Source organism: Saccharomonospora glauca K62, assembly GCF_000243395.2.
Lineage (GTDB): Bacteria > Actinomycetota > Actinomycetes > Mycobacteriales > Pseudonocardiaceae > Saccharomonospora > Saccharomonospora glauca.
On record NZ_CM001484.1, the window covers coordinates 3,887,822 to 4,233,349 of the forward strand.

Annotated in this window: 332 protein-coding genes, 5 tRNA genes, 1 other RNA gene, 2 pseudogenes and 2 riboswitches (1 of these 342 running past the window's edge); of the genes and pseudogenes, 154 read left to right on the forward strand and 186 right to left on the reverse strand. The window is 69.1% G+C overall.

The genetic code is table 11. From position 1 onward, the window contains the following. Nucleotides 1-517, forward strand: the final stretch of a protein-coding gene (locus tag SACGLDRAFT_RS18075) for an acyl-CoA dehydrogenase family protein (protein ID WP_005466378.1). Its footprint begins 650 nt before the window's first position; the window shows 517 of its 1,167 coding nt (coding positions 651-1,167); the start codon falls outside the window, past its left edge; it ends in the stop codon at nt 515-517. Nucleotides 518-547: 30 nt separating this feature from the next. Here the strand turns inward: SACGLDRAFT_RS18075 and SACGLDRAFT_RS18080 are convergent, their stop codons facing one another. Next, nucleotides 548-1,759 (reverse strand): amidohydrolase, encoded by a 1,212-nt coding sequence (locus SACGLDRAFT_RS18080; protein ID WP_005466380.1) that lies wholly within the window; start codon nt 1,757-1,759, stop codon nt 548-550. 11 nt (nt 1,760-1,770) lie between these two features. Continuing rightward, nucleotides 1,771-2,682: an aldose 1-epimerase family protein gene (locus SACGLDRAFT_RS18085; protein WP_005466381.1), complete on the reverse strand. Its 912-nt coding sequence runs from the start codon at nt 2,680-2,682 to the stop codon at nt 1,771-1,773. Between the two features lie 67 nt (nt 2,683-2,749). On the opposite strand from SACGLDRAFT_RS18085, the gene SACGLDRAFT_RS18090 reads away from it, so the two are divergent. From SACGLDRAFT_RS18090 to SACGLDRAFT_RS18100, 3 genes are all read left to right on the forward strand, one after another. Further along, complete coding sequence (locus SACGLDRAFT_RS18090; RefSeq protein WP_040920150.1) at nt 2,750-3,325, forward strand: TetR/AcrR family transcriptional regulator; 576 nt, start codon at nt 2,750-2,752, stop codon at nt 3,323-3,325. Then, nucleotides 3,325-4,161: an MBL fold metallo-hydrolase gene (locus tag SACGLDRAFT_RS18095; protein WP_005466383.1), complete on the forward strand. Its 837-nt coding sequence runs from the start codon at nt 3,325-3,327 to the stop codon at nt 4,159-4,161. The genes SACGLDRAFT_RS18090 and SACGLDRAFT_RS18095 overlap by 1 nt, the downstream gene beginning before the upstream one ends. Nucleotides 4,162-4,377: 216 nt before the next feature. Next, complete coding sequence (locus tag SACGLDRAFT_RS18100) at nt 4,378-6,120, forward strand: MFS transporter (protein ID WP_005466384.1); 1,743 nt, start codon at nt 4,378-4,380, stop codon at nt 6,118-6,120. Between the two features lie 62 nt (nt 6,121-6,182). On the opposite strand, the gene SACGLDRAFT_RS18105 is transcribed toward SACGLDRAFT_RS18100, so the two are convergent. The 3 genes from SACGLDRAFT_RS18105 to pdxH all read right to left on the reverse strand — a co-directional run bounded on the left by SACGLDRAFT_RS18105 (nt 6,183) and on the right by pdxH (nt 8,808). Continuing rightward, nucleotides 6,183-6,656 (reverse strand): MarR family winged helix-turn-helix transcriptional regulator, encoded by a 474-nt coding sequence (locus SACGLDRAFT_RS18105; protein ID WP_005466385.1) that lies wholly within the window; start codon nt 6,654-6,656, stop codon nt 6,183-6,185. Between the two features lie 109 nt (nt 6,657-6,765). After that, nucleotides 6,766-8,058 carry an MFS transporter gene (locus tag SACGLDRAFT_RS18110; protein WP_005466387.1) on the reverse strand — a complete coding sequence of 431 codons (1,293 nt, stop codon included), beginning with the start codon at nt 8,056-8,058 and terminating at the stop codon, nt 6,766-6,768. A gap of 66 nt (nt 8,059-8,124) precedes the next feature. After that, nucleotides 8,125-8,808 carry a pyridoxamine 5'-phosphate oxidase gene (pdxH, locus tag SACGLDRAFT_RS18115; protein ID WP_005466388.1) on the reverse strand — a complete coding sequence of 228 codons (684 nt, stop codon included), beginning with the start codon at nt 8,806-8,808 and terminating at the stop codon, nt 8,125-8,127. A gap of 266 nt (nt 8,809-9,074) precedes the next feature. Between pdxH and SACGLDRAFT_RS18120 the strand changes: the two genes are divergently transcribed. After that, nucleotides 9,075-10,238 (forward strand): citrate synthase 2, encoded by a 1,164-nt coding sequence (locus tag SACGLDRAFT_RS18120; protein ID WP_005466390.1) that lies wholly within the window; start codon nt 9,075-9,077, stop codon nt 10,236-10,238. Nucleotides 10,239-10,248: 10 nt separating this feature from the next. On the opposite strand, the gene SACGLDRAFT_RS18125 is transcribed toward SACGLDRAFT_RS18120, so the two are convergent. Further along, complete coding sequence (locus SACGLDRAFT_RS18125; RefSeq protein WP_005466392.1) at nt 10,249-11,952, reverse strand: SDR family oxidoreductase; 1,704 nt, start codon at nt 11,950-11,952, stop codon at nt 10,249-10,251. A gap of 148 nt (nt 11,953-12,100) precedes the next feature. Between SACGLDRAFT_RS18125 and SACGLDRAFT_RS18130 the strand changes: the two genes are divergently transcribed. The 4 genes from SACGLDRAFT_RS18130 to sepH all read left to right on the forward strand — a co-directional run bounded on the left by SACGLDRAFT_RS18130 (nt 12,101) and on the right by sepH (nt 17,440). After that, the gene (locus SACGLDRAFT_RS18130) at nt 12,101-13,894 is read left to right on the forward strand and encodes an L-lactate permease (RefSeq protein ID WP_005466393.1); all 1,794 of its coding nucleotides are present in this window, start codon (nt 12,101-12,103) and stop codon (nt 13,892-13,894) included. 5 nt (nt 13,895-13,899) lie between these two features. After that, nucleotides 13,900-15,261 carry a serine hydrolase domain-containing protein gene (locus SACGLDRAFT_RS18135; RefSeq protein WP_005466394.1) on the forward strand — a complete coding sequence of 454 codons (1,362 nt, stop codon included), beginning with the start codon at nt 13,900-13,902 and terminating at the stop codon, nt 15,259-15,261. A gap of 44 nt (nt 15,262-15,305) precedes the next feature. Beyond that, nucleotides 15,306-16,436, forward strand: coding sequence for a phosphoserine transaminase (gene serC / locus SACGLDRAFT_RS18140; RefSeq protein ID WP_005466395.1), 1,131 nt, complete (start codon nt 15,306-15,308; stop codon nt 16,434-16,436). A 173-nt stretch (nt 16,437-16,609) separates the two neighbouring features. Beyond that, nucleotides 16,610-17,440: a septation protein SepH gene (gene sepH / locus SACGLDRAFT_RS18145; protein ID WP_005466396.1), complete on the forward strand. Its 831-nt coding sequence runs from the start codon at nt 16,610-16,612 to the stop codon at nt 17,438-17,440. Between the two features lie 143 nt (nt 17,441-17,583). On the opposite strand, the gene SACGLDRAFT_RS18150 is transcribed toward sepH, so the two are convergent. Continuing rightward, nucleotides 17,584-18,738, reverse strand: a complete 1,155-nt coding sequence (locus SACGLDRAFT_RS18150) for an NAD-dependent epimerase/dehydratase family protein (RefSeq protein ID WP_005466397.1) — start codon at nt 18,736-18,738, stop codon at nt 17,584-17,586. A gap of 148 nt (nt 18,739-18,886) precedes the next feature. Between SACGLDRAFT_RS18150 and SACGLDRAFT_RS18155 the strand changes: the two genes are divergently transcribed. After that, complete coding sequence (locus SACGLDRAFT_RS18155; protein ID WP_005466398.1) at nt 18,887-19,408, forward strand: GtrA family protein; 522 nt, start codon at nt 18,887-18,889, stop codon at nt 19,406-19,408. Here the strand turns inward: SACGLDRAFT_RS18155 and SACGLDRAFT_RS18160 are convergent. From SACGLDRAFT_RS18160 to SACGLDRAFT_RS18175, 4 genes are all read right to left on the reverse strand, one after another. Then, the gene (locus tag SACGLDRAFT_RS18160) at nt 19,332-21,581 is read right to left on the reverse strand and encodes a glycosyltransferase (RefSeq protein ID WP_005466400.1); all 2,250 of its coding nucleotides are present in this window, start codon (nt 21,579-21,581) and stop codon (nt 19,332-19,334) included. The two genes, SACGLDRAFT_RS18155 and SACGLDRAFT_RS18160, sit on opposite strands and share 77 nt — an antisense overlap. Next, nucleotides 21,582-22,526, reverse strand: coding sequence for an NAD-dependent epimerase/dehydratase family protein (locus tag SACGLDRAFT_RS18165; RefSeq protein WP_005466401.1), 945 nt, complete (start codon nt 22,524-22,526; stop codon nt 21,582-21,584). Between the two features lie 205 nt (nt 22,527-22,731). Further along, nucleotides 22,732-23,394, reverse strand: a complete 663-nt coding sequence (locus SACGLDRAFT_RS18170) for a DUF2537 domain-containing protein (RefSeq protein WP_005466402.1) — start codon at nt 23,392-23,394, stop codon at nt 22,732-22,734. A 24-nt stretch (nt 23,395-23,418) separates the two neighbouring features. Beyond that, nucleotides 23,419-24,222 (reverse strand): TrmH family RNA methyltransferase, encoded by an 804-nt coding sequence (locus SACGLDRAFT_RS18175; protein WP_005466403.1) that lies wholly within the window; start codon nt 24,220-24,222, stop codon nt 23,419-23,421. A 227-nt stretch (nt 24,223-24,449) separates the two neighbouring features. On the opposite strand from SACGLDRAFT_RS18175, the gene SACGLDRAFT_RS18180 reads away from it, so the two are divergent. Then, complete coding sequence (locus tag SACGLDRAFT_RS18180) at nt 24,450-25,946, forward strand: hypothetical protein (RefSeq protein ID WP_005466404.1); 1,497 nt, start codon at nt 24,450-24,452, stop codon at nt 25,944-25,946. Nucleotides 25,947-26,111: 165 nt separating this feature from the next. Further along, nucleotides 26,112-26,735, forward strand: a complete 624-nt coding sequence (locus tag SACGLDRAFT_RS18185; RefSeq protein WP_005466406.1) for a superoxide dismutase — start codon at nt 26,112-26,114, stop codon at nt 26,733-26,735. A 115-nt stretch (nt 26,736-26,850) separates the two neighbouring features. On the opposite strand, the gene SACGLDRAFT_RS18190 is transcribed toward SACGLDRAFT_RS18185, so the two are convergent. Together SACGLDRAFT_RS18190 and SACGLDRAFT_RS18195 are read right to left on the reverse strand one after the other, a co-directional pair. Continuing rightward, nucleotides 26,851-28,182, reverse strand: a complete 1,332-nt coding sequence (locus SACGLDRAFT_RS18190; protein WP_005466407.1) for an MFS transporter — start codon at nt 28,180-28,182, stop codon at nt 26,851-26,853. A 46-nt stretch (nt 28,183-28,228) separates the two neighbouring features. After that, entirely contained in the window at nt 28,229-28,663 is a 435-nt protein-coding gene (locus SACGLDRAFT_RS18195) for a MarR family winged helix-turn-helix transcriptional regulator (protein WP_040920157.1), read from the reverse strand. 189 nt (nt 28,664-28,852) lie between these two features. On the opposite strand from SACGLDRAFT_RS18195, the gene SACGLDRAFT_RS18200 reads away from it, so the two are divergent. Together SACGLDRAFT_RS18200 and SACGLDRAFT_RS22120 are read left to right on the forward strand one after the other, a co-directional pair. Next, nucleotides 28,853-29,338, forward strand: coding sequence for a hypothetical protein (locus SACGLDRAFT_RS18200; protein ID WP_232283999.1), 486 nt, complete (start codon nt 28,853-28,855; stop codon nt 29,336-29,338). Between the two features lie 21 nt (nt 29,339-29,359). Then, on the forward strand, nt 29,360-29,926 hold the full coding sequence (locus SACGLDRAFT_RS22120; RefSeq protein ID WP_083852968.1) for a DUF3558 domain-containing protein: 567 nt from the start codon (nt 29,360-29,362) through the stop codon (nt 29,924-29,926). A 58-nt stretch (nt 29,927-29,984) separates the two neighbouring features. Here the strand turns inward: SACGLDRAFT_RS22120 and SACGLDRAFT_RS18210 are convergent, their stop codons facing one another. Beyond that, complete coding sequence (locus tag SACGLDRAFT_RS18210) at nt 29,985-31,451, reverse strand: NCS2 family permease (protein WP_005466411.1); 1,467 nt, start codon at nt 31,449-31,451, stop codon at nt 29,985-29,987. A gap of 102 nt (nt 31,452-31,553) precedes the next feature. Here SACGLDRAFT_RS18210 and SACGLDRAFT_RS18215 point away from each other — a divergent pair, with 102 nt between their 5' ends. Next, a complete protein-coding gene (locus tag SACGLDRAFT_RS18215) occupies nt 31,554-31,769 on the forward strand; it encodes a DUF2530 domain-containing protein (RefSeq protein ID WP_083852995.1) in 216 nt (71 codons plus the stop codon). Nucleotides 31,770-31,806: 37 nt separating this feature from the next. Here SACGLDRAFT_RS18215 and SACGLDRAFT_RS23130 read toward each other — a convergent pair whose 3' ends face one another. Genes SACGLDRAFT_RS23130 through SACGLDRAFT_RS18225 form a run of 3 tightly spaced genes read right to left on the reverse strand, consistent with a single transcriptional unit; the run spans nt 31,807 to nt 35,603 of the window. Next, a complete protein-coding gene (locus SACGLDRAFT_RS23130) occupies nt 31,807-32,502 on the reverse strand; it encodes a hypothetical protein (RefSeq protein WP_408640252.1) in 696 nt (231 codons plus the stop codon). Continuing rightward, nucleotides 32,472-34,652: a sacsin N-terminal ATP-binding-like domain-containing protein gene (locus SACGLDRAFT_RS18220; RefSeq protein WP_408640253.1), complete on the reverse strand. Its 2,181-nt coding sequence runs from the start codon at nt 34,650-34,652 to the stop codon at nt 32,472-32,474. Before SACGLDRAFT_RS18220 ends, SACGLDRAFT_RS23130 begins: the two co-directional genes overlap by 31 nt. Nucleotides 34,653-34,664: 12 nt before the next feature. Then, a complete protein-coding gene (locus SACGLDRAFT_RS18225) occupies nt 34,665-35,603 on the reverse strand; it encodes a DUF3027 domain-containing protein (RefSeq protein ID WP_005466414.1) in 939 nt (312 codons plus the stop codon). A gap of 73 nt (nt 35,604-35,676) precedes the next feature. Here SACGLDRAFT_RS18225 and SACGLDRAFT_RS18230 point away from each other — a divergent pair, with 73 nt between their 5' ends. Genes SACGLDRAFT_RS18230 through SACGLDRAFT_RS18240 form a run of 3 tightly spaced genes read left to right on the forward strand, consistent with a single transcriptional unit; the run spans nt 35,677 to nt 38,789 of the window. Beyond that, nucleotides 35,677-36,501, forward strand: a complete 825-nt coding sequence (locus SACGLDRAFT_RS18230; RefSeq protein ID WP_005466415.1) for a glutaminyl-peptide cyclotransferase — start codon at nt 35,677-35,679, stop codon at nt 36,499-36,501. Nucleotides 36,502-36,539: 38 nt separating this feature from the next. Further along, nucleotides 36,540-38,285, forward strand: coding sequence for an MFS transporter (locus SACGLDRAFT_RS18235; protein WP_005466416.1), 1,746 nt, complete (start codon nt 36,540-36,542; stop codon nt 38,283-38,285). Between the two features lie 9 nt (nt 38,286-38,294). Beyond that, complete coding sequence (locus SACGLDRAFT_RS18240; protein WP_005466417.1) at nt 38,295-38,789, forward strand: DUF2771 family protein; 495 nt, start codon at nt 38,295-38,297, stop codon at nt 38,787-38,789. Nucleotides 38,790-38,799: 10 nt separating this feature from the next. Here SACGLDRAFT_RS18240 and SACGLDRAFT_RS18245 read toward each other — a convergent pair whose 3' ends face one another. The 3 genes from SACGLDRAFT_RS18245 to SACGLDRAFT_RS18255 all read right to left on the reverse strand — a co-directional run bounded on the left by SACGLDRAFT_RS18245 (nt 38,800) and on the right by SACGLDRAFT_RS18255 (nt 40,973). Beyond that, nucleotides 38,800-39,990: a globin domain-containing protein gene (locus tag SACGLDRAFT_RS18245; RefSeq protein ID WP_005441382.1), complete on the reverse strand. Its 1,191-nt coding sequence runs from the start codon at nt 39,988-39,990 to the stop codon at nt 38,800-38,802. Between the two features lie 12 nt (nt 39,991-40,002). Next, nucleotides 40,003-40,449: an RrF2 family transcriptional regulator gene (locus tag SACGLDRAFT_RS18250; RefSeq protein WP_005441398.1), complete on the reverse strand. Its 447-nt coding sequence runs from the start codon at nt 40,447-40,449 to the stop codon at nt 40,003-40,005. A 137-nt stretch (nt 40,450-40,586) separates the two neighbouring features. Then, on the reverse strand, nt 40,587-40,973 hold the full coding sequence (locus tag SACGLDRAFT_RS18255; RefSeq protein WP_005466419.1) for a cold-shock protein: 387 nt from the start codon (nt 40,971-40,973) through the stop codon (nt 40,587-40,589). A 370-nt stretch (nt 40,974-41,343) separates the two neighbouring features. Between SACGLDRAFT_RS18255 and SACGLDRAFT_RS18260 the strand changes: the two genes are divergently transcribed. Further along, nucleotides 41,344-41,577: a hypothetical protein gene (locus tag SACGLDRAFT_RS18260; protein WP_040919269.1), complete on the forward strand. Its 234-nt coding sequence runs from the start codon at nt 41,344-41,346 to the stop codon at nt 41,575-41,577. Here SACGLDRAFT_RS18260 and SACGLDRAFT_RS18265 read toward each other — a convergent pair. Further along, entirely contained in the window at nt 41,543-42,190 is a 648-nt protein-coding gene (locus tag SACGLDRAFT_RS18265; RefSeq protein ID WP_040919271.1) for an HAD family hydrolase, read from the reverse strand. The genes SACGLDRAFT_RS18260 and SACGLDRAFT_RS18265 overlap by 35 nt on opposite strands. An 83-nt stretch (nt 42,191-42,273) precedes the next feature. Between SACGLDRAFT_RS18265 and SACGLDRAFT_RS18270 the strand changes: the two genes are divergently transcribed. The 3 genes from SACGLDRAFT_RS18270 (at nt 42,274) to SACGLDRAFT_RS18280 (ending at nt 45,074) form a co-directional block, all read left to right on the forward strand. After that, the gene (locus SACGLDRAFT_RS18270) at nt 42,274-42,933 is read left to right on the forward strand and encodes a TetR family transcriptional regulator (RefSeq protein ID WP_005466423.1); all 660 of its coding nucleotides are present in this window, start codon (nt 42,274-42,276) and stop codon (nt 42,931-42,933) included. Next, entirely contained in the window at nt 42,905-43,873 is a 969-nt protein-coding gene (locus SACGLDRAFT_RS18275; RefSeq protein WP_005466424.1) for a R2-like ligand-binding oxidase, read from the forward strand. The genes SACGLDRAFT_RS18270 and SACGLDRAFT_RS18275 overlap by 29 nt, the downstream gene beginning before the upstream one ends. Nucleotides 43,874-44,033: 160 nt before the next feature. Then, complete coding sequence (locus SACGLDRAFT_RS18280) at nt 44,034-45,074, forward strand: ion channel (protein WP_005466425.1); 1,041 nt, start codon at nt 44,034-44,036, stop codon at nt 45,072-45,074. Here SACGLDRAFT_RS18280 and SACGLDRAFT_RS18285 read toward each other — a convergent pair. Beyond that, complete coding sequence (locus SACGLDRAFT_RS18285) at nt 45,071-46,717, reverse strand: AMP-binding protein (protein ID WP_005466426.1); 1,647 nt, start codon at nt 46,715-46,717, stop codon at nt 45,071-45,073. The two genes, SACGLDRAFT_RS18280 and SACGLDRAFT_RS18285, sit on opposite strands and share 4 nt — an antisense overlap. Before the next feature lie 234 nt (nt 46,718-46,951). On the opposite strand from SACGLDRAFT_RS18285, the gene SACGLDRAFT_RS18290 reads away from it, so the two are divergent. Beyond that, nucleotides 46,952-47,458, forward strand: coding sequence for an SRPBCC family protein (locus SACGLDRAFT_RS18290; protein WP_005466434.1), 507 nt, complete (start codon nt 46,952-46,954; stop codon nt 47,456-47,458). A 45-nt stretch (nt 47,459-47,503) separates the two neighbouring features. Next, on the forward strand, nt 47,504-49,126 hold the full coding sequence (locus tag SACGLDRAFT_RS18295; protein ID WP_005466435.1) for a RecQ family ATP-dependent DNA helicase: 1,623 nt from the start codon (nt 47,504-47,506) through the stop codon (nt 49,124-49,126). Here the strand turns inward: SACGLDRAFT_RS18295 and SACGLDRAFT_RS18300 are convergent. From SACGLDRAFT_RS18300 to SACGLDRAFT_RS18325, 6 genes are read right to left on the reverse strand one after another with little or no spacing between them, the layout of a single operon-like run. Further along, nucleotides 49,110-49,928, reverse strand: coding sequence for a metallophosphoesterase (locus SACGLDRAFT_RS18300; protein WP_005466436.1), 819 nt, complete (start codon nt 49,926-49,928; stop codon nt 49,110-49,112). The genes SACGLDRAFT_RS18295 and SACGLDRAFT_RS18300 overlap by 17 nt on opposite strands. A 37-nt stretch (nt 49,929-49,965) precedes the next feature. Beyond that, a complete protein-coding gene (locus tag SACGLDRAFT_RS18305) occupies nt 49,966-50,787 on the reverse strand; it encodes an HAD-IIA family hydrolase (protein WP_005466437.1) in 822 nt (273 codons plus the stop codon). Nucleotides 50,788-50,798: 11 nt separating this feature from the next. Then, entirely contained in the window at nt 50,799-51,908 is a 1,110-nt protein-coding gene (locus SACGLDRAFT_RS18310; RefSeq protein WP_005466438.1) for a sulfate/molybdate ABC transporter ATP-binding protein, read from the reverse strand. Then, nucleotides 51,905-52,726 (reverse strand): ABC transporter permease, encoded by an 822-nt coding sequence (locus SACGLDRAFT_RS18315; RefSeq protein WP_005466439.1) that lies wholly within the window; start codon nt 52,724-52,726, stop codon nt 51,905-51,907. Before SACGLDRAFT_RS18315 ends, SACGLDRAFT_RS18310 begins: the two co-directional genes overlap by 4 nt. Beyond that, on the reverse strand, nt 52,710-53,459 hold the full coding sequence (gene modA / locus SACGLDRAFT_RS18320) for a molybdate ABC transporter substrate-binding protein (RefSeq protein ID WP_005466440.1): 750 nt from the start codon (nt 53,457-53,459) through the stop codon (nt 52,710-52,712). Before modA ends, SACGLDRAFT_RS18315 begins: the two co-directional genes overlap by 17 nt. Continuing rightward, on the reverse strand, nt 53,456-53,878 hold the full coding sequence (locus SACGLDRAFT_RS18325; RefSeq protein WP_040920166.1) for a TOBE domain-containing protein: 423 nt from the start codon (nt 53,876-53,878) through the stop codon (nt 53,456-53,458). Before SACGLDRAFT_RS18325 ends, modA begins: the two co-directional genes overlap by 4 nt. A 102-nt stretch (nt 53,879-53,980) precedes the next feature. Between SACGLDRAFT_RS18325 and moaA the strand changes: the two genes are divergently transcribed. The 3 genes from moaA (at nt 53,981) to SACGLDRAFT_RS18340 (ending at nt 56,757) form a co-directional block, all read left to right on the forward strand. After that, nucleotides 53,981-55,048, forward strand: a complete 1,068-nt coding sequence (moaA, locus tag SACGLDRAFT_RS18330; RefSeq protein WP_198283516.1) for a GTP 3',8-cyclase MoaA — start codon at nt 53,981-53,983, stop codon at nt 55,046-55,048. 44 nt (nt 55,049-55,092) lie between these two features. Beyond that, a complete protein-coding gene (locus SACGLDRAFT_RS18335) occupies nt 55,093-55,404 on the forward strand; it encodes a MoaD/ThiS family protein (protein WP_005466443.1) in 312 nt (103 codons plus the stop codon). Nucleotides 55,405-56,082: 678 nt separating this feature from the next. Then, a complete protein-coding gene (locus SACGLDRAFT_RS18340; RefSeq protein WP_005466444.1) occupies nt 56,083-56,757 on the forward strand; it encodes a LysM peptidoglycan-binding domain-containing protein in 675 nt (224 codons plus the stop codon). Between the two features lie 348 nt (nt 56,758-57,105). On the opposite strand, the gene SACGLDRAFT_RS18345 is transcribed toward SACGLDRAFT_RS18340, so the two are convergent. The 6 genes and pseudogenes from SACGLDRAFT_RS18345 to SACGLDRAFT_RS18375 form a co-directional block, all read right to left on the reverse strand. Next, nucleotides 57,106-58,203 carry a polymorphic toxin type 44 domain-containing protein gene (locus SACGLDRAFT_RS18345; RefSeq protein WP_005466445.1) on the reverse strand — a complete coding sequence of 366 codons (1,098 nt, stop codon included), beginning with the start codon at nt 58,201-58,203 and terminating at the stop codon, nt 57,106-57,108. 7 nt (nt 58,204-58,210) lie between these two features. Beyond that, the gene (locus tag SACGLDRAFT_RS18350) at nt 58,211-58,594 is read right to left on the reverse strand and encodes a hypothetical protein (protein WP_005466446.1); all 384 of its coding nucleotides are present in this window, start codon (nt 58,592-58,594) and stop codon (nt 58,211-58,213) included. A gap of 220 nt (nt 58,595-58,814) precedes the next feature. Continuing rightward, nucleotides 58,815-59,792 (reverse strand): molybdenum cofactor biosynthesis protein MoaE, encoded by a 978-nt coding sequence (locus SACGLDRAFT_RS18355; RefSeq protein WP_005466447.1) that lies wholly within the window; start codon nt 59,790-59,792, stop codon nt 58,815-58,817. 263 nt (nt 59,793-60,055) lie between these two features. Continuing rightward, nucleotides 60,056-60,529 (reverse strand): annotated as a pseudogene (moaC, locus tag SACGLDRAFT_RS18365) (cyclic pyranopterin monophosphate synthase MoaC); the annotation flags it as partial. Further along, the gene (locus SACGLDRAFT_RS18370; protein ID WP_005466449.1) at nt 60,526-61,926 is read right to left on the reverse strand and encodes an NAD-dependent malic enzyme; all 1,401 of its coding nucleotides are present in this window, start codon (nt 61,924-61,926) and stop codon (nt 60,526-60,528) included. The gene SACGLDRAFT_RS18370 and the pseudogene moaC, both read right to left, overlap by 4 nt. A 109-nt stretch (nt 61,927-62,035) precedes the next feature. Continuing rightward, nucleotides 62,036-62,230: a hypothetical protein gene (locus SACGLDRAFT_RS18375; RefSeq protein ID WP_085978113.1), complete on the reverse strand. Its 195-nt coding sequence runs from the start codon at nt 62,228-62,230 to the stop codon at nt 62,036-62,038. A gap of 65 nt (nt 62,231-62,295) precedes the next feature. Here SACGLDRAFT_RS18375 and SACGLDRAFT_RS18380 point away from each other — a divergent pair, with 65 nt between their 5' ends. After that, a complete protein-coding gene (locus SACGLDRAFT_RS18380; protein ID WP_005466451.1) occupies nt 62,296-64,548 on the forward strand; it encodes a helicase-associated domain-containing protein in 2,253 nt (750 codons plus the stop codon). 88 nt (nt 64,549-64,636) lie between these two features. Here the strand turns inward: SACGLDRAFT_RS18380 and SACGLDRAFT_RS18385 are convergent, their stop codons facing one another. The 6 genes from SACGLDRAFT_RS18385 to SACGLDRAFT_RS18410 all read right to left on the reverse strand — a co-directional run bounded on the left by SACGLDRAFT_RS18385 (nt 64,637) and on the right by SACGLDRAFT_RS18410 (nt 70,802). Continuing rightward, nucleotides 64,637-65,206, reverse strand: a complete 570-nt coding sequence (locus SACGLDRAFT_RS18385; protein WP_005466453.1) for a DUF742 domain-containing protein — start codon at nt 65,204-65,206, stop codon at nt 64,637-64,639. Further along, nucleotides 65,199-65,618, reverse strand: coding sequence for a roadblock/LC7 domain-containing protein (locus SACGLDRAFT_RS18390; RefSeq protein ID WP_005466454.1), 420 nt, complete (start codon nt 65,616-65,618; stop codon nt 65,199-65,201). The genes SACGLDRAFT_RS18385 and SACGLDRAFT_RS18390 overlap by 8 nt, the downstream gene beginning before the upstream one ends. 111 nt (nt 65,619-65,729) lie before the next feature. Further along, nucleotides 65,730-66,338, reverse strand: coding sequence for a GTP-binding protein (locus SACGLDRAFT_RS18395; protein WP_040919276.1), 609 nt, complete (start codon nt 66,336-66,338; stop codon nt 65,730-65,732). Beyond that, nucleotides 66,319-67,089: a DUF742 domain-containing protein gene (locus SACGLDRAFT_RS18400; protein ID WP_005466456.1), complete on the reverse strand. Its 771-nt coding sequence runs from the start codon at nt 67,087-67,089 to the stop codon at nt 66,319-66,321. Before SACGLDRAFT_RS18400 ends, SACGLDRAFT_RS18395 begins: the two co-directional genes overlap by 20 nt. A 98-nt stretch (nt 67,090-67,187) precedes the next feature. Further along, complete coding sequence (locus SACGLDRAFT_RS18405; protein ID WP_005441445.1) at nt 67,188-67,643, reverse strand: roadblock/LC7 domain-containing protein; 456 nt, start codon at nt 67,641-67,643, stop codon at nt 67,188-67,190. Nucleotides 67,644-67,646: 3 nt separating this feature from the next. After that, entirely contained in the window at nt 67,647-70,802 is a 3,156-nt protein-coding gene (locus SACGLDRAFT_RS18410) for a nitrate- and nitrite sensing domain-containing protein (RefSeq protein ID WP_232284001.1), read from the reverse strand. A 582-nt stretch (nt 70,803-71,384) separates the two neighbouring features. Between SACGLDRAFT_RS18410 and SACGLDRAFT_RS18415 the strand changes: the two genes are divergently transcribed. The 4 genes from SACGLDRAFT_RS18415 (at nt 71,385) to SACGLDRAFT_RS18430 (ending at nt 74,871) form a co-directional block, all read left to right on the forward strand. Further along, on the forward strand, nt 71,385-72,410 hold the full coding sequence (locus SACGLDRAFT_RS18415; protein WP_005466458.1) for an ABC transporter substrate-binding protein: 1,026 nt from the start codon (nt 71,385-71,387) through the stop codon (nt 72,408-72,410). 1 nt (nt 72,411) lies between these two features. Continuing rightward, entirely contained in the window at nt 72,412-73,182 is a 771-nt protein-coding gene (locus SACGLDRAFT_RS18420) for an ABC transporter permease (RefSeq protein WP_005466459.1), read from the forward strand. Between the two features lie 68 nt (nt 73,183-73,250). Next, nucleotides 73,251-74,072, forward strand: coding sequence for an ABC transporter permease (locus SACGLDRAFT_RS18425; protein WP_040919281.1), 822 nt, complete (start codon nt 73,251-73,253; stop codon nt 74,070-74,072). Nucleotide 74,073: 1 nt separating this feature from the next. Beyond that, nucleotides 74,074-74,871, forward strand: a complete 798-nt coding sequence (locus tag SACGLDRAFT_RS18430) for an ABC transporter ATP-binding protein (RefSeq protein ID WP_005466462.1) — start codon at nt 74,074-74,076, stop codon at nt 74,869-74,871. A gap of 78 nt (nt 74,872-74,949) precedes the next feature. Here SACGLDRAFT_RS18430 and SACGLDRAFT_RS18435 read toward each other — a convergent pair whose 3' ends face one another. Continuing rightward, nucleotides 74,950-77,631, reverse strand: coding sequence for a sensor histidine kinase (locus SACGLDRAFT_RS18435; protein ID WP_005466463.1), 2,682 nt, complete (start codon nt 77,629-77,631; stop codon nt 74,950-74,952). A gap of 188 nt (nt 77,632-77,819) precedes the next feature. Here SACGLDRAFT_RS18435 and SACGLDRAFT_RS18440 point away from each other — a divergent pair, with 188 nt between their 5' ends. Genes SACGLDRAFT_RS18440 through SACGLDRAFT_RS18450 form a run of 3 tightly spaced genes read left to right on the forward strand, consistent with a single transcriptional unit; the run spans nt 77,820 to nt 81,341 of the window. Then, entirely contained in the window at nt 77,820-78,788 is a 969-nt protein-coding gene (locus SACGLDRAFT_RS18440; protein WP_005466464.1) for an ABC transporter substrate-binding protein, read from the forward strand. A gap of 24 nt (nt 78,789-78,812) precedes the next feature. Next, nucleotides 78,813-80,459 (forward strand): DNA repair helicase XPB, encoded by a 1,647-nt coding sequence (locus tag SACGLDRAFT_RS18445; RefSeq protein WP_005466465.1) that lies wholly within the window; start codon nt 78,813-78,815, stop codon nt 80,457-80,459. A 33-nt stretch (nt 80,460-80,492) separates the two neighbouring features. Next, on the forward strand, nt 80,493-81,341 hold the full coding sequence (locus tag SACGLDRAFT_RS18450; protein WP_005466466.1) for a DUF72 domain-containing protein: 849 nt from the start codon (nt 80,493-80,495) through the stop codon (nt 81,339-81,341). A gap of 3 nt (nt 81,342-81,344) precedes the next feature. Here the strand turns inward: SACGLDRAFT_RS18450 and SACGLDRAFT_RS18455 are convergent, their stop codons facing one another. The 3 genes from SACGLDRAFT_RS18455 to groL form a co-directional block, all read right to left on the reverse strand. Next, the gene (locus SACGLDRAFT_RS18455) at nt 81,345-81,923 is read right to left on the reverse strand and encodes a type 1 glutamine amidotransferase domain-containing protein (RefSeq protein ID WP_040919285.1); all 579 of its coding nucleotides are present in this window, start codon (nt 81,921-81,923) and stop codon (nt 81,345-81,347) included. 139 nt (nt 81,924-82,062) lie between these two features. After that, complete coding sequence (locus SACGLDRAFT_RS18460) at nt 82,063-83,766, reverse strand: M14 family zinc carboxypeptidase (RefSeq protein WP_005466468.1); 1,704 nt, start codon at nt 83,764-83,766, stop codon at nt 82,063-82,065. Nucleotides 83,767-84,026: 260 nt separating this feature from the next. Further along, nucleotides 84,027-85,655 carry a chaperonin GroEL gene (groL, locus tag SACGLDRAFT_RS18465; RefSeq protein ID WP_005466469.1) on the reverse strand — a complete coding sequence of 543 codons (1,629 nt, stop codon included), beginning with the start codon at nt 85,653-85,655 and terminating at the stop codon, nt 84,027-84,029. A 341-nt stretch (nt 85,656-85,996) separates the two neighbouring features. Here groL and SACGLDRAFT_RS18470 point away from each other — a divergent pair, with 341 nt between their 5' ends. Genes SACGLDRAFT_RS18470 through SACGLDRAFT_RS18485 form a run of 4 tightly spaced genes read left to right on the forward strand, consistent with a single transcriptional unit; the run spans nt 85,997 to nt 89,689 of the window. Beyond that, nucleotides 85,997-86,950: a siderophore ABC transporter substrate-binding protein gene (locus SACGLDRAFT_RS18470; RefSeq protein ID WP_005466470.1), complete on the forward strand. Its 954-nt coding sequence runs from the start codon at nt 85,997-85,999 to the stop codon at nt 86,948-86,950. Further along, on the forward strand, nt 86,947-87,960 hold the full coding sequence (locus SACGLDRAFT_RS18475) for an ABC transporter permease (RefSeq protein ID WP_005466471.1): 1,014 nt from the start codon (nt 86,947-86,949) through the stop codon (nt 87,958-87,960). Before SACGLDRAFT_RS18470 ends, SACGLDRAFT_RS18475 begins: the two co-directional genes overlap by 4 nt. After that, on the forward strand, nt 87,957-88,934 hold the full coding sequence (locus SACGLDRAFT_RS18480; protein ID WP_005466472.1) for an iron chelate uptake ABC transporter family permease subunit: 978 nt from the start codon (nt 87,957-87,959) through the stop codon (nt 88,932-88,934). Before SACGLDRAFT_RS18475 ends, SACGLDRAFT_RS18480 begins: the two co-directional genes overlap by 4 nt. Continuing rightward, nucleotides 88,931-89,689, forward strand: a complete 759-nt coding sequence (locus tag SACGLDRAFT_RS18485) for an iron ABC transporter ATP-binding protein (protein WP_005466473.1) — start codon at nt 88,931-88,933, stop codon at nt 89,687-89,689. Before SACGLDRAFT_RS18480 ends, SACGLDRAFT_RS18485 begins: the two co-directional genes overlap by 4 nt. A 6-nt stretch (nt 89,690-89,695) precedes the next feature. Here SACGLDRAFT_RS18485 and SACGLDRAFT_RS18490 read toward each other — a convergent pair whose 3' ends face one another. The 4 genes from SACGLDRAFT_RS18490 to SACGLDRAFT_RS18505 form a co-directional block, all read right to left on the reverse strand. After that, entirely contained in the window at nt 89,696-91,180 is a 1,485-nt protein-coding gene (locus SACGLDRAFT_RS18490; RefSeq protein WP_005466474.1) for a serine/threonine protein kinase, read from the reverse strand. A gap of 86 nt (nt 91,181-91,266) precedes the next feature. Then, nucleotides 91,267-91,473 (reverse strand): cold-shock protein, encoded by a 207-nt coding sequence (locus SACGLDRAFT_RS18495; protein ID WP_005466475.1) that lies wholly within the window; start codon nt 91,471-91,473, stop codon nt 91,267-91,269. A 153-nt stretch (nt 91,474-91,626) separates the two neighbouring features. Further along, nucleotides 91,627-92,220 (reverse strand): AIM24 family protein, encoded by a 594-nt coding sequence (locus SACGLDRAFT_RS18500; protein WP_005466476.1) that lies wholly within the window; start codon nt 92,218-92,220, stop codon nt 91,627-91,629. A gap of 4 nt (nt 92,221-92,224) precedes the next feature. Further along, nucleotides 92,225-92,902 carry a TIGR00266 family protein gene (locus SACGLDRAFT_RS18505; protein ID WP_005466477.1) on the reverse strand — a complete coding sequence of 226 codons (678 nt, stop codon included), beginning with the start codon at nt 92,900-92,902 and terminating at the stop codon, nt 92,225-92,227. 75 nt (nt 92,903-92,977) lie between these two features. Here SACGLDRAFT_RS18505 and moeA point away from each other — a divergent pair, with 75 nt between their 5' ends. From moeA to SACGLDRAFT_RS18530, 5 genes are all read left to right on the forward strand, one after another. Next, nucleotides 92,978-94,177, forward strand: a complete 1,200-nt coding sequence (gene moeA, locus SACGLDRAFT_RS18510) for a molybdopterin molybdotransferase MoeA (RefSeq protein ID WP_005466479.1) — start codon at nt 92,978-92,980, stop codon at nt 94,175-94,177. A 106-nt stretch (nt 94,178-94,283) separates the two neighbouring features. Beyond that, nucleotides 94,284-94,544: a GlsB/YeaQ/YmgE family stress response membrane protein gene (locus SACGLDRAFT_RS18515; RefSeq protein ID WP_005466486.1), complete on the forward strand. Its 261-nt coding sequence runs from the start codon at nt 94,284-94,286 to the stop codon at nt 94,542-94,544. Nucleotides 94,545-94,715: 171 nt separating this feature from the next. Then, nucleotides 94,716-95,399, forward strand: coding sequence for a phosphatidylserine decarboxylase (locus tag SACGLDRAFT_RS18520; protein ID WP_005466487.1), 684 nt, complete (start codon nt 94,716-94,718; stop codon nt 95,397-95,399). 19 nt (nt 95,400-95,418) lie between these two features. Next, complete coding sequence (locus tag SACGLDRAFT_RS18525) at nt 95,419-96,408, forward strand: CDP-alcohol phosphatidyltransferase family protein (protein WP_005466488.1); 990 nt, start codon at nt 95,419-95,421, stop codon at nt 96,406-96,408. A gap of 47 nt (nt 96,409-96,455) precedes the next feature. Then, nucleotides 96,456-98,702 carry an AAA family ATPase gene (locus SACGLDRAFT_RS18530; RefSeq protein WP_005466490.1) on the forward strand — a complete coding sequence of 749 codons (2,247 nt, stop codon included), beginning with the start codon at nt 96,456-96,458 and terminating at the stop codon, nt 98,700-98,702. 10 nt (nt 98,703-98,712) lie between these two features. Here SACGLDRAFT_RS18530 and SACGLDRAFT_RS18535 read toward each other — a convergent pair whose 3' ends face one another. Together SACGLDRAFT_RS18535 and SACGLDRAFT_RS18540 are read right to left on the reverse strand one after the other, a co-directional pair. Then, the gene (locus SACGLDRAFT_RS18535; protein ID WP_005466491.1) at nt 98,713-99,339 is read right to left on the reverse strand and encodes a LytR C-terminal domain-containing protein; all 627 of its coding nucleotides are present in this window, start codon (nt 99,337-99,339) and stop codon (nt 98,713-98,715) included. Beyond that, nucleotides 99,336-99,659, reverse strand: a complete 324-nt coding sequence (locus SACGLDRAFT_RS18540) for a DUF3263 domain-containing protein (RefSeq protein ID WP_005466492.1) — start codon at nt 99,657-99,659, stop codon at nt 99,336-99,338. Before SACGLDRAFT_RS18540 ends, SACGLDRAFT_RS18535 begins: the two co-directional genes overlap by 4 nt. A gap of 127 nt (nt 99,660-99,786) precedes the next feature. Here SACGLDRAFT_RS18540 and SACGLDRAFT_RS18545 point away from each other — a divergent pair, with 127 nt between their 5' ends. The 8 genes from SACGLDRAFT_RS18545 to thiD (SACGLDRAFT_RS18580) all read left to right on the forward strand — a co-directional run bounded on the left by SACGLDRAFT_RS18545 (nt 99,787) and on the right by thiD (SACGLDRAFT_RS18580) (nt 108,024). Continuing rightward, nucleotides 99,787-100,344 (forward strand): peptide deformylase, encoded by a 558-nt coding sequence (locus tag SACGLDRAFT_RS18545; RefSeq protein ID WP_005466493.1) that lies wholly within the window; start codon nt 99,787-99,789, stop codon nt 100,342-100,344. A gap of 105 nt (nt 100,345-100,449) precedes the next feature. After that, on the forward strand, nt 100,450-101,397 hold the full coding sequence (locus SACGLDRAFT_RS18550; protein ID WP_005466494.1) for a S1C family serine protease: 948 nt from the start codon (nt 100,450-100,452) through the stop codon (nt 101,395-101,397). Between the two features lie 163 nt (nt 101,398-101,560). Continuing rightward, complete coding sequence (gene thiC, locus SACGLDRAFT_RS18555; RefSeq protein ID WP_005466495.1) at nt 101,561-103,198, forward strand: phosphomethylpyrimidine synthase ThiC; 1,638 nt, start codon at nt 101,561-101,563, stop codon at nt 103,196-103,198. Continuing rightward, on the forward strand, nt 103,195-104,043 hold the full coding sequence (thiD, locus tag SACGLDRAFT_RS18560) for a bifunctional hydroxymethylpyrimidine kinase/phosphomethylpyrimidine kinase (protein ID WP_005466496.1): 849 nt from the start codon (nt 103,195-103,197) through the stop codon (nt 104,041-104,043). The genes thiC and thiD (SACGLDRAFT_RS18560) overlap by 4 nt, the downstream gene beginning before the upstream one ends. Before the next feature lie 395 nt (nt 104,044-104,438). Next, nucleotides 104,439-105,197 (forward strand): CPBP family intramembrane glutamic endopeptidase, encoded by a 759-nt coding sequence (locus SACGLDRAFT_RS18565; protein ID WP_232284002.1) that lies wholly within the window; start codon nt 104,439-104,441, stop codon nt 105,195-105,197. Between the two features lie 9 nt (nt 105,198-105,206). Next, the gene (locus SACGLDRAFT_RS18570; RefSeq protein ID WP_005466499.1) at nt 105,207-106,400 is read left to right on the forward strand and encodes a sensor histidine kinase; all 1,194 of its coding nucleotides are present in this window, start codon (nt 105,207-105,209) and stop codon (nt 106,398-106,400) included. Further along, nucleotides 106,397-107,080: a response regulator gene (locus SACGLDRAFT_RS18575; RefSeq protein WP_005466500.1), complete on the forward strand. Its 684-nt coding sequence runs from the start codon at nt 106,397-106,399 to the stop codon at nt 107,078-107,080. The genes SACGLDRAFT_RS18570 and SACGLDRAFT_RS18575 overlap by 4 nt, the downstream gene beginning before the upstream one ends. Nucleotides 107,081-107,190: 110 nt before the next feature. Beyond that, complete coding sequence (thiD, locus tag SACGLDRAFT_RS18580; RefSeq protein ID WP_005466501.1) at nt 107,191-108,024, forward strand: bifunctional hydroxymethylpyrimidine kinase/phosphomethylpyrimidine kinase; 834 nt, start codon at nt 107,191-107,193, stop codon at nt 108,022-108,024. Between the two features lie 7 nt (nt 108,025-108,031). Here the strand turns inward: thiD (SACGLDRAFT_RS18580) and SACGLDRAFT_RS18585 are convergent, their stop codons facing one another. From SACGLDRAFT_RS18585 to thiO, 4 genes are all read right to left on the reverse strand, one after another. Continuing rightward, on the reverse strand, nt 108,032-108,478 hold the full coding sequence (locus SACGLDRAFT_RS18585; protein WP_005466502.1) for a MarR family winged helix-turn-helix transcriptional regulator: 447 nt from the start codon (nt 108,476-108,478) through the stop codon (nt 108,032-108,034). A gap of 103 nt (nt 108,479-108,581) precedes the next feature. Next, entirely contained in the window at nt 108,582-109,382 is an 801-nt protein-coding gene (gene thiG, locus SACGLDRAFT_RS18590; RefSeq protein ID WP_005466503.1) for a thiazole synthase, read from the reverse strand. Between the two features lies 1 nt (nt 109,383). Then, nucleotides 109,384-109,584 carry a sulfur carrier protein ThiS gene (gene thiS / locus SACGLDRAFT_RS18595; protein WP_005466504.1) on the reverse strand — a complete coding sequence of 67 codons (201 nt, stop codon included), beginning with the start codon at nt 109,582-109,584 and terminating at the stop codon, nt 109,384-109,386. Next, nucleotides 109,562-110,692, reverse strand: coding sequence for a glycine oxidase ThiO (thiO, locus tag SACGLDRAFT_RS18600; protein WP_005466505.1), 1,131 nt, complete (start codon nt 110,690-110,692; stop codon nt 109,562-109,564). The genes thiS and thiO overlap by 23 nt, the downstream gene beginning before the upstream one ends. Beyond that, nucleotides 110,688-110,791, reverse strand: a riboswitch (TPP riboswitch). It overlaps the preceding gene by 5 nt. A gap of 47 nt (nt 110,792-110,838) precedes the next feature. Here thiO and thiE point away from each other — a divergent pair. Continuing rightward, nucleotides 110,839-111,516, forward strand: a complete 678-nt coding sequence (gene thiE / locus SACGLDRAFT_RS18605; RefSeq protein ID WP_005466506.1) for a thiamine phosphate synthase — start codon at nt 110,839-110,841, stop codon at nt 111,514-111,516. Nucleotides 111,517-111,523: 7 nt separating this feature from the next. On the opposite strand, the gene SACGLDRAFT_RS18610 is transcribed toward thiE, so the two are convergent. Beyond that, nucleotides 111,524-112,381: a hypothetical protein gene (locus tag SACGLDRAFT_RS18610; RefSeq protein WP_005466507.1), complete on the reverse strand. Its 858-nt coding sequence runs from the start codon at nt 112,379-112,381 to the stop codon at nt 111,524-111,526. A 149-nt stretch (nt 112,382-112,530) separates the two neighbouring features. After that, a complete protein-coding gene (locus SACGLDRAFT_RS18615; protein ID WP_005466508.1) occupies nt 112,531-113,265 on the reverse strand; it encodes a GntR family transcriptional regulator in 735 nt (244 codons plus the stop codon). Nucleotides 113,266-113,434: 169 nt separating this feature from the next. Between SACGLDRAFT_RS18615 and SACGLDRAFT_RS18620 the strand changes: the two genes are divergently transcribed. Further along, entirely contained in the window at nt 113,435-114,454 is a 1,020-nt protein-coding gene (locus SACGLDRAFT_RS18620; protein WP_005466509.1) for an SIS domain-containing protein, read from the forward strand. Next, nucleotides 114,451-115,410 carry an N-acetylglucosamine kinase gene (locus SACGLDRAFT_RS18625; RefSeq protein WP_005466510.1) on the forward strand — a complete coding sequence of 320 codons (960 nt, stop codon included), beginning with the start codon at nt 114,451-114,453 and terminating at the stop codon, nt 115,408-115,410. Before SACGLDRAFT_RS18620 ends, SACGLDRAFT_RS18625 begins: the two co-directional genes overlap by 4 nt. Nucleotides 115,411-115,449: 39 nt before the next feature. On the opposite strand, the gene SACGLDRAFT_RS18630 is transcribed toward SACGLDRAFT_RS18625, so the two are convergent. Next, the gene (locus SACGLDRAFT_RS18630) at nt 115,450-116,121 is read right to left on the reverse strand and encodes a DUF3159 domain-containing protein (protein ID WP_005466512.1); all 672 of its coding nucleotides are present in this window, start codon (nt 116,119-116,121) and stop codon (nt 115,450-115,452) included. A gap of 212 nt (nt 116,122-116,333) precedes the next feature. On the opposite strand from SACGLDRAFT_RS18630, the gene SACGLDRAFT_RS18635 reads away from it, so the two are divergent. The 5 genes from SACGLDRAFT_RS18635 (at nt 116,334) to SACGLDRAFT_RS18655 (ending at nt 119,758) form a co-directional block, all read left to right on the forward strand. After that, nucleotides 116,334-117,164, forward strand: coding sequence for an SGNH/GDSL hydrolase family protein (locus SACGLDRAFT_RS18635; protein WP_005466514.1), 831 nt, complete (start codon nt 116,334-116,336; stop codon nt 117,162-117,164). Nucleotides 117,165-117,234: 70 nt separating this feature from the next. Then, a complete protein-coding gene (locus SACGLDRAFT_RS18640) occupies nt 117,235-117,939 on the forward strand; it encodes an OmpA family protein (RefSeq protein WP_005466515.1) in 705 nt (234 codons plus the stop codon). Between the two features lie 38 nt (nt 117,940-117,977). Then, a complete protein-coding gene (locus tag SACGLDRAFT_RS18645; protein ID WP_005466516.1) occupies nt 117,978-118,331 on the forward strand; it encodes a hypothetical protein in 354 nt (117 codons plus the stop codon). 63 nt (nt 118,332-118,394) lie between these two features. Next, a complete protein-coding gene (locus SACGLDRAFT_RS18650) occupies nt 118,395-118,886 on the forward strand; it encodes a DUF6932 family protein (RefSeq protein WP_005466521.1) in 492 nt (163 codons plus the stop codon). Continuing rightward, the gene (locus SACGLDRAFT_RS18655; protein WP_005466522.1) at nt 118,880-119,758 is read left to right on the forward strand and encodes a hypothetical protein; all 879 of its coding nucleotides are present in this window, start codon (nt 118,880-118,882) and stop codon (nt 119,756-119,758) included. The genes SACGLDRAFT_RS18650 and SACGLDRAFT_RS18655 overlap by 7 nt, the downstream gene beginning before the upstream one ends. Nucleotides 119,759-120,019: 261 nt before the next feature. Here the strand turns inward: SACGLDRAFT_RS18655 and thpD are convergent, their stop codons facing one another. From thpD to SACGLDRAFT_RS18680, 5 genes are all read right to left on the reverse strand, one after another. Further along, nucleotides 120,020-120,922, reverse strand: coding sequence for an ectoine hydroxylase (gene thpD, locus SACGLDRAFT_RS18660; protein WP_005466524.1), 903 nt, complete (start codon nt 120,920-120,922; stop codon nt 120,020-120,022). A gap of 148 nt (nt 120,923-121,070) precedes the next feature. Continuing rightward, entirely contained in the window at nt 121,071-121,460 is a 390-nt protein-coding gene (locus SACGLDRAFT_RS18665; RefSeq protein ID WP_005466525.1) for an ectoine synthase, read from the reverse strand. A 47-nt stretch (nt 121,461-121,507) separates the two neighbouring features. Further along, nucleotides 121,508-122,761 carry a diaminobutyrate--2-oxoglutarate transaminase gene (gene ectB / locus SACGLDRAFT_RS18670; RefSeq protein WP_005466526.1) on the reverse strand — a complete coding sequence of 418 codons (1,254 nt, stop codon included), beginning with the start codon at nt 122,759-122,761 and terminating at the stop codon, nt 121,508-121,510. Nucleotides 122,762-122,829: 68 nt separating this feature from the next. Continuing rightward, entirely contained in the window at nt 122,830-123,375 is a 546-nt protein-coding gene (gene ectA / locus SACGLDRAFT_RS18675; protein ID WP_005466527.1) for a diaminobutyrate acetyltransferase, read from the reverse strand. A 246-nt stretch (nt 123,376-123,621) separates the two neighbouring features. After that, a complete protein-coding gene (locus SACGLDRAFT_RS18680; protein ID WP_005466528.1) occupies nt 123,622-124,641 on the reverse strand; it encodes a helix-turn-helix domain-containing protein in 1,020 nt (339 codons plus the stop codon). Nucleotides 124,642-124,693: 52 nt separating this feature from the next. Here SACGLDRAFT_RS18680 and SACGLDRAFT_RS18685 point away from each other — a divergent pair, with 52 nt between their 5' ends. Then, nucleotides 124,694-125,086, forward strand: coding sequence for a cupin domain-containing protein (locus tag SACGLDRAFT_RS18685; RefSeq protein WP_005466530.1), 393 nt, complete (start codon nt 124,694-124,696; stop codon nt 125,084-125,086). An 18-nt stretch (nt 125,087-125,104) separates the two neighbouring features. On the opposite strand, the gene SACGLDRAFT_RS18690 is transcribed toward SACGLDRAFT_RS18685, so the two are convergent. From SACGLDRAFT_RS18690 to SACGLDRAFT_RS18700, 3 genes are all read right to left on the reverse strand, one after another. Continuing rightward, nucleotides 125,105-126,235 (reverse strand): hypothetical protein, encoded by a 1,131-nt coding sequence (locus tag SACGLDRAFT_RS18690; RefSeq protein WP_040919295.1) that lies wholly within the window; start codon nt 126,233-126,235, stop codon nt 125,105-125,107. A 158-nt stretch (nt 126,236-126,393) separates the two neighbouring features. Continuing rightward, entirely contained in the window at nt 126,394-126,903 is a 510-nt protein-coding gene (locus tag SACGLDRAFT_RS18695; protein ID WP_005466532.1) for a mycothiol transferase, read from the reverse strand. A gap of 242 nt (nt 126,904-127,145) precedes the next feature. Next, nucleotides 127,146-128,303 (reverse strand): ROK family transcriptional regulator, encoded by a 1,158-nt coding sequence (locus SACGLDRAFT_RS18700; protein WP_040919297.1) that lies wholly within the window; start codon nt 128,301-128,303, stop codon nt 127,146-127,148. 73 nt (nt 128,304-128,376) lie between these two features. Here SACGLDRAFT_RS18700 and SACGLDRAFT_RS18705 point away from each other — a divergent pair, with 73 nt between their 5' ends. The 5 genes from SACGLDRAFT_RS18705 to ggh are packed head-to-tail and all read left to right on the forward strand — an operon-like array spanning nt 128,377 to nt 133,882. Then, nucleotides 128,377-129,687, forward strand: coding sequence for an ABC transporter substrate-binding protein (locus SACGLDRAFT_RS18705; RefSeq protein ID WP_040920177.1), 1,311 nt, complete (start codon nt 128,377-128,379; stop codon nt 129,685-129,687). Next, nucleotides 129,687-130,532 (forward strand): carbohydrate ABC transporter permease, encoded by an 846-nt coding sequence (locus SACGLDRAFT_RS18710; RefSeq protein ID WP_005466535.1) that lies wholly within the window; start codon nt 129,687-129,689, stop codon nt 130,530-130,532. The genes SACGLDRAFT_RS18705 and SACGLDRAFT_RS18710 overlap by 1 nt, the downstream gene beginning before the upstream one ends. After that, entirely contained in the window at nt 130,529-131,407 is an 879-nt protein-coding gene (locus tag SACGLDRAFT_RS18715; RefSeq protein ID WP_005466536.1) for a carbohydrate ABC transporter permease, read from the forward strand. Before SACGLDRAFT_RS18710 ends, SACGLDRAFT_RS18715 begins: the two co-directional genes overlap by 4 nt. A gap of 13 nt (nt 131,408-131,420) precedes the next feature. Continuing rightward, a complete protein-coding gene (locus SACGLDRAFT_RS18720) occupies nt 131,421-132,521 on the forward strand; it encodes an ABC transporter ATP-binding protein (RefSeq protein ID WP_005466537.1) in 1,101 nt (366 codons plus the stop codon). Then, complete coding sequence (gene ggh / locus SACGLDRAFT_RS18725; protein WP_005466538.1) at nt 132,518-133,882, forward strand: glucosylglycerate hydrolase; 1,365 nt, start codon at nt 132,518-132,520, stop codon at nt 133,880-133,882. The genes SACGLDRAFT_RS18720 and ggh overlap by 4 nt, the downstream gene beginning before the upstream one ends. Nucleotides 133,883-133,892: 10 nt before the next feature. Here the strand turns inward: ggh and SACGLDRAFT_RS18730 are convergent, their stop codons facing one another. The 4 genes from SACGLDRAFT_RS18730 to SACGLDRAFT_RS18745 form a co-directional block, all read right to left on the reverse strand. After that, on the reverse strand, nt 133,893-134,480 hold the full coding sequence (locus SACGLDRAFT_RS18730; RefSeq protein ID WP_005466539.1) for an Abi-alpha family protein: 588 nt from the start codon (nt 134,478-134,480) through the stop codon (nt 133,893-133,895). A 58-nt stretch (nt 134,481-134,538) separates the two neighbouring features. Further along, the gene (locus SACGLDRAFT_RS23135) at nt 134,539-134,853 is read right to left on the reverse strand and encodes a hypothetical protein (RefSeq protein WP_005466540.1); all 315 of its coding nucleotides are present in this window, start codon (nt 134,851-134,853) and stop codon (nt 134,539-134,541) included. Nucleotides 134,854-135,039: 186 nt separating this feature from the next. Further along, nucleotides 135,040-135,651 carry an alpha/beta hydrolase gene (locus SACGLDRAFT_RS18740; protein WP_005466541.1) on the reverse strand — a complete coding sequence of 204 codons (612 nt, stop codon included), beginning with the start codon at nt 135,649-135,651 and terminating at the stop codon, nt 135,040-135,042. Then, the gene (locus SACGLDRAFT_RS18745; RefSeq protein WP_005466542.1) at nt 135,648-136,613 is read right to left on the reverse strand and encodes a ring-cleaving dioxygenase; all 966 of its coding nucleotides are present in this window, start codon (nt 136,611-136,613) and stop codon (nt 135,648-135,650) included. Before SACGLDRAFT_RS18745 ends, SACGLDRAFT_RS18740 begins: the two co-directional genes overlap by 4 nt. A gap of 99 nt (nt 136,614-136,712) precedes the next feature. Between SACGLDRAFT_RS18745 and SACGLDRAFT_RS18750 the strand changes: the two genes are divergently transcribed. From SACGLDRAFT_RS18750 to SACGLDRAFT_RS18765, 4 genes and pseudogenes are all read left to right on the forward strand, one after another. After that, nucleotides 136,713-137,213, forward strand: a complete 501-nt coding sequence (locus SACGLDRAFT_RS18750) for a MarR family winged helix-turn-helix transcriptional regulator (RefSeq protein WP_005466543.1) — start codon at nt 136,713-136,715, stop codon at nt 137,211-137,213. A gap of 198 nt (nt 137,214-137,411) precedes the next feature. Beyond that, nucleotides 137,412-137,855 carry a hypothetical protein gene (locus SACGLDRAFT_RS18755; RefSeq protein ID WP_005466544.1) on the forward strand — a complete coding sequence of 148 codons (444 nt, stop codon included), beginning with the start codon at nt 137,412-137,414 and terminating at the stop codon, nt 137,853-137,855. A 236-nt stretch (nt 137,856-138,091) separates the two neighbouring features. Beyond that, nucleotides 138,092-138,493, forward strand: a complete 402-nt coding sequence (locus SACGLDRAFT_RS18760; RefSeq protein ID WP_005466545.1) for a hypothetical protein — start codon at nt 138,092-138,094, stop codon at nt 138,491-138,493. Nucleotides 138,494-138,742: 249 nt separating this feature from the next. Continuing rightward, a pseudogene (locus SACGLDRAFT_RS18765) lies at nt 138,743-138,934 on the forward strand (hypothetical protein); the annotation flags it as partial. Between the two features lie 70 nt (nt 138,935-139,004). Here the strand turns inward: SACGLDRAFT_RS18765 and SACGLDRAFT_RS18770 are convergent. Then, nucleotides 139,005-139,778 (reverse strand): metal-dependent hydrolase, encoded by a 774-nt coding sequence (locus tag SACGLDRAFT_RS18770; RefSeq protein ID WP_005466547.1) that lies wholly within the window; start codon nt 139,776-139,778, stop codon nt 139,005-139,007. 222 nt (nt 139,779-140,000) lie between these two features. On the opposite strand from SACGLDRAFT_RS18770, the gene SACGLDRAFT_RS18775 reads away from it, so the two are divergent. From SACGLDRAFT_RS18775 to ligD (SACGLDRAFT_RS18785), 3 genes are all read left to right on the forward strand, one after another. Beyond that, a complete protein-coding gene (locus SACGLDRAFT_RS18775) occupies nt 140,001-143,204 on the forward strand; it encodes a S8 family serine peptidase (protein ID WP_005466548.1) in 3,204 nt (1,067 codons plus the stop codon). 114 nt (nt 143,205-143,318) lie between these two features. After that, a complete protein-coding gene (gene ligD / locus SACGLDRAFT_RS18780; RefSeq protein ID WP_005466549.1) occupies nt 143,319-144,758 on the forward strand; it encodes a non-homologous end-joining DNA ligase in 1,440 nt (479 codons plus the stop codon). Continuing rightward, nucleotides 144,755-145,666 carry a non-homologous end-joining DNA ligase gene (gene ligD, locus SACGLDRAFT_RS18785; RefSeq protein ID WP_005466550.1) on the forward strand — a complete coding sequence of 304 codons (912 nt, stop codon included), beginning with the start codon at nt 144,755-144,757 and terminating at the stop codon, nt 145,664-145,666. The genes ligD (SACGLDRAFT_RS18780) and ligD (SACGLDRAFT_RS18785) overlap by 4 nt, the downstream gene beginning before the upstream one ends. A gap of 13 nt (nt 145,667-145,679) precedes the next feature. Here ligD (SACGLDRAFT_RS18785) and SACGLDRAFT_RS18790 read toward each other — a convergent pair whose 3' ends face one another. Further along, nucleotides 145,680-146,405 (reverse strand): dienelactone hydrolase family protein, encoded by a 726-nt coding sequence (locus SACGLDRAFT_RS18790; RefSeq protein WP_040920183.1) that lies wholly within the window; start codon nt 146,403-146,405, stop codon nt 145,680-145,682. Between the two features lie 104 nt (nt 146,406-146,509). Between SACGLDRAFT_RS18790 and SACGLDRAFT_RS18795 the strand changes: the two genes are divergently transcribed. Together SACGLDRAFT_RS18795 and SACGLDRAFT_RS18800 are read left to right on the forward strand one after the other, a co-directional pair. Further along, nucleotides 146,510-148,123 carry an ATP-binding SpoIIE family protein phosphatase gene (locus SACGLDRAFT_RS18795; protein ID WP_005466552.1) on the forward strand — a complete coding sequence of 538 codons (1,614 nt, stop codon included), beginning with the start codon at nt 146,510-146,512 and terminating at the stop codon, nt 148,121-148,123. Next, entirely contained in the window at nt 148,120-148,437 is a 318-nt protein-coding gene (locus SACGLDRAFT_RS18800; protein WP_005466553.1) for an STAS domain-containing protein, read from the forward strand. The genes SACGLDRAFT_RS18795 and SACGLDRAFT_RS18800 overlap by 4 nt, the downstream gene beginning before the upstream one ends. A gap of 130 nt (nt 148,438-148,567) precedes the next feature. On the opposite strand, the gene SACGLDRAFT_RS18805 is transcribed toward SACGLDRAFT_RS18800, so the two are convergent. Continuing rightward, nucleotides 148,568-149,278, reverse strand: a complete 711-nt coding sequence (locus SACGLDRAFT_RS18805) for an SIS domain-containing protein (RefSeq protein ID WP_005466555.1) — start codon at nt 149,276-149,278, stop codon at nt 148,568-148,570. Nucleotides 149,279-149,494: 216 nt separating this feature from the next. On the opposite strand from SACGLDRAFT_RS18805, the gene SACGLDRAFT_RS18810 reads away from it, so the two are divergent. Then, nucleotides 149,495-150,676 (forward strand): sialidase family protein, encoded by a 1,182-nt coding sequence (locus tag SACGLDRAFT_RS18810; protein ID WP_005466556.1) that lies wholly within the window; start codon nt 149,495-149,497, stop codon nt 150,674-150,676. A gap of 102 nt (nt 150,677-150,778) precedes the next feature. Here the strand turns inward: SACGLDRAFT_RS18810 and SACGLDRAFT_RS18815 are convergent, their stop codons facing one another. Then, complete coding sequence (locus tag SACGLDRAFT_RS18815) at nt 150,779-152,413, reverse strand: amidohydrolase (RefSeq protein WP_005466557.1); 1,635 nt, start codon at nt 152,411-152,413, stop codon at nt 150,779-150,781. A 56-nt stretch (nt 152,414-152,469) separates the two neighbouring features. Between SACGLDRAFT_RS18815 and SACGLDRAFT_RS18820 the strand changes: the two genes are divergently transcribed. Further along, nucleotides 152,470-153,180, forward strand: a complete 711-nt coding sequence (locus SACGLDRAFT_RS18820) for a hypothetical protein (RefSeq protein WP_005466558.1) — start codon at nt 152,470-152,472, stop codon at nt 153,178-153,180. 52 nt (nt 153,181-153,232) lie between these two features. Here SACGLDRAFT_RS18820 and SACGLDRAFT_RS18825 read toward each other — a convergent pair whose 3' ends face one another. From SACGLDRAFT_RS18825 to SACGLDRAFT_RS18840, 4 genes are all read right to left on the reverse strand, one after another. After that, nucleotides 153,233-153,505, reverse strand: coding sequence for an amphi-Trp domain-containing protein (locus tag SACGLDRAFT_RS18825; protein WP_005466559.1), 273 nt, complete (start codon nt 153,503-153,505; stop codon nt 153,233-153,235). 83 nt (nt 153,506-153,588) lie between these two features. Further along, complete coding sequence (locus SACGLDRAFT_RS18830; protein WP_005466560.1) at nt 153,589-154,629, reverse strand: cobalamin B12-binding domain-containing protein; 1,041 nt, start codon at nt 154,627-154,629, stop codon at nt 153,589-153,591. 6 nt (nt 154,630-154,635) lie between these two features. Continuing rightward, on the reverse strand, nt 154,636-155,943 hold the full coding sequence (locus SACGLDRAFT_RS18835) for a PP2C family protein-serine/threonine phosphatase (RefSeq protein ID WP_005466561.1): 1,308 nt from the start codon (nt 155,941-155,943) through the stop codon (nt 154,636-154,638). Nucleotides 155,944-156,121: 178 nt separating this feature from the next. After that, nucleotides 156,122-156,194 (reverse strand) — tRNA-Thr (locus tag SACGLDRAFT_RS18840). Between the two features lie 237 nt (nt 156,195-156,431). Between SACGLDRAFT_RS18840 and SACGLDRAFT_RS18845 the strand changes: the two genes are divergently transcribed. The 3 genes from SACGLDRAFT_RS18845 to otsB are packed head-to-tail and all read left to right on the forward strand — an operon-like array spanning nt 156,432 to nt 162,027. Continuing rightward, the gene (locus tag SACGLDRAFT_RS18845) at nt 156,432-157,952 is read left to right on the forward strand and encodes a threonine/serine exporter family protein (protein WP_005466562.1); all 1,521 of its coding nucleotides are present in this window, start codon (nt 156,432-156,434) and stop codon (nt 157,950-157,952) included. Between the two features lie 23 nt (nt 157,953-157,975). Then, complete coding sequence (locus SACGLDRAFT_RS18850) at nt 157,976-159,454, forward strand: alpha,alpha-trehalose-phosphate synthase (UDP-forming) (RefSeq protein ID WP_005466563.1); 1,479 nt, start codon at nt 157,976-157,978, stop codon at nt 159,452-159,454. Between the two features lie 41 nt (nt 159,455-159,495). Beyond that, a complete protein-coding gene (gene otsB / locus SACGLDRAFT_RS18855) occupies nt 159,496-162,027 on the forward strand; it encodes a trehalose-phosphatase (RefSeq protein WP_005466564.1) in 2,532 nt (843 codons plus the stop codon). Nucleotides 162,028-162,066: 39 nt separating this feature from the next. Here otsB and radA read toward each other — a convergent pair whose 3' ends face one another. Next, on the reverse strand, nt 162,067-163,446 hold the full coding sequence (radA, locus tag SACGLDRAFT_RS18860; RefSeq protein WP_005466565.1) for a DNA repair protein RadA: 1,380 nt from the start codon (nt 163,444-163,446) through the stop codon (nt 162,067-162,069). A 64-nt stretch (nt 163,447-163,510) separates the two neighbouring features. Then, nucleotides 163,511-164,104 carry a copper chaperone PCu(A)C gene (locus tag SACGLDRAFT_RS18865; RefSeq protein WP_005466566.1) on the reverse strand — a complete coding sequence of 198 codons (594 nt, stop codon included), beginning with the start codon at nt 164,102-164,104 and terminating at the stop codon, nt 163,511-163,513. Nucleotides 164,105-164,435: 331 nt separating this feature from the next. Here SACGLDRAFT_RS18865 and SACGLDRAFT_RS18870 point away from each other — a divergent pair, with 331 nt between their 5' ends. The 9 genes from SACGLDRAFT_RS18870 (at nt 164,436) to SACGLDRAFT_RS18905 (ending at nt 171,398) form a co-directional block, all read left to right on the forward strand. Then, nucleotides 164,436-164,927, forward strand: a complete 492-nt coding sequence (locus SACGLDRAFT_RS18870; RefSeq protein WP_005459728.1) for a CarD family transcriptional regulator — start codon at nt 164,436-164,438, stop codon at nt 164,925-164,927. Nucleotides 164,928-164,999: 72 nt separating this feature from the next. Continuing rightward, nucleotides 165,000-165,575, forward strand: a complete 576-nt coding sequence (locus tag SACGLDRAFT_RS18875; protein ID WP_269729141.1) for an IspD/TarI family cytidylyltransferase — start codon at nt 165,000-165,002, stop codon at nt 165,573-165,575. Beyond that, a complete protein-coding gene (ispF, locus tag SACGLDRAFT_RS18880; RefSeq protein WP_005466568.1) occupies nt 165,572-166,054 on the forward strand; it encodes a 2-C-methyl-D-erythritol 2,4-cyclodiphosphate synthase in 483 nt (160 codons plus the stop codon). Before SACGLDRAFT_RS18875 ends, ispF begins: the two co-directional genes overlap by 4 nt. Continuing rightward, a complete protein-coding gene (locus SACGLDRAFT_RS18885) occupies nt 166,051-166,737 on the forward strand; it encodes an HAD family hydrolase (RefSeq protein WP_005466569.1) in 687 nt (228 codons plus the stop codon). The genes ispF and SACGLDRAFT_RS18885 overlap by 4 nt, the downstream gene beginning before the upstream one ends. A 17-nt stretch (nt 166,738-166,754) precedes the next feature. After that, nucleotides 166,755-168,134 (forward strand): cysteine--tRNA ligase, encoded by a 1,380-nt coding sequence (cysS, locus tag SACGLDRAFT_RS18890; protein WP_005466570.1) that lies wholly within the window; start codon nt 166,755-166,757, stop codon nt 168,132-168,134. Between the two features lie 3 nt (nt 168,135-168,137). After that, the gene (rlmB, locus tag SACGLDRAFT_RS18895; protein WP_005466571.1) at nt 168,138-169,106 is read left to right on the forward strand and encodes a 23S rRNA (guanosine(2251)-2'-O)-methyltransferase RlmB; all 969 of its coding nucleotides are present in this window, start codon (nt 168,138-168,140) and stop codon (nt 169,104-169,106) included. 139 nt (nt 169,107-169,245) lie between these two features. Then, on the forward strand, nt 169,246-169,410 hold the full coding sequence (locus tag SACGLDRAFT_RS22975) for a hypothetical protein (RefSeq protein WP_269729143.1): 165 nt from the start codon (nt 169,246-169,248) through the stop codon (nt 169,408-169,410). Further along, the gene (locus SACGLDRAFT_RS18900) at nt 169,377-169,883 is read left to right on the forward strand and encodes a DJ-1/PfpI family protein (protein ID WP_269727866.1); all 507 of its coding nucleotides are present in this window, start codon (nt 169,377-169,379) and stop codon (nt 169,881-169,883) included. Before SACGLDRAFT_RS22975 ends, SACGLDRAFT_RS18900 begins: the two co-directional genes overlap by 34 nt. Before the next feature lie 78 nt (nt 169,884-169,961). Next, the gene (locus SACGLDRAFT_RS18905) at nt 169,962-171,398 is read left to right on the forward strand and encodes an MBOAT family O-acyltransferase (RefSeq protein ID WP_005466572.1); all 1,437 of its coding nucleotides are present in this window, start codon (nt 169,962-169,964) and stop codon (nt 171,396-171,398) included. A gap of 260 nt (nt 171,399-171,658) precedes the next feature. On the opposite strand, the gene SACGLDRAFT_RS18910 is transcribed toward SACGLDRAFT_RS18905, so the two are convergent. After that, the gene (locus SACGLDRAFT_RS18910) at nt 171,659-172,075 is read right to left on the reverse strand and encodes an RING finger protein (protein WP_005466573.1); all 417 of its coding nucleotides are present in this window, start codon (nt 172,073-172,075) and stop codon (nt 171,659-171,661) included. After that, on the reverse strand, nt 172,072-172,209 hold the full coding sequence (locus SACGLDRAFT_RS22395) for a hypothetical protein (RefSeq protein WP_157608849.1): 138 nt from the start codon (nt 172,207-172,209) through the stop codon (nt 172,072-172,074). Before SACGLDRAFT_RS22395 ends, SACGLDRAFT_RS18910 begins: the two co-directional genes overlap by 4 nt. Nucleotides 172,210-172,279: 70 nt before the next feature. Here SACGLDRAFT_RS22395 and SACGLDRAFT_RS18915 point away from each other — a divergent pair, with 70 nt between their 5' ends. From SACGLDRAFT_RS18915 to SACGLDRAFT_RS18930, 4 genes are all read left to right on the forward strand, one after another. Continuing rightward, complete coding sequence (locus tag SACGLDRAFT_RS18915; protein ID WP_005459739.1) at nt 172,280-173,428, forward strand: helix-turn-helix domain-containing protein; 1,149 nt, start codon at nt 172,280-172,282, stop codon at nt 173,426-173,428. Between the two features lie 162 nt (nt 173,429-173,590). Next, nucleotides 173,591-174,520: a LysR substrate-binding domain-containing protein gene (locus tag SACGLDRAFT_RS18920; protein ID WP_005466574.1), complete on the forward strand. Its 930-nt coding sequence runs from the start codon at nt 173,591-173,593 to the stop codon at nt 174,518-174,520. Nucleotides 174,521-174,677: 157 nt separating this feature from the next. Next, nucleotides 174,678-175,994, forward strand: coding sequence for an MFS transporter (locus SACGLDRAFT_RS18925; protein ID WP_005466575.1), 1,317 nt, complete (start codon nt 174,678-174,680; stop codon nt 175,992-175,994). Nucleotides 175,995-175,996: 2 nt separating this feature from the next. After that, entirely contained in the window at nt 175,997-177,913 is a 1,917-nt protein-coding gene (locus tag SACGLDRAFT_RS18930; RefSeq protein ID WP_005466576.1) for an FAD-dependent monooxygenase, read from the forward strand. A gap of 51 nt (nt 177,914-177,964) precedes the next feature. Here the strand turns inward: SACGLDRAFT_RS18930 and SACGLDRAFT_RS18935 are convergent, their stop codons facing one another. Further along, nucleotides 177,965-178,378: a hypothetical protein gene (locus SACGLDRAFT_RS18935; RefSeq protein ID WP_005466577.1), complete on the reverse strand. Its 414-nt coding sequence runs from the start codon at nt 178,376-178,378 to the stop codon at nt 177,965-177,967. A gap of 167 nt (nt 178,379-178,545) precedes the next feature. Here SACGLDRAFT_RS18935 and SACGLDRAFT_RS23140 point away from each other — a divergent pair, with 167 nt between their 5' ends. Both SACGLDRAFT_RS23140 and SACGLDRAFT_RS18940 read left to right on the forward strand, forming a co-directional pair. Then, nucleotides 178,546-178,827, forward strand: coding sequence for a type II toxin-antitoxin system Phd/YefM family antitoxin (locus SACGLDRAFT_RS23140; protein ID WP_408640254.1), 282 nt, complete (start codon nt 178,546-178,548; stop codon nt 178,825-178,827). 9 nt (nt 178,828-178,836) lie between these two features. After that, on the forward strand, nt 178,837-179,193 hold the full coding sequence (locus SACGLDRAFT_RS18940) for a type II toxin-antitoxin system VapC family toxin (protein ID WP_005466578.1): 357 nt from the start codon (nt 178,837-178,839) through the stop codon (nt 179,191-179,193). A gap of 116 nt (nt 179,194-179,309) precedes the next feature. Here the strand turns inward: SACGLDRAFT_RS18940 and SACGLDRAFT_RS18945 are convergent, their stop codons facing one another. Next, entirely contained in the window at nt 179,310-180,665 is a 1,356-nt protein-coding gene (locus tag SACGLDRAFT_RS18945) for a DUF2252 domain-containing protein (RefSeq protein ID WP_005466579.1), read from the reverse strand. A gap of 245 nt (nt 180,666-180,910) precedes the next feature. Here SACGLDRAFT_RS18945 and SACGLDRAFT_RS18950 point away from each other — a divergent pair, with 245 nt between their 5' ends. Then, complete coding sequence (locus SACGLDRAFT_RS18950) at nt 180,911-181,333, forward strand: excalibur calcium-binding domain-containing protein (protein WP_005459759.1); 423 nt, start codon at nt 180,911-180,913, stop codon at nt 181,331-181,333. A gap of 52 nt (nt 181,334-181,385) precedes the next feature. Here the strand turns inward: SACGLDRAFT_RS18950 and metE are convergent, their stop codons facing one another. Then, nucleotides 181,386-183,674, reverse strand: coding sequence for a 5-methyltetrahydropteroyltriglutamate--homocysteine S-methyltransferase (gene metE, locus SACGLDRAFT_RS18955; protein ID WP_005466580.1), 2,289 nt, complete (start codon nt 183,672-183,674; stop codon nt 181,386-181,388). Between the two features lie 136 nt (nt 183,675-183,810). Continuing rightward, nucleotides 183,811-184,048: riboswitch (cobalamin riboswitch) on the reverse strand. Between the two features lie 143 nt (nt 184,049-184,191). Between metE and SACGLDRAFT_RS18960 the strand changes: the two genes are divergently transcribed. Further along, on the forward strand, nt 184,192-184,902 hold the full coding sequence (locus SACGLDRAFT_RS18960) for a hypothetical protein (RefSeq protein WP_005466581.1): 711 nt from the start codon (nt 184,192-184,194) through the stop codon (nt 184,900-184,902). A 19-nt stretch (nt 184,903-184,921) separates the two neighbouring features. Here SACGLDRAFT_RS18960 and SACGLDRAFT_RS18965 read toward each other — a convergent pair whose 3' ends face one another. The 3 genes from SACGLDRAFT_RS18965 to SACGLDRAFT_RS18975 form a co-directional block, all read right to left on the reverse strand. After that, complete coding sequence (locus SACGLDRAFT_RS18965; RefSeq protein WP_005466582.1) at nt 184,922-185,611, reverse strand: hypothetical protein; 690 nt, start codon at nt 185,609-185,611, stop codon at nt 184,922-184,924. Between the two features lie 68 nt (nt 185,612-185,679). Beyond that, a complete protein-coding gene (locus SACGLDRAFT_RS18970) occupies nt 185,680-186,447 on the reverse strand; it encodes an SDR family oxidoreductase (RefSeq protein ID WP_005466583.1) in 768 nt (255 codons plus the stop codon). A 53-nt stretch (nt 186,448-186,500) separates the two neighbouring features. Beyond that, nucleotides 186,501-187,295 (reverse strand): DivIVA domain-containing protein, encoded by a 795-nt coding sequence (locus tag SACGLDRAFT_RS18975; protein WP_005466584.1) that lies wholly within the window; start codon nt 187,293-187,295, stop codon nt 186,501-186,503. Between the two features lie 123 nt (nt 187,296-187,418). Between SACGLDRAFT_RS18975 and SACGLDRAFT_RS18980 the strand changes: the two genes are divergently transcribed. Further along, nucleotides 187,419-188,648 carry a DUF445 family protein gene (locus SACGLDRAFT_RS18980; RefSeq protein WP_040920189.1) on the forward strand — a complete coding sequence of 410 codons (1,230 nt, stop codon included), beginning with the start codon at nt 187,419-187,421 and terminating at the stop codon, nt 188,646-188,648. Here SACGLDRAFT_RS18980 and SACGLDRAFT_RS18985 read toward each other — a convergent pair. Genes SACGLDRAFT_RS18985 through SACGLDRAFT_RS18995 form a run of 3 tightly spaced genes read right to left on the reverse strand, consistent with a single transcriptional unit; the run spans nt 188,599 to nt 191,326 of the window. Continuing rightward, nucleotides 188,599-189,513 carry a metal ABC transporter permease gene (locus SACGLDRAFT_RS18985; protein ID WP_005466586.1) on the reverse strand — a complete coding sequence of 305 codons (915 nt, stop codon included), beginning with the start codon at nt 189,511-189,513 and terminating at the stop codon, nt 188,599-188,601. The two genes, SACGLDRAFT_RS18980 and SACGLDRAFT_RS18985, sit on opposite strands and share 50 nt — an antisense overlap. Before the next feature lie 15 nt (nt 189,514-189,528). Continuing rightward, nucleotides 189,529-190,341, reverse strand: a complete 813-nt coding sequence (locus tag SACGLDRAFT_RS18990) for a metal ABC transporter ATP-binding protein (RefSeq protein WP_005466587.1) — start codon at nt 190,339-190,341, stop codon at nt 189,529-189,531. Nucleotides 190,342-190,354: 13 nt separating this feature from the next. Beyond that, complete coding sequence (locus SACGLDRAFT_RS18995) at nt 190,355-191,326, reverse strand: metal ABC transporter solute-binding protein, Zn/Mn family (protein ID WP_005466588.1); 972 nt, start codon at nt 191,324-191,326, stop codon at nt 190,355-190,357. A gap of 172 nt (nt 191,327-191,498) precedes the next feature. Here SACGLDRAFT_RS18995 and SACGLDRAFT_RS19000 point away from each other — a divergent pair, with 172 nt between their 5' ends. The 5 genes from SACGLDRAFT_RS19000 to SACGLDRAFT_RS19020 all read left to right on the forward strand — a co-directional run bounded on the left by SACGLDRAFT_RS19000 (nt 191,499) and on the right by SACGLDRAFT_RS19020 (nt 196,122). Next, nucleotides 191,499-192,599 carry a LacI family DNA-binding transcriptional regulator gene (locus SACGLDRAFT_RS19000; protein ID WP_005466589.1) on the forward strand — a complete coding sequence of 367 codons (1,101 nt, stop codon included), beginning with the start codon at nt 191,499-191,501 and terminating at the stop codon, nt 192,597-192,599. Nucleotides 192,600-192,648: 49 nt separating this feature from the next. Then, nucleotides 192,649-193,152 carry a beta-class carbonic anhydrase gene (locus SACGLDRAFT_RS19005; RefSeq protein ID WP_005466590.1) on the forward strand — a complete coding sequence of 168 codons (504 nt, stop codon included), beginning with the start codon at nt 192,649-192,651 and terminating at the stop codon, nt 193,150-193,152. 12 nt (nt 193,153-193,164) lie between these two features. Then, nucleotides 193,165-194,046, forward strand: a complete 882-nt coding sequence (locus tag SACGLDRAFT_RS19010) for an HhH-GPD family protein (protein WP_005466591.1) — start codon at nt 193,165-193,167, stop codon at nt 194,044-194,046. Nucleotides 194,047-194,101: 55 nt separating this feature from the next. Further along, entirely contained in the window at nt 194,102-195,034 is a 933-nt protein-coding gene (locus tag SACGLDRAFT_RS19015) for a peptidoglycan recognition protein family protein (RefSeq protein WP_005466592.1), read from the forward strand. 203 nt (nt 195,035-195,237) lie between these two features. After that, entirely contained in the window at nt 195,238-196,122 is an 885-nt protein-coding gene (locus SACGLDRAFT_RS19020) for a nuclear transport factor 2 family protein (protein WP_005466594.1), read from the forward strand. A gap of 18 nt (nt 196,123-196,140) precedes the next feature. Here SACGLDRAFT_RS19020 and SACGLDRAFT_RS19025 read toward each other — a convergent pair whose 3' ends face one another. Together SACGLDRAFT_RS19025 and SACGLDRAFT_RS19030 are read right to left on the reverse strand one after the other, a co-directional pair. Next, a complete protein-coding gene (locus tag SACGLDRAFT_RS19025) occupies nt 196,141-196,851 on the reverse strand; it encodes a TetR/AcrR family transcriptional regulator (RefSeq protein WP_051036224.1) in 711 nt (236 codons plus the stop codon). Nucleotides 196,852-197,129: 278 nt separating this feature from the next. Then, nucleotides 197,130-197,906, reverse strand: a complete 777-nt coding sequence (locus SACGLDRAFT_RS19030; protein ID WP_005466596.1) for an alpha/beta fold hydrolase — start codon at nt 197,904-197,906, stop codon at nt 197,130-197,132. Nucleotides 197,907-197,918: 12 nt separating this feature from the next. Between SACGLDRAFT_RS19030 and SACGLDRAFT_RS19035 the strand changes: the two genes are divergently transcribed. The 4 genes from SACGLDRAFT_RS19035 to SACGLDRAFT_RS19050 all read left to right on the forward strand — a co-directional run bounded on the left by SACGLDRAFT_RS19035 (nt 197,919) and on the right by SACGLDRAFT_RS19050 (nt 201,434). Beyond that, on the forward strand, nt 197,919-199,346 hold the full coding sequence (locus SACGLDRAFT_RS19035; protein ID WP_005466597.1) for a M1 family metallopeptidase: 1,428 nt from the start codon (nt 197,919-197,921) through the stop codon (nt 199,344-199,346). 37 nt (nt 199,347-199,383) lie between these two features. Then, entirely contained in the window at nt 199,384-199,692 is a 309-nt protein-coding gene (locus SACGLDRAFT_RS19040) for an antibiotic biosynthesis monooxygenase family protein (protein ID WP_005466598.1), read from the forward strand. Further along, entirely contained in the window at nt 199,693-200,508 is an 816-nt protein-coding gene (locus SACGLDRAFT_RS19045; protein WP_005466599.1) for an SIR2 family NAD-dependent protein deacylase, read from the forward strand. 119 nt (nt 200,509-200,627) lie between these two features. Next, on the forward strand, nt 200,628-201,434 hold the full coding sequence (locus SACGLDRAFT_RS19050; RefSeq protein WP_005466600.1) for an NmrA family NAD(P)-binding protein: 807 nt from the start codon (nt 200,628-200,630) through the stop codon (nt 201,432-201,434). A gap of 78 nt (nt 201,435-201,512) precedes the next feature. On the opposite strand, the gene SACGLDRAFT_RS19055 is transcribed toward SACGLDRAFT_RS19050, so the two are convergent. The 6 genes from SACGLDRAFT_RS19055 to SACGLDRAFT_RS19080 all read right to left on the reverse strand — a co-directional run bounded on the left by SACGLDRAFT_RS19055 (nt 201,513) and on the right by SACGLDRAFT_RS19080 (nt 208,710). Then, nucleotides 201,513-204,065, reverse strand: coding sequence for an ATP-dependent Clp protease ATP-binding subunit (locus SACGLDRAFT_RS19055; RefSeq protein ID WP_005466602.1), 2,553 nt, complete (start codon nt 204,063-204,065; stop codon nt 201,513-201,515). A gap of 526 nt (nt 204,066-204,591) precedes the next feature. After that, nucleotides 204,592-205,341 carry an ESX secretion-associated protein EspG gene (locus tag SACGLDRAFT_RS19060; RefSeq protein ID WP_005466603.1) on the reverse strand — a complete coding sequence of 250 codons (750 nt, stop codon included), beginning with the start codon at nt 205,339-205,341 and terminating at the stop codon, nt 204,592-204,594. 11 nt (nt 205,342-205,352) lie between these two features. Beyond that, a complete protein-coding gene (locus SACGLDRAFT_RS19065; RefSeq protein ID WP_005466604.1) occupies nt 205,353-206,870 on the reverse strand; it encodes a hypothetical protein in 1,518 nt (505 codons plus the stop codon). Continuing rightward, nucleotides 206,867-207,490 (reverse strand): DUF3558 domain-containing protein, encoded by a 624-nt coding sequence (locus SACGLDRAFT_RS19070; protein WP_005466605.1) that lies wholly within the window; start codon nt 207,488-207,490, stop codon nt 206,867-206,869. Before SACGLDRAFT_RS19070 ends, SACGLDRAFT_RS19065 begins: the two co-directional genes overlap by 4 nt. After that, nucleotides 207,487-208,014 (reverse strand): hypothetical protein, encoded by a 528-nt coding sequence (locus SACGLDRAFT_RS19075; protein WP_005466606.1) that lies wholly within the window; start codon nt 208,012-208,014, stop codon nt 207,487-207,489. The genes SACGLDRAFT_RS19070 and SACGLDRAFT_RS19075 overlap by 4 nt, the downstream gene beginning before the upstream one ends. A 105-nt stretch (nt 208,015-208,119) precedes the next feature. Beyond that, a complete protein-coding gene (locus SACGLDRAFT_RS19080; RefSeq protein WP_040920191.1) occupies nt 208,120-208,710 on the reverse strand; it encodes a TIGR03086 family metal-binding protein in 591 nt (196 codons plus the stop codon). A gap of 74 nt (nt 208,711-208,784) precedes the next feature. Here SACGLDRAFT_RS19080 and SACGLDRAFT_RS19085 point away from each other — a divergent pair, with 74 nt between their 5' ends. After that, nucleotides 208,785-209,597 carry an AraC family transcriptional regulator gene (locus tag SACGLDRAFT_RS19085; protein ID WP_005466608.1) on the forward strand — a complete coding sequence of 271 codons (813 nt, stop codon included), beginning with the start codon at nt 208,785-208,787 and terminating at the stop codon, nt 209,595-209,597. Between the two features lie 50 nt (nt 209,598-209,647). On the opposite strand, the gene SACGLDRAFT_RS19090 is transcribed toward SACGLDRAFT_RS19085, so the two are convergent. The 8 genes from SACGLDRAFT_RS19090 to SACGLDRAFT_RS19125 all read right to left on the reverse strand — a co-directional run bounded on the left by SACGLDRAFT_RS19090 (nt 209,648) and on the right by SACGLDRAFT_RS19125 (nt 216,793). Continuing rightward, a complete protein-coding gene (locus SACGLDRAFT_RS19090) occupies nt 209,648-209,995 on the reverse strand; it encodes a histone-like nucleoid-structuring protein Lsr2 (RefSeq protein ID WP_005466609.1) in 348 nt (115 codons plus the stop codon). A gap of 197 nt (nt 209,996-210,192) precedes the next feature. Continuing rightward, entirely contained in the window at nt 210,193-211,014 is an 822-nt protein-coding gene (locus tag SACGLDRAFT_RS19095; RefSeq protein WP_005466611.1) for a type III pantothenate kinase, read from the reverse strand. Continuing rightward, complete coding sequence (gene panD / locus SACGLDRAFT_RS19100; RefSeq protein WP_005466613.1) at nt 211,015-211,503, reverse strand: aspartate 1-decarboxylase; 489 nt, start codon at nt 211,501-211,503, stop codon at nt 211,015-211,017. 29 nt (nt 211,504-211,532) lie between these two features. After that, entirely contained in the window at nt 211,533-212,438 is a 906-nt protein-coding gene (gene panC, locus SACGLDRAFT_RS19105; protein WP_005466614.1) for a pantoate--beta-alanine ligase, read from the reverse strand. Further along, a complete protein-coding gene (locus tag SACGLDRAFT_RS19110; RefSeq protein WP_198283582.1) occupies nt 212,435-213,331 on the reverse strand; it encodes a DUF2520 domain-containing protein in 897 nt (298 codons plus the stop codon). Before SACGLDRAFT_RS19110 ends, panC begins: the two co-directional genes overlap by 4 nt. Nucleotides 213,332-213,457: 126 nt before the next feature. Further along, nucleotides 213,458-214,660, reverse strand: a complete 1,203-nt coding sequence (locus SACGLDRAFT_RS19115; protein ID WP_040919308.1) for a PrsW family intramembrane metalloprotease — start codon at nt 214,658-214,660, stop codon at nt 213,458-213,460. Between the two features lie 45 nt (nt 214,661-214,705). Then, complete coding sequence (locus SACGLDRAFT_RS19120; RefSeq protein WP_005466619.1) at nt 214,706-216,259, reverse strand: DUF6779 domain-containing protein; 1,554 nt, start codon at nt 216,257-216,259, stop codon at nt 214,706-214,708. A 69-nt stretch (nt 216,260-216,328) separates the two neighbouring features. Next, nucleotides 216,329-216,793 (reverse strand): DUF3180 domain-containing protein, encoded by a 465-nt coding sequence (locus SACGLDRAFT_RS19125; RefSeq protein ID WP_005466620.1) that lies wholly within the window; start codon nt 216,791-216,793, stop codon nt 216,329-216,331. An 86-nt stretch (nt 216,794-216,879) separates the two neighbouring features. Here SACGLDRAFT_RS19125 and SACGLDRAFT_RS19130 point away from each other — a divergent pair, with 86 nt between their 5' ends. Next, nucleotides 216,880-217,812: a MerR family transcriptional regulator gene (locus SACGLDRAFT_RS19130; protein WP_005466621.1), complete on the forward strand. Its 933-nt coding sequence runs from the start codon at nt 216,880-216,882 to the stop codon at nt 217,810-217,812. A 48-nt stretch (nt 217,813-217,860) separates the two neighbouring features. Here the strand turns inward: SACGLDRAFT_RS19130 and folK are convergent, their stop codons facing one another. The 13 genes from folK to dacB all read right to left on the reverse strand — a co-directional run bounded on the left by folK (nt 217,861) and on the right by dacB (nt 230,753). Beyond that, nucleotides 217,861-218,352, reverse strand: a complete 492-nt coding sequence (gene folK, locus SACGLDRAFT_RS19135; protein WP_005466622.1) for a 2-amino-4-hydroxy-6-hydroxymethyldihydropteridine diphosphokinase — start codon at nt 218,350-218,352, stop codon at nt 217,861-217,863. Beyond that, on the reverse strand, nt 218,352-218,717 hold the full coding sequence (gene folB / locus SACGLDRAFT_RS19140) for a dihydroneopterin aldolase (RefSeq protein WP_005466628.1): 366 nt from the start codon (nt 218,715-218,717) through the stop codon (nt 218,352-218,354). Before folB ends, folK begins: the two co-directional genes overlap by 1 nt. Next, nucleotides 218,710-219,552, reverse strand: a complete 843-nt coding sequence (gene folP / locus SACGLDRAFT_RS19145) for a dihydropteroate synthase (RefSeq protein WP_005466629.1) — start codon at nt 219,550-219,552, stop codon at nt 218,710-218,712. The genes folB and folP overlap by 8 nt, the downstream gene beginning before the upstream one ends. Next, nucleotides 219,549-220,202: a GTP cyclohydrolase I FolE gene (gene folE / locus SACGLDRAFT_RS19150; protein ID WP_005466630.1), complete on the reverse strand. Its 654-nt coding sequence runs from the start codon at nt 220,200-220,202 to the stop codon at nt 219,549-219,551. The genes folP and folE overlap by 4 nt, the downstream gene beginning before the upstream one ends. Then, nucleotides 220,199-222,589 (reverse strand): ATP-dependent zinc metalloprotease FtsH, encoded by a 2,391-nt coding sequence (ftsH, locus tag SACGLDRAFT_RS19155; protein WP_005466631.1) that lies wholly within the window; start codon nt 222,587-222,589, stop codon nt 220,199-220,201. The genes folE and ftsH overlap by 4 nt, the downstream gene beginning before the upstream one ends. Nucleotides 222,590-222,794: 205 nt before the next feature. Continuing rightward, on the reverse strand, nt 222,795-223,562 hold the full coding sequence (locus tag SACGLDRAFT_RS19160) for an ESX secretion-associated protein EspG (RefSeq protein ID WP_005466632.1): 768 nt from the start codon (nt 223,560-223,562) through the stop codon (nt 222,795-222,797). 74 nt (nt 223,563-223,636) lie between these two features. Then, complete coding sequence (locus SACGLDRAFT_RS19165; protein WP_005466633.1) at nt 223,637-224,425, reverse strand: ESX secretion-associated protein EspG; 789 nt, start codon at nt 224,423-224,425, stop codon at nt 223,637-223,639. A gap of 3 nt (nt 224,426-224,428) precedes the next feature. Next, nucleotides 224,429-225,814 (reverse strand): hypothetical protein, encoded by a 1,386-nt coding sequence (locus tag SACGLDRAFT_RS19170; protein WP_005466634.1) that lies wholly within the window; start codon nt 225,812-225,814, stop codon nt 224,429-224,431. 23 nt (nt 225,815-225,837) lie between these two features. Beyond that, complete coding sequence (locus SACGLDRAFT_RS19175; RefSeq protein WP_005466635.1) at nt 225,838-226,206, reverse strand: hypothetical protein; 369 nt, start codon at nt 226,204-226,206, stop codon at nt 225,838-225,840. A 150-nt stretch (nt 226,207-226,356) separates the two neighbouring features. Then, entirely contained in the window at nt 226,357-226,911 is a 555-nt protein-coding gene (gene hpt, locus SACGLDRAFT_RS19180; protein WP_005466636.1) for a hypoxanthine phosphoribosyltransferase, read from the reverse strand. A 2-nt stretch (nt 226,912-226,913) separates the two neighbouring features. Continuing rightward, entirely contained in the window at nt 226,914-227,933 is a 1,020-nt protein-coding gene (gene tilS, locus SACGLDRAFT_RS19185; protein ID WP_005466637.1) for a tRNA lysidine(34) synthetase TilS, read from the reverse strand. A 91-nt stretch (nt 227,934-228,024) separates the two neighbouring features. Then, on the reverse strand, nt 228,025-229,092 hold the full coding sequence (locus SACGLDRAFT_RS19190; RefSeq protein WP_198283584.1) for a zinc-dependent metalloprotease: 1,068 nt from the start codon (nt 229,090-229,092) through the stop codon (nt 228,025-228,027). Nucleotides 229,093-229,193: 101 nt separating this feature from the next. Further along, nucleotides 229,194-230,753, reverse strand: a complete 1,560-nt coding sequence (dacB, locus tag SACGLDRAFT_RS19195) for a D-alanyl-D-alanine carboxypeptidase/D-alanyl-D-alanine endopeptidase (protein WP_005466639.1) — start codon at nt 230,751-230,753, stop codon at nt 229,194-229,196. A gap of 661 nt (nt 230,754-231,414) precedes the next feature. Here dacB and SACGLDRAFT_RS19205 point away from each other — a divergent pair. After that, on the forward strand, nt 231,415-231,924 hold the full coding sequence (locus SACGLDRAFT_RS19205; protein ID WP_005466640.1) for an inorganic diphosphatase: 510 nt from the start codon (nt 231,415-231,417) through the stop codon (nt 231,922-231,924). An 86-nt stretch (nt 231,925-232,010) separates the two neighbouring features. On the opposite strand, the gene SACGLDRAFT_RS19210 is transcribed toward SACGLDRAFT_RS19205, so the two are convergent. The 3 genes from SACGLDRAFT_RS19210 to SACGLDRAFT_RS19220 all read right to left on the reverse strand — a co-directional run bounded on the left by SACGLDRAFT_RS19210 (nt 232,011) and on the right by SACGLDRAFT_RS19220 (nt 233,270). Next, entirely contained in the window at nt 232,011-232,436 is a 426-nt protein-coding gene (locus SACGLDRAFT_RS19210; RefSeq protein ID WP_005466641.1) for an uL11 family ribosomal protein, read from the reverse strand. A 50-nt stretch (nt 232,437-232,486) separates the two neighbouring features. Then, complete coding sequence (locus SACGLDRAFT_RS19215; RefSeq protein ID WP_005466642.1) at nt 232,487-233,008, reverse strand: gamma carbonic anhydrase family protein; 522 nt, start codon at nt 233,006-233,008, stop codon at nt 232,487-232,489. A gap of 185 nt (nt 233,009-233,193) precedes the next feature. Continuing rightward, nucleotides 233,194-233,270, reverse strand: a tRNA-Thr gene (locus SACGLDRAFT_RS19220). Between the two features lie 134 nt (nt 233,271-233,404). On the opposite strand from SACGLDRAFT_RS19220, the gene SACGLDRAFT_RS19225 reads away from it, so the two are divergent. Further along, on the forward strand, nt 233,405-235,072 hold the full coding sequence (locus SACGLDRAFT_RS19225; protein WP_005466643.1) for a hypothetical protein: 1,668 nt from the start codon (nt 233,405-233,407) through the stop codon (nt 235,070-235,072). 65 nt (nt 235,073-235,137) lie between these two features. Here SACGLDRAFT_RS19225 and SACGLDRAFT_RS19230 read toward each other — a convergent pair whose 3' ends face one another. From SACGLDRAFT_RS19230 to SACGLDRAFT_RS19255, 6 genes are all read right to left on the reverse strand, one after another. Continuing rightward, the gene (locus SACGLDRAFT_RS19230; RefSeq protein ID WP_085978136.1) at nt 235,138-236,307 is read right to left on the reverse strand and encodes a DNA polymerase III subunit delta'; all 1,170 of its coding nucleotides are present in this window, start codon (nt 236,305-236,307) and stop codon (nt 235,138-235,140) included. Nucleotides 236,308-236,354: 47 nt separating this feature from the next. Then, a complete protein-coding gene (locus tag SACGLDRAFT_RS19235) occupies nt 236,355-238,442 on the reverse strand; it encodes a bifunctional MFS transporter/dTMP kinase (RefSeq protein ID WP_005466646.1) in 2,088 nt (695 codons plus the stop codon). Between the two features lie 117 nt (nt 238,443-238,559). Then, nucleotides 238,560-239,057 (reverse strand): hypothetical protein, encoded by a 498-nt coding sequence (locus tag SACGLDRAFT_RS19240; RefSeq protein WP_005466648.1) that lies wholly within the window; start codon nt 239,055-239,057, stop codon nt 238,560-238,562. Between the two features lie 162 nt (nt 239,058-239,219). Then, nucleotides 239,220-241,982, reverse strand: a complete 2,763-nt coding sequence (gene topA, locus SACGLDRAFT_RS19245; RefSeq protein WP_005466649.1) for a type I DNA topoisomerase — start codon at nt 241,980-241,982, stop codon at nt 239,220-239,222. Nucleotides 241,983-242,272: 290 nt separating this feature from the next. Continuing rightward, the gene (locus SACGLDRAFT_RS19250; protein ID WP_005466651.1) at nt 242,273-242,893 is read right to left on the reverse strand and encodes a hypothetical protein; all 621 of its coding nucleotides are present in this window, start codon (nt 242,891-242,893) and stop codon (nt 242,273-242,275) included. A 130-nt stretch (nt 242,894-243,023) separates the two neighbouring features. Beyond that, a complete protein-coding gene (locus SACGLDRAFT_RS19255) occupies nt 243,024-245,309 on the reverse strand; it encodes a sodium-translocating pyrophosphatase (protein ID WP_005466652.1) in 2,286 nt (761 codons plus the stop codon). 335 nt (nt 245,310-245,644) lie between these two features. Here SACGLDRAFT_RS19255 and SACGLDRAFT_RS19260 point away from each other — a divergent pair, with 335 nt between their 5' ends. Then, the gene (locus SACGLDRAFT_RS19260; protein ID WP_005466654.1) at nt 245,645-248,044 is read left to right on the forward strand and encodes a DEAD/DEAH box helicase; all 2,400 of its coding nucleotides are present in this window, start codon (nt 245,645-245,647) and stop codon (nt 248,042-248,044) included. On the opposite strand, the gene SACGLDRAFT_RS19265 is transcribed toward SACGLDRAFT_RS19260, so the two are convergent. The 8 genes from SACGLDRAFT_RS19265 to ssd form a co-directional block, all read right to left on the reverse strand. Continuing rightward, complete coding sequence (locus SACGLDRAFT_RS19265) at nt 248,008-248,655, reverse strand: bifunctional DNA primase/polymerase (protein ID WP_005466655.1); 648 nt, start codon at nt 248,653-248,655, stop codon at nt 248,008-248,010. The genes SACGLDRAFT_RS19260 and SACGLDRAFT_RS19265 overlap by 37 nt on opposite strands. Before the next feature lie 361 nt (nt 248,656-249,016). Continuing rightward, entirely contained in the window at nt 249,017-249,448 is a 432-nt protein-coding gene (locus SACGLDRAFT_RS19270; RefSeq protein ID WP_005466656.1) for an Rv3654c family TadE-like protein, read from the reverse strand. After that, nucleotides 249,435-249,812, reverse strand: coding sequence for a TadE family type IV pilus minor pilin (locus SACGLDRAFT_RS19275; protein ID WP_005466657.1), 378 nt, complete (start codon nt 249,810-249,812; stop codon nt 249,435-249,437). Before SACGLDRAFT_RS19275 ends, SACGLDRAFT_RS19270 begins: the two co-directional genes overlap by 14 nt. Continuing rightward, entirely contained in the window at nt 249,813-249,992 is a 180-nt protein-coding gene (locus SACGLDRAFT_RS19280) for a DUF4244 domain-containing protein (RefSeq protein WP_005466658.1), read from the reverse strand. Nucleotides 249,993-250,024: 32 nt separating this feature from the next. Next, complete coding sequence (locus SACGLDRAFT_RS19285; protein ID WP_005466660.1) at nt 250,025-250,651, reverse strand: type II secretion system F family protein; 627 nt, start codon at nt 250,649-250,651, stop codon at nt 250,025-250,027. Next, the gene (locus tag SACGLDRAFT_RS19290) at nt 250,648-251,469 is read right to left on the reverse strand and encodes a type II secretion system F family protein (RefSeq protein ID WP_005466661.1); all 822 of its coding nucleotides are present in this window, start codon (nt 251,467-251,469) and stop codon (nt 250,648-250,650) included. Before SACGLDRAFT_RS19290 ends, SACGLDRAFT_RS19285 begins: the two co-directional genes overlap by 4 nt. Continuing rightward, complete coding sequence (locus SACGLDRAFT_RS19295; RefSeq protein WP_005466663.1) at nt 251,463-252,653, reverse strand: TadA family conjugal transfer-associated ATPase; 1,191 nt, start codon at nt 252,651-252,653, stop codon at nt 251,463-251,465. Before SACGLDRAFT_RS19295 ends, SACGLDRAFT_RS19290 begins: the two co-directional genes overlap by 7 nt. Before the next feature lie 301 nt (nt 252,654-252,954). After that, nucleotides 252,955-253,998 (reverse strand): septum site-determining protein Ssd, encoded by a 1,044-nt coding sequence (gene ssd / locus SACGLDRAFT_RS19300; RefSeq protein WP_005466664.1) that lies wholly within the window; start codon nt 253,996-253,998, stop codon nt 252,955-252,957. Between the two features lie 337 nt (nt 253,999-254,335). Between ssd and SACGLDRAFT_RS19305 the strand changes: the two genes are divergently transcribed. From SACGLDRAFT_RS19305 to murQ, 6 genes are all read left to right on the forward strand, one after another. Continuing rightward, nucleotides 254,336-255,196 (forward strand): HAD family hydrolase, encoded by an 861-nt coding sequence (locus SACGLDRAFT_RS19305; protein ID WP_005466665.1) that lies wholly within the window; start codon nt 254,336-254,338, stop codon nt 255,194-255,196. Between the two features lie 471 nt (nt 255,197-255,667). Next, a complete protein-coding gene (locus SACGLDRAFT_RS19310; RefSeq protein ID WP_005466666.1) occupies nt 255,668-257,527 on the forward strand; it encodes a glycoside hydrolase family 3 protein in 1,860 nt (619 codons plus the stop codon). A gap of 28 nt (nt 257,528-257,555) precedes the next feature. Then, on the forward strand, nt 257,556-258,827 hold the full coding sequence (locus SACGLDRAFT_RS19315) for an exo-beta-N-acetylmuramidase NamZ family protein (RefSeq protein WP_005466667.1): 1,272 nt from the start codon (nt 257,556-257,558) through the stop codon (nt 258,825-258,827). 51 nt (nt 258,828-258,878) lie between these two features. Next, on the forward strand, nt 258,879-260,627 hold the full coding sequence (locus tag SACGLDRAFT_RS19320) for a serine hydrolase domain-containing protein (protein ID WP_005466668.1): 1,749 nt from the start codon (nt 258,879-258,881) through the stop codon (nt 260,625-260,627). Nucleotides 260,628-260,764: 137 nt separating this feature from the next. Further along, complete coding sequence (locus SACGLDRAFT_RS19325; protein WP_005466669.1) at nt 260,765-261,733, forward strand: MurR/RpiR family transcriptional regulator; 969 nt, start codon at nt 260,765-260,767, stop codon at nt 261,731-261,733. 57 nt (nt 261,734-261,790) lie between these two features. After that, nucleotides 261,791-262,717: an N-acetylmuramic acid 6-phosphate etherase gene (gene murQ / locus SACGLDRAFT_RS19330; RefSeq protein ID WP_005466670.1), complete on the forward strand. Its 927-nt coding sequence runs from the start codon at nt 261,791-261,793 to the stop codon at nt 262,715-262,717. 102 nt (nt 262,718-262,819) lie between these two features. Here murQ and SACGLDRAFT_RS19335 read toward each other — a convergent pair whose 3' ends face one another. Further along, nucleotides 262,820-263,560 (reverse strand): Fic family protein, encoded by a 741-nt coding sequence (locus tag SACGLDRAFT_RS19335; protein WP_005466673.1) that lies wholly within the window; start codon nt 263,558-263,560, stop codon nt 262,820-262,822. 161 nt (nt 263,561-263,721) lie between these two features. Here SACGLDRAFT_RS19335 and acs point away from each other — a divergent pair, with 161 nt between their 5' ends. Continuing rightward, entirely contained in the window at nt 263,722-265,701 is a 1,980-nt protein-coding gene (gene acs / locus SACGLDRAFT_RS19340; RefSeq protein WP_005466674.1) for an acetate--CoA ligase, read from the forward strand. A gap of 107 nt (nt 265,702-265,808) precedes the next feature. Here acs and SACGLDRAFT_RS19345 read toward each other — a convergent pair whose 3' ends face one another. Both SACGLDRAFT_RS19345 and SACGLDRAFT_RS19350 read right to left on the reverse strand, forming a co-directional pair. Then, nucleotides 265,809-266,570 carry a choice-of-anchor P family protein gene (locus SACGLDRAFT_RS19345; RefSeq protein WP_005466675.1) on the reverse strand — a complete coding sequence of 254 codons (762 nt, stop codon included), beginning with the start codon at nt 266,568-266,570 and terminating at the stop codon, nt 265,809-265,811. Nucleotides 266,571-266,637: 67 nt separating this feature from the next. Beyond that, nucleotides 266,638-267,399: a L,D-transpeptidase family protein gene (locus SACGLDRAFT_RS19350; RefSeq protein ID WP_005466676.1), complete on the reverse strand. Its 762-nt coding sequence runs from the start codon at nt 267,397-267,399 to the stop codon at nt 266,638-266,640. A 650-nt stretch (nt 267,400-268,049) separates the two neighbouring features. Between SACGLDRAFT_RS19350 and SACGLDRAFT_RS19355 the strand changes: the two genes are divergently transcribed. From SACGLDRAFT_RS19355 to SACGLDRAFT_RS19370, 4 genes are all read left to right on the forward strand, one after another. After that, nucleotides 268,050-268,490: a DUF6319 family protein gene (locus SACGLDRAFT_RS19355; RefSeq protein ID WP_005466677.1), complete on the forward strand. Its 441-nt coding sequence runs from the start codon at nt 268,050-268,052 to the stop codon at nt 268,488-268,490. 91 nt (nt 268,491-268,581) lie between these two features. Continuing rightward, a complete protein-coding gene (locus tag SACGLDRAFT_RS19360; protein WP_005466679.1) occupies nt 268,582-269,304 on the forward strand; it encodes a VIT1/CCC1 transporter family protein in 723 nt (240 codons plus the stop codon). Nucleotides 269,305-269,352: 48 nt separating this feature from the next. Continuing rightward, nucleotides 269,353-269,862: a phage holin family protein gene (locus SACGLDRAFT_RS19365; protein WP_005466680.1), complete on the forward strand. Its 510-nt coding sequence runs from the start codon at nt 269,353-269,355 to the stop codon at nt 269,860-269,862. A gap of 21 nt (nt 269,863-269,883) precedes the next feature. Next, nucleotides 269,884-270,816: an alpha/beta fold hydrolase gene (locus SACGLDRAFT_RS19370; protein ID WP_005466683.1), complete on the forward strand. Its 933-nt coding sequence runs from the start codon at nt 269,884-269,886 to the stop codon at nt 270,814-270,816. Between the two features lies 1 nt (nt 270,817). Here SACGLDRAFT_RS19370 and SACGLDRAFT_RS19375 read toward each other — a convergent pair whose 3' ends face one another. The 4 genes from SACGLDRAFT_RS19375 to nth are packed head-to-tail and all read right to left on the reverse strand — an operon-like array spanning nt 270,818 to nt 273,976. Further along, nucleotides 270,818-272,002 carry a MarP family serine protease gene (locus SACGLDRAFT_RS19375; RefSeq protein WP_005466684.1) on the reverse strand — a complete coding sequence of 395 codons (1,185 nt, stop codon included), beginning with the start codon at nt 272,000-272,002 and terminating at the stop codon, nt 270,818-270,820. Beyond that, nucleotides 271,999-272,709, reverse strand: coding sequence for an NUDIX hydrolase (locus SACGLDRAFT_RS19380; RefSeq protein WP_005466685.1), 711 nt, complete (start codon nt 272,707-272,709; stop codon nt 271,999-272,001). Before SACGLDRAFT_RS19380 ends, SACGLDRAFT_RS19375 begins: the two co-directional genes overlap by 4 nt. Continuing rightward, on the reverse strand, nt 272,706-273,296 hold the full coding sequence (locus tag SACGLDRAFT_RS19385; RefSeq protein ID WP_005466686.1) for a TlpA family protein disulfide reductase: 591 nt from the start codon (nt 273,294-273,296) through the stop codon (nt 272,706-272,708). Before SACGLDRAFT_RS19385 ends, SACGLDRAFT_RS19380 begins: the two co-directional genes overlap by 4 nt. Beyond that, nucleotides 273,293-273,976 carry an endonuclease III gene (gene nth, locus SACGLDRAFT_RS19390; RefSeq protein ID WP_005466687.1) on the reverse strand — a complete coding sequence of 228 codons (684 nt, stop codon included), beginning with the start codon at nt 273,974-273,976 and terminating at the stop codon, nt 273,293-273,295. Before nth ends, SACGLDRAFT_RS19385 begins: the two co-directional genes overlap by 4 nt. A gap of 198 nt (nt 273,977-274,174) precedes the next feature. Here nth and SACGLDRAFT_RS19395 point away from each other — a divergent pair, with 198 nt between their 5' ends. From SACGLDRAFT_RS19395 to SACGLDRAFT_RS19405, 3 genes are all read left to right on the forward strand, one after another. Continuing rightward, nucleotides 274,175-274,426 (forward strand): hypothetical protein, encoded by a 252-nt coding sequence (locus SACGLDRAFT_RS19395; RefSeq protein WP_005466688.1) that lies wholly within the window; start codon nt 274,175-274,177, stop codon nt 274,424-274,426. Between the two features lie 216 nt (nt 274,427-274,642). Continuing rightward, nucleotides 274,643-275,317: a Crp/Fnr family transcriptional regulator gene (locus tag SACGLDRAFT_RS19400; protein WP_005441764.1), complete on the forward strand. Its 675-nt coding sequence runs from the start codon at nt 274,643-274,645 to the stop codon at nt 275,315-275,317. 498 nt (nt 275,318-275,815) lie between these two features. Next, nucleotides 275,816-277,060: an MFS transporter gene (locus tag SACGLDRAFT_RS19405; RefSeq protein ID WP_005466690.1), complete on the forward strand. Its 1,245-nt coding sequence runs from the start codon at nt 275,816-275,818 to the stop codon at nt 277,058-277,060. A gap of 4 nt (nt 277,061-277,064) precedes the next feature. Here SACGLDRAFT_RS19405 and SACGLDRAFT_RS19410 read toward each other — a convergent pair whose 3' ends face one another. The 6 genes from SACGLDRAFT_RS19410 to SACGLDRAFT_RS22195 are packed head-to-tail and all read right to left on the reverse strand — an operon-like array spanning nt 277,065 to nt 281,473. Then, the gene (locus tag SACGLDRAFT_RS19410) at nt 277,065-277,841 is read right to left on the reverse strand and encodes an MBL fold metallo-hydrolase (RefSeq protein WP_005466691.1); all 777 of its coding nucleotides are present in this window, start codon (nt 277,839-277,841) and stop codon (nt 277,065-277,067) included. Beyond that, nucleotides 277,841-278,671, reverse strand: coding sequence for an NUDIX hydrolase (locus tag SACGLDRAFT_RS19415; RefSeq protein ID WP_040919316.1), 831 nt, complete (start codon nt 278,669-278,671; stop codon nt 277,841-277,843). The genes SACGLDRAFT_RS19410 and SACGLDRAFT_RS19415 overlap by 1 nt, the downstream gene beginning before the upstream one ends. A gap of 19 nt (nt 278,672-278,690) precedes the next feature. After that, on the reverse strand, nt 278,691-280,178 hold the full coding sequence (locus SACGLDRAFT_RS22575) for a hypothetical protein (RefSeq protein WP_005466693.1): 1,488 nt from the start codon (nt 280,176-280,178) through the stop codon (nt 278,691-278,693). A 35-nt stretch (nt 280,179-280,213) separates the two neighbouring features. Further along, nucleotides 280,214-280,846, reverse strand: coding sequence for a hypothetical protein (locus SACGLDRAFT_RS19425; protein ID WP_040920197.1), 633 nt, complete (start codon nt 280,844-280,846; stop codon nt 280,214-280,216). Then, nucleotides 280,846-281,301, reverse strand: a complete 456-nt coding sequence (locus tag SACGLDRAFT_RS19430) for a RidA family protein (protein WP_005466697.1) — start codon at nt 281,299-281,301, stop codon at nt 280,846-280,848. Before SACGLDRAFT_RS19430 ends, SACGLDRAFT_RS19425 begins: the two co-directional genes overlap by 1 nt. 10 nt (nt 281,302-281,311) lie before the next feature. Further along, nucleotides 281,312-281,473, reverse strand: a complete 162-nt coding sequence (locus SACGLDRAFT_RS22195; protein ID WP_005466698.1) for a DUF4177 domain-containing protein — start codon at nt 281,471-281,473, stop codon at nt 281,312-281,314. Nucleotides 281,474-281,506: 33 nt separating this feature from the next. Between SACGLDRAFT_RS22195 and SACGLDRAFT_RS19435 the strand changes: the two genes are divergently transcribed. The 3 genes from SACGLDRAFT_RS19435 to SACGLDRAFT_RS19445 are packed head-to-tail and all read left to right on the forward strand — an operon-like array spanning nt 281,507 to nt 283,928. Then, entirely contained in the window at nt 281,507-281,755 is a 249-nt protein-coding gene (locus tag SACGLDRAFT_RS19435; protein ID WP_005466699.1) for a hypothetical protein, read from the forward strand. A 35-nt stretch (nt 281,756-281,790) separates the two neighbouring features. Further along, nucleotides 281,791-282,795, forward strand: coding sequence for an ArsA-related P-loop ATPase (locus tag SACGLDRAFT_RS19440; RefSeq protein ID WP_005466700.1), 1,005 nt, complete (start codon nt 281,791-281,793; stop codon nt 282,793-282,795). Beyond that, entirely contained in the window at nt 282,792-283,928 is a 1,137-nt protein-coding gene (locus tag SACGLDRAFT_RS19445) for an ArsA family ATPase (RefSeq protein ID WP_005466701.1), read from the forward strand. The genes SACGLDRAFT_RS19440 and SACGLDRAFT_RS19445 overlap by 4 nt, the downstream gene beginning before the upstream one ends. Before the next feature lie 28 nt (nt 283,929-283,956). Here the strand turns inward: SACGLDRAFT_RS19445 and SACGLDRAFT_RS19450 are convergent, their stop codons facing one another. Beyond that, complete coding sequence (locus SACGLDRAFT_RS19450; protein WP_005466702.1) at nt 283,957-284,253, reverse strand: WhiB family transcriptional regulator; 297 nt, start codon at nt 284,251-284,253, stop codon at nt 283,957-283,959. A gap of 252 nt (nt 284,254-284,505) precedes the next feature. Here SACGLDRAFT_RS19450 and SACGLDRAFT_RS19455 point away from each other — a divergent pair, with 252 nt between their 5' ends. From SACGLDRAFT_RS19455 to SACGLDRAFT_RS19465, 3 genes are all read left to right on the forward strand, one after another. Further along, the gene (locus SACGLDRAFT_RS19455; protein WP_005466703.1) at nt 284,506-286,665 is read left to right on the forward strand and encodes a transglycosylase domain-containing protein; all 2,160 of its coding nucleotides are present in this window, start codon (nt 284,506-284,508) and stop codon (nt 286,663-286,665) included. 190 nt (nt 286,666-286,855) lie between these two features. After that, nucleotides 286,856-287,797, forward strand: coding sequence for a metallophosphoesterase (locus SACGLDRAFT_RS19460; RefSeq protein WP_005466704.1), 942 nt, complete (start codon nt 286,856-286,858; stop codon nt 287,795-287,797). Between the two features lie 38 nt (nt 287,798-287,835). Further along, nucleotides 287,836-287,909: transfer RNA gene (locus tag SACGLDRAFT_RS19465), tRNA-Pro, on the forward strand. A 54-nt stretch (nt 287,910-287,963) separates the two neighbouring features. Here SACGLDRAFT_RS19465 and SACGLDRAFT_RS19470 read toward each other — a convergent pair. Then, on the reverse strand, nt 287,964-288,707 hold the full coding sequence (locus SACGLDRAFT_RS19470) for a class I SAM-dependent methyltransferase (RefSeq protein WP_005466705.1): 744 nt from the start codon (nt 288,705-288,707) through the stop codon (nt 287,964-287,966). A gap of 35 nt (nt 288,708-288,742) precedes the next feature. Between SACGLDRAFT_RS19470 and SACGLDRAFT_RS19475 the strand changes: the two genes are divergently transcribed. Then, nucleotides 288,743-290,572 (forward strand): S9 family peptidase, encoded by a 1,830-nt coding sequence (locus tag SACGLDRAFT_RS19475; protein ID WP_005466706.1) that lies wholly within the window; start codon nt 288,743-288,745, stop codon nt 290,570-290,572. Nucleotides 290,573-290,633: 61 nt separating this feature from the next. On the opposite strand, the gene SACGLDRAFT_RS19480 is transcribed toward SACGLDRAFT_RS19475, so the two are convergent. Together SACGLDRAFT_RS19480 and SACGLDRAFT_RS19485 are read right to left on the reverse strand one after the other, a co-directional pair. Then, nucleotides 290,634-291,110 carry a Dps family protein gene (locus tag SACGLDRAFT_RS19480; protein WP_005466707.1) on the reverse strand — a complete coding sequence of 159 codons (477 nt, stop codon included), beginning with the start codon at nt 291,108-291,110 and terminating at the stop codon, nt 290,634-290,636. A 36-nt stretch (nt 291,111-291,146) separates the two neighbouring features. Continuing rightward, nucleotides 291,147-291,746 carry an NADPH-dependent FMN reductase gene (locus SACGLDRAFT_RS19485; RefSeq protein ID WP_040919319.1) on the reverse strand — a complete coding sequence of 200 codons (600 nt, stop codon included), beginning with the start codon at nt 291,744-291,746 and terminating at the stop codon, nt 291,147-291,149. Between the two features lie 137 nt (nt 291,747-291,883). Here SACGLDRAFT_RS19485 and SACGLDRAFT_RS19490 point away from each other — a divergent pair, with 137 nt between their 5' ends. After that, the gene (locus SACGLDRAFT_RS19490; RefSeq protein WP_005466710.1) at nt 291,884-292,942 is read left to right on the forward strand and encodes an alpha/beta hydrolase; all 1,059 of its coding nucleotides are present in this window, start codon (nt 291,884-291,886) and stop codon (nt 292,940-292,942) included. 21 nt (nt 292,943-292,963) lie between these two features. Here the strand turns inward: SACGLDRAFT_RS19490 and SACGLDRAFT_RS19495 are convergent, their stop codons facing one another. Both SACGLDRAFT_RS19495 and SACGLDRAFT_RS19500 read right to left on the reverse strand, forming a co-directional pair. Further along, the gene (locus SACGLDRAFT_RS19495; protein ID WP_005466711.1) at nt 292,964-293,161 is read right to left on the reverse strand and encodes a ferredoxin; all 198 of its coding nucleotides are present in this window, start codon (nt 293,159-293,161) and stop codon (nt 292,964-292,966) included. 3 nt (nt 293,162-293,164) lie between these two features. After that, complete coding sequence (locus SACGLDRAFT_RS19500) at nt 293,165-294,358, reverse strand: cytochrome P450 (protein WP_005466712.1); 1,194 nt, start codon at nt 294,356-294,358, stop codon at nt 293,165-293,167. 141 nt (nt 294,359-294,499) lie between these two features. On the opposite strand from SACGLDRAFT_RS19500, the gene SACGLDRAFT_RS19505 reads away from it, so the two are divergent. Beyond that, on the forward strand, nt 294,500-295,150 hold the full coding sequence (locus SACGLDRAFT_RS19505) for a TetR/AcrR family transcriptional regulator (protein ID WP_005466713.1): 651 nt from the start codon (nt 294,500-294,502) through the stop codon (nt 295,148-295,150). A gap of 77 nt (nt 295,151-295,227) precedes the next feature. After that, complete coding sequence (locus SACGLDRAFT_RS19510; protein WP_005466714.1) at nt 295,228-296,442, forward strand: MFS transporter; 1,215 nt, start codon at nt 295,228-295,230, stop codon at nt 296,440-296,442. On the opposite strand, the gene SACGLDRAFT_RS19515 is transcribed toward SACGLDRAFT_RS19510, so the two are convergent. From SACGLDRAFT_RS19515 to SACGLDRAFT_RS19525, 3 genes are all read right to left on the reverse strand, one after another. Then, on the reverse strand, nt 296,439-296,825 hold the full coding sequence (locus tag SACGLDRAFT_RS19515; RefSeq protein ID WP_005466715.1) for a hypothetical protein: 387 nt from the start codon (nt 296,823-296,825) through the stop codon (nt 296,439-296,441). The genes SACGLDRAFT_RS19510 and SACGLDRAFT_RS19515 overlap by 4 nt on opposite strands. A gap of 138 nt (nt 296,826-296,963) precedes the next feature. Beyond that, on the reverse strand, nt 296,964-298,001 hold the full coding sequence (locus tag SACGLDRAFT_RS19520; RefSeq protein ID WP_005466717.1) for an aspartate-semialdehyde dehydrogenase: 1,038 nt from the start codon (nt 297,999-298,001) through the stop codon (nt 296,964-296,966). After that, complete coding sequence (locus SACGLDRAFT_RS19525; protein ID WP_005466718.1) at nt 298,001-299,263, reverse strand: aspartate kinase; 1,263 nt, start codon at nt 299,261-299,263, stop codon at nt 298,001-298,003. The genes SACGLDRAFT_RS19520 and SACGLDRAFT_RS19525 overlap by 1 nt, the downstream gene beginning before the upstream one ends. A gap of 171 nt (nt 299,264-299,434) precedes the next feature. Between SACGLDRAFT_RS19525 and SACGLDRAFT_RS19530 the strand changes: the two genes are divergently transcribed. Next, the gene (locus SACGLDRAFT_RS19530; RefSeq protein WP_040919325.1) at nt 299,435-300,025 is read left to right on the forward strand and encodes a nitroreductase family protein; all 591 of its coding nucleotides are present in this window, start codon (nt 299,435-299,437) and stop codon (nt 300,023-300,025) included. A 279-nt stretch (nt 300,026-300,304) separates the two neighbouring features. Here SACGLDRAFT_RS19530 and SACGLDRAFT_RS22855 read toward each other — a convergent pair whose 3' ends face one another. From SACGLDRAFT_RS22855 to SACGLDRAFT_RS19545, 4 genes are all read right to left on the reverse strand, one after another. Continuing rightward, nucleotides 300,305-300,604 carry a hypothetical protein gene (locus SACGLDRAFT_RS22855; RefSeq protein ID WP_005466720.1) on the reverse strand — a complete coding sequence of 100 codons (300 nt, stop codon included), beginning with the start codon at nt 300,602-300,604 and terminating at the stop codon, nt 300,305-300,307. After that, nucleotides 300,585-300,725 carry a hypothetical protein gene (locus SACGLDRAFT_RS22410; protein ID WP_157608853.1) on the reverse strand — a complete coding sequence of 47 codons (141 nt, stop codon included), beginning with the start codon at nt 300,723-300,725 and terminating at the stop codon, nt 300,585-300,587. The genes SACGLDRAFT_RS22855 and SACGLDRAFT_RS22410 overlap by 20 nt, the downstream gene beginning before the upstream one ends. A 29-nt stretch (nt 300,726-300,754) precedes the next feature. Further along, nucleotides 300,755-301,003 carry a hypothetical protein gene (locus SACGLDRAFT_RS19540; RefSeq protein ID WP_040919327.1) on the reverse strand — a complete coding sequence of 83 codons (249 nt, stop codon included), beginning with the start codon at nt 301,001-301,003 and terminating at the stop codon, nt 300,755-300,757. A 67-nt stretch (nt 301,004-301,070) separates the two neighbouring features. Then, nucleotides 301,071-301,466, reverse strand: coding sequence for a hypothetical protein (locus SACGLDRAFT_RS19545; RefSeq protein WP_005466722.1), 396 nt, complete (start codon nt 301,464-301,466; stop codon nt 301,071-301,073). Between the two features lie 259 nt (nt 301,467-301,725). Between SACGLDRAFT_RS19545 and leuA the strand changes: the two genes are divergently transcribed. From leuA to SACGLDRAFT_RS19560, 3 genes are all read left to right on the forward strand, one after another. Continuing rightward, nucleotides 301,726-303,510 carry a 2-isopropylmalate synthase gene (gene leuA / locus SACGLDRAFT_RS19550; protein ID WP_005466723.1) on the forward strand — a complete coding sequence of 595 codons (1,785 nt, stop codon included), beginning with the start codon at nt 301,726-301,728 and terminating at the stop codon, nt 303,508-303,510. Between the two features lie 65 nt (nt 303,511-303,575). Further along, nucleotides 303,576-304,130, forward strand: a complete 555-nt coding sequence (locus tag SACGLDRAFT_RS19555) for a DedA family protein (protein ID WP_005466724.1) — start codon at nt 303,576-303,578, stop codon at nt 304,128-304,130. 7 nt (nt 304,131-304,137) lie between these two features. After that, the gene (locus tag SACGLDRAFT_RS19560; protein WP_005466725.1) at nt 304,138-305,106 is read left to right on the forward strand and encodes a helix-turn-helix transcriptional regulator; all 969 of its coding nucleotides are present in this window, start codon (nt 304,138-304,140) and stop codon (nt 305,104-305,106) included. A 13-nt stretch (nt 305,107-305,119) separates the two neighbouring features. Here the strand turns inward: SACGLDRAFT_RS19560 and SACGLDRAFT_RS19565 are convergent, their stop codons facing one another. Together SACGLDRAFT_RS19565 and SACGLDRAFT_RS19570 are read right to left on the reverse strand one after the other, a co-directional pair. Continuing rightward, on the reverse strand, nt 305,120-306,046 hold the full coding sequence (locus SACGLDRAFT_RS19565; RefSeq protein ID WP_005466726.1) for an SDR family oxidoreductase: 927 nt from the start codon (nt 306,044-306,046) through the stop codon (nt 305,120-305,122). Nucleotides 306,047-306,088: 42 nt separating this feature from the next. Continuing rightward, complete coding sequence (locus tag SACGLDRAFT_RS19570; RefSeq protein WP_040919329.1) at nt 306,089-306,985, reverse strand: LysR family transcriptional regulator; 897 nt, start codon at nt 306,983-306,985, stop codon at nt 306,089-306,091. A 115-nt stretch (nt 306,986-307,100) separates the two neighbouring features. Between SACGLDRAFT_RS19570 and SACGLDRAFT_RS19575 the strand changes: the two genes are divergently transcribed. Then, nucleotides 307,101-308,057, forward strand: coding sequence for an EamA family transporter (locus SACGLDRAFT_RS19575; protein WP_005466728.1), 957 nt, complete (start codon nt 307,101-307,103; stop codon nt 308,055-308,057). Here the strand turns inward: SACGLDRAFT_RS19575 and SACGLDRAFT_RS19580 are convergent. The 11 genes from SACGLDRAFT_RS19580 to SACGLDRAFT_RS19625 all read right to left on the reverse strand — a co-directional run bounded on the left by SACGLDRAFT_RS19580 (nt 307,982) and on the right by SACGLDRAFT_RS19625 (nt 318,306). Then, the gene (locus SACGLDRAFT_RS19580) at nt 307,982-309,067 is read right to left on the reverse strand and encodes an ABC transporter ATP-binding protein (RefSeq protein WP_005466729.1); all 1,086 of its coding nucleotides are present in this window, start codon (nt 309,065-309,067) and stop codon (nt 307,982-307,984) included. The two genes, SACGLDRAFT_RS19575 and SACGLDRAFT_RS19580, sit on opposite strands and share 76 nt — an antisense overlap. Then, nucleotides 309,064-310,062 carry an ABC transporter ATP-binding protein gene (locus SACGLDRAFT_RS19585; protein ID WP_005466730.1) on the reverse strand — a complete coding sequence of 333 codons (999 nt, stop codon included), beginning with the start codon at nt 310,060-310,062 and terminating at the stop codon, nt 309,064-309,066. The genes SACGLDRAFT_RS19580 and SACGLDRAFT_RS19585 overlap by 4 nt, the downstream gene beginning before the upstream one ends. A 4-nt stretch (nt 310,063-310,066) precedes the next feature. Further along, nucleotides 310,067-311,035: an ABC transporter permease gene (locus SACGLDRAFT_RS19590; protein WP_005466732.1), complete on the reverse strand. Its 969-nt coding sequence runs from the start codon at nt 311,033-311,035 to the stop codon at nt 310,067-310,069. A 1-nt stretch (nt 311,036) separates the two neighbouring features. After that, on the reverse strand, nt 311,037-312,062 hold the full coding sequence (locus SACGLDRAFT_RS19595; protein WP_005466733.1) for an ABC transporter permease: 1,026 nt from the start codon (nt 312,060-312,062) through the stop codon (nt 311,037-311,039). Between the two features lie 10 nt (nt 312,063-312,072). Next, nucleotides 312,073-313,773, reverse strand: coding sequence for an ABC transporter substrate-binding protein (locus SACGLDRAFT_RS19600; protein ID WP_040919331.1), 1,701 nt, complete (start codon nt 313,771-313,773; stop codon nt 312,073-312,075). 399 nt (nt 313,774-314,172) lie between these two features. Beyond that, entirely contained in the window at nt 314,173-314,772 is a 600-nt protein-coding gene (locus SACGLDRAFT_RS19605; RefSeq protein WP_005466735.1) for a uridine kinase family protein, read from the reverse strand. Further along, entirely contained in the window at nt 314,762-315,358 is a 597-nt protein-coding gene (gene recR / locus SACGLDRAFT_RS19610; protein ID WP_005466736.1) for a recombination mediator RecR, read from the reverse strand. Before recR ends, SACGLDRAFT_RS19605 begins: the two co-directional genes overlap by 11 nt. Nucleotides 315,359-315,360: 2 nt before the next feature. Continuing rightward, the gene (locus SACGLDRAFT_RS19615) at nt 315,361-315,717 is read right to left on the reverse strand and encodes a YbaB/EbfC family nucleoid-associated protein (RefSeq protein WP_005466737.1); all 357 of its coding nucleotides are present in this window, start codon (nt 315,715-315,717) and stop codon (nt 315,361-315,363) included. A 128-nt stretch (nt 315,718-315,845) separates the two neighbouring features. Next, nucleotides 315,846-317,813 (reverse strand): DNA polymerase III subunit gamma and tau, encoded by a 1,968-nt coding sequence (locus SACGLDRAFT_RS19620; RefSeq protein WP_005466738.1) that lies wholly within the window; start codon nt 317,811-317,813, stop codon nt 315,846-315,848. 73 nt (nt 317,814-317,886) lie between these two features. Then, an RNA gene (gene ffs / locus SACGLDRAFT_RS21630) (signal recognition particle sRNA small type) lies at nt 317,887-317,985 on the reverse strand. A 69-nt stretch (nt 317,986-318,054) separates the two neighbouring features. Then, nucleotides 318,055-318,306: a DUF397 domain-containing protein gene (locus SACGLDRAFT_RS19625; RefSeq protein WP_005466740.1), complete on the reverse strand. Its 252-nt coding sequence runs from the start codon at nt 318,304-318,306 to the stop codon at nt 318,055-318,057. Between the two features lie 239 nt (nt 318,307-318,545). Between SACGLDRAFT_RS19625 and SACGLDRAFT_RS19630 the strand changes: the two genes are divergently transcribed. Beyond that, entirely contained in the window at nt 318,546-318,737 is a 192-nt protein-coding gene (locus SACGLDRAFT_RS19630; RefSeq protein WP_005466741.1) for a hypothetical protein, read from the forward strand. Nucleotides 318,738-318,809: 72 nt separating this feature from the next. Here SACGLDRAFT_RS19630 and SACGLDRAFT_RS19635 read toward each other — a convergent pair whose 3' ends face one another. Beyond that, complete coding sequence (locus SACGLDRAFT_RS19635; RefSeq protein WP_005466742.1) at nt 318,810-319,664, reverse strand: helix-turn-helix domain-containing protein; 855 nt, start codon at nt 319,662-319,664, stop codon at nt 318,810-318,812. 121 nt (nt 319,665-319,785) lie between these two features. Between SACGLDRAFT_RS19635 and gndA the strand changes: the two genes are divergently transcribed. Next, entirely contained in the window at nt 319,786-321,240 is a 1,455-nt protein-coding gene (gndA, locus tag SACGLDRAFT_RS19640) for an NADP-dependent phosphogluconate dehydrogenase (protein ID WP_005466743.1), read from the forward strand. Nucleotides 321,241-321,259: 19 nt separating this feature from the next. On the opposite strand, the gene SACGLDRAFT_RS19645 is transcribed toward gndA, so the two are convergent. Beyond that, on the reverse strand, nt 321,260-322,417 hold the full coding sequence (locus tag SACGLDRAFT_RS19645; RefSeq protein WP_005466744.1) for a hypothetical protein: 1,158 nt from the start codon (nt 322,415-322,417) through the stop codon (nt 321,260-321,262). Beyond that, complete coding sequence (locus tag SACGLDRAFT_RS19650) at nt 322,414-323,085, reverse strand: RNA polymerase sigma factor (RefSeq protein ID WP_005466746.1); 672 nt, start codon at nt 323,083-323,085, stop codon at nt 322,414-322,416. The genes SACGLDRAFT_RS19645 and SACGLDRAFT_RS19650 overlap by 4 nt, the downstream gene beginning before the upstream one ends. Before the next feature lie 65 nt (nt 323,086-323,150). Between SACGLDRAFT_RS19650 and SACGLDRAFT_RS19655 the strand changes: the two genes are divergently transcribed. Next, nucleotides 323,151-324,050, forward strand: a complete 900-nt coding sequence (locus tag SACGLDRAFT_RS19655; protein WP_005466747.1) for a serine hydrolase — start codon at nt 323,151-323,153, stop codon at nt 324,048-324,050. A 10-nt stretch (nt 324,051-324,060) separates the two neighbouring features. Then, nucleotides 324,061-324,615, forward strand: coding sequence for a hypothetical protein (locus SACGLDRAFT_RS19660; protein ID WP_005466748.1), 555 nt, complete (start codon nt 324,061-324,063; stop codon nt 324,613-324,615). Nucleotides 324,616-324,645: 30 nt separating this feature from the next. Here the strand turns inward: SACGLDRAFT_RS19660 and SACGLDRAFT_RS19665 are convergent, their stop codons facing one another. After that, on the reverse strand, nt 324,646-326,490 hold the full coding sequence (locus SACGLDRAFT_RS19665; RefSeq protein ID WP_005466749.1) for a transketolase: 1,845 nt from the start codon (nt 326,488-326,490) through the stop codon (nt 324,646-324,648). Nucleotides 326,491-326,578: 88 nt separating this feature from the next. On the opposite strand from SACGLDRAFT_RS19665, the gene SACGLDRAFT_RS19670 reads away from it, so the two are divergent. From SACGLDRAFT_RS19670 to SACGLDRAFT_RS19690, 5 genes are all read left to right on the forward strand, one after another. After that, nucleotides 326,579-326,665: transfer RNA gene (locus SACGLDRAFT_RS19670), tRNA-Ser, on the forward strand. Between the two features lie 168 nt (nt 326,666-326,833). Then, entirely contained in the window at nt 326,834-327,094 is a 261-nt protein-coding gene (locus tag SACGLDRAFT_RS19675; protein ID WP_005466750.1) for a hypothetical protein, read from the forward strand. 11 nt (nt 327,095-327,105) lie between these two features. After that, the gene (locus tag SACGLDRAFT_RS19680; protein WP_040919337.1) at nt 327,106-327,351 is read left to right on the forward strand and encodes a hypothetical protein; all 246 of its coding nucleotides are present in this window, start codon (nt 327,106-327,108) and stop codon (nt 327,349-327,351) included. 318 nt (nt 327,352-327,669) lie between these two features. Further along, nucleotides 327,670-330,432 carry an FtsK/SpoIIIE domain-containing protein gene (locus SACGLDRAFT_RS19685; RefSeq protein ID WP_005466752.1) on the forward strand — a complete coding sequence of 921 codons (2,763 nt, stop codon included), beginning with the start codon at nt 327,670-327,672 and terminating at the stop codon, nt 330,430-330,432. Next, nucleotides 330,425-330,793 (forward strand): hypothetical protein, encoded by a 369-nt coding sequence (locus SACGLDRAFT_RS19690; protein ID WP_005466753.1) that lies wholly within the window; start codon nt 330,425-330,427, stop codon nt 330,791-330,793. The genes SACGLDRAFT_RS19685 and SACGLDRAFT_RS19690 overlap by 8 nt, the downstream gene beginning before the upstream one ends. A gap of 12 nt (nt 330,794-330,805) precedes the next feature. On the opposite strand, the gene SACGLDRAFT_RS19695 is transcribed toward SACGLDRAFT_RS19690, so the two are convergent. The 3 genes from SACGLDRAFT_RS19695 to SACGLDRAFT_RS19705 form a co-directional block, all read right to left on the reverse strand. After that, nucleotides 330,806-332,077 (reverse strand): hypothetical protein, encoded by a 1,272-nt coding sequence (locus SACGLDRAFT_RS19695; RefSeq protein ID WP_005466754.1) that lies wholly within the window; start codon nt 332,075-332,077, stop codon nt 330,806-330,808. Further along, nucleotides 332,074-333,945 carry a dynamin family protein gene (locus tag SACGLDRAFT_RS19700; protein WP_005466755.1) on the reverse strand — a complete coding sequence of 624 codons (1,872 nt, stop codon included), beginning with the start codon at nt 333,943-333,945 and terminating at the stop codon, nt 332,074-332,076. The genes SACGLDRAFT_RS19695 and SACGLDRAFT_RS19700 overlap by 4 nt, the downstream gene beginning before the upstream one ends. 95 nt (nt 333,946-334,040) lie before the next feature. Then, nucleotides 334,041-335,546 (reverse strand): IniB N-terminal domain-containing protein, encoded by a 1,506-nt coding sequence (locus SACGLDRAFT_RS19705; protein WP_005466756.1) that lies wholly within the window; start codon nt 335,544-335,546, stop codon nt 334,041-334,043. A gap of 274 nt (nt 335,547-335,820) precedes the next feature. Between SACGLDRAFT_RS19705 and SACGLDRAFT_RS19710 the strand changes: the two genes are divergently transcribed. Further along, entirely contained in the window at nt 335,821-337,101 is a 1,281-nt protein-coding gene (locus SACGLDRAFT_RS19710; RefSeq protein WP_005466757.1) for an Hsp70 family protein, read from the forward strand. Next, nucleotides 337,101-339,647 carry a helix-turn-helix transcriptional regulator gene (locus SACGLDRAFT_RS19715; RefSeq protein ID WP_005466758.1) on the forward strand — a complete coding sequence of 849 codons (2,547 nt, stop codon included), beginning with the start codon at nt 337,101-337,103 and terminating at the stop codon, nt 339,645-339,647. Before SACGLDRAFT_RS19710 ends, SACGLDRAFT_RS19715 begins: the two co-directional genes overlap by 1 nt. Here the strand turns inward: SACGLDRAFT_RS19715 and SACGLDRAFT_RS19720 are convergent. The 4 genes from SACGLDRAFT_RS19720 to SACGLDRAFT_RS19735 all read right to left on the reverse strand — a co-directional run bounded on the left by SACGLDRAFT_RS19720 (nt 339,592) and on the right by SACGLDRAFT_RS19735 (nt 343,569). Next, the gene (locus tag SACGLDRAFT_RS19720) at nt 339,592-342,303 is read right to left on the reverse strand and encodes a PQQ-dependent sugar dehydrogenase (RefSeq protein ID WP_005466759.1); all 2,712 of its coding nucleotides are present in this window, start codon (nt 342,301-342,303) and stop codon (nt 339,592-339,594) included. The two genes, SACGLDRAFT_RS19715 and SACGLDRAFT_RS19720, sit on opposite strands and share 56 nt — an antisense overlap. Before the next feature lie 158 nt (nt 342,304-342,461). Further along, nucleotides 342,462-342,549: transfer RNA gene (locus SACGLDRAFT_RS19725), tRNA-Ser, on the reverse strand. Next, on the reverse strand, nt 342,545-343,090 hold the full coding sequence (locus SACGLDRAFT_RS19730; RefSeq protein WP_005466760.1) for a nucleoside deaminase: 546 nt from the start codon (nt 343,088-343,090) through the stop codon (nt 342,545-342,547). The genes SACGLDRAFT_RS19725 and SACGLDRAFT_RS19730 overlap by 5 nt, the downstream gene beginning before the upstream one ends. After that, nucleotides 343,087-343,569, reverse strand: coding sequence for a tRNA adenosine deaminase-associated protein (locus SACGLDRAFT_RS19735; protein WP_005466761.1), 483 nt, complete (start codon nt 343,567-343,569; stop codon nt 343,087-343,089). Before SACGLDRAFT_RS19735 ends, SACGLDRAFT_RS19730 begins: the two co-directional genes overlap by 4 nt. A gap of 84 nt (nt 343,570-343,653) precedes the next feature. Between SACGLDRAFT_RS19735 and SACGLDRAFT_RS19740 the strand changes: the two genes are divergently transcribed. After that, nucleotides 343,654-344,886 carry a M20 metallopeptidase family protein gene (locus SACGLDRAFT_RS19740; RefSeq protein WP_005466762.1) on the forward strand — a complete coding sequence of 411 codons (1,233 nt, stop codon included), beginning with the start codon at nt 343,654-343,656 and terminating at the stop codon, nt 344,884-344,886. A 43-nt stretch (nt 344,887-344,929) separates the two neighbouring features. Continuing rightward, a partial coding sequence (locus SACGLDRAFT_RS22860; RefSeq protein ID WP_005466763.1) for a prephenate dehydrogenase/arogenate dehydrogenase family protein occupies nt 344,930-345,528 on the forward strand: 599 nt, incomplete at its 3' end.

Sequence of the window (345,528 nt, forward strand, 5' to 3'; positions counted from 1 at the left end):
GACCCAGATGATCTTCGAGGACGCCCGCGTGGACGCCGATCGGCTCATCGGCGCCGAGGGGCAGGGGCTGAAGATCGCGCTGTCGTCACTGGCCTCGGGCAGGCTCGGCATCGCGGCCTGCTCGGTGGGGCTCGCCCAGGCCGCCCTCGACGAGGCCGTCGCCTACGCGAAGCAGCGCACGCAGTTCGGCAAGCCGATCATCGACTTCCAGGGGTTGGAGTTCCTGCTCGCCGACATGGCCGCCGCCGTGGACTCCGCGCGGGCGATGTACCTCGACGCCGCGCGGCGCCGCGACCGGGGGTGGGCGTTCACCCGGCAGTCGTCGGTGGCGAAACTCGTCGCCACCGACGCCGCCATGAAGGTGACCACCGACGCCGTCCAGGTCTTCGGCGGCGCCGGGTACACCCGCGACTTCCCCGTGGAGCGCTACCTGCGCGAGGCGAAGGTGCCCCAGATCTTCGAGGGCACCAACCAGATCCAGCGCATGGTCATCGCGCGGGAACTGCGCAAGCTGTGACCGGGCGGGAAACGCGCCCGAGGTGACCCCTCACTCGCGATAACGGCGGTCGGCGACGACACCCTCGCCGGCCGCCTCGTCGTAGTGGTACACCTCGCGGCCCCGCACGAACACCCGCAGAGCGCGGTTCATCACGTTGAGCGGGTCGCCGGACCAGATCACCACGTCGGCGTCCAAGCCCGGCTTGAGCGCTCCCACGCGGTCGTCGAGCCCCAGGATGCGGGCCGGGTTGATCGTCAGCGCCCGCAGCGCCGTCTCCGGGTCCAGGCCTTCCTTGACCGCGAGCGCGGCCTGGTAGACGAGGAAGTTGATCGGGACGACCGGGTGGTCGGTGGTGATCGCGATCTGTACGCCAGCACGCGCGAGGATGCCCGCCGATCGCAGGGTGCGCTGGCGCAGCTCGACCTTGCTCCGGCTGGTGAACAGCGGCCCGAGGATCACCGGAACGTTGCGCTCGGCGAGGAAGTCGGCGATGAGGTGGCCCTCGGTGCCGTGGTTGACCACCAGCTTGTAGCCGAACTCCTCCGCGATCCGCACGGCCGTGACGATGTCGTCGGCGCGGTGTGTGTGCTGGTCCCAGTACAGCTCGCCGTCGAGGACGCGGGTCAGCGTCTCCATGGTCAGGTCCGTCTCGAACGGCTTGCCCTCGGCGCGGGCGGCCTCGCGCTGGGCCGCGTAGTTACGCGCCTTGGTGAACGCCTCCCTCAGCACCGCCGCGACGCCGAGCCGCGTCGAGGGGGTCTTGTCCTTCTCGCCGTAGACCCGCTTGGGGTTCTCCCCGAGCGCGCTCTTCACGCTCACGTGCTCGGCGAAGAGCATGTCGAGCACCGTCCGGCCCCACGTCTTCACGCCGACCGTCTGGCCGCCGATCGGGTTGCCGGAACCGGGCTTGATCACGACACTCGTGACACCGCCGGACAGCGCGTCGTCGAAGCCCACCTCGTACGGGTCGATGCCGTCGATGGCACGGAACCGGGCGCCGTTCGGGTCGGTCATCTCGTTGGTGTCGTTACCCGACCAGCCCTCGCCCTCCTCGTGCACGCCGAGGTGCGCGTGGGCGTCGATGAAGCCGGGCAGCACCCAGGAGCCGGACGCGTCGACGATGTCCGCGCCGTCGGGCACCTCGACCTCCGAGGAGGCACCCACGGCGCGGATCTTGCCGTTCTCCATAAGCACGGTGCCCCCGTCGATCGGTTGCCCGTCGACGGGGACCACGTAGCCGCCAATGATCGCAGTCGTCATAGTTCGTTACGCTAACGAATATCGACGACGAGACCCCACGAACCTCGCCAGGACGCGCCGGGTTCCAACTCGATGAGGTCGGTTCCCGAGTTCAACGCGTCGGCGGGACACGTCATCGGCTCGACGGCGATCGCCCTTCCCCGCCCCGGATAGTCCGACGGCGTGAACACCTGGACCCACCCGAAGTCGGGGTCGGCCCACAGGTCGAGCGTCGTGTCGTGGTGGGACAGCAGATGGTGGTACCTGCCGTCGCCGTAGGGGACCAACCCCCCGAACGCCGTGTCGAGGTCCAGACCACCCACGATGCGCCCGTCCCGCAGGTCGTAGTCGGTGCCGTCGACGTCGATCTCCTCACCGAAGGGCAGCTGCTCGTCGGCGACGTAGGGCCGAACCCGTGACGCCGCGAGCGTGAGCGTCAGCTCGTCGGTGGGCACGTCACCGATCCGCAGGTACGGGTGCGTGCCCACACCGAAACCGATGGGCTTGTCGCCCTCGTTGCGCACCTCGTGGGTGACGGTGAGCCCGCGCGGGGCCAGGTCGTAGGTGATCTCCGTACGCAGCGGCACCGGCCACCCCGGCTCGGCCCCGACGTCCACCGCGAGCCGGATGAACCACTCGCCGTGCTCCAGCAGCTCCCATTCCTTGTGGCGCACGAGGCCGTGGATGGCGTTGCCGCGCGCCTCCTCGGTGACCTCCAGCTCCTGGGGCTGGCCGTCGTAGGTCCACCGCGCACCCTTCGTGCGGTTCGGCCACGGGAACAACACCTGCCCCGCGGCCTTCGGGGGTGTCGCGTCCTCGTCGAACGTCTCCAGGTAGGGCACCTTGTTGACCTCGAACGCCCGTAGTCCGGCCCCGATCTCGGTGACCACGGCGCGGGCGCCGCCCCTGGTCAATTCGAACTGTTCCCCCGTCGGTTTCGCCATACGGGAGACGATACCGACCAACGAACTATCTAGACCAGTCGTCATAGTAAGCGCTATGGTGTCGTCCATGCCGAGACAGACGGACACCCGGCAGCGAATGCTGCGCACCGCGGCCGAGTTGCTGCGCACGCAGGGCTATCACGCCACCGGACTGAACCAGGTGCTCACCGCAAGCGCCGCGCCCAAGGGATCGCTCTACTTCCACTTCCCCGGCGGCAAGGAACAACTCGCGGGCGAGGCCCTCACCCTGGCGGGACGGGAACTCGCCACCACGCTCGAAAGCGTGCTGGCCGAGGCGGGCGGACTCACGGAGGGCCTCGAAGCGATGGTGGACCACCTCGCCGAAGGGCTCGAAGCCTCGAACTTCCGACAGGGCTGCCCCCTCTCGACGACGGCTCTCGACGCGGGGGCGGACAGCGAACCGATCCGGCAGGCCTGCTCGGGCGGCTTCGACGCCTGGCACCACGTGCTGGTCGACCACCTCGCCTCCCACGGCGTCGAGCCCGAGGCGGCCGACGAGCTGGCCACCACGGTGCTCGCCGCCGTCGAAGGAGCACTGCTACTGGCCAGGACCCGCCGGGACGTCACCCCACTGCGCATCGTCGGACGACAACTGCGAACCCTGGCGGAAGGAGCGAAGTGATGCGGGTACACCACCTCGACTGCGGCACGATGCATCCTCCCGGCGGCCGCCTCGTCGACGGCCGGCCCGGACTGTTCCGGCGCGCCGAACTCGTCTGTCACTGCCTGCTCGTCGAGACCGACTCCGAACTCGTGCTCGTGGAGACGGGTCTGGGACTCCGCGCCGCCACGCACCCGGAGGAATGGCTCGGGCGCAACTTCGTCAAGCTCTTTCACCCCGTGCTCGACCCCGAGATCACCGCCGTACGGCAGATCGAGCGGCTGGGTTACTCGCCGTCGGACGTGCGGCACGTGGTGCTGACCCACCTCGACCGCGACCACGCAGGCGGTCTCGCCGACTTCCCCCACGCCACCGTGCACGTCCACGAGGCCGAACTCCGGGCGTTGCGGGCTCAGACCGACGGCCGGGAACAGCCACGGTACTGGGCGAAGCACTTCGCGCACGGCCCGCGGTTCGAGTCGTACTCGGCCGACGGGGAGTCGTGGTTCGGCTTCGAGGCCGTCCGGGAGCTCAAGGGCCTGCCGCCCGAGATCCTGCTTGTGCCTCTGGCGGGCCACACGCGCGGACACACGGGCGTCGCGATCGACACGGGTACGCGCTGGCTGTTCCACGCGGGCGACGCCTACTACCATCCCAACGCGCTCGACCCGGCGGGCCCGAAGGTGCCGTGGGGCCTCGGGCTCTTCGAACGCCGCATGGAGACCATCGCCGGAAGCCGACTGCGCAACCGACGACGGCTGGCCGAGCTGATTCGCACGCCCGGCGCGACGGTGTCGGTGTTCAACGCCCACGACGCCACCGACTTCGCCCGGATGGCGGGCTCCCACAAGGGCTGACACTCAAACCTTGGCGCTTTGCCCCAAGGAAACTCACCGAAAGAATAAGCCTTTTAGGACAGTTCACAGTGAACTAAAGTTCATAGCTGACACGGGCGAACCCCCGACACCCCGGTCGGCGGCCGCGACCATTCACCCCGCCACACGAAGTCGGATCTTGTCGAAAACTCCCTCGGTAGCTAAATTTCTTAGTAGCTAAGATAACTAGGGGGTGTGATGATGTCCGACGTCCTCGACACGCGGCCCCCGGCCGGGGCGGCTCGCACCACCGGGCGCGGGCTCGCGGTCCTGGTGACCGTGTTGACCGCGGCCTTCATGGATTTCCTGGACAACGGGATCGTCGTTCTCGCCGCACCCGCGATCCAGGCCGATCTCGGCGGTGGTTCGGCCGCCATGGAAATGACCATCGCGGGGTACACGCTCGCGTTCGCGCTCGGGCTGGTGACCGGCGGCAGGCTGGGCGACATCGTCGGCCGCAAGAAGATGTTCCTCCTCGGAACAGCCCTGTTCGTGGTCACTTCGCTGGGCTGCGGCCCGGCCCCGAGCATCGAGCTGCTCATCGTGGCCCGTGTCCTGCAGGGACTTTCGGCGGCGGCCATGGTTCCCCAGGTACTCGCCATCATCAAGTCGGCCTTCCCCCCCCCGGAGCGCCTGAAGGGGCCCCTCGCGGCGTTCGGCGCGATGTCCGGAGTGGCCAACGTGAGCGGCCCGCTCATCGCGGGCGTACTGATCGAGCACGACTTCGCCGGGCTCGGCTGGCGAGTGGTCTTCCTGATCAACGTGCCGGTCGGGGTGCTCGTCCTCGGTGCCGCGCTGCTCCTGGTATCCGAGACCCGGTCGGCCCGTCCCCCGACGCTGGATCTGCTGGGCGTCGGCGTGGTGACGCTGGCGCTACTGCTACTGCTCTTCCCACTCGTCGAAGGTCCCACGCTCGATTGGCCGGCGTGGATCTTCCTCGTCCTGGCGGCCTCGGCCCCCGTGTTCGCCTGGTTCTGGTCGGTGGAACGGTGTCGGGAGCAGCAGGGTCGCTCGCCCCTGTTGCCGCCGTCGGTCTTCGCCAACCGCACCTTGCTCGCCGGGCTCGTGGTTCACGTCCTGTTGTTCTCCGGCATCGCGTCGTTCTTCATGATCTCCACGATCACCTTGCAAGCGGGGCTCGACTTCACGGTGCTAGCCGCCGGGATGACCTCGTTGCCCTGGCCCATCGCCATCACCGTGTTCTCGGGTATCGGGTTGGCCTTCGTGGCCAAGCTCGGCCGCAACCTGCTCTCCCTCGGCGCGGTGATCATGGTCGCGGGCATGGCGACGCTGATGTGGTCCGCCCTGTCGAACGGCGCCGAGCTCGAAGCACTCGACCTCGCTCCGGGACTCGCCCTCTCCGGTATCGGAATGGCCTTCATCGCCCCGAGTCTGATGGACCTGGTGCTCGCCGGGGCCGGGAACCGGGACGCCGGGGCGATCAGCGGCGTCCTCAACACGGCGTTGCAGGTGGGCACGGCCCTGGGAATCGCGTTGCTCGGCGTGATCTTCTTCGGAAGGTTGGAGACCCACGGCGCCGCGCAGACGGAGCACGTGATCGACGACGTCCGTGCCGCGGCGGCCTCCGCGAACGTGCCCGACAACCGTGCCGACGACATCGCGGTCGCGTTCGGCCGGTGCTTCCGAGACCACTTCGGGGAAGGCGAGATCCGCGCCATGCCGGAAAGCTGCGGAGACGCCGGACGACTGCTCTCGGCCTATCCCGAGCTCGGCGCCGCGGTGACCGAGGTGACGGACCACCACCGGGGCGAGGTCTTCACCCGGGCCTTCGCCGAGTCCCTGCTCTACAACGTCGGCGTCTTCGGCGCCAGCTTCCTGCTGATCTTCTTCCTGCCCCGGCGTATGACCGCCCCGGAACCGTCGGCGGAGAACCCGGACACCACGAGGAACCGGGCTCGACCACGAAACCATCCACTATAGATTCAACCCGAGCACCGAAAAGGCGGGAGCGAAAAAGTACGTCGAAAACTCGAACGAGCCCATTATCGCTCGTCGGAATCGACCGTGTGGGAACGCAGAACCTCGGTCAGCTCCCGAAGACATTCGAGGATCTTCTTCCGGTCCTCCGGAGAGTACTTCCGCAGAACTTTCCCCGCGCTCTCACCGAGGCTTCTGGTGATCGCGTTGACTTCCTCCAGCCGATCCTCGGGAAGTTCGATGTACACCTTTCTGCGGTCGGTCTCACTTCGCACTCGGCGCGCGTAACCGGCGCGCTCCAGCCGGTCGATGACGGCCGTGACCGCGCCCGTGGTGAGGCCGGAGAGTTCGGCGAGCGCTCCCGCGGTCAGGGGCTTGTCCGCCTGCATGGCCAGGTCGAGGCACTTGTGGTCGGTGGCCGAGAGACCGAGACGCTCCGCAAGACGCGTGTGGAACAGCACCGTCGCCTGTCCGAGTTCCCGACCGACCCTGGCGATGGCGTCCACGTCACCGTCGTCGGCCTTCTTCCCACCGGCCACTGGCACATCACCTCACTCGCGGGCCTTGCATGCGGCAACCGCACGGTGGCAGCATTTTAGCAATTGAGAAACTCGGCGATTCAACTTTTCGACCACCGCCGAACGACGCTCACCTAGGCGGCACTTCCGCTCGGTACCTCCAGAACGCGGGCAGCAACGCCACCGCCATCGCGACCCCGATCACCACGAGAACACCGCCTCCCGCGGTGGCCCAAGTGGTTCCCGCCGCAGCAGCGGCCCACCCGTGTGTCAGGTCGGCCAGCCTCGGTCCGCCCGCGACGACCACGGTGAACGCTCCCTGCATCCGTCCCCGCATCTCGTCGGTGGCCGCCGTCTGGAGAATCGCCTGCCGGAAGATCGCACTCACCATGTCGGCCGCGCCGCCGAGGGCGAGAAACACCACCGCGAGCCAGAGCGACTCCGAAAGGCCGAAGCCGACCATCGCGACACCCCACGCGCCGATGGCCACGACGACGGCCACACCGTGCCTGCTAATGCGGTGCGCCCAACCGGACATCAGCCCCAGCACCATCGCGCCCAGCGGGATTCCCGCGTACAGCCAGCCGAGCGCCGTCCCGCCGCCCGGCGGATCACCGAACGTGCGCTCGGCGAGCTCGGGGAACAACGCCCTCGGCATGCCGGCGACCATCGCGACGATGTCGACGACGAACGACGCGAGCAACACCTTCTGCGTGGCCAGGTACCGGAACCCCATGAGCACGTCGCGCAGCCCCGCCGCACGGACCTTGCCCGACAGCGGCGGCAACGGGGGCAGTTTCCACACGGCCCACAGCACGGCCACCAGCGCCAGCGTGTCGACCAGGTACAACGTCGGCAGCCCGACGATCGGCAACATCGCCCCGGCCAGCATCGGCCCGAACACCGCACCGAACGTCGCCATCGTGCCGGTCAACGCGGCCGCGGACGACAGCAGGTGCTCGGGTACCACGCGCGCCACCACGGCTTGCCGGGTCGGCATGTTGACCGCGAAGAACGCCTGGTTGACGCTGAGCAACACGAGCACGACCCACACCGAGTCGAGCCCGGTGAAGGCCTGCGCCCACAGCAGCAGCGCGGTGACGGCGACGCCGACGTTGGTCACGAGCAGCAGCACGCGCCGGTCGACCGTGTCGGCGATGGCTCCGCCCCACAGCCCGAACACGAGCAGCGGCACGAGTCCGAACAGTCCCGTGAGACCGACGTACGCCGAGGAACCGGTGATGTCGTAGATCTGCTTGGGTACGGCCACGGCCGTGAGCTGGGAGCCGAGCGCGGTGACGATCGAGCTGAGCCACAGCCGACGGAACGCGGGGATACGCAGCGGCCTCCGGTCTGCGACGACCGCACCGAGAATCCTGCGAAGGCGGCTTCCGGGCGGCGCGGTAGAGGTCTGCTCGGTCACGAGGGAGGAGCTTAGCCGAGCTAACGACCTTCTCCACCCGCTTTGTGACCCCCCACGCCCGCGGGTTCAGGGAGCGACGCGGCGTACCTGCCAGCCGTCCTCGGTGCGGATGAAACGCAGCCGGTCGTGCATGCGGTCCTGCCTGCCCTGCCAGAACTCCACGACGTCGGGCCGGATGCGCCAGCCGCCCCAGTGCGGCGGCACCGGGATCTGCTCCACGTCGCGGAAGCGACGCTCGATGGCCTTCAACGCGGTGTCGAGGTCACGCCTGCCGTCGACGAACTGCGACTGCGGCGACGCCCACGCCCCGAGCTGCGAGCCCCGCGGACGGCTGGCCCAGTACTCGGCGGTCTCGGCGGGATCGACCTTCTCCACCGCTCCCCGGACGTGCACCTGACGCTGCAGCGGATACCAGGGGAACGTGGCCGACGCGTACCGCGTCACGGTGAGGTCGTGACTCTTGGCGGAGGTGTAGTTGGTGTAGAACACGACGCCACGCTCGTCCAGTCCTTTGCACAGCACCGTGCGTGACGACGGGAGGCCGTCGGCGTCCGCCGTGGCGAGCACCATCGCGTTGGGCTCGGCGACACCGTGCGCGAGCGCCTCGTCGAGCCACTTCCGAAGTTGTTCGGTCCAGGTGGGAGCGAGATCGGATTCGTTCAACGAACCACCGTCGTAGGCGACCCGCATGGCGGGCAACCGGACGGCTACGTCCGCGCTGCCGTCAGCGCCGTTCACGATTTCGGTCATGTCAACCTCCCCGCACCGAACTGCCCAGCCTGTGGCTGACGGTAAATGGTCTCACGAGCGCGCGAAAGGGCGCTGGCCGTGATGGGGACCACTTCGGGGGAGTACCCAATTCTGAATCGTTCTCGGAATCGTGACGGAAACCACCGGTTTTTTGATTGCTACCGGTCAGTAATGGGTGCAAAGTCACTTCCGACGCGCGACGAGGCGCGTGAAGGTGGCCTCCCGCGCCCACGACCAACGGCGATTCGCACGAAAGGTCCACTGCCATGACACCCACCACGAGCGGGCAGCCGACAGCAGACTCGACGAAGGCCACCGAACCGGACGACGGTTTCCGTCCCGGTCTGGAAGGCGTCGTCGCATTCCGCACGGAGATCGCCGAACCCGACCGTAACGGCGGTGCGCTGCGTTATCGCGGCGTGGACATCGAGGAACTGGTGGGCGCCGTCGGCTTCGGCGATGTGTGGGGTCTGCTGGTCGACGGCCATTTCGAAAACGGACTGGCCCCCGACGAACCGTTTCCGCTCCCGGTTCGCAGCGGCGACGTTCGCGCGGACGTCCAGTCGGCGTTGCCCGCGCTGGCACCCCGCTGGGGCCTGGGCCCGCTGCTCGACATCTCCGAGGCGGAGGCCCGCGAGCAGGTGGGGCGCGTGTCGGCCACGGCACTGTCGTTCATCGCGCAGTCCGCACGCGGCATCGACGTACCCGCCGTCCCCGAGTCCCGCGTCGACGAAGCCCGTGGGATCACCGAACGGTTCCTCGTCCGCTGGCGGGGCGAACCGGACCCGGCACACGTGAAGGCCCTCGACGCGTACTGGGTCTCGGCCGCCGAACACGGCCTCAACGCGTCCACCTTCACCGCCCGCGTGATCGCCTCCACCGGCGCCGACGTCGCCGCGGCGTTCTCCGGCGCCATCGGCGCCATGTCGGGCCCACTGCACGGTGGAGCTCCGGCCCGCGTACTGCCGATGATCGAGGAGGTGGAGCGCACGGGCGACGCCCGCGCCGTCGTGAAGGGCATCCTCGACCGAGGGGAGCGCCTGATGGGCTTCGGCCACCGGGTGTATCGCGCCGAGGACCCGAGGGCGCGGGTCCTGCGTCGCACCTGCCGGGAACTCGGCTCCAAGCGGTACGAGGTCGCGGCCGAGCTGGAACGGGCCGCGCTGGCGGAGCTGCGTGAGCGGCGCCCGGACCGAGCCATCGAGACGAACGTGGAGTTCTGGGCCGCGGTGATCCTCGACTTCGCCGAGGTGCCGCCCGCCATGATGCCCGCCATGTTCACGGCGGCCCGCACGGCCGGCTGGGCGGCACACGTCCTGGAGCAGAAGCGCACGGGCAGGCTCGTGCGCCCCTCGGCGACCTATGTCGGTCCCGGCCCTCGGGCGCCTCGGGACGTCCGGGGCTGGGACCGCGTCGCGACGACCGGCTGACGTCCCCTCCTCAGCGACGGCGGAAGACCGCGCGCACGAGCCCCGGTGCCCACCGGGCCAGCCAGCGCGCGGCCTTCGCCTCCACGGTGGGCGTCACCACGGCGAGGTTTCGCTCCACGGCACGCAACACGTCCTTCGCGACGAGCTCCGGCCGGGCGTTACGGGCGGTGTAGAAACGTTGGGCTCGCCGCCGCCTCCGCTCCTGTTCGGCCTCGTCGGTGCCCGCGAACCGCGTCGAGGTGACGATGCCGGTGGCCACGAATCCGGGACACACGGCACTGACGCCGATGTCGGCCGCCGCGAGTTCGGCCCGCAGCGACTCGGAGAACATCAAGACGGCGGCCTTGACCGTGGAGTACGCGGGCAGCATCGGGTTCGGCAGATACGCCGCCATGGAGGCGATGTTGACGAGGTGGCCGCCCTCTCCCCGGTCCACCATGTGGGGCGCGAACAGGCGGCAGCCGTGCAGCACTCCCCAGAAGTTGACGTCGACGAGCCGCCGCCACTCCTCCTCCGTGGTCTCCAGCACCGGCCCGGCCATGCCGATGCCGGCGTTGTTCACCACGACGTCGGGCACGCCGCACTCACGCACCACCCGGTCGGCGAAGTCCCGCATGGCCTCGCCGTCGGCGACGTCGACGCGGTGGGTCGTCACCGTCACCCCGGCACCGCGCACGGCACGAGCCGTCTCCGCGAGCGACTCGGCGTCGATGTCGGCGAGCACGAGGTCGGCGCCCTCTCGCGCGAAGGCCAGTGCGGTGGCGCGACCGATTCCCCCGCCCGCGCCCGTGACGACCACCAACCGCCCGTCGAACCGCCCGAAGCACAACGCCCCGCGCCGGGAGCGCTTGAGCGCTCGGGTCTCGGTACCGCCCTCGACGTGCGTGACGAACTCGGCCACCGCCGACGCCACCCGCGCCGGGTCGGCACGCACGACCCAGTGGCCACCGGGGATCCGCCGAACACGGAGGTTCGGCACCCACTCCTCCAGCTCCGTCTGCACCCCGACGCCGACGAACGGATCGGAACGCGGAGCGAGCACCTGCACGGGAACCTTCACCGGCCGGGGGCGAGACCGCCGCGCTCCTCGAACGTTCGCGCGATACAGGTTCAGTCCGGTCACGGCGTCGGCCGTCACGGGCGTGGGTTCCGCGGGCTCACGTCGCCGCACCAGGGCGGCCGCGATGCCGGTGCGCCAGGCCAGGTCGGGCAGCACGGGAATCCGGAAGAAGGCGATGTAGGACGACCGGAACAGTTGCCTCACCACCGCCCCGACGGTGCGGGGACGCCGCAGTCGCGACCACAACCAACGAGCGGCGTGGTCGAGGGAGGGACCGGAGATCGAGGTGAACGACGCGACCCGCCCGTCGAGCCACGAACCCGCGAGGGCGTGCCAGGCCTGGATGGAACCCCAGTCGTGCGCGAGCAGGTGTACCGGGCGGTCGGGCGAGACGGCGTCGACGACCTCCCGGAGGTCCTCGGCGAGCCGGTCGAGCCGATACGCCTCCCGTGCGCGCGGCCGGCCGGAGGAGCCCGCGCCGCGCACGTCGTACGTGACCACGCGTATCTCGTCCGGTAGCGAAGCGATCACGCCGTCCCACAGTGCCGCGTTGTCGGGATAGCCGTGCACACACACCAACGTCGGGGCCTGCTCGGGGCCACGCACCCGCACCGACAGCCGTACGCCGTCGCTGGTCGTCACCGTCGTTCGCATCGCCTCATGCTAAGGGGCGATCAGTGCGTCATTTGATCTATTGACGCGACGACAGCCCGCTGTAACACTGTGTGATCCCGGCAACACGTGGAAAACACTTTCCACGATGTGAAAGGCGCACCTGAACCACCAACGAAGGCGGGGCGGGATGGACAACCTGGCGGTGTTGAGTCTGATCGCACTGAGTCCCATCGCAATCGTCGGCTTTCTCCTGGTCGGTCTGCGGTGGCCCGCCAAGTACGCGATGCCGATCGGCTTCGCCGTCGTCGTGGCCGTCGCGGCGTTCGTGTGGGGCGTCGAACCGGTCGTCATCGCCGCGTCCAGCATCGAGGGCCTCATCCTCGCGGTGGGACTGCTCTACATCGTCTTCGGCGCGTTGCTGCTGCTCGGAACACTGGCGGGCAGCGGCGCGCTCGCCACCATCCGCGCGACGTTCACCGACATCAGCGCCGACCGCCGGGTCCAAGCGGTGATCATCGGCTGGCTGTTCGGAAGCTTCATCGAGGGGGCGTCGGGCTTCGGCACCCCGGCCGCCGTCGTCGCGCCGCTGCTGCTCGCGCTCGGTTTCCCGGCGATGGCGGCCGTGATGGTCGGGCTCGTCATCCAGAGCACGCCCGTGACGTTCGGGGCCGTGGGAACTCCCGTCCTCGTCGGCGTCACCGACGGGCTCTCCGGCAGCGCGGCCGTCGAGCAACGGGCGTCGACCCTCGGGCTGAGCATGCCCGACTACATCGCGAGCATCGCGCTCGACGCCGCCGTCATCCACGCGCTGATCGGTACCCTCGTCCCGCTCTTCCTGGCGTGCCTGTTGACGGGGTTCTTCGGAAGCGAGGACAAATCCCGAGTGGCGCGGTTCGCCGACGGGCTCGGCGTGTGGAAGTTCGCGCTCTTCGCGGCCCTGGCGATGACGGTGCCCTACGTGACGGTCGCGGCCGTGCTCGGCCCGGAGTTCCCCTCCCTGCTCGGGGGGCTCGTCGGCCTGGGCATCGTGGTCACCGCAGCGCGGCGAGGCCTCTTCCTGCCCCGACGGCAATGGGACTTCGGACCCCGCGAGAGCTGGCAACCGAGTTGGCTGGGGAGGGTGGCCCCGAAGTCCGACGACACGGGCCGCCGGATGCATCCCGTGCGCGCCTGGGCCCCCTACCTGCTCGTGGCCGCGTTGTTGGTGCTCACCCGCACCCTCACCCCGCTCACCGACTTCCTCACCGGACTGTCAATCGACTTCGACTCCATCCTCGGCACCGACATCGGCGAGAGCCTGGAACCGTTCTACCTGCCGGGATTCATCTTCATCGTGGCCAGCGTGTCCGCCTACGCCCTGCACCGCATGAACCGCGCCCAGATCGCCGCCTCGTGGAAGGTGGCGGGCGGCCAGCTCGCGGGCACGGCCGTGGCCCTGTTGTTCGCGCTGCCGCTGGTGCGGGTGTTCATCAACTCCGGCGAGAACTCCACCGGCTACGAGAGCATGCCGCTCACGCTCGCCGACGGTGCCGCCTCCGCCGTGGGGGACGCCTGGCCGATCCTGACGCCCTGGATCGGCGCGCTGGGAGCTTTCGTGGCGGGCAGCAACACCGTGAGCAACCTGATGTTCTCGCTGTTCCAGTTCTCCACGGCCGAGCAGATCGGGGCGAGTCCCGAGACGATCGTGGCCGGACAAGCCGTCGGCGGGGCGGCGGGCAACATGATCACCGTGCACAACGTCGTGGCGGCCTCGGCCACCGTCGGCCTGCTCGGCCGTGAAGGCGAGACGATCCGCAAGACGATCATCCCGATGATCTACTACTGCCTGTTCGCGGGGGCACTGGCGTTCGTGTTCACCAACGGCCTCGGCCTCAACCCCGGCACGGTACTGCTGGTCCTGCTCCTGGCCGCCGTCGGACTGGTGATCCACCGGCTGCAGCGTGGCCGCACGGCGGAGGTGGGAGGGCACGCGGCAGAATAGCCGCCATGCTGCCCACCACGGAATTCGCTCTGCTCCGCCGACTCGCCACCGAACAGGCGTCCGGCCGCGCGCCGTCCCTCGTGGCCGGTGTGGTCCGCGACGGCGACCTGATCTGGTCCGGCGCGCGCGGCGAAGTGGACTCCGGGGCCCCGGACAACCTCACGCTGTACCGGATCGGCTCGATCACCAAGTCGCTCGTCGCCACCGTCGTCATGCGGCTGCGCGACGAGGGCAAGCTGGACCTGAACGACCCGCTCGACAAGCACGTGCCCGGCACGAACTTCGGTTCGGTGACCGTCGCACAACTGCTCTCCCACTCCGGCGGGCTCACGTCCGAGTCCCCCGGCTCCTGGTGGGAGCGCACGCCGGGCGGGACCTGGGACGAGCTGAACGAGAGCCTTCGCCCCGACGAGGTCAAACACCGCCCCGGACGGCGATTCCACTACTCCAATGTGGGCTACGGGGTCCTCGGTGAGCTGGTGGCCCGCCTGCGAGGTGGGTCGTGGCTCGACGCGGTCCGCAGCGAGATCCTCCAGCCGTTGGGCATGTCCCACACCACCGACCGGCCGCGCGGTAGGCACGCGAAGGGCTACGCCGTGCACCCGTTCGCCGACGTCCTCCTGCCCGAGCCCGAACACGACGCGGGAGCCATGGCTCCGGCGGGACAGCTGTGGTCGTGCGTCGACGACCTCGCGCGCTGGACGGCCTTCGTGGGAGGCGACACCGGCGAGGTCCTGCACCCCGACACGGTCGCCGAGATGCGGGAAGCCGCCGTGATCGACGACAGCGGCCCCTGGAACTCGGGCTACGGGCTCGGCCTTCAGCTCGTGCAGGTGAACGGCAAGCGCCTCGCGGGCCACACCGGATCGATGCCGGGCTTCCTCGCCTGCACGATGATCGACCCGGCGACCGGTACCGGCGCCGTCGCGTTCGCCAACACGACCTCGGGCATCGGCATCCTCTCGCTGACCGCCGACCTCATCTCGATGGCCGACGACTACGAACCGGCGTTGCCCGCGGAGTGGCGGCCCTCGGCGATCGACCCCGCGTTGCTGGAACTCACGGGGCTGTGGCACTGGGGTCCCTCGCCGTACCACCTCAGGGTGCTGCCGAACGGCTGGCTCGACCTCTCCCCCGCCTCCGGCACCGGCCGCGCGTCCCGCTTCCGACCGCTCGGCGACGACCGCTGGCTCGGCCTCGACGGCTATTACTCGGGCGAGACCCTCACCGTCGCGAGGGACTCCGACGGTCGGCCCCACCACCTCGACCTGGCCACGTTCATCTTCACGCGCACGCCGTACGACGCGAGCGCGCCCATTCCGGGCGGGGTCGACGAGCGCGGGTGGCAGCCGACACCCGAGGAATGAGACAGGGCATTCAAGATCCGGACCGTGCGTGGAAGACTGGGCACATGACCGAAGCCGTTGACCTGACCCTGCCCGCGGACCTCAAGCCCTCCGACGGCCGGTTCGGGTGCGGGCCCTCCAAGGTGCGCCCCGAGCAGTTGGCCAACCTCGCCAAGGATGGGGCGAGCGTCCTCGGTACCTCCCATCGCCAGAAGCCGGTCAAGTCCCTCGTCGGCCGGGTCCGCGCCGGGCTCACCGAGCTGTTCGGGCTGCCCGAGGGCTACGAGGTGGTCCTGGGCAACGGCGGCACCACGGCGTTCTGGGACGCTGCGGCGTTCGGTCTCGTGCGCGAGCGTGCGCAGCACTTCACCTACGGTGAGTTCTCCACGAAGTTCGCCAAGGTCACCGACAAGGCCCCGTTCCTCAGCGACTCGATCATCGTCAAGAGCGAACCCGGCAGCGCCCCGGAGATCGCATACCAGGAGGGCGCCGACCTTCTGGCGTGGGCACACAACGAGACCTCCACCGGTGTCGCCGTCCCCGTGCGCAGGCCCGAGGGCAGCGACGGTGCGCTCGTCGCCATCGACGCCACCTCCGGCGCGGGTGGGCTGCCCGTGAACGCCGCCGACTTCGACGTGTACTACTTCGCGCCGCAGAAATCGTTCGCCTCCGACGGTGGGCTGTGGATCGCGCTGATGTCGCCCGCCGCGATCGAACGCGTCAACGAGATCGGCGCGAGCGATCGCTGGGTACCCGACTTCCTCTCGCTTCCCACCGCGCTGGACAACTCCCGCAAGGACCAGACGTACAACACCCCGGCGGTGGCCACGCTGTTCCTGCTGGCCGACCAGATCGAGTGGATGCTCGCCAACGGCGGCCTGGAGTGGACCACCGCTCGCACGCGCGAGTCGTCGAACCGCCTGTACGAGTGGGCGGAGAAGACCTCCTACACCACTCCGTTCGTGAGTGACCCGGCCCTGCGCTCGCAGGTGGTCGGCACCATCGACTTCGACGACTCCGTCGACGCCTCGGTGGTGGCCAAGACGCTGCGCGCCAACGGCATCGTGGACGTCGAGCCGTACCGCAAGCTCGAACGCAACCAGCTGCGCATCGGCATGTTCCCCGCGATCGAGCCCGACGACATCACCGCACTCACCCGGTGCGTGGAGTGGGTCGTGGACAACCTGCCGAAGTAACGATCGTCAAGTTCTCCTGAACGGGTGGAAAAGGCGCGTCCGAGCACGGTCCGCGGGTTGTGACGATCACGATCGACGGCGGATGTGCTCAAAACACGGCGCGCCTCACCCGTCAAGGCGACGCGCCGTTCTACCGTGGGCACCCACACAGGTGATGTCTTTCGGAGGCGGGAATGCGAACGCTACGAGTGGTCGGGTTGCACGAGGACGGCAAGTCCATCGTGTGCGAAGACCCGGAGCGCCGCGAGCGGTTCCTCCTGCCTGCGGACGAACGGCTGCGCGCGGCGGCGCGGGGGGACCTCGCCCGGCTCGGTCAGATCGAGCAGGAGAGCACGATGCGCCCGCGCGAGATCCAGGCCCGTATCCGGGCGGGGGAGTCCGTCGAGGAGGTCGCGGCGGCAGCGGGTATGTCGAAGGCCCGGGTCGAACGGTTCGCCTACCCCGTGCTGGCGGAACGCGCCCGCACGGCGGAGCTCGCGCGGAACGCGCATCCGGCCAGGGAGGACGGCCCCGACGTACGTACTCTCGACGAGATCGTCGCGCACTCGTTCGCCCTGCGCGGGCAGGACTACTCGCAGGCCACGTGGGACGCGTGGCGCTCGAACGAGGGCAAGTGGATCGTCGGTCTCAAGTGGCAGGCCGGGCGCTCGGACAACCGCGCGCGCTGGGCCTTCTCCCCCGGCGCCCACGGCGGCACCGTGACGGCCCTGGACGAGCTGGCCGAGGCGCTGCTCGACCCCGACTCGTACCGCCTGCCCAGGGCGGTCGGTCAGCGTGACGAGCTCCAGCGCGGCGCCGGACACACCGTCGCCGGCTTACCCACTCGCGACCGGGCCACGGTGATCGAGGCCCCGATCCCCGCGTCGGTCGACCTGGACGGGGAGGACGCCTCGACGTCGTTGCCCGAACAGGCCATCGCAGGGCGGGGGAAGCCCAAGAAGAGCCACCCCACCGTCCCCGCGTGGGAGGACGTCCTCCTGGGAGTGCGCAGCCAGCGAGGCTGACCTCGTCCGCACGCGCCCGGTAGCCGCGGACACGCGTTCGTCAGGTGCGGACACGCGTGCAGGAAGTGCGGACACGCGTGCGGGAAGTGCGGACACGGCGGAGCGGGCTCTCACCCTCGGTGGAGCCCGCTCGGCGCCCGTGATCAGGAGTTCTTGGCGTTGGACCACTTCACCTTCGGCAGAAGGTTGTCCAGGTTCACGCGGTGCTTGTTCTCCTCGACGATCGGGAACAGCGACTCGATCAGCGTGTCGGAGAGCAGGTGCGGCTTGAGACCGAGTTCGAGGAGTCCCGTGTGCTTCACGTTGTAGTAGTGCTCCTCCAGCTCCCACCGCGGGTTCTCCAGGTAGTTGATCTCCACTGAACCCGGGTAGGTCTCGGTGACGAGTTCCGCGAGCTGCTTGACCGAGAAGCTCTCGGTCATCTGGTTGAACACCCGGAACTCACCGCGGTCGGCGGGGTTCTCCACGGCGAGCCGCAGACACTCGACGGTGTCGCGAATGTCCAGCATGCCGCGGGTCTGGCCGCCCTTGCCGTACACGGTGAGCGGCTGCCCCAGCGCGGCCTGGATGATGAAGCGGTTCAGTACCGTGCCGAACACGGCGTCGTAGTCGAAACGCGTGGCCAGCCGCGGGTCGCGAACGGTCTGGTCCGTCTGCTGCCCGTACACGACGCCCTGGTTGAGATCGGTGGCCCTCAGCCCCCAGATCCGGCACCCGAACTCGATGTTGTGCGAGTCGTGCACCTTCGTGAGGTGGTAGAACGAGCCCGGCTTCTTCGGGTAGAGCATCCGGTCCTTACGACCGTTGTGCTCGATCTCGATCCAGCCTTCCTCGATGTCGATGTTGGGCGTGCCGTACTCGCCCATGGTGCCGAGCTTCACCAGGTGGATCTCCGGGTTGATCTCGGCGATGGCGTACATGACGTTGAGGGTGCCGATCACGTTGTTGTGCTGCGTGTAGACGGCGTGCTCGCGGTCGATCATCGAGTACGGTGCGGCTCGCTGCTCGGCGAAGTGGATGATCGCGTCGGGCTCGTACTCCCGTACGACCCGGTACACGAAGTCGGCGTCGAGCAGATCACCGACGAACGCGGGGATCTCCTTGCCGGAGACCTCCTTCCATACCGCCACGCGGGTGTCGAGGTCCTCGATAGGTACCAAACTCTGGGAACCGAGTTCCTCGTCGTACTTCCTGCGGGCATAATTGTCGACAACACCGACGTCATGACCGCAGTCCGAAAGGTGGAGGGCTGTCGGCCACCCCAGATATCCATCACCACCGAGAACGAGGACTCGCACGACTCGACTGCCTCCAGATCGTCACTTCTCGGCGCACCCGAAGTCGACCTCTATCGGGCGCACCTGTTCAGCTTATTGACCTACCGTGTACCACCCGAGCCTCTAGATCAACCCGCCCGGAGGATACGTACGTTCCGCGGCCACTCGAATGGCGGGTATGCACAATGAAAGAGTGAGCACCCTCCCGACGGCTGCCGAGGAGCCCCCGACGACGGAGGTCGGCCGCCCACGTCTGCTGGTCCGCCTGTTCCGGGCCGCGACGAGTTCCGCACTCGCCACCGGCATCAGTCAGGCCACCCTCATCGGCCTGCTGTGGTGGGGAGCCGGGCCCACATTGGCCAGCGCCCTGGCATTCACCGCGGGCGCGATTCCCAACTTCTTCCTCGCCCGGCGCTGGGCGTGGGGCCGCAGGGGCGCCCCTCGGGTGAAGGGTGAGCTCGTGCCGTACCTCATGGTGATCGGCCTGACGGGCCTCGCCTCGGTGGGCCTGACCACGCTCGCCGGGTGGCTCACCGAACCGCTCCAGTTGTCCGGTCTGTTGCGGATCGTGGTGCTCGACGCGGTGTTCCTCACCAGCTACGTGATCGTCTTCGTCATGAAGTTCGCACTGCTCGATCGGCTCGTTTTCCGCCACGCAGCACGTATTCGCGTAGCCAAGTCCCCAACATGACCCGCGCGTAGTTGGCGCCGTAGGCGATGCTGTGCCCCTTCTTACTGGTGCCGTTGTTGCGCAGCCGCATGGTCATCGGCACCTCCAGCACCCGCGCACCGCGCGCCATGACGCCGAGCAGGAGCTCCGACGACTGGTACTGCGGTTCGCGCAAGGTGACCGACGTGGCGAGTTCGGCCTTCATCGCGCGGAAACCGAACGAGGTGTCGGTGATCTTGCGCAGGGTCAGCAGGGACGCCAGCCACGAGAACACGCGCACCCCGAGCCAGCGGATGGCGCTGTCGTGCTGGTAACTGCCGAGCCTGCGGGAACCGGTGACGAAGTCGGCCGTGTCGTCGAGCAGCGGCTTCACGAGCAACGGCATCTCGTTGTTGTCGTACTGCCCGTCGGCGTCGGTGGTGACGATGTAGCGTGCTCCGCACTCGGACGCGAGGTGGTAGCCGAGACGTAGGGCCGCACCCTGACCGCGGTTCCGTTTGGCCTCGCACACGTACGCGCCGGCCTCACGCGCGACCTCGGCGGTGTTGTCGGTGGCGCCGTCGACCACGACGAGCGTGGAGACCGGGAGATCACCGCAGTGCGTGGGCATCTCCCTCAGCACCGTGCCGATGCCCTTGGCCTCGTTATACGCGGCGATCACCACGACCAACGGGGTCAACGGACTGTTGCCGTAACGTTGCCGGAAGTCGGCCACCGCCTCGGCGTCGACGTCGTCGGGGTAGTCGTCCATCTTGGGCCTCCGTCCTGTCGCCGCGCCGATCGACTCCGCTCGGGCCCCCAGGATCGCGGCGAGTCCGAGCGCACCTCCGAGCGGAAGGAAGACCAGCGCGGGGAGTTGGTAACGCCAGGAGAACTCGAACGACGCGGCTCCCAGCAGGATGATCAAACCACTGCCCGTGGCGAGGAACGCGGCCGCCCTCAACCCCGAGCGCCGTGCCCGGCCGACCCCGGCGGCACCGGCCAGTCCGAGCAACGCGAACACCGCGAGCAGCGGCCCCCACGTGTAGCCACCGCCGAGCTGGTAGCCGCGCAGGAACGAGGTGAGGTCGGTGTTCACGCTCGGGAGTACCCCGTCGTAGGTGTACGTCGTCGCGTTGAAGGTCTCGAGCGTGGACTCGCCGACGTAGTAGTACGGGTAGGTGAGCTGGAAGTGCCAGCGCTCCACGGGCACGTCGTTGTGGTGCGTGCGTTTGATCGGGTCGAAGTTCTTCGCGAAGTCCTTGAGGATCGACCCGACGAAGTCGAACGGCTGGTTCAGCACCACTTCCCTGGCGAACTGGTTGGCCAGCTCCTCCTTGGTTCGCTCGTCGGGCAGCCCCTCCGGCGGCCAGTCCGGGTTGCCGTACACGAAGTGCGTGTAGTAGTCGATGCCCTGCCGCTCGGACAGCGGTTCGTCGGGGCAGAACAGTTGGAGCCCGGCGTCGTCCGGGGGAAGTTTCGAGCAGTCCGCGATGCTGGCCGTGCGTCCGTAGAGCACGTTGCCGGTGGCTCCGGTCAAACCCCAGTAACCGGCCTGCGAGTAGAAGTAGGCCGAGTACGGGAACAACACCACCATGACACCGAGCACCCCGGCCGTGGCCCGGACGCCGATACGCCTCCAGCCCGCCTTGCTGCGCCAGGCCCCACCGGCCAGCACGAGGTAGACCACCATCGGCACCACGAGCGTGAACCCGATGGTCCGCGTGACGACGGCGAGCCCGATCAGGATGCCCGCGACCCCGGCCCGCCACCAGGCCGGCTCACCACGGCCGAGCAGCGCCCACAACGCGCCGACCGTGAGGGCCTGGAACCAGATCTCCGACATGATGAGCGCTTCGATCTGGAGCTGGTAGGCGTCCAGCAGCAGCGGCGCCGCCACGATCGCGGCGATCCACCGCCGCGACGTGTACCGCAGCGTCAGCGCGTACAGCGACACGGCGAGCAGGACGCCCACCACGTGCTGCACCGCCTGCACGAACGCCAACCCGCCGAAGGTGAACAGCACCTTCAGCACCACCGTGTACCCCAGCGGGTTCAGGTCGGTGGGCCGCAGCGCGTCGAGGTTGCCGAGGTAACGGAAGCTGTCGATGTAGAGCAGCGCGGGCTCGTACGCCAGCCACACCAGTACCCGGAGTGTGATACCTCCGGCGAGCAGGGCGAACAGCAACCAATGGCGGCGGAGGAAGCCGATCACTCAGAACACTTTCTGCCTGTCGTGGTCGAGGAAGTACTGCCAGGTGGCGGCCAGACCGTCGCGCAGGCTGAACGTCGGGCGGTACCCGATGCTCTCCGCACTGCGCGAGACGTCGACGACCACCGCGGGCATCTCGCCACCCGGCGCGGGCACGTGCTCCGCGGGGATCGGACGTCCGGTGACCTCCCTGACCGTGTCGATCAGCTCCAGCACCGAGACCGACCGGCCCGCGCCGATGATCGCCCTGCCGACGTGCTCGCTGTCCCAGGCGAGCTCGATGCCACGCACGACGTCGTCGAGGAAGACCAGGTCGCGCCGCTGTTTCCCGTCGCCGTAGACCTTCACGCCGCCGTCCGACAGCGCGGCCCGCATGAGCCGCGGCACGAAGCTGTCCTTGTGGCTCATGCCGGGGCCGTAGACGTTGGTGAACCGCAGCGCGCACGTGGCCATGCCGTACGCGCCCGCGTAGCCGGACAACAGCATCTCGCAGGCCGCCTTGGTGGCCCCGTAGGGGGTGAGCGGCTGCAACGGCATGTCCTCGGTGATGGTCCTCGTACCGACGTCGCCGACCACCGCGTTGGTGGAGGCCAGGATGAACCGGCGCACGCCGTGCATCCGCGCCAGCTCCAGCAGCTCGTGGGTGATGCCGACGTTCTCCGCGTACGTCTTCGCGGGCATCTCCTTCGAACGCAGCACCGAGGTGATGGCGGCGAGGTGGATGATGCCGTCGGTGCCGGGCACCACGGCGCGCTCCCGGATCTCCGGGTCGGCCAGGTCGCCCTGGATCGCGACGACGCCCTCGTCGTGCGGCGGCGCGGGCTCCCGGTCCACGATCGTCACCCGCGCGCCACGGCGCCGGAAGGCTGCGACGACCGCGCGCCCGATGAAACCGCAACCGCCCGTGACCACCACATGGGACGAGTCTGTATTCGTGGCGGAAGACATGGGGTCAAACTACCCCGTGCTCCGTTCGGTCCAACCCGTACCCGCAACCCCACCATCGTGTCCGCAGTCCACGTACACGTGTCCGCAGGCTGCGCACGCGTGTCCGCACAAACGGGACGTCCAAAGCGCCAACACGCGTACGCCAACTGCGAACACGCGTACGTGAGCTGCGGACACGAGTGCGAGAACTGAGGACACGCCGGGGTCAGGTGAAGGCGACCAGGAGGACTCCGATCCAGGACAGCGCCGTGCCGGCGACGGCGCCGAGGACGATCCAGCGCACGACGGGGACCCGTCGCCCCAACCACAACGACGGCGCCAGCCCCGCGGTCACCACGGCCGCGGCGAGGACGGCGACCCACCCGGCCGTCTCCGACGCGAGCGTGGATGCCAGCGCGAGCATCGCCACGATGACGAACACGGCGACGAAACCCGCGACGGTCAGCCCGGTGGCCCACAACGTCGGGTCCACCACCGTGGCGTTCCGCGCGCGGCGCGACGCGGCGGGCATCGGGTGCGCCCCGGCTCGTGGCGGGGAGACGAGCGTGGTCTCGTCGGTCATGGGATCGCGGTAACGCACTGGCTCGTCGAGCACCGCCGCCACGCGACTCACGAGCTGCCTGCCCCGCCTGGACACGACCTCCCGGCCCGCCTCACCGCGATTACGGCGGACCGCCGCGCACACGCGGGCCCACTCGTCGAGGGCCTCGGCGAGGTCGGCGCCGACCACGTCGTCGAGGCCCGCCGTCTCGCCGCCGCCCCGCCCCTCGGCGACCACGGTCGTCCGCCTCGTCCCGCCCCGCTCGCTTCCGACGACGCCCACGAGGACGGCACGGTCGTCCCGTACCAGCAGCTCGGCCTCATTCACACCTGCTCACCCGCGCCTCGCACCTCACCTCGTCAGCTCGTAGAACGCAACGGCAGCCGCCGTGGCGACGTTGAGCGAGTCCACGCCGGATTCCATCGGAATCCGCACGGCGCTGTCGGCGGCGTCGAGAGCCGCCCGCGACAGGCCGTGGCCCTCCGAGCCGAGCAGGAGCGCGACCCGCTCGTGTCCGGCCTTCCGCATGTCACGCAACGTTATCGCGTCGGAGCGCGGGGTCAGCGCGGCGACGTGGAAACCGTGTCGCCGCAGCACATCGAGCGCACCCGGCCATTCCGGCACGGAAGTGAACGGTACGCGCAGCACGTGCCCCATCGACACCCGAACGCTCCGCCGGTACAGCGGGTCGGCGCAGCCGGCCCCCAACAGCACGCCGTCGACACCGAGCGCGGCCGCGTTGCGGAACATCGAACCGAGGTTCTCGTGATCGTTCACGCCTTCCAACACGGCGAGCACCCTCGCGCCGTCGACGACGTCGGTGAACGACGGCGCGGGCGCCCGGTCGGCGACGGCCAGCACGCCCCGGTTGAGGTGGAAGCCGACGACGTCGGACATGGTCTGCGCGGAGGTGGCGTAGGCGGGAACGTCGACGTCCGCGAGATCGTCCCGGAGTTCGTCGAGCCTGCGTGGCACCCCGAGCACGGCACGCAGCGGGTAGGCCGAGTGCAGCAACCGTCGCACCACCACGACGCCCTCGGCGATCACCAGGCCTCTTCCTCCCGGCCGATCGGGTCGGCGGTCGGCGGTCGTGAGGTCGCGGAAGTCGTCCAGGCGCGGGTCCGCCGCGTCGTCGATCTCGATCAGCTTGGCCACGTGTGGAGTGTCGCACTCCTCCTTCTCCCAAGGAGTCGGTACTCCGAATGCTGGGTAGCCCGGTCGTACGAACGGGCTTCGCGTGCGCTGGGTTACCTCAAGGTGACAGAGTGCACCAGTTTGGCCGCTAGTGGCGGCCTCTCGGGTGTGCCAACGTTGCCGCCTGGCAAGGGGTCAACGCCAAGGCGTTCGGGCGAGCCGAGGCCGAGCGGGAGAAGGAACTTCTCATGGGTAGGGACGTGGCACCAAACGCCTACACCCCGCGAGACCGGGGACGTTACCGCCGCAAGGTCCAACGCTGTCTGGACACGTTGGCGCGGATGCTGTCCGACGGCAGTTTCACGTTCCCCCGCAAGCACATCGGGCTGGAGGTCGAGCTGAACCTCGTGGGCGAGGACATGCGGCCGTCGATGTCGAACACGGCCGTGTTGAACGCCCTGGACGACGACTCGTTCACCACGGAGCTCTCCCAGCACAACATCGAACTCAACGTGCCCCCGTGCCCGCTGGACGGTACCTCCGCGTTGCGGCTGGAGTCGGTGCTGGACGACTACCTGGACAAGGCCCACCGGAAGGCGGGGGACGTGGGCGTGTTCGTCGCGATGATCGGGGTGCTGCCGACCCTGAAACCGGAGCACTTCGACCAGAAGTGGCTGACCAACAGCGCGCGCTACTCGCTGCTCAACGACGAGATCCTCGCCTCACGGGGAGAGCAGCCCCTGCTGTCGCTGGAGGGAGTGGGGCTGCCCGACCGGGCTCCGGAACGACTTCGCTCGTTCGCCCAGTCGATCCTGCCCGAGGCGGCGTGCACGTCGGTTCAACTGCACCTGCAGGTGGCACCAGAGGAGTTCGCCGCGCACTGGAATGCCGCCCAGTGTCTCGCCGGGGTGCAGGTGGCGTTGGGTGCCAATTCGCCGTTCCTGCTCAGCAAGGCACTGTGGCATGAAACGCGCATTCCACTGTTCTTGCAAGCCACGGACACGCGGCCCGAGGAGTTGAAGAACCAAGGGGTGCGGCCGAGGGTCTGGTTCGGCGAACGCTGGATCACGTCGATCTTCGACCTGTTCGAGGAGAACGTCCGCTACTTCCCCGGTCTGCTACCGGAGACCGACGACGAGGACCCGATGGAGACGTTGGAGTCCGGCGAGGTCCCGCAGCTCACCGAACTTCGCCTCCACAACGGCACGGTGTGGCGGTGGAACCGCCCGGTGTACGACGTGGTGGACGGCAAACCACACCTGCGGGTGGAGAACCGCGTGCTGCCCGCCGGTCCGACCGTGGTGGACATGATGGCCAACGCCGCCTTCTTCTACGGAGCCCAGCGAGCCCTGGCCGAGCAGGAGCGGCCAGTGTGGACGCAGATGTCGTTCCAGGCCGCCGAGGAGAACCTCTACGCGGGCGCCCGCAACGGTTTCGACGCGCATCTCTACTGGCCCGGCATCGGCTGGGTGCCGCCGGACGAACTCGCGTTGCGGGTGCTGCTGCCGCTGGCCAGGGAGGGGCTGCGGAGCTCGGGCGTGGCCGCGGAGGTCGCCGACCGCTACCTCGGGGTGATCGAGCAGCGGTGCCTGCGCCAGCGCACGGGAAGCGTCTGGCAGCGCGACACCGTGGTGCGGGCCGAGGACCGTGGCCTGGACCGCGAGGCCGCGCTCACCTTCATGCTCTCCCGCTATCTGGAACTTTCCCGCTCCGGGGAGCCCGTGCACACGTGGCCGGTGGACTGACGGAGCCACGGCAGCGCGTGTGTCGGTCCTAACACTTCCTTGACCTCTACTTAACTCCACTTTGCAAGGTCAACTTCATCACGCCCCGGTTAGCCTGCCCACCCGATGGCTACTAGGTTGGGCAGCGACGCAAAGGCTTGGTCCGCAAGATACGAAGGAGGGCTCATGCCCACGTACGAGCTTCCCGACCTCGACTACGACTACGGCGCCCTTGAGCCGCACATCTCCGGCGAGATCAACGAGCTGCACCACAGCAAGCACCACCAGACCTATGTCAATGGTGCCAACCAGACGCTGGAGAAGCTGGCGGCCGCTCGGGAGGCCAACGACTTCTCCGCGATCGTCGGCCTGGAGACGACCCTGGCCTTCAACCTGGCGGGCCACGCGAACCACGTGGTGTGGTGGAAGATCCTGTCGCCGAACGGTGGCGACAAGCCCACCGGCGAGCTGGCCGCCGCGATCGACGAGGCCTTCGGCTCCTTCGACAAGTTCAAGGCGCAGTTCACCGCGGTCTGCACCACGATCCAGGGCAACGGCTGGGGTGCGCTGTCGTGGGACCCGATCGGCAAGACGCTGATCACCCAGCAGCTGCGCGACCACCACAACAACCTCATCCTGCCGACCATCCCGATCCTGCTGGTGGACGTGTGGGAGCACGCCTTCTACCTGCAGTACAAGAACGTGAAGCCGGACTACATCAACGCCCTGTGGAACGTGTTCGACTGGGCCGAGATCGGTAGGCGCTTCGAGGACGCTCGTGCCGGCCGTAACGGTCTGCTGCTGAGCTGACCCCGGCGCCGAGAGCACGAAACGAGGCCCCGCACGCCTGCGCGGGGCCTCGTTTCATTTCCCGAACTGACTGCCACTCCCACCACGAAGCGGCGCAACTGAGGTTAGCCTAACCTCATGCGGCGGGCAAGAGGTGGGGCGAGTCGTTCTCCCGCTTCACGCGGTAGGCGAGATAGCCGCACACCAACGCCGCCACGAGCGCGACACCCCCGCCGATGTAGAAGGGCGAACGCCCGCCGAACGCCTCGGCCATCCAGCCCGTCATGGGGCCACCGACGGGGTTGCCGCCCATCAGCACCAGGACGTACAGCCCCATCACACGCCCTCTCATCTGCGCACTCACGGTCGTCTGCACCAGCGCGTTCGCCGTGTTGAGGAACGTGATCGTGGCGAAGCCCAGCGGCACGAGCGCCAGGCCGAACGTCAGGTAGGTCGGCATGAACGCCCCGACGAACTCGATGGCGCCGAGCGCGGCGGCCGATACCAGGAGCAACTTCAGGGTCGGCCCTCCCCTGCTGCCCCGCCGGGCGGCGGCGAGAGCGCCGGTGAAGGTGCCCACGGCCAGCAACGTGGACAGCATTCCGTAGCCGTCGGCCTCGGTACCGAAGACGTTGGCCGCGACCACCGCCAACGAGGTGAAGAACGTGATGCCGAATGTGCTCACGAAGAACACCAGCACCATCACGATCACCAGGTCGGGCCTGCTCCGCACGTACCGCAGCCCTTCCCGGAGCTGTCCCTTCGCGCGGGCGACGGCGGGGGAACGGAACAGCTCCGCCGGGTTCATCAACGCGAGCCCCGCGATGACGGCGACGGTGCTCACGGCGTTGGCGACGAACAGCCACCCCGTGCCCACCAGCACGATGACGAAACCGGCGATGGCGGGCCCCACGATGCGGGCCAGGTTGAAGATCGACGAGTTGAGCGCGACCGCGTTGGCGGCCTGATCGCGGCCCACCATCTCGGACACGAACGACTGCCGCGTCGGTACCTCCAGCGCCGACAGCGTGCCGAGCACGAAGGCCAGGGCATAGACCTGCCACAGCTGCGCCGCGCCGCTCAACACGAGGAGGCCCAGACCGAGCGCCTGCAACGCGACGCCGGCCTGGATGGCCATGAGCAGCTTGCGCTTGTCGAGCCGGTCGGCGAGCACACCCGCCCACAGCGACAGCAGCAATGTCGGCACGAACTGCAATGCCACGGTGACCCCCAGGGCCACGGGGTCGTAGCCGCTGAGTTCGAACACCAGCCAGTCCTGGGCGATGCGCTGCATCCAGGTGCCGATGTTGGAGATGATCTGGCCACCAAAGAAGAGGCGGTAGTTACGGACCTTCAAAGATGCGAACGTGCCCCACTTCCGGTCGGCACCGGATCGGGGCGGAGCGGGTGAATCGGGGATAGCGGGCTTCTTACGGGATGTGGTCGCTTCGCTACCCGTGATACTCACGCGGTCAGGTCGCCTCCTGTCAGGAGCATGGCCTTCGCGGCGACGGTCAGCCGTGTTCTGCCATGCGCTCGATGATTTCCGCTGCCTTGGAGAGCACGTGGCGCTCCTCGTCGCTCAACTCGGCCAGTCGCATGTCCAACCAGGCTTCCCGCCGGGAAATCGTCGCGTGTATGTAGTCGCGGCCCGGTTGCGTCAGGGTGACGATCGCCTGCCTACCGTCGGTGGGGTGCGGGCTGCGTTCGACGTAGCCCATTTCCTCGAGCGCGGAGATGACACGGGTCATCGAGGGTGGCTGCACACCCTCCCGAGAGGCCAACTGCCCCGGCGTCATCGGCCCGCATTTGTGCAGAGTCGACAAAGCCGAGATCTGGGTGAGCGACAGGTCGGTACTGGCTCGCTGTGCCCGCAACCTGCGGTTCAGCCGAACGACCGCCAGCCTCAGACGGCTCGCCAGCGATCGTTCGTAAGCAGTTTCCGACACATCCTTAGCATACCTCACAATTGGCCTTCCCTACCTGTTCCACGATGAGACGGCCGTCATGATCCCAGGTAGGGACACCGGCACGCGGCGAACGTGCCACAAGACTCGGCTCGGAACCCTCTCCCGCTGTCTACACTTTGGAACCGCACGGTCTCGCACGGTGGACGACACGGAATGGGGGGAACGGCCGTGACCGAGCTGAAGGACATGGACCTGGATGGCGGAACCACCAGAGGGTCGGGCGGATTCCTCGGTTCCGTATGGGAAAAGCTGTACGGAGCCGAGGGGTCCCTGAGCTCCAACGCGATGGAGAAGGCCCAGAAGGCGGCGGGCGAGTTGGTCGCCTCCGCCAAAAACGGCGGGTTCAAGGTCACCAAGGAAAGCGCGAATCACTTGATCAAGGCGCTGCAGAACGCCTTGAGCGACCTGGACAGGGCAGAGGGCACACTGCGGAACTTCGACCAGAGGCCGAACCTCGGAAACCATCCCTACGGCCAGCTCGTGGCCCAGCATCAATACGAGGCAGCCAACGGTCCGGGCTCCGCACGAGTGGCGATCACGCAGCTGAGAACGGTGCTGCAGCTGAGCATCGAAGCTCTCTTACACGCCTCCGATCAGTACGAGGAGCGTGAAGCCGAAATACAGCACAGCCTGAGGCTCATGGCACAGAGTTGATCGACACGAAAGAGAGAACGAATGCTTCGACCGCGCCTTGCGCTCGTGTCAGTGGGCCTTCTGTTGAGCCTCACCGCATGTTCGGACGAGACCACGGGGCAACCGAGCACTCAGGCGAATGTTCCGAGCTCCAGCGCGGAGACGGCGCCATCCGGTAAATCCGGAGAAGCCTTGAGCCTCTCGCTCGACCCTTGCGAACTGCTCTCCCCCGATGATCTCGCTGAACTCGGGGCCTTCGAAGGCCCCGAGAAGCTGCAGATGCCGGACTCGCGTACCTGCCGGTGGCAGTTACCTCCGAGCATGGAGAACGACTTCAACGGAATCGTCGTCGATCTCGACATCCGGGATCAACAGACCGTGGAGTCGATGAACCCGGTCGGCGGCGGAGAAGTGACGACGTCGGAAGTCAACTCACGCCCCACCGCTGTGGCCCCGGACCCTTCGGGAACGAACTGCACGGTCGGCATGAAGATCGACGACGTCTCTCGGATCGACGTCGGAATTGTGGGCCCACGCGGCCAAAGCTGCGACATCGCCACCACGGTCGCCTACATCGTCGAGCCCCGGCTGCCCGCGTTGCCGTCGTGACCTTCCCTCGGCCCGCTCGGCGCCGGTCTCCCACCGACGCCGAGCGGGCCGGAGTCGCTCAGCCGATCACCTGCTGGATCGGCTCGATCGCGAAATAGACGACGAACGCCGCGGACGTGACCCACATGAGCGGGTGCACCTGACGCGCCTTGCCCGTGACGGTCTGGATGAGCACGTAGCTGATGAAGCCCGCGCCGATGCCGTTGGAGATCGAGTACGTGAACGGCATGACCACGATCGTCAGGAACGCGGGCAGCGCCACGGAGAAGTCCTTGAAGTCGATCTCCGCGATCTGCCGCACCATCATCGCCCCGACCACGACCAGGGCGGCCGCGGCGGCTTCGATCGGCACCGCCTGGTACAGCGGGGTGAAGAACATGGCGGCGAGGAACAGCAGACCGGTGACGACGTTCGCCAGCCCCGTACGCGCACCCTCACCGATACCCGAGGCCGACTCCACGAAGATGGTGTTGGAGCTGGCCGAGGCCGCGCCACCCGCGATGGCGCTCGCCGAGTCGATGAACAACCCCTTGCCGACGTTGGGCAGCCGCCCCTTCTCGTCCACCAAACGCGCCTCGTGGCCGAGCCCGGTCATCGTGCCGATCGTGTCGAAGAAGTCGGTGAGCACGAGGGTGAACACCAGCAAGGCCGCGGTGATCGCGGGCACCTGGACCCACGCGTCGAAGTTGAAGGCCCCCACCAGCGAGAGATCGGGAAGGTCGAAGACCGAGTCGGGCAACGCCGGGTAGCCGAGGTTCCACCCCTTCGGGTCGACGCCCTGGGAGGGACCGGCCTTGACGATGGCCTCGATGACGATGGACAGCACCGTGCCGCCGAGGACGCCGATCAGGATCGCACCCTTGACGCCCTTGGCGACGAGCACGCCCATGAGGATGAGCGTCACCACGAAGACGAAGGTGGGCCACGACGCGATCGAACCGTCGATACCGAGCTGCACCGGCACCGTGGTGCCCGCCGCGTCCGGCACACGACGCACGAATCCCGCGTCCACCAGACCGACCAGGGCGATGAACAGGCCGATGCCCACGGCGATGCTCGCCTTGAGGTGTTGGGGCACGGCGTTGAACACCATGGTGCGTACCCCGGTGACCACCAGGAGCATGACCACGATGCCGTTGACGACCACCAGCCCCATGGCGGCGGGCCACGTCATCTGCGGGGCGATGGACACCGCCACCAGGGTGTTGATACCGAGGCCCGCCGCGATCGCGAAGGGATAGTTCGCGACGATCCCCATGAGAATGGTCATCACGCCCGCGACGAGAGCCGTCACGGCGGTGACCTGATCGACCGGCAGGATCGCCCCGGTCGCGTCCTTGGCGGCGCCGGGGTCGTCGGCCGAGTAACTGCCGAGGATGAGCGGGTTCAGGACGATGATGTACCCCATCGTCACGAACGTGACCAGACCACCGCGGACCTCACGGCCGACTGTGGACCCTCGCTCGCTGATCCGGAAGAACCGGTCGAGCCTCGACCGCTGCTGCTGCGCGGTCACATCTGACATCGCTCACCTGCCTCGCGTCGTCACGGCAGCGGTAGCCTGTCCCGCGTGGACGAACCGAACAACCCACCGGAGACCGCAGGACGGCTTCGTCCTACGCCTGAACTGCCGACATCGGTGGTCAGCCTCTGGATTCCCGTGATCGCCGGCACCATCCTCTGGCTGGTCGCCTTCGTCGTGCTGCTGATCTGCGGTGTCCGCGGCGTGTGGCTGTGGACGACCCTGGCGGGAGGCGGGCTCGGCCTGGTGGGCATGGGAATCATGGTGTGGCAGCGAGCCGCGTCCCGCAGAGGGTCGCGCTTTGCCCAACGCAACCTTTAGCACAGTCACCGCCCGTGCACTCCGCCGGACCACATCGTCACCCCAGCACAGCGCGGGGGTCGGGATCGTCGAGGAGTCGCTCCACCGACACTCTGTCGGCCCACCGGTTCGCGGCCCACGCGAAAGCCCGCGCCAACCCCTCCGGTGAGTCGGCGGCATGCAGGGCACCCGAGTCGTCACACCACCACGGCACCGGGGTGCCCACGACGGTCAGCTCCTCGTGAATCAGCACGCCACCAGCGGGAAGGCTGATTCCCAGCAGGTCGGCCACCTCCCCGATCGCGGGCAGTTCCGCCCACTCGGCGAAGCTCGGTTCGCCTTCCTTCTCGTCGACGGTGGCGGTGGTCTCCTCGCTGGCGAGCGGGAGATCGAGAACGTCGGCGAGCGCCGGCGCGTCGGCGAAATCGGCGGCCGCGACGAGCCGCTCGGCGGGCCAGATCGCGAGGAACCAGGGGGCATCGAGCACCACGGTGTCAGCAGCGTCACACACCGAGCCCGCGAGTGTGCGCACGCGCTCCGGCGGTTCCACGTCCTCGGGCGGGAGCGCCGAGAGGGCGCTGTGGACGCGCAGGACGACCCCGGTGGGCACGCGCCGTTCCGGGTCGCCGAGCCGCTCGCACAGCAGCTCCGCGTCCTCGGCGGCGTGGTCGGGGTCCAAGGCGAGTTCGCCGCGAACCCCCGTCAGGGCGAGCAGGTCCTCGCTCAGCCCCACCTCGGGTACCGGATCGAACAAACCGGACAACTCGGTGGCCGATCGAACAAACCGGACAACTCGGTGGCCGACGGCAGCCGCCACCACCTCGGCGCCCGCCCGGCCAGCAACGCGTTCGCCGACAACCAGTCGCGTAGCCGTCGGTCCCGCGCGGTCAGCACGCGCCAGGTGTCCGGCTGCTTCGCGAGCAGCCGCACCGCGTGGGGCCACGCGTCGTCGGCCACGAGATCCAAGTCGGGCACGGGCGGGAGGTCGGGATCGACCTCGGTGTCGACGGCGCCATCGTCGGGTGCGGTGAAGGTGTCGCGCACCCCGCAGGCCAACAGCGTCTCGCGCCCCCAGCGGCGGGCCGTGTCGGCGGCCACCACATCCAGCGGGGCGTCGTCCCCGACGGCCTCGGGGTCCAGCACCTCACGAAGCGCGGCGTCCGGCAGCAGCAACTCGTCGGCGCGGCGCCAGCCGGTCTCCGTCGGCAGCGCGAGGGCCCCGAGTCCGGGCGCGCCACCCGTCCTCGACACCCACGTCAGCACCGCGTCCACCAGCGGCCTCACGTCGAGCCCGGCCAGCGCGTCCTCGACGCTGCGGGCGACGGCATCGGTCACGGCGGGAGTGCGCAGCAGTTCCGCGGGCCCGGCACTCGTCGCCCCGAGCCGCCGCAACAGGGGATGCACCGCCCGCGGATGGACGACGTGCAGACCCGGAATGTCGAGCGCGGCGAGATCGCCCACCGTGTCCTCGGCCAGGAGCACCCCACGGGCGCCGGGCAGGGTGCGGCCGTCGGCCAGTGGCACCGGCATCGCGCCGAGCTCGTCGAGTTCCACCTCGGCTCGATCGACGGCCGCGAGCAACTCGTCGTACAGCTCCCGCCACCACTCCGGGGGCCGACCCACCCCGCTCACCGCGTCCACGAGTTCGGCCACCCCGAGGCCGCGAGCCCCGGTAACCGTCGCGGTTCGCACTACCTCCCGCCCACACAGTGGTGCCGCGACCAGTCCCGGCACCACGTCGGCCACCAGTTCCACCAGACGCGGCGCGGCGACGTCGAGGATCCGGGCCCGTCGCCCCGGCAGCAGTCCCGACGACGCCGACGGCAACCACCCCTCGTCGGCCAGGCGTTCGGTCAGCAACTCACGCAGCAGCCCGTCGACGTCCGAGACGGGAAACCGAGGGGACGGCACGAGCGCGAGACGGTGTTCGGCGGGCAACGACCGAATCAGCCCCGGATAGGCGTCGGCCGCCGCCCGCAACGCTCGCCGGACGTCGGGCGCGTCGGCGGACGCGAGCACCCGGCGCCGCGACGGCTCCATCGGCACCGCCGTGCTGAGCAACCGCGCCGGCAGGGACAGCCGTTCGTCGGTGGGCGTCGGGGTGTGGAGGACGTCCTCCTCCAGCGGGAGCGGCCGACCGTCGTCGGTGACCGGTACCGCCCAGACGCATCCGGAGCCCCGGTGGGTCAACCAGCGTGTGTGGCGGCCGTCGGGAGCGGTGAGAACCACCTCGGCGCCGTCGGTGCGCCGCACCCAGCGTCGCCCTTCGACCTCGATCTCGGCCAACCACGGCAGCACCAGCAGGACGTCCGCGACCTCGGTCTCGATGCGCTCCACCACGTCGCTCGCGCCGTCCCGCAGCGGCAGGCGCACCTCGGTGTCGAAGCCGTCCGGCACCGCGGGCTCGTCGTCGGTCAGCGGCCAGGGCAGCCGCAGCACCGGCACCTCGTCGGCGTTCCACACCTCGCGCGTGCGGGCCTCGGAGAACGCCACTCCCCCGGTGCGCGAGACGATCCGCGGTTCGCTCGTGACCGCGAGGACGGCGGCGAACCCGACTCCGAACCGGCCCACCGTGTCGGGAGAACTCTCGGGGTCCTTGCCCGACGCCCGCAGCGAGGCGAGCGCCGCGACACCGCGCTGGTCGAGCGGGGCGCCCGTGTTCGCCACCCGCAACTCGCCGTCGACCACTCGCACGCGCAGCCTGCCGGGCTCCCCGAGGGCGGCGGCCGCGTCGGCCGCGTTCTGCGCGAGTTCGACGAACACCCGGTCGCGGTAGGCGCCGACACGCAGGTCGCGTTCGGCGTGGGTGTCCTCGGTGAACCGGGTCGGCGAGTCACGCCACGACCGCAGTACCGCTTCCCTGAGCTCGTCGGTGGACAGCGAGTCTTCCGGTGGCCTTCCCACTCGGGCTTCCGCTCAGGCGTTCGGGTTCGACTCGGTGTCGGTCCGCTTCGTGGCCGACTCGGTGGTCTCGTCGGGGGTCTCGGACGTGGCCGTCTCGGCGGATTCCTCGGAGGGGACCGACTCCTCGGTCCCGGTGGTGGGCGACTCGGTGGTCTCGGAGTTCGCCTCGGCCTCGGTGTCGCTTGCCGGGTCCGTGGTCGGCTCCACGTCCAGCAACGAGTCGTCGTACACGAGTTCCGCCACCGGCACCGACGAGCTGGTCTCGATCTCCACCTCGGAATGCGCGCCGCACCCGAACTCGGCGTGCACCACGTGCCCGTCGGCGGGCGAGATCTCGTTGCCGCACACGCCGAACGCGGCCCTCAACGACCCGGCGAGCTGGAGGTAGAAGCCGCACGTGCCGCACGTGGCGGGCGCGCTGCGCGCCATGTCGGAGCGGGGCCCGAACTCCCCGCGATGCCAGCGCGTGGCGGCCTCCTGCCGACCGAGCCGCGACATCACCCGGACGCGCCCCAGGCCGATCTCACGCATGACCTCCTCGGCCTCGGGGTCGTCGAGCGTCGCGTACGTGGGGCTCAGCCGCGGGTCGTCGGGCTGCGTGGGAAAGATGTCCCCCACACCGAGGTCGCCGGGACGCACCCTCCGGGCCCACGGCACCCACCTCGGTGCCACGATCGCGTCGGGCCCCGGCGTGAGCACGACCTCGCTGATCGTGACGGGCGCCTCCTCGTCGGCGGTGGCCACCGTCACCGACCAGCGCCAGCCTCGATAGCCGGGCAACGTCGAGTCGAACAGATGGGTGACCGCGAAGGCGTCCTCGGCCACGGCACCGACGTACTCGCCCACGTTGCCGTCGCCCGCGTCCTCCACCGCTGCCTCGCGCGCCGGCTCCACCGCATCGAGCAGTTTCCTGCGGATCGTGCCGTCGTCGTGCGTGAGCAGCAGCGTCATGATTCCAATTGTGCAGCACCGAGCCACTACACCGAAGCGGTGGGTTCGTGCCAGGGTGGTGCCCGTGCGTCGAATGACCAGTCGGATGATCAGGGTCGGAGCGACGGTGCTCGCCGCGTTGACCGCGGTGTGCGCGTGTACGCAGGGGCGCGCGCCCGCCCCGGAACGACCGGGGAACAGCGGTCCGGCCGCCGCCCCGGAGGAGTGGACGGTCGAGGTCCTCGACGTGCTGCCGCACGACCCGGAGGCGTTCACCCAGGGACTGGAGGTCGTCGGTGACACGCTGTACGAGGGCACGGGCCTCGTGGGCGAGTCCACCGTCCGCAAGGGCCCCATCGGGGGCGACCCGACCGTCACGGTGTCGCTGCCCGAACCGTTGTTCGGCGAAGGCATCACCGTGATCGGCTCTCGCCTCTGGCAGCTCACGTGGCGCGACGGTGTCGCCATCGAACGCGACAGCGACACGCTGGCGGAACTCCGCCGTGTCGACTACGACGGCGAGGGCTGGGGGCTGTGTCACCAGAGCGAGCCCGACCGGCTGGTCATGAGCGACGGCACGGCCACCCTCACGTTCCGCGATCCCGACGACTTCTCCGTGCTCGGCACCGTCGAGGTCACCGACAGCGGGACCCCGGTGTCCCAGCTCAACGAGTTGGAGTGCGTCGACGACGTCGTGTACGCCAACGTCTGGCACACCGACGACATCCTCCGTATCGACCCGGAGAGGGGGGCCGTCACCGCGCGCATCGACGCCTCCGGACTCCTCACCCCGGAGGAGGCGGCCGAGGCCGACGTCCTCAACGGCATCGCGGCGCTGGAGGAGCCGGACCGTTTCCTCGTCACGGGGAAACTGTGGCCGAAGATGTTCGCAGTGAGGTTCGTCCCGACGAGTCGATGACCCGCACGAACCCGCGTCGAGTGCGGCAGGATTGGTCTATGCGTTCCGGTCGTAGGGGTAGGCGGAAGTGGACGCCCGAACCACGGGCGAGCCGACCGTCGTCCGGCCCTACCTGGGTGCGGCGACCCCAATCGCCGCCCGCGACCGGGTCCCCTCCCCCATCGGACACCATTCCGACCGCCGACGAGGCACCGACCGGCGCGGTACCGGTACAGCCACCGTCGCCTCCCCGCGGAGCGCGGCTCTACCCCGGCCCCGCCGCACCGCCCCCACCGTGGCGATCCCGCCGCCCGGAGCCCCCGTACGAGCACTACGACACCGGCGGCTACCCACCGGGCCAGCCTCGGGAGGCGTTCGGAAACGAGCAGCCCACCACGAAGCACGGGTTCGAGGCGACCGAGAACGTTCGCCGGATGCCCAAGAAACTCACCGTCACACGCGTGGCGGCGCTTCGTGGTCGGGAGCTCTCCGGCCAGGCGATCGCGGCCTTCCGCAGGGCCACCACGGCCGATGGGGCCGACAAATCGGGCCTCACCTCGCTGACCTACGCGGTGATGCTGAACTACGCGAGCGACGCCGCGATGGCAGTGGCACTCGCCAACACGTTGTTCTTCGCGGCCAGCAGCGGGGAGAGCCGCGGCAAGGTGGCGCTGTATCTGTTGATCACCATCGCGCCGTTCGCCCTCGTCGCGCCGGTGATCGGACCGGCCCTCGACCGCATCCAGCGCGGCCGCAGGCTCGCCATGTGTGTCGCCTCGGCGGGCCAGGCGCTGATGTGCGTCCTCATGGCGCTGAACTTCGAAAGCTGGGTGCTCTACCCCGCCGCGCTCGGCAAGATGGTGCTGTCGAAGTCGTTCATGGTGCTCAAGGCCGCCGTCACGCCACGAGTGCTGCCGCCCGAGATCACGCTGTCGAAGACCAACGCCAGACTCGCCGTGTTCGGCCTCGCGGCCGGAGGCGTGTTCGGTGCGGTCGCCAGCGGACTGAACTGGGCGTTCGGTTCGGCCGGGGCCTTGTGGTTCACCGCGCTCATCTGTGCCGTCGGCGCCGTTCAGGCCATGCGCATCCCGGCGTGGGTCGAGGTCACCGAGGGCGAGGTGCCGGCCTCCCTGACCGGCGAGCTGCCCATGCGGAAGGCGAAGAAGCAGCGCCGCCCGATGGCCCGGCAGGTCATGGTGGCGTTGTGGGGCAACGGCTCCATCCGGGTGCTCACCGGGTTCCTCATGATGTTCGCCGCGTTCGCGGTGAAGGCCTCCACCGAGGACAGCGGGCAGAGCGCGTTCGTGCAGCTGCTGCTGCTCGGCGTCATCGGGGCCGCCGCGGGAGTCGGCGGGTTCCTCGGCAACGCCCTGGGCTCGCGCATGCAGTTCGGCAAACCCGACCAGGTGGTGCTGGCGTGCCTGGCGAGCGTGCTGGCCTCCACCGTGGTCGCCACGGTCGTGGCGGGCATCGCCACCGCCGCACTCGTCGGACTCGTGGGGTCCACCGCCAGCGCGCTCGCGAAGAACAGCCTCGACGCCGTCATCCAGCAGGACATGCCCGAGGAATCGCGCGCGTCGGCGTTCGGCCGCTCCGAGACCGTGTTGCAGCTCGCGTGGGTGTTCGGTGGCGCGGTGGGTCTGCTGCTGCCGCCCACCTACTGGATCGGCTTCCTCGTGGTGTCCGTGCTGCTCGCGATCGGGCTCACACAGACCTGGCTGGTGCGAGGTGGCTCGTCGTTGATCCCCGCCCTGCGCTCCCGCTCGGCCGGACCCGCTCCGGAACCGACGCGGGGCGACTCGTAGTCTCGCCCCATGCGACGTTCAGTAGTAGCGCTGACGGCCGCCGGGGCGGCCGTGCTGACCGGCTGTTCCGCTCCGCACCCTCCCGAGGTGACCTTCTACGCCGACGGCGACAGCGTGCAGGCGCTACCGCTGAGCTACTGCGACGCGCTGCTGACGGCCTGCGACACCGACGGCGAACCCGTCACGCTGGACGCCCGCCCCGGTCAGCCCGTGCAGATCTCCGTTCCCGCCGAGATCGCCGAGACGCCATGGCTGGTGATCGTGCAGTCCGCCGCCCCCGACGGCACCTTGCTGCCGATGCAGCAGGAGGTGTTCACCGACGGCACCCGGCACGCCCACACCGTGGTGCCGGAGACGCCCGAGCATCAGCCGCTCGTGGTGGAGGTCCAGCAGCTCGGCGCCGCCTACGCCGTGGACGAGAACGACCAGCCGATCATGGACGAGCAGGGGTCGCCGCAGCTCGTCGTGCGCGGTGTCTGGTCGCTCCAGATCGACCCGGACTGACGCGACGGACTCACCCGTCGCCGGTGAGCATCCCCGCGCCGAACACTTCGGTGAAGATGCGCTCGGCGGGCACCCCGCGCCTGCGCAATCCTGCCCTCACCGACGCCATGAACGGGAGCGGGCCGCACAGGTACACCAGCGCGTTCTCCGGGAGCGGGATCTCGTCGACGTTCAGCAACCCCGGCCGTGCGTCGCCGGTCGCGCCCTGCTCGTACCAGCTCAACTGCTCGAAAGAGCGCAGCTGCGCGCCCGCGTGCGCGACGTCGTCGTGCAGTGCGTGCCGCTCGGGCGAGCGGTCGGCGTGGACCGCGACGACCTCGCGGAACGGCTGGGTCCGCCCGATGTGGTCCAGCATGCCCGCCATCGGTGTCACTCCGATACCAGCGCTGACGAGTACCACCGGGTCGTCACCCTGGTCCAGCACCACGTCTCCGGCCACCGGTCCGACCTGCAGGATGTCGTCTGCCGCCACTCGGTCGCACAGATGGTTGGACACACGGCCGTCGGGAGCGCCGTCAGCGCCCCGCACCCGGCGGACGGTGATCCGCAACGAACCCCGGCCCGGGCCCTGAGAAAGCGAGTACTGCCGGGGCTGACGACGCCCGTCCGGCAGCGTCACCGCGACGGAGACGTACTGGCCCGGCCGGAACGCCGGCACCGGGCCACCGTCGTCGGGCACCAGCGTGAACGAGACCGTGTCCTCGGCCTCAGCGACCCGCTTCGCCACCCGCCAGTCCCGCCAGGGCGACGTCGACTCGACCTCACCGCGTTGGTACAGCTGCGCTTCCGCGGCGATCAGGTGGCAGGCGCACAGCCAGTACACCTCGTCCCACGCCGCGCGCACCTCGTCGGTCACCGCGTCACCCAGTACCTTGGCGACCGCGCCGAGCAGGTACCTCCCCACGATCGTGTACTGCGCGGGCTGCACCCCGAGCGACACGTGCTTGTGCGCGACGCGCTCCGCGATGGGCGTGAAGTCCGCCTGCCGCTCGCCCACCAGGTACTCGGCGAACGCCACGACCGCCGCCGCGAGCGCGCGCTGCTGGTCGCCGTTGGCCTGGTTGCCGAGGTTGAACAGGTCGAGCAGTTCCGGGTGTCCGGCGAACAGGTCGGAGTAGAACTGCGTCGTGATCTCGGGCCCGTGGTCTCGAACGACCGGCAGCGTGGCCCGGACGATCTCGGCTGACTTGGCCGACAGCATGGCGTCCTCCTCTCAGCGTGCCCCGGTGTCCCCGGAGCTCCATCCGATGCTGAGCAGCACCGGCCCGGCGTCGTCCGCCACGAGGTCCGCCAGTGACACCTCGTCGAGGCTGCGCAGGAACGCGTCGTGGGCCCGGCGGAAGGCGGAGCGCAGCTGGCACTGGCCACGCAGCGGACAGGGTGGGTCGTCGCACTGCACGACCTCGTCGTCGGCTTCGAGCCGCCGCACGACGGTGCCCACCCCGACTCGCCGGGCGCCCGGTTCCAGCTCCACCCCTCCTCCACGGCCCCGGGCAGTGGCGAGCAGCCCCAGGCGCTGGAGCCGCTGCACCACCTTCGCCAGGTGGTGCCGGGGCACGGACAGCGCCGCGGCCAGCTCGTCGACCGTCCGGCGACCGTCCTTGGCGGCCGTGTACATCAACACCCTGAGCGCGATGTCCGTGGACCGGTTGAGCTGCACGCCGGGACGCTAACCCCGAAACCGGATTCCGCCGTACTCGTTTGTGATTAACGACTCCCCGAGTCCGCTTTACATCACAAAAAGGGCGGGCACCCGCGTGCCCGCCCTTGTCGACGATCAGGTGTGCGCCCCCGCGATCACGGGTCGAGGTCGCGCGCGACCGCCCGCATCACCTCGGCGATGCGCTTGGTGTTCCTGCGCTCGGGGTACCGACCCCGGCGCAGGTCGGGCTGCACCTTCATCTCCAGCAGCTTGATCATGTCCTCGATGAGGCCGTGGAGTTCCTCCGCCGGGCGCCGCCGGGCCTCAGCCACCGAAGGCGGCGGGTCGAGCAACCGAACGGACAGGGCCTGCGGGCCGCGTCTGCCGTCGGCGACACCGAACTCCAGCCGCTGACCGGCCTTCAGCGCCTCGACACCCTTCGGCAGCGCAGACTTACGAACATAGACGTCCTTGCCTCCGTCCTGTGTGACGAAGCCGAACCCCTTGTCCGCGTCGTACCATTTGACCTTGCCGGTCGGCACTGCCTCTCACCGTTCCTTCGCTCTCCTGCAACGGACCCTGCAACTCGCACGGCCCCGCACGACGAACGCGCCCCAGGCGTACCCAGGACGCGCACTCCTTCAGGGTATCGCGCCGCACCCTCGACGGCGAGGGTGATTGTCCGGTTCGACCCGGCACCGTGGCCGTCGATGTTCACGGCAAGCGTCGGCCACCGACGACACCGCGCACGACGACCCTCCCGGGCCGACGCGCCTCTCGACTTCCACAAAGGACTCCTCAAGTGCCGAGTTCCCGCAGGCTGCCCTCTTTCGATCGCGACGCAGGTCACGCTCCGACGGATGGGTCACACACGCCGAGGCACGGCATCGGGGCCGCCTCTAAGATGACCTCATGGAAACCGCTGTTCCGAACAAGAACTCGACTGCCACGCGGAAGCCGTGGCTGATGCGGATCGGCATCGGTCTCTTCGCGCTCGGGATGCTCGCAGTCGTCGCGGTGTTCCTGCTCTTCGCGGCCGGCTACTCGGAACTGCCGGTCTGGTTGTCCGCCGCCGCCGGAGTGGTGACCCCACTCGGGTTGGGACTGGGACTCATCTCGCTGGTCCGCGAGCACCGTCGCGCCTGAACCCGACGTCGCGGTGCTCGGCGAGCCACGCTGGGAACTCCGTCAGCGAGTCGAGCACCACGTGCGCTCCCGCGTCGAGCAGTTGCGCACGATCGCACGGTCCGGTGGTGACGCCGACCGCGACCGCCCCGGCCGCCAGTGCGCCCCGGACGTCGCCCACGTGATCGCCGACGAACACGTGGGCGTCGTGTCGCGTGAGCGCCGCCGCTTTCTCCGTCGACCACAGCTCGCCCACGAGCGTGTCGACCGTCCAGCCCAGGGCCTGCACGTGCAGGTCGGCGTTGCGCGCGTACTTCCCGGTCACGACGAGTGATCGGGCACCGACCCGGCGGACCGCCTCCAGCGCCTCCGCCGCCCCCGGCAACGCCACCGTGCGCGGGATGACGATCTCCGGGTAGATCTGCCGGAACCGGGCCACGAGCGCGGGAATGCGTTCGACCGGAGCACCGAAGTCGCGCAGGACGTGGTCGAGTGGCGGCCCGAGATTCGCGGCGAAGTGCTCACCGTCGAACGGGAAGCCGGACTCGTCCGCGAGCGCGTTCATGGCCTCGACCATGCCCGGCCGAGGGTCGATCAGTGTCATGTCGAGGTCGAACCCCACGCAGGTGCCCACGGGCCCACGGTAGCTTCGCTCGACAGCGAGGGAAGACCCGTCCAGCCGATTGACACTGCAGCCCATTCTGTCAAGATCGAGCTGTGGCGCAGATCACGAACCATGCGGATCGAGTTCGGGCATCGCTACGCGAACAGCTTCTCGACGCCACCACCGAGTTGTTGACCGAGAGCGGGTATGCCGGGCTGCGTATGGCGGACGTCGCGGCGGCGGTGGGCGTGAGCCGACAGACCGTCTACAACGAGTTCGGCAACAAGGCCGCACTCGTCCAGGCCGTGGTGCTGCGCATCCTCGGCGAGGTCACCGAGGGCATCCGACATCGGCTCGACGAGGCCGGCGACGTCCTCACCGGCGTCCACGCCGCCACCGTCTACACCGTCGAGCACGCGCGCAGGAACCGGTTGGTGGCCGCCGTCATGGGCGCACGCCCGGCCGAGGACCTGCTTCCCCTGATCACCACACGCGGGCAGCCCGTGCTGCACGCCGCCACCGATCTCGCCGAGGCGTACCTGCGGGAACAACTCCCCGACCTCGCCGATCCCCGGTTCGTCGCCACCACCATGGCCCGACTCACCCTCAGCCACCTCGTGCTGCCGCACGGCTCCGCCACCGACGCGGCCGACCACGTCCGAACCGTGGTGGCTGCCCTCCTCCGCCCCGACACGACGTTCCCTCCGAGCATCTCGACAGCACGCGACCGAAGGGACAGAAACCATGACCGCGACACCGGCCGAGCACCGTGACGGTTTCCAGTCGCTGCGCCGCGGCGGACTGAACTGGGACTCGTTCCCACTGCGCCTGTTCGTCAAGGGCAACCGCAAGTTCTGGAACCCGGCCGACATCGACTTCGGCGCCGACGCGGCCGACTGGCAGTCCCTGACCGACGACCAACGCCGCTCGGCCACCTACCTGTGCGCGCAGTTCGTGGCGGGCGAGGAAGCCGTCACCGAGGACATCCAGCCGTTCATGAAGGCGATGGCCGCCGAGGGCAGGTTGGGCGACGAGATGTACCTGACGCAGTTCTGCTTCGAGGAGGCCAAGCACACCGAGGTGTTCCGGCGGTGGATGGACGCGGTCGGCCTCACCGACGACCTGCACTCCTTCGTCGCCGAGAACCCGCATTACCGCGCGCTGTTCTACGAGGAGCTGCCCGCCTCCCTCGGCGTCCTCGCCGAGGACCCGAGCCCACGCAACCAGGTCCGCGCGAGCGTCACCTACCACCACGTGATCGAGGGCTCCCTCGCGCTGACCGGGTACTACGCCTGGCAGAAGGTCTGCACCACCTACGGCATCCTGCCCGGCATGCAGCAGCTCGTGCGGTACATCTCCGACGACGAGCGCAGGCACATGGCGTGGGGCACGTTCACGTGCCGACGGCACGTGGCCGCCGACGACTCGCTGTGGGAGGTCGTACAGCAGCGCATGGGTGAACTCCTCCCGCACGCCGTCGGCATGATCCAGTGGGTCGACGAGCAGTTCGACACCCCGCGGTTCGGCTTCGACAACGACGAGTTCGTGCAGTACGCGGCCGACCGCGCGCAGCGCCGCCTCGGCGCGATCGAGTCGGCGCGCGGCGCGAACGTCGCCGAGATCGACATCGACCACTCCCCCGAACAACTGGAGGAGGCCTTCGGCCGGGAGGACGAGAAGGCTCTCGCCGAGGCATCCGAGCACGCGTCCTGAACGCACGACCGGGAAAGCCCGCGCCCCGTACGGCGAGTTCGCCGTCGTGCTCCCACGCGGTACGGGGTGCCGGCTACCGCGCTGCTCCCCTCCGTATCGGACGAAGAACGCGGACTGCTAGAAATCAGACGGTAACTCTTGGTGACTACCGGAGGCGGTCTTGCCGTTCTTCTTGGCCCGGCTGCTGGCGCGGCTCACGATGCTCACCTCGTGGATCACCCCGGTGGCCGTGGTGACGTTCGTGTTCTTCACGAGCTGGCCCCTGATGGCGCTGGCCGAGCCGGACGACAGTGAACTCGTCCGGCCCGAAAACTACTGGTGGTACTTCGTGGTGACCGCCTCGACCGTGGGCTACGGCGATTTCCATCCCGAGACGGCCGCGGGCCGCGTGGTGGGTGGCTACGTGATCCTCGGTGGCATCGCGGCACTCACGACGGTGTTCACGAAACTGGCTTCGGTGCTGGAGAAGGCGAAGGGACAGCGGATGCAGGGCTCGGTCACCGTGGACGCGTCCGACCACACGGTGCTCCTCGGTTACACGCCGGGACGGACGGAGCGCATCGTCGCGGAACTGCTCGTCGACAACGGTGGCAGTGACGACCGCGAGCTGGTGCTCTGCGCCTGGGACGAGGTGGGCAACCACCCGATGCCGGGTGAGGCGGTGACGTTCGTGCGCGGAGACCTCACGGACGCCGCCGTGCTCCGGCGAGCCGGCGTGCATCGGGCCCGCACCGTGCTGGTGGACGTCCGCGACGACAACGAGGCCCTCGCCGTCACGCTGGCCGTCTCCCACGTGACCGCCGAAGCCCACGTCGTGGTCACGCTGCGGGACATGGAGCGCTCGTCGCTGCTCGGTTACGTGGACGGGAACATCCACCCCGTGCAGTGGCACACCCCGCGCATGATCACCGAGGAACTCCAGTCGCCCGGCATCGGCGAGGTCTACGCCGACCTGATGACGCACGGCGGTGCCAACACCTACTCGGTGACGTTGCCCGACACGGTGGGCACGGTGTCGGTGGAACGGTGTCGCACGGTCCTCGGCAGGCAGTACAACGCGACCCTGCTGGCGGCGCGCACAGGCGACACGCTCGACGTCAACCCCCACTGGGACACGAAGTTGGAGCCCGGCTCGGTGCTGTACTACATCAGCGCCGAACCCCTGTCCGAGCGCCAGCTCGAACGCGCGTTGCGGAGCTAGGACACCCCGCCGTCGAGGCCGAGCAGCTCCACGGCCCGCTCCCGCATCTCCACCTTGCGAATCTTGCCGGTGACGGTCATGGGGAACTCGTCCACGACGTGCACGTAGCGCGGGATCTTGTAGTGGGCGAGCTTGCCGGTGCAGAACTCGCGCAGACTCTCCGCGGTGAGAGGCTCGGCGCCGTCGCGCATGCGTACCCACGCCATGAGTTCCTCGCCGTACTTGGGGTCGGGCACGCCGATCACCTGCGCGTCGAGGATGTCCGGGTGGGTGTAGAGGAACTCCTCGATCTCGCGGGGGTAGATGTTCTCGCCACCCCGGATCACCATGTCCTTGATCCGGCCGGTGATGGTGACGTAGCCGTCGTCGTCCATCACCGCGAGGTCGCCGGTGTGCATCCAGCGGGCGGCGTCGATGACCTCGGCCGTCTTCTCGGGCTGTTCCCAGTAACCGAGCATCACGGAGTACCCGCGCGTGCAGAGCTCGCCGGGCGTACCGCGGGGCACGGTGAGCCCCGTCGCGGGATCGACGATCTTCACTTCGAGGTGCGGGCCCACCTTGCCGACGGTGGACACCCGGCGTTCGAGGGAGTCGTCCGCCCTGGTCTGCGTGGACACGGGAGAGGTCTCCGTCATGCCGTAGCAGATCGACACCTCCGCCATGCCCATGCGCTCGATGACCTGCTTCATCACCTCCACCGGGCACGGCGAGCCCGCCATGATGCCGGTGCGCAGGCTGGTGAGGTCGTAGTCCTCGAAGTCGGGGTCGGCGAGCTCGGCGATGAACATCGTCGGCACGCCGTACAACGACGTGCAGCGTTCGGCCTGCACGGCCTCAAGAGTCTTCTTCGGATCGAACGCGGGCGCGGGAATCACCATGCAGGCCCCGTGCGACGTGGCGGCGAGATTGCCCATCACCATGCCGAAACAGTGGTAGAAGGGCACCGGTATGCAGATCCGGTCCTCCTCGGTGTAGCCGCACAACTCCCCGACAAAGAAACCGTTGTTGAGGATGTTGTGGTGGCTCAGCGTGGCACCCTTGGGGAATCCGGTGGTGCCGGACGTGTACTGGATGTTGATCGGGTCGTCGGCACCCAGTTCGGCCCTGACCCTCGCCAACTCGGCCGGGTCGGCGGCCCTTCCCGTGGTAAGCAGCGAGTTCCAGTCGTCGCCACCGATCAGCACGACATCTGTCAGCGAGGCGCAGCGGGGCCTCACCTCGCGGATCATTCCCGCGTAGTCGGAGGTCTTGAACCGTTCCGCGGAGACGAGGGTGGAGACCCCGGCCTGGTTCAGCACGTATTCGAGTTCGTGCGACCGGTACGCGGGGTTGATGTTGACGAGGATCGCACCGATCTTCGCCGAGGCGTACTGGAGCAGTGTCCACTCGGGACAGTTCGGTGACCAGATGCCCACCCGGTCGCCCTTTTTCACGCCCCTGGCGAGCAGTCCGAGGGCGAGGGCGTCGACGTCGGCGACGAACTCGCGGTAGGTCCAGCGCCGCCCGGTGGCGTGGTCGACGAGGGCGTCGCGTTCGGGATACGCCCGAGCGGTGCGATCGAGGTTGTCGCCGATGGTGTCCCCGAGCAACGGAACCTCCGCGAGACCGGACGAGTAGCTCGGGACGGCGGGCGGGGTCGACATGGTGCCTCCTCGACGGCGAAGCGACAGCAGGAGCGAGTGTACGGAGAGCCACGTCACAAAAGCCATCCCCGCGCGAGAGCGAAAGCGCGGCACAATGACGAGGTGCGAGCGATACCGAACGTGTCCGATTCGATGCCGTCCGAGTTTCGGCCGGGGCTCGGCGACGGCGAACTCGCACCGGTGGCGCTTCCGCCACTCGGCAGGAAAACCGTGTCGATTCGCTGAGGAGCTCGCATGGAGGCCGCGTGTGAGATCGTCGTCGAGACCACCCCGGAACGGCTGTGGGAGCTGGTGAGCGACATCGAGACTCCCACCCGGTTCAGTCCCGAACTGCAGCGCGTGCGCTGGCTCGACGGCGTCACCGGGCCGAAGCCGGGAGCGCGGTTCGAGGGCCACAACCGCAACGACATCCTCGGTGAGTGGCGCACCGTGTCGCACGTCGTCGCCTTCGACCCGCCGAGGGTGTTCTCGTGGGCGGTCGTGGACCCCGACGGCCGGTTCGGCGACCACGACGCCGACCCGGCCAAACCGATAGCGACCTGGCGCTTCGAACTCCAACCGCGGGACGGTGGCGTCCTGCTGCGGCACGGCGTACGACTCGGGCCCGCCCGCTCGGGCATGACGAAGGTGATCGAGGCGAGGCCGGAGAAGAAGGACGAGATCATCGGGCGTCGCCTCGCCGACCTGCGCACCGCCATGGAGGCCACGCTGCGAGGCATCAAGGAGCTGGCGGAAGGCTGACCCGCCCGCGGTTTCCGGCCTCCCCACGCGGGAACCCGATCGGGCGTGTCCCACGAAACCGACCGCCTGGAGCACGTCGCCGAGTCGTCGTTCGGCTGGTCGCTCAAACCCGAACAACTGGCCGCGATGGAGCCTCTCCTTCACGGCCACGACGTGCTCGCGGTAATGCCCACCGGCTCCGGCAAGTCCGCCGTCTACCAGGTGCCCACGGTGTTGCTCGCCGGCCCGACGGTGGTGGTGTCACCGCTGCTGGCCCTGCAACGCGATCAGGTCGAGCACCTCGACGACGCCGACGTCCCGGACGCCGTGGCCGTGAACTCCGCCCAACCCAGTGGCGCACAACGGCGGGCGTGGCGGTCGGTGCGCGACGGCGACGCGGAATACCTCTTCCTCTCCCCCGAGCAACTCGCGAAGGAGGAGACGCTCGCCGAACTACGCGAGGCACGGCCCACCCTGGTGGTGGTGGACGAGGCCCACTGCGTGTCCGACTGGGGCCACGACTTCCGCCCCGACTACCTGCGGTTGCGCCACGCCGTCGACCGCATGGGGCGCCCACCGCTGCTCGCGCTGACGGCCACGGCGGGTGGCCCGGTGCGCGACGACATCGTCGAGCACCTCGGTATGCGCGATCCGGTTCGGATCGTGACGGGATTCGACCGGCCGAACCTGCACCTCGCCGCGACGCGGGTCACCGACGACGACCGGCGTCGTGAGCTCGTGTGCGCGTGGGTGTCCGACGCCGCGAAGCCCGGTCTCGTCTACACGCCCACCCGCGCCGACGCCGAGACGTTCGCCGACGCGCTCGCCGAAGGCGGAGTCCGGGCGACGGCGTTCCACGCGGGCATGTCGGCGAAGGACCGCAGGCGGGCGCAGAACGCGTTCATGGACGACGAGGTCGAAGTCGTGGTCGCGACGTCGGCGTTCGGCATGGGCATCGACAAACCCGACGTGCGGTTCGTCGTGCACACCGCTCCCACCGACTCCCTGGACTCCTACTACCAGCAGATCGGGCGTGCCGGGCGGGACGGCGAACGCGCCGACGCCCTGCTGGTGCACCGGCCGGAGGACTACCGACTGCAACGCTTCCTCACCTCGCGTTCCCTCGACGTGGACAAGGTGGGCGAGGTCGCGGAGACGGTGCGCGAACACGACGGAGCACCGAATCCCACGGAGATCGACGACGCGGTCGAGCAGTCCCACCGCAGCGCCATGAACAGCCTCAACCTGCTGGAGGAGGCCGAGGTCGTGGTGCCCGACGAGCGCGGTGGCTTTGCCTGCCGAGGCGGCGAGGACCCTCGGGAAGCCGTGGAGCGGGAGTTCGAGCGGCAACGGCAGCTCGACCGCTCGCGGATCGAGGTGCTGCGCCAGTACGCGCAGACCCGGTCGTGCCGACGACAGTTCCTGCTCGGCTACTTCGGCGAGGCCCTCGACGAACCCTGCGGGTTCTGCGACACGTGCGAGCGGGGCAGCGCGCGGAAGCACGCGCCGCCGCAGGACGAGGACACCGAGTTCGGCGTCGACACGCCGGTCCGCCACACCGAGTGGGGTCGTGGTGTCGTGGTGAACCACGAGGCGGACCGGCTCACGGTGCTGTTCGACGAGGTCGGTTACCGCACCTTGTCGCTGGTCGCCGTGCGCGAGAACGACCTGCTCACTCCGGATCGTTGAGTGGCCGGTAGGGCAGTTCCACGACGAGACACGGGCCACCGGCGAACAGGCCCGCGTCGATACCGAGCACCTTCCCGCCCGCGTAGAGGTGGGGAGCGTCGAGCTCGACGGGATGCACGCCGACCTGGTCGGCGATGACGCTGTGGCCGTGGACCACGCGCTTCCCACCGAGCTGCGACAACAACTCCTCGGCCGCCTCGACACCCTCCGGCCCCCGAAACGCGAACCGCGTCGTCATCCGACGCCACACGTCCCACCACGAGGCGAGGTCGTCGCCGGTGAGGATCTCGCGGACGGTCTCGTTGATCTCCTCGACCGTCTCTCCCCAGTCGAGGTAGTCGAGGGTGTCGGAGTGCACCAACAGGTGATCGGCGGCCAACGCCACGACCGGGCGCGACGTCAGCCACTCGATGTGCTCGTCGGTGAGCGCGTCCTGGTCGGCCAGCTGTCCGCCGTTGACGGCCCAGCTCCGCGCGAAGCTACGCCCGACACCGCCCGCGTCGGTGGGCACCGGCGTGTCACCGAAGCGGTGCATGCCGAGCAGCAGGATCTCGTGGTTGCCGAGCAGGCTCTCGACGAACCCGCCCGACGACGGCGCCTGCCGTTGCAGCGACCGCACCAGGTCGATGGCACCGACCCCGTCGGGTCCCCGGTCCACGAAGTCCCCGAGGAACCACAGGTGGGCGTCCGCGCCGATCCAGTTGTCGCCGTCATCGACGAGCCCGGCGTCGCTCAAGGCCTCGGCCAGCTCGTCCCGGTGGCCGTGGACATCGCCGACCACGAACGTGGGATGGTCCTTCACGCCCCGACGATAAGCCCACCTCGTCAGGGTCCGGGGATCAGCCCGCCCGGAACGGGTCGGCGGTGCGGCCGACCAGATCGGCGATGGAGTCGACGACCATGGTCGGACGGAACGGGTACCGCTCGGCCGATTCCCGTGTCGAGATACCGCTGAGCACCAGCACCGTGTGCAGTCCCGCCTCGATGCCCGAGTGGATGTCGGTGTCCATGCGGTCACCGATCATGACCGTGTGCTCGCTGTGCGCGCCGAGGGCCCGCAGCGCCGAGCGCATCATCAGCGGGTTGGGCTTGCCGACGTAGTACGGCGACATGCCGGTCGCCCGCTCGATCAACGCCGCCACGGAGCCGGTCGCGGGGAGCACGCCCTCCCGGCTGGGGCCGGTCGGGTCCGGATTGGTGGCGATGAACCGCGCTCCCTGCTCGATGAGCCGGATGGCCCTAGTTATGGCGGTGAAGCTGTAGGTCCTCGTCTCGCCGAGCACGACGTAGTCGGGGTCCACGTCGGTGAGCACGTAGCCCGCCTCGTGCAACGCGGTGGTCAACCCCGCCTCCCCGATCACGAACGCCGAGCCGTTCGGGCGCTGGTCGCTCAGGAACCGGGCGGTGGCCAGGGCGGAGGTCCAGATGGCGTCCTCGGGCACGTCCAGGCCGGTGTGCGCCAGGCGAGCCCGCAAATCCCGCGGGGTGTAGATCGAATTGTTGGTCAGCACGAGGAACCGCGACCCGTTCGCCTTCAACTCGGCGAGGAACTCGTCGGCTCCGGGCACGAGGTGTTCCTCGTGCACCAGCACGCCATCCATGTCGGTGAGGTAGTTCCACTGCGGCTGCTCGGTCGGCTGCTCGGTCGGCTGCTCGGTCATGGTGTCCTAGCCTATTGCCTGCGTCGCCCCTCGTTCGGTGTTCGCGGAGCCGCGTGAACGGAAACCGCCGCCGCCTTGACCGCCAGCCGCACGGGAGTTCCGGGTTCGAGCGCGAGATCGGCCACCGACGCGGGGGTGAGGTCGGCGCTGAGGCCCTCGCGAGTGCGCACCCGCACTACGGGCCCGTGTGGTTCCAGGGCCGTCACCACGGCGTCGACGACGTTGCGGGGAGAACCGACCACCGCGGCGTCCCGAGGATGAACGGCCACCGCGCCGGGGTCGAATACCGCCACCGCCGCGTCGCCGTCGGCGAGATCGCGAGCCGGCATCCCGTGGAACAGCAGCCCGCTCTCCGTCCGAACCGCCGCCCCGGCCCCGGTGCGCTCGGCCACCCCGGCCACCAGGTTCACCCCGGCCAGGCGCGCGGCGAACGCCGTCCGCGGTGACGCGAGCACCTCACGGGTCGGTCCCCGCTCGACGATGTGCCCGTCGGCCAGCACGGCCACGTGGTCGGAGAGGGTGAGCGCGTCCAACGGGTCGTGCGTGACCAACACCGTGGTGAGCTTCCGCCCGCCGTCCCGCAGGACCCGCCGCAACACCCCGCGCACGGCCGGGGCCGCGTCGACGTCGAGCGCGGCCAGCGGCTCGTCCAGCAACAACAGGTCGGGCTCTCCCGCGAGTGCCCTCGCGATGGCGACCCGCTGCGCCTGGCCACCGGAGAGCGCGGCCGGCGTGCGGTCGGCGAGGTCACTCGCGTCCACCTCCGCAAGCCAGCGCCGCGCCACGTCACGGGCCTCGGCCTTGGGGACCCCGCGCGCCCGCGGCGAGAAAGCCACGTTGTCCAGCACGGACAGGTGGGGAAACAGCAGGGCCCGCTGTTCGAGCAGCCCCACCCCGCGCCGATGCGCGGGCACGTGGACGGCGTCGTCGTCGAGTACGCGCTCCCCCAACGTGACGTACGCGCGCTGCGCTCGCACGAGCCCGGCCAGACACGCGAGCACCGTGGACTTCCCCGCGCCGTTCGGCCCGAGGACGGCCAGCACGCCGCCGTCGGGCACGTCCAGCGACACGGACAGCGCGAACTCCGCCCTGCGCAGCACCAGTTCGGCGTGCAGGGTCACGACCGCACCCCCTCCAACGCCTTCGGCCGCGCCACCACGATGACCACGACCGCGACCACCACCAGCAACAACGACAACGCCACCGCGCTGTCGACGTCGGCCTCCGCCTGGTGGTAGATCTCCACGGGCAACGTCCGCGTGATGCCCTCCAGGCTGCCCGCGAACGTGATCGTGGCGCCGAACTCGCCGAGCGCGCGGGCGAAGCAGAGCACGGCCCCCGAGCCGAGGGACGGCAGCAACAGGGGCACGGTGACCCGGCGGAACACGGTCCACGGCCGGGCGCCCAGCGTGGCCGCCACCCGCTCGTAGCGGTCCCCCGACGCCCGCAGGGCACCTTCCAGGCTCACCACGAGGAACGGCATAGCCACAAAGGTCTGCGCGATCACCACGGCGGACGTCGTGAACGGCACTCGCACCCCGGCCACCACGTCGAGCACGTAGCCGAGCAACCCGTTACGTCCCAGCAGGAACAGCAGGGCGAGGCCGCCGACCACGGGCGGCAGCACCAGGGGCAACAACACCACCGCGCGCAGGAACCGCACGGCGCGCGCCGTCGAGCGGGCGAGCACCACGGCCAGCGGCACGCCCAGTACGACGCACAGCAGCGTGGACGTCACCGCCGTGATCAGCGACAGGCGCAGCGCGTTCCCGGAGGCCGCGGAGCCGAGCAGCTCGGGCAGCCGAGCGAGATCGATGCGCACCACCAGTCCCACGACCGGCAGCACGACCAGCGCCAACGCCACCACGGCGGGCACCCACAGCACCCGCGGCACCCCCGCGGACACGACACGGGAGCGCCGGTCACCGCGGGAGCCCAAACCCGGCCTCCCGCAACGATCGACCGCCCTCCTCGGAGAGCACGAGGTCGACGAACCGCCGCGCCAGGGACGGCTCACCCGCGTCGGCGAGCACCGCGACGGGGTAGGTGTTGACCACCTCGGCCGCCTCGGGGAACTCCACCGCCTCGACGCGCTCCGACGCGGCGGTGTCGGTGACGTACACCAGTCCGGCGTCGGCCTCGCCGACCTCCACCTTCGTCAGCACCGACCGCACATCGGCCTCCTCGCTGGCGGGCCGCAACGTCACCCCGGCGAGCCGTTGCACCTGCTTCGCCGCCGCTCCGCACGGCACGGAGGGCGCGCACACCACGACGGTGAGGTCGGGGGCGACGAGATCGGCGAGCCCCGTGACGTTCGCGGGATTGCCGGGCGGCACCGCGATGGTGAGGGTGTTCGTGGCGAACGGGACGGCGGGGCCCTCCAGCAGCCCGTCCTCGGCCAGGCGAGCCATCGGCTCGGTGTCGGCCGAGGCGAACACGTCCGCAGGGGCTCCCTCGGCGATCTGCTGGGCCAATCGGGACGAGCCCGCGAAGTTCAGCCGCACGTCGACACCGTCGTGGGTCCGCTCGAAACGGTGTTCCAGCTCGGTGAACACGTCCGTCAGCGACGCCGCCGCGAACACCGTGAGCACCCGCTCTCCCCCGCCTCCGCACGCGGTGGCCGACGTCGTGAGGAGGACCGCGGCCATCACCGCCACCGCCCCGCGCCTCATCCGGCCGTCCCCCACGCGGAGGGCACGGCCGGGGTCTCGACGATCACCTGAGTCGCCTTGACCACGGCGACGGCCATCACCCCCGGCCGCAACCCGAGCTCGGCCACGGCCTCGGAACTCATCAGGGAGACGATCCGGTTCGGCCCGCACTGGAGTTCCACCTTGGCCATCACCGCGTCGGTGGTCACGTCGGTGACGAGCCCGACGAAACGGTTCCTCGCCGACCGCGCCACCCCGGTGGGGTCCGGTGAGGAGTCGGCGTTCCTCCGGGCGAACGCGGCGAGTTCCGCGCCGTCGAGAACCTTGCGACCCGCGGCGTCGACGTACTCGGTCAGCAGCCCGGCCTTGACCCAGCGACGCACGGTGTCGTCACTGACCCCCAACAGCCGAGCGGCCTCCGCGATCCGAAATTGCGGCACGAAAACGACCATAATGCCGCGTCTGCGGACACGACAGTCCTCGCGGAGAAAGCTTCCGTGTTCGCGGCCACCTTTTTCGCCGAAACCGGCACTAGGCTGGGAATGGTGACGGGAGTGGATCTCGGCATCCCCAGGGTGCCCGCCTCACGCACGGCCCCCGACCGGCCGCGCCCGAACGACCCTGCACTGATCGACAGCTTCGGCAGGGTCGCCACCGACCTGCGCGTGTCCGTCACCGACAGGTGCAACCTCCGTTGCACGTACTGTATGCCCGCCGAGGGGCTCGACTGGATGCCGAACGAGAAGATCCTCACCGACGACGAACTCGTCCGGCTGGTCGACATCGCCGTGCGGCTCCTCGGTGTCACCGACGTCCGGCTCACCGGCGGGGAACCGCTCCTGCGGCCTCACCTCGAAGACCTCGTCGCCAGGATGGCCGCGCTGCGCCCCCGCCCCCGGCTCGCGATGACCACCAACGGAATCGGCTTCGCCAAACGCGCTCAGGCGTTCGCGGAGGCGGGTCTCGACCGCGTCAACATCTCCCTCGACACCATCAACCGCGAGACCTTCGCCCGGCTGGCGCGCCGGGACCGGCTCCGTCATGTGCTCGACGCCCTCGCCGCCGCCCGTGACGCGGGCCTCGAACCCGTCAAGATCAACGCGGTGCTCATGCGCGGCATCAACGACCACGAGGCCGTCGACCTGCTGCGTTTCGCCTTGGACGGCGGCTATCACCTGCGCTTCATCGAGCAGATGCCGCTCGACGCCCAGCACGGCTGGAGCCGAGCCGGCATGATCACCGCCGACGAGATCGTCGAGCTGTTGAGCACCGAGTTCACCCTCACGCCCAGCCCCACGGAACGAGGCGGTGCCCCCGCCGAACGGTGGCTGGTGAACGGCGGCCCGGCGGAGGTCGGCATCATCCCGTCGGTCACCCGCCCGTTCTGCGCGGCGTGCGAGCGGACCCGGCTGACCGCGGACGGCGCCGTGCGCTCGTGCTTGTTCAGCACCACGGAGACGGACCTGCGCGGCCTGCTCCGCGAGGGCGCCGACGACGAACGGATCGCCGATGCGTGGCGCGAGGCGATGTGGGGCAAACTCGCGGGGCACGAGATCAACGAGGCAGGTTTCGCGCAGCCGATCCGGCCCATGAGCGCGATCGGCGGGTGACAGCCACGCCGCCCACCTCGGCGGAAGTGACGAAGGAGTGGTCCATGAACACAGCAGACACCGGCGACGTGATCGAGACCTCTCAGCCGGCCGACCGGCACACGCTGACGGTGCGGGTCCGGTACTTCGCCTCGGCACGCGCGGCTGTGGGTGTGGACAGCGAATTGGTCCAGCTACCACCCTCGGCGTCCGTGGCCGACGCCGTCGAACACCTGCGGACGACGCATCCCGAACGCCTCCCGCGCATCCTGGACGCCGCGAGCTTCTTGCTCGACGGCGTCGCCATACGTGATCTCGACCGCCCCTTGCCCGACGGCGCGGAGCTCGACGTCCTTCCTCCTTTCGCGGGAGGCTGACGGTCCCCGACTCCCGGCCCGGAGCCGGGGCCTCACCCACTTCCCGACGGGCGTGCCCGGAGCTCGCCGCACGCCGTTCCCGTCGTGCCCTCGGCCCGACGCGACCCGCCCGCGAGGCGGTCCGGAAAGGACCGTGGCGCGGCGCGAGTTCGACGCGGCGGGTATGGACCATGGGGATACGATCTGCCCGATCTGTCCTTTTTCGCAACTCCTGACGACTCCTCCACCCCCGCGAGAGGAAGCCCGGGCACCCCTCGTATGCCACTGCCACAAACGGAGCAAGGGGGTCTAGACCGGGGTGACCCAGACCTCACTTTGGGTGAAATATTTCAGAAGAGAAACGGACTTATAACAAGCCTCTGATCAGGGAAAATACCACAATCGCAAAAGGTTGCCTGCTGTTACTGTGGGCTAGCTCACCCCAACAAAGATTTCCGATCACGCTCGTCGTTACGTACCGTCGCATTCCGGTTGGCCCCGAACCGACCGACGACCGGGATTCCGTTGCGCCGAGCCCAGTCCGGCGGAACCCGGAAAACCGAAACCCCGAGCAACAGAACTTCTCGGACTGGGACGGGAAGGAGCCGGCATCCCCCGGTGCCGGTTGCCGGTCGAGACCGATCGGCCAGGCGCAGCCTGCCTTGCGATCTCGTAGGTGCGGAAGTCGAACGAGTCAACATGGCTTATCGAGGCAAACACCGCAAACCCTCCACCGCGTCCCGCAATCTCGCCCGCGTCGCCGTCGCCGGCATCGCCGTCGGCGCACCGCTGACGATCGCGGCGAGCCCCGCCCAGGCGGATAGCGTGAACTGGGATGCCATCGCCGAGTGCGAAAGCGGTGGCGACTGGAGCATCAACACCGGAAACGGCTACTACGGCGGTCTTCAGTTCAGCCTCAGCACCTGGCAGGCGTACGGCGGCACGGGTATGCCGCACGAGGCGTCCCGTGAGCAGCAGATCGCCATCGCGGAGCGAGTCCTGGAGGGCCAGGGCATCGGCGCGTGGCCGGTGTGCGGCTCCAGGGGCTACTCCGGCGCCAGCTACGAGGGCACCAACACCGAAGGCGCCGCCCCGAGCAGCGACAACGGCAGCTCGGCCGGCCAGACCACGCAGGACAGCAGCGACTCCGCCCCCGCCGCGACGCCCGAGCCGTCGGCCGCGCCGACCACCCCGACCGGCATCGCGAAGTCGAACCCCGACGGCGACTACATCGTCAAGAAGGGCGACACCCTCAGCGAGATCGCGCAGGAGAAGAACATCGAGGGTGGGTACCAGAAGCTCGTCGAGCTGAACGACGGCTACATCTCCAACCCCGACTACATCGTGGTGGGCCAGAAGATCGCCACCAAGTGACCTGCGCGGTCACCCGCACCCCGAGTTCGACCGTGGGTGCTGTCGAAGGTCCCACCGCTATCCCCCGGGCGGTGGGGCCTTCGCACCCCGCGGAGGGACAACCACACAGCGAGGCCACGGACCACCCACCCGTGGTATGCCGGGACCACCGGGCGACGGCCGAGCAGCCACCCAACCGCTGCCCGGAACGTCCGTTTCGGAGAGTTCCTCGGACGATCCCCCACGCAACGGGACGCGTCCGGCGAGCGAGGGCGGAATCGGCACGGACGGACCTCCACCGAGCCGCGGCAGCGGCGAGTGGCGCCCGCCCGTGGGTTCGTGGCCGGAACGTCCCGGCGCCCTCGTCGGTCAGGACGTGGCGCCCCGCGTCGGTTTCCAGGGCTTGACCTGATCGACGCCCTTGGCCTCCATCTCGTCCACCATCTTCATGATTTCCTGGTGGAACTGTTCCTGCGTCAAATTCTCACCGTACTTCTTGTAGAGCTCGATGCCCGCTCGCATGGTGATCTGATCGCCGGGATCGTCCCGACCGAACGGACCGAAATTCAGCGACCCGGCCTGCATGAGCAGATCCTCGTCGATTCCGGCCGCCATTCCGACATAGCCGTAGTGGATGTTGGACCAGGCGTCGTAACTCAGACTCCGCCCCTTGGGATCGCCGGGAATCTTGAACATGTATTCGTTGGCGGTCTCCAGACCGAACTTGTCCTCCAGGATCGGTTTGTGGTCCCAATCCGAGTCGGCCTTGACCTTGTTGAAGAAGTCGAGCAGCGCCTCGGGAGTGCTGTACCAGTTCTCGGTGTTCTCCCGCATGTTCTTGATGTCCTCGCCGCGGACGTTCCTCATCATCTCCTCGAACATGAACTTCTCGGCGTCCGAGAAGCGGCCTTCGCTGATCTTGGCCTCGGCGTCGGCGAGCGAGGTGTAGGTGGGCGCGTTGAAATCGTGCTCCTCGTTGACGTTCCGGGCGAGCGCGGCGGCCGCGCTGTCGTCCGCCTCGGTGGCGGCGACCCTGGCCCGCTCGATCTCCTTGGAGATCCTTTCGATCTCCTCTTCGTTCCACCAGTCCGAGCCGGGAATCCAGCTGTCCGCCTCGACCTCCCCCGTGGGACTCACTTTCAGGCCGAGCTTGGGAGCTTCCACCTCCGCGATCTCGCGCAGCCGATCGCGTGCCCTGCGAATCGCGTCGCACGCCTCCCGGAGAATGTCGCGAATTCCGGTGGCCTCGGCGATGGCGTCGGTGAATTCCTTCGCCGTCTCGTCGATGAACGAGATCGCGGTCTCCGCAGCGGGCCCGCTCCACCCGCTGTTCCGCGTGGCCCTGACCACCGACTCGTCCATGTCCTCGGACAGCGTCTTGAGTTTGGTTATCTGCTCCGTCCACGCCTCGACCGCGGCATCGAGCTTGTCCACCGGAGCGTTGTACACGGATTCGTAGGACAGCACGGTTTCCTCACTCGAAGTACTCGGAGATCTCGGCCATGCTCAGCTCGGTCTCGGCGTCGGTCTTCTCGTACTCACCGGCCGCGGCCGCCAACGAGCCCTCGATGTGGGCACAGGCCTGAGCGAGCGTGTCGATCTGCGACTGCCATGTCCGGAAGGCCTTCTCCAAGGCCCCGCCGAGGTCGAAGTTCTCGCCCTTCAACGCCGCGGCGGCCGCGTTCGTGTAGTCCTCGGCGTGCACCCCGTCCTTGAGCGTGCGCTCCTGGATGTCGCCCGCCGCCTCGGCGATCTGTTTCAACACGCCGGGTTCCACCGTGAACCCGTCCCCGCCCGAAATTCTCGGCGCATCACTGCCCGAACCCGGATTCAACCGTTCGTTGATACTGGGCCCCATGTCCCCCACCTTCTCCACTCACCCCGAGCCCACACCGTGAACACATTCCGGACCCGAAGGCCTCACACTCGGTGTTCACCCACCACGAAAGAATGACGAGGCATGAACTGGTGAACAAGCAGCCGATCGGACTACTCGTCCGGACGACGGGACGCCTCGCCGGGCGCTGAGACGAAAACCCGTCGACCGAGCAGCAACGGCACCGACCACCGGCCGGCCGTCAGGGCGAGTTGACCCACTCGTCGGTGCCGTCGTCGAACCACTGGTGCTTCCACACCGGAAGCCGTGCCTTCACCTCGTCGACGAGGTCGGAGCAGGTGGCGAACGCCTCCGCACGGTGATCGGCAGCCACCGCGCAAGCGAGCGCGACGTCGCCGATCTCCAACGTGCCGAGTCGGTGGCTCACCGCCACGGCCCGCACCCCGCTTCGGTGCGCCACGACGTCCGCCACGACCCGCGCCAACACGTCCCCCGCCGTGGGGTGGCCCTCGTAGTGCAGGGACGTCACGGTGCGTCCGTTGTCGTGGTCGCGTACCACGCCGCCGAAGGTCACCACGGCACCCGCTCCGGCGTCGGCCACCAGGCGCGCGTGCTCCTCGACCGAGAGTTCCTCCTCGGTGACGTGAGCGAGGGCGACCCTGGCCTGACCGCCGTCGCCGTTCGGGTCGGCGGTGACCGGGTCGGACGCGGCCTCCGGCTGGTCCAGCACGTGGGCCACCGGCTGGTGGTGGTCCCCACCGGCGATCTGGTCCAGCGCGTGCTCCAGCACCTCGGCGAGCACACCCAGCCCGTCGTTCACCCCGCCCTTGGAACCGGGCAGGTTCACCACGAGCGTGCGGCCCGCGACCCCCGCGAGCCCTCGGGACAGCATCGCCGTGGGAACGGTGTCCCGTCCCGCCGCGCGGATGGCGTCGGCGAGACCGGGAAGCTCGAAGTCGAGGACTTCCGCCGTGGCCTCCGGCGTCCGGTCGGTGGGCGAGATCCCGGTGCCTCCCGTGGTGACGACCAGGTCCACGTCCTCGGCAAGACACGCGCGAAGTGCCTCCGCGACGGGTTCCCCGTCCTCCACCACCAGCGGCTCCGGCACGTCGAACGAACGCTTTTCGAGCCACTCTTTAATGAGGGGGCCCGTGCGGTCGGGGTAGACCCCCGCGGCCGCCCGGTTGGACGCCACGATCACCCGTGCCGTGCGGTTCATGCGTCCTCCTGTGTCTTGCGGGACACCCGCACCCGGTCGGCCCCCGCAACCGCCTCCTCATCCTCGGCCGCGCGGGCCTCCTGTGTCTTGCGGGACACCCGCACCCGGTCGGCCCCCGCAACCGCCTCCTCATCCTCGGCCGCGCGGGCCTCCTGTGTCTTGCGGGACACCCGCACCCGGTCGGCCCCCGCAACCGCCTCCCCATCCTCGGCCGCGCGGGCCTCCTGTGTCTTGCGGGACACCCGCACCCGGTCGGCCTCGCGGGCGTCGTCACGCCGCCAGGAACCGGACTTCCCGCCCTCCTTGCGCACCAACCTCACGTCGTCGAGCGCCGCCGCCGGGTCTACGGCCTTGATCATGTCGTGCAGGGCGAGCCCCGCGACGGCGACGGCGGTCAGCGCCTCCATCTCGACGCCGGTGCGATCACTCGTCCGGGCGGTGGCGGTGATGTCCACGCTGTCGGCCCCGAGCTCGAAATCGACATCCACCTTGGTCAGGGCGATCTGGTGACACAACGGGATCAGCTCGGAGGTCCGCTTGGCTCCCATGATCCCCGCGATGCGGGCCGTGGCCAGCGCGTCACCTTTGGGTAACCCGCCTTCCGCCAACAGGCCGAGCACCTCGGCGGTCGTCCGCACCGTGCCACGGGCCACCGCGGTACGCGCGGTGACCTCCTTGGCCGAGACGTCGACCATCCGCACCGCACCCGAGTCGTCGAGGTGGCTCAGTTCACTCACGACTCCGAGACTACTTCGTCCTTCCTCGCCGCGGCCTTGACCGCCTCGGCCACCGCCGGAGCCACGGCGGTGTCGAACACACTGGGCACGATGTAGGAGGCGTTCAGCCGGTCGTCCACGACGTCGGCGATCGCGTCGGCAGCGGCCAACAGCATGTCGTCGTCGATCTTGTGGGCCTGGGCGTCGAGCAGCCCGCGGAACACGCCGGGGAACGCCAACACGTTGTTGATCTGGTTCGGATAGTCGCTGCGTCCCGTGGCCACAACGGCGGCGTGCCGCTGCGCCTCCAGCGGGTCGATCTCCGGGTCCGGGTTGGCGAGCGCGAAGACGATCGGGTCGTCGGCCATCGTGGCCACCTGCTCGGCGCCGAAGAGGTTGGGCGCGGAGACGCCGATGAACACGTCGGCCCCCACCAGCGCGTCGTGCAGCGACCCGGTCATCCGCTTCGCGTTCGTGTGCTCCGCGATCCAACGCAGGTTGTCGTCGAGGCCGGGGCGCTGCGGGTGCACGATGCCGTCGATGTCCACCGCGACGATGTCGGCGGGAGCCTTACGCAGCAGCAGGCGAATGATGGCCGACCCGGCCGCGCCGACACCGCTGATCACGATGCGGCACTGCTCGATGGACTTATTCACCACGCGCAGCGCGTTCCGCAGCGCGGCCACCACGACGATGGCGGTGCCGTGCTGGTCGTCGTGGAAGACGGGGATGTCGAGCTGTTCCCTCAGCCGACTCTCGATCTCGAAGCACCGCGGCGCGGCGATGTCCTCCAGGTTGATGCCCGCGTACACCGGGGCGAGGGCCTTGACCGTCCTGATGATCTCTTCGGTGTCCTGGGTGTCCAGACACACCGGCCACGCGTCGACGTCGGCGAACTTCTTGAACAGCGCCGCCTTGCCCTCCATCACGGGCAGGGCCGCCGCCGGCCCGATGTTGCCGAGCCCCAGCACGGCCGAGCCGTCGGTGACCACGGCCACCGTGTTGCGCTTGATGGTCAGCCTGCGCGCGTCGTCGGGGTTGGCGGCGATGGCCTGGCAGACACGGGCGACACCCGGCGTGTAGGCACGGGAGAGGTCGTCGCGGTTGCGGAGAGCGATCTTCGGGGTGATCTGGAGCTTGCCACCGAGGTGCATGAGGAACGTGCGGTCGGACACCTTCCGCACGTGCACACCGGCCAGTGAATCGAGGGCCTTGGTGATGTCATCGGCGTGGTCGGCCGACGAGACGTTGGCCGTGATGTCGACGACGATGGCGTCCGGGTGCGACTCGACGATGTCGAAGGCCGTCAGAACGCCACCCACCCGGCCGACGGCCGTGGTGAGGTCGCCGGCCGTGCTCGCCGACGGCGGGGCCTCCAGTCGCACGGTGATCGAGTAACCGGGACCGGGAACGGGCATGGGCTTACCCCCGCATCAATGACTGGCGCTGGATTCGGGGGAAAAGCCTAGCTCCATGGCCGAGACCACATTCGGCTGGATGGGTGACTCACCAGTAACGACGAGCCGACTACGCCGACTTGTTGATCTCGGTCTCCGGGTGGACGTAAGGCACGGACTCCAGGGGGAAGGTCACTTCGCCGAACGGGGACAGCGCGCCCTGCCGGTCCGCCGCGAGCTCGGTGACCGGATGCTCGACGTCCGGCCATTCCGGGTCGATCCGGTGCCGCTTACGGTTGTCGGCCTTACCCACGTCGTCCTCCATACACTCGACCAAACGACTGACCATAGTGTGCCCGATGGCGCGCGTCGGGGGATATCGTGGTGACGATGCCCGCTCTTTCGCTCGCGGAGTGGCTGCGTTCCCTGCCCGACGACGCCCTCGCCGATCTCTTGCGCGCACGGCGCGATCTGGCTACTCCTCCGCCCGCGAACTCCGACGTCCTCGCCACCCGTGCCGCCACGCCCGGCTCGGTCGCCAGAGCCTGCGAGAACCTCGACAACGCGACGCTCGCCGTGTTCGAGACCCTGCTCGTGCTCGGGGCGGACGAGACCCCCGTGGACAGCGCCCGCCTCGGTGAGTTGCTCGCCGTCGTCCCCCCGCATGCGCTCGACCGGCTGCGGTCGCTGGCGCTCGCGTGGGGCCCCGACGACGCCGTCTCCGTGCACGCCGCCGCACGCGACGTGTTCGGCCCGTTCCCGGCGGGGCTGGGCGCCTCGTCGGCCGAACTCGCAGAACTCGGGCCGCGGGAGCTGGAGGAGCGACTCGCCGCCGTCGGGGAGGACGAGCGAGCCCTGTTGACCACGTTGTCCTCCGGACCTCCGATCGGACGCACTCGCGACGCCGCCGCGGACGTGCCGTTGGACTCGGCCACCACGCCGGTACAGAAGCTGCTGGCCCGAGGTCTGCTCGTGCGCCGGGACTCCCAGACCGTGGAGCTTCCCCGGCAGGTCGGCCTGGCGCTTCGCGACGGCGTCGCCTTCGACGAGGCCGCGTTGACCGAACCGGAACTGCCCGTGGCGACACACGAACAGTCCGAAGTAGACTTCGCGGCCGCCGGGGAGGCCCTGGAGTTCCTCCGGCACACCGAAACGCTGCTGCGGGCGTGGTCCGATCAGCCGCCGCCCGTGTTGAAGTCGGGCGGCCTCGGGATACGGGAGCTACGGCGGCTCGCCCGCGACCTCGACCTCGACGAGCGGCGCGCCACCCTGCTGGTGGAACTCGTCGTCGGGGCGGGCCTGGTCGCCAACGACGAGGAGGCCTCGCCGGAGTGGGTTCCCACCACGCTGACCGACTCGTGGTTGTCGATGCCGTCCTCGGGGCGCTGGCTGGTGCTCGCACAGGCGTGGTTGGACCTGCCTCGCATGCCGGGGCTCGCGGGCAGCCGGGACGCCCGCGACAAGACCGTGACCCCGCTGTCGGAGGATCTGCGCAGGCCACTCGCGCCCGTGATGCGGCGACGCGTGCTGGACACGCTCGCCGAGCTTTCCGCCGGAACCGGGGTGACGGCCGTCGACGACCTCGTCGCGCTGCTGGCCTGGAGAGCACCTCGCAAGGGCGGGCGGACCCGCGACGCGGTCGTACGCGACACGATGGCCGAGGCCACCGCGCTCGGCGTCGTCGCCCTGGGCGCGCTCACCACGGCCGGTGGCGCCCTCCTCGCCGGGGACCAGCACGGCGCGGCGGCGGCCATGGCCGACGCGTTGCCGAAACCGGTGGATCACGTTCTCGTGCAGGCCGATCTCACCGTCGTCGCCCCCGGACCTTTGGAGCCCGACCTCGCCCGCCAGATCGAGGCGGTCGCCGACGTCGAATCGGCCGGACACGCCACGATGTACCGCGTCAGCGAGGCCTCGGTACGCCGGGCGCTGGACAGCGGGCGGACCGCCGACGAACTGCACGAGCTCTTCCGCACCCGGTCGCGGACGCCGGTTCCGCAGTCGTTGTCGTACCTCATCGACGACGTCGCGCGCAGGCACGGCAGACTGCGCGGCGGTGTCGCGGCGGCGTTCCTGCGCTGTGACGACGAGGTGCTGCTGTCCGAGGTGCTGAGCACTCAGGCGGCCACCGAGCTGGAACTGCGCCGGATCGCTCCCACGGTGGTGGTCAGCCCGTATCCGTTGGCCGAGGTCCTGGAGGCCCTGCGCGCCGCCGGGTTCGCCCCCGCCGCCGAGGGACCGGACGGACGCGTGGTCGACCTCCGGCCAAGTGGGAGACGGATCCCCGCCCGTAGCCGTCAGACCCGGCGTACCGAGCCGACCCGCACCGGCCCCATCCCGGAGGAACAACTCACCGCCGTGGTGGCCCACGTACGAGCCGGTGACAAGGCGGCCCGCAGCCGTAAGGGTTCCGTGGTGCGGCTGCCCGCGGGTGGCGGGGCCGACACCTCGGCCACCATGTCGTTGTTGTCACGGGCCGCCCACGAGCAACGCGAGGTGTGGATCGGAATCGTGGACTCCCACGGCATCGCCACCCAACGAGTCCTCACCCCGGTGCGGGTGGGGGCCGGGATGTTGGAGACGGCCACCGGCGAGCGCTATCCCCTGCACCGCATCACGTCGGCCGCGCTCGTGGAGGACTGAGGGCACCTGCGGCCCGGCCGTTCGCGTACACGAGCCGCGGACACGCGTACGCAGCCTGCGGACACGTGTGCGGGAAGTGCGGACACGGTCACAGGGAGCGCAGGCCGTTCAGGATGCGCTCCATGAAGTCGTGGGAGTCCCGGTCGGCCAGGACGAAGCCCGGACGCTGGATCTCCACCGCCCGCGCCTCGGACAAGTCGTCCACCAACACCTTCACCACGCCGAGGGGAAGGCGGGCGAACGCCGCGATCTCGGCCACCGAGTGCACGTCCACGCACAGGTCGCAGATGAACCGCTGCTCCGGCGAGACCACGCCCTCGTAACGCCTGCCGCTCTCGGTGGTCATCACCAGCGCTTCCAGCGCGAGTTCCTTGGCGGGTTTGGTGCGACCACCGGTGCGCGCGTAGGGGCGCACCAGCGAACGGTGGGTGAAGTGCGGCGGGGCGGGCGCCGTCCGAGGACGCGACGGAACGCCCGCCGACCGGCGGGCGTTCCCCGCGAAACCTGCGGCCCCACCCTGACCGGACTGCTGCCGCACCCGTTTGGTGAGCTGCGTGACGCCGGAGACGCTGCTCAGGTCGAACTTGCTGGGGTGGTCGAACCCCTCTCTGTCGGTGGGCTTGTTCAGAGCCTCCCACTCGTCCACGCCGCTACCCACGGACGCCGCCCGAAAGCTGCGCCCGCAATTCGGGGGTGAGCTGCTGACCGACCCGGTCGACGAGCAACGTCATCTCGTAGGCGACCGTGCCGATGTCGGCGCCGGGTGACGCCAGCACGGCCAGACACGAGCCGTCACTGATCGACATGAGGAACAGGTACCCGTTCTCCATCTCGACCACGGTCTGGTTCACCGTACCGCCGTCGAAACACCGGGCCGCGCCGTGTGTCAGTGACACAAGCCCGGAGGCCACTGCGGACAGTTGCTCCGCACGAGCCGTGGGCAGCCCCTGCGAATGCGCGAGTAGTAGCCCGTCGGCCGACACCACCACGGCGTGCGCCGCCCCCGGCACCCGACGTACGAAGTCGGTGATGAGCCAGCCGAAGCTGCCCTGGTGGGCTGATGCGGTCACTGTCCCTCCTAGCCTCCCGCACGCTGTAGCGGCAAGACTATTAGCCAGGTCAATCCTGTCGAGCCCGTTTCCCCCGACCGCCAGGCTCAATCACGCCAGTGGCCCAACGCATCACCCCGCACGCAATGCCGTGTCGTGAGCGATGGCGTGTTGGACGATGGAGATGAGCACCTGCTTGGCCGATTCCCGGTCGCGAGCGTCACAAGCCATGATCGGCACGGAAGGCGAAATGGTCAACGCGTGTCGAACGTCTTCGATCTGGTGGTGCAAAAGCCGGTCGAAGCAGTTGATCGCCACGATGTACGGCAGTTTGCGGTTCTCGAAGAAGTCGATCGACGGGAAGGCGTCGGCGAGCCTTCTGGTGTCGACCAGCACCACGGCCCCGATGGCGCCGTAGGCGAGGTCGTCCCACATGAACCAGAAGCGGTGCTGCCCCGGAGTACCGAAGATGTAGAGCACCAGGTCGGAATCCAACGTGATCCGACCGAAGTCCATCGCGACCGTGGTGGTCATCTTGTTCGGCGTCTGCGACAAGTCGTCGACCGAGACACTCGCTTCGGTCATGGACGCCTCGGTGGTCAAGGGGTCGATCTCCGACACCGCTCCCACGAGCGTTGTCTTGCCGACACCGAAACCACCGGCGACCACGATCTTGGCCGACTGGGTCGGGCCTGACGTCGCCGGCGTGGCAGCGGACACGTCAAATTCTCCGAAGCCCACTGAGAACCCTTTCCATGAACTCGATACTGGGCCGGTCTCCCGTCCTGGTGGAGGACGCGGAGTGCACTAGCACTAGGCCGAGACCGGCAACGTCACCAACGAGGATTCGCACGACACCGAGTGGCATCTTGAGCAACGCGGCCACCTCGGCCACCGACCTGGTGTCGAGGCACAGCCCGCAGATGGAACGGTGCTCGGGCACACGCACCTTTTCCAATCGCCTGCCCCGCTCGCTGGTCGAGATGAGGGCCTCGATGGCCAGGTCGTAGTCCGGCTTCGTCCGTCCCCTGGTGCGGAAGTACGGACGGACGAGCCCCGACGACTCCTCCACCTCCTCGGGCTCGACGTCGCGGTAGTGGCGGGGTGTCGGGGAAGGTGACACCCCGCCGGACATCGGACCCGGATCGTACCCACCCGTGTCGTAGGCGGAGCTCCGATAGCCGGTGTCGTACGACGAGTCCTCGGTGCGGGGGAACCCGCCGCCGCCCATCCCGTACAGCTCGGCGCCGGGCCCCGACAACAGCGAGGAATGCCCGTAGTCGGAGAGGTCGAAGTCCGCCGGTCCCGGAGAGTCGAGGCCTCCGGAGCGCAGCCACTCCCCCGTGTCGAGAGGGTCGTCGACCCTCCGCGAGGGACGACGTCCGCGGCCACCACGGCCGCCGAACGCCACGTCCTCCGGTTCACTCGGCCAGCCCCCAGTCGCGCGGTCCCTGTCGAGCCGTCGATCACCTCGTGAGTGCCCCGAATCCACGGCGGTCTCCTCAGTGTTTCGTCACCGAACTGCGTTGTCTCACCGAACTACGTTGTTGCAAACGTTGTGTTTCGCGGGTGTTTCCCTCTGCCGAGCGGCTACCGGCGCGAGCCCTGCAACTGGGCCCGCAGCTCCGGTGTCATCTGCTGCCCCACCCGGTCGACCAGCAAGGTCATCTCGTAGACGACGAGGCCGATGTCGCTGTCGGGGGCGCCGAGCACCGCGAGGCAGGAGCCGTCGGACACCGACATGAGGAACAAGAAACCGTTCGCCATCTCCACGACGGTCTGTGCCACGGGACCGCCCTCGAACACCTGCGCGGCTCCCCGCGCCAGGCTCGTGAGCCCCGATGCCACGGCGGCGAGCTGGTCGGCTCGGTCCTTGGGCAAGCCGCGCGAAGCCGCCAACAGCAGCCCGTCCGCGGACACGACCACGGCGTGGGCGGCACCGGGAACCCGGTGCACAAAGTCGGTGATGAGCCAAGCGAAGCTGCCTTGCTGTCCGGAGTTGCCCTTTTTCGGCGCACCCGGATGCGCTGAACCCGCGCGTGTCAACTTCTACTCCTTCGCCCCGTTGTGACGGGTGTCGTTGCCCGTCTCGTCGAACTGCTCACTCTGGGCCGACGTCTCCTTGAGCGCGTGGCGTCCGCTCTGGTAGCCACGCTGGAAGCTCTTCATGCGGTTGCGCGCCGCCTCGGCCGACCTGGCGACGGCACTGCGTCCCGGCTTCCCGGCCGTGGTGTCGGCGAACGCGTTCCCCTGGCTCGGGGAAATCGAACCCGGCACCAAGTATGCGTTGGGCACCCGCTTGGGAAGACCGGCAGGAGTGATCTCCGCGTGCTTCTCCTCCAGCAGCGCGTGGGCGGCTTCCCAACCGCTGTCGGAAGCGCTGTGCCAGCCCAGGTCCTTCGAGCTGCTCTGGGTCGCCTTCTCGGCGTCGCCGTTCACAGCGGCGCCCGCCGTCTCGCCGCTGTCGGAGTCGGAAACCGAACCGGGCTCGGCGCCCCACGCCTCACCGTCGGTGTCGACGTCGTCGTCGAACGGTTCCTCCTCGCTGAACCACCGCGACAGCACTGACTGGTAGATCGGCAGTCTCCTGGTGGGTACATCGTCCTCCAGTGCGCTCCCGTCGCCTCCGGCCGACGGAGCGTGGGACTCCGAACCCTCCCTCGGCACGTAGCGCGTTTCCTCGTTGGGCGACGCCTCCGCGTACGCCTCGGTGACAGGGCCGTCGTCGTCACCGTCCGGCGACTCGACCGGCCACTGCGGTTCTTCTGACTCGGCGGCCGGAACCGGCTGCGAGATCTCGGTGGGGGGTTCCGGTGTCGGCTCCGCCGGGGCCGGACTCATGAACGGTCCCGCCGCCTTGCCGGTGCCTCCGACGAGGTCGTCGAGGCTGATGGGCTGAGCCAGCGGGCGCAGACCGTTCTCCCCGTGCGGGACCGACGACGAGGGTTCCTCCTGCGGCTCCGGGGTCGAAGCCGCCCGCTCCTGCACGGACGGAGTCGGCGGGGGCGGTGGCGTGGAGGGCCGATCGGCATCCGACGACGGCTTGCGCGGCGCGGGAAGCGGCGGCACGGCGGACGTCGGGGTCGAAGCGTCCACACGCGACGGCAGGGACGTCTCGGCCCCGGTCTCCCGCGAAGCGACGGAAGACTTGGGCAGGGACGTCACCGTGGAGGGAGCCTCGGTGAGCAGGTCGCTGGGCACGACCACGCGGGCGATCACGCCACCGTCGATGTCCTCGTTCTCGCGCAACCGGACCTCGATGCCGTGGCGCTTCGCCAGTCGCGCCACCACGTACAGACCCATGCGCCGGGTCACCGACACGTCCAGGTCCGGCGGGTCGGCGAGGCGCTCGTTGGCCTCGGCGAGCTGCTGTTCGGACATACCGACACCACGGTCGGTGATCTGGATGGCGAGCGACGAACGTCGGGTGACCACGGCCCGAACACTGATCTTCGTGTCCGGTTCGGAGAAATAGGTCGCGTTGTCCAGCAGCTCCGCGAGCAGGTGCACGAGGTCGTGCACCGCCCGGCCCTGCACGGAGATCTCGGGAATGGTGCCGAGTTCCACACGGGCGTACTGCTCGATCTCCGAGACGGCGGCGCCGATGACGTCGGCGGCCGGCACCGGCTTGGACATCGTCTTGGTGAGTCCCGCGCCCGAGAGCACCAGCAGGCTCTCGCCGTTACGGCGCAACCGGGTCGCGAGGTGGTCGAGCTCGAACAGGCTCGCGAGCTGGTCCGGGTCCTGCTCGTCGGCCTCCAGCCGGTCGATGACCCCGAGCTGGCGTTCCACGAGCCGCTGGCTGCGACGCGAGAGGTTCACGAAGATGCCGTTGACGTTCTCGCGCAACAGCGCCTGTTCGGCCGCCAGCCGGATGGCTCGCTCGTGGACGACGTCGAACGACCGGGCGACTTCGCCGATCTCCTCACGCGTGTGCACGGGGACGGGCGTGACGGCGTCACGGGACGCCTCCATGGGGTTGGGGTCGGCGAGAATGCGCCGCACCGTCTCCGGCAGTCGGACGTAGGCGACTTCCAACGCGCTCGACCGCAGCGTGCGCAGCGGGCGGGTCAACGCCCTGGCGACCACCAGCGTCAGCGCCACGGTGGCGACCAGGGTGAGAGTCATGAGACCGAAGAAGAGCCACGCGGCCCGGCTGGCCTGGCTCGCCAGGGTCTCGGCGTGTGCGCGCAACTCGGCGAGGAGCTCGGTCTCGACCTCGCGCATCATGTCCACCGTGTCGCTGCCGTCGCTATAGAGCTGCCGCGAACTGATGTTCAGGCCGCCCTCCGAGTCGATGGAGGCGTAGGCGGTGGCGATGATCCGCGCGCGGTTGTCGACCGCGGCACCCGACACGGTGTCGGCGAAGTTCTGTTGCTCGTCGAGGGTGGCGTTGGCGTTGAAGTTGCCGATCGCGGCCTCGGCGCTCGCCTGGGACGCCATCGAGCGCGAAAGCAGGTCGGCGACGAAGGCGTGGTTACCCGCGGCGATCTGCAGGGTCGCGTTCTCTCGGGCGGTGTGTTCCTTCGCCTCGGTGACGGCCTGCGCCGTGGTGCCTCGACGCAGCAGCTCGCGGTCGGTCACGGACAGGTTCACCGTCCGGCCGAGGTTGACGAGCGGGTCGAGGATCGAGTTGTAGATGCTGAAGACGGTCAGCTCCGGGATGTTCGTGCTGTTGATCTTGGCACGAAGCGGATCGAGAGCGTCGAGTCGTTGAACGGCACGTTCGTAGACGCGCCGCAGTCCCTCGTCACCGAGGTCGCTCTCCGCGAGCAGTTCCCGCAGGCGCGCCACCTCGGCGTTCACCTTCGCCGTCTGGTCGCTGACGGTCTGGGTGTCGACCCAGTCGGACGACATGTCGATGGCCTGCAGCGTCCGCTCTCGCTGGAGCTCGTGAACAACGGTCGTGACCTGCTGTGCCACTTCCACCTGCGTGACGGTGTCGCCGTACTCCGAGGCGTCACTCAGCTCCGAAACCGCACGGAGGCTGCCGAAGGCCAACGCGGTCAGCAGCGGAATGATCAGTACGACGGCGAGCTTGTAACGCAGCGGCCAGTTGCTCAGTCTCCATCGGGACGTCGCGACCTCGGAACCCGCAGATTCGCCCGTATTCTGGCGCGCCGGGTTCTCCTGTCCCTCCTGGTTCTGGGTGCCGCCCTGGTCGGATCCCAGCCCATCCCCATCCGCGGTCTCAGTCTTGGGCACCGCTTTACCACCATCGTTGTCCGAGCCGGATTTCAAAGCCGGCGTCCTGGCCAAGCACTTGCTACTCTCCGCACACGCTTTCGCGACGCCCAGTCACTGTTGTCGTAACCAAGCAGCGGAAGCATGCCGGGAAGCCCCCAGATGGGTCAATCCTCGTTTGGGCTAACAGCGCACCGAAGTGTTCACAGCTTCCGGTCGGTCGACGTGATCGACCTGGGTTCAACCAAACAGTCATCTGCCTGTCACTACTTCGGTGCTCCGTAACCCCCAGTTGAGACACAGAATGTAGCGAAGCCACTCCAGAGACGTAAGCCTCCCGAGATGATCCGCCTTGGACTTCACTGAGCGTTTGCCCTTCAGAGAGCCACATCTGCGTCGCAAGACTAAACCCAGAGTTAATTAGACCACACGATGATCCGCCCGAACGAGTGGACCATAACCACCCATAGATTGCACGCCGGTACGCATTGTGAGTGGCGCAGTAAATCTCTACAGTAACCGTGGCTCACTGAGCGAGCGGGAGGGCATCGCGCTCAGTCAGCGGATCACCAAACTGGGTATGAACCTCACTGAGGAGTGGCTTTGCTTCGACACGGCACCACGACGAGAAAGAAGTCCAGACCACACCGTCTGGCCACAGCGGTGGTGACTGCGGGCCTTCTCGCTTCCGTCAGCGGCTGTGGGCTGCTGAGCGGGGAAGAGGACACAGCGGAGTCGCAGGGCGGTAACGGCTCCGTGGAGAAGTCCACCATCACGGTCGCCCATCTGCCCTCCATCGACGTCGCTCCGCTGTACATCGCGAAGAACGAAGGGTACTTCGAGGACGAAGGACTCAACGTCAAGATCGAACAGGTGGCCAGTGGCCAGGCCGCGACTCAGAAGATGATCGGCGGCGACGCCGACATCGTGCAGTCCAGTTACGTGCCATTCCTGCTCGCCCACAAGGGCAGCGGCGCCGACCTTAAGATCATCTCCGACGCGGTCTCCGCGGCGCCGGACACCTTCGTGCTCGTCGCGAAGAAGGGCGGCGACGTGAAGTCGATCGACGACCTCGAAGGCAAGAAGATCGCGGTGTCGGCGCTCAAGACCATCTCCGACACCATGGTGATGTCGGCGATGAAGACGAACGGCCTCGATTACCGGAGCGTCGAATTCGTCCAGATGTCGTTCCCCGACATCCCCTCGGCCGTCGCGAAGGGCCAGGTGGACGCGGGCCTGGTCATCGAGCCGTTCCTCACGATGGGCGCCGAGGAGTACGGCGTCACCCCGATCGCGGACGTGGCCACCGGTCCGACGAAGGACTTCCCGCTCGCCGGGTACGGAGCACTCGCCGACTTCGTCGAGAAGAACCCCAAGACGGTCGCCGCCTTCCAGCGGGCGATGGAACGCGCCACCGAGGACGCCCAGGACCGCGCGGTCATCGAGCCGGTCATTCAGGAGACCGCGGGCATCGACGCCACCACCGCGTCCCTGGTGAAACTGCCCAACTTCCACGCCTCTCTGGACGCTTCCCGCCTCCAGCGGGTTCCCGACCTGATGGTGGAATTCGGGCTGCTGGACGAGAAGCTCGACATCGCACCGATGATCGTCCAACCGAGCGCCACCTGACGTGAAACCTCTCGTACGCAACCTCGTCGGCCTGATCGCCTTCCTCGGCCTGTGGGAACTGGTGGTCAGGCTCGGCTTGGTTCAGGAAGAAGACGTCCCCCCGGCGACGGTCGTGCTGACCAGGATCGTGGACCTGTTGGGGCAGGAAGCCTTCCTGCGGGACATCATCGCCACGGTCCTGGCGTGGTTGATAGCACTGGGCATCGCCGCGGCGATCGGCATTCCGTTGGGACTCGTCCTCGGGAACTTCCCGCGGGTGCGGCTCGCCACCCGCGCGGTGGTGGAGTTCCTGCGGCCGATCCCCTCGGTGGCCCTGATCCCGCTCGTGCTGGTGTCGATCGGTGGGGGCCCGGAAGCGAAGATCACCCTCGCGGTGTACGCCGCGTTGTGGCCGATCCTCTACAACACCATCTACGCCTTCGACGAGATCGATCCGCTGCTCATCGACACCGCGCGTTCGTGCGGTGTGCCCAAGGCGGGCATCCTGGCCTCGGTGGCGTTGCCGCACGCGGCCCCGTTCGTGTTCACCGGCATTCGGATCTCGGCCTCGGTGGGGCTGATCGTCATCGTCAGCACGGAGTTCATCGCGGGATCGAACGTCGGCATAGGAAGCGTCATCCTGGAAGCCGCCTACGGTGCGGGCAGAACGGACATCGTGCTCGCGGGCACCGTGGTGGCCGGGCTCATCGGCTACCTCGCCAACGAAGGCCTGGAGAAGCTGAGCGGAAAGCTGTTCAAATGGCACAAGGCGACCACGGCGGAGGTGGCATGAGCGAGAATCACGGGGTCGCTCATGACCACCGACCGGGTGCGGGTGCCCCGCAGGACACCGCAGGTGGCATGGCCAAGACCGCTGGTGTCGCCAGGAATTTCCTGCTGAAGTGGTCGCTCGCCATCGGCCTCGTCGTGCTGTGGGAGCTGGCCACGCTGGCCGCGGAGAGCGCGTTCTTCCCAAGACCCACGGAGATCCTGGCCCAAGCGGTCGACGTCTGGTTCTCCGGCCCCGCCTCCCACCTCTTCCTCGCCGACACCGTGTTCGACGACGTGTTGCCCAGCCTGGGCAGGGTCTTCGGAAGCTGGGCGATCGCGGTGGTGCTCGGTGTCGCGTTGGGCACGGCGCTGGGCCGCTCGCAGACGGCGATGGACTACATCGGTCCGCTGCTGTCGTTCATGCGCGCGGTGCCGCCGCCCGCGTTGATCCCGGTGTTCCTGGTGTTGTTCGGCATCGACAACACCATGAAGGTCGTGACGATCGTCTTCGGCTCGATCTGGCCCATCATTCTGAACACCGTCGACGGAGTCCGCTCGGTGAATCCGTTGCAGCAGGAGACGGCCAGGGCGTTCCGCACACCGCGCCGCTACTGGGTCACGATGGTCGTGCTGCCCGCGGCCATGCCGAAGATCTTCGCGGGAATGCGACTGAGCCTGTCGCTCGCGCTGATCCTCATGGTGATCTCCGAAATGGTCGGTGTCACCAACGGGATCGGGTTCCAGCTGATCTTCGCGCAGCAGAGCTACGAGTTCCCGACGATGTGGACGTGGATCGTGCTGCTCGGGGTACTGGGTTACGGGCTCAACGCATTGTTGCTCGCCGTGGAACGCCGGGTGTTGTCCTGGCAGCCCACGCGGGGCGCCGCGGACGCCAAGACAACTGGAGTGTGACATGGCAACAATGCTGGAGGTGTCCGGTCTCTACCACCGCTACGGCGGTGGGGAGAACGCGCACCTCGCGGTGAACGACCTCACCTTCACCGTGGAGACCGGGCAACTCGCGTGCATCGTGGGGCCGTCCGGATGTGGCAAGTCGACGATGCTGCGCTGCATCTCGGGGCTGATCAAGCCGTCCGGCGGTGAGGTGTCGCTGCACGGGGACCGCGTGGACGGTGTCCCGAAGGACCTGGCCGTGGTGTTCCAGGACTACAGCCGGTCGCTGTTCCCGTGGCTGACGGTGCGGCAGAACGTGGAGTTCCCCCTGCGTTGGCACGGCATCGGCAAGGACGAACGCCGGGAACGGGCCCAGGAGGCCCTGGAGTGGGTGAACCTCCCCAACGTGGCCAACAAGTACCCGTGGCAGCTCTCCGGTGGTATGCAGCAGCGGGTGTCGATCGCCAGGGCCCTGGCGCGCAGGCCCGCCCTGCTGCTGATGGACGAGCCGTTCGCCTCGGTGGACGCGCAGACCCGCTTCGAGCTGGAGGACCTGCTGCGAAAGGTGCAGTCGGCTCACGGCAGCACCATCCTGCTGGTCACCCACGACATCGACGAGAGCGTCTACCTCGGTGACCGGGTGCTCGTGCTGTCGAAGTCGCCCGCCACGATCGTGGCCGACCTGACGGTGGACCTCCCCGCCGAACGCGACCAGATCACGACTCGGGAGTCCGCCGAGTTCGTGTCGCTGCGCGCGGAGGTGGCGAGGCTGCTGCAGAGCGGGGCCAAGACCCCCGCCGAGGTCGGCGGAAGTTAACCGGTCCGCGACGACGGCCGAAGGCCCTCACGGCGCTCCCCTCCGGGGCGATGCCGTGAGGGCCTTTCGGTTGTCGGGTCAGTCCCCGCGCGTGTGACGGCCCCGCTGCACCCCGCGCTGCAAGCTCGTCATACGCGCCCTGACCGCCTCGGGCGAACGATTGACGGGGGGCGGGCGTTCCCCACGGCGATCGACGAGACCGCGTCGGGGCGGGTGCGGCTTCGGCACGGTGTCGTCTTCGGACAGTGCCGAGGCGATCGTTCCGGGTACCACTGGCGTGGGTTCGGTCGGTTCGGAGTCGCCCTCGAAGTCCGGGCCGGGTTCCGGGTCCGCCGACTCGCTCGGCCACCGGACGTCCTCGGCCCTCGGAACGTCTCCCTGCTCGGGAAACCACCTGGACAGCACGGCCTGATAGGCCGGCAGCCGGTCGGTGGGGACCTCCTCCTCCAGCGCGAAGGCGGCCGGAACGTCGTCCTCCTCTTCCGGCGCGAAGGAAGCCGGGACGTCGTCCGGCGCCACGGGAGGCGGAACGTCGTCATCGTCCTGTGTGGGCCACGCCGGTTGCGCGCCCAGCTCCACCGTCGTCCGGCGTGGTGTCGGTTCGGGCTCGACCTCGGCGAACTCGTCCGGGAACGGAACGTCGTCGGGCCATTCGGCCGACAACGGCGGCACACCGGCGACCGGCTCGTCCGTCTCGATCGGCTCTTCCTCGTCCACCGAAGGAGCAAGATCGGGCGCCCGTACCGCGGCGGACGTCGTCGGCAAGGGCAGCTCGATGGCCTCGGGGGTGTCGGGTTCCACCAGCTCGGCGGGCACCAGCACGGTCGCCGTGAGCCCACGCAGCTCGCCCGCGGACAGGCTCACCTCGATGTTGTGCCGTCCCGCGAGCCTGCCCACGACGTAGAGCCCCATCCGGCGCGACACCTCGACGTCCACCCTGGGCGGGTCGGCCAGGCGCGCGTTCGCCCGTCTGATCTCCGTCTCGGGCATGCCCGCGCCGCGGTCGATGATCTCGATGCGCCACTGCTTGTCCCGCGTCACCGAACTGACCACCGACACCTGCTCGTGCTCCGGCGAGTAGGCCGTGGCGTTCTCGAACAACTCCGCGATCACGTGGATGAGGTCGGCGGCCGCCTCTCCGCGCACCGACAACATCGGCGGAGTCTCCACGGAAATACGCTGGTAGTGCTCCACCTCGGACAGCGCGGCACCGATGATCTCCGAGGCTGGCACCGATCCCGGCAACGGCCGTCCCGCGTCCTCCCCGGCCAGCACGAGCAGGTTCTCGCTGTTGCGGCGCATCCGCGTGGCCAGGTGGTCGAGTTCGTACAGTCCGCCGAGGATCTCCGGGTCCTGCTCGTGTTCCTCCATGCGGTCGAGTACGGCGAGCTGGCGCTCCACGAGGTCCTGGCTGCGCCGGGAGAGGTTGACGAACATCGAGTTGACGTTCTCCCGCAGCATGGCCTGTTCCCCGGCGAGCCTCACCGCCTCGCCGTGAACGGCGTCGAACGCCCTTGCGACCTCGCCCAGCTCGTCGCGCGTGTGGACGGGCACGGGCTCCACGGCGCGAGTGTAGGTGTGTTCGGGGGTCGGGTGTTCCTCGGTGAGGATGTCGTCCACCACCGCGGGCAGCCTGTTCTCGGCGACGTCGAGCGCGCTGCTGCGCAGTGCCTTCAACGGCCGCAGCAGCGACCGCGTGATCACCACCGCGAGGATCGCCGCGACCAACAGCGCACCCAGCACCACACCGGCGTCGGTGCCCGCCGAACGACGCGCGTCGGCCGCGAGCTGGTCGGAGCGTTCCTGCAACTCCACCAGCAGCGCTTCCTGGACGTCCTTGACCAGGTTCACGGTGTAGGTGGAGGCACGATCCCACTCGTCGGCCGACAGCCCGTCGAGGGTCCCGCCGTTCTCCGCTCGGGTCAGCACCGACTCGACGATCCCGTTTCCGAGATCGACCACGAGCCCGATCACCGTGTCCGTGTACATGCGTTGCTGCTGCGGTGTCGCGAAGTTCATGAAGTCGTCCTTCGCGGCGTTCAGCTCCGCTTCCGTGGACAGCAACGCGCGTTCGGTGTTTTCGGACAAACTGCCCCGCGCCAGTGCCTGGGCCACCACGGCCCGCCTGACCGACATTTGGTCCTTCACCCGCGCCAGCGCGTTGGCCGCGAGGCGGGTTCCGGCCAGACCGGGGTCGGCGGAGTTCGAGACGAAGACCTCCCCCACGCCGAGCACGCCCGAGATCAGCTCGCTGTACGACCGCAGGACCGCCTCCGACGGCAGGGCGGTGTTCTCCCCCGCGTACCGCAGGCCCGTGAGCATGTCGAGCTCGTGGTCGATCCGCTCGAAGGCGGAGATCGATTCGGGCGAGAGCGCGTGCTTCGATCCGGCCAGTGCCTGGTCGAACTCCCCGACGGCGGAGTCGACCTTCGCACGCTGCTCCTTGAGTTCGCCGAGCGAGCCCTTCCGGCCACCGGCCACGTAGCGCACGGTGAGATCGCGTTCTCGCTGAAGGTGGTGCACCACCTCGGCGATGGTGGTCTCCACCCTGATGCGCTCGGCACTCTCGCTGAACTTCGCCGCCCTGTCGAGGTCATCGGTCGCTCGCAGCACGACGAGCACGAGCACCGCCACCGACGGGATGAGCAGCATGGCCAGCAGCTTGGTGCGCAGCCGCCAATTTCGAACCCGCCACCGACCTCCCGCGCGTTCACCAATCGCCGCGCCGTCCTTGGCAGGACGTTCACTGCGAGGAGTCACCTGGGCTTCCTTCGGTCGTCCGCAGCCGGGCGGTCCGCTATCGAAATCGCAGTGGAGGGTAACGGCCCCCTGCCACATTCGAAGTGACACCCGTGGCCGGAGAAGGGTTGCCGACGCATGGTATTGCGTTGATCACCTTAAGCTCCACCCATTGTCGGGATTTCACCCTGTGATCTTGGAGGCGGCCGGTGCGAACTCACAGGCGTGCGCTTTTTGTCCTCGCTGTCGTTTTACTACTCGGTTCCTGCTCGGTGTTCACCGAATCGGAGGAACCCACCACGCCTCCCCCGGAAAAGGAACGACTCGTGGTCGGCGTGGGCAACGCGGTGGAGACGGCGCCGCTTCGGCTGGGCGTGTCCGAGGGCCTGTTCCGACGCGGCGGCCTCGACGTGGAGCTGACGGAACTCACCGAAGACGACGACCCCCTGGCGATGCTGGCGAAGGAGGAGGTGGACGTGGTCTTCGCCGACGACGTCACGCTGTTCCGGGCCGCCGCCGAGGGCACGGAGCTCAGCCTCCAGGGCGAGGCCTACGTCGCGGGCACGGGCTCGATGGCGCTCGTGACGCTTCCCGACTCCGCCTACACCGATCCCGGCAAACTGCCCGCGCCCCGAATCGCGGTCCCCGCCCGCGACGGCCTCGGGACATTGACGGCCCGTTCCGCTCTCAAAGCGGCGGGCGTCGACCCGAACAAGATCACTTTCCAGGTCATTCCGTTCGACGGGATGGTGGAGGCATTGCGCTCGGGTCAGGTCGACGCCGCATGGATGGTGGAGCCCTACCTCACCACCGCGCAGATGGAACACGGGGCGCGCGTGCTAGCCGACTGCGCTCACGGCGCCACGGAGAGTTTTCCGATGTCGGCATACGCGACCACCGAGCAATTCAACGAGGCGAATCCGCGGACACTCGCGTTGTTCCGAGAGTTGTTGGCGAAGACCCAGCAGAAAGGTTCCGACAGAGGGGCCGTGCGCAGGGCGCTGCCCGAGATCGCCGACCTCGACGACGTCACGGCCTCGCTGGTGTCGCTGGGCTCCTACCCGCAAGCGGTCCATGTCGAACGCCTCCAACGTGTCGCCGACCTCATGCAGGGCGCCGGGCTGCTCTCCGAACGCCTCGATGCGGCATCGCTGGTGCCGAAAGGGGAACTCCCCTGACCTCGGACACGTATAAAGGAGGGCGTGACTGATGGCCCCCTGATCGTCCAGTCGGACAAGACGGTGCTGCTCGAGGTCGACCACGACCTCGCGGAGGACGCCCGCATCGCGATCGCGCCGTTCGCCGAGCTCGAACGCGCCCCCGAGCACGTCCACACGTACCGGATCACGCCGCTGGCGCTGTGGAACGCCCGTGCCGCCGGGCACGACGCCGAACAAGTGGTGGACGCCCTCACCACGTACTCGCGGTTCCCCGTGCCACAGCCCCTGCTGATCGACGTCGTCGACACGATGGGTCGGTTCGGCAGGCTCCAGATCCACAACCACCCCGCGCACGGCCTCGTGATGACCACCACCGACCGCGCCGTGCTCGAAGAGGTGCTGCGGAACAAGAAGATCAGCCCGATGCTCGGCACGCGCATCGACGACGACACCGTGGTGGTGCATCCGTCGGAACGGGGTCGGCTCAAGCAGGCGCTGTTGAAGGTGGGCTGGCCCGCCGAGGACCTCGCCGGCTACGTCGACGGCGAGTCGCACCCGATGTCGCTTCGGGAGGACGGCTGGGCGCTGCGCGACTACCAGCGGCAGGCCGCCGAGGCGTTCTGGTCGGGCGGCTCGGGCGTCGTCGTGCTTCCCTGCGGAGCGGGCAAGACGTTGGTCGGCGCGGCGGCCATGGCACGGGCCCGGGCCACGACCCTCATCCTCGTCACCAACACCGTCGCGGGCAGGCAGTGGAAGCGTGAACTCGTCGAGCGCACCTCGCTCACCGAGGACGAGATCGGCGAGTACTCCGGGGAGAAGAAGGAGATCCGCCCGGTCACCATCGCCACGTACCAGGTCATCACCCGCAAGACCAAGGGCGAGTACAAACACCTGGAACTGTTCGACTCCCGCGACTGGGGACTGGTCATCTACGACGAAGTGCACCTGCTGCCCGCCCCCGTGTTCCGCATGACCGCCGACCTGCAGTCCCGGCGCCGACTCGGCCTCACCGCGACGCTCGTGCGCGAGGACGGCCGCGAAGGTGACGTGTTCTCCCTCATCGGCCCCAAGCGTTACGACGTCCCGTGGCGGGACATCGAGGCTCAGGGCTGGATCGCGCCCGCCGAGTGCATCGAGGTTCGAGTCACGCTCACCGACGCCGAACGCCTCGCCTACGCCACCGCCGAGAGCGAGGAACGCTACCGCCTGGCCTCCACCGCGCACACCAAAACCGGCGTCATCGCCTCGATCGTCGAGAAACACGCCGGGGAGCCCACGCTGGTCATCGGCGCCTACCTCGACCAGCTGGAGGAACTCGGCGCCGAGCTGAACGCGCCCGTGGTGCAGGGATCGACGAGGAACAAGGAGCGCGAGGCGCTGTTCGACGCCTTCCGGCGAGGCGAGATCGACAAGCTGGTGGTGTCGAAGGTCGCCAACTTCTCCATCGACCTGCCCGAGGCGTCGGTGGCCATTCAGGTGTCGGGCACCTTCGGTTCCCGCCAGGAGGAAGCACAGCGGCTCGGCAGGCTGCTCCGCCCCAAGGGCGACGGACGGCAGGCGCACTTCTACTCCGTCGTGGCCCGCGACACCGTCGACACCGAGTACGCCGCCCACCGACAGCGTTTCCTCGCCGAACAGGGGTACGCCTACCGCATCGTCGACGCCGACGACCTGCTGCGGCCACTGTGACGTAGTGGGGGAGCGTCCCGGAAGGAGCGAGGCATTCCGATTCCCGACAGCGAGATCCGCATCGGCACGTCGGGCTGGGCGTATCCCGGCTGGCGGGGAGAGTTCTACCCGCGTGGGCTGCCCCGGCACCGGGAACTGGAGTACCTCTCGCGCCGGGTGAACACCGTCGAGATCAACGGCTCGTTCTACTCGCTTCAGCGGCCCGAACGGTACCTGCGGTGGCGGGACCGCACACCGGACGACTTCCGGTTCACCGTCAAGGGAAGCCGGTTCATCACGCACATGCTGCGGCTGCGCGGGGTGGAGACGGCGCTCGCGAACTTCCTCGCCTCGGGCGTGCTTGCACTGGAGGCGAAGCTCGGGCCGATCCTCTGGCAACTGCCGCCCCGGCAGGCCTTCGAGCCCGACCGGCTGAGCGCGTTCTTCGACCTGCTGCCCCGCACCACCCACGACGCCGCCGCGCTCGCGCGTCACCACGACGACAAGGTGACCTTCCCACCCCACACCGACGTGTCCGCCGACCGGCGACTACGCCACGCCCTCGAAGTACGGCACCCCAGTTTCACCGACCCGCGGTTCCCCGAACTCCTGCGGGCTCACGACATCGCGCTCGTCGTCGCCGACACCGCGGGAATGTGGCCCTACCTGGAGGACGTGACGTCCGACCTCGTCTACGTCCGGCTCCACGGCGACGTCGAGCTCTACGCCAGCGGGTACGGCGACGAGACCCTCACGGCCTGGGCCACGAAGATCGAGCGGTGGCGTTCGGCGGGCCTCGACGTCTACGTCTACTTCGACAACGACATCAAGGTGAAAGCGCCCGGCGACGCGATGGCGCTGGCCGCCAAACTCGGCCTGCGCCCCGCGTCGCCGGGCGAGTAAGGATCAGGCGCTCGCCGTCTGCTTGGAGTGCTTGCCCTCCGCGATCTCTTCCACCAGCTTCGAGCAAAACGCGGGCAAATCGTCGGGCTTGCGGCTCGACACCAGGCCGTTGTCCACGACGACCTCCTCGTCGACCCACTCCGCGCCCGCGTTGCGCAAGTCCGTCCGCAGGCTCGGCCACGACGTGAGGCGGCGACCGCGCACGACGTCGGCCTCGATCAACGTCCACGGCCCATGACAGATCACCGCGACCGGCTTCTGCCGGGTGAAGAACTCACGGACGAAGCTCACGGCGTCCGCGTCGGTGCGCAAGAGGTCGGGATTGGCGACCCCACCCGGAAGCACGAGCCCGTCGTAGTCGTCCACCGACGCCTCGGCGACGGTCTTGTCGACCGAGAAGGTGTCGCCCTTGTCGAGGTGGTTGAACGCCTGGACGTCCCCGGACTTCGTGGAGATCAGCTCGGGCCTGCCACCGGCGTTCTCGACCGCCTTCCAGGGCTCGGTCAGTTCGACCTGCTCCGTTCCCTCGGGCGCCACCAGGAACGCGACTCGACGGCCGGTGAGTGTGTCCGCCACGCTCATCACTCCTTCCAAAGGGGTACACCCTCGGGCTACCCGCCCAAACGGGCGAACGAAACGAGACCCCACTCACCGACGTGTCCGCAGGTTATGCACGCGTGTCCGCAGGTTGTGCACGCGTGTCCGCACTTCTCGTACGCGATTACGGCCTCGCGCCACCCGCGCACCGCGACAGGTCCACCGTCACCCGCTCACCGCGCGCGACGGTCACCTCCTTCTCCTGCCACGCGTTGCCCCGCGCGCGCTCACAGCGCACCGTCCAGCTCTCGGTGATCGTGCCGCCGTCCCTGGCGGGCCGCACCGACGGGTTGACGCTCCACTCGACCGTGCCGCCCGGCGCGGTCAGGGTCGAGGTCAACTCGCTTCGGAACGGAATCGGCTCGCCGACCTCGCCGTTGGCCCCCTGCACGGGCGCCGTGTACTGGGTGAACGCCTTCTCCACCGTGAGTTTCGCGCCCCGCGGGGCCGCCACCTCCAACACGGCGTGGTAGTCGCGGTTCGCCGCCACCTCGAACTGCCTCAGCAACGCCTCCCGCACCCCACCGTCGGCGTGCTCCTGCGTGCCGATCCCCAGGTACTGGTCGATCACCGCCTCCTGGTAGCCGACGTGGAAGTTCTCGCCCTCCAGCTCGAACTCGAACCCGAACCCGCCCGTGGTGAAGTAGCTCCACTCACCGGTGGAACCGCTGGTGTCGTACAGCTGGTACGACGGGATGCTCCGGTAACCGGTGGCTTCCGCCAAGGCGTCGCCGATCCGCGAGTACAACTCCTCGTCGGCGGTGAGCGGGGTGTCGGACTGCTGCGGCGGACGCAGCACCAGGCCACCGTAGTTGTGGACACTCTGCAACGACGTCACCTGGTGGGTCGAGACCAGGTCCCGGATGTTGCGCACCTCCGGTTCGGAGAACGGCGCCGCGCCCCGGTAGGTCCCGCTCTCGGGATTGGCACTCGCGCCGAGCCCGCCCCAGTTGCCGCCGTAGTTGCGGTTGAGGTCGACTCCCAGGCTGCCGTTGTCGGCGTCGGCGCACTCGCCGGGCGTCACGTCGTCACTGCCGTCGACGAGTCGGCAGTTCTTCCGCTTGTACTCGTGCAGGTAGCTGCGCGAGATGTCGAACCCGTCGACGTTGACGATCGGCACCACGATGATGCGGGCACGCTCCAGCAGGTCGGTTACGCGCGCGTCCTCACCGTCGTTCCGGACGAGGTCGATGGCGAACTCCATGACCACCTCGGCCGTGGGCCACTCCCGTGCGTGGTGGGTTCCCACGAGGAGGAAGACGGGCCTTCCGTCGTCGGTCGCGACGTCGTGGGCGATCTCCAGGCCCCGGACCTCCTTGCCGAGCAACGACTTGTGCGGCAACGTGATCGGCTTGACGAGGTCGGGACGCTCCTCCGCCAGGGCCGCCATGTCGGTGCCGTAGTCGGCGTAGGTGCGGTAGGTGTTGCGACCGCTCGGCAGCGGCGACGCCGCCAGGGTGCGTGCTTTCTCGGTGTCCTCCGCGAGCACCGCACGGGTGTGTGCCGCCAGGTCGGGGATGACGACGTCGTAGTCGAAACCCGCCGCTTCGAGTCGTCGACGATCGGCGGAATCGTGTGCGTAGACCTCCAGATAGCCCGACCCCGCGACCGGGGCGATGTCGACCCCGGTGGCGACGAGCCGGTCGACCTCGGCTTTCGTCGGCGTGGGAACCCGGAGCAGCGACACCACGTCGGCGCTACCGGTGTCGTCGGGGTGGGGCTGCGCCGAGGCGGCGTACGCCGGCGCCGTGGTAAGCACCGTGGCGGCCAGTCCGGCCACCACGGCGGTCACGGTGCCACGACGGGGCGAGGTGGAAAGTCTTCCCATGTCAACCTCCCGGTAGGGATTTCGACACGGAAAGTAATCATCCCCTTAGCCAGGTGAAAGATCCGGAAGAGTGGACGATCTTGGCGAAAGGAGTAGCGGGGCGTCGGAAGTGCCGACATCCGTACGCGAGCTGCGGACACGCGTGCACAAGGTGCGGACACGAGTACGGGAACTGCGGACACGCGTGCACAGACTGCGGACACGAAAAGGCCCGGCTCCCTTTTCGGGGGCCGGGCCTTTTCGGGCCTATGGGGCTGGAATCACATCATGCCTTCCATGCCACCCATGCCGCCGGCGGCGTCACCGGCCTTCTCCTTCTCCGGCTTGTCCGCGACCACGGCCTCCGTGGTCAGGAACAGCGCGGCGATGGAGGCGGCGTTCTGCAGGGCGGAACGGGTCACCTTGGCCGGGTCGATGACGCCCGCGGCCACCAGGTCCTCGTACTCGCCGGTGGCGGCGTTCAGGCCGTGACCCTGCGGCAGGGTCTTGACCTTCTCCACCACGACGCCGCCCTCGAGACCGCTGTTGACGGCGATCTGCTTGAGCGGGCCCTCGACGGCCACCTTGACGATGTTGGCGCCGGTCGCCTCGTCACCCTCAAGCTTGAGGCTCTCGAAGGCGGTCTTGGACGCCTGGAGCAGGGCCACGCCACCACCGGCGACGATGCCCTCCTCGACGGCGGCCTTGGCGTTGCGCACCGCGTCCTCGATGCGGTGCTTGCGCTCCTTCAGCTCCACCTCGGTGGCGGCACCGGCCTTGATGACCGCGACACCACCGGCCAGCTTGGCCAGCCGCTCCTGCAGCTTCTCCCGGTCGTAGTCGGAGTCGCTGTTTTCGATCTCGGCACGGATCTGGTTGACACGGCCCTGGATCTGGTCCGCGTCGCCCGCGCCCTCGACGATGGTCGTCTCGTCCTTGGTGACGACGACCTTGCGGGCCTTGCCGAGCAGGGAGAGGTCGGCGTTCTCCAGCTTGAGGCCGACGTCCTCGCTGATGACCTGGCCGCCCGTGAGGATGGCCATGTCCTGCAGCATCGCCTTGCGACGGTCACCGAAGCCCGGAGCCTTGACGGCGACGGACTTGAAGGTGCCGCGGATCTTGTTGACGACCAGGGTGGCCAGAGCCTCGCCCTCGACGTCCTCGGCGATGATCAGCAGCGGCTTGCCCGCCTGCATGACCTTCTCCAGCACCGGGAGCAGGTCCTTGACGTTCGAGATCTTGGAGCCGTACAGCAGGATGTACGGGTCCTCCAGGACGGCTTCCTGCCGCTCGGCGTCGGTGGCGAAGTAGCCCGAGATGTAGCCCTTGTCGAAGCGCATACCCTCGGTGAGCTCCAGCTCCAGACCGAAGGTGTTGGACTCCTCGACGGTGACGACGCCTTCCTTGCCGACCTTGTCCAGCGCCTCGGCGATCAGCTCACCGATGGTCTTGTCGGCGGCGGAGATCGACGCGGTAGCAGCGATCTGCTCCTTGGTCTCGACCTCCTTGGCCATCTTGTGCAGCTGCTCGGTGACAGCCTCGACGGCCTGCTCGATACCACGCTTCAGAGCGATCGGGTCGGCGCCGGCGGCGACGTTGCGCAGACCCTCCTTGACGAGAGCCTGGGCGAGCACCGTGGCGGTGGTGGTGCCGTCACCCGCGACGTCGTCGGTCTTCTTGGCGACTTCCTTGACGAGTTCGGCCCCGATCTTCTCCCACGGGTCCTCGAGCTCGATCTCCTTCGCGATCGAGACACCGTCGTTGGTGATCGTCGGCGCGCCCCACTTCTTCTCGAGCACGACGTTGCGGCCACGGGGGCCGAGCGTCACCTTGACGGCCTCGGCGAGGGTGTTCAGACCGCGCTCAAGACCGCGGCGGGCGTCCTCATCGAACGCAATCAGTTTGGCCATTGCGGTGTGGTCCTCCGGTAGTCAGGACACGTCCTCGGCCAGGCTCGGTGCCCGCGACGGACGACCAGTTCGGTATCGCCGAACATGGCCTCACCGTCCCGACCTTCAGGCGGTGGTCGGCGACCGACCGCCTAGCACTCGACGGCGCCGAGTGCCAATTCCGTGTTTAGCACTCTCGGGGTGCGAGTGCAAGCAAGGGGGTACCCCGCCGCCCGTTCTCCCAGTGGTGCACACTCCGGCGATTTAGCTCACTTTGCGACGTCCGTCATCCCCACTCGTTTCACGCCCCACTTAAGTTAGCCTCACCTATCTTGAAAATTCGATCTTTGTGGGGAGCAAGCATGCGTGGAGGTCGTCACCGCCGTGGGGCGTTCGCGGTCCTGTTGGCCGGCCTCGTCGGCCTGCTGGCCGCCTGTGGTGGGGAGACCGACACCGGTGCCGCCGGCGGCGAGGGGTCCCTCACCGTCGAGCACGCCCAGGGCTCCACCTCGCTGGAGGGCACGCCCGAACGGATCGTCGTCTTCGACCTCGGCGTGCTCGAAACCCTCGACGACCTCGGAGTCGAGGGCATCGTCGGGGTTCCCGAGGTCGCGAACCTGCCCGAGCACCTCGGCGAGTACGCCTCCGACGACTACACCAAGGTCGGCAGCCTCAAGGAGCCCGACTTCGAGCAGGTCAACGCCCTCGAACCCGACCTCATCATCGTCGCGGCACGCTCGGCTCCCGCCTATGGCGAGCTGTCCGAGATCGCCCCCACCGTCGACCTCAGCGTCGACACGACGAACTTCCTGGCCAGCGCCACCGAACGCATCGAGACGCTCGGCGAGTTGTTCGGCAAGGAGGACGCGGTGCGCGACCGCCTGGACGCGCTGGCCGCGAAGGCGGAGGAGGTCGCCTCCTCCGGTGCCGGCGACAGGACCGGTCTGGTCGTCCTGACCACCGGCGGCAAGCTGAGCGCCTACGGCCCCGGCTCCCGGTTCGGCATCGTCTACGACAACCTCGGGGTGAAGCCCGCCGTCGAGGGCTTGTCGGCCGACACCCACGGCGACGCCATCTCCTCGGAGTTCATCGCCGAGGCGAACCCCGACCTGCTGTTCGTGATCGACCGCGACTCCGCCATCGGCGAGGCCGGCGAGTCGGCGAAGCAGGTTCTGGACAACGCGCTCGTGAACGGCACCACCGCCGCCGAGCAGGGCGGCATCGTCTACCTCGACCCCACCCAGTGGTACCTGACGTCCAACGGCCTGCCCTCGCTGGAGGCCATGGTGACGGCCGTCGGGGACAGCGTGGCGTGAGCTCGTCCGCAACCCGGTCGCCGCGGCGGGCCCGGCGGGGGACCCCGGTCCGCCGCGGCCACGTCGCACTCGCGGTGGTACTGCTCGCCGCGGCGTCGTTCGGCTCGCTGTTCGTGGGTGTCACGGAGTTGACGCCCGCCGGGCTGCTCTCGGGCGACGAACACCAGCTCATGGTGCTGCGGGAGTCCCGGCTGCCCCGGTTGCTGGCGATCCTGCTGGCCGGTTCCACGCTGAGCGTCGCCGGTCTGGTGATGATGAGCCTCACCCGAAACCGCTTCGTCACGCCGTCGACGGCGGGCACGGCGGAGTCGGCGTCGTTGGGCGTGCTCGTGGCCACCGTGTTCTTCGGCGCCCAGGCCGTCGGCGTGAAGATGGCGGTGGCGACGGTGTTCGCCCTGCTCGGCACCGGCGTCTTCCTCGCCCTGCTGCGGCGCCTGACGTTCGCCGACATCATCGTGGTGCCGCTGGTGGGCATCATGTTCGGCGGCGTGGTCTCGGCACTCACCACGTTCTTCGCCTACCGGGCCGACCTGTTGCAGACCTTGTCGGCCTGGACCAGCGGGGAGTTCTCCGGGGTCCTCAAAGGTCGCTACGAGCTGCTGTGGATCACCGCCGCCGCGGCGCTGATCGGCTACCTGTTCGCCGACCGGTTCACCCTCGCCGGACTCGGCCGTGACTTCGCCGTCAACCTCGGGGTCCACTACGACCGCGTGGTGACCACCGGTCTCGTGCTGATCTCCGTGATCACCGCCGTCGTCGTGGTGACGGTGGGCAACATCCCGTTCCTCGGCCTCGTGGTGCCCAACCTCGTCACGCTCCTGCTCGGCGACAACCTGCGCCGGGTCCTTCCGGTGACGGCGTTGGCCGGGGCGTTCTTCGTGCTCTGCTGCGACGTGGTGGGCCGCACGATCCGCTACCCGTACGAGATCCCCGTCGAGACGATCGCAGGGGTCGTCGGCGGAGGTCTGTTCCTCTACCTCGTGCTGCGGGCCCGGCGGAGGCCCGCATGACCGGCGTTCGCAGTCTCGGCGAGCGGAAACGGCAGCACCGCGTCCTGGCCGTCCTCGCGGCGGTCACCGTCACGGGTGCCGTGGCCTTCTGCGTCGTCGGGCTCACCGGCAACCTGGAGTACGCGCTGGGCATCCGGCTGCGCAAGGTCGTGGCGATGGCCGTGGTCGGCGTCGCGATCGGCTACTCCAGCGTGTTGTTCCAGACGATCACGAACAACCGCGTCCTCACCCCGCAGATCATGGGGTTCGACTCGTTGTTCGTGCTGATCCAGACGCTCGTCGTGTACTTCGCCGGCGCGATCGCGCTCAGCAGCGCCGACCCGCACGTGCTCTTCGCCGTCCAGGCGGGCGTGATGGTCGCGTTCGCGTTCGCGCTGCACCGCTGGCTGTTCGACCGCGACAGCCGTGACCTCTACCTGCTCGTGCTCGTCGGCGTCATCTTCGGCACGCTGTTCTCCAGCCTGTCGTCGCTGGCGTCCAGGCTGATCAACCCCAACGACTTCGTCACGCTGCAGGACAGCCTCTTCGCGAGCTTCAACTCCGTGGACGAGACCTTGCTGTGGTTCTCGGCCGTCCTGCTCGTGGCGCTCTGCGGGGTGGGCACGTCCCTGTTCCGCAAGCTCGACGTCGTGGCGCTCGGCAGGGACACGGCCGTGGGGCTGGGGGTCGACCACCGGTCGGTGGTCAACCGCAGCCTGGTCCTCGTCGCGATCCTCGTCTCGGTGTCCACGGCGCTCGTCGGCCCCGTCACCTTCCTCGGCGTGCTCGTGGCCAACCTGGCCCGGCAACTGACCCGCACGTTCCGGCACTCCGTCGTCGTGCCCGCCGCGTCCTTGCTCGCGGTCGCCGCGCTGACGGTGGGACAGCTCGTGCTGGAACGGGTGCTCGGCACGGATACCGCGCTCAGCGTGATCGTCAACTTCGGGGGCGGTCTGTACTTCATCGCCCTGCTCGTCCGGGAGTCCACACGATGATCGAGATCAACGGAGTCACCAAGCGCTACGGCGGGACGACGGTCGTCGACGACGTCTCACTGTCCATCCCGGCCGGTGGGATCACGTCGGTGATCGGCTCCAACGGGGCGGGCAAGTCGACGCTGCTGTCGATGATGAGTCGCCTGCTCGAACCCGACGCGGGGTCGATCACCGTGGACGGCATGGACGTCACCACGACCCGCACCGAGGACCTCGCGAAGCGGCTCGCCGTGCTCCGGCAGGAGAACCACACCGCCGTGCGGCTCACCGTCCGGGAGTTGGTCTCGTTCGGACGGTTCCCCCACTCGGGCGGCCGCCTGTCGAGGGCCGACCACGAGATCGTCGACGACGCGGTGTCCTACTTCGAGCTCACGGAGTTCGCCGACCGCCCGCTCGACACGCTCTCGGGCGGACAACGACAGCGCGCCCACATCGCGATGGTGCTGTGCCAGAGCACCGACTACGTGCTGCTGGACGAGCCCCTCAACAACCTCGACATGCGGCACTCGGTGCAGATCATGCACCGGCTCCGCCGCATGGCCGACGACTACGGCAAGACCGTCGTCATGGTGGTCCACGACATCAACTTCGCGGCGCGGTACTCCGACCGGATCGTCGCCATGCGAAACGGCGCGCTGGTGGCTCACGGCACCGTCGCCGAGGTCATGGACCCCGACGTGCTGCGCGCGGTGTTCGACCTGGACATCACCGTGCACGACCTCGGCGGACACCGCGTGGGGGACTTCTACGGCTGACGGACCTCAGCCGCCCGGAACGATCGGGATGCTCGTCGGCGGCAGGTTGCCGTTCGGGGAGCCGGTGTCTCCCGACGGATACTCCCCGGTGGGGACGTTGCCTCCCGGCCCGATGGGAACGGACGGGATCGGCGAGCCCCCGCTGGGCGCCACGGGGTCCGTGTTCTGATTGCCGCCGTCCTTGTCGTCACCGGAGGTCAGCAGGACCACCACCAGGACCCCCACCCCGATGAGGGCCACGGCCGACAGAGCCCACACCCACCACGGCAGCGAGCTCTTCGACGGGCCGGAACCGTACTGCTGCGGCCCCTGTTGGTAACCGCCCGGCCCCTGCGGCATGGGCGACCCCTGGGGTGGTGTGCCGTAGGGCGAGGCCATCGGCGCCTGGTACTGCGGAGGGCCCGGCACCGGGCCCGTCCCGAAGCCCTGTTGAGGGCCCGGATTCGACATCGGTGGCTGCTGTCCCGGATATCCCGTCATGTGTGACTGCTCCCGTGGAGCCTGTTGCGGTGTGGCTGCGAACTGACCGGGAACGGGCCGCTGTCCTTGCGACGACGCGGGCCCACCCGGCTGGGTACCGAACGGCTGTACCGGTGCCCCTTCCCCGACTCGACCGTGTCCTTGTCGTGGGTCTCCCTTCGCCGCACCGGACTCGAGGGCCTTCCTCGCGGCCGCCACCAACTCGACGCAGTTGGCGTACCGATCCTCGGCCGACTTGGCCATCCCCTTGCGCACCACCGCGTCGATGGCGGGAGGTAGCGAGGGGACGAGCTGGGACACGGAGGGCACCTCGCCGCTCAGGTGCCCCTTGATCACCGTCTGCACGTCGCCCTTGAACGGGGGCTGTCCCGTCAGGCAGGCGAACAACATACAGGCGAGCGCGTACTGGTCGGTGCGGCCGTCCAGCGGCTCGCCGCGCAGGTGTTCGGGCGCCGCGTACGTCGGCGACCCCAGGAAGTCACCGCTGCGGGTGCGGTGCCCCGTCGTGCCTCGACGAGTCAGACCGAAGTCGGCGATGTAGACGTGTTCCCGCGCCGACTCGCGGCTGGTGACGAGAACGTTCGCCGGCTTCACGTCGAGGTGGACGAGGCCGCGCTCGTGCAACGTGTCGAGGGCGTCGGCGACCTGATCGAGCAAGCCGAGGGCCCGTTCGGGCTGCATCGGGTTGCCCGAGATGAGGCTCGCCAGATCGGAGCCGTCGACGAGCCGCATCGCGATGTAGAGCATCCCGTCGATCTCGCCGAAGTCGTACAGCGGCACGATGTTGGCGTGATCGATCGCCGACGTGTTGCGTGCCTCGTCGACGAATCTCTCGCGGAATTCGGCATCGGCACCCAGGTGCTCACCGATCACCTTCAGGGCCACCTTGCGTCCCAAACGCACATCGGTGGCCCTGTACATCACGCTCATGCCACCTCGGCCGAGCACACCGTCGATGCGGTAGTTGCCCAGCCGCCGACCTGTCAGGTCGGCCGACTCCTCGCCTGCCACAGAGCGCAGCCTAACGCCTGCATATCGGCCCCGGTGTCCGTGTCCGCGTCACGTGACCGTCTCCTCCCGGAACCGAATCACGAGCGTTACGAGACCTTACGGACGTCCGCGGCCTGACTACGGCCATCGCGCCCGGCCGTGATCTCGAACTCCACCCGGTCGCCTTCGTCCAGGGTCCGGAACCCTTCCGCCTGGATGGCGGAGTAATGTACGAAGACGTCGGGGCCGTCGGGAGACTCGATGAACCCGTAACCCTTTTCCGCGTTGAACCACTTGACCGTGCCGACAGCCACGGTGTCCTCCTCGTGCCAAACCAAACGCGGACAGCCGGTGTCTGCCGCGCTCCAAGCGACGATCACGCTACCCGAAGAACGCGCGGGAGCAATGGTCAATTAGCGGGAAATACGCGGCGTGAACGGTGCCCCACCCCGCTGCGGGCCCTCCCCCTACGTCCGAGGCCTGGTCTGTACCAGCACGGTTCCCGGCCCCGCCACGTCGAGAGCCAGCCCCGTACCGGTCTTGATCGACTGCGGTTCCGCCGGGTCGAGCGCCCGCAGCCTCACCTGCACGGTGTCGGGGAAAGCCAGGACGAACAGCGGGTTCACTGTTACCACCTCCCCCGCCTTCAGCGACAGGGCGTCGACGGGGCCCCGGCAGGCGAACACCAGCGGTCCGGTTCCACTGTAGTGCTTCAAGAACCCGGAATCGCCGCCGAAGAGCGTCTGGTGCGCGGGCCACGGGTGGTCGTGACGTACGGTGGCGGGCCTGGCCAACACCGCGTCGGAAGCCACCGACCAGCCGAGCTGCCCGCTCAGTTCCAGCGGGTACGCATCCCCCGGATGCCGGGGGGCGAGGTCGATCCAGCCTCCCTGGGCGGGGGCCGTGAAGATCGCGGGGCCGCGTCCCTTGCCCTTCCTGGACCGTGTGACCCCGAAACTGTGCGCGAGCACGGTGTCGGGATGGGCCTCCACGGCCTCGCCCCCGGCGAGGTTCACCCGAGCGATCCCGAACGCGGGAGTGTGCCGAGTTTGGACGTGCATCGGACTACCGGGAGGGCATCCGGGCCATCAACCACGCCACCAGCGCACTCGGGTTACGGGTCTGCGTCAGGATCTGCCCCGGTCCCGCGAAGTCGAACACGAAGCCCTCGCCGCTCTTCAGCGACTGGATGACTCCCTGCGCCACCTTGCGCAGCTGGGACTGCACGGTGTCGGCGTAGGCGACGACGTGGCCGGAGTCGATGGTGACGTACTCGCCCGGCTGCAGGGTCACGACGTCGATCGCTCCGTAGCAGGACACGAGCAACTGCCCCTGCCCCTGGGCGTGGGTGAGGAAGCCGCCCTCACCGCCGAAGAGGTTGCCGAAGCCACCCCACTTGGTCTCCAGGTGGATGCCGTACGAGTTGGCCAGCCACGATCCCCTGGTCACGCACCAGCCGACCCGGCCGTCCATCTCGATCACCCGGATGTCGCCGGGCAGCCCGCCCGCGACGTCCACCCAGCCCCCGTTGGGAGGAGCCGTGTAGGTCGACACGAACAGCGACTCACCCCCGAAGATGGCCCGACCGAGACCCTTCATGACGCCGCCCTGCGTGCTGGCCTGCATGTGCATGCCGTAGCTGGTGGCGACCATGGCCCCCGCCTCCACCTGCGCGGGCTCGTTGGGCGCGAGCAGCAGCCTCGCGACCGCGAAGGACGGCTGATGACGGATCTCTACCTGCACTGTGTCTCCCCTGTTCGTGCAAACTCCGGCGCCGAGAAGTTTGGCATGTGGCCTCGGGGAGGCGAGGATGGTCCGGTGATCTCCGTCGAAGAACACAGTGCGAGGGTCCGCGACGTGGTCGGCACTCGGCCGGTGGTCCGGCGCGCACTGACCGACTGCGCGGGGCTGGTCCTTGCCGAGGACGTCACCGCCGGCGTGCCGCTACCACCGTTCGACAACTCCGCGATGGACGGCTACGCCGTGCGCTCGGCGGACGTGGCGAACGCACGAAAGGACGCGCCCGTGGAGCTGCCCGTGGCGGCCGACATCCCCGCGGGTCGCACGGACGTTCCGGAACTCGCGCCGGGCACGGCGCACCGGATCATGACGGGGGCACCGGTACCGCGAGGCGCCGACAGCGTCGTCATGGTGGAACACACCGACGGCGGGACGCGAAGCGTGTCGATCTCCACCGCCGTTCCCGAGGGTGCCCACGTGCGTCGCGCGGGCGAGGACGTCGGGCGGGGAGACGTCGTCCTGCGTGCCGGAACGGTGTTGGGACCCGCGCAGCTCGGGCTCGCCTCCGCGGTCGGGGTCGATCGGCTTCCCGTGTTCGCGCCGCCGCGGGTCCTCGTCGTGTCCACGGGTACCGAGCTCGTCCACCCGCCCCGGCCACTGCGGCCCGGTCAGATCTACGAGTCCAACAGCGTGATGCTCGAAGCGGGTCTCGCGGCGCTCGGCTGCCACGTGGAGACCGTGCGCAGCGTCGCCGACGACGTCGCCGAGTTCCGCGCCGTCGTGGAACCGAAGCTGGCGGAGGCCGATCTCGTGGTGACCTCGGGGGGTGTGAGCGCCGGGGCGTACGAGGTGGTCAAGGACGCGCTCACCGACGTCGGTGTCACCTTCGGCAAGGTGGCCATGCAGCCGGGTGGCCCGCAGGGCTGCGGACGCTGGCACGGCGTGCCGGTGGTGACGCTGCCCGGAAACCCGGTGAGCGTGCTCGTGTCGTTCGAGGTGTTCGTGCGTCCGGCGCTGTTGGCCGCGCTCGGCCACGCGAACCCGGAACGCCCGCGCGCACGAGCCCGGCTGACCGAGACATTGCCGTCGCCGAAGGGCAAACGCCAGTTCCGGCGCGGCCGCTACTCACCGGGCGAGGACCGGGCGGTGGTGGCTCCGGTGGGCGGTCCGGGTTCCCATCTGCTGGCCTCGCTCGCCCGCGCCAACTGCCTCGTCGTCCTCGACGAGGAGACCACCGAGGCCCCGAAGGACTCGACGGTCGACGTCCTCCTCCTGTGAGGAGAAGAGCACGTCCGACGCCGCGAACACGGGACGCCGACCCGACCGAGATCCGTACACGTGTGCTTGCGTTGCGTGATCGACCACTGCTCTAGGCTCGCGCGGCATGGGTTTCTTCTCGTGGATCGTCTTCGGCGCGCTGGCGGGCTGGGCGGCCGGGCTGATCGTCGGAGCGGACCGGCGCCGCCAGGGCTGCATTCTGAACGTGCTGGTGGGCGTGGTGGGAGCCACGCTCGGCGGATTCATCTACCGGCTCGCCACGGGGGAGCGGAAGACCTTCGAGTTCGACTTCCCCAGCTTCGGGGTCGCCGTGCTCGGCGCCGTGCTCTTCCTGGTCCTGCTGGGAATACTCGAACGACGTCGATGACCGGGCCACGTGAGTGAGAGACCCCCTAACGCCGTACTCCTTGTAACGTTTTACGCACACCTCGTGACGACGCCTTTTCGGCGGCTTACCATCGACGGTCCGCGGCCGGGTGGCGTACGGCGTCGGGGGGCGGACGGCACCCGGCCCGTCCACTACGGGAAAATCGGCCTCATGAGCGCCAACCCGCTCGGCCACGCCGTGCGTCTCGTCCGTGAAACCCTTCCCCCGATGCATCCCGCCGGTCGCCCGTTCGTCGCGGGCGGCGCCGTCGCCACCCTTCTGCTGAGGAAGCTGTCACCTCGGCTCGGCCTGCTGGCCGGCCTGGGCACGCTGGCGACGGCAGCCTTCTTCCGGGAGCCCCGTCGCGTCCCACCGCAGCGCGACGACCTCGTCCTCGCGGCCGCCGACGGGCTGGTGTCGCTGATCGAGGAGGCGACCCCGCCCCCCGAGCTCGGCCTCCCCGACCGCCCGCTGACCCGTGTCAGCGTGTTCCTGTCCGTGTTCGACGTTCACGTCCAGCGCACACCCGTGCGCGGTACCGTCGAGAAAGTGGCCTACCGGCCCGGCAAGTTCCTCTCCGCCGACCTCGACAAGGCCAGCGAGGACAACGAACGCAACTCCGTGTTGCTGCGGATGGCCGACGGGCGCCGGCTCGTCGTGACCCAGATCGCTGGGCTTGTGGCACGGCGTATCGTCTGCGAGGTCGGTGAGGGCGATCACGTCGAGGCCGGTGCGACCTACGGGCTCATCCGGTTCGGCTCGCGGGTGGACACCTACCTGCCGCCCGGAAGCCGGGTGCTGGTCTCGAAGGGCCAGCGCACGATCGGCGGCGAGACCCCCCTCGCCGCGTTATGACGCAGTGAAGGACTGATAGATGTCCCGGACCACACCCGGTGTCAGGCTCCTGCCGAACGCCATCACGGTGCTGGCCCTGTGCGCGGGGTTGTCCGCCGTGCAGTTCGCCCTCGGCGGCCGGTACGGACTCGCGATCGGCGCCATCGGCATCGCGGCGATACTCGACAGCCTGGACGGTCGGATCGCGCGGCTGCTCGACGCGACCTCGAAGATGGGCGCGGAGCTCGACTCCCTGTCGGACGCGATCTCGTTCGGTGTGGCTCCCGCCCTGGTGCTGTACGTGTGGCTGCCCGATCCGGGCAAGTTCGGCTGGGTGGCCGCGCTGATCTTCGCCGTGTGCATGGTGCTGCGGTTGGCGCGGTTCAACACGCTGCTGGACGACACCGAGCAGCCGCCGTACGCGAGCGAATTCTTCGTCGGGGTCCCCGCCCCGGCCGGCGGGTTGCTCGCCCTGATGCCGGTGATGGCCACGCTGGAGTTCGGCACCGGCTGGTGGTCGAGCGCACCGGTGGTCTGGGTGTGGACGGTGGCGATCTCCGCCCTGTGCATCAGCCGCATCCCGACGTTGTCGTTGAAGCGGTTGCGGGTGCCGGCCAGGGCCGTGGCACCGCTGCTGGTGGTGGTGGGGCTCGCCGCCGCGGCGACGATCCAGTACCCGTTGCTCGTCCTGATGAGCGTCCTGCTGCTCTACCTGGTGCACCTGCCGTACGCGGTGCGCCGTTACCAGTGGCTGGCGAAGCATCCGGAGGCCTGGGACGTGCCCCCGAAGGAGCGCAGAGCCATCCGCCGGAACCGCACCCAGCGCCGACTCGGCCTGCGCAAGCCGCAGTTTCGCAAGGTCGCGGGTGCCGCCCGGCGTGCCGTGAAACGCCCCCGCGCGACCACGGCGCACGTGCCCAGGGTCTACCCGCCCGACCCGATCGGCGCCCCGCGCGGCCGCACCGACGACCGCGGGCCGCGCAAACGCAACTGGCGGCGGCGACTCGGCCTCCGCCAGGGCAAGGAGTGACGACCTGAAGCCGGAGAGCATCCGGTCGCGTGGCTAGAGTTAGGGCCGTGACGTCACCACAGCTCTCGCTGACCGTCCGCCACACCACGTCCGCGCTCGACTCCCGCCGGGGTGTCGTGCGACTCCATCCCGAGGTGCTCGACGCCCTCGGACTGCGGGCCTGGGACGCCGTGAAACTCACCGGAGCGCGGGTCAGCGCGGCGCTGGCCGCGGGCGCGCCCGAGGGCTCGGCCCCCGGCGTGGTGCTGGTCGACGACGTCACGATGGCGAACCTCGGGGTCTCGGAGGGCGCGGAGGTCGTCGTCGAGCCGTGCGAGGTGAGCGTGGCCCGCAGCGTCACGGTGGCCGGTTCCAAACTGGCCCGGATGTCGCTGACGCCCCACACGCTGCGGTTGGCGTTGCTGGGCAAGGTCTTCACCGTGGGCGACGCCGTGTCGCTGCTGCCCCAGGACCTCGCGCCGCCTCCGGGGTCGGACGTCTCCGCCGCGCGGGGCGCGCTGTCACGGGCGATCGGGGCGACGTGGACCACCGAACTGCTCACCATCACGGCCACCGATCCCTCGGGCCCCGTGGCCGTGGGGCAGTCGACCGTCGTCTCGTGGCGGGGGAACGCCCCCGAGCCCGCGGAACAGCGGCCGACCGCCACCTCCCGGACCACGGCGGCCACGAACGAGCGGGAGCCCCTCGACGTCGAGGTCGTCGAGGAGGCCGAGGGAGAGGAGGACACTCCCCCGCCCCTCACGGATCTCGCGGGCACCGAGTCCACGGCCCGCACCCTCTCCGAGTGGCTCGACCTCGCGTTCCATCGCCCCGACCTGCTCGACAAGCTCGGCACCTCGCCCCGGCTCGGCGTGCTGTTGTCCGGCCCCGAGGGAGTCGGAAAGGCGACGTTGGTGCGTTCCGTGGCACGCGCCGAGAAGATCAACGTGGTGCCGGTGGAGGCCCCCACCCTCGCGGTGTTGGAGCCCGACGCGGCGGTGGCCCGACTGACCGAGGCCCTGTCGACGGCGGCGAGGAAACAACCGAGCATCCTGCTGCTCACCGACGTCGACACGCTGCTGCCCGCCTCGCAGTCCCCTCCCGTGGCCACCGTGGTGCTCGACCGACTGCGTACCGCCCTCGGCCGCGCCGAGTTCGCCGTGGTGGCCACCACGGCACACCCCGAGTCGGTCGATCCTCGCCTGCGGGCGGTGGACCTGCTGGACCGGGAACTGCGGCTGGGGATGCCGGACGCGCGCACCCGGACGGAACTTCTCCGGGTGCTGTTGCGGGACACCCCGTTGGAGCCCGAGGTCGACCTGGGCGCGGTGGCCGAACGCACCCCCGGATTCGTGGCCGCCGACCTGGTGGCGTTGCGGCGGGACGCCGCTCTGCGCGCGGCCCTGCGGCACACCGACGACGAGGGCGAACCACGCGTGCGGCAGCAGGATCTGTTGGACGCGGTGGAGTCGGTGCGTCCGATCTCCATGTCCACCACCGACACGTTGGCCACCGGTGGCATCACGCTCGACGACGTCGGCGACATGGCGGAGGTCAAGCAGTCGCTGACCGAAGCGGTGTTGTGGCCGTTGCGGTACCCCGACTCGTTCGCGCGGCTCGGAATCGCTCCCCCACGCGGCGTCCTGCTCTACGGCCCTCCCGGCAACGGCAAGACGTTCCTCGTGCGGGCGCTGGCGGGTACCGGCGCGTTGAACGTGTTCTCGGTGAAGGGCGCCGAGCTGCTGGACAAGTGGGTCGGCGAGTCGGAACGCGCCGTCCGCGAGTTGTTCCGCCGGGCCGCCGAAGCCGCTCCCGCGCTGATCTTCCTGGACGAGGTGGACGCGCTGGCGCCCCGGCGCGGTCAGTCGAGCGACTCCGGCGCCTCCGACCGGGTCGTCGCCGCTCTGCTGACCGAGCTCGACGGCGTGGAGCCGTTGCGGGACGTCGTGGTGGTGGGTGCCACCAACCGCCCCGAACTGGTCGATCCCGCGCTGCTGCGACCGGGCAGGCTCGAACGGCTCATCTACGTACCGCCGCCGGACGCCGAGGCCCGTGCCGCGATCCTGCGGGCCGGTGCCCGCAACACTCCCCTGGCCTCGGACGTCGATCTCGACGAACTCGCCACCCAGCTCGACGGGTACTCGGCGGCCGACTGCGCCGCGCTGATCCGGGAGGCCGCACTGAGCGCCATGCGGGAGTCCCTGGAGGCCACCGAGGTGACCGCGCGGCATCTGGAGAAGGCCCGCGAGACCGTGCGGCCGTCGCTCGACCCCGCGCAGCTCGCGGCGCTGGAGGCCTACGCTCGCTCGCGCTGACCGCGAGGGGTCACTTCCGGGTGTCGGGCCCCGTGTAGTCCCGCGTGACGATCATGATGATGCCGGGGCTGGCGTCGGCGATGCCCTCGAAGCGGGGCTCGACGCGCATGCCGAAGGTCTCGCCGAGCGACTGCGCGATGGGCTCCTCGGGGGTGCCCGGCCGGTAGTAGATGGTGCTCACGGGGATGACGCCCTCGGAGTAGTTGCCGGTCTCGACGACGTCCCAGCCGAGCGCGCGCAGGTCGTCGCTCGCGTCCGCGGCCAGCCCCTTGATGGTGCTGTTGTTGTAGACCCGCACCGGCACAGAGTCATCGGAGATCGGCTGGTCCTCGACCTCACCGTCGTCGGAGCCGTCGGCGTCCGTGGAGTCGGCTGAGTCCGAGTTCTCGGAGTCGGGGTCCGCGTCGCCGGCTTCGTCACCCGTGTCGTCGCTCTCCTTCGGTGAGGAGTCCCCGGACTTCTCGCGATCCTTCTCGCCACGGGTCGGCTCGGCGGACGAGGTGGCGGCGACGTGGTCGGGTTCGTCGTCGCCCGAGACGAGCGTGATACCCCCGATGGCGGCCGCGACGACGGCGACCGCGAGCAACCCCAATCCGGTGGCCCGCATGGGCCTCGACACCCCATCGAAGATGCTCATGGCAGTTCAATCCCCAACCGCCGTGCCGCGCGGGTGCGCTGCCGGGAGGCTCGCACCTTCCGAAGCCGCTTCACCAGCATCGGGTCCGCACGCACGGCTTCCTGCTTGTCGATGAGCTTGTTCAGGATTTGGTAGTAGCGCGTGGGTGACACGCCGAACTGGTCGCGGATCGCCTGCTCCTTGGCACCCGCGTACTTCCACCACTGGCGCTCGAACGCGAGGACGTCCAGCTCTCGCTGGGTCAGTCCGACCTCGGGTTCGGCGGACCCGCCCTGCGAGGACGGTCGGCCATCCGGGGCCGGCGACTCCGCGGCGTCCATCTGGCTCCTCGTCGGCTCGGGTGAATCACCTGCTGCTTCCAACGTGCCATTAGATCACGAGTGACCCGCCTACGCGGGTAGCACGCCCGGCGCGTCAGGATGGTGAGGACCGCTAGGATGACGAGGCGTGACCGTTCACGCCATTCGCATCGCAGGCGACCCCGTCCTGCACCGGCCCACCCGCGAGGTCTCCACCTACGACGACGAGTTGGCCACGCTCGTCGACGACATGTTCGAGACGATGTACGCGGCGGAGGGCGTGGGCCTCGCCGCCAATCAGATCGGCGTGGACCTGCGTGTCTTCGTGTACGACTGCCCCGACGACGACGGGGTGCGACACAAGGGCGTCGTGGTCAACCCGAAGCTGACCACCTCCGAGATCCCGGAGACGATGCCCGACCCCGACGACGACTGGGAAGGGTGCCTGTCGGTGCCCGGCGAGTCGTATCCCACCGGCCGTGCCTCGTGGGCGAAGGTGACGGGCTTCGACGTCGAGGGCAACCCCATCGAGGTGGAGGGCACGGGCTTCTTCGCACGCTGTCTGCAGCACGAGACCGACCACCTCGACGGCTACATCTACCTCGACCGGCTGGTGGGCAGGCACGCCCGCGCCGCGAAGAAGATGCTCAAGGCCAACAAGTGGGGCGTGCCCGGCAACAGCTGGCTGCCCGGCGCCGAGGACTGAGCACGGCTTCTTCAGCCGACGGCGAACGCGGGATGCCCGGCGGGCTTCCCGGCGCACAATGACGAGGACAGGTCCGACGACACCCTCCGGACGGAGGAGGCGACCGTGTCCGACATCGACGACTTCCCCGACGCCAAAGGCACCGACGCGCTGGACGCCTACTCGCGGGTGGTGAGTTCGGTCGCGCGTTCGACGACCCCGCACGTCGCCAGTGTGCGGCTGGCTCGCGGGGGCGGTTCGGCGGTGGTGTACGCCGACGACGGCTACCTGCTCACCAACGCGCACGTGGTCGGCGGGTCCCGCCACGGCACGGCGACGTTCTCCGACGGTACCGAGACGGATTTCGACGTCGTGGGAGCCGATCCGCTGTCCGACCTGGCCGTGCTGCGGGTACGTGGCGGGGAGGCGCCGACAGCGGCCCGCTTCGGCGACGCCGACGACCTCGTGGTGGGACAACTCGTGGTGGCGGTCGGCAGTCCCCTCGGCTTCTCCGGGTCGGTCACGGCGGGTGTGGTGAGCGCGCTCGGCCGGGCAATCCCCATCCAGCAGGGCCGGGCCGCGCGGGTGATCGAGGACGTCATCCAGACCGACGCCGCGCTCAACCCCGGCAACTCCGGTGGTGCGCTCGCCGACGCCTCCGGGCGGGTCATCGGGATCAACACGGCGGTCGCGGGAATCGGGCTCGGTCTCGCCGTGCCCGTGAACTCCACCACGCGCAGAATCATCGACACGCTGCTCGTCGAGGGCCGGGTGCGCCGCGCCTACCTCGGGATCGTCGGGGTGCCCGCCCCGCTGCCCGACGACATGGCGGCACGCACCGGGCAGTCCTCGGGGCTTCGGGTCGTCGAGGTGATCGGGGGCGGTCCCGCCCACCGAGCGGGCATCCGGCCCGGCGATCTCGTGCTCACGGTCGCCCGCGAACCGGTGTCGGACGCGCAAGGCATCCAACGGCAACTGTTCGCCGAGGTGATCGGAACTCGACTGCCGGTGACCGTGCTGCGCAACGGCGCGATGGTCGACGTCTTCGCCGTCCCCACCGAGCTGGTGGGTTGAGTTGCACCTCGCCCGCATGGCATGGTCGTGGGGACAACTGAACGATGTCGCGGGAGCTCGCGCCTTGGCGGGCTGAGAGGGCGGCTGGTGTCCGTTCGCCGGGACCCGGTGCCGCCGACCGCATGAACCTGACCGGGTAATGCCGGCGTAGGGAGTGAGTTCTTTGACGGCGCAGCGTGCCGAAGTCAGCCCCACCATCACCACCGGGCCCATCACCGGATCACGCAAGGTCTACCACTCGACGGTCTCCGGGCTTCGGGTTCCGGCTCGGCGGATCGAACTCTCCAACGGGGATCACTTCGACGTCTACGACACCTCCGGCCCCTACACGGACCTAGAGGCCACTGTGGACGTCCATAAAGGATTACCTCGCCTTCGCCAGCCGTGGCACGAAGGAAAGGAACACAACACCCAGCTCGGCTGGGCGAAGGCCGGTGTGATCACCCCCGAGATGGAGTTCGTCGCGGCCAGGGAACGGGTCGATCCCGAGTTCGTGCGGGCGGAGGTGGCGCGTGGGCGCGCCGTGATACCGGCCAACCGCAGACATCCCGAGTCCGAACCGATGATCATCGGGAAGAACTTCCTGGTGAAGGTCAACGCCAACCTGGGCAACTCCGCCGTGTGGTCGTCGGTGGAGGAGGAGGTCGAGAAGATGGTGTGGGCCACCCGCTGGGGGGCCGACACGGTGATGGACCTCTCCACGGGCAAGCGCATCCACGAGACTCGGGAGTGGATCATCCGCAACTCCCCCGTTCCCGTCGGAACCGTGCCCATCTACCAGGCGTTGGAGAAGGTCGGCGGCGAACCGGCGAAGCTGTCGTGGGAGGTCTACCGCGACACCGTGATCGAGCAGTGCGAACAGGGTGTCGACTACATGACCGTCCACGCGGGAGTACTGCTGCGGTACGTGCCGTTGACGGCCGACCGGGTCACCGGCATCGTCTCGCGCGGCGGCTCCATCATGGCGGCGTGGTGTCTGGCGCACCACGAGGAGTCGTTCCTCTACACGCACTTCGCGGAACTGTGCGAGATCCTGCGTTCCTACGACGTGACGTTCTCCCTCGGTGACGGTCTGCGTCCCGGCTCGATCGCCGACGCCAACGACCGCGCCCAGTTCGCCGAACTGGAGACGCTGGGCGAACTTGTCCGCGTCGCCCGCGAGCACGACGTGCAGGTGATGATCGAGGGCCCCGGCCACGTGCCGATGCACAAGATCAAGGAGAACGTGGAGCTGGAGGAACGGCTCTGCGACGAGGCACCGTTCTACACCCTCGGTCCGTTGGCCACCGACATCGCACCCGCCTACGACCACATCACGTCGGCCATCGGCGCCGCCCAGATCGCCCGGTACGGCACCGCGATGCTCTGTTACGTCACGCCGAAGGAGCATCTGGGACTGCCGAATCGGGACGACGTGAAGACCGGCGTCATCTCGTACAAGATCGCCGCGCACGCCGCCGACCTCGCCAAGGGCCACCCGTACGCCCAGCAACGCGACGACGCGTTGTCGAAGGCCCGCTTCGAGTTTCGCTGGAACGACCAGTTCAACCTGTCGCTCGACCCGGACACCGCACGCGCCTTCCACGACGAGACGCTCCCGGCCGAGCCCGCCAAGACCGCGCACTTCTGCTCCATGTGCGGCCCGAAGTTCTGCTCCATGCGCATCACGCAGGACGTCCGCGCCTACGCCGAGGAACACGGACTGACGAGCACGGAGGCCATCGAGGCCGGTATGCGGGAGAAGTCGCGAGAGTTCGTCGACCGCGGCGCGGCGGTGTACCTGCCGGTGGTGGACCGGTGACGGCGACCCCCAGGACCGCACTCACCGTGGCGGGCTCGGACTCGGGCGGTGGCGCGGGTATCCAGGCCGACCTGCGGACGTTCTTCGCATGCGGGGTTCACGGGATGACGGCTCTCACGGCGGTCACCGTGCAGAACTCGGTGGGGGTCCACGGGTTCACCGAGATCCCTCCCGACGTGGTGGCCGCGCAGATCGAGGCCGTGGCCGGCGACATGGGAGTGAACGCGGCGAAGACGGGCATGCTCGCCACCGCGGAGATCATCTCAACAGTTTCCTCCACTATGGACAAAGTGGGCATCGGGCGTGGGCAGTCGGTGCCACTCGTCGTGGACCCCGTCGCGGCGTCCATGCACGGCGATCCCCTGCTACGCGACGAGGCTCTGGAGGCCATCCGCACGGAGCTGTTCCCCAGGGCCACGCTGGTGACCCCCAACCTCGACGAGGTACGGCTGTTGACCGGGATCGACGTCACCGACGCGGCGAGCGCGCGCCGGGCGGCGGAGGCCCTGCTGGCGTTCGGTCCGCAGTGGGTCCTCGTCAAGGGCGGTCACCTGAGCGACAGTCCGCGCTGCGTGGACCTGCTGTCCGACGGCACGCACGTGGTGGAGTTCGAGGGGCCGCGCTACGACACCCCGCACACCCACGGTGGCGGTGACACGCTGGCCTCGGCCATCACCGCGCATCTCGCCAAGGGGCTCGGGGTGCTCGACGCGGTGGCGGCGGGCAAGAAGTTCATCGAACGATGTGTGTTCGAGTCCTACCCGCTGGGTGCGGGAGTCGGCCCGGTCTCGCCGTTCTGGCGACTCGGGCCCGACCTCCCCTCACCGGTCCGACCCGAACTCTGAACCGCGGCCACCCGTCAGCGGCGTGGGAACACCCCACGCCGCTGACCACGGGCCGAGGACCGCCGTCGGACGGCTCGTTGACCACGGTGGCCCGTTCGGAGCCCGGCTCCCGCACCACCACCATCGACGACCCGCCACCGCCGACTTCCCGAAACCCCGGCCGCCTGCCGGACCCGCGCTGACGTCACACAGCACTGGCTTGTCCCCCGTGAGAGCTACACGGATCGTCCGCTCGCTGGTGATTCGCCGACGTCGGTGCGCTTCTAGCGTTTCCGGTGGGCCGCCAACCGCGCGGCCGTGGTCAACCGGAGGTCACCATGCACACGATGTCGGTCGCGGATACGGATCAGCAGGCTGGGCGAGCGAACCGCCTCTTGCGGTTTCCGATCGTCTGGATGTTGGTCGGGATAGTCGGTGTCGGCGGGGTGTCGGCGCTGTCCTCGGGTGGGTCGCCGGTGCTGGCGGTCATGGGCGCGGTTGCCTCGGTCGCCGTCTACTGGGTGGTCATGCGTTACGTCGCGCGGCGGAGCACGCCGGAGATCGCGAGGTCACGAGCCGGGATTCAGGCGTTGCTCGGCATCGGGCTCGGCGTCGCGTTCATCGCCGCCTCGATGCTCATGGTGATCAGCGAGTTCTCGTTCAGCGTGGCGTCCGGGAGTGTCATGGCGACCGTGACGAGCATCGCGGCGGTGCAACTCGGCGCGGCGGTGACCGAGGAACTGCTCTTCCGCGGCCTGCTGTTGCAAGGACTGGAACGGCTGTGGGGCAGTTGGGTGGCGCTGGCGATCAGTGCGGTGCTGTTCGGTGCCATCCACCTGGCCAACCCCGGTGCCACGTTGTGGACCGGGTTCGCGATCGCCGTCGAGGCCGGGGTCCTGATGGGCGCCGCGTTCCTGTGGCTGCGCAGCATCTGGGCGGTCGTGGGCCTGCACTTCGCCTGGAACACCGTCGAAGGACTGCTCGGCGTCCCGGTCTCGGGTCACACGTCGCCGGGTTTGCTGATCACCGAACCGACGGGCCCGGAGTTGCTGACCGGCGGCCAGTTCGGCTTCGAGGGGTCGATCATTCCCGTCATCGTGAGTCTGCTGTTCGCTCTGCCCATGCTCATCGCCGCTCACAAGCGCGGCAACCTCGTACCCATGCGGCGGCGCTAAACTCGCCGAATGCTTGCCAGCGCGGCATCCCGCCTCAGCACCGCACTCAGCGGGTGGCGTGACCTTCCACCCTCCATAAAAGACAGTGTGTTGACGGTGGTGGTGACCGTGCTGGCATTCACGCCGACCGTCGCCCACATCGGGCCGGAGATCGGCGACCTCCCCCGGCACGAGCCGGGCGGAGTCGGCGCGGTGGTCGGTGTGGCGCTGACGCTGGCGATGTGTCTGCCGCTCGCGCTACGCAGCCGCATGCCGGCCGTGTGTCTGTCGGTCATCGGTACCGCGTTCGCGATCAGTCAGGTGTTGGGCTACCCGGAGACGTTCGGCAAGGTGGGGATTCTCCTCGCGTTGTACGCCGCCGGCGCGCACCTGGCGCGGCTCCGTCGGACATTTGCCGCGGTGCTGACCGCGGGTTATGCGGTGCTCGCCGTGGCACTGCACAACCTCGGCTCGCCGCAACGGTTTCCGGATTTCGTCGCGTTCTATCTCGTGTTGGTGGTGATCTGGTTGGCCGGCACCGGCATGCGTCGATGGCGCGCGGAAGAGGCCGAACGTAGACGCCTGGCTGCCGAGGTGGCCGCGGCCACCGAACGGGCACGCATCGCTCGGGACCTGCACGACGTGGTCACCCATCACGTGACCGCGATGGTGGTCCAGGCCGACGCGGCGCAGTTCCTGCTCGACTCCGCGCCGGAACGAGCCGGGACGGGCCTGCGCGCCATCAGCGACACCGGACGCCGGGCGTTGACAGAGCTGCGGACCCTGCTCGGCGTCCTCGAAGCCACAGGCGAGTCCGGGACCGCGGAGCGGACGCCCGCCCTGGGAAAGATCGCTGACCTGGTCGAACGGGCCCGGCTGTCCGGACAGCCCGTCGAGTGGACCGAGCAGGGCGAGCAACTACCGCGGTCCGTCGACGTGGAACTGGCCACCTACCGCGTGGTACAAGAGGCGCTCACCAACGCGCTCAAACACGCGACCGGAAAACCGACCAAGGTCATGGTCCGACACGGCGAGGACCACGTCGAGGTCGAGGTGATCACTCTCGGTCCCGCGGTCGGCGACCCTGCCACCCCGTCCGGTGGCCGAGGCCTGACAGGTCTCCGGGAGCGGGTGCGAATGCTCGGCGGGGACCTGGTTTTCGGCGGCCTGCCCGACGACGGCGGCTTCCGCGTCCGGGCCATGATTCCGGGGAGCCCCGCATGACCGAGCCGATCCGGGTGCTGATCTGCGAGGACCAGGAACTGGTACGCACCGGGTACGTCACCATCTTCTCCGCGCAGCCCGACATCGTGGTCGTCGGCGAGGCGGCCGACGGCCGCGCGGCGGTGGAGGCCGCACGGCGGCTGCGCCCCGACGTGATCGTGATGGACGTCCGCATGCCCGTTCTGGACGGCATCGAGGCGACCCGCCAGCTGACCGGTCCCGGCGTCGAGACACCGGTGAAGGTGCTGGTCGTCACCACGTTCAACGTCGACGAGTACGTGTACGAGGCACTGCGCGCCGGCGCCAGCGGGTTCCTCCTCAAGGACACGCCGCCGGCGCGGCTGGTCGACGGCGTCCGCACGATCGCCCGTGGCGACTCCCTGCTGGACCCCGCGGTCACCCGAAACCTGATCGGCCACTTCGCCGAACGGCTCCGCCCCACCGACACCTCCCGCCCCGAACGAGAAGCCGTCGTGCGGGCACTGACTCCCCGCGAGCTGGAGGTGCTCGAACACCTGGCCGCCGGCCTGTCCAACGCCGAAATCGCCGCGGAACTGGTCATCTCCACCGAGACGGTGAAGACCTACGTGTCCCGAATCCTCACCAAACTCGACCTGCGGGACCGCGTGCAAGCAGTCGTCCTCGCCTATCGGACCGGCCTGGTGTCCAACACGGGCTGACACCCGCCACCTCTCGGGCACGCGTCCTCGGCGGCCCCGGTCCGCACTGCCCGTGCCGGGACGGCCCGCCCTGGCCGAGTGCCGTCCGACGAGTCGGGGACACTGGAGGGATGAGCGACAACCGACCCCCGTCCGCGCTGACCATCGCCGGTTCCGACTCCGGTGGGGCCGCCGGGCTCGAAGCCGACCTGCGCACCTTCCTCACGTGCGGGGTGCACGGGCTCGTGGCGGTCACGGCGGTGACGGTGCAGAACACGCTCGGTGTGCACGACCGCTCGGACATCCCACCCCGGATCGTCGCGGGCCAGATCGAGGCCGTCGCCGCCGACATGGGCGTCGACGCGGCCAAGACCGGGATGCTCGCCTCGGCCGAGATCATCGAGGCGGTCGCGGCGGCATGCGAACAGGCGGGCATCGGGGGCGACGCGGGGATTCCGTTCGTCGTCGACCCGGTCGCGGCGTCCATGCACGGACATCCGCTGTTCGACGACGCGGGGCTCGCCGCACTGCGGGAGCTGCTCCTGCCGATGGCTACGGTGGTGACACCGAACCTGGACGAGGTGCGCCTGCTCACCGGCATCGAGGTCACTCGCAGGGAGCAGATGCGGGACGCCGCCGTGGCGCTGCGGGAGCTCGGGCCGCGGTTCGTGCTCGTGAAGTCCGGGCACCTCATCGACGACCCCGAGTGTGTGGACCTGTTGTTCGACGGCACGGTGTTCACCGAACTGCCGGGCCCACGCCACGACACGCCGCACACCCACGGCGCAGGTGACGCGATGGCCTCCGCGTTGACCTCGGGGCTGGCGCGAGGCATGAGCGTGCAGGAGGCCGCCAGATTCGGCAAGTGGTACGTCTCGAACGCCGTCCGCCACTCGTACCCGATGGGCGCGAAGGTCGGCCCCGTCTCCGCGTTCTGGCGTGTCGCCGAGGAGGAACGCGACTAGCCGCCGGTCAGTCGCGGGACCGTTCGTCCTCGCCCAACAGCGCCTCCAACGCGGGGACGCAGGCGGCGAGCGCCTTCCGGTGTTCGGGGGAAAGCCGCTCGATACGGGCGCTCAACTCCTGGACACGGGTCGCACGCACCTCGGACAGCAAACGCTTCCCCTCAGGGGTGAGCGCCACCAGCCATGCCCTGCGGTCGACCGGATCGGGCTCGCGGTGCACGTAGCCGCTGTCGACGAGTGCCGACACGATGCGCGACATCGTGGCCGCCGCGACGCCCTCCCGCGCCGCGAGGTCGCCCAACCGCATCCGACCGCAGGCCCCGAGCGTGGACATGGCCGAGATCGCTCCGTGTCCCGGCCCGGACGGGCGGGCCTGCCTCAGCGAACGCGACAGCCGTCCGATGATGAGGAACAGTCTGGCGGGTACGTCGGACGGCTCGGTCGGCTCGGTCACGTCGGGCTCCTTCTGTTCGCGCCTGGCCGGAATCGTCGAACACCTTACGGCCGAAAAGCGCGACATTTCGAACACCCCTCGCCGAAGGGATCTCGAACACGCCTCATCGGGGAGGGCTGGAGGCCTGCGCCCAGAACCTCTTCGGAATCCGCCCCGCCCGCCGGGCGAGCCTGCCCGCGATCACGGCCTCCCGCATGGCACGCGCCATCCGCTCGGGGTCCTGCGCCCGCGTGACCGCCGTCGACAACAGCACGCCGTCGCAGCCCAACTCCATGGCCAGCGCCGCGTCGGAGGCCGTGCCAATGCCCGCGTCGAGGATGATCGGCACCCCCGCCCTGGCCACGATCAACTCGATGTTGTGCGGATTGCGGATGCCGAGCCCCGTGCCGATGGGCGAGCCCAACGGCATCACGGCCGCGCACCCGGCCTCCTCCAGTCGCAGGGCCAGCACGGGATCGTCGTTGGTGTAGGCCAACACGGTGAACCCGTCGGCGACCAGGCGTTCGGCGGCCTCCAGGGTTTCCACCGGGTCGGGCAGCAACGTCCGGTCGTCGGCGTGGACCTCCAGCTTCACCAGGTCGGTGCCGAGTGCCTCGCGCGCGAGCTGCGCGGTGAGCACGGCTTCGGCCGCGTTGCGGCACCCCGCGGTGTTGGGCAGCAACCCGATTCCCAGTCGCCGGAGCAGGTCCAGCACACCGGAACCGCCCTCGGTGTCGGCCCGCCGCATGGCGACGGTGGTCAGTTCCGTTCCCGACGCGACGAGCGCGCGTTCCAGCACGCTCAGGTTGCTCGCCCCGCCCGTGCCGAGGAGCAGCCGGGAGGTGAACTTGTGGCCGTTGACGACGAGCTGGTCGTCCTCGCCGGTGACCGCGACCGGCGTACCGGAGTCGGTGGACGTACTCATCTCAGCCTCCCTGCACTGCGGTGAGGATCTCCACCGACGCCCCGTCGGCGACCACCGTCTCCGCCCAGTCCGCGCGACGGACCACCTCGCCGTTCACCGCAACGGCGACGCCCCTGGCAACGGCGGACACCGCGGCCAACACCTCGGCGACCGTGCTGCCGTCGGGCAGTTGCCGGCTCTCACCGTTGACGAACACCCGCATCGACGCGCTCCTCACTCGTGTTCCTGTCCGCTCGTGCCTTCTCCGTGCCGTTGGGTGCCGCCTCCCCCGCCAGCCAGGCCAGCACGGCGTCGGCCGTGACGGGTGCCAGCAGCAGGCCGTTGCGGTGATGTCCCGTCGCCGCGTACACGCCGTCGCGAAGCGGCCCCAGATACGGCACGTTGTCGTCGCTTCCCGCGCGGAGTCCGGCCGTGGTCTCGATCAGCTCGTACTCGGCCACGCTCGGAAACACGCGCTCGGCCGCCTCCAGCAACTCCCGGACCCCGCGCGCCCGCACTCCGGTGTCGAAACCGGCTTCGTACTGTGTCGCTCCGACCACGAGGGAGGAATCATCCCTCGGCACCAGGTACACTGGGCGGCCCTCCACCACGGCGCGAACCGTGTGCCGGGGAGGCGGCAGGGTGCCCCGGCGCGCCCGCAACCGCAGGATCTCCCCCTTCAACGGGCGCACGGCCGTCGCGAGTTCGGGATGGAGGCGGCCGCTGTGGGCGCCGGCGGAGAGCACCACGGCGTCGAACCGACGTGTCCCGGATTCCGTGGTGACGGAATCGCCGGTCAAGCTCACGGCGGGCTCGGCGACGAACTCGGCCCCGCGCTCCCTCGCCGCCGACAGCAGCGAGCGCAGCAACCGACGGTTGTCGACGAACACGTCCCCCGGCACGAGCAACCCCGACCGTACCGATCCCAGCCCCGGCTCGGTACGACGCAGCTCCCTGCCGGTGACGAGCGTGGCCCGCCTGCCGATCCCGGTCAGGTACCGGGCGAGAATGTCCAGCTGGTCGGCGTCGGCGTGGTCGAAGGCAGCCACGATCGTGCCGTTCGTGGACAGCCCGCAGTCGAACCCCTGCTCCCGCAACGCGGCCGCGAAGTCCGGCCAGCGGCGCAGCGACTCCTCCCCCAGCTCCAGCGCGGCTTCCTCACCCGGCCACGCCTCCGCGACGGGCGCGAGCATACCGCCCGCCACCCACGAGGCACCGCCGCGCGCGGGCACGGGGTCGAAGACGGTGACGCGGTACCCGGCGGAGGCCGCCTTCCAGGCGACGGCGAGGCCGATGACACCGGCCCCGACGACCGCGAGGTCTGCCTTCACGAACGATCACGCTCCCTGCGCCGGCATGACCCGGATCAGGTTCCACGGTCGGAGCACTCGCTCCCTCTCAGCCCTTCGCGGGCTCCCGTGCGGACGCCCGCCAGCCTACCCCGCCCGAACGGCACGGTCGTACTACGGTGGGCGGCATGCCCGGTCTCGACGGTGATCAGATCAGGAAACGCCTCGACGAGGCACGGCTCTACCTGTGCACGGACGCCCGCGCCCACCGTGGCGATCTCGCCGAGTTCGTGGACGCCGCGCTCTCCGGCGGCGTGGACATCGTGCAGTTGCGCGACAAGACCGGCGGCGCTCCCCTCGAAGCGGCGCGGGAGATCGAGGCCTTGGAGGTCCTTGCCGAGGCCTGCGCCCGCCACGGCGCGCTGCTCGCCGTCAACGACCGCGCCGACGTGGCACTCGCCGTCGAGGCCGACGTACTGCATCTCGGACAGGAGGACCTGCCGGTGGCCGTCGCCCGACGGATCGTCGGGGAGACCCCCGTGATCGGCCGCTCCACCCACTCGCCGGAGCAGGCGCGGGCCGCGGCCACCGAACCCGGCGTCGACTACTTCTGCGTTGGCCCCTGCTGGCCCACGCCCACCAAGCCCGGAAGGCCCGCTGCCGGTCTCGACCTCGTGCGCACCGTGTCCTCCGAGTTCGAGACCACGCGGCCGTGGTTCGCCATCGGCGGCATCGACGAGACGCGACTGGACGAGGTGGTGGCGGCGGGAGCTCGCCGGATCGTCGTGGTGCGGGCCATCACCGAGGCCGACGACCCGGCGGCAGCCGCGCGGGCCCTGCGCGAGAGCCTCACGCGCGCGGCCTGAGGACCACTCACTCCCGCGACGGCTCCCGGTCCTCGTCGAGCTCCTCCGACTGGGTCGGTTGCGCGGGCTCGGTGGGCTGCTCGCTCACCGACGTGCTCTCGTCGGGCCGGGTCGTCTCGGGCGTCTCGGACACCTCCGACTCCTCGGTGGGCGCGGTCTCGTTCCGGGGCTCCTCGCCGTCCCTTTCGAGGCCGGGCTCGGCGTCCGGCTCCGAGGTCGGCGTGACGGAGGTGTCCTCCTCGTCCCGCTGTCGCACGTCCTCGGCGTCACCGCCCCGCGGCGCCCGGTGGTCCCCACCGATCCCGTCGTTGCCTCGGACGATGCTGCTGACCGTGGTGGACCCGTCTCCCGACAGCGCCTTGCCGGTGACGCCCTCGTAGCCGGTCACGACGAGCATGCAGATGACGAACGCCAACGCGCTCGTGGCCGCCAGCACCGGTCCCCTGCGCCGCCACCACTGCCGCCGAGCCCTGGCGTTCTCGACGGCGCCGGACGAGGCCAACACGCGCGTGCGTTCCATGGCCGCCAGGTACTCGTCCAGCTGCTGCTGCGTGGGCGCCGGGAGGTACACGGTCCGGTCGGGGTCCATCTCCGCGCCGTGGCGGGCCCCCCTGCCGCGACGGCCCGTCATCATCCGAGCCGCCTTCTTGGTCCGCTCCAGCGACCTCATGAACAGCTCGCTGCCCACCGTCGTCACCACGCTGAGCAGTCCGGCACCGACCACCGTGCCGTACACGCCCAGGGTGGAGCACAGGAACGCCGCCACCACCGCGGCCAGCGCGGCGGCGACCACCTGGGCGGGCGAGAGCCCCGACTTCTCCGACTTCCGGGTATCGTCTCCGACCTTCGCTCTGTCGTCGCTCATGCCTCTCGATCCGCTCGCACTCCCATATCCCTCCAACGAGACAATCGTTCGAGCGACTCCCGGCGTTGCCGGACGTGAGCACGATTACGTGCCGTCAGCACCTCGTGGCGCGGACGGAGTGTCTACAGTGGCCTAGCGCGACGAATTGGTCACGGACGGGTCAGCGTCGTGACGAACTTGTACCGGTCGCCCCGATAGATCGAGCGCACGTACTCGACCGGTTTGCCGTCGGAGGCGAACGTCTGCCGCGACAGCAACAGCACCGGCATACCGACGTCGGCGCCGAGCAGGTCCGCCTCCTGCGGGCCGGCCAACGAGGTCTCGATGGTCTGCTCCGCCCGATCCAGCTCCACGCCGTAGCGGTCGCGCAACGCCTCGTACAACGAACCGCCGGACGCAACGTGCCTGCGCAGCCCTCGGAACCGCGACGACGGCAGGTGCGTGGTTTCCAGGGCCATGGGCTCACCGTCGGCGAGCCGGAGCCTGCGCAACCGCAACACCTTGGCGCCGGTACGAATGCCGAGCAGCCTCGGCAGCTCACCCTCGGCCGGGATCTCGTCGATCTCCAACACCCGCGACGACGGTTCCCTGCCCTGCGCCCGGATGTCCTCGGTGTAGGAGGACAACTCCAACCGCTGGGCCAGCTTGGGTTCCGCGGCGAACGTGCCCTTGCCCTGCACCCGGTGCAACCGCCCCTCGGCCGTCAGATCGGCGAGCGCCTGCCGGACCGTGGTCCTGGAGACGGTGAACTCCGACGCCAGGGCCCGCTCCGTCGGAATGGCCGCTCCGGCGGGCAAGGACTCCAACAAGTCGAGCAGGTGTTGCTTGAGCGCCCAGTACTTCGGCTCCCGATGCGCTCGTGTGCCGGAAAGCGTCTCCACCATTGCCGACTCCCTCACTAAGGACACCTACCCCCTCACCCCAGAACGTACCCTTCGGATAGTACGTTGAACGTGGTCATTATTGGTCTAGACCGGTGAGGCGCACGGCCGCTGTGACCGGCTCGGGTGAAAGCGGGGTGAGACCGTGGACAACGCCGGTGAAGGCAAGTACATGGCCGCCGAGGTGGCACAGCAACCGGACGTGCTCGCGGGGTTGGTCCGGGCACGTTCCGACATCGCCGAGGCCGCCGCGCGGATCGCGAGGCGACGGCCCCGATTCGCCCTGCTGGCGGCCAGGGGATCGAGCGACCACGCCGCCATCTACGCCAAGTACCTCATCGAGGTGCTGCTGGGGCTACCCGCGGGGCTCGTGTCGCCGTCGACCACGACGCTGTACCACGCCGAGCAGGACCTCACCGACGTCCTGCTGGTCTCCATCAGTCAGAGCGGTGGCTCCTACGACCTGCTGGAGGTCACGCAGGCGGCCCGCTCGCGCGGCGCGCTGACCGTGGCCGTCACCAACACCCCGTCGTCGCCGCTCACCGAGGCTGCGGAGCTGTCGGTGGACGTCCGCGCGGGCACCGAGCGCGCGGTGGCCGCCACCAAGACCTATTCCGCGACGCTGCTGGCCCTGTACCTGTTGGTGGACGCGGTCCGCGGGGGCAAGGCGGAGGAGGTCGCGGGGATCGGCGAGTTGGCCTCACGCACCCTCACCGAGTCGGCGGAGGAGGTCGAACGGGCCGTCGAGCGGTACCGGTTCGCCGACCGCATCCTGACCACGGCCCGTGGCTACTCGTACGCCACCGCGCTCGAAGGCTCGCTGAAACTCGCCGAGACGAGTTACCTCTCCACCCGCGCCTACAGCGGCGCCGACCTCCTGCACGGTCCCGTCGCGGCCGTCGACTCCGAGACCGCCGTCCTGGGCATCACCAGCATCGGCCGAGGAGGCACCGCGATGTTCGACGTGCTCGACACGGTGTCGCAGCGCGGCGCGGACGTGTTGTGCGTGGGCTCCGCGGCGCGTTCGGTGCCGTCCGCGGCACTGACCGTCACCGTCCCCGAAACCGCCGAGGAGGTCGCTCCGATCCTGGAGGTGCTGCCCGTCCAACGGCTGGCGTTGGGGCTCGCGCTCGCGCGCGGTCTCGACCCCGACGCCCCTCGGGGGCTGCGCAAGGTGACGAAGACCCGATGAGACTCGCGATCGGAGTGGACGCGGGAGGCACGTCCACGCGCGCCTGGGTCGTCGACGACACGGGCCGAGTGCGCGGCACCGGCACGGCGGGTGGAGCGAACCCGAACTCCCACCCACCGGAGGCCGCGGCGCGGGCGATGGTCGAAGCGATCACCACAGCCATGAGCGGCTCCGACCCGGCCGAGGTCCGAGCGTGGGTGATCGGCATGGCGGGGCGCAGCAAGCTCACCGACCCGCGGATCGCCGCCGTGTTCGAACGCGAGTGGGCCGGTCTCGGGTTCGTCCGAGCCGGGCGGCCTCGGCTGGTCTCCGACGCGGTGGCCGCGTTCGTGTCGGCGACACCCGAACCCGACGGCACAGTGCTCGTGGCGGGCACGGGCTCCATCGCGGGCCGCATCCGCGACCGCGAGATGGTCTCCACCGTCGGCGGCTACGGCTGGCTGCTCGGCGACGAAGGGTCGGGTTTCTGGCTCGGCAGGCAGGCCGTACGGACCGCGCTCGACGTGTTGAACGGCAACCACCCACCGTCGTCGCTGGCCGACGCCGTGCTCGCCGAGGCGGGCATCGAGAAACGCTCTCCCGACGCCGCGTTCCACCTGATCACCGCCGTCAACGCGGAGCCGCCCGTGCGGCTGGCCCGCTACGCGCCTCTGGTGAGCGCCGCCCACGCCGACGGCGACCCCGCGGCGACCGAGATCGTGGAACGAGCGGCCACGCTACTGGCCGAGATGGCGCTGGCCGCGCGTGACGACGGAGAGACGACCCCGGTGGTGCTGGTCGGCAGCGTACTCGGGCCCGCGAGTCCCGTGGGCGAGGCCGTCCGCGCGGCCCTTCGCACTGCCACGGACGCACCCGTCCTCGGCAGCGACAACGGCGTGCTGGGAGCGGCCTGGCTCGCGGCACTCGACGCGTTCGGCCCCGACATACCACGGCCGAAAACGGGTACCGTGAGCTGAGGCCCCCGGACCTCCCCCTCGCCGGGGGCCTCTTCTTGGCTAGGGAGCGTTCCCCGGAGAGGCGGGGCGGGTCGGATGTCGCAGCCCCGGATGGTCGTCGGGCAGACACCGGTACAGCACCCAACCACTCACCACGAGCGTCGCCAGCACCAGCGGCCAGGACAACGCCACGCGGGCGACACTCAGTGCCACGACGGCGTTCGCGGCCCACAGCACGCCGAACACCACCACTCGCACCAGGTACTGGGCCACCCACACCCAACTGGCCCGCGAATAGGCACGAACCAGTGCCGGGTCCGAACGCCAGCGGGTCTTCTGCCCCAGCACGAACCCGACCACCACACCGAGCAGCGGCCAGCGCACCACGATGCTGATGGCCCAGGCCAGCGCGCTCGCGACGTTGGAGAGCAACTGCGGCAGGAAAAAGTCCACCGCCCGCCCGGTGTACAGGGCGATCAACGCGGCGACGACCACCGCGGCGAGGCTCACCAACACGGCGCCGATCCGGCCCCCGCGCCCAAGACGCACCGCGCCGACCACGACGCTCACGACGATGGCGGCCGCCGCTCCCCAACCAATGGAGGCGTCGCCGACGAGCCAGCCGACCACGAACGCGACGGGGGGAAGGCTCGCGTCGAGAGCGCCCTTGCGGCCACCGAGCAGGCTCGCCAGTGACTCACGCCGCTCGTTGCTCGGGAGACCCTCACTCACGTGTCCAGCTTGCCCGAAGACGCTTCGCCGTCGTGGCGCCAGGGAGGCGAGAGGTTCACCACACCGCTGGAAAACTCCAGCTCAAACGCGGAAAATCACGGCGTCACGGGGGTTGCGATCAAACCGACGGTAGCGTAGGCGGAGATCGCGAGTGCATTCTGTCGAGTTGTTCGTGGGATTTTCACAGGGGCTTCGCTGGGAGGAGACGTAGGTTGACCCAATTCAGCAGCTACGTTGCGATCGGGGACAGCTTCACCGAGGGCCTCAACGACATGCTCCCCGACGGCTCTTTCCGCGGTTGGGCCGACAGGCTCGCCGAGATCCTGGCCCGCGGCCGCGACGACTTCCGCTACGCGAACCTCGCCATCCGCGGCAAGGTCCTCGCCGAGATCATGAACGAGCAGCTGCCCGTCGCGCTCGACATCAAGCCCGACCTCGTCACGGTGTGCGCGGGCGGTAACGACATCATCGTGCCCGGCACCGACGTGGACGAGGTGGCGAAGGAGTTCGAGAAGGGCATCGCGAAGCTGCGCGAGGCGGGCATCGAGGTGCTGATCTTCACCGGGCCCGACACCAAGGGCCTGTCGGTGATGAGCATCCTGCGCAGCAAGGTCGGCATCTACAACGCGCACCTGTGGGCCATCGCCGACCGGCACGGCGCGAAGGTCGTCGACCTCTGGGCCATGGACGTGCTCCACGATCCGCGCGCGTGGAGCGACGACCGGCTGCACTTCACCTCCGAGGGCCACCGTCGCATCGCCCTGCGCGCGGCCGAGGTCCTGGGCGTGCCCACCGAGAGCGACTGGCGCGAGCCGTGGCCCGACAACCCCGAGCCCACCAACTGGCTGACGCTTCGGCGTTCCGACCTGGAATGGACGAAGACGCACCTGCTGCCGTGGATCCGCAGGCACATTCGCGGTGAGTCCATGGGCGACGGCATCCTGCCGAAGCGTCCCCAGCTCACGCCCCTGGTGACCTCGACGACCTCCACCCCGAAGTCGGTGGCGGACCGGGCCGTGTCGGAACGAAGCCGCTCCGCCTGAGCGGTCCCCGCGCGGAGCCCGCGGTGTCGAACCGTCGCGGAGCCGGGGTGGATGGACATACAGTCGCGTTATGCGGGCACCGCGCGTCCTCGCCGCACTCGCCGCCCTGGCGGCGGTGCTGATCAGCGGCGTGCTCGCGCTCGTGGCCACCCTCGTCGAGCGGGACGACATCGAGGCCGACCTCGCCGTCCGGTCGCAGGAGGCGCTCGCCCGGTACCGGGTGCCCGCCGACGTGGTGGACGTCGCCGGTCGCGACGCGACAGTCCTCGCCGACTCACCGCGGTCGGCGCTACTCGCGAAGGCCGTCGTCGAGAACGTCGACGGCGTGCGCTCGGCAGCCATCGTCATCGGCTCACGCGAGAGCGCAGGCACCGGGCGGGTCGACACCGCGGTGGACCCCGACGCCCCCGCCAAGGCCCGGCTCCAACGGTCGCTCGACCGACAGCTCACCGCGAACCCCATCACCTTCCTGCCGAACTCCGCTCGTCTCACGTCCGACGGCGAGAAGGCGGTGAGGCGGGTCGCCGAATCCTTGACCGAGGCTCCCACGGATTGGCGGTTCGAGGTAGGCGGCCACGCGGCGCGGGTATCCGGTGCGGACTCGAGGAGCGCCGAGGAGTTGTCGCGCGCGCGAGCCGAGACCGTGGCGGAGGAACTGGTGTCCCTCGGTGTATCACCCGACCAGGTGAAAGCCATCGGGTACGGCGACGCCCGCCCGCTTTCGAAGCACGGCACGGCCGCGAGCGACCGCAGGGTGGAGATCCGCGTGCGGTGACGCCTCGGCACGGAGCGTGACCTGGCAGGAGGCGGACCATGCTGTGGCTGTTCGGTGAGATCTGGTTGTGGTTGCTGATCGCGTTCGTGCTGGGACTCGCCTTGGCGGCGGCGGCCTTCCTCGCCACGAAGCGTCGCGAGCGCACCCCGGCCGACCGTCCGACCGAGCCGACACCGCGGGTCGAGGACATGTCCGACACCGAACGCACGCAGTTCATCCGCCCGGTCGGACCCCGGCCGGGCACCGGCCCCGAGGCCGAGGAGCGCCCCGACGAAGGCAGGCGTCAGGGCGTGCTGCCCGTGTCCTCCTCGGAGTGGCACGCCCGTAACGAATGGCCCGACGAGCACGACATCGCGGCGGCCGAGGAGAACCGCCCGCGGCGCGAACGCTGACGGAGCAGGCTGGTAGGTTGCCGGGTGATTCCCCGGTTCACGTTCGCAGTCGAAGGATCGTGCATGCCGCTACCGCACTGGACGTCGGAGAACGTTCTCCCGCCCGGGCGGCACCAGGCCGACCTCTCCGACCTCTACGAACGGTTCGTGTGGGACGCCCCGTACCGCGACGAGCGCGAGATCCTGTTCAGTGCGCTGAGCGGATACCTCGGCGTGGTGTGCAGGCTGATCCCGTCGGGCCGAGCGTGGGTCGCCGGTGGCCTCGCCGTTCGCTCGGCGGCCGTACCGCGCGACGTCGACGTGGTACTCATCCCGGACGAGTGGGGCGCGCTCAAGCGGCTCGACGAGCCGGCGCGGTCGACCTTCTACGGCATGTTCACCCTCAAGGGCGTGATCGCGGAGAACCCCGCGATGTACCTCGATCGGGTGCAACCCGTCAGCGGGCTGGTGGACGGCTTCCTGTGTCACCCCGGTGACGAGGACGCCTGGGAAGCGGTGTGGTCACGCGGTCCCGTTCCCGGTTCGGTGAAGGGCTTCGCGGAGGTGGTGTGGTGAGCTTCCGGCGAATCGCCGAGAACATCCCCGGCGGCACGTGGCTCGACGACCTGGCGAGGGCGTCGGCTCTGGCCGCGCACGCGAAGTTCGAACGCACCTCGCGTTCCCCGCTACTGAGGGTCTCGGTGCTTGGGTCCACCCACCTCGACGCCTACACGTCCTCCGACATCAGCCGCGCGCTGCAGGACGCCACGGCCAAGATCGGCCACATCGTGCGCAACCCGCAGACCGAGATCACCTCGGTGCAACCGTCCGACCGGGAGAAGGCACCGCTCATCCAGCGCGGGCAGGCGGGCAACGCGATGTTCTTCGGGTTCCCCGAGACCTCCGTGCCCGACGCCCTGATTTCCGACGGCATCGAGACGCTGTCGGAACGCGCCGTGAAGGAACTCTGCGACTTCCTGCCGGTGAACGGCTCCGACGACGGCGCGCTCGACGCGGTGCTGCTCCAGCGGGACACCGTCCGCAACGCCGTGAGCGACATCGTCAACGCCGTGATGCGCACGTCCAGCATCGCCCTATCGCTGACACCGACGTCGGGCGAGGAAGTCGCTCGCAGCATGACCATCGAGCAGGCGAGAATCCTGCAGGGCAGCCTGCGCGAGTCACGCGAGGACGTCGGGTACGAGACGGTCAGCGGCAGACTCGACGGCGTGCGCACCCGTAGGCGAATCTTCTACCTCGAACGCGACACCGGTTCCACCATTCAGGGGGCGGTGGCTCCCGATCTGCTCGACAAGATCAAGGAGAACCTCGACCGGCCGGTGACGGCCCGGCTTCGGGTGGTGCGCACCACCACCATCGACGGCCGCCGGGGGCGTCCGGTGTACGAACTGCTGGAGATCCGATCGGAGACGAGCCTGTTCGACTGAGGTCGTCACCCGAAAGCCGACGACTCACCGACGACGGGCACGAGTACGGCCCCGTGCCACCAGTCCCGAATCTGGCGGCGCGGGGCCGTACTCACGCAAATCCACACCACCACCGCACGAACGGACCCACCCCGAGCAAGGAGTCCCCGTTCCTGGCGGCGGTCACCTCACCAGCCGCGCCGCTGAGGTGCGGATACGGTAACAGACCGCATCGGAGCAATTACAGCCGCCCCGACACGACCCGACCACCCACTTCCTCGATCAGCGGGTGAGCGGCGTGAAGTCCCGCGCGCCGATGAAAGACGGCCTCGGACGCTTCGCCGCGAAGGGCTCCACCAACGTGTTCTCCACGCTGTTGAAGACCAGGAAGATGTTGGACCTCGGGAACGGCGTGATGTTGTTGCCGGACCCGTGCATGATGTTCGAGTCGAAAAACAGCGCCGATCCCGCCGGTCCCGTGAACTGGTCGATACCGTGCTCGGCGGCGAGCTTGGTGATGTCGTCCTCGCTCGGAACGCCGATCTCCTGCTCCTTCAACGACTCCTTGTAGTGGTTCTCCGGCGTCTCACCGACGCACTGCACGAACGTGCGCTGCGAACCGGGCATCACCATCAGACCACCGTTGAACGGGTAGTTGTCGGTGAGCGCGATGGAGCAGCTCACCGCGCGCGGCCTCGGCATGCCGTCCTCGGCGTGCCAGGTCTCGAAGTCCGAATGCCAGTAGAAGCCGTTGCCCCGGAAGCCGGGCATGTAGTTCACCCGGCTCTGGTGAATGTAGACATCGGACCCCAGGATCTGCTGCGCCCGGTCCAGGATCCGCGGGTCACGCGCCAATTCACCGATCAGCTCACTGATCTTGTGTACCTCGAAGATCGACCGGACGTCGCCGGACTTCTTCTCGGTGACGACGCGCTCGTCGGCCTTGAGTTCCTCGTCCGACGAGAGCCGCACGAGTTCCTGCCAGTACCCCTGCACCTCGGCAGGGGACAACAGTCCCTCGATGATCGTGTACCCCTTGGTGTCGTGCGAGGCCAGGGCCGCCGCGTCCATCGGGCCGTCCTGCTCGCTGCCCCAGACGGTGGGGTCCTTCCGCTCCAGCAGCTCCGCCTTGCCGGAGACACGGGTGGGGTACAAATCGGTGGTCCGGCTCTCCGCGAGAGTCACGTAACTCGCCTCCTCCGAGTGCCACTGTGCTGTTTTCGGTCGGTTGTGTTTCGCGTTCTCCCCGTTCTTCCAGGTGATACCCGTTCGGGGTTCGCGGGAACCGTCCTCACGGGAGGCGGCTCCCGCGAAACCTGTGGTGGTCCGCTTGTCAGTCCTCGACGACGAGCGGGTAGACGCCGTTCTCGTCGTGCACTTCACGACCCGTGATGGGCGGGTTGAAGACACACACCGTGCGCATGTCCGTCTTGGGACGCACCTGGTGCTTGTCGTGCTCGTTCAGCAGGTACAGCGACCCCGGCTTGAGCTGGTAGGTCTTACCGGTCGCCTTGTCCGTCAGCTCACCCTCACCCTCGACGATGAACACCGCCTCGATGTGGTTGGCGTACCAGAAGTCGTTGACCGTCCCCGCGTACAACGTGGTCTCGTGCACGGAGAACCCGACCTTGTCCTTGGCCAGCACGATGCGCTTGCTGCGCCAGTTCGGCTGCTTGATGTCTGCCTCGGTGTCGGTGATCTCGTCGAGGGTACGAACGATCAATTTTGCTCCTTTACGGGTTGAATGGGAAGCGCCTGTCGCAGGCGCGGTCAGCGACCGAGCACGGCTCGGACGGAATCCCTGATGATCGACAGTCCTTGGTCGATCTCTTCCTCGGTCGTGGTCAGAGCGGGCAGCAGCTTCACCACTTCCCCGTCGGGGCCGGAGGTCTCCATCAGCAGCCCGCGGTCGAAGGCCGCCGCGCAGACCTTGCTCGCCAGCTCCCCACTCGGGAACTCCAGACCACGGGCGAGACCGCGGCCCTTGGCCACCAGGTTGGCGTCGGGGTACTGGTTCACCAGCTCGGCGAACGCCTCGGCGACCCGCTCGCCCTTCGCCTTGGTCGCCTTCTCCAGCTCGTCGTCGCGCCAGTAGGTGCGCAGTGCCTCGGTGGCCGTGACGAAGGCCGGGTTGATGCCGCGGAACGTGCCGTTGTGCTCACCCGGAGCCCACACGTCGAGGTCCGGGCGGATCAAGGTGAGGGCCAGCGGAAGGCCGTACCCGCCGATGGACTTGGACAGGCAGATGATGTCCGGCTTGATACCGGCTTCCTCGAAGCTGAAGAACGGCCCCGTGCGACCACAACCCATCTGCACGTCGTCGAGGATCAGCAGGATGTCGTGGCGCCGGCACAGGTCCGACAGCCCCTTCAGCCACTTCAGCCGAGCGGCGTTGATGCCGCCCTCACCCTGGACGGTCTCCACGATGACCGCGGCGGGTTCGTTCAAGCCGCTGCCGGAGTCCTCCAGCAGCCGCTCGAAGTAGAGGAAGTCCGGGTAGGCGCCGTCGAAGTACTTGTCGTACGGCATCGGCGTCGCGTGCACGAGCGGGATGCCCGCGCCACCGCGTTTCATCGAGTTACCGGTCACCGAGAGCGCACCGAGCGTCATGCCGTGGAACGCGTTGGTGAAGTTGATGACCGACTCCTTGCCGGTCACCTTGCGGGCCAGCTTCAGCGCGGCTTCGACGGCGTTCGCACCGCCGGGACCGGGGAAAATGACCTTGTATTCCATCTCCCGCGGTTTGAGGATGACGTCGTTCAACGTCTCCAGGAAGTCACGCTTCGCGACGGTGAACATGTCGAGCGCGTGGGTCACGCCGTCCCGCGAAATGTAATCGAGCAACGCCTTTTTCAACACGGGGTTGTTGTGCCCGTAGTTGAGCGCACCGGCGCCGGCGAAGAAGTCCAGGTATGCTTTGCCGTCTTCCGAGTAGAGCCAACTCCCCTGAGCCCGATCGAACACTGCGGGCCAGCCACGGCTGTAGCTGCGCACCTCGGACTCAAGCGTTTCAAAGATGCTCACTTGCTTAGTCTCCTGCTATTGAGGGACAAATCGAATGACGCGAGTTCTGTCACATTCGCGGTTATCGATCACTGGGGCTGCGGAGCGCGCACGAGTGGGCCGATGCGGAAAAGATCCTCGGGCTCGTGAGCATCGGGGAAGTCTTCTGCCTCGAACAGCCGCGAACGCTCCAGCGCGGCGTTCCACCTCTTGGCGAAGGAGGAGAACAGCCTGATCGACGCCTCGTTGTCGGGCGTGATCGTGGTGTCCAGGTAGCGCACTCCGGCGTCCACGAGTCGACCGAACAGCTCGTCGAGCAGCTTTCCCGCCAGGCCGCGCCCCCGCTGTGAAGCGTCGACGGCGACCTGCCACACCAGTACGGACTCGGGATCCGTGGGACGCCGGTAACCGATGACGAAACCAACAATTTCCTCGTCTACGCGCGCGACAACCGATGTGTCGATGAAATCGACACACCACAGCAAGTAGGCGTACGACGAGTTCAAATCCAACTTCCGCGAATCACGCGCGATTCGCCACAGGGCCGCACCGTCCCGCTTGGTCGGCGTTTCGATCACAACGCGGCCCGCAGATTGATTATCGCCGTTGGCACGCTCCGTGTGCTTTCCGGACATATTCAAAGAACGTAACAGAGTGCTTTGCAGGTATCAGCCCGTCAAGCTGCAGCACAGCGTGACTACCTGCAGCAACGCAAAAACACGTGTGAGAATGCCGACAGTAAGCTTCCGATCATGAATTAAATGTGCTATAAGCACACCGCGGGACCGCCGTATTCAAATGGCGCCTGGACAGGTACGGTAGTGGCGCGTGGCACAGAACGCGAGCGTCCGTAAGAGTTAGCGCACCGTCGAGTGAGTTCGTTACGCGGACCGAGTCCCGGCGGACGCCGACCTCCGGAACCGGTGCCCGAACCGCCTGCGGTACTCGCTCGGGCTCACCCCGACCTGCTTGCGTAGGTGTGCACGCAAGTTCGACGCCGTACCCAAACCGCTGGCCTCCGCCACCTGGTCGAGGGACAGCTCTCCCTTCTCCAACAGCAGGCACGCCAACCGCACCCGCTCTCCCGTCAGCCACGCCAGGGGTGTCGTCCCCAACTCGGCGGCGAACCTGCGGTGCAAGGTGGCGGGACTCACCGCGGCCTTGCGAGCGAGGTCGCGCACACTCAGTGGTTGATCGAGCCGTTCCTGCGCCCACTCCAACACCGGAGCCAGGCTCGCCTCGACCCGACGCGCCACCGGACGCTCGACGAACTGCCGTTGTCCCCCGTCACGGTGGCCGGCGAACACCGCGCGCCTGCTCACCGTGTTGGCCACCTCCGCCCCGTGGTCCTTGCGAATGACGTGCAGCCCGAGATCCAACGCCGCCGCGCTTCCGGCAGCGGTGAGCACGGAGCCTTCGTCCACGTAGAGCACGTCGGGGTCCAGCTGGACCTCGGGGAAACGCGAGCGGAAGACCTCCACCCACCGCCAGTGGGTCGTCGCTCGCCGCCCGTCGAGCACACCCGCGGCGGCCAGGGTGAACGCGCCGGTGCAGAAACTCATCAGTCGCGCGCCCCTCGCCGCGGCCGAGCGAATCGCCTCCAGCACCGGAGCCGACGGTGGCGTCTCCGGGTCCGGGCGGTTCGGGACCAACACGGTGTCGGCCTCCTCCACGGCCTCCAACGGCGCGACGTCCGACAGTGTGAAGAAACCCGCGTGCATCCGCACGGTCGGAGTCGCGGAACACAGCCGGAACTCGTACCACGGAGCCCGCAGGAGGCCGTCGAGTTCGGGACGACGCAGCCCGAACAACTCCGTCGCCACCCCCAGCTCGAAGGGATTGGACCCGTCGTCCACGATGGCGACCACTCGATGCGCCGACTGCGACGATCCTTGCGGCATACGCGATTTGTAGCACTTACGAGCGACGTCCGCAGGCACCAAGATCGGGGCCATGCCACGGAAACCCATCGATCTGACCCGCACGTTGGAGTCCTTCGACGAGCTTTGGAGCCCCCGCATCGTCGCCACCGTGAACGACCACGACGTACGAGTGGCCAAGGTCGAGGGCGAACACCTCTGGCATGCCCACGACGACACCGACGAGTTCTTCTGCGTGCTCGACGGTGAGTTGAGCATCGCGCTGCGGGACGGTGCCGGGGAACGGACCGTGGTCCTGCCCAGGGGCTCGGTGTTCGTGGTGCCGCGGGGGGTCGAACACAAGCCGTCGTCGAAGCACGGCGCCTCGATACTGCTGTTCGAACGCACCGGGACGCTGAGCGTCGGCACCCGGCACGAGGACGTTCCCGAACACGTGGACGCCACCACCGGCCACGCGCTCCCGTGAACCGCACCGGGACGGCCGCTACCTGGTGGCGCGCCGCCGTTGGGCCGCCACCTCGATCAGCCGTCCTCGTCGCGAGGGGAACGCGTATATCGCGCTCAGCAGGAGATTGACCCAGCCGTGCGCGATCCAGCCATCGGTCCGGGCCAGCTCCCTCACAACCGAATCGGGCGTGAACGGCACCATGCGCAACCGATCGCTCTCCCAGTCGTCGACCGCGACTCCGGTGGCGCGTCCGGCCCGGACGGTGGCGCTGTTCCATTCCGTCCCGCTCAAATCGACATGCCCCAGCAGGGCCCACTGATACCGCTCGGCGTCGAGGATGAGCGAGTGGAAGACGATGCGGTCCTCGGGCACGTCGACACCCAGTTCCTCGTCGATGCCTCGCCATGCCGTCCTGAACGGATCGGGCCTGCCCGCCCGAAGGTCGTCGGCACGCATACCCTCGTTCGCGGAGATGTGGGTGGCGGAGCGCGCGCTGGAGATCCGGGGGCTGCGACGGGTGAGGATCACCTGGTTGTCCGCCGTCACGACGGTGAGGTTGACGCCGAAGGAATGCGACAGGCCGGGCAGCACGTGGCGAAGCCGCTCCGCCGGGAGCAACTCCGCGAGGTCACTTCCCGCGACGTGTTTCGCCCAGGAATTGGTGACGACGGAAAATGTCGCGTAATCCGTGCGGAAGAAGTCGATGAGGAGACCGGGATCGTCGTATCGGGCGTCCCGGCGAACGTGCACGGCGGCGACCCCCAGCTTCTCCTCGTTCCAGGCGGTGGGGCTTTCGGCGATACGGTTTCGCTCCCGCTCGATTCGCTCGCTCACCGCCTCCGGCGGAATCGGCCGGAGGGACTCGGGAAGCGTCGCCATACAGTCCTCCACGGCGGGCAACGAGACCATCCGGGTGTCCAGACGCGTCCGGTCGAAGCCGCGCACGCTGAACTGGTGGACGTAGACGTGCTCCCCACCGACGACGAGGAACTCCCCGCTGACGCCCAACTCGCGTTCCAGGCGTCGGCTTTGCCGCACGGCTCGCCACCGCCGGTAACGTTGCCCGATGTGTCGGTCCCACGGACGCCCCAGCAGGCGTTCCGCCCATGCGCCCACGAGCCCGCCGAGCAGGAGAAGGACGATGTCCTTCACCGTTATCCCGTCCATGCTCGGACGGTAACGACGAATCCGTCGATTCACGCGCGAATTGAATAACGAATTGAAATCCGAAAACGAGATCATGAAGGTATTCTGTCTCGAATTCTCATGAGACAGAACTCGGGTTCTTTTTGGTGGAACGCCATTGCCTATGACGGCGGTGGTGATCAGCTTCGGAGCAGGATTCCCCGCACGAACGCGGCCTGCCCGGCGTGCTGGAGGTCGTCGGCGATCACGCTGACCAACCGCACTCCCAGGGTGACCGGAGGGGTCCACGACTCGTCCACCACCACGTCGAGGTCCTCGTCGGAGATCCCGTCGAGGTAGGACAGCGTGTGAGCGTGCACCGCGTCGTAGTAACCGGTCAGCAGCTTCGGCGAGTTCACCCGGACCGAGGCGACCTCTTCACTCGTATGCCCGAACCCCGTGTCGTCGGGTGACAACGGCAGGTCAAACCGGTCGTACCAGCCCTCGGACGTCCACGTCTGCTCACGGCCGGCCACTTCGGACACATGATCGTCTTGGACACGCGTGAGGTGCCACAGCAACCACGTGATCGAGTTGGCCCGCTGGTCGAGACGGTGGTTCAGCTCGGTGACCTTGAGCCCCCGCACGGCGTCGTGCACGGCCTCCCTGACGCGACCGAACCCATCAATGAGTACGTCCACGCTGTCCATACGGAAATTCTCACCGATCGAGCCGCCTCCCGCCGAACAACGACCCGTGTCCGCACTTCCTGCACTCGTGTCCGCAGGTTAGGAACGAGTGTTTGCAGTTCCCGTACGAGCGGAGCACGCGAACTGCCACTGGCCGACGACCATGCCCGGCACCCGGTGTCCCCAACCTGCGGACACACGTCCCCAACCTGCGGACACGCGTGCACAGGCTGCGGACACGCGTGCACAGGCTGCGGACACGATCAGAGGCGGCGGCAGAGGGCGTCCACCGTGGTGGGTGACAGCATTTCGTCGGCGACGAGGCCCGCGAGTCCCACGAACGCTCCCCGGTCGCCGAGCTGGGAGGCGGCGATGTCGAGCTTGCGCAGCGCGCTGGCATGCGCGTTGGCCTCCACCGTGGCCCGCAACGCCTCCACGAACGGTGGCAGCACCCCCACCGCGCCGCCGAGGCGAAGGTAGCGGGGGTTCACGATCGACACCACGGTGGCGAGCACCGTCCCGACCAGGCGCCCCGCCGCCGACACCGCCTCGATCGCCTCCCGCCTGCCGCCGGCGACCCACCGGACGACGTCGTCGACCGACCTCACCCCGTGCTCCCGCAGCGTCCGTACGAGAGCCTGCCCGCTCGCCTCCGCCGCGACGCAACCGCGCCGCCCACACGAACACCGCTGGTTACTGCCCTCGATGCGCATGTGCCCGATCTCCCCGGCCGAGCCCGTCTCGCCGCGATGAGGACGCCCCTCGATGACGAGTCCCGCCCCGATACCGGTCCCCACCTTCACACCGACGACCGTCGCCTTGGGGCGTCCCATCGCGTAGTAGTCGGCCAGCGCGAGCGCGTTCGCGTCGTTCTCCAACAGCACCGGCACCCCGAACGCGTCGGCGAACGGGTCCCGCAGCCGCACGCCTCCCCACTCCCGCATGGTCGGCGGCGCGGTGGTGACACCGGCGTCGTGGTCGATCTGCCCCGGCACCGACAACCCCACCGCACACAGGCTTTCCGCCCTGCCCGACTGGGAAAGCAACGACCGGGCCTCGTCGACGAGCATCGGGAGAGTCTCATGAGGACCATGCCGAGTGGACAGTCGAAGATCCTGTCGAGCGAAGACGTTTCCTCGCAGATCGACCACCGCGAGCGTCGCGTGGCTCTGCCCGATGTCGGCCACGAGCGCCGTGTGTCCGGTGTCGTCGACGGCCAGCAGTTCCGCCCTGCGGCCGCCGCTGGACTCCCGATGCCCTACCCGCCGCACGAGTCCGGTTCGCCGCAGCGCGTCGAGGCGCTCCACCATCGTGACCCGCGAGACCCCGACCCGCTCCTGCAGCTCCTGCCGGGTGAGCGGCCCTTCCGCGCGGAGCACGGCGAGCACGTGTCCGGGCGAGGTGGGATTGGTGTCGAGCATATTGACAGAATGGCGCAGTCCACTTATGTTCACCAGCCAGACAAAAGTGGGCAGCGACAGCCGGGGGTCCTCGATGCGGAGAGTCGGTCTCACCCGCCGGTCGCTCCTACGCGCCGCGGGGCTCGGCGCGGTCGCGTTGGCGGCGGGGTGCACTGGGTTCGCCACCACCGGAAACGGCGGCATGGTGTTCCTGTCGACCCAGTTCCGTCCCGTCGACGAGGCCGAGCGGTTCCGACGCCTGCTCGCGAGTGTGGCCCCCGGCGAGGTCAGCTACGTCACCATCGAGGAAGGCCCGTTCTCAAGCCAGATCCGCAGCCAGGTGGACGCGGGCAGCACCCAACTGGGCCTGGTCGCGGGGCTGCACGGCGACCTCGCGCCCCTGGCGGGCGACTACCTCACCGACGTCTCGGAGCTGCTGCGTCGACTGGGTGAGCGGAGATGGCCACCCGACTACCTCGAACTCGCGCGCACCGGCACCGATCGCAGTTGGTACGTACCCTGGGCGACGGCCAGCTACGTGCTGGCCGCCCACGCCGACGCGCTCGAACACCTTCCTCCGGGGGCCGACGCCGACTCCTTGACCTACGACCAGTTCCTGGACTGGGCCATCGCGGCACGCAAGGCCAACGGCAACCGGCCCGTGCTCGGGCTGCCCGCGGGGCCGCAGGGGTTGTTGCACCGGTTCACCCAGGGCTACCTCCTGCCGTCGTTCACGGGCGGGCAGATCACCACGTTCCGGTCGGCGGAGGCGGTGACGGCCTGGGAGTACCTGCGCGAGCTGTGGGCCAACTGCAACCGCTCCAGCACCACGTACGGCTTCATGCAGGAACCGTTGGAAAGCGGCGAGGTGCTCATGGCGTGGGACCACGTCGTGCGGCTCGTCGAAGCTCCCGAACGCGATCCCGACAACTGGCGCATGCTTCCGAGCCCCAGGGGGCCGCACGGCCTCGGTTACATGGCCGTGGTCGCCGGGCTGGCGATCCCGAGGGGCAGCACCGACCCCGACCTCGCGGAGCGGACCATCGACGTGCTCTGCCGTCCGGACACCCAGGTCGAGTTGCTGCGTTCCAACGGTTTCTTCCCCGCGGTGGACGCGACGATCCCCGACGACCTGCCGCCCGCGATCACGCTGGAGGCCGACGCGGTACGACGGCAGCAGGAGGCCGAGGACAGCCTGCTGTCCCTGCCGCCGGTCGGGCTCGGCGACCGGGAGGGCGAGGTAACGAAGGTCTTCCAGGACACCTTCCGCTCGATCGTGCTGGACGGCGACCCGATCCGGCCCACCCTGGACCGGCAGGCGGGCATCCTCCAGAGCATCCTCGACGAGCTGCGGGTGCCGTGCTGGGCGCCCGATCCCCCCGCCGACCGGTGCGAGGTGGCGTGATGGCCAAGTTCCTGCGTTCGCCTTGGATCCTGCTGCTGCCGTCCGTGGTGCTGATGCTCGCCCTCTTCGGATGGCCGCTGGCCCAAGCGGTCGTCACGGCGTTCAGCGACGACGACGGCTTCACGCTCGCCCACTGGAAACGGCTGGTCGAGGACCCGTACTTCCTGCGGGCGCTGCGGAACACACTGTTGCTGATCGTGATCGTCGTGCCCATCCAGCTGCTGCTCTCGGTGGGCATGGCACTGCTCATGCAGGCCCGGCCCAGGTTCGCCGGGGTGCACTTCTACCTGTGGTGCGTACCGCTGGCGATCTCCGAACTCGCGGCGGGCCTGGTGTGGTTGTCGATCTTCGACAACCGCGGGTACCTCAACTCGCTGTTGGTCTCCCTGGGGCTGTCCGAGCACGGCGTGCAGTGGCTGAGCTACGACAACCCGACGACGATGCTGCTCACCGTGGTGGTCGCCGAGGTGTGGCGGGCCACGGCGCTCATGTTCGTCATCGTCGTCGCGGGGGTGCAGATGATCCCCCGTGACTACGACGAGGCGGCCCAGGTGTTCGGCGCGTCCTTCTGGCAGCGGCTACGACACGTCACCCTGCCGCTGCTCGCACCGAGTCTGCAGGTAGCGCTGATCCTGCGCACCATCCTGGCGCTCCAGGCGTTCGCGGTGGCGCAGGCGCTGACGGGCCGCGACTTCCCGCTGCTCGTGGGCGAGACGTACGAGTGGTACGTGAACCTGCAGAACCCGGCCGTCGCCAGCGCGGTGGCACTCGTGGTGCTCGCGATCTCCCTCGGCACGGCGGTGCTCTACCTGCGAACGGTGCGAAGTTCGGAGGATGTCCGGTGACCACGCAGACGACCGAAGGGGAGCGGGTGGGGCGCACACTGCCTCCCGTCGACCGGGCTCCGTTACGCCGGCGTCGGTGGCGCGCGCTCGCGGTACAGGTGGCCTGCACGGCGGTGACGCTGTTCATGGCCCTGCCGATCGTGCTCATCGGGTTGGCCGCAGTGTCCTCGCGCGACGCGCTGACCGAGTTCCCGAAGTCGTTGGTGCCGAGCGAGTTCTCCACCGAGACCCTGCAGGCGTTCGTTCGGGCCACGGGCACCGTGCCCGCGTTCGGCAACTCGCTGCTCGTCGGGCTCTACACGGTGTTCTGGTCGCTCGTGGTGGGTGCGCCCGCGGGCTACGCCTTGGCCCGTCACGTCTTCCGGGGCAAGGACGCCTACCGGGTGTTCATGCTGCTCGTACGGGCCCTGCCGATCGTGGTGCTGTCCGTGCCGCTGGCCACGATGTTCCTTCGGCTCGACGTCTACGACACGGTGTTCGCCACGACGCTGATCCACACGACTCTGGCCCTGCCCACCACCGTGCTGATCACCGCGAGCATCTTCGTCTCGGTGCCGAAGGACGTGGAGGAGGCCGCGCAGGTCTTCGGCTGCACCCGGTGGCAGGCCGCACGCAAGGTGGTGGTCCCGCTCGCCCTTCCCGGACTCGCGGCGTCGTCGATCTTCACCTTCGTGCTCTCGTGGAACGAGATCCTCGGCGCCACCGTGGTCACCCTGGGGCACCGCACGCTGCCCGCACAGGTGCTGACCTCGCTCTCCGAGGCCTCCGTCGCCTACCGGTTCGCCGGCGGGTTCGCGTTGATCGTGCCCGCTTTGTTGTTCATCTTCCTGATGCGCCGCTACCTGCTGAACATGTGGGGCACCACGCTCCGATGAGGGGGTTACCGACATGGCCGAGGTCATCCTGAAAGACCTCGTCAAGACCTATCCCGGCAACGACTCCCGAGCCACCGACGAAGTGTCGCTCACCGTCGCGGACGGCGAGTTCATGGTTCTGCTCGGGCCGTCGGGTTGCGGCAAGACGACGTTGTTGCGCATGGTCGCGGGCCTGGAACTGCCGGACTCGGGGCAGATCGTCATCGGCGACCGCGACGTCACCTACGCGGAGCCCAGGCGGCGCAACCTGTCGATGGTGTTCCAGTCCTACGCCGTGTTCCCGAACAAATCGGTAGCCGACAACATCGGTTTCGGACTCCGGGTGCGCGGGGTGCCCGCCGCCGAGGTGCGCCGCAAGGTCGCCTGGGCGGCCGACCTGCTGCAGCTTACGCCCTACCTCGACCGCTACCCGGCGAAGCTCTCGGGCGGGCAACGACAGCGGGTGGCGGTGGCCAGGGCCATCGTCATGGACGCCGACGTGTTGTTGATGGACGAACCACTGTCCAACCTAGATGCTCTGCTGCGCCTGTCGTTCCGCGCGGAGCTGAAGAAGCTCGTCGGCGAGCTCGGCACCACCACGCTGTACGTGACGCACGACCAGGTGGAGGCGCTGTCGCTGGGCGACCGGGTGGCGGTGATGCGCGACGGCTCCATCGTGCAGTGCGACACGCCGACGTCGGTGTACGACGAACCGGCCGACACCTTCGTGGGCGGGTTCCTCGGAAGTCCTCCCATGAACTTCCTGACCGGCAAGGTGGAGCGGGACTCCCACGGGGCACTCACGGTCGACTTCGGCGGCCAGTCGTTGCCCCTGCCCACGTCGCTGACCTCCTACGAGGGCAGGAAGCTCACGCTCGGAATCCGTCCCGAGGCGATCTCGGTCGACGGGCTCGGCTCGGCCGACGGCGAGGCCTCGGTGCGCGGCACCCTCCAGGTACTGGAACCGCTCGGTTCGGCCGTGCTGCTGACCACCGAGGTCTGCGGGCAGACGGTGAAGGTGCAGGCCCCGGCGTCGTTCCGCACCGAGACCGGAACGGAGCTGCGGCTGCGGCTTCCCGCGAGTCAGTGTCGGTGGTACGACCCGGAGACGGGACTGCTTCTGGAGGCCAGGTGACCACCACGACCACGGGAACCGGTCCCACGGGGCTGTCCGACACCACACTCGCCGCCCGTGCGGCCGCCGTGTTGCGGGACAACGACACCGGCGCTCTCGTCACCGCCTCCCCCAAGCTCTACCCACACATGTGGAGCTGGGACGCCGCGTTCATCGCCATCGGGCTGGCCTACCTCGACGTGGGCCGGGCGCTGACCGAGCTCGACACGTTGTTGTCGGCGCAATGGTCGGACGGAATGCTGCCCCACATCGTCTTCACCGACGCGGAAGGCTACTTCCCCGGCCCCGACCGTTGGGGCACGGACATCGCGCCGCAGCGTCCGCGCCGGGTCCGTACCTCGGGAATCTGCCAGCCCCCGGTGCACGCGGTCGCGTTGCGCAGAATCGTCTCCATCGCGCGCCGAACCTCGAAGGCCGAGGCCGAGCTCGCCGAGCGTTTCACCGCCCGCGCCTGGTCGTCGTTGTACCGCTGGCATGCCTGGCTCGCCCGGCATCGGATCGCGGAACCGTGTGGACTGCTCACCATCGTGCACGGTTGGGAGTCCGGAATGGACAATTCCCCGCGATGGGACGCCGCCTACGAGCGGGTCCGTCCGGGACCGGATCTGCCTCCGTACGTGCGCCTGGACACCCTGGGCGTGGACGATCCGGGGGAACGTCCCAGCGACGAGGAGTACAACCGCTATCTCTGGCTCATCGAGCAAATGCGGCGGGTCCGCTACGAGCCCGCACGGGTGCTCGCGACCTCGGACTTCCGGGTGGGGGACGTGTTCAGCACCGCGTTGTTCGCCATGGCGTGCGACGACCTGGCCGAGCTGGCCGAGGAGCTCTCGCTTCCCGTCTCCGCCGAGGTGGCCGAGCTACGCTCGTGGGCCCGACGCTCTCGCAGGGCCGTGGCCGACGCCTCCGACCCCGACACCGGACTGGCCTTCGACCGCGATCTGCGTTCCGGGGAGACGCTTCGCGCCACCACGGTGGCCTCCTTCGCGCCGCTGCTGTGCTCGGCGTTGCCGAAATCGTCGGAAGCACGACTGCTCGCGAACCTCACCGGTCCGGGCTGGGCGGGCCATCCCGACCTCGTCGCCGCCGTGCCTCCGTCGGTGTCGCCGCGCGAAGCCGGGTTCGACTCCCGCCGTTACTGGCGTGGTCCACAATGGCCGGTCGTGGTCTGGTTGTTCAGTTTCGCCTTCCTGCGCAACGGCCACACCGAGCTCGCGCGGCGCTGGCGGGAGGAAGGGCTGCGGCTGGTGTCGGACGGGTCCTTCGGGGAGTACTACGAGCCCTTCACCGGGGAACCGTTGGGCAGCACGCAACAGTCGTGGACGGCCGCCGTGACATTGGACTGGCTCTGTGGTTGGTGACGCGGTCGGCTCACCCGCCCGCCGGGTCGCAGGCACGCCACAACCGCGTACCGAAGTCGGAGATACGCACCGTGCGTCGCACGAACGTCGGCCTTCTCGCCGCCCGCACCGCCTCGGCGACGACCTCGTCAGCCGCGAGCACCTCGTACTGCGTACCGAACCCGGCGTTCTCGGGCCCGAGTTCGGCGAGGCCGAGTTCGACGAGCCTGGTGACGTAGACGGGAACGTGGTCGGCCAGGGTGACACCCGCCGCCTTTCCCACGGTGGAGGCGTTGCGCAACACGACTCGTCCCCTGCCACCGAAGAAGGTGCGCTCGACGACGTCGAGCACGGGATGGGGAGTGCGATCGGAGAGGGTGGAAAGAAGCCGGGCCTCGTCGGGAACGAGGGAGGCCAGGACGGTCTCATAGAGCCGCAGGGTGGCGTCCTCGCGGCTGAGTTCGGCCGACTCGGCGAGCAATTCGGCCATCCGCTTGCGCAGTCGGTCCGGACCGGGAACTGCGGGCAGCTCCGGGCGGGAACGTCGGCTCCGCGGTTCCTCGCCTCCGGGAAGCAGTTTCGCCAGCTCGTAGCTCGTGCGAGCGGCGAGAGTAGCCATTCTTCCCACACCGCGTACCAGGTTCCGCGTCGCCACGGTCCGATGCTACTGCGGAACCTCACTCTTTCGAGTGGTCTTGAACGCCCGAGTTGAATCCCCAGCGTTCGAGTGCTTCCCGAATGAACTCCGCGCCGATGCGGTTCGCCGCCGCGGTGTTGCCCTTCGGCCGCTCAGGAACCTCGCCGAGCTGCTCTATCACGCGGTCCTGCTCGGCCGAAGGGTACTTCCAATGCCCTCCGCAGCCCGCCGGGCACGGTAGTTCGATCGTGCGGAGCACACCGTCCTGCGGTTGTTTCCACGACAACACCCCTGCGCCCTCGCACAGGGGGCAGTCGTCACTTCGGAACCTGGCCGAGTCCTCCGCAGTTCCCACAAGGGTCCTTCCGATTGGGGGCGAGTCCGGATCCGAGACAGCGTGGGCAGGTCACCATGTCGAAGTTCATCCTGCATCGTCCCTTACGTTCACGGAAGCGAACAACGACAATATTCGCGTGATCGGAGCACGTGTGCGGTCAGGATCGCACAATCCTCCGTTTGCCTCGGCGGTTTGCTCCGTTCGTCACGCGGCCAGCCATTCCTTCGCAGCAGCGATCCCGTCCACGGTGATCTGATGTCCCCCGCTGTGCCAGTGCTCGGTGACGTCGCAGCCGCGTTCCCGCAGGGCAGCCACGAGTTCCTGCGCGGGCACGAGGGGGGCCATCGGATCGCGCCGCCCGTTCGCCATGAGCACCCGCGTGCCCGACAGGTCGTGACGTGGCGGGTCGGGCACCGGCAACATGGCCGCGAACAACACCGCCTCGGAGAGCACGTCGGGCCGGAGCAGCAGCACTGCCGCCGCGATGTTCGCGCCGTTGGAGAAACCCGCGGCCACCAGACGCCGCCCGTCGAGTTCGTAGCGCTCCCGCGCCTCGACCACGAAGTCCGCCAACTGGCCGGCTCGGTAGACGACATCCTCGCTGTCGAAGACGCCCTCCGCGTGCCGGCGGAACCAGCGAGCTGCTCCGTGCTCGGACACCGGGCCCGCGGGAGCGAGCATCGGCGAGGCCGGGCACAGCTCCTTGCCGAGCGACAGGATGTCGGTCGGGCTCCCTCCCGTTCCGTGCAGCAGCAACAGCACGGGAGCCGACGGGCTGCCCTCGACGAACTCGTGGTCGAACGTCAACTCGCTCATGCGCTCACCGGGTTGTTCTCACTGGGCAGGTCTAGTTCGGGCAACATGGCCTCGATGCGCTGCCGGTCGGGCTCCAGCCACGGCGGCAGCTTCAACGCCCTGCCCAGTTCGAGCAACGGCTCGTCGACGGTGAAACCGGGACGGTCGGTGGCGATCTCCAACAGGGTGCCACCGGGCTCGCGGAAGTAGATCGATCGGAAGTACTGGCGGTCCATGATCGAGGTGACCCCCACACCCCGTTCCATCAGCTCTTCCCGCCACGCGGTCTGCGTCTTCTCGTCGGGTGCCCGCCATGCCACGTGATGCACCGTTCCCGCGGCCACCAGTCCTCGCGGGGCGTCCGGCGTCACGAGGACGTCCACGGTGGCTCCGGGGCCACCCTCACCGGCGATGAATCGGAACCGGTTGTGCTCCTCCCGCGCGAATTCCAGCCCGAGCCCTTCGGTGAGCATGCCCGCCGTCGCGTCCTCACGGTTCACCGAGAGTGTGACCGAGTGCAGGCCCCGGATCGCATGTTCGGCGGGGACCGAGGGGGTGTCCCACGGATTTCGGGGATCACCCCGCGGATGAGCCACGAGAGCGAGCTGAAGGCCGTCCGGGTCACGAAACAGCAGGACGTCCTCGTCGTCCCGGTTGACCACCCGCCCCGTCGACACGCCCATGTCCTCCAGGTGCCGCTTCCACCAGCCGAGGGAGTGCTCCGGCACCGAGAACGACGTCATGGTCGCCTGGCCGGTACCGACACGACCGCGAGGCGCGTCCCGCCAGGGAAAGAACGTCAGCAACGTGCCGGGCGCACCGGACTCGTCCCCGTAGTAGAGGTGGTAGGTACCCGGATCGTCGAAGTTCACGGTGGTCTTCACGAGCCGGAGCCCGAGCGTGCGCAGGTAGAAGTCGGCATTGCGCCGGGGATCGCCCGCTATCGCGGTGACGTGGTGCAACCCGCTGGTCCGAAACGGCATGGCTCCTCCTCGCCCAGCTGGGTACCTCCCCGGTCGACGGCATAAACTCTTGCCAGAAAGATATTTCCGAGCAAGGCTCCCAGGAAGGCATCGACTGCCGTGACGACACCCGGCGACGACGAGTTGTCGACCTGGTGGGACCTCGTGACGGAGGGCTACTCGGCCGTGAGGGAACGGATCGCGGACGAGCTCACCACCCGGTTCGACCTGACTCCGACGTCCTTCGAGGTGTTGCTACGCCTGGCGCGCTCCCCCGATCGGCGCCTGCCGATGACCCTGCTCGCCCGCGAGGCCGCACTCTCCAGCGGCGGATTCACCAAACTCGCCGACCGACTGTGCTCGGCGGGGCTGATCCGCCGCGCCCCCAGCGACGAGGACAGAAGGGTCATCTACGCCTGCCTGACCGAGCACGGCGCCGATGTGGCCCATCGGGCACGGCAGGTTCGCGCCGAACTGCTCCGCCGCCTCGTGCTCACTCCACTGGGCCCCGACGCTGCGCGGGCACTCGCGGAGACGATGCGCACCCTCCGGGACGCCCAGGCGGCGAGGACTAACCCGGCCGCGACCTCCACCCGCCGTGTCAATCCCTCACCGAAGTGAACGACCACGAAACAGTGTCACTCCATTTTTTCCTTTCCTCGTGGAGCGACAATTTTCACTTCCTCGCACTACTCGAACAGGTGAAGCGATCTGCACCACTCGGGAATTTTGGATTGGAGCGGGATTTTTCCGGGTAGAGGGTGGCGAGGCTTTCTGCCTTTGGCTACATGCCCCATGATTTCGGAGAAAGGACATCTCATGCGCAGTGTTCGTCGCGGAACGGTTGCCGCCGCCCTCGCCTTCCCGCTCGCGTTCGGCTTCGCCGGCGTGGCCGGAGCCTCGGAGGCCGAGGGGAGCGTCGACTACGCCGCGTACGAGGCGAGCATCGCTGTCGCCGGCCCCGAGGGCGCTTTCGCCGGTGAGGTCTCGGCCGAGGCGTTCTACGGCGAGTTCGAGAAGAACGGTGACCACAAGGACGGCAAGGACAACGACAAGCGAGGCGGCGACTCCCGCCACGACGACAAGGGCGAGGACAAGAACAAGGACCACGACAAGGACAAGAGCAAGGACAAGGACAAGGACAAGGGCGGCGAGAAGGAGGTCAGCTACGCCTCCTACGAGGACAGCGGTGCCGCCGCCAGCTACAAGGGCGCCGTCGCGTGGGACGTCGAGTCGGAGGCCTTCCACGCCGAGCAGGACTGATCTCCTCTCCTCACCCTCCTTGCGGCGATGCCCCGGACGTACCTTCCGGGGCATCGCCGTGTCCGCTCCGAGTCGAAATCGGACGCTCCGCGTCCTCTGGGGCTTCGCCTACCTCACTTCAGTGAATGAGGTGTTCCGGGAGAGCCTGATCGCTTAGCGCTCTCGGCACCGGGTAGCAGAAACGTCGAGGCGTTCCGCCTCGCTCAACACCTGGTAACTCGAAGAAAGGACACCTCATGCGCAGTGTTCGTCGCGGAATGATCGCCGCCGCCCTCGCTCTCCCGCTCGCGTTCGGCTTCGCCGGCGTGGCCGGAGCCTCGGAAGGCGAAGGCAGCGTCGACTGGGCCTCGTTCGAGGCCGGAGGCGCCGTCGCCACTCCTTGGGGTGCGGCCGCCGGTGAGATCGAGAGCGAGGCGCTGCACGCCGTGTTCGAGAGCAACGGCGACGACAACGGCGACCACAAGGACAAGGACGGCAAGCACGGCGACAAGCGGGGTGACCACGACAACGGCAAGCACGAAAACGGCGAGAAGGAAGTCAGCTACGCCTCGTTCGAGGCCGAAGGTGCCGCCGCGAGCTTCCTCGGTGCGGCCGCGGGCGAGCTCGAGGCCGAAGCCTTCCACGGTGCGCAGGACTGACCTCGCACCCGTCCGGTGAAGATGCCTCGGGGTCTGCCCCGAGGCATCTTCGCGTATTCACCCGTCGAATTCCCTCCAGAAAGCCGAGCGCGTTCCCGACGCCCCACCGCAACGGTTTTCCGGGATAACCCACATCGGCGAAGTGGGGTGCCCCGACGAGTGAGGAAAGGTTAGGCCCGATCAGCTCCGGGTAGAGAGTGACCAGGCTTCTGCCTCTGCTCCAGATCTGTAACAGAGAAAGGACATCTCATGCGCAGTGTTCGTCGCGGAGTGATCGCCGCTACCCTCGCCTTCCCGCTCGCGTTCGGCTTCGCCGGCGTGGCCGGAGCCTCGGAAGGCGAAGGCAGCGTCGACTGGGCCTCCTACGAGGCCGAGGGCGCCGCGGCCGACGCGACCGGTGCGGCCGTCGGCGAGATCGAGGCCGAAGCCTTCCACGGCGAGCAGGGCTGACCGGCCCCGCCTCGCGCACGCACTCCCCACGATGCCCCGGAAGGACCCTTCCGGGGCATCGTCATGAGTGCGACTGATTCAGGACGTCGTCGAAGAACCCGAGCAGCGCGGGCCACATCCCCGGAATCAACAACACTCCCAGCACCGCGAACAGCGGGAACAGAACCGCCGTCTCGACCTTGGCCCCGGTACGGAAGCGGAGCTGTTTCGGCGGCCGCAGCTCGTACCACGTCTCACCGGCGATCGGAATGGGGAAGAGGAAAGGACATCCCGATTCGGTGAGGGCGTCCCCGAGACAGTGGGTGAAGCACCCGAGTGCCACCGCGATACCCAACAACCCGGACACCGAGTCGAGCTGCGCGAACGCGTCCGGACTGTTCTCGACCACCCACCACACGACGGCCCCGCAGGCCACGGGCAGCAGCCAGTCGCCGAGTGCGTCCTCGGCGAGCAACAGGCCGAACACCACGACTCCGACGACGGCCCAGGGCCCGCCCACTTCGGTGCCCCAGGCCGTGAGAGCGCCGAGCAGCAACGCGAACAGCAGCGTGTGCGACAGATGCCGATGGCTGCCCTTCTTCCGTTCGTCCCTGGGGCCCTTCGTCACCTTGTAGAGCGCCGCCGAGGCGTTGCTCAGCAACCAGGACAGGCCCTTGGTCACCGGCCCCAGGAGTTTCGACGCCCGCGCACCGGGGTGGTCCAGATCGGGCAACAGCGCATAGCCCGCCGTCGTCGCGGCGAATACGACCGCCTGCGAGAGCGTGGTGATGCCCACTGCGGGCGCCACGGCCAGGCCGGCGCACCAGCCGGTCAACGCATGGGTGCGACCCATCATGGGAGTCGAAAACCTTCCAGCCGTCGGTTGGGACACGGTCGAACGTCGGTGCGAACAGTCTCCCCGACCGACCACACGCAGTGATCAACACCCCTGCCGTGAACGCGCTTCGTACTCGCCACACCCTACGAAAGTCGGGAATTTCGCCGCGAGCCGTCCGGATGTGAAACGTCCGTAAGTCCGCCGAGGATGATCGTTCCAAACTTCTGTGGAGGTCATCTAGTGGCAAGACAACCCTGGATGCGACGCCTGGGCGTCGCTACGGCGGTGAGCGCCGTCACGGTATTGGGGCTGGGGGCGCCCCCGGCCACGGGGCAGGAACAGGAGCCACCTCGATCGGGTCCCGGTGAGGAACTCGATCTGGAGGACCAAATTCTCCTCGAACAGGCCGAGCAGGCCGGCAAATCCACGGTGACCCTGCTGGTCGCGGCCGAACGTGGCCGAACGGACGCCGCCAAGGGCGAACTGGCCTCGTTGGGCGGCAAGGTCCAGGACACGGACGCCAAGCTCGACTACCTGAAGGTCACGGTCCCCATCGAACAAGCCGAGCAGGCCCAGAAACTGCACTCGGTCAAGGCCGTCGACGTCGACGGCCTCATCGCGCGGGACGAACCCGAGCCGTTCGGCGCGACCGACCCGATCCCGCAGCCCGCGCCGAACGCCAAGACTCCCAAGCGGAACCCGTACCTGCCGACGCAGGACACCAAGGCCGCGCAGTTCACGGACCTGTTCCCGCAGTGGGACGGGCGCGGCACCACGATCGCGATCATCGACACCGGTATCGACCTCGATCACCCCGCGCTGGCAAAGACCAGCACGGGGAAGCGCAAGATCGTCGACTGGTACACCGCGAACTCCCCCACGTCCGGTGACGGCACGTGGGTGAAGCTGTCGGAGGAGACCTACTCCGGCACGTTCACCGCGGAGGGCCGCGAGTGGACCGCCCCCGAAGGCAAGTACACGTTCGGCGTGTTCTCCGAGACCGCGGAGGACCTCGGTGCCGGCAACAGCGAGCTGGAGGGCGACGTCAACCGGGACGGCGACCGCGAGGACAGCTGGGGCGTGCTGTTCGACACCGAGACGAAGGAGGTCCGCGTCGACCTCGACGGCGACGGCGACTTCACCGACGAGAAGCCGATGCGCGACTACGCGATCAACTACGACGTCGGTTACTTCGGCGAGGACGACCCCGACACCGACGTCGTCGAGCGCATGCCGTTCGTCGTGCAAACCGACCAGCCCGGTTACGTCAACATCGGTCTTTCCTCCGGCGCGCACGGATCGCACGTCGCGGGTATCGCCGCGGGCAACAACCTGTTCGGCGGCAAGATGGACGGCGCGGCGCCCGGCGCGAAGCTGATGTCGGTCAAGGCATGCCTGTCCACCCCGTCGTGCACGTCGAGCGGCCTCGTGGACGGTGTCATCTACGCCGCCACCCACGGCGCCGACGTCGTCAACATCTCCATCGGCGGTCTGCCCGCCCTCAACGACGGCAACAACGCGCGTGCCGAGCTGTACAACCGGATCATCGACACCTACCAGGTCCAGCTGTTCATCTCGGCGGGCAACAGCGGTGCGGGCGCCAACTCCGTCGGCGACCCGTCGGTGGCTACCGACGTGTTGAGCATCGGCTCCTACATCACCGCCGACACCTGGCTCGCGAACTACGGCTCCGTCTCGGCGGCCAAGGAGAGCCTCCACCCCTTCTCCTCTCGCGGCCCGCGTGAGGACGGCGGCTTCAAGCCCAACCTCATCGCGCCGGGTGCCGCAGTGGCGTCCACCCCGATGTGGCAGCCGGGTAGCCCGGTGCCGGGCACCTTCGACCTGCCCGCGGGTTATGGCATGCTCAACGGCACCTCGATGGCGGCTCCGCAGGCCACCGGTGCCGGTGCGCTGCTGGTGAGCGCGTACAAGTCGCTGTACGGCAAGCGTCCCGACCCGGCAGTGCTGCGTTCGGCCATGACCTCCACCGCTCGGTTCGTGGACGGCATCCCGGCCTACGCCCAGGGCGCGGGTCTGATCAACACGATCAAGGCCCTCGACGTCCTCCGCGGCGAGAAGCACGCCGACGTGAGCACGTCGGTCGAGGTGAACACGGTGCTGTCCCACCAGCTGGCCACGCCGGGTGTCGGTGTGGGCATCCACGACCGCGAGGGCGTGCGGGTCGGTGAGCGCTACACCCGCACCTACACCCTCACGAGGACCAGCGGGGTGAAGCACCCGGTGCCCTACCACGTGAGCTGGGTCGGCAACGACGGCACGTTCTCGTCGAAGAAGACCGTGGTCCTGCCGCTCAACAAGCCGGTGACCTTCGACGTGAAGATCAACCCGACGAAGCCCGGTGCGCACTCGGCGTTGCTCCGCCTGGACGACCGCAAGACCGTGGGCTACGACGTGCAGACCATGAACGTCGTGTTCGCTCCGCTGGAGTTCACCGAGCAAGACGGCTTCACGGCCGAGGCCTCCGGAACCGTCGGACGCAACCAGGTGTCGAACGTGTTCGTCCGCGTGCCCGAGGGCACGGCGTCGCTGAAGATCGACATGGCCGCCGGCGGTGAGGACGGCAAGGGACAGGTGCGGTTCGTCCGCTATGACCCCACCGGCATTCCCGTCGACTCCACCTCGTCCACGGACTGCTACAACCCCGACGCCGGTGGCGGCTGTCCCGGCGGTACGGCCACCAGCCGCACCGTGGCCGACCCGATGCCGGGTGTGTGGGAGGTCGTGATCGAGGCGCGCCGGACGTCCGACGCGGACACCTCGCCGTGGTCGCTGTCGATGGCGGTGCAGGGTGCCAGCGTGGAACCGAACCCGGACGTGATCCCGGAAGCCACGCCGGGTGAGTCGGTGGAGCGCGAGTACACGGTGACGAACACGCTCGGTGGCTTCACCGGAGCGCTGACCAGCGCGCCTCTCGACAGCGCCCGCAAGGAGCGGCCGAGCATCGGCGAGGGCGAGACGCAGACGTACGACGTCACCGTGCCCGAGGGGGCCACGGCGCTGACGGCCACCATCGGCTCGGCGTCCGACGGCGGCGCGGACCTCGACCTGTTCGTCTACGACTGTACGTCCGGCACCTGCGAACTGGCCGACTACACCGCCGACGGCGACTCCGAGGAGTCGGTGACGGTGACGAAGCCGGCCGCCGGTACCTGGCGTGTCGAGGTCGAGGCCTACGCCGTCCCGGCCGGTACCACCGAGTACGACTACCTCGACAGCTACTCGGTCGACGGGCTGGGGAGCATCGAGGTCGCCGACGAGCCCGCCGAGCGGGCCACCGGCAGCACGTGGACCGTGCCGGCCACGGTGACCGTGGCGGGCGACCCCGGCGAAGGCCGGGTCCTGCGGGGTGTGCTGACCGTACGCACCACCGACGACCTGCGCGTCGGCAGCTCCGAGGTGATCGTCGAGTCGATCGGCGGCTGACGTCTCGTACGACGCTGGCTCAGCCGGGTGCGGCCACCGCCGTACCCGGCTGAGCTCTTTTCGGAAGCCCGCGGCACCGGCATTTCCCCGGCCCTCACTGGGTACTCCGTGTACATGGCTTCTCGACTCGACCGGTATCGGGCGAAGCGGAGCAAGGGGCGAACCCCCGAGCCGCTGCCCGACGACGCAGCGCCGGTTCGGGGCGAGGGTGACCGTTTCGTCGTCCACGAGCACCACGCCCGCAGGCTGCACTGGGACGTGCGTCTGGAGCACGACGGCGTGCTCGTCTCCTTCGCCGTTCCCAAGGGGCTGCCCGAGAGGCCGGGACTCGTGCGCCTCGCCATCCACACCGAGGACCATCCACTCGAGTACGCCACGTTCTCCGGCGAGATTCCGAAGGGCGAGTACGGCGCGGGCCTCATGACGATCTGGGACCGCGGCCGGTACGAGACCGTCAAGTGGAGCGACCATGAGGTGTCGGTGGTGCTCCACGGTGAGTACGTGCACGGGCGGTACGTGTTCTTCCGCTCCCACGACGCCGACGACAAGAACTGGAACGTCATCCGCTCCGATCCACCGGACGATCCGGAATGGACTCCGCTGCCGCCGCTCCTGAAACCCATGCTCGCCGTCGCCGGCTCCCTGCCCGACCCGGAACGGGACGCCGAGTACGGCTACGAGTTCAAGTGGGACGGTGTGCGGGCGCTGGCCAGGGTGGAGGGCGGCAGGGCGACGCTGCACTCCCGGCGAGGCGACGACATCAGCGCCGTCTACCCCGAACTGCACGGGATCGGTGAGCAGCTCGGCAGCATCCAGGTCTGGTTGGACGGCGAGATCGTGGCACTACGAAACGGCAGACCCAGCTTCGCCGCGTTGCAGAGCCGGATGCACGCGAGCCCGGAGCACGCCCGCACCCTGTCACGACATCACCCGGTGACCTACCTGGTGTTCGACCTGCTGCACCTCGAAGGTCACTCCTGCCTCGACCTGCCGTACCACCAACGTCGCCAGTTGCTGGACAAGCTTGCGCTCGCGGGCGAGCACTGGCAGGTACCGCCGAGCTTTTCCGGCGACGGCACCGCCGTGGCGGAGGCGGCCGCCGAGCAGCGGCTGGAAGGCGTGATCGCCAAGCGCCTCGATTCCCCGTACCGGCCCGGTGAGCGCAGCAGCGCGTGGGTGAAGGTCAGTCACCTACTGACGACGGAGGTCGTCATCGGAGGATGGCGGCCCGGAGAGGGACGACGCTCCGACACCTTCGGCTCCCTCATGCTCGGCCTCCCCGGCGGCAAGGGCCTGGACTACGTGGGACAGGTGGGCACGGGTTTCGACGAGGACGCCCTGCGTGTGTTGGCGGCGCGGCTGCGGCGACTGGAACGTCGCACCTCGCCGTTTGCCACTCCGCTGCCTCGGGATCGGGCCGCGGGAGCCCACTGGGTGAGCCCGAAGCTCGTGGGCGAGGTGGTGTTCAAGGGCTGGACGGACGACGGCAGACTGCGCTTCCCCGCCTGGCGGGGACTGCGGCCCGACCGCGATCCCGAGGAGTTGGCCCGATGACCGACACCGGACAGCTCGTCGACATCGAGGGCCGCCGACTGCGAATGTCCCACCTGGACAAGGTCTTCTACCCCGACTCGGACTTCACCAAAGGCCGGCTCGTCGAGTACTACGCGCGCGTGGCGCCCGTGTTGCTGCCGCATGTGAGGGACCGGCCATTGACGTTGAAGCGCTACCCCAACGGCGTGGAGGGCAAGTCGTTCTTCGAGAAGAACGTCTCGGGGCACGCGCCCGACTGGGTGCGCACCGTTCGCATCGAGACCCCCGGCAGCACTCGCGGTGCGGAAAGCGCCGACTTCGCTCTCGTGCAAGACCTCCCCACCCTGATGTGGGTGGCGCAGTTGGCGAGCATCGAACTCCATGTTCCACAGTGGACTGTTGGGCCACGAGGTGGTCACCGTAACCCGGACCTGCTCGTGTTCGACCTCGATCCCGGCGCGCCGGCCACGATCGTCGAGTGCTGCGAGGTGGCGTTGTGGCTCCGCGACGAACTCGCCGACGACGGGCTGACCGCGTATCCGAAGACGAGCGGCTCGAAGGGGCTGCAGCTCTACGCGCCCGTCCGCACGCGCTCCCCGGAACGCACGAGCGACTACGCCAAGCGACTGGCCGAGGAGCTGGAGCGAAAGCATCGAGACCTGGTGATCTCCCGCATGACGAGGAACCTGCGCGACGGCAAGGTGCTCATCGACTGGAGCCAGAACAACCCGAAGAAGACCACCATCGCCCCGTACTCCCTGCGCGCGAGGCCGTCACCGACCGTGTCCACCCCGGTGACGTGGGAGGAGGTCGAACGGTGCTCCCATCCTTCCGACCTGGTGTTCGTGGCGGACGACGTCCTGGAACGCGTCGACGACCTCGGCGACCTCCTCGCCCCGCTTCTGGCGGAGCACCGTCCGGCGTTGTGAGGGGAGCGCCGTGTCAGGTCAAGATGTCGTCGAGGAAGGCCATCGTGCGGCCCCAGGCGAGGTCGGCGGCGTCGGGGTCGTGGAACGACGGCGCGTCGAAGTTCGAGAACGCGTGCCCGGCGTCGTAGCGGTGCACGGCGATGTCGGGCCGGTTGGCCACGGCCGCCTCGACGGCGGCGATCTGGGCCCCCGAGATGTACGGGTCGTGGTCGCCGTAGTGGAACAACATGGGGCATTCGACGGACCTCACGAGGTCGAGGTGGTCGTGCACCCCGGAGCCGTAGTAGGACACCGCGGAATCGAGTCCCCGGCCCCCTACTCGCGCGGACGCGGCGAACAGGTAGGAAAGCGTTCCTCCGAGGCAGAAACCGACCGCTCCCACGCGACCCGAGCACTCGGGTCTCGCCAACACGTGCGCGAGGGTCGCGGTCATGTCCACCACGGCCAGATCGAGGTCGAGGCGGGCCGCGAGTTCCATACCTTCCGAAAGACCGGATTCGTCGCCGCTTTCGAAGCCCGGCCGCAGCCGCCAGAACATGTCCGGAACGACGGTGAGGAAACCGCTCTCGGCCAGGCGACGCGCGAGTTCGCGCATGTTGTCGTTGACGCCGAAGACCTCCTGCAACAGCACCACCGCGGGAGCGGGGGTCGGGTCGGGAACGGCCACGAACGCCCGGAAGGTCTGCTCCTCGGACTCCTTCTCCTCGACCGTGATGTTCTCGTAACGCGTAGCGACCACGAAGTGATCATCGTCGTGCGCCGAGGGCCGTGCCAACACCCGAGCGCTGCGCATCACGTTTCCCGAGGCTGCCGGCGGCGTATCCCAAGACTATGCTCGCCTCTATGCCACGGGCGGTCGACATGAGAACAGCTGAGGACCGCCTGCGTCGGATCGAGGCGGTCACGGACTCGGCACTGGCTCACCTCAGCTCGGAAGAAGCACTTCAAAAGCTGCTGGACCGGGTGCGTGAGGTCCTCGACGCCGACACAGCGACGGTCCTTCTCCTGGACAACTCCAGACACTATCTCGTCGCCACCGCCTCCTCGGGAATCGAGGAGGAAGTACGTCAGGGCGTCCGCGTGCGCGTGGGTGAAGGCTTCGCGGGACGGGTCGCCGCCGAGCGCCAGCCCTACCTCATCAACGAGATCAATTCGAGCACCGTCGTCAATCCGCTGCTGTGGCGCAAGGGCCTCCGCACGCTCGTCGGGGTGCCGCTGTTGTCCGAGGGGAAGTTGCTCGGCATTCTCCACGCCGGCACGCTGCGTGACCGCGAGTTCGACGAGGACGAGATCGAGTGGCTACGCGTAGCGGCCGACCGTATCGCCGTCCACGTGGCCAGCCAGCTGACCGCCCTCGAACGCAGCGCCGCCGCGGCCCTCCAGCACTCCCTGCTTCCGACCGAACTGCCGCAGATCTCGGGCCTCGACCTCGGGGCCCGGTACGTGCCCGCCCAGAACCTCGGCGTCAGCGGCGACTGGTACGACGTCTTCTCCCTCCCGTCGGGCCGGGTGTGCATGGCCATCGGCGACGTGGTGGGCCGGGGACTGCCGGCAGCGACGGCGATGGGAAGGCTTCGCACGGCCGCCCGCTCGTACGCGCTGGACAACGACGACCCCGCCGAAGTACTGACCAAGCTCGACCGGCACGTACGGCACTTCGAGCAGGAGCTGATGGCCACGGTGGCGTACGCCATCTGGGAGACCTCGCTGGAGAAGGTGCACCTGTCACTGGCCGGTCACCTGGCCCCCGTCCTGGCGTTGCCGGGAGAGCGGAGCCGCCTGGTCACGGAAGCGGAGGTGGACGCTCCCATCGGCGTCAGCTCCTCCACTCAGAACAGGCGTACGACCACGGTGGACGTGCCCGCCGGCGCGGCCCTGCTCTTCTACACCGACGGGCTGGTGGAGCGCCGGGACCGACCGTTGGACAACGGTCTCCGATTGTTGTGCGAGGCCGTTCGCAGCGGTCCGGCGGACCTGCTGTGCGCGGAGGTGATGAGCAAGCTCGTCGGCTCCGCTCCCCCCGCCGACGACATCGCCCTCCTCGCGGTGCGAAAGCAGCCCCCCGCGACGCCGCTGAAACTCGACCTGGAGATCGAGGCCGTTCCCCAGTCGCTGGCCGAAGTCCGTACCGAGCTGCGGCGCTGGCTGCCCAGCGTGGGCGCCTCCGAGGACGACACCGCCGACCTGCTCATCGCCGTCGGGGAGGCCGTGGCCAACTCGATCGAGCACGCCTACGGCCCCCAGGGCGGCACGGTGGGTATCCGACTGGAAGCCCACGAGGGAGAGGTCGAGATCGGTATCTGCGACAAGGGAACGTGGCGCGCTCCGAGGGGCACCCACCGAGGGAGGGGGACCCAGCTCATGCGTCAGCTCTGCGACGCGATCACCATCGAGCACGACCCGACCGGCACGTGTGTCGTGCTTCGGAAGCGGTTGTCGGAAGGCGAGTCCGCATGACCACGGCCAACGTCGAGGTCCGCTCGGAGGAGAACACGGTCGAGATCCGGCTCACCGGAGAGATCGACCTGTCGAACAGCGACTCGGTCAGGGAGAAGATCTTCGGCGCCATCAACAACTACCTGATCGCCGTGAAGATAGATCTCAGCGGCCTGGACTACATCGACAGCGCGGGGCTTCGGGTACTCTTCGCCCTGGCCGAACGGCTGCGACTGTTGCAGACCGCCTACACCGTGGTCGCCCCCGTGGGCACTCCCACGCGCCGGGTGCTGGAGATGTCGGGCATGAGTGCCGTGGCCCAGGTGAAGCCCTGACCCGGCCCCACCACGTCCATGGCTTTCCGCGCGGTGAAAGCCTTCCCCGCTTCACGTGCCACGGGCCCGGCCGTCCCGGTGCAAACCATCGCCGGGAAGGACCGGGCCCGCCGGGTGCGACTCCGGCAGCTCAGGCCGACAGCTCCGGGACGCGATCGGCGTAACGCGCCACGAGTTCGACGTTGCGTTCGTCCCCACCCGGCACGTTGGCGCTGGTCCACAACGGCAGCTCGACTCCGCGCCGAGAGGCGAGGTCGTCGAGTTCGGCGAGCAGCGACGCCCACGTGTACGCGGCGGCGACGGTGGAGGAGGCGCAGGTCCTCGGCGAAGCGGCCGGGTACACCACGTCACCGGGTGGCACATGCGTGTCGAGGACGACGGTGGCGTGGTCGGCCAGGCGGGTACCGCTGCGGTCGGTGGCCCCTGCCGACGCCGTCGTGGAGGTGATCGCCACCACCGGGACCCCCTTCTCCAACGACGCCTGGGCGATCTCCACCGGGTACGGGTTGCGCCCGCTGGTGGAGAACACCACCACCACGTCACCATCGCGGATGTCCGCTTTCTCGACGAGCGCCCGACCTCGGCCGGGCACCCGCTCCGCGGCGGAACTGCGCAACGCCCCCGACAACGGAATCACCTCGGGGTCCCACAGCGGCCGGACCGCCGCGAGCCCACCGGCCCGATAGAACGTCTCGCACACCATCGCCAGCGAGTGCCCCGCCCCCGCCACGTGGACGATGCCGTCCCCGTCAATCACGTCGAGCACCAACTCGGCCGCTCGGGTCAACTCCTCACGCTGGGAGTCGATGGCATCGAGCAGCTTCCTCATCAGCTCACGCATCCGACACGATCCCCTTCACCTCGGTAGTCACGGCCATCTCATCTCCGTCGGCCGTCTCGCGCAACCGGTCGCCCGTACGCCGAGACGGGTGAATCCCTCGTGTCCGCCTCTGCGCTGCTCCGTTCGGTCTCGGTGGTCTTGACCACGGGGTGGCGAACCACCTACTTTCCGACATTGGACGTCCTATGTCTGGATGTTCGACTCAAGGAGGCGACGATGCCCACCCTGCCCCGCCGTGTCGTCCTCTCGTTCGCCGCCGTGGTGGCGACGGGACTCTCCCCGGCCACGCCCGTCCCCGCGACGGCCGCCCCGCCACAGCCCTGCACCGGCTCGGTGCCGTACACGTCGGGAACGGAGGGTTATCACACCTTCCGCATTCCCGCCTTGGTCCGAACCAATTCCGGTGACCTGCTCGCCTTCGCCGAAGGACGCGTCGAGTCGGGCAGCGACACCGGCGCGATCGAGGTTGTCGTGCGTCGCTCCACCGACGGCGGCTGCACGTGGGGGCCGCTGTCCGTCGTGTCGAGCAACGGCGACGCCACGGCGGGCAATCCCAGCCCCGTGGTCCTGGAGAACGGCGACATCGTGCTGCTGACCACTCGCAACGGTCGCGTCACCGAACACGAGATCATGGCAGGAGAAGTGTCCGAAGAAGACACTCGCCGGGTGTGGGTGCAACGCAGCACGGACGGCGGTGAGACGTTCTCCCCCGCTGCGGAGATCACCGATGTCGCCAAGGCACCCGACTGGCGGTGGTACGCCACCGGCCCCGGACACGCCATCGTGCTGCACCACTCCCGGCACGCGGGCCGGATCGTCGTTCCCGCGAATCACTCCAGCGCGCCGCCCGAGGGGTCGCGGGACACCGGGACCGAAGACAAGTACTACGGCGGGCACAGCCTGATCAGCGACGACGGCGGGCGAACCTGGCGGATCGGGTTCACCGACGACCGCACCGACGGGGTCGTCGCCGCCAACGAGACCACGGTGGCGGAGTTGCCCGACGGCACGCTGTACTTCAGCAGCAGGGACCACGGCACCGCCGAAGGCAACCGGGTCGACGCCTACAGCGCCGACGGCGGCGAGTCGCTCGTCGCGCCGTACACCGTTCAGAAGTCCATTGTAGACCCTCAAGTGCAGGGCAGCGTGCTCCAGACGACGAAACGAGAAGTGCTGTTGTTCTCGGCACCGTCACATCCCACCGAACGGCGTGCGATGGCCGTGCGGGTGAGCCGGGACGGGGGCCGGACCTGGCGGGTGGCGTACTCGGTGTCGGACGACCCGGCGGCCTACTCGGACCTCGTACAGCTCGACCGACACACAATCGGCCTGCTGTACGAGACGGGCGCCGACCGCCCGTACGAGACGATCACGTTCAAGCGCCTACCCCTCCCCTGACGGCGTGTCCGCAGTCTGTGCACACGTGTCCGCAGTCTGTGCACACGTGTCCGCAGCTTACGAACGCATGTCCGCGGTTCTCCCGTACGTCGGCGCGGGCTCTCAATCGGCCCGGACGGCGTAGGACAGCGACTCCTCGCCGTGCACGACCTCGCCCGCCACGAACGTCGCCACCACTCCGATGCCGTCGATGGCCGACGTCGGCACGGCGGTGGGGTCGTCGTCGAGGAGCACCAGGTCGGCATCCATCCCGGCCTCGATGCGCCCCCGCCGGTCCTCCTGACACGACGCGTAGGCCGCGTGCGTGGTGTAGGCACGCAGTGCTTCCAGGGCGTCCACCCGCTCGTCCTCGGCGAGGACCACGCCGGCGCTCGTGGTGCGCTCGACCATGTTGCGCATCCCGGCCAGCGGAGCCCCCGTACCCACGCACGGCCGGTCGGAGCTGCCGGGCACCCGCAGCCCCGCGTCGAGGAACGAGCGGTGCCGGTACAGCCACGGCACCCGCGCCTCCCCCAACGACTTGCGCATGGTGTCGCCGATCTCGTACAGGAACCGCGCCTGCGGCACGGGAACGACGTCGAGTGCCACCAGCCGCGGAAGCTGGTCGGGCCGCACCATCGCCGCGTGCTCGATACGGTGCCGTACTCCCGGCCGGGGGAACTCCCGCTGAGCCTGCTCGAACGCCTCCAGGGTCAGGTCGATGGCGCGATCGCCGATCGCGTGCGCCGCGACCCGCCAGCCGCTTCGGTGAGCGTCGATGATGCGCTTGCGCAGCACCTCCGGGTCGTCGCCCAGCACCCCGAGCCCGCCGTCACCCTCGAACGGCTCCGTCACGGCGGCGGTCCGGCTGCTCAACGCGCCGTCGGTGAAGATCTTCATCGGTCCGATGCGCAGGAAGTCGTCCCCGAACCCCGTACGCACGCCGAGATCGAGCCCCACGAGGTCGTCGACGAGCGGGTGCAGGGTCTCGGCGGCGGGCATGAGTTCCACCCGCACGGTCAGCTCGCCGCGCTGCCGCGCGAGCTGGTAGGCCGCCGCCTCGGCGGGGCTGTGCCCGATCCAACCGCCCGCGACGCCCGCCTCCGTCACGTGGGTGAGCCCCTCGGCGGCGTACACCTTCGACGCCCGCGCGACGGCCCGGACCAGCTCCTCGACGGGGTACGGCTTCACCAGCGCGTCCACGAGCTGCTGCGCCTGCTCGGCGAGCAGGCCCGTCGGCTCGCCCGAGGCGTCACGCTCCACCACGCCCCCCTCGGGCACGGTGGCCGTACCGTCGAGGATGCCCGCCTTGTCGAGGACGGCGCTGCTGACCGAACACATGTGGGCCGAGCGGTGCTTCAACCAGACGGGGCGGCCGCCACCCGCTCGGTCCAGCGCCGCGCGGTCGGGGTGACCGCCGAGCACGAAGTCGTCGTACTGCGACCCGATCACCCAGGCGTCCGACGGCAGTTGCGCCGCCCGCGCCGCCACCGTGTCGTACAGCTCGTCGAGCGACCGGCACGCCGAGAGGTCGATCTCGGCGAGCGACAACCCGTACCAGACCATGTGGTTGTGCGCGTCGGCGAACCCCGGTGTGAGCACGGCTCCCCCGCCGTCGACGACGGTGCGCGCCGCCGCTGCGTCCACCTCGTCGTCCACCCCGACGATCCGACCGCCCAGCACTCCCACGCTGTGAGCTCTGGGGCGCTCGTCGCACATGGTCAGCACACGCACGTCACGCAACAGCAGGTCGAGCACCGCGGTTCCTCCCTAGGATCGGGGTACGAGGTCGGCCGATTACGCTCGGAACACGCTTGACGGTACTCGGGCTCGGCAGGAAGGGGCAGCACGCTTTGCGCCGAAACAGAGCCAGGCACCTGATAGCTCTCGCGACGGGACTCCTCGCGGCCTCGCCGCTGACGGCCGGATGCGGCGGCTCCGAGCCCGCGGCGACGGCCCCGGTGGAGAAGACCTACACGACGACCCTGCAGCCCTTCACCGACGACGGCGAGCCCGCGGCGGGCCTACGGGTGATCCAGTCGGTGTCCGCGAGGTGCATCCCCTCCGCCCTCACTCCGGGCAACGACCGCGCCCGCCGTTGCTTCACCAACGAGACGTCCGTGGCGATGGACCCGTGCTTCCTCCCGGAGCGTCCCGTCGTGGAACGCGACCCCGACAACGAGATGGCGCGGGAGCTCGGCGCGCAGAACGTGGCACTGTGCGTGTCCAGCCCCGAGCAGTCCGACGTCACCAAGGTGTACGTGTTGCAGGACAGCGGCCCGGCGCCCTGGGACACCGTGCTGGGCGAGGCGTACTGGAGTCTCGAACTCGCCGACGGCACACGGTGCCTGAGGACACGCGACGTGCCCGAGACGCGGGCGGGGTTGGAGCTGAGCTACGGCTGCGACGACGGCGGGTACCTGTACGGCGCTCCCGACGAGACCCAGCGGGTGTGGACGATCCACCGTCGCGCCGAGGACTCGGAGGAGCTGACACTCGCCGAGATCCGTACGGCCTGGTCGTGATCGGTGCCGCCTCCGTCCTCACACCGGGGGTGAAAACGGAGGGGCGACCGCGTCAGACGACGGGCTTGTCGTCGTCCTCGTCGTCGCCTTCGGCGCCGTCGACCTCCGGTAGCGTCCACTTGAGCTGGAACTCGATCTCCTCCTCGCCGTCACCGCGCTCGTGTTCGATCGAGAACCGGGCACGAGCGGGCACCCGGATGCGTTCTCCGGCGATTTGGATGCGGAACGGCTTGTCGGTTTCCAACGCGTCCGCCAGACGACGCAGTTTCGCCACAACTTCGGCGGTCGAGTAGAACTTCTCCACATCCCGCGGGGCGGCTGTCACGGGTTCCCTCCATTCGCAGTCATTGCCGACGGCGTGATCTTTTCACTCCGTCGGGGGAACGGGGCGGGAATCGGACGATTTCCTCACGAGTGTGGCCAGTAGTGCTCGATCAGCGAGCGAGCCAGAGGCAGCTCGGCCACGACGTCGAAGACCTCGGCACGCAGCGCCTCCACGACGGAGAGCGGAACGGAACGGGCCCCCAGCACTTCGCGCACCCAGTCGGCCGTCTCGCGCACGAGGCGACCGTCGTCGGTGAGAAGGGCGCCTTCGAGCGCGCGCAGGGGCTGCTCCACACAGTCACGGGTCACCAGCGTGAGGTCGTTGTCGGCCACGAGATCACCCCGGTCGACGACGCCCGCGGGTTCCCACCGCTCGGCGATCCGGCGGACGAAGGAATGGTGTTCGGCGTCGAGGGTGCGTTGTTCGGCGACGGCGTCCTGCGGCAGTGCCGGCACCGGTTCGACCGTCGTGGGAAGGTCGTCGACGAGTTCGAGCCCGTCGAGCAGCGTCGGCGCCCACGCCGTCGCGCCGAGCGCCCGTGCCCGCCTGTCGTCCGTCCCGAACGCGGCCCCACCCGCCAACACGGGAACACCGGCCGTGGTCACCGACTCGATGCTCCGTCGGGTGCTGGGAAGCCCTCCGCTCACGGAACAACTGATCGCCACCGCGTCGGGCTCCACCTGGTGCAGATACGAGTAGAGGCGCTCGGCGGGGGTCGCCGCTCCGAGGAACGTCACTTCCCATCCCCGCGCCCGGAAGCTGGTGGCCACCACCATCGCGGCGAGCGCGTGCCACTCGCGTTCGGCGCAGCCGACGATGATGCGGCCCTTCGTGATGGGCCATGACCGCACTCGCCGGGCCACGGCCTCGGTGGCGGCCAGGGAGATACCGGTGGCGATGTGCTCCTGCGCCACCGACCACTCGCCGCTCTGCCATCGCTCACCGATACGACACTGGGCGGGCGTGATCACGTCGCACAGCAACGACACGGGTTCCGCGCGGGCGTCGAGCGCGTCGTCCACCAACGCCACGGCCGTCGAGGCGTCGCCCTTCGCGAGCGCGTGTTCGAACCGGGTGAACAGCTCGACCGAGTCGGTCCCGTAGAAGGCGGAGGCGGCGGCCATGAATTCTTACGCTCCGTTCTGCACTGCTATCAGCGCGATGTCGTCGTGCGCCGCACCGTCGAGATGATCGAGGACGCGCTGCTCCACCGCTTCGCAGAGCGTGGCGGGGGTGGCTCCCGCGTACTCGGGGAGCAGGGCGCGCAGTCGCTCCTGACCGAAGAATCCCTCGCGGCCCCGTGCCTCGTCGACCCCGTCGGTGTAGAGCAGGAGGGTGTCCTTGGTCCCGAGCCGCACTTCGGCCTCGGTGAAGGACAGGCCGGAGATGACGCCCGCCACCGTTCCGGTGACGGTGGGCTCGTCGACGGTGCCGTCCGACCGCAGCACCAGCGGCGGGGGGTGACCCGCCACGGCCACGGTGGCGACCATCGTCCCCTCCTCGGGACGTCGCCGGAACCTCACGCACACCGCCGTCACGAACCGCTGCGAAAGCTGGCTGCGCAGCACCTCGTTCAACGCCCCGAGCACCCTGCCGGGAGAACGATCGAAGAACGCCGCCGTCCTGATCGTCTGCCGGGCGAGGCTGGTGAACACGGCCGCGTCGATGCCCTTCCCGCAGACGTCACCGATGACCACCGTGAAGTCGTCCGCGTCGCCGTGCACGTCGTAGAAGTCGCCGCCGATCCGCAGTCGCTGCTCCCCCGGCCGGTACCGCGCCGCCATGTAGACGCCCGGATACTCGGGCAGCTCCGGCGGGCGCAGCACCCGTTCCAGCGCGTTCGCCATCTGGGCGCGTTCCTCGTAGAGCTTGGCCGACGCCACGATGGCGGCGACCCGGCGGGCGAACTCCTCGGCGTTCCCGGTGTCGTCGGCGGTGTAGGGGCTGCCCCCACCGCGAACCATGACGAAGACACCGTTGGTGGTACCGCCGATGTTCAGCGCGACGGCGAGGACCGTCGTGGGATCGTGGGCGGTGGCCTCCTCCCGCAACGGCGTGGAGGGGATCAGCTCGGCGAGCACGGCGGCGATGTCGTCGTCGGGCGCGGCGTATCGCTCCGCGACCCCCCGGCGCCGGAACCGGCCCAGCCCCTGCAACGGATCGAGGCGACCGAGCAGCACGGGACCGGACACCCCGCCGCTACGGCCGTGGGAGTAGACGGAGACGCTGTCGGAGTCGAAGAACGCGAGCATGGCCCAGTCACCGAAGTGCGGCACGGCGAAGTCCAACGCGCGGAAAGCGGTGCGTCTGACGTTCAGCGAACCCACGAGCTGGCGGGACAGCTCTTCCAGGAAACGTACGTGATCCCAGTCACCGGGACGGGGTGCTCCGGTGAGACTTTCGGCCTTGCGTGATGGTCGATCGAAAGCCGCGTTCACTGCGGCCCCCTCGACAAAGAGGACATCAGGATTCGACTGTACGGGACAAAACCCGCCTTCGACCCCACTGTGGACCGACCGAGTCACAACATTCTCGCTGCGTGAGGGACCGATCGCGCAATGCCACCGATTTCGCGAGAACTCACGCGCGACACGAAGGCCGAGAAGCCGGATACGGAGCCGGCAACAGGACTCGAACCTGCGACCCTCTGTTTACAAGACAGATGCTCTACCAACTGAGCTATGCCGGCCTGAAGCCGCCACCGAGGGTGCGCGGCTCCATCCCAACTATATCGATCGCGATGTGCGCCACAGCGAGCGCCCATCCGCCTCTTCCGTCGCTGCTTACGGACTTGTCGGCGACTACCGTGGAGCAAGGTCACAGTCACACAACAATGTGGTATACGCCACGGGTCGCGAGGTGCAACGGCCGAGGCCGCGCCGCCGATGCTCTCCCGGGGGTAGCTGGGATTTCCAAGGAGGTGGAGATGAAACTGAAGCCGCGCGCTCGTGCGGCCGCACCCAAGCGCCGTCACGCGTGGCAGATCCTGGAAGCACCAGCTGACGAACAATCCGAGAAACGCGCGGGACGCCAGCCGGGGCGTCGGATCCGGCAACGCGCCTGGCACATCCTGGAGCCACCGACGGGCGAACTGCCCGCCGTGGAGCCGCTCCAGGACTCGGCGATCGGCCCCGAACTGCCGGACGAGTCGACCGTCCACCTGGTTCTGGACCTCGTCACACGCATCGGTGAGATCCAGATGGCCAGCGGCGCGGGCGCCTCCGACGTCACGGCGACCATTCTCGCCCTGACTCGCGCACTCGGTCTCCCGCACTGCGAGGTGGACGTCATCTTCACGTCCATCACCGTGAGTTGTCTGCGAGGCAGCGACCTTCCGCCCGTCACCGCGCTGCGAGTCGTGCGGTCGCGCAGCCTCGACTACACCCGGTTGTCGGAGACGGAACGCCTCGTGCAGCGACTGGTCCGGGGCCGGATCAGCGCCGAGGACGCCTACACGGAGCTGTCCCGAATCGCAAACGCCGACCACCCCTACCCGCGGTGGGTCTCGACGCTCGCGTGGGGCGGCATGGCCGGCTTCATCACCCTGCTGCTCGGCGGTACCGGATGGCTGCCGGTGATCTCCTTCGCGATCAGCGCCGTGGTCGACCGCGTGGGCCGGTTGCTCAACAAGGGCGCACTGCCGTTCTTCTTCCAACAGGTGGTGGGTGGCTTCATCGCAACGCTGTCGGCCATCGCCATCGTCAACCTCGACGTCTTCAACCTCGAAAGACCGACACTCGTCGTCGCCGCGGCCCTGACGGTGTTGCTGTCGGGACTTTCCACCGTGTCCGCCGTGCAGGACGCCATCACCGGCTACTACGTCACGGCGGCGGGCCGAACCCTCGAAGTGGCGATCATGAGTGCGGGTCTCATCACCGGAGTCGGTGCCGCGATCAGCATCGCCGCCGAACTGGGTGCCACTCGGACGCCCGTCCCGGCGGCGCCCACGGCCACGCCACTCACGCTGCCCGTGATGATGATCGCCGGCACGGGAGCCGCGGCCTGCTTCGCGTTGGCGTCGTACTCGAAGATCCGCCCGATGGCCGTGGCCGCCGTCGCGGGCGCCGTCGGCGCGGGCGCCTACGGGGCATTGAGCCTCGCCGGGTACAACCAGATCCTCGCGGCCTCGATCGCGGCGACACTGGTCGGGTTCGGTGGTGGCGTGCTCGCCCGGAGGTTGAAGGTCACCCCGCTCGTGGTCGCGGTGTCCGGAATCACTCCCCTACTTCCGGGATTCTCCACCTACCGAGGTATGTCACAGTTGGTCAACAACGGCGACATCAAGATCCTGATGTCGGCGGCGGCGATCGGCCTGGCCCTGGCCGCCGGTGTGGTGCTCGGTGAATTCCTCGCCCAGCCGGTGAGAACGGGGCTCGGCAGGTTGGAACGCAAGCTCGCGGGTCCCCGTATGGCGGGCCCCCTGAACGCTGGCCGCCCCCTCGAATAAGTTCAGCGGGTTACTGTTTGAGCATGCCTTCCGTGCCATTCTCGGAGCAGTCCTCGGAATCGACATCGTCCCCGCGTTCCAACGCAAGCGCTGAATTCGTGGTCGTCGCCAATCGTCTGCCGGTCGACCTCGAACGCACCGCGGACGGCACCCAGCGCTGGACGCAGAGCCCCGGTGGGCTCGTCTCCGCGCTGGAGCCGTTCCTGCGCTCCCGCAAGGGCGCGTGGGTGGGCTGGCCGGGTGTGCCCGACGTGGAGGTCGACGAGTTCAGCGACGACGGACTCGTCCTGCACCCGGTGACGCTGACCTCGGACGAGGTGCGTGACTACTACGAGGGGTTCTCGAACGCCACGCTGTGGCCGCTGTACCACGACGTGGTGGCCAGGCCGGTGTTCGACCGCGGCTGGTGGGAGAGCTACGTGCGCGTCAACCGGCGGTTCGCCGAGGCGAGCGCCGCCGTCGCGGGCAAGGGTGCCACCGTGTGGGTCCAGGACTACCAGCTTCAACTGGTGCCGACCATGTTGCGGGAACTGCGCCCCGACCTGCGTATCGGCTTCTTCCTGCACATCCCGTTCCCCCCGGTGGAGCTGTTCATGCAGCTTCCGTGGCGGGCGGAGATCGTGCGGGGACTCATCGGCGCCGACCTGGTGGGCTTCCACCGCCCCGGCGGCGCGCAGAACTTCCTGTGGCTGGCTCGCCAACTCATCGGCCTGGAACCGAGCCGAGGCTCGGTGGGCGTGCGGTCCAGGCCGGGCATGGTGCAGGTCGGCGACCGAACCGTGCGCGTGGGCGCGTTCCCGATCTCGATCGACGCAGCGGGCCTCGACTCCCTCGCCCGCAGCAAGCCCGTGCAGGAGCGTGCCGCGCAGATCCGCCACGAACTCGGCGACCCGAAGACGGTCCTGCTCGGTGTCGACCGCCTCGACTACACCAAAGGCATCGACCTGCGCCTGCAGGCGTTCCACGAGCTGCTTCAGGAGGGCAGGGTCAAGCCGGAGGACGTCGCCTTCGTCCAGCTCGCCACGCCCAGCCGGGAGCGCGTCGAGCACTACCAGCAGATGCGCACCGAGATCGAACAGATCGTGGGCCGCATCAACGGCGAGTTCGGCCGGGTCGGTCATCCGGCCGTGCACTACCTGCACCAGTCGGTGAACCGCTCGGAACTCGCCGCGTTCTTCTCCGCCGCTGACGTCATGGTGGTGACCCCGCTGCGCGACGGCATGAACCTGGTGTGCAAGGAATACGTCGCCTGCCGACACGACCTCGGCGGAGCGCTCGTGCTGTCCGAATTCGCGGGCGCCGCGGCCGAGCTGAGCAGCGCTTTTCTGGTCAACCCCCATGACCTGGACGGGGTGAAGAACGCACTCGAACAGGCTATTACGCTCGACCCCGCGGAAGGTCGGCGTAGGATGCGCGCCTTGCGTCGTCAGGTTCTGACGCATGACGTCGACAGGTGGGCGCGCTCGTTCCTTGAAGCCCTCGGGACCGAAGCAGCCGCCTGACCTTCCTTCCAGACCGCTGCTCAACTCCCCAAGGAGGAGTGTTGACCGCCGAGGCCCTGCCTGCTGAGCTGCGGCGTGCGATCGTGCAGATCGCCAGGACGCCGCGCCTGCTGGTCGCCTGCGACTACGACGGGACCCTGTCCCCCATCACCACCAACCCGGACGAGGCCCGACCACGTCCCGAGTCGGTGGGGGCGCTGCGTTCTCTCGCCTCGCTGCACGAGACCACCTGTGCGGTGATCTCCGGCCGCGCTCTCCGCGACCTCGCCATCCTCTCGCGGCTACCCGGCGAGATCCATCTCGTGGGCAGCCACGGGTCGGAGTTCGACATCGGGTTCGTGCACGCCCTCGAACCCGAGGCCCGAGAGCTCCATCGCAGGCTGGAGGCCGAGCTGTCGCGCCTCATCGCCGGAGTCGCGGGGGCCTCGCTGGAAGTGAAGCCCGCCAGCGTCGCCGTGCACGTGCGGCGAGCCGAACGCGACGACGCTCGGCGGGTCCTGGCCGCGGTCCACGAGGGTCCCTCCACGTGGGAGGGCGTCACCACGACGGACGGCAAGGAGGTCGTCGAACTCTCCGTGGTGAAGACCGACAAGGGCAGCGCGCTCGACACGCTGCGCCACCAGGCGGGCGCGACCGCCGCCGTGTTCATCGGCGACGACGTGACCGACGAGAAGGCGTTCGCCCGGCTGCAGGGCCCCGACCTCGGCGTGAAGGTCGGCGAGGGAGAAACGCTGGCCCAGTACCGGATCGACGACACCGAGGACGTCGCCACCGTGCTCGCGTTCCTGCTGGAGGAACGCCGCAACTGGCTGTACGGCGAGCAGGCTCCGCCCATCGAGCGCATCTCGATGCTCGCCAACGAACGATCGGTGGCCCTGCTCACCCCGGACGCCAAACTCACGTGGCTGTGCCACCCCGGCCCCGACGCGCCCGCCGTGTTCGCCGACCTGCTCGGTGGTGAGAGCGCGGGACACTTCTCCATCAAGCCGCACCGCAACGGCCTCCCGCTCGGCCAGCGCTACCTGCCCAACACGATGACGGTGGAGACGCGCTGGTCGCGGCTGCTCGTCACCGACTACCTGGAGCCGGGGAGCGCGCCCCACCGCACCGACCTCGTCCGCGTCATCAGCGGGGAGACCACGGCGTCGATCGTGTTCGCCCCGCGACCGGAGTTCGGTGGCGTGCCGGTGCGGCTCCTGCCCGAGGAGGACGGCCTGCGGGTGATCGGCACGTCGGAGCCGTTCGTGCTGCGGTCGCCCGGAGTGCAGTGGGAGATCACCAGCGACGGCCTGCACGACACGGCCAGCGCCCTCGTGTCACTCGAACGCGGCAAGCCCGTGGTGTTGGAGCTGCGCTGCGGCACCACCGACCTCAGCCCGCACGAGCTGCCCGAGAGCGAGCGCAGGGAGCGGGCCGGCCGGTACTGGAGCGACTGGGCCACCGCCCTCAAGCTGCCCCAGGTGGAGCCGGAACTCGTGGCGAGGTCGGCCCTGACCCTGCGGGGCCTCACCGACGCCGACACCGGCGGGGTGCTGGCCGCCGCCACCACGTCGCTTCCCGAGGAGATCGGCGGGGTCCGCAACTGGGACTACCGCTACTGCTGGATCCGCGACGGCGCCATGACGGTGCGCGAGTTGGTGAGTCTCGGCTCGCTGGAGGAGGCCGAGGGTTTCCTGCGCTGGCTGCACGGCGTGCTGTCCACGCTCGCGGGTCCCGAGCGCCTGCACCCGCTGTACACGCTCGCGGGTACGCAAATCGGCGCGGAGGCCGTCATCGACTCGCTGCCCGGCTACAAGGGCTCGCGGCCGGTGCGCGTGGGCAACCTCGCCAACCACCAGGTGCAGCTCGACGTGTTCGGTCCCGTCGTCGAGCTCGTCATGGCGCTCGCCGAGGCGCGAGGCGAACTGCGCGACGAGGACTGGCAGATGGTGCAGGCCATGGCCGAGGCCGTCACCCGCCGCTGGTCGGAGCCCGACCACGGCATCTGGGAGGAACGACACGTCCCCCGGCACCGCGTGTACTCGCGCGTCATGTGCTGGGTGACCATCGACCGGGCCATCAAGCTCGCGGAGATCTACGGCCGCCCCGTGCCCGAGGAGTGGCCCGAACTGCGCGACCGGATCAGCGCGGACGTCCTGGAGAACGGCTGGAACCCGGAGGTGCAGGCGTTCACCACCGCCTACGACGGCACCGACCTCGACGCCGCGTCGCTGTTCGTGGGACTTTCCGGCCTGATCGACCCACAGGACGAGCGGTTCCAGTCGACGGTCACGGCCATCGAGTCCGAACTGCGCAGCGGCTCCACCGTCTACCGGTACCGACGGGACGACGGGCTGCCGGGCAGTGAGGGCGGCTTCCACCTGTGCGCGGCGTGGATGATCGAGGCGTACCTGCTCACGGGTCGGCGCACCGAGGCGGAGGAGCTGTTCGAGCAGCTCGTCGACGCCGCGGGTCCGACAGGCCTGCTTCCCGAGCAGTACGACCCCATCGCCGAGCGCTCGCTCGGCAACCACCCGCAGGCGTACTCCCACCTCGGCCTGATCCGCTGCGCTCGTCTGCTGTCGGAGAGCTGAGGCCGAACCACGACGGAGTCCTCCCCGGAGCGAGAGAGGTCAGCCCACCGATCTCGTTCCGGGGACGTACTCCACGGCGTGCAGCGCGCTGGCGAGGTCACCGACCTCCAACGTCCTGATGCCCTCCGGCAGCGGCCCCGGATCGGGTGGCACCAACGCGTGCGTGAAACCGAGTCGCGCCGCTTCCGCCAGCCGCCTGCCCACCCCGGTGACCCGACGGACCTCACCGGCCAGCCCCACCTCGCCGATGGCGACGAGTCGCGGGGACAACGCCAGATCGCGCATCCCCGACCACACGGCGAGCGCCACGGCGAGGTCCACGGCGGGTTCGGTGACCTTCATGCCGCCCACGGTGGCCGTGTAGACGTCCTTCCCGCCGATCGGGTTGCCGGAGCGTTTCTCCAACACCGCCAGCACCATGCTGACTCGCGCGGAGTCCAGGCCGCTCACCGCGCGGCGTGGCTGCGGCAACGCCGACTCCGCGACCAGGGCCTGCACCTCGCACAGCAGAGGTCGTTTGCCCTCCACCGTCACCGCCACGGCGGTTCCGGGCACGGCCTCGGCGTGTCGGTTGAGGAACAGGCCCGACGGATCGGGCACACCCTCGATGCCGTCGTCGTGAAGTTCGAAGCAACCGATCTCGTCGGCGGCGCCGAACCGGTTCTTCACCCCACGGACCATCCGCAGCGTGGAGTGCTTGTCGCCCTCGAAGTGCAGGACGACGTCGACGAGGTGCTCCAGTACCCGAGGGCCCGCGACGGAGCCCTCCTTGGTGACGTGGCCGACGAGCACCACCGGAAGCCCGCGTTCCTTCGCCAGCGCCACGAGAGCGGCCGTCACGGCGCGGACCTGGGTCACGCCGCCCGGCGCTCCGTCGGCCTGGGGGGACGACATGGTCTGGACCGAGTCCACGATCAACAGACCGGGTTTGACGTCGTCGACGTGCCCCAGCACGGCGGCCAGGTCGCTCTCCGCGGCGAGGAACATGCGATCGTGCACGTTCCCGGTGCGCTCGGCGCGAAGCCGCACCTGTCCCGCCGACTCCTCCCCCGTCACGTACAGCGCGGCGGAACCACTGTGTGTCGCCCACTGGTGGGCGACCTCCAGCAACAACGTGGACTTGCCGACTCCGGGCTCACCGGCGAGCAGGACCACCACGCCCGGCACCAGCCCGCCCCCGAGAACCCGGTCGAGCTCGGAGACCCCCGTGGGTCTGGCGCGGGACGTCTCGACGTCGACCTCGGCGATGGGCCTGGCGGGTGAACTGGGCGCGCCCGCCGCGACCTTGGCGATCGGGGACCGCGACTCGGCTCGCTCCTCGATGGTGCCCCACGCCCGGCACTCCGGGCAGCGTCCGACCCACTTCGCGACCTCGAAGCCGCACTCGGCGCAGCGAAAGCTCGAACCCTTCCTCACCACGCGGAGACGCTAACTCGCACCCCCGACAGTCGGCGAAGCGGGCGTTCGAGGCGGGGCCGAAGAATCAGTGACCGCCGCTGCCGTGGGGCTCCCCCGGCTCCGCCGGGTTGGTCCGCGGCTCGTCGGGGACCGTGACGGGCATCTCGAAGGTCACCGGCCCGGCGTCGCGGAAGGTGAGGGTGATCTCGACCATCTGGCCGGGACGCAGCTCCCTGGTCAGCCCCTGGAGGGTGAGCGTCCCCCTGGTGGGGTCACCGGCGGGCTCGCTCGTGGCGGGCGCGTCGGTGCCGATCACGAGGGTGCGCTGCGCGGGCACGACCCTGGAACCCTCGATGACGACCTGGGACGCGGCGTCGGTGCGGGCCGACACCAGCTCGTCGGCCTCGTAGCCCTGGTTCACGAGCCACATCGTGGTCTGCGCGTCGCTGTTCGGCGGGTACACGGCGGGACCGTCCCCGTCGGTCTCGGGATAGGAGACCTCGGCATTGCGGATCGCGATCGTGCCGACCCCCGCCGAGGTGCCGTTGATCGCCGCCACCTGGGTGTCCGTCTGAGTGATCTGACCGGCCCCGCAGCCCGTGACGAGCAGTGCGGCACCGACAGCGGCCACGACCGGACCGAGAGAGCGGATCCTCGAACCCACCGTGCGACGTTTCACTCTTGGAGTCCCTCCTACTCAGGGCTACCTGCCGGTGAGACTATCCCGGCCGGGCGTCGAGCACGTCACCCGGTGCCCCACGGGTGTGGCGCAGACTTCACCCCGGCTTCACCCACGCGGCTAGATCAACTGCGCTAAAGCGGTCCACAATGGATTACCGGAATGCGCACGAATGCCCCCGCCGTCACCTGCATGAGTATGCGAATTACGCATTTGTCAACCCCCTCGCCACCCGAAATCAGGCCACTGACCTGCGACAACGAGTTCGGGTGTCTGGTTAGCGGTCGAAACCGCGTGCTAAGATGAACACAGCGAAAGGGGCAGAGGACACATGGTTTTTAAGGTCGGAGAGACCGTCGTCTACCCGCACCACGGTGCCGCACTCATCGAAGCGATCGAAACTCGCGTGATCAAGGGCGAGGAGAAGCAGTACCTCGTCCTCAAGGTCGCGCAGGGTGATCTCACGGTTCGCGTTCCCGCCGACAACGCCGAGATCGTCGGTGTGCGTGACGTCGTCGGCCAGGACGGCCTGAACCGAGTCTTCGACGTGCTGCGGGCGCCGCACACCGACGAGCCGACCAACTGGTCTCGCCGGTACAAGGCCAACCTTGAGAAGCTCGCCTCCGGCGACGTCAACAAGGTGGCCGAAGTGGTGCGCGACCTGTGGCGACGCGAAAAGGACCGTGGCCTTTCCGCTGGCGAGAAGCGGATGCTGGCCAAGGCGCGGCAAATTCTGGTCAGCGAGCTCGCGCTCGCCGAGGGCACCGACGAGAGCAAGGCCGAGGTCCTGCTCGACGAGGTGCTGGAAACCGCGGTGGTCTAGTCGCTGCCCAAAGTCATCGCGCTGGTTCCCCTGGGAACCGAGGACAGCCGGGAATCGGGTGCACTCGCGCGAATACGCGGCGCTTCGCTGCTGGCACACGCTGTGCACGGCCTCGTCGACTCGGGTTGTGTCGACCGTGTCGTCATCACCGGTCCACAGTCGGTCCACACCGAATGTGCGAAAGTGATCGCGGAGGTCGGCGATTCCCGCGTGGTCTTCGTTCCCGGCGGTGCCGGCCGTACCGAGTCGGCCCGACGAGCTCTTCGGGCCGTTGAGCCACGAGCGCGGGACATCGTGCTCGTGCACGAACCGACCCGGCCCTTCACGCCCGCGGAAAGCATTCGCGCCGTCGTGGCGGCTCTCCGCTCCGGAGCGCCCGCCGCCGTGCCCGTGGAGCCGGTGACCGACACCGTGAAGGTCGTGGACTCCTACGGCGACGTTCGCCGTACCACCGACCGTGAGACGTTGCGCCGCGCGCAGTCGCCGCGAGGGTTCACGGCCGAGTTCCTGCGGAGCGTCGACCTGGCCGAGGCGTTGGAGTTCGTCGGAGTCTCCGTGCGTGCCGTACCGGGACACCCGAGCGGGGCCCGAGTGGACACCCCGTTCGAGCGCGCCGTCGCGGAAGCTCTGCTGGAGGAACGGCAATGAGAGTCGGCCAAGGCGTCGACGTGCATCCCATCGAAGCCGGTCGGGAATGTTGGCTCGTCGGTCTGCGCTGGCCGGACGCCGACGGATGTTCGGGGCATTCGGACGGCGACGTGGGCTCGCACGCGTTGTGTGACGCGCTGCTCTCCGCCGCCGGGCTCGGCGACCTCGGGGCGGTCTTCGGCACCGGCGACGCCCGATGGGCCGGAGCACACGGGGTCGAACTACTCACCGAGGTTCGAGCCAGGATCACCGAGGCCGGATACCGAGTCGGCAACGCGGTCGTCCAGATCATCGGCAACAAACCCCGGATCGGAAGCCGCCGGGAGGAGGCCCAGCGGGTGCTCGGGGACGCGATCGGCGGCCCCGTCTCCGTCTCCGCCACCACCTCCGACGGACTCGGCCTCACCGGACGCGGTGAAGGCATCGCGGCCATCGCCACGGCGCTGCTGCTGCCGGCGACGGGAGGGAACGGGGCATGACGATCGAAGCCGTGCTGTTCGACTTCTCGGGCACCCTGTTTCGGTTGGAGCACGATCCGAGCTGGTTGGCGGGCATCACGGACCATCGTGGCGACCCGCTGGACATCGAGGCGCAAGCCGAGCTGATGCGACGCATGACCGCTCCCGTGACGTTGACGGTCGACCTCGACGACGAACACCTGCACGCCTGGCATCACCGGGACCTCGATCCCGACCTGCATCGCAAGGTGTACCTGGAGGTACTGCGGCAGTCCGGCATCTCCCGCGTCGAACAGGCCAAGGCGCTCTACGACAAGCTCGTCGACCCGGCGGAGTGGACGCCGTACCCGGACACGGGTGAGGTCCTGCGCAAGCTGTCCGCTTCTGGCATCCGGGTGGGTGTGCTCAGCAACATCGCCTTCGACATCCGACCCGCGTTCTCCGCCCGCGGCCTCGACACCTACGTCGACGAGTTCGTGCTCTCCTACGAGATCGGGGCCATCAAACCCCGGCCCGAGGCGTTCCGTACCGCGCTCGACCGACTCGGCGTGGCTCCCGAGCGCACCCTCATGGTCGGCGACAGCGCGGAGGCCGACGGCGGCGCCACCCAACTCGGCTGCGCGTTCGCGCTGGTGGACCCGTTACCGACGGCGACGCGCACGGACGGGTTGCTCACCGCCCTGCGCGAGCATTCGGTGCTCTGAGAAGTACCATTTGCGACGTGGCCCTTCGACTGTTCGACACCGCGACCAGACAGGTGCGCGAGTTCCGACCCGCGCGTGAAGGAACGGCGTCCATGTACGTCTGTGGGGCCACCGTGCAGGGCGTGCCGCACATCGGACACGTGCGGGGCGCGTTGAACTACGACGTGTTGCGGCGGTGGCTCGTCCACTCCGGACTCGACGTGCTCATGGTGCGCAACGTCACCGACATCGACGACAAGATCCTCGCCAAGGCGGCTGAAGCCGGTCGTCCCTGGTGGGAGTGGGCGGCGACGCACGAACGCGCGTTCGAGGAAGCCTACGCCGCGCTCGGCTGCCTCCCGCCGTCGGCGACGCCCCGCGCCACCGGACACGTCACGCAGATGATCGAGCTGATCCAGCGGCTCATCGACGCCGGGCACGCCTACGCCGCGGCCGGCGACGTGTACTTCTCCGTGGCGTCGTTCGACGACTACGGGGCCCTGTCCGGGCAGCGACCGGAGGACGTGCAGCAGGGCGAGACCCAGGGTGCGGGCAAACGCGACCACCGCGACTTCACCTTGTGGAAGGGCAGCAAGCCCGGTGAGCCGTCCTGGCCGACCCCCTGGGGCCCCGGCAGGCCCGGCTGGCACCTGGAGTGCTCGGCCATGGCCACGACCTATCTCGGCTCGGAGTTCGACATCCACGGCGGTGGTGTGGATCTGGTCTTCCCTCACCACGAGAACGAGCGTGCGCAGTCGCGTGCGGCGGGCGATGGCTTCGCGCGGTACTGGCTGCACAACGCCTGGGTGACCATGTCGGGCGAGAAGATGTCGAAGTCGCTCGGCAACGTGGTGGCGATCCCGGAGATGCTGCGCCGCTACCGGGCCGTGGAGCTGCGGGCGTACTTGATCCAGCCGCACTATCGCTCCACCATCGAGTACTCCGACGCGGCGCTGAAGGAGTCGGCGCAGGGTTACCGGCGTATCGAGCAGTTCCTCCGGCGGGTGCGGACGACGGCCGGCGAGATCCGGGTGGGCCAGGTGCCCGCCGAGTTCGCCGCCGCCCTCGACGACGACCTCGGCACCCCGCAGGCGTTCGCCGTACTGCACAACACGGTGCGCGACGGCAACGCCGCGCTCGACTCCTCCGACAGCACCAAGGCGCTGGAAGTGGCCGAGTCCGTGCGCGCGATGGTGGCTGTCCTCGGCATCGACCCGCTCTCCGAGCAGTGGGCCGAGCACACCGGAACCGAGGCCGAGGCACTTGCGAAATTGGTCGAGGCCATGCTCGCCCAGCGACAGCAGGCCCGAGCCGAACGCGACTTCGCCACGGCCGACGCCATCCGCGACCAGCTCGCAAACGCCGGCATCGCGGTGGAAGATACCCCCAATGGTCCCCAGTGGACAGTGAGAGACTGACGTATGGCTGGCAATTCGCGTCGCCGCGGAGCGGTGCGCAAGCAAGGCACGAAGAAGGGCGCCGTCGTCGGCTCCGGTGGAGTCCGTCGTAGGAGCCTCAAGGGCAAGGGCCCGACTCCGAAGGCGGAGCTGCGTCCGGGACACCCGGCCCAGCGCCGGGCCGCGGCCGCCGCCGCCCGCGCGGAGCAGAAGCGCAACGCGGCCAAGAAGGCGGCGGAGGCTCCGGAGATCATCGCGGGCCGCAATCCGGTGGTGGAGGCGCTGCGGGCCGGCGTTCCCGCGACGGCGTTGTACGTGGCGTTGAACATCGACGCCGACGACCGCGTCACCGAGGCCGTACGCGTGGCCGCCGACAAGGGCATCTCGATCCTCGAAGTGCCCCGCGACGAGCTCGACCGCAAGACCAACAACGCCGTGCACCAGGGGCTCGGGCTCCAGGTGCCGCCGTTCTCCTACGCGACCCCCGACGAGCTGCTGAAGGCGGCGCGCGAATCCGGTGAGCCGCCGCTGCTCGTGGCGCTCGACGGCGTCACCGACCCGCGCAACCTCGGGGCCATCGTCCGCTCGGCCGCCGCGTTCGGCGCGCACGGTGTGTTGCTGCCGAGCAGGCGCAGTGCCGGGATGACCGCCGTGGCCTGGCGGACGAGCGCGGGCGCGGCCGCCCGACTGCCGGTGGGCATGGCCACGAACCTGACGCGGCAGCTCCGCGAGTGGGCGTCCGAGGGGCTGATGATCGTGGGCCTGGACGCGGACGGCTCGGTGGACATCGACTCGATGAACATCGACGTCGACCCGCTGGTCATCGTGATCGGCTCGGAGGGCCGCGGCCTGTCACGGCTCGTGAAGGAGACGTGCGACTACACCGTGTCCATCCCCATGGCCGCCGGGGTCGAGTCGCTCAACGCCTCCGTCGCCGGAGCGGTGCTTCTGGCGGAGGTCGCCCGCCGTCGCCGAGCAGCGGGCCGCGTGTGATGCGGACGATCGGGGTCCTGCTGTTCCACGACGTCGAGGAACTCGACGCGGTGGGTCCGTGGGAGGTGCTGTCGCACTGGGCGAAGACCTACCGGACGACGGCTACCGGGTCGTGACGCTCTCCCGAGACGGTGGTGTGGTGCGCTGCGCGAAGGGCCTGCGTGTCGTGGCCGACCATTCGTACGACGACGTTCCCCCGCTCGACGTGCTGCTGTATCCGGGAGGGCGGGCACCAGGCCGCAGTTGCACGACGCGGACCAGCTGGCCCGGGTGCGCAAGCAGCGCGAGACCGTGCCGCTACTGACGAGCGTGTGCACGGGGTCCTTGGTCTACGCCGCGGCGGGGCTGCTGCGTGGCCGGCCCGCGACGACCCACTGGCTCTCCCCGGACCTGCTCGCCGAACTCGATCCCACTATCGACGTGCGGCGGGACGAGAGGTTCGTCGACGACGGCGACATCGTCACGTCGGCGGGTGTCTCGGCGGGCATCGACATGGCGCTGCACCTGCTCGCGCGGCTGGTAAGCCCGGAGCGGGCGCGCGAGGTGCGGGAGCACATCCAGTACGCCCCGGAACCGCCGGTGCGAGCGCCCGCCACCGTACACCAAGTGCAAACACGCGTGCACAATCTGCGGACACGCGTGCCTAACCTGCGGACACGCCGACGTGGTGCCCAACCACCGGCGTGTCCGCAGTTCTCGTACGCGTGTTCGCATCTGTCGTACGCGTGTTCGCATCTGTCGTACGCGTGTTCGCAGTTGGCGTGCCCGGCCCCCTGAGTGCTTACTTGCCATGTCGCTCCATCGGGGGATGGCCTCCGTTAAGGTCACGATGCGCACTCGTGACCGGGGGGATTGATGTCGTTCGTCTCGCCACTGTTTCTGTGGTACTTCATGCCCGCGATCCTCATCGCGGTGCTCGTGCTGCCCAGAAGCTGGCGCAACGGCATCGTCGCCGTCGGCAGCCTCGTCTTCTACGCCACGGGAGCGGGCGCCTTCACGCTCCTGCTGCTGACCTGCATGGTGGTCAACTACGCCGCGGGCCCCGCGCTGGAACCGGACCCGTGGCACCCACACCTGCAGAGGCGACGACGCTGGCTACTCATCGCCGTCGTCACGTTCGACCTGTCGATCCTGCTCATCTGGAAGTACGCGGGCTTCGCCACCGAGCAGATCGCCTGGTTCGCGCGGCTCTTCGGCGGCGACTTCCCCATCGCCGAACTCGCCCTGCCCATCGGCATCTCGTTCTTCACCTTCCACCACATCTCCTACGTGGTGGACATCTACCGGGGTGAACGCCCGGCGCTGCGCAACCCGGTGTCGTTCGGCACCTACATCTCGATGTTCCCGCAGCTCGCGGCGGGCCCCATCGTGCGATACCACGAGATCGCCGACCAGCTCCCGCAACACCGCTCACACCGGCTGGACGACATCGCGGCGGGTTTCCCCCGCTTCGCGCTCGGCCTGTGCAAGAAGGCCGTGATCGCCGACTCGCTCGCGCCGATGGTCGACGCGTGCTTCTCCACGCCCGCGGAGGACATGACATTCGCGATCGCGTGGCTCGGCGCGATCGGCTACACGTTGCAGCTCTACTTCGACTTCTCGGGCTACTCGGACATGGCCATCGGGCTCGGCCGGATGCTGGGCTTCCGGCTGCCGGAGAACTTCGCTCGGCCGTACTCGTCGGTGACCGTGACGGAGTTCTGGCGGCGCTGGCACATGTCACTGTCCCGCTGGTTCCGTGACTACGTCTACATCCCCCTCGGCGGCAACCGGGACGGCGCGGCGAAGACGTACCGCAACCTGTGGATCGTCTTCCTGCTGACGGGTTTCTGGCACGGCGCGGCGTGGACGTACGTGGTGTGGGGCGTCTATCACGGTGTCCTGCTGGTGGTGGAACGCGCCACGGGCCGGGACGCCTCGCCACGCACCACCGCCGGCCGGGTGGGTCGGCGCGTGCTCACGCTCTTCCTGGTGATCTTCGGTTGGGTGTTCTTCCGCGCGCCCGACCTCGGCTACGCCTTCACGATGCTCGGCGACATGCTGATCCCCGACTTCACGGGTCTGAACGACGTGGTGGAAGGCGCACTCACCAACCAGCGGCTCGTGTTGCTGCTCGCGGCGCTGGCGGTGTTCTTCCTGCCCGCCTACCCGGTGACGGGCCCACTTCTGGAGTCGGCGCGCACCAAGCCCGCCGCGGCACTCCGGGTGGCGGTGATGACGGTGGGCGTGTTCTACGCCGCGGTCCTCGTCGCCACGGGCACGTTCAGCCCGTTCCTGTACTACCAGTTCTGAGTTACCGCGGTCGGCGCGGGGAGCAGGGGCCTCGGGGTGCTCGATCGGCGCCGACCGGAGGTCTACAGCAGACGTCGGAGCCCGTCGAGTACGGCGTGGAGCACGCTCAGCGCCGGCGGGGTCGTCTCGCGCAGCGCGGCGCGTGCCTCGGCGGCACGGAGGTCGTCGGCGGTCGCCAGGCCGGTGGGAGGGGGTCGAGGCGCCAGAGCCGCATGGTCGGGCGGTCATCCACCACGGAGTCGAACACGGGCGTGGCGAGGTCATGCACGCGACACCTCCGTGACGAGCGAGGTGGATTGCTCGGCGTTGCCGACGGTGTCGACCGCGCACCAGTGCCGGTGGTCGGTGTCGTCGAGGCACCGGGCGATGCAGCCGCCGCAGAAGCGTCCGTCGACGCTGGTGTGCGGCTGGTCGGGTCGCGCGACCGGCTCATTCGCGCACAGGGCGCACAACACGGTTTCCTGCGCCGCCGGAGTGACGAGGATGTGGCCGCCCAGCTCGGCGGCGCGGGCGAGCATGTCGTCGGCGAGCACGCGCAACGCCGCCCCGACCTCACGCAACCCGTCGGCCGGGAGTTCACCACCGTCCTGCGCGGCCATGAGCGCGAGCACGACCTCACCAAGACGCGCGTTCACCTGCCCGAGCCGCACCAGCAGTTCCCGGTCACGGGCGATCACCGTTCACCACCCCCGGCGCTCGGCGGCTTCGCGGCCGTGCTTTCCTGATCGTCCTCAGCCGTGGTCTTGGCCGGTTCCTGCCCCGTCCACATCGCACGGCCCCCGCCACGGCACGATCCGCTGTTCCAGCTCATGTGCGGACCGTATTCACTTCATCACAGCAGAGGTTTCCAAACAGGAAACCCAGCAGGTACCGTCGTCGACATGGACACGATCGGGGCAACGATCCGCCGCCTGCGACGTTGGCGCGGCCTGACACTGGAACAGGCGGCCGGGCTCGCCGGGATCAGCAAGGGCTACCTGTCGAAGATCGAGAACAGCCGGGTGGCCGTCGACCGGCGCAGCACACTCGTCGCGATCGCGGACGCGTTGCGGGTCAGCCTGGCCGACATCACCGGCGACGGACTGGAGATTCGCGACCCGGACGCCGACAGTACGGTGCCCGCGATCCGTACCGCCCTGCTCGACAGCGACCTCGACGACAGCCCGCCGCAGGGTGAGCTGTCGGCACTGCTCGCTGAGACACAGTTGGTCGCCGCGATGCGCCAGGCCAACCAGATGGCCGAGGTGGGCCGCCGCCTCCCACCACTGATCACCGCTCTGCACACGCATGCCCGGCAACCCGAGGGGCTCCGCGCGCTCGTCAGCGTGGCCCACACCACCTCACTGCTGCTGAAGGGGCTCGGAGCGCCTGATCTGGCGTGGATCGCGGCCGACCGCGGACACGAGGCCGCCGAGCGGCTCGGTGACCCGCACTGGATCGCACTCGCGGCGTTCGCGCGCACCCAGGCTCATTCCGGCCTCGGCGCGCACCGCCGAGCGGGCACCCTCGCCCGTGACGCGCTGGAGATCGTGCCCGGCGACGCGATCGACGTCCGTGGCGCACTCACCTTGACCACCGGTTTCATCGACTCCGTGGTGGGTGACGACCCGTCCGCCGCTCTCGACGAGGCCGAGGGGCTCGCCCGCCATGTCCAGGACGGCAACCGCCATCACCTGCTTTTCACCCCGGCCAACGTCGTTCTGTGGCGCATGGCGTCGGCGCTTGAGCAGGGCGACTACGCGGCGGCTGCCACGCTCGCGAAGTCGGTCCACCCGACCGACCTCGAAATCAACTCGCGCCGCACCACGTACTTCATCGATTACGCCCGCGCACTATGGGGGCTGCGGCGACCCGACGAAGAGGTCATTGCGCTGCTGGCCCAGGCCGAGAAGATCGGCCCGGTGAGGACCAGGAGCAACGCCTTCGTTCGAGAGATCGTGTCCACGATGGTGGAACGGGCACGGCGGCAGGCCGTCGCACGTGAGGCTCGGGGCTTGGCATCCCGCATGGGCTTGTTGAAGACAGCCTGACAGCACAGCAAGCGGCCCCGGACACCACACGGTGCCGGGGCTGGCGACGAGGACACCACGGCAACTGCGATCACGAGCGGGCAGTCCCTCCCTCGCCGGCGTCGTGCTCTCGCTCGTGCCCGCTTTCGGCACCGGCCCGCGAGGCTGGATTACCGTCTGGGTATGTCGCGCATCGACCCTGTGCCGGCCTACACCCTCCGGCAGCTCGCGGCGTTCGTCGCGGTGGCGGAGACCGGCACGATCAGCGCCGCGGCGGAGCGCGCTCACCTCTCGCCGTCGGCGCTCGCCGGGGCGGTGACCGATCTGGAGAAGGCACTGAAGGTGCAACTCACGGTGCGCCGCCGGGCTCGCGGCGTGCAACTCACGCCGACGGGCGAAGCCGTGCTCGCTCGCGCCAAGCTGTTGCTGGAGCAGGCGTCCGGACTCCAGACCGACGCCGCGGGCGTGGGTGGCGTGGTCACCGGGCCGATCGCGCTGGGCTGCTACCCGTCGCTCAGCCCGACGGTCCTGCCGTCGCTGCTGCACGCCTTCACCCAGCGGTACCCGAAGGTGACGGTGGAGCTTCACGAAGACACCCAGAACCGCCTCGGGACCCGCCTCGAAGAAGGCGAACTCGACCTCGCCATCGTCTACGACCTCGACCTGCCGCCGGAATGGCAGACAGCACGCCTGGCCACCCGCTCACCGGCGGTGTTGCTGCCGACCGATCACCCACTCGCCTCACTCGACGGGCCACTGCGGCTCGCCGACCTCGCCGACGAACCCATGGTGTTGCTCGACGCGCCTCCGAGTTCCCACCACGCGACGGAGGTGTGCAGGCTCGCCGGGTTCGCGCCGAGGGTGGCGTACCGGACACAGAACTTCGAGACGGCCAGGTCGTTCGTCGGTCGGGGACTCGGCTGGACCCTGCCGGTACAGCGTCCCGAGCACGACGTCACCTACGAGGGACTCGGTGTGGTGGTGCGCACCGACCTCACACCCCGGCCCGGCCCCGTCGACGTCGTTCTGGCGTGGCAACGGGGGGCCATGCTCAGCAAGGCGTCGCGCACCTTCGTCGAGTTCGCCTTCAGCTCCGCGAGCCGGGCGGAGTAGCAGCGGCTTCCCAGCGGCTACCTGCGCTTTCCCGCACTTCCACGGAAATTCCGACCAGACTGGCCGGAATATCCCGCTTTTCCCGTGCCCCTGCCTGCGGTGATGCTCCTCAACACCGAGCTGCACCCGTGTCACGGATCGGAAAGGCAACGTCGCCATGACGACAACCGACCTCGCCGCGAAGACACCCACGATGTCGGCACGACAGGCTCGCCGCGCTGTCACGTCGAGTTTCGTCGGGACCGCCATCGAGTGGTACGACTTCTTCATCTACGGGACCGCCGCGGCGCTGGTGATCGGACCGCAGTTCTTCCCCGCCTCCTCCTCGCTGGCCTCCACGCTCGCGGCTTTCGCCACGTTCGCGGTCGGCTTCGTCGCACGACCGATCGGTGGCGTGGTGATGGGGCACTTCGGCGACCGCATCGGCCGCAAGTCGATGCTGGTGCTGTCGCTGACGATGATGGGCCTCGCCACCGTGGGCATCGGTCTGCTGCCGAACTACGACGCGATCGGTGTGCTCGCGCCGATCCTGCTGGTCGTGTTCCGGTTCGCGCAGGGCATCGGCGTCGGCGGCGAGTGGGGTGGCGCGGTGCTGATGGCGACGGAGAACGCTCCCCCTGGCAAGCGCGGCCTCTACGGTGCCGCGCCGCAGATCGGGGTGCCCGCGGGCGTGCTCGCCGCGAACCTGGTGTTCCTCCTCATCACCCAGGTCCTGGACGACGAGTCGTTCCAGTCGTGGGGCTGGCGTGTCCCGTTCCTGCTCAGCGCCGTTCTCGTGGGCATCGCCATGTGGATTCGCCTCGGCGTGCTGGAAAGCCCCGAGTTCAGGCAGGTCAAGCAGGAGGAGCGCGTCGCGAAGCTCCCGATCGTCGAGGTGCTCACCAAGAACCTGCGGTACGTGCTGCTGGCCGCCGGCACGTTCATCGCCACCAACGGCATCGCCTACGCGTTCATGGTCTACGTGCTGACCTACGGCACCGAGGAACTCGGCTTCGAACGGTCCACGATGCTGTGGTTGCTGATCGTGTCGTGTCCGGTGTGGATGGCGGGCATGGCGTTGGCCGCCGCGAAGTCCGACGTGCTCGGTCGCCGCCGGGTCTACACCTGGAGTTCGCTGGCGCTCCTCGTCGTCGCCGCGCTGTTCTTCCCGCTGATCGACACGGCGTCGCTGCCCGTCATGCTCGTCGCGATGGCGGTGATGGCGGCCGTGCTCGGCACCACCGCCGGTCCGCAGTCGGCGCTGTTCGCGGAGCTGTTCCCCGCCCACATCCGCTACAGCGGCGCCTCGCTGGGCTACCAGATCGGGGCCATTCTCGGCGGCGGGCTCGCGCCCTTCATCTCCACGTCACTGTTCGCGGCGTTCGGTACGTCGTGGGCGATCACCGGCTACTTCGTCGTCATCGCCGCAATCAGCCTCGGCTCGGTCCTGGCTCTGCCCGAGACCCGCCGCGTGTCCACGGAGGGGGAGCACTGACGATGTCCGCCTACTACCAACCTCGGAGGTATCCGGCTTCGGACTTCCCCTCCACGCCGGACGACGACACGGCGCTGCCGGTCGTCGTCGTGGGCGCGGGCCCGGTGGGCATGGCCGTGGCCCTCGGGCTGGCGAACCGCGGGGTGCCGGTGACGATCCTCGAAGCCGCCGACCGGGTCTCCTTCGGCAGCAGGGCCATCTGCGTCTCCCGGCACAGCCTCGAAGTGGCCGAGCGACTCGGGTTCGGCGCGGAGGTGGAGAGAATCGCGCTGCCGTGGCTCGGCGGGCGCAGCTTCTACCGCGACCGTGAGGTGCTGCGGTTCGAGATGCCACACAGCACCTCGGACGTGCGTGGGCCGATGGTCAACGTCTCGCAGTCGGAACTCGAACAGGTCATGGTCGACGCGCTGACCTCCAACCCACTGGTCACGTTGCACTGGGCGGCCGAGGTGTCCGGCGTCGAACAGGACGCCGAGCAGGTGCGGTTGACCGTCGACACCGCGTTCGGCTCCCGGCGACTGCGGGCACGGTGGGTCGTGGCGGCCGACGGCGCGCGCAGCAGGCTGCGCAAGCTGAGCGGGTTGCGCATGGAGGGCGACACGTACGAGGGACAGTACGTCATCGCCGACATCCACTGGCGGTCCGGCCTGCCGGCGGAGCGGCTGGTGTGGTTCGACGCGCCGAGCAACCCCGGCTCGACCATCATCATGCACCAGCAGCCGAACGACATCTGGCGCATCGACTACCAACTCGACGCCTCCGACGACCCCGAACTGGAGACCAGCGAGGAACGCATCCGCGACCGCATCAGCAGACACCTGACGTGGTTGCGCAACGACGTTCCCTGGACGTTGGAGTGGCACGGCTACTACCGGGCCCGCGCGCTGGCGTTGCGGGACTTCCGGCACGGCCGGGTCCTCTTCGCGGGCGACGCCGCGCACCTGGTGCCGATCTTCGGCGTGCGGGGCCTCAACTCCGGCATGGAGGACGCCGAGACGCTCGCCTGGCAGCTCGCGGCGGTCGTGGGCGGCCACGGTGACGAGTCGCTGCTGCGCGCCTACTCCGCCGAGCGGCACGCGGCGTGGCGGCAGAACGTGGACAACGCGAGTAAGTCCACTTTGGTCATGTCGCCCGGTGGGCACGGCTTCCGCACCACGCGCGACGCGGTGCTCGCGTTGGCCACCGAACGTTCCGAGTTCTCACACCTGGTGAACCCGCGCCAGTCGAGCGCCACGCACGCACACGCGTCACCGCTGACATGGCCGGTGGAGCCGGACGTCACGGGTGCTCTGCCGGGCGACCCGCTGGAGGACCGCAAGGTACTGGTGAGGGCCGTCGGCGGGGTCGAGGAGTCGTCGTTGAACGCGGTCCGGGGAACCGGGTTCGCGTTCCTCGGGTTCGAGCTCGCGCCCTCCGACGCCGACGTCGTCGCGGCGAGTGCCGAGCAGCTCGCCGAGTCGCTACCCGCCGAGCAGGTCCGCGCCGTCGTGACGGCCGCACCCGGTTCGGCCGTCGAGCCGGGTGACGACCTCGCCGTCGTCGAGGACCCGGACACCGCACTCGCCCAGGCCCTGGGCGCCCGTGCCGGCGAGGTGTTCGTGGTGCGTCCGGACGGACTGATCCTGTGCCGCGTCACCGACCTGAGCGCGTTGTCCGACGTGGCCCGCCACCTCGTGTCCGGGACCGCGCCCACCGGCGGCATCGCACCGTCGCGTGTGGAGGGCGGGCTGCCGTCACCGGAGTCGAGGCGGGAACGCGTGTGGCTCGCCCTGTCACGCGCTCTGGACTCCGCCGCGGAGTCCGACCGGGAAGGCATGCTGACCCGGTTGGCGATGCTGCTGGGCGACAAGGTCGGCCACGAGGCGTTCGAGGAGCTGCTGGAGGCCGCCCAGCGCACGGCGAAGACCGCGCGGGAGTAGGGCTCACGCCGTGGGCGCCGCCCCGCGGCGACTCGGCGGCGCCCGCAGCGGCTAGTCCCAGAAGCCGATCGTGCCGAGAATGCCGGCCGTGGCGACGTAGAACTCGGCCCGGTTGTTGTCTCCGTCGACATAGCCTCCGATGTCACGCAGAATCGAGCACGCGCCCTCGGAGAGGTAGACCTCGCGGACCTTGTCGTCGGCGTTGTCGGGGTCGTACTCCATGACCGTGAAGATGCCCGCCGAGGTGGCGTCCTCAAGGCAGATGGCGAAGTCACCGCCTCCGGACTTGACGTGGTTGGTGGTGAAGTAGTTGTAAGTGCCGGTCACCTGGAGCGCGCTGGAACCGAGGTAGTCCCACTCGCCGGGGCCCAACTGCGGTCCTTCGACGGCCGAGGCCGCCGGTGCGGCCAGGCACACCACGGCGGTCGCCGCGGCGAGGGCAGTTCCGATCCGCTTGACGTTCACGCGTCTCCCTTTCGTCCGTGTCGGGTGGGGACGCCGAACACTAGCGCCTGTTCCTGACGTTCATCCGGCGCCGACGCACGTCCGTGCGCCCGTGGGCGGGCGGCAGACCCGCGCCACCGAGGTGCGGCGTACAGCGCGAGAATCGATGTAGCACATTGGGTGCCACCATGGCGTTCGTGGAACGCATCGGCATCCGCGAGCTGCGACAGCACGTCTCTCGTTACCTTGCCAAGGTCAGGAGCGGCGAAACGGTCGAAGTCACCGATCGCGGCGAACTGGCCGCTCTCATCGTGCCGCCACAGCGGTCATCCGCGGTACGGGAACGCTTGTTCGCCACAGGCCGGCTCATTCCCGCCCCGAACCCCCGGGGGCCTGCACCACCTTCCCGAACCGGTCGCCTTGCCCCGGGATGCCCCGTCGACAATGTCCGTCCTCGACGAGTTGCGTGAGGACCGGCTGTGATCTACCTGGATTCCTCGGCGATCCTCAAGCTCGTGTTCCAGGAAGCCGAGACAGTGCCTCCACGTGGTTGGCTCGACGCCAATGCGGAGCACGTCGTGAGCAGCGAACTGGCCAAGGTGGAGGTCACCGTCGCGGCACGCCGTATCGAGCCTGCTGCCCTACCGGCAGCCCGTGCCGCGATCACCGGTATCGACCTGGTTCCGCTCTCCGGCGCCGTGGTGAACCTGGCCGCCGAAACCGAACAGAAACCGCGTAGCCTCGATGCGCTGCATCTCGCGTCCGCTGTACTGCTCGGCGACGAACTGACCCACTTCGTCACCTACGACCATCGCCTCGCCTCCGCAGTGAGGTGAATCGACTGACGGTGACCGCGCCGGGAGCACAGACGATCGCCCGCACCCGACTGTGGCGATTGGGCGCCACGCTTCGAACGCCTTCCCCGGGTGGCCTGGGGGACGTCTGGACACCCTCACCAGGTCACCGACGACTCCGACGACTGCACTCCTGGGATCTCGCCGCCACGGAAGGCGTTGACGAACAGCCGGTGGTCCTCCCGGGTCTGCACGGCGTAGCGCATGCCGAAATCGGTCAGCGACCGCACGAACTCGGTGTCGTCTCGTCCCACCGCCTCGGCGATGGCCTGCTCCACCTGGAGCGTCACGAGCGTCTGCTCCGAGTCGGCGTCGGCCACGCAGTGCATCTTCGCTGTCGCGCGGCCGAGGTAGTCGAGCACGGAAGCCATGTCGGAGGGCTCGGTGAGGTCCGACCAGTCGAGGTCCTGGACATAGGGCGACAGCTCCGACACCACGAATCCGGTACCGCCGATCTCCGTGTGGCCGAGCCACGGATCGGCGTGCGCCTGCAACGCGCGTTGTGACACGGCGGTGCGGTGCCCGTGGTGCCGGAAGTACCGGTGGATACGCTCGTCGGGCACGATGCGGCTGGGCGCGGCCACGTTGCCCTGTTTCATCGACAGCACGACGTCGTTCTCCAACGCCTGGGTACGGCCCTCCACCAGAACGTTGTACGCGGGCAGCCCGGCCGAGCCGATGCCGAAACCCTGTCGTCCGACGATGTCCTTCACCTCGTACGTCAGGCTTCCGAAGCGCTTGTTCTCGGGGATCGTGCGCAGGTACTGGCCGAAGGCGTGTGTGGCGGCGGCGTGTTCGGCCTCGCCCAGCTCTCGCACCCCGGCTCCGCGCCGAAAGCGCCGGTCGTGACCGTCCACCACCGTGAGGTGCTCCAGCAGCTCCACGCGCGTCTTCATGCGGGCGTCCAGGAGTACCTCGTGCACGATTCCGTCGGTGGTGTCGAGCTGCAGCCGGTACTTCTGGTCACCCGGGTGCTCGGCGAAGTGCCGCACCTGGGAGAGATAGGCACGCAGGTACGTCTCGGCGAGCCGCCGGATACCGTCGTCGGAGACGGCCTTGTTCCACGCCAGCAGTGCCACGCTCGCCACGAGCCTGCGCAGGTCCCAGGTGAAACTGCCGAGGTACGCCTCGTCGAAGTCGTTGACGTCGAACACGAGCACGCCCGAGGAGTCCATGTACGTGCCGAAGTTCTCGGCGTGCAGGTCACCCTGGATCCACACCCGGCCGGTGCGCTCGTCCGCCCACGGGTCGTCGACGGCGACCATGTCGTGGTAGAAGACGCAGGCCGCGCCCCGGTAGAAGCTGTAAGGGTCGGCCGCCATCTTGCGGAACTTCTTGCGGAACGCCGCCGGGTCGGCTCGCATCAGCTCGTCGAAGGCGTTCACCAGCACGTCGACGATCTCCGCGCGCCGCTGTTCGCTGTGTTGCCGCACCTGTGCCACCGGGTCACTCATGAGGCACCTCGCGCTCGTCGGAGGGGCCGTTGCCTTCTCAAGCCTCACACGCGCGGGATCCGCCCGCAGTGTCGACCGCGGTGGCGGGAACCCGGATGTGCGGCCCTCGGCGGCCTGTGAAGGCCACCTCGTTCACCCCTCGGTGTGGTTTGGACGCCACCCCGGTTGGGCGCCCCCACAGGTGTTACCGCCCAGGTCGCGGGCGTTTCCCGTGTCCGCGACCCCAACCGGAAGGCTGAGAGCTCATGCTGATTCGCAACGCCGCTCTGGCGTTCGTCTTCGCTGCCGGGACCGCGCTGCCCGCCACCGGAGTCGCGAACGCCCAACCGGACCTCGACTGTGCGAACTTCTCCAGCCAGGCGGAGGCGCAGGCCGAGTTCGACCGGGACACCAATGACCCCCATCGGCTCGATGCCGACGATGACGGCATCGCCTGCGAAGCCCTGAACGGCACCACGAACGGCACGACGACCCCCACCGAGCCCGCACCCTCCACCGAGACGGCGCCCGGTGGGCAGGTGGCCGAGACACCCGCCGGAGGTGTCGCCACCGGTGACGGTTCGCTCGCCGACTCCGGCCCGGCTGCCGCGCCGATCCTGTTCGGGCTGGCGGGACTCGGAACGGCGGCCACGGCCGTCGTGGTCGTCGTCCGCCGCCGCAGCGCCTGACCGGTCCCCGCGCCGCCACCGCCCGATCCGGTGGCGGCGCGGGAGCCGTCTGCTATCCCAGCGTGCGCCGCACCTCGGTGGCTGCGGCGACCAGGTTGCGCAACGCGGGCTCCACCTCGGCGTAGCCTCGGGTCTTCAGCCCACAGTCCGGGTTCACCCACAGCCGTGAGGGCGGCACCGACGCCAGTGCGGCCCGCAGGAGTTCGACGATCTCGGCCACCTCCGGCACCCGCGGGGAGTGGATGTCGTACACGCCGGGCCCGACCCCGCGCGCGAATCCGGCGGCCTCCAGGTCGCCCAACACCTCCATCCTCGACCGCGCGGCCTCGATGCTGGTGACGTCGGCGTCGAGTGCGGCGATGGCGTCGATGACGTCGCCGAACTCCGAGTAGCACAGGTGCGTGTGCACCTGGGTGCTCGCCCGTGCACCCGACGTGGCCAGCCGGAACGCCTCCACGGCCCAGTCCAGGTACTCCTTGTGCCGGTGGGCGCGCAGCGGCAACAGCTCCCGCAGCGCCGGTTCGTCCACCTGGATCACGCCGAGTCCCGCGGCCTCCAGGTCGGCGATCTCGTCACGGATGGCCAGGGCCACCTGCTTCGCCGTGTCCGCGAGCGGCTGGTCGTCACGCACGAACGACCACGCCAGGATCGTCACCGGTCCGGTCAGCATGCCCTTCACCGGCCGGTCCGTGAGGCTCGCCGCGTACGCGGCCCACTCGACGGTGATGGGTTCGGGCCGGGACACGTCGCCGAACAGGATCGGCGGGCGCACGCAGCGTGACCCGTACGACTGGACCCAGCCGTGCTCGGTGTCCGCGAAACCGGCGAGGTGCTCGGCGAAGTACTGCACCATGTCGTTGCGTTCGGGCTCGCCGTGCACGAGGACGTCGAGCCCCAGCTCCTCCTGCAGTCGCACCACCCGCTCGATCTCCGCGCGCATCCGGCTGATGTAGGTGTCGTGGTCGATACCGCCGCGACGCAGGGCGGCCCTGGTCCTGCGCACGTCGGCGGTCTGCGGGAACGACCCGATGGTGGTCGTCGGCAACGGTGGCAGCCGCAGCGCCTCCTGCTGAGCCTCCCGGCGGACGTCGTAGTCGGCCCGGCGGGTGTCCCGAGGCCGCAGCCCCGCCAGGCGACGCCTGACCTGCTCGTCTCGCACCCGCTCGGCGTTCACCCGGTCGGTGACCACTCTCCGAGCCGCGGCGAGCTCCTCGGCCACCGCGTCGCGCCCCTCGCGCAGTGCCCTGCCGAGGACGACAACCTCGTGCACCTTCTGCCGCGCGAACGCCAGCCACGAGGCCACCTGCGGGTCGAGGCTCGACTCCGCTTCGACGTCGTAGGGCACGTGCAGCAGCGAACACGACGAGCTGACGGCGACCTCGCCCGCCAGACCGAGCAGTGTGGCCGCCGTGGTGAGGGCGCGGTCGAGGTCGGTGCGCCAGACGTTACGGCCGTCGACCAGTCCGGCCACCAGCGTCTTGTCCCGCAGGCCCGGTAACGCTGCCAGCGAGTCCAGACCCGGGTCACCGGCCACGAAGTCGACTCCCACGGCCTCGACGGGGGCGGCCGACAGGATCTCCAGTGCCTCCCCGAGGTCACCGAAGTAGCCGGCGACGAAGAGCTTCGGACGCTCGGCCAGCGAGCCGAGCGAGCGGTACGCCTCGCGGAGGGCCGCGAGTTCGGCTTCGGTGCGGTCGGCCGCGAACGCGGGCTCGTCGAGCTGCACCCATTCCACGCCGGCACGCGCGAGTTCGCGCAACAGTTCGGCGTACGCGTCGACCAGTTCGTCCACTGTGTCCAGCGGACGGAACCCCGGAGCCGCTTCGGAATCCGGTTTGGACAGAAGGAGGAACGTCACCGGCCCCACCAACACGGGCCGGACGGGAATGCCGAGCTCGTCGGCCTCCCGAACCTGCTCCAGCACACCGTGGTCGGCGAGGAAAAACCGAGTGTCCGGCCCGATCTCAGGCACGAGGTAGTGGTAGTTGGTGTCGAACCACTTCGTCAGTTCCAACGGCGGCGTCGACTCCACGCCCCTCGCCATGGCGAAGTAGGTGTCGAGTGGGCTCAGTCCCAGGTCCGCGTACCGGCGGGGCACGGCTCCGAAGGTCACCGCCGTGTCGAGTACGTGGTCGTAGAAGGAGAACGTGTTGCCGGGTACCGAGTCGAGTCCGGCCTGACGCAACGAACGCCAGGTGTCGATACGCAGGTCGCGAGCGATGTTCCGCAACTCGGCCTCGCTGATGCGCGACGCCCAGTAGTTCTCCAGCGCTCGTTTGAGTTCCCGGTTCGGTCCGATCCTGGGATAACCGAGTACGGTCGATCCGATTGTGCTGGTCAAGGCTCTCTCCTCGCGAGCTCGACGGCGGCACCGGACGCGCGACGGCGGCCTCGCGGGCGAGCGGGTGGCGACGCGACGTCGCCGAACCACTCGTCCGCCAGGGTCACCCTCGAACGCCCGGAGGTCACGCACACCGGCGGTGTGCGCACCGGTGGCAGGTCTTCGGACTCGCGGGCACGGCCCGGCTCCCACCGGGGCTCCTACTGACCGTCGCTTCCCAGACCGTGTGGCCCAGTGCGTTGGAACCGGTCGAGCGACCGGCCACGGCGTTCGTTCCCACTCACCGCTGCGGGGCAGTCCCGGATTCCCACCGGGTTCCCTCTTGCCTCGCCCACCGCCTCGGCGGAAGGCGAACCACCAGCGCGTCTCACTGTAGTGACGCCGGGGTGCTTGACAAGGGAGCCCGACCGAGCGGTTCGCCTGCCTGCCGTCGCCCGTAACACCGTGCGCCTCCGTTCCGACAAAGTGGCGGACATCACCTCGGCGGTCGCCCCGCGGCTCGGAAACGGAGGAACGGATGGGTCGTCGCAAGCGCAGGCAATCCCGAGCCGGCTCGGATCCCCTCATCCGCCACCGCGACAGGATCGCGTCGCTGGAACATCGGGTGGCCGGGCTTGCCGCTTCCGAGAAGCAGCGGCAGCAGGCCAACGCCGTTCGCACGGAGATTCACACGGTTCTCCTGGATCTGAAGCACGTTCCGCGCTCGCCGTCCCGGGACCGGCTGGCCCTGCGGGCGAGGACCCTGTTGGGGAAGTTGGCGGCGCTCACGACCTCCCCGGACCGGAAACGCGAACTCGGGGGGCGTGATCGGCAGCGCGGATCCGGCGTCTCCGTCCGGGACCTCGAACGGGAGATCCGCGAACTCGTCAAGATACGCAACCCGATGCTGCGTCACGGCAAGGAAGTGCCACCGGAGTTGGCGGAGCGGGAGGCGAAACTGACGGAGCGACTGCGTGTCACCGCGAAGGCGATCCGGGAGTCCCGGCTCGACCGTGGTCACAAGGCCGCGCACCTGACACGGATACAACGCGCCCGAGCAAGCCTGCACAACAAACCCGAAGCAGAGACCCCGTCTCGAAGGACGGCGTCCTCGACGCGGGACCCCGAAAGCATCCGTCGCGCCCGCGTTCGTGAGGAACTGGAACGGGAGGAACGGGAGCGCAGAAACCAGTCGACCTCGGTCTACACCGTCAGTGGTGGCCTGCCGGGGCTGGGTAGACGTCGCTGAACATGCCCCGAGGCCGCTCTCACGCCTCCGTCTCGTCCGGGATGAACGCCAGTTGGTCGGGATGGAAGCTGTCGCGGCACGGGGGTGGCAGCCACGCCTGCGGCCTGGCGCTCTTCTGCCTACCGAGTTCGGTGAAGTTCAGCGGCGCGGAAAGGTCGGCGTGGTAGGCGGCGCCGTCCTTGACCGGTTCGAAGGCCAGGTCGGCGGGCTCCACGCCCACGCCGACGGCCACGAGGTAGGCGTCGTCGAGCGCGGTGGAGAACGCGGCCCACCCGCCCGCGAAGTGCCACACGCGGGCCCTGACCTGCGCACCTTCGATGCGCCACCAGACGATGGGCCATTCGAGATACCGACGGGCCTGATGTTCGGCGTGTTCGACGAGCGCGGGGATCAGTCCCTCGGGCCTGGTCACGGTGCTGTCGGGCAAGGTCACGTTGACGACGCCGAAGGCCCCGCTGAAAGCGACCTCCACCAGTGGGTCCTTGCCGTTCGGGCACATGATGGCCTCGTACCTCTGCTTCGGCAGCGTGCCCACCCGGATTCCGTTGTCGGAGTCGGACTCACGGTGACCCAGCCACAGCGCCCAGGGCGGCCTGCCGGGCAGTCCCTCGAAGAAGTCCACCCAGCGAATGCCGCGGAACGTCTCGTCGAGGCCGTACACCGGGAAGTCGACGACCGACGATGTGTGTGGGGCGGCGTTGGAGTCCACGCGACGATAGTGCACCTTCCGAGCCGTTTCGGCAGCGCGATGTCACCTTCCGCGTTGCCGGAACCTCGTCAGCGCCGAAACCCACCCTCGGCGTCGACCACATTGGCCGTGATCGTGGCGGCGTCCTCGCTGAGCAGAAGCGACACGACCGCGGCGGCTTCCTCGGGTGTGTTCCACCGCCCGCGTGGCAGTCGTTCGGCGACCGAGGCGGTCAGCTCCTCGTCCGCCCACCCGGTGTCCGTCGGCCCCGGGTTCACGGTGTTCACGGTGATCCCGTCGTCGGCGAGCGCGTCCGACAGGGTCCACGTGAGCTGGTGCAGCGCGCCTTTCGTTGCGGCGTAAGGGATTTCCCTCGCCATGGGGCTCAGATGCTGGCCCGAGGTGAAGAGCACCACGCGTCCGGGGAGCGGACGCGGGTTCGTTTCGCGGTACTGCCGGGCGAACGCGCGCACCAGCAGCAGCGTGGCCCGCACGTTGACCGCCCAGGTCAGGTCGAGCTCGGTGGCCGTCACCTCGTCGAGTGTGGCCACCGAGCTGCGCGCGTGATTGGCGATCAGCGTGTCGAGAGAACCGAACCGGTCCACCGCCGCCTCGACCACCCGTTCGGGGGCAGCAGGGTCCGAGAAGTCCGCCTCCAGGTGTCCCAGCGCCTCTCCGCCGGAGAGCTCGGCGAGGACACCGTCGATCCCGCGAGGGTCCGCGCCCCACGGCTCCGTCGCGTCGTAGTGCGACCAGGAGTGCGCGAACACCCGGTGTCCGTCGCGCAGCAGTCTGCGCGCGATGGCGAACCCGATACCGGCGGTCCTGCTGACCCCCGTGACAAGCGCGGTACGCATGATCCGTCACTCTGGCCGGGGACCCGCGCGATGGCAACCGAATTCCGAACGCCTCACGCGGGCTGCTTCGCCTTCTCCTCGGCCTCTTCGACGTGGTCGCTGTCCTGCGCCGCGATCTCCGCCGGGCTCGGGTCGGCACCGAGCCGTTCGAGGGCCTGGCGCAACGCCGACTGGCTCGCGTTGAGCCGGTCGAACACCGCGGCCCGCAGTTCGTAGGCCTCCTTGCGCAGCGACCGCGCCTCGGCCAGCTTGGTCTCCGCCTCGGTGATCATCGCGTCGTACTTCCGCTCCGCGTTCCGCAGCATCTCGGCGACCTCGTTCTCGGTCTTCTTCCGCTTCGCGGCGAGTTCGGCCTCGACGCTCTTCCGTTGCTGTTCCCGCTGCCGGCGGGCTTCCTCGTCCAGGCGTTCCCGCTCCGCCGCGGCTTCGGCGGCGAGCTTCTCGGCCTCGGCCTGCGCCTTGCTCCGCGTCTTCTCGGCGTAGGCGTCGGCGGCGTCCCGGACATCGGCGGCGTCGGCGTTCGCCTTCGCCTTCAACTCCGCGATCTCCTCCTCCGCCAACCGCATCATGGTCTTGACCCGTTCGGTCATGGCGGCGGGCCCCGCCGGGTCGTCGACCATGCGGGCGAGCGCGTTCTTGGTGTCGCTGAGTTCCTTCTGCGCGTAGCTCAGTGCCTTCGTCAGTTCCGCGACCGATGCCGTCGCCTCGTCCCGGTGACGTGCCATGTTGGCGAGTTCGGCGTTCAGTTTCCTGATGTGTTCGTCCACCTGGGCCTGGTCATAACCGCGGAAGGCGGTCGCGAACATCGCATTCGTCGCCTGTGTGGGGGATGCCTGCGCTTCAACCATCCGGACACCATAATGAGTTCGGGTTGCCTTACCCAACCTTTCGCGCGCGGTTTCCGGTAGAGCGCCCGTGATGCGCGCCGAATGGCAGGAAATGTGGCGGTGGATGCCGGCGAGGAGGTCTCGGTGGAAGCTGTTCTCGACGATCTCGCCGGAAACTGGCCCCTTTACACCGCCATCCCCGTCGTCGCCGCGTTGATCGGGTACGTCACCAAACGCGTGGCCATCGAGATGATGTTCCGCCCGCTGGAGTTCGTGGGACTGAAGGGCACCTTCCTCGGTTGGCAGGGCGTGGTGCCTCGGCACGGCGGCAGGATGGCGGCGACGGCCACCGATCTGCTCACCAAGAACGTCCTCGATGTCGCCGAGGTCTTCGCCAGGGTCAAGGCCGACCGACTCCTCACGGAGATCGAACAACCCCTGCTGAAGGCCGTCGACGACATCACCCGTGAGGTGCTCGCCGAACACCACCCTCGGCTGTGGGAGCGCCTGCCACCGATGGCGCGGGACCTCGTGGTCAAGCACGTCCAGGCGGGTGCTCCCCGACTCGTGCACCAGATGCTGGACGAACTCCGCGACAACGTCGGCGACATCCTCGACATCAAGCGGATGAGCGTGCAGCGGCTGACCCAGGACAAGGCCCTGCTCGTCAAATTGATCAGGGACACCTCCCGACCCGAAATGGCTTTCATCGCTCGTTCGGGTATTTATTTCGGGTTTTTTCTGGGGGTCGTTCAGTCGATCGTGTGGGCGCTGACGAAGAACCCACTCGTGATGCCGATCTTCGGAGCGTCCATCGGGTTCTTCACCGATTGGCTGGCAATCAAATTGATCTTCGTTCCCCGCGATCCCATACGGTTGCCGGGCGGACTCCTGCTGCACGGGATGTTCCAACGCAGACGCGCCGAGGTCGCCCGCCAGTACGGCGAGATGATCGCGAAAGAGTTGTTCACCGTGGACAACGTGCTCGACGCGCTCCTGCACGGCCCGAAGTCGGATCGGCTGCGGGCCCTGGTCCGCCGACTCGTCGCCGAGGCGGTGGACGAGCAAGCCGAGGCCGCTCGCCCCCTGGTCGACGCGACCATCGGAGCGCAACGACTTGAGGCGATGAAGCAAGCGGCCGCGGCGAAGTCGATCGAACGGCTGCCCGCGACGCTACGTCCCGCGAAGGGCTACCTCTCCAGGGCGATGGACGTGGCCAACACCGTGGAGCAGCGCATGCTGCGCATGACCTCGACCGAGTACGAGGGCCTGTTGCGCCCCGCGTTCCGTCAGGACGAGTGGAAGCTCGTCGCGGTGGGTGGGGTCATCGGTTTCCTGGTCGGGGAGCTACAGGTTCTGGTGATGCTGCACTGACTTCCTCGGCACGCGCCCGGTCGTCGACACCACCCGCCCTGCCGCGCAGGTACTCCACGACCCGACACACCAGGTAGATCGTGAACGAGATGGCGGTGACGAAAAAGCTGACCGGCGCGCCGGGAGCCAGTGAGAGCACGATCCCGCCCAGCGCGGCCAGTTCGGCGAACACCACGGCGAGGACGGTGGCTCGCAGTGGGCTGGCCGTGACCCTCGCGGCCGCGGCGGCGGGGGTGACCATCAACGCCACCACCAGCAACGCGCCGACGATCTGCACGCCCAGCGCGGTGGCGACACCAACGAGCACCGCGAACAACGGGGAGAGCAACCCTCCGGGCACACCGCGCGCGGTCGCGACCGCGGGATCGACGCTGAAGAACAACAGCGGTCGATACACCAGGGCGAGCACCACGAGCACGACGACGGCCGCGATCAGCAACGCCGTCAGGTCGGTCGGCTCGATGGCCACGATCTGCCCGACGAGGATGCCGAACTTGTTCGAGGCACGTCCGGGGTAGTACCAGAGCAACAGCACGCCGAGCCCGAGCCCGAACGCCAGGATGACCCCGATCACCGAGTCGCGGTCCGAGTCCCGGCCACCCAGCAGGCCCAGCAGGAGCGCGGCCACCACCGCCCCGATGAGCGCCCCGTACCCGACTCCGATACCGAGCAACAACGCCGCCGCGGCCCCGGTGAAGGCCAGCTCGGCCGTGCCGTGCACGGCGAACGACATGCGACGCATGACGATGAGCGGCCCCAACGTGCCCGCCACGAGCCCGAGCACGGCCGCCGCGAGCAGCGCCGTCCGCACGAAGTCGAAGCCGAGCAGCTCCAGCGTGAGGTCGATGTCGAACAACTGGTCCATGCGAAAGCCTTCGGGTCAGGGGTGGTGGACTTCGTCCTCGCAGAGCGCGCTCTGGGCACCCGCGACATGGATCTGGCCGCCGACCCTGACGACCTCGACGTGCGAGCGGTAGAGCTCGGAGAGCGTCCGGGACGTCATCACCTCGTCGGGCTCACCGACGCGGAACTGGCCGTCCACGAGGTAGAGCACTCGGTCGACGTACGGCAGGATCGGATTGATCTCGTGGGTGACGAACAGCACGGCCGTGTCGGCCTCCCGCCTGCGTTCGTCGATCAGCCGCGCCACGATCCGCTGGTGGGCGAGATCCAGTGACGCCAGCGGTTCGTCGCACAGCAGCACGTCGGGCTCACCGACGAGGGCCTGCGCCACGCGCAGCCGCTGCTGTTCCCCGCCGGAGAGCTTGCCCACCGGCGAGTCGGCGTAGCGTTGGGCGCCCACGGCCTCGATCGCCCGCTCGATGCGTTCCCGGCGCCGCCGCAGTCCTCGCAGGCCGAGCCCCCAGCGGTGACCGTCGAGGCCGAGCCCGACGAGGTCGCGACCCCGCAACGTCAGTCCGTCGTCCATGGCGCGTTGCTGCGGCACGTAGCCGACGCGCTCGTTGCCCCGGCCGGGACTCCGGCCCGCCACCGTCACCGTGCCCGCGCTGAGCTCCTGGAGCCCCAGCAGCACGCGCAGCAGGCTCGTCTTCCCCGATCCGTTGGGGCCGAGCACCGCCAGGAACTCGCCCGGCGCGACATCGAGGTCGAGGCCCGACCACAGCGTCCGTTCGCCGAACCGCAGTGCCGCACCCCTGACCTCGACGGCGGCCCGCGTCGTCGTCACGTCCACTCGGTTGTCTCGCTCACTCGTCCAGTGCCTTGGCCAGCGCGTCGACCTGCGCGCCCATCCAGGAAATGTAGTCGGTCCGCCCTTCGGGAAGCGTCTCGGTGACGTCGACGACCGGGGTCCCGGCCTCCCGCGCGGCCTCGACGACCTTCTCGGTCGCGGGCGTGGTCGTCTGGGTGTTGCGCACCACCGCGTCGACCTCCCCGGAGACCAACTCCAGCATGCGCTGCTGCGCAGCGACGGGCACGTCGGTCTCGTTTTCCACGGCCGCGGAGAACTCGTGCGGGGTGAGGTCCGTGACCTCGACGGCGCTCAACAGGTACTGCGCGAGCGGTTCGGTGGCCGCCACCTTCGCGCCGGCGTGGCGCTCGGCGACCTCGTCGATCTCGTTCACCAGTTCGTCGACGCGTTCGGTGAAGTCGGCGGCGCCTTTCTCGAAGTCCCCCGCCTGCTGTGGCCTGAGGTCGCTCAGCTCGCCGGCCACCCGCTCGGCGACGGCGGACACGACCGGGAGGTCGTACCAGACGTGCTCGTTGCCGTGCTCGTGGGAATGTTCGTGGTCCCGGCCGTGTTCCACGGACTCGGCGTGCTCGTGGGCCGCGACGTCCTTCCCGGTCTCCCCCGCCACCTCGACGGCCACGACCGTCGGCGCGTCGGCGTTCTCGGCGAGCTGCGGGAAGAAGTCGTCGTAGCCGCCGCCGTTCCAGACGAGCAACTCGGCGGAGGCGACCTCGGCCGCGTCGGCGGCCCCGGCCTGATACGAGTGGGGATCGGCGGCGGGGTCGTCGATGATCGACGTCACTTCCACGTGCTCGCCACCGACCGCGGCGACGACGCTCGCCCACACGTTCGTGGAGGCGACCACGCGCACGCGATCGTCGGAGCCCCGATCGGCTTCGCCCTGCCCGCCACAGGCGGCCACCAGTACGGCGAGGACAGCGGACAGTGACACACCGGCGATCGAGCGCCGACGACACGAGGCGTGCATCGGGGACCTCTCTCCATCCAAGGCTAATTGGAAATGATTGTCGATATCATCTTACCGGAAGGGGTGATGATCTACCCACCGGTCGGGTGATTTATCCGTGCACGGAGAGCAACCATGTGACGCACGTTGTGCGCTCCTTCTGCTGCGGCTTCTGAACCGTTACGGTTTGTTCATGAACCGGCCGATGCGAACCAGGCGAGGTGCGACGCTCGCGTCGCTCGCCGCTGAACTGGGCGTGTCCAGGACCACGGTGTCCAATGCGTACAACCGGCCGGACCAACTGTCCCCGGAGTTACGCCGACGGGTACTGGAGACGGCCCGCCGACTCGGTTACCCCGGCCCCGACCCGGTGGCTCGGTCCCTGCGTACGCGCAAGGCGGGCGCTGTGGGCCTGCTGCTCACCGAGAACCTCTCCTACGCGTTCCGCGACCCGGCGGCCGTGGGCGTGCTCGAAGGACTCGCGCTCGCCTGCGAGGACGCGGGCGTCGGCCTGCACCTCGTGCCGGCCAGCCCCGGCAAGGAAGAGGTCGCAGCGGTGCACCGCGCGGGCGTCGACGGGTTCGTCGTGTACTCCGTGCCCGACGACGACCCCCACCTCGCCGCCGTACTGTCACGTCCGGTGCCCACCGTCATCGTCGACCAACCCCAGCTCGACGGGATCGACCGCGTGTCCCCCGACGACGAGACCGCCATCGTGCAGGTGGCCGAACACGTCGTCGGCCTCGGGCATCGGCAGATCGGCGTGCTGTGCATGCGCCTCGGACGCGATCGCAACGACGGGTTCGCTTCCCGCGAGCGTCAGGAACGGGCCCACTACCACGTTCAACGCGCTCGCCTGGCCGCGTTGGCCAAGACGTTCGAGGCCGCCGGGGTCGACTGGAACACCGTGCCGGTCGTCGAGCGGTTCGACCACACCGTCGACGACGGAGCCACCGCCGCCAGGCAACTGCTCGACGCCCACCCGCGCGTCACCGCGATCATCTGCACGTCCGACATCCTCGCGCTGGGCGCGCTCGCCGAGGCGGGCAGGCGGGGGCTCCGGGTTCCGGCCGATCTCACGATCACCGGCTTCGACGGCATCGCCGAGGCGTCGCGAGCCGGACTCACCACGGTCCACCAACCCGTGCTCGAAAAAGGACGCGCGGCGGGGAAGCTCCTGCTGGAGGCGAACGAACGCGTCGAATCCAAATTGATCACCCTGCCCACCGAACTACGAGTGGGCACCACGTCGGCGCCTCCGCGCACGGCCGAAGAGCAATGGTTCGGACCGTGAGCGCCTCCGCCCCACGCCCGAGAGCCGAGCGACACGGAAACGAGGGACCATGACGGCGATCGAGGAACTCATACGACGCAACCGCGCGCTCGGCAACGTCGTCCCCGGCGACCGGTCGTCACCCCGGCCTTCCCGCCACGTGGCGATCCTGACCTGCATGGACGCGCGAATCCGCGTCTTCGAGATCTTCGGCTTGTTGCAGGGCGAGGCACACGTGCTGCGAAACGCCGGTGGGGTCGTCACCGACGACATGATCCGTTCACTCGCACTCAGCCAGCGCAAGCTGGGCACCCGCGAGGTGTTGATCGTGCAGCACACCGACTGCGGCCTGAACACGGTGACCGAGGACGGCTTCAAGGACGAGCTGGAGGCCGCCAGCGGCATGCGGCCACCGTGGGCGGTGGAGGCGTTCCGCGACGTCGACGCCAACGTGCGGCAGTCCATACAACGGGTCAGGCGCAACCCCTATCTGTTGCACACCGACCTGGTGCGCGGATTCGTCTACGACGTGAAGACCGGGGAGCTTCGCGAGGTCGCTCCGCCCGGCGACTAGCCTTGTCCGACGATGTCCATCGACGCCGAGACGCTCATCGACTGGTTCGACACGAGCGCGCGTGACCTGCCGTGGCGGCACGCCGACTGCACCCCGTGGGGAGTGCTGGTCAGCGAGGTGATGCTGCAACAGACCCCGGTGAACAGGGTGCTGCCGGTGTGGCGAGAGTGGCTGGAACGCTGGCCGAAGCCGTCGGCCCTCGCCGCCGCCACCCAGGGCGAGGTGGTGCGCGCCTGGGGCAAACTCGGCTATCCCCGGCGGGCCCTGCGGCTGCATGCCGCGGCCACCGCGATCGCCGCCGACCACGGCGACGAGGTGCCCTCCGACGTCGACACGTTGCTGGCACTTCCCGGCATCGGGGCGTACACGGCGAGGGCGGTGGCCGCCTTCGCCTACGGCAGGCGCACACCGGTGGTGGACACCAACGTTCGTAGGGTGGTTGCGCGCGCCGTTCACGGCGCGGGCGAAGCCGGCCCCCCGTCGACGAACCGGGACCTCCGCGACGTCGAGGCGTTGCTTCCCGACGGCCCCGACGAGGCCCGTGCCGCGCGGTTCTCGGCGGCCCTGATGGAGCTCGGCGCGTTGGTCTGCACGGCCCGCAGACCCCGGTGCGCCGACTGCCCATTGTTCGACACCTGCGCCTGGCAGAAGGCGGGCCGACCTGCGTATACGGGCCCGACCCGGCCGGCTCAGCGTTACGGCGGCACCGACCGTCACGTCCGTGGCCTGTTGCTCGACGTGCTTCGCGGGACCACCGAGCCGGTGGAGAAGGCGAAGCTCGATCTGGTGTGGCCGAAAGCCGGCCAGCGGGACGCGTGCCTGGCCTCGTTGCTGGACGACGGACTGGTGGAGCAGACCTCCGACGGGCGCTTCGCCCTACCTGGGGAGCATTGACAAACCAACCAGGGTTGTTGGCAATCTCTTCACCTCACTGCGAGGGAGAGAGCACATGGCCGACAAGCCCGTCATCGACCGCCGCACGTTGTTGGTGGGTGGTGGTCTCGCCGTCACCGCCCTGGGAACCGCTCTGACCGTTCCCGCCGGAACCGCCGCCGCTCACCCACGGCCGGTGGAGGCCCCGAACATCTACGACACCACCGCCTGGGGCGCCCGGCCGCCTCGGGAACCCATCACCCTGCTGAACCACAAACCGACCTACATCGTCGTCCACCACACCGTGGAGCCGGGCAACAGCGAGGACTACTCGCTGGAGCACGCGTTCGCGATCTCGCGGAGCATCCAGGACTTCCACATGGACTCCAACGGCTGGATCGACACCGGCCAGCAGTTCACGATCAGCCGTGGCGGCTACATCACCGAAGGCAGACACCGCAGTCTCGAAGCCCTGCGTGGGGGAACACAGCACGTGCTGGGCGCCAACGTCGCCGACCACAACAGCGAGATCATCGGCATCGAGAACGAGGGCCTCTACATGGAGGTCGACGTTCCTCAAACACTGTGGGACTCACTCGTCGCACTGGTGGCGTACATGGCCTCGCAGTACGACATAAGCCCGGACCTCATCCGAGGACACCGCGACTTCAACTCCACCGCCTGCCCCGGCGACGTGCTGTACGCGCGGCTGCCGGAGCTGCGACAGGCCGTGGCCGACCGCCTCGGCGTGACGTTCCGCGAACCCGAACCGACACCGTTGCTGCGCCCCGGCGACACGGGCGACGACGTGCGCCTCGCGCAGCGGCGACTGCGCGCCCGCGGGTACGACGTGACCGTCGACGGTGTGTTCGGCGACAAGACCCGCGACGCGGTGGCGGCGTTCGCCGCGAGCAACGGCCTCGGCGAACCGACCTGCCAGGCATGCGCCCGTTCCGACGAGCGCGGCTATCTCGGCATCGACGTGTGGGAGCGCCTGGCGCCCCGGTGACATCCCCGCGTGGCCGGGCCGTCGTCCGGCGGCTCGGCCACTCACCGCCCCGAAGACCTCCCCCGGCGTTCTCGGACCCGAAACGCTACCCGGCAACGACCTAAATATGCTATTGTCACCCATTAAGTTAATGGGATTAACTAAATATTTTTCATTTTCGCGTGCCGCTGTGCAAGTAGATCCGCCATCTGGGGGAGGCCAGGATGGACCCGCTGGCACTCGCCGGCCAGGCAGTTTCTTTCCTGTGCGGATATCTGAGCCAGGTGGCGTACGGGACGCTACAACGGACGCAGGACTCTGCCGCCGAAGCACTGTATCAAATAATCACGAACCGACTAATCCGAACAGCTTTCGGCGAGCGAGCTCTGCGACAACTCAAAGTCACCCCCGAGGACGAACGAGCCGCACGGGAAACCCAACAGGTACTCGCTCAGGAAGCGCAGGCGGACCCGAACTTCGCCGCCGAGTTGAGCCGAGCAGTGCAAAACATCTGGCTCGCCCAGGGTGATGTCTCCCAGACAACGGCCCAACAGGGCAACATCACCGTGTCGGGCTCGACTTTGAAGAACGCCTTCGTCGGCAGCAATGTCGACCAGTCACGACGGCAGACGAAGATCTCCTTCGGCGGTTGGGTCGTCGTCGCCGCCATCCTCCTGCTCGGCGGAACGGGCTCGGTCATCGCCATCAGTACCGGCGGAGGGCGCGACGCCAGCTCGATCGGCGACGCACCTGACGAAGAAGGCGCCAAAGAGACCGCCATGGCGTTCGTCGAATCCATAAAATCCTCCGACGCGGAGCTGTTCTGCGATCTTCTGCACTCCGAACTAGTGAGAAACCTCGAAGTCAACTCCGGACGTCCATGCCCACAGACCGTTCCCGTCATCCTGGACCGGATAACGCCGGAGATGAAAGAAGAGGCTGCGCACACACAAGTGTTGTCGGTGACGATGGAATCCCAGAATCGAGCCGTCGTGGTCGTGGGCATCGACGACACAGAAGGAAAATCGGCCGAGTTGCGGCTTCGCCGGGACTTCAACCGTTGGCGCGTGGACGCCCCGCCGGACGCGATGTCCTTCGGTTTCCCGTGAGCCGGAACGGTCGCCGACTCACGTCTCCGGCGGTTCGTACTCGACGTCGAGCAGCTCGCAGATCCCTCGGCACATGCGCTCGTGCATGGGGGCCATGTCGGTGAATGTCGCGCTCATGAAACCGAAGACGTCGAAGGAGATGGAAGCGTAGATGCGCGACCAACACTCGATGAAGACCAGGATCGCGCCGAGCGGCATCGGGTCCAGCCCGACGATGGCGCGGTAGTCGCTCAACTGCTTTCGCAGCGACGGCTCCAGCTCGTCGTCAGCCGGGACGTCGAACGGCCGTTGCCGCCACAACCGAAGGTAGCGTTTGCCGAACGCGCCGCCGACCTCAATGTTCCAGGTCTTGGTGATCTGCTCGTGGAGGTTCCCGGCCGCGGGCGACGGAGTACCGAAGACGAAGCCGTACTCGGCGCGGTTCCTCGCGGCCCAGGCCGGGAAGGCCCTGACCATCGCGGTGAGCTGCCGGTCGGGACGGTCGTCGGGGTACGCGGCGGAAGCGGCTTCGAGTTCGCCCACGAGTTCGGCGATCAGATCCTTGGCCAGCGCGAGCAGGAGATCGCCTCGGCCGCTGTAGTACCGGTAGATGGCGGGTGGGGTCACCCCGACCTCCCGAGCGATGGCCGCGAGCGTGACCGCGTCGAGACCGCCCGCCACCAGGAGCCGCCGAGCAGTACGCCGCAGGTCACGATCGAGCGCCGCACGCAACCGGGCTCGTCGGTTCATCGAAGCCGTCACCACACCTCCAGCGCCACCCGCAGCATACGTGAATACCGGTGACATCAGCACGATCGTCTGTTAAGCTATTGAATTAAGTTACCCCCCTTAACAACGCCTTGTACGCCAAGTGTATTACCCACCTACCACGGCGATACGGCACCTACGACGTCAAATGTCTGGGGGTCCGGCCGGGAACACAGCTTCCCGGCCGGCGTAGCCGGGCCACGCTGAGGGGGAGGTGGCCCGGCTACTCGACGCTTTCATCCGAGGACGCCGAATCGGCGTCACGAACGCGCGAGATCGGCCAGGAACGCCTCGACGGCGCCCCGGTAGGCCTCCGGCTGATCGCGGTGCACGACGTGCCCCGCCCCGGCCACCACGACGTGCCGACCGTTCCGAGCGCGTTTCGCCATCTCGGCCTGCTGCCCCGCCGGCATGCTCGTGTGTTCGGCCTCGATCACCAGCATCGGGCAGCGCACCGCCTCCAGGTAGGACCAGTAGTCCCGCTGGCCCCATTCCGTGGCAATGGCGTACAGGTCCTCCAGGTCCGCGATCAGGTGGTAGCCGTCGTCGCGTTCCTCCACGCACTCGATGAAATACTCGCCCAGGCTGCCGAAGAACTCCGACACGTGCGCCAGCGAACGGAACGGCACCGGCCACGACTCGAAGTAGGCGCGCCAGACGTCCACGGTGTCGCCACGGCGGTCGACGGCCATGTCCTCGGCCACGACACCGGCCGCCAACTCCGGGCGCATCGCGGCCGCCACCCACGCGTGCAACGCGCCCATGGAGTGCCCGATGAGCACGGCGGGACCTTCGTCCAGGTCCTCCACCAGGTTCACGACGTCCTCGGCGAACTCCTCGGTGGTCCACGCACCCCGGCGCCGCGCCCGGCCGTGCCCCCTGGCGTCGAGGCCCACGACGTGACCATGGGCGGTGAGCCACCGCGCCACCGGCCACCACGTCGTCGCCCGCCCCATGAGCCCGTGCAACAGGACGATGGGCCGTCCGTGCCCACCGAAATCGACAACACTCGACGCCAGCGATGCTCGAACGGGCATTAGGCTCCCTTCATGCTCGACCGCCGCGCCCGGATGATGGCACTGTGCGGGATCGTCTGCATCGTAGCCGCCTGCACCCCCGCCCAAGCTCCTTCCGAGCCCGTCCCCGAGCCCACACACGGAGCGGCCGGCATCGGCGACGAGTACTACCCGGAGGCGGGTAACGGCGGCTACGACGTCGACGGCTACGACGTCGAGATCCGGTACGACCCGGAACACGGACACCTCACGGGCGACACGACCGTCACCGCCCACGCCACCCAGACGCTGTCCCGGTTCAACCTCGACCTCCGCGGCTTCGCGGTGTCCTCCGTGGAAGTCGACGGCCAACCCGCGAAGTTCTCCCGCGAGGGAGACACCGAACTCGTGATCACTCCCTCCGAGCCGGTGGCCGAGGGCAGCACGTTCACCACCCGCGTGCGCTACGAGGGCGAACCCGTCTCCGCCGACGCGGGCCAGCTCGGCGGGAACGGCTGGTACCGCACTCCGTCCGGCGGCGCGTTCGTGTTCGGCGAGCCCCAGTCGGCGTCGTACTGGTACCCCGTCAACGAACATCCCCGCGACAAGGCGACCTTCTCCCTCACCGCCACCGTGCCGAAGGGGTGGACGGCCGTGTCCATCGGCGAAGCGGGCGAGCCCGTCACCGAGGACGGCTGGACCACCACGACCTGGACCGAATCCGATCCGGTGGCCAGCTACCTCACCGTGTTCGCGGTGGACAAGTTCGACGTGGAGACGAGCACGCTCGCGGACGGCACACCGGTGCGCAACGTGTTCGCTCCCGGCGCCGACGACGCGCGCGACGAGGCCGCCCGCACCGAGGAGATCGTCGAGTACCTGGCAAGCCGGTTCGGCGACTACCCCGCGAGCACAGTCGGTGGCATCTACCTCGACATCGCCACCGGGTTCGCCCTGGAGACTCAGGGAACGCCGACGTATCCGAGCGACCCGGACGTCGACCTGCTCGTCCACGAGCTCGCACACCAGTGGTACGGCAACTCGGTGTCGGTGGACTCGTGGGCCGACATCTGCCTCAACGAGTGTTTCGCCAGCTACGCCACCTGGCTGTGGGCCGAGGACAAGGAAGGCGCCGACCTCGACGCGCTCTACCGGCAGCAAATCCGGTCGCTGGAGGGCAACCGGGCCTTCTGGGCCCAGCCGCTCTACGACATGGGAGCGGGCAACGAGTTCGGGGTGGTGTACACGAAGGGGCCACTCGCCGTGCACGCACTGCGGCTGCGCATCGGCGACGAGGCGTTCGATCGGCTCCTGCGCGAGTGGCCGGCCGAACACGCGAACGGCAACGCGAGCTGGGAGGATTTCGAGGAATTCGCCGAGCGGATCTCGGGCCAGCGGTTGGACGACTTCTTCCGCGCCTGGTTCCGTGGCACCAAGCGTCCCGCCGAGGAGTACCTGTATCCGGAGCCACTCCGCCGCTGAGCGGCCCCGCGAAGTCACTCCGACTACCGTATTCGATATGGCAGTCGTAAAGATCAACGCGATCTCCGTTCCCGAGGGTGCGGGTCCGGAGCTGGAGAAGCGGTTCGCGGCCAGGTTGCACGCGGTCGACAAGCAGCCCGGTTTCCTGGGGTTCGAGTTGCTGCGCCCGGTGGCCGGGGACGACCGCTACTTCGTCTACACGAAGTGGGAGTCCGAGGAGCACTACCAGGCGTGGGCCAACGGCCCCGCGAAGGAGGCCCACGCCGGGAACCGGGGCAAGCCCGTGGCCAGCGGCGCGAGCCTGCTCGAGTTCGAGGTCGTGCAGAGCTCCGGCCCCGCGTCGTAGATGCAGGAGGAGTACCGGCGTGCGGCCGAGTTGATCTCCTCGGCCGACGCGCTGCTCGTGTGTGCGGGCGCGGGCATGGGCGTGGACTCCGGGCTCCCGGACTTCCGGGGTGACGAAGGCTTCTGGCGTGCCTATCCGCCGTACGCCCGGCTGGGACTGCGGTTCGTGGAGCTCGCCGACCCCGAACACTTCGCCGCCGACCCCGAACTGGCATGGGGCTTCTACGGGCACCGCCTGAACCTCTACCGCGAGACCGAGCCGCACGCGGGTTTCACTGTCCTGCGGAAGTGGGGGGAGAACAAACCCGGCGGGGTTTGCGTGTTCACCTCGAACGTCGACGGCCAGTTCCAACGCGCCGGGTTCACCGACGTGGCCGAGGTACACGGCTCGATCCACCACCTCCAGTGCCTCGCTCACTGCGGCGTCGGGATCTGGCCCGCCGACGACGTCGTGGTGGACGTCGATCCCGACACCATGCGGGCTCGCCCTCCGCTGCCGTCCTGTCCTCGGTGTGGTTCCCTCGCGCGCCCGAACATCCTCATGTTCGGCGACTACGACTGGCTGGAACACCGTTCCCGGCGGCAGCTCGACGCCTTCACGGAGTGGCGCAGGCGCAATCGTTCGCTCGTGGTCGTGGAGCTCGGAGCGGGGCTGGCCGTGCCCACGGTGCGCAGACAGGCCGAACTCGCGAGCGCGGCCACCGGAGCTCTCGTGCGCATCAATCCCAGGGAACCGCAGGTACGGCACGGGCGCGGTGTGTCACTGCCCGTCGGCGCGTTGGAGGCCCTCACCACGCTCGACGAGCTGGTGAACTGACCGGGCCCTGCCCCGCGTGGACCGCGACGTGACCGCCACACGGTGTCGCCGTCGGCTGTCGAGGCGAAGACGTTGCCGGTAGTAGCTTCTTCCTCCCAACCACTGGGAGGAGGACGCTGATGACCATCCTGGTCACCGGAGCGACGGGGAACATCGGACGCAAAGTCGTCGACCACCTGCTCGCGCGTGGAGCTCGGGACGTCCGTGCGCTCACCGTCGATCCCGGCAAAGCCGCACTTCCGTCCGATGTGGAAGTTGTGAGGGGCTATCTTCGCAAGGTGGAGACGCTGCCCGCGGCGTTCGAGGGCGTGTCCGGCATGTACCTCGCGCCGACCCCGGACACGGTCGAGGACGTCGTCCGCCTCGCGCGCGAAGCTGGGGTGGAACACGTCGTGGACCTCTCCGGCGAGCCCGAAAGCTGGTGGGGCACGGTCACCACGGCCGTGGAGCGGTCCGGAATGGACTGGACGCACCTGTGGCCGGGTGACTTCATGGAGAACTCACTGATGTGGGCGGAACAGATCCGCCGCACCGGCGCGGTGCGTGAGCCGTACCCCGAGTCGGCGAGCACGCCGATCGCCATGGATGACATCGCCGCCGTGGCCGCCACCGCTCTGCTCGACGACAGCCACCGTGGCAAGGCGTATCCGCTCACCGGCCCCGAGGCGCTGACCCGCACCGAGCTCGTGGCACACATCGGTACGGCTCTGGGCAGGGAGATCCGATTCGTCAAGTCCACCCCCGAGGAGACGGTACGGGCACTCACGCCGGCCATGCGGGACAACGCCCAGTGGTACGTGGACAACGTGCTCACGACGTTCGAAGCCGGAACGGCGGAGCCCAACCACCTCGTCGAGGAGATCACCGGCCGTCCCGCGACCCGGTTCGCCGACTGGGCACGGGCACACGCACACGAGTTCGCGTGAGTTCCTCCCGACAACGCCGAAGGGGCCCCCGCGCACTCGGCGCGAGAGCCCCTTCGAAGGCGGTGATTCAGTTGTCGGTCACTCCTGCTCCGACTCGCCGGACTCCTCGCCGCCCGCGGCGGCGATGCTCACCGGCGGAGCGTCGGGCACATCCAGCGGCTTCGGCTCGCCGCGGAAGGTGAACTTCGCCTGGTCGTCGTGCTCGTCGCCGATCTCCCAACCTTCGACGTCCACGATGATGATCTGACCGGGCTGGACCTCGCCGAACAGGATCTTCTCGGACAGCTGGTCCTCGATCTCCCGCTGGATGGTCCTGCGCAGCGGCCGCGCACCGAGCACCGGGTCGAAGCCCCGCTTGGCCAGCAGAGCCTTCGCCTTGTCGGTCAGCTCCAGAGCCATGTCCTTGGCCTTGAGCTGCTCCTCGACGCGGGACACCATCAGGTCCACCATCTGGATGATCTGCTCCTGGGTGAGCTGGTGGAAGACGATGATGTCGTCGATCCGGTTGAGGAACTCGGGCCGGAAGTGCTTCTTCATCTCCTCGTTGACCTTTTGCTTCATCTTCTCGTACCGACCGGTCTCGTCGGAACCGGAAGAGAAGCCCAGGCTCACGGACTTGGAGATGTCCTGCGTGCCCAGGTTCGAGGTGAAGATCAGCACCGTGTTCTTGAAGTCGACCGTGCGACCCTGACCGTCGGTCAGGCGGCCGTCCTCCAGCACCTGCAGCAGCGTGTTGTAGATCTCCTGGTGGGCCTTCTCGATCTCGTCGAAGAGGACCACGGAGAACGGCTTGCGGCGCACCTTCTCGGTGAGCTGGCCGCCCTCCTCGTAGCCGACGTAGCCCGGAGGGGCACCGAACAGCCGCGAGGCGGTGTAGCGGTCGTGGAACTCACCCATGTCGATCTGGATGAGTGCGTCGTCCTCACCGAACAGGAAGTTGGCCAGCGCCTTGGACAGCTCAGTCTTACCGACACCGGAGGGACCGGCGAAGATGAACGAGCCGGACGGGCGCTTCGGGTCCTTCAGGCCGGCCCGCGTACGGCGGATGGCCTGCGACACGGCCTTAACCGCGTCCTCCTGGCCGATGATCCGCTTGTGCAGCTCCTCCTCCATGCGGAGCAGACGCGTGGTCTCCTCCTCGGTGAGCTTGAACACCGGGATTCCGGTCCAGTTGGCCAGCACCTCGGCGATCTGCTCGTCGTCGACCTCCGCGACGACGTCCAGGTCACCGTCCTTCCACTGCTTTTCGCGTTCGGACTTCTGGCCGAGGAGCGTCTTCTCCTCGTCGCGCAGCCGAGCGGCCCGCTCGAAGTCCTGAGCGTCGATGGCCGACTCCTTCTCCCGACGCACCTCGGCGATCTTCTCGTCGAACTCGCGCAGGTCCGGCGGCGCGGTCATCCGGCGGATGCGCATCCGCGCACCGGCCTCGTCGATGAGGTCGATCGCCTTGTCCGGCAGGTACCGGTCGTTGATGTAGCGGTCGGCGAGAGTCGCCGCGGCCACCAACGCCGAGTCGGTGATCGACACCCGGTGGTGTGCCTCGTAGCGGTCGCGCAGGCCCTTGAGGATCTCGATGGTGTGCTCCAGCGACGGCTCGCCGACCTGGATCGGCTGGAACCGACGCTCCAGCGCGGCGTCCTTCTCGATGTACTTGCGGTACTCCTCAAGCGTGGTCGCGCCGATGGTCTGCAGCTCACCACGGGCCAGCATCGGCTTGAGGATGCTCGCCGCGTCGATCGCGCCCTCGGCGGCACCCGCGCCGACGAGCGTGTGCAGCTCGTCGATGAACAGAATGATGTCGCCGCGGGTCTTGATCTCCTTGAGGACCTTCTTCAACCGCTCCTCGAAGTCACCGCGGTAGCGCGAACCGGCCACCAGCGACCCGAGGTCGAGCGTGTAGAGCTGCTTGTCCTTCAGCGTCTCGGGCACCTCGCCCTTGACGATGTTCTGGGCGAGGCCCTCGACGACGGCGGTCTTGCCGACGCCGGGCTCACCGATGAGAACCGGGTTGTTCTTGGTACGGCGGGACAGCACCTGCATGACCCGCTCGATCTCCTTGCTGCGCCCGATGACCGGGTCGAGCTTGCCCTCCCGCGCGGAAGCGGTGAGGTTACGCCCGAACTGGTCGAGCACCAGCGACGACGACGGGGTGCCCTCGCCACGACCCGCACCGGCCTCGGCAGGCTCCTTGCCCTGGTAACCGGACAGTAGCTGGAGCACCTGCTGCCGGACCCGGTTGAGGTCGGCGCCCAGCTTCACGAGAACCTGCGCCGCGACACCTTCGCCCTCGCGGATGAGGCCCAACAGGATGTGCTCGGTACCGATGTAGTTGTGCCCGAGCTGCAGTGCCTCACGCAGCGACAGCTCCAGCACCTTCTTGGCTCGCGGGGTGAAGGGAATGTGCCCGCTGGGAGCCTGCTGGCCCTGGCCGATGATCTCCTCGACCTGCTGACGGACACCCTCCAGCGCGATACCCAACGACTCAAGCGCCTTGGCGGCGACACCCTCACCCTCGTGGATCAAACCCAGGAGGATGTGTTCGGTGCCGATGTAGTTGTGGTTGAGCATCCGGGCCTCTTCCTGGGCCAGGACAACCACCCGCCTCGCGCGGTCGGTGAACCTTTCGAACATTCCCACTCCCTCGACTGCTGCGCCGGCGGCCCGACACTCTTCCCGGCTTGCTCCACCGGTGAGCTCGGCACCGTACGACCACTGTAGTAGCCGACCACACGTCTCGTGGCTACCACTGGTACGGATTCAAACCTCATGGAGCAGGGCCCGATGCGCCGCGAGCACTCGCGGAGGACACGCCCACAGTCGACTAGTTGCTGGCTGCTGACGTAGGGAACAACGAACACGCCGGCACTCGAATTCCGGCGACCCTTGTTGTCCGCTCAGCGCGAACACGCCGTTTTCGGGCGCTCGGCCACGTCGATCCCCGCCCGGAACCCCTCAACGGGGTGGGAACGACCGACCCACGTGAGGGGCCGCGGACCACCCGGCCGGAGCGGCGGAGACTCACCCATCGCCAGGAACGATCCGGAACGTGATAATCGACACAATCGAGCAACGTGTCGCCGCTCCCGACCTCCGGTCGGCAAGAAGCGGCCCGGTACCGGAAGGGGCACCTCGGTACCGAGGCCGCCGATCGAGAACGTCAGGCACTCCTCCGGCCACGCAGGGCGACGGCCAGGGCCTCCGTCAGCGCTTCCACGGAACCGGGCCGGCGCTGGATGAAGTCTTCCGCGTCCCGGAACACCAGCATCCGCCCGAGCCCGGCCACGTCGATCAACGACAACGGATCGCTCCGCCGCCGGGCACCGTTGACGGTGACGGCGCCGTACAGCTGGTGAACTCCCTCTCGTGGAGCCTTCAGGTGGTCACGGAGCTCCTTGACGTCACGCCGACCGGTTATCCGGAAACCGTCGTCCTCGTCCACCGCCTCGGTGCTCTCGAACTCGGACCGGGGGACGCTGAGCGATCGAACGGAGGCGGCCGGCGCGGGCGGGAGCAACGCCACGAACTCCTCCACGAGCCGGCGCGGGTCGACGGACCGAAGACTCACGGTGTCGCCGTGGACGAAGGCCGCCACCGCTTCGCCGTCACGTTCGGCCACCAGAAGAGCACCGTCCCGGTGCGGGTCGGCGTAGGCGCTCCAGCAGTACAGCTCACGCGACGGGCGGGCCAGTGTGCGCAGCGTGTCGCGGAACCCCGAGGTGAGCGCCTGTTCCGTCGACAAGCCCACCCGTGCCAGTAGTTCCAGGCATTGCCGGGTGAACTCGGCTGTCCTGCCGCTGGGCACGTGGAGGCCGTGCGATCCCAGCACCGGGTGCGGCTCTCCGAGCCCTTCGAGGCCCCACGAGTGCAGCAGCGCCACCTTGGGTACGGACACAGGTTGTGCGAGCATCGGCCTCACCCCTATTCACCGATGGTGGGAGGCGTGACGATGTGGCCGGTCTCCGGGTCGCGCCACTCCTCGTCGTCCTCGCCGAAGGAGAACGCCTCGTCGGTGTCCTCGATGTAGTTGCGCTGGTGTTCGGAGTCCTCGGCGCCCTGGCCCCGGCCTCCAGGGGCACCCATGGCCCCCATCGGCGCCACCCCGCCCCGGCCCACCGCTCCGGCCGCGCCGGGCCTGACCGCGCCCTGCCCCGGCGTCGCCGAGGTTCCGAAGGGAGCCGCCCCGCTCCCCCGCCCCGGACCGGGTGGGCTGCCCACCGCACCGCCGACACCCGCTCCCGGCCTGCCACCGCTGACTCCGGAACTACTGCCTCCACCCACCGACGATCCGCTGTAGCCGCCCGTTATCGGTGAGCCTCCCGTGACCGCCCAGGACCCCGGCGAACCGGAACCGCTGCTCGTGGACTGGCTCAAAGGCGGGAAGGTCGACGGCTGGTATGCCGCGGGCCGGTACGTCGACGACGTCTCGGACGGAGGTCGGTAGCCCGACACCGACGTCGAGTCGGTTCCTCTGCCTCCGGTGAACTCGGAGTCGAGACCTGTCCTGTTTCCTCCGGTGAACTCGGAGTCGAGACCTGTCCTGTTTCCTCCGGTGAACCCGTCGCCGCCGGAATGGGTGCGCACGATCGACGAGTCCTCCGGCCCCAAATAGTGGACGGCGGGACGCAGGTTGTCGGGATCGGGACCACTGCCCTCGATCCGATTCTTCTCTTCGTTCTTCTGGTCCTTCTTCTCGTCCTTCTTCTGACCGCGATCGTCGTCGTTCTTCTGGTCGTTCTTCTGGTCGCTCTTCTCGTCCTTCTTCTGGCCGCGGGAATCGTCGGAGCCACCGTCGTCCCGGCGAGTCCCGCCCTTGTCACCCTTCTCCTCGGAGGTGCGGACCTCCTGATCCGACGATCGCGCCCGGCCCGTCTCCTCCTCGTTCTTGTTCAGCGTGACCTCGCCGGTGCCGAACTCGTGGAGTTTCCCGTAGTCGTACGTCACCTGCTGCAACGTCGTCAGGGTGTGCTGCTCGTAGGCCTCGTAAGCTCGGCGATTGCGTTCTTCAAGTTCCCGGTACCGGTTGATCTCGACCTCGGTGTCCGTGTCCCACGGGGTGATGGCGTCCCAGATGCCGCGGGTCGGCGGTTGATCGGGCATCGGTTCGACTTCGGACTTGAGCCGGTCGAACGCGTACGACGCGTCGTTCAACGTCCGCGCGTTGTTCTCGTAGGCGGAGGAGGCCTGGTAGGTCGTCTCGACGGCGGGGGAGATACGAGCGCGCGCCGCGTCGGCACCCCCGCCGGTCCACGAGCTTTCGAGGCGGGTGAGCGCCTGCCGAGCACGATCACTGATGGCCGCGTGGTCCTGTGCCAGTTCGTTCGCCTGGGTCGCCCCCGACCGCCAGTCGGCGGAACTGCCCGCCAGTATCAGCCGCACGAGTTCGGGTATGGACAGCGCACCACCGAGCTGTCGTACGGATACTCCACCCTCCGTCACCGTCCCGCCCTCTCTTTCAAGTTGTCCACTAAGGTCTGGGCCAATTTCCCCGAGAGCTCGCAGAGATCGACCCGGTCCTTCTTCGCCCGGCCGGGCACCACCGAGACACTCACCGCGTAGACGTCGGACAGCCCGACGTTGACCGAGCACGCCCTTTGGTTCTCGGTGCTTTGGAAGGCGACTGCCGGGAACCCACCGATCGACGGAATCTCCCGCCACACCTTCACGACCGGTCTCATGTTCCGGTACAGGGTGCTCAAGCCCTCGCGCGTCTCGGTGAGGAAGTTGACGAAGATTCCCGCGCCCGTGGTGCTGTCCTGCCAGGAACACCAAGGGCCGGTGGCGATGTCGTCGCGCTCTCCTTCCGGCGCGTCCGCGCCCAGGGCCTCGACGATCTGCTGCCGGGTGAAGGCCCGGCACGGGTCCTGCGGAAGCACCGATTCCGGCAGTGGAGTGGACACCGCGGGAGCCCCGCTGTGCGGCAATCCGTTCGCCCGGACGGCGGCCGTGCCGCTCGACGTGGGTGTCTCCGAGGCGACCCCTTCCGTCGGCTCCGCCGAACACCCCGCCGTCACGGTGGCAAGGCACAGCCCCACCACCGCGCAGAGACACCGTCTCATTCGACGAAACCTCTGTCGTCGGAAACCAGGGCGCCGCCCACCGCGCCGATCTGCCGCGTGGCGTCCTCATCGGATTCGGTGATGAGGCCGAGGGCCTTTTCGAGGCGAGCGACGAGCTCGTCGAAGAACGTGATCTCGTTCAGGACATGCTCGTACCCGTAGCCGAGCGCACCCAGTTGAGGGCCGTCGACGGCGTTCTCGTGGAAGTTGAGGCTGGCCGGGTCCTCGGCGGCAGCTCGGAGCCCGAGAAGATTCCCGGCTTTTAACTCCATCTCCTGGAGGTCGTCACGGATGTCCCGGAATATGGCGAGCATCTCCTCGGCCTCTTCCCGACTGAGGCTGAATCCCTGGCCACCCGTGGGAACACTGCCCGAGCCTCCCCCCGCCGCCGGCGCGGCAGCGGGCATGGCCCCTTCGGGAGGAGGGGTGGGCATGGCACCTCCGGCGGCGGGCATGGCCCCTCCGGACGGCACGCCGTCGACCCAGAACGTGACGTCGGACAGCCAACCCTCGGCCTCGCTCATGCCTACCTCCCGTCAGCGTCCCGCACGAATCGGGAGAGTAGCGCGAAAATCACACATTGACCGAAGTTTCACGTGTTTTCCCAGAAGTGAGTACAAGCGGGTGAATCATTTACTCCACTCAGGGTCACGTCCCGACAACCCGAGCAATCTCGCTATTGGAACGGCGTTTTCGGCCACGGGCACCTCGGCACCGAACACGCCGTGCTGCCTTCCCGCGGACGCGAATTCCTCAAGAGCCCGGAAAACGGCGAGCGCGACCTCGGGCTCGCAGCGAAACTCCACGCCCGTGGCCACGGCGAGGTCCCAGCCGTGGACGACGAACTCGATCAGCGCCATCGCACCAACCCGGTGAGCGGGCAGCTCCGCGGCACCGAACGGGACGACACCGTCCCACGCCGACGGATCGCGCAGCGCCTTCACGAGTCGTCCGACGTCGGCGGCGAGTACCGCCCGCCAGTCGTCGGTCACCAGATCCGTCTCGTTCTCACCTCCGGTCGGGGCAGGTGGTGACTCTCCGCGCACGGCCGTGGCCAACCTCGGTGTCCAGTACAGCAAGTGGTTCAGCAGACCCCGGACGGTGTAGTGCTCGCACGGCGTGGGCTCGTCCAGGGCGCCGGCGGGGACGGTGGCCAGTACGCCGAGAAACGCTTCCCTCGCGGAGCCGACGACGTTTCGAAGTTCCGATCGATTCGACACGACCTCATGGTCGAAAGGCGCCGGCACGGAAGTCTTGAACAAAAGCGACAGGTCCCGGCCGTATCGTCGAGCTCGTGGAACGGACCCCCAGGGGAATCCTGCACCGGCATGCCGCGAGGACGCGGTTCACGCTGAACAGGCTCCCTCCGGCTCCCTCGCTTCGCGAGTACGTCCAGTACTACTGGATCGTGCGCTGGGACCTTCGCGGTGGACCACCGTATGAACAACGGGTACTGCCCAACCTGTCGACACACGTGGTGTTCGGAACCGCCTCCGCGGGGGTGTGGGGACCGTCCCGGTCGGTGTTCACCCAGGTCCTGCGCGACCGGGGGCTGGCACTCGGCGTACGCGTGGTGCCCGGCTGCTGCGGTGCGGTGCTGGGCCTGCCCGCCGGCGACCTCCGCGACGGACCGAAGTCGTTGCCGGACGTCCTCGGGAACACGGTGCGCGCGACCGAGGAAGCCGTGTGCCGGGGAGGCCCCGACTCGGAACTCACCTCGCTGATCGACGCGCTGTTCACCGGACGAGTCCGACCGCTTACGGATTCGGAACGTCGCGTCCGCGACACCGTCGCCCTGATCGCCGGCGACCCGACATTGACACGGGTGGACGAACTCGCCTCACGTACCGGAATGACGGTGCGTGAGACGCAACGGCTGTTCACCACACACGTCGGAACGGGACCCAAGTGGGCAATCCGGGTCTACCGCCTGTGCGACGCCGAGGCTCGCCTGTCCTCCGATTCCCCACCGGGCCAGGCAGAACTGGCGGCCGAACTCGGCTACAGCGACCAAGCACATTTCGCCCGCGATTTCGCGTCACTCGTCGGCGTCCCACCGGGGTCGTACCGGCGACAACAGAAAGTAACCGAACGGGCGCAAAACTGAATATGGCCTCCCGAACCGAGAGCTCGGGAGGCCATGCTTCGTGACGGCTTTCAGTTCCTGCGGTGGTAGGCTTCCACGACCTCGGACGGGATACGTCCACGATCCGAGACCTCGAAACCGTTCTTCCGCGCCCACGCACGAATTGCCTGGTTCTGCTCGCGGTCCACGGCGGCCGAACGGGCGGGCGCTTTCACGGAGCTCCTGCTCGACGACCTCTTCCGCCCACCGGCCCGGCGAGCGTGTTCGACGTACTGGGCAAGGGCGTCACGCAATTCTTCGGCATTTTCGGCCGAGAGATCGATCTCGTAGTTTATACCGTCAAGACCGAACTCGACCGTCTCATCGGCCTCCGACCCGTCCAGGTCGTCCACGAGGGACACAAGGACCTTCTGCGCCATCTTATTCCTCCTGCTTGGGACATGCTGAGATCACGTGGTGCCCACGCCCGAGTCAAAAGCCTTGACCGAGCATATTGTTACCCGCTCGCATAGAATAACGCAAATCAACTTCAGCGATTGTCTAGGCCGTTGACCGCGCCCTTAAGAGGGCGACACAATCACCGTGACCGCCGAAGTGGCAGGAAACGGGCGTCGTCTCACGGACGTGGCCGCCGCCCCGCAGAGGTGTTCCTCTCGACGGTGTTCCTCTCGAAAACGAGACGAAGCCCCAGCAGGGTGAGGTGTGGCACGTGTTCGGTGATGGTTTCCGACTCCCCGACCACGAGTGGGGCCAAGCCACCGGTGGCGATCACCGTCACCGGCTCCCCCGAAGTACCGGCCAACTCGCGAGTGATCCTTCTGACGAGGCCGTCCACCTGTCCCGCGAAACCGTACAGAATGCCGGACTGAAGGCACTCGACCGTGTTCTTGCCGATCACCGATCGGGGCCGAACCAGCTCCACCTTGCGCAACGCGGCCGCGCGGGACGCCAGGGCGTCGACGGAAATGTCGATTCCCGGCGCGAAGGCTCCGCCGAGGAACTCCCCCTTGGCCGAAATCGCGTCCACGTTGGTCGACGTGCCGAAATCGACCACGACGCAGGCCGTGTTGTGAAGATGATGGGCGGCGAGCGTGTTAACGAGCCGGTCGCCGCCCACCTCCTTCGGGTTGTCCACGAGCAGCGGAACGCCGGTGCGTACGCCCGGCTGCACAATGATCTTCGGAATCGCGGGATAGTAGCGGTCGAGCATCACCCGCAGTTCCCGTAACACCGCGGGCACCGTCGACAGGGCGCTGATTCCCGTGACGTCGTCGGCGTACGGACCGAGCAAGCCGCGCATGGTAAGCGCCATCTCGTCGGCGGTCAGCCGCGGATCGGTCCGCATACGCCAATCGCGTATCAGCCGCGCGTTCTCGCCCCTGCCCCGGTACAGGCCGAGGGCGATGTTCGAGTTACCGACGTCGATGGTGAGCAGCAATCAATTCTCCGCGTGCAGTAACGCGTCCAATCGGGCCGCGTCGGCCGTTTCGGCCACCGGGCCTCCGTTATCGCCGGCGGCCGTCTCGGCACCGCTGACGAGCCCGTAGCCCTCGGGAACCGAGGCGGGGTCGCCGCCCTTCTCGACGATCCGATTCTTCTCGTCGACGAATACGATCCTCGGGACGAAGGACGCGGCCTCGGCCGAATCCATCTGCCCGTAGGCGATAAGGATGACGATGTCGCCGGGATGGATGAGGTGGGCGGCGGCACCGTTGATGCCCAGCACCCCGCTGTCGCGCTCGCCCTCGATGACGTAGGTCTCCAACCGTGCGCCGTTGGTGACGTCGACGATAGTGACCTGCTCTCCGGGCAACAGGTCGGCCGCGTCCATCAAGGTGCGGTCGACGGTGACCGAGCCGACGTAGTGCAGGTCCGCCTGCGTCACCGTCGCCCGGTGGATCTTGGACTTGAGCATGGTTCGATACATGGCGGCACTCCCTTTTCTACCGTGCGTCCTCACCGCTCGATGCCGTACTCGGCCGCCGCGCCGAGCAGGAGTCCGACGTTGTCGATGAGTCGGGTGCTGCCGACCCTGGCGGCCACCAGCAGCCGTGCTTCGCCGTCGGCGGGCGGCGGCCCCAGCTCCGTACTCCGCAGTTCCAAGTAGTCGACGGCCACCTCGGGACGCGCGGCGAGAGTGCTCCTCGCCGCGTCGAGAACGGCTTCGGGGCCTTCCGCACCCGCCCTGGCGCCCGCGACGAGTGCCTGCGACAGCACCACCGCCAACTCCCGCTGTTCCGGGGACAAGTAGGTATTGCGTGACGACAGCGCCAAGCCGTCCGGCTCGCGAACGGTGGGGACCCCCAACACCCGCACGTCGAGGTCGAGGTCCCGCACCATGCGCTTGACGAGAACGAGTTGCTGGTAGTCCTTCTCCCCGAAGAACGCGTAGTGCGGGCGGACAATGTTGAACAGCTTCGCCACCACGGTGAGCACGCCCGAGAAGTGTCCGGGGCGGAACGCGCCTTCGAGTTCGTCGCCGAGCGGCCCCGGATGCACCGTGATCGCCGCGTCGGGCGCGTACAGGTCCTCGGCGCTGGGCGTGAACGCGATCTCCACGCCGACGTCGGCCAGCACTTCGAGGTCGGCGTCCAACGTGCGCGGGTAGGCGTCGAAGTCCTCGCCCTCCCCGAACTGAAGCGGGTTGACGAAGATCGACGCGGCCACGACCGTGTTGGGCAGGCGCTTGGCCCTGCGCATCAGCTCCTTGTGGCCTTCGTGCAGAGCGCCCATCGTCGGCACGAGCGCCACGTTGCGGCCCACGGAACGCAGCGCCGCGGTGACCTGGCGCACGTCGTCCGGCTTGCGGTAGACGTTCACCCGGCCACGGGTGAACTGGGGTGTCGTCTTCGGTCTCGTCACGTGCCCTCACGTCCGTTGTCGAGCAGATCGGCGATCTCACGGGCGGCGTCGGGTCCGAGCAGTCCGACCCGGCTCGCTCTCTCGGCCGTTCGTCGAGCCAGCGCGCTGTAGGCGGGACGCAGCTCGGGAGCCCGCTCGCCGAGCACCCGCAGGTGTGTCCGCACGGTTCCCACGTCTCCTCGCGCGACCGGTCCGGTGAGCGCGCGGTCACCGTGCCTCAACGCGTTGTCGAGCGCGGCGGACAGCAGCGGGGCGAGAAGGCGTTCGGGATCGCGAACACCGTTGTGCCGTAACAATTCCACACAGTCCGCGACCAACGTCGCGAGGTGGTTGGCTCCGTGCGCCAGGGAGGCGTGGTAAAGGGGCCGCGCGGCCTCCGGGATGCGGACCGGCTCCGCGCCCATCTCCATGGTCAGGGCCTCGCCGACGTTCCAGGCCGCTTCGTCGCCGTCCGGGGCTGTGACCCCCATGCTGCACGAGTCGAGACGCTGGAGGTCCTCAAGCGCTCCGGTGAAGGTCATCACCGGGTGCAACGCCAGGGGCAGCGCTCCTTTCTCCACGGCGGGACGCAGTACGTCGATGCCGTGAGCACCACAGGTGTGCACGACGATCTGTCCCGCTCGGAACGCTCCCGCATTCGCCAGTCCCGCCACCATGGGGCCGAGGACGTCGTCGGGCAAGGCCAGCAACACGAGGTCGGCGCGGCCGACCACCTCGTCGGGTGGCAACAGAGGAACTCCGGGCAGCAACCGCTCCGCCCGCCGCACGGACGCATCGGACACCCCGGACGCCGCGACCACGGAGTGACCGGCGCGGGCGAGCGCAGCGCCCAGCACGCTGCCGACCCTGCCCGCCGACACGACACCGACCGTGAGCCGCGCGGGGCGGGTCACCGAGTGCCCCACTGGAGGCTCATCTCACAAACTCCCAAGCTCGTTCCAGTCCCGCTCCACGGGTACCAGACGACGAGGCGAGGCTAGCTCCACCGGTACCTGCGCAGGCCCGCGAGGTGACCAGCTTCACCCGTCGGTGCCGGACCGGGCGAGGCGCACCGCCTCGGCCCTCGTCTGCTTCAACACCGCCAGCAGCTCGGCCTGGCGCCTGGACAGGTAGTCGGTGCGCATCCGCTCCGAGGTGGGCGAGCCCTCCCACCGCCGCGCGAAGGCGAGCTCCGTCACCGCGGCCTGATAGGCGCCCACCGCCTTGGCCGCCGCCCTTCCGGACTCCTTACGAGCCTGCTTGCGCCACTTCCGTCGATCGCTGAGGCTGGCCAGCAACGGCACCTCGGAGGGCGCGATCCACCCCGCTTCGGCCATCCCCGGCAGGGTGGCCGCGATGACGCGCTGCTCCCGTCTCCGCTGCCACACCATGATCATCACTACCGCGACGAAGATCGGCACCATGATGAGGAAGTAGACGTTGAGGAACACGTCGGCCCCGCCGAGCGTGGCGGCGGCGTTCCACAGCGCGTGCAACAGCACCGCCCCCACGTACGCGGCGAGCGGGAGCATGATCTTCGCCCCGCGATTGCGGGAGTGCACCACCAGCCCCACCCCGATGCCGATCAGCACCGTAAAGAGCGGGTGGGCGAACGGCGACAGCAGCCCGCGCAGGATGAAGGCCGCGAACACGCCCGCCGAGATGCCGTCACCGAACCCGTGCTCGACGAACGCCCGCCCGAAGTAGTAGACGTTCTCGGTGAACGCGAAGCCGGCCGCGCTGAACCCGGCGTACACGATGCCGTCGACCACGCCGTCGAACTCGTGCGAACGGCGCCACATGAGCGCGAGCACCGGCACGGTCTTGACGGCCTCCTCGACGAGCGGGGCGGACACCAGGGCACTCACCTTGCCGCCGTTGCCCTCCCCCAGCAGGAACTCACCCACCGCCTCGGCGGTGTCGTTGACGAGCAGGGCTGTCAGGGTCGCGACACACGCGCCCCACGCGAACGTCAGCAGCAGGAGCTTCGCCGGTTCCGGCTCCCAGCGGTCGATCCACAGAAACGCCGCCACCACCGCCAACACGGGCACCACGGCGACGACCACACCGATGAGCACCGCGAGCACGCCGACGCGCACGGTGGCCAGGCCCAGGACGAGCAGACCCGACAGTGCCAAGCCCACGATCCCGGTCACGGGTAGCAGCACGGTAACGCGCCGTGGCGGGTGTCTCCGCAGCAGTGGTGACGTCGACGGTGTCCGGTCGGTGGTGACTCCCTTCACGCGGGCACCTTAGCGGCAGCGCTCGAGCCCCCTCGGACCAGTTCGTCAGTCGGCGGCGCGGCGACGTCGGCGAGGCGTGGAACCGCTCGCCCCGTAGGCCGCGAGCAATTCGCTCACCGAACGGCCCTCGGAGTGGGAGCCCGCGGGCTCGGCGTCGTTCTCCGCGGGCTCGGGAGCGCGCCGACGACCGCCGGAGCTCGCCGAGCTTCCCGTGTCGTCGGAGTCGGCGGAGGCCCGTGAGTGCCGCGAGGGGTTCGAGGGCACGGCCGACATCCACGCCGGTTCCTCGCCGTCGGCACGGTAGCGCCTGCCGCCCCCGGAAGCCGGGGCCGCCGCGTCCGGCTCGGCGCGCCGCTTGTGAGTTCCGGAGCGACGCGCCTGCTCACCCTCGGAGGCGGACTCGGTCGCGGGGACCTGGAGTCGCTCGGCGACGGTGGCCTCGACCGCGGCCTCCGCCTCGGACTCCGCCGGGGCACGCCGGGGCGCCTCGGCGGGCTTGCGGGCCTCCGCGGCGGCGTCGGGGGCCTGGGGTCGTACCGGCGGCTTGCCCGGACGGCCGCCGACGGGCGGCGTCACGGTGGTCCTGGCGTCCACGGGAGGCTGGGTGCGGGTCGGGGCCTCCTCCATCGCCGGTCGGCTCTGGCGTGGGGGCGGGGTACCTTCCGGGTCGAGTGACCGCGCGACCACGCCCTCCGCCGGGGCGGCGGACGGTTCGGGTTCGGGAGCGCGGTGAGGCACGTAGGCGGACTTGCCGTTGGGCCCCGCGACGGGACGCTGGCTCGGGCGTGACATCTCCGCCCGTGCCCGGCTGGCGGCCTCGCTGGCCCGCGCCATCGCCGCCCCCGGCCTCGGCTTCACCCGGCGGGTGGGAGGGTCGACGGGCTTCTGGGCCGGACGGCTGTCCTCGGCGGGACGCGCCGGACGCGGCACGAACCGGGAACGCGACCTTCCGGGCTCCCGGCGCCGAGGCTGTTCGGCGCGAGGCACCACCGCCTCCTCCACCGGGTCGTTCGCCGGTTCCTCGTCGAGATCCCGGATACGGCCGATCAGCTCGGTGGGCGAGTCGGCGGGGTCCGCCCCCACCGTGATCGCGGGCCGCTCGTCCGCGTCGCTCGCCGTCACGACCCGCCGGTCGTCACCGAGCTTGCGCATCCGCGTGGACTGCGCCGTCAACGCCACGCGTTCCCACAACACCTCGCCACCGAACAGGCTCTGCAGGTTGTCCCGCAGGCTGCGCAGCTCCTTCCGCAGGGCTTCGAGCTCGTCGCGGCGTTCCGCCTCGATCCGCTGCCGGGTCTCCGACTCGACCTGCAGCTCGTGTTCCCGCCGAGCGGCGATCTCCTTCTGGAGCTCAAGCTCGTAGATCTGCTGGGCCTTGACGACTGACTTCTCGTTGATCACCGCCTGCTTGCGGTACTTCACCGCCAGGAGGGCGCCGATCAGCGCCGCCCACAGCGCGGCGACGACGGCGAGCCGGATCCACCGCAAGTCGTCGGTCAGCACCAAGGCGAGGGTGGCACCGATAGCGAGTAGGAAGCCAACAGCCAACCACGGTTTCGTCGTCGAACGGTCCCGCGAGTCGTCACCCACGCCAGTCATGCCCCACACCGTACCTTCCGGTGATCCTTCCGAGACCTTTCCGGTACTTCGAGCGGTTCCCTGTGTGCGCTAACCGGTCGATGAACGATCGGAATCCGTGTCGTCGCCGTTCTTCGGCGCACGACAACAGTGCTCCAACCACAGGGCCGCGCCGATGAGCGCCGCCGCGCAGCACGCGCCGACGACGGTGGCGGGCAGGTCGTTCGCGGCCGCCACGATTTCCCCCGAACGAGGGGCGAGATAGGCCAGCGCGCCGAGCCACGCGCCCACCATCAAAGCCCCCAGCAACGACGAGGCCTTGGCCAGGACCACCGCTCTGGCGATACCGATACCCGATTCCACCCGGCGTTCCTTGATACGCGAGCGGATCGCGAACGCGAGAACCGTCTCCCCCAGCGCGAGCACGAGCAACGTCACCCCCGCGAGCGTCGGCAAGGAGGGCAACGACCCGAACGCGAGACGGAAGAGGGGAAACGTGAGGCCGAAACCGATCACCACGGCGACGAGGAGATCCCGTGCCCGCGTGAAATGCATGGTCACCACCGTACCCGGGATCGAAATTGGTGGTTGACTCTCCACCCACTGGAGACTTCACCCTGGTTCGCGGAAGGGGGCGACCATTGTTCACGATCGGGGAACTGTCCCGGCGTACCGGGCTGTCCGTCAAGACCATCCGGTTCTACTCCGACGAGGGACTGCTACCGCCCACCGACCGCACTCCCGCGGGATACCGCCTCTACGACGAGCACGCGATGGCCCGGCTCGAACTGGTCCGGACCCTGCGCGAACTCGGCATCGGGCTCACCGAGGTCGAGGCCGTGCTCGCACGGGCGACCACCCTGCCCGAGGTCGCCGCGAAACACGTGGAGGTGCTCGACGAGCAGATCCGCGTGTTGCGGCTGCGACGGGCGGTCCTGCGGGCGGTGACGAAACGACATTCAGCACCGGACGAGGTGAAGTTGATGAACAAACTCGCGTCCATGTCGGACGAGGAACGCAAGCGGCTGGTCGACGAGTTCTGGGACGAGATCTTCGAAGGCCTGGAGGTGGACTCGGAGTTCTACGGCAGGATGCGGCAGTGCAAGCCCGAACTGCCCGACGACCCGACGCCCGAACAGCTCGAAGCGTGGATCGAGTTCGCGGAGTTGATCCAGGACGCCGACTTCCGGAAACGGATCCGCGCCATGAGCGAACAACAGTCCGAGGTGATCCGCGAGCGCAACGGCGCCGTCGACGCCCTGACGAAGGCCCAGACCGAGCACTGGAATGACTGGAGCGAGCGGGCGCAGCGGGCTCTGGACGAGGGGCTGGCCCCCGACTCCCCGGTCGGCGCCGAACTCGCCGCCGAGATCGCGAGGCTCGGCGCGGAGCCCGGACGGGCCGACACTCCCGAACTGCGGCGCGCGATAGCCGATCGGATTGCGAGCGGTACCGACCGGCGAGCCGAGCGGTACTGGCAGTTGCTGGCCGTCATCAACGGGTGGCCCCCGGTTCCCACCAGGGTCCCCGCGGCGGAGTGGATCGTCGCCGCGCTCCGCGCCTCGGCGAAGTGATCGTCGTGGGTGGTCACGGACGTGGCCACCCACACGGCGACCACCGCGTCAGAACGTCAGATCGGCACGCAATCGCACCCCGGCGCGATCGGCCTCGGGCAGCGCGGCGAGCAGTTCGTCGGCTCGGCCCTTGCCGGGCACCTCGGCGTCGGGGTCGATCTCCAGCCACGGGACGAGCACGGTCGCCCGCTCGTGGGTACCGGGATGCGGCAGCAGCAGGTCCGGGTGATCGGAACGGACGCCGTCCACCGTCACCACGTCCACGTCGAGCGTGCGCGGCCCCCACCGGCGTTCCCGCACCCGCTCCGCGCGGCGTTCGAGTTCCCGAGCCGTACGCAGCCAGGCCCAGTGATCCCGCTCCGGGTCGTCCACGACGCACACGGCGTTGAGGAAGTCGGGCTGGTCCGTGACTCCCCACGGCTCGGTCTCGTACACCGAGGACACGGCCACGAGCACGTCCCGCAGCGCGTCCACGGCGAGACGCAGGTAGCCCATCCGATCCCCCAGGTTGGACCCCAGGGACAACACCGCCCTGCTCATCACCGCTCCCGGTGCACCGTCACGGCCACGTCGGCGAACGTCAACGGAATCGGTGCCGACGGCTTGTGCACGGTGACCTCCACCGCGGAGATCCGCTCGTCCCGCAACACCTCGTCGGCGATACGCCCGGCGACCCGCTCGATCAGGTCCTGCGGCGGGCCCGCCACCACGTCGGCGGCGCGTTGCGCGAGGGCACCGTAGTCGACGGTGTCGGCCAGGTCGTCCGAACGCGCCGCGGCCGAGAGGTCCAGCCACACGGTCAGGTCGACCACGAACTCCTGTCCGTCGCGCTTCTCGTGCTCGTAGACACCGTGCCTACCGAATACCCGCAGACCGGTGAGCGTGATGCGGTCACCGTCAGGCACGGCCGCTCCGCCAGGCCTCGGCCACCAGTACCGCGTCCAACGACGCGCCGACGTCGTGCACCCGAACCCCCCAGGCACCCGCCCTGGCGGCCAGCGCCGACACGGCCGCGGTGGCCACCTCCCGGCCCGCCGGCGGCCGCGGTTCGCCCTCGGAATCGGCCAGCAGCCGCCCGAGGAACCGCTTGCGCGACGCTCCCACCAACACCGGGAACCCGAGGTCCAGCACGGCGTCGAGGCCGTGCAGCAACGCCCAGTCGTGTTCGGCGCGCTTGGCGAACCCCAGCCCCGGATCGAGCACGATGGCGTCCTCCCGCACTCCGGCGGCGAGGGCCTCGTCGACCCGCGCGCTCAACTCGTCGCGGACATCGGCCACGACGTCGTCGTAGGTGGCGAGTTCGTTCATGTTCTTGCTGTGTCCCCGCCAGTGCATGAGCACCCAGGGCGCTCCCGTATCGGCGGCGACCTTCGCCATGTCGGGATCGGCGAGTCCACCCGACACATCGTTGATGATGTGCGCGCCCGCCTCGATCGCGGCGGCGGCCACGGCCGCGCGGGTCGTGTCCACCGACAGCACGATTCCCTCGGAGGCCAGTGTCCTCACCACGGGCAGCACCCGTGCCAGCTCCGTCTCGGCGTCCACGCGCTCCGAGCCCGGTCGGGTCGACTCCCCGCCGACGTCGATGATGTCCGCGCCCCTGCGCCACATGGCGTGGGCGTGGGCGAGCGCGTCCTCCCTGCTCAGGTAGCGACCCCCGTCGGAGAACGAATCGGGGGTGACGTTGAGGACGCCCATCACCACGCAGCGTCCCGGCCGGGGCAGCGCGGCCCGAGTCATCGGCGGCCCTTGATGAGCTGCAACGCCTCGGCCCGCGACGACGCCGACGTCTGCAATAGTCCGCGGACCGCCGACGTGGTCGTGCGCGCGCCGGGTTTCCGGACTCCGCGCATGGACATGCACAGGTGCTCGGCCTCGATGACCACGATCACGCCGCGCGGCCGCAGCTTGCGGTTCAACGCGTCGGCCACCTGCGACGTCAGGCGCTCCTGCACCTGCGGACGCTTGGCGTACAGGTCGACCAACCTCGCGAGCTTCGACAACCCCGTGACCTTGCCCTGCCCGTTCGGGATGTAGCCGACGTGCGCGACCCCGTGGAACGGCGTGAGGTGGTGCTCGCAGAGGCTGAACATCGGGATGTCCGTGACGAGGACCATCTCCTCGTGGCTCTCATCGAACGTGCGGTCGAGCACGTGGTCGGGGTCGGTGTACAGCCCGGCGAACATCTCGCGGTAGGCCCTCGCGACCCGAGCCGGCGTCTCCCTCAGGCCCTCACGTTCCGGGTCCTCGCCGCACGCCAGCAGCAGTTCCCGGATGGCGCGTTCCGCCCTTTCCTGGTCGAAGACGGCGTGACCTGACCTGGGTAGTTCCGCGTCCACTTCGAGAGGCGAGTGGCCGTTGGCCCTCACGTCACTGCCTTCCCCGATCATGAAGGTGCTTCGCCGTCCTGATCGTTGTCCTCGTTGCGTTCACTCGCTGGCTTGGTCTCCGAAGGGGGCGGAGACGCGGGCTGCGGCGACGTGGGCGGCTGATTCCGCCACGGGTAGCCGGTGTTGCCACTCGGCTGCGTCGCCGGGGTCCAGCCCGGAGGAGCCCCGTAGTGCGGGGGCCCCGCGAAGGTGCCGCCGCCACCGGGTTGACCGCCGTTGGACGACCACGGGGCCGAACCGGTGTTGTTCTTGGGACTGCCGTTGGGCTGGGCGTCGCCCGAAGGCGGAGCGTACGGGTTGTACGTGGCCGACGACGTCGGCGGCTCCGGCTGTCCGTGAGGCGGACCACCGGGCAGGTCGCCCGCACCGGACGCGGTGGCCACCGGGGTGGGCTCCGGCTCGGGCTTCCGTTCCTTGTCGCCGTCGCTCTCGGGCGGCCACGGCTCGCCGCGCTCCATCGCCAGCTCGCGTGGAGTCTTGATCGGCGGCTTGTCGGACGGCAACCGCTCACCGAACTCGTTGAACGTCGTGATGCGAGGCCGCTTCTCCACCGAGGCGAAGATGCGCTCCAGGTCGCGGCGCTGGAGGGTCTCCTTCTCCAACACCTCCATCACGAGGTCGTCCAGCACGTCGCGGTAGGTCGTGAGGACCTCCCACGCCTCGGTGTGCGCCGTCTCGATGAGCTTGCGCACCTCTTCGTCGATCTCGTGCGCGACCTCCAGCGAGTAGTCCGGCTGGCGGCCCGCCGAGCGGCCGAGGAACGGGTCACCGTGCTCCTGGCCGTACTTCACCGCACCGAGCCGCGGCGACATGCCGTACTCGGTCACCATCGCCTTCGCGATCTTGGTGGCCTGCTCGATGTCGGAGGAGGCGCCGGTGGTGGGCTCGTGGAACACGAGCTCCTCGGCCGCCCGGCCGCCCATCGCGAAGACGAGGCGACCGATCATCTCCGACCGGGTCATGAGCTGCTTGTCGTCCTCGGGGACGATCAAGGCGTGCCCGCCGGTGCGACCACGCGGCAGGATCGTCAACTTGTAGACGGGCTCGATGTCGGGCATGGCCCACGCGGCCAGCGCGTGTCCACCCTCGTGGTAGGCAGTGATCTTCCGTTCGAGCTCGGAGATGATCCGGCTCTTGCGAGCCGGACCACCGACCACTCTGTCGACGGACTCCTCCAACGCGGCGTCGGTGATGACGGAACCGTTCTGCCGCGCCGTGAGCAGCGCCGCCTCGTTGATGACGTTGGCCAGGTCGGCGCCCGACATACCGACGGTGCGCTTCGCCAGGGCGTCGAGGTCGACGTTGTCGGCCAACGGCTTGCCCTTGGAGTGGACTTCCAGGATCGCCCTGCGGCCCGCGAGGTCGGGAGCCGACACCGGGATCTGGCGGTCGAACCGGCCGGGACGCAGCAGCGCCGGGTCGAGGATGTCCGGACGGTTGGTGGCGGCGATGAGGATGATGCCGCCGCGCGAGTCGAACCCATCCATCTCGACGAGCAGCTGGTTCAGCGTCTGTTCACGCTCGTCGTGGCCACCGCCGAGGCCCGCGCCACGCTGGCGACCCACGGCGTCGATCTCGTCGACGAAGATGATGCACGGCGCGTTCTGCTTGGCCTGCTCGAACAGGTCGCGCACTCGCGAGGCACCGACACCGACGAACATCTCGACGAAGTCGGACCCGGAGATCGTGTAGAACGGCACGCCCGCTTCGCCCGCCACGGCTCGCGCCAGCAGCGTCTTACCGGTACCGGGCGGACCGTACAGCAGGACGCCCTTGGGAATCTTGGCGCCGAGCGCCTGGTAACGGGCGGGGTTTTGGAGGAAGTCCTTGATCTCGTGCAGTTCCTCCACGGCCTCGTCGGCGCCCGCGACGTCCTTGAACGTCGTGGTCGGCATGTCCTTGTTGAGCTGCTTGGCCTTGGACTTGCCGAAGTTGAGCACACGGTTGCCGCCGCCCTGCGCGCTGTTCATCATCCACATGAGCAGCAGCACGAGGATGCCCAGCGGGATCATGTAGATCAGCAGCTGGGTGAAGAAGCTTTCCTGCGTGACCGTGGTGTTGAACTTGACGTCGCGGTCCTCGGTGCCCGCGTTGATCAGCGTGTTGTAGAGCTGGTCGGACGCTCCGGCGGGGAACTTCGTGAGAACCTGCTCGACCTGCTGACCGTCAACGGTGATCGGCTCGGACAGCGTCAGCTTGAGCTGCTGTTCGCGGTCCTCCAGCGTGGCTTCCTCGACGTTCCCCGAGCGGATCTGCTCGATGGCCTGCGACGTCGGCACCTCGGTATAGCCGCGATCGCCGTCGACGAGGGTGCTGAAGCCGAAGTACAGCAGCAGAAACACGAGTATCCACAGCAGTGGGTTCCTGAGCAGGCGCTTGCGGTCCATTCGATCCGGCCGTGGTGGCCTCGACCCTCCCTGGCTAGGCGGTAAGTTGTGACGTCCGCCGTCGCGGTGTTGACAAGTGCGTGGGCGCTACGGAGTTCACCGTCCCACCAGCGTACAGTCCGGCTTTCACGAGGCGCCGAGCGCTCCTGATGCCGTTACTGTCAACGTCCGGAACAGCCCCCGTGTTCCCCCGCACCACCCCGGCTCAGCGTGTGACCTCGGCGACCATTTCACCGAGACGGCTACGGAGGGTCTTGGCGTCCGCCGGAGCGACCGTGACCCATTCCCGACCGTCGGGCCCGGTACGGGACAGGCTGAGGTAGCGACCGGATGCGGTGTCGAACCACGCGAGCACCGACGAACGCCGCTTGCTGCCCAGCTCGTCGCGGCTGTTGGCGGCGAGCTGTCCACCTCGCAGTCGTGGCTGGGCGATGAGCTGCGCATACGTCTCGACGGGGTCGTACGACCGTTCGGCGAGCCCTCCCCGCCGTCCGGGGGCCCCGCTCGTCGCGGCGGTCCGGGATGGCTGGATTCGCACCGCCGATTCGAGCGGCAGCGTGATGGACGCCTCCGTGCCCCGCGAACCGGGCGGGAGCAGGTCCACGATCGCGGACGCGAGCCCATCGGGATAGATCGGACGCAGCCACACCCCGTCGTCGTCCTGCACCGCGAGCACGGCCTTCGTCCCGTCCGAGGCCGCCAGCGCGGCGATCGGCCGCTTCCGGAACTCGGGGATGTGCAGCGCGTCGATGCTGACCGACGGCATCGCCAGCAGCCGCAGCCACTCCTCCACCGGCGAGTTCGCGATGTCCCTCGCCGCCAGCTCCGTCTCGACGCGCTTGCGCAGGGCCGCGCGCTCGGCCTCGTCGTTGCCGTGCGAGGGCACGGTGAACGGGTACGGCAACTCGCCCGCTCCGACCTCCTCCCAGAGGAAGTCGAAGGCGACGGGTGTGAAGAACTCCTGCGCGGACACGGTGTCCCCCCGAACTCCTGCGACGACGAAAACCTGACTTCGTGGTGGTGTGGGTGATCGGCAGGATAGCCGGTCTACAGCCGCACGGCGGTGTCCTGCGCCACGGACGCCAGCATTTCCGAAAGCCGGTGCCGCAACGTCGGCGCGTCCGCCGGCGCGATGACGATCCAGTCGCGGCCGTCGGGCCCTCGACTCGCCTGTGTCAGGTATCGGCCGGTCTCGGTGTCGAACCAGCTCAACACGGGCGAACGGCTCCGGCCGCCCGAGCGCCCCCTGGCGTTCGCGCCGATCTGACCTCCGCGCTGGCGCTCCTGCGCGTGCAGCCGCGCGAGCGCCTTGCGGTCCTCGTCGGCGCGGGCCGTGCTGCCGTCGGACGTGGTGGGTCGACGCTGCATGAAATCGGCGCCGGGCCCGGCCACCAACTGCTCCAACGGCACGTTGATCGACCTCTCCTTGCCCCGCGGCGCGGCGGGCAGCTGACCGACGATGGCGCTGGCGAGTCCGTCGGCGGGGATGCGTTCGAGCCACACGGTGCCCGCCTCCTGCACCAGGAGCACGGCGTGCGGGCCCGACGCCGCCGCCACGGCCGTCCGCGGCTCGGCGTGCGGCGCGCTGATCAGCACCGAGTCGAGGCTCAGCTCGGCACCGGCCAGCACCTCGAACGCCTCTTCGAGCGGCGGGGCGGGGCGGCCATCGTCAACCAGACCGCGGTGGGCGAGGTCGGTGAGTACCCGAGCGCGTAGGGCGGCACGTTCCTCCACCGTGTCGCCGTGGGAACGCACCGTGATCGGGTAGGGCAGTTCACCGAGGCCGCTCGACTCCCACAGGAAGTCGAGCTCGACCTCGGTGAGCTGTTCACGCACGTGCTATCGCCCTTCGTCGTCCGGGCCCCACGCACCGAGCACCGGGGGCGCAGCCGCCTCCGTGGCCCCGAACGTGTCGTCGGGATCGGGTTCGATCAGGAAGGAGGCGTGCTTGTGCTCCTTGTCCTCCTCCTGGCGACCCGCACCGGCGCCCATGCCACCCATGCCCATCGGCGTGGCGGTCGCGGGCGGGTTGGCACCCACCACACCACCGGCCGGGGCAGCGGCGAGACCCTGGTTCTGCATGGGCATCGGAGTACCCGCCTTGGACGCCGCGCTCCCACTCTGGTTGGACGAAGCCACCGTGTCGGAGGTCTGGGCGGGCTCGGTGGCCTCGGTGGCCTTCGCCCCGCTGCGCTTGCCCGTCGACAGGGTCTTGGCCGTCTTGAGGCCCGCGTAGCCGAGAGCACCCCCGGCAGCCGCCGCGCCGAGCGAGGTGCCGAGGCCCGGCCCACCGCCCGCCGAGGCGGCCGGCATCTGGCCCGTGCCGACGCTCTGGCCCGTCACGTGGTGGGGACGACCGTCCTGCACGCCCTCGGCACCGCCGATCCCACCACCGGCGGAAGCCACGCCCGACGGGCCGCCGAACGCGTACGACGGACCACCGTCGGCACCGGAGATCGAGAAGGTGCCCACCGCACCCATCCTCTGGGCCTCCACCGCGACCCCACTGGCCAGCGGCTTCAGCCCCAGCGACTCCGGACCGAAGCTCGGGGTCGTGCTGTCGATCTGCGACAGCTCCTCGGTGTAGGCCTCCAGGAACGCGATCTGCTGGGCCTTGACGGCCTGCGCCTCGTCGTACTGCTCCTTGAGGTCGTTGACCATCGCCGCCGGACCACCCGCGAGCATGGCGGCCGTCTGGGCACCGGGGTCGAACTCCTTGGGCTGCGGCATCGTCTTCAGCTTGGCCGCCGCCGCGGCCTGCTGCGCGAGCCGGTCCTTCATGGCCTTCGCGGCCTCGGACGCCTGGGCGCTGGAGTTGGCGATCCCCACCAGGGCACCCTGGGCGGCACCGGCACCCTCACCGATCCACGCCGCGCCGAGTTCCTTGATGGCGTTGTAGAGGTCGTCGGCGATCCTCGCCAGCTCGTTGCTGTGGTTGCCCCAGGTCTGGCCCAGCTCCTCGGCCGTACCCGGTTCGTTGTTGACGGTCGCGTACGCGTAGAGCTGCTCGCTGTCCCGCGAGGCCCAGTTCGGCCGCGTCCCGATGGCTCGGTCGTTGCCGTAGTGGAAACCGTCGGAACGGCTGCGCGCCCGATTCACCAGCTCCGCGATCTCGGCGCTCTCGTCACGCATGACCGCGTCGACGTTCGCGGGCCCCGGCCTCGTGCCGTATCCCCTACCCGGCGCCATGACGGGTTCGCCGGAGGAATTTCTCTCCGAGTACATGACTTCCGCTTCCCCCTACAGATTCAAAGCTGGCCACGCAACGACTGGGCGGTGGACGTGTCGAAGTCCTCGTAACGACTCATCGCCTCAAGAATCGCGTGCTCGGCCTCGTCGTATTGCGTGTACAGGTTCCGCAGGGCCTGCGCGTAGGAGTCGTTCATCCCGGCGGCCCGTTCGGCGAACTTGTTGGCGATGGCCTCCCCGACCGGGTTGGCCCCCAGCTTCGGCGAAACCGCGAGGAAACCGGTGTTGTCGAGCAGAGCCGCGACGGCGTCCTTACCGCTACGAATCTTGTTCAGAACAACCTGTGCGGCGTCCGGGTCGACTCCGACCTGACCTTTGGCCGCGGCTGCGCGAAACGCGGCGGCATCCGCATAGCTGCTGTTCGGCATGTATTCGCTCTCCTGTCCCCAGCACAGCCCGACTCGGCTCAGCGCCTGCGATCTTCGCTAAGGTTAACGCACCAGAGGTACCCCTACGACGCATTCTCGCCGGTTCGGGTTCCGTGCCGGCGGAAAATCTCCGCGACCGACGCCGACTCGTTACGATGAGTAAACGCGGGGGTCGAGCGTCCCGATAAACGGGAGGTCGCGGTAACGCTCCGCGTAATCGAGCCCGTATCCCACGACGAACTCGTTGGGAATGTCGAACCCGACGTAACGCACGGGCACGTCCACCTTCACGGCCTCGCGCTTGCGCAGCAGCGAGCACACGTTCAAGGAGGCCGGGTTACGGCTGGCGAGGTTCTTCAGCAACCACGACAGCGTCAACCCCGAGTCGACGATGTCCTCCACGATGAGCACGTCACGGCCCGCGATGTCGCGGTCCAGGTCCTTCAGGATGCGCACGACGCCGGAAGACGACGTGGACGACCCGTACGACGACACCGCCATGAACTCCAGTTGCGCCGGAATCGGCAGGGCGCGGGCGAAGTCGGTCATGAACATGACCGCTCCCTTCAGCACCCCGACGAGGAGGAGGTCGGACGTCATCTTCTCGGTCGGATAGTCCGCCGCGACCTTCTCGGCCAGCTCGGCGACCTTGTCCTTGATCTGCTCCTCGGTGATGAGCACGGAGGCGATGTCGCCTTCGTACACGGTCAGCTCCCTCGGGTGGTGGGTTGGCAACGATTCAAAACGAGCTTTTCATGTGTCCTTCGCGCTTCGACACCGCCGGGTAGGAAAACGCCGCCTTGGCCACGCCAGCGGCCCACGAGGTCGTCCACCGACCGCAGGTGCGCGTCGGTCAGTTCCCGCGCACCGCCCCGCAGCAGCCACGTCCTCAGCACCCTTCTCCGCACCGGCGACGGCGCCCGTTCCAGGACGTCGACGCGGAGGGTCTCCCCCTCGTACGCCCGATCGTGCACATCCTTCGCGATCGAGTCGAGGGCGTCGCAGTCCTCCCGCAGCTGCCGCGCCGTCCGGGCGAGCGCCTCGGCCACCCCGCCGGCGAGCACGTCCTCCAGCAGGGGAAGCACCTCCCGACGCACGCGCACCCTCCGAAACCGCGGGTCGGCGTTGTGAGGGTCCTCCCACGGCCGGACCCCGAGTTCGTCGCAGGCGGCCCTGGTGACGGCACGCGGTGTCGAGAGCAGCGGTCGTGCCCACGGCACCTCCAACGGGCGCATCCCGGCCAGCGACCGGGCTCCCGAGCCCCTGCCGAGCCCCAGCAGCACAGTCTCCGCCTGGTCGTCGAGCGTGTGCCCGAGCAGCACGAGCGACCCTTCCCCCACGTGCTCGCGCAGTGCCGCGTAACGAGCCTTACGCGCCGCGGCCTCGGGGCCGCCGGGACCGGTCACCGTCACCGGCAGCACCTTCGCCGCGTGGGCGCCCAACCGCAGCGCCTCCTCCGCGGCCCGCTCGGCGACCTCGTCCGAACCCGGCTGAAGCCGGTGGTCCACCACCAGCGCGCACACCCGGAGGTCTCGTCGACCACCCACGTGAGCCGCGGCCTCGGCCAACGCGAGCGAGTCCGCGCCGCCCGAGACCGCCACGAAGAGCTCGCCCGACCCCAGGTGCTCGGTGACGTCCGGTTCGGCGAGAAAGACCCGCACCGCTCTGCGTACGGCCAACACCGCGTCGAGCCGGGGGCGCGGCCGCCGACCGACTCCGGGTGTCATGCGTCCTCCCCGAGCGAACGAGACGGAACGCGGCCGGACCGCGAGGTGGAGCGGGGACGGCCGCCGTCGCCCTCCACGCGACCGGCACGATCTAGTGCACCCGTCGTAGCCATGCCTTCGGGTCCTTGATCTCGGCCCTGCTCGGGAGTGTGTCCGGCGACGTCCAAACCGCGTTGAACCCGTCCATCCCGACCGCGGCCACCACCTCGCGCGTGAAGGTCGAGCCCAACGCGTACTGCTTCACCTTGACGTCGACCCCGAGCAGGCTCCGCAACAACCTGTCGATCGGCCCGCCGCCCCTGCGACGGGCGGTGAATCGGCGCCGGATCGTCGCCACACTGGGCACGACCTTCGGACCGACCGCGTCCATGACGTAGTCGGCGTGGCCTTCGAGCAGCGTGGACAACGCCAACAACCGGTCGAACGCCTCGCGCTGCCGAGGTGTCTGCACCAGCTCGACGAATCCGAGCGACCCGTTCTCCTTCGTCCGCCGGAGTTTCCTCACGTTGTCCGGCAGGCGCGACAACAACGCGGACAGCCCGTCCGACTCGGTGAAGCCGGTGATCAGTCTGCCGACCTCGCTGGCGAAGTGGTCGCGGAGCCAGTCGACCGCGGTGAACTGCAGGCGGTGGGTGCACTCGTGCAGGCAGACCCACATGCGGAAGTCCCTGCCCGACACCCGCATGGCCCGCTGGGCGGTCACCACGTTCGGCGCGACGAGCAGCAGCCTGCCCGAGTGGTCGTCTCCCCCGAAAGGGTCGTACTGCCCCAGCACTCGTGTGCCGAGGAACGCCAGCACCACCCCCGTCTGCACCCCCGCGCTGCCCGCCACCAGCGGCGCGAGCATTCCGGCCTGACCATCGTCGGGCAGGGCCCTGCTGGTGAGCCGGTCCAGCCCGGACGCCGCCGCTCGCACCCAGCCCGGCCGGTCGACGACCTCACCGGGAAGCAACGGCAGGCCGGCCCCGAGCCCGGTGAGCGCTCTGACGTGCTCCTCCGCGGCCACGGTCAGGTCGCGCAGTTCGGTGACGACGCGTTCGGCCTCGGCGGGGTCCACCACGGGGCCGCTCCTGACCAGGTAGGCGCCGGTGGACGCGGCCACCGACCAGTCGACCAGCGGCTTCGGCTTCCTGCCCCGCTGCGGGTCCACGGAGTTCACCACGGCCGCTCGGGATCGATCGACGTCGGGCTACCGGTGCTGCGAGTGCTCACGTGTCGTCCTTTCACCGCGCTGTGCCTCGGTTTCGACGCTACCCGCCCTCAGCGGCAACCACAGCCATGCAGTGCCGCCGCGATGCGGTCGAGGGCGGCCCGCGCTCGGTCCCAGTCCTCACCGGTCGACATGAGCGCAAACGTCAGCACTCGGTTGTCCGAGGTGAGGACCACCCCGGCGAGCGTGTGCACACCGGTCAGCGTTCCCGTCTTCGCCCGGACCCAGCCGCGTCCCGCTTCGGACTCCTCCTCGTCGTAACGACCGGCGAGAGTGCCGCTCCCGCCCGCGACCGGCATGCCAACCAAGAGCGGCCGCAGCTTGACCGTGACCTCGTCCTCGTCGTCCGGCCCCGCGGCCTTGGCGATCACCTGGGTGAGCGTGGCCGCGGAGACCTTGTTGAGCGGCGAGAGCCCACTGCCGTCGTGCAAGACGGCGCCGTCGACGTCGATGCCGTTGCGCTTCAGCACGTCCAGGGTGGCCTCGGCGCCCCCGGTGAAGGACGGCTCCTTGCCCTCGGCGACGGCCACCTGCCGGGCCAGGACCTCGCCCAGCAGGTTGTCGGACTCCACGAGCATGTGCCGCACCAACTCGTCTACCGGCGGCGACCACACCTCGCCCAGTACCTCGGCATCGGACGGAGCGGTGGTCGTTCCGCCGGCCTCCGCCCCGATGCGGTCGGCGAACTCCCGGAGGAGATGCTCCGCGGGATCGCCACGACGCTTCGAGTTCCCGACCGTCGCCTGCGAACGACCGCCGTCCAGCATGGCCGGCTGCACCTTCGCCATGTACGTCGACGGCACGTCCTCGGGCGCCCAACCGTCGCCCTTCTCGGGGCCGGTGTAGGCGGACAGATCGAGTTCGACCCGCTCGACGTCTCCCCCGGCGGCCTCCTCCACCTGAGCCACGAGGTCGTCGAGGCGGGCCGCGCCGGGATAGATCGACTCCTGTCCCTCGGGCAACGACGACAGGGTGACGTCACCACCGCCCACCAGCACCACCGTGCCGGGCTCGGAACCCCGCACGACCCTCGTCGGCAGGCGCATGTCGTGGTCGAGGGCCAACAGGGCGGCGGCTCCCACCAGCACCTTCGTCGTGGAGGCGGGCGTGGCGACGGTGTCCGCGTCGCGAGCCCAGAGCTGCTCCCCCGTGGTCGGGTCCACCACGCTCCCGGTGAGGGTGCCCAGGTCGGAGTCGGAGGCGAGCTCACCGATCGCGGCCTCGACCCCCTCCGGGGTGGGGCCCTCAGCGGAGTCCGAGACCTCGTTCAGCGCGAGTCGCACCTCCTGCGGCCGCGGGGGATCGGCTCGCGGCGCGTTCGGCGCCCACGGCAGCCCGAGACGATTCGACACGTCCGGCAACGCCAGCGTGACCCCGGCAACCAGCAACAGCACCACGGCGATCGACACCGTCACCAGCAGGCGTCGACGCGGTTTGCGAGAGGGGGCGTCCCCGGAGTCCGGGGACGGTTCCGGACCGGGGGGCACCGACTGGTTCGGGGACGCGGTTTCGGAGGCAGCCGCGGGGATCGCCGCCTGCGTGCCCGTGTCGGCTCGGGGGACGGAGTCGACGGGCCCGCCTTCGCCCCGGCTCGCGTCCCTCGGGGGCACCGCCAACTGCTCCCCGGTACTCGCCGGAGCCGGTTCGATGCGCTGGGGCCATGCCTGCCGACCGGCCGGGGGGACGGACCCCGGTCGGGGAGGAGGTGGTACGGGGTGGGGAAGCTGCGGTGCTCGCGGCGACGACTCCCCCGGCCACGACGTCGACCGCGGCGGGGAGGACTGCCACGCGCCGGCGCCCTGCTCCCGTGGGGACTGCTGCTGTCGCGGCTGCTGGGTCGTCGGCGCGTTCGAGTCCGGGGACTGCTGGTAATTCGGTGACCGCCGAATCTGCTGAGTCTGCTGTGACCACTGTGACTCCGTCGACCGCTCGGTCTCCGAAGTCGGGGAGGAACCCGGCCCGTCCGACGAAGCCGAAGGATTGCCGACCGAGTTCGTGGGAATGCTCACTTTGTCTGTCGGCTGGTTCGACGAGGAGTCAGAATTGTGCGGCGCGATCTCAGGATCTTGGTCGCTGGACGGCCATCTCGGGCCCGAACCATCTCCAGTACCAGGCAAAGCCCCTCCTCGCGGTCAAGAGGGCAGACGTCACATTTGACACCATGCGTGCCACGCCCGCCCAGTGCGTGGTCCACACTAGTGAAGACAGAATTGATCACGTGTAAGCCGCCCGGATAAGCAGGGGCGCCAGAGACCAGGCAGCGAGGACGGCGTGGAGTTCGACGTCACGATCGAAATCCCCAAGGGGGAGCGCAACAAGTACGAGATGGACCACAAGACGGGGCGCATCCGCCTGGACCGCACCCTGTTCACGGCCACCCAGTACCCGGCCGACTACGGGTTCATCGACGAGACCCTGGGGCAGGACGGTGACCCGCTCGACGTCCTCGTCCTCGTGCAGGAGCCCACGTTCCCCGGCTGCCTGATCCGGTGCAGGGCGATCGGCATGTTCCGCATGACCGACGAGAAGGGCCCGGACGACAAGATCCTGGCCGTACCGTCGGACGACCCGCGGATGGAGCACCTGCGGGACATCCACCACCTCAACGAGTTCCACAAGCTGGAGATCGAGCACTTCTTCCAGGTCTACAAGGACCTGGAGCCCGCCAAGAGCGTCGAGGGCTCCACCTGGGCCAGCCGCGCCGAGGCCGAGGCCGAGATCCAGCGCTCCTACGAACGCGAGGCCGCCGCCAAGAAGGAGGAGCAGGCCGAGGAGCAGTGAGAGCCGTCCCCAGCTCGAACTCGGGCCCCGTCGCACCGTGCGGCGGGGCCCGAGTTCGTTGTGGACGTTGTGCGACGTCCGTGGACTCAGCTCTCCACGGTCACTCCCATCGAACGGGCGGTGCCCGCGACGATACGCATCGCCACCTCGACGTCCGAAGTGTTGAGATCCGGCAGCTTGCGTTCGGCCACCCGCCGCAGCGCGGCCCGGCTCAACGTCCCGGCCTTCTCGTGCCCCGGCCTCCCCGCGCCCGGCCCACCCAGTTCCTTACGGATCAGATGCGACGTCGGGGGCGTCTTGTACCGCAGCGAGAACGACCGGTCCTCGAACACGGTGATCACGACGGGGACGACGTCGCCCCGCTGCCCCGCCGTCGCCGCGTCGTAGGCGCGCTTGACCTCGACGAGGTTGATCCCGGTCTGCCCCAGCGCCTTGCCGAGGTCGGCCACGGGAGCCTCGCCCGCGGGCAGGTGGAGGGTGGTCTCGAACTTCTTCGCCTTGCTTGTCGCCACGGGCGGCGACGCTATGGGCTCCAGTGACTGGAGACTCCAGTTCTTTTCTTCTACCGCACCTCTTCGATGCCGTCGGCGTGCCGACGGGCGAGCGCACGGTAGACCTCGGCGTTGTGGTCCACCCACGCCCTGGCCGTGTCGGAGAGCGGGGTGAAGCTCTTGGCGGGGCTGCCCTTGGCGACCGTCTCGTCGGGGACCCGCGTGTTCGGGGTGACGGTGGCGCCCGCCGCGACGAGGCTCCGCCTGCCCACCACGGCCTTGTCGAGCACGATCGCCCCGTTGCCGATCAACGCCTGCTCCCCGATGGTGCAGTCGTGGACGACGCAGGCGTGCCCGATGGTGGCGTTGGGACCGATCTCGCACACCCCGTCGTTGACGTGCACCACCGTGTTGTCCTGGACGTTGGCGCCCTCGCGCACCACGATCCTGCCGAAGTCGCCGCGTAACACGACGCCGTACCACACCGAGGCGCCCTTCTCCACGACCACGTCGCCGATCAGCGTCGCGGTGGGGGCGATCCAGGCTTCCGGATGCACGGTGGGGCTCACGCCCTCGAAGGCGAACATCGGCATGGCCACACCCTAACGGCTTCGACGGGGTCCGGAACCGACATCGGGACACGTGATGATCGCAACACTCGACGTGATCCTCGGGAGCGCGCGGACGGCCCTGCCAAAGCAATCCGTTCCACCGTCGGCCGACGTCGAGTGCCAGAGAAACGAAACAGGCCCCCTCCGCACTGGAGGAGGCCTGTTCGTGGAGCCGCCTGGGGGAATCGAACCCCCGACCTGCTCATTACGAGTGAGCCGCTCTGGCCGACTGAGCTAAGGCGGCGCGCGGGCGAACCCGGCTTGCTCAAGAGTATAGCGATCCGATTTCGGGCGTCACCGGCGGGGGCCGTCGTCGTTGATCGGGACAACGACACCGGCATCGTCCGCCGGTCAGTGGTTACTGGGAGGACTTCTCGCATGGGCCGCACGCGTCACGGCCGTCTCCACACTCTGGCTCTGCCCACGACGGCAGCGCTGCTCCTGCTCCTGGCCGCGCCCGCCGCCGCACAGACCGTTCCCACGACCCCGGCGCCCACCCCCGCGGAGGAGGGCCAGCCCCCGATCTCCTCGGAGACCAAGCCGAAGGGGCGCGTGATGGCGGAGGCGGCGACCGCGCTGGGAGTGCTACGGCTGCTGCCGGAGGCCATGGACGCCGAGGCCGTCATGCCCGGCTGGGATCGTGACCTACCGAAGCAGTCCGCGTTGGAGGGCGGGGTCGGCCTGTCGTACGCCCGCGCCGACAGCGAGTCCTATCAGGCACACGAACGCTCCATCGCCGAGGCGTCGCCGTTCAGTCTCTCCGTCGCCGGGCACACCCCGCAGACGCCCGGCTCCGTCGCGCAGACGGCGTTGCCGGACAACGACAAGGCCCTCTCCACCGGTCTCGAAGCCCCCGACAACCCCCTCGTCAACCTGAGCGCGCTCCAGGGCAGGGCCCATGCCCGGTGGAGCGAGACCCTGGGCCCGTGTGTCGGCACTATCGCCGACGCCGGCACGTCGGTGGCGGACCTGTCCCTCGTCAACACCATCCCCACGATGCCGGACAGCAACCGAGTCACCGCGGCCGGAGGCGAACTCGGTGCCGCGCTGGAGGAGATGCCGGGCTCGCTCGCCAACCTCGGTGGGCTGCTGTCGGGGAAGAGCTCCCTCGTCAGCGTGGACAAGGCACTGTCGACCCGCTCGGTGGTGCGGCTGGTGGACGCCGAGGGCACCGACGGCACGCGCAAGGCCGTCGAGGCCGTGTCCACCTTCCAGGGTGGCCGCATCGACATCCTCAAGGGGACGCCGCTCGGGCTCACCGTCAAGGTCGCGAGCCAACCGACCCTCCGCGTGGTGTCCACGGGAGAGGCCGAGACGTCCAGCGTCGACTACACCGCGCCCGTCTTAAGCGTCGAGCGGAACGGCAAGACGCTGTTCCGGCTGGACGCGGCCCACCCGACCGCGGACATCCCCATCGGAGTTCCGCTGCCCGAGCTGAAGGACCTGCCCGGCTACGAGGACGTCAAGGACACGCCCGTGATCGGTGACGCGGCCGAGCGGGCCGACGGCGGGATCACCACCTTGTCCGAGCAGGCGTCCAAGCGCGTGCTCGACATCGGTGTCCTGCGGCTCAGCGTCGCCGAGCTCGACGAGAAGGCGCAGACGGTGACCGAGCCCTTCGCCGGGCACCAGGTGTCGGCGGTCGCGCGGCTGCTCGACGTGCGCGTGCTGCCCACCGAGCGGCTGCGGAAACTGCTTCCCTCCGACCTCGCGTCCTCGCTGCCTTCCGCGTTGTTGCAGGTGTCGGTGGGCGAGCAGAGCGCGAGCGCGTACGCCCCCGAGGGAGGGGTGGACTGCTCCGAGCCGAAGGAGCCCGCCGCTCCGGCCGAGTCCGAGGCTCCCCCGGCCGCCGGTGACCGCCCCGGCTCCGGAGCCGACGTGCCCACCGCTCTCGCGCACACGAACGCCGCCTACTCCACCGTGCCGCTGTTCTGGACCGGAACGGCGTTGCTGCTGACCGGTGTGGTGTTGGTGGCGGCACTGCCCAACCGGCCGCTCCGAGCCCCCGCTCCGGTGAAGCCGTCACCCCGCCCCCGAGGGAAGTGACGGACCGGGCCACCTCCCTGCGCGGGGTGGCCCGGTAGGCACCGCACGCCGAGGCGCGTGCGGTGTCAGCCCTCGCGGAGGGTCGTCAACATCGCTTCCACGGCGATGCGGGGTTTGACGTTCCATCCGATGGCCTCACGGCAGGACAGCACGGCTTCGAGCCGACGCAGCGCCGAGACGGGGCCCCACTGCCGGGCCGCCTCGGCCGACTGTTCGGCGAAGTCGGGGTGGGTCAACGCCGTGTCCGCGCCACTGGCCTGCACCAGCACATCGCGGTAGAACCCGGCGAGATCCACCAGCGCGAGGTCGAGCGTGTCGCGGCGCGTCCTGGTCGCCCGCGACTTCTGCCGCTTCTCCAGCGCACGGACGGCGGCGTCGGCCGCTCGTTTGGCCGCCGCGGCCCCCTTACCGGTGCCGCCCGCGCCCATCGCGGTGCGCAACGCGTCCTGCTCGGCCTCGTCGCGCGCCTTGCTCTCCTCCGTGGCGTCGGCCTCCGCCGTCGCGATCAACTCGTCGGCGCACCGGAACACGTCCTCGGCGCGTCGCAGCCCGAGCGGAATGCGGAGCACGGCGGTTCTTCTCGCCCTGGCGTTGTCGTCGGTGGCCAGCCGTCGGGCCCGCCCAACGTGCCCACCGCACACCGACGCCGCCCACCGCGCCCGCTCCGGGTCGACGCCGTCACGCTCCACCAGCACGGTCGCGATCGCCTCCGGGGACGGCGTGCGAAGGTTCACCAGCCGACACCGGGATCGAATGGTGACGCTCACATCGTCGGGGTGGTCGGACGGCGCGCACAGAAGGAACACCGTGCGGTCGGGAGGTTCCTCGACGGCTTTCAACAACGCGTTGGACGCCCCCTCGGTGAGCCGGTCGGCGTCCTCGATGATCACGATCTGCCAGTGGCCCGCCGTGGGCCGCCGCGCGGCCGCCTGGACCAGCGCGCGCATCTCGGCCACGGAGATCGACAAGCCCTCCGGCACCACCAGCTTCACGTCGGCGTGCGTGCCCGCCAGCGTCGTCCGGCAGCCCTGACACTCGCCGCAACCGCTGCCGACGGTGCACTGCAACGCCGCGGCGAAGGTCCGGGCCGCCACCGACCTGCCCGAACCCGGTGGGCCCGTGAACAACCAGGCGTGTGTCATCGAGCCGGGGTCGTCGGTGGCGCCGGACACGAGCGCGGCCGCCGACCTCGCCGCCGCCGACAACAGCTCCACGGCCGGCTCCTGACCGACCATCTGGGACCACACCCCACCGAGGCGCTCGCCCGTCGCAGCGGTACCGGTCACGGTTGTGCCACCTCCTGTACGGCGGGTGGCAGCTCGACCTTCCCGGACAACGCCTCCCGCACCGACGCCCGCACCCTCTCGGCGACCTCGTCCTCGGTACCCTCGGCGTCGACCACCACGTACCGGTCCGGCGCGGAAGCCGCCATCTCCGCCAGCATCTCCTGCACCCTCCAATGGTGCTCGGCGGCGTTCGTGGACTGTGCGGTCCCCTCACCGGGATCGGCGTCGAGCAACACCGTGAGGTCGGGCCGCAGCCTGCCGGTGGCCCAGTCCGCGAGCCCTTCGAGTTCCGCGACGTCGAGTTCGGCGAGGGTGGACAAATGCGCCAGGGGCGTGTCCACGAACCGCTCCATCACCACGATCGCCCCGCTGTCGAGAGCGGGCCGGACGTCCCGTTCGACGATGTCGGCACGAACGGCCGCGGCGGCCAGTGCCTTCGCGCGGGCTCCTTCGAGGGAGGCACCGGAGATGAGCGAGGTCAACCGCTCGTCGTCGAGGGCCGGGTCGGCGGCCAGCACCACCTGCCTCGACCCGGTACCGAGCCATTCGGCCAGCCGCGCGGCCTGCGACTCCGTGTCGGCCGCCGTGGTGCCTTCCAGCGCTATGAGCACACCGTTCACCCGGCGCGGACGGCGACGGATGACGTTGCGCAGGTCCGCGAAGATCGGCTCGGTGCGCCGCGAGTCCATCTGCCGGTAGGCGATCACGCCGACGAGCGTGGCCAACAGCCCTCCCGCCAGCAGCACCGGCCGGGTTCCGTCGATGACGAGCGGGTTGCCCCACACCGTGACGCGGCGCGGCTTCACCAGGCCGATCAGACCGGGGACGGCCGACGTGGTGCCGAAGATGATGATCTTCAGAAGCGACTGGTAAATGGCGTTGATCCGGCCGCGGATGCTGTCGTCGATCTGCGTGCCGATGATCGTGATACCCGTGAGGAACGCCGCGCCCGCGCACGCCCCCACGAGCGCCACCGCCACGAGCGCCACCGCGAGATGGGGCGCGAGAGCCACCACCACGAGCGCGAGCCCCGCCAGCACGATGCCGACGCCGAACAGCCGTTCGTGCGGCAGCCTGCGCGCCAGCTTCGGAGCGCTCGCCAGCCCGACGGCCGCGCCGATGAACACGGCGACGAACAGCAGACCGAACGAGGCGTCACCACCGCCGAGACTCGACGAGTACGGCTTGGCCGAACCGATCACCGCGCCACCCGCGGCGAACGCACCGGCCATGCCGATCAGCAACCCACGGATGAGCGGCGTGGTCTTCACGAAGCGCACGCCGTCCCGCACCAAGCTGCGGAACCCACCGGACTCCCGCTCCGGCTTGCGCACCACCTGCTCTCGGCTCGTCTCCGGCATCGGGTGCACGTTGCGCAGCGACAGTTCCGGAATCCGCGCGATCAGCAACGCGCTCGCCAGGTAGAGCAACCCGTTGATGACGACGACGATCTTGGCCGTACCGAACTCCCCCAACAGGTCCGGCGGCAGATTGAGTGTCGTCTGGATGCCGGTGAGAATCGCGTAGATTCCGGCACCGGTGACGACGGACACCCCGTACGTCATCACCATTCCGAGTTGATTCGCCGTTTCGACCTGGTCGCGTCGACGAAGCAGATTGGGGACCGCCGCGTCCTTCGACGGAATCCACATCATGGCCGCGGAGCCGACGAGGAAGTTGGCGATGAACAACCACAGTGGAGTACCGACGACGGCAATCGAAATCAGCAAGCCGAAACGCACGAGATCCGCAACGATCATGATCTTGCGGCGGTCGAAACGATCGGCGAGCATTCCCCCCAGCGGCGCGAACAGCAGTCCGGGAAGCAACTGAGTCAGCACGATCCCGGCAAAAGCGAAGTTTTGGGCCGCGTAGTCGTCGGTCAGCTTCGTGACCAGGCCGGTCAGGGCCAGCAGGGACAGCCAGTCGGCCACACTGCACAGATACGTGACGCCCCAGAGCCGCCGGAACGGCCGGATGGCCAGAACGCGACGTACCCTCCCCACGGTTGACGCTTCATTGGACGCGGCGGATCGCGCCTCGCCACCCCGCGTTCCCTGCTTCGACTCGTTGATGGACCCCACCCCATAACACTCGGCATTGCCGTGCGCTCAGGGTAGCGCCGCGCCAAGAACACACGCTTGAGAACCGGGAATGTCACTGCACGTATTCGACACAGCACGAATGGTGCCGGGTCGAGTTCAGTCGAAAATGCCGGTCACACTTTCCACGAAACTGGTCACGAACTGAATCGCGACCAGCGCGAAGATCACCATCAGCACGAGGGCCACCGCCAAACCCGCCGAACCGGACGACGGCTTGCGCACGTGCGGAACCACGCGCCGGGGCCGGGATGCTTGCCCGCCCTCGGGCCTGCGCCTTCGCAGGAGAGGAGGCAGTAGTGACGGCTTCGACGCTCGCACCGCCGGCGCCCGTTGGGGTGGGATCTCCGCCGTCGGTTCATCGTCGTCGCCCTTGGCCGTGTCGGTGTTCGCCGCCGCGGAGCTCCCCGCGGCTTCGGTGGCCTCAAGCGCGGTGGCCAGCTGTCGCACTGCCTCCCGGTCCACCCCGACCGGCTTTGAAACGCTGCTCGCGGCAACTCTCGTGGCGTCGGTGGAGCCGCTTTCGGCCGAACCACCCAACGGGTCACTGAACGGCTTCGGCGGCTCGGGGGCCTGAGTACCGTCCGCGTCCACCACACGTCCTCCCCTGATCCGGTCGGGCGGTGCACCGGGGTCCTCTCACCCTGTGTGGCGCACCGCATGCCGTGCGTAGACCAGGGTAGCGATACTCGGCGTCCTCGCCACCCGTCCATTGGGGCGCATTCGATCACCCCCGTGGACACCGGGCGGCGAGGGCGCTCAGCCCTTCGCCTTGGCGGCCGACGCGGTCTTGCGCTTCGCCGTGGTCTTCTTCGCGGGCCCCTTGGCGCGCTTCTCGGCGAGCAGCTCGGCGGCCCGCTCCGGCGTCAGGTCCTCCACGGTGTCCGACTTCCGCAGGGAGGCGTTGTACTCGCCGTCGGTGACGTACGGGCCGAAGCGCCCGTCCTTCACCACGATCGGCTTGCCCGAGACCGGGTCGTTGCCCAGCTCCTTCAACGGCGGCTTGGCGGCGGCCTGGCGGCCCCGCCGCTTCGGCTCGGCGTAGATCTTGAGCGCTTCCTCGAGCGTGATCTCGAAGATCTGCTCCTCGCTCGACAAGGACCGCGAGTCCTTGCCCTTCTTCAGGTAGGGGCCGTAACGACCGTTCTGCGCGGTGATCTCCTCACCGGTCTCCGGGTCCGTACCCACCACGCGCGGCAGCGACAGCAGCCGAAGCGCGTCCTCCAGCGTCACGTCCTGCACCGACATCGACTTGAACAGCGACGCGGTCCTGGGCTTGGGCTTCTTCGCCTTGCTCGACTTCTTGCCCTCGGCGTCGGAGGGGTCCTCGGGCAGGATCTCGGTGACGTACGGCCCGAAGCGTCCCTCCTTGGCGACGATCTCGTGGCCCGTCTCCGGGTCGGTCCCGAGCACCCGGCCCTCCTGCGGCGTCGCGAACAGCTTCTCCGCGATCTCCACCGTCAGCTCGTCCGGGGGCAGATCCTCCGGCAGGTTCGCCCGCTGGGACGTGCCGTCGACCTCGCGTTCCAGGTAGGGCCCGTACCGGCCGACCCGCACGTACACCTGGCGGCCTTCGTTGTCGAGGAACATCGGGATCGAGTTGATCTCACGGGCGTCGATGTCCTCGACCCCCGACCCGACGAGCTTCTTCAACCCGCCGAGCCTGCCGATCGAGCCGTCGACCCCCATCTCCCCGCCGAAGTAGAACCGCGACAGCCACTCGGTGCGCTGTTCGTCCCCCGCGGCGATGCGGTCGAGCTCGTCCTCCATCGCGGCCGTGAAGTCGTAGTCGACCAGTCGCTCGAAGTGGCGCTCCATGAGCCCCACCACCGAGAACGCCACCCACGACGGCACGAGCGCGGAGCCCTTCTTCCACACGTATCCGCGGTCCTGGATGGTCTTGATGATCGAGGCATACGTGGACGGCCTGCCGATCCCGAGTTCCTCCAGCTTGCTCACCAGGGCCGGCTCGCTGTAGCGCGGCGGCGGCGACGTGGCGTGCGAATCGGGGCTCAGCTCGGTGGCCCGCAGCGACTGGTCGGTGACCAGCCTCGGCAGCCTGCTCTGCTTGTCGTCCGCCTCACCGCCCGCCTCGGCGTCCACCGCCTCGACGTAGGCCTTGAGGAAGCCGGGGAACGTGATCGTCCGTCCGGACGCCGAGAACACGCACTCCTCGCCGCTGGCGGCGGTGCCGGAGATCTTCACCGACATCGTGGTGCCCTTGGCGTCGGCCATCTGCGAGGCGATCGTGCGCTGCCAGATGAGTTCGTAGAGCCGGAACTCGTCGGACTCCAGCTCACCGGCCACCTCGCCGGGCGTGCGGAACACCTCTCCCGCGGGCCGGATGGCCTCGTGCGCCTCCTGCGCGTTTTTGACCTTGCGCGTGTACTGCCGTGGCTTGTCCGCCACGTACTCGGCCCCGTACAGCTCGGTGGCCTGACTGCGAGCCGCCGCCAACGCCGACTCCGACAGCGTCGTCGAGTCGGTACGCATGTACGTGATGTAGCCGTTCTCGTAGAGCCGCTGCGCCACCCGCATCGTCCGCTCCGACGAGAACCGGAGTTTACGGCCGGCCTCCTGTTGCAACGTCGACGTCATAAACGGCGCGTACGGTCTACGCGTATACGGCTTCTCCTCAACGCTCACGACCGTGAACTCGCGGTCGGCCAGCGCGTCCGCCAGCCGATGGGCCTCGGCCTCGTCCAGCACCCGGACGTCGGCCGACTGGTCCTTGAGGTTCCCGTCGGGGCCGAAGTCCCGTCCCGTCGCGAGCCTCGCGCCGTCCACCGAGGTGAGCCGGGCGGGGAAGGATCGCGGAGCCTCGACGCCGCCGTCGGAACCGGTGTCCAGGACAGCCGAGATGTCCCAGTACGACGCGGAGGCGAACCGCATCCGCTCACGTTCCCGCTCGACGATCACGCGGGTGGCCACCGACTGCACCCGGCCCGCCGACAGCTTCGGCATGACCTTCTTCCACAGCACCGGCGACACCTCGTAGCCGTAGAGCCGGTCGAGGATGCGTCGCGTCTCCTGCGCGTCCACCAGGTCGGGATCGAGGTCACGAGTGCTCTCGGCGGCGGCGCGAATGGCCTGTTCGGTCACCTCGTGGAACACCATGCGGCGCACCGGCACCTTCGGTTTGAGCGCTTCGAGCAGGTGCCACGCGATGGCCTCGCCCTCGCGGTCGGGGTCGGTGGCGAGGTAGAGCTCGTCGGCGTCCTTGAGCAGGTTCTTCAGCTCGGTGACCGTGGACTTTTTGTCCGGGGTGATGACGTAGAGCGGTTCGAAGCCATTGTCGACGTCGACGCCGAGTCGGGCCCACGGCTGGCCCTTGTACTTGGCGGGCACGTCGGCCGCGCCTCTCGGCAGGTCTCGGATGTGGCCACGGGACGACTCGACGACGTAGCCGCTACCGAGATACGGAGCGATCTTGCGGGCCTTGGTCGGCGATTCGACGATCACCAGTCTCCGGCGACCGTCACCGTTCGCGCCCGTTCTCTTCGTCCGTGTCGATCCAGCCACGCTGTCCCGCTCTTTCGCTCAAGATTCCACTCGTTCGACCAGCCAGTGTGCACGCTGTGCGCTGTCCCTGTCCGCTCAGGTGTTGCAACACACCGGCGCCCTCGCCCGTTCCCGCCGCAGGCCGGAGGTCGATGACGTCTCTCTTTCCACACCTAGCACGTGACACGCCGACCGCCGCCCTCGGGGCACTGAGTGACGGGGAGAGCACTCTTCGTAGGGAGCGCCGACGCGTCACCTCATGATGTGCACCGACACGGGTTCCCACGGCGGGTCGGGGGAAACGACCCGATTCAGGAACCCGGTGAGTCGATCCGGGGCTTCGGGTCCTCGTCCGTGAGCATTCGGCAGGCCGGAGCCTGTTTGCTCGCCTCTCGCAGGGCGGGAACCGTGTCGAGGCCCGCGAGGAGGTCGACGCCCCCGAGGTCGTCGAGGGGTTTTCGCACCGAGCTCACCGCGTCGCGGCTGGCCTCGGCGCCCTCCGCACCGTGCAGTTCCTCCAAGGCTGCCCGAGCGTGCTCGCGAATGTCCGTGTACGTGGCCACGGCGTCGCGGCGTACCCGTTCGGCACCCTCCACCGGCGGCGCGCCCAGGCTGTCGAGGCGGTCGAGCGTGCGGTCGAGGCCCCCGACCATCACCTCCAGCAACTCGCCGGAGGTCTCCGAGGCTCTGCGGGGACTGCTCGGGTCGATGATCGGCATCTCCGACACCGAACGAACGAGTTCGGAGATCGCCCCGCAGTAGTCGTTCGCCCACACGACGGCCCTGTCGGGTGAGGCCTCACCGGAACTCGGCGCGGTCTCCTCCTGCTGCCCCCGTGACGGTTGCGCCTGATCGACCGAATCGCCACAGGCGGTGACGGCGCCCCACACGATCAGCGCGCACAGACCGACCCTACTTGTGAACCGGTGCACCACACACCTCCGAGGCGAACGGGGGCCGACGGCTGCACTCTAGGGCGTCACGGCATCTCCGACGCGCCAGGGCCGGGCAGGGCCTCGACATCGCGTGTTCCCTGCCCGACCCCGTCAGCCGCCCGAGCTCCTAGGCGTTCGCCGGATCGTTCTCCGTCGCGGGCGTGTCGTTCATCGCCGACGCCCTCCGCTTGGAGAGCACGATCGCCGCCGCGATGATCAGCACCGAGACGATCGCGATGGCCAGCCGGAACGGCGTCGACGCGGACTCACCCACCGACAGACTCACGACGGCGGGCGCGATGAGCAACGACACCAGGTTCATCACCTTGAGCAGCGGGTTGATCGCGGGCCCCGCGGTGTCCTTGAACGGGTCACCGACCGTGTCACCGATGACGGTGGCCGCGTGTGCCTCGGAGTTCTTGCCACCGTGGTGCCCGTCCTCCACCAGCTTCTTGGCGTTGTCCCACGCACCACCCGAGTTGGCCAGGAAGACCGCCATCAGCATGCCCGTGGCGATCGCCCCGCCGAGGTAGCCCGCGAGGGCGCCGGTGCCGAGGCCGAAGCCCACGGCGATCGGCGCGAACACCGCCAGCAGACCCGGCGTCGCCAGCTCCCGCAGGGAGTCGCGGGTGACGATGTCCACCACCTTGCCGTACTGCGGCCGCGTGGTGCCCTCCATGATTCCCGGAATCGTGCGGAACTGCCGGCGCACCTCGTAGACCACCGCGCCGGCGGCCCGCGACACGGCGTTGATCGCCAGCCCGGAGAACAGGAAGACCACCGCGGCCCCGATCACCACACCGACCAGTGTGTTCGGCGAGATGATGCTGTCCACGAACGCGTCGCCGATGTCGCTGAGCGCGGCCCCCGCGTCGACGAGCGCCTCCCGGATAGCGGCCGAGTACGACCCGAACAACGCCGTGGCGGCCAGGACGGCCGTCGAGATCGCGATGCCCTTGGTGATCGCCTTGGTGGTGTTGCCCACCGCGTCGAGCTCGGTGAGGATCTGCGCCCCCTCGCCCTCGCTGAGATCACCGGACATCTCCGCGATGCCCTGCGCGTTGTCCGAGACCGGGCCGAAGGTGTCCATCGCGACGATGACGCCCACCGTGGTGAGCAACCCCGTACCCGCGAGCGCCACGGCGAACAACGCCACCGACCCACCGAGCAGGTAGGCGCCGAACACCGCCGCCCCCACGACCAGGGCCGTGAACACCGCCGACTCGAACCCGACCGAGATACCCGACAGGATCACCGTGGCCGGTCCCGTCTCCGACGTCTTGCCCACGTCCTTGACCGGCTTGTGCTCGGTGCCCGTGTAGTACCCGGTGAGCCACAGGATGACGCCCGCGAGCACGATGCCGATGATCACCGATACGGTCGCGATCACGGCGGGGTTGCCCTCGGCGCCGTCGAACGAGCTCGGCAGGAACACGAACGCCGCGATGGCCGACAACACCGCCGAGATGACGGCGGAGATGTAGAAGGAACGGTTGATGGTGGTCAGCCCGTTCTCCCCCGCCCGCGCTCGGGTGATGTAGATGCCGATGACCGCGGTGATGACGCCGATGGCCGGGATGATCAGCGGGAACACGAGCCCGTGACCCGTGGTCGCGAACGCGGCGCTGCCCAGGATCAACGCCGCGACGAGCGTCACGGCGTAGGACTCGAACAAGTCCGCGGCCATCCCCGCGCAGTCGCCCACGTTGTCACCGACGTTGTCGGCGATCGTCGCGGCATTGCGGGGGTCGTCCTCCGGGATGTTCTGCTCCACCTTGCCGACCAGGTCGGCGCCGACGTCGGCGGCCTTGGTGAAGATCCCGCCACCGACCCTCATGAACATCGCGATGAGGGCGGCACCGAAACCGAAACCCTCCAGAACCTTCGGCGCCTGTCCGGTGTAGACCAACACGACCACCGCCGCACCGAACAACCCGAGCCCGACCGTGAACATGCCGACCACGCCACCGGTGCGGAAGGCGATGCGCATGGCCTTCTCACGGCCTCCGGACTCCCTCGCCGCCGCCGCGACTCGCAGGTTCGCCCTCGTGGCCAGCCACATCCCGAGGTAGCCGATGAAGAACGAGAACGCCGCACCGATGAGGAAGAACACCGATCGCCCGATCCGCTCGCCGAGGTTCTCGGCCGGCAGGACGAGCAGCAGGACGAACACGATCACGCCGAAGACGGCGAGCGTGTTCCGCTGTCGGTTCAGATAGGCAGCCGCCCCTTCCTGCACAGCCTTGGCGATCTCCTGCATCTTCTCGGTGCCCTGGCCGGCGGCCAGCACTTCCTTGAGCAGGAGATAACCGATGACCAGTGCTGCAAGGGCGACCACGGCGACCACGGCGACAATGCCGTAGTCACCTCCGGAGAACTGCAGTGAGCTCTCCGCGAGGAATTGCCGGGACATTCGTTGTCCTCCTGAGACGTCGCCTGTTGCCCGCGCCGGTCCGCCGCGGCCGAATGCCGGCCCAGTGTGCCGACGCCGACAGTGGGATATACACCACTATTTGTGTTGTTCGGCGGAGTCTATTGGTAATGGAGCCCACACGGGCAACAGTGACCCAGGTCGCATACGGGTGGACCTACTGTGAATCTGATCACTCACCTTTCGTGTCCACAATCACACCACCGGGTATGCGAAGCTGGGAAGGTGATGGCTCGGGTGACAAGTCGACAAATTCGGAGCGAGGTGATGAGCTCCCTCGGCGACTCGCTCACCCGTTCGTGGCCCGGTGGTCGACCATGAACGCCGACACGACCGGCTCACGGGCCCGTCGCCTGCTGACCCGCGCGACGGCCGGGGTGCCCGAGGAGAGGTATCCCGTCACACACGTCGCAGACCTGCCCGCCAGGGGCGCCCGCTTCGCCGACTGGCCCGACTGGGTACCCGAGCTGGTACGGGACGCCGTCAAGGCCTGCGGGGTCGACAAGCCGTGGAACCACCAAGTCGAGGCCGCGTCACTCGCCCGCGCGGGTCACAACGTCGTCGTGGCCACGGGGACGGCGTCCGGAAAGTCGCTGGCCTATCAAGTGCCCGTGCTGTCGACTCTGGCGACGGACGGTAAGGCGACCGCCCTCTACCTGTCACCCACCAAGGCACTAGCGGGTGACCAACTACGAGTCGTGTCCGATATGGACGTGCCCGACATCAGACCCGCGCGCTACGACGGAGACACTCCGCAGAGTGAACGCGCCTGGGTGAGGGATCACTCCCGTTGGGTGTTCACGAACCCCGACATGCTGCATCGGGGCGTGCTGCCCGCGCACCCGCGTTGGGCGCGTTTCTTCCGAGGGCTCTCCTACGTCGTCGTGGACGAGTGCCACAGCTACCGAGGCGTGTTCGGCTCCCACGTCGCCCTGCTGCTGCGACGACTTCGCCGCATCAGCAGGCACTACGGAGCCGATCCCGTCTTCGTGCTCGCGTCGGCGACCACGGCGGAGCCCGCCGAGTTCGCGACCCGCCTGATCGGGGCCGACTGCGTCGCCGTCACCGACGACGCCTCGCCGCACGGAGCGCGGACGGTGGCGCTGTGGGAGCCACCACTGCTGGAGGAACTGACGGGCGAGAACGACGCCCCCGTACGCCGCTCCGCCGGCGCCGAGGCGGCCCGTATCCTCGCGGAACTCGTCGTCGAAGGAGCACGGACACTGGCCTTCGTGCGGTCCCGTCGAGGCGCCGAGCTGACCGCGCTCGGAGCCAAGCGCATTCTCGCGGAGGTGGCTCCCGAACTCGCCGACAAGGTGGCGGCCTACCGGGCGGGCTACCTGCCGGAGGAGCGCCGCGAGTTGGAATCCGCGTTGCTCGACGGCCGTCTGCTCGGGGTCGCCACCACGAACGCCCTGGAACTCGGCGTCGACATCTCGGGATTGGATGCCGTGATACTGGCCGGCTATCCGGGCACGCTGGCCTCGTTCTGGCAGCAGTCGGGCCGCGCGGGGCGCGCCGGCGACGACGCCCTCGTGGTGTTCGTGGCCCGCGACGACCCGCTCGACACCTACCTCGCGCATCATCCGGCAGCCCTACTCGAACGGCCCGTCGAGGCGGCCGTGCTCGACCCCACCAACCCCTACGTGCTGGCCCCCCACCTCGCCTGCGCGGCAGCGGAGAAGGCGCTCGTCTCGGGCGAGCTCGACGACTTCGGCGGTGACGCGGCGAGAACCGTACTGGACGGCCTCGTGGCCGACTCGGTGCTGCGCAGGCGACCGAGTGGCTGGTATTGGACGGCCGGGACACCTCCTCATTCCGATGTGGACATTCGTGGCTCGGGCTTCGAACAGGTCGCCGTCGTGGAGGCCGAGACGGCACGACTGCTCGGCACCGTCGACGGGGCCTCGGCGTGCGGAACCGTCCATCCCGGAGCGGTGTACCTCCACCGTGGAGAGTCCTATGTGGTGGACGAGCTGGACCTGGACCAGGGAATCGCGTTCGTCCACCGAGAGGACCCGGAGTGGACCACCTCGGCGAGGGACGTCGTGGACATCGAGGTGTTGGACACCGTGGAGCGGCGCGTCTACGACGGAGTGACGGTGAACCTCGGGCACGTGGCGGTGACCTCACGCGTCGTTGGATACCTGCGCCGAATGCCATCCGGAGAGGTGCTGGACCACGTCCCGCTGGACCTTCCCGAACAAGTACTGCACACCCGCGCGGTGTGGTACACGATCGACGCACAGCTGCTGTGCGGTACACGCAGGGAGCCGGGGCGCGCCGGCCTGGAACCGGCGCGCGTCCCCGGCGCCCTGCATGCCGCCGAGCACGCGGCGATCGGCCTGCTACCGCTGTTCGCGACGTGCGACCGATGGGACATCGGCGGCGTTTCCACCGCGGTGCACGCGGACACCGGGGAGGCGACGGTGTTCGTGCACGACGGTCATCCCGGCGGCGCGGGCTTCGCCGACCGGGGTTACGCCGCGTTCGTCCCATGGCTCACCGCGACACGGGAGGCCGTGATCTCCTGCGAGTGCCCGGCGGGGTGCCCGTCCTGCGTTCAGTCGCCCAAGTGCGGGAACGGCAACGAACCGCTGGACAAGGCGGGGGCGGTGGCCGTGCTGGACATCGTCCTGGCCGCGATCGGGGCAACGACCGGGCACGACCACGCTGACGATCAGGCCGCCGAGGATTCGACGGGCAGCGCCCGATGAGCCTGTGTCCTCGGAACTGACTCCTCGCGCAGAGCCCTCACGAGGACATCGTGCACGGCTTCGGCCCGAGGCAGCTTCCAGCCCCAGACGTCGGGCTTGACCCGCCAATGCACGACACCGTGGCGGAACGGCGTCGGCGGAAGCGGTACCCAACTACCTTCGCCGTGCCATTCGACGCCCTCCGCCTCGGCCAGCGGGCGGGGGAGCCGATCGGTGCTCGCGGTGAGGAAGAGCCAACGACCGTTCGGCATCGCCACGATCGGCGCGGGCTGTCCCGTCGCCCTCAGCAGCGCCGCGGCACGCCGTCCGATTCGGTCGTCGACCTCGATGGCGTCCACAAGGGTCCCGGTGGCGACCAGAAGGCTGTACGGCCGCCCCGTCCACCAGGTGGCGACCTGCTGCGGGTGGGCGCCGATCCGGCGTTTCCAGTCACTGTGCACCGGGGTCGGCCTCGTCCACTTCGACGCCGTGTTCTGCAGCTCGGTGGAGTCGGCGTCCGGGTACGTGCCCGGCACCACCGGCCAACCTCGCCAGGCGAGGCCGATGGCCTCCGCCCGCAACTCGATGCGGAAGGCAGCACGCCAGCTATCTGGCCATTCGATGTCCAACATGTCGTACTCAGGCCTCCTCGGGGTGACCGCCGTTGGTCGTGGTGTCGCATTTCACTCAACGGCAACTTGCAGGATGCGGAAAGCACCGACTCGGCGACCGGCACCGGGTGAACGACGAGTGAGCAGGACGCCAACATGAGGGGTGAAGCGAGGGAACCCACCGGACAACCGGTCGTCGTCCCCTATTCGTCCGGCGCGACTCCCGATCTTCCCCGGAAGCCACTCGGACCACCGCGACTTTCGTTCGACACTCGCAGAATGCATGTTGTCGTGCCGTTCGTCGCACGTAATCGACCGCTGCTCGCCGGGGCGGCGCTCGGGGCGGCCTGTCGGAGTGCACCGGTGAACGATCGGTGTCCTGTCAGCGGCCCCCGCTCGTCCGCCGAACTTCCGGCACTTCGTCGACCGGGCCGGCACGAGCACGAGCCGTCACCGTGACGCCGGAGCCGAGCGGAACGCGTACGTCGGCGTGGACGACCACCAACGCGTCCCATCCCCGAAACCGACACTCGGACACCCGCGTCGCCATCGCCCGAGCGACGTCCTCGGCACGTGCGCAGGCCCGCGCCTCCCCCAGGACGGCGTGACCGGCCGCCGCGAGAGCTGCCAGGTCGGCGGCACCCGCCGCACGCTGCCTGCTCACCAGCACCTCCCCCAAGGCCCACACCAGGCCGACGAGCACGAGCAGCGCCGAGACCGCACACGCGGCCCACACGGTGGCGACCCCCGCGTCGTTCTCTCCACGGGCGGCCCGAGCGCCTCCAACGGCTGCGGGAGCGTCATGGCGAGCCATCGTCGACCTCCTCCCCCACACCGGGTTCGAGTTCGGCACGGGCTTCGGCCCGCACGACGACTCCCGGCAGCAACCCGCCCACCGGGCGAACACTCACCCGCACCACCACGGCCTCCTCGACTCGTTCGACGCTCGTCGTCGCGCCCTCCGGAGCCGTCATGTGGACCAATTGCTCCACCGTCGAGTCCGGGGTGCCTCGGGCGAGCGCCCGAGCGGCCAGGGTGGCGGCGTCCGTGCAACGCATTTGATCGACGACCGCCGCCATCCCCGCGAGGACGAGGCCGAACACGGCGACGAGGGCACAGACCGCGATCGCTGCCTCCACGGTCACGGCACCACGGTCGTCCACTGGCCCCTCGCCCATTCAGAGGTCCACGGAGAGCGCTCGCTCCACGAGCGAAGTCAGGTGGTGCACGATCGAGTCGCCCGTGAGTACCGTGTACAGCACCGCCGCGAGGGCGGCCGCGGCAAGCGTCCCGATGGCGTACTCGGCCGTGGACATTCCGTCGTCGGCCCCGCCGGGCGCGAGAAGTCGTTTCAACATCAGGTGAGTCCTTTCCGCTGAGTTTTCATTGGTCACGGCAGAACGTGCAGGCGGCTGGCGAGGCCGAGAACGACCGGGATCACCCCCAGACAGAGGAACGCGGGAAGGAAGCACAGTCCGAGCGGGCCGACGATCAGGACGCTCACCCGCTGTGCTCGGGCTTCGGTCCCGTCGGCCTCGAGATGCCTGATTCGAGCGGCGAGCGTGGTCGCCTGGTCCGCGAGGGCAGTCCCCGACGAGGCCGTACGACACGCCGCCCGAGCCAGATCGGCGATGTCCGGGTGTTCCCGCGCTCGCCGCCACGCCGACTCCGGGCTCGCGCCGAGAGCCAGGGCGTGGGCAGCGTCCCGCAGTGCCTCCCCCACGGCCCCGGTGGCGACACTCGCGACCGCGTCCACCGCCGTCGGCACCGGAACGCCGGCCGACAGGCACGCACCCAGCAGATCGAGCGCCAGTGCCGAGTCGGCCGCGGAATCCGCCGCCGCACGGGCGGGGCCTTTTCCACCGAGGGCCCGCGGGAAACCCCGCCCGAACCGGCGTTTCGTCCCCGACGTGCTCGGCCGCGCCACCCCGGCGAGAGCGCGGAGCCTGACGGTCGGTACCGAAGGCATGAGCAGCACCGCGACCGCCGCCAGCGCAGCGACACCGGCGGTACTCACGGGAGCACCCGCCCCGTCAGCCACGACGTCCACGCGACACCGGCAAGCAACAGCCCGGCGCCCACGACGAACACCGCCGCGCCACCCGGTGTCCCGACCAGTACTCCCACCGGTGCGGCCCCCATGGCCTCACCGAGAACGAGGCCGGCCGCGGGAAGCACCGCCAACACGGCCGCCCCGGCCCTGGCTCCGGCCAACCTCGCGTCGAGCTGCCGTGCCGCTCGGGCGGTGGATTCCACGTCCCGGTGCACGGCTCCGAGCACGTCGGCCAGGGGCACGCCGTGTCGGACCGCCAGCGACCACGCGGTGGCGACCCGAGCCACCACCCGTTCCAGATGCGCGGACGTTCGCGCCGCACTGCCCGCGTGGGCATCGATGTCCGGGATTCCGTGCAACTTCGCCGAAGCCGCGAGGGTCCGGAGCCGTTCCGCGAGACCGGACGGCGCCTCCCCCGCCACCGTGTCCACCGCCGTCACGGGGTGCGAACCCGCCCGCAGTTCCGCCACCATGCCGTGCAGGGCCGAGGCCACGTGGTCGAGGTCCTCGACCACGGCTCGCGCACGCACCCGGCTACGCCGATGCAGCAGGAACGCGGAGGCCAGCAGGCCACACGCCCCCGTGACGAGTACTCCGGCGGTGAGGACGAACCCCACGACCACCGAGACCACCAGGGCCGCGGCGACGCGGCGATCACGTAACCGCACGTTCCCACGGCATCGGGAGGCACTGGGCAACAGAGCGGTGAGTCGCTGCCCCACCACCCTCGACGGCCACAGCAACAGCCCGACGACCACGACCACCAACGTCGGGGTCAGCACGACGCCACCCGCTCACTCCTCGGACGCGGTGGATTCCGGCGTGACAGGAGCACGGTGGTGAGCGGGGAGTCGCGTCTCAACCGCTCACCCGGTCGCCACGCGGTTTCCACCCGCACCACACCGGCCTCCCGGCGCACCAGACCGATCTCGGCGAGTTCCCTTCCGCCCGTCGAGGTACGCCGCATGTGCAACACGACCTGCACGGCGGCCGCCAACTGACTGTGCAGTGCCTCACGGGAAAGACCCCCGAGCGCGGCGAGGGCCTCCAACCGGGCCGGCACCTCGGCGGGGGCGTTGGCATGCAACGTGCCCGCACCACCGTCGTGGCCGGTGTTGAGCGCCGTGAGCAGCTCGACGACCTCGCGCCCTCGCACTTCGCCGACGACCAGGCGGTCGGGTCGCATACGAAGTGCTTGGCGGACCAGCTCGCGTAACGACACCTCCCCGGCACCCTCCACATTGGGCGGTCTGGCCACGAGGCGCACGAACTGCGGATGGTCGGGTTGGAGTTCACCCACGTCCTCCACGCACACCACCCGCTCGGCGGGATCGACAGCTCCGAGCATCGCGCCCAGCAGTGTGCTCTTGCCCGAGCCCGTGGCCCCGGAGATCAGGAAGGCCAATCGGGCCGACACGATGGCTTCCAGGAGCGCGAGCCCGGCGTCGTCCACGGTGCCCAGCCTTCGCAGGGACCGCAGGTCGTGCTTCGCGGGGCGTAGCACCCGTAGCGACAAACAGGTGCCCTCGGCGGCGATCGGGGGCAACACGGCGTGCAGCCGGATACGCCCCTCGGGACCGCTACCGGGAAGCCAACCGTCCACAAAGGGCTGTGCGTCGTCGAGCCTGCGTCCCGCCGCGAGCGCCAGCCGCTGCGCGAGTCTGCGCACGGCGTCCTCTCCGGGGAACCGGACGTCGGTGCGACGAAGTCCGTCCGGGCCGTCCACCCACACCTGGTCGGGAGCGGTCACGAGTATGTCGGTGACGTCGGGGGTCGTGAGGAGCTGTTCCAACGGCCCCACGCCGACAAGCTCGTCGTCCAGTAGTTTCAGCGCGGCCAGGATGTCGAGATGTCCCGCCACCCCGCCCGCCTCCGCCCGCACGGCGTCGGCGACAGCGCGTGGGTCCATGGCGCTCCGAGTGCCCGCGAGCCTGGCCTTGACCCGTTCGACAAGATCGGTACTCATCTCTCCCCCTCTTCGATTCGTGCTCGGGCCGCACACCCGACTCCGCAACGATCCCGCCGTTCCCACCTCCCCGACAACGGCCGCCTCCCACCTCTGTGGACAACTCGCTCCCTGTGGACAACTTCCGTCGAAGACAGCGCCGTCGCGTACTTTTCGCCATCGCCACGCGGTTCGGCGCGCGGAAAGATACGAGGGGTTCGTCGTTCGCATGGTTCGGAGCGAATGTCCGCCCCCGGCGGTGAAGACGGCGAGGGGATGTCGGGAGCGGACGCGCGGTCCTTCCCGTCGGTGGTTCCCGCCCCTAACACGCGAGAGTGGCCAGAATCGTCCGTGCTGCTTTTCGGAGCCGCCGGGTCGGCCGGAACGATCCGCTGTCCAGTATTCGGCCGACCGCGTTGTCGTGGCCCACCCAAGCAAGTACCGGCGCCCCCAGGGCTTCCGCGACGTCGGCCTCCGAAAGGCCGTTCCCCACGCGACTCCGAACGGCGATCCCGATGCGGGAGGTTCGTTCGCTCAGTCGACGACGCACACGGGCCGCCGCGACACAGCCGTGGACGTCGGCCGAGACCACGAGCACCGTGAGGTCGGCGCGATGGAGCACCTCGTCGGCCGCGCCGTCCGGATACCGGGGCACGTCGCACACCACCGTGCGCCCCGCCCTCCTGCCGGCGTCCACCACCGCGGCGAGGGCGACGTCGGTGGGGCCCGGCCCCGTACGACCGCACGACAGGACGGACAACCGGCCTCGGCCTCGACGTCGTGTTGGCAAGGCGGCATCGAGTTCACTCATCGCCACGCGGCCCGCGGGCATTCGGAGATCGGGCCAGCGCAGGCCCTCGTCCGCCTCGGTGCCGAGCACCAGGTCGATCCCGCCACCGAGGGGATCGCAGTCGACGAGCAGTACCGCCTCCCCGGAACGCGCCGCCGTCACCGCCACGCTCGCCGCCAACACCGACGCCCCGGCTCCTCCGCGTCCGCCCACCACGGCGAGGACCCTGCCCTCGCGGGCGCTGGGGCGTTCGACGACGTCGGCGAGCGAGGTGACCACGAGTTCTTCGTCTGCGGGCAGGATGGCGACCCCGTCGACGCCCAACGACACCGCGGCTTTCCATTCCGCCTGCGTGGGGGCCTCGGTGCGCACCAGGAGCACGTTCGAGCGGCGGGGTAACCCGCCGACGTCGGGCACCCGGTCGAGCAGCACGAGCGGCGCCTCCGTCCACCGCGCTCGCACGGCGGAGATCTCCCGCGCCTGGTCGGGTTCGCACCCCACCGCTGCCGCGAGTCGGACGACGTGCTCGCGCACGGTCTCGTCGGAAACGACCACGAGTGGACGGTTGTCGGTCATCTCGGCCCCCAGCGTCGACGGTTGCGAACACCACCGTCACGCCGGGCCGCGTCCGAAGACAACCTCGCTCACGGACGCTGTGGACAACTACCGCGCTGTGGACAACCTTGTGGACAACCGGCGGGAGGCGGCCCCCGCCAGGGGGAGGAGCGAGGGCCGCCGACGTTCAGTCCCGGGGGGTCGGACTGAACTGACCCCGGACTCATGCCGGGTACTTCCACTGTAACCCGGCGAACGGCCATCGGGACGAGCCCGGACGACGAGTGACGCGCCACAGTCCGCCCGCTCCGCCTCGTCCGCGCCGACGCCCTTCCGCGATTCCCAATATCGTGGTGCTGTGCCCGCACCCGACGACAACACCGAGCCTCGCCCCGCACCGACCACCTCGGCGGCGTTCTTCGACCTCGACAAGACGATCATCGCCTCGTCCAGCGCGCTGGCCTTCAGCAAGCCGTTCCTGCGGCAGGGCCTGATCAATCGCCGGGCGGCGCTGAAAAGCGCCTACGCCCAGTTGGTGTTCGCCCTCTCCGGCGCGGACGCGGACCGGACCGAGCGGTTGCGTGCCGAGATCTCCCGCATGTGCGCGGGCTGGGACGCCGCTCAGGTCAAGGCCATCGTGAACGAGACGCTGCACGACGTCGTGGCGCCGTTGGTCTACGCCGAGGCCACCGAACTCATCGAACGGCACAAGGCCGAGGGCCGGGACGTCATCGTCCTGTCGGCCACCGGCGAGGAAGTCGTGCGACCGATCGCCGACATGTTGGGCGTCACCCACAGCATGGGCAGTCGAATGAAGATCGTGGACGGCCGCTACTCGGGCCAACTCGACTTCTACTGCTACGGGGAGTACAAAGCGGTCGCCGCGCGCCGGCTGGCCGCCGAGCACGGCTACGACCTCGCCGAATGTCACGCCTACACGGATTCGAGCACCGACCTCCCACTGCTCGAAGTGGTCGGCCACCCACACGTGGTGAACCCGGACAAGGCCCTGCGGCGAATCGCGCAGGAACGCGGCTGGCCCGTCCACACGTTCACCAATCCCGTGTCCCCGCGCACGCGTATCCCGTCGTCCGCGACGACCACGGCCGTCGCGGTGGGCCTCGGGGTGAGCGCCGTGGCGGCGGGGGCGACCCTGTTCGGCCTTTCGCGGCGCAGGAACAAGGAATCCAGGCACAAGGAATCACCGTCACGGGACTGAGTCCTCGTCCGTGGAGCCCCTCCTTCCGGACCGGCCACGTCGTGCCACGCGCACACCTTGAAGTGACCTCCATCACTGGCTACAAAGGAAGTGCGGAGGTTCTCCGGCCAGGGATCAGGCGGAGGAGAAGCCTGGTCCACCCCGGTGAAACGTCCGTGCATGGACGTCGGGCACCCACGCGCAGCACGCCGCGAGAGGCCTGTCGTCGAGGGACTGCGTAGCGGGACGCCGCACGCCGAGTCCCCGAGAAGTGACGACGCGATACGCACGCTTGGTCACCCGACCGCTCCATGCGATCACGTGACGCCCGTCGGCGCAGCAACCGACGGGCGTCACTCTGCGTGTTCCGCGCCGCGAGGCCGTTGCAACGTTCGGTCGTTGACCCGTCACGTTTCGGTGAGTAGCTTTCCGGTTGCTCGCTCGTACGGGTGGACTTTCCACACCCGCACGTCCGCATCTTCTGGAGGCCTCGTGACCACTCGCCGCGCCCGACCTTGGAAGGTCCGTGCCACAGCCACACTCGTAGGCTTACTCACCGTGACCACCGGTGTGGCGGCAGCACAAACCCAGCAGTCCTCCGCTCCGACCGACGCTCAGGCCTCATCCGGTCACCAGGGAGGCCGGAACTGGCCGGAGCGAACCCTGCGGGCGATGACGCTGGAGCAGAAGGTCGGCCAGTTGTTCGTGGCCGACGTCTGGGGGCTCTCGGCCGACGAGGCCCATCCGGGGAACCGGGAGAAGTACGGCGTGGACACGCCCGCCGAGGTGGTGCGGAAGTACCACGTCGGCGGCGTCATCTACTTCAACCACAGCGGTACCGACAACATCGACACGCCCCGGCAGGTGGCGCGGCTGTCGAACGGGCTGCAGCGCGCCGCCCTCGGCGACGAACCACGGGTTCCGCTGATCATCGGCGTGGACCAGGAGGGTGGCCGGGTCACTCGCATCGCCGAGCACGTCACCGAATACCCGAGCGCCATGGCCCTGGGGGCCTCGCGTGACGTCGAGGGCGCGCGCACGGCGGCGGCGATCAGCGCGGCCGAGCTGCGCGCGATGGGCATCACCCAGGATTTCGCGCCCGTGGCGGACGTCAACTCCAACCCGCTGAACCCGGTGATCGGCTCCCGTTCGTTCTCGTCCGACGCCGAGCTGGCGGGACAGTTCGTCGCCGCGCAGGTGGACGGCTACGAGAACTCGGGACCGGCCGCGAAACGGGTGTCGGCCGCGGCGAAGCACTTCCCCGGCCACGGCGACGCGAAGGACGACAGCCACGTCGGCCTTCCCGTGATCGACCGCAGCGAGGAGGACTGGCGCACCCACGACCTCCCGCCATTCCGCGCGGCCGTCGAGGCGGGCATCGACGCGATCATGACCGCGCACATCTCGGTCCCCAGCCTCGACCCATCGGGAGACCCCGCCACGCTCTCCAAGCCGATCATGACCGGCCTGCTGCGTGAGGAACTGGGTTACAACGGCGTGGTCGTCACCGACTCCCTCGGCATGGCGGGTGTCCGCGAGATGTACCCCGACTCCGAGATCCCCGTTCGCGCGCTCGAAGCGGGTGTCGACCAGATGCTCATGCCGCCGGATCTGGACGCCGCCATCGACGGTGTGCTGGAGGCCGTGCGCAGCGGCAGGCTCACCGAGCAGCGCATCGACGAAAGTGTCCTGCGCATCCTGAAGCTCAAGTACGAACGCGGCATCGTCGCGCACCCGCTGGTCAACGAGCACCGGATCGACAACGTGGTGGGTACCGAGAAGAACCGCGAGGCGGTGCAGCGCGTCACCGACCGCTCGACCACCCTCCTGCGCGACGACGCCGGTCTGCTTCCGCTGTCCTCCGGGACCGGGAAGGTGCTGGTCACCGGCTGGAACCGGCCGGACTACCCCGGCTACGCGGCGGAGCCCGTCGAGGCGTTGGCCCGAGCGCTGGCCGAGCGCACCGATGCCGAGGTCGAGGCCGTCTCCACCGGCACCGCGCCGGACTCGGCGACGATCGACGAGGTCACAGCCGCCGCGGAGACCGCCGACGTCGTGATCGTGATCACCAACGGCTTGCGGACCGGTGAGGCCCAACGTCAGCTTGTTGAGCGGCTGACCAGCACCGACACGCCGGTGATCGCGGTCGCCGTTCAAGAACCGTACGACCCCGGCTACGTCGACATGCCCACCTGGCTCGCGACCTACGACTGGCGTGACGTGACTATGACCTCGTTGGCGAAGGTACTCACGGGGGAACGCTCTCCCGAGGGCAAACTCCCCGTCACCGTTCCCAACGGGTCCGACCCCGAGCAGACTCTGTACCCGTTCGGCCACGGGCTGACATGGTGACCTCGACCCGATGTCGGAAAGAGACAGCATGACCGTCAACAGGCGCAGATTTCTGTCCACCACCGCGCTCACGGGCTCTCTGCTCGTCACCGCCGCGACCTCGGCCGCTGCCGCTCCCGCGGACGGCCCGGCGCGCGGTGGGGCTCGGGTGAGGACAGGCGCCGACCGGCTCGCCGCGGACGGCTGGCGACGGCTCGCCGGCCGTCGGGTGGGGGTGCTCTCCAACCCCACCGGGGTCCTGGCCGACCAGGTGCACATCGTCGACTCCCTCGTGCGAGCCGGGGTCACCCCGAAGGCCGTCTTCGGGCCCGAACACGGCTTCCGTGGCAGCGCGCAGGCAGGTGGTTCCGAAGGCGACTACACCGATCCACGCACGGGCGTGCCCGTGTACGACATCTACGGGGTCGACACCGACAAGCTCACGGAGCTGCTGCGCAAGGCCGACGTCGACATGGTGGTGTTCGACATCGCCGACGTGGGCGCCCGCTTCTACACCTACATCTGGTCGATGTACCGGGCGATGGTGGCCTCGGCGCGGGTCGGCGCCGAGTTCCTCGTCCTCGACCGCCCGAACCCCATCGGCGGGGAAGCCCACGGACCGATGCTCGACCCGGAGTACAGCTCCGGCGTCGGCCTCAAGCCGATCGTGCAGCAGCACGGCATGACGGTGGGCGAGCTGGCGCGGTTCTTCGCCGCCGAGTTCCTGCCCGACGACGTCGGCCAGCTCACGGGCCTCGACGTCGTCACCGTGCAGGACTGGCGGCGCAAGCAGGTGTTCTCCGAGACCGGACTGCTGTGGACACCGCCGTCACCGAACATGCCGACGCCGGACACCGCCCATGTCTACCCCGGCACCTGCCTGTTCGAGGGCACGGTGTTCTCGGAAGGCCGGGGCACGACCCGCCCGTTCGAGATTCTCGGTGCGCCGGGGGTCGACTGGCGTTGGCACGAGGAGGTCTCCTCCCACGACCTGCCCGGCGTGGTGTTCCGGGAGTGCTACTACGTGCCGACGTTCGGCAAGTTCACGGGCGAGACGTGTGGCGGACTCCAAGTGACCGTCACGGACCCGCACCGCTTCGACCCCATCCGTACCGGTGTCGATCTCATCGTGACCGCCAAGCGGCTCTATCCCGACATCTTCGGTTGGCGCGAGGACAACTTCATCGACAATCTGACCGGCTCCGACCGATTCCGCACGATGGTGGACGCGGGAGCGACGACCGACGACATCGTGGCGTCGTGGCGGGAGGAACTCGCTGACTTCCGCCGGAAGCGGCAGCCCTACCTGCTCTACCGGTGAGTTCTGGCAACGGCGTCCCCACGCCGTGACAAGGTGAGGTGAAGCGACGCGATGCGCGCGAAAGCCACAGTGTCGAGGATCGCGACCCTCGTCGCGGTCCTGGTGCTGACGGGAGCGACCGCGATGGCCACAATGACGGCAAGCTCGGGCCGGTTCGACCAACCGCAGCGGGGCTTCGCCCCCGCCTCGACCGTCCTGAAACCCGCTGCCCCCGAGGACATCGGGCTCGACCCCGCCCCCATCCGGGAGTCGAGGCGGCTACTGGCCCGCATGGCGGAGTCCGACTACGTGGACGGACACCCGCTCTTCGCGGGAGCGGTGGGACTGCTCGCCCACGACGGCAAGATCGTGGACACCTTCACCGTGGGCAGTGCCGTGCGCTACGCGGACGGACAAGGCACCGAACTGCCTGCCGAGGAACAGGTGCCGATGCGCGAGGACACGATCTTCGACATCGCGTCGGTGACGAAGCTCTTCACCTCCATCGCGGTGATGCAGCTCGTGGAGCGCGGCGAGGTGGACCTCGGCGAGCCGGTGGCGACCTACCTGCCCGAGTTCGGGGTCAACGGCAAGCAGGAGATCACCGTCGAGCAGCTGCTCACGCACACCTCCGGTCTCGAACCCTCCCTGCCCTTGTGGCACGACTGGCCCGACAAGGAGTCGCGCATCAAGGCCGTCATGGAGGTCGCGCCGCAGGCCGAGCCCGGTACCACGTACACCTACTCGGACCTGAACCTCATCACCCTCGGCGTGCTCGTCGAACGCGTGACCGGTGATCCGCTCGACAAGGTGATCGCCGAACGGATCACCCGACCGCTGGGCATGACCGACACGGAGTTCAACCCGCCCGCCGAGAAACTCGACCGCATCGCGGCCACGGAGTACCAGGAGACCCCTCCGCGCGGCATGATCCGGGGCCAGGTCCATGACGAGAACGCCTGGTCGCTGGGCGGCGTGGCCGGACACGCGGGCCTGTTCTCCACCGCCGGTGACCTGAGCGTGCTCGCGCAGGCGCTGTTGAACGGCGGCACCTACGGCGGCGAGCGCATCCTGCGCCCGAGCACCGTGCTGCGCATGTTCACGAACTACAACGTCGAATTCCCCGAGGACTCCCACGGCCTCGGGTTCGAGCTCGACCAGATCTGGTACATGGGCGGGCTGACCTCGCCGTCGACGGCGGGCCACACCGGTTACACCGGCACGTCCCTGGTGGTCGACCGGCAGTCGAGGTCGATCGCGGTGTTGCTGACCAACCGCGTGCATCCGTCACGGGAGTGGGGGTCGGTCAACCCGGCTCGCCAGGCGTGGGCCACGGGGCTCGCCCGCGCGCTGGCCGTCAAACCCGCGCACGGCTCGTGGGCCTGGTCCAGCTCGCCCGGAGACGACACCACCACGACGTTGACGACGCCGGCGCTGGACACGCACGGCCACGAGGCGAGCGTGTCGTTCTCCGCGTTCGTCAGCAGCGAGGCGAGCGACAAATTGGTGCTGGAGGCCTCCACGGACGGAGGTCAGAGCTGGTCGACGCTGCAAATGCGGGCCCACGGCGCGGGAGCGCCGCACAAGGTGGTGGACGGGCTCTCGGGGACCGCCCACCGCGTGTGGTGGCGAGTGCACGCGAAGACTCCGGAAGCCGACGAGGTGACGCTTCGTTGGCGATTCACTACGGACGCGAGCTACACCGCCCGCGGCGTGATGGTGGACGGTATCCGGGTGACCGGGGTGCGGGGAACGATACTGGACGGGGAACGGCACCCCGAACAGCTGAAGCCACGGGGATTCACCTGGACCGATCGCTGATAGTTGCCAACTCGTTAGCCATTCCGGGTTAACGCGAACGTCCTGAACAGCGAATTTTCGGGCATCCAAGCCCGCAGTCCGTCGTCTGTTCGTTCGGGTTGCGATCACTCGGGAAGGTACGAGTAACCTTGTCATATATGCCTGGTGTTAGTAAGTTTCCCACGAAAGAGGCCTCGGCCACGAAGGAGGCCTCACCGGAGGCGGAGCACGAGACGAGCCCCCTGGTGCGCATCCGCTCGTTACTGCCGGGTCTGGCACGGGCCGAACAACGCGTCGCCAAGGTCGTCCTCGACGATCCCTCGTCGGTCGCCCGGCGAAGCATCACCGAGGTCGCTCTGGCCGCCAAGACCAGCGAAACCACCGTCACGCGGTTCTGCAAGGCCATCGGCGTCGGCGGCTATCCCCAGCTCCGTATCGCGCTGGCCGCCGACACGGCGCGAACCGAGGCGAGGTCCTCGCGCGACCTCGGCGGCGACATCACCGCCGACGACGACCTGGCCACCGTGGTGAGCAAGGTGGGCTTCGCCGACGCGCGAGCCGTCGAGGAGACCACCGAACAACTCGACGTCGCCGAGCTGACCCGCGTCACCGAACTCGTCGCCAACGCGGGCCGGGTCGACGTCTACGGCGTCGGAGCGAGCGCTTTCGTGGCCGCCGACCTGCAGCAGAAGATGCACCGCATCGGCCGGGTGTGCTTCGCGTGGTCCGACACGCACATCATGCTCACCTCCGCCGCCGTGCTGGGTGAGGGAGACGTCGCGCTCGCCATCTCCCACTCGGGCGCCACCACCGACACCGTGGAAGCACTGCGCGTGGCCAAGGAACACGGTGCCACCACCGTGGCCATCACCAACTTCCCGCGTTCGCCCATCACCTCGGTCGCCGATCACGTGTTGACCACGGCCGCCCGCGAGACCACCTTCCGCTCCGGCGCCACCGCGAGCCGTATCGCGCAACTGACCGTGATCGACTGTCTGTTCATCGGCGTGGCCCAGCGACATCTCGACGAAGCGATGACGGCGCTGGACGCGACCCGCGAGGCCGTCAACGGACACCGGCTCGGTACCCGCCCCGACGGAAGGCGGCGCACCGAGCGGGGGCAGTAAACCGGGCGGGCGCGTACGACGATCGGCGCCCGCCAGTCGAGAAGAGTGAGGCTGGAGATGACCGTTCCACCGCAGGTCGTGCATGTCGAGTCGCCCACGGAGCGACGCAACCCGAACACGACCGACATCGACCGCATGTCGACCGCCGACATCCTCGCCGTCATCAACGACGAGGACCACGGCGTGCCCGGCGCCGTGCGGCAGGTGCTGCCGGAGCTCGGGAAAGCGGTGGACGCGGCTACGGACTCCCTCAGCAACGGTCACCGCGTGCACTACGTGGGCGCGGGCACGTCGGGGAGGCTCGCCGTGCTCGACGCCGCCGAACTCGTGCCCACGTACAACGTTCCGCCCGACTGGTTCATCGCCCACCACGCGGGTGGCCAGCAGGCGTTGCAGGCCGCGGTGGAGAACGCCGAGGACAACGCCGAGGCGGGCGCGGCGGAGATGCGCGAGAGCGTGTCGGAGGGCGACTTCGTGCTCGGTCTCACGGCGTCGGGGCGCACCCCGTACGTGATCGGCGCGCTGCGGGAGGCGATGCGGCTGGGCGCCACCACGGCGCTCGTGTCGTGCAACCCGGAGGCGCCCGAGGTCGAGGGCCTCGACGTCCTGATCACCGTGAACACCGGCCCGGAGGCCATCGCCGGATCGACCCGGATGAAGGCGGGCACGGCGCAGAAGCTCGTGCTCACCGCGTTCTCCACCGCCACGATGGTCAGGCTCGGACGGACGTACTCGAACCTCATGGTGAGCGTGCGGGCCACCAACGCGAAGCTGCGGGGCCGCACGATCCGCATCCTCCGGGAAGCCACCGGGCTCGGCGAGGCCGAATGCAGCGAGGCGCTCGCTCAGTCGGGCGGCGACCTGAAGGTCGCACTGGTGCAGTTGCTCGCCGACGTCGACACCGAGCGCGCCCGCGAAGCGCTCCGGGACTCCGGTGGGCACGTCAGGGTCGCGCTCGACGCCGTGCAGGCGGCGAAGTCGTAGACGGTCTCCGGCCGGGAACCGCGGACACGCGTGCACAGGCTGCGGACACGAGTACGAGAAGTGAGGACACGCGTACGCAGGCTGCGGACACGAGTGCGGGCGTCAGGGGGTCGCCGCGTCGGCGATGCTTTTCGCCTCGCGAGCGCCAGCCTCGAAGGCCTCGCAGCAGAACAGCAGCCACTCCCGTACGCCGTCGGGTTCCCCCGAGGCGAACGCCCGCGCCGCGTCCTCGTACCGCCGCTGCCTACGGAAACAGGCCACCTCGGGCACGGTCAACGCCTTCGGGTCGAGTCCGGTGGCGATCATCGCCAGCCGGGCCGCCGCCCGTGCCAGTACGCCGTCCGCCGAACCGAACGGTCGCAGGGTGAGCAGCTCGCCGTGTACCACCGCCGTCGTCACCGGGCCCGGCACGGCGGTGGCTCCGGTGACGAATTGCGCGAGCAGTTCCAACCGCTGAGCGACCTCACTGCCCCCGTCCACCCGTGGCCTGCCGAGCGCGTCGGGATCGTCGGTCAGATCCGCCGCGGCCAACACGTGCATCCGCGCCAGGACCTGCAGCGGAGCACGACGCCACGTCGGCAGCAACGACTCGGTCGCCTCGGCCACCCGCAGCGCTCCCGCGAGCACGGCGTCGGTCACCGTCCCGTCCTCGGGCAGTTCCGGATCGGCTCCGTCGAGTGCGGCGGACGCCCGCGCGGCCCTCACCGACGCCTCCGCCGCAGTGGCCGAGCCGCCACGCAGGTTGGCGGGTAACCGGTGGACGGCGAACACGGCGTCCTGGGCGCGCTTCGCGGCGTCGGCGACACCGCCGAGTTCCATCAGCGGTGCGAGTGGGTCGCTCATGTCGCATGAGCATAGGCAGCGCTCGTCGGCCGCTCGTCAGCCGCTCGTCCTTCGACACTTGTCGGCCGTCGCGCACTGGCTACAACCATGTGACATGGGGTACTAACGTCGCTACCGGCGCCGCGGGCGTAGAGCCGTAAGTTCGCATTTCAGGAGGCACCATGACAGAGCAGTCACCGGCACTCGACAACCTGCTGACCGAGAGCCGAACCTTCCCTCCGAGCGAGGAGTTCGCGGCGAAGGCCAACGCCACGGAGCAGTTCTACGCCGATGCCGACAGCGACCGGGAAGCGTTCTGGGCCAAGCAGGCCGAACGCCTGCACTGGGACACCAAGTGGACGCAGGTGTTGGACTGGTCGAACGCACCGTTTGCGAAGTGGTTCGTCGGCGGCAAGCTGAACGTCGCCTACAACTGCGTCGACCGGCACGTCGAGAACGGCCACGGCGACCAGGTGGCCATCCACTGGGTCGGCGAGCCGGGAGACACCCGTGACATCACCTACGCGGAGCTGCGGCGCGAGGTCTGCAAGGCCGCCAACGCCCTCCTCTCGCTCGGTGTCGGCGCGAACGACCGCGTCGCCATCCAGCTTCCGATGATCCCCGAGGCCATCGTGTCGATGCTCGCGTGCGCGCGGATCGGCGCGCTGCACAGCGTGGTGTTCGGCGGGTTCTCCCCCGCCGCACTGCGCTCCCGCGTGGACGACGCCGAGGCCAAGGTCGTGATCACCTCCGACGGCCAGTACCGCCGGGGCAAGGCCGTGCCGATGAAGGCGAACGTCGACGAGGCGTTGGCCGACGCGGACACGGTGCAGAAGGTGGTGGTCGTGCGCCGCACCGGCGAGGACGTGCCGTGGACCGAGGGCCGCGACGTGTGGTGGCACGACCTCGTCGACTCGCAGTCCGACGAGCACGCACCCGAGGCATTCGACTCCGAGCACCCGCTGTTCATTCTGTACACGTCGGGTACAACGGGGAAGCCGAAGGGCATCCTGCACACCTCGGGCGGCTACCTGACCCAGGCCGCCTACACGCACCACGTCGTGTTCGACCACAAGCCCGGCGAGGACGTGTACTGGTGCACCGCCGACATCGGCTGGGTCACCGGGCACTCCTACATCGTGTACGGACCGCTGGCCAACCGCGCCACGCAGGTGGTCTACGAGGGCACTCCCAACACGCCGCACGAGGGTCGGCACTGGGAGATCATCCAGAACTACAAGGTCACGATCTACTACACCGCTCCCACACTCATCCGCACGTTCATGAAGTGGGGAGCCGACATCCCAGCCTCCTACGACCTGTCGTCGCTGCGGGTTCTGGGCTCGGTGGGCGAGCCGATCAACCCCGAGGCATGGGTGTGGTACCGCGAGCACATCGGCGGTAACCGCTGCCCCGTGGTCGACACGTGGTGGCAGACCGAGACGGGCGCGATCATGATCTCGCCGTTGCCGGGCGTCACGCACGCCAAGCCCGGCTCCGCCCAGCGACCCCTGCCGGGTATCTCCGCGAAGGTCGTCGCCGACGACGGCACCGAGGTACCCAAGAACGGCGGTGGCTACCTGGTGCTCGACAAGCCGTGGCCGTCGATGCTGCGCGGCATCTGGGGCGACGACGAGCGCTACCGCGAGACCTACTGGTCGCGGTTCGCCGAGCAGGGCTACTACTTCGCCGGCGACGGCGCGAAGTACGACGCCGACGGCGACATCTGGCTGCTCGGCCGTGTGGACGACGTGATGAACGTGTCGGGCCACCGTATCTCGACCACCGAGGTGGAGTCGGCGCTGGTGTCGCACCCGACCGTGGCCGAGGCCGCGGTGGTCGGCGCCACCGACCCGACCACCGGTCAGGGCATCGTCGCGTTCGTCATCCTCCGCGAGGGCGCGACGAAGGACGAGGCGGACGGAACGGAGATCGTCAAGGCCCTGCGCGACCACGTGGCCAAGGAGATCGGCCCGATCGCCAAACCGAGGCAGATCATGGTCGTGCCGGAACTGCCGAAGACGCGCTCCGGCAAGATCATGCGACGGCTGCTGCGGGACGTCGCCGAGAACCGCGAGATCGGTGACGTCACCACGCTCGCCGACAGCTCGGTGATGGACCTCATCTCGAAGGGCATGAAGTCGCGTTCGAGCGACGAGTGATCCGTCACTCCTAAAAGGACAAGGGCGGCCTCCACCCTGCTCGTGGTGGAGGCCGCCCTTGTGGGTCGACCGGCGGCGAGGACACCGGTCGCATCGGGTCGGTCCGGTCAGCCGGTCACGTCGAGGTGGCCGGGCTGGGGAACCGGCACCGGGGCCTTGCCGTCCTCGTCGGGCGTAGCGCCGGGGAGGTCACCGACCTCGTCGTCGCCGTCGTCCTCGGCCGGCGGGGCGGCGGGCTCGTTCGGCTCCTGGGGCTCAGCGGGCTCGGTCGGCTCGGGCGCCTCGGGCTTGGCCGTGCAGGTGGCCGTCGACAGGTTCACGGTCTGCGTACCGTCGAGCAGGTCCAGCGACAGGGCGCTCACGGTGAGGGAACCGTCACCGTTGTCGGTCTGCTTGTTCAGCGTGATCCGGGCGAGCCCCTGCAGCGGTTCGGGGATGAGCTCCGTGTTCGGCCCGATCCCGTCGAGCGAGATCTGCTGCCCACCGATCTTCAGGTCGGCCACGGAGGTGGAGCCCGACAGGTCCTCGCACTCGGCGGTGACCAAGCCGACGGAGATCACCGGGAGTCCGGGCACACCCAGCTCGACGTCCGTGGTGCTGGCCTTGGCGTAGCCCTCGTCGACCGCCGAGTTGAACACCCCGGCGTGCAGGATGCGCTCGGCACCGGAGGGCAGGTCGGTGTGCACGAGGTGGTTCTTGCCCTCACCCACCACGTGCGGCACCTTGATGATGTTGACAAGGCCGTCCGCGGAGAGCGCGTAGGCCGAGTCCTCCGGCGTCGCGCCCGCCGCCGGGGCGAACGCGACACCGCCCGCGACGAGCGCGGACAGCACACCGGCACCGAGAGCGACTGTTCTCTTCTTCGACAAGGAAGTGCCTTTCTTGAGTCGGTAGGGACGTACTGCGTTGTTACTGCGTGGAGAAGCCCGCCGACCGTCAGACGATGTTGACGATCGTTCCGAGCGGGAGTTTGGAGAGCGCGTCGAGGGCATCCTTGGTGACCCGGATGCACCCGTCGCTGTTGGCCTTGCCGACGAAGCTGTCGTCCGGCCACGTGTGGATTCCGACCGTGCCGGGGCCACCGCCGTAGCTCTCGTGCGAGTTCGAGTGGTAGCTCAACGGCAGAACGATCGGGCTGTAGTCGTTCACGGTCTCCTCGATGGAGGCGAGGATGTAGGCACGGCCCTGCGGCGTCGGTGAGTCGGGCTCTCCGATCCCGACCGTCCACTCGCCGATCTTCTCGCCGTTTTCGAGGATCTCCAGGTGGAACGACTCCAGATCGACGTTGACCACGAAGTCGTTCCGAGCCGACTCGACCGCGTCACCGGACGTGTCGATCCAGCCGGTCGCGCCGTTCGGCCGTGTGGGCAACAGGATCTGAGCCCAGTCGCCCTCACGCTTGATGACGGGCACCCACGTCGGCGAGGAGATCTGCTTGACGGGCAGTCTCGCGATCGGCTTGCCGTCGACCGCGTCGTGCACCGTCAATTCACGGGTCGGGTGGAGGACCTCCCCCTCGGTCGGGGCGCTCGGGTCGGGGTCCATGGGTGCGTTCGGGAGCTTCCCGTACGTGGTCGCTTCCGGCAACGAGGCGATCTGCTGCTGTTCACCGTCGGCGGCCTCGGCCGTCTTTTGCGCGTCGCCGCCACAGGCGGAAGCCAACAATGTCAGTGTCGCGGCGGCCGCGACCGCCAACATCCTGCGCGAGGACCGTCTACGACCGACCGGACCTGCCGGCCGGCCTCGGGAAGTATCGGTTCTTTCCATTTATCGCAGCCCCTGGAGGAATAGATCAACTGGGCGAGTGGTCGATATTCAAGCAAAGCCCGATTTCCCTCCACGAACCAGGCCCACCGATTCGTCAGCACCCCTTCTTCGGAACCGGGAAAGGGCCGAAATCCTGCAATAACGGTGACCGACAGTCCACAGTGGCATGACACCGGAGAGCGATCCGGGACCCCACAAGGGAAGTCACCCACCCAATGATCATGGAAGTCAACTACGGAGAGTTGTTTTCAAAGCTAACGGACACGGCTCTCGCGATCCTTTGACCACCCGGAAAATGGACCCCGAGAGACGGGAAACTTCAGTGCGCTACCAGTATTCCGCCGCGTTTCATCCTTTCGTGTACATAGCTGTAACGCGACGCTCCCGCGAAGGGACGAGGCCTACATTTCATAAAGGTCTCGATGTGGTCACGGACGCAACCTCGACGCATATTCGCAATCGCTTTTCCCGTTCGCTCGCCGACGAACCCCTCCGGGTGAACAGTCGAACGCACGTTCTATCCTGCGAATGCAGGATCCTCATCGCAGGACAACCCGCTTCTGTAGGAGACGACACTGACGATGACCGTTGACGCTGCTTCCGCGACCCAGGAACGGGACGACACCCCGGTGAGCCACGAAGGCGAGCAGGGGGCCGCTCCGGAGCAGCGAGACCAGCAGGAACAGCCCGAACAGTCCCAGTCGGAGGCGGCCAAGCCGCAGCGGGCCAAGACCAAAAGCAGCGCCCGCAAGACGCGGACCGTCGTGCTCACTCTCACCGTCACCGGCACCGCCGACGGTGAATGGCAGGCCGAGCTCAAGCACGGGAGCAAGTGGGTCGCCAAGGGGCTGGGCATCCCCGCCTCCGCCGTGTCCCGAGCGGCTAGGGAACTCCACGAGGAGCTGTCCGCACCCATCGACCAGGTGATCAACGAGGCTCGCGAACAACAGCGGGCCAAGGTCGCTCAGCTCGAAGCCGAACTGGAGCAGGCCAAGCAGGCGCTGGCCGAACTGCAGCGCTGACGGGGACATCCCACCGACGGGGAGGGGACGTCGCGTTCGTCCCCTCCCCGTCGTCTTGCCGGGGGATCGACACCCGGGTTGTCATGGAGCGGTGTCCGACACCTCGAAGCAGTCCCACACGAACGAACCGCACACCTCGGACGTGGGCGGCAAGCTCAACTGGTTGCGGGCGGGCGTACTGGGGGCGAACGACGGCATCGTGTCCACTGCGGGATTGGTGGTGGGGGTCGCCGGCGCGACCACGGACCAGCGCGCCATCCTCTTCGCCGGGGTCGCCGGTGTGGTGGCCGGCGCGCTCTCGATGGCGGGCGGTGAGTACGTCTCGGTGTCGACCCAACGCGACACCGAACGCGCGCTGCTGAGTCTCGAACGCCACGAACTGCGCACGATGCCCGAGGAGGAGGAACGCGAACTCGCGCAGCTCTACGAGGCGAAGGGCCTGTCACCGCGACTCGCGGCCGAGGTGGCACGAGAACTCACCGAGAAGGACGCGCTGCGCGCTCACGCCGAGGCCGAACTGGGCATCGACCCCGAACAACTCACCAAGCCGTGGCAAGCCGCATGGGCGTCGCTGATCGCGTTCACCGCGGGGGCCTTGCTGCCCCTGTTGGCGATCCTGTTCTTCCCCCCGACGGCGAGGGTGCCGGCCACGGCGTGCGCGGTCGTGGTCGCCCTGGCCCTCACCGGGTGGGTGAGCGCCCGGCTCGGGCAGGCACCTCCGGGTCGAGCCGCGGCCCGCAACGTCGGGGTGGGCGCACTGACGATGATCGTGACGTACGCCGTGGGCTTCGGGTCGGGTGTGGCGCTCGGGTAGGCGCGTCGCGGCGCGCCCGACGCGCCCCGAGATTGATCACGTGGCACGATGAGGCGCGTGAGCAGCCCCAGGAACCTTTCGGGGGACAACACGGGTGGTGGCCCCGCGGTGCCCTACCTCCCGCTGTCCTCCGACGACGGAACAGCACAGGACGCCTCCATCGGCTCGCTGGTGAAGGACGCGGCCCAGCATGTGTCCACGCTGGTCAGAGCCGAGGTCGAACTGATCAAGTCCGAGGCCGTCGGTGAAGTGAAGAAGGCGTTCAAGGGAAGCCTGTTCTTCGTCGTCGCCGGCGTGATCGCGCTGTACAGCTCGTTCTTCTTCTTTTTCTTCCTCGGCGAGCTGATCTCCGTGTGGCTTCCGCGCTGGGCCGGGTTCGGCATCGTCTTCCTGCTGATGCTGCTGACGGCCGGGTTCGCGGCCTATCTCGGCCTGCGGAAGTGGAAGCGTGTGCGGAAACCGCAGCGTTCGATCGACAGCCTGAAAGACACCGCCGAGGTGCTGCGGCACCGGCGGCCGTCCGCCGCGGAGGAGACCGACTCCGCGGCGGCGCACTGACGAACATCGCGAGTCCACACCTTGTCCACTCCCGATCCTTCGACCGTGCGTCATCCGGGCCCGTGGACACATCGCGACGTGTCCGCCAACGGCATCCGCCTGCACGTCGCCGAACTCGGGTCCGGGCCGGCCGTTCTGTTGCTGCACGGCTTCGGCGAGTTCTGGTGGGCCTGGCACCACCAGTTGCGCACCCTCTCCGCCGCGGGGTTCCGTGTCATCGCGATGGACCTGCGCGGTTACGGGGACTCCGACAAACCACCGCGTGGCTACGACGGCTGGACGTTGGCCGGTGACGTCGCCGGCCTCGTGCGGGCGCTCGGGGAACGTCGAGCGCATCTCGTGGGGCACGCCTGGGGCGGTCTGCTCGCGTGGTCGGTCGCGGCCCTGCACCCCCGCGTGGTCGCCTCGGTGAGCGTGCTCGGCGGGGCCCATCCGCTCGCCCTGCGAACGGCGATCCGCAAGAGCTGGTGGCAGCGGACCGGCCAGGCGAAAGCCATGCGCCACTTGTTGTGGTTCCAGACCCCCAAGCTGCCCGAACGCAAGCTCGTGGCGAGCGAGGCGGCCGAGGTGGAACGCCTGCTCCGCACGTGGTCGGGCGCCGGTTGGCGCGGGCAGCCCGACTTCGAGGAGACCGCGCGCCGGTTCCGGCACGCCATGCGCGTCCCCGGCGTCGCCCACAGTGCGTTGGAGTACTACCGGTGGGCGTTCCGCTCACAGTTCCGAAGCGACGGCCGCCGCTTCGCCGAGGCCGTCGCGGGCAGGGTGACGATGCCGGTGCTGCAGATCCACGGCGCCGACGACCCGTGCGTACTGCCGGACACCGCGCGCGACTCCGCGCCGTGGCGAGGCCCCGATTCCCGGTTCGAGTCACTGCCGGAAGTGGGTCACTTCCCTCATCTCGAAGCGCCCACGCGCACCACCAAACTCCTCACGGAGTTCCTGCACGGGCTTTAGCTCAAGCCGTGCAGGAGCCGGTCGCGACCTTCGAGGTGAAGGAGTCCGCCCGCTCGATCTCGTCCCGGACCTCGTCGGCGGTGAGCACGAACCCGGTGTCCGGGTCCTCCACCGAGGCACCGAACACCACCCCGACGACCCGACCTTCCGGATCGATCAGCGGGCCTCCCGAATTGCCGCTGCGCACCTGTCCGCGCACGGTGTAGACGTCCCGCTGGACCGTCGCGGAGTCGTAGATGTCGGGACCGCGCAACGTGATGCGTTCGCGGATACGGGTCGGTGTCGCGGTGTACGGGCCGTCCAGCGGATAGCCGAGCGCGATGGTGTCGTCTCCCGCGGAGGCGGGTTCGGACGCCAAGGGGAGCGGTTGGGCGGGCAGCCCCGGCACGGCGAGCACCGCGAGGTCGGTGGCCGGGTCGTAGTGCACCACCTCGGCCGGGAGGTTGCCCCACGCCGTCTCCACGGTGACTCGGTCGGTGCCCGCGACGACGTGCGCGTTGGTCATCACCCGCTCGTCGTCGACGACGAACCCAGTGCCTTCGAGCGAACGTGAGCAGCTCGGAGCGGTGCCCCGCACCTTCAACACGCTGGTCCGCACTCCGCGGACCACCTCGCTGTCCTGCAGTGCCGGGTCGGGAGGTTCAATCTCCCGCACGGGCGTGTCCTGGAACGGGGCCAGGATTGCGGGGAACCCGGACTCGTCGAGCAGTCGCCGCAACTCCCCCGGAAGCCCCTGAGCGGCCTCGGGCATCACTTCGTTGACGCCACCGAGCACGGACGAGTTGTTGATGGCCCTGGTCAGCCCCGGCATGGCGGCGACGCTCGTCAACGGCAACGCGATCAACCACGCCACGACGAACACCACGGCGCCCTGCACCACCGCCCCCAGCGCGTTGTCCAGGCCCGAGAGCTTGGGCGAGGAGATCCTGCGCTTGAGCTTGTTGCCGAAGTACACGCCCACGGTCTCGCCGAGCGCCACGAGGAAGACCACCGTGCCGACCGCGATCCCGACCCGTGCGGCGGGGTGGTCGAACATCTCGACGACGAGGGGAGCGAGCTGGATGCCGAGCACCGCGCCCACGATGACCCCGAGAAAGGCGGGCAGAGCGACGACGAAGCCCTGACGCGCGCCGGAGACCGCCGCGAGCAGTGCCAGTACGACCACCAGCACGTCGACCCAGTTCACCGTCTTTCTCCCGTCACATCGGTCCGGCCGGCCACGCGCGCCTCGTGTTCGGCCAGTGCCACGTCGAGTTCCCGCACATCGTCGCGGTCCCACTCCTCGGCCCAACCACCGAGGTCCAGCAACGTCGACAGCAGACCGGCCGTGAAACCCCAGACGAACAGGCCCCGGACGGTGAAGGCGGGGCCGCGCCAGCCCGAACTCCTCAGCCGGACCGAGAAACGGTTGGCGGGGTCGGCGAGTTCCGAGATCGGCACTCTCGCCACGGCCGCGGTCTCCGCCGGGTCGACGGGCCTCACGGGTGACGGCGAGTGCCAGTGCGCGAGCACCGGCGTGACCGCGAACTTCGACACGGGCACGTACAGCTCGGGGAACACGGCGACGGGGCGCACCCCGGCGGGCTCCACCCCGGTCTCCTCCTCCGCCTCTCGAAGCGCGGTCGCCACCGGCCCCTCGCCGTCCTCGGCCCCGCCGCCGGGGAAGGCCACCTGACCCGCGTGGGAGCCGAGCGTGTCGGCCCTCCGCAGCAGCAGGACGTCGGGTCCGTCGGTCTTCTCGCCGAACAACATGAGCACCGAGGCTCGCCGAGCATCGGTGCGCGGTGGGACGGTGATACGCGTGAACGTGGTCGAGTCCACCTTCGCGCTCGCCTCGACGAGCGGGCGGAGGAAGTCCGGTGCCTCGGTCACCGGCACCAACGGTCCGCTCATCGCGTTCCCTCCACCGCGTTCACGATCTCGTCGATCGACGTGAACAGGCGAGGCTTGGTCACGAGCCGCGCCTCGCCGTCCTCGACGACGTACGAGGCCGGCAGGCCGGCGGGCACCCGCAGCGCCTTGCGTACCGGGCCCGTGGCGCCCTCGCCGTCATGGAGCGCGGGCAACCGTACCCCGAGATCGGCGAGCAGTCGAAGGCCGTCCTCCTGTGAACTCTGCACCTGCACCGTCACGACGCGGACGGCCTCCGGCCGGGCGGCGTACTCCGCGAGCAACGGCAGCTCCTCCCGGCAGGGTTCACACCACGTGGCCCACACGTTCACGAGCGTCGGTCCGTCCCCCAGTGCGTCGGCGAACCGCACCCGCGAGCCGTCGCCGAGACAGTGGACCTCCACCCCGGCGAACTCCTCGGCTTCGCCGCCTTCGTCCGGAACACACGCCGCGAGCGCCGCCCGCTCCCTGGCGGGCCCGAGATCGGTCTCGGGCTCCGGTGGAACGCTCTCCGACCTGGGCAGCAGCGCGACGATCAACGCGAGTGCCAGCGCACCCACGGCCAGTGCCCACTTCGTCGCCCTCGTCAAGATCGTGTCACCAGCTCCAACAGGTGATCGCGCTCGGCTCCCTTCACGAGCTTCGCCGCGACGTCGAACTCGGTGGGCCCCGCACCGAAGGACGGGCAGTCCTTGGCCAACGGGCACGCGCCGCACGCGGGCTTGCGCGCGTGACACACCCGGCGTCCGTGGAAGATCACGCGATGTGACAGCAGGGTCCAGTCCTTGCGCGGGAACAGCGAGCCGATCTCGTGCTCGACCTTCACCGGGTCCTCGCTGTCGGTCCAGCCCCAGCGTCGCACGAGCCGGCCGAAGTGCGTGTCCACAGTGATGCCCGGAACCCCGAACGCCTCGCCGAGCACCACGTTGGCCGTCTTGCGTCCCACCCCTGGGAGCTTCACGAGGTCGTCGAGCTTGCCGGGCACCTCGCCGCCGTGCCGTTCCACGAGGGCGGCGCCGAGCCCCATCAGGGAGGTCGCCTTGTTGCGGAAGAACCCGGTGGGGCGGATCAGTTCCTCCAACTCGGTACGGTCGGCTCCCGCGTAGTCGGCCGCGGTCCGGTAACGGGCGAACAGGGCGGGGGTGACCTGGTTCACCCTCTCGTCGGTGCACTGCGCGGACAGTATGACGGCCACCAGCAGCTCCAGTGGCGTCGAGAAGTTCAGTTCGCAGTGTGCGTTTGGGTAGGCCACATCGAGGCAACGTTTCATACGCCGCGCGCGTCTGACCAACGACAACCGGCTCTGATCAGCGACTGCACGCCCCTTTCGGGGGGCGTTACCGACGGTTGACGACACCCCGCTAGCCTACGTGCGCCGTCGGGGCAGGAAGCCACCTCCTTCGCTGACGTCGGCTCACCGGTGGTGGACCGACGACCGAGCCCGGATGAGCTAGGGATCAGGAGTGATATGACCGTCTGGTTCGTGATCGCGGTACCTGTCGTGGTGATGCTCTTCGCGCTCGGTATGGAACGAGTCGAACACCGACTGCGTCACGTGTCCGTGCGCGGGGAGGACGTCGAGGAGTTCCTGGAGCAGGCTCGCCCGGACGAAGTCAGGGCTCTTTACGGGCACGGAATCGGCCGTGCGCTGGAGTTGTTCCGGTTGCGTCGGCTGGCCGGAAGGGCGGCCAAGGGAAAGCAACGTAGCCTCCGGAGTTAGGCTGTTCGGTCGGACGAGATCCTCCGCCGGGCCCTTCAACAGGGAGTATTCGAGCGAATGCGATGGGTTCGCGACACTCGTACTCACCAGTAGCAGGTTGCCGATCGAGGGCCGAGCGGGGGGCGATCTCGGAAGCACGCCCTACACTGCATGTAGTGATCGGCGACATGTCGCCCCTCGCGTGGAGGCGACTGTCGCTACCAAAGGAGGCACGAGGTGGACGAGACCCTGGCCCGCGCGGGCATCTTCCAGGGTGTGGAACCGGCGGCAGCCGAGGCGCTCGCGCAGACTCTGGAGACAGTGGAATTTCCCCGTGGCCACGTGATCTTCAACGAGGGCGAGCCGGGGGACAAGCTCTACATCATCAAGTCGGGCAAGGTGAAGATCGGCCGCAAGTCGGCCGACGGTCGGGAGAACCTCTTCCAGATCATGGGCCCGTCCGACATGTTCGGTGAGCTGTCGATCTTCGACCCCGGCCCGCGCACGTCGACCGCGACCACGGTCACCGAAGTGAGCGCGGTCACGATGGATCGCCCGGCATTGCGACAGTGGATCTCGACGCGACCGGAGATCGCCGAGCAGCTCCTCCGCGTCGTCGCGCGTCGGCTCCGGCGCACCAACAACATGGTCGCCGAGCTGATCTTCACCGACGTTCCGGGCCGAGTGGCGCGGGCGCTGCTGCAGCTCGCCCAGCGCTTCGGCAGCCAGGAGGCCGGCCTGCTGCGGGTCACCCACGACCTGACGCAGGAGGAGATCGCCCAGTACGTCGGCGCGTCGCGAGAGACCGTCAACAAGGCCCTCGCCGACTTCGCGCACCGCGGCTGGCTGCGCCTGGAAGGCAAGAGTGTGTTGATCCTCGACCCGGAGCGACTGGCTCGCCGGGCTCGCTGAACGAAAACGCTGGTCCGTGCCTCAACGGGGAGGCCGATGAGCGCGTCGAAGAAATTGATACGGAACAAGGGGCCGGGCGCCACCCCCGACGTGGCACTCATCCGGCCCCTTGTCCGTTATGCGCGGGCCGTCCCCCGACAGACCGCGCTCCCCGCCCTCCGGTTGTAGGCCCCGACCCGAAACCCGGAGGGAGTCTCTAGTTGTCGACCGCCGCACGACCCCTTGGCGGTGCCGCGTCGACGAAGTCCACGTCTTCGATAATCCAGCTGCGGGGGCCTCCCCGATAGGGTCCCATGGCCCCACCCCACTGGTTCAAGTACGTTCACCCTCAAAGACGCCCGGAACTCGGATTTGATGCCGACATCCTCAACACCGTTACCGTTTCGATACCTACGTACCCAGCAGTGGGCGCTTTACACCTCTTTCGAGTCGATCCTTGCAAGTTTCGAGGGAAAATAGTGGTACCTCCGTACCAATCCTTGAGGCATACTGGTACGCGTGTCCCACTCTGCTGAGTCCGGTCGCACGACACTCGCCGACTACCGGCTGGCTCTGAGCACCCGGCAGGCTCGCCTCCCCATCATCGCGTCACTGCTGGCCCGACTTCCCGTGGCCATGGTCGGTATCGCCGAGCTGCTCTACGTGCAGCACGAGACCGGCACGTACGCCACGGCGGGCCTGGTCTCCGCCAGCACGCTCGTCGGCGTCGCCGTGGGCTCGGTGGCTCAAGGCAGACTCATGGACCGATTCGGGCCCACTCGACCGTTGCTCGTCGTAGCCGCGCTGTTCGGAATCACCGTGGCGGCTCTGACCTTGGCCATCGAAGCGCACGTGAGCACTCCGGTGCTGGTGGTGCTCGCCATCGGTATCGGCGTCTTCGAACCCTCCTGTGGCTCCGCCTCACGAGCGTTGTGGGGCAGGCTGCTGCCGTCGGGCCCCGCCCTTACCGCCGCCTACTCGTACGAGGCCATCAGCATGGAGGTCTTCTTCATCCTCGGGCCCGGCCTCGCCGGCGCGCTCATCGCCGCCCCGTGGCCCGGCACCGGCATGGTGCTCGCGGCCTCGTGCATGATCCTCGGCGCGGTCCTGTTCGCGCTCAGCCCCGCGGTCCGGGCCTGGCCTCCGGCGGCCCGGACCGACACGACCCTACTGGGAGCGTTGGCCAGCCCCGGCATGCGCACGCTCGCCCTCGCCGCCCTGGGCTTCGGCATGGTCATCGGCTTCGTCGAGGTCGCCGTCCCGGCGGCCGCCACCGAGGCCGGCAACACCGCGATGGGCGGCGTCCTGCTGTCGGTGTGGTCGGTGAGCTCGGTGATCTTCGGGATCCTGTTCAGCCTCCGCCCCTGGCCCAGGTCCCTGGAACTGCGGTTGCCCGTCCTGCTCGCGCTCTTCGGGGCCGGGGTCGCGTTGCTCGCATGGCCGTCGACGCTGTGGGGCCTGGCCTCGGCGATGCTCGTGGCGGGCGCCCTGATCACGCCCCAGTCCACGAGCCATTCGATGACCATCGAACTCGTCGCGCCGAAGAACGTGGCCGCCGAGGCGTTCGGCTGGGTGCTCACGGCCGTCACGCTGGGCCTCGCGCTGGGGCAGTCGGTGAGCGGCCACCTGGTGGAGCGCAGCGGCCCGCCACTCGCGTTCCTCACGGCCGCGGGCTGTGCGTTCGTACTGGCGGGCATCGTGTGGTGGCGGAAGGCGACCGTGCGCGCGGCCGAGCCCGAACGAGCAGACCGCGCGCTCGTCTGACGTCTCAGCCCCGCGTGGCCAGGTATTCCAGCTGCGCACGCACGCTCTCCTCCGCTGGCGCCCACAACGCTCGGTCGACGTCCGCGTAGACGATCTCCACCACCTGTCGGGGCGTGGCGTCCTCACCCAGCTGCCGGAGCGCCTCCCGCACCTGGTCGAGACGTCGCTCCCGATGGCGGAGGTGTTCCGCGACCGTGCTCGTGAGGTCCGTCAGCTCGGGCCCGTGTCCCGGCAACCCCAACGTCCCCGGCGGCAGGGCGTGCAACGCCCGCAGGGAATCGAGATAGTCCCCGAGGTCGGTGAGCACGGTGGTACCGCGACCGAGCACCGTGTCACCGGTCAACACCTGGGGCCGATCCCCGTCCTCGGCGAGGAGCACGACGGAATCGTCGGTGTGGCCCGGCGTGTGCATCACCTTCAAGGTCAGCCCCGCGGCCCGAAGCACCTCGCCGTCCTCCAACGGGTCGGCCCCGTGGCACAGCTTCGGGTCGAACGCGCGTACGGGCACGTCCAGCTCCCGCGCGAGCACCGGCGCCCCCTCGGAGTGATCGGGATGCCAGTGGGTGAGCAGGACGAGTTCCACGTCCGACAGTCGCGTCAGCGCGTCCAGGTGCTCGTCGAGCGCGTGACCGGGGTCCACCACCACCCGGCCCGAACTCCCCGGTGCCCGCAGGACCCAGGTGTTGGTGCCTTCGAGCGTCATCGTCGACGGGTTGTTCTGCAACAACACCGTCGCGATGGAGGACACCGGACGGAGAACGCCGTAAGCAGGGTGATCCATCACATCTCCACCACGATGCGGTCGCCGTCGTTCACGAGCTTCGGCATGATCCGGCGAATCGTCCGCTCGCACGCCAGCACCTCCGCCACCGAGGAGAACCGGCCGACCTCGGCGAGCGTGTGCCAGGTCGGCGGCATCAACGCCACACGTCCGGCCTCGGCGTCGGCGATGGCCTCCTCGGGTCGCTGCCAGCGCGTCGACTCGGCCTCGGTCGTGGCGCCGTCGGCGGTCTGGCCCTCCGGAAGCGCCGCGACGAAGAACCGCGCGTCGTAACGACGTGGTTCCTGTTCCGGAGTGACCCAGTTGGCCCACGGCCGCAGCAGGTCGGCGCGAACCACCAGGCCGGCCTCGGTGAGGAACTCGGCCAACGACAGCTTCCCGGCCGTCAACGCGGCACGCGCGTCGGCGTAGCCACTGGTGTCGGCCACGACCTCGGTGGCCGTGCCCGCGAGCAGGACGCCGGACTCCTCGAACGCCTCCCGCACCGCCGCACACACCAATGCCCTGGCCAACGACTCCGAGCACGAGAACCAGCGGGCCCACAGCTTCGGCTCCGGGCCCACCCAACCCACCGAGGCGTCGGCGTCACGGGCGTCCACACCTCCACCGGGAAACACCGTCATGCCGGACGCGAAAGCCATGCTCCTGACCCGCCGTTGCAGGAACACCTCGATGCCGGGCCCGTCGGCGGCGTCCCGGACTAAGACGACGGTCGCGGCGTCCTTCGGGGTGACGGGGGTCGCCGGAGGCTCCTTCGGCAACGGCGGAACGGCGCTCGCGGGCACGGCGAACGAGCCGAGCTCGTCGCCGACGTTCGGGGAGTGAGTCACGGCCGCACGATACCGCCGATCAACTCGACGATCCGTCACGCCACGGACGTTCCGCCCCATTGGTCCTGGCCGCCTCGGCGCGTTCCCGCTCGGCGAGTTCGGCGTGGAGCTCCCGGAGCAACTGGCGATCACGCTCGGACAACTGCGGATCGTCGAGGTTGAGTTCCGGCAGTTCGACCATGCTCGCCGGGAGCCCGACGAGCTCCCTGCCCTTCTCCGGGTCCTCCGCGATCGCGGCGCGAAGCTGCGCGACCTCCTCGGGGCTCATCTCGGTGGTCTCGGCGACCCGGTTCTCCAGCTCGGCCAGTTCCTCGGCCGAGAACGACAGCTTCTCGGCCTTCTCCCTCGGCTTGGGCAGCTTCGCGGGCTCCGTCGGTTCGGGCTGGGACTCCGCCGCCTCCGCACACGCCTCCACCGGCTCGGGCCGGGCCTCCACCGGATCGGGGAGCACGTCCACCGCTTCCGCACGCGCCTCCACCGGTTCCGGAAGCGCCTCCACCGCTTCCGAACGAGCTTCCGTCGACTCCGGACGCACGTCCCCCGGCTCCGGGGGCCCCTCCACCGGAGCCGGAGGGAGGTCCACCGACTCCGCGCGAACTTCCGCCGGCTCGGGAAGCACGTCCCCCGGCTCGGGCCGGATCTCGTCGGCCCCCCGAGCCTCGGACGCGCCGGCCGACCAGCTTTCCCCACCGGTCGGGGCGATCTCCTCCACGGGAGGTTCGGGCAGCGTGTGACGGGCCTCGGGCTGCACGGGTTCCGACGGTTCCGTCATGGCGTGGGCCGGGCGGCGAGCGGCCTCGGCCCGCGCCCGCGCCGCGCCCGCGGTGACCTTGCGCGACGACCGCGAGCGAGAGCCCGACGCGTTGTTCTTCCCCTCACTCGACGCCTGCTCGGACGCCAACCACACCGGAGTGGCGCTCAGCAGAGCGGTCTCGTGGTACTCGGTGCGTTCGGCCCCCGGCCCCGTGACCTCCACGACCGCGCGAATACCACTGCGGCGCAAGGCCTCGGCCACCCGGAACGCCACGGCGGGCGGATGCGCCTCGGGCCCGATCTCGATGAGCACCACTCGCTGCGGCAACGGACCGGGCACGCTGCCCGCCGGGGTGGTGCGCCACACGGCGTGCACCGACCGCACGTCGGGCAGCACCTGGAGCGTGCGGTCGAGGGCCTCCGCGATCCCGGCGTCGGGGTCGTTGTCCCTGCTGAACCGGTGCGTGGGTTCGGAAACGGGCTCCCCGACGGTGAGCTGGTCGGCCAACGCCGTGTCCGACCGACTCATCTCCAGCACGAGGGCCAGCTCGCGCTGCTCGCTCGGCCGCACCATGATGCGGCCCGCGATCAGCGCGCCGACGGCGAGTTCCGCGGCGTCGTCGAGGTGGGAACGGGCGACGAGTTCACGCGCCTCGGACAACGCGGTGTCGTCGAGTCTCCCCGCCAACGCCAGCAGAACGTTGTGCAGCCGCAGCGGCACCGCGAATCCGTCCTTCGGCAGACTTTCGTCCATCCCGGATCTCCCTCCCACCCGCTGCTACGCGAGCGCTATGCGGGTACAAGCCTGTGGTGACCGGCGTCCACGGCGCCCATGCACACGAACCGGGAATTCGCGAGCGCCGCCTCGTGGTAGGCGGGCAACTCGATCTGCGTCGGCAGGACCTCGACGCTGGGCATCTCGTCGCCCAGTACGCGGAGGACGCGTTGGAGTTCCCCAGTGAGGCGAGGCAAGCCGGAGACTGCCGTGACCAACAGGACCCGCTTGGCCTCTCCCTCCGCGGCCCCACGGTCATGCCGCCAGCTCTCCCGGACCTCGCCCACGTCCGGGCGTCCTCGCAACGTTGCGTGGATCACCACGGACACCGAATCAACGGTGTTCACCCAATCGGGTGCTTCCGGTGTGAATGTGTACCGGTTCCCGGTCGAGGCGTCTACCCCAAGTGTCGAACTCACCTCGTGCCAGTCGGCACCGTGCGGGATGAGACCGGCGACCAGCAGGCGATACTCCGCCTGATCAAGATCAATTCTGTGCTTGAGCAAAGTCTTGGGCAGCGTGCGGGCCAGCGTGCCCATCGCGCCCTCACCGAGCCAGTCCCGGAACCGCCACAGCAACCGATCGGGCAACCGGCCCGCGAGCCGCAGCAGAAGTTCGTGGCAGGAGCTCTCGATGTCGGGGTCCATCATTCGACCTCCACGACGAGCTCGACCTCCACCGGGGCCCCCAGCGGCAGCTCGGCGACCCCCACGGCCGACCGCGCGTGCGCGCCCGCGTCCCCGAAGATCTCTCCCAACAGTTCCGAGGCGCCGTTGACGACGGCGGGCTGCCCGCCGAATCCCTCACTCGACGCGACGTATCCGACGACCTTCACGACCCGCACTACCGAGTCGATGCCCACGAGGTCGTGAATGGCGGCGAGGCCGTTCAGCGCGGCCGTGCGCGCGTACTGCTTGGCCTCCTCGGGGCTGACCTCCGCACCGACCTTGCCGGTGGCCGCCAGCTCACCGCCGACGAACGGAAGCTGCCCCGACGTGTAGACGTACGAACCGGTGCGCACGGCGGGGACGTAAGCCGCGACCGGAGCCGCGACCTCGGGCAGTTCGATACCGAGCTGATCGAGCTTTGCGCTCCACTTCATGACCGGTCCTTCAGTCCTTCGGCCGCTTGAGGTAGGCGACGTGCTGCTCGCCGCTCGGGTTGGGCAGCACCGTGACCAGTTCCCAACCGTCCTCGCCCCACTGGTCGAGGATCTGCTTGGTGGCGTGGATCAGCAGAGGGACCGTTGCGTACTCCCACTTCGTGGCACTCATGGTCAAACACCCTAGCCACTACTGTCGGCTCCCGTGGAAGCATGGCGCATCCTCGCGACGGCGTTGCTCGCCGTGCCCGGAGTCATCGGCATCCTGCTCGTCATGGCCAAGGCCAGGGAGCGGACGGGACGCGGTTCCACCGCCGCGATCACCGGGTTGGTGGGCCTCACCGCGCTCGCCGTGGCCGCGGTCCTGACCCTCACGACGCTGCCCGCGGTCGCCGCCTGGGTGCTTTCCGGCGTGGTCGCGCTCATCGTGAGCGTCCTCGCACTCGCGAGCTGAACGGCCGACACCGTTTTACGGATACGCTTCCCAATGTGACTCCCCTGCCTGGCTGGACCGACGAACTCACTCGGACCCGGCTGCACTTCGTCACCGGGAAGGGCGGAACGGGCAAGACGACGCTCGCGGCCTCTCTCGGGCTCGCACTCGCGCGCGGCGGGCGTCGCGTACTGCTCGTGGAGGTCGAGGGCAGGCAGGGCTTCGCCCAGGTCTTCGACACCGAGCCACTGCCGTACGCCGAACAGCGCATCGCGTCCGCGCCGGGAGGCGGCGAGGTCCGCGCGCTACACGTCGACGTCGAGGCCGCGTTGCTCGAATACTTCGAGATGTTCTACAACCTCGGCTTCGCGGGCCGCACGTTGCGCAGGATGGGCGCCATCGAGTTCGCCACCACGCTCGCCCCCGGCCTTCGTGACGTGCTGCTCACCGGAAAGATCAAGGAGTGCGTCGGGCGCACGGACTCCGACGGCAGACACGTCTACGACGCCGTGGTGGTCGACGCGCCGCCCACCGGCCGTGTGGTGAAGTTCCTGGACGTCACCAAGGCGCTGACCGACGTCGCCAAGACCGGCCCCATCCGCGGGCAGGCCGAGGGCGTGGTTCGCCTGCTGCACTCGGGGGAGACGGCGGTCCACCTCGTGACTCTGCTGGAGGAGATGCCGGTACGGGAGACCCTCGACGCGGTGGCCGAGCTCGACGGCGCCGACCTGCGTCCCGGTGCGGTGCTGGTCAACCGGGTCCGCCCTCCGCGCCTACCGGCGCACTCGCTGTCCCCCGCCGCCGACGGACACGTGGACGCGGACGGAATCCGCGCCGGCCTCACCTCGGCCGGGCTCGACCTGCCCGACTCCACCGTCGAGGCGCTCGTGGCCGAGACCGTGGAGCACGCCATCGGAATCGCCGCCGAACAGCGGTCGTCCGAACAACTCACCGAAGCCGACCTGCCCACACTCCGCCTCCCCGACCTGCCGGGCGGGGTGGACGTCGCGGGTCTGTACGAACTCGCCGACGCGCTGGTGGATCAGGGAGTGCGCCTGTGACCAAGCAGCTCGACATCGACAGGTTGCTCGACAACCCGGAGACGAGAGTGGTCGTCTGCTGTGGTTCCGGTGGCGTCGGCAAGACCACCACCGCCGCGGCCCTCGCCCTCCGCGCCGCCGAACGAGGACGGCAGACGGTGGTCCTGACCATCGACCCCGCCCGTCGGCTCGCCCAGGCCCTGGGGCTGCGCGAACTCGGCAACCAACCGAAGAAGGTCTCGGTCGCCGGATTCGAGCCGAAGGGCGAGCTGTGGGCCATGATGCTCGACATGCGCCGCACCTTCGACGACATGGTGCGACGGCACGCGGGCCCCGAACGCGCCGAGCAGCTGCTCGCCAACCCCTTCTACCAGACGATCTCCACGTCGTTCTCCGGCACGCAGGAGTACATGGCGATGGAGAAGCTCGGCCAGCTCGCGGCCACCGGGGAGTGGGACCTCATCGTGGTGGACACCCCGCCGAGCCGCTCGGCACTGGACTTCCTCGACGCGCCCAACCGGTTGTCCGCCGCGCTCGACGGCCGCATGATCCGGTTGCTGACCACCCCCGCCCGCGCGGGCGGGTGGGGACTGCGCAAGGTCGTGAGCGCCGGGTTCTCCATGTTCGCCAAGGCCGTGTCGACGATCCTCGGCGGCCAGCTGCTCGCCGACGCCTCGGCGTTCATGCAGGCGTTCGACTCGACGTTCGGCGGGTTCCGGGAACGCGCGGGCAAGACCGCCGAACTGCTGCGGTCGAAGGGCACGGCGTTCCTGGTGGTCGCGGCGCCGGAACCCGACGCCCTGCGCGAGGCCAGCTACTTCGTCGAACGGCTCTCCACCGAGTCGATGCCGCTGGCGGGCCTCATCGCCAACCGGACCCATCCCGTGCTCGCGAACCTCTCGGCCATCGACGCGCTCGCCGCGGCGGAGGCACTCGAACGCAAGTCCGTGGACTCCACCGGAGCACCCCTCGCCGCGGCGGTACTGCGGTTACACGCCGACCGCGTCGAGATGTCGAAACGCGAGGAGCGCCTGCTCGCGCGGTTCACGAAGGCCCATCCTCACGTTCCCGTCACCACGGTGCCCGCGCTGCCCAGCGACGTCCACGACCTCACGGGACTGCGCGACGTCGGCAACCGCATGGCGGAAGGGTGAGCGAACCCGGCACCGGTCCGGCGGCGCCTCAGGAGACGCGCTGCGCGGGCTCGTACTCCCTTTTGGCCGATTCGAGCAGAGCACGCCAGCTCGACACTTCCGGTCTCCGGCGCAACAACGCACGGCGCTCGCGTTCGGTCATCCCTCCCCAGACGCCGAAGTCGATACGGTTATCCAGCGCCTCCGCCAGACATTCCGTGCGGACCGGACAACCCATGCAAACCAGCTTCGCCCGATTCTGCTCGGCTCCCCGCACGAACAGACCGTCGGGATCGGTGTCCCTGCAGTAAGCATGGATGCGCCAATCCGAGTAGTCGTACTCCATACCCCCAGCTCCTACCTGTTGCGACCAACGAGCAGGTGACGTAGCACGGCCGCGTCCCCCACGAGCAGGTCTTTTTGTAACTCACGTCCCTCCGACGACGCCTCCCCTGGCGCCGTTCCCGTGAGTTGTTGACGGACTGTAGGGGTTGTTGGTTCCCACGCCAACCCCCGCAGGTCATTTGTTATCAGATGGCTTCTCGGGGAAGAGAACGGGCCAACCACGATCACACCGGCGGGTGCGTACCCTGAGTGCGTGAGTATCCGGAGCGGTCTGTTCAAGCTACTGGGTCTGTGCCTGCTCGCCGGTGTCCTTGTCGCAGGGATTATGTTCCCCGTCGTCGGAGCGGCCGGCGTGATCTCCAATCAGGCCAGCGAGACGGTGGAGTCGATGTCGTCCAGCCTCGCCGACGAACCACCACCCCTGGTCACGACCCTGACCGACCGGGAAGGCAAACCGTTCGCCACCCTGTACGAGCAGTACCGCATCCCCACGACGTCGGACCAGATCTCCGAGGCGATGAAATGGGCGATCATCTCCGTGGAGGACCGGCGTTTCTACGATCACCACGGAGTGGACTGGAAAGGGACACTCCGGGCGGCGATCAGTAACTCTTCCGGCGGAGATATGCAGGGCGCGTCCACGCTGACGCAGCAGTACGTCAAAAACTATTTGATCAACGTCACCTATCGGGGTGACGAACTCGGGCAACAGAAAGCACAGGAAGCGTCGCTGGCCCGGAAGTTGAAAGAAGCTCGAATCGCCATTCAGCTCGAAACGAAGATGACGAAGGAGGAAATCCTCACCGGATACCTCAACGTCGTCGAGTTCTCGCGCCAGATCTACGGTGTCGGCGCCGCGGCCCAGGCGTACTTCGGCACGACCGCCGCGGAGCTGAACGTCCCCCAGTCGGCGTTGCTGGCCGCCATGGTGAACAACCCGGCCGTGCTGGACCCGTGGAACAACCCGGAGAAAGCGAAGGAACGGCGCAACTTCGTGCTCGACAAAATGGTCGAGAACCGCAAGCTGGCGAAGGAGGACGCCGAGAAATTCAAGGAGGAGCCGCTGGGCGTGCTGCCCGGTGGTCCGGACAAGCCCGCCTCCACGTGCGTCAGCGCGGACCCGGCGTTCGGCTTCTTCTGCCAGTACGTCGAGGACCACCTGGTCGAGGACCTCGGCATGGACAAAGACGACCTCTACACGGGCGGCTACGTCATCCGCACGACGATGGACCGGAAGGCCACCCTGGAGGCCAAGAAGGCCGCGGAGGAGGAGGTCCGCAAGGACGAGCCCAACGTCGCCAACACGTTGTCCGTGATCAAGCCGGGCAAGGACAGCCACGAGGTGGTCGCGCTCGTGGCCAACAAGGACTACGGCACGGACAGCGCCGCGGGCCAGACCGTCTACGGCTTGCCCTACGAGGTCTTCAACGTCACCGGCGCGGGCTCCAGCTTCAAGATCTTCACCGCGGCGGCGGCGATGGAGCAGAAGAAGTACGGCATCTTCGACACCGTCCCGGTGCCGAACTTCCACGTCTCGCCCGTGTTCAACTGGGGTGGCGAGCACTGCCCGACGCGCCCCTCCGGGGTCCGGACCTACTGCGTGTCGAACGCCAGCGACGGGGCCGACACCTCGATGTCGCTGCAGGACGCGCTGGCGAAGTCCCCCAACACGACGTTCGTCATCCTCGAGGAGGAGACCGGGATGGGGCCGGTCGTCGAGATGGCCAGCAAGTTGGGGCTGCGCAAGACGATGGCGTCGAGACCCGCTGACGGGAGGCAGCCCGACCCCGACCACGAGAAGCCCGAGTACAGCATGAGCCAGAAGGAGTTCTACGGCCCGAACGAGCTGGCTCCGAACGGACGCGGCATGTTCACGCTCGGCGCCAGCCCCGTCAGCGGGCTGGAGCTGGCCAACGTCGCCGCGACGATCATGAGTGGCGGAGTGTGGTGCTCCCCGACCCCGGTCCTGGAGGTCAACGACCGGGCCGGTAAGCCGTTCCCGGTCAAGGAGCCGGAGTGCGAGCAGGTCGTGCCGGAGGAGCTGGCCAACACCCTCGCCGTCGGGCTGAGCAAGGACACCCAGCCCGGCGGGACGGCGGCGAGTGCCGCGGCCGCGGCGGGCTGGGACCGCCCGATGATCGGTAAGACCGGGACGACCCAGTTCCAGGGTTCGGCCGCGTTCGTCGGCGCCACCCCGCAGCTCGCCGCCGCGGCCATGGTCTTCCGTCCCGACATCCCGTACGGCGGACTGTCCTACGGCGGACCCGGCAACGTCCACGCCACGGCCAACGGCAACATGTTCGGTGGGATGACTCCCGCTCAGACCTGGTTCCGCGCCATGAAACCGATCATGGCGGACCTGCCTCCGGAGCCGTTGCCGCAGCCCGATCCGGCCTACACGAAGATGCGGTGACGACCGTTCGCGCCCGGTTCCGCCCCGAGCGGGCCGGGCGCTCTCCCGACTTGGAACGAGAAATGGTCACCCGATCAGGTATTTTTCGCGAAAACAGTGGTGCGAGGGCGGGTCACAACCCTTATGGGGCACAGCGAACCGCGCATCACCACGCGTACGCTCGGTTACACACGTCGCCTCAAGGATGATGATGAAACGCCTCGTGACGGGGACGGCGGCGCTGGCCGTCGCGACCCTCGGTTACGCCATCGGCATCGAACGACGCCACTGGACACTCCGCACCGCGGAGCTGCCCGTGCTCGCCCCCGATGCCCGCCCCATCCGGGTGCTGCACGTGTCCGACCTGCACATGTTGCCGGGGCAGAAGTCCAAGCAGGAGTGGGTGGCCGAGCTCGACCGGCTCAACCCCGACCTGGTGGTCAACACCGGTGACAACCTCGCGCACCCGCAGGCCGTTCCCGCCGTGTTGCGTGCGCTCGGCCCGCTGTTGAACCGTCCGGGGCTGTTCGTGTTCGGCAGCAACGACTACTACGCGCCGAAACCCAAAAACCCCGCGCGCTACCTCATGCCGAAGGGCAAGAAGAAGCGCATCCACGGTGCTCACCTGCCGTGGCGCGACCTTCGGGCGGCGTTCGTCGAGCGCGGGTGGCTCGACCTCACGCACGTGCGGCGCACGCTCACGGTCGCCGGACAGCGCGTGTTCGCGGCGGGGGTGGACGACCCGCACCTGCGGCGCGACCGCTACACCGACATCACCGGCACGCCCGACCGGCAGGCGGTGTTGCGGCTCGGCGTGACCCACTCGCCGGAGCCGCGCGTCCTCGACTCTTTCGCTGCCGACGGCTACGACCTGGTGCTCGCGGGCCACACCCACGGTGGCCAGCTTCGGGTCCCCGGCATCGGCGCGTTGGTCACCAACTGCGAGCTGGACCGGTCGCGCGCGCGGGGCGCATCCCGCTGGGGCGCGGACATGTGGCTGCACGTCTCGGCCGGACTGGGCACGTCACCCTACGCACCCGCCCGGTTCGCCTGCCCGCCGGAGGCCACCCTGTTGACGCTGGTCCCGAGGGGTTCGCGGCGCTCGGAGGCCGAAAGTCCGGCCCGGCGTCGAGCCGCCAGCAACGTCCGCTAAACTAGGTGACGACCCGCTGGGGACAACCCAGACGACATCGGGGTGTGGCGCAGCTTGGTAGCGTGCCTCGTTCGGGTCGAGGAGGTCGTGGGTTCAAATCCCGCCACCCCGACGTTGCAGGCCCCGCCCGGCCAACCGGGCGGGGCCTTGTCGTTTCCTTCGCCCGTCACCGCACGGCCACCGTCTCCACCCAGCACTGACTGACCTCGCCCTGTCCACCGCGCACCCACATCCACGCCGAACGGGCGGCACTCGCGAGCTGCGGGTCCATGTAGTCGCCCGAGTCACTCAGTGCCTCGGCGAGCTCGCTCTCGATGGTCCGGGCCAACTGCCGGTAGTCCGTGCCCGCGTGGAAACGGGCCCGCGAGCGGATGTCGCGGAACCCCGCGAACCGCACCCAGTCCTCGACGTGCTTACCCGCCGCCGGATCGCCGCCCTCGCGCCGCCGCAGCATGGTCCACCCGCGCAACGCCGCGTCGACGTTGGCGGTCCTCGGCTTGACCCTGGTGCGGCTCCAGTCCGGCGTCGACAGCGCCAGCAGGCCACCGGGTCTCAGCACCCTGGCGAACTCGGCGAGCACGCGTCTGGGCTCCCGGACGCGATCCAGCAGTCCGTGGGCGTAGACCACGTCGACCGACTCCGAGCGCACGGCCAGGGCCGTGGGATCGGAGGCGGCGAAATCGATGGTGGACACGGCGGCCAGCTCGCTCGCCCGCCGCGCTTGCCGCAGCCCTTCGACGTCGGTGTCCAGCCCGACGACGTGAAGTGGATGCGTGGCCGTGCTCAGACTCGTCGTCAGCCCGATGTCACCGCGGTGCCCCGGAAGAACGCAGCCGACGGCGAGCACCCGCATCCCCGGCCGCAACAACGGCAACAGGAAGTTCGCGTGACCCGCCTGCCCCTGATTCACGCTGCCAACCCTACGGACCTGGCAGGATCGCGGGGGTGAGCACACAACATCCGAGCCCCCGAGTTCCCGAGACGTTGTTCGGAGATCCCGAAGCGGAGGCCCGTTGGAGGGCCCGGTTCAGCGCGCCTCGCGTGTCGCTGCCGGGCTGGGCGCTCGACGCCCCCGACGCGAGTCTCTACGTCTCCAACGCGAGCGGCGTGTGGGAGATCTACGCCTGGGACCGTTCCACCGACACGCACCGGCAGGTCACCGACCGCCCCAACGGCACCATGCACGGCACGCTGTCGCCCGACGGTGAGTGGATCTGGTGGTTCGACGACACCGACGGCGACGAGTTCGGCTCGTGGGTGCGGGAGCCGTTCGCGGGTGGGGCGGCTCCCGAACCGGCCCTGCCCGACGTTCCCGCGGGCTACCCGGCGGGGCTGGGGCTCGGACACCGGGTGTGCGCGGTCGGCGTGTCGACCGACGACGGCAGCTCCCTATACCTGCACCGGGACGGTCGGACGGAGCGGTTCTACGCCAGCGAGCACGACGCCGAGGTGGCCGCCCTGTCGCGGGACGAACGGCTACTGGCCATCGGGCACTCCGAGCACGGTGACTCCCGCCACCCCGCGCTGCGAGTGGTGTCGTGCGACGGGTTCGACGTCGTGGCGGAGAAGTGGGACGGCGAGGGCAAGGGACTCACCGCCCTCGCGTTCTCCCCGCGCCCCGGCGACTCGCGGCTCCTCGTGCAGCACGAGCGACACGAGCGCGAGGAGCTGCTGATCTGGGACGTCGAGGCGGACACGGAGACCGAGCTCCACATCGACCTGCCGGGCGAGATCACCGGCGACTGGTACCCCGACGCCGACGCCCTGCTGATCGCCCAGTTCGACAAGGGACGCACGAGGTTGTACCGGTACGACCTCGACACGGCGACGTTGACCTCGCTCGACTCCCGGCCCGGATACGTCGGGGGCGCGGCGGTGCGGCCCGACGGCTCCGTGGAGTACGTGTGGTCGAACGCCGCCGAACCGCCGCTCGTGCGCGTCCGCGAGCCAGGTGGCGAGGACCGCGTCCTGATCACACCGCCCGGAGAACGGGCGCCGGGGTCCCGCCCGGTCACCGACCAGTTCGTGGCCGGCCCCGGCGGCGACGTGCACGCCCTGATCTCGACCCCCGAGGACGGCACGCGCCCGCTGCCCACGGTGTTCCTGCTGCACGGTGGCCCGCACTCGGCCGACGAGGACCGCTTCTCCGCCTACCGCGCGGTGTGGCTGGACGCGGGCTTCGCCGTCGTGGAGGTGAACTACCGCGGTTCGACCGGCTACGGGTCGGCGTGGCGCGACGCCATCGAGGGCAGGCCCGGTCTGACGGAGCTGGAGGACGTCGCGGCGGTGCACGACTGGGCCGTCGAGTCGGGACTCTCCGATCCCGACCGGTGTGTGGTCGCGGGCGCATCGTGGGGCGGGTACCTGACCCTGCTGGCCCTGGGAACCCAACCGCAACGCTGGGCCGCGGGGGTGGCCGGCGTGCCGGTGGCCGACTACGTCACCGCCTACGCCGACGAGATGGAGCCGCTGCGGGCGTTCGACCGCGCGTTGTTCGGCGGCTCGCCGTCGGAGGTGCCCGAGGTGTACGAGAAGTGCTCACCGATCACCTACGTCGACAACGTCAGGGCACCGGTGCTCGTGCTGGCGGGCGACAACGACCCGCGCTGCCCCATCCGGCAGATCGAGAACTACCTCGACCGGCTCGCGCAACGGAAGGCCGACTACGCGTTCTACCGCTACGACGCCGGGCACGGCTCGCTCGTCGTGGCCGAGACCGTCAAACAGACGGCCATCGAGGTCGACTTCGCACGGCGCGCGGTCGGCCTCTCCTGACGACGCACGAGGGCCACCTCCCCGTTTCCGGTGGAGGTGGCCCTCGGCTCGCGCCCTGCGTTCAGGCCTTCTGCGCCTGCCACATCCAGTGCTGTTTCTCCAGCTCCTGGGTGATCTCGATCAACAGGTCCTGGGTGACGAGATCGCTCTTGTCCGTCTCGTCGATCCGAACTCGCATGCGTTGGATCAGCCGGTCGAGGATCTCGACGATCTTGTCGACGGTCAGGTCCGTGGTCTGCCAGTTGTCCGGGTACTCCGGCAGTCCGGAGCTCTCCATCACCGTCTTCGCCTTGCCGTTCGGCGACACCCCGATGGCGTTGGCCCTCTCGGCCACGGAGTCGACGAACTCACGGGCCGCCGAGGTGAGTTCGTCGAGCTGAAGGTGCACGCTGCGGAAGTTACGGCCGACAACGTTCCAGTGCGCCTGCTTGGCGATCAAGCTCAGATCGATGAGGTCGACGAGGGTCGACTGCAGGACGCTCGCCGTCAGCTCCTTGTCACTCTCCTTGAGCGGGCTCTTGATGGGCGAGTTCGCCATCGTGCTGTCCTCCCTGCGCTGTCGGATGACGCGGGACTACCCGTCCGTGGGGTCGGCGAAACCCGCGGCGAGCTGCGCGAGGGCGAACTCGGTCACCTGACGGCCGATGAGGCGCAGATTGTTCTCGACCTTCTGCTCGGAGGCGCCGCCCACCTCGTCGAACTTCACCTCCGCGGAGTTCACGGCTCCGCCGAGGGGGGTGGGCCAGCCCCGCAGGGCATGCGCGATCGTGCGCATCTGATTCAACGTCGTGACGGCCGCCTGCCACCCGTGCGCCACGGCGATCAGTCCCACGGCGCGACCGTGCAGGTACGGCCGGGAGTCCTCCCGGAGGTCCTCGATGTAGTCCAGCGCGTTCTTGACCAGCCCGGACAGCGCCCCGTGGTAGCCGGGCGACACGACGATCACGCCGTCTGCCTCGCGGACGGCTTCCACGAGCCGCACCGCGAGTTCGCTGCGTTCGCTCACCCCGGCGTCGTAGAAGGGCAGCCGTAAGGCCTCACCGGTCAGGGCCGTGGTCACGGCTCCGGCTTCTTCGGCACCCGCCAGAGCAAGCCGCAAAGCCCGCTCGGACTGCGAGCCGTTACGAAGAGAACCGCCGAGTCCGAGGACTCGGATCGTACGTGTCGCTGTCACCTTCCCGAGGCTAGACGCTCGACTTCAGTCGAAGTCCAGAGTCGTTCGAGGGAACTCCGTCACACCGCGGACGCGTCTGGCCACGTGGTCTACTCCTGAGTAGCCTTGGGGCCGCCGTCATGACGGGAGGAACTCACATGGCGCTACCCGCCCACATCCGCATCCAGGCCGCCGGTGCTCAACTGCTCTACGCGCTTCCCCGTCCGTTGCGTCGTCTCGTCGCGGGACGTCCCGTCCGCATCGACGGACAGGAACTCTCCCTCGACGCGCAGCTCCTGCTGCGACTCCAGCGGTTGTCCGGCACCTCGCTCGTCCAGGGGTCGGTCGAGCGGTCCAGGAAGTCCCTCGACCTCTCCCGGCACCTCGTGAGCGGTCCACCCGTACAACCCGTGCTCACGCGTGAAGTGGCCATTCCCGCACCGCACGGGGAGATCCCGGCAACCCTCTACACGCCGGAGGGCCTGCCCACCGGGTCGGGCCTGCTCGTCTTCTACCACGGCGGCGGTTGGGTGGTCGGATCACGGCGGAGCCACGACAACGTCGCGCGGTTCCTCGCCAAGCATGCCGGGGTCCGGGTGCTGTCGGTGGAGTACCGTCTCGCCCCCGAACACCCGTTCCCGGCGGCACAGGAGGACGCGCTGACGGCGTTCGACTTCGCGCACGAGAAGGCCGGGGACCTCGGAGCCGACCCGCGACGCGTGGCGGTGGGCGGCGACAGCGCGGGCGGCAACCTGGCCGCGGTCACCGCCCAGGTGACCACCCGACGCGGCGGTCCCTCGCCCGCGTTCCAACTCCTGCTCTACCCCGGCGTGGACGCCACCCGGCACCGCCGGTCGCGCGAGCTGTTCGCCGACGGGTTCTTCCTCACCGACGAGCACATGACCTGGTTCATCGACCACTACGCACCCGCCGGTGTGGACCGTTCCGATCCCGCCCTGTCCCCGCTGCTGGCCGAGGACTTCTCGGGACTGCCACCCGCCTACGTGGCGACGGCGGGATTCGACCCGCTGCGCGACGAGGGCGAGGCCTACGCGGCCAAGCTCGCCGACGCTGGCGTACCCGTGGCGTTGTCCCGGCAGTCCGACCTCATCCACGGGTACGCGAACTTCCTCGGCGTCGGACGGCGCTTCCGGGAAGCACTGGCCGAGGCGGCGGGGGCCCTGCGGGTGGGACTGAGCCACCCGGCCTCCGAGTAGGGCCCGGCCGCCGGAGCGGGGCTAGTCCTCGACGAGGGAAAGTGCCCGTCCCGGACAAAGCTCCACGGCCTGGCGCACGTTCTCCAGCTGCTCACCAGTCGGCCGCTCGACCAGGACGACGACCGTGCCGTCGTCGTCGTTCTGGTCGAACACGGCGGATTCGGTCAGCACGCACTGTCCCGCTCCCACACAGCGGTCGGTGTCCGCGACGATACGCATGGTCTAGTCCTCCCAGGTGACGGGGAATTCGTGAATGCCGTAGACGGCGGCGTGGTCCTTGAACGGCAGCTCCTCGCGCGGTACGGCCGGACGCAGTCCGGGGACGCGCCGGAACAACGTGTCGAACACGATCCGCAGTTCCATCCGAGCGAGGTTCTGGCCGAGGCACTGGTGAGCGCCGAAACCGAACGCCAGGTGGTGCCGCGCGCCGCGTTCGACGTCGAACTCGTCGGGGCGGTCGAACACCTCCGGGTCGCGATTGCCGACGTTGGTGAGCGGCAGCACGCCCTCGCCCTTGCGGATCAGCACGCCCCCGATCTCCACGTCGGCCACGGCGACCCGCGAGACCGCGAACTCGGCGATGGTGAAGTAACGCAGCAATTCCTCGACCGCGGAGTCCAGCGTCGTCGGGTTCTCGCGAATCTTCCGGATGCTCTCGGGATGCTCCAAAAACGCCAGGGTTCCCAGCGAGATCATGTTGGCCGTGGTCTCGTGCCCGGCGATGAGCAGCAGGAACGCGAGCCTGACCAGTTCCTCGCGGTCGTTCCACTTGCCGAGCTGACGGCTGAGCAGATCGTCGGCCGGAGCCTTCTCCTTCTCCGCTATCAAGTTGTCGAGGTAGTCGCGCAATTCGGTGAGCGACCGCAGGCGTTCCTCCGGTGCGGTGGTCCTGGTGATCAAGCGGGAGGAATGGGTCTGGAAGAACTCGTGATCGGAGTAGGGGACCCCGAGCAGTTCGCAGATCACCAGGGACGGCACGGGCAGCGACAACGACGTCACCAGATCGGTCGGACGCGGGCCGGCGAGCATGGCGTCGATGTGGTCGTCGACGATCTGCTGGATTCGGGGACGCAGGGCGGCCAGGCGCTTCACGGTGAACTCGCCGACCACAGCGCGCCGCGCCGGGCCGTGCTCCGGCGGGTCCATGTCGAGCAGGGACAAGCGGAAGTTGACATTCTCCAGTCGTTGCCCCGCCACCAATCGCGGGGAGTTCGGATTGCTGCGGTCGGAGCTGAACCGCGGGTCCGTCAACATCGCCCGGATGTCCGCGTGCCGGGTCAGCACCCACGCCGTGTCACCGCTCGGCAGCATGACCCGCGAAACCGGCGCTTCCCGCTGCAAGCGGCGGTGTTCCTCCGGCGGCTCGTACGGACAGGAGCGGGTGATGGGCAGGGTCTCGGGAAGCTGAGCGGTCATGTGTCGCACCCCAATCCGAACACATATGCGGAAGGAAAAGCTCCGGTTAGCTCGTTTCCGCACGCTAGCGAAGAGCGAAGCACTCCCGACAGCGGCGAACGGGTGAGACAATCGGAAAGATCGATGATCAGGAGGAACGGGATGGTGGCTGGTCCGGAGGTCAAACTCCGTGCCGACGCGCGCCGTAACCTCGGCCAGATCCTCGCCGCCGCCCGCACGGTGTTCGCCGAGACCGGACCCGACGTGCCGATGGAGGAGATCGCGCGGCGAGCCGGAGTCGGGGTGGGCACGCTCTACCGGCGCTTCCCCGATCGGGAGGCGCTCGTCCGCGCCGTCGCCCGCGAAAGCCTGAGCGACGTCGCCGCGGAGGCCCGCCGCGCCGTCGAGGAGTCCTCCTCCGCCTGGGCCGCGCTGGTGCGGCTGCTCCGGCATTCCCGGCAGCTGCACGTGCTCGCACAGCTCACGCTGCTGTCCTCCCGAACCAGGGAGATGCTGTGCGACGACGCCGAGGCTCGCCGGTCGTACCGCGAGGTCCTGACGACCCTGCGCGAGATCGTGAACGCGGCCCAGCGGGAAGGCACGCTGCGCGACGACGTGGGGGCCGGTGACATAGCGGTGGTGTTCTCGCTGCTGCTCAAGCAGACGCCCGCCACGCACACCTCGGACCTCCCGGCCCTCGAACGGGCCTTCGGCCTCATGCTCGACGGCCTCCGGGCCCGCACCGGAACGCCCCTACCCGGCCGTCCCATCACCGAGGAGGACCTGCTGGCCGAGGAAACCCGTGGGAGCTGACGGTCGCCCTTCGGCCTGTTCACCGGGCCGGAAAAACCTCTTGCACGGGTGTACCACTATGGGGTTCGGTCGCTGACGTGGGTCTTCGACAGTATCTCCAGCTCTTCCGCATCCGCACCCTTCCGACGGCGCTGCTGATCCTGCAGCTGACACGAATGCCGATCGTGGCGTCGAGTGTCGTGCTGACGTTGCACGTGGTGAGCGAGCTGGAACGCGGGTACGGCGCGGCGGGTCTGGTGGGGACCACGACGCTGATCGGCACGGCGCTGGGCGCCCCGACCCTCGGACGCATGATCGACCGTTACGGCTTGAGACCCGTCGCCGCCCTCTGCGGAGTGGTCTCCTGCGTCTACTGGCTCGCCACGCCGCACCTGTCCTACGAGGTGCTGCTCGTGGCCGCGTTGCCCGCGGGCGCGCTCGTGATGCCCGCGGGGGCGATCTCCCGGCAGGTCATCACCGCGCTCGTACCCGTCGAACGCCGCCGAGCCGCCTTCTCCCTCGACCAGGTGCTGCTCGAACTCGCGTACATGAGCGGCCCAGTGCTGGTGATCTTCGTCAGCACCCAGTACTCGACCTCGCTCACACTCACCGGCATGGGCGTCGCCCACGGCGTGCTCGCCCTCGCGCTCTGGTGTCTCAACCCGCCGATCCGCTCCCCCGAGGAGTCGGCCGCACCGGCTGCTCCGAGGCCCGCCCTGCGCACGTGGGTCTCCGCGCGGTTCGTCGCCACGCTCGTCGTCGCGCTGGGAGCCGCGTTCATCCTCATGGGCACCGAACTGTCGGCCATCGCGGCGTTGCGAGCCTCCGGCGACGTGGAGTGGACCGGTGTCCTCCTCGCCGGCATGGGCGCGTCCTCCCTGCTCGGCGGGCTGGTGTACGGCGCGGCCCGGCGCGGTCTGTCCCAGCTCACGTTGATGCTGCTGCTGACCGCGTTCACGCTGCCCGTGGGCCTGGCCACCGAGACCTGGTGGGTACTCGCATTGGCGTCCGTGCCCATGAACTTCATGTGTGCCCCGACGTTGGCGGCCACGGCCGAGGCCGTGAGCCGGTCGGTGCCACACACCGTGCGTGGCATGGCGATGGGACTCCAGGACTCGGCCACCCGGCTCGGGCTCGGCCTCGGCAGCCCCGTCGTCGGTTTCGTCCTCGACCGCGCCGCCCCCGGCTGGGGCTTCGTCGCCTCCGCGATGGGCGGTCTCTGCTTCGCAGCGGTGGGAGCGACGCTGTCGGCACGGCAACGGCAGCGACACCGGAGGACCGAGGTCCCCGCCTCGCCACCGCAACCCGTCTAGAAGCAGGCCTGACGCAATTTGTCGAGGTTGTCGAGATTGCGCTCCAGCCATCCCGAGAAGTTGCGCAGGTGGTCGATCTTGCGTTCCTCCAGATCCAGGTAGCCGTTGGCGATGTCGAACAACGTGTCCTTCACGGTCTGGTCCATCACCCGGCTACCGAGGTCCAGCAACTGCCGGCCCTTCTCCTGCGCCTCGGCCGCCACCTGCTCCGGGCTGATGTCCGCGCTGAGGTCGATGATCTGCAACGCCTCCGCGCACACGGCCGCCTTGTCGCCCACGGACTCGGCCCCCCGTACCGCCGAGGTGACCTCGTCACAACCCGCCAACACCAGTCCCGACAACACCACGGCGACGCACACCGCCCGCCCACCCGGCATTCGCATGGGGACGACGTTACCGGCGATCGTGATGTTCCGGGCGCTCGTTGCACGCCGGGCCCGGAAAACGTGCCCGAAGAACCGAAAGCCGCCTTCCGGCCACCGTCACCACGACGACCGGAAGGCGGCTTTCGTCGGCTTCTCTCAGGCCACCCCGGCCACGAGCTCCGCGATCTGCACGGCGTTCAACGCCGCCCCCTTGCGGAGGTTGTCGCTCGCGACGAACATGGCCAGTCCCCTGCCGCCGTCGACGCCCGGATCGACCCGCAGCCTGCCGACGTAGGACGGGTCGGTGCCCGCGGCCTCCAACGGGGTGGGGACGTCGGACAGCCGCACGCCCGGCGCCGTCGACAACAACTCCGTGGCCCGCTCGACCGATAGGGGTCGCTCGAACTCGGCGTTGATCGACAGCGAGTGCCCGGTGAACACGGGCACCCGGACGCACGTGCCGGACACCTTCAGCTCGGGAATGTCGAGAATCTTGCGGCTCTCGTTGCGCAGCTTCTGTTCCTCGTCGGTCTCCCGCGACCCGTCGTCCACGATCGAGCCCGCCATCGGCAGCACGTTGAACGCGATGGGACGCACGTACTTGACGGGTTCCCCGAGTTCGACGGCCGACCCGTCGTGGGTCAGCTCGGTGGCGCGCTCCCCGGCGGCGCGGACCTGCGACGCCAGCTCCTCCACGCCGGCCAGCCCGCTGCCGGACACCGCCTGGTAGCTGCTGACGATCAGCCGGACGAGGTTCGCCTCCTCGTGCAACGGCTTGAGGACCGGCATGGCCGCCATCGTGGTGCAGTTGGGGTTCGCGATGATCCCCTTGCGAGCCTCCTTCACCGCGTGCGGGTTGACCTCGCTCACGACCAGCGGAACGTCCGGGTCGAGCCGCCACGCGGACGAGTTGTCGATCACGGTGACGCCCGCCTCGGCGAACCGGGGAGCCTGCGCCTTGGAGGTCGCACCCCCCGCCGAGAACAGCGCGATGTCCAATCCGGAGGGATCGGCCGTGGCGGCGTCCTCGACCTCGATCTCCTCACCCCGCCAGGGCAGTGTCTTCCCGGCGGAGCGCGAGGACGCGAAGTAGCGGATCCGCTCCACGGGGAAGTCGCGTTCCTCCAGCAGCTTGCGCATCACGGCGCCCACCTGTCCGGTGGCGCCGACGACGCCGACCCTCATGCCCGCCATCAGCGACCACTCCCCGCGTAGACGACGGCCTCCTCGTCGCCGCCGAGTTCGAAAGCCTCGTGGATGGCGCGGACGGCATCGTCGAGCTGTTCGTCCCTGATGAGCACCGAGATCCGGATCTCCGAGGTGTTGATGATCTCGATGTTCACGCCGGCCTTCGCCAACGCCTCGCAGAACGTCGCCGTCACGCCCGGATGCGACCGCATGCCCGCGCCCACGAGCGACACCTTGCCCACGTGGTCGTCGTACAGCACGGCGGAGAAGTCCAACTCCGACTTGATCTTTTCGAGCTCGCTCACCGCCTTGGGGCCGTTGGCCTTCGACAGGGTGAACGTGATGTCGGTGCGGCCGGTGGTGTTGGAGATGTTCTGCAACACCATGTCGATGTCGATCTCCGCGTCCGCCACGGCACGGAAGATCCGAGCGGCGGCACCGGCGTGGTCGGGCACCCCGGTGACGGTGATCTTCGCCTCCGACCGATCGTGGGCGACACCGGTGATCAAAGCTTGTTCCACGGGGATCTCCTCAATCGAGCCGGTCACGGTGGTGCCCGGATTGTCACTGTAGGAAGAACGGACTTGGATCGGCACCCCGTACCGGCGGGCGTACTCCACCGACCTCAGGTGGAGGATCTTGGAACCGCTCGCGGCGAGTTCCAACATCTCCTCGTACGGAATCGTGTCCAGCTTGCGGGCGTTGGACACGATGCGCGGGTCCGCCGTGTACACGCCGTCCACATCGGAGTAGATCTCGCACACGTCGGCGTTCAGCGCCGCCGCGACGGCCACGGCCGTCGTGTCGGAACCGCCCCGCCCGAGCGTGGTGATGTCCTTCGTGTCCTGCGAGACCCCCTGGAAACCCGCCACCAGCGCGATGTACCCCTGTTCGAGAGCCTCGGTCACCCTCGACGGTGTGACATCGATGATGCGGGCGTTGCCGTGCACGGACGTGGTCACCACTCCGGCCTGGGAGCCTGTGAATGACCACGCCTCCGCACCCAGTGCCGAGATCGCCATCGCCACCAGGGCGTTGGAGATACGCTCGCCCGCTGTGAGCAGCATGTCCATCTCGCGTTCCGGCGGGACGGGATTGACCTGCTGAGCGAGGTCGAGCAACTCGTCGGTGGTGTCTCCCATCGCCGAGCACACGACCACGACGCGGTTTCCCGCCTTCTTCGTGGCGACGATCCGCTCCGCCACGCGCTTGATCCGGTCAGCGCTCTCCAGAGACGAACCACCGTACTTCTGGACTACGAGGGCCACTGCCTCGTACCTCCTCGCATGCCGCGCCTACCGCCGATCCGGTCTCGACGTCAGCGCGTGCGGGTCGCTTCGAGACATCAGAGTACCGGTGGCGTAGTTCCCGTTTACCCAATTGTGTGGCGCCGACCACTGGTCGACCAGCATTTTCAGTGGCTGGCATACTCGACCGTCGTGAACGACAAGGAAGCCCTGACCAGCGTCAAGATTCACGACGTCATCGCTCGGCGCTGGAGCCCTCGCGCCCTCGACGGCGAGGCCGAAGTGACCCCCGAGCAGCTTCGCGCGCTGCTGGAGGCGGCACGCTGGGCCCCTTCGTTCGGCAACACCCAGCCCGCCCGTTACCTGGTGGGGCTGCGCGGCGACGAGACGTACAAGCGCATCCTGGACTCGTTGACGGAGAGCAACCGGTCGTGGGCCCACCGCGCCGGTGCGCTGTTGTTGGGCTGCGCCGTGACCCGCAACGAGAAGGGCACAGTGCCCTACGCCGAGTACGGGCTCGGGCTCGCCTCCGAGAACCTGGTGCTCCAGGCGGTGGCGGAAGGACTCGCGGCGCGCCAGATGGCGGGCTTCGACCGCGACGCCGCTCGCGAGGCGTTCGAGCTGCCCGACGGCGTCGACCCGCTCGTCGTCATCGCGGTGGGCGTGCGCGCCGAGCCCGAGGTGCTGGGCACGACCAAGGACATCGAGCGGGAGAACGCCCCGCGCGTGCGCGTACCGCTGGAGCAGTTCGCCCTGCGCGACTGGGGTACGGCCGCGTTCTAATTCCTTCCGGGCCCGTGCCCGGTCGGGTCCGGGGATCGCCGTCCCAGTCGACGGTGCCTTCCGGCGTGAGCCGGTGTCGGAGCCGCTGCTCCTCGACGCGGTCGTGCAGGGGGAAGACGAAGCTGGAGCCGTCGGGCCACGTCACGGTGCGCGTGCGCCGGCACACCTTCGGCGCCCTCGGCGCGCGGGCCTCCCAGCCGACACGCGGCTCCGGCGCGGTGGCCGGATCGCCCATCGCGGGTCCGGTGTCCACGACGGCCGCGCTCGACGGCGAGCACGTCAGCCACGGGCCCCGGCCTTCCGGAACGCGTCGACCAATCCGAGAGCCAGGGCATCGGCTGGTCCCTTCACGTGGATCCGCCGCGTCCCCGACAACCCGTCACGTCCCCCGCCGGTAGACGGGGACAGGACGTAGGCCGCCGCGAAACCGACGCCTCGGAGAACGCTCCGGAAGGCGTGGCGGACGAAGTGTTCCCCCTCGACCGTGCCGTCGGCCCGCCGTCCGGGGACGTCGAAGCCCGGGCCCGAAGCCTCGCCGAGACGCAGCACGACGACGGGCTCACGCCAGCGGTCGCGCATCAGCTCCTCGACCCGCTCCCGGAAAGCCCGGCCGCACCAGCAGGTCGTGCCGCTTCTCCTCGCGAGCCCATTCATCGGCGAGGATCTTCCGCGCGGCTCGCCGTCTGGTCTCGGTCGGCACCGGCCCGGCCACCTCGTCGGGCGCCGCGCTCAGATGTCCGGGTTCCGGCGCGCCTCCTCCGGACTCGCGTCCCCGCCGATCTCGCTCTTGTCGAACCACGGCTCGTCCCCTTCGAGGCTGACGTCCTCCTTGCCCGCTCGGAAGAGAGCCTTCGCAGCACCGGTCCCGGCCTTCACACCGGCCCCGGTGAGGAACGGCGTGGCACCGACCGCGGTCCCGAACATCGTGGTGAGCACCCGGTTGCTCGGCTGGACTGAAAGGACACGGTAGGCGATCACCGACCGTGGCCGAGTGTTCCTCCTCGGCCGGTCGAGCGGGACACGCCGACCCGCTCGACCACCGTCGTCAGGCGCTCTCCCCGCCGATGCGACGGATCAACTTCGCCACCACCGAGGACACGACCAGCCAGAACAGCGCCCCGAGACCGTAGTTGACGAGCACCATGAGCTTGGGGTCCTCGGGCAGGAACAGGTCCTCGAATCCGAGCGAGACGACGTCCGAGGCATCGGCGACGAACGACACGATGCCGTTGTCCGAATTGCCCTCACCCACCACGAACAGCACGTGGAGGACAAGCACGAGGGCGGCCAGCAGCCCCACCCAACGGACGAGACCCGAAAGTCCCCGGACGACCGCGCCACGGACCGCACGCCAGTCGACGGAACGGGTGGCCGGCGACTCCCCCGACACGGGATTCTCACCGTCCTCGCGCAGGTCGTCGTCGATGTGATGTGCACCCATGGGCAGCAGTGTGTCACGGGGGGCCCGCGGAAAGCTACGCACGAGTAGCCGCTTGGCCGACCACCTGATAACAGTTCGGACACTCCCCCGACTGTTGCGTCGAACGCATTCCTCACTAAGCTGGCCGCGTGGCGTTCGCGCTCCTTCTCCTTCGCTGCCGCGACGGGGCCTGATCAGACCGGCTCCCCGTCGCGGGGGTTTCGTGATGCCGCCGGTCGTTCACGATCCCTACTCACAGCGATCAGGAGTTTTCTTCGGAATGAGCACGTCCGAGCCTCAAACCCCGTCCCACAGCCGTATCCGGAAGCCCTCGCGCCCCGCCCCCGCCGACCAGCCCTCGTGGAACCTCCAGCGCGGCTCGTCGATGCCGTATCACCGCTACCGCCCCTGGTACCGGCTGGTCGAGGACATCTCGCTGCCCGATCGCACCTGGCCGGACAAGCGCATCGAGCGCGCTCCGCTGTGGTGCGCGGTCGACCTGCGTGACGGCAACCAGGCGCTGATCGACCCGATGTCGCCCGCGCGTAAGCGCAAGTTCTTCGACCTGCTGGTACGCATGGGCTTCAAGGAGATCGAGGTCGGCTTCCCCGCCGCGAGTCAGACCGACTACGACTTCGTCCGCGAGATCATCGAGGACGAGGCCATCCCCGACGATGTCCGTATCCAGGTGCTGGTGCAGTGCCGCCCCGAGCTGATCGAGCGCACGTTCCAGGCCCTGGAAGGCGCACCGCGCGCCATCGTGCACATCTACAACTCGACGTCGATCCTGCAGCGCCGGGTCGTGTTCCGCGAGGAACGCGAAGGCGTCAAGAAGATCGCCACGCAGGGCGCCGAGCTCGTCCGGGAGTACGCGGCGAAGTACCCCGACACGGACTTCCGTTTCCAGTACTCCCCCGAGTCGTACACGGGCACGGAGCTGTCGTACGCCGCCGAGGTGTGCAACGCGGTCACCGAGATCTGGCAGCCGACGCCGGAGAACCCGGTGATCGTGAACCTGCCCGCGACCGTCGAGATGGCCACCCCGAACGTCTACGCCGACTCCATCGAGTGGATGAACCGCAACCTCGAACGGCGTGACTCGGTGATCCTGTCGCTGCACCCGCACAACGACCGCGGCACCGGCATCGCCGCCGCCGAGCTGGGCTACCAGGCGGGCGCCGACCGCATCGAGGGCTGCCTGTTCGGCAACGGGGAGCGCACCGGCAACGTCGACCTGGTGGCGCTGGGCATGAACCTGTTCAGCCAGGGCATCGACCCGCAGCTGGACTTCTCCGACCTGGACGAGATCAAACGCACCGTCGAGTACTGCAACCAGCTCCCGGTGCACGAACGCAGCCCGTGGGCGGGCGACCTCGTGTTCACCGCGTTCTCCGGCAGCCACCAGGACGCCATCAACAAGGGCTTCAACGCGCTGCACGAGGCGGCGGCCAAGGCCGGGGTGCCGGTGGACGAGTACCCATGGGAGGTCCCGTACCTGCCGATCGACCCGAAGGACGTCGGCCGCACCTACGAGGCCGTCATCCGCGTGAACTCGCAGTCCGGCAAGGGCGGCATCGCCTACGTCATGAAGACCGAGCACCAGCTCGACCTGCCGCGGCGCCTGCAGATCGAGTTCTCGAAGACCATCCAGCGGCACACCGACACCAAGGGTGGCGAGGTGGACCCGCAGACGATGTGGGAGGCGTTCGCCGCCGAGTACCTGGAGCCGAACACCCCGCTGGAGCTGGTCAAGCAGCACGTCAGCGCCAACGGCGACTACGAGCTGACGGCGACGATCCGCCTCGACGGCGAGGAGCAGGACGTGGTGGGCCGGGGCAACGGTCCCATCGCGGCGTTCTTCGACGCGCTGGCCACGGTGGGCTTCGACCTGCGGCTTCTGGACTACAGCGAGCACACCCTCACCCCCGGCGACGACTCGAAGGCCGCGTCGTACATCGAGTGCGCCATCGGTGACAAGGTGTACTGGGGTGTCGGCATCGACCACTCGATCATCACCGCGTCGCTGCGGGCCGTGGTGTCGGCGGTGAACCGGGCTCACCGCTGAGGTGGTGATCACGGCACGGCGGTCCTGAGGAAGGCGTCCCCGCGTCGGCGGCGTTGGATGGCGGTGTGGACGACCTATCGCTGCTGCTGCTCTTCGCCGTCGCCGTCGTGCCGTTGGTCCCGACGGAACTGGCCTTGATCACGATGGGGGTCACCGCCGCGAACGGTGGTGACCCCCTTCCACTTGTGGTGCTCGTGGCGGCGGTGGGCTGTCTGCTCTGCGACGTCGGCCTCTACGCGGTGGGCTGGTTCGGTGGAGCGCGCCTGGTCGACCGGCTGCGGGCCCGTCCCTCCGTCGCCGCCTGTGCCCACTGGATCACCCGCCACCTCGACACCCGTGGTGTGGCGATCCTCGTGCTCGCGCGCTGGCTTCCCGCCGGAGGCACCGTGGGCGCGGTGCTCGCCGGTTCGCTGCGCTGGTCGAGGCGGAGGTTCCTCTGCGCTTCCCTGATCGGGGTGTCGCTGTGGTGTGCGTACACCGGCGGACTCGGCTACCTGGGCGGCGCGCTGCTGGAGCAGTCACGGTTCGGCATCGTGCTCCCCGTGGCTTGCGCGCTGTTGGCGGCCTTCACGATCACGACCGTGTTCCGGCGCACCACGTCGTGGTCGGCGCGGGCATGATGACGACGTGAGAGCGGAACGTCTCGTGGCCCTGCTGTTCACCCTCCAGACTCGGCGTAGTGCCACGGTGGCCGAGCTCGCGGAGGCCCTCGGCGTTTCGCAGCGCACCATGCACCGCGACCTCGCGGCGCTGTCGGCGGCCGGTGTTCCGCTGTGGACGGAGCCGGGCCGGTACGGCGGGGTGCGGCTCGTGGAGGGCTGGCGCACCCGCCTCGACGGGCTGACCACACGCGAGGCCGTGGCGATCTTCGCGTTGGGCGCGCCGAGGGCCTTGGCCGAACTCGGGTTGGGAACCGCGATCACGGGCGCGCACGCGAAGGTGACGGCCACGCTGCCCACACCGCTGCGGGAACAGGCCCGGCGCGTCGCACAGCGGTTCCACCTCGACGCGCCGGGCTGGTTCCGCCGGGAGGACGACACCGAGCACCTCGCCGACCTCGCGACCGCCGTGTGGGAACAACGGCGAGCCCACCTCCGCTACCGCCGCGACGAGTGGACCGTGGACCGCGTCCTCGATCCGCTCGGTCTCGTGCTCAAGGCGGGCGTGTGGTACCTCGTGGCGCGTGTGGACGACGACGTGCGCACCTACCGGGTGGCCCGTGTCAGCGGTGTGGAGCTGCTGGACGAGACGTTCGACCGTCCCGACGACTTCGACCTCGCGAGCTGGTGGCAGCGATCGTCGACGAGCTTCGAACGCACCCTGCAACGAGTACCGGTCACCGTGCGCCTCAGCCCGACGGGGATGCGGATGCTGCCCGCCGTCCTCGAAGCCGACATCGCCGTCACCGCGCTGCGCGACGCCCCGCCGCCCGGCCCCGACGGCTGGACGGAACTCGAACTTCGGCTGGAAAGCCCCGAGATCGCGGCGGGCCAACTGATCGGACTCGGGGCCGAGGTGGAAGTCCTCGGCCCCGCCTCCGTACGTTCCGCGTTCGCCGACATCACCAGGCGTATGCTCGAACGCCACACGCCGTGAGCGGGGACCCGGCTCAGCGGTAACCGGTGGGATCGGCGGGTTTGCCCTGCTGCTCCACCTCCATCATGTAGCGCCACCCGTCGGGGCGGCTGCCGTCGACGTCGTCGATCTCGTAGATCCGCGCCAACTGTCCACTGCTGAGCGTCTGTCCGGAGAAACGCGACTTCTCCTCGTCGGCGGCCAGGGCCGCCACGGTGCGGCCCACGAACGTGGGCGTTTCGGAGATGCAGAAGTGGGGCTGCAAGGCCAGGGCGTCCCGCCAGTTCTCCTCGGTGACGCCGAACTCGGCGAGCATCGCCTCCGAGCGAATCCAGCCGGGTGTGAAGGCCACGGCCGTGCACCCGTACTCCGCCGTCTCGGCCGCCTCGCCGATGGCCAGGGTGTGCGCGGCCGTCTTGGCGACGTAGAACGCGAGTGTGGTGCCCTCGCGGTAGGTCGCGTTGTACTCGGCCGTGCCGTCGGTGAGTTCCACGACGAGCCCGCCACGTCGCCGAAGCACCAGCGGCAGCAAGAAATGAGCCGTGATCAGGTGGGCGTCGATGCCGAGCCGGATCATCCGCAGGCTCGACTCCAACGGGTGCTCCCAGACGGGCTTGCCCCACCCGAGATGGGCGTCGCCACCCCACACGCCGTCCACGAGGACGTCCAGCCCACCGTGCTCGGCGTCGATGCGCTCCGCCAGCGCCCGTACCTGCTCGGGTTCGAGGTGGTCGACCCGCACCGCGGTGCCCCTGCCTCCCGCCCGTTCGATCAGCTCGACGGTGCCCTCGATGGTCTCCGGCCTGCCGACCTCCGACCGATGCTCCCCGGAGGTGCGGCCCGTGACGTAGACGAACGCGCCCGCTCGCGCGAGTTCCACCGCGATGGCCCGGCTCGCGCCCCGTGTCCCGCCCGCGACCAGGGCGACCTTGCCGTCCAACGTGCCTTTCCGATCGTTCATGCCCTCACGGTGCCCACAAACCCTGCCACCTACCGGCAGGGTTCACGCGACCACTTCGTCGGCCTCGGCCCGCAACGCGGCGAGCACCGCCCCGACGGCGGGTCGGGTGGCCGCGCCGAGTCTCGACACCGTCTCCACCAACCGGGCCGCCCGGATACCGGCGAGTTCCTTACGCACCACGCGGCGAGTGTCCACGGTGTAGCGCGGCAGCAGCGCGATACCGTGTCCCGCCGCCACGAGCGCCTCGGTGATGCGGAAGTCGTTGATGCGGTGCACCACGCGGGGCCGCACACCCGTGCGCACGACCAGCGACCGCAACACGTCGTCCACGGGGAAGCCCACGTCGACGCTGATCCACGGTTCGTCGGCCAGCTCGTGCGGCTCCACCCGTTCCCGCTCGGCCAGCCGGTGTCCGAACGGCAATGCCACGTCGAGTGGTTCGCGGAGCAGGAGCACCGCGTCCAACCGGTCGGAGGCGAACGGCTCACCGTACTCGTCCCGGTGAGCGACCACCACGTCGAAGTCGGCCACGAGTTTCGGCACCTCGTGCGGCGCCATGTCGACGTCGCGCACCTCCGCGTCGAGGCCGGGATGCGCGGCGAGCCGGTCGAGCAGCCCCGGCAGCAGCAACAGCGCCGCCGACGGGAACAACGCCACCCGCACCCGGCCCCGCGGCGCGCGGCGGTAGGAGTCGAGTTCCGCCTCCGCCCGCTCCACGGCGGCGAGCACGTCGTCGGCCCTCGCCACGAGCGCTCGACCCGCGTCGGTGAGGCGCAATCCCCGCCCGGACGGTTCGGTGAGCGCCACCCCCACCTCACGTTGCAGGGCCCGCAGTTGTTGGGACACCGCCGAGGGCGTGCAGTGAAGGGCGGCCGCGGCGGCGGTCACGCTGCCGCGATCGGCGAACTCGCGCAACGTGCGCAGTCTTGTCACGTCCACTCGGGAAGTGAAGCAGAACGCGGCCCCGACACGCAGGAGATCATGAAAGACTACTTCACGGTAATTACAGAAAACTTCGCTGGTCCTTCACGCTCGATCGAGTGATGCTGGAGGCGTGCCAACTCGTGATCGGTTGCTCGCCGTCCTCACCGCCGTGCTGTGGGGCTGCAACTTCCTCGCGATCCACGCGACCCTCACGCACTTCCCGCCACTGCTCGCCGCCGGGGTCCGCTTCCTGCTCGTCGCCGTGCCCACGATGCTGTTGGTGCCGTGGCCGAAGGTGAAGCTGCGGTGGTTGCTCGGCTACGGACTCGGCTTCGGCACGCTCCAGTTCGCGTTCCTGTTCGTGGGCATGGACACCGGTATGCCGACCGGGCTCGCATCCCTGGTGTTGCAGGCGTCGGCGCCGTTGACCGTCGTGCTCGGCGCGCTGCTGCTGCGGGAACAGCTGACCGCCCGGCAGGTCGTCGGCATCACGCTCGCGGTGCTGGGCATGGCCGCCATCGCCTGGCAGCGAGCCGAACACGCGGCCCTGTTGCCCGTCGTCCTCACCCTGCTCGGCGCATTGAGCTGGGCCGTGGGCAACCTGTGCGCGCGCAAGGCGGAGGCACCGAACCCCTTGCACTTCACGCTGTGGTCGTCGGTGGTGCCCCCGATCCCAATGTTCGTGCTGTCACTGGTGTTCGAGGGTCCTCGGGCCCAGTGGCAGGCGGTGTCGACGGCGTTCACGAGCGAGGCCCTGCTCGCCCTCGCGGGGCTCGCCTACGTGGTGGTGTTCGGCACCGTCGTGGGCTCGGGAATCTGGACCACGCTCATGCGCCGCAACCCGGCGAGCACGGTGGCGCCCTTCTCGTTGCTGGTCCCCGTCGTCGGGCTGACCCTCGCGTTCGTGGTACTCGACGAGCGTCCGACGCCGGTGGAGATCGCAGCCTCCGTCGTCGTGGTCGGCGGGGTGCTACTGGGTTCGCTGCCCCGCCGACCACGACGCGGACGGACTCACGCCGTCACGGGCTCCTCCGCCGCCGGTTCCGAGCGCGGCGACACGCGGCCCGCGAGGATGTCCTCGGCGTAGTGGCAGGCCACGCGGTGGCCGTCGCCGACCTCGCGCAGCTCCGGGCGCTCGGTGTCGCACAGCGTCTCCTGCCGCCACGGGCACCGCGTGTGGAAGCGGCAACCGCTGGGTGGGTCCGCCGGCGAGGGCAGGTCTCCCGACAGCAGGATCTGCTCCCGGCTGTCCTCCACCACCGGGTCCGGCACCGGGATGGCCGACAGCAGTGCCTTCGTGTACGGGTGGAGCGGCTGCTCGTAGAGGGTGTCCGCGTCGGTCTCCTCGACGAGCGCACCGAGGTACATCACGCCGATGCGGTCGGAGATGTGCCGCACCACCGCGAGGTCGTGGGCGATCACCACGTAGGTGAGCCCGAACTCCTCCTGGAGGTCCTCCAGCAGGTTGATCACCTGTGCCTGCACCGAGACGTCGAGCGCCGACACCGGCTCGTCGGCCACGATGAGGTCCGGCTGCAACGCGAGCGCCCTCGCGATGCCGATGCGCTGCCGCTGCCCGCCCGAGAACTCGTGCGGGTACTTGCGCAGCGCGGATTCCGGTAGGCCCACGGCCGACAGCAGCTCCTTGAGCCTCGCCCTGGTCTCGGCCGGGTCCTTGTCGAGCCCGTGGGCGCGCATGCCCTCCACGAGCAACGACTCCACCGACTGACGCGGGTCGAGACTCGACAGCGGGTCCTGGAAGACCATCTGCATCCGCTTGCGCATCGACCGCAGCGCCTCGCCCTTGAGCGACGACAGGTCGACACCGTCGAAGGTGATCGTGCCGTCGGTGGGATCGGTGAGCCGCAGGATCGCTCGGCCGAGCGTGCTCTTGCCGCAACCCGACTCACCCACGAGTCCGTAGGTCTCCCCGCGAGCGACCCGCAGGCTCACCCCGTCCACCGCGTAGACGTGGCCGACCGTGCGATCGAGCAGCAGCCCACGCTTGATCGGGAAGTGCACCTTGACGTCGTCGAGCACCAACAGGTCGTCGCCGGGGCCCGAGGCGGCCGTGGTCCGTGGCGTTTCGTCGGTCATCGTGCTCCCTCCGCCACCGTGACCTCCACCGGGTTGTGGCACCGCAGCATTCCGTCCTTACGACGGCCGTCGGCCACCAGCTCGGGCGCGCTCGACCAGCACGTCTCGACGTGGTTCGGACACCGCGGGGCGAACGCGCAGCCGGTCGCCCACGGGATGTTGTCGGCCACCGACCCCTTGACGGGCACCAGCCTCTCGCCCCTCGGCGCGTCGAGCCGGGGGATGGACGCCAGCAGTCCGTGCGTGTAGGGGTGGCGAGGCTCGGCGAACAACTCGTGGCGGTGCGCGCGTTCCACGATCCGACCGCCGTACATCACGTTGACCTCGTCGCACAGGCCCGCGACCACACCGAGGTCGTGCGTGATCATGATGAGCGCCGTCCCGGTCTCGGACACCAACTCGCGCAGCAACGTGAGGATCTGCGCCTGAATGGTGACGTCCAACGCCGTGGTCGGCTCGTCGGCGATCAGCAGCTTCGGCGAGCACGCCAGCGCGATGGCGATGAGCACGCGCTGCCGCATCCCGCCGGAGAGCTGGTGCGGGTACTCGTCCACGCGCCGCTTCGGGTCCGGGATGCCCACCCGACCCAACAGGTCGACGGCCTCGGCTTTCGCCTGCTTACGCGTGAGCTTGCGGTGCCGCAGCAGCACCTCCGTCAACTGCACCCCGATCGTCACCACCGGGTTGAGCGACGACAACGGGTCCTGGAACACCATGCCCAGATCGCGTCCCCGCCGCTCGTCGAGCTGCCGTTGGGTCAGCGTCAGCAGCTCCTCGCCCTCAAACGACACCGAGCCGCTGATCCGCGCGGTGCGCGTGGGCAACAGGCCCATGATCGCCAGGGAGGTGACCGACTTGCCGCAGCCGGACTCCCCCACCAGCCCCACGGTCTGTCCCGGTTCGACGTCGAAGGAGATCGAGTCGACGGCCTTGGTCGGCTGCTCGCCCTTGCGGTGGAACGTCACCGACAGGTCGCGTACTTCCAGCAGAGCCATGCCATCACCGCCGTTGCCGAGGATCGAGGGCTTCCCGCATCGACTCGCCGACGAGCGTGAAGCCCAGGGCCACCACGACGATGCAGGCCGCGGGCCAGAAGGCCAGGTGCGGCTGCGTGTCGAAGTAGTCCTGTGCCTTGCCGAGCATCTGCCCCCACTCCGGGATCGTGTCGTCCGCGGCCCCGAGGCCGAGGAACGACAGCGCCGCCGCGTCCAGGATCGCGATCGCGAGCACGAGGGTGGACTGCACGATCACCGGCCCGAGCGAGTTCGGCAGGATGTGCCGGAACACGATCGCGCCGCGCTTCACGCCGAGCGCCCTCGCCGCGAGCACGTGATCGCTCTCCCGCACCGCGAGCATCGTTCCGCGCAACAGCCTCGCGAAGATCGGCACCTGCACGATGGCGACGGCGAGGATCACCGAGAACTGTGTCTGCTGCACGAACAACGCGCCGATCGACACGGCCAGCAGCAGCGACGGGATCGACAGCATCACGTCCACGACCCGCATCACCACGGTGTCGACCCAGCCGCCGAACGCACCCGCGAGCGTGCCCAGCACCAGGCCTCCGCCGAGACCGATCACCGTGGCCAACAACGCCACCATGAGGGTCTGTTGCGACCCCAGCAGGATGCGCGACAACAGGTCGCGGCCGTACTGGTCGCCACCCAGCGGATGTCCCGGCTGCGGAGGCGGGATCTCGTTGCGGGCGTTGGACACCTGGTCCTCCAGCAACCGCAACCCCGGATCGTGGGGAGCCAGCCACGGCGCCAGCAACGCCAGCAGCACGAACAACCCGATGATCGTGGCGCCGATCAGAAACAGCGGGTTCCGCCGCAACCGGCGCCACGCCGACTTGGCCAGGCTCAGCCCCTCGGCCCCCGACGCACCGGTGCCGTCCGGTTCGAGACCGCCCGACACCCCGCCCGCCGTGGCGGCGAGCTCGTCGATCTTCGTTGCACGCGAGGCCATGTCACGCCCCCGCTTTCTGCGCCGTCCGGATACGCGGATCGATCAGCGCGTACGACAGGTCGACGACGAGGTTGACCAGGACGTAGGAAGCCGCCCCGGCGATGATCACCACTTGGAGCACGGGGAAGTCCTTGCGTTCGAAGCCGAGCGCGAGCGCCTCGCCGATGCCGTGCCAGGCGAACACGGTCTCGGTGAGCACCGCACCCGACAGCAGGGAACCGGTCTGCAGACCCACGGTCGTTACCACGGGAAGCATCGCGTTGCGCAGGATGTGGCGGTCGCGGATCACGCGCTTAGTCAGGCCCTTCGAGCGGGCCGTACGCACGTAGTCCTCGTCCATCACGTCCAACACGGACGCCCTGGTGATGCGGAAGATGACCGCGAAGGGAATCGACGACAGCGCGATGGCGGGCAGGATCAGGTGCACCAACGCGTCGAGCGCCGCGTCCCACTCCCGCGTCAGGATGCCGTCGAGCACGAAGAAGCCGGTGACCCTCGTGGCGTCGATGCCGACGGTCTGCCTGCCGCCCGTGGGCAGCCAGCCGAGTTGGATGGCGAAGAGCCACTTCAGCAAGAACGCCAGGAAGAAGATCGGAACCGAGATCCCCACCAGCGACCCGAGGATGCCCATGTTGTCCAGCCACCCACCGCGACGGCGGGCGGACAGGTAACCGAGCGGGATCGCCGTGATCAACGCGATGAGGATGGCGGCCAGGGCGAGCTCGACGGTGGCGGGGAACCGCTCGAGGAACAGTTCCAGGGCCGGCTTGCCGGGAGAGACCCCGATGGAGGTCCCGAAGTTACCCGTCAGAGCACGTTCGAGGAACGCGAAGTACTGAACGAAGATCGGGTCGTTCAGACCGAGCTCTTCCGTCAACTGCGCACGGCTCTCCGCCGTGCCGCGGTCCCCCAGGAGGGCCGAGACCGGCCCTCCCGGGAGTGCCCGCAGCCAGGCGAAGAGCAGAACCGAGAGAACGAACAGGACGAGTACGAGTTGCAGCACTCGTCGAATTGCGAACCGGAGCACTGGTCAGCTTCTACTCCGCGACAGTCACCGTCGAGAACTCCTCCTTGGTCAACGGACTGGCCACCAGTCCCTCGACCTCGGGGCGCACCACCAGCGCGGGCGGCGAGTGCGACAGCGGGATGGCGGGCAGGTACTTGGACATCATGTCGCGGTTGATGTCCCGGTAGGCCGCCTCGCGCTCCTTGGCGTCCACGATGCTGTCCGCGTCGTCCAGCGCCTTCGCCAGGTCGTCGCCCCAGGGCGAGCCACCGGTGTAGAACTGGTTGTCCGTCGTCCCGAAGAAGGTGCCGATGAAGTTGTTCGGCGAGTTGTAGTCACCGGTCCAGCCCAGCAGGAACAGTTCGGCCCGCGCCGACTCGACGTCGTCGGTGTAGCCACCGGCCCAGGGCTTGCTGACCGGCTTCACGGTGATGCCGGCTTCCTCCAGGTCCTCCTTGATCGCGCCGAAGATGGCCTCGGGGTTCGGCATGTAGGGCCGCGTGACCTGGGTCGGGTACCACAACTCGACGGTCAGGTCGGAGTATCCGGCCTCCTTCAGCAACTGCTTGGCCTTCTCGACGTCGTGCGGGTACTCCTGCACGTCGTCGGCGTAGCCGTCGACCGACGGCGGATACATCTGCTTCGCGACCTCGGAGTCCTCCGGCATGATCGAGGACACGAGGGTCTCCCGGTCGATGGCGTACGCCAGGGCCTGGCGGACCTTCAGCTCCTTGAGCGCCGGGTTGTTCTTCTGCGTGATGCCCAGGTACAGGATGTTGAACGGTTCGCGGATCTCGACCTTGAAACCGGCCTGCTCCAGCGCGTCCCAGTCGGACGGTGACGGGAAGTCGTAGCCGTCGATCTCGCCGGCTTCCATGGCCTGCTTGCGCGCCGTCTCGTCCGGGATGATGCGGAAGATCAGCTTGCTGAGCTTCGCCGGCTCACCCCAGTAGTCCTCGTTGCGCTTGAGCGTGATGGTGCCGTTGGCCTCGTCGTAGCTTTCGAACACGAACGGCCCGGTGCCCGTCGGGTGCTGCCGCGCGTACTCCGAGAACACGAAGCTGTCGCCCTGGGCCTTGACGTCGTTCGCCTTGTACTCCTCCATCGCCTTGGGGCTCTGCATGGCGAACGAGTCCTGCGTCAGCATCGTGGGGAAGTCGGCGGTGTACCGGGTGAGCTTGAGCTGGACGGTGTACTCGTCCTCGACCTCGCAGCCCTCGTACAGCGACGGCTTCTTCCCGTCGGCGAATCCGCCGAAGTTCTCGGTCCAGTAGTACGCCAGCGCCGGGGAGGAGCCCGCGCCCTCCTGGTTGTACATGCGCTCGAAGTTCGCGCACACGGCCTCGGCGTCGAACGGCGTGCCGTCGTGGAACTTCACGCCTTCCTGGAGCTCGAAGGTCCAGACCGTGCCGTCCTCGTTCGACTCCCAGCTCTTGGCGAGCTCGGGTTCGAGCTCGACCGTACCGGGCTTGATGCCGACGAGGTTTTCGAACATCTGCCGCGTCACGCGGAACGTCTCGCCGTCGGAGGCGAAGAACGGGTCGAAGTTGGACGGAGCTCCCGTGGCACCGAAGACGAACGTGCCGCCCTCTCCACCGCCTCCGCCGTCACGCTCGGACTCGGCACACGCCGTGAGCGAGAACGCGAGCGCGCCCGCGACCCCGATCACGGCCAGGCGGCGTGGTCGAGCCACCCGTGATTGGAGCATGTTGGCCCCCTTGAGCAAAGGCATCGGTTCAAGGTCACGTACCCGGAAGAGGTACGCGGATGGTGGCAGACCATATCGGTTATCGGTCGCTCACTTAAGACCTTGACGTCAGGATTGTTGTTCGTCTCAACCCTTGGTTGCCGCGTCCCACGCGGCGCGGCCCCTGACTTCCGGAGGGCCGTCCGCCCCCGTCGACGAAGGTCGAAAACCGCGCGGGCCTCGACTTTCTGCCATTGCGGACGGTTACGTGTGGGTCACCCGATCGAGCGCATACCACCCGAAGGGTTCAGGGCGAACGGATTTATCACAGTTGGATAACCACGCACGTTACAGTGTGCGAAACTACCGGTTCATCACTCTCGGTAACAAACTTGACACACGACTCCGGGACGGGAAGAAGACGCGTGGTCCCAACCGGTGGCGTCACTCGGCCGTCGCAACGGCCTCCCAGCCGCCCCCACGCGGCCGGATCACGTCGTCGGCGTGGTCCCGAGCTCCGTCCACAACGAACCAGCCGTCCTCGAAACGTTGCCACGCGGCGAGCATCGGCCTGCACCTCTCACCGTCCCGAGCCACCGCCCGCTTCAGCCGCTGCCCGCGGTCGGGAACCTCCACCCAGCACAACCGCGTCAGGGCGGGCCGGACGGAGGCCCGACCCGACGACACGCCCTCCACCACGAGCACGTCGGGCACGGGCACGTGGACCGTCGCACCCGGACGGGGCTCGCCGGTGGTCCAGTCCCAGGCGCGGTAACTCCCCGGCCGCCCCTCGGCGAGCCGGTCGAGCACCGCGGCGAGTCTCGGCCACCACGACACCGGGTCGTCCCAGGTGGCGAAGTCGTCGGTGCTCACGAGCCCGACACGGCGCCCACGTTCGCGCAGACTCGCGACAAGCGTGCGCGCGAACGTGGACTTGCCGGAACCGGAAGGGCCGTCGACGGACACGAGCCTCACCGCGCCGAGCCGAGCGGGTGACGCCAGTACCGCGTCGGCGATCCGGTCGACGACCGGGTCAGAGCTCACGACGGCCGGACAACGCCCGCCCGAGAGTGAGCTCGTCGGCGAACTCCAAGTCACCGCCCATCGGCAGCCCGGACGCCAACCTGGTCACCGTCAGGCCGGGGAAGTCCTTGAGCATCCGCACGAGATACGTCGCCGTGGCCTCGCCCTCGGTGTTCGGGTCGGTGGCGATGATGACCTCGGACACGTCGTCGGTACCGATGCGCGCGAGCAGTTCCTTGATCCGCAATTGGTCGGGCCCCACCCCCGACAAGGGATCGAGGGCTCCCCCCAGCACGTGGTAACGCCCCCGGAACTCGCGGGTGCGTTCCACCGCGAGCACGTCCTTGGGCTCCTCCACGACACAGATGACGGTGGTGTCTCGCCGCGGGTCGGAGCAGATGCGGCACCGCTCCTTCTCCGAGACGTTGCCGCACACCTCGCAGAACCGCACGCCTTCCCGCACCTTGCCGAGCACCTCCTGCAGCCGCGCGATGTCGGCCGGGTCGGCACCCAGCAGGTGGAAGGCGATGCGCTGCGCGCTTTTCGGACCGATGCCGGGCAACCGCCCGAGTTCATCGATCAGATCCTGAACGACGCCTTCGTACACCGTTATCCGGGCAATCCGAAGCCGCCGAGGTCGGGCATTCCGCCGCCGAGCCCACCGGCGAGAGGACCGAGCTTCTCCTCGGTGAGTCGCTGCGCGTTGCCCATCGCGTCGCGTACGGCGGCGACCACGAGGTCGGACAGCGTCTCGGTGTCGGAGGGGTCGACCACCTTGGGATCGATCGACAGGCTCTTCAGTTCGAGACTTCCGCTGACGGTCGCGGTCACCAGGCCACCGCCCGCGGTGCCGGTCACCTCGGCGTTCGACAACTCCTCCTGCGCCGCGACGAGCTGCTCCTGCATCTTCTGCGCCTGCTGGAGGATCTGCTGCATATCGGGCATTCCGCCGCCGGGTTGCACCATGATGTGGCTATCCGATCCTTTTCGTGGTCATTGCGTGGGTTGTCACACCCGCCCCCAGCCTAGCCGCACCGAGGCAGGTGCCCCCGTGTGTGGTTGCGCCGGGTCGGCCGGAACTCTCGACGCCCGAATCAATCGATCGGCCGACCGCCGAGGTGCTCGGTGATCAGGTTCCGAGCGCGCGTCTCGGGGTCGATCGGCTCGGGCTCCTCCTCGTCCGGCGGATACGGCTCCTCCTCCGGTTCGGGTGGCAGTGGGATGTCCGGCTCGGAGGTCGCGACCCGCGGCCGCGGCGCCTCGGAATCACCCGGTCCGGCGGAACCCGAGGGCCGCTGATACGTGCGGGCCCTGCCGGGCTGCTCCGCGCGAGGCGCCTGACGCGCCCCGGCGGCCGGCGGTGAGGAGGGTCGCCCCTCCACCGCCGACAGAGCACTGGGGTGCACGCACCGCACCGTCCACTCGCCCGAGACGACCTGGGCCAGCGCCCGTGCGATGCAGTCGACGTTGCGAGGCTCCGAAAGCCGCCGCACGAGAGGTTGCGCCGGATGCGTGAGCACCACGGTGGTGCCCTCGACACTGTGCACGGTGGCGCCGGTGAGCAGGGCCTCGGTGCTGCGGCTCATGGTCCGCACGGCGGCGAGGACCTGCGGCCAACACTGACGCAGTCCCGCGACGTCCACCCGGCCCGGCGTGCTCTGTGGCGACGCGGCGTCAGCCGCGGGTCGCGGGGCCGCGGCGGGTGGTTCCGGCGTCGCGGCCGCCGGTGCCGCGGCGGGAGCGGGGTCGCCGTCACGACGCGGCTGCGGAGTCTCCCGTTCCCTCGCGGCCCGCTGGGACGGCCGCTCGAACACCCGCTCGGACCCCGACCGTGCCGGTTCCCGTCCTGCGGGCGGGTCGGCCGGAGCCGTCCGGTTCGCCTGCGGCGCGGCGGGCGCTCCGGCCGCGAGCCGGCGTTCCAGCCGTTCGAGCCGCTGAAGCGTGGCCCCGGAGTCGTCGGAGACCTCGGGCAACAGCATCCGGGAGCACAACAGTTCGAGCACCAGCCGCGGCGACGTGGCACCGCGCATCTCCAGCAGACCGTTGTGCAGGATCTCCGCGTAACGCGTGAGGGTGCCGGGCTGCAGGTTCTGCGCCTGAGCCACCATGCGCTCGATCTGTTCCTCCGGCGCCGAGACCATGCCGTTGTGCGCCGCCTCCGGTACCGACCGCAGCAGGATCAGATCCCGCAGCCGGTCGAGCAGGTCGGAGGCGAAACGGCGCGGATCGTGTCCCGCCTCGGCGAGTCGGTCGATCGTGCCGAACACGCCCTTGGCGTCGTCGGCGGCCAGCGCGTCCACCATCGCGTCGAGCAGGGCCGAGTCGGTGACGCCGAGCAGCGCGACGGCGCGCTCGTAGGTGACCCCCTCGGGGCCCGCCCCGGCGAGCAGCTGGTCCAGCACCGACTGGGTGTCTCGTGCCGAGCCACCGCCCGCGCGAATCACCAGCGGGTACACGGCGGGCTCCACGCGCACGCCCTCCGCGGCGACGTTGCGTTCCAGCAGCTCGCGCATGGCGCTCGGCGGAATGAGCCGGAACGGGTAGTGGTGCGTCCGCGAACGGATGGTGGTGAGCACCTTGTCCGGCTCGGTGGTGGCGAAGATGAAGATCAGGTGTTCCGGCGGCTCCTCCACGATCTTCAGCAGGGCGTTGAAACCCTGCGGGGTGACCATGTGGGCCTCGTCGATGATGAACACCCGGTAGCGCGACTCGGCGGGCGCGTAGAACGCGCGGTCGCGCAGCTCGCGAGCGTCGTCGACCCCGCCGTGGCTGGCGGCGTCGAGCTCGGTGACGTCCACGCTGCCGGGCCCCTCGGGGGCAAGTGCCCGACACGGTCCGCACTTGCCGCACGGATCGGGCGTCGGCCCCTCGACGCAGTTGAGCGAGCGGGCCATGATGCGCGCGCTCGACGTCTTCCCACAGCCGCGGGGCCCGGAGAAGAGGTAGGCGTGGTTGATGCGGCCGGCGGCGAGCGCGGTGCGCAGAGGTTCGGTGACGTGCTCCTGCCCGACGACCTCGGCGAAGGTCGCCGGCCGATACTTGCGGTACAGCGCTAGAGCCACGTCGCGAGCGTACCGGCAGGTCCCGACGATGTGCCCGTCACCCGAGTCCCGCGAGAAGCCGGGAGCACCCCGGGAAAAGAAGGGGACCCCCGCACCCGTCAGAGCCTGCTTATCCTTGCTGCCTTCCGGCCCTGGGGAGGTTCACAGGGTGAACGCCGCGGGGGTCCGTCAACCAGTCTAGGCCATCCCGGCCGACCGCAGCGAGGCCGGGGCCCGTCGATCACGAGTCACGAGGGCGAGTTCACCGTGGCAGGTCGAACTGCCCGGCCTTCACAGCCTTCAGGAAGGCTTCCCACTCGGAGTGGCGGAACACGAAAACCGGACTCTCTGCCAGCTTGGTATCGCGTACGCCGACCTTGTCGTCGGCGAGGTTGACCTCGACGCAGTTCCCCCCGTTGGGTTCACTGGCGAAGGACTTACGCCAGTTTCCGGGGTCGAACCAGTCCACGGCCGTTGTCGGATCGTATTCCTTGTCGCCGACATAATCGACCATCGCCTACCTCCGCGCCTGGTGCGGGGAGACCCGCAGCCCTGTCGCCGACCTCGCGATTCCTTTGTCACAGGGCCAAGACCCCTCGAACGGATGCGTCCATCCGTGCGACATTCGAACTCGCGGGTCGACAACACGATTATTCACGAACTAGGATTATTACTAGTGGGTACGGATAACCACGGGCGAGCGGGGTCGATCTGTTGAGAGATCGGCAACAACTCTGGGGGATGGAGTAAGGCATGGCCGTACGACTTGACGTGCAACCACTACCGACCGAAAGGCCGATGGGGGACGTCGAAGCCGAGGACGCGACCGAGCCGCGTCGTAACAGGTGGAACCTGAACCTCGTCAAGCTTTCGGCCAGGAAGAAGTCCACGTCCCTGCTCTTCGTCGACGACCCGTTCGCACTGCGCTATCTCTGTCGAGCCTGAGACCTCGGCTCCCGAACCGCGATCACCGGGCACGCCTCGCGAAAGACCCGAACCTCCCCACCACGTCGTGGGTCAGTCGAGCGCCTCGCGATACTCCTGCGCGACCTGCTTGAGGAACTGTCGGGTCTCCTGACGTTCGAGAGCCGCGCCGCGAAGCCGGTCCCACGCGTCGACGAAGATCTGGAAGTCCTTGGCGTCGTCGAGGTAGAGGCCTCCCGCGGAGTGCTCGACGTAGACGAAGTCGCGGGTGCGGTCGAGGAACCGCATGATCGTGAAGTCGTTGGGCACCGAGGCCAGCTTGGCGTCGAACGGCAGGACGTGCACGTACACCCGCTGCCGCTGGTCCAACTCCAGCATGTGCTCGATCTGGTCGAGCATCACCGCGGGAGCATGTCCACCGGGAGCCCGCCGCAACGCCGCCTCGCTGATGATGAAACGGTAGTAGGGCGGTTGCGGCTGGTCGAAGACCGCTTTGCGGTCGAGCCGATTACGCACCAACGCGGTGATGTCGGTGGCCCCGTACTCGGTGAACTGCTTGAGCATGTAGTGCTCGGACTGCAGCGGACCGGGGATGCGCTCGCAGTGCCACGTCATGATCTCGGCCGCCGCGGGTTCGAGATCGGTGAACGTCCGGAACCAATGCGGTACCACCGAGCGGTAACCGGACCAGTGGCCGCGCTGTCCGGCGGTGGACCTGGCCATGTCGAGCAGGGTCTCGGCCTCTTCGCCCGTCACGCCGTACGCCTCCAACATCCTGCGCACGTCGCCGAGCTTCGCGCCGACCGCGCCCGACTCGATCTTGTTGACCTTCCCCTGGGTACAACCGAGGATCTCGGCGACCTGCTGCTGGGTGAGCCCTGCGGACCTACGGGCGTGGCGCAGTTCGTTACCGAGCTGTTTACGACGGGAAGTCACGGTGCTGGCCATGGCGCAGTGACGTTACCGCGTTCGACCGCCAGGGTGAAATCACCTCTCCGGCTGGCTCTTGATCTCCCTCCGGCGACGCTGAGCAACCACCGAATCCGCCGTTGCCGCGTAGGGTCGGATTATGACCTCCCAGACGGCCAGAGCAGACATCGGTGTCACCGGCCTCGCGGTGATGGGACGCAATCTCGCCCGCAACCTCGCCCGTCACGGACACACCGTGGCCCTGCACAACCGGACGGAACAGCGCACCCGCGACCTCGTCGAGAACTTCGGTTCGGAGGGGGAGTTCATCCCCACCTACTCCGCCGAGGAGTTCGTCCGCGCGCTGGAGCGGCCGCGCAAGCTCGTCGTCATGGTCAAGGCGGGCGCCCCGACCGATGCGGTCATCGACGAGTTCGCCCCGCTGCTGGAACCGGGGGACATCATCATCGACGCGGGCAACGCCCACTTCTCCGACACGCGTCGCAGGGAGGCCGCGCTCCGCGAGCGGGGGCTGCACTTCGTGGGCACCGGTGTGTCCGGCGGCGAGGAAGGCGCCCTGCACGGCCCCAGCATCATGCCCGGCGGCTCGGCCGAGTCGTACGAGTCACTGGGCCCGCTGTTCGAGGACATCGCCGCCAAGGTGGACGGCGCGCCGTGCTGCACCCACATCGGTCCCGACGGCGCGGGGCACTTCGTGAAGATGGTGCACAACGGCATCGAGTACTCCGACATGCAGCTCATCGCCGAGTCGTTCGACCTGCTGCGAAACGCACTCGGCTTCGAGCCCGCGCAGATCGCCGAGACCTTCCGCGGGTGGAACACGGGGCGGCTCGACTCCTACCTCATCGAGATCACCGCCGAGGTCCTCGCGCACACCGACCCGCGCACCGGCAAGCCGTTCGTCGACGTCGTCGCCGACCGGGCGGAGCAGAAGGGCACCGGCCGCTGGACCGTGCAGAACGGGTTGGAGCTCGGCGTGCCCATCACGGGTATCGCCGAGGCCACGTTCGCCCGGTCCCTGTCGGGCCACGTCGGGTTGCGCGAGGCGGCACGGGGCCTGGCCGGTCCCGGCCGGTCCGGGACCACGACCCGAAAGGGCGTGCCCGACAGCTTCGCCGACGACGTCGAGCAGGCGTTGTACGCCTCGAAGGTGGTCGCCTACGCCCAGGGGTTCAACCAGATCCAGGCGGGCAGCGCCGAGTACGGCTGGAACATCGACCTCGGCGCGGTGGCCGCGATCTGGCGCGGCGGTTGCATCATCCGGGCCAAGTTCCTCGACGACATCCGCGCCGCCTATCGCGCCGAGCCCACGTTGCCCACCCTGCTGACCAGCGGCGAGTTCCGCAGCGCGGTGGAGGAGGCCCAGGGCGCGTGGCGGTCCGTGGTGTCCACCGCCGTGCGGCTGGGCATTCCGACGCCCGGATTCTCCACCGCGCTGGCGTACTACGACGCGCTCCGGGCCGAACGGCTCCCCGCGTCGCTGATCCAGGCCCAGCGCGACTACTTCGGCGCGCACACCTACCGCAGGGTCGACCGCGAGGGCAGCTTCCACACGACCTGGGCCGCCGAGCCACGCGTGGAACACGAGGTCTGACCGGCGGCGCGGGAAACCGCTAGCGGATCGACTCGATCGTCAGCGACCACAACACCGTCCCGGCCTCGACACCGGGCAGGTGGTTGCCTTCGAGCGCAACGGCCCTCGCTCCCAGGAACTCACCGGTGCTCGGATGCACCACGATCTCACGTCGCTGTCCGGTGTCAGCGTCGTCGATCCCGATGGCCACGCCATCGGTGTCGGTGTCGTACTCCACCCGGCCGTTTCGGACTTCGATCATCGAGACGTCCTCGGCCGTGACGTGCACCCCCGGCAGCGAGGCGAGCTCCCGGTACATCGCCGCCCGCACCCGCGCGGGCACCACCCCGGTGCTCAAGGCGCGGATCGCGGTGTCGAACACGTCGTCGCCGCTGTCGCGCACGCCGACGCGCCAAGGCGTCTCCCGCGCTCCGGGGAGGAGGCCGTTCAACTTGCTCAGAGGTCGCTCCTCGTCCCCGAGCTCCCGGTACAGCTCGGGCCGATACCAGCCCTGCGAGTCCACGCAGTCGCTTGAGTCCCGCCCACGGCTGCTGGCGCAGAACGCCCCGGCGAAGTCCATCGCGTCGGGATCGAGGCCGTGTCCGGGGTCGCGTCCGAGCCATCGCGGTCTCGTCATGACTTCCCCGTGGACCCTCCAGACACGCCCGTCTTCCGACCTCATGTCCGCCACACGCGCCTGCCCCATCACCCAAACTCCCTGCTGGTCCTCGACCACGTGGGACAGGAACTCGTGCTGTCTCAGCCGGGCCGGAAAGGCCAGCTCGGTCGAGGGACGGAGCTCGGCGGCCAAGGCCGCGCTCTGCAGGAAGCTGGCCGCGTTGATCACGTCCCAGCCCGTGGGCGGGGAGGGCGCCACCTGCTCCGACGCCCGCCCGGCGGAAAGCATGGTGTCGGTGTCGTCCGGGAGCAGGGACGGAGGAACGACGACCGCGGCCGCGACCGCCGCCGCGGCGGCGGCCACCGGAACCCACCGGCGAGCGGGCAGACGCGGGAAAATCCCTCGGAAGACCCGTCGCGACCGTTTCACCGATTCCGCCCGCGCCGCCTCCAACACCCGCACGCGAGCGTCGGCCAGCTTCGGTGGGGCGGCACGCAGCTCGTGACGGAATTCCCGCAACGCCTCGTCAAGGGCCGCGTCCGAGGCCTCGGGCCCCCCGAATCGGTTCTCGTCCTTCACCGTCGCCCTCCTCTCCCGGCCTCCCGCTCCTGGAGGGCCAGGGCCTTCCGAAGCGCCCGGCGGGCGCGGTACAGCCGGGATCGCACCGTTCCGGCGGGCATGTCGAGTGCCTGCCCGATCTCGGTGGGAGTCAACTCGGCCCACGCCGACAACAACAGGACATCGCGGTCGAGGCGCGACAGCCGCGCGAGGCTTGCCGCCAACCGACGAGTGCGCTGCTGAGCGTCCACCCGCTCGGCGACCCGTACCTCGACCGCTTCGACAGCCGTCCCGGCGTCCCCGACCATTCGCGCGGTCGCCCGCAACCCCCTCAGCTCCTTCCTGGTATGTCCCCTCAACACGTTCGTGGCGATGCCGTACAGCCACGGACGTACCGGGCCTCGGCACGGGTCGTACGTCCCACGCTTGCGCAACGCCAGCAGAAACGTCTCCGCGACGAGGTCGTCGGCGACATGCCCCCCGACCCGCCCCGCGAAGTACGAGCGCAACGCGGCCGCGTGCGTGTCGAAAAGCCGAGTGAAGAGCTCCTCGGGATCACCACCCGCGAGATCGGGGTGGGAGTCCTCCCGTTCGTTCGCGCTTCCCCGCTCGGCGCGGTTCTCGACCAACACGTCCACACCGGCACTTGGCCGTTGCCACCACTTGCGTTGCCGAGGAACACTGAACATGTGCTCTATATCACACCTGAAGGGGTGAACGGCAACGCGCGTTCCCCTTGTGGACAACACGGGTCATGTCGGCAAACAGCTCAAGGAACCGACGGGCGCTGGGCGTCGTCGCGGCGGCGCTCATCGGCTTCGTCACAGGGATCATCGTCGCCATTCTCGGCGCCCGGATGGCGCCCGCGGTCTTCGAGGAGAACACTCGCGAGGCCGCCGACACCTCCGACCACTTCCCGCAGCCCCCGGCGCAGCTCCTCGACCACGAGTTCGACGACGTCGGCGTGGTGGTCTTCGACCGCACCCGGTCGCGGATCACCGTGGCGTACAACGCCGAGGAACAGTTCACCTCCGCGTCGCTGGTGAAGTTGCTGATCGCGTTCGACGCCCTGGAACGGGGTGCGTCCGAGTCCGACGTCCACGTCATGATCGCGGAAAGCCACGACGCCATCGCGGGACAGCTCTGGGTTGAGGGAGACGGACCCGCGTTGGTCACCGAATGGGCGAACCGGCTCGGCCTGGACGGCACCGAGGCGCCCGAGGAGTGGGGCAAGTGGGGCGACACGCTGACCACGGCCGCCGACATGGTGAAGGTCTACCGGTACCTGTTGGAGGAAGCGCCCCCGCGAACCCGTGAGGTGGTGTTGGCCGCGCTGCGGGCCTCGACCCCGTACGGCAACGACGGCTTCTACCAACGCTTCGGGATTCCCGACGCGGCGGGAGGGCTGCCGGTGGCGGTGAAACAGGGTTGGGCGTGCTGCACCGACGAACGTGTGCTGCACACCTCCGGCCTCGTGGGAGACGACGACCGCTACATCGTCGCGGTGCTCAGCCGTACCTCGCGGGAGGTCGATAACGAGACCGTCTCCCGGAACCTGACCTCCTACGTCGCGCGGGTGCTCGACGCGGCCGGTGTGGACCGGGAATCGCCCCTTCCGACGAGAATCCCGGTTCGACCCCCGAACCACGGGTAACTCCGATGCCATGTTGTCTTCTATCGCGCGCGGCGCCGCGGCGGGCGCCGCGGGAACCACAGCGCTGCATGCCGCCACCTACCTGGACATGACGCTGCGGGGCCGTCCGTCGAGCAGCACACCTCAGCAGACGATCGACAAGATCAGCGAGGCCGCGGGAACGAAGATCCCCGGCGACCCCGAGCAGCAGGCAAGCCGCAAGTCCGGTCTCGGCGCCCTGCTCGGGATGGTCACGGGTACGACCGTGGGAGTCTGTTACGGCGTGCTGCACGGTCTCGGCTGGCGTCCCCCGGTGCTCGTGGGCGGTGTGGTGGCGACGGTGGCCGCGCTGGTGGGGGCGAACGCGCCCATGACGGTGCTGGGCGTGACCGACCCCCGGACCTGGAGTACGTCCGACTGGCTCAGCGACGTCCTGCCGCACCTGGCGTACGGCCTGGCCACGGCGGCCACCTTCGCGTTGATGGACGACAACCACCGAAGGCGGAAACTACGCAAACGAATGCGTCGCGCGGTCAAGGCGAGTGGTTCGGGCAAGCCCGCCCCCGTGCGCGCGCTCGCGGGCTGAGGCGGGTCGTCCGCCGCACGGACGGCCCGGTCACTCCCCCGCCAGCTCCCGCGCGGCCTCGGCCACGGACTCGGCGTCGATACCGGCGTGACGGAGTTGCTCGGCGGGGGTGGCGGACCCCGGCAGCGCCGAGACCCCGAGCTTGACCACCGTGGGCATCACGGTGGACTCGGTCAGCGCGTCCAGCACCGCGTCGCCGAGCCCACCCTCCGGCCAGTGATCCTCCACGGTGACGATGCGCCCGGTGTCGGCCGCCGCCCGCCGCAGCGTCGCCACGTCCACCGGCTTCAGCGAGTACAGGTCCACGACGCGGGCCCGCACACCGTCGTCGGCGAGTAGTTCGGCCGCCCCGAGGGCCTCGTGCACCGTGATGCCCGCGGCCACGATCGTCACGTCGTCGAACTCGGACGACCGCAGCACCTTGCTGCCCCCGACGGGGAACGTCTCCTCGGGCCCGTACAACACGGGTGTGTCGGCGCGAGTGGTGCGCAGGTACCGGATTCCGGAGTGCTCGGCCATCGCCGCCGTGAGGTGCGCCGTGGAGTTCGCGTCGCACGGGTAGAGCACGGTGCTACGCCACAGCGCCCGGAACGTCGCGAGATCCTCCAGCCCCATCTGCGAGGGGCCGTCCTCGCCGATGGACACGCCCGCGTGCGAGCCCACGAGGCAAAGGTCGACTCCGCTGACGGCGGCCATGCGGACGAAGTCGTGGGCACGGCTCCAGAAGGCGGCGAAGGTGGCGGCGAACGGCAGCCAGCCGCGCGCCGACAAGCCGACGGCCGTCGCCGTCATCTGCTGTTCGGCGATGTAGCACTCGAAGAAGCGGTCGGGGTGCTCGTCCGCGAAGTACGCGGTGCGCGTGGAGTCGCTGACCTCGCCGTCGAGCACCACCAGATCGGGACGCGCATGTCCCATGGCGGCGAGGGCCCGGCCGAAGGCCGTGCGGGTCGCCACCGACTCGCCTCGCTCGTACACGGGGATGGCCAGCGCTCTCTCCCCGCCGGGTGGGGAGGGCCGCTCGTACTCCGGGGCCGCCACCTCGACGCGGATCTCACTGCGCCCACCCAGCTCGGCGATCGCGGACTCGGCGTTCGGCACCGGTTTGCCGTGCGCTCCCTCGGCGTCCTCCACTGCGCGGACGCCCTTGCCCTTGCGGGTGCGGGCCAGGATCGCGGTGGGCCGCGCGCTCTCGGCGGCCTCGGCGTAGGCGGCGTCGATCCGGTCGACGTCGTGCCCGTCGATCTCGACGACGTGCCAGCCGAACGCGGAGATCCGTCGGGCGTACGTGGCGGTGTCCCACCCGTACCGCGTGGGGCCGCGTTGGCCGAGGCGGTTCACGTCCACGATCGCCGTCAGGTTGCGCAACCTCTCGTACCCGGCGTACTCGAACGCCTCCCACATCGAGCCCTCGGCGAGCTCGCCGTCCCCGCACAGGACCCACACCCGGAAGTCCCGCCGGTCGAGCCGTTCGCCCGCCAGCGCGATTCCCGCTCCGACGCCGAGTCCCTGCCCGAGCGAACCGGTGGCCACGCTCACCCACGGCAACGCGGGCGTGGGATGTCCCTGCAACCGGCTGCCCGACGACCGGTACCACCGCAGCTCCTCGTCGGAGATGGCTCCCGCCGCCACGTACATCGCGTACAGCAACGGCGACGCGTGTCCCTTCGAGAAGATCAGGTGGTCGTTGGCGGGGTTCTGCGCCGCCTCGAAGTCGTAGCGCAGATGGCGAGCCAGCAACACCGCCATGAGGTCGGCCGCCGACAGCGACGACGTCGGATGCCCCGACCCGGCGAAGTCCGCGGCGCGCACCGCGTCCACCCGAAGTTGCCTGCCCAACGCCGTGAGCATGTCGTGATCCACGGAGGCGACCGACATGGGTGTCGCATACCCGCTCCCACGTGCCCGGTAACCCGGTCACGCCCTCGACAAAGGAGCCCGGAGGGGCCCTGCTACCCTTCTCGGCGGAGGATTGGCCGAGCGGCCTAAGGCGCACGATTGGAAATCGTGTTGGGTGTAACAGCCCTCACGGGTTCGAATCCCGTATCCTCCGCTCGACGAAAGCCGGGTCCCCTCGGGGCCCGGTTTTTTCGTGTCCCACCACGGTCGAGGCGCTGTTCGGCGTAGCTGCGGTTACCCCACCTACCTGCTGTCCGCTTACGATCACTCACGCTAAGTTGGTATTGCGTGACAACACCCCACTTCCCAAGGAGCCCGCCTCATGCCCGGTGTGGAAGAGATTCGTGCGGGGATCGCCCTCGCGAACGAAAAGGCTTCCGCCAGCATCGCGGCCCTGCAACAGGCCGCTCAAGCGCTTGAGGAAGCACAGCAATCCCTGGCTCAGGCCACCGCCGGCAGCACCCAGGAGGAGATCAACCAGGCACACGGGCTGCTCGCGGAGGCGTTGCAAGCGGTGACGGGCACGCAGAGCACCATCCTGGCGTGCATCTCGTCAGCCGAGAGCTACTCGGCCCGGCTCTAGCGCTCACGCCGATGTCCGTGGAGCAGTTGCGGCACCTCCTCGCCGGGGTGCTGAACGCGATCACCGCCGCGCACGCCCACAGCACCAAGGCGAAGGAGCTGCTGGACGACTACCGACGCGTGATCGTCGAGGCTCAGGCGCAGGCCCGGCCGTGGCTGCCCGCCGAGTTGGCCAGAGCCGTGGCACAGATCGACGCCAATCACCTACGGCTCGACACGGTGCGAAATCTGCTCGCGGAGTACGAGTCGAGAATGTGACTGGCGCCCAGCCGAGGAGACGGGCGTCCGTCGGGCTCGCCTCGACGGACCCGTTTTCCCCCGGCCACCGAAGGAAGGATTCGTGCGGACTCGGCCCGACTTCCCGGACCTCGCCGGAACGCGTCACGGGCTCGACGAGCCGGGTGGGTGCGGCACCGCGAACCGGACACGTGAAGATCGTTTTACGCACCTGACGGTTCCGGTAAGGAGTGGGCCATGCGGGCAATCACTGATCGACGCGTGAGCGAACTCGACACGCCTCCTCCCCGCCCGGCGGGACCGGGCCTTCGTGTTCCGAAGATCGGGTGAAGTGTGTTCATGCGACGCAAGGTCCTCGAAGAGCGCACGCGAGTGACGAACGCGCTGGAGACGCTGCGCCACCAGCTCGGACTCGCCCTCGGCGCCGCTCGTAACGCCCACTCCGAGGCCGAGGCCGAACTCACGAAGCTGCGCCTGGAACAACTCGTGCTGTCGGTGGGGCTCGATCACGCGGAGGACGACCCGAGACTCGCCGAGTACCGCGGTGATCCGGCCATGAACGCCGTGAGGTCGGAGCTGGAGGACGTACGCAGCCGCTTCTACTCCGGCTGGGCCGACGGTCCCGACCAGTTGCGTGCCCTCGTCGCCTCGGCGGCCCCCGGTCCCGCCGGCCGCCCTCCGGGGGAATGGCTCGGCAAACTCGGCACCTTCGACGGCACCCGTCCGCCCGAGCTGTGGCGCATCGGTGAGGCCACTGTGGACGCCTCGAACGTCGGCCGCGAGCACGGGACGACGTTGTCCTTCGACGTCGCCGTCCCGTTGCTCGACGAGTCGCACCTGTCGATCACCTCGGCACCGAAGACCCGACCCACCGTCGACGCCCTCGTCGAGGGGCTCCTGATGCGGGTGCTCAGCACCTTCGCACCGGGTGCGGTGAAGGTGCACCTGTGGGACGTCGGCCAGCTCACGGCGGTATTGCCGAACTTCTACGCGTTGAGCCGGACCAGCGCCGTCACCGTGCACGACCCCACTCGGCTGGTCGACCTGCTCGACGAACTCGCCGGGCACATCCGCCGCATCCACGCCTACACCCTGCAGGCGGGCTACCCGTCCCTGCGCGCGATGCGCGAAGCCACCGGCAAGCGTGTCGAGCCGTGGCGGATCGCCGTGCTGTACGGCAACGGCGAGGAGCTCGCGACCGAACACCTACGGGCGCTCAAACGCGTGGCCAGCGGGGCCCTCGCCGCGGGGATCTCGCTCGTCCTCGTGGACGTGCCCACGGTGTTGGGCGGCTCGGTGGAGACCATCTCCCTGCTCGACGATCGCCGCGCGGTGACGTCGATGACGGGACCGAACGTCGAAGTACGACTCGACCCGGCGTTGCCCTCGGGACAGGTGGCGAACGCGGCGTCCCGCCTCGCCGAGGCGATCGTCACCAAGCAGGGCGGGCCCCGCTCGTTCGCCGACCTGCTGCCGACGGAGTTCGGGCGGGAGTCCTCGGCACGGGAGTTGCGAGCTCCCGTCGGTTTCCACGAGGGCGAACCGGTCGAGGTGGTGATCGGGGACGCCACCCCGCACGCCCTGATCGGCGGACCGAGCGGCTCCGGCAAGACGAACTTCCTCTACGCGCTGCTGGGCAGTCTCGCGGCCCGCTACTCGCCCGACGAGTTGGCGCTGTACCTGCTGGACTTCAAGGAAGGGGTCTCCTTCGCCGGACTCGCGCCGGGCAAGAAGGACGAAAGTTGGCTCCCGCACGCCCGTCTGGTGGGCGTGAACGTCAACACCGACCGCGAGTTCGGGCTGGCGCTGCTGCGGTTCCTCTCCGACGAGTTGCGCCGTCGTTCGGCCGCGGCCAAGGAGTTCGAGGTCACCAACATCGCGGAACTCCGTGAGCAGGACCCGGACGGGCACTGGCCCCGGATCGTCGCCGTGATCGACGAGTTCCAGTACCTGTTCGCCGAACGCGACTCGGTGACGGGCATGGCCACCGCGCTGTTGGAGGACCTCGCGCGGCGTGGGCGCTCCCAGGGCATCCACCTGATCCTGGCCAGCCAGGACATCGCGGGCATCGAGGCGTTCTGGGGCAAGCCCGCGGTGTTCGAGCAGTGCACGCTACGGATCGCGATGCCCAAGGCGAGGCGGGTGCTGGCCGAGGGCAACCAGGCGGCCGTGTCGGCACCACGATGGCATGCCGTGGTGAACCACGAGTCCGGGGTCGCGCATGGCAACCAACTCGCGCACATCCCCGACGCCAGTTCGAAGGACACCTTCCCCGTCCTGCAGCGACAGTTGTGGCAGCGTTACGCCACGCACGCACGGCCGAGGTTGTTCGACGGCGCCGTCGCACCGCGGCTGGAGGACTCCCCCGCGTTCGTCGCGTGTGAGCCCGGCGTCGAACGGCCGAGAGCGCTCGTGGGACAGGCGATCGAGGTCACGGACAACGCTCACGGTGTCGAGATGGCCTCCGCGCCGGGACGCAACCTCGCGGTGATGGGCAGCAACACGGCCGAGGCCCTGGCCGTGCTCGACGCGGCCACCCGGTCGTTGGCCAGACAGTACGAGGCGGGCGCGGTCGAGTTCGCGCTCGGCTGTGCCCTGGACTCCTGCCTCGCCGAGGTGCGGGCGCTGGCCGACGACCTCGCTTCCTGTGGCCACAAGGCTGACATGGTGACGGCCGACGGCATTCCGTCGCTCGTCGCCGAACACGTCGATCGAATGTCCGAACAGGACAAACCTCGCTTCCTCGTGCTCTACGGGGTGGACGCGGTGCTGCCCGCGTTGGAACGCAAGGAACCCGGCCGGCCCAGCGCGCTGGAGCACCTTCGGACCCTGCTCAAACAGGGTCCGGTGCAGGAATTGCACGTGCTCGGCTGGTGGCGAGGAGTCGCCCGGCTCAAGGACACGCTCGGGTTCGGGGGCACCGACGAGATCGGGGCCTGGGTGGCACTCGACGTCCAGGGCAGCGAACTCGCGGCGTTCTGCCCCGGCCAGGTGGTGCACTGGTCGCCGAGACCGGGAAGGGCGTTGTTCTTCGACCGCAGCACCCATGCGAGCCCGGAGGTCACCATTCCGTTCCACCGCCCGGAGGTCACCGATGCCTGACGAGCCCACGGCCGCCGTGCGCTACAAGGAGATCATGGGGCGCGCCCGGAAGTCGGCCGACGACCTCCGCGAGTGGGAACGCCGCCGCGGCGACGAACTGAAGTCGCTCATCGCCGCAGCGGAACAGCGGGTCGAGCAACTCTCCGACCGGGAAACCGCCGTGCGGGAGCAGGCCCACCGCTTGTGGCGGATGGCCCTCGACAACGTGAAACGGCTCTCGTGGCTCGACCCCGGCGAACCACCCTCGCCGAGCGCCCTGGCGAAAAGCCGGTATCTCGACCACTACCTCGACGAGGTCCGGACCGCGTATCGGGCCCTTTCCGAGGCGGCCGACACGCTCAGCTGGCGCAACCGTCGGTGAAGCACCTTCGGGTCACAGCGGCCCGGTGAGAAGTGCCTCGCAGGTGCGGACCACGGTCGCCGCCGCCTGCCGTTCGGTCGAGGAGAGCACGGGGTTCTCCGCGTACGACCGCCACGACCGCAACGCTTCGGCGGCGGCCTGCCGCAGAACGGGCTCGCTCGCTTCCCCGGCGGCCTCCGGGGCGAGCCGGGCCCGCGGTGTGTCCCCGTAACCCCCGACGAGCCGCGCGGCCTCCTCTCCGAGCTCACCGGGCAGGCTCACCCTGCCGGTGCGCAGAGCGGCGAACAACCGGAGCTCGGCGAACTCGTGCGCGCCCATGAGCGTGCGTTCCAGTTCGGTCACCAGCGGAGCGGCTGACGGGCGAGGTTCCCTCCGCAACATCACACCGAGGCCGAGCAACGCCGAGCGCGCCTTCAACACGGGAGCCCGATCGGTGAAGTACACCGACACCGCCTCGCCGAGCGCGTCGAGTCCACTACGCCGACACAACTCCGCCGTGAGCGCCTGCGGTGTGCCGATGCCGTTGCGGATCAACGTGGTGGCCAACCGAATGCCGAACAGTCCGAACCGCGCGAGCAGCTCCGCTCGCCGGGGTTCGGAGCCGAAGCGATCCACCGACAGCAGCAGCGGCTCCAGCTCCGCCTTCGGTACGGCCGCGAGCGCGGCCAACATCTCGAACTCCTCGCGGCGGAGCGTGCGCGCGGCCCGCGCGAGGAGTCCCGCCACGGCGACGACGTCCTGGCACGACTCCACGACCGGGGACTCCCTGGCCCATCGCCTCGCCACCTGGCGGGCCGAGGTCAGCGCGTCCACTCGTCCACCGCCGAGTTCGTCGGCGCGGGCGAGCACCGCGAGCGCGTTCACGGGAGCGAGCTCTGGCACGCACCACTCGTGCAGCGCCCGCAGCGACGCGGTGTCGGCGTCGTGCGGCCCGAGCAGGTAGAGCACCGCGTCCGCCTCCACCCCCATCGACTCGACCACGCGGGCGGTCGAATGCTGCTCGGGGAGGGAGGCGTCGAGTACCAGCAACTCCGGCCAGGCGCGGCCCGCGGTCACGTGCCGCCAGGACTTCGGGGCGTTCGGCACACCACCGCGATCGGCGTCGCCGGTGAGCGCGGCCACCAGTGTCGTCTTCCCCGACCCCGCCTCCCCGACCACCGCCAACCGCACCGGCTCGCCGAGTCGCGTCAGATGTTTCCTCAGCCAGTTCGACGCCCTGGGGTTGTCGGCATACACCTCCTGCGCCCGGCTCAGCAGTGACCACGCCCGGTCGGCCAGGTTCATGCCGTAAGTCCTCGCACAACCGTCCTCGGTGCCAGCGCCTCGGCCCGCCTGCGCAGCAGTTCGAGCTCGTCGATCCGGCGGGCCACGTCTCGCATGGCGGTACCGCGCTCCGTGGCCTCCGCGTCGATCACCTGCTTCACCTGTTGTGCGGCGTCGCCGAGTTCCGTCCGCAGCTCCTGCGCCACGGCGGCGCAGCGGTCACGCAGCTCGCGGTGGATCAGCCGTACGGTGTCCTTGCTCTCCTTGCCGAAGGCGAGGAAGAAGTCGTCGACGTAGCGGTGGGCGGCGTTACGCGCCGTGGCCTGCCTGCGTTTGAGCCGCGTCCCGCGTTCCTCGAACACGCTCTTCGCGCCGAACGCCACCCCGGCCCCGAGCGAGATCGGGTTGATGAGGCTCATCCCGGCGAGGGTGGTGGCGAGCCCGAACATCAGCAACCCGCTGTACGAGCCCCGCATCCCGACGAACAGCTTCTGGCCGAGGGTGAACTTCTCGATGTTCGGCATCCGTAGCTCGCCGAGTTCGCCTTCCGGCGCCCCGCGCAGTACCTCGTCCGGCGAGAACGCGTCGGCCCGATGGGGAGCGATGGCACTCGCCAGCTTGCGGGTGATCCACTCGAACCGGTCGAGCAGCCACCGGGAGTTGGCCTCGGCCGCCGCCGCGAGGTTGTCGCGCAACCATTCCTCGAACTCCGGCCAGTCCTTCGCGGGATCTGCCACCTCGAAGTACTCGTCGGCCTCACGCAGGATGCGCCGGGTGCGGTCCCGCAGGTCGTAGTCGAGGTCCGAGGTGAGGTCGGCCACCTCGTCGGAGAGCATGGTCTGCCACCTCGACGACTCCCGTTGCAGGAGTTCGAGCTGTCGTCCGATGGTCCGGTACCTGGCGATCAGTTCGGCGTCGCCGCCCCGCTGGAGCTCGGTCAACCGCTCTCGCAGCGGGGACACGACCTGGCGTACCGCCAGCCCCGTGAGCGCCCCGACGCAACGCCGCCGCAGCACGTCGACGTTTCCCATAAGTTCCCGGTGCAGGTACGAAAGCAGGGCGGGAAAACCGGACTCGTCGTTCAGCCGGGAGTCGTTCGTCCTCGCCGCGAGCAGCCGCAGTGTCGAGGACACCGGAAACACCGTCACGGGCAGCCCTCGCCGTTCGAGGCGGGCCCTGTTGCGTTCGACCACCCGCTGCCACCCCGGCACGAGGTCGGTCTTGGTGAGCACGACGGCGGCCGTGGGACACAACCCGAGCACGCGCTCCAACACGTCGATCTCGGCCGGGGAGAGGTCACGGGTCACGTCGGTGGTCAGCAAGACGGCGTCGGCGTGGGGCAACGTCGACAATGCCGCGTGAGTGTGCTCGTTAGGTTCCGGCCCGTAGGCCGGTGTGTCGACGAGTGTGAGTCCCGTTTCGAGCAGTTTGCGCGGAAGTCCGATCTCGACCCTCAGCACGCCACTGCTGCGGTTGGCGACGGCGGTGGCGGAATCGACCGAAACGGACTGTCTTTCAGCGGCACTGGTGAGTGCCGGCAGGCTGGGCACGGGGCCCTCCAGCAGAAGGGTGTCCTCACCACATCGGGCCTCCACCGACGGCGGCCGGGTGCCGGGCACGAGCGCGGCCACGGGCGAGGACGCGTACTCGACCACGGCGGGCACGGTGGTGGTCATGTCGTCCCCCACCGCGCACACGGTCGCACCGAGCAGTCCGTTGAGGAGTTGGCTCTTGCCCTGACCCCGTCCGCCGAGAATCACCACCCGGACCTTCGGACCGGCAAGTTCGGCGCGACGGACCCGCAGACGTTGCGCGAGGTCCTCGCGGTCGTGCGCGACGCACGACCGAACGGCCTCGTCGAGCACGTCGAGCCACGGGGTTGCCTTCATCGATCGGACAGTGTGCCTCGTTCACGCTACGCAGTACAGGCCGGGCTCGTAATCTCACCGAGCCCGGCCTGTTACTTCATTGAGATAACGGAGAGTTAGTGACCGAGGTCCAGATCGTCGATCCCCGTGGCGTCGGAGAGCAGATCTTCACCCTTCTCCGCAATGCCACCCAGCGGGCTGTCACTCACGGTGTCGGCGACCCGCTCGACGCCGTCGCTCACCCGCTGCGCGGCGTCCTCGGCGGAGTCGGGCATCGGGTTGGCGACCGGCAGATCCGGCATCTCCGACTGAACCGCGGGTGTTTCGAAGCCGAGCTGGTTCGGCAGAGTGGCCAGGTTGTCCCGGACCTCGTGGAGCTCCCCGGCCAGGTCGTACACCGCGTTGGCCACGTTGGGCAGGTTGCTGTCGAGGTCGATCACCTGGATGGGCTTGTCGATCTCCAGCAGGGAGTCCCTCGGCTCCGAGAGCACCTCCTCGTCGACGGCCGGAGCCTCGGCGGCCTCGGCGACCTCGGCGGGCACGTCCGTGGGCAGCGCGGCGGGGACGTCCGAGGGAACGACGTCCGCGGGCAGCTCCGTCGGAAGGTCGCCGGACACCTCCTCGGCCGCCGAACGCACCGTTCCGTGGAGCGCCGCCCCACCGGAGGCCACGTACGTCGCCACCGTGCTCGCCGCCGCCTCGCTGCTCCGCGTGAGCGTGTCGGCGTCGAGGTTGTCGATCAGGTCACCCCTGGTGTCGATCTCGGGGATGCCCAGAATTCCGTCGTCGGTCACCTCGACGCCGTACTCACCGAACGGCGTCTGCACCGAACCGCCGACGACGTAGCCGTCGTCGGTCAGGCTCACGGACCCGTCGCCCGACCCCACGTCGGTGCGCACGCCCACACCCCCGTCAGCGCGGTCGTCGTCCGCGGCGCCGAACACGCTGGCGTCGAGGTGCTCCGTGTCGAGGCTGCCCGCACCGGACACGTTGTCCTCGCTGACGTCCAGCACGCTGCCGGCGTTGCCGAGCACACTGTCCACACCGGCCACACCGCCAGCGCTCTCCGGGCCGAACCCGCCCATGCCGGCGATCTGGCCCACCGGGCTGTCGGTGTAGGAACCGGCGTTCAGACCGTCCTCGGTGAGCCGTCCCGTGACCTCACCGCCGGCGGCTTCCGTGTCGTACCGCAGGACGCCCGACGCCCCGTCGGGAGTGGCGGCCCCGCCCCCCGAGACACCGCCGAATCCCGACCCGAGGTCCGTGCCCTCCAGGTCGACACGCTCGCTCACCGCCTCGGCCACGCCGCGGAGCTGCTCGATGGCTCCGTCGAGCCCGTTGACGACACCGGACTCGGTCTCCCCGAGGGCGTTCACCCCCACCAGCTTCTCGTTGTAGTCCATGACGAGCGGGACCACGTCCTGGACGTCCTCGGCCGTGATGTCCCCGAGCCCCGCCCGCTCAAGCACTCCGGCCGGGTCCTGCACGAACTCGGCACGCGCCGTGGCGTCATTGAGCAGTGTGGACACGAAGTCGTACAGCGTCTGCTCCTGCGGGGCCTCGACCGGATTGGAGACGGTGAATTCGTGCTCGGTCTCCGTCTCCCCCTGTGCGTGGATCAAGAGTCTCTCCTTCGAATACGAGGTGTGCGTCCACGTCGTCACGTGACGGCGGAGCCGACGCTATGGACGAACACCCGCGAGGGCATCGGGGAGGACACCGGGTTCCGCGGCTCGCGCTCGCGAGCCCGCGTTAGGGGCTTAGGGGATCGACGAACGGCCTATTCGGGGATGCCGTTCGGAGGCATGGCTTTGGTACGAAAGGAGGCACGCTCTGCCGACCGGGTGATCCGGACGACACGGACCACCGCGACGAGCCGGGAGGAAACCGTCGCCTATGCGTTATGTGCTGGGGATACACCTCGGTGCCACCCGCGTGAGCGCGGCCGTGTGCCGGTACCGCAGCGACGGTTGGAGCCCCGCAGAGGTGATCCCCCTCGGGGGTCCCACCCCGTGGGAGGAATCCGTCCTGCACGTCTCCGAGCGCGGTGACCTGTTGGTGGGACATGCCGCCCTGCAACGGAGTGCGACAGAACCCGAACGGGTGACCCGCGCGCCCTTGCACCGCACCGGTGACCCCGTTCCGTTCGTGTTGGGCGGCCTCTCCTACCCGGCGGAGAGCCTCGCGGCCGGAATGATCGGCTGGATCGCCGACCGCGTCGCCGAGGCCGAGGCCGCCCACGCCGAACGCATCGTCGTCACTCATCCGCCCGGCTGGTCGGCCTATCGACGCGGGCTGCTGCACGAGGCACTCGACGCCGCCGAACTCCCCGGCGTGCTGGCGTTGCCGAGTCCGGTGGCCGCAGCTGAGTGTCACCTCGCGCGCCCGGACGTCGAGGACGTCGAACCGGGCCGGCTGCTGGCGGTCTGCGCCATCGGCGGAGTCCACGTGGAGACCGCGCTGCTGCGCCGCACACCGGTGGGCGTCGAGCTGCTCGCGCACCACGAGTCCTCGGAACACGCGGCCGGCGGCAGGATCGACGACCTCCTGGTGCGGTACGTCCTCGACCGCACGAACGTCGACAGCGGCGATCCCTACGCCATGGGCAGGTTGCGGGCCTCGGTCGTCGCGGCGAAGGAACGGCTTTCGACCACGACCGACGTGCTGCTCACCGACACGGTGTCGCTGAGCAGGCAGGAGTTCGAGGAACTCGCGGCGCCGGTGCTGCGCTCCGCCGTCGGGAAACTGCGATCCCTGCTGGCCAACGTCCCCGAGGGACAGCTCGCCGCGGCGCTTCTGGTGGGCGGAAGCGCGCGGATCCCGCTCGTCGCCCGGCTCGCACGCACCATGCTCCCCTGCCCCGTCGTGGTCGACGACGACCCCGGCACGACCCGGTGCCGGGGAGCGGCCCTGGTGGCCCGGCCGCGACCTCGCCCCCGCCCGAGAGCCGCACCCGAGCCGGAACCGGAGCGGCCGCGCATCGCCGAGACCGGCAGCGCGCTCGTTCCGGACCTGGACGCCGCGCCCGCGTGGTACGAGCGACCGAGCCGCGGCGCGGACCTCGAACCGCCACCGCAGCGACCACCGGTCGAGATCACGCCACTGGAGCCACCGCGTCGCCGGTTCTCCCTGGTACGTGGGCGCGGCTCGACCGACGACCGAAACGAGGAACGCTGATGCCGGCATCCGACATCGCCTCGCCGGGGCGTATCGACTCGCTCATGGACTCCACATCGGATGATCCACTGCTCGACGAACCGACTCGCGAGCTGTGCCGCGCCGTCGCGCACGGAAAGCTCACGCCCGCGCGACTCGCCGTCGTCGCTCCCGGTGGTCACGGCAAGACGGCCATGCTGCGCCACCTGGCACGCCGGTGCGAGGCCCGAGGTGTCGCCGTCGCGTGGTACGGACAGCAGGACGTCGCCACCGCCGAGCTGATCCTGGTGGACGACGCCCACGAACTCGACGACTCCGTACTCGCCGAACTGCACGAACGGGCCGGCGACGAGGTCACCGGACTCGTGATCGCCGCGCGCCCGTGGCCGCGTTCGCCCGCACTGAACGCGCTGCTGTCCCGACTGCGAGGGCAGGTCGTCCTGCGGCCTCTCGACATCCCCCGGATCGCCGCGCTGCTCGGACGTGACCGGGCGGGACTCGCCGAACTCGTGCGAGCCCAGACCCTCGGCGTCCCCGGTTTCGTCGTGAGGCTCGCGAACGCCCTGCGCGTCCACTCCGGCGACCCCGTACCGGCCGACGCTACCGATCTACCGGCCCCCGTCCTCGCCGAGTTCCGCCCCGAGCTCGACCGGCTGCCGCCGGAGACGCTGTCCCTGCTGCTCGCGGCCACCTCGGGGGCAAGACTCGACGTCGACCTGCTGGCCGCGGTACTGGACACCGACCACGACGGCGTGGCCCGCACCGTCGACGCCGCCAGGGCGGGTGGCCTGCTCACCTCCGACGGCGTGCCGTTGCCGCTGGTGGCCAACGCGGTGCGGGTCCTCGTTCCGGAGGAACGTCGGTTGGCGATCTCGCAGCGGTTGATCCGGCTCCAACTCGCCCGCAAGGGCCCCGTGCTCGGCCTGGTGCGCCCGTTGTTGGACACCGAACTCGGTGGCACCGCACTCGCCGAGGCCTTCGAAGCCGCCGCCACCGAGGCGGCCGAACGCGATCCGGCGCTGGCCGCGAGGTTGTACGCGGCCGCCGCCAGGGCGGGTCATCCGCCCACGGAGCTGGTCTGCCGCTGGGCCGAGACCGCGGCCCGTGCAGGTGATCTCGACGCCGCGCTCCGGCTGGCCGACCGCGTGATCGCGGCTCCTCGAGCCGAGGGCCGTACCGACGCCGCGAACACGGCCGCCACCGCGTTCGTCCACAAAGGCCAGTTGGAACGAGCGAGCGAGTTGTACCGGTGGTCGAACACCCGACTCTCCCGCGTCAACTCCGCGCTCATCGCGCTGCGGAACGGCAAGCTGACCGAGGCGGAGTCCCTGCTCGACTCGGCGGACCGGGACGCCCCACCCACGCTCGTCACCACGGCCATGACGGCCCTGGTGCGGGGCACCCTGGAGTCGGTGACCTCGGGACCGGCCCCCGCACTGTCCACACTGGCCGACGCGGCGGAAGCACTCGACCCCGTGGGACACTCGCTGTTCCTGCCCGACACCCCCGCCGCGGTGGGAGCGCTCGTCGGAATGCAGTGCGGGGAGCTGTCGCTGGCCACGACACTGCTCGACCGCGCCGTCGAGGCCGACAGCGGAGGACGCACCTCCCGCGCCCGGCACCGACTGCTGTCGGCGTGGATCGCCATGCTCCGGGGTGACACGGACACCGCCACCCACACGCTCAAATCGGTCGGCCGCGAACTGTCCCCCAGGGACTGGCTCTTCGCCGTCGGTCTGCGAGCGGGGCTGGCCCGCAGGACCAGCGACCTGGCCGCGCTGCGCGAGCTCTGGGGCGACGTGCGTGAGGCCGTGATCCGACTGCGGGTCGAGTTGTTCACCATTTTGCCGTTCGGCGAACTCGCCATCGTCGCCGCGCGCCTCGGCGAACGCGAGCGCCTCGCCCACCAACTCGAACGCGCGCGGACCCTGCTGAGGGCACTCGGCGACCCGCCCCTGTGGTCGGCTGCGCTGTACTGGAGCAGCCTGCACGCGGCCATCACCGCCGACGAACGCGACGAGGCGGCCGAGCACGCGCGGGCGCTGGCGCGCTGCGCCGACCACAGCACCGACCACACCGGATACCACCGTGTCCTCGCCGAGGCCGCCGCCTGCTGGATCGACACCCTCGGCGGAACCGTGGACGCCGCCCGTGTCGACGTGGCGGCCAGGGCCCTGCACGCCACGGGACTGTGCTGGGACGCCGCCCGGCTCGCCGGGCAGGCCGCCATCCGCACCACCGACCGCGCCGCGATGGTGGCCCTGCTCGAATGCGCCCGCTCCCTGCAGGGCAGCTCGACGGCGGGCGCCGCGCCCCCCGAGTCCCGGCTCGGTGTCCTCAGCGAGCGCGAACGCCAGGTGGCGGAACTGGTGGTGTCCGGGCTGACGTACCGGCAGGTCGGCGACCGGCTGTTCATCTCGGCCAAGACGGTGGAACACCACATGGCGCGCATGCGGCAGCGACTCGGCGCCACCAGCAGGGCCGACCTGCTGGCTCAGCTTCGCGAGCTCGTCACGCCGAGCTCCTCGGCTGGGCGGTCACCCGGTCGTCGGCCGCGTGCCAGATGAGGGAACCGCCCTGGAAGTCGTTGCGCCTGCCACCGGGTACGGAGTACTCGCTCGTCACCGGATACCCGAGGTAGGACCGCTCCCAGCCGAGTTTCGCCCAGTGCGCGCGAATCGCGCCGTACACGGCGTGAGCGCCCGTGCGTGGCGTCCAGTACACGGACCCGCCCTTGGTGAAGTGGTTGTACCTGCCGACGCCGTCGGGTGTCCTGCTCTCATCGGTGGTCGGGTACCCCAACGGCCCCCGCTCCCAGTTCATCGCGGCCCACCGCTTGCGTATCTCGCCCCAGATGGCGTTGGCACCGGTTCGCGGGGTCCAGTAGATCGACACGGTGCGCGTGTACGACGTGCCGAGGAAGTGGTTGAACCTCCCCTCGCCGTCGGGCGTCACGGTCTGGTCGGTGCTGGGCGGCCCGAACCGCTCGTGCCCGCCCAACGCGACGTACTTCTCCGCGATCGGGCCGTGCACCTCGTGCGTGCCCGTGCGTGCCGACCAGTACAGCCGCCCGTTGACGTGCTCGCGGTAGTACATTCCGCCGTCGACCACCACCGGCCCCGTCGGCGGGCCCAGCACCTCCCGCAGCTCCGGTTCCGCGTCGTACCGCTGTTCCACGGGAGTCACGTAGACGGCGCTGATCGTGAAGTCCTCGTCGGGCATCGTGATCGTGCGCGTGCGTTCGGTGACACCGTCGTCCCAGCCGGAGAACACCGACACGCCGTCGGCCGCTGTCCGCGCGGCCGACAGCCCCACGGTGGCCCCCGCGGTCACCATGGCCGTTCCGCCCCTGCCGTTCGACGTGTCGCCGTCGCCCTCGCTGGTGATCTCCACGGCGGCGGGGACGTTGCTCGCCAGGGTCAGGCGGTGCTCCCTCGGCAGCGCCTTGTAGGTGTAGCTGCTCTGCACCCCCTCGCTGTCGGTGGCCGTCGCCGTCAGCTCCATGTGGGAGTCGGGGTGGTCGGTGAACGGGACGGAGAACACCATGCCCTCGCCCGACTCCGTCGGATGCGCGTGACACGTCTCCTGTTCCGGGCAGTGCACCACCGTGGCCTGCCACCGCACGTCGAGGACCCCGTCCTCGGCGTCGGTCGCCATCGCGCTCACCGTCACCCACTCGCCCACCGCGTACGTGTGGTCCTCCCGCGTCTCCGCCCGCAGCACCGGAGTGTGGTTGCCGGGTACCACGGTGACCTCCGTCGTGCCCTCGGCTCCCGCGGTGTCGGTGACCGTGAGCCGCGCCGTGTACCGTTCCTCGGCCTCCCCGTAGGTGTGCTCCACACGCGCGCCGGTGGCGGTGTTGCCGTCACCGAAGTCCCACTCGTACGTCAGGGGATCGCCGTCGAAGTCGAACGACTCCGAGCCGTCGAACGACACCGTGCGGGTCTCCGGGTCGGTCTCCACGGAGACGCGCGCGACGGGCTCCTGGTTACCCGCCGCGTATACGAGGCGCTTCAGCTTCCCCGACGCGATGTCGGCGAACACGATGTCGCCGCCCGCGGCGGTACCGAACTTCACGGGCCGTCCCACGTTCGTGCCCAGCGGCGGACTCTGCGGGGCCTGCGTCAACCTGCCCTGCTCGTCGTAGCGAAGCGACCACAGCTTCTGATGGGTGTAGTCGCCGAAGAAGTACGCGCCCCGGTACTCCTTCGGATAGGTCGATCCCGTGTAGACGACCCCGCCGGTGACGCTGTTGGCGTTGTCGACCCCCTTGCCGTGGCGGAACTTCACCAGCGGGGGCGTGTTGGGCGCGTGGTCGCACTCGGGCAGTTCGCGATAGCCGGGAGTGGGTTCGGTGCCTTCCCAGCACGGCCAGCCGTAGTCGCGCCCCGGCTGCACGAGGTTGACCTCCTCCCACCGGTTCCACCCGACGTCGCCGACGATGGGCAGGCCCGTGCGCGGATCGAGGGAGAGCCGGAACGGGCTCCGGAACCCACTGGCGAAAATCTTGCTACGGGCGGAGTCCGGGGCCGACGGATCGTAGAAGGGATTGCTCTCGACGCCGTGGCCATCGGCGGTGAGGTGCAAGATCTTGCCCTGCAACGCGTGGGGCTTCTGGGCCCGTAGCGCGAGGCGATCGGTCTCGGTGTAGCTCGCGACGTCGCCGACCGACACCCAGATGGTGCCGTCGTCGTCGGGCACGATCCCGGTGATGCCGTGCACGTTCGCGTCACCGGGCAGGCGGAGCAGTTCGGTCTCGCCGGTCAGGCCCGTGGGCTCGTCCGCCCCCGTGACCTCCCAACGCGCGAGCGTCAGGTCGTAGGAGCCACCGCCGGTGGGCACCGAGCGGGCGAGGTAGACGTGACGGGTGGTCTCGTAGTCGGACGCGACCGCGAGCCCCACGAGCCCCATGTCCTGCTGGGACTCGACCGCGAGGCTGCGCAGAGTCCGCGAGCGGCCGTCGGGGGAGACCCACGCGACCGTGCCGGTCTTGCCCGTGGTGAGCACGCTCCCGTCGGGGAGATAGGCGAAGTCGGTCAGGTCCCCCGGCGACTGTCCGCTCGGTAGTTCCTTCAACGAGAAGCCCTCGGGCAGGCGCGGCTCCTCCGCCGACGCCCTGCCCTCCCCGGTCACCCCGAGCGCGGTGGTGAGGCCGGTTGCCAACAGCAACGCGGTGACGACGGCGGCCGGGCGCACGAACAGACGGTTCCCAACAGACCACATACCGTCACCTTCGACGGCAACGGCACGGCCGTTTCCGCTGACACGCCGATCGTGTTATCCGCGCCCCGGTCCGGGTGAACACGGCTACCCCTTCGAGCGACGGGGAACCAGCCGAAAGAAGAAGCCGGGCGACCCACAAGGGATCGCCCGGCTTCTCGTGGCGGTAGCGGTGGGATTTGAACCCACGGACGGTTGCCCGTCACACGATTTCGAGTCGTGCTCCTTCGGCCGCTCGGACACGCTACCGCCGAATACGGTACCGCACGGCCCTCTCCCGATCTTCGACGGGGTCCGCCGAGGAATCTCGTTCCTGGTCAGCCCGGTCCCGGTGTTCGGAGAAGAAGTCGTTCAACAACGCCGAGCACTCGGCCTCCAACACCCCGCCGAGCACCTCCGGCCGGTGATTGAGTCGCCGATCCCGCACGACGTCCCACAGCGAACCGACCGCACCCGTCCTCGGCTCCCACGCGCCGAACACGACCCGCGCCACCCGAGCCAGGACGAGCGCCCCCGCGCACATCGTGCAGGGCTCCACCGTGACGGCGAGCGTGCATCCCTCCAGTCGCCACCCGTCGCCGTGGACCCGCGCCGCCTCTCGCAGCGCCAGCACCTCCGCGTGCGCGGTGGGGTCGCCCAGTGCCTCCCGAGCGTTGTGCGCACCGGCCAGCAGCCGCCCGTCCGGCGCGAACACCGCGGCGCCGATGGGGACGTCGGCCGTGCCCCGTGCGCGCTCGGCGTAGTCGAGTGCCACGCGCACGGCGTCGAGATCGGTGCGGTCGGGGATCACAGCTCGTCGAGCACCGCCGTGTACTGCTCCGCGAACCCGCACCGCTGCGCGATCATCTGCAACTGCTCGTCGGGGTAGAGCTCGACCTCGTTGACGATGACCTCCAGTTCGGCCTCCGGCATCCCGAGGTCGGCCAGGATCTCCAGGTCACCGGCGGGCCACACGGCGTCGTCGTCGTCATCGGGCGCATCGGCCCGCAGCAGGTCGAGCACGTCGGCCGCGATGTCGTAGTCCAGCGCGGCCGCCGCGTCGGAGAGCAGCAGCGACACCCCGCCGAGGGTGGGGCGGACGATAACGAAGAACTCGTCGTCCACCGCGAGCAACCCGAACACCGCGCCGGTCGACCGCAGCTTGCGCAGTTCGGTGATGGCGGTGTCCAGCTCGGTGAGCGCCGCGTCGTCGAGTCGACCGCAACGCCACCGACCGTCCTCCCTGACGACGGCCACCGCGAACCCCGTGACCGGCTCCTTCACCGCCATGAGTCCACCGTATACCGAGTCGGGCTTGTTAGGACCGACAAGACGACCGGCGAACGACCCGGCCCGCCATGTCAGGATCGAACCATGACCGGACCGACCGACCTGCCCTCCCTGCCCGACGCCCGCTTCGCCGGGCTCCTCGACGAAGCACGGGCCCTCCAGCCGAGCACCGTCGCGCTGCGACGCGCCATCCACCGCCATCCCGAGGTGGGGCTGCAGTTGCCCAAGACCCAGCAGGCGGTGCTCGACGCGCTCGCCGAACTGCCGATCGAGACCACGCTGGGCACCACCACCACGTCCGTCACCGGCGTGCTGCGGGGCGCCGAACCGGGCCCCGCCGTGCTGCTGCGGGCCGACATGGACGCGCTTCCGATGCCCGAGGACACCGGCCTGGAGTACGCCTCCGAGGTGGAGGGCGTCATGCACGCGTGCGGCCACGACACCCACGTGGCGATGCTGGTGGGAGCCGCCCGGCTGCTGGCCGAGCACGCCGACGAGCTGGCGGGCTCGGTGGTGTTCATGTTCCAGCCGGGCGAGGAAGGCCACCACGGTGCCCGGCACATGATCCACGAAGGCGTGCTCGACGCGGCCGGCACCAGGGTGCGCAGCGCCTTCGCCCTCCACACCTTCGCCAACCTGCCGACGGGGGTGATCGCTACGCGGTCGGGGCCGGTGATGGCCTCCGCGGACAGCTTCACGGTTCAGCTCATCGGCAAGGGCGGACACGGCTCGATGCCGCACAACTCGGTGGACCCGATCCCCGCGGCGGCCGAGATCGTCACGGCACTGCAGACCCGCGTGACGCGGACCGTCGACGTGTTCGACCCCGCGGTCGTCACCGTCACCCGGATCGCGGGCGGTACGACCGACAACGTGATCCCCGAGTCCGCCGAGCTCGAAGGCACCATCCGGACCCTGTCCGAACGCACCCGTTCGCACCTGCGAGCGGAAGTACCCAGGGTGAGCGAGCGCATCGGCGAGGCCCACGGCTGCCGGGTGGTGGCGGACCTGCGGCCCGGCTTCCCCGTCACGGTCACCGACGAGACCGAGACCCAACGGGTACTCGACCTTGCCGCCGAGGTCCTGGGGGTCGAGCGCTCGCGGCGGATGCCGAACCCGATCATGGGCGCGGAGGACTTCTCCTACGTGCTGCAGCGTGTTCCCGGCGCGTTCGCGTTCCTCGGAGCGTGCCCGCCGGACGTCGACCCGGCCGAGGCGGCGTCCAACCACTCCAACCGGGTGCGCTACGACGAGGAGGCCCTGGCCTACGGCGTGGCCATGTACGCCGCCTACGCACTGGACAGCCTGCGTAGGTGACACCTCGGATGGCGAAGGAGACCGCGGGCGGACGGGAGGCATCGTGCGTGACGTGTGTGTGATCGGACTCGGGTTGATCGGCGGGTCGGTGCTGCGGGCCGCCGTCTCCTCGGGCAGGACCGCGTGGGGCGCCACGGCGTCCACATCGGATGCCGACGCCGCCGTGGCCGACGGCTACGACGCGAGCACCGCCGTGGAGGACGCGTTGCGCAGGGCCGCCTCCCGCGAGGCCGTCGTGGTGCTCGCCGTTCCGCTCACCTCGCTGGAATCGGTGCTCTCCCTCGTCGAGCGGCACGCTCCGGGCTGCCTGCTCACCGACGTGACGAGCGTGAAGGCGCCGGTGCGGGAGGCGGTGCGAGCGGTGGCACCGTCGGTGACGTTCGTGGGCGGCCACCCGATGGCCGGGACGGCCGAGTCCGGATGGCGGGCGGCGACGGCGGAGTTGTTCGAAAGCGCCACCTGGGTGACCACCGTGGAACCCGCCACCGACCTCGCGGCCTGGCGGGAGGTGGCGACCCTGGCCGTCGACCTCGGTGCGCGCGTCGTGCCGCTGAACGCCGAGGTCCACGACGAGACGGTGGCCCGCGTCTCGCACCTGCCGCACCTGCTCGCGGCGGTCCTGGCGACGGTCGGCGCGGCGGG

What these genes read in the sequence shown, in the direction of transcription:
- SACGLDRAFT_RS18995 (WP_005466588.1), bottom strand. Translation starts at nt 191,326, where the DNA reads ATGCACGCCTCGTGTCGTCGGCGCTCGATCGCCGGTGTGTCACTGTCC.
- SACGLDRAFT_RS19735 (WP_005466761.1), bottom strand. Translation starts at nt 343,569, where the DNA reads ATGGCGGTGAAGGAGCCGGTCACGGGGTTCGCGGTGGCCGTCGTCAGG.
- serC (WP_005466395.1), top strand. Translation starts at nt 15,306, where the DNA reads ATGACCGAAGCCGTTGACCTGACCCTGCCCGCGGACCTCAAGCCCTCC.
- SACGLDRAFT_RS18650 (WP_005466521.1), top strand. Translation starts at nt 118,395, where the DNA reads ATGCCGCTACCGCACTGGACGTCGGAGAACGTTCTCCCGCCCGGGCGG.
- SACGLDRAFT_RS18230 (WP_005466415.1), top strand. Translation starts at nt 35,677, where the DNA reads ATGACCAGTCGGATGATCAGGGTCGGAGCGACGGTGCTCGCCGCGTTG.
- SACGLDRAFT_RS19490 (WP_005466710.1), top strand. Translation starts at nt 291,884, where the DNA reads ATGGCGCTACCCGCCCACATCCGCATCCAGGCCGCCGGTGCTCAACTG.
- SACGLDRAFT_RS18745 (WP_005466542.1), bottom strand. Translation starts at nt 136,613, where the DNA reads ATGCCGTTTCGGACCAGCGGGTTGCACCACGTCACCGCGATAGCGGGC.
- SACGLDRAFT_RS19050 (WP_005466600.1), top strand. Translation starts at nt 200,628, where the DNA reads ATGACCATCCTGGTCACCGGAGCGACGGGGAACATCGGACGCAAAGTC.
- pdxH (WP_005466388.1), bottom strand. Translation starts at nt 8,808, where the DNA reads ATGACCGAAATCGTGAACGGCGCTGACGGCAGCGCGGACGTAGCCGTC.
- SACGLDRAFT_RS19120 (WP_005466619.1), bottom strand. Translation starts at nt 216,259, where the DNA reads ATGACTGGCGTGGGTGACGACTCGCGGGACCGTTCGACGACGAAACCG.
- SACGLDRAFT_RS19650 (WP_005466746.1), bottom strand. Translation starts at nt 323,085, where the DNA reads ATGTTCAGTGTTCCTCGGCAACGCAAGTGGTGGCAACGGCCAAGTGCC.
- SACGLDRAFT_RS18920 (WP_005466574.1), top strand. Translation starts at nt 173,591, where the DNA reads ATGTCGCGCATCGACCCTGTGCCGGCCTACACCCTCCGGCAGCTCGCG.
- SACGLDRAFT_RS19515 (WP_005466715.1), bottom strand. Translation starts at nt 296,825, where the DNA reads ATGCGAATGCCGGGTGGGCGGGCGGTGTGCGTCGCCGTGGTGTTGTCG.
- SACGLDRAFT_RS18800 (WP_005466553.1), top strand. Translation starts at nt 148,120, where the DNA reads ATGACCACGGCCAACGTCGAGGTCCGCTCGGAGGAGAACACGGTCGAG.
- SACGLDRAFT_RS18515 (WP_005466486.1), top strand. Translation starts at nt 94,284, where the DNA reads ATGGGTTTCTTCTCGTGGATCGTCTTCGGCGCGCTGGCGGGCTGGGCG.
- SACGLDRAFT_RS18810 (WP_005466556.1), top strand. Translation starts at nt 149,495, where the DNA reads ATGCCCACCCTGCCCCGCCGTGTCGTCCTCTCGTTCGCCGCCGTGGTG.
- SACGLDRAFT_RS18480 (WP_005466472.1), top strand. Translation starts at nt 87,957, where the DNA reads ATGACCGGCGTTCGCAGTCTCGGCGAGCGGAAACGGCAGCACCGCGTC.
- SACGLDRAFT_RS18455 (WP_040919285.1), bottom strand. Translation starts at nt 81,923, where the DNA reads ATGAGCGTGGCGGACACACTCACCGGCCGTCGAGTCGCGTTCCTGGTG.
- SACGLDRAFT_RS18615 (WP_005466508.1), bottom strand. Translation starts at nt 113,265, where the DNA reads ATGGTGGAGACGCTTTCCGGCACACGAGCGCATCGGGAGCCGAAGTAC.
- SACGLDRAFT_RS18930 (WP_005466576.1), top strand. Translation starts at nt 175,997, where the DNA reads ATGTCCGCCTACTACCAACCTCGGAGGTATCCGGCTTCGGACTTCCCC.
- SACGLDRAFT_RS19275 (WP_005466657.1), bottom strand. Translation starts at nt 249,812, where the DNA reads ATGGGCGAGGGGCCAGTGGACGACCGTGGTGCCGTGACCGTGGAGGCA.
- SACGLDRAFT_RS19125 (WP_005466620.1), bottom strand. Translation starts at nt 216,793, where the DNA reads ATGCATTTCACGCGGGCACGGGATCTCCTCGTCGCCGTGGTGATCGGT.
- SACGLDRAFT_RS19055 (WP_005466602.1), bottom strand. Translation starts at nt 204,065, where the DNA reads ATGTTCGAAAGGTTCACCGACCGCGCGAGGCGGGTGGTTGTCCTGGCC.
- SACGLDRAFT_RS18610 (WP_005466507.1), bottom strand. Translation starts at nt 112,381, where the DNA reads ATGAGCGACGACAGAGCGAAGGTCGGAGACGATACCCGGAAGTCGGAG.
- ssd (WP_005466664.1), bottom strand. Translation starts at nt 253,998, where the DNA reads ATGACCGACAACCGTCCACTCGTGGTCGTTTCCGACGAGACCGTGCGC.
- SACGLDRAFT_RS19280 (WP_005466658.1), bottom strand. Translation starts at nt 249,992, where the DNA reads ATGTTGAAACGACTTCTCGCGCCCGGCGGGGCCGACGACGGAATGTCC.
- SACGLDRAFT_RS18570 (WP_005466499.1), top strand. Translation starts at nt 105,207, where the DNA reads ATGCTTGCCAGCGCGGCATCCCGCCTCAGCACCGCACTCAGCGGGTGG.
- SACGLDRAFT_RS19430 (WP_005466697.1), bottom strand. Translation starts at nt 281,301, where the DNA reads ATGAAGTGGAGCGCAAAGCTCGATCAGCTCGGTATCGAACTGCCCGAG.
- SACGLDRAFT_RS18755 (WP_005466544.1), top strand. Translation starts at nt 137,412, where the DNA reads ATGCGCAGTGTTCGTCGCGGAACGGTTGCCGCCGCCCTCGCCTTCCCG.
- SACGLDRAFT_RS19020 (WP_005466594.1), top strand. Translation starts at nt 195,238, where the DNA reads ATGGACCCGCTGGCACTCGCCGGCCAGGCAGTTTCTTTCCTGTGCGGA.
- SACGLDRAFT_RS18135 (WP_005466394.1), top strand. Translation starts at nt 13,900, where the DNA reads ATGCTGCCCACCACGGAATTCGCTCTGCTCCGCCGACTCGCCACCGAA.
- SACGLDRAFT_RS18355 (WP_005466447.1), bottom strand. Translation starts at nt 59,792, where the DNA reads ATGAACCGCACGGCACGGGTGATCGTGGCGTCCAACCGGGCGGCCGCG.
- nth (WP_005466687.1), bottom strand. Translation starts at nt 273,976, where the DNA reads ATGAAACGTTGCCTCGATGTGGCCTACCCAAACGCACACTGCGAACTG.
- SACGLDRAFT_RS19505 (WP_005466713.1), top strand. Translation starts at nt 294,500, where the DNA reads ATGGTGGCTGGTCCGGAGGTCAAACTCCGTGCCGACGCGCGCCGTAAC.
- SACGLDRAFT_RS19395 (WP_005466688.1), top strand. Translation starts at nt 274,175, where the DNA reads ATGACCGTCTGGTTCGTGATCGCGGTACCTGTCGTGGTGATGCTCTTC.
- SACGLDRAFT_RS19590 (WP_005466732.1), bottom strand. Translation starts at nt 311,035, where the DNA reads ATGGCCTCGCGTGCAACGAAGATCGACGAGCTCGCCGCCACGGCGGGC.
- SACGLDRAFT_RS18710 (WP_005466535.1), top strand. Translation starts at nt 129,687, where the DNA reads ATGGCCAAGTTCCTGCGTTCGCCTTGGATCCTGCTGCTGCCGTCCGTG.
- murQ (WP_005466670.1), top strand. Translation starts at nt 261,791, where the DNA reads ATGACCGTTCCACCGCAGGTCGTGCATGTCGAGTCGCCCACGGAGCGA.
- SACGLDRAFT_RS18080 (WP_005466380.1), bottom strand. Translation starts at nt 1,759, where the DNA reads ATGACGACTGCGATCATTGGCGGCTACGTGGTCCCCGTCGACGGGCAA.
- SACGLDRAFT_RS19630 (WP_005466741.1), top strand. Translation starts at nt 318,546, where the DNA reads ATGGCCGTACGACTTGACGTGCAACCACTACCGACCGAAAGGCCGATG.
- SACGLDRAFT_RS19695 (WP_005466754.1), bottom strand. Translation starts at nt 332,077, where the DNA reads ATGAACCTGGCCGACCGGGCGTGGTCACTGCTGAGCCGGGCGCAGGAG.
- SACGLDRAFT_RS19045 (WP_005466599.1), top strand. Translation starts at nt 199,693, where the DNA reads ATGCAGGAGGAGTACCGGCGTGCGGCCGAGTTGATCTCCTCGGCCGAC.
- SACGLDRAFT_RS18180 (WP_005466404.1), top strand. Translation starts at nt 24,450, where the DNA reads ATGGGTAGGGACGTGGCACCAAACGCCTACACCCCGCGAGACCGGGGA.
- SACGLDRAFT_RS18165 (WP_005466401.1), bottom strand. Translation starts at nt 22,526, where the DNA reads ATGTCTTCCGCCACGAATACAGACTCGTCCCATGTGGTGGTCACGGGC.
- SACGLDRAFT_RS19015 (WP_005466592.1), top strand. Translation starts at nt 194,102, where the DNA reads ATGGCCGACAAGCCCGTCATCGACCGCCGCACGTTGTTGGTGGGTGGT.
- SACGLDRAFT_RS19740 (WP_005466762.1), top strand. Translation starts at nt 343,654, where the DNA reads ATGACCGGACCGACCGACCTGCCCTCCCTGCCCGACGCCCGCTTCGCC.
- SACGLDRAFT_RS19295 (WP_005466663.1), bottom strand. Translation starts at nt 252,653, where the DNA reads ATGAGTACCGATCTTGTCGAACGGGTCAAGGCCAGGCTCGCGGGCACT.
- SACGLDRAFT_RS19335 (WP_005466673.1), bottom strand. Translation starts at nt 263,560, where the DNA reads ATGAGCGACCCACTCGCACCGCTGATGGAACTCGGCGGTGTCGCCGAC.
- SACGLDRAFT_RS19265 (WP_005466655.1), bottom strand. Translation starts at nt 248,655, where the DNA reads ATGTTGGACATCGAATGGCCAGATAGCTGGCGTGCTGCCTTCCGCATC.
- SACGLDRAFT_RS18210 (WP_005466411.1), bottom strand. Translation starts at nt 31,451, where the DNA reads ATGTCAGATGTGACCGCGCAGCAGCAGCGGTCGAGGCTCGACCGGTTC.
- modA (WP_005466440.1), bottom strand. Translation starts at nt 53,459, where the DNA reads ATGAGGCGCGGGGCGGTGGCGGTGATGGCCGCGGTCCTCCTCACGACG.
- ectA (WP_005466527.1), bottom strand. Translation starts at nt 123,375, where the DNA reads ATGTCCGGAAAGCACACGGAGCGTGCCAACGGCGATAATCAATCTGCG.
- SACGLDRAFT_RS18240 (WP_005466417.1), top strand. Translation starts at nt 38,295, where the DNA reads ATGCGACGTTCAGTAGTAGCGCTGACGGCCGCCGGGGCGGCCGTGCTG.
- SACGLDRAFT_RS18730 (WP_005466539.1), bottom strand. Translation starts at nt 134,480, where the DNA reads ATGGCTACTCTCGCCGCTCGCACGAGCTACGAGCTGGCGAAACTGCTT.
- SACGLDRAFT_RS19480 (WP_005466707.1), bottom strand. Translation starts at nt 291,110, where the DNA reads ATGGCGAACTCGCCCATCAAGAGCCCGCTCAAGGAGAGTGACAAGGAG.
- SACGLDRAFT_RS18185 (WP_005466406.1), top strand. Translation starts at nt 26,112, where the DNA reads ATGCCCACGTACGAGCTTCCCGACCTCGACTACGACTACGGCGCCCTT.
- SACGLDRAFT_RS23140 (WP_408640254.1), top strand. Translation starts at nt 178,546, where the DNA reads ATGGCGTTCGTGGAACGCATCGGCATCCGCGAGCTGCGACAGCACGTC.
- SACGLDRAFT_RS19175 (WP_005466635.1), bottom strand. Translation starts at nt 226,206, where the DNA reads ATGCCGAACAGCAGCTATGCGGATGCCGCCGCGTTTCGCGCAGCCGCG.
- SACGLDRAFT_RS18575 (WP_005466500.1), top strand. Translation starts at nt 106,397, where the DNA reads ATGACCGAGCCGATCCGGGTGCTGATCTGCGAGGACCAGGAACTGGTA.
- ftsH (WP_005466631.1), bottom strand. Translation starts at nt 222,589, where the DNA reads ATGGACCGCAAGCGCCTGCTCAGGAACCCACTGCTGTGGATACTCGTG.
- SACGLDRAFT_RS19680 (WP_040919337.1), top strand. Translation starts at nt 327,106, where the DNA reads ATGTCCGTGGAGCAGTTGCGGCACCTCCTCGCCGGGGTGCTGAACGCG.
- SACGLDRAFT_RS18305 (WP_005466437.1), bottom strand. Translation starts at nt 50,787, where the DNA reads ATGACCGAGCAGCCGACCGAGCAGCCGACCGAGCAGCCGCAGTGGAAC.
- SACGLDRAFT_RS18870 (WP_005459728.1), top strand. Translation starts at nt 164,436, where the DNA reads ATGGTTTTTAAGGTCGGAGAGACCGTCGTCTACCCGCACCACGGTGCC.
- SACGLDRAFT_RS18370 (WP_005466449.1), bottom strand. Translation starts at nt 61,926, where the DNA reads ATGCCCGTTCCCGGTCCCGGTTACTCGATCACCGTGCGACTGGAGGCC.
- SACGLDRAFT_RS19655 (WP_005466747.1), top strand. Translation starts at nt 323,151, where the DNA reads ATGTCGGCAAACAGCTCAAGGAACCGACGGGCGCTGGGCGTCGTCGCG.
- SACGLDRAFT_RS22855 (WP_005466720.1), bottom strand. Translation starts at nt 300,604, where the DNA reads ATGCGCGACCGCTGGCGTGAGCCCGTCGTCGTGCTGCGTCTCGGCGAG.
- SACGLDRAFT_RS18285 (WP_005466426.1), bottom strand. Translation starts at nt 46,717, where the DNA reads ATGTCGACCCCGCCCGCCGTCCCGAGCTACTCGTCCGGTCTCGCGGAG.
- ispF (WP_005466568.1), top strand. Translation starts at nt 165,572, where the DNA reads ATGAGAGTCGGCCAAGGCGTCGACGTGCATCCCATCGAAGCCGGTCGG.
- thiD (WP_005466501.1), top strand. Translation starts at nt 107,191, where the DNA reads ATGAGCGACAACCGACCCCCGTCCGCGCTGACCATCGCCGGTTCCGAC.
- SACGLDRAFT_RS19500 (WP_005466712.1), bottom strand. Translation starts at nt 294,358, where the DNA reads ATGACCGCTCAGCTTCCCGAGACCCTGCCCATCACCCGCTCCTGTCCG.
- thiG (WP_005466503.1), bottom strand. Translation starts at nt 109,382, where the DNA reads ATGAGTACGTCCACCGACTCCGGTACGCCGGTCGCGGTCACCGGCGAG.
- tilS (WP_005466637.1), bottom strand. Translation starts at nt 227,933, where the DNA reads ATGACACCCGGAGTCGGTCGGCGGCCGCGCCCCCGGCTCGACGCGGTG.
- SACGLDRAFT_RS18945 (WP_005466579.1), bottom strand. Translation starts at nt 180,665, where the DNA reads ATGAGTGACCCGGTGGCACAGGTGCGGCAACACAGCGAACAGCGGCGC.
- ligD (WP_005466549.1), top strand. Translation starts at nt 143,319, where the DNA reads ATGGCTTCTCGACTCGACCGGTATCGGGCGAAGCGGAGCAAGGGGCGA.
- acs (WP_005466674.1), top strand. Translation starts at nt 263,722, where the DNA reads ATGACAGAGCAGTCACCGGCACTCGACAACCTGCTGACCGAGAGCCGA.
- SACGLDRAFT_RS19425 (WP_040920197.1), bottom strand. Translation starts at nt 280,846, where the DNA reads ATGGACCCCGACATCGAGAGCTCCTGCCACGAACTTCTGCTGCGGCTC.
- groL (WP_005466469.1), bottom strand. Translation starts at nt 85,655, where the DNA reads ATGGCCAAACTGATTGCGTTCGATGAGGACGCCCGCCGCGGTCTTGAG.
- SACGLDRAFT_RS19690 (WP_005466753.1), top strand. Translation starts at nt 330,425, where the DNA reads ATGCCTGACGAGCCCACGGCCGCCGTGCGCTACAAGGAGATCATGGGG.
- gndA (WP_005466743.1), top strand. Translation starts at nt 319,786, where the DNA reads ATGACCTCCCAGACGGCCAGAGCAGACATCGGTGTCACCGGCCTCGCG.
- SACGLDRAFT_RS18645 (WP_005466516.1), top strand. Translation starts at nt 117,978, where the DNA reads ATGCTGTGGCTGTTCGGTGAGATCTGGTTGTGGTTGCTGATCGCGTTC.
- SACGLDRAFT_RS18925 (WP_005466575.1), top strand. Translation starts at nt 174,678, where the DNA reads ATGACGACAACCGACCTCGCCGCGAAGACACCCACGATGTCGGCACGA.
- SACGLDRAFT_RS19710 (WP_005466757.1), top strand. Translation starts at nt 335,821, where the DNA reads ATGCGTTATGTGCTGGGGATACACCTCGGTGCCACCCGCGTGAGCGCG.
- SACGLDRAFT_RS18625 (WP_005466510.1), top strand. Translation starts at nt 114,451, where the DNA reads ATGAGACTCGCGATCGGAGTGGACGCGGGAGGCACGTCCACGCGCGCC.
- SACGLDRAFT_RS18340 (WP_005466444.1), top strand. Translation starts at nt 56,083, where the DNA reads ATGGCTTATCGAGGCAAACACCGCAAACCCTCCACCGCGTCCCGCAAT.
- SACGLDRAFT_RS19005 (WP_005466590.1), top strand. Translation starts at nt 192,649, where the DNA reads ATGACGGCGATCGAGGAACTCATACGACGCAACCGCGCGCTCGGCAAC.
- SACGLDRAFT_RS19060 (WP_005466603.1), bottom strand. Translation starts at nt 205,341, where the DNA reads ATGCTCGCACAACCTGTGTCCGTACCCAAGGTGGCGCTGCTGCACTCG.
- SACGLDRAFT_RS19460 (WP_005466704.1), top strand. Translation starts at nt 286,856, where the DNA reads ATGAAACGCCTCGTGACGGGGACGGCGGCGCTGGCCGTCGCGACCCTC.
- SACGLDRAFT_RS19350 (WP_005466676.1), bottom strand. Translation starts at nt 267,399, where the DNA reads ATGTTGGCGGTCGCGGCCGCCGCGACACTGACATTGTTGGCTTCCGCC.
- SACGLDRAFT_RS19585 (WP_005466730.1), bottom strand. Translation starts at nt 310,062, where the DNA reads ATGGCTCTGCTGGAAGTACGCGACCTGTCGGTGACGTTCCACCGCAAG.
- SACGLDRAFT_RS19675 (WP_005466750.1), top strand. Translation starts at nt 326,834, where the DNA reads ATGCCCGGTGTGGAAGAGATTCGTGCGGGGATCGCCCTCGCGAACGAA.
- SACGLDRAFT_RS19010 (WP_005466591.1), top strand. Translation starts at nt 193,165, where the DNA reads ATGTCCATCGACGCCGAGACGCTCATCGACTGGTTCGACACGAGCGCG.
- SACGLDRAFT_RS18525 (WP_005466488.1), top strand. Translation starts at nt 95,419, where the DNA reads ATGTCCCGGACCACACCCGGTGTCAGGCTCCTGCCGAACGCCATCACG.
- SACGLDRAFT_RS18770 (WP_005466547.1), bottom strand. Translation starts at nt 139,778, where the DNA reads ATGATGGGTCGCACCCATGCGTTGACCGGCTGGTGCGCCGGCCTGGCC.
- SACGLDRAFT_RS19225 (WP_005466643.1), top strand. Translation starts at nt 233,405, where the DNA reads ATGGGCCGCACGCGTCACGGCCGTCTCCACACTCTGGCTCTGCCCACG.
- SACGLDRAFT_RS18565 (WP_232284002.1), top strand. Translation starts at nt 104,439, where the DNA reads ATGTTGGTCGGGATAGTCGGTGTCGGCGGGGTGTCGGCGCTGTCCTCG.
- SACGLDRAFT_RS18850 (WP_005466563.1), top strand. Translation starts at nt 157,976, where the DNA reads ATGCCTTCCGTGCCATTCTCGGAGCAGTCCTCGGAATCGACATCGTCC.
- SACGLDRAFT_RS18245 (WP_005441382.1), bottom strand. Translation starts at nt 39,990, where the DNA reads ATGCTGTCGGCCAAGTCAGCCGAGATCGTCCGGGCCACGCTGCCGGTC.
- SACGLDRAFT_RS19320 (WP_005466668.1), top strand. Translation starts at nt 258,879, where the DNA reads ATGCGCGCGAAAGCCACAGTGTCGAGGATCGCGACCCTCGTCGCGGTC.
- SACGLDRAFT_RS18225 (WP_005466414.1), bottom strand. Translation starts at nt 35,603, where the DNA reads ATGACGCTGCTGCTCACGCACGACGACGGCACGATCCGCAGGAAACTG.
- SACGLDRAFT_RS19600 (WP_040919331.1), bottom strand. Translation starts at nt 313,773, where the DNA reads ATGCCTTTGCTCAAGGGGGCCAACATGCTCCAATCACGGGTGGCTCGA.
- SACGLDRAFT_RS22195 (WP_005466698.1), bottom strand. Translation starts at nt 281,473, where the DNA reads ATGAGTGCCACGAAGTGGGAGTACGCAACGGTCCCTCTGCTGATCCAC.
- moaA (WP_198283516.1), top strand. Translation starts at nt 53,981, where the DNA reads ATGGTGACGGGAGTGGATCTCGGCATCCCCAGGGTGCCCGCCTCACGC.
- SACGLDRAFT_RS19260 (WP_005466654.1), top strand. Translation starts at nt 245,645, where the DNA reads ATGAACGCCGACACGACCGGCTCACGGGCCCGTCGCCTGCTGACCCGC.
- SACGLDRAFT_RS18155 (WP_005466398.1), top strand. Translation starts at nt 18,887, where the DNA reads ATGGCGGGTATGCACAATGAAAGAGTGAGCACCCTCCCGACGGCTGCC.
- SACGLDRAFT_RS18695 (WP_005466532.1), bottom strand. Translation starts at nt 126,903, where the DNA reads ATGGACAGCGTGGACGTACTCATTGATGGGTTCGGTCGCGTCAGGGAG.
- SACGLDRAFT_RS19090 (WP_005466609.1), bottom strand. Translation starts at nt 209,995, where the DNA reads ATGGCGCAGAAGGTCCTTGTGTCCCTCGTGGACGACCTGGACGGGTCG.
- folK (WP_005466622.1), bottom strand. Translation starts at nt 218,352, where the DNA reads ATGAGCAGGGCGGTGTTGTCCCTGGGGTCCAACCTGGGGGATCGGATG.
- SACGLDRAFT_RS19625 (WP_005466740.1), bottom strand. Translation starts at nt 318,306, where the DNA reads ATGGTCGATTATGTCGGCGACAAGGAATACGATCCGACAACGGCCGTG.
- SACGLDRAFT_RS19615 (WP_005466737.1), bottom strand. Translation starts at nt 315,717, where the DNA reads ATGGTGCAACCCGGCGGCGGAATGCCCGATATGCAGCAGATCCTCCAG.
- SACGLDRAFT_RS19030 (WP_005466596.1), bottom strand. Translation starts at nt 197,906, where the DNA reads ATGCCCGTTCGAGCATCGCTGGCGTCGAGTGTTGTCGATTTCGGTGGG.
- SACGLDRAFT_RS19070 (WP_005466605.1), bottom strand. Translation starts at nt 207,490, where the DNA reads ATGAGACGGTGTCTCTGCGCGGTGGTGGGGCTGTGCCTTGCCACCGTG.
- SACGLDRAFT_RS18260 (WP_040919269.1), top strand. Translation starts at nt 41,344, where the DNA reads ATGGAAACCGCTGTTCCGAACAAGAACTCGACTGCCACGCGGAAGCCG.
- SACGLDRAFT_RS18830 (WP_005466560.1), bottom strand. Translation starts at nt 154,629, where the DNA reads ATGGCCGCCGCCTCCGCCTTCTACGGGACCGACTCGGTCGAGCTGTTC.
- SACGLDRAFT_RS18335 (WP_005466443.1), top strand. Translation starts at nt 55,093, where the DNA reads ATGAACACAGCAGACACCGGCGACGTGATCGAGACCTCTCAGCCGGCC.
- SACGLDRAFT_RS19520 (WP_005466717.1), bottom strand. Translation starts at nt 298,001, where the DNA reads ATGGCGGGCATGAGGGTCGGCGTCGTCGGCGCCACCGGACAGGTGGGC.
- rlmB (WP_005466571.1), top strand. Translation starts at nt 168,138, where the DNA reads ATGGCTGGCAATTCGCGTCGCCGCGGAGCGGTGCGCAAGCAAGGCACG.
- SACGLDRAFT_RS18705 (WP_040920177.1), top strand. Translation starts at nt 128,377, where the DNA reads ATGCGGAGAGTCGGTCTCACCCGCCGGTCGCTCCTACGCGCCGCGGGG.
- SACGLDRAFT_RS18380 (WP_005466451.1), top strand. Translation starts at nt 62,296, where the DNA reads ATGCCCGCTCTTTCGCTCGCGGAGTGGCTGCGTTCCCTGCCCGACGAC.
- SACGLDRAFT_RS18520 (WP_005466487.1), top strand. Translation starts at nt 94,716, where the DNA reads ATGAGCGCCAACCCGCTCGGCCACGCCGTGCGTCTCGTCCGTGAAACC.
- SACGLDRAFT_RS18950 (WP_005459759.1), top strand. Translation starts at nt 180,911, where the DNA reads ATGCTGATTCGCAACGCCGCTCTGGCGTTCGTCTTCGCTGCCGGGACC.
- SACGLDRAFT_RS18620 (WP_005466509.1), top strand. Translation starts at nt 113,435, where the DNA reads ATGGCCGCCGAGGTGGCACAGCAACCGGACGTGCTCGCGGGGTTGGTC.
- SACGLDRAFT_RS19000 (WP_005466589.1), top strand. Translation starts at nt 191,499, where the DNA reads ATGAACCGGCCGATGCGAACCAGGCGAGGTGCGACGCTCGCGTCGCTC.
- SACGLDRAFT_RS18120 (WP_005466390.1), top strand. Translation starts at nt 9,075, where the DNA reads ATGACACCCACCACGAGCGGGCAGCCGACAGCAGACTCGACGAAGGCC.
- ligD (WP_005466550.1), top strand. Translation starts at nt 144,755, where the DNA reads ATGACCGACACCGGACAGCTCGTCGACATCGAGGGCCGCCGACTGCGA.
- SACGLDRAFT_RS18985 (WP_005466586.1), bottom strand. Translation starts at nt 189,513, where the DNA reads ATGGACCAGTTGTTCGACATCGACCTCACGCTGGAGCTGCTCGGCTTC.
- SACGLDRAFT_RS19410 (WP_005466691.1), bottom strand. Translation starts at nt 277,841, where the DNA reads ATGGATCACCCTGCTTACGGCGTTCTCCGTCCGGTGTCCTCCATCGCG.
- SACGLDRAFT_RS18795 (WP_005466552.1), top strand. Translation starts at nt 146,510, where the DNA reads ATGCCACGGGCGGTCGACATGAGAACAGCTGAGGACCGCCTGCGTCGG.
- SACGLDRAFT_RS19700 (WP_005466755.1), bottom strand. Translation starts at nt 333,945, where the DNA reads ATGAAGGCAACCCCGTGGCTCGACGTGCTCGACGAGGCCGTTCGGTCG.
- SACGLDRAFT_RS19270 (WP_005466656.1), bottom strand. Translation starts at nt 249,448, where the DNA reads ATGGCTCGCCATGACGCTCCCGCAGCCGTTGGAGGCGCTCGGGCCGCC.
- SACGLDRAFT_RS19215 (WP_005466642.1), bottom strand. Translation starts at nt 233,008, where the DNA reads ATGCCGATGTTCGCCTTCGAGGGCGTGAGCCCCACCGTGCATCCGGAA.
- SACGLDRAFT_RS18540 (WP_005466492.1), bottom strand. Translation starts at nt 99,659, where the DNA reads ATGGACGCCGCGGAGTCGCCGGCCCCGGATGGCCGACCGTCCTCGCAG.
- SACGLDRAFT_RS18125 (WP_005466392.1), bottom strand. Translation starts at nt 11,952, where the DNA reads ATGCGAACGACGGTGACGACCAGCGACGGCGTACGGCTGTCGGTGCGG.
- SACGLDRAFT_RS18290 (WP_005466434.1), top strand. Translation starts at nt 46,952, where the DNA reads ATGGAGGCCGCGTGTGAGATCGTCGTCGAGACCACCCCGGAACGGCTG.
- SACGLDRAFT_RS19495 (WP_005466711.1), bottom strand. Translation starts at nt 293,161, where the DNA reads ATGCGTATCGTCGCGGACACCGACCGCTGTGTGGGAGCGGGACAGTGC.
- SACGLDRAFT_RS19325 (WP_005466669.1), top strand. Translation starts at nt 260,765, where the DNA reads ATGCCTGGTGTTAGTAAGTTTCCCACGAAAGAGGCCTCGGCCACGAAG.
- SACGLDRAFT_RS19715 (WP_005466758.1), top strand. Translation starts at nt 337,101, where the DNA reads ATGCCGGCATCCGACATCGCCTCGCCGGGGCGTATCGACTCGCTCATG.
- SACGLDRAFT_RS18640 (WP_005466515.1), top strand. Translation starts at nt 117,235, where the DNA reads ATGCGGGCACCGCGCGTCCTCGCCGCACTCGCCGCCCTGGCGGCGGTG.
- SACGLDRAFT_RS18535 (WP_005466491.1), bottom strand. Translation starts at nt 99,339, where the DNA reads ATGAGCATCTTCGATGGGGTGTCGAGGCCCATGCGGGCCACCGGATTG.
- SACGLDRAFT_RS18500 (WP_005466476.1), bottom strand. Translation starts at nt 92,220, where the DNA reads ATGCACGTCCAAACTCGGCACACTCCCGCGTTCGGGATCGCTCGGGTG.
- SACGLDRAFT_RS18130 (WP_005466393.1), top strand. Translation starts at nt 12,101, where the DNA reads ATGGACAACCTGGCGGTGTTGAGTCTGATCGCACTGAGTCCCATCGCA.
- SACGLDRAFT_RS19380 (WP_005466685.1), bottom strand. Translation starts at nt 272,709, where the DNA reads ATGAGCGGACCGTTGGTGCCGGTGACCGAGGCACCGGACTTCCTCCGC.
- SACGLDRAFT_RS19565 (WP_005466726.1), bottom strand. Translation starts at nt 306,046, where the DNA reads ATGAACGATCGGAAAGGCACGTTGGACGGCAAGGTCGCCCTGGTCGCG.
- SACGLDRAFT_RS22575 (WP_005466693.1), bottom strand. Translation starts at nt 280,178, where the DNA reads ATGGACGAAAGTCTGCCGAAGGACGGATTCGCGGTGCCGCTGCGGCTG.
- SACGLDRAFT_RS18430 (WP_005466462.1), top strand. Translation starts at nt 74,074, where the DNA reads ATGGCAACAATGCTGGAGGTGTCCGGTCTCTACCACCGCTACGGCGGT.
- SACGLDRAFT_RS18470 (WP_005466470.1), top strand. Translation starts at nt 85,997, where the DNA reads ATGCGTGGAGGTCGTCACCGCCGTGGGGCGTTCGCGGTCCTGTTGGCC.
- SACGLDRAFT_RS18235 (WP_005466416.1), top strand. Translation starts at nt 36,540, where the DNA reads ATGCGTTCCGGTCGTAGGGGTAGGCGGAAGTGGACGCCCGAACCACGG.
- SACGLDRAFT_RS18905 (WP_005466572.1), top strand. Translation starts at nt 169,962, where the DNA reads ATGTCGTTCGTCTCGCCACTGTTTCTGTGGTACTTCATGCCCGCGATC.
- folP (WP_005466629.1), bottom strand. Translation starts at nt 219,552, where the DNA reads ATGACTCGGGCCGCGCTGCCCCGGCCGGGACGCTGCGTGGTGATGGGC.
- leuA (WP_005466723.1), top strand. Translation starts at nt 301,726, where the DNA reads ATGAGCACGTCCGAGCCTCAAACCCCGTCCCACAGCCGTATCCGGAAG.
- SACGLDRAFT_RS18375 (WP_085978113.1), bottom strand. Translation starts at nt 62,230, where the DNA reads ATGGAGGACGACGTGGGTAAGGCCGACAACCGTAAGCGGCACCGGATC.
- SACGLDRAFT_RS19635 (WP_005466742.1), bottom strand. Translation starts at nt 319,664, where the DNA reads ATGGCCAGCACCGTGACTTCCCGTCGTAAACAGCTCGGTAACGAACTG.
- SACGLDRAFT_RS19685 (WP_005466752.1), top strand. Translation starts at nt 327,670, where the DNA reads ATGCGACGCAAGGTCCTCGAAGAGCGCACGCGAGTGACGAACGCGCTG.
- thiS (WP_005466504.1), bottom strand. Translation starts at nt 109,584, where the DNA reads ATGCGGGTGTTCGTCAACGGTGAGAGCCGGCAACTGCCCGACGGCAGC.
- SACGLDRAFT_RS18685 (WP_005466530.1), top strand. Translation starts at nt 124,694, where the DNA reads ATGCCACGGAAACCCATCGATCTGACCCGCACGTTGGAGTCCTTCGAC.
- SACGLDRAFT_RS19580 (WP_005466729.1), bottom strand. Translation starts at nt 309,067, where the DNA reads ATGACCGACGAAACGCCACGGACCACGGCCGCCTCGGGCCCCGGCGAC.
- SACGLDRAFT_RS18975 (WP_005466584.1), bottom strand. Translation starts at nt 187,295, where the DNA reads ATGGTTGAAGCGCAGGCATCCCCCACACAGGCGACGAATGCGATGTTC.
- SACGLDRAFT_RS18275 (WP_005466424.1), top strand. Translation starts at nt 42,905, where the DNA reads ATGACCGCGACACCGGCCGAGCACCGTGACGGTTTCCAGTCGCTGCGC.
- thiE (WP_005466506.1), top strand. Translation starts at nt 110,839, where the DNA reads ATGCCCGGTCTCGACGGTGATCAGATCAGGAAACGCCTCGACGAGGCA.
- SACGLDRAFT_RS19450 (WP_005466702.1), bottom strand. Translation starts at nt 284,253, where the DNA reads ATGGAGTACGACTACTCGGATTGGCGCATCCATGCTTACTGCAGGGAC.
- SACGLDRAFT_RS19545 (WP_005466722.1), bottom strand. Translation starts at nt 301,466, where the DNA reads ATGGGTGCACATCACATCGACGACGACCTGCGCGAGGACGGTGAGAAT.
- SACGLDRAFT_RS18085 (WP_005466381.1), bottom strand. Translation starts at nt 2,682, where the DNA reads ATGGCGAAACCGACGGGGGAACAGTTCGAATTGACCAGGGGCGGCGCC.
- SACGLDRAFT_RS19230 (WP_085978136.1), bottom strand. Translation starts at nt 236,307, where the DNA reads ATGGTCGGTCAGGAGCCGGCCGTGGAGCTGTTGTCGGCGGCGGCGAGG.
- panD (WP_005466613.1), bottom strand. Translation starts at nt 211,503, where the DNA reads ATGTATCGAACCATGCTCAAGTCCAAGATCCACCGGGCGACGGTGACG.
- SACGLDRAFT_RS18760 (WP_005466545.1), top strand. Translation starts at nt 138,092, where the DNA reads ATGCGCAGTGTTCGTCGCGGAATGATCGCCGCCGCCCTCGCTCTCCCG.
- SACGLDRAFT_RS18805 (WP_005466555.1), bottom strand. Translation starts at nt 149,278, where the DNA reads ATGCGTGAGCTGATGAGGAAGCTGCTCGATGCCATCGACTCCCAGCGT.
- SACGLDRAFT_RS18485 (WP_005466473.1), top strand. Translation starts at nt 88,931, where the DNA reads ATGATCGAGATCAACGGAGTCACCAAGCGCTACGGCGGGACGACGGTC.
- SACGLDRAFT_RS18690 (WP_040919295.1), bottom strand. Translation starts at nt 126,235, where the DNA reads ATGGACGGGATAACGGTGAAGGACATCGTCCTTCTCCTGCTCGGCGGG.
- SACGLDRAFT_RS19035 (WP_005466597.1), top strand. Translation starts at nt 197,919, where the DNA reads ATGCTCGACCGCCGCGCCCGGATGATGGCACTGTGCGGGATCGTCTGC.
- SACGLDRAFT_RS18740 (WP_005466541.1), bottom strand. Translation starts at nt 135,651, where the DNA reads ATGAGCGAGTTGACGTTCGACCACGAGTTCGTCGAGGGCAGCCCGTCG.
- SACGLDRAFT_RS22395 (WP_157608849.1), bottom strand. Translation starts at nt 172,209, where the DNA reads ATGAGCTGGAACAGCGGATCGTGCCGTGGCGGGGGCCGTGCGATGTGG.
- SACGLDRAFT_RS19365 (WP_005466680.1), top strand. Translation starts at nt 269,353, where the DNA reads ATGAGGCGCGTGAGCAGCCCCAGGAACCTTTCGGGGGACAACACGGGT.
- SACGLDRAFT_RS18885 (WP_005466569.1), top strand. Translation starts at nt 166,051, where the DNA reads ATGACGATCGAAGCCGTGCTGTTCGACTTCTCGGGCACCCTGTTTCGG.
- SACGLDRAFT_RS19025 (WP_051036224.1), bottom strand. Translation starts at nt 196,851, where the DNA reads ATGAACCGACGAGCCCGGTTGCGTGCGGCGCTCGATCGTGACCTGCGG.
- sepH (WP_005466396.1), top strand. Translation starts at nt 16,610, where the DNA reads ATGCGAACGCTACGAGTGGTCGGGTTGCACGAGGACGGCAAGTCCATC.
- SACGLDRAFT_RS18915 (WP_005459739.1), top strand. Translation starts at nt 172,280, where the DNA reads ATGGACACGATCGGGGCAACGATCCGCCGCCTGCGACGTTGGCGCGGC.
- SACGLDRAFT_RS18460 (WP_005466468.1), bottom strand. Translation starts at nt 83,766, where the DNA reads ATGGGAAGACTTTCCACCTCGCCCCGTCGTGGCACCGTGACCGCCGTG.
- SACGLDRAFT_RS19720 (WP_005466759.1), bottom strand. Translation starts at nt 342,303, where the DNA reads ATGTGGTCTGTTGGGAACCGTCTGTTCGTGCGCCCGGCCGCCGTCGTC.
- SACGLDRAFT_RS18425 (WP_040919281.1), top strand. Translation starts at nt 73,251, where the DNA reads ATGGCCAAGACCGCTGGTGTCGCCAGGAATTTCCTGCTGAAGTGGTCG.
- SACGLDRAFT_RS18960 (WP_005466581.1), top strand. Translation starts at nt 184,192, where the DNA reads ATGGGTCGTCGCAAGCGCAGGCAATCCCGAGCCGGCTCGGATCCCCTC.
- SACGLDRAFT_RS18350 (WP_005466446.1), bottom strand. Translation starts at nt 58,594, where the DNA reads ATGGGGCCCAGTATCAACGAACGGTTGAATCCGGGTTCGGGCAGTGAT.
- SACGLDRAFT_RS19255 (WP_005466652.1), bottom strand. Translation starts at nt 245,309, where the DNA reads ATGTCCCGGCAATTCCTCGCGGAGAGCTCACTGCAGTTCTCCGGAGGT.
- SACGLDRAFT_RS19075 (WP_005466606.1), bottom strand. Translation starts at nt 208,014, where the DNA reads ATGAGCGAGGCCGAGGGTTGGCTGTCCGACGTCACGTTCTGGGTCGAC.
- SACGLDRAFT_RS19040 (WP_005466598.1), top strand. Translation starts at nt 199,384, where the DNA reads ATGGCAGTCGTAAAGATCAACGCGATCTCCGTTCCCGAGGGTGCGGGT.
- SACGLDRAFT_RS18845 (WP_005466562.1), top strand. Translation starts at nt 156,432, where the DNA reads ATGAAACTGAAGCCGCGCGCTCGTGCGGCCGCACCCAAGCGCCGTCAC.
- SACGLDRAFT_RS18700 (WP_040919297.1), bottom strand. Translation starts at nt 128,303, where the DNA reads ATGCTCGACACCAATCCCACCTCGCCCGGACACGTGCTCGCCGTGCTC.
- SACGLDRAFT_RS19665 (WP_005466749.1), bottom strand. Translation starts at nt 326,490, where the DNA reads ATGTCGGTCGCCTCCGTGGATCACGACATGCTCACGGCGTTGGGCAGG.
- SACGLDRAFT_RS18680 (WP_005466528.1), bottom strand. Translation starts at nt 124,641, where the DNA reads ATGCCGCAAGGATCGTCGCAGTCGGCGCATCGAGTGGTCGCCATCGTG.
- SACGLDRAFT_RS18095 (WP_005466383.1), top strand. Translation starts at nt 3,325, where the DNA reads ATGCGGGTACACCACCTCGACTGCGGCACGATGCATCCTCCCGGCGGC.
- folE (WP_005466630.1), bottom strand. Translation starts at nt 220,202, where the DNA reads ATGATCGGGGAAGGCAGTGACGTGAGGGCCAACGGCCACTCGCCTCTC.
- SACGLDRAFT_RS22120 (WP_083852968.1), top strand. Translation starts at nt 29,360, where the DNA reads ATGCTTCGACCGCGCCTTGCGCTCGTGTCAGTGGGCCTTCTGTTGAGC.
- SACGLDRAFT_RS19315 (WP_005466667.1), top strand. Translation starts at nt 257,556, where the DNA reads ATGACCGTCAACAGGCGCAGATTTCTGTCCACCACCGCGCTCACGGGC.
- SACGLDRAFT_RS19170 (WP_005466634.1), bottom strand. Translation starts at nt 225,814, where the DNA reads ATGTACTCGGAGAGAAATTCCTCCGGCGAACCCGTCATGGCGCCGGGT.
- SACGLDRAFT_RS18100 (WP_005466384.1), top strand. Translation starts at nt 4,378, where the DNA reads ATGATGTCCGACGTCCTCGACACGCGGCCCCCGGCCGGGGCGGCTCGC.
- SACGLDRAFT_RS19660 (WP_005466748.1), top strand. Translation starts at nt 324,061, where the DNA reads ATGTTGTCTTCTATCGCGCGCGGCGCCGCGGCGGGCGCCGCGGGAACC.
- SACGLDRAFT_RS18720 (WP_005466537.1), top strand. Translation starts at nt 131,421, where the DNA reads ATGGCCGAGGTCATCCTGAAAGACCTCGTCAAGACCTATCCCGGCAAC.
- SACGLDRAFT_RS19355 (WP_005466677.1), top strand. Translation starts at nt 268,050, where the DNA reads ATGACCGTTGACGCTGCTTCCGCGACCCAGGAACGGGACGACACCCCG.
- SACGLDRAFT_RS18090 (WP_040920150.1), top strand. Translation starts at nt 2,750, where the DNA reads ATGCCGAGACAGACGGACACCCGGCAGCGAATGCTGCGCACCGCGGCC.
- SACGLDRAFT_RS18970 (WP_005466583.1), bottom strand. Translation starts at nt 186,447, where the DNA reads ATGCGTACCGCGCTTGTCACGGGGGTCAGCAGGACCGCCGGTATCGGG.